The organism is Mucilaginibacter yixingensis (assembly GCF_041080815.1).
Taxonomy (GTDB): Bacteria; Bacteroidota; Bacteroidia; order Sphingobacteriales; family Sphingobacteriaceae; genus Mucilaginibacter; species Mucilaginibacter yixingensis.
The window spans coordinates 3,402,618-3,863,990 of the sequence record NZ_CP160205.1; the positions used below are offsets into that span (position 1 = coordinate 3,402,618).

Below are 461,373 nucleotides of genomic sequence, written 5' to 3' on the forward strand. Positions count from 1 at the left end.
TACCTTACCTGACACAGAGAAATTTAAGACTGCGCTTTGCTTTAGCGTAAACTAAGCCATATACATAAAACGCGACCTCTGTAAATGATATACGGAGGTCGCGTTTTGTATTGATTTGGGTGCGGTTACGGTTTCACCTGACCAGGATCAGCAACGTCACTAGCTGCAGGAGGCGAGTTTAGAATTACCGGAGCAACATAACGTGCAGGGATCCAGGCATCCAGATCAGCCATTGCAATTTTATTGGCCGGACTGAATTTAGGCGATGCCATATATGCCAAAACCGATTTGCGTAGAGACGCGGCGGTCGGCTGCTTTTCGGTAGCCGGGTCTGACAAATCAAAAGACGTTACCATCAATTTACCATTCCCCACCTGGCATTCAAATAACATGGACAGGCGCAGGTTGCGATTCCATTCATCAATAGGCTGCACTACCGAATTTAATGTTTGCGGCAGCGATTCCATATTCATGGCCACAGTTTTTGGCAGCAAATTAACCCACTGGAAATCGCAATGATCTTCAGTAGGGAAACCGGCCAATGCGCCATGCCCGGCATCATTCAACAACCCAACCATCCAGGTGCGGCTTGGATTCATTAGGCGGTTCCAGAAGACAGGAACGGTTGTTAAGGCCAGGTCTGCCGATGGCTTCTCTGGTGCGCCAGACAGGAACAGCACTTTACCGCCTTTGGCCAGTTGCGCCTTTGCCTCATCCCATGAAGTAGAGACCAGCACATCTTTAGGCACCTCATTTTTTACGGCCGATGGGTAAACCCAGAACGTCCAATGATTACTGAACCCGGCCAGATCTAAAACCAGCGAGTAGGCTGCCGGTGCGGGCAATTTAGCAAGCGAAGCAGAGATAGTGCCCAATGCATGACCGCTGCCCCGTGGTATATTGCCTGTTGGCAAGCTGCCGGTCAACACGGTTTTGCCTTCGTTGTTTAATATGCGCCAGGTAGGCGTGACACCAGTAAGTGCAGCCGGGCCAAAATGTGCTACTTCGGCACTGGCGGTTAATGTTTGGTTGTTGGTAAAAACACGATCCTTCAGCCTGATGAGCGGAACAGTGGTATTATTAAAGCGTTTAAACTCATTGGCTGTTACATAGCCTTTCTCTTCCCAAAAGGCATCAAGCAAACCAATTAATGCACCACCCTGCCCCAGGTAGTCATGCAAATCCAGCAACTGATAGCCCGAGTATGAAGTAGTACGTAATAATGCCTCAATCTCTTCCTTATAACAAGCCACCTGGAACTTACCCGACGCATGAGCAAGCGCCTTATTTTGACCGAGCAAACCGTGTGCTTTGGCGCTATCGCGCATAATGATGTAATTGCCAGGATGCATATAGGCCTCCTTGCCAGAATCAATGCCTAACGGAAAGGCGGCATATTTGCCTTTACCTGAAAATTTTTCGATAATGCTGAAATCTGGATAAGCGCAATACTGACCTATCTCATGACCAATACAAGGCACCGTAACACCGTGCCGTATTGTATTCAAGCTCTCTTCATAATCGCCTCCAAACCAGCCTCTCGGTCCGCGTGCCGGACTACCCGTAACCAGGTAGTCTGCCGCAAAGGCCGTGCCTGGCCCCGCAGGTGGCGGCGACCACCGGCCAGAGCCATCTGTATAAAGGCGACGAGGATCCGTCTCCCGCATTTCTTTATCCCAACCCGGGAGTTGTTTAGCATAGTTACCTGCAGGCTCATTAGTGGCAGCAAACATCACAAATGACGGGTGATTACCATAAGCCTTTAACAAGCGCGCAGTTTCATCTTTTAGCACGGCCAGCATCTTGCCATCCGAGTCAAAAGCATTCCACATGCCGCACTCCGGCTGCAAATAAAAACCCAGTTCGTCGGCTGCTGTAAATGCAGCTTCAGGCGGGCACCAGGAGTGGAAACGCATGCCGTTTAAACCCCAGTCCTTACAGATACCTATAATCTTTTTCCAGGTGGCCACATCTGTAGCCGGATAGCCGGTCAACGGGAAACCGCCACCATCATGCGTAGCGCGCAGCAATAACTGTTCACCATTTAATAAGATACGATTTCCGTCGGTCTTAATTTCCCGCATGCCAAAAGTAACCTGATGCTGATGATCGGCCTGCGCCCCTTTGAGTACCAAAGAAAGGTGTTGCAATTGTGGTGTAAACTCTGACCATAGCTGTGCATTAGGCATCGGCACATCAATAACAGCCTGGCCGCCCTTCTCGTCCCATTTCACAGGCACAGACTTAGTGCCAACAGAAAGCGTGCCCGTCCCCGCCTTACCGGTTACGTTGCCAATTGCAACACGAACCTGTGCCGATTTAGCAGCAAGATTTGGGAACACCTGCGCATCAGCAATCCAGACAGGCGAAGTGGCCGAAAGCTCAATCCTGCCAACAATACCGTTCCAGGTTGAGCCTTCGCCGTCAGACACGGCATGACCGTCCGGACGATAGGCCGGCGCCAGCATGCGGTTATCAATGCGAATGGAAAGCAAGTGCCGTCCCGGTTTCAGGATACCCAGATCAAAATCATGCGGGGCAACCAGCGAGCGGTTGCTACCAATCAGCTTGTCATCCAGATAAACATCGGTTTGCCAGCGGGTTCGCTCCAATAAAAGTTCAATGCGTTTGCCTGTCCATTCTGCCGGCACATCAATATCCCGCTGATACCAGGCCACACCCAAATAATGGCGCACCGGTTGCGAAAGATATGGCACCTGCACATTACCTGGCACGGTATAGGCTTTATATTGCGGTAGCAGATACCAGCGCATATCGCGCGGAAGCGCAGCTACAAATTTGGTATCGGCAGTAATTTCATCGCCAAAACCCTGGGTTTGCAGGATACCGGGTAAAGAGATACTGGCATCGGCGGTCAACGATTTGTTGAACCAGCCCGCAGTGACGCCTGCATCACTACGATCTAGTGCAAAACGCCATTTGCCTGCTAAAGAAATGGCCCCTTTTGCGGGTGGCATCGGTTCAAGAGCTTTGGCAAAAAGTCCGGTTTTGGGAAGAATGGCGGCAGCGGTGGTAATACCGGTCATGGTCAGGAAAGACCTCCGGCTGATGGAATGTTTTTTATCTGAATTCATTCAAAAAGGCTGTTATCTTCTCAAAACACATGGCGGGTGTTAGGTTTGAGGCATGTTGATCATTACCCAACGCATCTCTAACGCGAAGGTGATAACAGCCTGAACCCATAGGGATATCCCTGCTATGGACTGAGAAAATTGTTTTAATTTGGTTGTCATCCAAAGTAAAACAATTACCCACGCTTTAGCAATAAACTCCTTTATTGTAACGATAATGTTCTTTACGCCTTTTTACAGCTCATTAATCCAGGCTGATACCTTTTGTAACGCCACCGGGTTAACCGTTTCGCTGATCTGCGCATACTCGCCCAAGGCGCCGGTTTGGGCTTTCTGAAACAGGTGATTTAAGCCAGGCAAAGCAACTTCCTGATGATTTTTATTACCTCCTTTTTGCAATGCAGCTTTTATGCCCGCCAGGTTAGCTGAACATTGCACTTGCATATCCAGCGTTCCATTCAACGCCAATACCGGGCAAGTAACTTTACTAAGGTAAACATCAGGATGGATGCCCAACATATAACGAAACCATGGCGTAGTAACCTGGCTGTCGCCGCGCTTTACAGCGGCGTCTATACTTTCTCCTTGAAGCGCGCCGGCTGGATATGCACGCAATTCGCGGTAAAGCAGGGTATCTATCTTCTCCTTTAATTGCGCCGTACTGAGCGTACTATTGCCGGTTACCAGATCCATCACCTTCCGGTTGGTACGCATGGACAATTCAATAGCTTGTTGAGACGCGCCCGCTAAACGCAGTTGGTCGCGCTCCTGCTGCAACAATAATTCAGTCATTGGCTGGCCGGGGCCGGCCAGCAGGCAAACAAATTTTACAGCTTTATTTCTGGCAGCCACCATAGGTGCAATTAGTCCACCTTCGCTATGACCCATCAAGCCAATGCGCAGCTTACTCAAATCGGGCCGGGAAAGAATATAGTTTACCGCGGCTTCGGCATCATCGGCAAAATCTGCGGAGGTAGCGGTAGCAAAATTACCGGTAGACTTACCTACCCCCCTGTCGTCATAACGCAGTACCGCAATGCCCTGCCGGGTAAGCTGATCGCTCCAAACCAAAAACGGCCGGTGATTAAACGCTGTAACTTCCTCGTCCCGGTTTTGCGGGCCTGAGCCAGTAATCAGTATTACAATTTTGGTGCACTTGCCGTCGGCGGGCAAGGTTAAGGTACCAGCCAGTTGGTTGCCGCCTTTAAGGTTGGTAAATACTATTTCCTCGCGTTTATAAGGGAAGTCTTTAGGATCCTGCGGCCTGGGCAACATTGACACAGGCTGCGCAGAAGCACGGTTTCTTGATAGATTGAGCGGTATTTCGCCTCCCTGTATTAAAACTCCTTTAATTAGCCCGCTGTCTGGCACAAAAGTGCCGGTGTATTTAATACCGAATCTTGGCGCCACAATAGTGAGTTGATTTTTCTGCAGTGTAGTGGCATCTGTAGCAAGGCCATTGGCGCCCTGATCCGGGCTATCTAAAGTTGAGGTATAACCATCTCCAGATCTGGCAATATGGAAAACCACATGCAGATTGCGCCCAGGAGCGGCTAAAACGCCATACCAGGCGCCGGCAATATCTTGTGCATAAAGTTGGCCGGCTAGCAGCATAACCAACATCACCAATAAGGCTTTTTTATTCATTGTGATGGTTTTGATATTGACTTGAATATGGACAACGTTCCAGTTATACTAAAATGAAACACAGGGGGGCGACTACTAATCAATGGCAACACCCTGCAAATTGGTTGGGTTTTCAAAACGCTCGCCCAGGGCTATGCCCAGGGTAACCAGTTTAAAACCAGAGAAAATTCCTTCATTCAACTGGGCGATATTGATGCGGATAAACTGTTCGTCTTTACATGCCACAACAACGCCGTAATTGATATCGGCATACACAACAGTGCCCGGCAAGGCCGACTGTGGACTGGGCATTTGCACCCGGTTAACCTCCAGCACCCTGAATGGCTGCCCTCTAAAAAGGGTTACCGCACCGACATAATCGGGATTGGCGGCGTTAACTACACACTCTATCTCCGTTGCCGATTGCTGTTCCCAGTCAATTTTCAAATCGTCTATAACAGGCGGTTTAAAGTAAGTGGCCCTGCTTTCTGTTTGCGGCAGGGTTTCGGTATTACCGTTTTGCAAGCGGTCAATAGCTTTTTCAATCAGCGCAACGCTTTCCATACTTAGACGTGCCGACAGTAATCCGTGGTTTTCTGCCGGATCGATATTGGTTTGATGCTGTACCAGCATCGGGCCGGTATCAAAATCCTCCGCCATACGGTGGATGGTGATACCACCTTGCTGCTCGCCGTTTTTGATCTGCCAAAACATGGGGGCATTACCACGGTAAGCTGGTAATAAGCTAAAATGCACATTATAAAAGCCTAACGGTGGTATACACAACAGATCGGCAGGCATCTTGTAGCGACACCCAAACACCAGCACGGCGTCAACTCCTGCATCGCTTATCCAGTTTAGCAATTTCGTCTTGATCTCATCTTTCTGAAACCGCTTAAAAGGCACGTTTAAGTACTGCGCATTGAACTCAATCGGGACATTGTTTTTATTAACATCTCCAAGAGACACGATACTATGCAGCAACTGACGGCCTGCCAGGTGATGGATGGATGGTATGGAAAACAAACCGCCGGTGATCAAAATTATTTTCATGCAAGGAAAGGTGATTTGTGGGTCAAGTTAAACAAGTAATGCGATATCGCATCAACAGCACAAAATTTGTTAACAGAATTTAAGCTAAACGCCATCATCCCTGCGCAGCGGCCGGGCGGCTCCTCTCTGCATCTTTTAGTTTTTGTTCCAGTTTGATGATGAGCTGCCGGGCGGCCTCATTATCCTGCTGACGTAAATTCTCTATCATGGCCGGATAATGAGACAGGTCTTCTTCTTCCTCCTTGATCGCTATCTGCGGCGCTCCTTGCACCATGGCAGTCAGCCAGGGATTTACCTTACAGTCTATTACCAGGTGTATACGGTCAATACTACTATTATTGCTAACGCGATGCGGCAGGTTGGCATTAAGATACCAGCACTCACCTTCATTAAGAATGATGCGTTGATCTTCGCTGTAAAACTCAACATCCGCATGGGTAATGACAGGGAAATGCAGACGTGCTTCGCCTTTTTCAAAGGAGAGCTGATGATCTCGATGCTCTTTAATAACCGAGCCCGCCCGCAGGTTCAAAAAACGCACAGACATTACCGGGCACTGCAGCAATGAAACCAGTTTTTTTACCGTTGGGAAAAGCTGCATGTAATCGGTATCCAGAAATGAGGCATTATCCATCAGATCAGGCACCGGGTTAAGGTGATTCCCTCCAGGCGATCGTAGCGGCAGCACCTGCCAGCCGCCACTGTAATGGTAAGTATTTAAATGCGGTAGCCACTGTTGGTTGCCGCCGGTTAATTCATTTTGAATGGCGTGTGCATCATACCCTATTGGTAACCGGGCATAGCGAATGATTTGCATAGTTTAAGCTGATAGCAGTTGATCTTGCTCACCACGCAACTGCTGATATGAAGCGGCAAACGCCTGCACCCCATCAACACCGGGAATAAACTGCTTGGCAGCAATACTGTTTTTAAGGCCATTACCGTCAAATCCTATTATGGTTCTGCTAAACATCAGGCCGTAACGGGCTCCTTGTGTTAAAATTACCTCATGGCTAAGCTTATTAAATGCCACGTTGATGTTGGTAGAAAGCCTTGCGTTGTTACCCGCCACAATCATATCAATATGGCTTGATTGTTTGGCTAATTGATGGCTATCTGCTTTATCATCGCTATCAAGGTGTGCCAGGCAAATCACCCATTGGCACCGCTCCCGCTCTTTAAGATGACGGGCTGCACGGTTGGCGGCGCCCATAACTTCTGTATGCGCCACACCTGTTATGGGCGAACAAACGCCGGTAATACCGGTTTTTACTCCGTTTATATTAATTATTATATAAGGCTTAACTATTGCTGCAAGCGGACCGCTAAAATGATGATTGCAATTAACCAGATTAAACTTCATATCGGCCGCCAGATTTACTAAATAATCAGCCCCAGCCTGCAATTCATGACCGCTCAAGCCTGCTGCATGATAACCGATGCTGTTCATCATTCCAATCATTTTTTGCTGATGGGCCAGACTTTGCGCAGGATTTATAAAGCCGCCTGCATCCAATAGCAAACCTTCGGTCTGCTCATTTTGCATCTTTTTCTTTATGAGGCTCAAGCCACCCATTTCTTTATAGACACTTTCAATCTGCCCCTGCAAATCATTACTGCAATACACATTAAGCTGACTTGGGGTGCCAGAACCAGGTTGATTAATAATGGCCGCATTAGCTAAAGATTTATGCAACAATGCAGCGCCAGTAATAAGAGAAAACTGGCTTAAAAAGATGCGTCTAGTGTGATTCATGGGGCTGGTTTTGGGCTGGTTTAAATTGAATTGAATCTAAAGATATAATATATTTTTAGCAAACAAATTAATAAACACATAATTAAACACAACGGTTCATTTGCAAATGAATTAATATTCATTAACTTCAAACAGTTATAAACTAGTAATTTGCTAAAATATTTTTCGTGTATTATTCTTCCGTTTGTCGGAAACTTTTTAATATTGATATACGTAAACAACTGAACTTATCTCATAAACCTAAAACCATGGAACCTTCTTACATTGGTGCCGTCTGGATGTTTGGCGGCAATTTCGCTCCTGTCAATTTTCATTTTTGTGACGGAAGTCTTCAGTCCATTGCAGAAAACGAAGCGTTGTATGCCTTGTTGGGTACAACCTACGGTGGTGACGGCGTAAGCACATACGCCCTGCCCGATCTGCGTGGCCGTTGCGTTATTGGCCAGGGAACCGGTCCCGGCTTGCCCGCTTACACTATAGGGCAAATGGCTGGTACCGAATCTGTAACCATCACCACCAGTATGATGGCCAGCCACACGCACTTGCTTAATGTAGGCACCAATGCAAGTGCATCTGCCCCGTCAAGCACTTTATATCTAAACCAGATGACAGCTGGCGGTGCACCGCAAACGGTTTATACCAATGCAACACCTGCCGCTACTTTAAACACAGGCACTGTAGCAAGCAGCGGCGGCAGTATTCCTATTGATATAATACAGCCAACACTGTGCATTAGCTATCTGATATCCCTGTATGGTATTTTCCCAAGCCAGAATTAAGGTACCTCTCGGCTTGTATTAAATATCACAAAGACCAATTTGAACCAAATCTTAACTCAATAATATTATGAATCAATTTTTAGGTCAGATCTTAGCGGTAGCCTTTAATTTCGCACCCAAAAACTGGACTACATGTTCAGCACAAATACTGTCAATCCAACAAAACGCGGCACTTTTTTCGCTATTGGGCACAACCTACGGCGGCAATGGCGTTACCACCTTTGCCCTGCCAGATCTGCGTGGCCGTGCAGCTAATAACTGGGGCCAGGGCCCGGGTTTACAAAACTATGTACTGGGCGAGATGACTGGTACAGCAACAGTTACCATGCTGGCATCTAATGTGCCTTTACATATCCATTCGCTGCTGGCCAGCAACCAGGCGCCAGGCACAGCCTCACCTTCGGGGGCTGATATTTGTGCCGGGGGCTCTTTAGGTGGCAATACGGCCAACCTGTATGGTACGGCTGCCGGTTCAACCCTAAATTCGGGCACTATTGCCGCCGCGGGCCAGTCAACCCCAATCCCAATTATGCAGCCATACACCGTATTGCAATATTGTATCGCTCTTCAGGGGATATTCCCGTCAAGAAATTAATGGTTAAACAATACAGATGATATTTAATCACTATTAATTAACCGTATTAAACACGAACTAACCAATAACCTTATGGATCAGTATTTAGCAATAATCATTCAATGGGCCGGCAATTTTGCCCCAACGCAATTTGCGCTCTGCAGTGGACAAATACTACCTATCTCGCAGAACACCGCACTGTTCTCTTTACTAGGAACCAACTACGGCGGTAACGGTACGTCAAACTTTGGATTGCCAGATCTGCGCGGCAGAATTCCTGTTGGGCAGGGTCAGGGCACAGGACTAAGCCCATATGTTGTAGGCGAACAAACCGGCAGCGAATCAGTATCATTACTTTCATCAAATTTGCCGTTACACTCGCACAACGTTAACGTGTATGCGGGGGTGGGCAATCAATCAACACCTTCAAATTCATACCTGGCCGAAGGCCCCAAAAGCGGTACAGGCCCCTCAGCTAAATCGCCTAATATTTATTATAACGGCGCCGCACCAAATACCACCCTTAACCCGCTATCGATATCAACGAACGTTGGTGGCGGCGGCCTGCCAATGAGCATATTACAACCTACTATTACTGTAAGCTATATCATCGCGCTGGCAGGTATATTTCCGCCGAGGAACTAATCACCTATCATCGCACCGGCAGATGGATTTCTGCCGGATAACTTAAATCTGAGTCACAAAACACCTCTCCTGACCATGACGGGAACTATAAAAGTAGGATTGCTGACACCTTATTCAGGTGTTTATCCCTATTACGGACACCACCTGAGTGCCGGAATGCTATTGGGCCTGTATACAGGAGCGCCTAAACGGAATGAAATACAATTTATACCAGCGTACACAAAAATGGGCGATCCGGCCAGTGTACTCGAGGCAGCAAACCGCTTGATTTTTTTTGACCAGGTTGATGTTATTTCGGGCCTGGTGAGCTATAAATCAGTGCTGGATATTATCCCGATTATTGAGCGCCATAACAAAATCGGGTTCTTCTTTGATATGGGCGAATACATACCCTGGTTTAATTACCTGAGCCCCAGAGTATTCTATTCATCTCAACAAATATGGCAAACCCAATATGCATTAGGGTATTGGGCAGCAAAAGAGTATGGCGATGGCGGCCAGATGATTTTGCCTATATATGAGGCTGGCTATCATATCAACAGTTGTTTCCAGCATGGCGCCATGGACGCCGGAAGCGGACGACTGAATATACATGTGATACCACACGATAAGCGTGAGCCTAAAAAAATGGACCTGGATGTAGTTTTTGAAAAGCTAAAAAAAGATCCACCGCCATACGTACATGCCATATTTGCCGGAACGTTGGGCAACGAGTTTTTACTGGAATGGAAAAAATCGGGCCTGCACAACCAAATACCGCTAATTGTGGTAGAAAATATGGCATATGATGATATGCTAAGTGATGTAGGCCATCTTGACCTGAACCTGATTACAGCCAGCACCTGGAGCAGAACAGACGAGAACCACCGAAATCATGAATTTGTAAAACGATTTGAAACAGCGGGCGGGCAGCAAGCCAATATTTTTGGTTTGATGGGCTATGAAGCCGGCCTGGCCTTACGGGAAGTAAAACCGTTACTGCTCAAAAAAGACTATGAAAAAATTGCGTCGCTGCTTCAGAAAGAAGCCATTGTAGGCCCACGCGGCGAGCGCAATTTTTACCCTGCCTCTGGCTATGCTTTGCCAACCACAGACATTGTAAACGTAAAGACCACCGCAAACAACATACATAAAACAATACTAAGCCAGGGAACGGGCTTAAAGTTTGATGCCCAACAGTTTAAAGCTATACATGAGGGAAGTGTAAGCGGGTGGCTAAACCCGTATTTGTGTATCTAAAATTAAAAGCTATGGAAAAAACTTTTACTAAAAATTGGTTTTTGGTATTATTGGTACTTGCCTTAGGCGCTATTGTACCAGCCAGAGCACAAACCTATACTTCAAAAGTACTGGGTACCAACCTGGGCGTATCTGCCATGTGCAAAGATGCGGCCGGTAACGTTTATGTAATTCAAACGGTCTCGACGGCGCAAAGCTCCACCCAGCAAAACGCGCAGATTGTAAAATATGCTGCCGGCACTACAACGGGCACCGTACTTACAGGCACAACTTTTCAGTTCTCTGAATATGAGAGCGTGCTCAACTACGCGTTCGGCATTGGCATTGATAGTGGTGGCAATATATTCGTTACCACTTATAATGACTATTTTCCCAGCGATGGCAGGGACGTTACCACTTACGGAAAAATTCTGAAGTTTACACCCTCAGGCGTCAATACCTACACTCAATCAACATGGGTTACAGGGCAATACCCTAGCGGTAATAAAATTGGCGACTTTGGCGGACTGGTTATTGACTCACATGATAATATTTTTGTTGATGCGTATAACGATGTAGACGGCAAATACGAAGTAGTAAAATATCCCTCGGGAAGCACAACACCTTCAGTGATTTTTACGCATGTGGGCGATGCCAACCTCGTTTCCGGCGATCACTACGGCCCATTTCCGGCTTTAGCTATTGATGGGTCTGACAACCTGTATGTAGCAACCAATTTTGATACTGATAATAATTCAGACGGTGGCAAAATATTTAAACTTACCGCATCATCTAGCTATACATCAAGCACAACGTCTATAATAAACAACGCTTACTGTACAGCCCTTACATGTGATGCAACGGGTTCACTTTACGCTACCATAGCCACTTATACGGTTGGAAGCGGCCTTACCTCCAGCAGTGTTGTTAAATATTCAAGCGATTTTTCAACAACCACTACGCTTTACAGCAATGTTAGCCACAATGGTTCATGGGAGCCATGGGGCATCAGTGTCCCCAGCTCATCACTTACTTTTGCCGGTGCAGGCGGCGGCCCGACTGGAACCGGTCACCTGGGCGATCTGGCAGTAATCTTTAGCGCCCCATCCACACAAGCTACCAACGTTAGTTTCAGCAGCACTACCGAAAAAACAACCAGCATCAGCTGGACCAATGGTAACGGCGCTTCGCGGGCCGTATTTGTAAAAGCAGGCACCGGAGGGTCGCCAACACTTACTAATAGTACTACCTATACCGCCGCCACAGCCTTTGGGTCTGGCACACAGGCCGGCTCTGGTTGGTATTGCGTTTATAACGGTACAGGTACATCAGTAAGTGTAAGCAACCTTACGGCTGCAAGCACCTACACTGTGATGGCCGTTGAATACAATGGCGTTGCAGGTGCTGAAAACTACTTTACTACCGCAGGTACCGGCAACCCTAACACGGTCACCACGGCATCAAACCCTGCCTTAACCGCATCCGGCGCTGCCCCTACTTACAGCGTAGGTGGTTCGGCAGTAACGGTTGACAATGGCATTACCATAAGCGGCGGTACCGGTACGTTAAGCACCGCTACCGTTAGCGTTAGCACGGCATTTGCCTCGGGCGATGCGCTTAACTTTGTTAATCAGAATGGCATAACCGGCTCATATAACTCGGGCACCGGTGTCCTTACTTTATCTGGTAGCGCCAGTTTGGCCAACTACCAGACAGCGCTGCAATCTGTCACTTTCTCCAGCAGCTCTGCTTCAACCACCACAAGAGGGGTATCGTTTCTGGTTGGCGATGGCGTAGCAAATAGCAGTACTGTTAGCAAGAATATCAGTATATCAACCAGCACAACAATATCTTCCATCAACCTGGCATCGTCAAGCCCGACTAACGCTACAACCGTAAACTTTACGGCTACGTTTGCCTCGTCTGTAACCGGCGTTACGGCTTCCAACTTTTCGTTGACTACTACCGGGGTTACCGGCGCCAGCATAGGCACCGTAACCGGCTCAGGCACCACCTGGACCATCCCGGTTACTACCGGCACGGGCGATGGAACCATCAAACTAAACCTGGCCAATGCAACCGGTATTTCGCCCGGCATCTCTACTACGCTTCCGTTTGCCGGATCAACTTATACCATCGATAAAACCGCACCAACTGTAGCCATAACCCGCACAGACGGCAACCCGACAAATGCCAACGTGATTGATTTTCAGGCTGTATTTAGCGAAGCGGTAACCAATGTTGACCCGACTGATTTTGTAATGACCAACAGTGGCGTTACCACCGGTACCATCAGTGTAACGGCTATAAACTCCACCACCTATAATATCTCGGTAATCAACGTAACAGGCGACGGTACGGCACGCCTCGACCTAAAAAGCGGCACAAATATCATTGACGCGGCAGGCAACGGCCCGGCAGCCTATACTAGCGGCGAGGTTTACACAGTAGATCAAACTGTACCGGTTATTTTCGGCACTTCTTCTTTCTCTGCAAATAACACCCCATCTGACTACGCCAAAACAGGTAACATTATTACGCTGAATGCAATATATAATGAGCATGTAACGATTTCATCGTTCGTTATAGGCGGCCATGCCGTAACACCGGTTAACACAACCGGCAATACGTGGCGGGCTACTTATACAGTAACAAGTGCCGATCCAGAAGGGCACATGACCTTTGAAATAATAGCTGCCGACGATGCAGGCAATACATTGGATGCAACATCTGCCAACGTTACAATAAACGGTGTATATGTAACTATTGATAACACCCTGCCAACGGTAAGCATAGGTGCTCCATCTTTAACCCTGACCAAAGCAGACCCGGTTAGCTATACCGTAACTTATAACGATCTTAATTTTAGTGCATCAACCCTAAGCTCGGGCGATATTACTGTAAATAGCACCGGAACGGCTACAGCCGGCACCATTGCTGTTACGGGCACTGGCGACACCCGTACCGTAACCCTAAGCAACATTAGCGGTGATGGAACGCTCGGCATTTCGATAGCTGCCGGAACAGGGGCAGACAAGTCAGGCAACCTAACCGCGGCAGCGGGTCCGTCTACTACGTTTAAAGTATTCAACACCGTACCAACCAACATCGCACTTAGTCCGGCAGCTATAGATGAAAATCTGGCTTCGGGTACTACCGTTGGTGCATTCAGTACTACAGGCGTTAACACGGCTGCAGGCGATACCTATACCTACTCGCTGGTTACCGGAACCGGCGATACCGATAATGGCAGCTTTACCATTGATGGCAGCGGCAACCTCAAATCGGCCGCCAGCTTCAATTACGAAGTTAAAAACAGCTACAGCATCCTGGTACGCACTACAGATGCTGTTGGTTTAACCTTTGATAAACAGCTTACCGTTGCTATCAACAACATCAATGATGCACCGGTAGCCGTTAACGATAGCTATACCACTATTAAAAATGTGCCACTTACGGTAAGCAGTGCTGCAAACGGCGTACTGAATAACGATACCGATGAGGACGGCAATACGCTAACCGCTGTTTTGGTTAGCGGCCCGGCCCATGGCTCACTGACATTAAACGCTAACGGCACATTTACTTTTACACCAAGTGGTGGCTATAGCGGAACAGATTCATTCACGTATAAAGCTAATGACGGTACCGTTGACGGAAATACTGCCACGGTAAATATCACCATCAATAACTCAGTTATTAGTTTGGATGCAGGCTCGTTAACGGCCATGAGTACTACTTATGGTACAGCATCAGCCTCACAAAACTTCACTGTTTCTGGCACAAACCTAATCGCCGGCATATTGGTAACACCGCCAACAGGTTTTGAGGTGAGTACCGATAACAGCAGCTTCTCCCCTACCGTTACTCTGCCACTTAGCGGCAATAACGTTTCATCAACAACGGTATACATCAGGTTAAAGGCTACAGCGGCAGCTAACACTTACGCAGCCAGCAATGTGGTATTGAGCAGCAGTAATGCCTCAAACGTAAATGTGCCTACAGCATCAAGTACGGTAAGCCCATATGCTATTACCATTACAGCTAATGACGTTCCGAAAACATACGGACAAACTTTGAGCAACGTTACCGGCTCTACTGCATTTAGCAGCACAGCATTGGTTAACGGCGAAACCGTGGGTCAAGTAAACATCGGTTATGGCACAGGTGCTGCGGCAACAGATGCAGTAGGTACTTATACCGGCCAGGTAACACCATCGTCAGCAAGCGGAGGCACCTTCACCGCGGGCAACTATAGCATTACTTACGCTAAAGGCAAGATCACCATAGGCCAGCGCACGCTAAACGTATTTGCAACAGGCGTCAACAAACCGTATGACGGTGCGAATACCGCCACTGTTAACCTGACAGATGACCGTGTAACCGGCGATACCTTCACCGCCAATTACACATCAGCTTCTTTTGCCAGCCCAAATGTGGCTAACGGCATCACAGTAAGCGTAAGCGGCATAGGTATCAGTGGCGGGGCCTCTGCCAACTATTCGCTAGGAAACACAACGGCCACCACCAGCGCCAATATTACCCAAGCCGCTGTTACAGTTACGGCTACCGGTCCGGCTAAATCATACGGAACCGCGCTGACTGCTGGCACCAGCACTACTAACTTTACAGTAGGCACTGGCCTCGCCACCGGCGAAAGTATTACCGGCGTCACCTTAACTCCTGACGCAGCCGGTTTGTCGGCCACCACCACTGCTGGTTCGGCTTACGTGGTAACACCTTCTGCGGCTACTGGCACCGGGGGCTTTGCAACAGGCAATTACAATGTTAATTATGTGCCATTTAATGGCACGGTAGGCACATCAACGCAAACCATTACCTTTAACGCCCTTGCAGGCGCTACTTACGGCGATGCACCAATCACACTGACAGGTACCGCGTCATCTGGCCTTACCGTTACTTACAACAGCTCTAACACCGCAGTAGCTACTGTAAGTGGCAATACCGTTACCATAGTTGGTGCAGGTAGCACCACCATTACTGCCGCGCAAGCTGGTGATGGCAACTACACTGCAGCCACCAGCGTACCGCAAACATTAAACGTTGCTACAAAATCGCTTACTGTTACGGCTACCGGTGTAAACAAAACATATGACGGTACTGCCACAGCAACGGTTAACTTCAGCGATAACCGCGTAACAGGCGATACCTTTACCACATCATCAACCGCAAACTTTAATAATAAGAATGTGGGGCCGGGTAAAACTATCAATGTTACCGGCATCAGCATCAGCGGCGGCAAATCTGCTAACTATACCTTAAGCAACACCACCGCTTCTGCAAGTGCAGCAATCACGGCAAAAGCCATCAACGTTACAGCCCAAACTGATAGCAAAGGTTATGACGCCACTACCAGCTCATCTGTAGCTCCTGTGGTTGACGCCCTGGCCACCGGTGATGCCATTGCAACTGCACCGGTACAAAACTTTGACACACCGGCAAAAGGCACCGGCAAAACGTTAACGCCATCTGGTTTGATAATTAACGATGGCAACAATGGCGATAACTATGCTGTTAGCTATGTAACCAACACTACTGGCACTATTACCGCCCGTGCCATCACCGTAACTGCGGGTACTAAAACCAAAACTTACGGCTCGATAGATCCGGCGTTAACTTACAGCATCACAACCGGTTCATTGGCTGGCGCCGATGCATTTACCGGCGCCTTAGCCCGCACCACCGGAGAAGCGGTTGGCTCCTACCCTATCAACCAGGGAACATTAGCACTGAGCAGCAACTATACGCTTACTTATGTGGGTGCTAACCTTTCTATCACACAGTTTGCATTAACCATTACGGCTACGGGGCCGCTTAAATCATATGGCACCGCGTTAACTGCCGGTACCAGTGCCACCAACTTTACCGCTGGTGCAACTGTCGGTAGTGAAGCCGTTACCTCGGTAACCCTGACACCTGACGCCGCCGGTTTATCGGCCACTACAGCTGCTGGTTCACCTTATGTGGTAACGCCATCGGCAGCCACTGGCACCAACGGGTTTAGTGCAGCTAACTACAACATCAATTATGTTGCTTACAATGGTACAGTGAGCACTACATCACAAACCATTACCTTTAATGCACTGGCTAACGCGACCTATGGCGATACGCCTATTACGCTGACTGGCGCTGCGTCATCTGGCTTGGCAGTGTCATACGCCAGCTCTAACACAGCAGTGGCCACCGTAAGCGGCAGCACACTGACCGTGGTTGGTGCCGGTACAACAACCATCACCGCATCGCAGGCCGGTAACAGCAACTACACAGCCGCCACCAGCGTGCCGCAAACACTCACGGTTAACGCCCGTGCTATTACGGTAACGGCTGCTGCACAAAGCAAAACTTATGGTGCGGTTGACCCTGTCCTTACCTATAGCGTTACCACGGGATCATTAGTGGGTACGGATGCCTTTACAGGTACACTGACCCGTGACGCCGGCCAAAACGTTGGTGTTTATGCCATTAAACAAGGCAGCCTGGCACTGAGCAGCAATTATGCGCTTACTTATGCCGGCGCTAACCTGACCATTGGCAAAGCCAGCCTAACTATTAAACCTGATAATCAGAGCAGGGCTTATGGCGCTGCTAACCCTACATTGACCGTTGGTTATACCGGTTTGGTTAATGGCGATGTTGCTTCATCGTTAACTACGCAACCAACCGTTACTACCACTGCAATCAATACATCGCCTGTTGGTTCTTATGCAATTAATGCCAGCGGTGCGGCTTCAGGTAATTACAACATCAGCTATACGGCGGGCTCTCTGTCTGTAACTCAGGCAGCGCTTACCATTACGGCTACAGGTCCGCTTAAATCATACGGAACCGCTTTAACTGCCGGTACCAGCACCACCAACTTTACAGCAGGTACAACTGCTAATGGCGAAACTGTTACTTCGGTAACATTGACGCCTGACGCAGCCGGTTTATCCGCCACTACAGCTGCCGGTTCGCCTTATGTGGTAACGCCATCGGCCGCTACTGGTGCCAACGGGTTTAGTGCCGCTAACTACAACGTCAATTATGTAGCGTATAACGGTACCGTAAGCACTACTTCGCAAACTATTACCTTTAGTGCACTGGCTAACGCGACCTATGGCGATGCACCTATTACTTTAACAGGCACTGCGTCATCAGGTCTGACGGTTTCGTACGCCAGTTCTAACACAGCGGTTGCTACTGTTAGCGGTAATAAAGTAACCATACTGAGCGCAGGTACTACTACTATTACAGCCTCGCAAGCGGGCAATAGCAATTATACCGCAGCCGCCAACGTGCCACAAACACTCACCGTTAACCCGCGTGCTGTTACGGTAATTGCCGCTGCACAAACCAAAGTATATGGCACTACAGACCCTGCACTTACCTATAGCATCAGCTCTGGTACATTGGTAGGCAGTGATGCCTTTACCGGTGCGCTTACCCGCAACGCTGGCCAAAATGTGGGCACTTACGCCATTACCCAAGGTACACTGACACTGGGCGGCAATTACGCGCTGACTTATACCGGCGCAAACCTGACCATTACCAAAGCTGCATTGAACATTACAGCCAACAATCAGACTAAAGTTTACGGTGCAGCCAACCCGGCCTTAACCGTTGCTTACAGCGGATTTGTAAACGGTGATAATTCAGCGGCATTAACTACTCAGCCTACAGTTGTTACTACGGCAACCGCCAGCTCGGCAGTAGGCAGCTACCCTATTACGGCCAGCGGTGCAGCATCTGGTAATTATAACATCAGCTATACCGCGGGTGCGCTTACCGTTACTAATGCTACGCTTACCATTGCGGCCAACAACCAAACCAAGGTATACGGTGCGGCTAACCCAGCCTTAACTGTTAGCTACACTGGTTTTGTAAATGGCGATACCCAGGCCAGCCTGACTACTCAACCAACCGTGGTTACTACAGCCACCACGGCATCGGGCGTAAATACTTACCCTATTACGGCAAGCGGAGCGGCCATTGCCAACTATACCATTGCTTACACCGCAGGTACGCTTACCGTAACCAAGGCGCCACTTACTGTTACTGCCGACAACAAGAGCCGTTTGTTTGGTGTTGCTAACCCGGCGCTGACCATTACCTACAGCGGTTTTGTAAACAGCGAGAGCGCAAGCAACCTCACCACACAGGCAACAGCAACTACCGCGGCAACCACTACTACCCTGCCGGGCAGCTATCCTATTACGGTGGGCGGTGCGGCATCAGGCAACTACTCGTTTATTTATGTAAATGGCAGCCTCACCATCATTCCGCTTTCTAATGCTAATCTGAATAGTTTATCTGTTAGCTCGGGACCATTGTCGCCAGCGTTCAGTACGGCAGTTACCAGCTACAGCACCTCGGTAACCTATGATGTTGACCATGTATTCTTCACTCCAGTGTTTGACCCGACTGCTTCGATCCGCATCAATGGTTCGTCAGTTAACAACGGAGGATCCTTCAATATGCCGCTCAACGCAGGGAACAACACGGTTACGCTTGTGGTAACAGCACAAGATGGCGTCACCACTAAAACCTACATGGTTAGCGTTTACCGCGCTATACCACCGGATGCTGTGACGGCTACCAATATTCTGACCCCTAACGGTGATGGCAAGAACGATACATGGGTGATTAAGGACATTAATCTGTATCCAAATAATACCGTAACAGTTTATGACCGTGGCGGACGCGTAATCTACGCTAAGCATGGTTACAATAATGAATGGGATGGTACGCTGCGTGGTGCATCACTTTCTGAAGGCACCTATTACTATACGATAGATCTGGGTGTTCAGGCACGTACTATAAAAGGTTTCATCACTATTTTAAAAAGTAATTAAGTTTAATTAACCTTTAGCAAAATTATCATGAACAACTATATAGGATATCTGAAACGCATAACCCTGGCTACGGTATCGGTTTGCGGAATGCTGATAGGTGAAGCCCATGCACAGTTGAACCCCTTTCAGAGCATGTATTATCAAAACCATTACCTGCTTAACCCTGCACTGGCAGGTGTTGATAAGGGACTTAACCTGAACGTTAATTACCGGCAGCAATGGAGTAACTTTCCGGGGACGCCTAAAACGGCTGCCTTTACTGCAGATTTTAACGCCGGGGACCGCGTAGGTGTGGGCGCTAACGTGCAGGACGATCAGTCGGGCCTCATCCGCACTACCCGTGCGGTGGGCTCTTACGCTTATCACCTGCCGTTAAATGATGCTGGCGATCACCTTAGTTTTGGTTTATCATTGGGTATTAACAATAGCAGAGTAGACGCCAACAAAGTAAACGGCGACATGTCTGACCAGGAGCTTTTACAATACAACCAATTGAAGCCTTACGTTGATGGTGATTTCGGGGCTGCATATACATCAAGCCACTGGTTGGTTAGTGCTGCTGTTCCTAACTTAAAGAGCACCTTGTTTAAGGGGTCAGACAGCCGTTACGATGCCGACCTGCTAACCTTTTCTGGTATAGTTGCCTATAAATTTACCCAGATAGATGATGGTAATAGTTTTACCATGTCGCCATTGGCCGGCTACCGAATGGTAAAGGGCTTTAAAGACATCTTTGACGCTGGTTTTAACATCACCATGAACAACTACGGGCTTTACTTTCAAAGCATCTATCACACCAATCAGAACATTAGCATGGGTATTGGTTTAGACCAGAAAACGTATATGCTCAATTTTGCCTATAACCTGGAAACCGGCCAACTAAGCAACTATACCCGCGGTGCGTTTGAGTTTGGTTTGAAAATTAATGTCTTTAACTCGCCTGCAAAATAAGCAACTATAAGCAATCATAAAAAAACCTCACTGGTAATTGCCAGTGAGGTTTTTTTATGATTGTGTTCCCGAGATTATATTATTTGTTAATCAAACAGGTTTATAATCTTCATTAAAATGTTCGGGAGAACTGCAAGCCCAATGCTCCATCCTGATAGCTGGGCAATAGCAATGCATCTGATGCTTTATGTTTAGCGGCCCTCTCCTTTCCGTGGAACAAATTGTTCCGGATAATAGGGTACAGCAGATACGCTCCTTTTGTAGCCAGGATACCAAAACCGGCACCGGCAATTACATCGCTAAGCCAGTGGTCTTTATGATACATGCGCAATACACCGGTTGTAACCGCCAGCGAATAACCACCCACCCCATACCAGGCCGATTTACCACTATACTCCTGCGCCATAAACTCTGCACCGGCAAAAGCATTGGCTGTATGGCCCGATGGAAAAGAATAATAATTGCTACCATCCGGCCGCAGGCGATGCGTGGTACGCTTTAGGGTAAACAGCGCCAGGTTCATCATCCCTTGTGCCAGCACATAGGTCATGGTTCTGTCTATAAAAGTATTTTTACCATGATCGCCGGCCAGGTTTAACCCGTAAACCAAAATAACCGGCGCAAACTGCAATATATTTTCGGTGTGACTTGTTACCAGTAAGTTCCTTTCGGTAATCTCTCCATAAACATCATGATCCAGTTGACGGATGGGGTGAAAGATAAAAGACGCAGCCCCATAGGCCACCAGCGCTGCCGGTGGTATTAGCGCTGCTGTTTTACTATGCAGACGTACTACTGTATCCGGAGCAGTTAATAAATCTTTACGAACGGTATCGACTATATTCTTTTTTGTGATAGTATCACTCTGTGCCCTTGCGCTGTTATACAGCAGGCAACCGCTAATTACTAAAACATACTTAAATCTCAGCATAACTGGCAATATACAAATCAAATCTGTATAAAATCTAAACTTTTCAATAAACAACGGTTATCGTCATTGAGTTTTGTCAACTCAGTTTATTGATCCATATAACAAGTACTAAGCTAGTTAGAACACATCAAAAAGGGTAGTTTTTCTATCGCAAACTACCCTTTTTGATGGCACTAAATACCTGAATTCTGGTTATAAAATCGCTACGGAATGATATCTACCTGGATATGCTTAATCAATAATACCGGGAACAAAAAACTCATTAATGCCCGCAACATCAGAAAGATAGGTAGCCATGCTGGTAATCTTACCGTCGTTTACCTGGCATACAATAGCTACCTGCTCGTCCAGCAGTAAATCGCCCCTGCTGGCCGTATTATGCAATGAAAGGGTAAAACCATGCAAGCCATATAAAATATGCTGCAATTGAAAGTTAACGCCAAAGTTTTTTAGGCCCTGGGCACGTTTAACAATGGCTTCGGCACTGGCGGCCAGACCAGAGAGCACGCTGGTACCGGGCAATGTCCAGGTGGCATCTGTGGCTAGTATAGTTTGCAGGGTAGCCCAATCGTTGCTTTTTACGGCATTAAGAAATGTACCGGCTACCTGTAGTTTTTGCTCATCAGTTGGAAGGATATTATTTTGAATGGAGGTGTTCATGGCTGTGTCTGTATGATGGTTAGTTTAATGGTTCTGCGGCAGGGAAATCAACAGGGATTTTTGTAAGCGCATAAACATAGTTGGTAAAAATCCTGACGGTAACCAGGCCAATCACTTCCATCACCGCGGCATCGTCAAAACCTGCGGCGTAGAAATCTTCCAATGCCTGCTCATCGGCATGACCTTTATTAATAGTGATTGATTTTGCCAGGCCAATCAGTGCGTTCAGTTTGGCATCAGCAGTGTGGCCTCTGCGGATGTTCAGTGTATCTTCTTTACTGAAACCGTTTTTCATGGCGGCTAAAGTGTGCCCTGCCAAACAGTAAGCACAATTGTTAATTTCTGACACTATGAGTGCAATGGCCTCGCGCTGTTTACCGCTTAACACACCGTGACTTAAGGCGGTATCCAGATCTACAAAGCCTTTCAATGCAGCGGCTGAATAGCCCATTGTGGCGTACAGGTTAGGCACCTTGCCCAGACGTTTGGTAAACTGATCAAATATAACTTGTGATTCTGCGCTTACCTGTTCTCTTACAGGAACTTGAAATGTTTTCATAATGATTGAGATTGTTATGATTTAAGATTTTTATTGAAGATTAATTTTTTGCTTTTTGACTATCGAGGTACAGCCTTGCAGTTTCGCTCATGGTAACAATGGTACCACCCAAAATCACCAGGTCTTTAATAACTAACCGACCGCGACCAGACAGGTATGGAAATCCCCATTGAGCATCGCCCAGGTGCGGCACCCAGCTTTCGGGCGTGGTAACAAGGAAAGAAAGCGTGCCCAGCGTCATCACACCGATGAGGAAACTGGCTATTAAGCTGGGGAGCGGTGCAATTTTGTACAGGGCGACCAGTAGGGCTAATGTCACCAGGAAAACACCCAGTCCGAAGGAGAAGCCGTAGGTATTATTTTCAATATGCCATTGGTGGTTGGCAGTAACCAGCTCGCCTTCTTTATTCTGGTGAGTTTTATACTCATTAGGGTGATGATAGAAGAACGACATGAAAGGGCTGTTGGCCACAAAGGGCACGATGCCGTCGGCTTCATAAGTGAAGAATTTGAGTCCGCCTATCCAAAGGAAGACTACGACGATGCCAAAACGGACAACTTTTTTTCCGAATTGATCAAGGTTTGCGATGCTGTTGATAAGTGCTTGCATGATGTATGATTTGATGATTCAAAACTACATCAGCAGGCCTACCTGCAACATGGACGATAAGGGCTATTGCTTGGACAAATCTGCCACTATAGAATAGCCCGTTTTGTTGCGAAACGTTTGGGGCGATACATTGGTGACCTTCTTAAAAAAGCGACTGAAGTAAAACTCATCCTCAAACTTTAAAGCATAAGCAATTTCCTTGATGCTCTGCCGGGTCAGGTGCAGCTGTTTCTTAGCTTCCAGAACAAGGCGCTCCTGGATCATTTGCGAGGGCGTTTTTTTAAAATACCGGCTGCAACGTTTGGTAAAGTTATTGGGCGACATGGCCAGCAGCTGCGCATAATCATTGGGCTTATGCAGGGTTAAATAATGCTGATCTAAAAGCTGCCTGAATTGCTCCATCTGCTCATCTTTCTCAGAAGGCTCTGCACGACTGTCAATCAGCTTAATTTTAATGCTGCTGGCTTTGGCCAGGAAGAGCTGCAGGTAAGAGCGCAGCACAATTTCAGACGGGGTCTGTTGCTTAAACTCATCGTCAATATCGTCCAGCAGGTTGGCAAATGTGCGCACATCCCTTTCGGCTAATGACACACAGGGCTGGATGTAGATATTATTAAACAGCAAGCCGTTACAGGCCACCTCAGCGCGGTGATACTCTATGCAATAAAAATCGCCGTGAAACTGGAGCTTTGTTACCGGAGTTGGGGTGCTTTGCTCTATATAAATAGTCTGTAGCGGCGTAGAGAACAGTATGACGGGTGCGGTATAATTAAACGTACCAAAATCGGCATGATAAGTCCCTTGCCCCTCTGGAATAAACAGGATAGTATATTCTGAGAACTGCACCGGGGTATTCAGCGCACTGGTGTCTAATCTTTTTATGCCAAGCAGGTATTCGCCATCTCTTGTAAATACTTCCTTCATAGGTTGTTCGTAGTGATCAAAGTTTTACTGTCGCAAATCTGGCCCTTTTTCCCCGATTGCTTATAAGGCCAGCCTTGCCACACAAACTTAAATGAAACCAGCCACTATTTGCAAGTTGTTTAGGAAATGATGTTTTGTGGACGCGATAATACAATTGAGTCCCCGTTGTCACCTCATTTGTTTCTCGCTCCGCGGATTTTACAGAACGAAAACAGAAAAAGGCAGTATTTTTGTTAAACTTGCATTTTATGAACGACGATTTTTATCAGCGGTTGTTTGCCAAACAGCAGCAATTAGAGAGCGTACCCTCAAATGAGGAGATTGCAGGTTGGGCGCTCAACGTCATTCACCTGATGTACCCTGAACGTACCGGCCGGGTTTTCGCTTCTTTAGATGAGCTGAAACGGGAGTTTTTGCGCCTGGAGGATGAACTATGCGAGATTATACAAACCACCAAGGCTTGCTCAAAATGCGATCCGTTTAAACTGGCTGCAAAATTCTTTGCTGAGTTACCCGAGCTTTTCCGCGTACTGAATACCGATATTGAAGCCATTTTTGACGGCGACCCAGCAGCCCGCACCGAGTTTGAGGTGATCCGTACCTATCCGGGCTTTTATGCTATTGCACTTTACCGTGTGGCCCATCTGCTTTGTCAGCTTGATCTGCCGTTGATACCCCGTATACTCACAGAGTATGCACACTCCAAAACAGGTATTGATATACACCCGGCGGCACGCATTGGCGAGCATTTTTATATTGACCATGGCACCGGCATTGTAATTGGCGAAACCTGTATTATAGGCAATAACGTAAAGATCTACCAGGGTGTTACCCTCGGCGCGTTGAGCGTGGCTAAATACATGGCCAATACCAAGCGCCACCCAACGGTAGAAGACCATGTGGTTATCTACGCGGCGGCCACCATTTTGGGCGGCGAAACCGTTATTGGTCACCACAGTATTATTGGCGGTAACGTTTGGCTTACCAAAAGCATTGCCCCTTACTCTAAGGTTTATCACACCCCAAATTCACCGGTTGTAGAAACTATTTAAAACATCACTATGTCTGCCTTAATTGACCTGATCGGTAACACGCCGATGGTGGAAATAAAAAAACTGAATCCCAACCCTAACGTTAAAATTTTTGCCAAACTGGAGGGTAATAATCCCGGCGGTAGTGTAAAAGACCGTGCGGCGCTGAACATGATTCGAAGTGCGATGGAACGCGGAGATATCCGTCCGGGCATGAAACTGATTGAGGCCACCAGCGGCAACACCGGTATTGCCCTGGCTATGATTGCCTGCTTGTTTGACCTGGAAATGGAACTGGTAATGCCCTCAAACTCTACCCGCGAGCGTACGCTGACCATGGAGGCCTTTGGCGCCAAGGTAACCCTGCTGGAAGGCATTGAGCTATGCCGCGATTATGCCGAAGAAAAAGCGGCAACCGGTGAGTATTACCTGATGAACCAGTTTGCTAACCCTGACAACTACCTGGCGCACGTTAAAACCACAGGTCCGGAAATTTGGCGCGATACCGAAGGCCAGATTACTCACTTTGTGAGCAGCATGGGCACCACCGGCACTATTATGGGTTGTTCAAGATATTTTAAAGAGCAGAATAAAGACATACAGATAGTTGGCTGTCAGCCAAGCGAAGGTGCGTCAATCCCGGGCATCCGCCGTTGGCCTGAGGCTTATCTGCCAAAGATATTTGAACCAGAGCGCGTTGACCGCGTAATGGATATAACCGAAGACGAAGCCATCAACGCCGCCAGAGTACTGGCCAAAAAAGAAGGCGTATTTGCCGGCATGAGCAGCGGCGGTGCATTAGCCGCAGCACTGCGTTTAGCTGCCGAGTTGGACAAAGGTGTGATCGTTTTCATTTGCTGTGACCGCGGCGACCGATACCTGAGCAGCAACCTGTTCGGTTAAGAAAACTTTATAGAAATCTGAGGCGGTCAATCTGATCGTCTCAGATTATCATCGTGCCCGCCTTTCAGGGCATCTAACTCCTCTCTTAATTTTTTATTCTCTGCTTCCAACTCAGTCATACGTTGACGTTGGGGAGCAAAGGCCTGTTCAATTTCCCCGGTGGTATAACGCGGGGTGATGTGTTGCGGACAGTTCCAATCATAAGCCTGTACATCCAGTACCAGCATACGTTCAGGTCGATGCTTATATTCCGATGGATCTATCAGGTCAAACAGTGCGGGATCATCATCCAGTTGCACGATCCGGGCCTTGGCATAAAGTTTTAGCCGGGCGCGGTGCGGATATGAAATCATAATGAGCGCCACCTTGGGGTTGGTTTCTATATTACCTGCGGTGATGTATTGTTTATTGCCAGAGAAATCTACAAATGCCAACGTTTTGTTATCCAGTACTTTTACAAAGCCTTTCGGCCCGCCACGGTGCTGTATGTATGGGTAATCATTAGGGCCTGTTGTGGCCATGTAAAAATGATCCTGATTGGCAATAAAATAAACCTCGTTATCCGTCAGACCGTCGGTTACATTGTACTTCTCCATCTGCTCATAAGTCCGGCGACTACCAACCTCTTGCTGCAACGCCCTGGCCGCATCAGAAAAAGCTATTTGACCATAATTCATCATTGTTGTTAATGTTTTAATAATCAAATTTACCTGTGTTTAGTGCTGTTATAGTTGTAATAGTTAGATAATATGTGGTACTTTTTAAGGATGACTAATAATATGACACGTCTTTAACCCACGTGCACTATTGGCCGTCCGTATCTGGAAAGCGCCATTGTCCGCCTGGATCGCCTCTTTGTCCGCTTCACCCTGAAACAGCTCTGTTTGCGTGTGTTTTCCGGCCATTTTTGAGTCATCATTTAAAACAAAACAGTCATGAACTCAAAAACAGCAAAAACAATCTACTGGGCAGGTGCCTCATTTATGTCATTATGGTTTGGTGCCAGCGGTTTCTTTGAATTAACCCGTAACCCTATAGTATGGGGCATCACCCAGCAACTGGGCTACCCACCGCATTTTATTTACATACTGGGCGTAGCTAAACTATCCGGTGTTATTGTGTTACTCACTCCTAACAAATTACTCCGGTTAAAAGAGTGGGTGTTTGCCGGTATCTTCTTTGATATCCTCTTTGCTTTCTTCTCTAAAATTACCGTTTTAGGTTTTCCAGCAACTATTGATGCAATTGTGGCCTTCACCGTTATTAGTATCACTTATGTGATGTTTAGAAGGTTGTATCCCGCTAATTATACAACAAATAGCATTACTGTTAACGCTTAACTTTAAGCTTCAATTAAAACGAAACGGCCTGAGCGTTTGCTCAGGCCGTTCTTATTTTAGTATTATTTGCCTACTAATTGTACAAGCGGTCAAACATTTAACATTTCGTCGGTTTAAAAGCTATCATTTAGAGGTTTATTCATGGCGTTTTTTAAACTCGATGAGATTAACTCAGCATTTGCTTTTACAGATGCCTGTAAGCTCAAAAAATTCTTGTCGGCTAAATCATGTATTTTTTTTGCCATAAAAGGAACCTTTGGGTATTTCGTAATTACACCGTCTTTAATCAATCCGTAACCCGCAACATTATAGTCAGATATTTCATATTTATATTTCCCGTCTTTCACCTGAATTTTAATTGTGAATGTCACATATTCTATAGTTCCCGGATAATACTTAGTGCCTGATGTTGTTTGAAAGGGGAAGGTACCTTTGCCTATAACAAGTCCGTTTCTTTCATCTTGCATTTGCAATACTGATTTGCTGTCTTTAAATGTTAAAGCAAACCATTGAATAGACTTTGCGTACAAATTGGATTTTAATTGAGCACTATCAACTTTTACTATTTCAGAAAAGTAATAGGGATTACCAGAATATTCGTAAGTTAAATCAGGTTCTTGAGCCTTGACAACAAAGAATAAAATAGCCATCAAAAAGGTTAGGATTGCTTTATTCATTTTATGTGATAATTTAGGACAGCACTGCGATGGTAAAAATATCATAAAAGATACGATTCATCAACCTACTGATAAATATTAAAAAAAGTAGATCCCATCCCCATAAAAGCAAGCAAGCCCGGGCAATATTGCCCGGGCTTGCTTTATTAACTATCTAAACAAATGTTGTTACTCAATCACCGCACGTGCTGCACTTTTAATCACCCCTGTCCCCTCATCTTGCACAAAGCCAACCAGTTCCCAGTCTTTTGTATTGAAGGTTGCAGGGAGAGCGATCTGTGTAGTTCCTTTTTTATCAGTCGGCAAATCAAATTTGTAGAGGTTGCGCACTATCTGCGCATGTTTAAGCAAACGGCCTTCATTCTCGCCAGCTCCCACTTTGCTTACGGCGTGCTTTTGCACCAGGGCCAGCAATAACTCGCTGCCGGCAACATCGCCATCGGCCTGATAGTTTACGTTAAGCTTGCGGGCTGTTAACTGTGCCTTTAACGTAAGCGATGCTGATGCCTTACCACTTAACTCCTGACTGATAGCCGGGGTGATGGCCCGCTCATCCGATCCCACAAACTCTTCTTTACCATTCACCACCAGCTGCGGCGTATAAACCTCTGCATTTAAGCGGCGACTATACTGATACTGGCGTTTTGAAAACTCGGCCTGACTAAATGCATCCCTCCACCCCAGCCGATCCCAGTAGTCTACATGGTATGATAGCAGGTACACCGGTTTGTTGCCAGCCTCCTGCTGGATGCGTGCCAAAAGCTCATCGGCCGCAGGGCAACTGGAGCAGCCCTCAGAGGTGAACAGTTCCAGCACGGCAAAACCATCAGCTTTAAAGTTATTATTAGGTTTGATTTTGGGCGAGCTGCTGCGATTAATAAAAGCAACAAGGCCGAAGCTGAGCGCAACGGCTGCAACAACGGCTAAAAATTTTACAGGTTTCATCTCTTTTTGAATTTTTGTTATGGATCAAAATTAGATGCGCTGACATCCCAAAAACAGCAAAAACAGGCTCAACTAGACATATTCGAACCTCAAACAGGCCAACCGGACCGGCAGTTTACCTGTCTTCCATCCAGCTTAAAAAGGCCGATGATTTTTCTTTGTTGATGAGCAGCTTGTCGGGTGTTTCTATTATCAGCTTTACATACAATTTACGCAAAAAGTAATGCTCCACCTCTTTTATAGCCTTAAAATTTACCAGGTACTGGCGGTTTACTCTAAAGAATTGTTTAGACGATACAGCGGCCGTAATCTGATCTAAGGACTGGCTGATGGCGTATTCTTGCCCGTCAAAACCCATAATCGAAGTTCCTTCATTGCGGATATAGAAAAACGCAATGTTATCTGTGTGTACCGTAGTGTATTTCTGGTTTTTAAAAACCAGGAAGCTGGTTTTTCCAGCGGGTGATGCGCCACCAAGTTTTGATAACAGATCGCCCAGATCTGGTACTACTTTTTGCTGGAAGAAATTTTTAAGCTCATCTACTTTTCTAAAAGCTTCCTGGATATCTTCTTTAGAGAATGGTTTGAGCACATAGTCAACGCCGTTGCGCTTAAAGGCTTCCAGTGAATACTCGTCGAAAGCGGTGCAGAACACCACCGGACAGGTAATTTTAACCGACTTAAAGATCTCAAACGATAGGCCATCCGCCAGCTGGATATCCATAAAGATGAGATCAGGCTGCAACGAGCCCGACAAGGCCTCTACCGACCGCTCGACGCTCTGGTACTGACCGATAATTTTGGCTTCTGGGCGTAAACCTAAGATGATATTTTCGAGTGATTTTGCTGTTCTCAGCTCGTCTTCAATAATAATGATGTTCATGAAATTAGCGGTAGTTTTACCTGGAATAGTTGACCGTTGTTAACAATATCTATTTGCTGATGCAGCAGGTGCTCGTAACGCAGCTGGATGTTTTTCAGCCCCACCCCTAACGAGTTGCGCTCGCCGGTTTTCTGCTGAATGGGGTTTTCCAATATCAGCCTATCATCGGCCGCATATAGTCGGATGTGCAGTGGCTTATCTAAAGAGACTACGTTATGCTTAATGCAATTCTCTACCAGCAGTTGCAAGGTAAACGGTGGGATCTGTGTTTTCAGTACCTCATCGTCCAAATCGCTGGTGAAGGTAAATCCACCCTCAAACCGGGCATTTTGCAGAAACAGGTAGGCTTTTACAATCTCCATTTCTTCCGACAGATGGATCAGGTCGTGCTTACGGCTTTCTAAGGTGAAGCGATAAAAGTTAGAGAGCTTGAGGATGAAATCAACGGAGTCCTTATCGCTGGTCTCCACCATGGCCTTCAGCGTATTGAGGCTATTGAACAGAAAATGCGGGTTTACCTGCTGTTTCAACAGTTCGTATTGTGCGCCCAGGTTATCGTTTTTAATGCGTTCCAGCTCCATGTTCACATACTGGTTCTCATAGTTCTGTTGCAGCAGTTGTAAAAACATATAAAACACCAGGTTAATGAGGATACCCCGCACCTCTACCATCAGCATCACCGGACCAAAGTTGATGTGCGAGAGGATCAACTGCTGCACCCAGGCCAGGCCAAACATCACCAATAAGCCAATCAGCAAGGTATTGATGAGTTTTGAGTAAGAGATCTTTTGCCTGTTCGGCTGCTCCGGTCGACGGGCCAGCATATACAGGTTAACATACCACATAGCCAGCGCAAAAGCGGAAGTGATAGCAGCGTTAACCACCGCCTCGGCCAGATTGAAATGCTGCTGCGCAATTTGCGGTACCGATGATAGCAGACCTATAGTAACAGAGCTTACCCAGATAACCGCCGGAGATATTTTTAGCTTTTGCTTGTCCATGAATCAATCAAGTTTGAGATATCAGCATATCCCCTGTTCAAAGTTAGAATATTAAAGATTTAAAGGAAGAACTGCGGATTGGCATCGAAAATAAAACTCGTGTACTTACTCTTGCAACTACATTAGCAAAACTGTCATGCTGAGCGATAGCGAAGCATCTCTGATGCAAAACCGTCGGGATCGTCCACCGAGATGCTTCGCTATCGCTCAGCATGACATTATGGTCTCCGCAGGCATCAACCCAAAAGCAAATGGACCGGAAGCATTTTAAAGCAAACCCGGCCCATATTGCCATGAACTTATTTATGTTGAAGCGACGCCCTCATTTATACGGCTACGCTGATGGTTATATTGATATTGCCACGGGTAGCTTTTGAGTACGGACAGGTGTTATGAGCGGCCTCTACAATAGCTTTTGCCTCATCAGCAGACAGTCCGGGCAGGTTTACGTGCAAACGTGCTTGCAGTAAAAAGCCGTTCTCGTTTGTGCCCAGATCTACCTCTGCATCTACGGTGGTGTTTTCTGGCAGGGCTACTTTTTTGGCCGACGCATTGTGCCTCATGGCACCAATGAAACAGGCTGACCATCCGGCGGCAAAAAGTTGTTCGGGGTTGGTGCCGGCACCTTTGCTGCCTGGCGAACTGAGGGCAATATCTAACCTGCCATCGGTGCTTTTGGCCGAGCCATCTCTGCCACCGGCAATGTGCACTTTACCGGTATATAAAACTTGTTTTACTTCTATTACTGCGGATGTTATTACGTTGGTTTCCATTTTTTTATTGTTTTTATTTAGAATCTATGTTGTTAAATTTTGTCTTCATTATTTGGCAAAGCCGTCGGCTTCTACAATGGCATCGGCAAATGCTTTTGGCGCCTCCTGAGGCAGGTTATGGCCAATACCACCGGTGATGTTATGATGTGCGTATTTGCCGGTAAATTTTGCGGCATAAGCTGCAGGATCTGGGTGTGGCGCGGCGTTGGCATCGCCCTCAAGAGTTACAGTTGGCACGCTGATGGCAGGGGCTGTGGCCAGTTTTCTTTCGTAAGCATCAAACCTTGCTTCGCCTTTAACCAGGCCTAAACGCCAGCGGTAGTTACTGATTACTATGGCCACATGGTCTGGGTTATTAAAAGCTTCGGCTGATTGATTATAAGTAGCATCGTCAAAGTGCCATTGAGGTGATGCGGTTTGCCAGATCAGTTTATCGAAAGCATAGGTGTTAGCCTGATAACCGGCCTGACCGCGGTCTGTAGCAAAATAAAACTGATACCACCAGGCCAACTCTGCTTTTGGTGACAGCGGCGCAACGTTGGCTTGCTGACTGCCAATCAGGTAACCGCTTACCGATACCAGGGCTTTGCATCTTTCAGGAAACAGCGCCGCAATAATATCAGCAGTACGAGCGCCCCAGTCAAATCCCCCTATTACTGCTTTCTGAATTTTCAAGGCATCCATAAAGGCAATGATATCCAGTGCCAGGGCAGCTTGCTGGCCGTTCCGAACGGTTTGGGCTGAAAGGAAGCGGGTTGAACCATAGCCTCTTAAATAAGGCACAAAAACGTGGTAACCTTTGGCAGCCAGGATGGCAGAGGCATCGGCATAGCTGTTGATATCATAAGGCCAGCCGTGCAGTAGAATAACAGGTTGTCCGTTAGCCGGACCAACTTCTGCGTAGCCTACGTTTAAATCGCCGGCGTTGATTTGTTTGATTTGGGTGAATGATGCGTGGTGAACAGTATCAGCCTGAGCGGTAACCGGTGCTGTTTCTGCGGCGGCAACGGCTGGACCTGCTAATTGTACGGCCACAAATGTTGCGGTGGCGATGCTTAAAAGCTGAAGGCGGCGGGTGATGTGAAGGCTTTTCATAACGTGCAGTTTATTTTGTTTTCAAGTGATTTATTTGCTTTTCTTGATAACAAAAGTACTTGCACAGGCCTCCGGAGAGAATGGGTTTTACCCCGAACCGGACAACAACAGGGCTGAACCGGACAAGCGACCGGCTAAAAACAACACCTGTTATTTTTCAGAAAGAGAAATTGGCTATTCCCGGTTGGCTTTGAGCCGTTCGCGGTGATCTTTCCCCCACTTAATCATCTCCAGAATAATATCGCCGAAGGAATGACAGTACTCTGTAGGCGAATATTCTACCGTTACCGGTGTGGTGGGCAACACCGTTCTTTTAAGCAGTTGGTTGGCTTCCATATCTTTCAACTCGCGCGAGAGCATACGGGTGGTAATACCGGGAATACTGCGTTCAATCTCGCGAAAACGCCTATGACCGTTACAGATGGCATTAATAATGGGTAAGCGCCATTTGCCGCCTAAAACATAAATAGTGTCCTGAAGTGCCTGCACCTCATCCTTCTGATTGCGGGGATTAGACAGCACTTCCTTAATTAGTTCCTCTCGTCTTGGGTTACTCATAGTTGGTATACTCTGTTATACTGGTAACAAATTTATACCAATGTTGATTTAGTTTTGCATCAAATAAAAATTTATCGCATGGAAAATTTAAAAGGCAAAATTGCAGTAGTTACCGGCGGCAACAGCGGCATTGGCTATGCAACAGCCCAGGTGTTAAAACAACAAGGTGCAGAAGTAATTATAACCGGTCGCCGGAAAGAGGCGGTTGACCAGGCCGCAGCCGAACTAGGCGCCACAGGCTTACTGGCAGATCAGGCCAAACTGAGCGACATAGAACAATTAGCCGCTGATGTAAAAGCCCGTTACGGCAAGATTGATATCCTGTTCATTAACGCCGGCGTGGTACAAGTATCCAGCATTGAAGGCGCTACCGAACAGACTTTTGATTATATGATGGATATCAATCTAAAAGGAGCCTATTTCACTTTGAGTCGATTTATCCCCATTTTGAACGACGGTGCTTCGGTGGTGTTCCTGTCGTCCAATACGGCCAGCATGAATGGCGTTAACTCTTCTATCTATTCATCCAGCAAGGCAGCGCTTAACGCTGTCATGAAGATTGCCGCGCTCGAACTGGCCCCGCGCAAAATCAGAGTAAACGCAGTGAGCCCCGGCCCTACCAAAACCGAGATCATGAAAAAATCGGGAATGGATGCTGAACAGCTGGCCCAGATTGACGCCTGGCTAATAGACCAAATTCCATTAAAACATATAGGCGTTGCCGAAAACGTGGGCAAAGTGGTAGCTTATTTTTGCGGAGATGCGGCCAGCTTTATCACTGGTGCGGAGGTGGTGATGGATGGCGGCATGAGCCTGTAAGCAATCACCCTAAATATTTTAAATCGACCGACCAATGCAATAAATTCCGGCGCAATGGTTAGTCGATTTATTTTTCATTACGCAATCTCATCTATCAAAAACGAGCTTTTATTAATTATTTTGGCAGAGCGATAAATAGCATCATGCCCAAACCAATCAGTATCCGCACGCTCAAGACAAGTATACTAACCTCCCTGTTATTCCTCTGCATTTTATGGACGGGATGCAAGCGCCGCCCTGCCACACCAATCTCTTTCTATTATTGGAAAACCAGCTACGCGCTCAATAAAGATCAGCAGCAACTGCTTGCCCAAACTGCCGGGCAACGTTTATATCTGCGTTTATTTGATATCCGTTGGGATGCCGTGCAGCGGCGGATAAGGCCCAACGCAGTCATCCGCATCCACTCATCATTAAAATCAGTAAAAGTTACGCCCGTCATCTTTATTACCAATGCCACCTTTTTGCATACCGAACTAAAAGATGTGGACAGCCTGGCTTTTAAAACCAATCGGCTGGTTAGTCAACTTTCAGACAGCGCCCACATCAGCTATCAAAAAGTACAGTTTGATTGTGATTGGACCGATGATACCCGCGAGAAATATTTTGCCTACCTGCAAGCCTTCAGGCATTACAGCGGTCGCCAGTTGGAGGCTACCATTCGCCTGCATCAGGTAAAATACCGCGAGCGCACTGGTATCCCGCCGGTTAACCGCGGCGTGCTGATGTTTTATAACATGGGGCAACTTTCGGCCTTGAGCAACAGCAATTCTATTTATAACGAGCAGGATGCGGCACGATATTTAAATCGGTTGAATACCTTCCCGCTACCGCTAGACGTGGCGTTGCCCCTGTTTTCATGGGCCATCCACAGCCGCGCCGGGCACATCATGCAAATCTACCCGCAAATTACCCGGCAGGATCTGTCAGATCTCCAACGCTTCAAACCTGATGGAGAGCACTTTCGCGCCATTATTTCTTTTTTTATGAAGGGTGTTTATGTGCGCGAAAATGATATTTTTAAACTTGAAGAAACAGATGCACAGCTGTTGAAAAAAGCAGCCACGCAGCTATCACCAAAACTTAGAAATTTACCTGGCAGAACAATCATCTTCTATGAACTCGCTAATATCAACCTGTCTCAATTCGATGCGTCGACGCTGGGCGCTGTCGCTGATCGTTTTTAGTGTATCGGTCACCTGTGCGGCTGGTATTGTTTGGGCTTGTGCCGATTATGAGAATGATGATGCGTCATCCTTTGCGCCAGAGTATTTTGTAAACAAGCATTATAGCCCGTTTTTTTACGACAGTTTTAATCGCTATTACTACGGTGCCGATAGTTCCCAAATAATTGATAACAATAGCCGCTACAACCAACTGATTGCCGGGGAATGGCGCACTTTCCTCGGTCAGCAGCTAAGCCCAGCACAGGTTGATTTTCTGCTGTTTCATTCCAAAAAACAACAGGCAGACTCGCTTGAGAAAATTGTTCTTAACAAGTTGGACGGTCGCGGTAAAACCTTCTTCAACTACCTGCCGCTGATGAAGGATTGCGAGTATTACAGCATTAGCGAAGGCGATGGCTGGTATGAAAAAGTGCCGCGCAAAATACCGCCTGCCAATGTAGAAAAGCGCATCACTACCGCCTTATCCGGCTTTCGTGATCCGTTTATCCGCGAGCGATTATGGTTCCAGTTGGTTAGATATCATTATTTTCAGGATACCACCGGCCGGAAGGCAATTGTAAGCTTTAATAAGTACGAGAAAGAGTTTCAGCATAATTTCCTGTACTATCGCACGCTGGGTTACCTGGCCGGTGCCGAATATGCCGAAAAGGATTATGCCCACGCTAACTATCACTATAGTCTGTGCTATAATTATACCTGGCAAATGTATCTGCCCAGTCAATGGAGTTTCCATCCGCAGGAGGAAGCCGACTGGCGACAGACCCTCAAACTGGCTAAAACCAACGAGGAAAAGATTACCCTCTGGCACTTGCTGGGTTTAGAAAATGACCCGGTAAGAGCCATACGCATGATTGCCCGGATTGACCCGCACTCCGAGAAGTTGGACTTATTGCTTGCACGCCTCATCAACACCGAAGAAGCGGGCACGCCTCAAACCGATGGTACCATAACGCCTCATCCACCTTTGAGTAAAAATGCTACCGTAGGGCTCATTGATTCCATCGCTAACCTCAAAACCGTTAGTAAACCATATTACTGGCACCTGGCGGCAGGCTACATGCATTATATGTATGCCGATTACAAAGCTGCACAGCATTATTACGCACTGGCGGGCAAGGAGATCCCTGCAGGAAACAATGAATTGGCTGCACAATGTAAATTACTCAACATCCTGCTGTCTGTAAGTACTCTACCCCATTTAGACAAGCAAACCGAGACCAAACTGATTGAGCCACTCAACTGGCTGGCAGATTTGCGCGACAGCAAGAAACAGGTGGCTAACCTGCGGTTCACTACTGCACTGCAGTTTGTTACCGATACTATATCTAAAATTTACCTGCGTCAGGGCGAACGGGTAAAGGCAGAGACTTTCAAAACCGCACCACATATTTATGTAGATAGCATGGCGACAGACTCGTTAGAGAAACTATTGGAAAAACCAGCTAAAACGCCGTTTGAAAGAGCCATGCTGAGGTACTACCCTGTTAAAGCAAGACAATTGTATTATCAGCAGGCGCTATTGGCCACTTATGATGAAAACATCAACGCTGCCCTGCGCTTTATGAACAAGGCCGATTCACTTAAAAACAGCGATTTACCGGCCAATCCGTTCAACAGCTCCATTGGCGACTGCCACGAATGCGAGTTTGGCTTGACCAAACCAGCCGTTACCCCACTCAAGTTTTTGCAGGCCATACAAGCTTTAAAGCAGAATATCGCCACCGGGAAAGATGTTTACCGCAGCGCATTACAATTGGGTAATGCCTACTATAACATTACGCATTACGGTAATTCGCGCCTTTATTTTCAGACTGATCTTACCGGCTCCCCATCCCAACCCGGCGATTATGACAGCGATTACAAAGCTATCTTTACCTCGCCCAATATTGCCCAAAAGTATTACGAGGTGGCGTTAAAAAAAGCTCCAGATAACGAAGCACGTGCCAAATGCGCCTATCTGCTCAGTAAGTGTGAGCGTAACGATTTTTATAACAACCATGCAAACCCATCTGCCTATGAGTACTATGACTCCATCCCACCTGCTGGTCAATGGGTTAAAGAGCTAAAAAGCAAATATGCAACAACCGCCTATTACAAAGAGGTATTAAAAGAGTGCGGCTATTTCAGGACGTACGATGGCAAACGTTAAGCGCGTTAAATATTGTTAAATGGCCGTGTAAAATCCGGCTACTATTTTAACTTTGCTCTTAACCAATTAACGGCCTATGCCTTTTTTATCGCGCGTTTCTGTATCGCCTCCTCAGGATGGCAGTTATCTGCAACATATTCCAAGTCTGCAAAACGGCTTGCGACTGAATCTGAAAACCAACGTCACTTTTTTTGTGGGCGAGAACGGCTCGGGTAAATCAACCCTGCTGGAAGGTATTGCCGAGCAATGCGGGTTTGGCTTGCGGGGCGGTAACCGTAATCATAATTTTAATACCGGTTACCGGTTCGAGGGTTATGAAGGTGCACTTACCCGTAATGTACAGCTCTCCTGGACGCCCAGCCGCATTAGCGATGGCTTTTTTATGCGTGCAGAAAGCTTCTTTAATTTTGCTACATATATTGATGAACTGGGGGGTGATAAGAGTGCCTACGGCGGCAAATCGCTGCATGAACAATCGCATGGCGAATCTTTCCTGGCGCTGTTCAACAACAAGTTTGAAAACGGGGTTTATATCCTCGATGAGCCCGAAGCCGCGCTATCGCCGGCAAGGGTATTGGCATTTATGGCAATTATCAGCCAGTTAGAGCGTAACGGACGGGCACAGTTCCTCATTGCCACACATTCCCCCATACTTATTTGCTACCCGGGTGCCACCATTTATCAGTTTGACGATGCCGGCGTACACGAAACCAAGTATGAGGATACCGAGCATTTCTATCTCACCAAATCATTTCTCAACAACCCATCATTGTATCTGCGCCACTTAATTGATGCGAAAGATTGACATTTTATGCAGCAGCGTCTTTGTTGTACCGCCCGCGGTATTCCAACGGCGACATGCCGGTGATTTTTCTGAACACCTCACGAAAGGCCTTCATATCTGAGTAACCTACCTCATACATTACCTCGTTGATGGTTTTGCGAGTGGTCTCAAAAGCTTTTTTGGCCGATTCCATCTTAATTCGTTGCAGATATTCCAGCGGCGTATTGCCCGTGGCCCTGATAAACCGCCTGTCAAAATGCCGCCTGCCAACGGCAAACCTGGCCGAAAGGTCTTCTACCGAAATCTTATCGCGGTAATGATCTTCCATATAGGTCTGGGCGTCGCGTACCATATCATCCTCATGCTGTTTCTGTCCTTTAAAGATGATAAACCCCGCCTGGCTTTGTCTGTCCATCTCAATCTGGAAAACTTTGGAGCAGTAGATAGCCGTTTCGCGATCAAAATATTTCTCTACTAAATAGAGCAGCAGGTTCAGAAACGAGTACGCCCCACCGTTGGTATAAATGCCATTTTCGTCAGTAATCAACCTATCCGTCTGCAGATTAACAGCCGGAAACCGGTGTCTGAAAGGTTCTGAAACCGCCCAGTGGGTAGAGCAGCTCTTACCATTCAGCAGACCGGTGGCGGCCAACAGAAATGCGCCGGTGCAAACGCTGGCAATTTCTGCACCGTTTTTATATTGTGCGGCTATCCACCCAATCAACTCACCATTGCCTGCTACGGCCTGCTCATAGTTGTGGTTTAACGAGGGAATGATAACCAGGTTGGTTTTACTGATGTTAGCTATATGGGTATGCGGTTTTACCGAGAACAGGCCATCAAAGTAATCTACCTGTTTGGAGATGCCCGCCAGCTCAATTTTAAACAACAATTTGCCCTCGCGCTGGTTGTAGTATTCGTTAGCGCGCGTGAGTATTTTATAAGAGCCCACAATGCTGCTCAGGTTATTCGGTCCATCGGGCACCAGTATGGTGATGTGTTTCATGGCTATTGGCTTTATACAAATATAGTGTAAGCTATAGGTCTAAATCAACCCGTCACAAAGTCTATTTTACACCATACGGCGCAGCCAAATGCGCACTAACTTTGTTTCATCAACATCAGTATCAACTATTTATAAAAGCAATTATGAACAACCAGGATTTGCAATTCAGCAACACCTTCAACAAGCCTGCGCAGGAGGTTTTTAATGCCGTAAACAATGTGCGCGGCTGGTGGGGCGAAGGTATAGAAGGCGGCACCGACCAGTTAAACGACGAGTTTATTTATCGCCATGGCGATATTCATTATTCTAAACACAAGCTAGTAGAGGTTGTGCCCTACAAAAAAGTAGTATGGCTGATAACCGATAGCCAGCTCACTTTTACCAAAGATCAAAGCGAGTGGACCGGCACCACCATCAGCTTTGAGATAACCGAAAATGGCGACCAGACGCAGCTAACATTTACCCATCACGGACTTACGCCGCAGGTGGAGTGCTTTGAGGCCTGCTCCGGCGCGTGGGGCTACTACATGCAAAGCCTAGCTAGCCTGATCAACACCGGTCAAGGCAAGCCTGATAAAAAAGAATTACAGACAGCACATACCTAAAAACTGGAATAACCATGAATACTACCGATTTTACCGTGAGCTTTGCCGTTAGCCAACCGGCACAGGATGTATTTAACGCAGTTACCAACGTGCGCGGCTGGTGGAGCGAGAACATTGAAGGCAATACCGCCAATCAGGGCGATGAGTTTGTTTATCAAGCTCAAGACCTGCACTATTGCAAAATCAGATTGACTGAAGTGGTGCCTAACCAACGCGTAGTTTGGCTGGTAACCTACAACTATTTTAAATTCACCAAAGATAAAGCCGAATGGATGGGTGATCAAATAGTGTTTGACATTACCGAGAAAGATGGACAAACTGAATTGACGTTCACCCAGCATGGCCTTACCCCACAAGCAGAGTGTTATGATATCTGCTCCAAATGCTGGACTGAGTATGTAACCGAGAGCCTGCGCAACCTCATCACCGTTGGCAAAGGCCAGCCTAATGAGGCAGAGTGTAATGCGGTGTAACCTCACCCGGGCCCTCTCCGATGGAGAGGGAGTCTTTTCCTTTGATATAATACTATGAAAGCCCTCTCCTTCGGAGAGGGTTTGGGAGAGATCTTATCCCGATATCGCCAGCAAATAATCCATCTCCACTGCAACCGGCAGCGCTTTGGCTTTGTATGGTTTACCGGCCAGGCGTACATGTTGTAAACCGGTTATGCCCTGCAATGCCACCGCTTGCTGTTCAAAGCCATCGGTTATTTCCAGTTGGCGATATACATCTTCAGATACGATCAGATCGTTATTCAGTGGTTTGGTTTGCGCCTGCAGGCGCGATGCGATGTTAACAGGTAAGCCCATTACTGAGAGTTGCGGTGCACCATCCAGCCCGAACTCGCCCACAAATACTTCGCCGGCGTGCAGGCCAACGCCTATTTGCAGCGGGTAGCCATAGTAAGGCTCGGTATAAGCATCGTTAAATAGATCTACCGTTTGGAAGATAATGCGGGCGGCCTGGTAGGCATCGTTCACAGCATCCTTCAGGTTACTTTGCAGACCAAAAACAGCGTATAGACTATCGCCGGCTACTTCTACCACTTTGCCTTTAAAGCTTTTAACAATCTGGTTAAAGGCGGTAAACAGGCGGCGCACCACTTGTATTACCGTTTGGGTTGATTGCGATTCCATCAATCCGGTAAAATTCCGAACGTCAAGGAACAATATCGCCAGTTCCTGCCGCTCGTCTGGCTGGTGCAGCGCTACCGAGGCGCCGGCGTTTTTACATATCAGGTCAAAATTCGTTTCCATAAGTTGATGTAGGGTTGTTACTGAGGCAGACGCAAAACTCTTCAAAACATTTTAAGGAATTGGCCAATTTTTTAAGCCTTAGATTTGGATGACTGCTATTTGATTTATGCATGACAATTTCCTTAAAACGCAAAGCAAAACTATGCACCAGCACCACGCTATCAAACCATTAACTGGCCAACCGGGCCACAACCCCGGTAAAGCGGGCAAATTGATCGGTGAAAAAAAATATGATTTAAATTAGGTAACCTCAGAGTTACGTTTTATATTTGCGTAACTTACAAGTTACCCAATATGTCAAAAGCTATTAAACACACCTATTACTTCACTTACCCGCCAGAGGTGGTTTGGAAGTATCTTACCACATCAGAGTTGATTGAGCAATGGCTGATGAAAAACACCTTTAAACTGGAAGCTGATTACGAGTTTACCTTCAGTACCATGCCACTCCCGCAGTTTAATTTTGATGGCAATGTTTTCTGTAAAGTACTGGAGATTGTTCCGCTGGAGAAACTCTCCTACTCTTGGGCAGGCGGCCCCGCACCGGGACAAATTACCCTGGAGTCTGTAGTAACCTGGACGCTGGTGCCTACCGATAACGGCACTGAACTGCACCTGGAGCACCGCGGGTTTAAAGAAGAAAACACACCGATTTTCAACGCTATGAACCACGGCTGGCAAGAGATTCTTCCAAAAATTGATAAGCTGATTAAAGCAGAAAAAGATGGCAACGCCTGAACTGGACGTATTCCAGGTAATTGCTGACCCGAGCCGGCGACAGATGCTCAAAATGCTTTCGGAACAGAGCCTGCCTATTAATGCGCTGGCCGGACATTTTGAGATGAGCAGGCCCGCAGTATCCAAGCATGTCAAGATTCTGCAAAACGCGGGTTTCATTAGCATCACCGATTCGGGCCGCGAGCGGTATTGTATGCTGAAACAGGATGGCTTTAAAGCTTTGCAGCAATGGCTGGAATATTACGACAATTTCTGGCACAATAAACTACGCAACCTGGAGACTTTGATGGATCTGAAAGAGAAAAAGAAGTAACCTTTACAGCCGGCAGTTCAAAAAACTGCCGGCTTTTTGTTTTATTGACCTACCGGCAGCGTACGATAATCTTTACTTGGCGCATATTGCCAGGTGCTCATATCAGCAGGCTTTTTCAGGATGTATTTTTTGAGTGGATCATTCTTCAGCTTTTTCAATCCTTCAACCACAAAATATGCGCTCATCTTGGCACCTGCTTCAATGGTGTGCACAGGGTCTTTACTGGTAAAATAAGTCCCCAAAACTTTGTCTTGCCCCAACTGATCATAATGATCGGCAATCATGGTGTTCAAGTCTATAAAGGCAACGCCCTCCTGTTCAGCAGCCAGGCGGGCCCATTCGCCGTGGGCATGATCGTCGCGGTTTACTTTGCCGTTTGTCCAACGATTGCGGGGTACCAGCGAGCAGACAATCGGTGTTGCGCCTTTGGCTTTAGTTTCTTCCATATACTTACGCATGTTCCAACCGAAAGAGTGGATCACCTCCATCTCATTAGTCTTTGGGTTGATGGCATGAATAGTATCATCACCGTTGCCTTTCACGGTGTTCTTGCCGTTATCATTGTGGCCAAATTGCATAATCACAAAATCGCCGGGCTTAATGCGCGCCAGCGTTTTCTCCCACAAGCCGGTAGCTACATAACTGCGACTGCTGGTACCGCCCAGCGCACGGTTCTCTATCGTCACTTTTGTCGTATCAAACAAATTGTGCAGAAAACTGCCCCAGCCCCAGCGGCCGTCCTCATCGCCATTGCCATGCGAGCCATGCCTCACTGTAGAATCGCCTATTAAAAAAATGGTGGGTTTACGCTGTTCATGATAGATAACAAACGAAGAGCACAGCGCCACAAGGCACAGTAACAGGTAGCAATACTTTTTCATACTTATGGGTTTATAGCGATTGACGGCAAAACATCTTCGGCAATTGGTTTATGCAAAGCTAATCGCTTCGTCCGCCTAAGCAAGCGTAGGTGCTCTTAAAAATGCACTTGCAACGGTAACGTTTCTGTTAAAATTCACCGGTTGATGATCGCCAGAGATTGGGGTTATCCCTGATGTGGCTCAGAAACTCTATCAATTCTTCAGATTCTTCGGCTGTTAGATGACGCTCACCATAACCTGCATACATAAACAGTTTGCCCGGCTCTTCAAAAGCTATAAAGCCCATGTAATCAGGGTGAGTAATAAAATCATGCGGGATACCTGGCGCGTGGGGAGACGCTACGGATGGTAGCTTGCTTTTTCCATCCATAAAAACACTATAACTATAGCTGATGATGGGATGCCCGTCATGATATACAGACGTATCGGGAATAACTCTTACCGATAACCCGCTGCTCAATCTATAGTGAAGTGCCCGCATAATTGTTTAGATTTAAGCTATTTATTCTTCCGTAAGCAGATTCTCGGCAATCTGCTGCTGCTCATCCTGATTGAGCATATCACCTTCATACTGCCACTCTCCGGCCTGGTTTATGCTGATCGATCCCAGGTAATCCGGATTCTCATCATCGCTGATGTCATCGTTTACAGCTGGCATGCTATCGTCGGTAAATAACGTGGTGCCATCGTCCAGCGCATCTTTGTAAAGTTTAAACGTGCGGGTTTCCTGTTCGTTGCTTGCCTCTGTTAGCGGGGCGGCAATTACCTTACGCACACTACCATCGCCCTGTATGTAGGTAAACTGTTTAGGATTGATCATACGTTTTAACAATTAACTAACACTAAAGACAAATGGTCTGCGGCTTTGTTTGGCGCAGTTTACAGGCTCATTTAGTGTAATCGTCGGTCCGCAATTGTCAATCTTATTCCATGTTTTTAACCCGGCTGGTTGCATCAATCGGTTTATGCTATAGCTTAGATAAAAAATCTGCATCAATGGACTTACAACTGAAAAACAAAACTGCCCTGGTAACAGGCTCAACCGCAGGCATTGGCTATGCCATTGCCAAACAACTAGCTAACGAAGGAGCCATAGTAACCGTAAACGGCCGTACTGCCGAACGCGTAAATGCTGCCGTAGAACAAATAAAAAAAGACACCGGCAACACCCAGGTAAACGGCCTGATTGCCGATTTTGCCAAACCAGAAGAAATTGCCGAACTAATTCATAAGCTACCCGAAGTAGATATCTTAATTAACAATGTGGGCACCTTTGAGCCAAAAGCGTTTGCAGATATTACCGACGAAGATTGGCTGAGGTTTTATGAGATAAACGTAATGAGTGGTGTACGTCTGTCACGGGCCTATTTTAATGGGATGTTGCAGCGCAATTGGGGGCGCATCATTTTCATCTCCAGCGAATCTGCACTACAGATACCTACCGAAATGATTCATTACGGCATGACCAAAACAGCACAATTGGCCGTGGCCCGTGGCCTGGCCGAGCTGACCCGGTCTACCAATGTTACGGTAAATACGGTGTTGCCCGGCCCAACTCTGTCTGAAGGTGTTGGAGGTTTTGTAGAGAAACTGGGAGCCGACCAAAACAAAACCGTAGAGCAGGTGTCAGCAGAATTTTTCCAAACCATACGCCCCACCTCTCTAATTCAACGTTTTTTAAGTACCGATGAAATTGCCAATGTGGTAACATTCTTGTCCAGCCCGTTGGCATCTGCAACAAATGGTGCAGCTGTGCGTGCCGAGGGTGGTTTATTGAAGACGGCGGTGTAAGAGGGTTAAAATTTATTAGCCGTTATGTCATGCTGAGGAACGAAGCATCTCTGAGGATAGTCCTCTGGATTTGCATTAGAGATGCTTCGTTCCTCAGCATGACATGGCGGTCATTCACTCGCATCTTTTTGCGAGTAAACAAACCACAACTTTACAATCTCAATTTCCTTCATCTGCTTACCAACACATTTTTTTATCTTGCTGCATCAATTTAGAACCGCAGCCTAATGAAGGTTTTTAAAGCCATATTGTCTATTGCAGTTACCCTGTTGCTTATCTCCGCTTTGGAGTTCAAGTGGGGATCGCTGCCGCCTATTGCTCCGCTCATCAATCCTAATACCGGTTTCTGGCAAAATGCCGAAAGCAAGTATATTGATCACCAAAAAACATTGAAACTTGATGGCATTAAGGGCAAAGTGACCGTACAATATGACGAGAACATGGTGCCCCACATTTTTGCAGAGAACGAGCACGACCTATACTTTGCCCAGGGCTACATTACCGCTACCGACCGCCTGTGGCAGATGGATATCCAAACGCGCCAGGCCGCCGGCAGACTAAGCGAGGTGATTGGCCCGAAAACTTTGGAGATTGACCGCTACCACCGCCGCACCGGCATGGTTTACGCGGCAGAGCAAAGCCTTAAACTGGTAATGCAGGATCCGCGCAGTCGTGACATGGTTTTGGCTTATACCGAAGGGGTGAACGCCTACATCCATCAACTCTGGAAACGCGATTATCCGCTGGAGTTTAAACTGCTGGACTACCAACCTGAAGAATGGAAACCCATTAACTGTCTGCTGCTGCTTAAACTGATGACCGAAACGCTGGCCGGTCATACCGACGCCGCTGCCATGACCAACGTGCTCAAAAAATATGGCCTGGCAGTAGTTAAAGATCTTTATCCCGATTATCCTTTCCGCGAAAAGCCGATCATTCCCGAAGGTACGCCATGGAATTTCAAGCCGTTACAGCAGCCCAGACCGTCCACCAGTTACCTGGCGCAGACAGGGCAAGATGGCAAATATGTACCAAAACCCGAAGGTATTGGCAGTAACAACTGGGCCGTAGCGGGCAGCAAAACAGCCAGCGGCTACCCTATTCTGGCTAATGATCCGCATTTAGATATTACGCTGCCGTCAATTTGGTATCAGTTGCAATTATCAGCACCGGGGGTTAATGTGAACGGGGTGTCTATCCCGGGATCGCCCTGCGTTATCATCGGCTACAACAATAAGGTAAGCTGGGGCGTAACCAACGTAGGTGCAGATGTGCTTGATTTTTATAAGATTGATTTTAAAGATGCCACACGCAACCAGTACCGCTACGGTGATGGCTGGCGCACCACCACCAAACGCGTAGAAACAATTGGCGTGCGCGGTCAACATGCAATTATTGATACCGTTGTTTATACACACCAGGGGCCTATAGTTTATAACGATGCAACAGAGCGCCCTGCTATGTATGCCGATATACCCGTTAACTGTGCCATGCGATGGATTGCTTACGAGCCATCGGTAGATATTCTTTGCTTTTATCAGCTCAACCGTGCGCAGAATTATGACGATTACCGCAAGGCATTGACCAACTGGAGCGCGCCCGGACAGAATTTTATTTTTGCTGACGCGGATAAAGACATTGCCATCACCGTAAACGGCCGTTTCCCGCTTAAATACAAAGATCAGGGCAAGTTTATCCTTAACGGTGCCGACCCGGGCGATGACTGGCAGGGCTGGATTCCGTTTGAGCAAAACCCGACGGCCAAAAACCCAGTGCAGGGATACCTGACATCGGCCAATCAATCATCAACAGATCAAACCTATCCTTACTACCTTAACTGGAGCTTTGCGCCATACGAGCGTGGCAAACGCATTAATGACCGCCTCACTGCCATGACTCATGCTACTATAGACAGTATGCGCATCCTGCAAACCGATACTTACAGCATCTCTGCACAGAACACACTGCCGGCTATGATTGGTTACTTGAATACCAATAATCTTAATGCCACGGAGCAACATGCGCTGGATACATTGAAAAAATGGAACAAGCATTATGATGCCAGCTCTGTAGCAGCAACCATTATGGCCGCCTGGTGGCAGGATTTTTACACCAAGATTTGGGACGATAACTTCGACCTGAAAAAGAAAGTACTCTTCCCTCCTAACCGCGATCGTACGGTTGAGCTATTGCTGAAAGACCCTACCTCGCACTGGTTTGATGACATCCGCACGCGCCAAAAAGAAACCTGCGCCGATCTGGTGAACGCATCCTTCCGAGACGTGGTTAAAGGCCTGGTAAAACAACTTGGCCCGCAGAGCGATAAATGGCAATGGGGCCACGTTAACCCGGCACAGATTAACCACCTGACCCGTCAGGCTGGCCTGGGAACTGATATTTTTTATGCCGGAGGCATGGGCTCGGCCGTTAATGCATTGAACGACGGGCACGGGCCGTCATGGCGCATGGTAGTGCAAACCGGCCCGCAGATGCAGGGCTACGGTATTTACCCGGGCGGCGAGAGCGGCAATCCCGGCAGTTTTCATTATACAGATATGGTGCCTTACTGGCAAAAAGGCCAGCTGAAACCACTGTTATTCATGCAATCGGCTGATGAAAAATCAGATCGCATTAAAAAAACTTTAACCATTAGCAGCAAGTAAAATGTTATTTATCCTTATATTGATCCTCACACTCATCAGCGGCTTTATTACGCCTTGGTGGGCCATAGCCATTATTTGCTTTGTAATGGCTTTATATGCTGGCAAAAAACCTGCGCAGGCCTTTTGGTCGGGCTTTGGCGCGGTGTTTATTGTATGGACGGTGCTGGCGCTGGTAAAAAGTATCCCAAATGATCATTTGCTGGCAGCACGCATGGCTACGGTGTTCAATTTACCGCATTGGACCTTGTTATTATTTGTTGTATCTCTGGTTGGAGGATTGGTGGGCGGTATGTCGGCCTTATCGGGTTTCCTGGTGAGGCGTATAGTAATTAAATAACCCTCTATTAAATAATATTAACCAATGATGTTAAACCTGAATAACATTTATCCTGTAGTATCTCCCGCTCAATATTACTCGAAAGAGTGGGATTTGCCGCATTACAAATTACCCGATGCCGCCTTTATTTTAACATGGGTGGTGTTTGATGAAGAGGAAGCAGGGATGGAGTATTTGACGCGGGATGAATATCAATACCTGGCAAAAACCCATAAAGGCTGGCAGCAAAAAACCTTTGAAAACTTGCGCCAATCTTTGGCCGAAGATGAAAACTTTTTCACCCAATATCAGCTAAGTGATGACGGTCAGCGAATCATATTACTGGCGTTTATGCAGAACGACGGCATCGGCTCCAGCCGCATCCTGCTTTCTGAAGAATTAGAGGCCGCTTTTCCACACGGCTATTACCTGGCCTTTCCAGACAGATGCTGCGGACTGGTCATCTCAAAAGACGTTACCAACCCGGAGCTACAGGAGATTAGAAGCCTGGTAAGGCACATGTTTGAAACCGCCAACATCCCCATGTCTGACCAACTTTATGCATCCGAAGGGTTTACCGTACCCGGCAACTGGACACAACCGATAGATTACGTCCTTTCAAATTTGCTGGTTAGCGGAGTTTCCAAGTTGCGGGAGGCGTTGTAGAGGCGAATCTCGAACGACCGCCTTTATCTGTACTTGATTACATCTAAAGATATTTAAAAAATGACGAGTAGGTGTCACCCTGAGCACAGTCGAAGGGCGCGCTTGGGGCAACAGCACGGTGAAAGGCCACCGCACGTGTTTCGGCGGTGCTCTACATGATAAGTTAAAAAAGGATGTCATGCTGAGCCCCGTCGAAGCATGGTGGGGAGGCCTCTCCGCGCGAGTCTTCGACAAGCTCAGACTGACAGACTCTCGTTTGTTATTTCACTTTCATAGTCCCGCCGCAGGGATTCTATTACTCAACATGACACCCTTTTCTTGTCTTTTTTACTATAGTAGCTTATAGTGAATGCTGTTAATAGTATCCTAAAAATCCTTTAAATCTTATAAATCCTGGTTCAAGACTATAGCTTCGCCGTATCCCGCTCCACCTTGTGGATATTGGTGTTCAGGTAATCATCCTCTATCAAACCATCGCGCATGCGCACAATGCGGTGGGCGTGGCGGGCAATGTCTTCCTCGTGCGTTACCAGGATGATGGTATTACCTTTGGCGTGGATGTCTTCCAGCAGGCCCATAATTTCTATAGAGGTCTTGGTATCCAGGTTACCGGTAGGCTCGTCGGCCAGGATGATGGATGGATCATTAATCAGTGCGCGGGCCACAGCCACACGCTGGCGCTGACCGCCTGAAAGCTCGTTAGGTTTATGATCCATACGATGCTCCAACCCTACATTGGTAAGTGCAGCCTCGGCACGTTTTTTACGATTTTCTTTATTAATACCTGCATAAATAAGCGGCAGGGCCACATTATCGAGCGCGGTATTGCGCGGTAGCAGGTTAAAAGTTTGAAAAACAAAACCAATCTCGGCATTGCGCACCTCGGCCAGCTGACCATCGGTCATACGGCTCACGTCAATACCGTTCAAAACATATTGGCCCTTGGTGGGCGTATCCAAACAACCCAGAATATTCATCAAGGTTGATTTACCTGAGCCAGAGGGGCCCATCAGCGCCACAAATTCACCTTTATTGATAGTAAGCGTAACCGATTTAAGCGCGTGGATTACCTCCGCACCTATTACATATTTTCGCCCGATATCTTTAATGGTTATTAATGGCTCCATGCAGTTTTTATTGGTTGGACGACGGATACCCGGGTTTGTTACATTTTTTGTCCAAAAGTCTGTAAGTCCGTAAGTCCGCAAGAAATTCTTTTACTTTCCGTCTTACGGTCTTTCGGACTCGACTCCTCTTTACCCAATCACCTTCGCCACGTGGAAAAAGTCGGCATCCTTGTCGGGCGCGTTAAACAGGGCTTCTTCGTGGGTAATGGGGTGTTTCACTACGTCTTCGCGCAGCACGTTGATGCCGTTGCTCATGTACACCAGGGGCTCAACAGCACTGGTATCCACCTCGTTCAGCTTGTCCATAAAATCAAGGATCTTGTTCATATCCTTTATCATCTCCTGTTTTTCTTCGCCGGTTAGTTCCAGGCGAGACAGGTGCGCAATCTTTTCAACGGTATCCTGATCTATGTTCATATCTCGTTTTCCAGTTTGTGTTTCATCAGGCTGTAAACCTCATCTTTCAGTTTATCAGCATCATCTATAGTTAAATGTGCGGTTTCAATTGGTTTGTGTATGTATATGTTGCATACACCGGGGCGACTGCCCAGCTGATCACCACTATCCCACAACACCTTCCATATATCTGGCGAAGTTACGGGAATGATTGGTATTTTCAACGCTATTGCCAACCTGAACGGCCCATTTTTAAACGGAATCAGTTGCGGTGGGTAATGATCTGCTATGGCTCCTTCAGGAAAGATAACCATTGTGGTGCCATTTTTCAAGCGTTCTTCAGCTTTTTTAAAGGCGCGGAACGAGGAAATATTACTCTCCCGGTTTACCGGAATATCCACCGTTTTAAAGAAAATACGGGTAACCGGGTTATCCAGCAACTCATCTTTCCCTAAAAAAGCATAGTTGTTTTTGATGAGGATGTTCTGCGCGTTGATATCCAGGTTTGAGGTATGGTTTGGGCAGATGATATAGGTACGGCTCCAGTCAATCTTCGTTTCAAAATGAAATTTATAAAAGATACCCGCCAACGCCGATGACACAAATGAAACCCTGCCCCTCAGTTTATTAAGCACCGGATAACGCTCCGGCTTGCGCGAGTAATAATAGAATAGCGGCCACAGCAAAAAGAAAACCAGGATAACAAAGCCCTGATATACCAGCGAGTGGGCACGCTTCAATATACGTTTCATCACCTCCAAAAATATAAAAATTACTTACTTTCGCCTCCATTATGGAAACTGTTGTTAGTGGTATCCGGTCTACCGGTAAATTACATTTAGGGAATTATTACGGAGCAATTCAGAACTTCGTAAAGATGCAGCACGAGTATAATTGCTACTTTTTTATAGCCGATCTGCACTCGCTCACCACGCACCCTACCCCTGGCGATCTGCACGGCAACGTAAAACAGGTGCTGGTAGAGTACCTGGCTGCCGGGATTGATCCAGAGCAAGCTACCATTTACATCCAGAGCGATGTAACCGAAATTGCTGAGCTATACCTGTACCTTAACATGAACGCCTATCTGGGCGAGCTGGAACGTGCTACCTCTTTTAAAGACAAAGTGCGCGCCAATCCGGATAACGTTAACGCCGGCCTGCTTACCTACCCGGTACTGATGGCTGCAGATATCATTATCCATAAAGCTACCAAAGTGCCTGTGGGTAAAGATCAGGAACAACACCTGGAAATGGCCCGCACTTTTGGCAACCGTTTTAACCGTTTATACAATAACGAATACTTCCCTGAGCCTTATGCCTTTAGCTTTGGCGAGAGCCTGGTAAAAATCCCCGGATTGGATGGCAAGGGCAAAATGGGCAAATCTGAAGGCGAGGCCAATGCCGTATACCTGTCAGACCCACCTGAAGTGATTCGCAAAAAAGTAATGCGTGCCGTTACCGATGGCGGCCCGACCATAGAGAACCAGGAAAAACCGGTTGAAATTCAGAACCTGTTTGACCTGATGAAAGTAGTATCAACCCAGGATACGCACGACCATTTTAACGATCTGTACAACAAAATGCAGATCCGTTACGGTGATCTGAAAAAGCAACTGGCCGAAGATATGATCATCGCTACCACTCCTATCCGCGACCGTATTAACGATATAGCTGCCGATACTGAGTACCTGCGCCGTGTAGCCCGTCAGGGTGCTGATAAGGCCCGTGAGAGCGCCCGCAGAACAATTAATGATGTGCGGGAGATTATTGGGTTTAGGAAATTCTAATGAACCAGGATTAAACGAATTTTTAAGATTTACAGGATTTGATTAGACGATTGATTTTAAGGGTCGATTTTAGAAAAAATCCTGAAAATCTTAAAAATTCGTTTAATCTTAGTTCCGATTTTCTAATTTAGAAAATCAGACAAAACTCTAACGGATGCACATAGCTATTGTAGGAAATATAGGCGCCGGCAAAACTACTTTGACCGAGCTGCTGGCAAAAAATTATGGATGGGAACCGCTTTATGAGGCGGTAGATAACAACCCCTACCTGGAAGATTTTTACAGCGACATGAAACGCTGGAGTTTTAACCTGCAGATCTATTTCCTCAATAGCCGTTTCCAGCAGATTGTTGACATTCAGAAAGGCAACCGCAATATTTTGCAGGATCGTACCATTTATGAGGATGCCTTCATTTTTGCAGAAAACCTGCACGATATGGGCCTGATGACCAGTCGCGATTATGAAAATTATCGCGCCATTTTTGATAACATCACCTCGTTCATCAAACCGCCCGATCTGTTAATCTACCTTAAAGCATCGGTACCTACGCTGGTGAACAACATTCAGCGCCGTGGCCGCGAGTACGAAATTGGCATCCGCATTGACTATCTCTCAAAACTAAACGAGAAGTATGACAAATGGATAAAAGGCTACAACCTGGGTAAACTGCTGGTTCTGGATAAAGACAATCTTGATTTTGCCAATAACCCCGAAGATCTGGGTAACATTATCCAGATGGTGGAACGCGAGATTAACGGGCTGTTTTAGTACGACATCTAAATCATAATTAATAAATGATGAAAAAGTATTTCATCATATTTATTGCTTTAGCACTTTGTGCTTGCCAATCCGATACCCATCAGTTAGATATTGGCCGGTTTACGATTAACGTACCTAAAGAATGGGTATTTAAACCCTTACAAACGTTTGACTCATTCGCGGGTGAAATTAATGGGCCTAATGTTAGTTTGAATTTTGACTGTAGTTATCATGGATTTGCTAATCATCTTTTGCAAACAGAGCAAGAGTACTTAGCTGGAGAGCGCTGGTGGGATGATCGCTACTTCATGAAGGATGATGTTATTTATACCAATAACTCACCTGTTACTATAAAAGGCGTAAGGGCTGATGAAATGAAAAAGCGAGGAATAACAGATACCTCATTAGTAAAAGTTGAAGGCTACCCTCAATATCAGGCAAAAAAAGTAATTCATCGTCCCACATTTGTACAACACAAGCAGTTCCCTGACGCTGATTATATTGCAGATGCAACTTATCGCGATAGCACTATATTTATCCCCATAACTATTCCCAACGAAATAAAAGCGCACCACATTCAATTGGATAGCGACGCACTTTATGTGTACAAAACCATTTGGCCGAAGGTTACCGGCAAGGGCATGACAGGTATTTATATCCATGGTCGTTCATCTGATTTTAATTTCCAAATGGGGGGCATTAATCTCTCGGCTCAAAACCAAGCTTTGGCTTTACAAGCCTTTAAAACCATAAAATTTAAGAAATGAAAATACTCGGCATCATCCCCGCACGCTATGCATCAACACGTTTCCCCGGCAAACCACTGGTTGATATTGATGGTAAAACTATGATCCAACGTGTGTATGAGCAGGCAAAAAAGTGCAGCACTCTGGCTGATGTATTTGTAGCCACGGATGATCAGCGCATTTATGACCACGTGCTGAGCTTTGGCGGCAAGGTGGTGATGACCTCAGACCAGCACCCCAGCGGTACCGACCGTTGTGCCGAGGTAGCCGCACAGCACCCGGAGTATGAGGTGGTGATTAATATTCAGGGCGATGAACCCTATATCGACCCAGAACAGATCAGCAAGCTTACCGCCTGCTTTGCAGAACCAGGCACACAACTGGCCACGCTCATCAAACAAATTGACACTACAGAAGAATTGTACAACTTTGCCACCCCAAAGGTGATCATCAATAAAAACTGGGAGGCTATTTACTTTTCGCGTTCGCCAATTCCGCATGTGCGCGGGCAGGAGCCGCAGCATTGGCTTTACCACAATACTTATTACAAACACATTGGTATTTACGGCTATAAAAGCGATGTATTACAGCAAATTACTAAGTTACCGGTATCATCATTAGAAAAAGCCGAAAGCCTGGAACAGCTACGCTGGATAGAGAACGGCTATCGCATCAAAGTAGCCGAAACCGATCTGGAAACCTTTGCAGTAGACATTCCGGCTGATCTGGATAGATTGAAGAAACACCGATAAAACCTTTCACAATGAAACCCAAAGCCTTACCAATCACATTGTTACTACTTGCGGCATTTAACGTTCATGCCCAGAAAAAAGATTATATCATCAATACCAAAGGAGATACCATCTGGTGCAATATTAGCAATCCGTTGCTAAGCAAAATAAAATACACTACAGCCGACGGGCAGAGTGCTACTGTCACTACAGAAACAGTTAGTGAGTACTACTGCATCGGCAAAAAAATACGCCGCCGCGCAGTATACGTAGAAAATAAAACTGAACCTGAATTCTTAACCGTGTTGGAGAATGGTTCCATCAGTCTTTATGAGGCAGTGGCCACCAATTACAACGGCATCTCTGGAAGTTCTGTAACCGTTTGGTTCATAAGCAAAGACTCCGATCAGGCAGACCTGATCAAAACCAGCGGGGCAATCATCGGCAAATCAGAAAAAGACCTTAAAGACACGCTTGCAGATATGCTGAAAGACAAGAAAGAAATTTACGACGCCTACATTACCGAAGATAAATTCAGCTTTAAACAGATCCAAAAACTGGTGCATTGGTATAATACCGGTGAAAAAAACTGATAGATAAAGCCAAACAGCGGCACAAAAAAAACCACTATCATCTATGAAAACCTTAACCCTATCGCTAGCCTTGCTTTTTGCAACGGCTATAGCTGTGCACGCGCAGCAAAACGATTACATAGTTAACACCCACGGCGACACCGTAAAATGCAAGATCACCAAACCGTTTCTTGGCGGCCCCAGGTACACCATAGGCGACTTCTCTGACAAGATTACCACCAGTGATGTAGCAGCCTATTATCAGTCAAAAGAGCATACTATGGTGCGTGCCGTATACACCGGCAACAGCAAAAGACCAACATTTATGGTAGTAATTGAAGATGGCCCAATTACCTTATATGAGGATGTAAACACTTACTACAATGCAGGCACCGGTGTATCTACCAGCACCAGAAACTGGTTTTGGAGCCAAAAAAGCTCTAACCAGGCAGAACCACTCAAAACCAGCGCTTTGTCTATAGGTAGTAAATCAAGAGAAGAGCGCATGCATGATTTTGCCGAACTATTGCGGGAGAAGCATGAAATTTATGAGGCGTTCATTTCCCAAAAAAGTTTCAGCTTTAATCAGATTCAAAAACTGGTGCATTGGTATAATACCGGCGAGAAAATGGATTGATCCTTCCCAACAAAAAACATCATAGAATTCAGAAAAACGGCGGAATACAATTAGGTATACCGCCATTTTTGTTTTGCTAAACCCATGTTAATACCCCTTATCAAGCTAACAATCAGTCACTTTTCCACATTTAAAATTCACCCGGCCAAATCCGCCATTTTTTCCTACTTTTGTATCCCGTACACAAACGAAATTTATGACCAAATACATCTTTGTTACGGGCGGCGTAACCTCGTCGTTAGGAAAAGGTATTATATCGGCCTCACTGGCCAAACTTCTCCAGGCGCGTGGCTACCGCGTAACTATCCAAAAATTCGATCCTTACATTAATATTGACCCGGGAACGCTGAACCCTTACGAGCATGGCGAGTGCTATGTGACCGAGGACGGCGCCGAAACCGATTTGGACCTGGGCCACTATGAGCGCTTTTTGAATGTGCCTACATCACAGGCCAACAACATTACTACCGGTCGCATTTATCAAAATGTAATTAACCGCGAGCGCGAAGGAGCATTTTTGGGTAAAACCGTACAAGTAGTACCCCACATTACCGATGAGATTAAACGCAACGTACGCCTGCTGGGCGAAAACGGCGAGTATGACATCGTGATCACCGAGATTGGTGGTACCGTGGGCGATATCGAGTCGCTGCCGTTTGTGGAAGCCGTTCGCCAGTTCCGCTGGGAAGAAGGCAGCAGCAACTCGCTGGTAATTCACCTTACGCTTATTCCTTTCCTGGCCGCCGCGGGCGAGTTGAAAACGAAACCAACCCAGCACTCGGTAAAAATGCTGCTGGAGTATGGTATTCAACCTGATATTCTGGTTTGTCGTACCGAGCACCACGTTAACCAGGAGCTGCGTAAAAAAATCGCTCTGTTCTGTAACGTAAATATCAATGCGGTAATCGAGTCTATCGATGCGCCAACCATTTATGACGTTCCGCTGCTGATGCTGCGTGAGCAGTTGGACAAAACCGTATTGGCCAAATTAAAACTGCCAACCAAAAACGAGCCAAACCTGGAAAGCTGGAAAGACTTCCTTGGTCGCCTCAAAAACCCAACAGCCGAAGTTCGTATAGGCCTGGTAGGTAAATATGTAGAACTGCCTGACGCTTATAAATCAATCATCGAGGCATTTATACACGCCGGCGCTAAAAACGAGTGCAAGGTAAAAGTAATCACCATCCAATCTGGCCAGTTAACTACCGAGAACGCGGTTGAAAAACTACGTGGCCTGCATGGCGTACTGGTTGCTCCAGGCTTTGGCGAGCGTGGTTTTGAAGGCAAAATTGAAGCTATCCGCTATGTGCGCGAGAACAATATTCCGTTCTTCGGTATCTGTTTAGGTATGCAATGCGCAGTTGTTGAATACGGCCGCAACGTATTGAATTTGCCTGATGCCAACAGCACCGAGATGAACCCGGAAACTCCAAACCCGGTTATCTCGATCATGGAAGATCAGAAAAACGTGACCAACATGGGCGGAACCATGCGTTTGGGCGCTTATCCGTGCGATCTGAAGAAAGGCACCAAAGCTCATCACGCCTACGGAAAAACCCACATCAGCGAGCGTCACCGCCATCGTTACGAGTTTAATAATGAGTACTTTAAGGCTTACGAGGACGCCGGTCTGGTTATGTCGGGCATTAATCCGGAGAACAATCTGGTTGAGGTGATCGAACTGAAAAACCACCCTTATTTTATCGGTGCACAGTTCCATCCTGAATTAAAATCAACTGTTGCTAATCCTCACCCACTTTTTGTTAACTTTGTCGCCGCTTCGCTGGCCTATAGCCGCAAGAATTAATTGTACGATAAATAGATAATGGATAAAAATACTTATACCGGATTTTTCATGATTCTGGTTATCCTCGTTGGTTTTTCATTCTGGATGAACCATACCAACAAAGAGGAACTTGCAAAACAACACAAGCAACACACAATCGATTCGCTTAACCGTATCGATTCTTTAAAACAGGCTAAACTGGCAGTTAAAGTTGCTCCGGGCGAAAAACCTGTGATAGACTCGGCTGTATTAAAAAGTCCTTTTGGTGCTGCAACCATGGGTTCAGAGCAACTGGTTACTTTAGAAAATGCTGACCTGCGTGTTAAACTGAGCACCCGCGGCGGTAAAGTTTATTCGGTTGAACTGAAAAACTACAAAACCTTCGACAAAAAACCGCTGATCTTGTTTGATGGCAGCAGCAACCACTTCGGTCTTAACCTGAACGCTGCTGGCAAAAGCATCAATACAGACAAACTGTACTTTACCCCAAGCGCACCAAGCCTAACGGTTAACGGTAAAGACAGCAGCAGCCTGACCATGCGTTTAAGCTACAGCCCAACACAGTATATTGATTATATATACTCATTGAAAGGCGAAGGCAACAAACTGGAACTGAGCATTAAACCAACCGGCCTTGACGACGTTGTTGCCAGCACCAACTCGGTTAACCTGCAATGGACAGCTACCCTGCGCAAACAGGAGAAGGACATGAAGCTGGAGCGTCAATACTCTACCGTTTATTTTAAAAATAGCGATAACGATGTTGACTACCTGAGCGTTGGTAAAGATGATAACAAAACCATCAACGATAAAAAGCTGCAGTGGTTCTCGTTCAAACAGCACTTTTTCTCTAACGTGCTGATCTCTAAAGCGGGCATGAGCAATGCCAACTTATCGGTAGCTATCAACCCTAATGATACAGCCAACGTAAAATCCATGACTGCCAGCGTAACGCTGAACAAGGATAATTCTGGCGCCGTTCCGATGGAGTTTTACTTCGGCCCTAACCGTTTTAAAACCCTGCAGGCACAAGGTTATGACCTGGAAAAACAGGTTGACTTAGGTTGGGGTCCATTAAAATACATCAACCGCTTTGCTACGCTGCCGGTATTTAACGTACTATCCAGCTTTAACTGGAACTACGGTTTAATTATCCTGGCGCTAACAGTGATTCTGAAACTGGTACTGTCGCCGTTAACCTATAAATCATACCTGTCTATGGCTAAAATGCGTGTGCTGAAGCCGGAGATGGACGAGATTAAAGCTAAAGTTGGCGAAGACAACCCTACCCTGTTACAACAGGAGTACATGAAGTTGTACAAAAAAGCCGGTGTAAATCCGCTGGGCGGCTGTTTGCCAATGTTGCTGCAAATGCCTATTGTTATTGCGTTCTTCCGCTTCTTCCCAAGCTTATTTGAGCTGCGCGGACAAAGCTTCTTGTGGATGCACGATTTATCAACTTATGACTCGGTAATTAAATTTGGCACCAGCCTGCCATTCCTGGGCGATCACATCAGCTTGATGTGTTTGCTGATGACCATCTCAACCCTGATCTATACTTACTTTAACAACCAAATCTCGGGCGCTACCGGTCAGATGAAATATATTGGTTACGTTACGCCAATCATCTTCCTGGGTGCACTGAACGGCTATCCGGCAGGTTTGAACTATTACTACTTCCTGGCCAACATGTTCACCTTCCTGCAGCAGTTCCTGATTCGCCAGATGGTGGATGACAAAAAGATCCACGCGCAGATCCAGGAAAACAAAAAGAAACCAGAAGACGCCACAAAAAAGAAGAAATCAGGTTTCCAGGCCCGTATGGAAGAGATGATGCGCCAGCAACAACAAGCGCAACAAGCAAAGGGAAAAAAATAATTTAAAAATTAGTTTTTCTCACTTGATATTTAAAGGCTGCCCATTGGCGGCCTTTTTTGTTTCTTCTTATCTTAGTTCGATGACTTTTAACTATAAGGATTATTCTATTCTACTTACTCAAGAGTATAACGATGCGCCTTTATCAAAGGGCAATCTAAAGAATTATACGCGTAGTTATCAAAGTTCTCCTGAGTATGAAGCATCAACAATATATGGCATAAGTATTTTCAAAGACAAGAAAGAAATAGCAAATGCTGTTATTCTAGAATCAGGAGGCGCTACACAACTTAACCCCCACTCTTATTTGATCAAGGAAGATGTACTCTTTATAACTTGCTCTAATCAGATTTATGCTTTACAAATCCCTACGTTAAGTTTGATATGGCGACTCGAACCTGAATTTGCCACTTGCTTTGAAATACACGATTTTAAAGGCGATATATTAATCTGGGGTGAAACAAGTATCTCCAGAATTACATCTGACGGCACCATAAAATGGGGATTTAGCGCAAGAGATATTTTCGTAACTCTTGACGAAAGCCCGGCATTTGAAATTGACGGGGACCAAATTCTGCTTACAGACTGGCAGGGCTTTAAATACTGTCTAAATGCAGACGGTAAAGAAATCTCATTGTAACATTTCAACTTTCTGACTTCCCGACTTGCGGACTTTCTGACTATTTCACTAACTTTGTTAGCAATGTACGCCATTGTCGATATTGAAACTACGGGCAGCCACGCCAGCGCAAACGGTATTACCGAAATTGCCATTTGCATCCACAATGGAGTGGAAGTTGTAGAGCGTTTCGAATCGTTGATTAATCCCGGTCGGGAGATCCCTGTATTTATCCAGGCATTAACGGGGATTGATAATGAAATGGTGTCTACTGCCCCACCTTTTAGACAAGTAGCCGCGCGCGTACATGAACTGCTGAAAGACAAGATCTTTGTTGCTCACAACGTCAACTTTGATTACTCGTTTGTACGTCATCACCTGGCCGATGCGGGTTTTGAGCTGAACTGCAACAAGCTATGTACGGTACGTCTGGGCAGGAAGATTTTACCGGGCATGCCCTCTTACAGCCTGGGCAAACTCTGTCGGCATTTAGGCATTGATAACGAGGGCCGGCACCGCGCCATGGGCGATGCTGCGGCTACTGCTAAACTTTTCTCTTTACTGTTAGGAAGCGACACCGGAAATCATATTAAAAGTGCTTTAAAGCAACGCTCTAAAGAACAACAACTGCCGGCCAATCTCCCAAAGGCTGATGTAGACCAACTACCCTTGGTACCTGGCGTCTATTACTTTCACGATCAGAAAGGGAAGGTAATTTACGTAGGCAAGGCGGTAAATATCCGTAAGCGTGTACTCAGTCATTTCAGCGGGAATAACCCTAACCGGCAGCGTCAGGAGTTTCTGCGCAACATTTTTCATATCACCTATCAGGAGTGTGGTACCGAGCTGATGGCTTTTGCTTTGGAAGCCGTAGAAATTAAACGTTTGTGGCCAGCTTACAATCGCTCGCTTAAACGCTTTGAACAAACGTTTGGCATATATGCGTTTGAAGATCAGCGCGGCTACATTCGTTTGGCGGTTGATAAACAGCGCAAGCATAGCCAAACGGTTTATACCTGCCGGTCGCTAACCGAAGGCTATAACCTGCTTAATCAGTTGGTAGAAGAGTTTGAGCTTTGTCCTAAACTGTGCTTCATCCAAAAAAATAACGAAACCTGCAACGGCAAACACGGCGAGAACTGCGCCTGTGGTGGCCATGAAACAGCAGATCGCTACGCCCAGCGCGTTGGCGATGCGCTGCGTAATTTCAAAGCCCAGCTACCTACCATAGCTATCCGTGATCGTGGTCGCACGTATGAAGAACACAGCTGTCTGCTGATAGAAAATGGTCGTTTTTTTGGCATGGGCTATATTCCTCATGATGCAGAGATTGACAATCTGGATGATCTGAAATCGCACCTGAAACCCCACTTTGATAACGGATACATCCTCAACATGGTGTTGACGCATGCCGAAAGACATCCATTCAAGATTGTGAATTTTAGGACCGAGGTGTTAGTTTGATCTATAATCAGACTTACGAAGTTTAAGGCAGATACAAAGCATTAAAAAAAAACAAAAGAGCCAAGAAATCGATATTCCTGGCTCTTGACTCTATATTCTTGATTCTTACTAGATACTAAATAACTCCCGCTTTCTCCAGCTCTTCCGCCATCTGTTGTTGCAGCTTCAGGGCTTCGGCACGGGCAGCTTCGGCAAAGTCTTCACCGTTACTGGCATAGATAATTGAGCGAGAGGCATTAACCAGCAAACCGCAGTCTTTATTCATACCGTATTTGCATACTTCTTCCAGGCTGCCACCTTGTGCGCCCACTCCCGGCACTAACAGGAAGTTATCCGGAGCGTACTGACGGATGTTGGTGAACTCGGTGCTTTTAGTTGCACCAACCACAAACATCAAACGGTCGGCACCTGCCCAGGTGTTGGCTTTTTTAATAACCGCTTCGTACAAGTGACCATCATTGGTATCCAGGTATTGAAAATCTTTACTACCAACCGACGAGGTGAGCGCCAGGATAATTACCCACTTACCCTCGTAAGCCAGGTAAGGCGTAACGCTGTCATTACCCATATAAGGTGTAACGGTAATGGCATCGAAGTCCATACCTGATGATGCTTTATCGAAGAAAGTGCGGGCGTATTTGTCGGACGTATTGCCAATGTCGCCGCGTTTTGCGTCTATAATATTAAGCGTATCCTTTGGCAGGTAATTGCAGGTGTTTATTAAACTTTGCAGGCCTTTAATACCATAGGCCTCATAAAAGGCCGAGTTTGGTTTATAGGCCACGCACAAATCGGCAGTGGCATCTATAATACGTTTGTTAAACTCAAAGATCGGGTCTTCATGATCTCGCAGAAATGCAGGTATTTTATTAATATCGGTGTCCAGGCCAACACATAAAAATGATTTTTTTTGTTTGATCTGGCTAATGAGTTGCTGATGGGAAAGCATAGGGACAGAAATATTTTTCGGTTCAAAAAAACTAAAAATTATCTGCTTCTGTTATAGTAATTAGATATTTTGTTAAAAAATTTGAAAATAAAAATTAAATAACTACACTTGTGCCGTTATTTCCTTTGAAATTTTTCTTGCACTAAAGAAACAATTTTAAATTCCACGTTTTTATTAACAGAATAAACAAGGTTAGCCGTTGTTGTTTGTGCAAATTTTTCAGATAAAATTTCTCCATACCATTTAAAAGATTCTTTTGAATTATTAATTCACCACATGTCTGATACTAACGAATTGAACGATAAACTCGTTTCAGAACTGCGCGAAATAGCCAAAAGTTTAGGCGTTGCCGAAGCTGATGAATTGCGCAAACCCCAACTAATTATCCGTATTGTAGAACAGCAACAACTTATTGAAGCCGCTCGTGCACAGCAAGTTGTTCTTCAAAGCAATTACGCCGAAATAAATACCCCTGCCCCTGCCGAAGCTGATGACAAACCACGCAAACGTACCCGCATGGTAAAAGGCAAAGCAGCCGCCCCTAAAGCTGAAGTTCCCCTGGATGATGCCAACCTGTTTGATATATCGGAAGAAGATGACGATATGCCGCCAGCTATTGCAGATGAAGATGAAATTCCGGCAGTTGCAGCAGCCCCACAGGAAGAAGCCGTTGAAACCAGCGAGCCAGTGGCACGCCAGGTAGAAGCGCCGGCAGAGCCACGCCAGAAATTTGAGCGTCGCAACAATCAAAATCAGCCGCAGCAACAGTCAAAACAGCAGGAGCCTGCTATCAATCTTGACTTTGATAACGTTATTGTAAATGAGGGCGTTCTGGAAATTATGCCTGACGGTTACGGTTTCCTCCGTTCGTCTGACTATAATTACCTCACCTCTCCGGATGATATCTACGTATCACAATCGCAGATCAAACTATTTGGTTTGAAAACCGGCGACACTGTGCGCGGCAGTATCCGCCCGCCAAAAGAAGGCGAAAAATACTTCCCGCTGGTGCGTGTGGAAGCCATTAACGGCCGTATCCCGGCCGAAGTGCGTGACCGCGTGCCTTTTGACCACCTGACACCGCTGTTCCCTTCAGAACGCATTAACCTGTTTACTGATCCAAGCAACCATTCAACCCGTATTATGGACCTGTTTGCCCCTATCGGTAAAGGCCAGCGCGGCTTGATTGTGGCTCAGCCTAAAACCGGTAAAACCATGCTGCTGAAGGATGTGGCCAACGCTATTGCTAAAAACCACCCTGAAATATACCTGATCATCCTGCTGATTGATGAGCGCCCTGAAGAGGTGACCGATATGGCCCGCAGCGTACGCGCCGAGGTTATCGCATCAACCTTTGATGAGCCGGCAGACCGCCACGTAAAGATTGCCAACATTGTGCTTGAGAAAGCTAAACGTATGGTAGAGTGCGGTCATGATGTGGTGATTCTGCTTGACTCTATTACCCGTTTGGCCCGCGCTTATAACACCGTGGCTCCGGCATCAGGCAAAATCTTGTCGGGTGGTGTGGATGCCAACGCGTTGCACAAGCCAAAACGCTTCTTCGGTGCTGCCCGTAATATTGAAGACGGCGGCTCATTAACCATCATCGCAACTGCATTGACCGAAACCGGATCTAAGATGGATGAGGTGATCTTTGAAGAGTTTAAAGGTACTGGTAACATGGAGCTACAGCTGGACCGCAAGCTTTCAAACAAACGTATCTTCCCGGCTATCGATCTTACTGCATCGAGTACCCGCCGAGACGATTTGCTGCTTGACCGTGATACCCTGCAGCGTGTTTGGATTCTGCGTAATCACCTGGCCGATATGAACTCGCAAGAGTCTATGGAGTTCCTGCAAACGCAGATCCGTGGTACCAAAAGCAACGAGGAGTTCCTGGTTTCAATGAACTCTTAGTCGTAATAATATTTAATGCAAAAGGGAAAGGCTTAGCTGTCTTTCCCTTTTTTATACCCAATAGGCACAATGCTGCTCATAAAATAACGTTTGGTTTAAAAACAGCCTGATTTTTAATGAGCGGTTCATCCAACGTTGATAAATTCTTGGTAACTTCGCCGTCAATGAGGAAGCGTGTACAACGACATGTCCCCAATGCCATTACCTGCGCTAATCTATTCAGCGGCTGCGTGGGCATTGTACTTACCCTTAGTGATCAACCAAATAGCATGCACCTGGGTGCTTATTGCATCTTCCTTGCAGCTATTTTTGATTTTTTTGATGGTTTCGCATCGCGCGTGCTTAAGGCTACCACGGGCATAGGTAAAGACCTGGACTCGCTGGCTGATATGGTGAGTTTTGGCGTATTACCTGCCGTTATTCTGTTTGAGTTCTTTAAACAATCGCACCAGATCCCGCACATCAGCACCTATTTAAATTACGTGGCGTTCCTGATCCCGGTGTTCTCTGCCCTGCGTTTGGCTAAATTTAATATCGACACCCGCCAGGCCGAAAAATTTATTGGCCTGCCAACACCGGCAAATGCCATCCTGATCGCGTCGTTCCCGCTCATTCATGAGCATCATAATACTTTTTATTCAAACTACATCACCAACCCCATTATTTTGGCAGTTTTTACCATCGTGATGTGTACCTTATTGGTGGCAGAATTACCGCTGCTATCGCTTAAATTTAAGAATGCCGATTTTCAGGAAAATATTTACCGCTATTTATTGCTGCTATTTTCGGCTATTCTGATACTATTTTTTAAATTTGCGGCCGTACCGGTAATTATTTTCCTGTACATCGTATTATCAATTATCCAATTCAAGATAGACAATGACAAAGTTTCAGGCTGAAATTGACGTAATGCCCAAAAAAGAGATCTTAGACCCACAAGGTAAAGCCGTAACCGGCAGTATGAAAAACCTGGGGTTGCCTGAAATTGAAAACGTACGCATAGGCAAACACGTATCACTGCAAGTTGAAGCTGCTACCGAAGCAGAAGCCAGCGAAAAAGTGGACAAAGCCTGCAAAAGCTTACTGGCTAACCTGATTATGGAAAGCTACAGCTTTACCCTGCACGCTGTTTAAGATTTTAGCTTTTAACGTAAATGATGTCATCCCGAACGAATGTGAGGGATCTTTTCGATAATGCTTCCCGATGTGTCGCTCCGAAAAGATCCCTCCCTTTGGTCGAGATGACATACTTTTATAATTGCGTAAGCTGACCGATGTGTTAGACCTGACTATGCTCGGCATTCTAGCTACCGACATTTTGCTCCGCACGGAGCATTCTAAAAGATCTAATGATTACGATGGAGCGAGCAGATTTAATCGCTCCATTTCTATTTTCAGAGATTCGGCATCTCTCCTCTCCAGACCTCCTGTCCTCCCGACTTCCCGACTTTCGGACTCGTTCTACAGCAACGCTGCTTTCTCAGCTTTAATCCGCGCCAGCTCTACCAGGTTGTTGCTAACGGTTTCTTTTACCCAGGCAAATTTGGTTTTGATAGTTTCAGGATCTTGTCCGCCGGTTTTGCAGGCTAACTCTACCTCCTGTATAGTTGACTGGCTTTGCAGCATACCGAAGAAACCCAGGTTTGGTTTCAGTTTGTGAGCAAAACCACCGGCAGCGGCCCAATCGCCTGCGGCAATGGCATCGGTAATGCTGGTAAGTAGCTCAGGCGTTTGCTGAAGGAACATATCTATCGAGTCTACTAAAAACTCGTTGCTGCCATCGGCAATTTCATAAAGAAAAGTAAGGTCAAGGTCCTGTTCAGCCATAACGTTTGGGATATTTTAGATCAAATTTATAACTTTTTAACAACCAAGCAATCGTTCAGATTGTTTTTGAGTTGCACAATGGTTTGGTTTAAAACCGGATGGTGTAAGTTGGGGGCAATTTCAACCAACGGCTCCAATGTAAACCGCCGGTTATGCAATTGCGGATGTGGCACGGTTAAGCCAGGCTCATGCATAATGGCATCACCATAAAACAGAATATCAATGTCAATAGAACGGGCGCCCCATTTTACCTCACGCTTGCGGCCCATCTGCTGTTCTATACTCAGCACACGGTTCAGTACATCACGGGCCGGCATATCGGTTTGCAGCAATAAAACCTGGTTCAGATAATCGGGCTCATCGGTTTTACCCCAGGCCCCGGTTTCATAAACTGATGATGCTTTGAGTACGGGCGCAATGGTTTGAGCAATGTGACCGGCAGCTTCTTTCAGCAGATCGTGCCGCTCGCCCATGTTGCTGCCCAGCAGCAAAAAAACATCAACCATGTTGTAACAATTATTATAGACCGCGCTCTTAACGGTATTACGAGCGTGAATGATTAAGTTTGCATAGTTAAACAGTTTATATTTTTTAATGAAACAATTTTTCAAATTTGTGCTGGCCACCATGTTAGGCGTGTTCTTGGTAACGGTGGTGTTGGTGGTTATTTCTATCGCTATAATTGGTGGCCTGATCAACGCTGCCGGTAACGATAAAGATGTTACTGTTGAAAACAACTCGGTGCTACGCATCTCGTTCAAAAATGCCATCCCGGAGCGTACCCCAAACAATCCGCTGGCCGGGTTGAACTTTTTGGGATTGGACGGCGACAAATCTATCGGTCTGAACGACATCCTGGCCGACATTAAAAAAGCCAAAACTGACAATAAGATCAAAGGTATTTTCCTTGACGAAAGCTACATGCTCTCGGGCCAGGCCACTACCGAGGAGATCCGCAATGCACTGATAGACTTTAAGAAATCAGGCAAATTCATCATCGCCTACTCTGAAATTTATACCCAAGGCTTTTACTACCTGGCTTCGGTAGCCGATAAGGTTTACCTTAACCCCACCGGTATCTTCGAATTCCGGGGCTTTAGTCAGGAGATCACCTTCCTGAAAGGCACACTAGATAAACTGGGGATTGAGGCACAGGTAATTAAAGTGGGCACCTACAAAAGCGCTGTTGAGCCTTTTGTGCTCGACAAAATGAGCGATGCCAACCGCGAGCAGGTAAACTCTTACCTCGGCTCATTATATGATCATTTCTTAGGAGGCATTGCCGCACAACGTAAACTGAATAAAGACTCATTGTACAACGTGGCCAACAACATGCTGGTGCAACAGCCTGAAGACGCCCAGAAATACAAACTGATTGACGGCCTAAAATATAAAGACGAAATACTGGCCGACCTGAAACAGCGCGCCGGCGCCAAACAAGGCAAACTTCATTCGGTTGATATTGAGGACTATACCAGGAGCAAATCTGGCGACAAGGACGATAGTGACGACGATAAAAGTTCGTCAGACAATCGCATAGCCGTGGTTTACGCTTCGGGCGAGATCAACGGTGGCGAGGGCACCGACAACAGCATCGGCTCTGAACGGATTTCTAAAGCGCTGCGTCAGGTGCGCGAAGACAAACGCGTCAAAGCCGTGGTTTTCAGAGTAAATTCACCTGGCGGTAGCTCGTTGGCATCAGACGTGATCTGGCGCGAGGTTGATCTGACCCACAAAGTAAAACCCATCATGATTTCTATGGGCGATTATGCGGCATCAGGCGGTTACTACATCTCCTGCGCAGCCGACTCGATCTTTGCCGAGCCCAATACCATCACTGGCTCTATCGGCATCTTTGCCATATTGCCCAATATGAAAAAACTATTTAACGACAAGCTGGGTGTTACTTTTGACGGCGTAAAAACCGGCAAATATGCAGATCTGGGTGATGTAAGCCGCCCGCTTAGTCCGGAAGAGCGCGCTATTCTGCAAAATCAGGTGAATCGTGGTTATGATGATTTCACCAAACACGTAGCCGAAGGCCGCCATAAAACACAAGCTTATATTAACAGCATTGGTCAGGGCCGCGTGTGGACCGGCACCCAAGCGTTAAAATTGGGATTGGTTGACCGTCTTGGCAATATTAACGACGCTGTAGAGTCAGCTGCAAAAAAAGCCAAGTTGAAAGATTACAAGCTGGTTTATTATCCCGAACAAAAAAGCTTCTTTAATAAAGTAGGATCAAGCTTAAGCGCCGAGATGAAAACCCGCGCCGTAAAAAGTGAACTTGGTGAAAACTATCGCTATTACGAGCAAGTAAAAAGCATGACGCAGATGATACGTACACCACAGGCAAGGATGCCGTTTGAGATTGTGATTAAGTAGTGTAAGCGTGGACGCTTACAGCTATTATAGATTCAAGCGAGGACGCTTGAACCAGCCGCAAAGAAAAACAAGAAAGTCGCTCAAAGAGCGACTTTCTTGTTTTAAACACTAGCCCGGTCAAGCGTCCACGCTTGACCGAAACAAAAGCTTTTAGCGTCCACGCTAAAACCCTCGCACAAAAAATCATGTTATTTCTTTAATCTGAGTGCAGATGCGCTACTTTTACGGCTCAATTATACCTGATGGAAAATAAAACCATATCCCGTACGCTTCGCCTGTTTTCACAACTGATGGAACTGCATGAGGTTAATCAGTTCAAAATACGATCTGTTGCCAATGCGGCTTTCAAGGTTGATAAACTGCCTTTTAAACTTGCCGGTAAAACCACGGCCGAAATGGAAAAGATTGACGGCGTGGGCAAAAGCCTGGCCGGAAAAATAACCGAACTGCTGGAAACCGGCGCTATTGCCGAAATGCAGGATCTGCGGCATAATACCCCAGAAGGTGTAATTGAAATGCTACATATTAAAGGCATCGGCCCGAAAAAGATTGGCATTATTTGGCATGAACTAGGCATTGAAACCATTGGTGAGCTGTATTATGCCTGTAACGAAAACCGACTTATCGAAGCCAAAGGCTTCGGACTAAAAACGCAGGAGGAAATTGCTAAGGCCATTGATTTTCGCATGGCTGGTAATGGCAAGTTTCTATACGCACAGATAGAAGATCAGGCCGGGGTAGTCATCCAGCTCATTCGCGATACTTTGCCTGGGGCGTTGGTAGAATTTGCCGGCGACTATCGTCGCGGCTGTGAAGTGATTAGCGAGTTGAGCGTTGTTATCGGCAGTCGCGATCCGGATATCGCCATGCAAGCTTTGCAGCAACTGGATGTCATCAAAAACATTAATGTCGATCATCACCACATTAACGGCGAACTGGATAGCGGATTAATGATTGACCTGATCTGTGTTTCTAAAGCAGATTATTTTAAAACACTATTCCTGCAAACGGGTAATGACCAGCATGTTGATGCTATATTAGAGCGCATTGCAGGGCCACTGGATTCGCCTACCAGCGAGCAGATTATCTATCAGAAAGCCGGCCTGGAATACCTTGCACCTGAACTTCGCGAGGGCGATGCCTGGCTGGAAAAAGCGGAACAGAATACACTCCCCCATTTAATCACCCGCTTTGATTTAAAAGGTACGCTGCACAACCACAGCACCTGGAGCGATGGCGTCAACACGCTGGAAGAAATGGCCCTGTACTGCCGTGATGAGATGAAACTGGAGTATCTGGGTATCTCAGATCACAGTAAAACTGCGGTTTATGCCAAGGGGTTGAGCATCGAGCGTGTGCTGCAACAGCATGAGGAAATTGACCATCTTAATAAGAAACTCGAGAACTTCCATATTTTCAAGGGAATTGAGTCTGACATTTTGGGCGATGGCGCGTTAGATTATCCAGATGAGATTTTGGCCAGGTTTGATTTCATCGTGGCTTCTGTACACAGCAACCTTAAAATGAGCGAGGAAAAGGCTACAGCCCGGTTAATCAAAGCCATTGAAAACCCATACACCACCATGCTGGGGCACCCTACCGGCAGATTGCTATTGAGCCGCGCCGGCTACCCTATTGACTATAAGAAGGTGATTGATGCCTGTGCCGCCAACAATGTGGTCATTGAAGTGAACTCCAATCCGTTACGTTTGGATTTGGATTGGCGCTGGCACCAGTACGCCCTAGATAAAGGCGTGTGGCTATCCATCAACCCGGATGCCCACCGAAACGAAGGTTTCCACGATATGCAATTTGGCGTGCTGGTTGCCCGCAAAGGTGGTTTGAGTAAAGAGCGCTGCCTGAATGCCCAATCGCTGGCTGATATCAAAAACTTTTTTGAACAGCAAAAAGCCAAAAGATAAGTCGATATTTACGATATGGACAAAACCATCAAAAAACACATTCAAGAGAAAATCAACAGTTTGGAGATTACCCAACAGAACGTTGATTTCTGGAAGGCAGAAGGCCTGAAGGTAGTTTTTACCAATGGCGTTTTTGACCTGATACACCCCGGTCACATTACTTACCTGGCAGATGCCGCCGCACAGGGCGATAAATTGGTAATTGGCCTCAACTCAGACAGCTCGGTAAAACGCCTGGGTAAAGGAGACGACAGACCAATTAACGACCAAAATGCCAGAGCTTTACTTTTAGCGGCGTTCTTTTTTGTTGATGCCGTGGTCATCTTTGATGAGGATACGCCACACAACCTCATCACCACCCTAATGCCAGATGTTTTGGCCAAAGGCGGTGATTATACCATTGATACTATTGTAGGCGCTAAAGAGGTAATGGCCAGCGGCGGTGAGGTAAAGGTGATTAGCTTTGTTGATGGATTTTCGTCAACCGCTATTATTAAAAAAATAAGACAGCGTTAATGAAGATATTGGTTATTCGCTTTAGCTCTATGGGCGATATTATTTACACTACTCCCGTGGTGCGATGCCTGAAACAGCAACTGCCGGATGCCGAAATACACTTTTTAACCAAGCCCGCCTTTAAATACATTTACGATAATAATCCGCATCTGGATAAACTGCTGCTGCTGCAACCCAAACTGGCAGACACGATAAAAGAGATCCAGGCTGAACATTACGACTACCTGATTGACCTGCACAGCAACCTGCGCACACGAATCATCAAGTTGCGCACGGGCATAAAATCATCAACCTACAATAAAGAGCGTATTGGCAAATGGCTCACCCTCAAATTTAGGTTTAAGCTAATCAAGCCCACACATTTGGTAGATAGATACCTGCAAACCGTAAAGTTTTTAGGGGTAAAAAACGATAATCTACCTATTGATTATTATATCAAAAATCAATACCAGCTAACTGATCTGCTACCGGCATCGCATCAAAAATTTGTGGCATTTATTATTGGCGCCACCCATTTTACCAAGCGAATGCCTAATGAAAAAGTAATTAGCATCTGCCGTAAAATAAATAAACCAATTGTATTACTTGGCGGCAATGATGTAAAGGCCAATGCTGATGAAATAGCGGCAGCCCTTGGCCAACAGGCTTTTAATACCTGCGGTGTAACCACGCTCGATCAATCGGTATTCCTGGTTTCGCAAGCACAAAGTATCATTGGTTTTGACACCGGCCTCACCCACATTGCCGAAGCTTTTGACAAACCTATCGCATCAATCTGGGGCAGTACTGTACCAGAACTACTTGGCGTACAGCCTTATAAAGTAAAGCAATCTTTAACCGCTGGCGTAAATTTGCCTTGTCGCCCTTGCTCAAAATTTGGCCGGGAAAGCTGTCCGCAAGGCCATTTTAAATGCATGAATGACATTGATGAGCAAAAGGTTGTAAATTTTACCATAAACAGTTCTGTATAAGCATTTAAAATTTGCATTTTTATATGCAGATAAAAAGAATGAAAAAGTTAGCTTTTTGCATGGCCGCTCTGCTTATTTGCAGCATTGCCCATGCGCAGCGTAAGTTTGAATACGGTTTTAGGATAGGCGGAGGCATATCTACCCAGTCTACCACCAGCCCAACTTTACTTTCAACACAGGTTATTCGCACCTTTAATGCAAGCCTGGTTGCCGAGTATGCTATTCCGCGTAATTACTTTTTACAGGCCAGCGTGGGCATCAACAACAAAGGGGTTACCAATTTTGAAGACGCATTAACCACCACCAATCATATCACTTACCTGGAACTGACAGTGGATGCGCTGCACAAGTTTAAAGTTCCGTCTTTAGGCAAATTTCTGGTGGGCGCGGGGTTCTATACCGCCATGGCTAACGGTGGCACATTTGATTATGAAACGCCTAACAGTACCAACTCAGATAAGATCGCCTTTGGTAACGATAACGACTTTAGAAAAAATGATGCCGGCCTTAACCTCATTACCGGTCTGGAATTGAATAACCATCTCACATTTAATATTGGCTACGATTTTGGCTTAACAAACATTGCATCGCAACCCTTGAAAGACAGTGGGGTGAAGAGTGTTTACAACAGATCAATCATGGTTGGCCTGGGGCTAATGTTTTAAATCGGCCCTTCATTACTTATGAAAAAACTATTGCTCATCAGGCATGCAAAAGCTGCCCATCAGGACGGGAAAGACTTCAAGCGACCACTGACAGACCGCGGCGTGCGCGATTCACTCACCATGGCCGATCAGCTGCAAACCATGCATCTCATACCAGAGCATGTATTAGCCAGCCCTGCCTATCGCACCAAAGCTACTGCCGAACTGATATTTGAAAAATTGGGTATCAAGAGCAAAGCTTATAACGATTTTATTTACGAGGCCAATACCCATACCCTGCTCAACATTATTGCCGGATTGCCCGATGAATACAACTTTGTAGCCATTGTGGGGCATAACCCCGGCATGAGTCAGGTACTTTATGAGCTAACCGGCGAAATGATAGATATGCCTACCGCAACTGCCGCCCTGCTGGCCTTTGATTTTGACGAATGGGATATGGTGAGCAGCGATACCGCCAAGCTGGCCTGGTACGGCACCCCGAAGGGAAATGAGGCTTTTGAGTAAATCAGCCTTCAGTAAATCACACCGTCAAACTATACATCTTGCCCGGTAACGAGCGGATCACACCCTGCATTTCCATATTCAGTAAATCCATAGCTAAGGTGCTCATGGGCATCCGGGTGCGAATAGCCAGCTCATCAATAGCCAGCGGCGATTGATTGGCACGAATGGCATCAAACACTATACGCTCGGTATCAGTCAAGTCTGTAAATAAACTTAGCTGCTCTACCGGTTTTGCGGCGGCATTTTCTTCCCAACCCATACTGAAAGCAAAATCCTCAATACAACTTAGCAAACTGGCTTTATTATGCCTGATGAGGAAGTTGCATCCTTCAGAATAAGTATCGCCTATACGACCAGGAAATGCAAACACATCACGGTTATAGGAGTTGGCAATCTCGGCGGTAATCAATGCGCCGCCTTTTATGCCTGCTTCTACCACAATAGTCGCATCGGCCATACCGGCCACAATGCGGTTACGAGCCGGAAAATGCTCACGATTGGGAACGGTTCCTGATAAATATTCGGTTAAAATACCGCCGTTTTGTTGCATTTTCTCTGCCGTAGCCCGGTTAGGTGCCGGGTAAAACTTATCCAATCCGTGGCCCAGTACGCCTACTGTGGGGATATTCTGACGCAGGCATTCTTTGTGAGCTATTACATCAATGCCCAGGGCCAGTCCACTTACTACCAGCACGTTGTAGCGTTGCAGATCGGCCATCAATTGCTCGCAGATCTGTTTGCCATAATCGGTACTGTTGCGGGTGCCGACTATGCTTACTACACGTTGCATGTTCAGGTCAGCATTGCCTTTACTATAGAGTAAAATCGGGCTATCATCGCAATTTTTCAGTCGTTTGGGGTAGCGGGCGTCGGTATAAAACAACACGTCAACCCCATGCTTCTCAATAAAGGGCAGCTCTTTTTCGGCGCGAGCCAACGCCTTGGTAAACGCCTCGGCACTTAATCGTTTCTCTGAAACACCGGGTACTTTACCCAGTTTGGCAATAGGTGTTTTGAAGATTGTTTCGGCATCACCCACATAAGAGAGCAGCGTTTTGGCATAAACCGGACCAACATTGTGGACCTGCGATAAGGCGATCTGATAAAGTAGAGACATTTTGCTAAAAATACAAAAAGCTAATATTTTGAGCAAAATAATTGTGCAACTTCTAATCAATTTATCATTCTGCTTCTTATATTAGTTTATCTAATTTGTAATCTATTTTTATGCATAAATCTAACCTTACTACTTTTAAAGCGGTATGTTTTGTATTGCCGGCATTGGCTTTGTATTCATTTTCAAATAAGCACAAGCAGATTCAACCAACAACCGTGAAGCTCACCGACACAACACTAACAGAGCGCTTTAAGCCTCTTTATTCCTTTATGATGAGGACGGTGCGTTACCCTCTGACCGCCAGGGAAAACAATGTCATGGGTCGGGTTGTGGCAATTGTTACGGTTGACGATTCCAGCCATATTAGTGAAGCTAAAATACTAAGAGGAATTGGCAGCGGCTGTGACGAAGAAGTAGTAAAAGAGATCAGATTATTTAAAAACGATTTGCCCACTGTTAAGCCGGGCGTATATAAATTGCCAGTGCTATTTCTCTTCGATGGGGAAAAGACGCCACCCCTACCCGCCGAATTTAAGAACGATAAAAACTATCTTGACGAGATGGTATTTATTGCCCATGGCACAAAATAGCTAAAGCATAAAAATATAATGCTACTCTGTCGACGCTGACACTATAAATGTCAGTGCATAAAAAAAACCTGCCGGTATTCGATAGGGATTTTTTATCTAAAAAAAATGGCTAATTACCCCCAATGTATATACTATTTGGCCATTGGGACGAACGGCGATGATTGTGAGGTGGGGTGACGAAGCAATCTCGTCGCAGGACTAATTGCATGCGACGAGATTGCTTCGCGCTCAGTCCTCCCCAAGGCCCTGCTCGCAATGACAGGACTTTTTAATTATATAAACCCAAACCGCAATTTGAGTTAATTACTATCAACCTTTTACGTAGATGACCTGCTTGGTTTCAAAAAACTCTTCAGCAAAATAATCTTTCAGATGATATTGGTTTACCTTCAGCTTTGATTCTGCAATTTCTTGCGATAAGTCGCCGCCTTTGAGGTATAATATACCGTTAGCCAGTGTGTTACGGCCTTCTTTATTGAACTTGCCTTTTACCCATGGGTAAAAATCTTTTAGCTGCGTTACCGCACGCGATACCACAAAATCAAATTTACCGGGTACGTCTTCGGCGCGGGTATGGGCTGCGGTCAGGTTTTTCAGGCCGATGGCCGAGGCTACTTCCTGCACCACTTTTATCTTCTTTCCGATAGAATCAACCAAGTGAAACTGCGTTTCGGGGAACATTACAGCCAGTGGAATGCCGGGGAAACCACCGCCGGTACCCACATCCATCACACGCTCGCCGGGTAGAAACTGCATCACTTTGGCAATACCCAACGAGTGCAACACGTGGCGCTCTATCAGCTGGTCAATATCTTTACGGGAAATAACGTTAATCTGCTCGTTCCAATGAGCGTACAGAGCAGGCAGCTCATCAAATTGTTGCTTTTGCTGCTCGGTGATATCAGGAAAATATTTGAGAATCAGGTTAGAATTCATCCTTTTTCATGTGGCTAACAATGCTGCTAAGCAAGTAGCGGGCTTTAAATAACTGGCCTTTAACCGTGCCAATGGGCAGATCAAGCTGCTGGGCAATCTCATCATAAGACAGCTCATCAAAATAGCGCAGCGTAATCAGTTTATAATACCGCGGGGGCAGGCCTTCAATCAATGTTTTCAACTCTTGCGATTGCTGGTTTTTAATCCAGCTCTCTTCAGGGTTCAGTATATCAGCTTTAATCTGCAGCGGGCGCTCATCACCTTCATCGTCCATCAACCCGTTGAGCGATAGCGTGTGCAGCTTCTTTTTGCGAATAAAATCAATGCAATTATTGGTAGCCACTCTGAACAACCAGGTGCTAAAGGCGTGGCTGGGCTGGTACTTGTCCAACTTTTCAAAAGCCTTGCCAAAGGTTTCTACGGTTAGGTCCATAGCGTCCTCTTTATTGTTCACCATTTTAAGGGCCATAAAATAAATGGCGTCTTTGTAACGGTGCATCAAATCGGCGTAAGCCTTTTGGTCTCCATCCAATGCTTTTTGCACCAGTTGGAAATCGTTTTTTGCGTTCTCGGTGAAATTTGAGTTTACTTCCATTGGGTGGTTTTTATAAAGTGCCCAATCAAACCAAAAATATTCAGATAAAAATAATAGAACAGGTCTAAAAACGGCAAGAAAAACAACAGATCTTTCCCCCTCAACTTCCTGAATATTCTGATGTAAACCGCCAGTTGTATTCCTAATCGAAGTAGATACAAACTTAATGCCAGTAAAGGTTCGACCTTAAAACTGAACGAAATGATAAGCATGATGTAGAAAAGAAACCCACTCATTGCATCGGCAGTGAGTAAACGCCTGTGCCCGTTGCGGTACAATTTCCCCACTCCCATGTGTCTCTTTTTCTGACGGTACCAGGATTGATAAGTAGTTTTGGCCTGACTATAGGTAAACGCACGTTTGTCAATCTCAATCTGCACATTGGTTGATGTAGCGTTCTGATTTACAAACAGATCATCATCGCCAGAAAGAATATGCATGTGCGACGCAAAACCTTTCGATTTAAAGAAAAGCGTTTTAGTATAAGCCAGGTTACGCCCAATACCCATATAAGCATCATGATGCAATGCGGCAGCCAGATAACTCATGCCGGTCTTCACCGTTTCAAAGCGGATAAACAGATTCATCAAACCACGCTTGCGTACGTATGGCGAGTAGCCCAGCACAATCTCAGTACCCGGCTGCTCAAAATTGCGGGTCATCAGTCGAATCCATTGGTCGGTAGCCGGCTTACAATCTGCATCGGTAAACAGCATGTGCTCGTGTTTGGCCGCTTTAATACCCATGGTAAGGGCAAATTTCTTCCCGGTTTTAAAGCGATCGTGCTCGGTTACAGTCACCACTTTTAAACGCGGATATTTTTGCTCCATATCCATCAGCAGCATATCGCTACCATCGTATGAGCAATCATTTATCACCACTACCTCAAAATCGGGGTAATCTTGTTCTAGAATTGACGGGAGATATTCGCTCAGGTTGCGCGCCTCATTACGGGCCGCAATAATAACCGAAACGGGGATGGTTGGCGTTTCATTATCATCGGTCTTGATCTTGTAGGCCGATAACCGGTTATACCTGCCTACCAGGAAAAAAACCTGAATAATAAAGAACAGATTTACTAAAACAACAATACCGGCGTGCAGATAGGGTTCCAAAGTCAGGGTCGAAAAAATAAGTCGTAAATCTCTTAAAAATCAATGAGAATACGCCATACGTAATGTAAATAATCTAATGACGATAAAGCGCTTATAATTTTTTAATTTTGCGGTCTTTATAATGAATTTTAAGCTACAAGCACAAGACCCGCTCAGTAAGGCGCGCGCCGGCGAGATCACTACAGATCACGGCACCATACAAACCCCCATTTTTATGCCGGTAGGCACCGCGGGGACAGTAAAAGCCGTTCATCAGCATGAGTTGCTGAACGATGTTAACGCGCAGATTATTCTGGGCAACACTTATCATTTATACCTGCGCCCCGGCCTGAATACGCTGGAGCAAGCCGGTGGCCTGCACAAATTTAACGGATGGGATAAGCCCATACTTACAGACAGTGGCGGCTACCAGGTGTATTCGCTAACAGAAGTACGGAAGATTAAGGAAGAAGGCGTAACCTTCCGCTCGCATATTGACGGCTCTAAACACCTATTTACGCCAGAGAATGTGATGGACACCCAGCGCACCATAGGCGCCGATATTATTATGGCGTTTGATGAGTGTACCCCTTACCCGTGCGACTATAATTACGCTCGCCGATCGCTGGATATGACTCACCGCTGGCTGAAACGCTGCTGCGACCGATTTGACAGCACGGAGCCTAAATATGGCTACAGCCAAACGTTGTTCCCTATTGTTCAGGGCTCGGTTTATAAAGATCTGCGCATCAAATCGGCAGAAACCATTGCGTCTTTTGAGCGCGAGGGCAATGCCATTGGCGGCCTTTCTGTGGGCGAGCCTGCCGAGGAAATGTATGCCATGACAGAAGTTGTGTGCAACATACTACCGGAGCAGAAACCGCGTTACCTGATGGGAGTAGGTACTCCGGTTAATATATTGGAGAACATTGCTTTGGGTATTGATATGTTTGATTGTGTGATGCCTACGCGCAACGCACGCAACGGCATGTTGTTTACAAAAGATGGCATCATCAACATACGGAACGAGAAGTGGAAGAACGATTTTTCGGCTATTGAAGCCAATAGCGATCTGCATGTAGACCGTCATCACACTAAGGCTTATCTGCGCCACCTGATAACCAGCGGCGAGATTTTGGGCGCACAGATTGCCAGCCTGCACAACCTGCATTTTTACTTGTGGCTGGTAAATACTGCCCGCGAAAAGATCATAGCAGGCGAATTTTATGAATGGAAAAAAACAATGGTTAACCGCTTAGGGCAACGTTTATAATGAGCAAATTCATCAACCGCTACCTAAAAGTTATAGACAGGTATATTATGCGAAAATACCTGGGCACCTTTGTGTTTACGCTGGTCATCTTTTCGGTAATTACCGTGGTTTTTGACATCTCAGAACGCCTGGATAACTTCCTGAAAGGCGGGGCATCACTGCGCGATATTATATGTGAGTACTACGCAGGCTTTGTGCCATTCTACCTCAATATGCTCTCGCCACTGATCAATTTCCTGGCGGTGATCTTCTTTACGGCCAAGATGGCCAACCAAACAGAGATTGTGCCGATACTGAGCGGCAAGGCCAGTTTTAACCGCTTCCTGCGCCCTTATTTCCTCTCGGCTACGCTCATCTTTATCGTATCGTTATTTGTTAACGTATACCTCATCCCCTACACCAACAGGTTGATGAACAACTTTGCCAACGTTTATTTTAACGACGTTGACCCTACCCGCAGTGAGACCCATATTCAGCTAAACAAAGAGACCTTCGTGTATTTACAATCGTACGATGAGACGATCCACATGGGTTATAATTTCATCCTCGAAAAATTTAAAGGGGATGAAATGCGTGAAAAATTAACAGCGCCCACTATCCGGTTTGACTCGGTAAAGCACAGCTGGTCTATCCCGCAATACCAGGTAAGGTATGTAAATGGGCTCAGAGAAAGCATGAAAACAGGTTACAATAAAGACACCGTTCTTGACATGAAGCCTACAGATTTTGTGCTGCGCGATAACGTTTATCAGGCCATTTCTACCCGCGCCCTGGCCGCTGGCATTACCAAAGAAAAAGAACGCGGCACAGGCCTTCTAATACCCATGCAGTTTGAAATGTATAAGCGTTTTGTATACCCAATGTCAACGTTTGTACTGACGCTTATTGGTGTCTCCATTTCATCGCGCAAGGTGCGCGGCGGCATTGGCTTGCCTTTAGGAATTGGGATTTTTCTGTGTTTTACCTACATTGTGGTAGACCGCTTTGCCTTTGTATTTTCTATTAAAGGCGGCATGCCGCCTGGGTTCACGGTGTTTATTCCTAACGTTTTATTTGGTATATTGGGCTTATTCATGCTCAGAAAAGCACCCAAATAAATGGACCAGCAACCGGCGGAAAAAGGCATCAACAAGAACTTACTCATCCTCCACTTTACTGTTTTTATCTGGGGATTTACCAGCATCCTGGGGGCGCTTATCAGCATCTCTGCGGTGCAACTGGTATGGTATCGCGTGCTCATTGCGTCGGCAAGTTTGTTCCTTTATTTCCGTTTCGGCGGGCGGCAAATCAGGGTTTCTAAGGCCGCGTTTATCAAATTATTTTTCACCGGGGCATTGGTAGGCGGACACTGGATTTTGTTCTTCCAGGCCATCAAATCATCTACCGTTCCGGTAACGCTGGTATGCCTCTCCTCCATGACTTTGTTTACCGCCTTCCTGGAACCACTGTTCAAAAAGAAGAAGATCTCTAAGCTCGAAATATTGGCCGGCGCGCTCATCATCACTGGCATCCTCATTATCTTCAAATTTGAAACCCGGTACACTATGGGTATCATTTTTGGGCTACTGAGCGCCTGCGCAGCCAGCATTTTTTCTATCATCAACTCTAAACAAGTGCAGCAAATTGAAGCTCCTGTTATCTCTCTTTACGAGCTTTTGGGCGCCCTTTTCTGGATCACTATTTACTTGCTCTTCACCCACGGATTCAACGCCGCAATGCTGATCGGCTGGCATGACGCGGGCTATCTGGTACTGCTCGGCACGGTTTGCACATCGCTCGCTTACGTGTCCGGCGTGTCTGTCATGCGCGAAATTTCGGCCTTTAAGGTAGCGCTGATCACCAACCTGGAGCCGGTCTACGGCATCATCCTATCGTTCCTTTTCTTTGGCGAAACTAACCGCTTAACGCTCGGTTTTTGGGTGGGCGCCATCATCATTTTATCTACCATTTTTCTGTTCCCAGTAGCCCAAACACAGCTGGAAAAACGCCGTTCTAAGTAGCCTTTTTCTCAGGGTAGGGGAGAGTTTTGGCTCATCCAGCTTGCTTTCCGGAGCGATACTTCCGTATACATTTCCACCAATCTCATCCATTTTCAGTAGAAATTAAGGGCTATAATCCGTCATTACTTAGTGTTCATTTATTCTGATTATATCTCATTATTTAAAACCACACCAAAACCATCAATTTTGGATCATATAACAGCCAAAAACACATATCATATCAATTTATATTATTAAAATAATTAATTATAAATCAGATAAATAATAAACTTATATAAAATTTAATTTCAGATAAAAACATCACGTCGAAAACAAAAATACTAATAATTTTAGCACAGTGTCAAATATGATACATTTATTAAATTTTAACAACTAATAATCAAATATTTAAACCATATAAATTGAATAAAAAATTCACAATCAGTCTATCTGCACAAACAGAGAACTGCTTAGTGTAATAAATCATGAATACTTCCACCGCGACTTCTCAAGTGAAGTTTTTCTTCACCTGATTTTGCAAACAGAAAATCAAGGCTAAAAAAGAGACAAAAACCCGATGCCGTTCCTGACTGGGTTTTGTGAGCTTAGCAGACCGATGAGCGACCGCACCAGAGGCAGTCAGCAGGTGCCCCTCTCCCACTTTTATTAGTCGATAAAAAAACAGATATTAGGTAATACAGTTATCAACTAAACACTATCAGCTGATGAGATTAAAAACCATTTTTATTGTTGTGGTAGCCGTACTGCTCACCGTGGTGATTATGCAGAACTCCGGGCCGGTTTACTGGAAGATTCTTTTCTTTACCACCTACACCTCCAAGCTCACCGTTTTACTGGTGATGGCAGTGCTGGCCTTTATTGCCGGGTACCTGGCCGGTCGCCCGAGACGCACACGTTTCAGCAACGATGCGAACCATGGTTATGACGAGCCTAACCGCGAGCGCACCAATGACTATACCGATAAACCATCCAGTACACTAAGCGATGAAGACCGCGATTACATCAGCGGCGACTGATAACAAGAAAGGCATCCTTTGCGGGATGCCTTTCTTGCTTTTTGATCAGACGTTATAAAACACCTGGTTATCTTTTTCGAGCGCCGAGAGATCGGGCCGCTCTTTGAAAACCCCGAAGACAGATGCCCCGCTCCCACTCATGCAGGCATAGAGCGCGCCGGCCTCATACAATGCTGATTTCACCCCGCGGATGACCGGGTGATTTTTGAAGATGGACGTTTCAAAATCGTTCCGGATATATTGCTTCCAGTCGCCCACCGGCAGCGACACCAGTTCTTTCAGTGACCGCTCTGATGGCTGCGGCTTTACTCCCCGGTAAGCCTCGGCAGTGGAGACGTGCGCAGGCGGCATCACCAGCACCAGGTGATAGACAGAGAGGTCAAGATCTACCGGCTCAAACTGATCGCCTTTTTCAAATGCATACACCGGTTTACCCTCAATAAAAAAAGCACAATCTGCGCCCAGTACACGCACATAGTCGCGCATCTGTTCATTGCTTAGATTTAAAGAGAATTCTTTATTCATCAACTTGAAAAAAAACGCCGCGTCTGACGATCCTCCGCCCAAACCAGCACCAATAGGGATGTGCTTATGCAGATGAATTTTCACCGGCGGCAGATCAAAATCGGCCTTTAACAAGTGATAGCCTTTGATGCAAAGATTGTCTTCTACCTGGCCGGGGATACCCAATCCGCTGGCCTCAAAACTCAGTTCGTTGGCAGGTACAATTTCCAGGGCATCGGTAATGTTGATGGGATAAAAAATGGTTTCCAGATTATGGTAGCCGTCGGCCCGGCGCTCGGTTATATTAAGACCAATGTTGATCTTTGCGTTTGGGAAAGCGATCATAAATTTGATTAACAATTGATGTATTTTTGCACATCCGATAGGATGGCAAATGTAGATTATTTTTATTTGTAGGTTGCAAGCCATCGCTTGCAGTTCATAGATGATAGTTCATGGATCATAGTGTATTGAGACACTAAAAATGATTTACCGATTTTCTATGAACTACAATCCATGAACAATGAACTAAAGACCATGAAACAATACCACGACCTGATGCGCCACGTTTTGGAGAACGGCGCCCAGAAACACGATAGAACAGGCACCGGCACCATCAGCGTGTTTGGCTACCAGATGCGCTTTAATTTGAAAGACGGCTTCCCCCTGGTGACCACCAAGAAGCTGCACCTGCGCTCTATCATCCATGAGCTGATCTGGTTTCTGAGCGGCGATACCAATATCAGTTACCTGAAAGAAAACGGCGTGCGCATTTGGGATGAGTGGGCAGACGCCGATGGCAACCTCGGTCCGGTTTATGGTTACCAGTGGCGTTCGTGGCCTAAACCTGATGGTGGACATATCGATCAGATCAGCCAGGTGATAAAACAGCTTAAAACCAATCCGGATTCTCGTCGCATTATGGTATCGGCCTGGAACGTGGCCGATGTTGACCAGATGGCCCTCCCACCCTGCCACAGCTTGTTTCAATTTTACGTGGAGCCGGCGGATGCGTCAGTAGGCGAAACAAAAGGCAAACTGTCTTGCCAGCTCTACCAACGCAGCGCTGATATTTTCCTGGGCGTACCTTTCAACATTGCCTCCTATGCCTTGCTCACCATGATGCTGGCACAGGTATGCGATCTGGACCTGGGCGATTTTGTGCACACCTTTGGCGATGCGCACATCTACAACAATCACCTGGAGCAGGTAAACCTGCAACTCACCCGCGAGCCACGCCCGCTGCCCACCATGAAGATCAACCCAGAGGTGAAAGACATCTTCAGTTTCAAGTACGAAGATTTTACGCTGGAGAATTATGATCCATGGCCGCACATTAAGGGCGAAGTGGCGGTTTAGTTGTTGGAGATAGCTACGGGGCCAAAACAGAAAATAAAAAAAGAGAGGTGTCATGTTGAGCACCGTCGAAACACGAGCGTGGGGCTTGCCATCGTGGTAAGTCATTGCAATTAGACCTTCGCGCCCTTCGACAAAGCTCAGGATGACACCCTCACTCGTTTCCATGCACTAACGACGCCTACTTCAAACCTGATTGCCGCGGATACCGGCCCGCCTCTAAACGCTGTAGGCGTATGTGTGGAAAGCGGGAACTAACGCAACCTTAACACCGCCGGGTATTGCTTTTCAAAAAAATATCCCTTTCTTCGCGGCAGACAGTAAACCAATTTATAACTGCTTTTTAGAAAATCTCAACATCATCATATATGATTGTCTCTGCTATTGTCGCCATCGGCCAGAATAATGCCATTGGCAAAAACAACCAGTTGCTGTGGCATTTGCCCAACGACCTGAAACATTTTAAAGATATTACCAGCGGACACACCATCATTATGGGTCGCAAAACGTTCGACTCGCTGGGCAAGCCGTTGCCTAAGCGCCGCAACATTATCATCACCCGGCAAGATACCAGCATACCAGGAGCCGAGGTGGTACATACCGTGGAAGAAGCTTTGGCACTATGTGAGGGCGAAGAAGAGGTATTTATTGGCGGTGGCGCCGAGATCTACAAAATGGCTATGCCAAAGACCGACCGCATTTATCTCACCATCGTTCATCAAAGCTTTGACGCGGATGCTTACTTCCCGGAAATTGACCAAAATGAATGGAAAGAAACCGAGCGCGAAAACCACGCTGCGGATGAGAAAAACGCCATCCCGTACTCATTCATTACGCTTGATCGGGCCTAACATTTTGTGTCATCAAATTGTTTTAATTTAAAATTTCCGCATTAGGAAATTTTGTTAGATTTGCCGTCTTATTAAAAAAACTTACAGTTAAAGTATATATACAATTTTTATCATAAACAATGCAAGGTAAAGGGGTTATTAAGTTTTTCGCCATTATACTGGCGATAGCATGTTTGTACCAGCTTTCGTTTACGTGGGTTACCCATAACGTTGAAAGTAAAGCCAAGGCTTATGCCAATGGCAATGAGGACAAAGAAAAAGCATACCTGGATTCTATATCCAATCAACCGGTATATCCGATCTTTAAACACGATTACACTTACTGTAAGAATAACGAGCTTGCCCTGGGTCTGGACCTTAAGGGTGGTATGAACGTTACCATGCAGATTGCGCTGAGCGACCTGATCAAATCATTGTCAGACAACAGCACCGATCCTGCTTTTAACCAAGCACTGAGCAAAGCTAACGAAGATGCCCGCACCAGCCCGGACAACTACATTACGCTTTTCATCAACGAATACAAAAAAATTAACCCTGACGGTAAACTGGCTCCAATCTTTGCAACCAAAGACAACCAGAGCCACTTGAAGTTTGATGCCTCTAACAGCGAAGTTGAAAGCTACCTGAAAGAGCAGGCTAACGTTGCGGTTACTCAATCATTCAACATCCTGCGTACCCGTATTGACAAATTCGGTGTTACCCAGCCAAACATCCAGTTACAGGAAGGTACCAACCGTATCCTGATTGAGCTGCCAGGCGTGGTTGACAAAGAGCGTGTGCGTAAACTGTTAGAAGGTTCTGCCAAACTGGAGTTCTACAACACGTTTGATAATGCCGAGGTTATTGGCCTGTTGCAAAACATCAACACCATTTTGGCTGGCAAAGCTAAAACTGCCAAAAAAGATACTGTTAAAGCTGCCGCTAACACCGTTGCTAAAGCAGACACTGCAAAAGCCACCGGCGGTTCACTGTTAAACAAAGTGAACAAATCTGCCGCTAACGATACTGCTGCTAACAAATCAACTGCACAGAACGAGGCAGCCAACCCACTGTTTGCTAAAATGCGCCCGGCATTTGCACAAGGCCAGAACGGTCAGATGATGCCGATCCCAGGTCCGCTGGTTGGTGTGGTTGCACAAAAAGATACTGCCACTATCAACAAATACCTGAGCGAGCCTGAGGTAAAAGCAGTAATTCCACAGAACATGAAACTGGTTTGGGGTATCAAACCTGAAACCGGCACTAAAAATATTGGCCTGTATGCCCTGAAACTTTCAGGCGCTACTAACGGTCCTGTTCTTGATGGTTCTGCCATCACCGATGCTGCTTCTGACAACGACCTACAAAAAGGCGGCTACGAAGTGCGCATGGTTATGAACTCTCAGGGTGCTGAAGCCTGGGCCCGTATTACTACCGAGGCTGCAGGTAACCCTAACGATCAAAGCGACAACAGAGCAATTGCCATTGTTTTAGATAACAACGTGGTATCTGCTCCTAACGTACAAAACGCCATCACCGGCGGTATCTCTTCTATCACCGGTAACTTTACCAAAGAAGAAACCGATGACTTAGCCAACATCCTGAAAGCAGGCCGTCTGCCAGCTCCTGCCCGCATTGTGCAAGAAGAAGTTGTTGGTCCGTCACTGGGTCAGGAAGCTATTAACCACGGCTTAATGTCATGTGTGGCCGGTCTGGTAGTAGTATTGGTATTTATGATTGCTTATTACAACCGTGCAGGTACTGTAGCGGTAGTAGCAGTAATCATCAACGTATTCTTCCTGATGGGTGTACTCACCAGCTTACATGCGGTGTTAACACTGCCTGGTATTGCCGGTATCGTACTAACGCTCGGTATAGCGGTGGATGCCAACGTACTGATCTATGAACGTGTGCGTGAAGAAATGGCGCACGGCAAATCACTGCGCGTTTCTATCAACGATGGTTTCAAACACGCCCTGTGGTCAATCCTTGACTCTAACATCAGTACCTTCTTAACCGGTTTGATCTTGTTCCTGTTCGGTTCAGGTCCAATCTTAGGTTTCGCAACTACCCTGATGATCGGTATCGCAACTTCACTGTTCTGTTCGCTGTTAATCTCTCGTGTAATCTTTGAATGGATGCTGGAGAAAGAACTGGATATCAAATTTGCTAACCCTTGGAGCTCACATACCTTTAAAAACGCCAACTTTGCATTTGTTAAGAACCGCTTTAAGTTCTATGCTTTCTCTGGTATCTTCATCGCTATCGGTATCGGCTCAATGGTTACCCGCGGCTTTAACTACGGTGTTGACTTTCAGGGTGGCCACACTTACGTGGTAACTTTTGACAAAGCGGCATCGGTACAAGAAATTCGTGATGCAGCTGATAAAACATTAGGTGTTGGTAAAACTGAGGTTAAAACCTTTGGTAGCGACAACCGCGTGCGCATGACCACCAACTACCTGATTGACGATAATACTAAAGAAGGTGACGACAAAGTAGAAGCATCTGTTAGAAAAGTATTGGGCAGTATTAACCCGCACTTTACTATCGACAGCCAGCAAAAAGTTGGTCCAACCATCGCAAACGATTTAAAACGTTCTGCCGTGTGGACTGTATTGTTCGCTATCGTGATCATCTCGGTTTACATCCTGATCCGTTTCCGCAAATGGCAGTTCAGTTTGGGCGCGATGGTGGCTACGGCTCACGATGCCTTGCTGGTATTATCATTCTTCTCGTTATTTAAAGATGCGCTGCCATTCTCTCTGGATATTGACCAGGCGTTTATTGCAGCTATCCTGACCGTTATTGGTTACTCTATTAACGATACCGTGGTTGTATTTGACCGTATCCGCGAGTACCTTGGTCATACAAAAGACGGAAATACAACTACAGTTATTAACCAAGCTATTAATAGTACGCTAAGCCGTACCATTATTACCGCTTTAACTGTTATCTTTGTGCTGTTGGTATTGTTCATTTTTGGTGGCGATGTACTGCGCGGCTTCTCGTTCGCACTGCTCATCGGGGTATGTTTCGGTACCTATTCATCCATCTGCGTGGCTACACCTGTTATTATCGACTTCGGTAAAAAAGACCTCAAGTAACAGACACACTAATTTATATAAGAGGCCCCGAAGAACTTTTGGGGCCTTTTTTGTTTAATATCTAATAGACTAATACAAAGATCTTCAGATCAATGGAAACAGCAACCCAATCAAAATTTCCTTTAGTAGTAATTGTTGGTGCCGGCTTCGGCGGTTTAGAGGCGGCTAAGAGCCTGGCCGACAAACCTGTAGAGGTGCTCCTGCTTGACAAGCACAATTATCACACCTTCCAACCCCTGCTCTACCAGGTTGCCACCGGTAGTCTGGAAGCTGAGTCCATCGCTTTTTCTATCCGTAAAAACTTTGGTCAGCAAAAAAACCTGCGTTTCAGGATAGCAGAGGTAAACTCCATCAGCGCTGAAACTAATACGCTTGATACCACTATCGGCGATATTAAATATGATTACCTGGTAATAGCCACCGGCTCAACTACCAATTTCTTCGGCAATAAACAGATCGAGCATTTTGCCATGCCGATGAAGAGCATACCAGAAGCGCTTAACCTTCGTTACCTGATACTGCAAAACCTGGAAGAGGCCGTACTGCAAAAAACTAAAGAAGCACGCGAGCCTTACCTCAACTTTGTACTGGTAGGTGCCGGTCCGACCGGTGTTGAACTGGCAGGAGCGTTAATTGAGCTGCGTAACCACGTATTGACCAAAGATTACCCAGAACTGCAAACTACAGACATGCAGGTTTACCTGGTAGACTTTATGCCAAAAGTACTAGGCCCGATGTCTGAACAAGCATCAGGCAAGGCCAAGGAATTTTTGGAGAAGATGGGCGTACAGGTTCTGCTGAACAAGAAAGTAGAAAGCTACGATGGCGAGATCATCAAATTTGAAGATGGCCAAACCATCAAAACCAAGAGCGTGGTATGGAGCGCAGGCGTAATGGGCGTAGTACCAAAAGGTATTAAGCAAGAAAACATTCTGCGTGGCAACAAGATCCAGACAGACGGCATCAGCCGTGTAGTAGGCACCGAGAACATTTTTGCTATTGGCGACGTGGCCGCTATGATTACCGACGAAACGCCAAAAGGTCATCCGGGTGTAGCGCAGGTAGCTATACAGCAAGGCAAGCAAATAGCCAAAAATATTGTACACATGATTAAAGGCGAGCCTACCGAACCGTTCAAATACTTTGACAAAGGGTCATTAGCTACCGTGGGCCGTAACAAAGCCGTAGCTGATTTGGGTAAGATCAAGTTCCAGGGCTTTTTTGCATGGTTGGTTTGGATGTTTGTACACCTGGTATCGTTACTTGGCTTCCGCAATAAACTGACGGTGTTTATTAACTGGGTAGGTAACTACTCAAACTATAACGGCGGCACACGTCTCATCATCCGCAAGTATGAGCGCGAGGACCAAACCGAAGAGCAGCATTTGCCGAATACGGTGAATTAAGATTTGCGAAAGGCTTTAGCCCTCCAATAACGTCATTGCGAGGTACGAAGCAATCTCTGTACTTAGCATAACCGATATGCATATGCAGAGATTGCTTCGTACCTCGCAATGACGTTTTGTTTTATGAAACATTTACTGATGGATTAACCCATCGGTTTTATAGATTTGCTTATAAGGACCTTCGTCCTGACAAAACAAACCGAATAAACCATGGCCTCTCCTATCCACCTTACCGAATGCCCCCGCGATGCCATGCAGGGCCTGAAAACCTTTGTGCCGACCGAACTAAAGGCCGAATACATTAACCTGCTGTTAAAAGTTGGTTTTGACACGATAGATTTCGGCAGCTTTGTATCGCCGAAGGCTATACCGCAAATGGCAGATACAGCGCAGGTATTGGAGCAATTGGATATGGACAGCACACAGTCAAAATTGCTGGCCATTATAGCCAACTACCGCGGCGGCGGAGATGCCGCCAGTCATGAGCAGATTACTTACCTGGGCTATCCGTTTTCTATTTCAGAGACATTTCAGCAACGTAACACTAATTCGGGCATTGCACAATCATTTGAATTGGTAAAGCAATTACAAGATCTGTGCGCGAAGAAGAACAAGCAGTTGCTGGTTTATTTATCAATGGGCTTCGGCAATCCTTACGGAGACGACTGGACTGCGCAGATAGTATTAGACTGGGCCGGTAAACTGGCAGAAGAAGGTATCAGGTTTATTGCTTTATCTGACACCGTTGGCGCAGCCACCCCGCAACAGATCAGCGAATTATATCCACAACTGACTACAAATTTGCCCAACGTAAACATCGGCCTGCACCTACATGCTACTCCCGAAAGCTTACAAGAAAAAATAGCCGCCGCCTGGCAAAGCGGTTGCCGCAAATTAGACACCGCCATTAAAGGCTACGGTGGCTGTCCAATGGCCAAAGATGACCTCACAGGCAATATCGCTACAGAACAGGTATTGGCTTATCTCCAGCAACAAAACATCAACACGGGGCTTAATATGCAGGCATTTGCGAAGGCAATGGCATTCTCAAGCAGGATATTTGGATGAAAGGCCTCTCTTTTTTGTCATTTCGATGAGCACGAGCGAGGACATGGAGCACAGGAACGGAAGAGAAATCTTAGCCCCCATGTTTTGCAAATTGACTTATCGCTCCGAAAAGATTTCTCCTTTTGGTTCTAATGACATGAAGGTAAGAAGATAGAGATAATATGTGCTACCGTTTCAGCACCATCTTGTAATGCCTGATGCCTGCCTCTTCAAACTCATCCCCTACTTTCTCAAAACCAAATTTGTCATATAACGGCACAGCCTGAATTTGTCCGTGCAGGTAAACATAATCGGCATCGGTGGGCAAATCATCTAAAACAGCTTGCACCAGCGCCTGGCCTACGCCATAACCTCTAAATTTACTGAGCACGGCGAAGCGTTCCAGTTTGTATCCTTTATCGGTTTTACGCCAACGAGCGGCGCCGGCAGGCTCACCATTTATTGTGGCCAAAAAGTGGGTTGATTCATCTTCAAACTCCCATTCTAATTCAGGCGGGCAGTTTTGTTCGCCTACAAAAACTTCTCGACGAATGGCAAATACGTAATCAAGATCGGTCTGTTCGGTTGCTTTATTTACTTGAATCTTTCTTTTTTCGGGCGTTGGCATAGTGTGGCATTGATTTATAAGCATCCAATTTTAACCGGTGATTTTCTTCGGCAGCATCAATTGAGTGCGTACAGGTGATATCGTCTTCTTTCTGAGCCAGCTTAACCAGTGCCGCGTAAAAACGGTGCAGCTGATCAAGATCGGCTTCAGTCAGCTCCTCCAGGTTAACCATCCGGTTGCTGGCGCCCTGGTGCGAGGCAATCAGTTCGTTCAGCTTCAAATGTATGGCTTTTGAATCTTTATTCTGCGATTTCTGGATCAGGAAAACCATCAGAAAAGTAATAATGGTGGTACCGGTATTAATGATTAATTGCCAGGTATCAGAGTAATGAAAGATGGGCCCGGTAACAATCCAAACCAAAATTACACCGGCAGCTGAAAAAAATGCAGCAGAGCTCCCTGTGGCAATGGTGGCCCAGTTAGCAAAACGCTCAAAAAAGTTCTTCTTTGCGCTAAATGATAAGTCTTTATTGTCGGTTTTCATGATTGGGAATGCTTAAAACATCTAATCAACAATAAAACTGTCATTTTGTGCTTATTTAAAATATGACCGTGTGCATTAAAAACAAAAAAGCCTTTAACATTGCTGTTAAAGGCTTCCTTAAGACTATATATTGAGCTTACAGTTTGCTGTTTACATCAATACAGTTTAGATCTTCAAACGCTACTTTAAGACGTTTAACAAAGGTTTCTTCGCCTTTGCGCAGCCATACGCGTGGATCATAGTATTTTTTGTTCGGAGAATCATCACCCTCCGGGTTACCAATTTGTGCTTGCAGGTAACCTTCTTTTGATTGGTAGTAATCTTTAATACCTTCCCAAAATGCCCACTGCAAATCGGTATCGATATTCATTTTGATGGCACCGTAAGAAATAGCCTCGCGGATCTCTTCCTGGCTTGAGCCAGAACCACCGTGGAATACAAAGTTGATAGGTTTTGCTGCTTCCAAGGCAAATTTCTCTTTTACATACTCCTGAGAGTTATGCAGAATTACCGGCTGCAGTTTTACGTTACCCGGTTTATAAACACCGTGTACGTTACCAAAAGCGGCAGCTACGGTAAAGCGGTGACTTACTTTAGAAAGTTCTTCGTAAGAGTAAGCAACGTCTTCTGGCTGGGTATACAGACGTGAGCTGTCAACATCGCTGTTGTCAACGCCGTCTTCCTCGCCACCGGTTACGCCTAATTCAATCTCCAGGGTCATACCCATTTTGGCCATACGCTCCAGGTATTTAGCAGAGATTTCAATGTTCTCTTCAATCGGCTCTTCAGAAAGATCCAACATGTGCGATGAGAACAGTGGTTTACCGGTTTCAGCAAAAAATTTCTCGCCGTGATCCAGCAGGCCGTCTATCCATGGTAATAATTTTTTTGCCGCATGGTCTGTATGAAGAATTACTGCAACACCGTAGTGTTCTGCCAGCAAATGAACATGCTTAGCTGCAGAAACACCGCCCAAAATGCAAGCCTGCAGAGCTGAGTTATCTAAAGATTTACCCGCATAAAATTGCGCGCCGCCATTTGACAATTGGATAATTACCGGTGAGTTAACTGCTTTTGCAGCTTCCATAACTCCGTTGATAGAGTTAGTACCGATAACGTTAACAGCCGGTAAAGCAAAATGATGCTTTTTAGCGATCTCGAACAGCTCCTGCACCTGATCACCGTGCAGTACTCCTTTATAATTTTTCAGATCCATATGGTTAATAAATGTATTTGTTGCCAAGTTAGGTATTAGATACGATATTTAAATAAGTGATGCTATATTTAACATTTTGGCAATTTATAATTGACAATTGCACTCATTTATTAAAACAAAGATAGTTTTTTATGTTTTAATAAAACAAGATAGTGTATATTTTACACTTATAGAAAATAACACTGTCGCCCGTCTGGATGGAGATTTATAGTTTTTATGCATAATGAATGCAGAAGGCAGAGCAAAAGTCTTTTGGGGTACCATCTCCTGCCTCCCACAACAAAACGAGAAACTTATTGTTAACATAACAACGGCTTAATGAGGCCTTTGCGTCAAAAGTGATATCTTGGGCGTCTAAATGTGATAATAATCCCTACATTTGCAGACACTTTTAAAATTGAACGAAGAAGAATCAAATATGTCTTGGTTTAAAAGGGAACTTAAGGGGATTATTACGTCTACTGAGGAAAAGAAGGAAGCACCTGATGGTATCTGGAATAAATGTCCTCAATGTAAAAAACCACTCCACTATTCTGAACAGGTTGAGAATCAGTATGTTTGCCACTACTGCGGTTACCACATCCGCATAGGATCTAAAGAATACTTTTCTGTTTTATTTGACAACAACGAGTTTACTGAACTATACCCGAACTTAACCAGTGGAGACCCGCTGCAGTTTGTGGATACAAAGAAATACAGCGATCGCCTCAAAGAAACCATCCGTAAAACGGGGTTGAATGATGCGATACGTGCCGGTGTTGGCAAAATAGATGGCCAGGATCTGGTGATTGCCTGTATGGATTTTAACTTCATTGGCGGCTCAATGGGTTCTGTTGTGGGCGAGAAGATTGCCCGCTCCATTGATTACTCAATTGAGCACAAAATACCTTTCCTGATGATCTCCAAATCAGGCGGCGCACGGATGATGGAAGCGGCTTTCTCATTAATGCAGATGGCTAAAACATCGGCTAAGCTGGCGCTGCTGGCTCAGGCTAAGGTGCCCTACATTTCACTATTAACTGACCCTACCACCGGTGGTGTAACCGCATCATACGCTATGCTGGGCGATATCAATATTGCCGAGCCTGGTGCATTGATTGGCTTTGCCGGTCCGCGTGTTATTAAAGAAACCATTAAGAAAGATCTTCCAAAAGGTTTCCAAACGGCAGAATTTATACAGGAGCACGGTTTCCTTGACTTTATTGTAGACCGCCGCGAAATGAAAGACCGTTTGGCCGCGTTCCTGAGAATGATGGCTAATTAAGTTGACAGATCATAGTCTATGGTCTAAAAGTATATAAAATAAAAAAGCCGCGTTAAGCGGCTCTTTTATTTTGCGATCAGTTTATCGCCAAATCATATCCATGATCCATGAACTATGATCCAAGAACTTCTTTCATTACATACCCAGACCAACAGTGCCCTCTAACGCGCCGCGGCCTTCTGCACCCTGGTGCAGGTCGGCTAAGCTGCCGTCTTTGTGCAGCACTTTGTAATCCCGGTCTCTGTTAGGAGCAAGATGTGGTTTCTTCTCCTCTTCATTGTTCGCCTGCGGATTGGTGTTACCCTCCCGCTGCTCTTTGTTGCTCCCTTGGTCTTTATTTGGAGCATTATTTTTATTTTCCATGATGGTACTCCTTTCCGGCCTCACAAAATCGCCTTAGATAAGGACGATCTGCTATTATAACGTAAACAGCCGGTTAATTGTGTGAGGTCAGCTGAATTTAATTAGTTATATACCCTCTGTGCCAGGTTCATGCCCTACCATCCTACCTGTAGTACGGCCTTGCTTACGGCTCTCAAAATCAGTTTTAGCACGCCCTACCGATGGAAACTCCTCGGCCTTTGGAGGGGTTACATCATTACGCTCGCTGAAAGACGGATCATTTGATTTATCCTGCTCATTCAACTCCGGCTCATGCGGATACAGGTTCTCCTGATCTGACTTATGTTTCCTGTTAGGTTGAGGTTGCTGCTTGTCTTCGGGAAAGCGATTTGGCTTGTTGTTTCCCATATTTCTGTTTTCCATGGCTTGTTTGTTTTATTTATCTATTCATCGAGTACGTCGCCTTCATCATCTTCGTACTCGTCTTCATCTTCTGTATCAAAATCTTCCATATCATCGCCGGCATCCCAATCATCGTCATTACCAGAATGGCGATCAGTAATACCTGATGTTTGATCCAGATCATCGTCGTCTTCATCGCTGAAACGATCATCCTCATCGTCCCAGTCTGTGTCTTTAGGGTTTAGCATGATACTGTTGTTTTAAATTATTAATTAAATAACCATCGGTTTAAATCAATTGTTTTCCAAAAACTTCCTTTTAAACCATCTTGTCGTTTCGACCAACGGGAGAACTACTCTCTTGAACGAAGTGAAAAAATCTTAGCCCCTATGCTTACGCTACGACTGGCTTATCAGTCGCAGCGATTTTTCCTCACCCTAACGCTCAAAAACAAGAAAGGCGCTCTATCGAGCGCCTTTCTTGTTTTATATCTTTCGGTCTTCCGGTCTTCCCGACTTTCGGACTCACAAGGCATTCACTGTACAAATATCCTTCACCTTGGCTACCGCGTAGTCAATATCTTCTTTGGTATTGAATTTAGAGAACGAAAAACGTACCGATGGCCTTGACGGACTGGCGCCAATGGCCGTTAACACATGCGAGCCAATGTTTGTGCCCGAGCTGCAGGCGCTACCGCCGGATGCTGAGATACCGGCGATATCCAGATTAAAAAGCAACATATCGCCCAGATCCAACTCCGGGAACGCTACGTTAAGCACCGTGTAGAGGCTCTTATCAGCGTCTGTTTCACCGTTAAAGCCAATGCCGGGTACCTGAGCTTCCAATTGTTCTTTCATGTAGCTCTTGAGGCCCTGGATATACTCACGGTGTTGTTCCATTTCGGCGTAGCAAATCTCCAAAGCTTTTGCCAGACCGACAATGCCATAAATATTTTCGGTACCGCCACGCATATTACGTTCTTGGGCGCCACCATAAATCATTGGGTTGATTTTTACCTTGTGATTTACATAAATAAAGCCAACACCTTTCGGTCCGTGAAATTTATGGGCAGCACAGGTGATGAAATGCACTTTCAGCTTGCTCAGATCATGCACAAAATGGCCCATGGTCTGCACCGTATCACAGTGAAAAATGGCGTTGTATTGCTCGCAGATGTCGCCTACGCGTTCAATATCTGTCATGGTGCCAATCTCGTTATTGGCGTGCATCAGCGATACAAAGGTTCTATCATGGCTCTGCAGCAACTGCTCCAGATGCTCATAGCTGATGTTGCCTTTATGGTCTACATCAACAAAGCTAAGCGTAATGGCGCCGGTTTTCTCCATTGCCTCGAGGGTATGAATTACCGCATGATGCTCCAATTTGCTGGTGATGGCATGTTTAATGCCCAGATCAATAATACCGCAGCGAATGGCCATATTATCGGCCTCGGTGCCACCCGATGTAAAAAAGATCTCGGCCGGCGATGTGCGCAGCAACAAGGCCACCGTTTTACGGGCCTTCTCAATCAACGAGCGCGCCTCACGGCCATGACCATGTATGGACGACGGATTGCCGTAACAGCTCTCCATCACTTTATACATTTCTTTCAGCACCTCGGGGTCTACGGGTGTGGTGGCGGCATTATCTAAATAAACACGTGGCATCTCTAATGAGTGAATTTTGAAGGAGTGAAGGAATGAATATATCTCGACAAAATTAATATGATGCAAACAAATACCAGTCATCATATCATCAGGATCATAAAAGCTATGCTAATTGATCAAGACTAAATATTAAAAACCTGTCATTGCGAGCAGGGCCTGTGATGGCGGCTGAGCGCGAAGCAATCTCGTCGTATGTAATAACCCCACGCGACGAGATTGCTTCGTCTCCCCAATTCCCATTCCCTTGCCGTTCCTCGCAATGACAATTTGGGCTTTATATCTTCACATTCATGAACCCAACTACTTAACCTAGGCCAGCTGCAAAATCTCCTTGATATCGCTGATGATCTTATTGGCCAGATTATTGGCAACAGTTTCAGAGTTTCCTTCAGAGTAGATCCTGATGATAGGCTCAGTATTTGAGCGACGCAGGTGTACCCACTCTTTATCAAACTCTATTTTCAAACCATCAATGGTTGAGTAAGGCTGTTTTTTATACTTCTCTTCTACTTGTTTCAGCAAGCTGTCAATATCCATCTCTGGCGTAAGCGTGATCTTATTTTTAGAGATGAAATAGTTAGGATAGCTGTTTTTCAACATCGATACCGGCTTGCCGTATTTGGCCAGATGGGTTAAAAACAAGGCAATACCCACCAGCGCGTCACGACCGTAGTGCGATTCTGGGTAGATTACCCCACCGTTACCCTCGCCACCTATAATGGCGTTGGTTTCTTTCATTTTGTTTACTACGTTCACCTCGCCTACGGCCGCAGCATTGTACTGGGCACCGGCTCTCTCGGTCACATCGCGCAGGGCACGGGTTGACGATAAGTTGCTTACCGTATTACCCGGCGTGTGCTTCATTACATAATCGGCAACAGCTACCAGGGTATATTCTTCGCCAAACATGTTACCGTCTTCGCAAACAAAGCAAAGGCGATCCACGTCAGGGTCTACCGCTATGCCCAGGTTAGCGTTTTTACTTACTACCTCTTTGCTCAAAGCGGTCAGATTCTCTGGCAGTGGCTCCGGGTTATGCGGAAATTTACCATCTGGCTCACAATACAACTGGTGCACAGTTTTCACACCCAGGGCCGATAACAGCGCGGGCACAAAAATGCCGCCTGTAGAGTTTACGCAATCAATCACCACCTTGAAATCAGCTTTGGCAATGGCAGCTTTATCTACCAGTGGCAGGGCTAAAACGTGATCTATATGTTTTTGCAGATAAGTGTCGTCATACCTTACCTGGCCTAAATCGTTTACATCAGCATAGGTAAAATCGCTGCGCTCGGCAATATCCAGCACCTCTTTGCCATCGGCATCACTGATAAACTCGCCCGCGGCGTTCAGCAATTTCAGTGCGTTCCATTGTTTAGGGTTATGGCTGGCGGTAAGAATAATACCACCGGCAGCCTGCTCCAACGGAACCGCAATCTCTACCGTAGGGGTAGTAGATAAGCCCAGATCAACCACATCAATACCCAAACCCTGCAGCGTACCGGTTACCAGGCTGCTCACCATAGCGCCAGAGATGCGGGCATCTCTACCGATAACGATTTTTTTAAGACCTGTTTTATTGACCGCCCATGTGCCATAGGCCGATGTGAATTTTACAATATCTAAAGGTGTTAAACCTTCGCCGGCTGCGCCGCCTATTGTTCCCCGTATTCCGGATATAGATTTAATGAGTGTCAAAGCGTATCTGTATTTGTTGTTGTCAAAAGTAAAATATTATATCATGCCCTCCAATGGCATTTATTCAACGTTTTTTAGGGTGTTTTATTTGGTATATTTGCCGGCCTGCGCAAATTTTATGCCGCCATACCTGCTCCATATAGATCAACGTGTGTTCCGTTTCATTAACAGCGGACTCTCAAATTCGTTTTTTGACTGGATAATGCCCTACATGCGCTTGCCGCAGTTCTGGATTCCGGTTTACGTTTTCATTTTTGTTTTTTGCCTCTGGCGATACAAAAAGCAGGGACTGATCATCATTCTGCTGCTGCTAGCCACTTTTGCCGTTGCCGATTTTGGCAGCGCCAGCATAGTAAAACCCCTGGTGCACCGGGTAAGGCCTTGTAACGATCCGGCAATGGCGCCGTACTTAATCAGCCGGGTACCTTGTGGTACGGGGTATAGTTTCCCGTCGTCGCACGCATCTAATCATTTTGCTATTTCGGTTTTCCTGATCATAATATTCCATCGCCGCTGGCGCTGGATCTGGTTTTGGGCGCTGTTGTGGGCCGCAACCGTTTGCTTTGCGCAGATGTATGTGGGCGTGCACTACCCTATTGACATTTTGACAGGAGCCCTTTATGGCACGATGGTTGGGTACCTGTTCAGTCTGGTGCATAAAAAATATCAACCACCTGTATAATCTTAATGGCCGCCTGGAAAACCATCATACTCTTTTTAGCTGCATTTGGCGGCGGATTGGGTGTATTTCTGTTCAAAAGCAGTAATCACCGTAGCCTCAAACTCGTATTAGCATTTAGCGGCGCCTATCTTTTTGGCATTACGGTACTGCACCTGATACCTGACGCCTACCATGGCAATGACAACCTGGTTGGCGTGTTTATATTGGCAGGTTTTCTGTTCCAGATCATCTTAGAGCAATTTTCTGACGGAATTGAGCACGGGCACATCCATAAACACTCGCATACGCATGACCATGCGGTATTCCCTCTGGGTATTATGGTAAGCCTGTGTTTGCATGCCTTTTTAGAGGGTATGCCCCTGGCACAGGGCCGTCAGGACGAATTATTATATGGTATTGCCCTGCACCACATCCCGGCGGCATTTGCGCTGGGCAGCGTGCTGGTTGCCAATCATCACTCAAAAAAGGCGACGGTGTTCTACCTGTTCTTGTTTGCGGTGATGGCTCCTGCCGGTTATTTCTTCAGTTCCGGATTAAGCAGCGGTGGTATTGGTAACCTGCAACAATACTTTAGCCGCATTATGGGTGTGGTGATTGGTATCTTCCTGCATATCTCTACCGTAATCCTGTTTGAATCAAGCGAGGATCATAAGTTTAATACCCGTAAAACAATTGCAGTAGTGCTGGGAATGGGGATTGCGCTGGCGATGTTTTTTGGGAATGTGTAGTTGATTTCGGAATTCGGATGTTCGATTTCGGATTTATATTCAAATTGTCATTCTGAGCGATAGCGAAGAATCTCTAAGGATAAGTTACACATTATCTCATACCAACAGAGATGCTTCGTTCCTCAGCATGACAAATTGGGAGATTATGGGTGGTACTGCTGTAATTCCGAAATCGAACATCCGAATTTCGAAATCATCCTATCCTCTCAGCTTATCCAGCAAATCGCTCAACAAGCCGGCTTCTTCTTCGGTAAGGTTATCTTTGAAAAGATCTGAGGCTTTGAATTCCTGATCCATAATGGCGAGGATTTTCAAGCCTTCTTCGCTGATGCGGATATCTACGGCTCTGCGGTCTTTGTTATTGGTACAGCGCGATACCATGCCCTTCTGCACCAGGCGATCTACAATGCGCGAGGCATCAGACATCTTGTCGATCATGCGTTCTTTCAGCAGGTTTACAGTCGCCGGGTTAGGGTATTGCCCACGCAGGATGCGCAAAATATTGAACTGCTGACTGGTGAGGTTGTACCGCTCAAACACCTCACGGCTCACATTGCTTATCCAGCTGTAAGTGTAATTAATGTTTACGATAACTTTGTGGTAGTTATCCTCAAATTTGGTGTTTTGCTGAATTGCTTCCTCTATTTTCATTGCAGTATACCCCCTACGCAATCAATCGCCGTTGCGCTGATCGTCGTTAGCGTTTAGTTTAGTTCCCTTAGGTTTACCATAATCCCATGGACAATGCAGGCATTTGTTCTTGCAGCAATAGCCGCGATTTAGATGATACTCCCTGGTAAATACAAAGTTACCATCTTCATTGATATAATAATCAATATTTTCTTGTAGCATCAGCCCAGAGTTTTAACAAAAATACTATTCCTGAAATGTGTAGCCAAATATTTGCCCTCGCCATGCAGTGTCCATACCTGTTTGGGCTGCATCCTTTCTATCACCAGTAAAATATCGTTCCAGTCGGCATGATCTGAAATAACCAACGTGTCCTGGCTATTTACCTGTAGATGCTGCCACCCAGAAGCAAACAGGCGTTTAACGCCCACGGCATTAAAATAACTATCGAAGGTAAACGGCGGAACGATGTACACATACTCATCCTGCTGTTTCATAGCCTTGCGATTATACAACTCGTACCTGCCCAGCTTAAAATCGGCATCTTCATAAACCTTGCAAAGCGGCATAATGCGGTGATGCACCAGCACTTTTTTCTGCGGCGCATGCGCGTTGATAAGCTGAATGATCCGCTGACTTTTACCCAGGCCGTAAGCACCCAGCAGGATATTTATCTTAATATCATTTAGTTTTTTGATCTCCTCCACCGGATCGGGGTGCAGGTTTTCTGGACGAGCGAAAGTACTTTCTGTGATCAGTACGTCAGCCTGGGCAAACTCGTAAGGCTCGCAGGTGGCATCGGTTTGCAATTTAAAATCGCCGGTGTAAAGGTAGCTGATGCCCTCATATTCCATTAAAATCTGCGCCGAGCCAAGGATATGCCCTGCGGGGATAAATGTTATATCTACCTTCCCTACCTTAAACTTTTGCTGATAGCCTGCTATGTTAAATACCTTTCCGGCATTTTTACCATAACGGATGTGCATAAACTGGCGCGTGCTTTCGGTACAGAAGATTTCGTTATTGCCTGATACGGCATGATCGCCGTGGGCGTGGGAGATCACGGCCGTTTTTACCGGTTGCTGGGGGTCAAGGTAGAAATCGCCATAAGGGCAGTACAGTCCGTTGGCGTTGAAATGTACAAAATCGTCTAAAATCATCCGGCCATGGTTAAGTATTGCTGGTGCAGTTTTAACACCTGCGGGATAACCAATTGCTGGCCATCGTTCACAATCAGATCATCGGCCATGGCTATTTTTTTTTCTTCGGTAAACTGCTTGGCATTGCGGGCTTCGGCAGCTTCGCGCGGGATGCCATCGCGCTGTATCACGCGGTTTAGGCGCAGTTCAAGCGGCGCATCTATCATGATGGTGCGATCGCATTTTTTATAAGAGCCACTCTCAAAAAGCAGCGCTGCTTCTTTCATAATGTAAGGCGCATTTTGCACTGCCAGCCACTCATCAAAAGCGCGAAATACCGCCGGATGCACCAACGAGTTAAGCACAGCCAGCTGTGCATCATCATTAAAAACAATGCCTGCAATATGTTTGCGGTTCAGCGTGCCATCTTCAAAATAAGCATCGTTGCCAAAAGCTTTTTTGATACCGGCAATCAATTCTGCATCGCGCACCATTACATTTTTTGCTTGTTCATCGGCATAAAAAACCGGAACGCCCAACAATTCAAACACCTTGCTTACCGTGGTTTTCCCCGAACCGATATTGCCGGTTATTCCTATTTTCAGCATTATTTTCTAATAATAAAATCGATGTTACGTGGCTCTACGCTCACTATTTTGCAAAAGGCCGGAATCCGGGTCAGCTTTACAGGCAGCGTACTGTAGGCACCAGGCGACCACTGATCCAGATCGGCATTAGCCTCAAAAAACTCCTCGTCGGTATCGGCATACCGTCCTAACGCAATGGTAAACGTCACCCTCACCTTTTGGGGATATATTTTTACGTTGTAGTAGTTGTGGTTAATCACCTTGATGGGAATATCCAGCGTTTTCTCGGTCACCTCGTCTACAGGCAGGTTAATCTGCACCGTTTTGGGATAGATAACCAGACTACCATCATTCACACCGTGCAGGTTGAGTCTGCGATTTACGCTTTCATTTACGTCTTGTAGTTTAAGCGAATCTGCCAGCCATTCTGTAATACCGGCAATACGATTTTCCGGACCGCTAACCGTTACGTAATTAGGCTTAATACCGATATAGTTTGACAACGCAAACCGACGCTGGTAACTGATAGACATGGGCACTTTTACCGGTACACGCTTAACGGCACGGTTGGTAAAATCGAAATACAAGGTATCGGGGTTGATAGCAACAATGTTGCGGCCCAGCTCTTTCAAACTATTCACCTGATTTAGCTGATTGCTTAGCACTACATAATTATGGTTCTCCAGCGTATGCACATCAATGGTAATGCTGCGGTTTTCTATTTTAATACCAGAGAACAGCATTTCCCAACCTGTACCCTGTACCGTAACATCAACCGTGTCTGACTGCAACGAGCGGAAAGCCCGGCGTTGCGGCGCGTTTTTAAAACTCAGTACCTCTTTAACAGTGTAATTATAGGTGTTTGAGAGCGTCATCAACGCCCACACCGCAGCGGCCAGCACCAGGCAGGTAATGAAGGCTGAGAGCCTCCGGCTTTCTGTTGCCGATAGTTTGATGATGGCCATTGTACTTTAACTTTATAAGTCTAAGTTAAAATTTAAAACCTATTGGGTTGAACTTATAACACCCCTCACGTCATTGCGAGGAACGAAGCAATCTCTGCGTAGGATATTCGGACATGCATATCTGCTTTGCATTTGCAGAGATTGCTTCGTTCCTCGCAATGACGTGATGGGACATAACAAAAGTAAAAACAAAAATGCCGTTCAACGCGCTGTTGAACGGCATTTTTTATACTGAGAGCCTAAAACTTAAGCTTTTTTCTCTGCAGCAGGAGCGTTCAACGCTTTTGATTGCTCTAATGAAACGGCAGATTTATCAAATTTCACTTTCACGCCGTTGTCAATTTCAATCAGGAACCAGCTCTCGTTAATATCTACGATCTTGCCGTGAATGCCGGCAGTGGTGATTACTTTATCGCCACGTTTTAATTCCTCGATATATTTCTTTTGATCTTTTTGACGCTTCATCTGCGGACGCAGCATAAAGAAGTAGAACACCAGGATGATGAGACCCATCATTAAAAGGCCCTGCATGTTGCCGCCGCCAAGCTGTAATAAAACTGTTGCTATCATTTTAATTTTATTGTTTACTTAATTATTTAGCTGCTACTACCTCGCCAATCAGGTGAACCACATTGGCGCCGGGATTGGTGTTGGCCTCAACGGTAATTTGTTTATCCTGCAAACCAGGCTGCTTGCTTGAGCTATCAAAAGTCACGCTGATTACGCCGCTGTCGCCCGGTTTAATAGGGCTTTTTGGCCAGGTAGGCGTAGTACAACCACAGGTAGCTGTAGCATTGGTAACAATTAACGGAGTTTTACCAGTGTTGGTAAACTTAAACGCATGTGTTACTTTTTCGCCTTTTTTAATTTTTCCGAAGTCAAAAGCCTCTTCCTCAAACTTCATTACCGGGGCATCGGCTTTGTTAGCATTAGCGCTGCTTAACTGAGCTTTACCATCAGAAGAAGCGTTGGCGTCGCCCGAGTTTGATTGAGCTTGTTGTTGCTGAGACGAGCCGCAAGCTGCCAGCATTGCCGCCGTAACCACTACAAAAAAAATCTTTTTCATATTGATGACTTATTCTTCTATCAGGCCGCGACCAGTTTTTTTGATTTTGTTTTCGGCCTTCAGCTCATATAAAATCTTATCCAGAATACCGTTGATAAACGAGTTGCTCTTAGGTGTACTGAACTCCTTGGCAATTTCCAGGTATTCGTTAATGGTAACCTTTACCGGCACCGACGGGAAATTAACAAATTCGGTGATACCCATTTTCATCAGCAAGGTATCCATCATGGCAATACGATCTGGCTCCCAGTTCTGGGTTTTGGCGTTGATGAGCTCCTGATACTGGGCATCAAAACGGATGCACAGGTTAAACAGGTCTACAATAAAGTCACGGTCTTCAGTCCAGTTGCCGGTAACCTCTGCCAGGTGATTCTGTTTAGGATCATCATAGGCAAAGTTTTTAAATGTTTTGGCAATCAGGGCCTGCAACACGTCTTTATCAACCGGCCAGAAAATAAATTTATCTTCAAAAACCTGCTCAGCGATTGACGATTTCAGGATCACTTTTTTGAAGATGAACTTGATAATGTCTTTATCGGTACCGATGGTATCGTCGGTTTTATCGAGGTAGGCTTTGTATTCGTCTGAGTTTTTAAGGATGTTGAACAGTGCGCGGGCCAGTTCTGGATCAAAATCCCACTCTACTTTATACTTCTTAACAGCAACATTAAAATCTTTATTGGCATTTAAAGACGTAATGAACTTGTTTTCAAGAATTTTGAGGTTGGGTTTCAGATCATCTGCGGTAGGCATGTGCTTGTTGGCACGCTCTTCTGCATCTCTGGAAGCGTAGTCGATCACTTCGGCAATTAGCGACAGCATATTGATGTACATCTCGTACACTTTGTCAATACTCTGCAGCAGTTGCTTTTCGTGATTCTTTACATCCTTCTGGTCTGATTGATGGTAGGCGTAAAGTGCTTGTAGTACTTTTACCCTAAGGTGGCGTCTGTTTAACATGATAAGAACGTTAAGGGCTTAATCCCTAATATTAATGTTTAACTTAGTATGATGTTTTAATTTTTTTAATATCCGCAATACGCTGTTCGGCTATTTTATTGGCCGCCTCAATAGAAGGGATATTTTCTTGTTTTGACAGCTTCAGAATGTTGCGCGTTGCATCGTAGATATTCTCCGTCAGCTGCATTGAACGCTTCTTGCTGAAACCCATCAGCTCTGAATAACAGTTAATCAAACCACCGGCGTTGATTACATAATCTGGCGCCAGCAATATGCCTTTATCCATCAGCATGCGGCCGTGTACGGCTTCGTCTTCCAACTGGTTGTTGGCAGAGCCCGCTATAATGGCGCATTTTAGTTTTTTAATAGTACTCTCGTTAACGGTAGCGCCTAAAGCACATGGCGCATAAATGTCAGCATCAATATCAAAAATTGAGTTGTTTGATACTGGTTGTGCACTGTATTTCTTGGCAACCACACGTACGCGCTCTTCATTAATATCGCTTACGTAAACCATGGCGTTTTCATCGCGCAGTAGCTTTACCACTATCTCGCCAACGTGGCCAATGCCTTGCACTATTACCGTGCGGCCGGCCAGCGTATCTGTACCAAATTGTTCTTTAACACAGGCTTTTATGCCCATTACCACACCGCGGGCTGCTACTGGGGCAGGATCGCCGGCACCGCCAATAGTTTCCGGCAGGCCGGTAACATATTGGGTTTCCATGCGGATGTATTCCATATCGCGCGGATTGGTACCCATATCCTCGCCGGTAATAAATTCACCGTTAAGGTTTTTGATAAAACGCCCGAAACGACGCATCATTGCCTCGCTCTTATCTTTTCGTGGATCGCCGATGATTACCGCACTGCCGCCACCCAAATTTAAACCGGCAACGGCCGCTTTATAGGTCATGGCTTTTGACAGGCGCAGCACATCATTCAGCGCATCGCCTTCGGTTCTGTAGCTCCACATACGCACACCACCCAAAGCGGGGCCCAACGTGGTATCATGTATAGCGATGATGGCTTTTAACGGTGTATTTTGGTCGTTGCAGTAAACCAGTTTTTGATGACCGAAAACCGATAGTTGGTCAAATATAGAATGATCGGCTTTTATAGATTCGGACATTAGCTTGGGCTGTGTTATTGCGGCAAAAGTAGCGGTTTTTTTCAGTTGAACAAATATAATGGTTGATAGTTAATGGTTCATTGTTAATAGAAAGATACAATTAAACGCCTAAAGCGAAAAAGACACTGCCATGAACCATGATCTATGAACCATACGCCAATAAAAACTACCTTTGCTTCCAGACACCGTATGAAAGACCTCGCATATCTTAATAAGTTCTTTATTAAATACCGCTGGCGCTTGCTGCCGGGCATCTTATTTGTAGTTATCTCAAACATATTCAGCGTGTTACCAGCAAAGGTAATACAAGTGGCGTTTGATTTGGTGACCGATAACATTGGCACCTATCGCCTGTTTGCCGGGTTTGGCCGTCAGGATATGATTTACAGCATCTTCGGTTCCAGCTTGTTACTGTTTGGTACGCTGGTATTGGTACTGGCTTTAATAAGGGGGTTATTTTTATTTTTAATGCGACAGACGCTTATCCTCATGTCGCGACATATTGAGTATGATCTGAAGAACGAGATCTACAGCCATTATCAGCAATTATCGCTCGCCTTCTTCCGCAGAAATAATACAGGTGATTTGATGAACCGTGTTACCGAAGACGTATCGCGGGTACGCATGTACCTCGGTCCGGGGGTGATGTATAGCATCAATACTATGGTGCTGTTTATCATGGTAATTTATGCCATGCTGCTGGTTAACTTCAGGCTGGCACTGTTTTCCCTGCTCCCGCTACCCATTCTGGTGGTGAGCATCTATTATGTAAACAATATTATTAACCACCGCAGCGAGAAGATCCAGGAGCGGCTATCATCGCTCTCGGGTTTTGTTCAGGAGAATTTTTCGGGCATCAGGGTCATTAAATCATACGTGCGCGAGCAGTTTGCGCGTGATAGTTTTGCCAAAGAGAGCGAGGGTTATAAAACTCAATCAATGGCGCTGGTGCAGGTGCAGGCCCTCTTCTACCCTATGATGCTGCTGCTCATCGGTATCAGTAACGTTATTGTGATCTATGTGGGCGGCACTGAGGTAATGAAAGGCAATGTAACTCCTGGCAACGTGGCCGAGTTTATTGTGTATTTGAACCAGCTGATGTTCCCGGTAATGTCGTTAGGCTGGGTAACCTCATTAATTCAGCGTGCGGCGGCATCCCAAAAACGCATAAACCAGTTTCTGCATACCGAGCCGGAGATTAAATCTACCAATACTGAGCCGCGCGAGATTGGCGGGCAGATCACTTTCAAAAACGTATCTTTTACCTACCCTGATACCGGGATTGAGGCACTCAAAGATGTATCATTTGTGGCCGAGCCTGGCGAGATGGTGGCCATCATAGGGCGGACGGGCTCGGGTAAATCTACCATTGCCAACCTGATTATGCGGATGTATGATGCCAGCGGAGGCGAAATAAAGATTGACGGACATCAGCTTAAAAACGAGTACCTGGACAGTTACCGTGCGCAGATTGGCTTTGTACCACAGGAGGTTTTCCTGTTTTCTGATACCATTGCCCGTAACATTGCCTTTAGCAACATCGAACTCCAAACCGTAGCTATTGAACAGGCCGCCAAGGATGCTGCTGTTTACAAAAACATCATTGAGTTTGAAGATGGCTTTGAGACGATGATTGGCGAACGCGGCATCACCCTCTCAGGCGGACAAAAACAGCGGGTATCTATTGCCCGGGCCATTGTAAAACAGCCCCGCATCCTGATTTTTGATGATTGCCTTTCTGCCGTTGATACCCGTACCGAAGAGGAGATATTAAACAACCTGGGGCGTATTATGCGTGGTAAAACAAGTATTATAATAGCTCACCGTATATCAACCATAAAAAACGCCGACAAGATTCTGGTACTGGATGAAGGCCGCATTATTGAGCAAGGTACCCACCAAAGCCTGATGCAGCAAAAAGGAAGCTACTTTGAACTGTATGAAAAACAGTTACTTGAAGAGCAGGAAACCAATCAGAATTAATTTAACCCCGGGTTACAAATTCATTTAAAAAAAGTTTATAATATTTCAAATTTCATACTTGCAGTTTCAAAAAATCTCTATATTTATCCCAAACAACTAAAACAACACATTTCTATATGGGAGATTTTGACAATAGAGAGCGGGAAGAAGTTTTTTCAAAAAAGGTTAGAGCGGGTAAGCGTACATATTTTTTCGATGTGAAAGCAACCCGGTCAAACGATTACTATGTAACCATTACCGAAAGCAAAAAACGTCTGGAAGACGGAGTTTTTGTTAAACACAAAATTTTCCTATACAAAGAAGACTTTGAGAAATTTGCTGAAGGCCTGAAAGATACCGTTGAGTACATCAAAGCCCACCAGGAAGTTGTTGAAAAGCGTTACGAATTCAGTGAAACACCTGAGGCGGCCGCTACATCTGATGATGATTTTTCTTTTGATATTTAAGAACCTTTCTAACCAGCTATAAACCAAGGCCGTCTCACTCCCAAATGAGACGGCTTTTTATTTTTCTTTTTCTCTGCTTTGCTGCAGACTGTATATTTACCACCATCATGAATCATCTTTTACGCATTCAGTGCAGCGACAGGGTTGGCCTGGTTTACCAGATAACGGGCATCCTGTCAAACCATAGCCTGAATATTACCGAAATGCGCGAGTTTGTTGATAACGACGCCAATCAGTTTTTTACCCGCATTAGCTGCGAGGGCACACTGGTTGACGAGAGCGCCCTATACCACGAACTGAAACAACACCTGCCCGAAGGCGCCATTATAACCATCAACCCCAAGAAAGAAAAAAAGATTGTGGTGATGGTAACCAAAGAGTACCACTGTCTGGGCGATACCCTGGTGCGTCACTTTTTTAACAGCCTGGGCGCCAAAGTTTGCGGCGTAATTGGCAACTATGCCGATCTGGGCGAGTTTACAGAGAAATTTGACATTCCGTTCCACCATATCAGCCACCTGGAGAAAAGCAAAGAGCAGTTTGAGGCCGAGGTAATACAGGTAATTGAAGGTTACGAGCCCGATTACGTGATACTGGCCAAGTTTATGCGTATCCTTTCACCTGAGTTTAACAGTCGATTCCCGGAACGCATTATCAATATCCACCATTCGTTTTTACCGGCATTTATCGGTGCCAGCCCCTACCGCAGGGCGTTTGAGCGCGGCGTAAAACTGATTGGCGCTACGGCACACTTTGTAACCAATGATTTGGATGAAGGACCGATCATTGAGCAGCAAACCATCCCGGTTAACCATACTTTTGGTGTGACAGAGATGGTTACCTCGGGCAAAGAAATTGAAAAAGCCGTACTAAGCCGCGCCATGCAACTTGTTTTTGAAGACCGTGTGTTTATTACCGGGAATAAGACGGTGGTATTTGAATAGAAGAAGCATTAAGACTTACGCAGTTTTTAAAACGTCGTAAGTCTTAATGCTGCATATTTCCGTCAACCATTTACTACAGTGCACTCTTCTCTAGATCGTTGTCATGCTGAACGATAGTGAAGCATCTCTGAGGGCAATCCGCTAGAATGTCCGCAGAGATGCTTCGTGCCTCAGCATGACATGTTAAAAAAGGATGTCATGCTGAGCCCCGTCGAAGCATGGTGGGTGGGCCTCTCCGCGCGAGTCTTCGACAAGCTCAGACTGACAGCCCTCTCGTTTGTCAATTCACCTTCATAGTCCCGCCGCCGGGATTCTATTACTCCGCATGACATGATGGTAAATAAGTCTTCAATACAAAAGAAACTGATCTGATTAGCGAGTCACTATTAATGCGCGAGCATTTTACCGCCCGCCATAATCAGGGCCACAATAGCCAGGGCATAAACAATCATAAACACAATGGTAAGGATACCCCAATATTTAAAGAATGATTTGAGTTTACCCAGCGCTTCGGTTACGTAATCGTTATTAATAAAGGCAATACCTTTTTTAATACGCGCACCAAACTGATACAGATATAAGCTAAAGATGAAATAAACTATAGCAAACACAAAATAGAAAGCCCCAATAGCAGGCCCCATTATGCCAGACATGCCTGCCGGTATACCCGGCTGATTGGCCATCATAGATCCCATTGAACCTGCTCCAATAGCACCCAACAGCATAAACACACATACAATAAAGCCTACTACACCCAAAAACTCGGCCCATTTGCCGGCCTGTTGCAGGTAGTATTGAGCCGATTGAGAAAGTACCATCTCATGATCGTCATGATGCTCATCATGCGCAAGTGTATCGTTTGTTTCCATTATAAAGGTTGATAATTTTTATAAAGTTAAACTAATTGGGCAGGCAACGCAACACTGTAATACGGTAAATTACAGCATAGTCCCCTTCAGTATCAGCACAGCTATACTGAAATAAATGATCAGGCCGGTAACGTCAACCAGCGTAGCCACAAATGGGGCCGATGAGGTTGCCGGGTCAAGCCCCAGGCGCTTTAACAGTAAGGGCAACATAGATCCGGCTAACGATCCCCATAAAACAATACCAACTAAAGCGGTGCCTACAGTAAGGCCAACCAGCACCCAATGCGGGCCATATATGTTGCTGAACATTGTCCAGGCAAAAATCCGGAAAAAGCCGATTATCCCGAGCGTAAGCCCCAGCAACAAGCCCGAAACAAGTTCGCGACGCATTACCCGCCACCAATCGGCTACGGTAACCTCGCCTAAAGCCATCGCCTGGATAATTAATGTTGAAGCCTGAGACCCGCTATTCCCTCCGCTGGAGATAATGAGCGGCACAAACAGCGCCAATACTACAGCCTTAGCAATTTGATCTTCAAAATACCCCATTGCGGTGGCGGTAAGCATCTCTCCAAGAAACAGAATGATTAACCAGCCTACACGCTTTTTTACCAGCCTGATAAGTGATATATCGAGGTAAGGCTCGTCCAGCGCTTCGGTACCACCAATTTTCTGGATATCTTCGGTATATTCTTCGTTAGCAATCCACAGGATATCGTCAACCGTTACAATGCCCAGCAAAATGCCTTCATCATCGGTTACCGGTAAAGCCACACGATTGTTCATCCTAAAAATATTAATGGCTTCCTCTTGCGGATCTTTCACGTTCAGAGCAATAAGGCGGCTGTCCATCAGATCACTCACCTTCGTTTCGGGCTTTACCAATAATATCTCGCGGATACGGATATCATCCAGCAAAACGCCTTGCTCATCAATTACATAGATAACATCAATGGTCTCGGAATTTTTTCCATAACGCCTGATGTGCGAGAGTACCCGTTCCACATCCCAGGTACGTTTAACGGCCACGTAATCGGGCGTCATTAGCCTGCCTATACTATCCTCTTCGTAACCTAAAAGAGCCAGGGCCTCTTTACGGTCGTCGGGACTAAGATGTAAGATGAGGGTTTTTACCGCGTCGCCATGCAATTCACTGAAAAACGAAGTACGGTCATCGGGCGGCAGCTCATTAATCAATTCTGATATACGATGCCCTGAAAGTTTTTTAAGGATACGCTCTTGCGTAGGAAAGTCAAGAATGCGGAAAACGTTTACCGCACGGTTTATGGAAAGCAGCTCTACAAATCGGGGACCGTGTTCTGGAAATTCATCTATCAGTTCTTCAACGTCGGATATATTTTGGTCGTTCAGATACTGCGTTAGTTTTCTATCGTCATTTTCTTCCAATAGCAGTTCTAGCTCTTCAACCATTTCTTTCTCCATATTTAATCCCCCGAAATTTTACATTGGTGTATACTTTTTTATAGTGCTTTTAGCGGTTGCAAAAGTCGGTTTATTTTTTCAAATATTAAGGCTGTTTTTATGTTATCTTTGCGCGTTTTTAAACGAGTTCATTGTTCATGGATCATAGTTCATAGAAACTTCAGGGTCCTTTTACCATGAACCATGAACTATTAACCAATAAAGAATGGCATTACAATGTGGTATAGTGGGTTTGCCGAATGTGGGGAAATCAACACTTTTTAACTGTTTATCAAATGCAAAAGCGCAGGCGGCCAACTTTCCGTTCTGTACTATTGAGCCAAATGTGGGCGTAATTACCGTGCCCGATGAGCGCTTAACCAAACTGGCCGAACTGGTTGTTCCGCAGAAAGTAGTGCCTAACACCATTGAGATTGTTGATATTGCCGGTCTGGTAAAAGGTGCCAGCAAAGGCGAGGGTTTGGGTAATCAGTTTTTGGCCAACATTCGCGCCACTAACGCCATTTTGCACGTGCTGCGTTGTTTTGATAATGATAACGTAATTCACGTTGACGGCTCGGTTGACCCGATCCGCGATAAAGAGATCATTGATACTGAGTTGCAGCTGAAAGACCTTGATTCGATCGAGAAAAAGATCAGCAAGATTGAGAAAATGGCTAAAACCGGCGGCGATAAAGATGCCAAAAAAGCATTTGAAGTGCTTTCGGTTTACAAAGCCCACCTGCTGGAAGGTAAATCTGCCCGCACCGCTCCTGTTGCCGAAGAAGATAAAGAGCACATTGCCGACATTTGGCTGCTAACCGCCAAACCGGTATTGTATGTATGCAACGTTGAAGAAAGCGCCGTTAACACCGGCAACGCTTATGTTGATAAAGTAAGAGAAGTAGCCAAAGCCGAAGGTGCCGAAGTGCTGGTGATCTCTGCCCAGATTGAGTCTGAAATTGCACAACTGGAAAGCTATGAAGAGCGCCAGATGTTTTTGGACGATTTAGGTCTTGCTGAATCAGGTGTTAACAAGCTAATCAAAGCGGCGTACAAGCTACTTAACCTGGCTACCTACTTCACTGCTGGTGTGCAGGAAGTACGTGCGTGGACTATTACCCTGGGCTTTACCGCTCCGCAGGCTGCCGGCGTTATCCACTCTGATTTTGAAAAAGGCTTTATCCGCGCCGAGGTAATTAAATATGCAGACTTTGTGGCATTTGGTTCTGAAGCAGCATGTAAAGAGAATGGCAAGCTAGGCGTAGAGGGCAAAACCTATGTTGTGGAAGACGGCGATATCATGCACTTCCGTTTTAATGTGTAAGGTTAATTTCGGACTTCGGATGTTCAATTTCGGATTTTGAAATATTGGTAAAAGACAAAGGCGATGAAAAATTCATCGCCTTTGTCTTTTATATCTTTATCGCTTTTTATTCTTTATAAATCCGAAATCGAACATTCTAAATTCGAAATAAAAATAAAACCCCCTTTCACTCGCTGTCAGGGGGTTTTAACCTAAACCTTATCACAATAGCAAATGTTTCCACTTGCTAAGTTGCAAACATAGTAAAAAATGAATGAAGAACAGGTGAGTTTTTTTCAAATCCTCAAAATTTTATGTTTGTTACGCTATGGTGACATTAGGCACCAGCGCCTAATTCAAGTCCAATATTTGGAAATCATCTTTTTGCGGGTTTTACCCCCAATATTATGCAGTTAACCTAAACGAAACACGAAAGTTTCTTGCTAATTAGGCTTGATTGAACAAACCAGCCCGCTTAATCTACAATTTAGCGATCGTACACGCCTTTTTTTCTTCATCAACAAGGCTATTTTTGGGCACACAAGCTTATTAACTAAACTTATCACCCAGTGGAAAATATAAAACAGAACGAAAACTGATTTACAGATTAAAAATTGGAAATAAACAGGAAAGCCTGCCAAATGGCAGGCTTTCCTGTTCTTTATAACCGACTGAAAATTTTATCTATTGAAAACAAATTTTCTCTCATTAAAAGTAGCATCAGAAAAATGCATTGTCCACGTCACTGTAATATGATCCCAATTATCAGGATTAAATGAATAGACGTCCATCGCCAAATCTGCTATGCGGGTGCCTGGATAAGACACTGTGTCCTGGTGAAAAGTCAAAGACGACGTATCGCTAGAGGCCGAAATGGAAAGATCAACCTCGCTGATATAAACACTGGGGTCTGTTGGTTCATCATAGTTTTGCCCCTCGATCCGATAATGATAGTCTACGTCCTCGGCAAAAAATACATCCTCTACCAAAAGCTCGTCTGCCGTGTTGCTACATGAATAAAAATCCGACAGGTTAATCCAATAATTTGGACCGGAATTAAAGTAGGTGTAATTAGTTTGAGCAAAGCTCAGTTTGGTAACAAACATGGCTAAAAAGCACAACAGGAACACTTTTTTCATAGTACATAAGGTTTATAATAAAGGCCTACTCTTTTTAAGATTTTCGGCTTCCTCTGCTGAGATAGAGGGGCTAAATTGGTATGGAACAACCGCTTATACGAATATAACTAATGATGAGTTACCTTTAGATTAACCTACTGTTAAACAACAAAAATTGGCCAATTGACCAACTTTTGTTGTTTAAATAATCCAATACCTTAATGGGTGGAGCTGTGACGTATAATATGAGTTATCAATTCAGATCCTCATTCAACTCATTTTGTTTCTTTTGTGGCTTGGTTGGTGTTTTACCACCATCAACACGGGTAATACGCAGGGCCATATATGGCTTTCCTGTCAGTTTTACCGGTGCACTTTTATCGCTAAAGCTGTAATTATCGCTCTTTTTAATCTCAAACGTTTTGTTTACTGGTGTAATGGTCATATTCCAGGTATCAATTACATCAACCTTAAACTTCATACCGTCGGTAAGGGCTTCTTTAGGCAATTTAAAATCCCAGGTGGCTGGCGTGTCCTTACCAAAGTATAACAGGTAATATTCGCCGGCTTTACCTGCTAGGTTAGGGCTATAAAAATGATCAATTGGGGTTAATCCTTCCTGCGGACCAGCCTCTACAATCTTTTTCAAAAACGCAATGCGTGCCGGGCTCTGGCCGTTTAGTTTACCACCTTTACCAATCCATCCGGTTGATGTGGTTTCGCCGTGGGTAGCAAAACCGCCGCCAATGTAAACGTTCCAGAAACGGAAGGTCATTTCTTCGCCGGTCAGCTGGCCCCAGCGGCGCTCAATGTTACCCTCGTAGTTAATTTCGTCATTTACAATGGGCTTACGATAGATATCGCGCAGCAAAGAACTACCAAAAGGCGCTTTTGCCACATTATAATACTGCAAACTTACGTGGGTAACCCACGGCTTAGTGTAATCATAAATACGATCGGCATTGTGGATAGAGCGTAAGTGGCCGTACGGATCGGCCTTTTGCACTACCTGGAAGTAACGATCCCAGTCTTCATCAGTTAACTGACGGATAAAGCTGTTCTCATTACACAAACTCCACCAAATGTTATGGAAAGCTGCAAAACGGGCCACCATATATTTCAGGAAACGGATATTGGTTTCATCGTCCATCTTATCAAAGCCCCATTTACCGCCATCATACGGGCGGAATAGGATCAGGTCAGACTCTACGCCAATTTCTTCTAACTGCTTAATATTTTTCTCCAGACGACGGAAGAACTCAGGATTAAAACGCGAGAAATCAAAGTTCTCTTTCGATGTGCCCACAAACGGGAAAACGGTTAGCTTATCCGGCCCATCAACATAGCCGCCTTTAAACGGCGGGATAGCCAGCATACGCACTTTATTAAAGGGCGAGCTTTTCAGCGTTTGTATGGTTTCGTTCTGCGTCTCCTGGTTTTGAAAAGCCCACTCGTAAATGGTTGTGCCGAAGGGGGTGTAGGCAGTGCTATCGGCATAAGCAAAATGATATTTGTGGCTCACCACTACCGGGCCATGCACATTTTTATCAGCAGCGGTACAGGTAAAACTGCCGTGCTTTTTATCCAGCTCAGCATGATTACTGGTTACCGAATAGGTCCACTCACCTTGCTTGTCGGGCATAAACCTGATCTTGTAAATACCATCGCCATCATAAAAACCCTCGGGACGGAAAACTTCGTTACCATGACGAAACTCGCCTACCAGCACCGTATTGATAAACGGATCGCCGGCATCGCTGCCTTTAAGGGTAAGTTCAAAAACGCCCCACTGTGGCACTTTGTCCTGTGCATGCAGGCCAGTGCAAAAAACAAGAAATAAACAAATAGCAAAAAGCTGTTTTAGGTTGATCATATATTCTAAATGATGTTTAATGGATTGCAAATTAGTTTCAAGAATAGATTTGTTTGTAAAGCTGTGGTGTTTTGCCGGTGAGCTCTTTAAAACACCGGTGAAAGCACGAGAAATTATTAAAACCGCTCTCATAACACACCTGTTTAATATTCACCTTGTTATCTATTAACAATTTACAGGCATACCCTACCCTTATTTCTATCAGGAATTGCGAGTAAGTTTTGCCTATTTGTTGTTTGAAATAGCGGCAGAAAGAGCTCTCGGTAAGGCCGGCAATAGAAGCAACTTCCTGGAGCTTTATCTTCTTCCCGAAGTTGGTGAGCGAAAAATTATAAACGGCATTGATGCGGCTATCGTCCGCGTCAATAAAATCATACTTAAACCCTACCGACGATAGTTGCACCACCTGCTCTTCTTTTGTAATGGCGTGTAGGCATTCCAGCAGCGCTATAATCCGGTTTAACCCTTCTGTAGCATGTATATTTTCTATCAGACGGGCAACCTCTGGTGATTTACTGGCTTTAAGCAGTAGCCCTTGCCTGGCCCGCTCAAGCAAGTTTTTCAGCGCCCTGCTTTCCGGGAGACATAAAAAACGCTCGCCCATAAAGTTCTCAAAAAAATGGATTACAGTAGCGTAACTGTCAGGGCGGGTATCGGTCTCCACATCTTCATACACCCAATAATGTGGCAGGTTTGAACCGATGAGTAAAATATCGCCCGCGCTAAATTTGGATATATTATCGCCAATAAACTGCGTGCCATGGCCTGAATGTATAAAAATCAACTCCACCTCGCTGTGGTAATGCCAGCGATTATTGACGTTAGGCTCCTGCTCTTTACGCACGCTAAAAGAGTTGGCCGGCCCATAGGGCACCTTCAGCAAATGGGGCTTCATAATTGTTTTTCAACCAAATACATTAAACAAAACAACACATGCCGCACCCGTAAACCGGGCCGGCTGGTATCCTATTCAATAAAATTTCTCTGAAAATTGGTTTATAAACAGACCAATATTAATAAATATCACCTTCAATTACAATCTTGCGAACCAGATAAGATAAAATATCTTAATAGTTGGACAATTACTCCAGCCTAAAAATTAACGGGTAACCGATATTAGAGATACCAATTCTACCCCACTTGGGGTCCAAGACCGATTAAGAAATTTTTTATAGAATAATCATACAGGCGCAGTGCATATGCATTGCTGTCTGCTATGTAAGTATTTGCTGTTGAATTGTTTGCGGAACGAACAATACTTAACGGTTTTGGATATGCATTGGTAACGTTTGATAGGGGAAATAAAACCAATTAATAACTAAAAACAATCTGGAATGAATCGAAACTTACTCATCCGATGTACAGTGGCGTTTCTGCTGCTCTGTAGCGCGCACTTGTATGCACAGCAAAGAACCGTGAGGGGAAAAGTGGTTGACAAAAAAGACAACCTGCCCTTGCCCGGAGTTTCTGTAAAAGTGAAGGGCGATACCCGTGGTATTGCCACCAGCGTAGACGGCACCTTTGTGCTCAACCTCAACTCGGGGAGCACGGTGCTGCAATTTTCATTTATAGGCTATCAATCTCAGGAAATTGATGTAAAAGCCCGCGATTTTGTTAGCGTGGAGATGGAAAGCACCAACGCCAAGCTAAACGAAGTGGTAGTGGTTGGTTACGGCCAGCAAGCTAAGCGTTATGTAACCGGTTCTGTTGCCAAAGTTGATGTAAAACAGACTGAAGATATGCCGGTAACCAATTTTGCGCAAAATTTGCGCGGACGCGTACCCGGCGTTACGTTCTCTGACGGCGGACGACCAGGCCAGGGAGGTACGATACAGGTGAGGGGCGTACGCTCGCCCAGCGGCAACAAAGGACCGCTTATTATTTTAGATGGGGTATTCTTTTATGGCAGTTTGCAAGACATCAACAGCGATGACATTGCCTCGCTGCAGGTATTAAAAGACCAAAGTGCTTTGGCCATCTATGGTACCCGTGCGGCAAACGGTGCCATACTGATCACCACCAAAAAAGGGCTGAGCGATAAGCCAACTATTAGTGCCAACGCGTTCTATGGCGCCTCTTCATGGAGCAAACGGGTAAAGCTATACAGTCCTGAAGGCTACCTGCAACGTATACTTGATTACCGCGCGGCTAACGGTCAAACGTCAGACCCTACGCAAATCAGAAGCTACCTGCAAACTACCGAGCAAACGCAATATGATGCAGGGCAAACTGTTGATGGGTGGGACGCCATATCGGCCAAAAACCCGGCTACGGCCAAATACAACCTCAGCATGTCTGGCAAAACAGATCGCGTTAATTATTTTATATCGGGCCAATACGCCGACGACCAGGGACTAATTCTCAATGACCGTGAGAAACGGGTAGTAGGCCGCGCCAATATCAGTTCTAATGTTACCAACTGGCTTAACTTAGGCATCAACTCGTTGTTCAGCAAGCGTAATGACTCAGGAGTTCGCCCGCCTATAGACCAGGGATATTCGCTAAGTCCGTATGCTAAATTATATACAGACGCATCGCAAACCGCATTGCTGCCTTATCCATCGGTAGATCAATTGCAGTTTAACCCGTTATTTAACCCAACTTACTCAAAAAACGATGTGCAATCATATGCCTTCCAGGCCAGTATGTTCGCCGTTGTTGACTTTCCTTTTGTAAGGGGTTTAAGCTACCGTGTAAACTACAACCCAAACTACATCTGGTCTCATAACTATGCTTTTACACCTAACTATAATGCCAATGGTTATGTAAACACCGGCAGTGCGTCCAAGCAAAATCAACAATTATCAAACTGGCAGTTGGAAAACATTCTGACTTATAATAAAAAGATCAATGAAGATCATGAGTTTGATGTAACACTGCTTTATGGCCGGGATAACCAGTACACAGAGAGTACTACCGCGCGATCTTCAAACATCTTCAATAATTCAAACGGATGGGATAATCTTAATTTAGGTACCACCCAAACGGTAGCGTCAACATCGCAATTGGTAACATCGTTATCATCTATGGCGCGCATCAATTACCATTATAAAAACAGGTATTTCTTAACGCTGACCGCCCGTCATGATGGCAACTCGCAGTTTGGCGAAGGACAGAAATTCGGCACCTTCCCTTCTGCCGCATTTGCCTGGGTAGCCTCAGACGAACCTTTTATCAAAAACGCGCTACCTATGTTTGACCAGATCAAGGTGCGCACATCCTATGGTAGCGTTGGTAACATAGCCAGCGACCCATACCGGTCATTAATACAGTTAAATGTTACCCAATATGTATTTGGCGATGGCAGCCAGACCTATAATGGTATTGCGCCTAACCCGCAGTTTTTACCAAGCCCGCTGCTGGGCTGGGAAACCACTAAAGGTTATAATGCCGCCATTGATTTTGATTTACTAAAAGGACGCTTTAACGGTACGGTAGAATATTATAACAACCACACTACGGGGTTATTACAGTTGCAAAGCGTTCCGGTACTTACCGGCTTTACCAATCAATATGTCAACATTGGTGAAACCAATACCTGGGGATTTGAATTTAGCCTCAACAGCGTGAATATGAAATCGAAAGATTTTGAGTGGGATACTAATTTCATTTTCTCTTATACCGCCAATAAGTGGCTGCATATTAAATACCAGGACGGTAACCACGACGGCATTGAAGATAATGACATTGCCAACAATTGGGTAATTGGTCAGCCTATCCGTATTGCTTATGACTATACCCGCGACGGAATTTATCAAACCGGAGATGTGTTGCCATCGGGCTATAAACCAGGCTGGATCAGGGTGAAAGACATCAATAACAGTGGCAGCATCACATCTGATGACCGCTCGCCGGTTGGTTCGCTTGATCCTAAATACAACTATGGCCTTACCAACACTTTTCGTTATAAAAACTTCAATTTCTCATTCATGCTCAACGCCATGACCGGGTATATTGCAGCATTTAACGAACAGGATGTGAGCAACGCCACCGGGCAGAGCAGTTTCCCTGGCCGCCCGCTCAATATGCTGGATGCAGGCTACTGGACACCACAAAACCAGTCTACCACGCGTCCGGGACTTAACTTTACCAACCCCCTGCTCATTCAATATTATGTAAGCCGCAATTTCTTAAGGCTGCAAAATGCAACATTGGGCTACACGTTACCTAAAACACTTACTAACAAGCTAGGAGTAAACAGTTTACGCGTTTATGTGAGCGGACAAAACTTAATTACCTGGACCAAATGGCCCGGACCAGACCCTGAAAGCGGTAATGCTGCTGTTACCGGCTTGTATCCAACAGCTCGCATTATTAGTGGCGGTCTCAACTTGAATTTTTAATGACAAATATTTCAGCAATGAAAATCAATTATAAAAAATACGGCAACAAGGCCTTAACGGCATTGATGCTAACAGCCGGGCTGGCATTGACCACCGTAAGCTGTAACAAAAACGTACTGACAGAGAAACCGACAGGTTTCCTTAACCCAGATGTAACGCTGGTAAACAAGGCGGGGTTTGAAAGCGCTATAACCGGTTTGCACGCCGGCGCACGCGATCTGTATTTCGGGCAGGATGGATCAAAGCAATGGTGGGCATTTTTAGGTACCGATGAGTTTATGACCGGCGACCCTACTCTGGCTGATTTTAACAACTACCCTACCTGGCTAACACCTGTGCAAACCTCTGTAACAGCCACATGGAATTTGCTTTATTCTGAAGTAATTACACGTGCTAATGAGATTATTGACTATGCCAACCGCCCCACCGCTACCTGGGCCAGCGATGCAGAAAAGAACGCAGAGGTTGCCGAAGCCCGTTTCTTCCGCGGATGGGCGCATAATTACCTGGCAGAAATGTATGGCGGGGTGCCAATTGTAGACCAATTCTACACCTATAACAAAATAGATTTTGTACGTGCCTCACGAGATCAGGTGTATGATTTTGCCCGCCAGGATCTGGAGTTTGCAGCACAATGGTTACCGGCAACAACCACCATGCCCGGCCGTATTACCAAAGGTGCAGCCAACCATCTGCTGGCCGAGGTTTATATCAACCTGAAACAGTATGATAAAGCTATTGCCGCAGCAACAGCCGTAATAGGCTCGGGCCAATACCAGTTGATGACGGCTCGCTTTGGCAGCACCCTTAGTCAACCCGGCGATGTATTCTCTGACCTTTTTAGAGATAACAACCAAAACCTGGCTGCCAATAAAGAAACCATCTGGGCCATACAAATGGAGTATTTAACACCCGGTGGTATAGCGCTGGCCAACCAGGGTAACACCACCCTGCGTGCGTTTGGTAACCGCTACTGGAACATACAAGATCCTGACAAGAAAGCCGGCATGGTGGTTGCAGACAGCCTGGGCCGTGGTGTGGGCTGGTGCCGCCCTACTAATTACCTGATGTACAATATTTGGGCAAATGACGCAGGCGATATCCGTAACTCGCAATACAACATTCGCCGCGAGTTTTATTATAACAACCCTGCATCGCGCTTTTTAGGACAGAAGGTAGATAGAAAAAGTGCGCTGGTTGATACTACCTGGGATGCTTATCCAACTATCCGTAAAATTGAGGGCCTCTCGTTGGCGGGCGCTTCATACGGCCGTACATTTAAGGAGTTTTATATGATGCGCCTGGCCGAAACTTACCTGCTGCGCGCAGAGGCATATTTTAGAAAGGGCGACTTGCCTAACGCGATGGCAGATATCAACACAGTACGCAATCGTTCTAAGGCGCCTAACATCACCGCAGCACAAGTTACTGAAGACTTTATTTTGGATGAACGCGCCCGCGAGTTAATGCTGGAAGAACCACGCCGGCTGACATTATCACGCATGGGCCGACTGGTAGATCGCACCAAAGTTTACAACCCTAAAAGCGGGCCGAGTATAGTGTCAACAAATGAACTATACCCTATCCCTCAAACAACTATTGATGCCAACACCGCGGCCAAGATTGATCAAAACCCTGGTTATAATCAATAAAGCCTAATGTTTATCACATAAAAAAACCGGCAATTGCCGGTTTTTTTATGTGATCTATTTCTTTATTATTTTCTGCATCTCATCCTCCACCCGCTTCATTAGTGCGGCAAAGTTGTCCAGCAGTTCAGTCACCCTTTTACTGCCGGCACTCTCATCTGGCAAATTCTCAAGCTCTCTTACCGCTTCCAACGCTTTTTTTATCTCCAGGTTACTGATCATCGGCTTAATTTTATGCCCCAATTTGCGGATGGCATCAATATCATTTTGCGCAAACGCGTCCCGCATCTCTTGTATCACCTGAGGGGTTTGCTCCAGAAACAGACCAATCATCCGCTTAATGAACACCTTATCACCACGACTGATCTGTTCCAGTTTTTCCAGACTATACAACGGACCCGATTGCTCAACTTCTTCAGCAACAACAGGCTCGTCATCTTCTAACGGAGCTTCCAGATGCAGGCAACGGGCTATCTCGTTAATCAGATCGTTCTCTTCAAATGGTTTGGATACAAACCCGTTCATACCGGCAGCAATACAACGCTCGCTATCGCCTTTAATGGCATTGGCAGTCAGAGCGATGATGGGAATGTCCATCTTCAACTCTTTACGAATTACCTCTGTGGCTTCCAGACCGCCCATTACGGGCATCTGCATATCCATCAGCACCAAATCATAATCTTTACCGTACTTAAGCGTTTTAACCGCTTCGGCACCGTTTTTGGCCTCAATGGTTATTACGCCATAGTTATCCAATACAGTGATAGCTACAAGGCGGTTAACCTCATTATCTTCGGCCAATAAGATTTTTTTACCTTTCAGGAAGGTGCTATCAATCAAATCTTTCTTGGCATCCTGCCTATCATCTTCAGTACCAATTTCGAGCGGCAGACTAATAAGAATCTCTGTACCAATATCTTTTTTGCTATAGACATTGATTTGCCCCTGCATCAGCTCCACCAACTCCTTGGTAATAGCCATGCCCAAACCTGTGCCGCCGTATTTGCGGGCAGTGGTACGGTCTTCCTGCGTAAATTTTTCAAACAGATGGCCCAGGTATTCCTCAGAAATACCGATGCCCGTATCGCGTACGCTAAACTCGACAACCTGTTTGTGATCGATCTTTTTCCGTAAACGGCAAGACAGCGTTACGCCACCTTTTTCGGTAAACTTCACCGCGTTGCTTACCATATTGAGCAAGATCTGATTGATACGATGTGCATCGCCTATCAGTACAGGGGCAATGTTGTCATCATAGTTCAGAGACATTTCCAAGCCTTTTTCTTCAGCCCGGGGCTTCATTACACTCACTACGTGCTCCAGCACCTCACCGGCGTTAAAACCGGTTTGCTCCAGCTCCAGTTTGCCGGCTTCTATTTTAGAAATGTCTAATATATCGTTAATCACCACCAGCAGGTGATCTGCCGCGGTGTTGATAGTATTAAGGAAGAACCGTTGCTGATCATTCATGCCTGTTTTTTCCAGCTGACGACCCATACCGATAATGGCATTCATCGGTGTACGGATCTCATGGCTCATATTAGCCAGGAAAGATTCTTTAGCCTTTACAGATTGTTCGGCCTCTTCACGTGCCTCGCCCAGTTCCAGCTCAAGTGCTTTACGCAGGGTAATATCCAGGTGTATGCCGATTGACCCCATCAGCTCGCCCGAGTCATTATACCTCGGCGCGCCGCTGATAAGCCACCAACGCACTTCGCCTTTTTTGTTTTTAACAATCAGCTCATAAGCGTCAGAGACGCCCTCCCTGCGCAGTGCATTCTTGTTTTGCAACAGCGCGTTACTTTCAGTTGTCGGGAAAAGCTTTTCTGCCTGGCGCCCCAGTAACTCTTCCAGTTTATAGCCAGACATATCGCAAAAACTCTGGTTGGCGTATTGGATCACTTCGTTGTTATCCACTTCCAGCAAACCCAGGTTCATGTTGGCCAAAATGTTGCGGTATTTTTCCTCGCGTATGCTGATGGCCTGCTCGGCAATTTTGCGCTCTGTAATATCAGTATGCGTGCCAATAACGCGGGCGGGCAGCCCCTCCGGCGTACGGCTTACCACCATGCCCCTATCAAGTACCCAGATGTAGTGACCATCTTTATGGCGAATACGGTATTCTATCTGATGGTTAGAAAGTTTTTGAAAAAAGTATTGCTGATCTGTCATCATTACCCGGGCCATATCTTCCGGGTGAATGCGGTTCATCCATTCATCAGGCTGGTTTGGAAACTCTTCGTCCCGGTAACCCAGCATTTCTTTATATCGCTTGGAGAAGAAAATCTTACGGGTTTGGAAATCATAATCCCACACGCCGTCGCCAGAACCATCCAATGCAAACTGCCACAGCTCCTGGCTCGATTTCAGCTGACGTTCTACCTCGTCACGTTTGCTAATCTCATCTTTTAGCAGCTCAACAATCTCCAGCAGGTTTTCGCTCTCTGCGCTGAAACCTTCTACCCCTACTTGGGCAATGGCCTCTTTGAGTTTCTCTATCGAGATCTTACGCGATTCCACTTCTTTTTGCAGGCGCTCGTTCACCTCCACATATTCCTCTTCACTCATTTTGAAGGCGCGCTCTGCCAGTAAACTATCTTTTTCATAGGCGATATATGAGTTATTCACCGCCTCTAAAAAAGCAGAAAGGCCGGAGGTATCCCCCGGCAGGTGTTTTTTTATTTGTCGTTCCAGCAGTTTATTCAGCTTCATGGAAAGTGGTTATTGTCATTGTTTGGTTATGCAGCTGGCATCCCTCCCCTTTTATCAGTGGCGATATCTCGCCATAAGAGTAGAAGCCCGATAGCAGCGTGTTGTGTTTAAACACTTCGTCAACCGCATCTACCTCATCTTCTGTGCGCGAGCCGAGTACCATTTTACGGCCCACACAGCTAATAAGCAGTGAAAATGCCGCCGGCGTTTGCCCATTCAGGCTTGATGATTGCGTAGCAGCATCTGATGCAGCGCTGGTGAGCTTATCAAAATTAGCACGCATAAAACGCACTTTGGCACCTACCGGGATATCGCCCGCAAAGGTCATACTACCAGCCTGATCATCAACCGAAAGGATGGTACGTACAATTGGCTCGCTGTTACCCGGCAAAGTTACAGATAACGGGTACAACAACGCACTGCCAGGTAATGCATCGGCATCCGGACCAAGATAGCGTTTATATAGTTCAAGTGCATTTTTATCATCAATCTCAAACAGTACGTTATCTTTAGAACGGGTTACCACCCTTTCCAGGCCAAATGTTTCCCAACCGCCTTTCGAGCCGTGTTCTACCCGCAGGCTATTGCCGTAAAAGCCGATGCCCACAATCAGTCCCTCCTGTGGCTTGCTGTTCAAACCAACCAGGGTTGATTCAAACCGGCCACCATCACCAGCCAAGCCACCTGTTACCAGTATTTTTTGCTCGGTTACCGAGTTGATGCCGCGTACCAGCTCGCTGCCATTTACGTAGCGTCCGTCTGATAATACCAGTACGTACGCCAGACCTGCGTGATCAAATTTATTGATTAAAGCTTTACCTGCAGCAAAACTATCCGGATAATCTTTTATATCTACCTTTTGTGGCTGTAAACGAGTCTTATCAAACTGCAAAGCGGCCACGCTAAACCCCTCATCACTTACCGAAGTATGATAAATTTCGCCGGCTGTTGAGCAGATAGCAATAATAGCCTCTGGAAACTTCTCTTTCATCAGACCATAAACATCAGTATTCAGCAACTCATCTTTAGCCGAGAAGCAAAGTGCCAGCTGCGTTGACGGGCCATCTAAAGACATGCTTTGAGCATGTGTTTCCCATTGACCGTTTTGATATTGATATAGTGCAGTTTTCATACTTGTATTTTTAAAGTTGGGGTATTTATCCTTCTAATTCTTTTTCCTGGATCATTTTATAGATGGTTGATTTGCCGATGTCCAGTTTGTCGGCAGTTTTCAGCACGTTGCGGTTATATTTATCCAAAAAGTGCTGAATGATCAGTACGGTATATTCTTTCAGGGTTTTCTCTTTCGAAAAAATATCTTCTTCGGAACGTGGCGCGCTGAAACGGATATCTTCTACCTGGATCTCCTGTCCATCGCTCATTACCACAGCCAAATCAATCATTGATTTCAGTTCGCGGATGTTGCCGGGAAACTCGTATCTCATCAGTTTCTCTTTGGCCTCGGTACTAAACTGCTTTAAAGGCAATTTGTTCTCTTTACAAAACTCTTCCAGAAAGTGGCGGGCCAGCAACAGCACATCTCCACCACGCTCGCGCAGCGGCGGCAGTTCAATAGGCAGGCCCATAATGCGGTAATAAAAATCCTCACGGAAATAACCTTGCTTTACCTGATCCTGCAGGTTTTTGTGGGTAGCCACAATTAGGCGAATGTCCAGCTTTACTTTTTCGCTACCCCCCACGCGCACCAGCTCACGCTCTTGCAGTACGCGTAGTAGTTTGCTTTGCAGGTTTACATCCAGCTCGCCTATTTCATCCAAAAATATGGTGCCGCCGTTGGCCTCTTCAAACTTTCCAAGTTTGCGCGTAAGTGCACCGGTAAAAGCGCCTTTTTCGTGACCAAACAGCTCGCTCTCTAATAGCTCTGACGGTATGGCGGCCATGTTAAGGGCCACAAAGGGTTTCTTTTTACGGTCTGAATGATAATGAATAGCCTTAGCCACTAACTCCTTACCTGTGCCTGTTTCGCCAGAGATGGATACGTTGATATTGGTACGCGCCGCTTTTTCCATCAGCGTGAAAACTTTTTTGATGGCGGCAGATGCTCCTTTAATTACTTTCTCAAATTCATAACGATGACCAAGCTCTTCGCGCAGGGTTTCCACCTCTTTTCTGAGCGCCTGATTTTCGCGGATGCGGTTAACAGCATTCCAAAGCAAATCTTTGGTATGATCGTCCTTTACCAGGTAATCTGCAATGCCTTTTTTGTAAAGGTCTATCGCCGTAGTAATATCCTCCTGCGCACTGATAACAATTACAGGCACAGCAGGATTAACCTGCTGTACCTGTTTGAGCAATTCTGCTCCGTTCATGTCGGGCAGGCTGTAATCCATCGAGATCAGATCAGGTTTCTGATGCAGCTCGCGAAGGCAGTCTTTCCCCGTCATAAACCGGGTTATTTTATAATCAGGGTTAAGGGACAAATGATATTGCAGTATTTCACCGTACCACGGATCGTCTTCTACTATAAATATGTGATATGCACTCATTTTATTCAGGTAGATTAATGGTTAAACACAGCATTAAAACGTAACAGATTTATAGGTCTTTTTTTTTCAACCGGTGTAACTGAATGGGGCTTCTCAGTTACCCGGTTAAACAACACTTCATATTTAGTAGCTACCAACGCCCAGGTATAACGACGCTGAACCGTTTCTTTCATTACCTGACCGATGTACTGGAACTCGCCAACAGTAGTGTGGTTAAGCAACACAGAAAGCGCTATGGCCGAGTCAAAATACAGGGCATTACCCTCAGTAACTTCCATATTATTAGGAGTCTTCATTGCCAATACCGGCAAACCGCTAAACATAGCCTCCAACAAAACCGGATCTAAACCACCCGGTACATTGCCATGGATATAAGCAAAGCTATTACGGGCCAGCATATCCAACTCCTGCTGATTACGGATAGCATCCAGCATGTGGATATTTGAATAACTAGAAAAAACCTTACGCAATGAGCGGCCATACTCACTTTTTTGCCAGTTACCCACCAACACCAACTGATGATGCGGCGCCAGAACGAACGATTGCAGAATCATTTCTACATTGTTTTCCGGCGCTATACGGCAAAAGCCAAAGGCATAACGCTCGTTAATAAAGCTGTACTTGTTTCTAACTACATCCGGCACGTGGCCTTTACCTAACAGATAATGGCGCAGCGCAGCCACATCCTGCATTGATTCATTATTTTCAATATTTATGTGAGCGCACTTTTTTGCAACCCATTCTGCCGCACGGCGATATGCAACCGACAGTTTAGTATAATTGTTTCTTTTCCACTCAAAACCATCAACTGAGGTGATTACCTTTTTATTGGTAAACAACCTGATGAACGGAATAATAAAGGCCGAACTTACTCCCATAATAAACAGAACATCTGCATAGAACAGGGCATGAAAAATGCTCACCAGATCGTAAAAGAAACTTTGCACGCCATCGGCCTTAAATGGCAGATACACCAGGCGGGCACCGTTAAATTTGCGCGCTTTACGGCCATATTGTTTTGACGAGCAGTACACCGTAAAATCCCAGTTTTTGCCCAGGTTATCTACAATGTGCGCAGCCAGGGTTTCAAAACCGGTGTACTTTGCGGGTATGCCTGCTGTACCTATTATGGCTATCTTTTTACGTTTCATTATTATACCAATTAGAGATATTAAATATTATGCCAGTTTTATAACAATCAGAATATCAATATTTTAAAATTAATTCAAGTTTGCATATTTCCAAGTTGTGGACATTTTTTCCGTTTAATGGAATCAACTTATGCGCTTTGTCTCACAAATTTTTTTACCGTTCTCATACGACCGGTCACCATGGTGATATAGTCGAGCGCATAATCATACTTACTGGTAGTCGAAGTGATATGTCTGATCTTTTCAAGTACACTTCTATGTTCAGGGCCAGGCAACAATATCACATCAATTTCGCTATCAAATGATTTAATGCGTTTCAATAATTCAAGATTAAGATCGTACCCCAGGTTGCTGCTCAGTAAAACCAGATCAGGGTGAGCGTATAAATTGTTCATACAATCAAACCCTGTAGAAAAGGTGGTAACATTAGCAATACCTTGATTGGTGATGTGGTTGCGATAGAGATTCAGGCTGAACTGGTCTGCATCTACAAGAAATATAGATAAGTGTTCCATTTTATTTTTTTGTTGTTTGATTTCTCTATAGACATCATCTATGCCAAACAATTAATACACTGATTATCAATAACTTAAATTCGTGCCAAAAATCTAAATTTCCAAATAAAAAACACCATTTCCAAAATATGGACAATATTTCGCGTCTAAAATCATCTAAAACATGACGTGCATCTCTAACTGATTTAACACTAATTAACTATTTCATCCCAATGGTAATAGTTTACTTTGCAGCGCTGTTCTATTAAGCCATGTTATTAAAATCAACCTATTGCCTGTTTTCCATATTATTCATGCTCACCGTTGGTGCGCACGCACAATCATCAGAAAATTCAGTAATCTATGATGGCAAGGGAGTGGATAGTCTGAAAATGGGCACGCTCACCTCGCTGGATGTAAAACAGATGCTGGGAAATGATTTTATAGCCACCAACCATAGCGATTATTCTATCGAGCTATTTTATCCTAAGCTGGGGATGGCTTTTTACCGCAAATATGGGCCTGATACCGGCAAGATCTTTTGTATGTCTTTCCGTAAAGATTACCTGGGCAAAACATCGCGAGGGTTTAAAATGAGCAGCATGACCGTGCAGGATATACTGCGCCTGTATGGTAAGGCCAACTGGACTTACCTGGAACGCGACAGCGCCGTTTACGCCAGTTATGAGGAGGCAGGTATCTACTTTGCTATTAAGCCCCGCGGTATACCGCCAGCAAAATTCAATGCGGAAAAACCCGACGCCGCCCTTGTTAAGGCCCGGAACGACTATTTTATGAACTTATACTATAACGATCAAGTGGAAGAAATTACCATTGGGGTGCCAGGAACGGACTTTTAGCCTGACATTCCATTTTTTGGAATATCATTAATCAACTCAACTAACGGGAGCAAAAGATAATGTGATGAACCATTAGTGTGGCCATAAGCATCACAATCATGAATAACGTCTTTAGCGCCTCCCGTTGGTTGAGTTGGCATAGGAGCTATAAACAAGAAAGGGTTAGCCTGCAGGCTAACCCTTTCTTGTTTATTATAAAAGCAGAAGCTTATTCGTTAATAGCTTTTACACCCGGTAGCTCTTTGCCTTCCATGTATTCAAGCAAAGCACCACCGCCGGTTGATACGTAGCTTACTTCGTCGGTCATACCAAATTTGGCTACTGCCGCGGCAGAGTCGCCACCACCAATTAACGAGAACGCGCCTTTTTCTGTAGCTTCAGCTACTGCATCAGCAATGGCTTTGGTGCCTACCATAAACGTATCCATCTCGAAAACGCCCATCGGGCCATTCCACAAAATCGTTTTTGATTCAGCTACGGCTTCGCTAAACACTTTCACTGTTTCCGGACCGATATCCAAACCCATCCAGTTATCAGGAATTTCGCCGGTTTTGGCAACGCCGGTTTTAGCGTTATTGGCAAAAGCATCGGCAATAACGTTGTCTAAAGGCAATAACAAATTTACGCCTTTATCTTTTGCTTTCTGGCGGATGCTCAGCGCAAGATCAAGTTTATCCATCTCTACCAGCGAAGTACCAATGTTACCACCGTCAGCTTTGGCAAAGGTGTAAGCCATACCACCGCCTATAATCAGGTTATCAACCTTATCAAGCAGGGCATCAATCAACTGGATCTTATCTGATACCTTGCTACCACCCATAATAGCAGTTAAAGGTTTTGCAGAGCCGTTTAGTACTTTCTCGGCATTTTGCAGCTCGGCAGCCATCAGGTAGCCAAAGTATTTGGCATCAGGGAAAAACTGTGCAATAACAGCGGTAGAAGCATGTGCACGGTGAGCGGTACCAAAGGCATCGTTTACATATACATCACCCAGTTTTGAAAGTTTTTCGGCAAAGGCTTTGTCGCCTTTTTCTTCTTCTTTATAAAAGCGCAGGTTTTCCAGCAGCAATACTTCGCCGCCTTCCAATTCTTTTGCTTTATTTACGGCTTCTTCGCCAATGCAATCATTAGCAAACTCTACTTCCTGTTTCAGCAGGTCAGACAGGTGAGGCACCAGGTGCTTTAATGAATATTTATCGGTCGGGCCATCTTTCGGGCGACCTAAGTGCGACATCAGGATCACGGCACCGCCATCACGCAGAATTTTCTCGATGGTTGGCAGGGCAGCCGTCATACGGTTGTCGTCGGTTATCTTGAAGTTCTCGTCTAACGGAACGTTAAAATCTACACGGATAAGTGCTTTTTTTCCTGAAAAACTTATTTGATCTATTGTTTTCATACAGAGTTGGCTTAGTTGGTGCGTGGCGAATTTGGCAAAATAATCTTGAAAATGGATGTAAAAATTTAAAAGTGTTATTTGTACACCCAAATTTCACTGTATCTTAACGTACATTGCGTGGTGCGGCCCTATTCCAGGCACCTCAAACTCGTCTGAAATTACCTCAAAGCCCAGGCCCTTATAAAACTTAACCGCCTTTTTACGGGCGTTGCACCAGCAATAATTTACCTTTTGGCCGCGCATATATACCAACGCAAAATTAACCAGTTGGTTTCCTAATCCTTGTCCCCGGTATTTATCAATGGTAGCCATGCCGCGTAGCTGATACGCTTTCCCCACAAAATCTTTATACCCCATAGGATGAAACGAAGCGATGCACGCTAACTCCTCACCTACGTAGTAACCCAGATGAAAAGTCTCTGGCGCATCATCATTCGGGAAACGGCATTCGTCCAATGTTAAGCGTCCTTCGCGCAATACTTCATTGCGGATAGCCAATACATCGCCTGCAGTTATAAACTTGATCATGCCAGGTTTAAATTATTGATGCGTTCAACCAAATCAGCCAGCCTGCTGGAGTACCCCATTTCGTTATCATACCAACCCACCACTTTAACCAATCCGCCAACTACCGATGTGAGTTGCGCATCAAAAATGCAGCTATGCGGGTTATCTAAAATATCTGTAGATACAATGGGGTCTTCTGTATACTCCAAAATATTTTTCATCGGTCCATTAGCAGCGGCCTTAAACGCGGCATTAATTTCTGCTACTGTTGCGGGCTTTTCAAGGCTACAAGTAAAATCTGTGAGCGAGCCGTTCAGAACCGGCACCCGGATGCCGGCTCCACCCAACTTACCATTCAAACGTGGAAATATATTGGTGATGGCTTTAGCAGCTCCGGTTGTTGTTGGAATAATAGAGGCTGATGCAGCCCTGGCACGACGCAAGTCTTTATGCGGTGCATCATGCAGGTTTTGGTCGCCGGTCATGGAGTGCACTGTGGTAATATAGCCGTCTACAATCCCCCAATTATCTTCCAGCACCTTAATCATGGCGGCCACATTGTTGGTAGTACATGAGGCATTAGAGATGATGGGCGCTACCAGATGGGCTACGTCATCATTAACACCCAAAACGGTTGTTGGTAATTCTTTATCGCCAGATGGTGCTGAGATGATTACTTGCTTTGCTCCGGCCTTCAAGTGCTGTTCAGCCCCCTCACGCGAGGTAAACTTGCCGGTCGACTCAATCACCAGATCGACATTAAGTTCGGCCCAGGGCAAATTGGCTGGCTCTTTTTCTGTATAAACCTTTATCGTATTGCCATTAACAATCAAATGATCATCGCCAAAAGACACCTCGCCTTTAAAGCCACGGTGCACAGAATCATACTTAAACAAATGTGCCAGCGTACGGGTATCAGTCAGATCATTAATTGCCACCACCTCTACCCCGGGTTTTAACAGAATGTTCCGTAAAAATATGCGCCCGATACGCCCAAAACCATTAATTGCTATACGCATCACCTAAATAAATTTGAGTGATCAAAACTATAAAAAATGTAAGGGAGATGGCGGCAATAAAAGTCATTGTTATAACAAATTATGCCCAACGTATAACACAGCTAAACAAACAGATTTTTGAAGGAATAAGAATGACGCTCTTTACAACGGATAAGAAAAGTGATGGTCCACTTAAACAACATGCAAGCGGCGGCTATAACTAATATAACAGTGGTGTTGCCAAATTTGGTTAATAACAAAGCCAATGCAATAGATATAATGTTTACCGTAGCCAGTATAAGGGTAGCCTGAATGTGGTTAAAACCTAACAGCAGGATGCGATGGTGCACGTGGTTTCTGTCGGCCGCAAATGGCGATCCGCCGTACATGATGCGTAAGGTAAATACACGCAGGGTATCAAAAATGGGTACTATTAAAATAGCTACAGCTAGTGCCGGCACCGAGTAGATGTGCGATAAAGCAACATCAACCGTACGGTTAACTTCTATAAACTTAATGGCCATTACTACCGAAACCATACCCACCATCAGGGAGCCGGTATCGCCCATAAATATTTTTGCGGGCGTGATATTGTAGCGCAGAAAGCCAAGTAAAGCACCTACCATAGCCAAACAAATACCAGCCAGCTCATATTGGTGAATGCGGACAAATAAAATAGCAAAGGTTAAATTGGCAATAATACCGGCGGTAGCAGCCAGCCCGTCAATACCATCAATCAGGTTAAAGGCATTAATAAGAAGTATGATGGTAAGGATAGTAAAGACTACGCTATAAACATAATCAAGCTGAAAAACGCCCAATACGCCATAAAGGCTGGTTAATCTGATATTACCGGGGATAACCAGTATAGCGCTTACCACTACTTGCACCAGCAGCTTAGTGCTGGGATTAACGCCCGACAGATCATCTTTCAGCCCCATAGCAAAAAGTACGGTACAGGCCGCCAGCATACAGTTAAGCGGCAACTGCTGCCCGGTTATGCAAAAAAGCAACAAGGTGATAATAAAACTGGCAAAAATGGCCAAACCGCCAAGGCGAGGTATGCCCTGATCATGCTGCTTACGAAAATGTCCCAGATCATCATACAAATGGCGGGTGCGCGCAACATGCAGTATAGAAGGCATTGCCACCAATGAAATCAACATTGACGACAGCAGGATTAACGTATAATATAATAACTGATGATTATGTAAAAACTCAGGCATCCATCAACAAATATCGCTCGGCTTAAATTATTAATAAACCGCAAATATAACTAAAGATACATCAGCTTAAATATTGTTTCAACTTACGCAACGGTTTAATTATCAACACAAGAGCGGGCCAGAGAATACCATGCGTTTTCATGGCGCGATAATCGTTTTTCCAGGCCAAAATTCTTTTCTTCAAGTTGCCGTTACTCGCTCCGCCTATTTGCATACAAACCATTACCCGCGGCAGGTAATATACGCTGGATTGATGGGTGTGAATAAAGCGCAGCATTAACTCATAATCGGCAGCGGTACCGTAATTATTACTGTATGGGCCGAAATTGTCATACAATTTTTTTAACGCATAAAATGACGGATGCGGAGGCATCCACCCCCGATTAAACGCGCCGTGACGGTAGCCGCCAGATCGCCAGCGACGAGTAACCCGGCCATCGGCGTTAACAAAGTCAATATCGCCATAAACAACATCGCAATGCTGGGTTACAAAAGCATTGCCTACCTGTTTCAGGATATCGCCGGCCGCAAATTGATCATCGGCGTTAAGAATACCTATCACATCACCTGTAGCCAACTCCAAGCCTTTATTTATGGCCTGATAAATACCGCCATCGGGTTCTGAAATAAAGCGGGTAATATATTGGCGATACTTGTTGATAATTGGCAGAGTATGATCTGTAGAACCACCGTCAATTACAATGTATTCAAGGCCGGGGTGCTGCTGGTTAACAACCGACTGAATGCACCGTTCAATAGTAGCACCTGCATTATAGCAAACTGTTATTATTGATATTTTGATAGCCGTCACCCCGATAATTTTATATCTTAGAGGAAGCAAAAATATATTATTTTTGTAACCCTTTATTCATAAGCGCCGTTCAAAAAGATATTTATGTGTCTAAAAAAGCTGTTGTTGATTTGTGTTACAGTATTATTATGTTCATCGTGCGCCGTGCATCAGTCACACCTCCTTTTTGAGCAAAAAAGCGCTAATGTAGCAGATACAACCCATCTCCCCTCCTCTTTATCGGCTTACCGTATTATGCCTGATGATGTTTTGCAGATCAGAAACCTGCAAAGTACCGCTTATCTTACAGTTGGCACGGGCGCAACAAGCACCAATAGCGGCCCGGGAGGCGGCACAACCGGTGCTGGCGAAAGTTTTCAGGTAGAAGAAGACGGCACCGTAACACTTCCTGCATTGGGCCACGTACCCATAGCCGGCCTTACCCGTCATGACGCGGCCAGGAAGATAGAAAAACTGTACCGAGATTCATTGCTGCGCAACCCTATTATTGATCTAAAGATCATGAATCTGAAAGTGACTTTATTGGGCGAAATCAGTGCGCAGGGCAATATCCCTCTGCTTAAAGACCGTACCACCCTGATAGACGTTATTGGCCAGGCAGGCGGGCTAACTAAATTTGCCGACGAAAAGCACGTGAAGATTATTAGGGGCGGCAAGGACAATCAAACCGTTATTTATGCCGATCTAAGCGATATTAAAACCATAAACGATCCCAAAATTCTGTTGCAAAACAACGATATTATTTATATTGCACGAAACAAAAGGGGCATACGTGAAGATAATTACCAAAACATATCAACCATTATACAACCCTCAGTCTTAATTTTAAACACGGCGTTAATTATTTATTCACTTTTACGCTAAATGCAGGAGACAGAGAAGCTTCAGAAAAAGTTACCTAACCAGGAGGTTGATTACTTTAAAATAGGCAAAATATTATTAAGCCGCTGGTATTGGATTGCCGGTACTGTGCTTACTGCACTTGCCATATCTAATATTTATTTGTGGTATACCCCAAAGCTGTATCAAACATCCTCGTTAATAAAGTTTGAAGATAAAAAACCAGATATTACAGATCTGGCCAGTCCGGCATCAAGCAACTCATCAACCGCTATCAGAATACAAAGCGAACTATTTGTATTACAAAGCAGCCAATTGTTGTTAAGAGCCATAAAAGATCTGGATTACCAGGTTAGCTTTTATATTGCAGGACGGGTACGTACTACCGAAACTTATCCGCAAAAACCGCTCGACATACAATTTTTACGGTATGATAGTCTAAATCTTTTCCGTGATTTGATTGCGTTTAAGGCTCATGACAATAACCAATTTAATCTGACCTACAAAATTGCTGGGAAAAACGTAAGCCGGGTATATGCATACAATACCCCTATTACCATCGGTCCTACTACTTTCTCTATAAAAAACCCGGGCGGCATTAACCCCAATAGTGTTTTTCAATTTAAATTTAATCTCCCCGAAGATTTTCTGGGGCGTGCCCGCGGGGGCTTTCATGCCGGCGAAATATCTAAATATTCAAACATTATCAGCTTGTCTGAAACGGATTCAAACCCTCAGTTTGCGGCCGACATACTGAACGCGATAATGACCGAGTATTTAAAGTATGACTTGGAGCAAAAAACCAAATCGGCGTCGCAGATCATTGATTTTATTGATAAACAACTTGCTTTTTTATCAAGCGAGGTAAAAGGGTCTGAACGCTCCTTACAGGAGTATCAACAAAAAAACAGAATAGTAGATATATCTAATGCCTCAACATCTGTTCTTGAGAAAGCAAGAAAAATTGAGACCGATCAGGAATTGTTGAAAATGCAATTGTTTGCCATAGATCAGCTCAAAGATCAGCTACTTAAAGAAAAAGATAACGTTAATCTCAACTTTAACTTATCGGGGACGGTTGATCCGATGTTGTCTCAAATTATCTCCAACTTCAACAATTTACTAAATGAGAAAAACTCATTATTAAAAATTTACAATGCCAACGCGCAGCCTGTTGCCGACATCAATCGACAGATACTTGTTATTAAAAACGCTGCCATAAACAACGTAAATAGTTCGCGTAACATCGTTCAGAAAAACCTTGATTATCAGAACAAATTAGCCGCTCAGGTTGAGCAGCAAATGGCCTCATTGCCCGTATCTGAGCGTAGTATGGTGGGGCTGCAACGCAATTATGAAATTAATGAGAAGGTTTACTCTTTCTTATCTGAAAAAAAGCTTGATGCACAGATCAGTAACTCGGCTATTTTGCCCGGCGCAAGCATAGTAGAGCGCGCACAGCCCAATTATGGGCCGGTATCACCAAATGAGCACGATGTTAATCGTATGGCGTTAATTATTGGCCTGGTGTCTGGTTTGGGTATTATTATTCTTATCCGGCTACTTAACCCTTACATCTACGATAAAGAAACGGTTGAAAGTTTAACTACCATCCCGATTATTGGTGTTATACGGAAGTTCCCGGCAGATCTGGACGAGGATAACTCTCAATTACTGGCGCTTACCAAACCCCGGTCATTGTTTGCCGAATCTGTGCGCTCAGTTCGTACAAACCTTAGTTTTCTAGCGTCAGAAAAAGACCACAAAGTAATCTGTATCACATCAGAGATCGCTGGCGAGGGAAAGTCATTTGTTGCTGTAAACATCTCAAGCACATTAGCACTAATCAGCAAAAAAGTAATATTGATTGGGGCTGATTTACGCCGCTCAAAGTTACATCGTACATTCCATGCAAATAATGATAACGGATTGAGTAATTATCTGGCCAGCCAATGCCATCTGGAAGATATTTTGCATCAGTCAGAAATTGAAAACCTGGATTTTATCACCTCCGGGCCGGTGCCCCCCAATCCATCGGAATTGCTGCACAATGTGCGCATGCGCGAACTTATTGACGATTTGAAAAAAACCTATGATTTTATTGTTATAGATACTGCGCCTATTGGTTTGGTGTCAGACTCTATTCCACTTATCAGGATGAGCGATATCAACGTTTTTGTAATACGCTCGGGCAAATCCAAATATTACTCGGCTACGATACCACAACGCATGGCCCAGGAATATCATTTGGATAATACTGTAATTGTACTTAATGCTTTTGCCGAAGATTTGCTACATTCAAGATATTACACCACCAGGATTACCGGTGATGGTTATGGCAACCGATACTATTATTATTCTGACTACTCAGGATACTCCGGCTCCGGTTACTATATTGATGATGATGAGAAGCGAAAATGGTGGGATGTTAGAAAGTGGTTTAGAATTAAGTAACGGCAGAGAGATCTTGGGCGAGACTATACAAACAGAAAAATGGTATCCGGTTTATACCCATCCGCGTGCCGAAAAAAAAGCATATTTGGCACTAACTCAAAAGGGAATAAACACCTACCTGCCTCTGCACAAGCAACTTAAACAATGGAGTGACCGTAAAAAGATAGTTGAAGAACCCCTTATCAAATCATACCTGTTTGTAAAAATCTCTCCCCAGCAGCAAGCTGAGGTGCTGATGACAAAGGGGATAGCCAGATTCTTATACTTCTCAGGAAAAATAGCCACCATGCCAGATCGACAAATAGATGACCTGAAACTACTCATGGTCAGTGCGGTTGAGGTGGAGGTAACAGAAGAGAATCTGGTGCCGGGGGAAAAAGTTAAAATTAAAGCCGGACCATTAAAAGGAATGCTGGCAGAAGTAGTTGAATACCGATCGCAAAGGCAACTGGCCCTGCGCTTTGAAGATATGGGTTGCTGCATTATTATACATGTGGCAGCCTCTTATATTAGCCGCATTTAACAGTGCAGCTGGCAAAAACACTATCAACACAAAGCGCTGATAGTTAATTTGTTACAATATAAATTGTGACTCACGGGGCGAAGCTGTGCCCAATCACCAGGCACCATGTGCAGAATAGCGGGAATAATTTCTGATAAGTTATCTGAAGATGAACTAAATCAGCGGGTGGCTGCCATGTGCCACATACTGGCGCGTGGTGGGCCGGATGATGAGGGTTTTTATTATGATGCCAGTGTTGGACTGGCTTTCGGACACCGTCGGCTGTCAATCATCGATCTGACCAACAACGGCCACCAACCCATGAGCGATGCAAACGCGCAAACATGGATAACCTTTAATGGCGAAATCTATAATTATCTGGAATTAAAGGCCCAGCTGGTAGCTCTTGGCGCAACCTTCTACTCGAAAACTGATACGGAGGTAATCATTCAGGCTTACAGGCACTGGGGAACGGCTGCATTTGGAAAACTGAGGGGCATGTTTGCTTTTGCACTGTACGACAGCGAAAAAGAGCTCACCTGGCTGGTTAGGGATACTACCGGTATTAAACCACTGTACTATTACAGGGGCGACGGAGATCTTTATTTTGCTTCTGAAGTTAAAGCATTAAACAGCTGCGGTTTAACGTTAAAAACAGACAAGGATTGGAGTATTCGGTTTCTGGCTTATGGACATATACCAGAACCCTACACCACTTATGAAAACGTTTTTAGCCTGCCCAAAGGGCACTATTTGTGTTGGAACCACCGCTTAAAAAGTTTTACAATCAATAAATTCCCTGCTGAATTGCAGCAATCGGCATCCATTACCGGCAAAAAGGAGGCAGAGGAGCGGCTAAGCCAGGCCCTGGATATAGCAGTAAAACGCCAGCTTACGTCAGACGCACCCATTGGCATTTTTCTAAGTGGCGGCATAGATTCTAGTTTGGTTACACTCTTAGCGGCCAAGTATAGCCACCAGTTGCAAACGGTATCTATATATTTTGATGATGCACAATATAATGAGCGTAAATACCAGCAAATCATTCAGCAGCAGGTATCGGCACAACATTATCAACACCTGGTAAAACAGCAGGATTTTACAACCCATTTCGATGAAATATTGGCCGATATGGACCTGCCTACTACCGATGGTATCAACAGCTGGTTTATCAGCAAATATGCGCGCCAGAGTGGTTTGAAAGCTGTTCTTTCTGGTGTGGGAGCGGATGAGCAATTTGGCGGATATCCATCGTTCCAGCGCATAATGATAATGCCATATTTACGTGCGATACCTGATTTTTTTCGTAAAATTCTAGCAGCGAGTAATGACAAACTAAAACGCTTAGAATTGTTATCATACAAGCATCCGGTTGCTGAGTACTTGTTTTTAAGAGGGTTATTTACCCCTTCTGAAATTGCGGCAGTATTAAGCAAACCGTTAACGGTTGTGACCGGAGTTTTATTTAGCGACAAGATGGACTTGCATGGCGTCACTGGAAAAAACAAAGCAGCGTGGTATGAAACCCATATGTATATGCAAAACCAGTTATTACGCGATACAGACGTAATGAGCATGGCGCATGGGTTGGAGGTGAGGGTGCCGTTCTTAGACGAAGACGTGCAAAAATTAATTGGCAATATTGCACCAGGCATAAAATTCAGTAATAAGCCAACTAAAAAGTTATTAATTAAATCATTTAGTCAGCTGCTGCCAAAAGCTATCTGGAACCGGCCCAAGATGGGATTTTCTTTTCCATTACAAACATGGATGCAAGAGCACCCTGAAATTGGCAGTGCTGAGTTCTATAAAAACCCGGCATCTAAACGCCTTATTAATGGTTTCCATTCCAACAAAGTACATTGGTCCAAAGCCTTTGCGCTATACCAGATCAGGGTAAAACAGCCACAATCAGAAATATTGCATCAAAAAGTGTTATACCTCACGCTCAGTACCTTCAGCACTACCGGCGGCGTACAGAAAATGGGGCGGACAATGGGTTATGCACTACAGCAAATAGCCCGACGTAGTAATTGGGATTATAAATTCTGGTCTGGCTATGATAAAGACTGCCAATTAAACGCAGTTTATACTGATCAGCAAAACTTTAAGGGATTTGGCAAACACCGCGCGTTGTTTGCCGCTGAAGCCGTACGCGAGGGTATACAATCTGACACTGTTATACTAAGTCACATTAATCTGGCTATGATTGGCTGTCTGATCAAAAAGGTGAGTCCGAAAACGAAAGTTTTTCTAATCGCGCACGGTATCGAAATATGGCGGCCGCTATCAGGATACAAAAGAAAAATTTTAACGGCCTGCGACGGCATATTATGCGTAAGCAATTTTACCCGGGATAAGGTTATTAAATCACATCAAATACCGGCAGAAAAATGTATGGTGTTAAACAATGCGCTTGATCCACTTCTTAAACTGCCGCAGCAACTTGATCGCCCGGCTTATTTGTTAGAGCGATATGGCTTAAATGTGCACGATAAGATCGTTTTCACCCTTACTCGCTTAGCCTCAACCGAACAATATAAGGGGTATGAACAAGTAATTAAAGCAGTAGCCCGGCTTAAAAATGAATTCACAAACCTCAAATATGTATTAGCGGGCCAGTATGACGAGCGAGAAGAAGCACGCATACGCGATTTAATTGCTCAGTATGACGTCAACGATCAGATTATTATGACGGGATTTATCAATGACGCCGAGCTGGAGGATCATTTTCTATTGGCCGACCTATTTGTTTTGCCAAGCCGCAAAGAAGGTTTTGGAATTGTATTTATAGAAGCCATGGCATGCGGCCTCCCTGTAATTTGCGGAAATAGCGACGGAAGTGTAGACGCCATTAAAAATGGAGAGTTGGGTACCGCAATTAACGTGGACAATTTAGATGAGCTTACTAAAACAATAAGCCATGCACTTAGCAAGCCGACCGATATAGCCCAAAGACTTGCGTTGCAGCAAAAATGCAAAACATATTTTAATGTGGACAGCTACTCAGACCGATTAGAAGATTTATTAAGAAACAAGCAACAAGCCGCATAACAGTATAACCAATATGGCTACGGTAATTAAGGTAGACAATCTATCTAAGGCATATCAACTGGGATACTTCGGTACCGGTACCCTTTCTAACGATTTGAAACGGTATTGGGCAAAAACTCTTGGAAAGGAAGATCCGTTTTTAAAGATAGGTGAAATAAATGATCGCAGTACAAAAGGCGAAAGTGACATCGTCTGGAGCCTAAAAGATATCAACTTTGAGATTGAGCAGGGTGATGCAGTTGGCATAATAGGCCGTAATGGCGCAGGCAAAAGCACGTTATTGAAAATACTAAGCAGAATTACAGCACCCACTACCGGTTCCGTAAAAATAAAAGGCCGGGTGTCAAGTTTGCTAGAGGTTGGAACCGGCTTTCATGCCGAATTAAGCGGTAGGGAAAACATCTATCTGAATGGTGCCATATTAGGCATGCGAAAAAAAGAAATAGATCGACGCTTTGATGAAATTGTAGATTTCTCTGGCGTGGAACGTTACATTGACACCCCCGTAAAACGATACTCTTCTGGTATGTACGTGCGATTGGCGTTTGCTGTAGCCGCTCATCTGGAATCTGAAATACTAATAGTAGACGAAGTACTAGCCGTAGGCGACGCAGAATTCCAGAAAAAGTGCTTGGGAAAAATGAACGACGTAACTCGCGGACAAGGGCGAACAGTGTTGTTTGTTAGTCATAATATGGGCTCTATACAACAATTGTGCACAAAGGGCCTATTATTACAGCATGGGCTGGTTAAAAACTCCGGCGTTCTAAAACCAGTAATTACAGATTACCTTTCGGGGAATGTTAATAATAGTTATTTCGAATCGGATGAGGATAATACCTACTTTAAAAGGGTTGCATTTAAAGATGACGATGGAAATCGTGCTGCTGCATTCGTTTACAACAAGAATATCAATATTGCTTTCAAATTGCGGATGATAGAAACGGTTGCCGACCTTACCCTGAGTTTCATCCTGAAAAATCAATATGAGGATAATTTAACCAGCCATCATTTTTTATTGACTGGCAACAAAAATGATGAAATTAATATTGAGGCTGTTATTCCAGCTGGATTCATCTTACCTGGCAACTACAAACTGGAAGCCGTTTTACATATACCCAACGTGCTTTTCATAGAAAAACTACCCTTTTATCTTGATTTCAGGATAGATGATTCGGGAAGCATACATTCATCATATGTACAAAATAATTTAGGCCACATGGCATTACCTGTAAAGTGGGCAAAGGTTTAGCAAACTTAAAACGTCTGATAAAAAGTTTATTGGTGCCCGTTGAGTCTCCCCCTCCAACTCAGACAGCTACCGATACCGTACGAGTTGGGCTAAACAGTGTTTTAGATAAAGTGGCTTTCGGCAAATATAATTCGGTGGGTACCAGCTGTTATCTTTATAACACCCAGATTGGCAACTATACCTATTTATCAAATAATGTATCGGTAATGAATACATATATTGGCAAATTCTGCTCTATTGCCGAAGGGGTTAAAATAGCATTGGGTAAACATCCAGTAAACGGTTTTATTAGTACCCACCCAGCGTTTTTCTCTACCCATAAGCAATGCGGTACGACATTTGCCTCCCAAAATCACTTTAGAGAAATGGGAGAAACTCATATCGGAAACGATGTATGGATTGGCGCAAATGCCGTTATTATGGATGATGTTGTAGTAGGCGACGGCGCCATCATCGGAGCTGGCGCAATCGTTACCAAAAATGTGCCGCCTTATGCTATTGTTGTAGGCATCCCAGGTAGAGTGTTGCGTTATCGTTTTGACGAGCAACAAATAACAGATTTACTGGCATTTAAATGGTGGGATAAAGACGAAGAATGGCTAGCCGCCAATTACCAGACATTTCATAACTCAGATCATTTTTTTGATCTAATAAGAAATAACCTTGATAATAGTTAAGCTGCAAGGGGGGTTAGGGAACCAAATGTTTCAGTATGCATTTGCATTAAGTTTGAGTAAAAACAAAAAAGTTTATTTTGACCTTTCTTTCTTAAACAAATACAACTTAACCACCACCAACTTTACAGCTCGCAATTATGAGTTAAGTATCTTCAGCAATATCAAGCAAAGATTTGCCAATAGTATCATCATTAAACTGATCAAAGAAAACCATCTTATTTATAGAGCCTTAAAGAAGTATCTTCTTGATATACATATTATTTATGAGGAGGTAAATGCAAATGAATTGCCTTCTTATCATATTGTGTATATGGAGGGCTACTTTCAGGATGAACGATATTTTAAAAATATCCGAATAGAGCTTTTAAAAAAGTTTAAGTTTCCTGAACTATCGGGCGACGGCCGGTCATTTGCCGATCGTATAAAAACTACCGAAAACGCCGTAAGCATACATGTAAGACATGGCGATTACTTACACCCAATCACAAGCGCTTTTCACGGAGTGCTGTCTGTACAATACTATCAGGAAGCGATAAAGATTGTTTCTGACCAGATAGCGCAACCGCAATATTTTGTTTTTTCTGACGACCCGGACTGGTGTAAAACTAATCTTGCCTTTGTTAAAAACTCAATTCTGGTTTCAGAGAAAAATCTGCAGAACTGGGAAGAGATGTATCTAATGAGCCTTTGCAAGCATAATATTATTGCCAATAGCAGTTTTAGCTGGTGGGGAGCCTGGCTTAATACCAATAATGATAAGATCATCGTCGCCCCAAAAAACTGGTTTGCAGATCAACCAAGCAGTATTATACCACCTGAATGGATACAGGTCTAATTTCTGTTATCATGCCTGCCTATAACGCAGAGAAGTATATAGAGACAAGTATTAAAAGTGTTATTGGGCAAACTTATTCCAACTGGGAGCTGATAATAGTTGATGATGGTTCTACAGATAGAACAGCCTTGATAATAAAAGAAATACAGCTGATAGATAAACGGATTCAATACTATTACCAGGATAATGGCAAACAAGGAAAAGCGCGAAACCTGGGCTTAAAAAAAAGTAATGGAGATTACATCGCTTTTTTAGATGCCGATGATCTTTGGACCAAAGATAGATTGTCTGCCCAGATGTACGTTTTAAACCAAAACAGTCATATTGATTTGATATTTTCTCAAGGCTATCTGCTTAATGATACAGAGGTTTCAAATATGGACGTGATTGTAAAAAACTGTTGGAACCGTTCAGACTTAAATACCTTTATCTCTTGTAACCAAATTCCTGTCCTCTCAGTGCTCATAAAAAAAAAAGCACTGGATGAAGCTAATGGCTTCAGTGAATTACGGCAGATTCAAAATGCAGAAGATTATCATCTATGGATGTCGTTATTATGCTTGAATAAACAATTCATGTCACTATCCAATCGACTGTTTTATTACAGAATTCATCCGGAACAAACCACTTTCAATAACCAGAATTTAAAAGACCCTTTATTTAGTTCATACATTGATATCTTTTACCGCTACAATAAAATAGATATACAGAAACCTATTATCGATAAGATTAAGTGGCTTGTTTTTGATAATACTTATTACAGTCAAACCGTTGATGTTATAGTACAATATTCAAAAAACGTAAATCATTGGCTATTGACGCCTGTAATTAATATCACTTCACGTATAAAGTACCTGGTTTTTAGAAGACTGCTCATAAAACTCCTTTCGGCGCTTAATCGTAACTATGTTTAAAATTTCAATAGTGCTATGTGTATATAATGAAGGAACATTAATATTTAATGCGCTACGTTCTTTATACCAAAATCAACTATTTAACAATTGTGAAATTTTAATTGTCGACGATTGCTCGAACGATACGGTAACACTTCGCCTATTGCAGCTTTTACAAAGGTTTACACGTTTTAAAATCATATCAAGTCCCGCAAACCTTGGTCTGTCTAATTCAAGAAATCTTGGTTTTCTTAACGCCAAGAGTGAATATGTTGTACCTCTTGATGCAGATGACACTTTGCCGCCGAATACTTTAGATATTATCTATCAGACATTTACTGATCACCCAGAATGCGATTTCATTTTTGGCGACTATTATGTTAATGAAACAGATGAAGGCACTTCGACTCTTATCAGCTTAAATACACATTGGGAGAGCAGAAACATTAACATCAAAAGATTATTAGCTGATTGGAAATTATTGGGTACAAGCCCCTGCAAAAAAAGCACATGGAAACAAGCGGGCGGTTATTCTAAAAAATACTCGCATTCCATTCAGGATGTTGACTTCTGGCTTAAGGTACTAGCTAACAACTTAACCGGGCATTACTTAAACCAACCTATCTATAATTGGAATAAAGCCACATCGGGCATGAACGCCACGTTTGATAGAATAAACATGTTATACCTACTGGAGGATCATGCCGAATTTTATTCAAAATTTCAGACCAAACAATATATCTATAATAAAATATTTGAGGGTTACTATCCATATAAAAACAAGCACAAGCTTCTGAACCTCGGGCGGCGGCATTTTTTTTATCTGAGCTTATTGAATAAGCTTCGTTTGGTAAATTTTTCTTTAAAATCAATAATTGGAAAGTAGCCCCTTAATCTCTGTAATTATACCCGTCTTTAATGCAAAAGCCGTAATAAAGAATTGCTTGCAAAGCATAATTAGCCAAACATACAAATCATTTGATGTTTGGTTTATTGACGGAGCATCTAATGATGGCACCCTAGACATCATTCAGGCATATATAAAAGAATACGATTACATCCATTTAGTCAGCGAGCCAGATCATGGCATCTATGATGCTATGAACAAAGGAATAGCTTTATCTAAAGGAAATTGGCGTTATTTTTTGGGCAGCGACGATACTTTTTTTAACGACCACGCACTAGCAAACATTGCCCTAAACATTGAGTCTACCAACGCAGAGGTTGTATATGGAAACGTTATTATGCGCGGAAAAAACCAGTGGAACCTGGACAACGTTGTTTTTGATGGTTTATATACATTAGAGAAACTTATAGACCGTAATATTTGTCATCAAGCTATTTTCTATAAGGACACCGTTTTTCAAAAAAACGGCAACTTTGATCTAACCTATCCAACCAGTGCTGATTTTGATTTTAACATGAGGTGTTATGCCAACGCCACCTTTGAGTATGCCGATGTTATTGTAGCCAATTTCTTTGTTGGCGGCCAAAGCACCCAACATAATGATGAGCGCTTTCATCAGCACCGCGGAGCGTTGATGATGAAATATTTTGGACGGCGTATTTTTACACGTCCGTTCATTAACTCGCGCTTGTACCTGCAACGCGCTGCTTTATCAAAAAACTCCCCACTCAATTTATGGCAGCGCATGTATTGTTTGCTGGCATGTGTTAAACTTAAAATTCAGTCTCTAAGATAATGTTGCAAACACCCGTTCTATTCATCATTTTTAACAGGCCGAAGCAAACATCTGTAACATTTAACGCTATCAGAGCGCAAAAGCCCAAACAACTCTTTGTGGCGGCCGATGGACCGCGAGCAGACCACCAGGATGATGAAGCACAGATTGCTGCCTGCAAAGCCATCATTAAGGCCGTGGATTGGGATTGCGAAATTAAAACACATTACCGCGATAAAAACCTGGGGTGTGGTGCCGGGCCGGCTGATGCTATTACTTGGTTTTTTAGTCACGTTGAAGAAGGCATTATCCTTGAAGATGATTGCGTAGCCAACCCAAGCTTCTTTGACTTTTGCACAGTTTTACTGCAACGTTATCGTGATACAGAACAGGTAATGATGATCTGCGGCACCAGCTATCAACCTGCCCCCCTAGACACTACATCCTATTATTTTTCAAAATATCCTCATGTATGGGGTTGGGCCAGTTGGCGACGTGCCTGGAGCCGGTACAACTTTGTATTGGATTACGAAAATGAATCGGCTATTACCGAAATCATTGCACGCACCTTTATTAATAAGCGCGAGCGTATTAAGTGGATATATAACATGAACCTTATAAAAACAGGCCTCGACGCTTGGGATTATCAGTGGATGTATTGGATATGGAAAAATAACGGTTTGTGCATAACTCCGTGGCGTAATATGATTAGCAATATTGGGTTTGGTGTACACGCTACTCATACCTTTGATGCTGCTTCAAAACAAGCTGAAATGTTACAATATGAGTTAACCGGCATCGTTCATCCGGCAATAGTAAAACAGCATCAACAGGCCGACGCCTATGAGCGCTTTCACATTCTTATTGATCCGCTTCCTGTTATTTATCGCAGAAAGTTTCAATCGGTTATCAACCGCATAAAAAACGTATTCAGTTAGGGACATGTCCGCACAGTTCGTAGCAGTAGTTATACCGGTGTATAAAGATATACCCAGCCATAACGAAATAATCAGTCTACGCCAATGCTTGTCTGTGCTTGGCCATTACCCTATTGAATTTGTAGGACCAGCATCATTAAATACGGCCAGTTACTGCGAGTTTTGCTCCCCCAAGACTCCATTTAATTACAACAGTTTTGACGATGCCTATTTTAAAGACGTCAACGGATACAACCGCCTATTACTTTCTAAAAACTTCTATAAACGATTTAGTAATTACCGATATATCCTTATCCATCAATTGGATGCGTTTGTTTTTAAAGACGAACTGAGTTATTGGTGCCATCAGGGCTATCATTACATTGGCGCCCCGCAAGTTGCTCATTTAAATGGTCCGGGAGAGATTCAGTTTCTTAAAGGCTATTCTAAAGTACTCAACATTATCAATGCCTTGTTTAAAACAAATTATACTGTAAAAAACGTGGGTAATGGGGGCTTCTCATTGCGACATGTAACCAAATGTCTTGGGTTGATGAGTTTAATGCATTCAAAACTTAAAGCCTGGGGAAATTTAAATGAAGATGGCTTTTTTAAATATGCAGGTAATTTATTGTCCCCATACTTTAAACTGCCAACAGAAGACATTGCTCTTAAGTTTGCAGTAGAGATCAATCCCCAGGCTGCAATAGCCAGTCTTAACGGCAGTTTGCCTTTTGGTTGCCATGCTTTTGATAAATATGAACCGGAGTTCTGGGAGAAATATATTCCAGGTCTAAAAACAGAATTTGCCAATGCCAATCAATCTGCCAGATCTAACTGAATACCGTGCGGCATTTGAAGCAGAAGGCGTAACTCCACCTTTCTTGGAAGTACCTGTTACCACCAACGGTTTATTGGATCAACTGCCAACGCCCCTGGTCGATAAACAAGGTTGGCCCTGGACGGCACAAACCAATGCTGCCATATATGACAAATGTAACAACTGGCCCAAACTCACCATTGTTACCCCATCATATAATCAGGGGCAATTTCTGGAGCAAACTATACGATCGGTACTATTACAAAACTATCCCAATCTTGAATATATCATTATAGACGGGGGAAGTACAGACAATACGGTAGAGATACTTGAGAAATATTCGCCATGGATAAGTTACTGGCACAGCAAAAAAGATAACGGACAAAGCCATGCCATTAATATGGGGTTTAGCATAGCCTCGGGCGATTATTATGCATGGATAAATAGCGACGATTTTTACCTTGAGGATACTTTCCACACTGTGGCTAAAACATTTCTCAATAAAAAAGTAGATTTCATTTATGGTTACGGTTATAATTTTAAAGTCGCCACACAACAATACCACCTGATACAAACCCCTCCTCTGCTCGACTATTTTTTAAGAATACCTGCACTTATACAGCCATCTTGTTTTTGGCGCGCCACTATTCATCAACCACTTTGGGAAGAGCTCCATTGTTCGCTCGACTATGAACTTTGGCAGCGTTTAGTTAAAGGGCATTTGCGCAAACTGATTAAAAAGCCCTTGTCTGTAGCCAATATTCATGATGAGAATAAGACAACCAGCCCGGCTATGAGTGCGGCGTGGGAAAAAGACCATAAACTTATATGCGATAAAAATGCCCACGGGCCCGTCTATAACTGGGATAGGATTATGCATCTTTATAGGTTCTACAAAAAGTTCTGGGGAGTGAAATGAACCGGCTGTTCGTTAATTCTTCAAAAAACTTAAAAGTTTCTGCTGGTAATCACATCCTTGGGGCTGGTACTTATAAAGGCAATCTTATTAGGCCGATTAGCGAGTTAAACGTATTATCTAATGAAATTTAGCCTGCTTGTACCTTGCTATAATGCCGAATGTTTCATTGAAGGATTTTTACGCAACATCTCAGAGCTGATCTTGCCTTTTGATGAAATATTATTCTATGATGATGCCAGTACAGACAATACAACAGACATATTATCATCCAAAGGTTATAAGGTTATTAAAGGTAATAGTAACCGCGGACCGGGCTACGCGCGAAATGTGCTCGCGGAACATGCCTCAGGGGATTACCTCCACTTTCATGATATAGACGATCTGCTTCGACCAGACTTTCTTGAGAAAAGCTATGAAATACTTCAACAAACTGAGTATGATGTTATACTATGTAATGTCGACTGGTACGACAGCAATTTGGAAAAGATTATTTTAAGTTGGAAATATTCTAACCGGGAGTTGAACAACAACCCATTGCCATATATTATTTCGCACCCCGTTGGTGGCATCAATGGTTTATACCGGCGAAGTGTTTTTCTTAACACGGGCGGCTTTAACACCAATCTGCGCATCTGGGAAGATGCCGATATGCATGTAAAACTGGCTTCAAAAGCCGGCGTGACCTTCAAGGTAATAGAAGAAGTTTTATCTCTATCTGTCAGGTACTCAACTTCGTTAAGCAGCAACCAGTCGTTAGGATGGGTTACGCGCTTTGAGCTGCTACAACAATATTATAATAACTTTACGGATAAAACCGTAAGAGAAGCCATTGGGCAACAGGCACAAATTACTGCAAGCAGCCTAATTATGTGCGGGCTATTAGATGTGGCTAAGAAAGCCCTTCAACTAAGTGAACACTGCCGGGTAAAAGTACCGCAAAGCAAAAACTATCCATGGAAGGTACTTAAACGTATTTTGCCCGCGAGAGTGCGAATAGGGTTGCGCATGTTACAGTTACGGCATGCGTTCAGACATCATAGCGCATCAAATAATTAAAATATCTACGCCTTTGCCGGCTCAAAAAACATAGTGATTAGCATTTTAGAGTTAAATGGTTAGCTTAACCTAAATCTTTTATATAAAAACAATCCGGTGAAGGACCGACCCGTTATACCAACATTTACAACTATAAAATTCTTACTTAAAAGAATAATCATCGCCTTATTTACAAACAATCCTTACAGACTAGAAAATTTCAAAAATTTATATAAAGAGCCCAACGGCTTACCTGTTAACCGGCCCGAACAACTCAATTATACCTTACTAAAGCAAAAAGGCGCAACATTTTCTTATCAGAAATCACCATCGTCGCAACCTGATGTAGCATTACACAGATCGATCAATAATCAACCACGTTATTTGCCTACCGGGCTCTTTAAAGAGCCAGACCGGGTTGTTTACAGCATTAGTAACGCTGCTGTCTGGAGTCAATTAGGACTGGTGTATGACATTAAAGAACGCGCTTTTATCAACGAGTCGGCTAAAGACTGGGTAACGGATCTAAGAATATCTCCCTTAACTACTGCTTTTCACTTGCCTAAACCAACCCGGTTAACCGGATTAACATTATCCTGTTTAACCGTGGGTGCCGACGGCGGGTTTTATCATTTTTTTTATGAAGCAATAACGAAACTATACATATACCAGCCTTTCATTTCACAGGCGCAACAGATTATATTTAACGGTCCGGTAACCAATTGGAAGTTAAAATGGCTGCAACTCGCAAAAGTTGATAGCTCTAAAGTGATCTGGATGGAAAACCAGGGGCATTATGTTGCGGAGCAATTACTGTTCACCAATCGGCTTGTTGCAGATCAACAGATCAACCCCTGGAGCATTTATGCTTTAAGATCACTATTTAATGTTCCGGTTGCCTGCTCATTTACGCACCCATCCGGTATTTTATGGCTCACTCGCAAAAATGTACAAGCAAGAAATATAGTATGGGAAGATAAATTACTATCACTTTTTCCGGCTATAAATTCTGTTGTGTTAGAAGACATGTCTATTGAGCAAACTATTGCAATGTTCCGGTCAGCCCAAATAGTTATAGCACCGCATGGGGCCTCACTCAGCAATATATTATTCTGCAATACGGGCACTAAAGTTTTAGAATTATATGATAAAGGCACCTATTTTCAGCCCTGCTATTTCCGCCTCTCAGAACTATGCAAACTAAGGCACGAAATTGCCTATTTAAACTTCAACAATGCAGATGATGAGGTTTATGGTTTAACTCTGGCTAAAAAACTAATAACCAATCTATTACAAAATGCGTAGATTATCAGGCATATTCATTCGCATTTTCTTTCGCTCCCGCGGTATAGATCTTCGCAGCCATATTATTATCAAACCTAATGTTTTTCTGTCGCGTGGCTTTTATAATGGCAGGAAAGGACACGTTGTCATTCATAATAATTGCGAGTTGTGCCGGGGCGTCATCATCAAAGCATATGGCGGTCAGGTAACCATTTATCAAAACACTTTTCTGGGTGAGCACGTAACCATCTACGGTCATGGCGGTGTGGAAATTGGTCAAAATACGCTGATTGCGATGCATACCTGCATTGTTAGCTCTAACCATACCATCCCAAGTAAAGATACCTTGATCCGCTCCCAGCCTGATATTCTTTTACCGGTTAAAATAGGCAATGATGTATGGATTGGCGCAGGAGCTAAAATTTTAGGTGGCGTAACCATAGGAGATGGCTGTGTGGTTGGCGCCGGAGCAGTTGTGACCAAAGACTTACCACCTTATGCCGTTGCAATGGGGGTGCCGGCACGGATAACTGCTTACAGGCAATGAGTATTAAACTATCTGTTATCATACCTACCTATAATCCGGATGCAGATATTCTTGGTCAAACGTTGCAGGCTCTAAAAGTGCAAAGTTTACCGTCATCAGAATGGGAACTGATTATTATAGATAACAATTCAACCCCGGCTGTTAAGGTTGATTTACAATGGCATCCGCACGCCACAATAGTTAAAGAACCTAATCAAGGTCTTACCTATGCCCGCATAAAAGGTTTTGAGGAGGCTAAAGGAGATGTAGTGGTAATGGTAGACGACGATAACATTTTAGCGGCTGATTATTTGCAGCATGCACTGCAACTGTTGGAGAACCGGCCGGCACTGGGCGCTGCAGGTGGCAAATCATTGCCTGAATTTAAGGCAGAGCCTCCTGTGTGGATTAAAGATTTTTACGGCAATCTTGCATTAAGAGACTTAGGCAACGAAGCAGTAACCGGCAAATGGGAAGGCTGTTATCCGGGCTTTGCACCAATAGGTGCCGGTATGATTATCAGAAAGACGGCCCTAAAAAACTACATCCGTCATATCAATGAGGGAGCAAGACTAATCAGTGATCGACAAGGGCAATCGCTTGGCTCTGGTGGCGATAACGATATGGTGTTAAATATATTGAAAGACGGTTGGGAGATTGGCTATTTCCCACAATTGGTATTGCATCATATTATCCCGGCCAATCGCTTAGAGTACCGCTACCTGGCCAGGCTTAATAAAGACAGTTTTAAATCATGGATCAAGGTATTGCACATCCACGGCATCAATCCTTGGAAGAAAACATCGCGCTGGTCTGTACCTTTACGCAAGTTAAAACTGTGGTTTACCCAACGCGCTTACGTGGGTAAAGCCAACTTTATAAAATGGCAAGGCTATTGCGGCATGGCCGAAGCATTAGCTGATTTATAACGTGCTACAGCAAATTATCAATATCCTTTACCGGTACCCCAGGTCAACATTAAAAAGATATGCACGGTTTGGCGGCTATCTAAACTATCGCCGCATGCTGCATGGCCGCAACAAGATGCAGCAGATGGCCATAAACCTACCCCCTGTTCAATCATATCCAGATGGCCTGCCTATCTATTTTTTAACCGGCCGCAACTACTTGTATCAAACGTTATTTTGTATCCAATCGCTGGTACGGGTAACCACTGCCCAGTTTAAATTTATATTGGTTGATGACGGCACTTTTAATCACCAGATAACAGAACAGATAAAACGCCAATTGCCCGGGGCTGCTATTATTATGCAGGAAACCATCGAGCAAAATCTAAATACAATATTACCTGCCGTAAAATTCCAGGCACTGCGTAATAAGCGTAAGGTTTATCCTCACCTAAAAAAACTTACAGACATACATGCACTTCCCGGTAATGAGTGGAAACTGGTAATGGACTCTGATATGCTTTTCTGGCACGAGCCTAAGGCATTGATAAACTGGCTAAAACATCCGCAATTTCCTATATACATGGTAGATTGTGTTGAAAGTTATGGCTACACCACCCAGTTGATGAAAAGTTTATGTGGCACCAACTTACCAACCTTAATCAATGTGGGGATTATAGGTTTGAACAGCAATAGCATTAATTGGCAGGATCTGGAAAGCTGGACTAGTGAGTTGGAAGCAAAAGAGGGCCCATCCTATTACCTCGAACAAGCGCTTACAGCTATGCTGATTGGCCAGCAGCCTGCCCTGGTTTTAAGCGGCGACGATTATATCGTAAATCCGGATAAAAACATTATTTACGGACAGCAAAAAATCTTGCATCATTATGTCGACCTTTCTAAAGAATTTTATTTCAAGCATGCATGGCAACAGATAGCAATTCCATAGTACAATCGTTATGGATTGGCGGTCAGCTTTCAAAAGTTGAACAACTTTGTATCCAGTCTTTTTTAGATCATGGGCATGAGTTTCATTTATATGCTTATGAGGATATTAAGAATGCGCCCGCTCGAACGCAAGTTATCGATGCAAGCAACATCATGCCGGCAAGTTCTATATTTCGCTACAAAGCCGGGTGGGCAAAAGGCTCAGTATCTGGCTTTGCCGATGTTTTTAGAGTAATGATGGTTCTTAAAAATGGAGGATGGTGGGTAGATATGGATATGATTTGCCTAAAGAAACTCGATTTTAAGAACGATTTTGTAATCTGCTCGAGTTACGAAGGTGAATATGATCAATTAGTTAATAACTGCATTTTCAAATGTCCTCAACAGCATCCGTTCCTTCAGTATTGCTTAGATGAAATAAAAAAAATTGATTTAGAAAACATGGATTTCGGACTAGCCGGTCCATTTCTATTTCAGCGGGCTATAAAAAATTTAGGTTTGGAAGAGCAGGTCTCTCCATACCAGATTTTTAATCCTATAGCCTGGAAAAACGTAAGCGAATTGGTTTTAGGGCAGTTATCGCCCGCTAATAAAATTAAAGAACAACTAAGGCCGATTTTTAAACCGGCCACCATGCCCGGTAGAAAGATATCAGATTCATCATACACAGTGCACTTTTGGAATGAGGTTTGGAAGAATTGTAATCTTGATAAAAACGGCACCTACGGCAGTTCATCGCTTTTTGAAAAACTTAAACGCAAACACGGTATTTCCTGATTGAAAAACAACAGCACCTTAGTTTCCATTTGTATACCGGCTTATAATTGTGAGGGATTTATTCCACAAGCACTACAGTGCCTGCTTGCGCAAACATATAATAATATTGAACTGATTGTTGTAAACGATGGCTCTACTGATGGCACATTAAAACTGGTTGAAAGCATAAAAGACAGCAGGCTAAACGTCATCACTAATGCCAACCGGGGAGCCTCGGCTGCACGAAACATTGCTTTTCAAAGGTCAAAAGGACAAAACATTATTTTTTTTGATGCTGACGACTGGGTGGCCCCGGATTTTATTACCAAACAATTACTTGCATTAAATGGAGCAGATAATTCAGTAGTGCTCTCGGCCTGGGGGCGGTTTTATAATAATGATCTAAATACATTTAAGGCAGCCGAAATATCAAGTGGCCAAATCAGCTTCACAGAATGGATAAATCAATACTGGTACAATGCCAACCCTATGACAAATCCGGGACGTGCACTCATTCCCCGAAAACTTATTGAAACAGTTTCCTGGAACAAAGATTTGACTTTAAATGACGACCTCGAGTATTTTACACGTGTTTTTTTAAATACAGAGAAAATCATCCTTAATTCTGACGCCATGCTGTATTACCGATCAGGAGTCAGCGGATTATCAGGCACTAAAAACCAGCAAGCCTACCAGTCACTTTTTAATTCTGTAAAAATTTCTACCACCCTTGTACTAAACCATTACCCTAACAATACATTAATAAAGAAAAGTTGTGCCAACATGTGGCAAAGCATTGTTTATGAATTGTATCCACGTCAGGGTCACTTAGTTAAATTGGCCGAGCAAAACATAGAAAAACTCGGTGGCTCGGATTTAACTTTTCCCGCCGGTGGATATTCTCGTTTACTATCATATTTTATTGGCTGGCGGGCAGCGAAAAAGATTAAAACATTGTTATTAGCATGGTAACTTGTCGTATTTTTTTGCTTACATATAACCGTAACCAGCTTTTGCCAAGAGCTGTGAACAGTATACTCAATCAAACTTTTACCAATTGGGTGTGTGAACTCCACAATGATAACCCTGAAGACAATTTCCCTGCAGAATATATTCGGTCCTTAAATGATGACAGATTTGTAGTTATCAATCACCCTCAAAACCTTGGCGCTACATCTACCTTTAACCTGGCATTTGCCGCTTGTAATGAAGATTATGCCAGTATACTTGAAGATGATAACTGGTGGGAGCCTGCGTTTTTGCAAACAGGAATTGAGGCAATGCTGGCAGATAACTCTGTTGAAGTTATTGTATGCAACGAAAATATATGGGTTGAACAAATAGATGGTAGTTGGCATGATACCCGCCAAACAATATGGCCTGAAACTATGGGCCAGCAGTTCTATACCTATAACCTTGTCAATAAGTGTGGATCGGCAAAAATTTGCAATAGCTCAATGATCTGGAAAACGCAGCATGCAGCTCAATGGATAACGCCCAACAATATACCGGTTGACGTAACTGAACATTTTAGAGAGAGATTGATGCCACACCCCATATTACTGATCAATACACCATTGGCAAATTATGCAAGAACACTCGTTTCACATCGATCCAAAGATACCGCGGTTTGGGGGGCATACCAGGTATTATTAATTGCTTCAGTATTTCAATTGTTGAATTTTGCTGATAGCCAAAAGTTTGCCGCCCGCTTGTGGGAACAATCAGCAAATAATTCACCATACCAAACAACACTTATAAACACCGCTTTGGCAATAAAACAAGCATCGCCATTATTAAAATACGTGTCGACTGCTAATAAGTTCAGGTATTTGCTTACAATACTAAGAAACCCCATACGCTGGTTTAAAATAGTTAACGCTTCTTATAATTATCCGACGCAGTGGACCTTTCTTCTTGAACATACATACTTTACAGGCATTTGAGAAAAAGTATTTGTATTATCTCACAATCGCACCTCAGCCGCAATCCGCGTGTACTCAAAGAATGCCTGGCGCTACAACAAGAAGGTTACCAGGTAACTATACTTACTGCCATTTACAGCCACGATTTATTGAATGAGGATAAACAACTGCTAAAAAACAGTGGCGTGACCTGCCTTTTCTATAGCGACCTGCGCAAAAAAAATTTCCGGACTTTTAAAGACAGGTTGATTCGTAAAACGATGGTCTTTCTACAACAATATTTCGGTGTAGAAAGCACCCTGAGTTTAGGCTATGGCGCCAAAAGATTAAAAAAAATGAGCAGGCAAATACAGGCCGATCTTTTTATCTGTCATCAGGAACTACCTACCTGCATCGGCACATGGCTATTAAAAAAAGGCAAAAAAACAGCCTTCGATCTGGAAGATTGGTATGCCGAAGATCTACTGCCCGAAACACAAAAGAAGCGCCCAATACACTTGTTAAAGGCGGCAGAGCAGTACGTATTACACAATGGTACATACTGTACCACTACCTCAATTACTTTAGCTAAAAAGCTGTCAGTGGTATACCAAAGCCCACAGCCCGCTGTGCTTTACAATGTGTTTCCCAAACCCAATATACCGGGCGGCGAAAAAACTTTCAATACACCGCTTAAGCTATTCTGGTTTTCACAAACTATAGGGCCTGGCCGCGGACTGGAGCAATTTATTGCTTTGTTGCATTACATCAATGCACCGGTAGAGCTGCATTTACTTGGCGCTGCAGATACCAGGTATCAGTCCCTGCTAACGGGGGCTATACCTTTACAGCATAGCATCCATTTTCATGGGTTGGTACCAACACAGCAGCTTCCGGGAGTAATAGCTCAGTTTGACATCGGCTTGGCGCTTGAGATGGATGAACCGCCAAGCCGTAATTATACCATCACCAATAAGTTTTTCCAGTATATCCAATCGGGTTTGCCGGTTATTGCGTCGGCCACGGTAGGGCAACTGGAAGCTTTTGAAAGCTATACCCCGGGCTACATGCTGGAACATGGAATGTCAGAAGCCGATGCTCCGGGGTTGGCCTCCTGGCTAAATAATGCCGATGCGCTACAGGCAGCACGCCAAAGGGCACTACAGGCGGCGGAGTTCTTTAACTGGGAAAATGAATCAAAAAAACTGGTAGCACTGGTTGAAAATGCCATCGGCAAATAAAGTTACACTCCAAATTAACCTGGCTCCCGGCGATTATCCGCTGGCCCGGCACTCTTTGCCTCACCAGCTCAACGCATTGGCCAGCCAGGTAGACGAAATACTTTTAGTTGTTGATACCCGTCGCGGCAAGGGCCGCTTTGCAGAGGGCTGGCAACAATATGCAGATCACCTTAACCTGTTTCTAAGTGATCTAGCCCAAAACTACCCTGTAACCATTGTACCTGTCGATTACTCCCCGGCCGCTAAAAAGCAGGTGGCCAATTACTTTTTTGAGGGCAATAACATACCCGACAAGGATTTTCGCGGCGGACCGTTTTATGTTTATTTCTTTGGGCTTCATGCCGCCCGCAATAACGTTATCCTCCATCTGGATGCCGATATTTTATTAGGGGGACACAACAACACCTGGATTGCAGAAGCTACTGAAACCTTGCTCAACACCCCTAGTTGCTTTACCGTTTCGCCGCTACCTGGGCCTCCTCATCCTGATGATGTATTGGTTGGGCAAACTCAGCAAAGCAAACCGGCAGCATATACTTATGTTTTTAACACCATGAGTACGCGCATATTTATGATGGATAAAAGCAGGTTTAGCACCCATAAACTAACGTTTCAATCGCCTTCGTTGCGTAATCAACTAAAGGCAAAACTGGAAGGTAATCCACCGGCTGATCTGCCGGAGCACATCGTCTCTGCCTACATGCAGCGCCATCAACTTAAACGTATAGACTTTTTAGGGACGGGCAAAGGCTTGTGGTCGCTCCACCCCCCCTATCGCAGCGAAAAGTTTTATAACGATCTGCCAGAGATTATCCGCAAGGTTGAGCAGAACGATCTTCCACAAGCGCAATTAGGATTCTATGATATAGTAGATGAAGTTTGCGATTGGACCGAAGCGCGCGAAAAACTGCGCTATAATCGCTGGTATAAACGTTTGTTCAGAATTTGAAACGTGTGCTCATTATATCGCCCTATTTTCCTCCGGTAAATGCGGCAGATATGCAACGCATACGTATGAGCTTGCCCTATTTTAAAGATTTTGGATGGGAGGTCGAAGTAGTTACTGTTGATCCGAAATACAGCGATCTTTCTGAGGATGAACTACTTTTAAAAACCATCCCCCTTCAAACTAAAATTCACTACGTAAGGGCCTTGCCCAAAAAGCTAACCTCTAAAATTGGCTTGGGCAGCATAGCCCTGCGATCGTTATGGTTTTATAAACGCCCTGTAGATAAACTATTACGAACTCGGCACTTTGATCTGATCTACTTTTCTACCACACAATTCCCGGTTTGTATTTTGGGTGCATACTGGAAAAGAAAGTTTAAGATTCCCTACGTAATTGACATGCAAGACCCGTGGCACTCAGATTATTACCGGGATAAGCCTAAACATCAGCGCCCGACCAAATTTTGGTTTTCTTATCGTCTTAACAAATACCTTGAACCCAGAGCAATGCGATTGGCCGATGGCGTGATAAGCGTTTCTGAAGACTATATTGCAACACTTCAAAATCGCTATCCTTGTCTAAAAAATGTTCCGGCAGCAACTATTACATTTGGCGCATTTGGGCCCGATATGGATATCGCGCTGAAACATCAGGCTGATTTTCCATCACTGTTAAATGAAAATACGATTAACCTTGTTTACGTTGGTCGCGGCGGTGCAGACATGCGAGCTGCTATAACACCTGTATTTTCCGCATTTAAAAAAGCCTTACTCGCCAATCCGGATATTAGCCGTATTCATTTTTACTTTATAGGTACCAGTTACGCGGCTGCGGGCACGGGCGTGCCAACCATCGCTCCGCTGGCTGCAGCGTTAGGTGTAGCGACCTATGTTACCGAACGAACCGACCGCATTAGCTATTATCACACTCTTTGTACTTTACTGAAGGCTGATGCCCTTTTTATTCCAGGGTCTGACGATCCGCGGTATACAGCGTCAAAACTTTACCCTTACCTGCTTACCGGCAAACCACTGCTTACCATGTTCAATGCGGCCAGTCCTGCGCTTAATGTATTAAAAGAGTATGGTGTGTATAATAGCTACAACTATACAGATGTTGATAGCGGCCAATTAATTGATTTTTTCCAGCGCCTGGCATCCGGCAACCTGCCGCAACCTGTTTACAATGCTACGGCTATGCATCAATACTCAGCAAGGGAAATGACGCATCGTCAATGTCTGCTTTTTGACAACGTAATTAATTCCATTCAGCCTGCCGATGCGTAAACTGGCCATAGTTGTTACGCACCCCATTCAATACTACGCCCCGGTATTTGAATTACTTACGCAGCGCAGACAGATTGCAATCAAGGTATTTTACACATGGGGCGATCAATCTAACAATAAACATGACCCGGGCTTTGGCAAAAAAATCACCTGGGATTTGCCTTTACTAACCGGTTATGATTACGAGTGGGCACGCAATACATCAGCCCAACCAGGGTCGCATCATTTTAAAGGAATCATTACTCCAGACCTCATTGCACAGATAGAGAATTATCAGCCTGATGCTATTTTGGTTTTCGGGTGGGCTTATCAAAGCCACCTAAAGGTTCTGAGATATTTCAAGAGTAAATTGCCAGTCTATTTCAGAGGCGACTCTACACTGCTTGATGAGCGGGCAGGCTTAAAACAACTCATCAGATCAATATACCTTAAATGGGTTTACAGCCATGTTGACACTGCTTTTTATACCGGCATCAACAATAAGGCTTACTTTAGTAAATATGGCCTAAAAGACCATCAGCTGTCGTTTGCGCCACACGCTGTTGATAATCGGCGCTTTGCGACAGATCGGTTCGATGAAGTAATAAATCTACGCCTAGGTCTCAACATTAAAAACAATGATATCTTAGTGCTTTTTGCAGGTAAGCTGGAAGCCAAAAAATCACCGTTATTGTTACTTGATGCTTTTAATAAATTGAATGCGGACCAGGCACATCTGTTATTTATTGGAAACGGCGAGCTTGAAACGATGTTAAAGCATCGCGCTAAAGGTAACCCCAGAGTGCATTTTATTGATTTTCAAAATCAGACCAAAATGCCTGCGGTTTACCAGTCGGCCGATGTCTTTTGCCTTCCGTCAGGCGGACCGGGTGAAAGCTGGGGTTTGGCCGTTAACGAGGCAATGGCCTGTGGCAGGCCTGTCATCGTATCAGACAAATGTGGTTGTGCGCCGGATCTGGTAGACGACAGCAATGGCATTATCTTTAAAAGCGGCGACGTTGATAAACTTGTGGCCGCACTTAATTATTTAACTGCTGATAAGGCCAAACTACAGCAATGCGGACAGGCATCCGCACAAAAAATTGCAGCCTGGAATTTTGAACAAATAGCTATCGCCATTGAAAATAAACTCAACAGTGAAACTTAGAAAACTACCAGCCAGCCAATTCTTTATCAACAATTAAAATGCAAAAGCGCCAGTCGTTAGAACGTATTATATTTCTGTATATGCCATGGGGCTTGGCTTTATTATGTAGTTCCAGCCCAGCAACCTCCTATCTTATTGCCTGGCTCGGCTCTTTTTTTATATTCTTTATCACTTTTACAGGCATACTGGTGCCGCTGCCTGATGACCGGCCACTGGCCGAGCAACTAATGCGGCCAATATTACTAGTACATATCATTTTTGCCGGATATATGTGCTGCACTTCTATCTTCTATTTTCTGGATGCGCTGGGGTATGATAATTTTCATAAAATGCCTTTTGTAATTTTAGATCAGCATAAAATTGAGTTGATAGCCCAATGTCAACGCTATTATTGCCTGGCTCACGCAGCATTTGTTACCGGCATAGTGTCTACTATGCGCTACCCAATAAAGCAAAAAGTACGTGTAGAAGTAGAAAACATAACTCAGTTACTTTTTAAAGCAGCATTAATTACTTACCCTGCATCTATCCTGTTTTTAAAACTTCCGGGGCTTTCACAATTTGCCAACCAATTCAACTCATTAAGCTTTATTGCCTGTACACTAGCCCTGGCATTCGCCATACCAGAGAAAAAGGCAATTAATACAACCATATGTTCTCTTTTATACGCATTTAACTTTTACACATCATTAGTATCAGGCTTTAAAGAACCTATCATTATCAGCGTAATGGTGCTGGGTATTTTTTTGTATCCAACCTATAAAAAAGCAGTAATAATTACCTTTATACCAGCCCTGCTACTATTGTTTGTGTTATTGCCTACATACGCAGCAGTATTTAGGCAAAATGCATGGTCTGGCGATGTAGATAGCAATGATGCACGAGAACTGGCAATTGATGCCGCACTTAATCAAGACTCGGAGACTTTAAACAATACTAACTGGACTTTTCTGGTATACCGTTTAAGTGAAATAGATATGTTTACCAGTTACCTAGAGTCAACACCAGATAAAATTCCGTATTATAATCTTGATCTGGTAAAGCAATCGTTCATCGTGCTGGTGCCGCGTGTATTTTGGCCATCAAAACCAAGTACAGAAGCACTCGTAATGGAACGCGTGTACAATGCCGGCGTAATTAACAGGGGCTCAAACGTATCGGCCAAACCGGCTTATATTGTAGACGGCTATCTTTCTGGTGGCGTGTTAGGCATTTTTATCTCCTTGTTTCTTTATGGCGCTGCAGCACAATTTATATCTCAAAAGGCCGAACAACTATTTGGCGGCTATCTTTTAGGTACGGCGCTCATGTTTTCGGGCTTATTCCAGATATTTTGGCGGGGCTTGAGCTTTGAATTTATACTTAATAACGTTTTCTGGAGCTACGTAAGCATGTTGCTGATTGCACGCTATTTGCGTAAAAAAGATATACTGCAAGCCATTGAAGATACTACAGATTAATGCGTCCTACAAGCCCGCGTTCATTTACGGCGGCCCAACCATGTCTGTAGCGGCACTGAGCGAAGCTCTGTTAAAAGCCGGTATTGATACCGAAGTTTATACCACTACCGCTAACGGTAAAGGTAAAGGTGATTTTGCCCCGGGCGCACAATCTGTTGATGGTGTAAAGGTTCATTATTTTAAACGCATTACCGGCGATCATTCCCATTTTTCGCCGGCGCTTTTACGGCATCTATGGCAAACCGTTAAACAGTTTGATGTAGTACATATACACGCCTGGTGGAACCTTGTATCTATGTTCTCGGCTTTGGTAGCGTTACTGCGCAGGGTGCCGGTAGTGGTTTCTCCGCGAGGAACTTTAAGTTGTTACACCTTTCAGCACCGCAACAGCTTGGTTAAATCTCTTTTCCATCAACTGATTGCCCAACGTTTGCTTAAACGTACCATAATCCATACTACAGCAGCAATGGAGCAGCAAAATTTGCAAACTGTTGCAGCGCCGCGCGGTTATGTAATCATCCCTAATTTTGTTGCGCTGCCTGCAGAAATCCCCAACAAAAAAACATCTGAAGACAGACCGCTGCGCCTGCTTTATTTTTCGCGCATCGATCCTAAAAAGAATCCTGACTTAATCATAAAAGCGCTGCCACACGTCAGCTTACCTTGCATGCTTACATTTGCCGGTAACGGCGATGATAGCTATATCGAAAGTTTGAAAACGCTAAGTAACACCTTAGGTGTTGCAGATCGCATCAATTGGATAGGCTTTCGTAAGGATGATAAATTTGAGGTGATGGCAGATCACGATATCATGGTGCTTCCCTCGCAGGATGAAAACTTTGCCAATGTTGTGATAGAAAGCCTGAGTGTGGGGACAGCAGTAATAGTTAGTAAAACCGTAGGCCTGGCAGATTACGTAGCAAACAAACAGCTAGGTCTGATTTGTGACACCGATGAACTTTCATTAGCCCAACAGATTAACTTGCTGGCAAATAATCCTGAAAAATTAAATGACATTGCCACAAACGCGCCACAAACGATTCGTGCCGATTTTGACGATAAACGACTAACATCGCAATACATAGATCTTTATCATAAAACTATAGGATTGAGCAACAATGGCTGATTTTTCGTTCATCATACTTACTTATAACGAGGCAATACACCTGCCGAGGCTGCTTCAATCTATTAAGGATCTGAACGCCCCGCTGTATGTACTTGACTCGGGCAGTACCGATGAAACGGTGGCTATAGCAAAGGCCGCCGGCGCCGTGGTAGAACAGCATTCATTTGAGAATCATCCTAAGCAATGGCATTATGCGCTTAATACTTTTGCCATTAATACGCCCTGGCTGATTTGCCTTGATGCCGACCAGATTGTTACACCAGAACTAAGGTTAAAACTACAGCAGTTTAAAAACCAGAATTATGCGGATATCAATGGTATCTACTTCAGTCGTAAAAACTTTTTTAAGGGCAAATGGATCAAACATGGCGGCCTGTACCCGTTCTATCTACTCAAAATGTTCAGAAAGGGCATCGGCTATTCTGATCTGAACGAGAATATGGATCATCGTTTCATCGTTCCCGGCAAAACCGTGATCTGGAAGCACGCACATTTGCTGGAAGAAAATCTGAAAGAGAACAACATCCGTTTTTGGATTGAAAAGCATAACCGTTACAGCGATTTAGTGGCGCAGGAGGAAATAGAACGAATGCAACAACTACGCAATCAAACTATTAAACCCAGGCTCTGGGGCTCGCCCGACGAACGCACGGCCTGGCTAAAAAATCTGTGGTGGAAAATGCCGCGCTATTCGCGCCCTACTGTTTATTTCATTTATCGCTACTTTTTCCGCTTCGGGTTTCTGGATGGCCGCACCGGGTTTATCTTCCATTTTTTGCAGGCCTACTGGTTCAGATTGATTGTTGACGTCAAAATAGACGAGTTATTAAAAAAGACTGATGAAAGGGATTAAGCAACTGTGGCAAGATCCTGCTGTACGCTTCGCGGCAATCTTCATATCGCTCTTTGTACTTTTTGATCTTACTTGCCTTGCGCTATATGGGTTAAGCCTGCCCGGCAACAACTATAGCCAGCTGGTGGCCGATTATTTGAATATTGTTTATGGTTTGCGCTGGTTATTATTGCATGCATCCAGATTCTTTTTGGTGCTAATGGGGCACACTACGGTGATTAACGAGAGCCAACTACTTGTGGCCGGCCATGCCCGGTTGCTTCTTAACTATAAATGCCTGGGGTTGGGCGTAATGTCCTTTTTTACGGCTTTTGTAATTGCTTTTCCTAAACCACTGCGTCAAAAACTACTGTTCCTTATCTGCGGTTTAATTACCATTCAACTGCTCAACGTTATCCGGATAGTCTTGCTGGCGTTATACTGGCACAGAGCGGCCAACTACTTTACAGATCAGCATACTATTTTTGATATAGTAGTATATCTTGTAGTAATTGCGGGCCTTTATTTTTGGATGCGCAGCAATTCAACCAACGCCAATGCAGCAAACTAATCTCTCACTTTATAACAACTCACCGTTTCATCCCGGCGGCAATGCGCTTAAAAGGGCATTTTGGTATGTGGTTAATGTTGCTGTTTTCAAGAGTTCGCTATTGCCCTTCAGCGGTTTAAAGCGTTGGCTGCTTCGTCTTTTTGGTGCAAAGGTAGCGGGCGGTGTAGTCATCAAACCCTGCGTAAACATTAAATATCCGTGGAATTTGCAAATTGGCGCAAACACTTGGATAGGCGAAGGCGTTTGGATAGACAGCCTGGTAAAGGTAAGTATTGGCGCCAACGTGTGCCTGTCGCAAAACGCGTTGGTACTTACCGGTAGCCATAATTATAAAAAAACAACGTTTGATCTGATCACCGGACCCGTAACACTGGCCGATGGTGTGTGGATAGGCGCCGGTGCCATCATCAATCAAGGCATTACTGCGCAAACACATGCGGTGCTTACCGCCGGATCTATTGCCAACAAAAACCTGGATGCCTACAGCATTTACCAGGGCAACCCGGCCATTAAAATACGGCCCCGGGTAATGGAGAACAATTAATGCCAGACTTAAAGAGCCTTCACAAACCTATCCTCGCTATAACTGCGCTGCTTACGTTTTTGATAAGTGTGCTCACTTTTATACATCCGCCGGCGCTTTATCCTGATACGGCCTACGGCTTTCAGGTGCTGCGCAACATGCGTATGGGTGGCGAGTTTAATATTTTACCACGGCCAGATCAGGAAGATATTTCTAAAAGTCTGCACTACTTTTTGGCGTGGTGGTCGCCGGGACAATACCTGGTGCCGTATCTGTTTATCAAACTATTCGGGCTGAATATTGGCAGAGCGGTAGCCGTAACGGTAGCACTAGGATCATTCATTGGTCTGTGGGGATTTTATCGCTTGTTTAAAAAGCTTGGTTTTACCCCCTTGCAGGCAGCGTTCAGCATTTTCTTTATTGCCTGCCAGCAATTTTATGTTATCCCTTATGTATTTTACAATGGGGGCGAGATTCTCATCTTCGCTTTTACGGGCTGGTTCTTGCTGGGCTGTACGGCTATCAATAAAATCAACTGGCAATTCGGGGTATTCATTTTGTTCTCGGGACTTATCGGCTTCTTTTGTAAATCGGCATTTATCTGGCTTTATGGGGCGGGACTAATCTATTTGTGGATCAGGCTCTCCAACGGAAAAAATCTCACTAGATGGCTGCTCAATGGTATAGCCATGGCTGTGCCTTCTATCCTGTCGTTAGCTATCATCTATTTTGGTTACCTTTCTAAAGGCGAAACACCAACATCCGCCGCTGCGGGCTTAAAGGTCACACTTGAAGCTTTTGCCTTCCCTATTGCATCCCCGCTACTGGCCGGGTTTTCTATTGACGACCTGACCAACGGCCTCATCTTTCATGCTGATAAACCCATCTTCAACCCGCAGTTAACGGTCATCATTTTATTGCTGTTAGCTGTGGGGAGTCTGGCCCTGTTCATCGGCATCCTTAAAAAGGTCCGTCATAAAAACTACCAACTGCTTTTGGGGATTTTATATGCCGTAGCCTTCCTCTTCTTTTGCTGCCAGTTTCTGCTTCAGGCTGATATTTCATACGAGGCACGGCACTTCCGCATTTTGGGAATTATGATTATTCCCGGCATCTTTTCCCTGCTGGGGAAAGCACCCATTAATGGACAAGCGGCATTCGGCGTGGTCTGGCTGCTCATTGCGGGCACTACTGTTTACTTTTTTGGCAAAGGCTATCATCGCAACGCGTTTGAAACCGCACACGGCAGTACCGGTGTGGCGCATCTTTTTATAGATCAAACCACGCTGAACTACATCACCCGGCTGGACGAGCAGCACACCAACGCCCGCTTTGTTTTTGTAAGTCCCGATATTGGCCTCGAAATAAAACATAACCACATCATCTCCCTAAACCCCATTGGCAATGACCTGGTCATTGATCATGATTATTATGATCATTCCGGTCACCCAGGGCCCCTGTTTATGGTGTTGCCTGCCTCATACATGGGTACCAAAGCCAATGAGCTAATGGGCGCTTTTGTAGATTACCAGAATTTTACCATCATTATGCCCGGTAAAAGCTCTGTTATTTATCAGGCTGAATAGTTAAAATATTGCAGCAAAAGAGAAGCGCTTCTGCAAAACAGAAGCGCTTCTCTTTTAAAGTCCCGCTCTCCCTACCCTTTTCAAGAGAAATGGGGATGAGGTTACGACACGCCAAAAGGCGTTACCAGCGTCAGTACCTGCTGCATAGTAAGCGGCTCATCAAAAGCTTCAATAGCAGCGGTGAATGAGATGTTGCCACTAACGCCCGGCAGTTTAGTAATATCTATGCCGCCCTGTATGGTATTATTCTCGCCGGCGTAGTTACCATCAGCAGCGCTGATGCCTGTATCATTGCCTGATGAGGTTGTGCCGGTTATCCATGGCTTAGTGGTACTTGCACCATGATTCAGCCTGCGCAGGTACCGGATAGCGGCCGCATGACGAGCTTCTACGGAGTGAATATTGAGCGCCGCGGTTAAATAAACCTGCTGGCCAATTAACGCGCCGGCCTGTCCTTTATAGGCGCGCACTCCGGTATCTTCAATAGCCTGGGCTACGGCCAAAAAGGTTTCGTAATTGGTCATTACCGTCGGGAAGGTGCCTTTTGCGGTAAAATCATAACTGGTATCAGCAGGGGCAGGTGTGGTTACATTTAACGCGGTACGCAAAAAAGTAACGTGCTCACTTTCGTGCGCGCCGATAGCGGTAATCAGTGTTTTTTCTGATGCTGTTATCAAATTGGGAGCAGCCAGTGCGGTACGATAAAATGCTGCTTCAAAATACTCCAGCTTCAATGCATAAGTTAATGCTGCCGTTACGCCTGCCGGTACGCTTTGCGCATAAGCCTTTTTGAGCAATGAACTCAAAGCAAATGGCAATGCGGCCACGGCCACTTTGGTGCCGAAACCGGCCATATTTTTTATCGCGTCACGGCGCGGACTGATCCTGTCCTGAAACTCCGGATCAGCGTTTTCAATATCTTCAAGTAAGTTAAATAAGTTCATGGCGATGTTTTTTAAGGTATATAATTGTAGTTACCTGCACTCACTTTTGTTTTTAGATAGGTGTTGGCCACCGGTAGCACCTGTGCAATAGATTGCTGCTTGTCGCTGCCGTTGGCATCTATTACGCTGCCCTCGCCAAAAGTGCCAAAGTTCAACAGGTTTCTGATCAGCGAAGCGTGACGAGCTTCAACCGACACAATTTTACCGGCAATGGTAAGATAGTCGCTGTTTTGAATAAGGTAGCCGGCACCGTTGTAGGCCGCCACGCCAAGATCTTCAAAAGCCTGTGCGACACCCAGCACTTTAGCCCTGCTGCTAAAATCTATCATACTAAAATCTGGCGTCAATGCAGGTAGCGCACCATCTTTTAGTGCGGCCTTAAAAAACTCGCGGTGGGCCACCTCATGGTCACGGATGTCGGTTAGAAATGCTGTTTCAATAGCCGTCATGCCCCCATATGGTGATGCCATCACCTGGATGTAAAATGCGGCCTCCAATTGTTCAAGGGCGTAGGCATAGTTGAGAATAGCCGGATCACCCGAACCGATATCATAAGCACCATTGTTATCATTATGATGCTTGTGGCAGGCGGAGAGCGCCATAACGCCTGTTGCCGCAACGGCCCCCACACCGGCATAACGTAAAAACGAACGCCGGCTCAGGTCTGGCTTGCCAGTTTCCTGTAGTGTTGATGTTTTCATAAGTAATGGTATTTAATGGTTGTTTGCCTATATTTACTGCTTTTACGACTCGGCGGTTTTAACCTTAGGTAAAATATCTTACCTTAAAATAGAGTACCCCAATAAAGAATACCCCATTAAGTTTTAACGTACACATGGAGAATATAGAACAGCATGTAGAAGCGCTGATTTTTGCATCAGAACAAAGCATACGTACAGAAGAGATTTTATACTGCCTGCAGGCAGCCTTTCAGGAAGATTTTAACGAGGGAGATGTAAACACTGCCATCGAGAGCATTAAACAAAAATATGCCGCCCCTACGCTGGCCATTGAGCTGGTAAAAACCGGTAGCGGCTACCAGTTTCTGACCAAGAAAGAATATCATGGCATCATCAACCAGTTTCAGATTCAGCAATCAAAAAAGAAACTGAGCCAGGCGGCTATGGAAACTCTGGCCATAGTGGCTTATAAGCAGCCGGTAACCAAATTAGACATTGAGCAGATACGTGGCGTAAACAGCGATTACTCGCTGCAAAAGCTGCTGGAAAAGGAGCTGATCATCATTTCGGGCAAGTCAGACGCTGTTGGCCGGCCCTTGCTTTACTCCACCAGTCAGCTGTTTATGGACTACTTTGGCATCAACAGCATTGCCGAATTACCTCAGGTTAAGGAGCTTGCAAATGACGCCGTAAGCATAGGCGAACAGCAGGAATAAATTTTTAATTTTTTTCGCTGAAAAACGATTTTAGTTATTTTTGGGAGACAGTAACTGTTGATTGAACAAAAGAATTATAGTAAATTTAATCTTAAGTAAGTTTTAAACCGATTGCTTATGGAAACGCCCAAAAAACCGCTAAAGAACACCGAAAAAAGCAGCGAATACGACCAAGACGACGCCGCAGAAAGCACTTCAAAAAAGAAGTATGCAGACGATGATGATGATGATTTTGAAGACATGCCTTTAGACGACGTGGAATATAAAAACTTTGACGACGACGACGACGAGGATGATTTTGACGACGATTTTTAATTAAGATATATCAGAGATGATCTCAAAGCATCCCGGAGTATGCTCCCGGATGCTTTTTTTATGACCTGACAATTTGCTGCTACCTCTCTGCACGCAGCGCCACTACCTAAAAAGCCAATGACTGTAACCGAAGTAAAAAGCAAAGCCGACCGCCAGGCCTTTCTGGATGTGGCCCGCATGATCTACAAAAACGACCCGAACTGGGTATGCCCGCTGGATAATGAAGTAGAGGCCGTTTTTGATCCTAAACGCAACAACTTCCACAGCCATGGCCAGTGTACCCGCTGGATACTTAAAGACACAGACGGCAGGGTAATTGGCCGTGTAGCCGCTTTTATTAACGATTTAAAGGCCTACAACTACGAGCAGCCAACCGGCGGCATGGGCTTTTTTGAATGTATTGATAACGAGGCTGCCGCTTTTAAACTGTTTGATACCGCCAAGCAATGGTTAACCGAACGCGGCATGAAAGCCATGGACGGCCCCATTAACTTTGGTGAGAACGATAGCTTTTGGGGATTGCTGGTGGAGGGGTTTACCCCCCCCTCATACGGCATGGCTTATAACCAACCATACTACAAAGCTTTCTTTGAAAAGTATGGATTTAAAACCCAATACGAGCAGATTACCAATCACCTGAGTGTACACAAACCGTTCCCGGAGCGTTTCACCAAGATTGCCAACTGGGTAGCTCAAAAGCCGGGCTATACCTTTAAGCATTTAAAAATAAAGGAGATAGAACAGTTTGCCGCCGACTTTATGGAGATCTATAACGATGCCTGGCAAGACTTTGAAAACTTTGTACCCATTACCAAAGCCACCATTCTGGAGAGTTTCCAAAAGATGAAAGCCATTATGGACGAGAAGCTGATCTGGTTTGCTTATGTAAATGATGAGCCTGCATCGTTCATCATTATCTTGCCTGATGCCAACCAAATGCTTAAACCGCTTAATGGCAAGCTGGATTTGATTGGAAAGCTCAAGTTTTTGTATCGTAAATGGAAAGGCGTATCGCGCATGCGCGCCATTGTGATGGGCACCAAGCAAAAATTTCAGAAACACGGACTGGAGTCGGCCATATTCATTAAACTTAAAGAATATGTATTGCCGCTCAATCAGTATGATGAGCTGGAACTATCGTGGGTGGGCGATTTTAACGATAAGATGATAGCCATACATGAGGCTACAGGCGCCACTTTTGGCAAAAAGCACCTAACAATGCGCTGTATCTTCTAAAAAAAATGCCCGGTGCACTTTGCACCGGGCATTAATATTTTAGGCGGTAACTTTGCTCTGTCTAAGTTCTTCAAACAGTTCGATCACTTTTTTCTGCAGATCGATTACTTCAGTTTCCCGATCCATCAATTTCTTGTTAACGGTGTCCAGTTCATTCTGATACTTCTGATCCTGTTCAGTCTCGTTAAACGTAAGCAACTGAACTACAGACATTTCAAAAAGAGTTGAGATTTGTTCGAGGCGGGAGAGGTTGATATCAGTAATGCCGGTCTCAATTTTTGAGAAAGCCGGGATAGAGATGTCCAAACGCTTGGCAACGTCTTCCTGGCTCCACCCCTTTTGATGGCGCAGCAGCCTGATTTTTTTTCCTAAGGATTTCATAATTAATTAAGGATAAAGGTTTCTCAATAGTTAATAAAGTTACGATTAATTTTTTATTTTCAAAAAAATTAATTAATAATCGGTTTAGTTGATTATTTCAGCAGAAAGTACATTTAAGTCTAACCCGCCAAAATTGCCAGAGCTCATCATCAGTAAATTTTTGTCCCGCCAGCTCTGTTCCTTTAAATATACTAACAAATGTGCAGGATCATCAAAAAACTGCAACCCTTTATTTACAAAAGCTGCTTTTACAGCATCTGCATCATAAGGTTCCATCTTTTTTTGCTCAAAAGTTTTGTGATGGATGAATACAATAGGCTCATCGGCCTCATCCATGGTGCCCGCATACTGACTTAAAAAATCTTTATTCAAGCTGCTAAACGTGTGCAGCTCAATACAAGCCACCAGCTTCCGTTCCGGGAACTGTGCTTTTACGGCCTGTATAGTAGCGCTCAGTTTTGATGGCGAATGGGCAAAATCTTTATAAACGGCGGCATGATCGTTTTTGCCAAGCAATTCCAATCTGCGGGCCGCGCCTTTAAAGGTGGTTACTGCCTGATAAAAATCGGATGCAGTAATACCCAACTGCTCGCAAACATTGCGGGCGGCCTCTATATTCAATAAATTATGCTGACCAAATACCGCTAACGGATACTCATGGCCATTATAGTTAATCACCGTCACACCGTTTTCTATACGGTGATCTGGCAGGTCATAACCTATCTTTTCTACACCTGATTGATCCTGAGCCACTACATCGCGCAGCACTTCGTCCTGCTCGCACCACACCAGTTTACCTTGCGGGCGGATGGTCTGCACAAAGATTCTGAACTGCTCTACATAGCTGTCAAACGTAGGGAACACATTGATATGATCCCACGCAATACCGCTAATAACACCGATGTTGGCCTGGTACAAATGAAACTTCGGCCTCCTGTCAATCGGCGAAGCCAGGTACTCATCGCCCTCTATTACAATAACAGGCGCCTCGTTGGTCAGCTTCACCATCGTTTCAAAACCAGCCAGTTGTGCGCCAACCAGGTAGTCAAAGTCTTTGCCTACCACCTGCAATACATGCAGAATGATGGAGGTAATGGTGGTTTTACCATGGCTACCGCCAATTACCACACGCAGTTTATCTTTAGATTGCTCGTAGATGTATTCAGGATAAGAGTAGATCTTCAGGCCCAGCTCCTGTGCTTTCAGCAGTTCAGGATTATCAATACGGGCATGCATGCCTAAAATTACGGCGTCCAGATGGGCAGTAATCTTTTCGGGATACCAGCCATCCTGCTCAGGCAAAATGCCATACTTGGCCAAGCGCGAGCGCGAAGGCTCAAACAGCACATCATCAGACCCAGTAACCTCAAAACCTTTATTATGTAGTGCAATAGCCAGGTTATGCATAGCGCTGCCACCTACGGCTATAAAGTGTACCTTCATTTATAATTGACAGATAAATGGCGCAAATAAACAAAAAAAATTGACACCTATGCGTCCTAAAGCATGAAGGCTTAATGAAGGGATTTAAAACTGCATCATTGCCAGGAACGAAGCAATCTCTGCTGATGCCATTCGGACATGCTCGTACAGAGATTGCTTCGTTCCTCGCAATGACGTGACGATAGAATTGGTCTACACAAAAAGAGCCACAATTATGTGGCTCTACAAATATATTTCAAGTCCTCCCTTTCGGGAAGGATTGGCAGGGGTTTACTTCAACAACAACACCGGGATCGAAGCGCTCGACGCCAGCTGAGTGGAGATACTGCTATGCAGGATAGACTGTAAAAAGCTATAACGGTGCGGCAACGCAATAACCACCTGCGAATGGTTAAGGGCGGCAAAATCCAATATCCCTTTTATCACATTTTCTGAGTTGATGTAGTGGTATTTAGGATGATAAACTTTAAGCATGCCGTGCAAGGCACTTTCTTCGGCCAGCAGTTCGGGATCGGCATTTTTGTGGCGATCTGTAGGATCTACGTGTACTACGGCTAGTTTGATGGGTTGTTTCCCTAACAATTTATGCAGTAGTTCAGAAGGCATGCTATCGGTCACCTTTTTAAAATCACAGGCTATAACGGCACTTTCCATCTTTTCATAACGATAGCAGGGAGGCACCACCAGCACCGGTACCGGGCACGCTTTAGATATCTTGATGACGTGGCTACCAATACCCTCGTCTTCACCGCTGCTATTGCCTTTGGTGCCAATAATCACCAGGTCTATATTATCATGTAATACCCTGTCTACCACCGCCCGCAACAGGTGACTGCGGTTTAACTTTACATGCAACCGTACACCCTCTCGCACTCTGCTGCTCAATCGTTTTTTTAGGGTCTCAAGATTAGCTATACGCTCGGCGGCGTTGGCTTCAATCTCTTCTTCGCGCAGCATCATCATATTGGGGTCTGGAAACAGCGTTTCATAGGGCGAGATATAGTAGGCGTTCATCAAAATAATGTCTTCTACATTGGTTTGATGACTCAGGTCGGCAGCAAATTCGGCGGCGTTAAAGCCGGCTTCCGAAAAGTCGACAGGTACAAGATAGGTCTTCATAGCATTTGTTAGGTTAAATCAACATTTGACTAATACGATCAAATAGTCAATACAAAAGTAGCTATAACTGGTTGGGCTATTGTCAGGGCAATAACATCATTAAAGTTACTAATAATTTAACGTAAATTTTTGATTTTGTGTTTGGTTTTACCGTGTTGTAAACCTAATTGTGTCATCCAACTTCAACAAATCGCCCTCTCCTCTTGCATCCTTCAAAACATTTTGCACCTTTGTACTGTAATTATTTTTATTACAGATTATGAACGCCCGATTTCAAATAGCCGTACACATCCTTACCCTGCTGCATCATGCAGAGGGCGAGCTGATATCGTCAGACTATATTGCGGGCAGCCTGAACACCAACCCGGCGCTGGTACGTAAAGAGATTAGCAATCTGCGCAAGTTCGGCTTTATTGAAAGCAAAGAAGGCAAAGGCGGCGGTTATGCACTGGGCAAACCAGCAGGCCAGATTACCCTGGCCGATATTTACGCTACAGTAAAACCCACAGCCGTTTTGGGACAATCTAAAAACGAACCGAACCCAGACTGCCCTGTAGGCCGACAAATTAACGACCGCATTGCCGAGGTATACAATGATATTGACGGCGCTATTATAAAAAAACTAACCACCATTACGCTCGAAAAATTCAGCGGGAAGTTTGATTGAATTTTTTTTGAACAAAACTGTAACATATTTTATTACAATATAACAATCCATATCATCATTATGAAAATTGCAGTAATTGGTGCCGGCTATACCGGCACCCCAGTATTAAATGAAGCACTGAGCAGAGGCCATCAGGTAACTGCTATTTTGCGCAACCCAACTAAGGTAACCGTGCAAAACGCCAACTTGACCGTTAAGTCCGCAGATGTTAACAACGTTGATGAATTAGCCGAATTGCTAAAAGGTCAAGACGCCGTGATCAGCACGTTTAACGCCGGTTGGGGCAATCCAAACCTATATGCCGATTTTATTAAAGGCAGCGAAAGTATACAACAAGCCACCAAACAAGCTGGTGTAAAGCGTTTGCTGGTTATTGGCGGCGCGGGCAGTCTGGAAATTGCGCCAGGCGTACCGCTGGTAGATACTCCGGAATTTCCGGCCCAATGGAAAGAAGGCGCTACCGCCGCGCGTGATTATCTGAACACTCTACGTAAAGAAACCGGGCTGGACTGGACCTTCCTGAGTCCGGCCATTAACCTGCACCCGGGTACCCGCACCGGCAACTACCGCATAGGCACCGAAAACCCGGTTTTTAACGATAAAAAAGAAAGCGAAATTTCTGTAGAAGATTTGGCCGTAGCCCTGATTGATGAAACAGAAAAAGGTCAGTTTGTGAAGAAAAGATTTACGGTGGCTTATTAATTCTATTTTGGAGTTCGGATGTTCAATTTCGGATTTTTATTGACCACGAGGATAACAGAGTAAATTCACAGAGGTCACGGAGATTAAAACTCTACGACCACTGTGATAATCTTTGCGTACGCTGTGATTCCTTCAATCAAATCCGAAATTGAACATCCGAATTCCGAAATTATTTATTTGAGATCAAAGGTTAAACCTTGCCGCCACCCATTCTTTGTTCTTCAGATGGGTGATATATTTCAGGCCGTATTTACCCGCCTCATCTTTGATGATCTGCAGGTCTGGCTCTTCGTAGAAGCCACTGAAATAGATCTCGCCCCCTGGTTTTAATACCTCAGCGTAGCGGTCCATCTGGTCTATCAAAATATTGCGGTTGATGTTGGCCAGAATGATATCGTACTGCTCATTAGGGATCACATCTTTTGATCCGCAGAGGGCTTTAGTATGATTGGCGTTATTCAGGGCAGCATTCTCTATCGTGCTTTCGTAACAAACCGGGTCATAGTCAATCGCCATCAAATCCGTCGCACCCAGCTTTTCGGCCAATATGGCCAGGATGCCGGTACCGCAGCCCATATCCAGCACCTTTTTGCCTTTAAAATCGGCCGCCAGCATCAGCTCCATCATCATGGCCGTGGTTTGGTGGTGACCGGTACCAAAAGCCATCTTTGGGTCGATCACAATCTCATACGGAAAATCAGGACGGGCTTCATGGAAAGTGGCGCGCACCCAAACCTGATCGCTAATTTGTATCGGCTCAAAATTGCTTTCCCACTCCTGGTTCCAGTTTTTCTGCGGGATCAGGTTGCGCTCATAGCTAAAATCAAACATCTCCCGGTAGGCTGATAATGCTTCTTCCAGCGCAGCTTCATCAAAGCTGGCTTGTGGAATATAAGCTTTAAAACCCAGTTCGGTTTCTTCAAAAGTATCAAAGTCAATACCCCCCAGGGCATCTATCAGCAAATCGCGCTCATAGCCTACGGCGTTATTAATGGTGAATATAAGTTCGGTGTAGTTCATTGTTAAAGATTTGAGACGTGAGATATGAGATTGGCGTTTGGTAATTAAGATTGAGATGCCTCCGTATGCCCATGCTCTCCCGCTTCAGGGGGCCGGGGGGCAAACGATTTATAATCTATCAGCCTCAGTAAAGCAAAATCTATCAGCCAGTAGCCGGTTTGCACCGCAGCCATAAACCAGCAAATATGGATAAAGCGCCCCGTGCCGGTTGCCCGGTCCCAGATCACATAGCTTAAGCCAATAGCCAGTACTGCACAAAGCAGTATCAGTCCCAAGATACGCGCGAAAGCCGCCCCCGGGCGAGCCACTATCCTTTTCCACATAGACAGGGCAATGGTGGCCTGCGTAAGCAGCGCTATGATAAAGATAACAGGCTTGAAAGTCTGATAGTAAGTGATTAGCCCATTAGTGGTGCCATCGCCAATGGTGGAGATGCCAGCCTCGGGGTAACGGTAATGTACGGCGTATTTGATAATCGCATCGATCAGCAAAAACACCACCACCGGCGGCAATATCACCATGATCAGTTTTTTCATAGCTATTAGAAAGTCCGGAAGTCAGAAAAGTCGGAAAGTCCGGAAGTTAACTTTAGTAACTTTCGGACTTTCTAACTACTCACAACTCACCACTCACTATTCACTGACGGATTAATTAAACGTCTTAACAATATCTGTAAAGTCGCGTGATTTTAATGACGCACCGCCAATCAGGCCGCCATCAATATCAGGCTGAGCAAACAGTTCGGCTGCGTTTTTAGGGTTACAGCTGCCACCGTACAAAATGGTAGTAGCATCAGCAACCTGCTCGCCGTATTTAGCGGCAATCTCCTTACGGATAAAAGCGTGAATCTCCTGCGCCTGATCAGACGTTGCAGTAACGCCGGTACCAATGGCCCAAACAGGCTCATAAGCAATCACCGTCTGGCCGAAATGCTGCTCGTCCAAGTGGAACAAGCCTTCTGCCAGTTGAGTTTTAATTACATCGAAATAAGTACCGTTATTGCGCTCGTCCAGCGTTTCGCCAATACAGAAGATTGGTTTCAGGCCGTTAGCCAATGCGGTATCTGTTTTTTTAGCCAGCAGTTCGTTGCTCTCGCCAAAATACTGGCGACGCTCTGAGTGGCCCAGAATTACATATTCGGCACCGGTAGAACGGATCATCTTGGCAGAGATCTCGCCGGTGTAAGCGCCCTTTTCTTCCTGGTGGGCGTTCTGCGCACCTATTGATACTTTGGTATAACCTTTTGCCATTTGCACCAGGCTGTGCAGGTGTATAAACGGACTGCAAACTACTGCCTGCTGATTGCCGGTCGCCTCATCGTTAACCATGTTAACCACCTCAGAGAACAAGGATAAACCCTCGTTATAATCCATGTTCATCTTCCAGTTTCCGGCTACTATTTTCTTTCTCATTTTATTTATAAGTTGATTGAGTTTATTATGTTGATTAGTTGATTGAGTTTTTATTCAGCATGTGTTGATTGGGTTAACTACTCACTTAATCAACTCAATCAATCACTCACTAACGCGTTAATTCATACACTGCCTGTAGTATCCCCTGCTCGTTCTCGTCAAAATCTCTGCCGTCTCGACGTTCGAATACGCGGGCCGTGGTTTCCAGCATTTTATCCAGACGGTATTCTTCCAGCCCTTCTGCACCACCCCAGCTAAAATCCGGAACGAAGTTTGGCGGGAAACCGCCGCCGAAAACGTTACAGCCTACACCTACAACGGTGCCGGTATTGAACATGGTATTGATGCCACATTTTGAATGATCGGCCATAATCAATCCGCAGAACTGCAAACCGGTTTTGCGCAGGTGCTTATTGGTATAATCCCACAGCTTTACTTCGCCGTAATTATTTTTCAGGTTCGAATTATTGCTATCGGCACCCATGTTGCACCACTCGCCCAATACGGCGTTACCCAGATAACCATCGTGGCCCTTGTTAGAATAGCCCCAAACTACCGAGTTATTGATCTCGCCACCTACACGACTGTATGGACCGATAGTAGTAGCTCCGTAGATCTTGGCCCCCATTTTTACCGACGAGTGCTCGCATAAGGCAAACGCACCGCGAATGCTCACGCCTTCCCAAACCTCACTATTGGCGGCCAGATAGATCGGTCCGCGCGTTGTGTTAAAGTTTGAGCAATCGGCAATGGCACCCTCTTCGGCAAAAAAGTCTGTGCCGATGATGGTGTTAGTGCTGCTGATCTGCGCACTCTCCCGCCCTTTGGTAAGCAGGTTAAAATCTTTTCGCAGCTCGATATCGTTAAAACGGAAGATATATTCAGGATAACGAATGATGACCGGCAGTCGGCTCACCTCGGTAGCGGTATATGCAGCGGCATGGTCAAAGCTTTTGGCATCAGCCTCGCCCAGGCGAACGGCCACCAACTGACCCTGATAACGCAAGGCATGCCCCAGCGGCAACTTGCTGATATCGTCCAGCAAACTATCATCCGGACAAACAGCGCCGTTGATAAACAGGTTATCGGCAGTAATATGAATAGGGAACTTGCCCTGTAAGTAATTGCGTGTGTGGTACGAAAAATCTTGTGACAGGTGTTTGACCCATTTCTCGGCAATGGTGAGGATACCTACACGCAGGTTAGCCAGCGGGCGGGTAAATGTTAATGGGAGCAGTTGCTGATAAGTATTATCGTCAAAAAGGATGACAGCCATGCGGCAAAAATAAAAAAGTCCCCCGATTGTGGTGGGAGACTTTCAAATATTTTAAAAAGCAATAATTACTTTTTGTTGTAACGAGTACGGAATTTATCGATACGACCGGCAGTATCTACCAGTTTCATCTTACCAGTGTAGAAAGGGTGAGAAGTGTGAGAGATCTCCAGTTTCACCAACGGGTATTCATTACCGTCTTCCCATTTAACTGATTCGCGGGTTTCGATGCATGATTTAGTCAAGAAAGCATAGTCGTTAGACATATCTTTAAAAACAACTAATCTATAGCTTTTTGGATGCAGGTCTTTTTTCATTTTATTATATACTTCCTTATCAAAAGAGGGGCAAAGATAGTTTAATAAATCAAAATTAAAAAGTTAAAATTAAAAAAAATCTAAACCAGGATTCTAAAGATTTAATTCAGGATTTACAGGATTTCTTTTCTATCGCTCACTCCGCGCCCCCAATGTCATCCCACTTTTTATATTTGCATGCATTTAACCATATCTTACACATTGAGAACTCTACCCCTGTGCTGCCTGTTTATCTTGCTTATGGCAACTATTAAGGCTAATACATCTTTTGCACAACACTTATCCACCATAAATAAAGTTGATACTGCTGCTTTATTGCTCAAAGAATGCCCCTTTGAAAAAGAAGCAAAGGCTATGGTGCTTGTTGATGAAGGCATTGTTGGCCACGCGTCTGATTCTATCATCATGACCAGGTATAAAAAAATCAAACTATTTGCTCAGTATGATCCCCAGATACCTAATATCAGGATCCCCTATCACGAAGGTTTTGAGCAAATTACCAACCTGGTTGCCCAAACCGTTAAATGGGAGAACAACCACGCTGTTATTACACGGGTGGAGCCGGCACAGATCTTTAAAAACAGTGTTGATAAAGTAAACAAAGAACTCATTTTTGCGTTCCCTAACGTTAGCGCCGGTTGTATACTTGAATATCAATACCATTGGAGCTCGTCATACTTTTACGTCCCCACATGGTTCTTTCAAAACAATTTACCCCAGGCCGTCAGCAAGTTTAGCACGCTGCTGCCGGCCAGATCGGTCTTTTCTGTTGTAAAAAAAGGCGATTCTACCTATACCAAAGATACACGAACTATCATTCCTAAAATTAATGGCGATAGCCTGGTGGTGCATACATGGGTCAAAGCCAACGTACATTCGGTAAGCGTTGAACCATTTACAGACTGGCAAAACAGCGGGTTGCAATATATTAGTTTGAAGTACAACGATGCGGAAAAATCTGCAGGCGATAGCGCGCCATGGCATGATGTAGCGTCTGACCTTTTTACAGACGCTGATTTTTTCAACCAGAGGCATGCAAATGTACCCGGTACATCTCGCTTCATAGATTCTGTAAAAAAATTTGCATCGGCAGAACAAAAGATAGCCGCGATATTTGACACCGTCAAAACACAAATCAAGTGGAATGGCAACGATTACTGGCAAACAGATAAAGGCGTGCGGTCTGCCTGGAACAATCGGATAGGGAATGCTACCGAGATCAATCTGGCTTTGTACAATCTGCTCCGCAAAGTGGGCATAGTTGCCCACATCATGTTCGTGTGTACACCAGACAATGGCTATATTGACCCCACCAATCCGGAAAGACACCATATTGATAAAGTTGTTATTAGCGTGGGTGCTGATAGCACCCGTCAGTACGTTTTAGACGCCAGCAACAAATACAATACTTATACAGAAATCCCCCTATCGCTGCTTAACACCTATGGCATACTCTGTCCAGGCAATAAAAAAAGCAGTCAGGGAACAGACTATCAAGCTGTATTGCTTAAAACTGATGAGCCCGCTATAGAAACTATAGCAACAGAAGCAGTAATTGCGCCTGACGGCAGAATGACCGCAACAGGCACGTTAAACAGTTATACTTATAACAAAGCCTATTTTCATGAAGCGCATGACAAGTTAAACAGTGAAGACTATATCAATAAACTTAAAGGCGACGATAAAAGCCTGAAACTTACCGACCTTACCATAGAAAATATAGAGACTGATTCGCTTCCCCTTATTCAGAAATTCAAACTAAGTAAGCAACAAACAACAGACGGCGGATTTATCTATTTAAAAACCAATTATTTATCTATAATTAACGGCAATCCTTTTACCAATGCGACCAGGCTTGCAGATATTGATTTTAAGGCGTGTACGTCTGACAATATTAACAGCAGATACCAACTACCGGCAGGCTACAATGTAGATGCCATGCCCGAAAACATACAGATGAAGTTATTTGATAACAGCATTATTTTTAAAAGATTGGCTTCTGTTGACAACCATATTTTAACTATTCATTACACCATTATTCACGGTCGCTCTCGTTATAACGCATCAGAATATACCGCCCTGCATGATTTTTACAGAAAAATGTTCCAGGCATTGGACGAACCCATTGTGCTGAAGAAACTCTAGGTCTTCACCAGCACCTTCAATGTGTTTTAGCTAAATTTGCTTAACATACCTAACTTACATAATGCAAAACATTGCTTCTTATAGCATTACCTATTCAAAACCCCGAAAGGCTTTTAGGTCACTCGCTCTTTCTGTGTCTTTAATGATAGTACCAGGTATAAATGCTTTAAAAGAAGATCATCCTAATTACTTCTATATAAGCTTTATTATCATATGCTTATTAATTTGGATTTACATTTCCATCGAATTATTGGCAAGCAAAACAACCTTTACTATAAATAACGACCAGTTAACAGTGACAGACTCTTTATTTAATCGTCACAAAACGAAAATCTATGAGCTAAAACAAATAGAGGAACTGGAAATTGAGAATCTAAAAATCAAATACTGGTCTAACCACGTTGAAGTTAGTAAAAACAAGGTCCTTACCTTTTTTTACCGCGATAAAGAAATACTGCTTGGCAGTGGGTTAAAGAATTTTAATGCGGACGAATTATTTAATCAAATTAATGCAGCAATGATAGCCCCCGAATAAACTCCCACTAGCACAAACTTAGCATATGGGGTACCGAAGCAAGTTCGGCATGACTTAGGATTACTAGTATAATTAAACCAGGATAAGCATCCTGTAAATCCTAAAAATCCGCTCAATCCTGGTTCATACACAACTCCACCAACACCCCTCCCACGTCCTTCGGATGCACAAAACAAACCAGCTTATTATCCGCACCGCGCTTAGGCACATCATTTAATAACACAAAACCTTCGGCTTTAAGGCGGGCCATTTCGGCTTCAATATCATCTACCTCAAAGGCTATGTGGTGGATGCCTTCGCCCTTTTTTTCTAAGAATCTGGCTATCGGGCTATCAGGCGTAGTGGCCTCCAATAGCTCTATTTTATTGGGTCCGCTTTGCAGAAAGGCGGTTTTGACGCCCTCGGTCAACACCTCCTCTATCTTGTATATGTCAGTGTTAAGCAAGGTTTTCCAGATTGCTCCGGCGCTTTCAATGCTGCTTACGGCTATACCGATATGCTCTACCTTTTTCATAGACAAAAATTGCAAATTAATGACTGCCTAAGCTACAAAGCCTGATTTAAAACTAAAAGTTTGCTTATCTTTGTAATTCAAAATACTGCTATGGACTTTCCTATCTATTTAGATAATAACGCAACCACTCCGATGGACCCACGGGTATTGGAAGCGATGCTGCCTTACTTTACCAACAAGTTTGGTAACGCGGCCAGCCGCAACCATGCTTTTGGCTGGGTGGCCGAAGAAGCTGTTGATTACGCCCGCGAGCAAGTGGCTAAACTGATTGGTGCAACCGAGAAAGAGATCATCTTTACCTCTGGCGCTACCGAGAGCGATAACTTGGCTATTAAAGGTGTATTTGAGATGTATAAGGAAAAAGGCAACCACATCATTACCGCTGTTACTGAGCACAAAGCGGTATTGGATGCCTGCAAACACGTTGAAAAAATTGGCGGCCGCGTTACTTACTTAAATGTAAAAGAAGATGGCCTGATTGACCTGGCCGAACTGGAAGCCGCTATGACTCCTGAAACCATCCTGGTATCTATCATGTATGGTAACAACGAGATTGGCGTGATCCAGCCGGTAAAAGAAATTGCTGCTATTGCCCACAAACACGGTGCACTGTTTATGACAGATGCTACTCAGGCAGTAGGTAAAATTCCTGTTGATGTAAATGCAGACGGCATTGACCTGTTGGCTATGTCGGCTCATAAAATATATGGACCTAAAGGTGTAGGTGCACTGTACGTACGCCGTAAAGGACCACGTGTTAAAGTTACTGCCCAGATGGACGGTGGCGGTCACGAGCGCGGTATGCGCTCTGGTACGCTGAACGTTCCGGGTATTGTTGGTTTAGGTAAAGCATGCGAGCTTTGTCAGGAGGAAATGGAAAGCGAAGCAAAACGCCTTTCTACCCTGCGTGACAAACTGCAGAACGAACTGACCAAACTGGAAGAAAGCTATGTAAACGGTAACGTTGAACACCGCTTACCACACGTAGCCAACATTTCTTTCAAATACGTAGAGGGCGAAGGCTTGATGATGGCTATGAAAGATCTGGCCGTATCATCAGGTTCAGCTTGTACTTCAGCGTCACTGGAGCCATCATACGTACTGAAAAGCTTGGGCTTGTCTGACGATCTGGCACACTCTTCTATCCGTTTCGGTCTTGGCCGTTTCACAACCGAAGAGGAAGTTGATTACGCTATCGAGGTAACCCGCAAAGCGGTTAACCACCTGCGCGATCTGTCGCCGCTATGGGAGATGTTCAAAGATGGCATCGACCTGAGCACTATTGAGTGGGCAGAACACTAAGAATTAGTTTTTAGTTCATGGTTGATAGATCATGGATTGGAACACTTTTTGAGGCAATAATTTATAAAAAACATCATGACAAGTAGACCATGAACAATGATCTATAAACCATGAACTAAATACAAAAACAATGGCTTATTCAGATAAAGTAATTGACCACTACACCAATCCGCGTAACGTGGGTACTTTAGATAAAGGCAGCAGTGCTGTAGGTACCGGTTTAGTGGGCGCTCCTGAGTGCGGCGACGTAATGCGTCTGCAAATTCAGGTTGACGAGAACAACGTGATCACCGATGCAAAATTCAAAACCTTTGGTTGCGGTTCTGCCATCGCGTCATCATCGCTGGCAACAGAGTGGCTGAAAGGCAAAAGCATTGACGAGGCCATGACAATTGACAACATGGATATCGTTGAAGAGCTGGCCCTGCCACCAGTAAAAATTCACTGCTCGGTATTGGCAGAAGACGCCATCAAAGCCGCTATTAACGATTACCGCGTTAAAAACGGTTTGGAGCCGATTGCAGTAGAGAAATCACACCATTGAGTTAAGTGGTGAGTGGTTGACGAAGTGAGTAGTTAATTTACTATCAACCCCACCTGTTTAGCGAGTAGCTCGATTAATAACTTAATCAACTACTCACTTAATCAACTCAATCAACTAAAAACAAAATGGTAACAGTAACCGATAAAGCAAAAGATAAAATTGACCACCTGATGCAGGATGCCGGGTTGGATAGTTCATACTTCTTGCGCGTGTCTGTAAAGGGCGGCGGCTGTTCGGGCTTGTCATACAACCTCGATTTTGATAACGAGGAACGTAAAGGCGATCAGTTTTTTGAAGATCAGGGCGTGCGTTTGGCGCTGGATATGAAATCGTTTTTATACCTGGCCGGCACCGAGCTTGATTTTAGCGACGGACTGAACGGCAAGGGTTTCAATTTCCATAACCCCAATGCATCACGCACCTGCGGTTGCGGCGAGAGTTTCTCGGTATAATATACCGCCAAGCATAAAAAAAGCCTTCGTGAAAACGAGGGCTTTTTTATTTTTATTTCGATTTAATATTAAGCAATTATTAACGGCCTAGATCAGCGCCATCACCAAAAATGTGCATAGCAACGCAATCAGGTAAGCAATCATAAGCGAGGCATTCTGACGCTCGATCGCACGACGCATTTTTTGTTCAGGGGTCATTGTTTTTAGGTTTCAGATTGCAGAAATAAAATTAATGTTAAATCCTGAATTTCAGCAAGTTTTTAGCCATAAAAATACAAAAAGGGTAAAATCACCCTGCCTGGCCGCCAGAACCTACAGGAGTAAGCAGCATAAACCACGGTCGGCCGCTAATTAATGGCTTTTTAACTTTAAAATTTTAAATTTAACATTATGTTACGCGTCAGTCAGCTCTTCATTTATCCGGTAAAATCATTGGGAGGCATAGCGCTCAATAATGCACTGGTAACAGACCGCGGACTGCGGTATGACCGCCGCTGGATGCTGGTTGACGATAATAACCGTTTCCTTTCACAACGCGAGTTGCCGCAGATGGCGCTCTTTAAACCGGCACTGCATAAACAAGGCATCAGCGTAACTTACACCCCAGATCAATCATCGTTCCTCATTCCTTTTCAGCCTCAAACCACCACCCTTGATACCTTTACCGTTTGGGACGATAGCATTACCGGTCAATACGTAAGCCCAGCTGCAGACGAATGGTTTACCCAAAAGCTGGGCGTCAATTGCCGCCTGGCTTATATGCCTGACGACACACAACGGCAAACCGACCTTAAATATGCCCAACCCGGTATGATCACCTCTTTTGCAGACGCCTACCCTTTCCTGCTCATCGGACAGGCCTCGCTGGATGATCTGAGCAACCGTGTCGGTCATGCTATTCCGGCGAACCGTTTTCGCCCTAACATCGTCTTCACCGGCGGCGAGTCATTTGCAGAAGACGAATTGGCACATTTCAGCATCAATAACATTCACTTCTATGGCGTAAAGCTTTGCGTCCGCTGTCCGGTACCGGGCATAGATCAGGATACAGCCGAACGCCAGAAAGAACCACTGAAAACACTGGCAGGCTTCCGCCGCAGGCTGAATAAAGTTTACTTCGGGCAAAACCTTACGCACGTTGGCCAAGGTACTATTGCCGTGGGCGATGAAATGGAGATATTGAAAGTGAAGGAAGCAGCCGTGTTTGAGTAAGCCATCCCATTTTGTCATTGCGAGCAGGGTCGAGGTTGGGAACTGAGCGCGAAGCAATCTCGTCGCATGTTTATGCAAGCGACGAGATTGCTTCGTCACCCTTACCTCATCTCCCCAGCGTTCCTCGCAATGACAAATTAATTTATGATTGGCCCCTTTCAAAAAACCTAACCGCTAACCAACCAATCTCTAATCTCTGCCAAAGGCTTCTCTTAACAAAAAAATATTTTGATTTCCCGGAAAAATAAGTGTTAATTTAACAATTAATTATAATCAATGACGAACCTAAAAAATTACGTGATTGGAGTAGATTATGGCTCCGATTCGGTACGCTCTGTTATTGTTGATGCCGCTACCGGCAAAGAGTTAGCCACCTCAGTTTATTATTATCGCCGCTGGCAGCAGGGTTTATACTGCGATGCACCGGCCAATCAGTTCCGCCAACACCCGCAAGACTACATTGACGGCCTGGAAACCACCATTAAAGATTGTGTTGCCAAAGCCGGCCCAGAAGTGGCTGCCGCTGTGCGCGCCATCTCGGTTGATACCACCGGCTCTACCCCTGTTGCGGTAAACGCACAAGGTGTGCCTCTGGCCTTATTGCCTGAGTTTGCAGAAAACCCGAACGCCATGTTTGTGCTGTGGAAAGACCACACTTCAATTGGCGAGGCTGCAGAGATCAATGCTCATGCTGCTAAATACGATACCAACTACCTGCAATATGTAGGCGGTATCTACTCGTCTGAATGGTTTTGGGCCAAACTGCTGCATGTGCTACGTGTAGACGAGAAAGTGCGCGCTGCCTGCCACTCATGGGTTGAGCATTGCGATTGGATTCCGTTCCTGCTTACCGGCGGTACCGATGCTGCAGCTATTCTGCGCGGCCGTTGCTCTGCTGGTCACAAAGCACTGTGGGCTGCTGAGTTTGGCGGCTTGCCTCCAAATGATTTCTTCAAAGCGCTTGATCCGCTGCTAGACGGTATTACCGACCGTCTGTATAAAGACACTTATACTTCTGACGTTTCTGCCGGCACTTTAAGCGCCGAGTGGGCTGAACGCCTGGGCCTGAGCGCCGACGTTAAAGTTGGTGTAGGAGCGTTTGACGCACACATGGGCGCCGTAGGTGGCCAGATTGAGCCTTACTACCTGAGCAAGGTAATGGGTACCTCAACCTGCGATATCCTGGTAGCTCCAAATACAGATATGGATGGCAAACTGGTAGCAGGTATCTGCGGTCAGGTTGATGGTTCGGTTATCCCTGGTATGGCTGGTCTTGAAGCAGGTCAATCTGCCTTTGGCGATACTTATGCATGGTTCCGTAAACTGATTGAATGGCCGTTGCAAAACATCCTGGCTAATACCAAAATTGTAGAAGCACATACCGCACAACTGCTGGTTGAAGAAGTTTCAGGGAAAATCATTCCAGAACTGAGCAAACAAGCTGCTGCATTGCCATTAAATGATAACGCCGAGCTGGCTATCGACTGGTTTAACGGTCGCCGTACGCCAGATGCTAACCAGTTATTAAAAGGCAGCATTGCCGGTTTAACCCTGGGTAGCGATGCTCCACGTGTGTTCCGCGCGCTGGCAGAGGCTACTTGCTTTGGCGCCCGTGCCATTGTAGAGCGCTTCCGCAGCGAGGGCGTGCCTGTTAAAGGTTTGATTGGTATTGGTGGTGTGGCCAAAAAATCGCCATACATTATGCAAATGATGTCTGACGTATTGCAGATGCCAATCCGCATTCACCAGTTTGAACATACCTGTGCTTTGGGTGCTGCCATGTTTGCTGCTACCGTAGCCGGCATCTACCCTAACGTATCAGAAGCCATGAACGCCATGGGCGGCGGCTTTGACGTAGAGTACACGCCAAACAACGAGCTGGCCGGTTTCTATGATACACGTTATCAGAAATACCTGTCGCTGGGGCAATTTATCGAAGCAAATACAACCTCACATTAATTTAAAATGAGCAAATATCAACACATTAAAGAAGAAGCTTACCGCGCCAACATGCAGCTGCCTAAGCTGGGCCTGGTACTCTTCACCTTCGGCAACGTTAGCGCAGCCGATCGTAGCCTGGGTGTTTTCGCTATTAAGCCAAGCGGCGTGCCTTATGAGGATCTTTCGCCAGAAAAAATGGTGATTGTTGACTTTGATGGCAAAACCATTGAAGGCGATCTGCGCCCGTCAAGCGATACGCTTACTCACGCTGTGCTTTACAAACACTGGGATGGTATTAATGGCATTGTGCACACGCACTCTACCTACGGCACTGCCTGGGCACAAGCACAACGCGATATTCCAATCTTTGGTACTACCCATGCCGATCATAACACGGTAGATATCCCTTGCGCGCCGCCAATGAGCGACGAAATGATTCAGGGTAACTACGAGTATCAGACCGGCTTCCAGATCATGGATTGCTTTCAGGACAAAGGCCTGGATTATAAAGAGGTTGAAATGGTATTAGTGGGCAACCACGCCCCATTCACCTGGGGTAAAACTGCCGATAAAGCTGTTTATAACAGCGCCGTGCTGGAAACCTGCGCACAAATGGCTTACCTTACCGAGAAGATTAACCCTCAGGCCCCACGCTTAAAAGATGCTTTGATTAAAAAGCATTACGAGCGCAAGCACGGGCCAGATTCTTACTACGGTCAATAATTAATCATTGATTTTGAAGTAGTGAATCTAAAAACATGAAAACACAATATTCTAAAACCAAGATAATGGCCCGCCTCAGTTCCCCCTTCAGGGGGTTAGGGGGCTTGTTGGTAATACTGCTTTTTTCTCTTGGCTCTTTCGCACAAACCCGCGTTGCTGAAACACCGCCCATGGGTTGGAACAGCTACAACTGTTTTGGCTCTGCCGTGCATGAAGATGAAGTGCGCGCCAATGCCGACTATATGGCCAAAAACCTAAAGCAGCATGGCTGGCAGTACATCGTGATAGATTTTCTTTGGGACTATGATAATCCTCCTGGCAGCAACATTGGTAACCCTTACCAACGTAACCTGCAGGATGGTTCTTTTGTGCCCTGGTTAACTATGGATCAATACGGCAGACTGGAGCCACAACCTAACAAGTTCCCATCAGCATGGGGCGGCAAAGGGTTTAAACCGGTAAGTGATTATGTACACTCGCTCGGTCTAAAATTCGGCATCCATATTATGCGTGGCATTCCACGTCAGGCGGTATGGGCAAAATCGCCGGTGTTGGGTGCCAAAGGTATCACAGCCGATATGATTGCCGATACCTCATCAAAATGCACCTGGCTAAACCACATGTATGGCCTGAATATGAGCAAACCCGGCGCACAGGAATACCTGAACTCGCTGCTTAATCTGTATGCCTCTTGGGGTGTAGATTTTATTAAGGTTGACGACTTATCTCGCCCGTACAGCACTGCCGAGGTGGAAGGTTACCGTAAGGCGATTGACCAATGCGGCCGCCCTATTGTGTTCAGCTTATCACCTGGCGAAACACCGGTAGCACAAGCAGCCCACGTTACCAAAAACGGCAATATGTGGCGCATGGCAGACGATTTCTGGGACAACTGGAAAGAAGTGCTGCACATGTTTGAGTATGCTAAGAACTGGGAAGGCGTAGGCGGTCCGGGTCACTGGCCAGATTGCGATATGCTGCAAATTGGCAAGCTATCAAAACGCGGTCCGGTTGGCAAAGAGCGCTACAGCCGTTTTACCGATGACGAACTGTATACCCACATGACCTTCTGGTGCCTTTACCGCGCACCTTTAATGATTGGCGGTAACATGCCTGAAAATCGCGACATCGAGACCAAACTGTTTACCAATGATGAGGTGCTGGCCGCTAATCAGCAAGGCCTGAATCCAAAGCAGCTTTATAAGAAAGATGGCAGCATGGTATGGTACTCGCAAGCTAAAGGTAAGAAAGCCTACTACGTGGGCCTATTTAACATCGGCGACCAGGACCAGAATGTTAGCGTCAACTTTGCCGATCTCGGCCTGAAAGGCAAGATCAAAGTACGCAACCTGTGGAACAAGGCCGATGTGGGCTCTTTCAGCAGTAATTATCAGCAAAAAATCAACAAACATGGGGCAATACTTTTGTTGCTCACCGCTCAGTAAAATATCCTAATAACAATTCAAAAAATGATCGATCTTAAAAAATTAGAAGTTTGGTTTGTTACCGGCAGCCAGCACCTGTATGGCGAAGAAACCCTGAAACAGGTGGCCGAACACTCAAAGCAAATAGCAGCTGGTATTAACAACGCGCCACAGGTTCCTGTAAGCGTGGTTTTTAAACCAATTGTAAAAGGTACCGAAGAAATTACCGCCATCTGCAAAGCGGCTAATAATGACGATAACTGTATCGGTATCATTACCTGGATGCACACTTTCTCGCCTGCCAAAATGTGGATCAACGGCCTGAAAGTATTGAACAAGCCAGTGCTGCACCTGCACACCCAGTTCAATGCCGAAATTCCATGGTCTTCTATCGATATGGACTTTATGAACCTGAACCAGAGCGCCCACGGCGACCGCGAGTTTGGTTTCATCATGTCTCGTCTGCGTATTAAACGTAAAGTGGTTGTTGGTCACTGGCAAGAGCAGGAAGTGCTTGACCAGATCAACACCTGGAGCCGCGCTGCTGCTGGCTGGAACGATTGGCAAGGTGCTAAATTTGTTCGCTTTGGCGATAACATGCGCTTTGTCGCTGTTACCGATGGCGATAAAGTTGAGGCTGAACTGAAATTTGGTTTCGCTGTAAACACTCACGGTATTGGTGATCTGGTTGCTGTAATTGACAGCATCACCGATCAGCAAGTTGATGACCTGATTGCCGTTTACGAGAAAGAATACACCGTGGTACCAGAACTGCAAAAAGGCGGTGCTAAATATCAATCGCTGCGTGATGCTGCGAAGATTGAGTGCGGTATGCGCAAATTCTTACAGGATGGTGGCTACAAAGGTTACAGCGATACTTTTGAAGACCTGCATGGTATGGCTCAGCTGCCAGGCATCGCTTCACAGCGCCTGATGGCCGAAGGCTACGGCTTTGCTGGCGAGGGCGACTGGAAAACTGCTGCCCTGGTACGTGCAATGAAAGTTATGGGTGCTGGCCTTCCAGGCGGTAACGCATTTATGGAAGACTACACTTACCATTTTGATGGCGACAACTCACTGGTACTGGGCTCACACATGCTGGAGGTTGATCCATCAATAGCTGGTACTAAACCAACTGTAGAAATTCATGAGCTGGGTATTGGCGGCAAAGCTGATCCTGTGCGCCTGGTGTTTAACGCTGGTGCAGGTAAAGCACTGAATGCTTCTATTGTTGATATGGGCAACCGTTTCCGTATGATCATTAACGAGGTTGAAGCTGTTGAGCCAACTAAAGATCTGCCTAAACTGCCTGTGGCCCGCGTACTGTGGAAACCACTGCCAGATATGAAAACCGGTTGTGCAGCCTGGATCTATGCCGGCGGCGCTCACCACACTGCCTACAGCCAAAACCTGAGCAGCGATCTGCTGATCGATTTTGCTAAAATGGCAGGCATCGAGTACCTGGTAATTGACAAGGATACTACTCTGAACGGTATCCAGAAAGAGATTGCCTGGAACGAAGCTTATTACGGTTTGTTCAAATAAGAACACCCCTCCCGACCTCCCCTAAGGGGAGGAGATAGAAGAAACGCCTGCTCATGAGAGCAGGCGTTTTTGTTTTATATTAATTGTGCTCTTAAAAGCCCTCCCCTTCGGGGAGGGTTGGGAGGGGTCTGTTCAACAACCCCTGAAAAGCCTCAATAAACTGCCCGATATGTAAGCCATCTACCAGCGCATGGTGCACGTGGATAGACACCGGCATAGTGCGGCGACCGTCTTTCTCGGTCATCTTGCCAAATGAAATACTCGGACCACTCATTTTGGCCGAGAACATGCGGGCGTGGGATATCGACGTAAAATCAATCCATGGCAAGGCCGAGAAACGAATAATATTTTCAATGGATGCAGGTACCAGGTCTGTACGGCTCCTTACGTCCGCCATTTCTTTCAAAGCCTCGGGCATAAATGCCGCCAGCGTTGGATAGTATTGAAAATAGCCAAAACCGAAAGTACCATTATCGCGGGGTACGGTGGATGCGGCATCTACCCTATCGTAAATAAAAACCTCATCATCTTCAATACGATATTTAAATGGCTCAATAAACTGGGCTGCTCCCAGCGCGCGGTACATGCAGTAAAGAAAGAAGGAGATATGGTTGGCCTTGGCAAACTGATAGGCAACCGTTACATCTACATTAATGACGACACCATAAATAGGCTCCTCAAACTTACTGAACAGGTTGTAATGCTCCTTACGTGCCCAGGTATGAATATCTACTTTATGTTTCATAGCGATGTTACAAAAGTACGGGTTAAACGTAGCTTCTGTGCAATTTCTTAGCTATTATGAACGCTAATTGACGGGGAATTTTTATCTTACAAGCCTAATTTAGTTTTGTATAATGAAAGTGAGGGAGTTAGCCCTATTGAGTATAGTTTTACCGGCTTTGTTTATTAGCACAAATGTTAAGGCACGAAAAATAAGCGAGCCCGTGCGCAAGGCCATGGAGCAAGCCAGTGCCGATGATATGAAAGCCAGCATTACCTACCTGGCTGATGATAAACTAAAAGGCCGCATGCCCGGTACCGAAGGTTTCCAAACAGCTGCCGATTACGTGATTGACCAGATGAAAGCCTACGGTGTAGAACCCGCGGGCGATAATGGCACCTGGCAGCAAAACATAAAACTACGCAAAGCACTTACCGCAAAAGGCGCGCAGATAGAGCTGAACCTCAATGGCAAGCCATTTGATGCTGCAGCAAAACATATTGCCATTACCGGCACCCCGGTTCAACAGGATATTGATGTGAGCGGCAAACTGGTATTTGCTGGCTACGGTGTAAGCGAACCTAAACTGGGTTATGATGATTATGCCGGCATCAACGTAAAAGGAAAGATCATCGTTATTCTGCGTGGTGCACCATCGTTCTTTGAGTCGTCCGTTACAGCGCACGTTCAAAATACCACCACCATATTAAAAGTTGCTGCCGAACACGGCGCAGTTGGCGTGCTGATCGGTCCTGCAGATTCTACCCTTAAGTTTGTTTCAGGCAGTCGCCCGGCACAGTACAGTGCGCTGGATAAAGACGGCAGGGTAACCGTATCGCGCAGTTTTTACAGTGATAAGGTAAAGCTGTTTGCCACTATTGATCAACAATTATTTAACCAGTTAATTCAACAGGGCGGCAAAACCACGGCAACAGTTACGCAATCGATTAAATCAGGAAAAACCTCATCGTTCGATATTGGCGGCGCTTTGCATATCGGCTATCATTCAGTTTGGACAGATATCAACAGCTTTAATATCATCGGTAAAATCTCCGGATCAGACCCGAAGCTACGTAACGAGTATGTGGTGCACAGCGCACACCTTGATCACGTAGGTATCGGTCCGGCCGTACAGGGCGACTCTATTTATAACGGCGCGCATGATAATGCCTCCGGTGTGGCCAGCTTGTTGCAGATCGCTAAGATCTACCACAACATGCCGCAAAAGCCAAAACGCTCTATCCTGGTGGTAATGGTAACTGCCGAGGAAATGGGCGACCTGGGTTCTGGCTACTTTGCCAAATATCCCACCGTACCGGTTAAACAAATGGTGGCCGATGTAAATACCGATATGCCAACTATTATTGCCCCGCTCCTCTCGGTAACGGCTTTGGGTGCAGAACACTCATCGTTATCAAAAAAGGTTGATGAGGCTTGTGCCGAACTGGGACTGGGCGTGGAACCTGACCCTGAGCCAGACCAGAACCGTTTTGTACGCAGCGATCAGTATAGCTTTGTGTTGCAGGGTATTCCGGCGTTGCATGTTAAATATGGCAGCAAAACAGCCGACGGCAAAAACAACCTGAACGATATGGTAAAAGTATGGCGCGAGAAATACTACCACAAACCGCAAGACGATATTAACGGCGTGTTTGATTTTAACGCAGGCCGCAAATATGCCCAACTTAACTTTCTGATTGGCTACCTGGTGGCTATGGACCCAAAACGACCTGTTTGGAATAAGGGAGATTTTTTTGAAAAACATTAACTTGCAACACTGATCAACAAAAACCAATTCACTTCAATGAGTAAATATAAAGGCCAGGACAGGTTTCTTTTAGCGATTGACTGTATCATCTTCGGGTTTGATGGCTCAAACATTAAGCTACTGCTGGTACACCGCGATATTGAGCCCGAGAAAGATAAATGGAGCCTGATGGGCGGCTTTGTGCACGCCGACGAAACACCAGACGATGCCGCCAACCGTATCCTGGAAGAGTTGACCGGTCTTAAAAGCGTATATATGGAACAGATGCAAGCCTTTGGTGCACTAAACCGCGATCCGGTAGAGCGTACCGTTTCTATTGCCTATTACGCTTTAATTGATATTCACAAATACGAGCAGCAACTGAGCCACAAGCACCACGCCGAATGGTTTTTGGTTGGCGATATGCCCGATCTGATCTTTGACCACAGCGACATGGTGAAGATGGCCAAAAAGCGCCTGCAATATAAAGCTGCGCTGCACCCTATCTTGTTCCAACTGCTGCCGGAGAAATTTACCATCCCGCAATTACAGGCCTTGTACGAGGGTATCTATCAGTCTAAACTTGATGACCGTAATTTTAGCCGTAAGTTGCTGTCGACCGGGTTACTCATCAAGCTACCTGAAAAAGAGAAACTATCATCAAAAAAAGGAGCATTCTATTACACGCTGGATCAATCGCACTATATGGAAAACTTCCACTCGTTTTTGAACTTCATCCCTAACCCCGATCGCTTTTTTAAAGACTAAAACGCCGGGTTATGGCCTGCCGACATTCAAAAAACGGCTTAAACAGTATACTTTGCCACAGCGGCATGGGCTTTAGCGGATAACCGATATTGAGCGCCGGGCGATATAGATAAGCAGATAAGCGCTGCTCATCCACTGCATCCAGGTGCTGTAGGTGCCGCGGTTTTGTAATGATAGCTCCTGCCGGCAGTTCGCTGTTAAACGAACTGTTGGCGCGCGCCGGTTTGCCCGCTACGGTAGGTATCAGTAAGATAGGCGAAAAATTGATATTTAAAAAGCGGGCTATCTGGCCGGTAATGGATTCTACATCTTCACAAATATTTTCATAGCGGATAACCAGGTAACTGCCTGGCTCTTTCCGCCCTTCATGGCGGGCAATTTTGTAGGTGGCTGCCATCTCACGTAAACATCTGCCCAAATTCAAACCAGGCTCCATCTGCTTGCGCGATATAAATACATCAACAGGCGCACGCAATACGTGGATAAAGCGGGCATTGGCCATCTCATTTCTAATGGCAGATAAATACAGTTCCTGGGTAGGCGTTTTATCAACCCAGTACTTAGCTTCAGCAGCACCTGTTACCGCGGCATAAGCCAGCACAATAGCCAAATGCGGCCACTGTGAAATATGCCCCAATCTACGGCTGCATACCTGATGCCAGGCATCTGCATAACGTGCAAAATCTACATACAACGAAGCCGTGCGGGTAGTGCGCCCCAGCAGCCAGTATGGCGCCTGGTTAATAGGGTTAGCCAGCCTGCGCAACCACTCTCGCGTTAAATAGCCGCCCCATTCATCAGTAGGCAATCTTTCTAAATGATGTACCTGGTTGGTAAAAAATGTCCCCTCGGCTGGTAGCACGGTCAGATCGGGATGCCCATCCAACAGATCGCGTATCAGGGTGGTACCGCTCCTGTGCACACCACAAATAAACAATGGACTCATGGCCAGTTGCAGTCCCCTTTCAATCTGCGCTTTAGTAAGCTGAATTGGTCCAGCTTCGAGGGCAGCAGCCCACACCGCGTCAGACCATTGACCAGCCGCCTGTAGCAACGCAGGCGTTGGGCGCTGGTCTTGTTTACCCATAGGCAACAAAGCATCTAGCCTGCTCTCAAGTTCTATAATGGTTGGATACGATGGCATGTTAGTATGTAATTATCCCTTCAACTTGTAATAACGTCAACACCATCTCTGCGGCCTCTGTCTCCGTGCAATGTTCTGTATTAATAACCATGTTAGGTTTCTCTGGCACCTCATAGGGCGAATTAATGCCGGTAAAATTGGGGATGGATTGATTCAACGCCTTTTTGTACAACTGCTTTGGATCACGACGGGCGCATTCTTCCAGGCTGCACTTTACGTAAATTTCCAGAAAACGGCCTTCAGGAAACTGCTTTTTTACCTCCTCGCGATCAGTTGCAAACGGCGAGATAAATGAACACAGCACAACAGCGCCCGATTGATAAAATAATCCAGCCACCGCTGCTGCCCTGCGGATGTTCTCGTGTCGGTCGGCAGCGGTGAAACCAAGATCTTTGTTTAATCCGCTGCGCAGTTGATCGCCATCTAACGCAAATGAGTGCACACCCTGCTCAAACAAGCGCAGCTTCACTTCATCGGCAATGGTAGTTTTTCCCGCTCCGCTTAGGCCGGTAAGCCAAACCACAGCGGCTTTATGCCCGTTACGCTGCTCTATGGCCTCTAATGCGCGGCCATCATATTGTGCGGTGATAATATCGGGTGTCAAAGTAATGTGATTTATAATTCATTACGATGACCGCCCGGGATTGGTTGCTTTACGTTAAACCATTGTTAATGGTTTAAAATGCTTGCCCCTGCATAAAATCTATGAGCTGCACTTATGCACCACCACCAAGTGTTTTGGGTAATTTCACTTTAAACGTGGTGCCCTCACCGGGGGCAGATATTACCTCTATAGTGCCATGATGCTGTTCAATGATGCCAAACACAATGGCAAGGCCCAGACCTGTGCCCTCGCCAATATCCTTAGTAGTAAAGAAAGGGTCAAAAATGTGTTGCTTTACCGCTTCGGTCATGCCGAGGCCGGAATCAGTAATTTCTATCAGGATAGAGTCGGGAGTATCATGCGTAGTAATCTGCACATACTCTTTATGATGCTTAGGCTTAGCCTTAATGGCCTGTATGCTGTTGTTAATGAGGTTTACAAACACCTGGTTAATTTTACCCGGATAGCAATTGAGCAGCGGCAGCTTATCCAGTACCGGTTTTATTTCGATATAATACGGAATGGTGCTGCGCAGAATTACCAGCGTGGTAAGTATGGACCGGTTAATATCAGCAGGCTTGAGTACCGGCTCATCCGTGCGACTAAATGCACGCAGACTTTGCACAATTTCTACCGTGCGGCCCGCGCCTTCTTCAATACCATCCAGCAAGGTGCCTATTTCGGCTTTGATAAAATCAACGTCAATCTCTTTACGGTATTCGGTTATACGTTGTCTTAACTCAGTATCATCTATCGCGCCATCCAGTTGATGATAATAATCGAGCAATACAAAAAGCTCTGCCATATCCAGCTTGAGCGGCTTGATGTTAGAACTTACAAAGTTGATAGGATTATTAATCTCGTGTGCAATGCCGGCCGTTAGCTGCCCCAGCGAGGCCATCTTCTCTTTCTCAATCAACTTTATCTGGGCCGATTTCAGGTTCTCTATGGTTGAAGAAAGATGTTTATTGCTCTCGATCAGCTCCTGAGTACGTTCTTTCACCCGGTTTTCCAGGCTGATGTTTTGCTCGGTAATCAGCTTTTCGTTTTCACGGGCAATGGTAAGCGCAAAGTTTTGGACTTCCTGGTTTTGCTTACGATAAAAGTTAATACGGTCTGCCAATGCTACCGAGAAGATGATCAACTCAAAAGCCGAACTATAAAGCACAATGTTGGCCATAAAACTGTTATAAGCAATAAAGCCCTTGTTACGCAAAATGGTTATGAGTATGGTGAACAAAAACAGACTCCAACCCATCATAAAAAACTTGGCTGGTTTAAATCCTTTAAGATAAAGCCCCAAACCGATAACAATAAGCGAAATAGAGTTGATCACAGCAACCGATGTGATCAGGCTAAAAGCGATGGTTGTTTGTCCGGCCAATACGGCAACAACAGGTAGTATAGAAATTGCAAACAGGCCGATATAAAAACGCCTGTAACGGCGCCCCATGTTAATTTTAATCTGCAAAAACTCTTGTACAAAAAGCAGAATAGAAACCCAGAAACAAACCCTGACAACAGGCACCAGGTAATTATTGGCTACAACTTTGTTGATATTCAAAAAATCAAGGTTCAGTCCACGTATCTGCCATTGTGTAATGCCCAGAAAGAATACGTAGATAATGTAATAAAGGTAGTTGACATCCTTCACCAGCACAAAAAGAATCAGGTTATATAGGATCATTACTAAAATAATGCCCATAAAAACACCTAGTACAAGGTTGTTAGCAGCTACATCTCTTTCAAAACTATCATCACTTTGTACGCTGATAGGAATAGCCAGCGAATCATTGCTGCGGATGCAGAGGTAAACCTGGATTGCATGCCCCGGCGGCACGCTATAATCTATGCTTCTGACACCCGAATTAATAATACCATTACTCACCCCATTATGCTGAACACCAACGTGTATAATCCTTTGGTCTGTCGCTTGAGTAAACAAATCAAACGCATCAATTATGCCGCTGTTAATGGTAATATGTATAAAGGGCTCATCGCTTTTATTGCGTAGTGTAAACCGCACCCATATAGCAGAGTCTGCATAACGCAGAAAAGGTAATGATGATGCCGGGGGATGAAACTGCGTGCTGTTTATTACTTGCTGCGCAAGGAAGTTGCCTTTGTGATCTTCCAATACATCAACATAACGGCGGGTGAGGAAAACAGACTGGCCGTCATCAACAGTAACTGTATCGGCCGCACGGGCAGCAAACGTAAAGCAACATATCAGCAAAAGGAAAAACAGCTTCCTCATTAACAATTGTCAGGTTATAATTGCAATAATTTTACACAAAATTTTGCTATAGTTAAACCTTTACAAACTAATTTCGTTTAATCTATCAAAACCCTGACCTAATACGAAACTATGCAAGTAGGTGTGCTTTATATTGACGATGAGTTAAATAACTTAAATAGTTTCAAAGCTGCTTTTAGGCGAAACTTCAACATCTTCACTGCTCAATCTGTCAAAGAAGGCCGTAAAATATTAGATACCGAAGAAATTGGCGTAATTATTACAGATCAGCGTATGCCCGGCATCACTGGTATTGAATTTCTTGAATCTATACTTCCCATTTACCCTGATACCATCCGCATTTTACTAACCGGTTTTTCTGACATCAATGCCGTTATGGGCGCCATTAACCGTGGCCAGGTTTATAAGTACCTGGTAAAACCATGGCAGGATGATGAATTGAAAATGTATATCCAAAACGCATTGGAAATTTACAACCTGCGCAAAGAGAATAAAGAGTTGGCCCACAAGTTAAAAATGGCCAATTTGGAGCTGGCCCAGCTAACCAAAAGTTAAGGCGAAAAATAAAAACAGTCCTTATTACACTTTCTATCAACTCTATACGTATTTTTATCGTTACGTAACGGTTCCCCCATTGTTGAATTGACGTTACGCCGCACCAATTAATACTATTGATGAGTTGAAAACAATACCCCTATTGATAGCGGGAACGCTATTTGCTATGCTTAATTTTACCCGGCTGTACGCACAGTCTGGATCAACCAGTAAGGGCACCGAGTTCTGGACAGCCTATATGGACCATGTGAATACTGCCACTGGCAACTCGCCCAGTAAAATGATCCTCTATATTACCTCTGATGCCAGCACCAGCGGCAGTGTTAGCTTTGCCGATGGCACAACTGCAATTCCGTTTACGGTTACGCCCAACACAGTAACTTTTGTTGACATACCACCAGCAGAATTTCTGGGCAGTGCCGGTCAGTTTTTAAAAGGTATCCACGTTACATCGCTTAAACCTATTGCCGTTTATGCGCACATTTATGCCTCGAGTGTATCAGGCGCAACGCTGTTGCTACCGGTTAACACCCTGGGTAAAAACTATTACTCGCTCAACTACACTCAAAAATCAAACGCCAACCCCAGCTATTCAACCTTTGTAATAGTTGCTACCGAGGATGGCACCCAAGTGCAAATTACCCCTTCAGCAGCGCTTACTACCGGCCAGTCGGCCGGTGCTCCGTTTGTTATCAATCTTCAAAAGGGCGAGGTTTATCAGGGCCTCTCCCTTACAGATTTAACCGGAACACGTATCCAATCGGTAAGTACCACCACGGGTACCTGTAAGCGTATAGCCGTATTTTCTGGCAGTACTAAACTGGGCATTGGCTGCAGTGCCGCGTCATCATTATCGTCTGACAACCTCTTTCAGCAGGTGTACCCCACTTCATCCTGGGGCAAAAACTATGTTACCGTTGCATTGATGAATCGCCCGTATGACATATTCCGCATTGTATTGAGCGATCCGGCCACAAACGTAACACTCAACGGGCAGCCTATACCCGCTGGTAGCTTCACCAACGGCTTTTATTACGAGTTTAATACCAATACCACCGGCACCGTAACCAACACCATCTCTGCCGATAAGCCCATACAGGTAGTACAGTACACCCCTACCCAGAACCAGACCCTGGCTGCCAACTGCGCCGTTAGCAAAAATGATGTAGGCGATCCTGAAATGATTTACCTGAGCCCTATAGAACAAGGACTAGACCATGTTACCCTCTATTCAACGGGCTATTACAACATTACCCAGAGTTATATTAACGTGGTAATTCCAACCAGCGCCGCATCATCATTTACACTGGATGGCACGCCATATACCTTATTCACACCAGTATCTGGCAATACCGCCTATTCATACGCTCAAATACCGGTTACATCAGGGCCAAGGGCTGCAGGTGGAGCAGGCACGGTTACATCGGGCACACACAACATTGCCGCCAGTCAGCCTTTCAACGCTATTGCTTACGGCTTTGGCGGTACAGAATCTTACGGCTACTCGGCCGGTACCAACCTTCAGGATCTCAATGAATTTATTAAACTCCAGGACGTACAAACCAGTGCCATTAGTTCTTCGGGTTGTGCAGGTGTTTCTTATAAACCGCGCATTAGTATCCCTTACCAAACTACCAGCATCAGTTGGGATTTAAAGGATGGCAATCCACCTGTTGTAGATAACGCTCCGGTAATTGTAGACCAAACACAAAAAGGTAATGTTACCATATATAGCTACGAGTACCCGGGCACACCAATACAATATAATACGGCGGGCAGTTATACCATTGTAGCCACCGTGCTTAACCCCAATAGTTCAGACTGCGGATCGACCGAAGACATTGAGTTTGACTTTTCTGTTTCTGATGTCCCGGCGGCTAATTTTACAGCTCAGGCCAGTGCTTGTTTAAACGACAATGTAACCTTTACAGATAACACCAATAACAAAGGTATTGCCACCCAAACCTGGGCCTGGGACTTTGCCGATGCCGCCAACAGCACAACAGCCAACCCAAACACTGCAACCACAAAAAACGCCACACATACCTTTACCAAAGCCGGCGATTACATGGTATCGCTCACCGTTACTAATCAAAATGGGTGTTCTAATACTTTTCAGCAAAAAATTCATATTAACGCTTCGCCGCAGGCTGGCTTCCATTATTCGGCAACTGATTGCGAAACCCGCGGTATAACCTTTACAGATACCTCAGTACCCGGCGAAGGCACTTTAAGCAAATGGGATTGGGATTTTGGCGACGGCACCACCGAGCCTACGCATACCAATGCCACACCTTTTACGCATCAGTTTGCGGCGGCCGGCACTTATAACGTAAAACTTACAGTTACCAGCAGTACAGGCTGCCCCAATAACATTACCCAACCGATAACCATTCACCCGCTGCCACAGGTTGACTTTTCTTTGCCGGATGCCTGTGTAAACGACAATACCCAGTTTAATGACCTAAGCACCATTGCCGACCATACCGAAGCCCAGTTTACCTACCTATGGGATTTTGGCGATCCGGCCTCAGGCACAAACAACACGTCGACCTTAAAAAATCCATTGCATCATTTTACCCACACCAATGGATTTTCCATTACGCTTACTGTTACCAGCAAATATGGTTGTAGCAGCACTAAAAATCAACAGTTTACAGTAAACGGCGGCACACCAGTTGCCGATTTTACCCCACAAAACAGCGGAAGCCTTTGTAGTGTGGATGATGTGCTGTTCTTTGATAATTCAAATGTCAACCCTGGCAATATCACCAAACTGGTCTGGTATTTTGATGCCGTCAATCAACCCAATCAGTCAGTAACTTACACCCGGGATCAGTTTCCGGCTGATAAAATCTATCACCACAATTACGGAACCATAACCACAGCCACTCCATATACCGTTATGCTGGTAGCTTATTCTGGTGATGCGTGCCAATCCGTGATAACACATCAGGTAACCGTTAAGCCTAGCCCAACGGTTACATTAACACCTATCGGTCCGCTATGTCAGGAAGATTCGCCGGTGCAAATACAGGCCACACCGGCCAACGGGGTAACAGGTACCTCTACCTTTAATGGTGCAGGTGTGTCTACATCGGGTTTGTTTAATCCAACCACTGCAGGGCCGGGAACATTTACCATTAACTACAATTTTGTGGCCAATAATCTGTGTACGTATAATACGACGATGCACGTGGTAGTTCACGCCAATCCAACCATCAATGTCCCGTCAGAGATTCATCTGCTGGATGGGGGGCAGGTTACGCTGAATGCTACAGCCTCCGGCGATCAGCCGTTAACGTACCATTGGACTTTAAAAGACGGCAGCAAGGCTACCGGGCTGGATCATGATGATGTAGCGCAGCCCATTGCATCGCCTTCAAACGATATTACCTACATGCTTACGGTTACAAGTGCCAATAATTGCCCAAAATCTGCATTTGTAGATGTAATTGTGCTTAAGGCGCCGGTAGTGCCCAATGCCTTTACGCCTAATAGCGATGGCGTAAACGACACCTGGAATATTAAGTACATGGATAGCTATCCAAATTGTACGATTGACGTATACAACCGATACGGAGAAAAGCTATATTCGTCAATTGGTTATCCTCAACCGTGGGATGGTACTTATAGAGGCGCGCAATTGCCTGCGGGGACCTATTATTACATCATAAATCCTAAAAACGGCCGGAAAGTAATTTCCGGAAGCGTAACCATTATCAGGTAAATAAGTTAATGAAAAAAATAATACTCATCTGTTTAGTACTAACAGTTCTTGCAACACTTGTCCGCGCACAGCAAAAACCGCAGTATACACAGTATGTTTTTAATAACTATTTACTTAACCCCGCCGTTACAGGTATAGAAAACTATGTTGATCTTAAAGCCGGCTACCGCAGTCAGTGGACGGGATTGGAAGGCGCACCCGTAACCAGCTATTTAACCATTAACGCCCCTATCGGCGATCGTTTTGTTCAGGGCGATGCCAGCGCTATGCCCGGCGGTAGCGATAACAACCCTATGGGCCGCTTGTATACCCAAGAGTATATGGCATCAGAACCGCACCATGGCATCGGCTTTATGGTGGTGTCTGACAAAACCGGCCCTATCACTCAAACCAATTTAGATGCTACTTACGCGTATCACATTGGCTTGAGTGAGAAGCTTAATCTGGCACTGGGCGTATCGGCCGGGGTGAACCATATCAGCTTAAACACCGCAGAAATTACCCTGCCCGACTCGCAGATTGACCCGGCCATTGCCAATGGCAACAACAGCCAGTGGAAACCAGATCTGGGCGCCGGTATCTGGGCCTACTCATCAAACTATTATCTGGGTGCTTCTGTACAGCAGTTGTTACCCCAAAATCTGTACTTTAATGAGGGCGGGGCCAGTGCCAATACATCGCTGGTAAAGAGCCAAACCGTACCGCATTACTTTTTTACAGCAGGCTTAAAATTGTTCTTAAGTGATGATGTAACCTTGATGCCGTCTGTACTGGTAAAAGTGATACAACCTGTACCTACCACATTTGATGCAAACCTAAAGATGGGCTTCCGCGATATTTTCTGGGTGGGAGGTTCGTACCGTAAAGATGATTCTTTTGGGGCATTGGCCGGCATTAATATCAACTCGTCTATCAACGTGGGTTACTCTTATGATATGACAACTTCGGCACTAAAAACAGTAAGCAATGGCACGCACGAGTTGGTGATAGGCATTCTGCTTAACAACCGTTATAAAGTACGTTGCCCTACGCACAGCTTTTAGGCCCTGTTGAGAGATTTCGGATTTCGAATGTTCAATTTGGGATTTATTTCTGCAACGAAAAATCAAGAAATCGGAAATTGAACATTCGAAATTCGAAATAATAGCTTACAGCTCTTTCCTCAACCTGGCTACCGGGATGTTCATTTGCTCGCGGTATTTGGCTACAGTGCGGCGGGCAATGTTGTAGCCGGCTTCTTTAAGTATTTCGGTCAGCTTCTCATCGGCCAGTGGATGATGTTTATCTTCTTTGCCAATGTGCTCTTCCAATATCTTTTTCACCTCTTTGTTTGATACTTCCTCGCCGCTCTCAGTCTGAATAGCCTCGCTAAAGAATGATTTGAGCAGGAACGTACCAAACTCGGTTTGTACGTATTTGGAGTTAGCTACACGTGATACGGTAGAGATATCCATCCCAATCTTGTCGGCAATATCCTTCAAGATCATTGGCTTGAGGTTCTTTTCGTTACCGGTTAAAAAGAACTCGTATTGATATTGCATAATGGCGTTCATAGTTTTAAGCAAAGTTTGCTGACGCTGCTTAATGGCATCAATAAACCATTTTGCCGAGTCGAGCTTTTGCTTTACAAACTGTACCGCCTCTTTAAATTTTTTGTCTTTATGCGATGCCTTATCATAATCCTCAAACATCTCCTGGTAAGTGCGGCTTACGCGTAGTTCAGGAGCATTTTTGGCGTTAAGAGTAAGCACCAGCGTACCATCGTTATTAGTGATATGAAAATCTGGGATTACCTGCAATTGCTTGGTGTTTACCTCATTGCTATCGCCCGGCTTGGGGTTCAGTTTTAGAATCTCGGCCACAACAGCGCGCAGTTCTTCGGCCGACATGTTGAGGGCTTTCTCCAGTTTATCGTAATGCTTGCGGGTAAACTCATCCAGAAAATCTTCTACCACAATCATGGCTTTTCTGATGATGGGGTCATTCACATCTTTTTTACGCAGCTGGATGAGCAGACACTCTTGCAGCGTACGAGCTCCCACACCCGGCGGGTCAAATGCCTGGATCACCTTCAACATCTCCTCTACTTCCTCGTCCTCGGCCATTACGTTTTGAGAGAACGCCAGGTCATCGGTAATAGACATAATCGGGCGGCGCAGATAACCGTCATCATCCAAACTGCCAATGATCTGCTGACCGATACGGAAATCTTTATCACTCAGCGGAATCAGATCCAGCTGAGCCTGCAGGTTTTCAAAAAATGAGGTTTGTACCGCAATAGGAATCTCTTTGCGATCTTCCTCATCATCGCCGTTCTGATCATAGCGCGAGCCATAATCGTTAGCGTTATCGTCTTGAAGGTAATCGTCTATATTAAACTCATCAGCATAACTTTCTTCATCGTTACTGCTGTAATCGTCATCGTCCGGGTCACGATCCGGATACTGTTCTTCCGGCTCGTTCATGTTGGTCAGACTCATGTCTTCAAGCGCGGGGTTTTCTTCCAGTTCTTCTTTAATGCGGGTATCTAAAGATACGGTAGGCACCTGCAACAGTTTAATAAACTGAATTTGCTGTGGCGAGAGTTTCTGTAAGAGTTTTTGTTGAAGATTTTGTCTTAGCATAAGTGTAGATCGGTAGCAAAATTACATCAAATCCACTTAACATGAAAATGCGCAATAATTGTTGAAATGTAAAAACCTTTTAATTGTTTGCCGCTTTAATGATTAAAAAAAACTTTATCTTCAAAATATAATTATTACCTCACTCTAAACTTTTAAATTATGGGTTTCGCAAAAGAATTTAAAGAGTTTGCCGTCAAGGGAAACGTGGTTGATCTGGCCGTCGGCGTGATCATCGGTGCAGCCTTCGGCAAAATCGTTACATCGTTGGTAAATGATGTAATTATGCCGCCAATTGGCTTGCTTACCGGCGGTCTTGACTTTAGCAAACAAAAATGGGTATTAAAAGCAGCCGAAGGTGGTAAGCCAGAAACAGCCATTAGCTACGGTGCATTTGTTAACAATGTGATCGATTTTGTAATTGTAGCCTTTGTGATCTTCCTGATGATTAAAGGTATCAATTCATTAAAACGCAAAGAGGAAGCAGCACCTGCCGCCCCACCAGAACCAACAAAAGAAGAAGTACTACTGACAGAGATCAGAGATCTGCTGGCGAAGAAATAAATCGGTTACCCCCTCTAAATCTCCCCCAAAGGGGGAGACTTTCAAAAAAGGCTATCATCCCACTACAAATATGTGAGAAGATAGCTTTTTTTATTATTAATGGTTTTCTGCCCCTCCCCTTCGGGGAGGCCGGGAGGGGTATTACAACACCACCAACGATTTCTTTTGCACCGTGTTTGCGCTAAAATAGCCCAGCGCGCCTCCTGTAATATTGGAAGTTGGGTTTGATGGCGTGGCCGAATCATTCGGCGAGTTACCGCCCTGGTGGCTCAGGTTAAAGAAATAATCGTACACGGCTTTATCCACACAGTCCATCTCTACATCAACCTTATCGCCGGGGTTAAGGGTGATATCAGTTTGATACAGCGTGGTGTTTACGTAGCGGCCGTTGGTCAGGTAATCATCGGCAGCAAATACAGCTTTTACCTGCACATTATTGACAAACATTAAAAAGCGGTAACGATTGACGGCATTTGGCGGATCGCGATAAAAGGCTGATACGTTGCGCACCAGTTTAGTACCCACGGTGATGCCGGTTAAACCAATCGAATCCAACTGTACCATATCAGGCATGGTAGAGGTTGACGTATAAACATTATCGCCTATTTTAACAGAAAGCGCATAACTCTGCCCCGACTTACCTTTAATAGCGCTGTTGGTATATTGCCCGGGCTTGGTCTCGGTAAAAGCATAGACCTTGCCGGCATTGGTTACGGTAACGGTAGCGCCGGATATTGGCGGATATACGTTAGCCGCATCATAATCAATACTTTTAGAGATGGAGATGGTTTGGATGCCTGTTACATTGGTAATTCTACCTTCAATTACCGGCAACGATGCATCATTTTTCACCTTAATATCTATTACCCGCTGGCACGAGGTCAACACGGCAGCCATCACTACCAATAAAAACAATATGTTGGACCTCATTATGCTCACACTCAAAATTTAAAATTCCAGGTTACCGATGGGATAATGCCGAACAGGCTGGTTTCTACAGCCTCGGTATGTGGCGGGCTATCTTTGGTATCGCGGAAGATGATACTATAAGGGTTTCTATGGTTATATACATTATATATGCCAAACGTCCAGCCTGAGCGATAATTTTTATGCGGCTTGCCATCCCAGGTAACACCCAGATCCAGCCGATGATCTGCCGGCATACGGTAACCATTGCGCTGCTGATAGTAATAGGTGGTTACGCCGCCTATACTATACTTCCCATCGGGGAAGGTAATGGCGTTGCCCGTGCCATAAACAAAACTGGCAGATAAAGTTACACGTTTGCTCCATTTAAATATGCCAACGGCACTCAGGTCATGCAGTCTGTCCTGTCGGGCGGGGAAATAATTACCGTTATTTACCCCGTCAAACCTGTCCTCCACGCGCGAGAGGGTATAGCCCAGCCAGCCGGTTATGCGGCCATAGTTCTTCTTTAAGTACAATTCCAATCCGTATGATCGTCCTACACCATACAATAGCTGCGACTCTACATTCTGATTGGCTACCAGTTGGGCGTTGTTTTTATAATCAATCTGGTTTTGCAGCCATTTATAATAGGCCTCGGCCGAAAACTCGAACATGTTATTCCCGGCGTTGCGATACCAGCCCAGCGAAAACTGATCTGCCACACCTGGCTTGATGTTGTTACTGCTCAGCACATACAAATCTGTAGGCAGCGCGGCAGTTGAGTTTGACAGCAGATGGATGTTCTGCGTGTTATGATTATAAGAGAACTTGATAGCCGTTTTACTGTTCAGCGTAAAGTTGGCGCTCAAACGTGGCTCGGCGTTAACATAAGTGGCTACAGCATCGCCCTTGGCATAATAAACAGTATTAATGGTGTTGCCATTGGTGCCATAAGTGCTAAAATTACCTGGCCCCACCATTTCAAACCGGTCAAGCCTGATGCCGTAAACCACGTTTAACCGACTGCCCAGCTTCATATCGTCCATCAGGTAGGCGGCAGCCTCGTTAGCGTACCGAGGTTCTATATTGGTAGAATTGTAAACCGCATTTGGCGAAGCAATGATATTACCCGGCAAGATGGAATGACGGGTAAGCACCGCGCCAAAGCCCAGTTTATTGTTGCTCCCCAGAAACCAGTTAAAATCTTCTTTCACGCTAAAATCGCGAATCTTGGACGCCACATCAAACAGGTTATTATCAGTTAGGTTATGAATAGCGTACTGATAGTTGCTGTAGTTAAGCGAAGTATTGCCAAACAACTTGCTGCTATAAATATGGTTCCACCGCAGGGAGGCGATGGCGTTGCCCCAGTTGGACGCAAAATTATCTTTCAGGCCGATGTTATCTTTACCGTAATAGGCCGATAAATAGAGCGTATTGTTCTGACTGAGCTGATAGTTCAACTTCACATTCAGATCATAAAAATAAAGGCTGCTCCCCTTCAGACTGGAATCGCCCGAGAGTTTTAAAAAGGCATCGGCATAGGTGCGGCGGGCGCTGACCATAAATGAGCTTTTGCCTTTTACAAGCGGCCCTTCTGCCTTAATACGCGAGGCAATCAGACCGATGCCACCCTCAAAACCATAATCGTTCTTATTACCATCATCCATCCGGATGTCCAGCACTGAGGATAACCTGCCGCCATAAGATGCCGGCATCCCGCCTTTATACAAATCAACCTCCTTAATGGCATCTGCATTAAAAATAGAGAAGAAGCCAAACAGGTGCGTGGCGTTATAAACCGGAGCGCCATCCAGCAAAATCAGGTTTTGATCGGTCCCTCCCCCACGCACGTAGAAACCGGTATACGCGTCGCCGGTGGTTTTTACGCCGGGGAGTAATTGAATGGTTTTTAAAACATCTTTCTCACCCAATAGCACAGGGATGTTGTTGATCTGGCTCACGTCCAGCTTATTCACCCCCATCTGTGCACCCGTAATGTTGGCGCTACGCGATTGTACTTTGCCGGTTACCACCACCTCGTTCAGTTCGTTACTGGGGTTAAGCTGGTGATTAAGCTTGACATCATGTTGTAAATCCAGCTTTAACTCAATGGTTTTGTAGCCAACGTAACTGATCTGCAAAGTATATTGCCCCGCAGGGAGGGTGAGTGAGTAGAAACCGTAATCGTTACTAACGATGCCTGCGGGTGCCCCGCCCCCGGTTTTAACGGTAGCGCCTATCAGGCTTTCACCGGTTTGCGCGTCGGTAATGGTGCCGCTTACGGTGTATTTGGTTTGGGCCGACGCTTTGCAAACGCCAAGGCATAACAGCGCAGGCAGCAAAAACTGCAATAAAAACAATGCAAAACGACAGTTACCTTTTTTAGGTTCAAAACACATGGAACGCGCTTAATCTCTTTCGGCAATCGGTATATAGGCTAAGATGCGGTTATTTTTTGTCTTGAACCAAGATTTATTGGATTTAAAAGATTCTCCTGATATCATACAATACAATCACGTAAATCCCTAAAATCCAATAAATCCTGGTTCAAGACTTTTCAACCTAAACCCGGGTGCAGCGGATACCGGCCCTGTGGCTAGTGCCTGTGCAGTATGAGCGGAACACGGGAGCAAACGTGGTTTGGTGCAGCGGCAGTGCTTTACGGGGTAAAGTCAGATCGTTAATGTAATAATCACGGTCAGCAACACGAGCGCTAACAAACAACTATAATAGCGGTGGTCTCGTTTCCGGATCATCATTACCCCGAAGGTTGTAAGGGCTAAAGCGATACTAATGATCATGAATAGAATCTGTGCAAACACTAGCCCTTGTACGCAAATTCCTCCGCCCTTCCCCTGCAGTTCCGATCTCATTTTCTCAAAATCTAAACTCACTATTATTACCCGCCCGGATAAAAGCAGGTAGACTGCGTACGCAGAAAACGACAACCAATGTTTTTTGAGAAACTGCAATAGGGCTTTCATTAGTTTTTTTTCTTAATACCACCGCCGGGCATTTGGTAACCCTTAACCGCCTAAAACCCAAGGCCCATCCTTAATCTCCATTTAACAAAAAACTTTCACTCAACGTATTGAAAATCAAAAATAATGTTCGTACTTTTGCAGTCCCGAAAAGCGGGATAAAAAAAAGTAATATTAAAAGGAAGAAATGCCTACTATTCAGCAATTAGTTAGAAAAGGTAGAGTAGCTCTGGTTGACAAGAGTAAGTCACCAGCGTTGGACAGCTGTCCACAGCGAAGAGGCGTGTGCACCCGTGTGTACACCACTACCCCTAAAAAACCAAACTCAGCAATGCGTAAAGTTGCCCGTGTGCGCTTAACCAACGGTAAAGAGGTGAATGCCTATATCCCAGGTGAAGGTCACAACTTACAGGAGCACTCAATCGTGTTGATCCGTGGCGGTCGTGTTAAAGACTTACCGGGTGTTCGTTACCACATCATCCGTGGTGCACTGGATACTTCAGGTGTAAACGGTCGTAACCAACGTCGTTCTAAATATGGTACCAAACGTCCTAAACCAGGTCAGGCAGCTGCTGCACCTGCAAAAGGTAAAAAGAAATAATTAAAGGAGGATCATTATAATGAGAAAGTCGAAACCAAAAAAGAGAATCCTTCTTCCTGACCCAAGGTTCAATGATACCCTGGTAACCAGGTTTGTAAACAACTTGATGTATGATGGTAAAAAATCTACCGCTTACACCATTTTTTACAATGCTGTTGACATCGTAGAGAAAAAAACCAGCGAAAGCGGTTTGGATACCTGGAAAAAAGCGTTGAACAACGTTATGCCAGCTGTAGAAGTTAAAAGCCGCCGTGTAGGTGGTGCTAACTTCCAGGTGCCTACAGAGGTACGTCCGGAGCGTAAAGTAGCTTTAGGTATGAAATGGCTGATTAGCTATGCCCGTCGTCGTGGTGAGAAAACCATGATGGAGAAACTGGCTGGCGAGATCATTGCTGCTGCCAAAGGTGAAGGTGCTGCTGTGAAGAAAAAAGAAGATACGCACAAAATGGCTGAAGCCAACAAAGCGTTCTCACACTTCCGTTTCTAATAAAATAATGACTGAAATATAGTAAGTAAGCGAATGAGTGATTTATTGAAAAGGTAACATTATCCTAATCATTAAATCGCTTATTCGCTACTTCACTTAATCACTCATTTAATCATTGATAAAAAAGATATGTCAAGAGATCTAAAATATACAAGAAACATCGGTATTGCCGCTCACATTGATGCTGGTAAAACTACCACTACAGAGCGTATTCTTTACTACTCTGGTGTGAGCCACAAAATTGGCGAGGTGCACGAAGGTGCAGCTACCATGGACTGGATGGCACAAGAGCAAGAGCGTGGTATCACTATCACTTCTGCTGCTACTACCGTATTCTGGAATTACCGCGGTAACAAATACCAGGTAAACGTAATTGACACCCCGGGCCACGTGGATTTTACCGTAGAGGTAAACCGTTCATTGCGTGTACTGGATGGTCTGGTGTTCCTGTTCTCGGCTGTAGATGGCGTTGAGCCTCAGTCTGAGACCAACTGGCGTCTGGCTAATAACTACAACGTACCACGTATTGGTTTCGTTAACAAAATGGACCGTTCTGGTGCAGACTTTTTGAAAGTTGTTAAACAGGTTAAAGATATGCTGGGCAGCAACGCTGTACCACTGCAGATCCCAATTGGTGCAGAAGACCAGTTTAAAGGTGTGGTTGACTTGATCAACTTCCGCGGTGTGGTATGGAACGAGCATGATAAAGGTATGACCTTTACTGAAGTGCCTATCCCTGCAGAACTGCTTGACGAAGCTAACGAGTGGAGAGAAAAATTACTGGAAGCTGTTGCCGAATTTGACGACACGCTGATGGAGAAATTCTTCGAAGATCCAACTCAGATTACTGAGCGTGAAGTACTGGACGCACTGCGTCAGGCTACTTTGGCTGGTAAAATCGTTCCGATGACTTGTGGTTCATCATTCAAGAACAAAGGTGTACAAACCATGCTTGACTATGTGATGGAACTGTTGCCTTCTCCACTTGATTCAAAAGGTGTAGTTGGTCACAACCCAGAAACTGGTGCTGAAGTATTGGTTAAACCAGACGTAAAAGAGCCGTTTGCTGCATTAGCATTTAAAATTGCTACCGACCCATTCGTAGGTCGTCTGTGTTTCATCCGCGTTTACGCAGGTAACCTTGATGCTGGTTCATACGTGTACAACATGCGTTCTGAATCAAAAGAGCGTATCTCTCGTATCTTCCAAATGCACGCTAACAAGCAAAACCCAATCCCTAACGTAGGTGCTGGTGATATTGCTGCGGTAGTAGGCTTTAAAGATATCAAAACTGGTGACACCCTTTGCGAAGAGAAAAACCCTATCGTACTGGAGTCAATGGTATTCCCTGAGCCGGTTATTGGTTTAGCTATTGAGCCTAAAACTCAGGCTGATGTTGATAAACTGGGTATTGCTCTTGGTAAACTGTCTGAAGAGGATCCAACCTTCCGCGTACAAACCGATCAGGACACTGGTCAGACTGTAATCAGCGGTATGGGCGAGCTTCACTTAGATATCATCATGGACCGTCTTAAACGCGAGTTCAAGGTTGAAGTTAACCAGGGTGCTCCACAGGTAGCTTACAAAGAGGCTATCACCGGTACTACCCAACACCGCGAAACTTACAAGAAACAAACCGGTGGTCGTGGTAAATTTGCTGATATCCAGGTAGTAATTTCTCCGGGAGAAGAAGGCAAAGAAGGTCTGGAGTTTGTGAACGAGATTGTTGGTGGTTCTATTCCACGCGAGTTCATCCCATCTGTAGAAAAAGGCTTCAAGTCTGCTATGGATAACGGTGTACTGGCCGGCTTCCCATTAACCAGCCTGAAAGTTCGTTTGATCGATGGTTCATTCCACGCGGTTGACTCTGACGCCCTTTCATTCGAGATCGCAGGTCGTTCTGCTTACCGTGAAGCATTGCCAAAATGTAAACCGGTATTGCTGGAGCCGATCATGAAGATCGAGATCTTAACCCCAGAAGAAAACATGGGTGACGTAATTGGTGATATGAACCGTCGTCGTGGCCAGCTGCAAGGTATGGACACCCGTAACGGCGCTCAGGTTATCAAAGCGATGGTACCACTGTCAGAAATGTTTGGTTATGTAACTCAGTTACGTACCATCACTTCAGGTCGTGCTACTTCAACCATGGAGTTTGACCACTACGAAGAAGCACCACGTAACGTACAAGAAGAAGTGGTAGCTAAATCTAAAGGTCGCGCTAAAGCTTCTGTAGAATAATCTATTGAGTTAAAAGTTGATTAGGTTGATTAAGCGAGTAGTTTCTCTCAAAGTCAACTTAATCAACTCAATAAACATAATCAACTCAATCAACCTAATAAATAGCTCTTAGGTTGATTGCAAAAACAAAACAAAATGAGCCAAAGAATCAGGATCAAATTAAAATCGTACGATTACAATCTGGTTGACAAATCAGCTGAGAAAATCGTAAAAACAGTTAAGCCTACAGGCGCTGTAGTAAGCGGACCACTGCCGCTGCCAACCGAGAAAAAAGTGTTTACCGTACTGCGTTCACCGCACGTAAACAAAAAAGCTCGCGAGCAGTTCCAACTGTGCTCTTACAAACGTTTGTTAGACATCTACAGCTCTAACTCTAAAACTGTAGACGCACTGATGAAACTTGAATTACCTAGCGGCGTTGAAGTTGAGATCAAAGTGTGATAGTACCGGAAGATCGGCTTACTTAGAATTTGGTTGTTAAAACCATGATTCAAAATAAAATTCAAAGGCTACTCTGTAAAGAGTGGCCTTTGTTGTTAGGAACCAACACAAGCAGCGTTCTCCCCCACCCTCACTTTACATTTTCTTAACACAGCTTTCTATCTACCATCATGTATATTTATCGTATGAAACCCTATCTGCTTTTTGCTCTTTTCATATTCCTCGCACCATCAGCTTTCGCCCGTTTTGTCAACCAGGATTATCATAACGGTGCCTACTATACCCTTGATGGGAAAAAACACACGGGCCTATTAGCTGTATATTTCAACCCGCCGGCACTCTTCAGGGGGAAAGACAATCATTTTTATTTCAAACCTGACCTGACAGTAATGCTAAAAGAGAAGAGATAAAAGCAAGTAGTGTTACCAGCTTTATTATAGAAAATGAGAAGAAAACAGGCATGGATAGCTTTGTGGTTATCCACAAACCTGAGCTATCGCACATCAAGTTCGATTACGACTTTCTACAGGTGGTGTTGGATAAAAGCCCTGTAAAACTATATCAGTATCTCCTCAATAAACAAACGTCGTCAGTAGGTACCTATGGCACCATGCAAGTATCTATACCAGGGAGTTCTTATATGGTCAACTGGTATTTCTATGGTACAGACGTTGATACAGTAACGGAGATGAAGGACAAAACCTTTAAAAAGGTAATGAGCGAAATGCTGGCAGATGAGCCGGGCACCGTTGCCTGGATACAAGACGACACCTACATATTAGACAACATGGACGCTGTACTTAATGATTATAAAGTAAGGCAAGCAAAACGCAAGAAACAGCAGTGATCTCTAAGAAAATATAACAGACTACCAGTACGTCATTGCTTCGTTCCCCGCAATGACGTACTGGTAAAATATCACTCTAAGCCCTACAACGGTATATTCCCATGCTTCTTCCTCGGCAGGTTTACCACCTTGTTCTCCAACATCTTAAAGGCAAAGATCAATTTCTGACGCGTTTCGGCAGGTTCAATCACCTCGTCAATAAAACCACGCTCGGCAGCGCGATATGGGTTAGCAAACTTGTCTGAATAGATCTTCTCCATTTCCAGCCACTTGGCTTCTTTATCTTCGGCTGCGTTAATCTCTCGTTTAAAGATGATCTCGGCGGCGCCTTTGGCGCCCATTACGGCAATCTCGGCAGTTGGCCAGGCAAAATTCATATCGGCGCCGATGTGCTTGGAGTTCATTACGTCATAAGCGCCGCCATAAGCTTTGCGGGTGATGACGGTGATACGTGGCACGGTAGCCTCGCAGAAAGCATATAATAATTTAGCTCCATTGGTGATGATCGCGTTCCACTCCTGATCCGTCCCAGGCAAAAAGCCGGGTACATCTTCAAACACCAGCAGCGGAATGTTAAAACAATCGCAGAAACGCACAAAGCGTGCCCCCTTGGTACTGGAATGGATATCCAGCACGCCCGCCAGAAACGCTGGCTGATTAGCCACTACACCAATGCTACGGCCGGCCAATCGGGCAAAGCCAACTACAATGTTCTCGGCAAAATCTTTGTGCACCTCCAGGAAACTATCGGCATCAATCACCTGGTTGATGATCTCGCGGATATCATACGGTTGCGAAGCATTCTCCGGCATAAAGGTATCCAGCTTAGGGCGCAACTCATTACCTGCCTCATAGGGCACGGATGGTGCCCGCTCCTCGCAATTCTGTGGGATATAGCTCAGCAGTTTTTTAAGGTGTTGTATAGCATCAATCTCGTTAGCGCAGGCAAAGTGCGTAACGCCCGATTTGGTGGCGTGGGTATTGGCCCCGCCCAGTTCTTCGGATGTCACCACCTCATGCGTTACCGTCTTCACCACGTTCGGACCGGTTACAAACATATAGGAGGTATGCTCTACCATCAAAATAAAATCGGTAATGGCCGGCGAGTATACCGCACCGCCCGCACATGGCCCCATAATGGCCGAGAGCTGCGGAATAACACCCGAAGCCATGGTGTTTCTAAAGAAGATATCGGCATAGCCACCCAAGGATACCACACCCTCCTGAATGCGTGCACCGCCCGAGTCATTCAGGCCGATGACGGGTGCGCCATTCTTCATGGCCATATCCATCAGCTTGCAAATCTTCTCTGCGTGGGTTTCTGACAGCGAACCACCGAACACGGTAAAATCCTGAGAGAAAACGTACACTGTGCGGCCGCCGATGGTGCCGTAGCCGGTTATCACGCCATCGCCGGGATAATGTTCTTTTTCCATCCCGAAGTCGGTACTGCGATGAGCCACCAGCATGCCTATCTCCTGGAACGAGCCCTCATCCAGCAGGAAATGTAAACGCTCGCGCGCTGTGAGCTTGCCCTTTTTGTGCTGGGCTTCTATACGCGCCTTGCCGCCACCCAAAAGCGCTTGTTCACGCCTTTGCTTCAGTGTTTCTATTTTCTTCTTCAAACCAGGTTCTGTTGATGTGTTGGACTAATATAGTTAATTAGTTAATCAGTGATTAGTAATAATCACTGTAGTTTTCCATCTGTCATGCTAAGGAACGAAGCATCTCCGTGGACCGTCCTGTTTACTTGTCCTCCGAGATGCTTCGCTATCGCTCAGCATGACAAATTAATAAGATTGCATGTACAGAGATTGCTTCGTTCTTCGCAATGACGCGACGCAGGGCTTTGTATTATAGATTAATCAGCTAATCTACATTCTTACTACCCCAATTATTGTGAACAAAATTTACACAACGAACGTCTTTGGTTACATCAAAATATTATATTTGCGATAATGAAAACCGGGAAGACCAGAATTCTGATCACCACACTGTTTATGTTCATCTTTGTAATAAAGATGGGCATTTCTGTTGCGCCCCTGTTTTTAAAGCTGTTTAACAGCAAAGCTGTGAACGCTGCAATTATGCAGCTGGAGCAAGAGGGTAAAGACGAAAAGGATAACCCCGAGAAAGACTTTTTGAAAGACAAAAAGTTTTTTGACGAAGATCTGGTGATCCACTGCTACACCCTCACGCCCATCATCATCGAGACTAACATTCTTCATAACCAGGAGCACTCTCTGTTTGTACAGGTTTATCACCCTGTAGTGCCAACCCCGCCTCCAAACGCTTAATAAGTTACCGTGAGGGCCCGTATTCCGTTCGGTCCACATTTCTGGGATTTATTTATTAGCTAATACACTTATTTCTATTGCATTTTATGGAGCAACATGGGATTGCTGCAGGCGGCCTCAACCTGCGTAAATATTTTTTGGGCAAAAATTTAAAGAAAGATCTTCCGGCAGCCGTAGTGGTATTTCTGGTGGCGTTGCCACTGTGTTTGGGTATTGCACTGGCATCTGGCGCACCGCTGTTTGCGGGTATATTAACAGGTATTCTTGGCGGTATTGTGGTAGGCTCGCTGAGCGGATCGCAATTGAGCGTTGCGGGTCCGGCGGCGGGCCTAACCGTCATTGTACTTAACGCTATCACTACCCTGGGTAACTACGAAGCCTTTTTGTTGGCCCTGGTGCTTGCCGGCGTATTTCAGATTGCGCTGGGCTTAATTAAGGCCGGTACCATTGGCAACTACTTCCCTTCGGCAGTTATAGAGGGGATGCTGGCGGCTATCGGTATCATCCTGATCTTAAAACAGTTCCCCCACGCAGTTGGCTATGATGCCGATTTTGTGGGCGACGAAGGTTTTAAGCAAGCCGACCAGCACAACACTTTCTCGGGCATCTTCGGCGCACTTGCTAAGATTAACTATGGCGCCGTGGTGATCAGTGCCGTATCTATCGGCTTGATGATCTGGTGGCCTAAGTTTAAAAAGAACGGTGGCGTACCAGCCCCGCTGCTGGTGGTAGTGAGCGGCATTGTGCTAAGTCTTGCCTTTGGCGGAAGCGGTTTTGCCCTGCGCGACAAACAGTTGGTACACATCCCTATTGTGAGCAGTGCAGGCGAGTTCTTCGGCCTGTTCAGGCACCCCGACTTTAGTCATATTGCCGATAAACAGATCTGGATAACGGCCTTTACCATAGCTATTGTGGCCAGTTTGGAAACCCTGCTGAGTTTGGAAGCGGTGGATAAGATTGACCCTATCAAACGCGTATCGCCCACCAACCGCGAATTGCTGGCACAGGGTACGGCCAACATTGTGAGCGGTATGCTGGGCGGCTTGCCTATGACGGCGGTTATCGTCCGTTCATCGGCTAACGTAAATGCCGGCGCACGCACCAAAACCAGCGCCGTTACGCATGGCATTCTGTTGTTGATCTCGCTGTTGTTTATCCCGAAGCTGATCAATTTGATCCCGCTTTCGTGCCTGGCATCAATCCTGCTCATGACGGGTTATAAATTGGCTCGTATATCACTGTTCAAACACATGTGGCACAAGGGGCTTGATCAGTTTATCCCTTTTGTAATCACTATTCTGGCGGTGGTATTTACAGACCTGCTCATTGGCGTGGGCATAGGCATGCTGGTTGGCGTGTTCTACATCCTGCGCACTAATATGCGTAATCCCTACTTCTACCAAATTACTAATAAAGGCGACCGTAAGGTGATCAACGTGCGTCTGGCCGAGGAGGTTTCGTTCCTGAACAAAGCCGCCATCCAGGTAATGTTGACCAGCCTGCCGGCAGAATCAACCGTAATTATTGACGGCAGCAACTCGCGCTTTATTGACCAGGATGTGCTGGAGACCATCCACAACTATAAGCATAATGCTTATACCAAGGCTATCATCGTTCAGCTGGTGGAAATACATGACCACTACGATGTGCCAAAACTGAAAGAACTGAAGTTTAACGTTTCTAATGCTTAATTATCATGACAACTAACAATCAAAATAATGGCCATGCAGCGGCCCTGGCTGCAACATCTTCAAAAAGCTACCAACTGCTGATTAAAGGCAACCGTGATTGGGTGGAAAAACAAATTACCGCCGACGCCGATTTCTTCACCAACCTGGCCAAAGGTCAAAGCCCCGAGGTGCTGTGGATTGGCTGTTCAGATAGCCGCGTACCGGCCAACGAGGTAACCGGCACCCGCCCCGGCGAAGTGTTTGTGCATCGCAACATTGCCAACGTGGTAGTACACTCTGACATGAACCTACTGAGCGTACTTGACTACGCCGTAAACGTGCTGAAAGTAAAACACGTAATTGTTGCCGGTCACTACGGTTGCGGCGGCGTGGCAGCAGCCATGAGCAACAAACAGTTTGGACTGATTGATAACTGGCTGCGCAACATTAAAGACGTATACCGTCTGCATGCTGAAGAACTGGACGCTATTGATGATCAAAACGAGCGCGTTAACCGCCTGGTTGAACTGAATGCCATGGAGCAGGTATACAACCTTTGCAAAACCACCATTGTACAAAACGCCTGGAAAAACGGCCAAGACCTGAGCGTACACGGCTGGGTGATTGATCTAAAAACAGGCCTGATTAAAGACCTGCAAGTAAGCAGCGTTGGTGCAGACCATCTGGGTTTTGTTTACCAGGTAAATAACGAGCCGGTAGCGGCCCTTTAAAAATACTTTAGACGGCACGGCTTCCTCTTGTTCTTTTACGTGCCGGATGAAGTGATATGTGTGTGTAACCCTTTTCCGTGTCGCCCTTAAGCAAGGCGCATGCCCCTCTTTCAATTTTTGTTAAGTTTTCAGGCGAAAGAGGGGCGCGGAACAAGGCTCTGGCAATCTCACTAAACTCCCTAAAATCATATATTTTAAGTTAAGGAGCCTCATCATCGGGGCTCCTTTTTTGTAAGGTCTGGAGTTATCATCCTAACTTAAAAATTAAAGCCAACGCTTAACAGGGAGCCTTTTTCTATATATTTAGTGCATGAAAACCATTATCACAACCACACCTCTTTTACTCTTGTGCCTGATGGGCAAAGCACAAGCCATTAAACCTGCGGCCAAAGTCAATCCCAAAAACTCGTTTACAAGCGTTGTTGTAATGCATACCCGGGCTCAGTTTCCCGGCGGCTCCTTCGCAATGCGTCAGTTTCTGAGTGATGCAGGTAGAAACTCTGTGGTTGCGCATTCGCAACATTATAGTGGTTCTGTAAACGTCTATTTTGACGTAGACCCGCAAGGTCAGCCTACCAACTTCAAAGTATTACAACCTGGTCTTACAGCCGCTATGAGTAATGAGGCCATCCGGATTCTGAAAACCATGCCAAAGTTTACTCCTGCCAGCTATGCAGGCAAAAACAAAGTATCCCACTGGAACACCTTTATAAAATTTTAAGAAGATAGTTTTCAGGCTGATGGTTGGCAAAAATCATCAGCCTGTTTTTTTTTGAAACCACCAACCCCAGAATATCGTTTATTGAATACCGCTGCACGCTAACCATGCTGAGACAAGCCAAAGAAGATCGCACCCTTAAAGAAAACCTGATGCTGGCCTCATCCACCGCGTTTGTTTCGGGGGTGATCAATGTGGCTGGTGTGGTAGCCTTTCTGGCTTTTACTTCAAACATTACCGGACACGTGGCTAACTTAGCCCGTCACATGGTGGAGCAGAATTTGCGCGAGATAATGGTATTTGTACTCTGGCTGCTGCTTTTCTTTAGCGGGGCATTTACATCAAACTTTATTATTCGCTCGCTGGAATATAAAAGCCGTTACCGGGCACATGCTACGCCTATCGTTATCGAAATTATCATTCTATTGCTGGTAGCCGTTTACGGTCAGCATTTTTATGACGAAACCCGCACCGAACGTGAGGTAGTAATTGGCGCCATGCTGTTTGCCATGGGCCTGCAGAATAGCCTGGTATCTAACATATCTGGCGGACTGATCAAAACTTCGCACCTGACGGGCCTTTTTACAGACCTGGGATCTGAGGTGGCCGAGTGGTTGCATCCGGCTACACAAAAAACTGAGGTGGTGAGGAATAAAATCTTCATCCGCCTAACTATTCTGACATTCTACATCATTGGCGGGATAGCCGGCGGCTACCTGTTTGACCGCTTTGACTTTCTGATATTTTATTTTGTTCCGGTAATTTTACTTACCATACTGTATTATGATCTTTCTCCATTAGCTTTGCACAAACTGTCAAAGCTGTTTGGTAAAGGCAGCAATTAACATCAACAACACTATGTGCGCACAAATTCACGACACGAGTCACATCACCTACGAGGGCCTGCTTGCAGGTAACGAGCAATTTGTTCAGGACGCCCTGAAACTCGATCCGCAATATTTTGAAAAACTGGCCAACGGCCAAAAACCACCTATACTGTGGATTGGCTGCGCCGATAGCCGCGTACCTGCCAACCAGATTACCAACACCGCCCCGGGCGAGATCTTTGTTCACCGCAACATTGCCAACATGGTGATCCACACGGATATGAACATGCTGAGCGTGCTTGACTATGCCGTAAACGTACTGGAAGTAAAACACGTAATAGTAACCGGTCATTACGGTTGCGGTGGCGTTATTGCCGCTATGGGCAACCAACAGTTCGGACTGATTGATAACTGGCTGCGCCACATTAAAGACGTTTACCGTTTGCACACCGATGAACTGGACGCCATTAGCAACGAAGCCGAGCGCGCCAGTCGCCTGGTTGAGCTAAACGTAATTGAAAACGTGAATAATCTTTGCAAAACCACCATTGTACAAAATGCATGGAACAATGGCCGTAACCTGAGTGTACACGGTTGGGTATACAGCCTTTCAAGCGGTAAAATAACCGACCTGAAGGTAAGCCACACCAACAACGGCGATTTGAGCGATGTGTTTAAGCTGCAAAAGTAGTTTGAGCATTTAAATAAAAAGAGCAAAGCCGCGGGAAACCCGCGGCTTTGCTCTTTTTATAGCATTACGTCATTGCGAGGCACGAAGCAATCTCTGTACAGGACAAACTGAGGTGCAAATCCGCCAAGCATATGCAGAGATTGCTTCGTGCCTCGCAATGACGTGATTTTATTACTTGTGTTACTTAATAATACTTACTCCTCCCCCAAAAACGGATACTTATAGTCCTTCGGCGGGTCAAATGTTTCCTTAATGGTTCTTGGTGATACCCAGCGCAACAGGTTAATCATAGAGCCGGCCTTGTCGTTAGTACCCGAGCCCCTGGCACCGCCAAACGGCTGCTGACCTACCACTGCGCCGGTAGGCTTATCATTTATGTAAAAGTTACCGGCAGCATTTCTAAGCCTTTGGGTAGCCTCGGCAACTGCATAACGATCTTGCGAAATGATAGAGCCTGTGAGCGCATAAATCGATGTCTTATCAACAATGTCGATGATCTGGCTAAACTGATCGTCCTCGTAAACATAAACCGTCAGAACCGGGCCGAAAAGTTCTTCGCACATAGTTACATAATACGGGTCATTTACTTTGAGTACCGTCGGCTCAATGAACCAGCCTTTGCTTTTATCATAATTGCCACCGGCAACCAGTTCTACGCTGCTGTCGGCCTTGGCAGCGTCTATATATTTGACCAGCTTATCAAACGACACCTCGCTGATCACGGCATTAATAAAATTGCCGAAATCTTCTACCGGGCCCATCTTGATCTCGGCCAGATCACGTTGCATGTTTGCTTTTACCTGCGGCCAAAGTGACGCTGGTATATAAGCCCTTGAAGCAGCCGAACATTTCTGTCCCTGGTACTCAAACGCACCGCGTACCAATGCGGTACTTACCACAGCAGCCTGTGCGCTCGGATGTACCAGCACGAAATCTTTACCACCGGTTTCGCCCACAATGCGCGGGTAAGTTTTGTACTTATGAATATTGGCGCCAATGGTTTGCCAGATATGCTGAAACACTTTGGTTGAACCTGTGAAATGAATCCCGGCAAAATCAGGATGATTAAAAACCACATCGCCAACGGCAGGGCCATCGGCATAAATCAGGTTGATAACACCCGGAGGGACACCAGCCTCCATAAATACTTCCATCAGCACGTTGGCAGCATAAATCTGTGTATCGGCAGGCTTCCACACTACTACGTTGCCCATCATGGCCACACAAGTGGGCAGGTTACCGGCAATAGCGGTAAAGTTGAAAGGCGTCAATGCAAATACAAAACCTTCCAGTGGGCGCTGCTCCACGCGGTTCCAGGCGCCGCGTGGTGAGATGGGCGGCTGTTGTGCATAGATCTCGGTCATGTAATGCACATTAAAGCGCAAGAAGTCTATCAGCTCACAAGCAGAATCAATTTCGGCCTGGTAAGCGTTTTTTGATTGCCCCAGCATGGTTGCAGCGTTCACCTTAGCACGGTAGGGACCGGCCAGCAGGTCGGCAGCTTTTAAAAATATGGCTGCTCGCTGCTCCCATGGCAGGTTTTCCCAGTCGGACTTGGCAGCAAGGGCAGCGTTAATGGCAGCGTTTATCTCTTTGGTATGACCAATATGGTAGGTAGCCAGCAAGTGCTGATGATCATGCGGCGGGCGCACCTCGCCGGTTTTTCCTGTACGAACGGCCTGGCCACCAATATACATGGGAATATCTAACTGTTTGGAACGGGCATCGGCCAGGGCAGCTTTCAGCGCGGCGCGCTCAGCACTACCGGGGGCGTAGCCTAAAACGGGCTCGTTCTGCGGCTGCGGCGCATTAAAAAATCCTTTGAGCATAAATCTAAGTTTGTTGAGTGAACCTAAAGATAACTCCTTTTAAGATATTAAGACACTGTTTTTAGATTTGAGACGTGAGATACAAATAAAAAAGACGCGGACTCCTTTATGAAAAGAATCTCACGTCTTAAATCTAATATCTCATACCTAGTTCTTGGCAAGGGCCGTTTTTGCGCCGGCTCCCATAAACATTACCGGGCATACAAAGCTTTCGCGCACGGTGCTGCCATTCTGCTGGGCGGGCGTCCATTTAGGTGCCTTTTCAAATACAGCAATAATTTGTTTACGCATTGCATCACTCAGCATTTTGCTCCGAATTTTGGCTTTGCTGATGTTACCTTCCTTATCTACCCAAAAATATACGTACACCACTTTGCCGGGCACGCAGCTGGCATCGGGCGTAACGTTAGTGAGGATATATTTATAAAATTGATCTACCCCGCCCGGATATTGGGCGCTATTGGCATCGGCCATCATCAACTCTTTAGGCACAATGGGGGCTTTATTGTCCGTGACGTTTTGTTGGGCTCCTGCGGTTTTAAACAAACCGGTCAAGGCTAAAGTGACAATGAAAAGGCTCAGGCTTTTGTGAGCAGGCCAGGTTTTGCAGAACATCCGGCCCCGTTCTAAAACTTCAATCATGTTACCTCCTTTGGCGTTTACACGCCCGATAAATGAACTACCTATTAAAGTTAAGGAAAAATATTTTACTGTAACAAATAAATTACAGATGAAAATACAGATTGTTTTAGGGGGAGAAGATTACCGTTTAAATTTTTTGGAAGGACCACGACTGGTGTGAAAAACAGCATACACAACCACCTCATTTTCCATCACCTCGAACACCAATACATAAGGGAAAGTATGAAAAACGATGTGACGAAAATTATCTTTAATGCGAGCATACCGTTCTGGATGTGCCTCAATTTTATCAAAACAGCGATCCAGTTCATTCAAAAACAAACCACCCAAGCCTTCGCGCTGCTCTTCATACCATTGATAGGCTTGTTGAGCCATTTTTAATAGCTCGTGGCTTAACAACTAAACGGTACATTAAAAATTACGATGACCTTTTATGATCTCGCGAGCTTCTTGGCGGGTATAGGATTTGCTTTGGCCACTTATATGAGATTGGCGCTCTTCGGCAAGTAGTTGAACTTGTTCTTCGGTCAGTATCAAAGACTGCTCCTCAGCAATGTCTTTTTCTAAGAGTATATATAACGCTTCCACCTTACTCTCATCAGCATCTGCCAAATAAGAAATCAATTTTTGTCGTGTGGATAACGTCGCCATACACAAATTTAATGTTTTAGGCAAGCAATAACAAGAGTAAATGATTGTTTCAAACAACGAATTCGTATACTTTTATATACACACAACAGTATCAAAACTTTTAAAAATCGCCACAATACATACTTTTAAGTAAGTATTTATAGCATAACTACCCCTATCCATTAAACCATTGGCGTTGTTTTTGTCTATTCTATATACAGAATACAAACATATTAGCCATGAAAAAGTACCTAATAAAAATGATAACACTGATGGCATTTACTTCGGTGTTATTGTCAAGCTGTTCGGTAGAGTATCGCGAAAGGCATCGTCGTCATGATGATGGCCACGATCATAACCGCGATCATCATTATTACCAAAACTACCATCAATAACTATCAACTTAAAACATACCCACTATGAAAATTCTAAAAGTAGTATTAATAGCAATTGTTACCGCCATTACCTTCAGCACGGCCGAAGCGCAGGTGAGTATACACGCACGCATAGGTGCACGCCCGGTACATCGTCGTACAGTGGTAGTCCACAGAGTTTACCATCGCCCGGTTTACAGGCATCATTACTATCATCATCCATACCGCCGTATGGCTTACCATCGTTACCATCATTAATCAACGATTAAGTGATGAGCAAAAGCTCTTCCATAGCGGAGGGCTTTTGTTTTTCCGGCCTTTCCACTTTTACCTTTCGGCTTTCGGCTTCAAAAATTTACTTTTGTTAATCAGACTATTACACCCCTTGTTAAATGAAGCCACCTGTAGCATCGCATACCGTACCGCAGTTTATTCGTAATACCGTTACACACATCCATCCTGAAAGTCATCCGTTTCTGCGCCACAAAGTTGGCGACAACTGGGAGGAGATCACTTACGGACAAGCCCTTGCCAAAATTGACGCCATTTCTGCCTGGATGCTGGAAACCGGCATAAAAAAAGGCGACCGCCTGGGATTGATGATCGAAAACGGCCCCGAGTATGTTTACTACGATCAGGCCCTGCAACAAGTTGGCGCCATTAATACCTCCATCTACCCTACTCTTTCTGAAGCTGAGGTAGAATATATTCTGAATGACTCAGGCCTGAAAACCATTCTGGTAGGCAACCCTTTCCTGCTGCGTAAAGTGGTAAAGGTTGCCAATAACTGCCCGGCCCTGATCCGTATTATCCCCGTATTTGAGGACTACGAAAAATATACCGCCAAAGCTCACCTGAATGCCGGCGTACTGAGCCTGGCCGAGGTTATTGCCGAGGGCGAAGCCATATTACCGCAATTTAAAGGTGCCATTGCTGCTGCCCGTGAAGCTATCTTGCCGTCAGATTTATCATGTTTGATCTATACCTCAGGCACCACAGGCACGCCAAAAGGGGTAATGCTATCGCACTATAACTTAACAGAAAATGTTAACCGCAGCCTGGACCAGATTCCGGTTGTTGAGCATACCGATGTTTTCCTGTCATTTCTGCCCCTCTCGCACGTGTTTGAGCGCACGGCTACCTATCACATCTGCCTTTCTATGGGCTGCCAGATAGCGTTTGCCCAAAGCCTTGACCTACTGGCCCGCAATATGGGCGAAGTACGCCCTACCGTAATGAACTGCGTGCCACGCTTGCTGGAGCGTATTCATGACCGGGCCATGAAGAATGGCACCAGCGCCGGTGGCGTGAAAAGCAAGATTTTCCTTTGGGCATTAGCCACAGGAAAAAAACACCGCGAAACGCTGGAAGCGGGTAAGAAACCAGGCGTATTGCTAGAGCAGAAATTTAAGCTGGCCGACAAACTGGTGTTCAGTAAGATTAAAGAGCGTACGGGTGGCCGACTGAAATTCATGATCTCGGGCGGTGGCGCGTTGCCTAAAAACATCGGTGAGTTTTTTGGCGATCTGGGTATCAAGATTCTGGAAGGCTTTGGCTTGACCGAGACTTCGCCGGTAATGGCTTGCACCGAGTATCACCGCCAGGTTTATGGCACTGTGGGCCGTATTATTCCGGGTGTTGAAGTGGCGATACAAAATGTAGATACCAAACAGATCTATACCGTGCAAACGCATGAGAGTTTCAAGGAGGATTTCCAATCTGAAGAGGGCGAGATCATCACCCGTGGCCACTGCGTAATGAAAGGTTACTGGAACAAACCCGAAGAAACTGCCAACGTGATTGACGAGCATGGCTGGTTACACACTGGCGATATCGGTCGCTTTTTTAAGGGCAACCTGCAAATTACAGACCGTCTGAAAAACATGCTGGTGAACGCCTATGGCAAAAATATTTATCCAACTCCGGTAGAGAACACTTACCTGAAAAGCCATAAAATTGAAGGGGTATTTTTAATTGGCGATAAGCGCGAATACATTACCGCCATCATCATTCCGGCTAAAGAACTGCTGCAGGAAACTTTTAACCTGAATGCAGCCTGGTTTGAAAAGCCTGATGTTTTTGTTGATGAGAAAGAGATCATCGACTGGTTGGGACAAGACATTCGTAAGCTGAGCAACGAGCTGGCTAAGTTTGAGCGGATCAAAAACTTCAAGGTAAAACGCAATCCTTTCAGCATGGACGAAGGCGAGATTACCCCTACCATGAAACCAAAACGCAAAGTGATTGAAAAGAAATATGCCGCCGCTATTGATGAGTTGTATTTGCAGGCAGTGGATGCGGATTAGTGAATGGAGAGTAGAGAAAGAGATATCCTGTCTTTTGATATACGTAGAGCCACATATTTGTGGCTCTTTTTGTTTTAAGCCTGCTCCCAATTTGTCATTGCGAGGAACGAAGCAATCTCGTCGCACGTGTAACTAACCTGCAAGTCCGACTATCCTCCGAGGAGATTGCTTCGTTCCTTACAGCAATGACATAAAGAAAAAAAAGAGCCGCAATATATGCGGCTCTGCAATAACTAACCTTCAATCTCTATTCTTTAACACTCAATCATCATCATCCTTTTTCTTTTTCTCCAGCAACACAAAGGCGCTGCGTTTAGGTGATGGCATTACCGAGTTTTCGCCTTTTACAGATTTCCAGATCACTTCGTTCAGATCCAGATCTGGTGCTGAGTCTTCTTTTTTGAAGTTCCAGGCTTCAGAGCGTTTGGCGCTTTTGGTATTGCCGGCGTTACGCTGGTTCAGGTCAACCCTGGCAGGGATAACTTTATAAGGCGCCAGGTTTGGCGTAGCCGTAAAGCACTCATACATTGGCATGGCAGCAGCATCATACTGGCTCATTGGCGGCAGGCCCAGGATCAGCTCGATGGTACGCAGCACGCCGGATGTTGAATACATGCTGTGCACTACGGTATTACGTTTCACATACGGCCCAACCACATAGACCGGTGAGCGGTGCGCATCAATATGATCAGGACCATTTTGTGCGTCGTCTTCCAGAATAAACACAACAGATTCTTTCCAGATCGGGCTTTGCGATAAATGCTCAATAATACGACCTACAGCCAGATCATTATCGGCAACAGCAGCAATCGGACTGATTTTGCCTTTGCGCTGCCCGCTGGTATGGTCATTACTCACACGCATGGTGCTCAGCTGGGGCACGGCGTTAACGGCCAACAGCGAGTCAAAATCATGTGCCCAGGCTTCGTAGCGTACCTGATCGGTAACATCCAGGTCAAAGCCTGGTGATGCTGGCGCCATGTGGCCTTTCAATGTTTTATAGCTGGTTTTGCCATACTCACCAAACTCGCCATAGCTGCGGAAACTTACACCGGCACGCTGACAATAATCCCAGATGTAGCCATCGCGCGGGAAGTTTTGTTTCAGCACGCCCTCAAAACCGGTTGAGCCGCCGCGGTTGCCGTAGGTAGTTGGCCAGGTTTTCTCTACAACGTCAGTAGCGTAAGCAGCCATGCTCCAGTTGTGGCCATCGGCGCTAACTTCGGCATCTACATAAAAGTTATCCATCAGCACAAAATTTTCGGCCAGGCTATGCTGATTCGGGGTGATCTTATCGCCAAAAATGCACAGTGAATTATCGCCGTTACCTTTCTTCATGTCACCTAAAACCTGGTCGTACGTGCGGTTTTCTTTAATGATATAGAACACGTGTTTGATAGGCGATTTATCACCCGGCTTACGTGGAATCGGGTTACCAGCTTCGCCCGGTGCTGCGGCTACCTTATCGTTATTGAAAGGTGTGTTGGCATAAACTTGTTTAGTATAAACTTTCAGCTGATCGGCGTTCGGCGCATCAATCATTGATAATGAGCCTTTGAACAAACCGGCAATATATTGCAGGCGGCTGTTTGGGGTGCTCCCCATGTGCACACCGCTGTTGTCTTCCTTAACATAAGGCTGCGGCCCCTGTGGGTTAGCCATTGAGGTTAAGCCTTTACCGTTGGTTACAAAAATTTTATTATCCAGCACCTTAACGTTGGTTGGGTACCAGCCCACCGGGATAAAGCCCATACTTTTGCTGTTGCCGGTTGCAGATACATCAAACACCGCCAGGCAGTTATTATCGGCATTGGCAATGTAAAGCGTTTTCTCGTTATCAGATAAGGCCAAACCATTGGTGGTAGAACCGGTCAGGTTGGTTGGATAAAGTGCTGTCGACAAAGTTTCCAGCACTTTGCCTGTGGCAGTATTCACTACCGATACGGTGTTATCATTAGCGTTGGCTACATACAACAGCGAGCCTTTCTTATTCAACAACAGCTCATTTGGGTGACTGCCAACTTCAATGTTACCGGTAATTTCTTGCGATTCGGTATTGAAGATAGCCACCTGTGTGCCACCCCACAGTGAGATGTAGAGCGATTTCTCATCTGGTGAGAGAATACAGCTGTAAGCGATATCTGGCAAATGGGTAGCGTTAATCACCTGTTTGCTTTTCAGATCTATAGTGTAAACGCTGTTATCCTCTTTGGTTACAGCGTATAGTTTAGAGCCATCTTTGGTTACGGTGATACCGGTTGGACAGATCTTGGTTTTTGGCCAGGCGTCACCCAGTCTGATGGTGTCAGGATCCTGCAGTTTGCCTTTATTAATAGCAAAGTCAAGGATCACGTTGGAGTTACCGCCAGATACATACAGGTCTTTCTCGTCTGGGCTGAAAGCCAGGCCATACCAGGCCACGCCCAACGTTTTCTCAGACAGTACTTTCTCCTGCTTCGGATCTATCAGTTGGAGCGATTGCGTGCTTTGGCCGTTATTGGTTATCGCCAGATATTTTTCTGACGGGCTGATCTTCATGTTCAGCGGTAAATCGCCCAGGGGTAATGAGCGGCCCGCCGGACTAATTTTCCACCCGTTGGGCAATATCACTTGTCCGGTGGTTTTATCCTTACCCGGTGTTTGTGCAAAAGTGCCTTGCGCCGCAGCCAGCAAGCAGCAGGCCAGGCTAATTTTCTGCATCAATTGTTTCATATTCAAATTTCTTGTTCCTTTTGTTAACTATTTATGAAGATTAAAAGTGATGGCACCGCGCACGGTAAAACCATTACTAATATCAGAGATGCCCAAATCGCGGATAGCACCTGATTCTACCACGGTGCTGCGGGTGGCATGAAACACCGGTCCGCCGCAAAGCGAGAAACCAAAGCGCGAACTGGCCGGTGCATAATTAACCGATGGGCCAACCAGTAGCTTGGCGCCGCCTTCGGCTTCGTCACTCTCCCAGAAGCCTTCCAGGTCTTGCCCAACGGCTTCAGCACCGGCATAAAAAGCGCCGGCAATACGGTGATGAAAACCAACACTGGTAATCAAATCAATATCATCTCTACCGGCCGCAAAAGCCTTCTCAAAACGCAGGTTTGCACCGATGCGCCATTTGGCAACATCATAAGAGGCGGTGATACGGCTAAAGATGGCCGAGGTATTGGCAAAATCATGACTGAAACCCACGCCCACACCAATGCGCGGGCCAAAAAGTTTCTTGCCACCAATTACATCGCGCAGCACCTCTGCCTGTTGTGCTCCTGTTACGCCGCCGCTACGGGCAAAACCAAGGGCAGCGTTGGCATATAGTGTAAACCTATCACCAAGATAACCTTTTAACGCCAGTTGCTGATCAACACCATCATAACCAAAGGGCGATGAGGTACGCTCGCCATAACTACCTGAGTAATTAAGGCTCCATGATGCGGTTGCATCTGTAAGCGTGTTTACCTGAAAAAGGAATGGTTGTGGCTGAGCAGCGCCAAAACCACTCATGGTTGGCTTAACCGGGTTTTGCGCCGATGCAGATAATCCTGCCAAAACCAATAAACTCAAAAAGCAATTCTTCATCATATATGGTAGTAGTTTTTGCTTAAAATAGCATAAAGCCGACGATACACTCGCCGACTTTATGCTGTAGATCTATCTGTTTTAGTTTTTCAGCGTAGTTGGCAATGTGCCCGTCGGGAACTCCGCCTCTATCTGATCTATGGTAGATGCCTTGGTGAGCTGCACAATCTGTTGCGTACGCGCTTTAACCCATTTACCTAACCGGGCATTGTAAATACCGCCCAGTTTGTAGTAGAAGCCTTGATCTGCAGGCGTGGTATAACTCAAACTCAGCGTATTAGAACCCTGACGGTAGAACGGCTGCGAGTCAAGTGTAATTGGGTTTACGATATCGTAAAAGTCGTTATTGGCAATTCTGTAACCTACTGCCGGAGGACCAGCCGAGAACAACGAACCGCCGGTAGAGATAAACATAGCATCAATAGGCGTGCTATCTTTAGTTACCAGTGTATCGGCAAATATGGCCATACCAAAGGCATTACCACTATTGGCGAAGAAGCCACCATTTTTCTCACCGAAACCGTCGCCACTCTGGGTGGTATAGTTAAACGCTCTGATCCAGTTTGACGAAGCCATGCTGGTTGAGCTTGAACCATTGATGGTTTTGCCTGAACCGCCCACATAGAAGTAAGTACCGGCTTTAGCTGTACCGCTGGTAAGGTTAAACTTAAAAGTTCTGAACACTGTAGCCGCAACCGAGCCTACCGCCGGCGAACCGCCGCCTGTAGCCCAACCATTGGTAGGGAAACCAGCAGGAGTAGACGCGCCCGCGTTATTAGTAACAACAACAGAGAAAGGTGTTTCGCTGAAGTCGATGTCCTCGGTTGCCAGGAACTGGATGTACTCATAGTTGCCATCGCCGCCAGAAACGTCATTAATAAAGCCGCTGATCACGGCCCGGGTTTTGGTAACCGTTGAGCTAAGCACCTGCACATCATCCGGTTTGCGCATACGGATCTGCGGGGTTAGTTTACCATCTGCACCCGCGGTGTTGAACACGATGCCGTAGAAATTGGCCAAAACTGGCAGCGCGGTGCCGGCAAACGTAGCCCCTGCCTCTGTATGCATGTTGATGTTTTCAAAACCATCGTTCACTACTTTATCGCCACCAAATTTATCAGTAGGCGTGGGTATCGGGTCAAAACCACCTTTTACAATAGCCACCAGCGTACTTTCGTAATCTGAAGGACTAGCCAAAATAGAGCTACTTGGAACACGGTTAGCCGGGATGGCATTACCGCTTGAAATTTTGGTTACGTTGCCTGCAGAAATGTTTTTGATCTGCAGGATGCCATCAGCACGGGTAAGCAAGCCACCCAACACGTTAACAGTAACCGAGTCGCCTGATGAATATTTGGCTGCATCAGCACCCAGCGGAATAGAGATACCGCGCAAAAGCGTTAAACGGCGGTGATCCTGAATAACCAGGTAACCGGCTGCAGGCATATTTTTACCTGAGTAATCTGACACCACAATACCGGTGATACGGTCTGAACCAAACATGTTATCGCGGTTAAGCGTTACGTCGGTTCCTTTATATAAGTTACGCAGATCATACATCGGGATGTACGGACTAACCACCCCACCCTGGTAATTACCTAGCTTTTTGCAACCGGCCCATGTGAAGGCAACGGCTAACAAAAGGGCGTAAAATGCTATCTTTTTCATGTTACTATTTATTGTGAGCATTTAAAATCTTATTCAATTATGGTTTTTGCCACCAAACCTGGGTTGATATTTCATCGGCACCCTGAGCGGCAACTGCAGCTTTATAGTTTGACGGGTTGGCAGATTGTACGTAAACCGGGTATACCATACGGGCCGGCATTACACCACCGTTTCTAAGGCCGGTTCCCTTAGGCAATATTGGGTGACCGGTACGGCGGTACTCAAACCATTGCTGTAAATCTTCCAAAAACAACACATAATATTTCTGTAGCTGAATACGCTCCATCTTAGCGTCTGTTGATTCTGTTTCATCCCATGAAATGTCGGCAGCTGTCAGATAAGTGCGGAATGCAGCAGTGCTGGTAGTGGTAGCTGGTGAAGGCATACCCGCGGCCGGCGCATTTGGCCAGGTAGGCAGCCAGTACAGGATACCGTTAAGCACACCAGTTTCCCAATAGGTTTGCGCACTACCAGTGATGTAACCTTTAACAGCACACTCTGACAGGATAAACTGCAGCTCCGGGTAGTTCATAATCAAACCGGTAAGCGGGCTGGTTTGCAAGCTTACTGCCGAAGTATTTGAGTAGAAGTATGATTGCTTTGCGTCGCCGTTGCCTGGTGCGTATCCGCTGGCTACACCGGCAAAACCGTTATGGCCCTGTGCTATAGACCATACGTTAAAGCCATTGGTGGCGTAGTTTGAGATGTTGATACGCGGATCTGCCCAGTTAACCATATGATCCATAAAGAAGCTACAGATAGCCGGTGAGCGCCAATCCTGCTCACGCACACCCTGATAAGGCGATACATAAGCACCACCTACCCAACGCAACACGGCAGAATCATCATTGCTGGCCATAATTGGATACGTTGATGGGCTGGTGTTCACTATCTGCTGAATTTTAGCTATTGCCGCGGCAGATGTCTCGCTTTTGCCTGCCACTTTAAGCAGCATACGCAGATAAAGCGAGTTACCCAGCTTGCGCCATTTGCTAATGTTACCGCTAAAAACAGGATCGCTGGCTGCGGCTATGGCAGTATTGGCGGTTAACAGGGTGTTGGCGTTCTCCAGCATCTGGAAAATACCGGCATAAATATCTTTCTGACTATCAAACTTTGGCTCATAAATACTGCTGTCGCGAGCCAGGTTTGATTGAGAGAAAGGTGCATCGCCATAAGTATCGGTAATAAGCGAGTAAATCCAGGCCTGGCATACCAGCGAGATACCCTGGTATGATTTATTGAAGTTTACCGGATCATTAGCCAGCTTGTAAACATCTTTAAAGTTGGTTAACTGCAAATACCAGTTGTTCCACAGGTTGTCTGAGGTTGATTTCGGAAAATCATATCTAAACACGGCGCCCTCAGCATCGGTCTCACTCACGGTAACCTGCATCAACTCGTTGTTAAAGTTGCGGTTACGCAGCATATTGGCGCTCAATGTATTTACCAGCGCCGGTGCCAGCAATTGTTGTGGCTGGGCATTTGGTGTATTAACCGGGTCGGTATTTATTTTATCAAAATTTTTGGTGCACGAAGGGAGCACGGCAACCAGCCCCAGCATCGCAACAGGTATCCACTTAAAAATATTGGTTTTCATGTCTCTTAATGTTAAAATGAAACGGTTAGGTTAGCGCCCAAAGTTCTGGTTGATGGGAACTGACCGATCTCGAAACCGGTAGTAATGTCGGTACCGCTCAGTGTACCAAACTCCGGATCAAACATAGGCCATGGCGACCAGATGAACAGATCGCGACCGTATACGCCTATGGTAACGCGTTGCAAACCCGCTTTTTTAACCAGGTTAACCGGCAGAGTATAGCTCAGGCTGGCTTCTCTGAACTTGATAAAGTCTGTACTAAAGGTGCTTCCCTCGGCATTGTCTTGGCCCATTTGTGAACGGTAGTAGTTATCTACGTCGAAGGTAAGTGTGGTATTAGGGCTGTATGAACCATCAGCATTCTGTACTACACCGTTACCAATGATACCGTTGTAACGACCCGGCAGCGTGCTTTGCAGTTTACCCTGCTCCACCATTTTATAGTTCATCAGCGAGTGGGCCACGGCACCATGCTGCGCATCAAATAATACGTGCAGCGCTATGTTTTTATAGGTCCAGGTACTGCCCCAGCTCACTTTGTATTTAGGCATGGTGTTACCCAGGTAAACTACACCCGGAGCCAGTTTGGCAAAGCCGGTTGTTTTATCATACACAATCTGTCCGTCTGGTGCGCGGAGGAAACCGTTACCATACAAATCGCCCATGCTGCCGCCTACTTTAGCTACCACCTGGCCGCCGCCTACAGAACCTGTACGCAGGATAAGCGTGCTGTCTGGCAACGAGATGATTTTATTACGGTTTGCGGTGAAGGTACCCATCAGTGTCCAGTTAAAGCCACCTGCGCGGTCGCTCTTGATAGGGCTGCCGTGAATAGAAAATTCGACACCCTGGTTATTTACCTGGCCAACGTTGGTGATAAAGCTAGGGTAACCAGAAGAACGGTCTAGCTGACGCACCAGCTGTTGGTTTTTAGTATTACCGGCATATAAAGCAAGGTCAAATCCAATACGGTTTTTCAACATATTTACTTCTGTACCAACCTCATAGGTAGTGGTACGCAACGGCTGGATGTTAGGGTTGGTTAACAGTGAAGGGTTAGATAAACCGCCACCAAACAAAGAACCTGCCGATACATAGTTAAACGCGGTACGGTAAGCATCTAAACCACCGTTACCCACTTGCGCTGCTGAGGCACGGAACTTAAGGTAATCTATATACGATGGCATCTTCGCCACGTCAGACAGGATAAAGCTGGCGCTGGCCGACGGGAAATTAAGGCCCACACTATTGGTACGCAGTGGCGTAGCCAGGTTACTGTTATAATCCTGACGGTCGGTTAACTCTAAGTACAGGTAGCTTTTATATGCTACGTCCATGATGCCGTAAAAGCTATTGATATTATAGCGCTGATACGGGTTGTCTGGCGATGTAACATAAATCAGTGGACCTTTTGCATTTGAGTATGAGTAAACTCCCGGATAGGTAAGTGAGTCGGCACGAACCTCATCTTTACGATAACGGTTGGCCAGCATGCTGCCACCGGCGGTAACACTCAGGTCAAAATCTTTACCTATTTTTTTTGCATAGCGTAACAAGAAATCGCCGCTAACCTCCTGGTTAAAAATATCTTGCGTACGGTATGAACCATAAACGTATTTAGAACCTGCATCATACGGGCGATCCTGCTCGCGCTGCTCATAGCTCATGTCTAAAGAGGTGCGCAGTTGCAGGCTTAACTCTTTGGTAAACTGATAGGTAGCAGAAGCATTGCCGGTAATTGCGTTACGGTTTGATTTATTCAAAAACTCATAAGCTACCGCATAAGGGTTTTCTGGGAACGAGCTGAACGGATATTCAATAGCGCGATCTGTCTGGCCCAATTTCCAATAGTTTTTAAGCCAGTTAATATCAGCACTTGGCTGCCAGAAAATAAACCAGTACATAATTGATTGATTACCGTATCCGGCGCCTGGCAGGTTATCGCTGAAGCGGTTATCATAAGTAACCTTTGAATTGATGGTCAGCTTATCAGTCAGTTTTGAGTTGATAGACATGGCTGCCGAGTTACGACCGTAACCTGTGTTAGGAACAATCCAGGTGTTTTTTACATTGGTAACAGAGAAACGACCACTGGTACGGTCATTACCGCCATCAACAGTTACGGTATTGGTGTAGGTTTGTCCCTGGTTAAAGTATTGTTTTACACCACTATTAGGATAGGCCACCCACGGGGTACGCGTTTTACCTACTGTCTGCGTGGTGGGGTCAAACTGATAGAACATCTGTCCATCAAACCGCGGACCGTAAGCAGAGCTGGTACCACTGGTACTTGCCCCGTCTGCACTGGCACCATAAGAGTAGTAGTTAGCACCTGCCAAACCCTGGCCATACTCATACTGCAAAGCCGGCCAACGGTTTACATTTGCAATTGATGCATTTGAGTTAAGTGTAACGCCCAGGCCTTTCTTTTTTGAGTTGCCTGATTTGGTGGTGATGATAACTGCACCATTGTTACCACGCTCGCCATAAAGAGCAGCGGCGGCGGCACCTTTCAGTACGGTTACACTTTCAATGTCTTCTGGGTTCAGGTCGTCCACATTGCTGCCATAATCTGCCGGCATATTGTCGCTGCTGGTACCGTAAACACTCTCACCCGCAATTGCAGAACGGCGACCGCTACTGCTGCTGATTACCACACCGTCCAATACAATCAGGGCGGCATTGTCGCCGGTCAGGTTGTTCTCACCGCGCAAAATGATCTTTGTAGAACCCATAGGGCCACTGTTTGAGCGGATCAGGTTTAAACCGGCAACCTTGCCAGAAAGTGCGTCGGTCCAGTTGTTAGAAAGCGCATCGGTCAGGTCCTGCCCCTTTACTACTGTGGCTGCATAGCCTAATGCTTTCTCTTCGCGCTTAATACCCAAAGCGGTTACTACCACCTCGTTAAGCGTAGCTGCGGTTGCATTAAGCGTGATGCTTACGCCAAGCGCATTGCTGTTGTATACTTGTTTCTGCGCCTCATAACCTACCATAGAAAAGTTAACAGCAGTACTGCGCGGCACGCGCACAGAGAACTTACCATCAATGTTGGTTGAGCCTACAAATTTTTTGTTAACATCGGTAATGGTAACACCAACTAGTGGTTGCTTATCATCAGCAGAAAGTACGATACCGCTAACCGATACCAATTCCAGCCTTTTGATAACCACATTACCGTCAATGTTTTTTATGCCGATGCTGGCCTGCTGTTGTAAAACAGACGCCAGGGTTTCGAAAGAAACATCCTCTGACGAAAGGGTAACCATTGTTGCCATGTTTACATCGGTGTTGAACGATACTTTAAAACCATACTTGGTTTTGAGGCTGTTAACAATGTCTTGCACGCTAATGCGCTTCTGCTCAAAATGGAGCTGCCCGGGCATCTTTACCTGTGCTCTGAGCGATAGCGTACAGACGATGAGGCATAAGATGAAGTAAAACTTTTTTCGATGGGGCGAAAATTTAAAGATTTTCATTTTGTTGATTAGAATAATAGGATAGTGTTTGAGTTTGAGTATTTATAGTGTAATCCTGTTGCGTAGGTTAAGCCGCCCAGCACATCGGCAATGCCGGTGTCTTTCATCTCACCACTAAATAATGGGCGTTTATAGGCAGATGGTTGCGCCACTACATTGACGTTGTACCAGCGATGCAGTTTCTCGGCAATCTCTCCGGCATCGCTCTTATCAAATACCAGTGTTTGGTTTTGTAATGAGGCAGCCTCTTTGGCCAGCACGGTTTTAACTGATGCCAGGTGATTGGTCTCGCTGAAAATCAACTCCTGACCGGCTTTCAGGTAGTTTACCTTGTTGCCTGTGGTTACGCCAACCAAACCAGTGGCCACTTTAACCTCGGTATTGATATGCGGACGGGCATACACGCTAAATGATGTACCCAACACCGTTACCGAAAGCTTGTTATCTGTGTGGATAATGAAAGGCTTGTTGGTAAGGTGCTTTACATCAAAAAAGGCCTCGCCGGTTAAGTGTACCTCGCGTTTGCTGCCGTTAAAGGCATTAGTGAAAGTGATTTTTGAGTTGGGCGCCATGTAAACCACAGAACCATCTGGCAGGGTAACCTGATCGCGTGTGTTGGCAGATGTTTGGGCCACCTGCTGCTGCATATTGTTGATGGCGATTGATTTTTTAAAATACAACCAGCCCAGCACACTAAATAATAGCAAACTGGCTGCAACGCCGGTTATCCAGTAAGAGCGCAAGAAGCCCGAGTTATTGCTATTGCGCGGCGCTTCAAAAATTCGATCAAGCAGGCGCAGCCATTGCTCGTCAATATCATTTTGCTTTAAAGGTTGGTTTAGGTTGGCCGCGCGGCGTTCAAGGTAGGTTAACAGGTAACGGTGCTCTGTCTGCTCATTGGCCCAGGCGTTCACCTGTTCCTCTTCTGCAGCAGTACATTCTCCGTTAACATAGTTTAGTAGTAGATCCCAGTTCACTTTCTGTGTTTTTTATGAAGAAGAGCAACCGGGGGACTATTTCCACCAAAAGAAATCCTTAAGAATGTGTTAAAGTTCTGTTAAGCGATAAAAGATTTGCGAGACGGTACCAAAAACTAAGGCCGGAGCATGCCCCGGCCTTACACAAATTAAAAACAATGAGCTTACGCACCTCTCTTTAAAGAGACACGAGTCATTATTTTCCCCTGAAAGAAATTATTAAATAATGGTGAAGATTATGTTAATCAACATCAGCCCACCTGCAATGGTGGCTTTATCCAGACTGCTGTGGTTAATGGCATGGGTAAGTTGCTCAATAGCCTCGCGCATGTTGTACTCCACCTTTTTTTCGGTGATCTCCAGCGCTTCGGCTATCTCGGCATGTTTTAAGCCCAGCAGGCGCAGCTCAATCATCTCTTTGCGTAGTGGTGGCAATTTGGCAATCAAATCTTCAACAATACGGATAGATTGCTTGGCAACAAACTTTTCAAACGGGTTGTAGGCATCGGCCGGGATGTTGTGCACATCATCAGGCAACTCAATAGACTGGTAACGGGGTGACACCATTTTTAGGGCCCCATGGCGTGCAGCACGGAACAAATAAGGCTTCAGATCATTAATCTGCAGCTTATCTTTTTGCTGCCAAAGGTTGAGGAAAAGATCAGATAGCACATCTTTAGCCTGATCATCATCCTTTACAATACCCTTAACGTAACGAAACAGTGGCGAGTAGTTTTCTTTAAATATGTCTTCAAACCCCTCCAGCGTTCCCCATAACGACATATTTGATTGTTCCATAGCGCCTGCAAAATAAAGGCAGCAATATTTACGCAACAAAAACAACAGGTTAAGTTTACATTAATCAACCTAACAAAACGATAACATTTGTGTACAAACAGAACACAACTGGTTAAAAATCAACGCCCCGAAAAGACAGATATATATTATCAGAACAAACGAGTATTTACATAAATCAAACAAAAAAGGCCGCAAATGCGGCCCTTGTGTTATTTTTCTTCAATATAACTTTCTAATATCTTAAAGCCTCCACTGGTTACCAGTTCAACTTCGCCAATTACTTTTGGTATCAGCAGGCACTCACCCATGGTTACGCCAACTTCGCCGCCGTCATATTTCAGCGTGTAAGAACCTTCAACGCAAACGTGGATCACAAATGAGTCGAGCTTGCTATAGTCTTTGCTCACCGTCTCGGTATAATCCATCAGGTTGGTGGTAAAATATGGACAAGTTACCAGGTGCACATTGGCATTTTGCTCGGCCTGATATTTGGTTTTGTACTCATCATACACCTTATAGTCAATAGCAGCCAGTGCCAGGTCTGTATGCAGTTCGCGTTTCTGTCCATTATCATCAACGCGGTCAAAATCATAAATACGGTAAGTGATATCTGATGTTTGCTGAATTTCGGCAATCAACAAACCTTTACCAATGGTGTGCACACGGCCGGCCGGTAAAAAGAACACGTCGCCTGCGCTTACCTCTTCGCGGTTCAGAATATCCATGATGTGGCCGCTGTTCAGCTTCTCTACATAGGTTTTCTCGTCTACCTGCTGGCTGAAGCCTGAAATCAACGTTGAACCCGGATCGGCCTCTATTACGTACCACATTTCGGTTTTACCAAATGAGTTATGGCGCTCTTTGGCCAATTTATCATCAGGGTGCACCTGGATTGACAAATCATCATTAGCGTCAATAAACTTAACCAGCAGCGGGAAGGTATTACCGAAATGCTTGTATACGTGCTGACCAACCAGATCGCCCTGGTGTTGTTCCAGCAGATCTGCCAGCGATTGGCCTACCAACTCCCCGTTATCAACCACAGATACGTCAGACTTTACACCCGATATTTCCCAGGTTTCGCCGCAATTAGGCAAACTGCCAAAATCTTTATGCAAATAGGTTTTGATCTTTTGACCGCCCCATATTTTGTCTTTATAAATGGTTTTGAATTTTAACGGATAGAGTGATGACATGGTAAGTGTATTTTTGACGCGAAGTTATTAAGTTAATTGATAAACCTGAAACATAAGCTGAGGTTTTGATTAACTATAATTGACGCCTGACTTAAGAGCTCTTGCTATTAAGCATCTATTGCATACCCCCTCCGGATGCTACAATCGGTATTAAAATAAAAACGCCCGGCATTAATGCCAGGCGTTTCCTATATCGGGTTAAATAATTACTTATTTAGCCAGTTTAGCTTTCAGGTTCTCGTTGATAGCTTCCAGGAACTCTTCAGTGTAAAGGAAATCTTTACCGTGTTGTACATTGTTACCGTGGATACAAACGGCTAAGTCTTTAGTCATTTTGCCGCTTTCAACAGTTTCAATACATACTTGCTCCAGGGCTTTGCAGAAGTCGATCAGCTCCTGGTTGTTGTCTAACAAACCACGGAACTCCAGACCGCGGGTCCAGGCAAAGATAGATGCAATTGGGTTGGTAGAGGTTGGTTTACCAGCCTGGTGATCACGATAGTGACGGGTTACGGTACCGTGAGCAGCCTCAGCCTCCATGGTTTTGCCATCTGGAGTAACCAGGGTTGAAGTCATCAGACCCAGTGAACCGAAACCTTGAGCTACGGTGTCAGACTGTACGTCGCCATCATAGTTTTTACAAGCCCAAACAAAGTTACCGTTCCATTTCAGCGCAGAAGCAACCATGTCGTCAATCAGACGGTGCTCGTAAGTAATACCGGCAGCGTCAAATTTAGCTTTGTAATCTGCCTGATAGATCTCTTCAAAGATATCTTTAAAGCGACCGTCATATTTTTTAAGGATGGTATTTTTGGTTGACAGGTATAAAGGCCAGCCTTTCATCAGCGCCTGGTTAAAACAAGCATGTGCAAAACCGCGGATAGACTCGTCAGTATTGTACATAGCCAGGGCAACGCCATCGCCTTTAAAGTTAAATACATCGAAAGATTGTACTTCGCCGCCATCTTCTGGAGTGAAGGTGATGGTCAGTTTGCCTTTACCTTTAGTTACAAAGTCAGTAGCACGGTACTGATCGCCGAAAGCGTGACGGCCGATGCAGATAGGCGCAGTCCAGTTTGGCACCAGGCGTGGTACGTTTGACATTACAATTGGCTCGCGGAATACGGTACCGTCCAGAATGTTACGGATAGTGCCGTTTGGCGATTTCCACATTTGTTTCAGGTTAAACTCTTTTACACGAGCCTCATCAGGAGTGATGGTGGCACATTTAATACCTACACCGTATTGTTTAATGGCGTTAGCAGCGTCAATAGTTACCTGGTCGTTGGTTTCATCGCGATACTCAACACCTAGATCATAATATTTGATATCCAGCTCAAGGTATGGAAGGATCAGCTTATCTTTTATAAATTGCCAGATGATGCGGGTCATTTCGTCACCATCAAGCTCAACTACCGGGTTTGCTACTTTAATTTTTGACATATTATTAGTGTTAGAATTCCGTTTTTGAAACAATCGCCCAAATATAGAATTGCTTTTACTGTTTTTTTAATTAAATGCTATAAAAAATTCAAGGCATTTACTAAAATTACATACATTTGAAGAGTAGCAAGGTCATTAAACCCCCGCTTTGCAACAAAGTATAAAATTTAAAGCTTATCATTTGAAAAAGATCATTTTTACCCTGCTGGTATCTATTGCGGCTTTTAGCGCCAGGGCACAAGTTGGTTATAATTATTCTCAGTATGATTTTGGCGTAGGTGCCACCTTTAATAAAGGCAAAACAGATTTTGCCACATCAACCACCAGACCGTCTTTCGCGGCCAATTTCACTTACAATCAAACCCCTTTTGTAAACTTTATTGCCGATTTACAGATAGGTTCAATAAACGGGTTTGATCTGAGCAAATCAGGCTATGCCCCGCTCCTGCTTATGTTGGACCCTACCGAGCTACCTTACGCAAGCTTTACCAGCGATTATACTACCATTAGTGGCCGTGTACAGCTGCAAATGGGCGAGATAATGGATTACTCGCACAGCCAGTTTAAAAACTTTTTTAAAAATCTTTATATCAGCGGTGGCGTGGGCGTAATTTACAGCGATTACAAATTCACCACAGTAAGCCTTGGAACCAACGAAAACAAAGGCAGCAACGTTTTTATTCCGCTTAAAGTAGGCTACGAACTTAAATTCTTTAACGCCTACAGCGAGCCAACCGTAAAACTCGATCTGGGTTACCAATACAACTACATCCTGAGCGATAACTTTGACGGCATACCAGCCGGTGGAAACGATGCTTTTAAGCAATTTACCGTTGGATTGAAATTTGCCATTGGCGGCAGCACTTCTTACCGTAAACAGATAGATTATTAATTTTAGGTGAACGGATAAAGGCGAAAGGTAAAAGGACCAGTCGCTGCTCATCGATCATCCCTGTAACGATATATAGGGCGCAAGTTATCTACTTGCGCCTTATCTTTTTTATGCCGCTTGCACAACCTTTCACCTTTCACCTTTCACCTTTCACCTTTCAAAAACATTGCCCCTCATCTCCTGTTAAGCCTATATAGATAAAACTTGAATAGGCCATGAACAGAGATAAGAATTACCCTGAGCTAAGGCATACCAACGAAGACAGGGACCGCACCTTAAAAGACGACCTGGGCGAAACTATTGACAAAGAGAACTTGAAATATAATCCGGATAGCCAAAGCTATGAGATTGACGTGAACAGCACCGACCCGGATTATGATCACCCAGACCCGTACGATACCGCCGCCCCTAACGGCGAAGACGATAACTCTACCTGGGACGAGGCCAACCCCTATGATGCCCGCGATGAGTATGACCCTAAACGATCTTTAGAAACCGATGCCGACAAACTGGGCATGCATATAGACGATGGCCGCATTTTAGAGGTTGACCCGATTGATGAATCGCTGGCCCGCACCCCGGAAGACGATCGTGACGACCTGGACGAAGAAGGTTATCCTAAAAATGACGGAGAGTTTTTAAGATAAATCCAGACCACCAACTATTAAAAAAAGACACATCTTAACAAAAAGCAAAAAGGTCAACTTTCTGGCAGAAAGTTGACCTTTTTATTACTAGAGGCTGTTGCCTTTAAAACGACTCTCTAATTATTGCTGAGTGGCCTTACCTGTTTTAGCGTCAATAATATAAGTTAACAGCGGGAAGCCGTCACGAGGGTTAAAGGTTACCCACATGTTACCTCCGGTGCCAACCATAAATTGGATGGTACCAGACAGATTGGTAATCTGATCGTCTGATACTGATTTTTTGTTTTCAATAACGCAGGTATAATCAACTTTACCACCGTCAAAATAAGGAGCAGTTTTGAAAGTATAATCCTGAATGGCCAGCACGTTGGTCCAGTGGTAGTCAAAGCTGGTGCTGTAAGATGAAGTAGTAGCACCATCTTTTAATACAGCAGTAGAAGCGATAGATTTTGAATCGCCGTTAACTAACAAGCGCTCCTGGCTACCCTGAGCACTTACATGCCAGTTCAGCGCAATAGTTCTTGAATTTCTGAAAGCCGAGCCAGAGTAGGTATCCACAGACGTATCACGTTGTGTATACGCGTTAGGATCAGTGCTACCGTTCTCGCACAAGTAAGTAAAGATGGTGTGGCGCTTTACGTTCTCTGTGGTATCGCCGCCCAATTTAATGCTCTGGTTGGTGTTTGCTTTTTCTTCTGATGTACCGCAAGCACTGGTAATATCAAAAATTTTAAGGGTGCTGGCGGCGTTTGTTTTAACGTTAGCTGTTGCAGAAGTGCTGCTTAAGCCTTTGGCCAGTTGCTGCGCCAATGCAGCATAATCGATGTTGTCTTTTGGGGTTGTGGCATTTTTTTTACATGACACAACAACCAGCGATGCACCTGCTAAGGCCAGGGCAGCCATTTTGTAAAAAGGTTTCATGGTGAATTTGTAAAGTACTTTTTTTCAAAGATAATTAGGGAGTCTGCACACGCATATGCAAATCGCATTCCATTTAGTTTTACACCTTCCAGACAAGGCACACCGCCCATCAAAATCCCCAACACGTGTAATTAATTACCCACATTGTGGACAAGCATCCTCGCACTGCAATATCAAACGAAGCATGGCAGAAACAGATATACAAGAGGCTTTTTGGGGATGCTTTATAACAAAGAAGGCGATGTCACCATCGCCTTCTTTATTAATATTCTAAAATCAAAATTGAACACTTGCTACCCGAAAATCGGGTTACTCCAGATCGAGGTTAAACCGCTTCCGCAGCTCGGCCAGTTGTGGGTTTTTTGTAGCCATAAACTGAAATTTCTCTACCGCGGTGTAAGGGCGTCTGTTTACCGCCTGCTCGTCCATACGGCTGTTTACGTTCAGATCAAAGTTTTTGAGGGCTACGCGAAGAAAGTTCATCAGATCAGCCTTTTCCTCGCGGAAATAATTTTCTTGCGTACCGTTGTTCACAACCACCTCAAACTCTGTCGGGCTCAATTGCTTTGGCGCATTGGTGGTCAGGATGTTAACAAACGTCATGGGCTTACCGGCCTTTTTAACCTGCCCGGCATACTCGTTCCAAAGTTGCAGGAAAGCATCGTAGGTAAAAGCTTCCTTATCGGTACCTTTTATATAGGGATCTTCCTCGTCAGCAATCTCTTCTGCGGTATACTTACCCACGTCTTTCAGCGATGGAATTTTAAGCATGCCACCACCACTCATAGACGGAATGGCAATCTTGGGCTTATCTGCCGCGGGTGTTTGCGGCGCGGCTACAGTAGCCGCCGGTGCGGGTTGCGGTGTTGGCGTTGCTGCCGGTGTTACTCTTGGCTCTGGCACGGCTACCGGCTGCGGCGCTTGTTGTACCGGTGCAGGTGCACTAACCGGAGCCGCCGGAGGCGTTATTGCTGAGGTATCAGGTTTTTTTTTTAATTGCCCTTCGGACATTTCAGCAGGCATGGCCGCCATACTCAGTGCCGATGGCAGGTGACAGATCTTTAACAGCGCCAACTCAACCTGCAAGCGTTGATTTTTGCTCAGCTTATAATTCAGGTCGCACTGGTTGGTAATATTCATAGCCGACAGCAGGAACGATACCGAGGTAGCTTGCGATTGCTGCAGGTATTTGGTCCTGATACCATCGCTCACCTCCAATAGTTTCAGCGTATTGGCATCCTTACCCACCAACAGGTTACGGAAGTGTCCCGATAAACCGCTAATAAAATGTGCGCCGTCAAAACCTTTGCTCAAAATCTCGTCAAACAGCAGCAATGTACGGGCGGTGTCTTCTTTCAGCAGGCCGTCGGTTACGTTAAAATAGTAATCATAATCCAGTATGTTCAGGTTATCAATTACAGAGCTGTAAGTTACCTTACCGCCGCTAAAGCTGACAATCTGATCAAACATAGACAGCGCATCGCGCAAGCCGCCATCAGCCTTTTGGGCAATAATATGCAGGCCGTCATCCTCATAACCAATGCCCTCTTTTTGGGCAATATTGGCCAGGTGATTAGACATATCCTCTACCCTGATGCGGTTAAAATCAAAGATCTGACAGCGCGAAAGGATAGTTGGTAAAATTTTATGTTTCTCTGTAGTAGCCAGGATAAAAATGGCGTAATGCGGCGGTTCTTCCAGCGTTTTCAGAAACGCGTTGAAAGCCGCTTGCGAGAGCATGTGCACCTCATCGATGATGTACACCTTATAGCGCGCCCCCTGCGGTGGGATGCGTACCTGGTCAATCAGGTTACGAATGTCGTCTACCGAGTTATTAGACGCCGCATCCAGCTCATGTATGTTAAACGAGTTACCGTTTTGAAATGCCCTGCACGATGCGCACTCGCCGCAGGCCTCGCCATTAGGCTGCAAATTCTCGCAGTTAATGGTTTTTGCCAAAATACGAGCACACGTTGTTTTACCTACCCCACGTGGCCCGCAGAATAAAAATGCCTGCGCCAGCTGGTTATTTTTGATCGCGTTTTTTAAGGTGCCAGTAATATGCTGCTGACCCACAACGGTTTCAAAAGTAGCCGGACGGTATTTACGAGCCGATACAATAAAATTATCCACGGTTACTAAGGTATAAAAAAGTCCGGAAGTCGGAAAGTCAGAAAAGACCGGAAGCTATTGCAAAAGTTTTAAACACCATGTCATGCTGAGGAACGAAGCATCTCTGCTGCAAATCCATTAGACAGTCCTCAGAGATGCTTCGTTCCTCAGCATGACATGGCTAATACTATATAGAAAACGAACGGTCATCAACTCTTCGCTCCCTTCAGCCCCGCTTTCCGCTCCAAGTCCTCGCTTCTCTTTCACCTGCCTAACCGCACGCTGCGGGCTTTCCACTGCAATCGGGTTTATGCTGAACGGTCACTACAATCAACTACCTGCCACTATCTGCTGTTACTTAATTAGCCAGCGCCAGCAAGGCCCTCATATCCAAATGACGGGTATACATGGTCAGGTTACCATGCTCATCAGTAGGCCATTCCTCTTTCGGGCGATCCCAATATAATTCTACGCCATTACCATCGGGATCATCCAGATAAATCGCTTCAGACACCCCATGATCACTGGCGCCGGTCAACGGATAGCCGGCATCCATCAAGCGTTTTACCGCCACAGCAAGATCTCTCCTTTCAGGGTACAATATTGCGGTGTGAAACAAGCCCGGCGCATGCTGCGGCGCTGGTGCAACCCCCTCGCTGTACCAGGTATTCAACCCAATGTGGTGATGATAACCACCGGCAGATATAAAGGCGGCCTGTTCGCCATAAGTGGTCATCAGCTCAAAGCCCAGCAATCCGCAGTAAAAATCCATTGCGCGTTGCAGGTTACTCACTTTTAAATGCACGTGACCGATACGTGTTTTAGCCGGAATTTGATAATCGCTCATAATAAATGTTTAAACATGTAAATTTAATAAGAGTTGTTTAAATGTACGTAGATGGCGTGTCATTTTTGTGGGTTATGTTTCTTAATTAGGATATGTCATCTCGACCAACGGAAGAACTGTTCTCTTGAGCGGGAATTAGCTTGGACAGTGTGAGCGAAAAAATCTTTTCGGAGCGATTTGCTGGAATGTGTAATCGAAAAGATCCCTTACTATCGTTCGGAATGACATCTAAGAAGAACACGAGAAAAAAGACTTACGAAGTTTTAAAAACATCGTAAGTCTGATCAGCGTTAATACAAACTAATCTCTAATCCGTAACTTTGCCCCATGATTATCAAAACGGCCGATTTTATTTGCAGCAACACACAGATCTCTAAACTGCCACCGGCTGAAAAGCCGGAGTATGCTTTTATCGGTCGGTCTAACGTGGGCAAATCATCGTTGATTAATATGCTGACGGCCAAAAAAGGTCTGGCCAAAACATCGCAAACGCCGGGCAAAACACAGTTGATCAACCACTTTCTGGTGAATGATAACTGGTACCTGGTGGATTTGCCCGGTTACGGTTACGCCCGTATTTCTAAAAGCAAAAAAGAGGATTGGGATAAATTTATCCGCAACTACCTCACCAAGCGCGAGAGCCTGCAGTGCGTAATGGTGTTGATTGATAGCCGTCTGGAACCGCAGAAAATTGACGTGGAGTTCTGCAATAAACTGGGCGAATGGGGGCTGCCCTTTGTGCTGGTATTTACCAAGGCCGATAAGCAATCAAACACCAAAACAGACCAGAATATTGCTAAATTCAAAAAAGCCCTGCTGGCTACATTTGAAGAAGTGCCTGATTGCTTTATCACCTCGTCTGAAAACGGCATAGGGCGCGATGAAGTACTGAATTTTATTGACGGTGTTAATGCTACTTTTGTTAAGCCTGTTCTATAGGCTGGCAGCTATTATTTAACACGCTCAATCCTAAAACCGGCCCGCAATATTCATTTTTTTACTTTATGTTTGAGCATTAAAGCGCCATGCGGCGCACTGTTGAAATGAACAAAATCTGGACTTATTTAAAGACAAAAGACTTCCGTAAAAACTTTTTGGGCGCTATAGGCACCGTGGTTGGTGTAGTGCTCATTGTGTTCTTTAGTCTCCGTTATTATACCCATCACGGTGCAGGCATCCCCGTACCCGCACTGGTTGGCATGCCGGTTGAAAAAGCCATCAGCACACTTGAAGATCAGGGATTTGAATACAAGATAGATTCGGTTTATATTATGGATAAACCGCCAGGCACCGTTACCGTTCAAGACCCTGATGCCGGCACCAATGTAAAAGAAGGCCGCGTAATTTACCTCACTGTAGTAACCAAACTGGCGCCTAACGTGGCACTGCCAGATCTTACCGATAAAACTTACCTTGAAGCCGCTGCCCTGCTGGGGAACGACGGCCTTAAAGTTGGCGACACTGTTTATCGTGCCGATATAGCCCGTGACCACGTGTTGCAGGCAACCTTCGGCGGACAGGTGTTGAAGCCCGGCGATAAACTGCCTAAAGGCTCGCGCGTGGATATGGTACTGGGCGATGGTCAGGGCGCCAGCGAAGTGGATATCCCACAACTGGTAAACCAGGACCTGGATGCAGCCAGGTTTGCCATCCGCGGCGCACAGTTAACCATTGGCGAGATTACCTACCAGGGCCCAATCACCGATTCGGCTAATCTGGTGGTGGTATCACAATCGCCGGCACGTACAGACTCTGTTTCTAAAACCAGCATAGGCACTCGCGTAAACCTGGTGGTAACTCAAGGCAAGGTACAAAATGAGCCACAACCCTAATGATATTGCCGCTCAGGAGATGGCCCAGCGCTTGCAACATCCGGAAACATTAAACCTGCTGGATGTACGCGAGGTAATGGAGTACCATACCTACAACATTGGCGGCCTTAACATACCGTTGGGTAAACTACCCGCCGCACTGGAAGATCTGGAATGGGAGAAGCACGAGGAGATCATTGTAATTTGCAAAGCCGGACTGCGCAGCAAAACGGCGCAATCAATTTTGCAACAAAATGGTTATCTTCATGTTCGTAACCTTACGGGCGGCATTTTGGCGCTGCAAAAATTAAAATAACATCAATACCCTTTTGAATAAACAGTATGGCTGAACAGCAAAAATCATCCGTAGTAAAAAAATTTATTATAGCGCTGGTAGTAATAATTATACTGGCGCTGGGCGGCACAGGTTTGTTTTATTACCTGCGTTATTTTGGCCCCAATGTAACCGGTAATGAAGATTACCTGTACATCCGCACCGGCTCAACCTATGCCGAGGTTTATCAAACCATCAGAGATAAAAAGATGGTTAAAGATACCACCACCTTTAACTGGGCGGCCATTAACATGAAATATACCACCCGCGTAAAACCGGGTAAATACCGCCTGCACTCGGGCATGAGCAACCGTCGTTTAATTAACATGCTGGCTTCGGGCACGCAGGAACCGGTGGAAGTATCATTCCACGGTTTCAGGCTGAAAGAGCAGTTTGCAGGTTTCATCTCTAAAAAGATCGAGCCAGATTCTGTTAAGCTGCTTAGCTATCTGGACTCGGCTAAGTTTGTAGCCCAATATGGTTTCACCACAGAGAATGTGTATGTGATGATGATGCCAGACACCTATCAGATGTACTGGAACTCATCGCCAGAGAAATTCTACAAACGCATGTATACCCATTACGAGACGTTCTGGACCGCAGCCCGCAAACAACAGGCAGCAGCAGCAGGCCTAACTCCTATTGAAGTATCCATCTTAGCTTCTATTGTTGATGCAGAGGCATTGCATGATGCCGAGATGCCGAAGATTGCCGGTTTGTATCTTAATCGCCTGCACAAAGGCATGCACTTACAGGCCGACCCGACCATCATTTTTGCAATGCATGATTTTACCATCCATCGGGTATTGAACAAGTACCTCACCGTAAACTCCCCATACAACACTTACGCCAAAGCCGGTTTGCCGCCCGGACCAATCATGATGCCATCGGTAAATGCTGTGAAGGCTGTGTTGAATTATGATCATAACAATTACCTGTACATGTGCGCCAAAGAGGATTTTTCAGGCAATCATAATTTTGCGGTTACCGAGGCTGAGCATAAGCTCAACGCCAAACGCTACCAGCAGGCATTGAACGAAAGAAACATCAAGAAATAATGTTTGAGAACACTACCCGTGTGCGGGTGCGCTACGGCGAAACCGACCAGATGGGCTACATGTACTATGGCAACTATGCCGAGTTTTATGAGGTGGGCCGTGTAGAAATGCTGCGCAGCCAGGGCATGACCTACCGCTGGATGGAAGAACAAGGCGTGATGATGCCCGTAATGGAGATGAAGGTAAAATACCTTAAACCGGCCCGTTATGATGAGGACATCCGCATCCGCGTGATGATGGATAAAATGCCGGGCGTGAAAATTCATTTCCGTTATGAGCTGTATAACGAGCAGGACGAGCTAATCAACACTGCCGAAACCCTGCTGGCCTTTGTTAACATGAATACTAACCGCCCCTGCCTGCCCCCGCAGGAGTTTTTGGATAAAATGAAGCCTTATTTTACTTAAGCTAAGGTATGGAATGGCTGCACCGGTTTCTGTCGCGCTTTAGGTTCTACCAGTACTTTCTGGACTGGACAAAATCGGTCATCCTGCCGGGCTTTCGTCCGCTGCCATTGTACACGGTAGCGAGTTTCTTTTTTAAAGAGATCAAGCAAGACTCTTTGATCAACCGGGCATCGTCGTTGGCATACAGCTTTATGCTGGCCATCTTCCCTGTCATCATCTTTTTATTTACGCTGATCCCCTATATCCCCATCAGAGGCTTCCAGGATACCTTGCTGAATGTTATTGCCACCATACTGCCTACAAACGCGTATGAGGCCTTCTATTCAACCATAGAGGAGATTGTGAAGATCCACAACTTCAGTTTGCTGTCGTTCGGTTTCCTGTCGGCCACCATATTTGCCACCAACGGGGTTATTAAGCTGATGCGTGCCTTCAACAAATCGTCGCTGGTGGCAGAAAGCCGCACCTGGCTAAAAAAACGCTGGATAGCACTGGTGTTGACTATCTTCATCGCCTTTACGCTTATTGTGGCCATCAGCATCCTCATTATCGGTCAGGCGGTCATTAGCTACATTCAGCACGGCCTGCACAGCAAGAGCTCAGTTTGGGTGTACATCATTATGTTCTCCCGCTGGATAATTGTTGTGCTGCTGTTTTTTGCTACCGTATCTATTTTGTACCGATACGCCCCGGCGCATAAGCGCAAATGGAAATTTCTTAGCCCGGGCTCTATCCTGGCTACCTTCCTGGCGGTGTTCACTTCGCTGGGATTTTCTTTTTACATCAACAACTTCTCATCCTACAATAAGATCTACGGATCCATCGGTACCCTCATCGTAGTGATGCTTTGGCTCTACCTAAACTCGCTAATTATCCTCATCGGATTCGAATTAAACGCCAGTATTGAGCTTTCAAAACGCAATGTGAAGATTGTAAAACCCCGTTTTAACACTTTTAAGGGTGCAAAAAGCTCTGAACAGTAAAATTTTCATTCTGACTACCAATAAGTTACAATTATTTTAATTTTTTTTAACATCAAATTTGGCAATTCAGTTCGGTTTTGTACTTTTGCCCCCGGAGAGATGGCAGAGTGGTCGATTGCGGCGGTCTTGAAAACCGTTGACTGTTAAAGGTCCGGGGGTTCGAATCCCTCTCTCTCCGCCAAGAAGTTATTAAAACAAACTAAAAGCCTGCAAGTCAAATACTTGCAGGCTTTTTTATTTATACCAAATCCGCATTTTATGCACCAATTCGCATCATAAAGGTGAGTGATCAGGTGAGTAAATTTAAAGAGCGGACGACTCACCGAATTACTCATAAACTTCTGACCTACAACCCATTCATGAGTTGAACATCTTGATTTCTGGTACCTGCAAGGCTAAATTTGTTTCACTTTTTAATGTTAAAAACATGAAAACTAATTTCAGCTTGCTCTTTTATCTAAAGCAGCAGAAAAACTAATCAACCAATATAGATGGAGAGTGCATACTTATAGACCATTCGGCCAACTCGCTTAATTATTGCGTGTTTCGGGCAACATTCCGTAAAATAGCTGAGGGCCTCCCAAATTGATTATTATCCTATCTAAAATCACACCCGGATCAATCATATATATTCGCAAAGTATGCTTGCCTGAATTTAACGATGATAGCTTTAGCGAACGGATAATTGAATTGCTTAAAACTGCCTGTTTCCATTCTTCGCTGCGGCCAAAAGTTTTGAAGTCAAGTACGGTGGGCGTTCCGTTATCAACACTAACTGCATAGCGCACACCAAAATCCCGGTTTAACGCAAAAGTGGGTAAGGTAAAGAACTTAAATTCTGCTGGTGCGGCCTGGAATGTATAGAAATCATAAGACACAGAGGGCTTTTGTCTGATACCTTCTTCTGAAAGATCCTTTTTTACAGAAGCTTTGATCGTTATGGGGAGCGCTTCCATTAAAGTATCGGTTTCTCCGAGACCGCTCACCCTCCCCCAATGGTCCGTTCCATTGTCCTTTCTATCTTGAAAATGCTTGGCATATATGGATACATATCCGTTGTGCTCTATAAATCCATTAAAGTTTTTTAATGGAGCAAGATTATTACCGGCGCTCACAGCAATGCTGGTTTGCTTTCCTGCCGCTTGGATGATGATTTCTCCATTAGCTTGCTTGCCTTTTGGCACGGCCTGCCAATTGATAGTTACCCATAAGCGATTCTGGCTACCACCGCCGGCAGGGGTTAGTTTCCCTCCAGTTTTAGAAACTTTGATCCAGGGGGCTGATACATGCACAGAATAATCCACTATTTTACTGTCCGTTAAAAACACATCAATAAAATGTTGTTCACCGGGTCTGTCGTATTTAGGCAACGATAAAGGGGCTAAAGTTGCCACGGTATCAACTATGCCTTCGGGGATAGCCACCCAGCTTTCGGCCCGTTTATTTATTTTAAAGTCAAGTTCCGGAGCTATGAGGGCTGAAAGTTTGCGGGGATCAAAACTCATCATGTGTGCCCATTTGCCCGATGATAGTTTTGTGTTATAATAGTTTGTTTCGTCAACAATGCCCTGATAGGCTTGTTTAGATAGTGAAGCAAAGTAGTTGCTGATGATTCGACCTTCACTTCCATACAGGAAGGCTTTGTCACGGTAAAGAAACTTCTTCGTCATTAACGATGCCCCGACGATCGGATAGTATGCAAGTTGATAAAATGCATCCTGCCGGCTCGGGCTGATCTTAGCTTTTATCTTTTTAGTATCCCCCTCCAGTTTGTTATATAGATCGATCCTGTGTTGTGCCTGATCGCCATAAGCATAGTGGTTATAATCTGTTAAATGAACGGGGGTGTTTGGCTCTGTTTGGCTCCACCCCATAAACTCGGGCTTTCGTTCAAAACTCAGTTCATAAAATCGCCATAACACATCTGTAATATCCGAGGCATACCGATCACTGATATTGAAATTCACCCAGTTTCTGAGGTGCTGTTTGGTATAAGAGTTATCATAAAATGGTTTAATGTTATAAGCCATATCCAAAAACAACTCTGTTTGATATTCGTCTGGTTTTATGTCGCCTACGTTCAATACCCATATTTTCCGGGCGTTCATGTCATAAGCCTTCGTCATCTCTTCGCGCATTAGTCCAGGGCTACTGGAACAAAGCCATTGGTAATCATGCGGTCTGCCATAATAGGAAATATGATAGTAAACCCCCGAACCACCTGATCTGGTATTTTCTCTCTCGTCGCTCAGGCGTTGTATATAGCCGTAGTTATCATCTGGCCAAACCAGTGTAACATCATCCGGCACCTTGAGCCCGGCATCATATAAATCAAGCACCTCTTTGTAGGGCGTAAAAGCCTGCGGAACCTGCGTTATGTCTGGATTAACGAGATTTTTTAACATGTTGCGCTGGTTGCTAAAAATTCGTTCAAGTAGAGGAACGGTTTCTTCTTTAGTTTTTACGCCCTGGATCGGGCCATCGCTTACCCCGCGCATTCCAACCGTATAAATTCGATTATTAGGCCCCGCCTCTTTAACACGCGACTCCCAGTATGCGTCAATTTTTTGCTGGTTCGTAAGATAATTGAACGCACCCATCGTTTTTTGGTTCCATTCATCTACATTGTTGCGGAGCATTGGTTCGGCATGGCTCGATCCGATGACTATCTGGTAGTCATCGGCAACCTTAACATTCCCAGGATAGTGAAAAAATGCGCGGGTGCTGTAATGCATGGCAGGCCAAATTAAGTTCGCCTTCAAACGAAGTAATAATTCGAATACCTTCGCATAGGTTTTGGGGCCGATATCTCCGGTTTCCTTCTCAAAAGTTTTTGCAGCCCACGGCTGTAATCCCCAATCTTCGTCGTTAATAAAAATACCACGGTATTTAACAGATGGCGCGGGTGAATTGAAAGTACTGATATCAATTGAAAGCGTTTTTTGGACATTGGGTGTTGCGTCTGCCCACCAACTCCAGGGTGTTACGCCGATACGTTTCGAGATATCGAAAACACCGTATGCCGTACCTCTGGGGTCGCTTCCGGTAATAACCAATGCTTGATCAATATTTTTAAACGGCTGATTGATCGTAGTGATCTGATATTGTTCCCATTTATCTTTTAGATCTGTCAAATTGAGTTTACTGCCAAATGCTCGTATCAATTGAGATTTTGCTGTACCAATAAAAATTACATTTCCTTTTACCCTAGCAAGATCATTGGTAACGAACGGACGATAACCGGTTACAGACTCTATATCCGTGGATAACAGATGAGCAATTATCGAATCAAGTTTAAGATCATCAGAAGCATAAAGTATGGATACTTTGCTGGAGGTAGTTACAAAATCAAACTTTGTCGCCCCCTTTGTTTGCATGGCACTCACTAATAAGGCGAGTACCCAAAACGAGCGCTTTAGTGATTTTAAAAGGATGGTTTGTTGCATGTATTTCATCTATGCAGACTACTTTTTCTTTAGTTGTAAATGTTAAAACTGGGTTAATCTCTTACTGATCATAGCTGTTATAAAAAGGTTTAAAGGGAGTCACTACCTGTGTTGGTGAACCAAAAAGTTTTCGAAGCGTTTCCGGCCAGTTGCCATTGAGAGGTACAATCGAAAAATTTCCTGCTATCTTTTTTAAGTTTTCGAAGTTCACTCTCTTTTCAGGTTCGTTACCCTTGTTATAACGACCGGAAACATAGGCGTTGTGACTAATTACAATACCTTGTGCTGTGTTTTCTACAGCGATATTGGCTTTATCGGCTATGATCGCAATCCCTTTCCCATCGGAGTTTGACAGCACTGCAACATCTACATCTTCGCGATTGCCCTGGTAATTGATGTCACGACTATTTAGGTGATAGAGGCCAAACTCATCAAGCCTGTCCTTTCCTGGAAAAGCAGGATACAGGCCTTTTCCCGCCCAATGAAACTCGGTAAATGACGCAGGTATCAGGAACGATAGCCCAGCTTCAAGAGCGATACCTTTGGCATCTTTAGGGATAAAATTGTAATGCACATCGATACGTCCGCTGTCACTTATATCATACGTTATTGTACCATCAATAAACTGGCCCTTATGATCCTGCCGTTCGTAGGTATAATGAACCACAATCTGGTCATTGGCCATACTTTCGATCTTTGCCACCGGATTGGTAAGCAGGTGAGGATTTCCCGTAGGATAGTTGTCGGGTAAAGATTTTTTATCAGTAGCCAGTTCAGACATGGTTACCTTTCGGCCCACCCGGCTATACGGCCCTTCAGCAATCAGTGTTGAACCCTGCGTGTCAGTTAGCTGAATCAGACCCGTTTGACTATTCAATCCCAAACGAAAGCTTCCAAAGCTAATTGTATTGTTAGCTAGTACAGGTTTAGACGATGCAGATGCAAGTTTTTGAGCGATGACGTTTACTTGATTGCGAATAAATACCGGGTAAACCTTTTCATAAAATGTATAATTGTGCTTATCGGCAAATTGTACTTTCAGATAGAAATATGAGGCATTCAGATTCTGCGGAATATTGAGCGCTATGCTCGCAGTCAGCGTATCGTGTGGCGCACAGGCCATGGTTAAACCGCCTGTTTGTAGTGCGGTAGTATCCGCATACAATGTCCACTTACCTGCTATTTTCGAAAGATTGGTAAAGTCATAGCGATTAATGATATGTAATTGCACTGTTTGCTTGCCTGGTAAAACACGTAAGGTATCATCAATGGGTTTAACCGGGGTATATACTTTTCGCACCTGCCAGTAGTCTACCTGCGGGATACGGTTAGCGTATACAAGCCCGTCAGCACCTTGATTGCCATGATTATCATATACCGTAACAGCGTCTTTCCAAACAGATGTTGTAAACGTTCCGGGAATTGTTTTCTGCGTCGACTTTCGGAGTAGTCCTTGATCGAAAAAGCACCAAACAGCACCTCCCGCCAACTTTGGATTGGCATACATGATCTCCCAAAGTGATTCGACCTTATCAAAATCAAGTCCTAAAGCATGTGCATATTCGGTCACGATCATCGGCCGGTCAAACTTGTTGGAATACTCGCGCAAATCAGATGGTGTGGTATAATGGGGTGTCAAAATATCGACCGATTCAGGAATGGGCTTCTTGCTAATGTCTTTAAATGTTGATCCCCTTTGAGGAAAGCAATGAGGCCGGGTCGGGTCGAGTTCTTTTACATATTCACCTGTTTCCAGACACATTTTGGTAAGCGGATTTTCATTACCTACACTCCACACGATGATCGAGGGATGATTCTTATCCCGCCATACGGTAGCCCTTGCCCGGTGTTTCAGAATAGGTAGATACGCTACATCATTCAAATGTTCATCACCATATCCAAAGGGAACTTCTTCCATTACATATATGCCAAGCGAATCACACAATTCGATCAGTCTTGGTTGTGGGGGATAATGAGATGTTCTGATGAAGTTAATATTGGCTTCCTGGATCAGCTTTAGATCCAGCTTCATTTCCGCCTCTGTTATCGCCCGTCCATTTACCGGAGAAAGATCATGGTGGTCTACACCACGCAACTTAATAGGGTGGCCGTTCAGCTTGAGGACACCATCATTCCACGTTACTTCACGGATACCAACCTTTTGATCATATTGCTGAAGCACTGCGTTGCTGCTTTTTAACTCAATATGTAATGTATACAGATCTGGGGTTTCAGCCGTCCAAAGTTTTGGGGCCTGCAGTTTTATGTGCTGAGCGAAAACACTCGTATCATTTCCTGAGATACCTTTGGTAAGGGCAAACGTTTTTACCAGTTTACCATCCGGATCGATCAGCTTAGCCGAAACATTGATGTTGGCAGGATAAGCGTTACCCGTTACCTTTTCTATTAGGGCCGATACCGAAAGGGTGGCGTCGGTCTTTCCAACATTGGTTTGAACGGTCAGGTCTTTAATGTGAGTTTTAGGCAAGCTAAATAAATTGACATCTCGTATGATGCCCGAAAGCGACCAGCAATCATTGGTATCAAATTCCCAGCCTTTAGAACGTGTGGTAACCCTTACAGCAAGCGTAGCAGATTTTCCGGCTTCTACAAAACGGGAAATATCAAAAGTTTGCCTGTTAAATGAACTGGCGAAGCTTCCTGCGTACTTGCCGTTCACCCACAGCGTATATCCGTACTGGACCCCATCAAAAGCAATGTATATCGGGCGGCCATTCCAGGCGGAAGGCACCGCAAAAGCTGTGCGATACAGTCCTGTTCCTTCTTTTAATTCATTTCCGTAAAAAGGTTCGGCGAAGCCTTGCAATTCCCAATGCCCGGGTGTTTTTATGCCCGCCCAATGGCTAACATCAGTTTTGGGGTCAAAAAACAAGGAGTCATTTCCAATATTAGAAGAAGCTATATATTTAAATTTCCATATACCATTAAGTGAGATGATCTTTTCAGTTCCCTTTGAGGGTATTAATACTTGTGCATTGGTTATATTACTACTCATTAAAAGGGAGAGCAGAATTGAAAAAATACCAACCGTTTTTAGCATTGTGGTTTTCTTTTTAATTATTGTTGTCATTGATGTATTTTAGGTTTTGTTGGTTGTTAGTTACTGAGTTTAGTAGTTAAACTATCGTTTAAATTTAGCTGCCTTGTCCCCGTTCTATTTACTTGATCGAATCATATAAAATAGCCATTGCGATCAAGGGATTATGGCCCAGGTAATCTTTTGACGGGCTATTGTATTTAGTCTGCGGCTTTCTTTTCAGATCTTCCGGATTACCCCCCAAAGAATCATAAAACTCCCAAATCGTTCCCGTTCTTTTAAATTGTTTGGCTGTTTCGTCAAGTGCTTTCTCCAGGATCAATTTTGCTCCGTCTTTGCGTCCGTAATTCAAACAGGCTATGGCCGCCCAGTATGACATGCTGTTCCAGGCGGGCCCCCTCCACATTCGTTTTTCAAACTTTGGATCTGTTTTTCCTATAGTTGCGATGGGGTGAGCTGTCAGAAAAACGTTGGGATTCATTAGATATTTATCAATATATCTGTTAGCCTGGGCCTTAGTAGCGGCACCAACTACCAATGGCCACATACTTTCAAAGGCAAGGTGACGGAAAGAAGGGTCCTTAACGGCCCAGATATCATAGAACATTCCATCCTCATTTACATATAGATCATTTTGTATAAACGTTTTTAGTTCATCTCTGCGCTTTTTGTACCAGTTATCATCCAATCCAAGTTGCGCAGACCATAGCGCAGCTATTTTATACAAATTATACACATGCGATGTAGCATCAACACACGCCAGAGGGCCTTTCTTAACATCGTCAAAACGTACACCTTCATCAACTCCGCTTTCCCATTTTTTTAGCAGGATGTCATTATAAAAAAAACCTTCTTTCCCGGCTTTTCTGTTTTTTTCAAACCAGGCTATTTGTTTTATTAATGCCGGATAAAAACTTTTGATGATACTCCGGTTCCCGGTATGATCAATGTAATCCTGAACTGCTATGGGCCACAAGGGCGGATGTCCCGCTGTTGTCTTATCCCAATGTACACTATCTCTTTTCGATATACCTCCGGGCATGTAGATCGACCCGGGTATTAATCCTGACGGTTCCTGATTTTTTATGTCATTGAAAAGCTGGTGTAATGCATGTTGTGGAAAGGATGGTATCTCGTCTAAAACGATATGAACAATATCCCAATGGCCAAAAGCTTCTCCATAAACATAGCCAGGACCTATTCCCTCCCATTCATAATCAAATGGCCAGATTGCAGCATGGGTACTTAATTTATGCAGTTTAGCTACATAGGTCAGCATCGGTCTCCATTCGGACTTTCCTGAAAGCGAAGCAACGTTATCGAGTTGCTGCCAGCTTCCGATACTATCTGAAGTGATTCTAGATTGGGCGATTAGTTTAAAGCCCGGAATAACGATTAAAAAAAATGCAAAGCAATAGGTTTTGAAAATACCGAATCTCATACTTTAAAGGTTAGCATACCAATATGCTTTTTAGTTGGGCCAACATCTTTCCGTTAAGGATAAAATGATCGTGACTCAACAAAAAATAATGATTAGTTCACTAAGCTATATAAAAGACAGTAATTCAATTTAAAACCGGCTATTCAAAAGCCGTCCAAAAACCGTTCATAATTATGAACCTTATAAACAACTGAGGATTAACAAGATGCAAATTTAGGTTTTAAAAACGATAGAGAGGTTTTCCGTCGATGGTTGTCAGGGTACAACTTTTTACAAACCCGGTACCTTCAAATTCAACGGAAAGGCCCTTAAGTTCGCCCAGTGATTTTTGATAAGAACCCGCGTAAATTTGCTTACCGTTAACCGATAGAACTACATGCTTTTTACGATTAACAAGTCGCAAGGTATTCCATCTTTCCAGATCAATAACAAATTGTGAAAGATTATTTTCTGCGCCTTGATAAGTTTGCTCGCTAATGATATTCCAGACATGAGAACTACAGCCTGGGTTGACCAATTGAAAGCGTATGGATCCGTTTTGGCCGTGTATATTGAACTGAACGCTATGGCAATATATGCCTTTTTCTAATAAATTATTTTTAACTGAGGTTTCAAATATAAAATCATCAGCACCTGCCCCTACTGAAGTAAAATTGCATAGGCGGGTAAAATTTGATGTGGTAGTATCCAACCCAACTTTTTGCAATTGAACATTGCTGATATGAAACAAACTATCCTTACCAACTTTTACAGCTGGAAACTCATAGTAGTGATTCTGCAGATCACGCTGACGATGAAAACCCATGCCAATCCATCTGTCTGAATGAACATAAGTTTTGACGGTATTGAGCATCTCTTTTCGCGTTTGAAGAACTACGTCAAATATGCCCGGAAACAAATAAATATGTGTGCAGCGCTTCTGCCCCGGTTTAATGTATATAATAGGAGATCTGTCGCCAAAATCTACAAAAAGACTGTCACTTGTATCGCTTGATCTAATATCAAAAAAAGCGGTGGCAGGCAAAATGCCTTCCATACGTTCAAGTTTAATACTGGCCATCTTGTTATTTGCTGGTTTAAATACCTGCCAGATGAGTAATCCAATAATTAAAACAAAAATACATAAGCCTATTACCAACAGCCCTCGGGAATATCGAGATTGTGTTATTTTATTTCCACTGATAATTGGAGGTTGTTTTACTGCAGCAACATATTTACCATAACTTTTTAATGCTTCTATAGTGGCTTGCTGAGGCACATAATCATCATCCATCGCAGTTTTACCGAATATCCGTTTAAGCGTACTTAAACTGATGCTTACTTTGGTTTCCCGCTGTATCTCCTTACTTAATTCATTGAAATCGCTTTGACGCCAATACTGTGCACTTCCACGGTCAAACCTCGTTTCACAGCATTGAACAATTTCATTAAGCAAAGCCTTTTTATTCATTACGCCAAAGATAATGTAGCGTTGGCATAATTCTTAATAGGTATTTAATTGCTTATATGCGGATACTGCGAATTTCTCTTTGTCACCATTTTAATTAAAATTGAAATTAGAGTGAGCCGGGATACATGTTCTATGCTTTTTACTAATCAAACCAACGCTCTTTCCAGTATCGTTTTTACTTGGGGCCTGCAGCTGCCACAGCCCGTACCTGCTCCGGTGTTTTTACAAAGATCTGCAAAGGCGGTGCAACCGCTCTTAATTTTGTCAATCAGGTTCCCTTCGCCCACACTGTTACAGGAACACACCAACGCTCCCTTAACGGGTTCAGATACTTTACCTTCTCCGCGAAATATCTTATCCCTTTTTTCGCCCAATGGCAGGTCATTGGCCATCCAGTCTTTGAAATCCATGATCTCGCTCTTGTCGCCTATCAATATGGCGCCCACTAAACGATCTTTATGAATGATGCATTTCTTATAGAAATGATATTTTTTATCTACAAAAACAATTTCCTGGTATTCGGCATCATCCGGAGGTGCCTGGGTTAGCCCGATAGAGCATACGTTAGTACCGGGCACTTTAAGAATATTGGCACTCAAGGTGCCATTGTATACCTGGGTGGCATCCCCATTTAAAAAGGCGGCCGCAACATTGGCATGCTGTTCTGCAGCTGCAACAATACCAAACATTTGCGATTGCCACTCCACAATTTCTCCAACAGCAAAAACAGATGGGTCTGACGTTTGCATCACATCATTTACCAAAACGCCGCGTTTACAATCCAGACCGCAGCTTTTTGCCAATTCTATATTTGGCACTGTGCCAACACCGTAAATAAGCGCATCACATGGTATTGTGCGATGGCTTTTCAGAAACACCGCACTGATTTTTTCTGCGCCAATAAATTCCTTTATTTCATCCTCAAAATAAATATCGATGTTCCTGTCCCGAAGTTGTTCTGTAAGCAGTTCGCTCGCCAGCACATCCAATTGTCTGTCCATCAACTTAGAACCGCGAACAACTATGGTAACGTGCGCACCTATCTCTTCTAACGCACCGGCTACCTCCAAACTCACCAAGCCTGCGCCAACCACCACTACCTTATCGCTTGGCTTAATCTGGAACATTAAACGATCCACATCATTTTTAGAGCGGATAGTATAAATACCCGCACAATTGTTGGGAACATTGGGTGGAACAAATGCACGGCTCCCCATGCCCAGCACTAAAAGATCATACGTATGCTCCTGGTGATTAGAGTCAATAACGTATTTGCGCTCTCGGTTTATGTATTCAACGCTTACCCCCTTATGCATGGTAAACCCAAATTCTTCTTCTTCCGTTTCCGGCAGTGTAACCAGTTTACCCCAGGCCTCGCCGGCAATATATTCAGGCAGTAAAACCCGGTTATAAAAGGGCAATGGCTCCTTGCTGAAAACGGTGATCTCATCATCCACGTTATACTCGCGGTACTTCTTTATAAAAGCCAGCGCGCCTGACCCTGCTCCAATAATCAGTACCTTTTGCTTAGGCTTTTGATGTTTTCTTACCTGAACAGCGCATGTTGGAAAAGCAATAGCGGGAGCATTACAAACCAAGAGCGATTGCCGGCGCTCTGCTTCGGGGAAAACAAAATCTTTAGCCAAATGCAAAGGAAGACTGATCACCCCATTCTTAACCTGTTCATTAATGCTAACCTTGGCCAGCAGCGTATGTTTAGAATTAAAGACTTCTATAATATCATCCTGCCTTATCTGGTACCGCTTAGCATCGGCAGCGGTTATATAAGCAAAAGAATATTCTTCTAGTTTTTGCTTTGGGGCAGTCGTATTAAAATAACAATCGTAATTGATGGATACCTGTATTTGCTGCTTTTGCCCTGACAGCCATTCGGCCCCCAAAGCGTTGATGTTGCTATAAATTTTTTTCGTCTTTGTGGCCGAATTGAGCTTTTCTACCTTTTTTGCCCGTTTAACGCTCTTATTATATTCATTAAAAATTTCGGCAGTGCTATTGTAGCGGAAGTTTTTAAGCCCGAGTTTATCAGCTAACATGGTAATCAATTCAATATCTGTTTTGCTTCCGCCCGCCGAACCGGTTAGCTTTGCAACAGCCGACAAAACATTTGACGGAGACATATACGTTCCTTCTTTTTCATACCATGAAGCTGCCGGGAGTATAACATCGGCATATTTAATAAAAGGAGAATTGTCGGCTACGTTTTGAAGAACAACAAACCTGGCATTTTGCATTGCTGTTATGATGATCTCTTCGTCCGCTGCGCTGTACACTGCATCAGGTTGTACCATCCAGATAACCTTCGGTGCGTTTTCCTTTAACTCCCTAATAAACCGGGACGAACTGAAAGCAGGCGGATAGGTGTAATTAAGATGATCCAGGCCGGTATCATAAATAAATGTATCCAGGTGATTCTTATAGGCAAGCAACAGCTTTTTGTATTCCGCAGCCCCCGTCTTTTCAAGACCTAAACCGATATCATCAATAATCAATAACCCCGACCCTTTTTTTTTGGCGTGGCCCGTAAGTAAATGAAGATTGATAAAACTCAGGTTACGCTCCATATTATAGCCGCCAAAACCTAACCCCTTACCTAAAATACTGATTATGTTTTTGGCTGTGATGAAGCAGGCAGCCACATGATGAATATCGGCCTCAGTCACCCCGCATAATTTCGCCCCTTCTGCAATTGTTCTGTACATCGCATATTCCTTTAATGCAGCCAGCTCTTCCGGAGCGTCATGAATTTCGTCGGGAAGCTCCAATTCAAAAAGCGCACGCGCTATTGCAGCATTCAGCATCATCTCTGTACCCGGAAATATTTGCAGATGAATATCTGCCAGGGCACTAATTTCATTTTGCTGTGTGCCTATGTAAATGAGTTTAGTTATGGGTTTAAGCGATTTAATGGCTTTAATACGCTCCCATAGCGGAGCGTGATAAATAGAAAGGTCTGATGACGCAATCACAAAGCAATCTGCCGTTTCAAGATCATCTTCTTTAAATGGCGGGGTGCTTTCGCCCAAAGCTACTTGATAACTAAGTGCGGCAGCATCAAAATAAGCAGGTGCAGGCGCTTGCCCAATACCGAGTTGAGATCTCAATTTATTGACCAGATGCCTTTCTTCCACCAAACTTCTGTCAGACAGGGAAACAGAAAATGTATCAGCTCCATATCGGTTTATCAATGATTTGATCACCGAGGCAAACCTGAACATCGCTTCGTCACTGGTTACCGTTGTTAGCGGGTAGTTCCTGTTGTAACGCATTTGCGGTGTGACATTAGCCGGTGATGGAGTTAACAGGCCGGCAATATCTTTTCCAAGCGGACAGAGATAACCCTTACTGACCGGGCTATCCGGATTTCCGGTAATCGTTATTTTACCATCATGCCTTTTGTCTACCTTAATGCCACAGCCTATTTTGCAAAGCAGGCAAGTGGATAAGAATGTGTGGTTTGCTGCTGTCTTTTTCAAACTATTCTGGCTTAATGTTTTAATGGGTTAGCACCTATAAATAAGTGCTAACCTTGCAATTCCTGCTTATCGTACGGTTGTACTCTTATAACTTAACCCCAAAACCGACATTGAATGTTCTGCCATCTGACGGTAAGATGCCCGGCCCTGGCAGAATGGTGATGCGTCTGGTGAAATATTTGGCGTTCAGCACGTTATTGATACTGCCAAAAATGTGATAGTTCTTGAGGAAGTTATAGTTAAACGACCAGTCGAATACGTGATAGGCCGGCACAATACCGCTCAGTCCCGTTGGATTAGATACCGTGTTATTTGCATCGGTATAGTACTCACTTACATAGCTGAGCTGTAAGGTGGTGCTTACATGACCATTTAAATAGGTTAAACCTGTCCGGTTAATATACGCTGGCGTACCTTCCAAATAATTGCCCTTCAAACTGATGTTGGTTGTGCCGCTGCTCAAAGTACCGCTGGTATAGCGAGCATGATTATAGCTGAACGAATTAAATACGCGGATATCTTGAACTGAAGCCGGATCGAAGGCTCGCCACAAAGATACCTGGGTGTATAGCTCTGCGCCCTTTGCCACCCCGTTACCTATATTGGTGGTGTAAATGTATGTCTGGTTAGCAGAGTTGGTTTCGGTCAGGTTACCAACCCTGTCGCCATAGTATACGTAGTAAAGATCAAAGTCATAATTAAAAATATTACCAACATTTCCCCGATAGCCCAGATCAATATTATAGCCCCGGCTATCCTTCAGGTTCGGGTCAACTACCGCCAGGTCATTTCCGGGTATGATGTTGGCGTAGGTAAAAGGCTTATAAGCCTGCGAAATATTACCATAAAACTGACTGCTATTTGTTAGCTGATATTGCAGGCCTGCCCCGAATAGCGGAAAATGACGTTTATTTTCATAAGAAACATGCGTTTTTGCACTGTTGATTACCCCATCAAGATTGGTATTAATGATCTCGTAACGAAACCCGGGCGTAAATGAAAACTTCGGGGTGATCTGGAAAAGATTCTCGGCAAATGCGGCATAATTGAGCGACCGTAATTGGAGGTCGATCCCGTAAGGAATTAAAACCGTTAAGTCATAATCAGAACCGGTGGTGCCTGTGGCTTTTTGCTTGCGATTTGTCCGCTCAGTAAAATAGCGAAGTCCTGAAGTAAAGGTGCTGGTTAGGTCACCTATCTGGTAGCTGGTCAGCAAGCGGGCCTCGGTGGTAAAGCCATAATAATAATCACGATCTACCTGTCGCGGATTAAAGGTGTTAAGCTTTTTATTAACCGTATCGGCAACGTTTGGATTATTCAAATACTGCACACTGTTGCGCTGACCAATGATACCGTGCGATGCTACCTCCAGTTTTGTATGGCTAGCCAACTGATAATTAAAGAGCAGCGCGGGTATATTAATCTCCGGATCGAAATAGTTGCGGGTACGTGTGGCCTGCTGCGGGTCGGCATTAAACTGTGCGTCGGTTAAACCACCGGCATCGTGTTCAAAAAAGTTTACCCTTGAGAATTGCAGGGCAATACTGCCCTTGCTGTTGAACTGGTATTTCAGATTAGCATAATACCATTGGCCGCTAAAGTCGGCATCCTTGCGCCATCCATTACCGGTGCGACTGGCAAAATAGGCATAGTAGCTCCACTTTCCGCTCTTACCGCCAACGGCATTAAACGAATTGAAATAGTTATTAGAGCCTGCAGATTGTTCGCTTTGTATACTGAGTACCTTACTGGTATCGCCTTCTTTAATCTTATAGTTTACCATCCCGCCAAACTGGCTGCCAAACTGCAGGGCCGCTGCACCTCTCACAATCTGGATCTGCTCAACGGCATCATATTGAGGGGTGTAATGATCTTCGGGATACCCGAAAATATCTGAATTGGTGATATAGCCGTTCTGGCGAACATTGGTTTCGTTAGAGCGATGCGTATCGGTGCCCCTGCTGCCGATATTCATTTGAAACCCGTTGCCGCTCAATTCCCATACGTTTACACCTGGTATAGTTGCAAAGATTTGCCGGATGTTACTGCTGGAGAGATTAGCCTTGCCGGCATCCGGCGTTAGCGAATAGGTCTTTTTGCCAGCAAAAAGATAAGTACCCTGAACATCGGGCAGATGTCTGGATTTATTTTCCTTTACGGTCACACTATCCAACCGGATCGTGGTATCACGAATCCCCTTTTTAGACCTTACAGGCCTGGATTGGGCACCTGCACGAAGACCAATAAAACATGACGCATTTAATAAAAAAACAGATAGCGATAGTAGATTTCGATTCATTTCTATGATTTTCGTTATACTTTTCTATATATAACGCTAAACTATAGAAAAACACAGATGTTTTATTAATGAAATTGGAATGATTTAAACATTTACTTAATTTTTTAAGAAAACATAAATAAACACAACCAAAAATAACTTTACTTAAAAATTCAAATCAAATATTTTATAAAAAATATCAAAATTTAAATACAAAAACCCTAAATACTTAACAATATATTCCAAATAGATACATTTACCACATAGAAAACCACCAAAACAGACCAAAAATTAAACATTCTTGCTGTTTTCAATCAAAAAATCATGAAATTTTTGTTGAAGACAATGAAATTCTTGAATTAGTTGAATCCCCTGATCAGTTACTACTGCCGTACCTCCTCCCTTTCCGCCTCTGTGAGAAATTACTACCGGGGCATCAAGCTGCGAGTTCAAGTGGTTAATGATATCCCAGGCTTGTTTATAAGACATTTTCATCTGAATAGCCGCTTGGCGAAGAGAACCAGAGGCCTGTATCCTTTCCAACAGTTCAACCCTGCCCGGCCCAAGCATTTGCTCGCCATCAATCTCCATCCATATTCGTCCGTTTAATTTGAATGTTATTTCCTTCATCGAATAATAAAGTTACAATACTCCGTTAATTCTTGATCGAATTAAATTTCAATTGAAACTGACTATAAGTAAGGGCGACACAATTAGCATTCTATAACAACACACCTTAATTTTAAAATATTAATTTACGTACAAACAAATTCTACTACTTACCTTTCATTACGTCCTTAACTATTACTAAAATAGCAGAAAGCCATTCAGCCCTTCGCTCGTGATCCCCGCTTCGCAAGAGATCGCAAGTTGCGAAAGAATTTAGGCCCATTGTGTATTCGACAATGGGCCTTTTTATTTTCATTAGTTAACTTTGAGTGCTTTTACATTTTGGCACATAAAATTAGACTATGGGACACAAAAAAGTATGTTTATCGTGTAGGTTCTGTCTGAACAGAGAAACTTGCTTTGATCCTGAAAAAGTGTTCTTATGTCCACAATGCAGGAAGCCAATGAAGCTATTACCTCATCGTTTCAGGCCACCCAAAAAGAATGATTTAAAAGGATGGCAATTGGTTAATTTCCTTATTGATAATGGATTTACATACCAACATATTTATCAAGTGGGGAAGAGTGAATTAGTTAAAGGCAAATACAACAATTACACGCCATATCCAAAAAACCTAAGCGATGCGAAAGAATTCATAGAGCAACATAAAAAGTATGCGAGGCCTAATAAACATTAGCTGAGATTTTTGACAGTCTGCCTTTTTGGGTTTAGTATCAATAAGTTATTCTCAAATGCCAGATTGATGTAAGATGTTCTAAATACCTTATTTCTGAGTGTGATACAATCTTTTGAACAATTATTTGTGTAGCACAGCTTTTGCACAGTTAAAATCTTTAAATAATTGATCTAAATAACAAAAGCCTCTAAATTGAAGTATCTAGAGGCTTTTGTTATTTGGTAACTATAAACAATTATTCTCTTTCCAACACAAAACGCCAAACCACCGCGCTTAAAATACTGCCCAGCACAGGTGCAACAATAAATAACCAAAGCTGTGAAACAGCCGTACCACCCACTAAAAGCGCCGGACCAATGCTCCGTGCCGGATTTACAGATACTCCGGTTACCGGGATGCCCACAATATGGATGAGCACCAAACTCAAACCGATAGAGAGCCCGGCAAAACCGCCATGTATATTTTTAGTAGAGGTAGAACCAAAGATGACGAGCAGGAAAATAAATGTAAATATGGTTTCGGCAACAAAACCGGCCATCATGCTGTAGCCTTGCGGCGATGCTGCTTCAAAACCATTTTGCCCTAAGCCGTGAGTAGCCACACTGTAACCCGCTTTACCGCTGGCAATAACCAGCAAAATGGCTGCACCTGCCAATGCGCCTAATACCTGCGCTATGATATAAATTATTGCTTCGCCGGCTTTCATGCGGCCGGCTACCACCATGCCTATAGAAATGGCGGGATTAATATGGCACCCCGATATATGGCCAATAGCATAAGCCATTGCCACAACCGAAAGCCCGAACGCAAACGAAATACCTAAAAGCCCCACACCACTGGTGCCATTTGCACCCGCAATTACAGCGCTGCCACAACCCATCAAAACAAGTACAAGCGTACCGAGCAACTCGGCCGAGAATTTGGTAATAGTCTTGGTTTCCATAAACTGAGATAATTAAGGTTAAAAGGAAATGCGGTTATAATTAATTAAATATAAATCAATTATGTTTAAAAACCATTGCTATATCATTACCAATATCTGCTGACATCCCAGTTACTCGCCCTGCAGCCAAAATTAAAAAGCCTCCAGGCATTATACCTGGAGGCTTTTTAGCACGCAATCAAAGATGCGTTTATTCCTGATGTCGGTTTACTTGATAGCTAATGTAATTACCGGCCAATACTTAGCGTAGATCTGCTTGGCTTTATCTACACTGTTGCCTTGCGGCGTCAACGGATAATCTTTACGGGCATTTACCCATTGCCACTCCCAATTTTTAATTTGTTTGTCAAAGGCATCTGCATCAAACGTTTTTTTACCCTGCATATCTGCAGATAACTGCGCAAAATACTGCTGCCAGCGTGGCTTATAAAAATCGCTGATCAGGCCGCTCCATTGGCGGCAGGCGTACTCATGCAGCGGGCAATCTTTATCGCCCCAGAGGGTAATCAAGTCTTTGGCGTTTTGCTCGTATAAATGTTTCTCTTGCGGGGGTATGCCGCAGTTGCGGGCGGTGGCAATCCATGGGCCCAACATAAAGTCTTTACGGGTAGCCAGCAGTACGTCCAGATCGTCCATCAAGGTGATGAACTGGGTGGTGTATTTCTTAAAATCAGCCTGATTTTTCTGACGATAGGCGTCAACCCATTTGCGTTGCACGGTGAGTGCATAATTAGCCAGCACCTGCCGGGTAACATCTACCACGTCAAACTGGTAGCCATCGCTGTTTTTCAGATCCTGGGCCGCTTTGATGAGCCCTTGCCAAGCCGGTAATAGATCTTGTGCCCGGTAGTTTGATTTAGTGGCCGTCCAACGGGTAAAAGTATCCAGCGTAGGCCGGGCCTGCAGGATGGATTCCGCTCCGTCGCGCACGTACTTATCAGCCGGAACAGTGTACACGGTTTTGCGCAGTATTTCCCAGGCCTTCAGCGCATCTGTATTAGACTTTCCGTAGCGGTTACGGATGTATTGGGGTAACCATTCATTCAGGTTAATGGGTTCATGGCGCCAGGTATTGTCGGTCAGCAACTCGTATAATACCGGGTTCTGCTCAATGGCTTCCATGGTTAGACCGATGCCGGTCATTTTGCCCCGGTTTGGATCTTTCATGGCCAATGCAGGCCCTTGAGCCGCTTCCTGCATCCGGCCAAACAAATTGGAGTTGCCGCCAAAGTTGTTCAGCATATTCCATATCCAGGGTTTTCCATAAAAGGCCCTGGTACGTTTCCATACAGGTTCAACTTCTGTCACCAGGTCAAGAATAAGCATCTTATTATCGGGTACTGCCTTTAGCAGCGCTTCGGTTTGCGGCTCGCGCCAAAACTGGCGGTCGCTAAAAAACAGCCAGCCCTGCATCACCCAAACGGCAGCCGTATCAACCTGATGCATGCCATCATACACGCGGGCACTCAGTTTACTCAAATATTCCGGCTCGTCAGACGGCGGTTCGTTTTCGTTAAACGTATCGGCAGAGTAATAATGATCGGTGCCCATCAGCTGCGTTTGCTTTTGCAGAAAGAGTTTGCCCAAACGCGCAAACATCGGGTCTTCCGAGTTGAGGATATACGTATCGGCAAACCCATTTTTCCAGTTGGTGGCCTTTAGTTTGGCTTGTGGAAACTTCTCTTTAAAGGCGGCAGGTACGTGCCCGGTAAAGGCCGGCAGCACGGGCTTCATGCCCAGGGCACGCTCGCGGGCCAGAATCTTTTTTTGCAGTTCAAAATGACTTTCCATCCAGTGCTGCGGCAGCGGGCCACCCCAACCATCCAGATTGCCCATCCAGAACCATGAGAAATAGGCCGGGCCGCTAAAAAAGCCTTTCAGCTCATTATCGGTAAAACCCAAATCTTTGTACACTTGGTACCAGGTATATTCTTCGCCGGTGATGGCCAGGGGCATATTAATGCCGTGCAGGGCCATCCAATCAATCTCCTTTTCCCAGCGCGACCAATCCCACCAGCTCATGCTGTAGTTAAACGTACAATAGTTAAGGTAGTAACGGAGCTTATAAGGCGTGTCTTTCACTACCTTGCGCGGCACCATGGGCAGCTTTGCCGGCAGATGCAGGTTGGTGCCGTTCCAGGTAACCTGGCAATGGGCATAGTTGGTTAAATAATAATATAGGGCCGATGCCACGGAAACGCCATTGTTACCGCGCAGAATAATCTTGCTGTTACGGCTTTCTACCTCAAAACGATCGCTCCCGCCGGGCGCCGCAATAGTTTCTACAGTAAAAGAGTGCGTGTAACCCGGCAGCAGCCGCTTAATCAACGCGGCCGACTCCTCTTTAACCGATTGAGCCTGGGCCATCAGCGTAGCTAAGGCCAGGCCAAATGTCAATAATCCTCTTTTCATCCTACCAGAATACTGTATAAAGCGCCGCCAATACGCCCATAATAATCACCGAGCAGATGGCGAAACTGTTGCTCACGCGGAACATGCCGGTATCAACCTCAATCTTATGCGGATCATTCTCCTTTTTAGGCGCGGCCAGGCTGATGATGACCATCAGGATCACAATCACCACAAAATCAATGGACATACGGTGCAGGAACGGGATATCTGGAAATGATCCGTGGGTCCAGGTCGGTAAAAACTTAAGCACAGTAGAGAACGGAATAGTAATTACTGCGCCGGTTAATGCAGCTGCAGAAGTAGTACGTTTCCAGTAAAAGCCCAACAAGAAAATAGCCAGTACCCCCGGCGATATAAAGCCAACGTACTCCTGTATAAACTGATAAGCCTGATCAAGCGAGCGCAATGATGGCGTTACTACAGCCGCGATAACCATAGCCACCACCACAGCAAAGCGACCAACAATCACCAGCTTCTTTTCGCTTACGTTTTTATTGATGAATTTCTGATAAATATCCAGCGAGAAAATAGTACTGATACTATTAGCCTTGCCCGCCAGCGATGCCACAATGGCCGCCGTCAGCGCAGCAAAGGCAACGCCTTTCAAGCCGGTTGGCAGCAGGTTGATCAAGGTTGGATAGGCATGATCTGGCTTTACTACACCGTTCACACTCATCTCATTTACATACATGCCTTTACTGTGCAGCACATACATAATAATACCTGGCAACACCGCAATTAACGGCACCATTAATTTTAAGAAGGCCGCAAACAAAATCCCCTTACGGGCAGTAGGCAGATCGGCACCCAGGGCACGTTGTACAATGTATTGATTACAACCCCAGTAAGCCAGGTTATTAACCAGCATACCACCTACAATTACTGCTCCGCCAGGCAAATCCTGGTAGTATTTGTCTTTCGGACCAAAGATCATGTGGAAATGCTCTGGTGCTTCTTTGCGCAGCATTGGCAGGGCTTTCAAAATATGATCACCAAAACCGTAATAGTGCGACAGCAGCTTAAGTGCCAGATAGGTAGTTACCAAGCCACCAATAATCAGTACCAGCACCTGGATCACATCGGTATAGCCAATTACCTTCATGCCGCCCAATGTTACAATCATAGAGAACACACACAGGCCAACAATGCTCCATTCAAAACTGATAGGCGATATGGACGAAATAGCCAGCGCGCCCAGGTAAATAATAGAAGTTAGATTTACAAACACGTACACCAACAGCCAAAAAACGGCCATAATGGTGCTCACCTTATCGTTATACCGCTTGGAAAGAAACTGCGGCATGGTAAAGATCTTGTTTTTGAGATACACCGGGATGATGAACACCGCCACCAAAATAAGCGTAGCGGCAGACATCCACTCGTATGATGATATGGCCAATCCCAGCGCAAAACCGGAGCCAGACATGCCGATAAAGTGCTCGGCAGAGATATTAGAGGCAATAAGCGAGGCACCGATAGCCCACCAGGTTAAAGAGCCTTCGGCCAGGAAATACTCTTTGGCATCCAGGCTCTGGGTTTTCTTTTTATGATAGATATAATAGCCGTAACTGGCTACAATGATAAAGTAAACGAAGAATACAATATAATCTGCGGTATGTAACTGACTGCTCATCAATAGGGTTTATAAATATTTGGTTTGAGTATAATTGGTTACAGTTTAAGAAATATTTTTCGCTGATACAAAAAACGCAGCAGCAACAGTTGGATAAGCAGTACGCCTGTCCATAAAATACTGCGGTGCCAGATAGGATCGATCCCCTTAATGGCTCCGTCTAATACAAATTGCGACGTGGAGAGGAAGTTAACCAATCCATGCGCGGCCATATAAATCAGGATGGAGTTTACCCCTATCCATACAAACGGGCGGCACCAGGCCTTAAAGCCAGCCACGTCAATAATACCATAAAATGCGGCAAACAGCAACATGCTCCAGCCACCGGCATAAAGCGTGAACGAGCTTGTCCACATGTTTTTATTAATAGGGAACGAAATGTTCCACAACAGGCCCAACAGCACCAGTACCAAACCGGCGCCAAACAAAGCCAGCATTTTCTGTACCGGCCGCAGGCCCACCCTGCCGGGTAACAAAAAACTACCGGTAAAAACGCCCAGTAAAGCCGAACAAATTGCCGGTATGGTTGATAATAGTCCTTCCGGGTCATACACCTTACGGTGTAGCTTGCCCGGTAATAAATGCTGATCTATAAATGCTGCCAGGTTACCATCGGGTGTTAAAACACCTGCGCCGTGCCCTGGCACGGGTACCAACGCCATCAGCGCCCAGTATCCCAGCAATATCGAAACAAACCAAATGATCTGTCCGCGTAGATTAAAGTTAAGATAAATAACCGCCGCAAAAAAACACGACAGCGCTATGCGCCCCAGCACACTGGCAAAGCGTGTATGCTCATACCCGGCAAAACTAAGCGCACCGTTAACCACCATGCCAAGCAATAGCAGCAACACGGTTCTTCGGATCAACTGAAAGTAACGGCTTCGGCTTTTGTTAAGCTGCCCGGTCATTTCGGTATCCAAACCGCGGTTGTAGGAGAAAGGCATAGAGATGCCTGCAATAAAGATAAAGAGCGGAAAAATAAGATCGTAGAAAGTAAAACCGTTCCAAACGGTATGATGCAGCTGATTGCTCATGCCCACAGCCATGCGTTCCAGAAACGATAGTCGGCCATCGGTAGCTAGCTGCCAGTTGGTCGGGTTACGGTACAAATGATACTTTTGCTGCACCACATCGGCAAAGCCATGAAATATCTCTTCGCCGCTTACAATCCAAAACATGTCAAAACCACGCAAGGCATCCAGCGATACTAATCTGCCCGGTTTTGAAGGGGTATTGGGGGGAGTTGTTTTCACAATATTCAATGTTTCAGGGCGATGTAATATACTGCATAACTAACCCTAAAATGAGAGGCGTGCAGGCGTTTGCAGAAATGTAAGTTCCTAAAAAAACCTCCGGCAATTAAGGCCGGAGGTTTTAGCTGTTTAGTTTATTGTGTTAATAGCCGGTGTTTTGCACCAGTTTAGCATTGGTCTGGAAAGCTACAGTTGGGATTGGGAACAAACGACGATAAGTATCTGTGTTTGTTTTACCTAAGCCCCAGGTGTTTTCATATTTACCGAAGCGAATCATATCATTACGGTGCCAGCACTCCCAGGCAAACTCTCTGCTGCGTTCTGCATAGATAGCATCAAGTGTAAGTGAGGTAAGCGCCGCAGATGTGGTACGGTTAGCTCTCAACTGGTTAACCAATGATAATGCTGTTGCACCCAGTGTAGGCGTACCGCCACGGAAAATTGCTTCAGCTTTCATCAGGATGATATCAGAGTAGCGGAAAATCGGCATATCATTGCTCTGGTTTCTGCTGATGGTGTTGGTATAATCAGCTAAGAACTTAATGTTACGATAGCCGATGTTCCAGGCAATTTCATCGTTACCCAAATCAAAAGAAGTAGCGCCATTACGTGAGGTGTGACCCAGCGGGGTAAGATTCAAAGCGTAAACATAAGAAGCATCTGTACCGGTATAGAACTGGTCATAACCTTTTTTGGTGGTAGCTACCATAATTGGGCTACCATCATCCCAGGTTTGTGCACCGGTTAGCCATTGTTTGTTACGCACGTCATTCGGATCGTTAAAGTTGGCATAAAACTCATCGGTCGTCATACGCGGACCGCTTGGCTGTATGTTAGACAAACCGTTGCCAGTGCTTTGGTTCATTACCGGATCTGTATAACCACCAGCGGTAGAACCAGAGTAACGATATTTGATACCCAGGTTACGGTTCAAATCATAACGGGCAAAAAACATGTTACCGCTGCTTGTTGTAGCATCAAAAGGTATAGCGAAGATGAACTCCTTGGCGCTCGGACCGTTAGTTGGATAAAACTGCTGCAGATAGGTTGACATTGGCTCAAGACTGTAGGCATTAGAGCTGATGATTTTATCGCAATAAGTTATACAATCGTCATTACGCTGCGTGCCGGTATAAACCTGGGCATTCAGGTACATTTTAGCCAAAATAGCATACGCCAGGTTTACAGTAACTTGGCCGTAGGTGGTTCCGTCCACATTAGTTTTCAGGCTAGGGATGGCGGTTTTCAACTCGCTTTCCACATAGCTAAAAACCTGGGCACGCGGGGTATTGGTTTTTAGATCGGTTGCACCATACAGCGTATCCAGCGGTACATTACCATAGTTATCCATCATCCAGAAGTAAGCCAATGCACGTACAGTTCTCAACTCTGCTATACTGGTTGTTTTACTGGCACTTGCAGGTGCACCTTTAAAAATGGATATAGTTTGGTTTACTGTACCAATAATGTTGGCAAAGTAAGTCCAGGTAGAGTTTACCCAGGCGTTGTCTTTAGTCCAGGTGTGGCGGTGTAATTCAACGTACTTGTTACCGTCTACCCAGTTTGGACCAAAGCTTGGCAAAACAGCCTCGTCGGTAGAGCAGCTTTGGGTAAAAAAGTAAGACGTTGCATAGTCATTCCTTAAAGCAATATACATTGCTCCCGACGCAGCGTTATACTGCGCTGCAGTAGTTGGGAAGGACTGCGACGTCAATTCGGATGTGATGGGCACATCCAGTTTGTGGCATGATGAGAATATTAAGGCTGCAAAAAACAAACCTGCTATTCCTGAAAATATCGTTTTCATGTACTTCTTAATTTAAAATGTTAAAAGGTTACGTTAGCTCCAAGCATCAGTGTGCGGGTTTTAGGATAGAAGTTGTTGTAATCAATCCCCGGCGCTACGCCTCCCTGATTAATTTCAGGATCAATACCTTTATAACCGGTAATGGTAGCAATGTTATTGCCCGATACATAGATCCTGATGTTGGCTACATTTTTAAACGGCGTTTTGATGTTGTAGCCTAATGTTGCGTTGTCTAACCTTACGTAAGAACCACTTTCAATATATCTGTCTGAATAGTAAGAGTTTTTAAGATCTGAGATCTTGTCGTTTCCGGCACTAACCAAGATGTTGTTGATATTGGCAGCAGCAGTATAAGAAAGATCTGCACGGGTAGCGTCAAATATTTTGCCGCCCAGGCTGCTTCTAAAGAACACGTTCAGATCAAAATTTTTGTACCTGAAAGTGTTGCTCCAGCTTAACAATACTTTAGGCTGCGCATCGCCCAGGTAAAAATAATCTGTACCAATACCCGGGGTAGTGGTGGTGGTTCCGTCTTTTTTGTAGAATAATGAGTTACCACTGGCATCCTTACCTGCATATTTGTAAGCAAAGAACTGGCCGATAGGATAGCCTACTTTCAAGATTTGCAGGGTAGCATTGGTTTGACCCGGACCTTCAGGATCTGAGTAACGGGTAGAATCGCTGCTGCCGTATGGGCTTACCAGGCTGGTAACTTTGTTTTTGTTGTATGCCACGGTAACGCTTGTTTTCCAGCCAAAATCTTTTTGTTTAACCGGTTCGGCACCCAACCCTAGCTCTATACCTTTGTTATTTACGCTACCACCGTTGGCCCAAATGGCACCACCCGGTACCAATGTTGGTGATACATTGTATCTAAACAACATACCCGAGGTGTTTTTATTATATACATCAATAGATCCGGAAACAACATTGTGAAACAAACCAAAATCTAAACCGATGTTGGTTGTAGCGGTACGCTCCCATTTCAAGTTTTCGTTTGCGCCCTGGATTGGTGAGTAAGCTGCTGCCTGCACGCCACTGTTATAATAAGTACCGGCAGAGCCATAAACCAGCTTAGCTGTATAAGCACCAATACCTCCAGAGTTACCGGTTACACCGTAGCTGACACGCAGTTTCAGATCGCTAAATAAAGATTGGTTCTTCATGAAGCTCTCTTCGCTTATACGCCAGGCCACACCTACTGAAGGGAAATAACCCCAATAGTTGTTAGCACCAAATGCTGAACTACCATCGCGACGGATAGAGCCTTGCAACAGGTATTTCTCTTTGTAGTTATAGTTCAACCTGAAGAAATCTGAAATAGACAGGATACGGCCATAGGTAAGATCGGCACCCTGGTTTATTCTGTATGATGGGATGCTGTAAGGGTTACCCAGCGCCAGGTTATTGAAACCTACGTTATCTGTAGGGAAGTTAGTGCTTGATGTTTGGAAGCCTTCGCCATACACATAATCCTGGTAAGTATAACCTAACACCGCGTTAATGCTATGGTCTCCAATTTGTTTATCCCAGGTTAAGAATGTTTCCAGCGTTTTGGTGGTGTTAGAATAATCGCTGCGGTAAGCTGTACCGTTGGTACCAAAGGTAACCAGGCTATGTGCTACACCAATAGCAGGATCTGGGTTGTTATAAAAACCGCTTGAGTATTTGCTGTAGTAGGCACCATAATACTCGCCATGCAATGATGATGTTTTTTGGTAAGACAGGTTAACATTGTATTTTAAACCCAATGGTAATTTAAGCTCGGTATTGAAACCGCCTGTTAACACGTTGTACTTGGTGTTATCCTGTGCGTTGTTGGCAATACCCAGCGGGTTAAAATAACCGGTGGTACCAAAATCTTCAAAATAGCTGCCATCTGCATTTAACACCGGCGATACCGGTAAGTGTTTTGCTGCTTGCAGCAGCACCACGTTCTGCAATGGCTCGTTATTGGAGTTGCTGGTTGAGTTAGCAATATTCAAAGAGAATTTCAGGTTATCGTTCAATGCATATTGCTCCACGCTTAAACGTCCTATCACGCGCTCAAGTGAGCTGGCCGACAGGATACCGTCTTTTTTAAAGTAGTTTAAGCTGGCAGCATAAGTACCGTGCTCGCCACCGCCGGTAAGCGAAATGTTGTGGTTTTGCGAGTAAGCGGTAGAACGTTCAATAGCCTTCATCCAGTCTGTATTGGCACCCAGATCATCAGCTGGTTTAAATGATGCGTTGTTGGCTGCCAAATAGGTGCGCAGTTGGTCTGAGTTCATCAGCTTCAGTGTGCTGCTTACTTTTTCCATGCCGGCATAACCGCTGTAGCTTACTTGTGATGTACCTTTTTTACCACGACGGGTAGTGATCATAACTACACCACTTGATGCTTTGTTACCATAAATAGCTGTTGCGGCAGCATCTTTTAATACTTCCATAGAAGCAATATCATTAGGAGCAACCGAAGCAATATCGGCACCGGGGATACCATCAATTACATAGTATGGAGAACCCGGACTGTTTACTGTTGACGCACCGCGCAAAACAACAGCCGATGATTTATTAGGATCGCCGCTTGCAGTAATGTTTAAGCCGGCTACCTTGCCTTGCAGCAATTGGCCAACGTCAGAAATTGAGCCTTTATTTAAATCTTCAGGCTTAATTGATGTAATAGAGCTGGACAGGGTTTTACGTGAACTGGTACCATAACCCACCACCACAATCTCTTTCAGAGCCTGGTTGGCGTCGGCCAGTTCAACTTTGTAAGATTTTGCCTCTGTTACGGCAACTTCTTTAGTATTATAACCTACCGATGTGAATACTAACACATCGCCGGGTTTAGCAGTGATGGCAAAGCTACCGTTAACCTGTGTAGAGGTTGCTTTGCTGGTTCCTTTAATAGCTACGGTAACACCTGGAATGGATATTCCCTTGCTGTCAGAAACAGTACCAGTAATGCGTCCCTCCTGGGCATACGTAAACTGCATACTAAAAATTAGTGCGCAGAAGAGCATTAAGGCCATGCACCTGCTTTTCGCGTAGGTAAGGTTCAATCTCATAATTTGTAGGGTTTTAAGTTCATAATATTGGGTTGGTTGTTAGTTTGCTGGTTTATTAAAACTTGAGCGTGGGCGGCAGATATTTAGCTACCAGTGCCTCGTAATAAGGCTTTAATTCTTCCCAGCTCTTTTGGTTCGGATTTTTAGAGTACAGATCATACGGATTAAAGAGTTTTACCCATTCAAACATTTTATGATCATGCTCGCTCATCAGGTGATTATAAGCCTGCTCGCGGTGTTGCGAATAGAAAGAGTGATAACGCAACATGTATAAACCTTCTTCAGGAATATAATCTTTCATCATGTGGTAAACATATTCGTCGTGTCCCCATGACATGTGCACGTTGGCTAATCCACAATTGCGGGTATAAACGCCCAGTTCTGTATTATAGCGCGGATCGTTATAATCCGGATTATCTTTAAAAAACTCTGGGTAAACAATCTTGTCAGAGAAAGCACAGCCTACCGGGAAGGTATCACCTACCACGGCCCACTGCGGCTCGCCAAACAGGCACAGCACTTTACCCATATCATGGATAAGGCCTACCAGTACCATCCAATCGGGGTGCCCGTCATTACGAATGGCTTCCGAAGTTTGCAGCAGGTGTTGCATCTGATCCAGATCAGTATCCGGATCAGAGTCATCCACCAGTTGATTCAAAAAAGCAAAAGCATCCCATATAGGCATCTCCTTTTTATCGAAGCTTAAGTATTTCGCTTTATGCTCCAGCACAAAGTCATATGTTTGATAATGGTGATTGAGGCGATAGAACTCACGCACGCCATCCTTCTCGGTGGCCTGGTAGTTACGGAATTCTTCTTCTTTCTTATCCTCGTTGATCTTTGCCGGATCTGGATAGCGGCGCAACACATCAGTTTCCCATTCATCTAGATTTGCAAGTGGAGAAAGCTCATCGCCCTGGATGCCAGTATTAGATTCCATAAGTATAAAAATTAAGTTAAACAGTTTTACGGTTACAGCAGTAAATTGGTTTAAAAGCTGGTTGTAGTTGGTTTGTAACACTAATTTGAGTAAATTACTTGTTACATTTTTTTTTTAGCCAGAGAATATTCACGTAAACGTTTAAGTAAAAAATGATATTTTGCGGGATATTAGCATCAGAACGCCACTTTTTTTCAAGGTAGCAGCCAATTATAAGCCATGGGAACCATTACAATTAAATTACTTGCCGAACGGTTAAATTTATCTACAGCTACTATATCCAAGGCCTTGTGTGATAGCCATGAAATTAGTGAGGTGACAAAAAGAAAAGTGCTTGATTTGGCTCGCGAGCTTAATTACGTTCCAAATGCTTATGCCGGCAGCTTACGCAGGCACAAAAGCAAAACCATAGCCGTACTGATCCCAGAGGTGGCCGACAGCTTTTTTTCGCTGGCGCTGAATGGCATTGAGGAGGTGGCCCTGGCCAAAGGCTATCACACCCTGATCTATATGACTCATGAAAAAGTTGAGCGTGAAAAAGCCATTCTGAAAGAGTTGGTCGGCGGTCGTGTAGACGGCGCCATTATCTCGGTTACCGCAGAGACTGCATCTTTTGAGCATATCCATGATTTTAATCGCCGCCTGCCGGTTGTGTTTTTTGACCGCGTTTGCCCCGAGATTGATACCGCCCAAATAACCACCAACGATTTTGAATGCGGTTATCAGGCTACTCAGCACCTTATTGAGGCGGGGTGCCGCAAAATTGTGATGCTATCTATATCCAACAGCCTATCAATCATCTCTGCGCGTAGTGAAGGCTTTAAAAAGGCTATTGCCGACAATAATTTAAGCGAGGCTGATTGCCACATTATAGCTTGTACAGAGGATGCTGCCAGCAACTATACTCTGGTTAAAGAAATAATGAGCGGCCCTAACCGTCCGGATGGCATTATCGCTACGGTAGAGAAACTGACTACAGAAATATACCTGGCTTGCCAGGATTTGGGGATCACCATTCCAACCGATGTAAAGGTGATCTGCTTCTCTAATCAATCGTCGGCGGTTATTCTTAACCCCAGCCTTACTACCATTACCCAGCCAGCCTTTGACATGGGAAAAGCTGCAGCAACCGCACTACTCAAAGCACTAAAAAACAACGAGTTGCCTTTAGCTGATGAAAGCGAGGTGATTCCGTCCACATTAGTTGTACGCAACTCTACAACGGGGGGAATAAAAAATTAAAAGTCTTAGCTGATTGATTGCAGGCCGTAAAGATTTCCCAATCCTTCCCTGGTCCGAAGGACTCCTTTGGAGGGAGGGGCGTGGTTGGAATGTGTAGTGGCAGGGAGGAGTTTATGCAGTATACAATCGCATTAACCCCGCCCTACACCATCCCAGGGAGAATCGCACTTTCCCAACGCTTTTCTAATTAAACGCCGGTTTAGATGGCGGTGCCGTACCAGCACCCCAGCCATTGGCTTTTGGCCCCATCTGCAATACCAACTCACCGCCGTTTACAATAGCTTCATGCTCAATCCACGATTGTTTTAGCGGTTTGCCGTTCAGATAAGCGGCCTGAATAAACTGGTTTACATCCGACAGGTTTTTGGCCACTATCTTAAAATCTTTTCCATTTTGCTGATGCAAAACGGTTTGTTTCAGCATTGGCGAATTAATGACGTAGTAAGATTGCCCGGCGTTGGGATAAAGCCCCATCATATGAAAATCAAGCCAGGATGACATCGCTCCAGAATCATCATTACCCGGCAAACCTGCTTCACTGCTGTTATAATTGGCACTTATGATCTGCTTAATACGTGCGCTGCTCAGGTCGGGCCGCCCTACCCAATGGTACAGATCGGGCGTCAGGAACGATGGCTCGTTGCCCACGTTGTAGTAACCATTCTTGAAGAAGGTATCCAGGCGTGTTTTAAATGTCTCCGGGCCACCGCAGGCGGTAATCAGCGCAGCCACGTCATGCGGCACGTAGAAAGAGTACTCCCATGAGCTGGCCTCATAGAAAAAGCCGCACCACCAGCATACGCAAACCGGCCAATCCTGCGCCAGCGGTGTGTAAGGGATCGAGGTAACGCGGCCGTTGCTTTCGCCGCATACAATGCTGTCTATCCATTTGCCGGCTGCGTCTTTAGGCATAATAAAGCCGGTAGCGCCGTGGTCGGTTATGGGTCGCCAGAGGTTTTTCCAGTTATCAGATTGCTTCATAAAACGCCGGGCTTCTTGCTGTCGGCCTAGTCCTTCGGCCACTACGGCCAAACAATAATCGTTATAGGCATATTCTACCGTGCGGTTACCGGCACGCACAAAGCGGTTGGAGATATAGCCCAGACTATTATAATCAGTCAAACCACCCCTACCCTCTTTTTCCTCGTTTCCGCCGGGCGGAATGGTGGCGTCTTTCAGCATGGCATCAAAACCAAGACTGTAGTTTACGCCTTTCAGTTTTTTAACGTATGCATCGGCAATAAGTACTTCGGCGTTTGAGCCCCCCTGCGTGCGCCCGTTGCTGTTACCGCTACGCGCATCTGGCATATAACCATCATGCTGATAAATATTGAGCAGCGAGTTAACAATATTCACTTCGCGCTGCGGATCAATCAGCGTGATCAATGGGTTTGACGAACGAAAAGTATCCCAGATGGCATAAAAGTCGTCATAATAAGGCATAGCCGATTGCCATAGCGGGTTCTCGCCGGTGCGATCAACGGGCATCAGCATAGTATGGTACAGGCCGGTATAAAACATTTTTTTCTGCTCGCGCGATGTTGCGGCATCCACCTCTATCCGCTTAAGCAAGTCTTCCCAGCTATTGCGGCACTGGCTCAGCACTTTGTCAAAATCCCAATTGGGGGCTTCCTGGCCAATGTTCTGACGGGCTCTTTCTGCGCTGATGAACGAGATACCTACCTTCATTTGGATGTTGCGTTGCGCAGCATCATCAAAATAAACCAGCACACCTGTTTTGTTGCCATCATCAACCTGCACCTTAACACCTGGCGACAGCTTATAATTTTTATAGCTACTGAAACGTGCAAAAGGCTTATCAGTAACGGCCGAAAAATAGACCGTGTAAGCTGTGCCATTGTTCCAGCCACCACGAATACGGGTATAGCCGCGCACTTCCGTATCCGACACTACTTCCACCTCCGAGCCTACAAACTGCTGGGCCTCGCGATAGTCGGGAATGGGTTTCTCGCCCAGAAACTCGCCGGCATCAATCTTAATGGCTTTGGCACCAGCTTTAAAACCAAACCGGTAAAAGGCCACCTTGTTGGTGCAGGTTATCTCGGTTTTGATATCATACTGTTTCAGCGTAACGCCATAGTAACCCAGGCTGGCCTGCTCATCGGCACGTAATGACTCCTGCTTTACCTCGTCCAGATTACCGGCAAAGGGCATCACCAATACGTTGCCATATTTTGGCCCACCACCGGTACCGCTCACATGCGTTTGACTAAAGCCAAACAACGGCACCTCCAGATCAGGCGAGTAGCCGCTGTTTGATGCCTTGTTTACATCGGGCCCCGGCTTTACCATACCAAAAGGCCGCGAGGGACCAACAAACACGTTGCCTAACCCCTCCGAACCAATTTTCGGGTCGACAAAAGTTCCGTAGGCTGCATTTTGCGCCTGCACGGTCAGGGCTGTAAAACTAATGCCAGCCATCAGGCTGCGGCAAATGAGTTTGGTTTTGTTCATATCAGTTTTTCAATATGGCTGCGGTGCCCGGTGTGGCGGCTTCGCCTTCCAGGTTTATGGTTTTCAAATCGGCTACGTTATGGCTTTCCAGCACGTACTTATAATACGCCGGGCGATTACTACCCCAGTGCACCGAACTATTGCGGATGGTTACCCCGTTGGCATTCTCCAAATAAAAGCCCGAGGTGCTGCCGGTTAGCAGTCCCTCTACCTTGGCCGGTCGCCGGTCATACACTCCGCCGGTTACCGGGGTAGTTTTGTTGATGAACAGATCAACCTGGTCAAAAACAATTTGCGATAGCTTGTCTGCCGATTCGGCCCCCACATAAATACCATTCTCGCTCACTCCTTTAACGTTGCTGAAATAAATGCGGCTCACCTCGCCTACGCTACCTTCGGTTTTCCCCTTGGGGAAACGCCAGTTGGCATCCTTGTTATTGCCATTGGCCCGGCGATAGGCCGTTACATAAATAGGCTCGGCTTTACCCCACCAAACATCGCTGAACAGATGCGAATCGACAATGATATTGGAAAAAATCACATCGGTAACCGTGCCCTCGTCGCGGTTCTGAATACCGATACCGCGGTTGCTGGCGCGGATGATACAGTTATTGATGGTAACATGACTGATGCGATCCATATTCTCTGACCCGATCTTGATAGCGCAAGAGCGCGATGTCATGGTGCAATTGTTCACTACAATGTTTTCGCAGGCGCCAAATTCCTCAAACTCACGACGGTTTTTCAGGCAGATACAATCATCGCCCGATTCGATATAGCAGTTGCTGATACGCACGTTTTTAGAGTGATCCAGGTCGATACCATCGCTGTTGCGCACCTTTACGCTGTTGAGTAGCGTCAGGTTATCTATCGCCACGTCGTTACAACCCACCAGATGCACCGTCCAATAGGCCGAGTTGCGAATCTGCAGATCGCGGATACGGATATTTTTACCCCCAATAATGGTAAGCAAATGCGGCCGCGGATCTATCACATTAAATGGTTTCAGCACGTATGAGTCTTCCAGTTCAGGGCCCATAAAGGCAATGCCGTTGCCATCCAACGTACCTGCGCCGCTGATGGTGACATTTTCCAGGTTATGGCCGCCAATCCAGATGGTGCCCTCGCCCTTGTTGCTTCTGAAGGCGCTCTGGGTATAAACCCGTTCATCGGGATTAGCCAATATGCGGGCATTAGCCTCCACCACCAGCTCTATATTTGATTTGAGGTTAAATGGCCCGCTCATGAACTGTTTACCGGCGGGTACAATCACCCGCCCGCCGCCTGATTGATTACAGGCATCAATGGCTTTTTGTATGGCTACAGCGTTGTCTGTTTTCAAGTTAGGGATTGCGCCATAGGCAGTAATATAGAAATCGCGGCCTGATTTTGTTTGTGCCTGTATTGTGTTAAACGTGGTGGCTATTAACAGGCAGCAGGTAAAGTATTTTAGGTATTTGAGTAGCATGCTCTTTTCTTTCGGTGTGAGTTAAAGTTAATGACTGACTTTCTCATTACTTTTTCCTTGATGAAAAAGTAACAAAAACGGAACGAATGTGACCTCATGAAGGCCTGTTAAAAACAAATCAAATTACTGAATAAATCAAGAAAGCGGGAAGGCTTCTTCTTCACGAGGCCTTTGCCCTATCGGAAGGAGACATATCCACTTTTCCAATCCCTCCCTGGGGAGGGGTGCGGTAGGAATGAGTAGTGGCAGGGAGGGGTTTAACCACTCTACTTAACCCACCATAAGTCTAAAATAAGTAGTGGCGGGGAGGGGGTTTTACGCTCATCCCCCTTCCCTACTCTCCAGAGGAGAGTATCACATATCACAATGCCTGTCTCTAATCAGAACATTGTGATATTACCACCAGCTACTCTGTGCATAAAAAAACACTGATCTTTAAATCTCTTTTTCTCCATTGCCGTCCCCTAATTCGTTAATGATTGGGGTTGATCTGTCGCCTTCGTGGCCCAGGTCTTATTCGGTTTGTCTCCTAAATAAAATTCCAGCACACCGCCCTTCATCAGCGCAGCGTGGGTTAAATAACTTTTACTGTAAGCCACACCATTCAGCTTAACCGACTGGATATACACATCTCCCACCGATTTACGGTGCGCCATAACTTTCAACTGCTTGCCGCCTGGCAAAGTGATGCGGTAGGCATCAAACAATGGCGAGGTCAATAAATACTGATCTGAAGCAGGGTTCAGCGGATAAAAACCCAGTGAGCCCAGCACGTACCAGGCCGAGATCTGTCCGGCATCATCATTGCCGCTCAAACCGCCCGGTCCGTCGCTGTATTCATCCTCCAAAACCTGTTTTACGTGCGACTGCGTTTTCCAGGGCGACGGCGTGTAGTTGTACATGAACGGGATCTGCTGACCGGGCTCATTGCCATGCCAGTATTCGCCGGCATCAAATAGTTTATCAAGTTGCGTCTCCAATTGCTGCGGGCCGCCCATCAAACGGGCCAGACCTTTTACATCCTGCGGCGTATAAAAGGTGTATTGCTGCGGCGTGCCCTCGGTAATATAAAATTCTTTTGACGAACCACGGAACGGATCAACCCAATGCTTATCAATGTACCTGCCCCGCACCATTTTAACCGATGGATCAAACACGTTGCGATAGTTCAAGCTGCGGGCGGTAAGCACCTGGTAATCGGCAGTTTTGCCCAAGCCTTTGGCTATCTGCGCCAGTGCATAATCATCAAAGGCATATTCCAGCGTACGGCTCACCTGCTCTTTTTTGTGGAAAGCCTCGGGCACCGAATCTTCTACCGGGATGTAGCCATATTTCAGGTAGCTATCTAACGCCCGCCTGCCCTTACCGTCTTTATAATCAGCATCGCCCGCCATTTTAAAGGCGTTCTGACGCATTAAGCGATAAGCCTCGTTGACATCATAATTCCTAATCCCCCGCACATAAGCTGACGAGATAAAGGCCGTGACATGATCGCCCACCATAGCCGCTGTATAGCTGTTCCAGCAAGGGAAAATGGGTAGCCAACCGCCCTGTTGTCCTTTCAGGATCATAGAGCGTACGCAATCATTGACCAGATTGGGCTTCAAAATTTCAAACAGTGGCATCTGTCCCCGGTAGATATCCCACATCGAGAAATCATCATAATAATTGCCACCGCTCAGCTGCTTCACCTGATAATTGCCAGAGAACTGGGGATACTTGCCATCCACATCATTAAACAACCGGGGCTGCTGCATGGCGTGGTACATGGACGTGTAGAAGATGCGTTTATATTGCTGGTTAGCAGTTTCTATGCTGATCTGCCCCAGGGCTTTTTCCCAAACCTGTTTGTTTTGGGCCACGAGGGCTTTAAAGTTCCAGTCTTTGATCTCGGCATTTAAATTCTTAAATGCGCCTTCCAGACTAGTAAAGGATGTGCCTACCCGCACGCGCAGCTGATTGCCCGCCTGGAGTTTAAAACCAATGTAGGCGCCCATATTGCTGGCATTGTGCAAGCTGTCGGCATGCTTGGTTTTGCCATCGCTATAAACGCCCCAGGCACTAAACGGAGCCTCTACCTGCACCACAAAGTAGCCGCTAAAGCCAGCTGGTTTGCCCCAGCCCTGGTAAAGACGATGTGCGGGATTGTAGCCCCAGATCAGTCCGCGTTTGGCGTCAATCTTTATAAAACCCTCGTTCCTGTCGCTGTTGGGCGTAATGAGCAGGTAAATGCTGTCGGCCTTTTGGGTGGTAAACTGCAGCATGGCGGCACGCGTGGTAGCCGTCAGCTCGGTTATGAGGTGGTATTTGGGCAGATCAACCCGGTAGTAATGCGGCAACGTGGTTTCACTTTGATGCGAGAACGGCGTAGTGTAGTCTGCCGGTAAGGTTTTCAGCGTACCGGTGATGGGCATTAGGGTAAAGCTGCCATAATCCTGCGTGCAGGAGCCGCTCAGCCAGTGCGAGGCACGGAAACCCGTCAGCATTGAATCTTTGAAAAGATAGGGCGGCTGGCATTTGGTTTCAGACTGCCGGGTCTCGGCCGTCCACTGCGTCATCCCAAAGGGCAGCGTCACCGCAGGCATGGTGTTGGCGTTCAACTCGGTACTGGCCCCATGTTTAGCGGCCGACCGCGTAGTAGATGATGCCGTGCCCGATAGCGGTTGCACATAGCTCGTCAGGTCCTGAGCCTGTAGCCCGGCGACGCACATCAGCGCCAGCGTGGTGACTAAAATTAATCTGCGCTTCACTGCTGTATCATTATGCCGGCACTATCGCCCTCCGGCAGGTTAATATGGGTTAATTGCTGTCCTGACGTTTTATTTAGCACCACCACCGTTTTTGATTGTGATGTGGGAACGTCCAGTTGATCTATCCGTAATCTGCTCACATCATCAGCCACCAGTGCCGGACGGAAATCGCCGTCTTTGCTGATCAACTTGATTTGTTGCAGATCAATATCCGCAGCATGCCTGATGTACAAGCCCCAGGCTGGCAACTCTCCAAACATGGTAAACTCTGGGTAACCTGTCGCATTCTCCGGAACGGTATTCAGCGAGTCCAGACTGATATGCGCCTTGCTTTTGCTCGCCCCCCCCTCATAGCTCACCTCAATATTTTTCAACAGCACGCCGGTAACCGGGTGGCCGGGAAGGCCCACAATAGAAGCCGGCAGCAAATTATGCGGCGGTACTTTGGGCTGCGGCCCCTCCAGCGGATAGCCAATATCAGGCTTACCCGCAGGCACCTCCACCTTTACATCGCTGATCGATACATTTTTGAAGGAGCCATAGCGCTCATCTGTATTGCGGTGACCGAGCCTGATGAAAATAGCATTGCCGGTATTGGCAGCCCTTACATTGCTGACGCGGATATCCTCAATCGCAGCGCCATCCACTGTTTCCAGTGCAACAGCCGAGCGGTAAGTATCATACACCGTCAGGTTTTTTACTTCGATATTTTTAAAGGCACCCAGGCTTCCTGTACCAATCTTAAAGCCGTTGGCGCTAGTGCGCGCAGTGCAATTGATAATGCTCACGTTTTCGCATACGCCATCGGCCCGTTCAGATTTGAGGCAGATGCCATCGTCTGAAGCATTAAAATAGCTATTGCTGATGGTGACGTTGCGCGAGTCGACGATATCAATCCCATCATTATTCCAGTAGCAGGTACTCTGCACTTTAATATTGCTGATCTGCACGCCATCACAATCCTTATAATTCTGCACCCAGTTGGCAGAGTTTTTTATGGTGACGCCACTCACCCGTACGTTGGTACAGTTCAAAAACAACAGGATATTGGGGCGACTATGTTCGGTCGGGCGTTTGATCTTCCATTCCGGGTCTGTCAATACACCTTTACGCAACAGCATAATAGCATCTTGCACCACCTCGGCACCACGGCCATCAATAATGCCGTTGCCCGTAACCGCTATGTTTTTTTGTCCGACTGCCGAGATGATCGATGTGCTTACCTGGTAATCCATCCGGCTGGTGCTGCCCAGCAAGGCCGCGTCATCAGCAAGATGTAACTCAACGTTGCTTTTAAGAATAATGGGGCCGGTCACAAAATTCCCTGCCGGAATCAGTACCGTTCCGCCTGTTTTTGCAGCGGCATCAACCGCCTGTTGTATAGCTTTGGCATTGTTGCCGCTGAGGCCGGAATGCGCGCCATATTGTAATACATTATAGATCTTTTTTACCGGCGCAGCTTGCACCCAGCCGCAAAACAGCCATGTAGCAGCAAGTATTAAAAACGTTTTTCGGTTGCAGATCATAAATATTCTAAGGAGCCTGATCGGGGCAATTATTAAAGCCCAATTGTTTATAACGGTAGGCTAAATTATCAACTAGAAACGCCTTTTACCTACCAATAGCCGGAATTTAATTACGAAATCGATTAAGCAGAAATAATTTGACGCCCCCTCCTGAAACCTTAATTTTATAAACTGGCAAGCCCCGTAAACCAGCTTGCTGCCTACACTTCCCTGCAATGAGATCTATTTTTACTATTTGTTCCCTGCTGCTTGCGCTGCATAGTTATGCCCTTAAACCGGCTGATACCATCCCCGATAAAACGCTGCCGCCCGAGATTGAGAATCCCGAGTGCATTGGCATCGACAAGCAACCGGCGCACGCGGTGCTGATGCCTTATGCCAACCTCAAAGAGGCATTGGCAGGCAATCGACTGGCATCAAGTTATTGCATGAGCCTCAATGGCAAATGGAAATTCCACTGGGCATCGTGGCCCAAGTATCGCCCTATAGATTTCTATAAACCCAGCTATGATGTTTCTGGCTGGGCCGAGATCCCGGTGCCTTCTAACTGGCAAATTCAGGGTTACGGCATTCCGTTTTACCGTAATATAGGCTATACTTTTCAACGCGATTATCCGCACGTGATGAGCACGCCACCCACCAACTACACAGCCTATAAAGACCGTGATCCGGTAGGTAGCTACCGTCGCGATTTTTATGTACCACAAACCTGGAACGGCGGACGAATTTTCGTTCGCTTTGATGGTGTAGACGCCGGCTTTTTCCTATGGATAAACGGCCAAAAGGTTGGCTACAGCGTCAACAGTCGCAACGCTGCGGAGTTTGATATTACCAAATACCTGCAAAAAGGCAAAAACACCATTGCCGCAGAGGTTTACCAATATACGTCTGGCAGCTACCTGGAAGACCAGGATCAGTGGCGCCTGAGCGGCATTTTTCGTAATGTAACGCTGTGGCGTGCACCCCAGCAGCATATTCGCGATTTCTTCATCAGGACCGATCTGGACGCGCATTATAAAGACGCCACGGCCAACATCAGCGCCAAAGTAATTAACTATGATAGCGAGACTGCTGGAGCGGCCATTGCGGTAGCATGTATTTATAAAGATGGGCAACTGATAGCCAGCCAACAAACCAATGTACCTGCATTGAAAGCAGGCGAAGAAACCAATGTTTCCCTACAGATCCCGGTTAAAAATCCGCTGAAGTGGACGGCCGAAACACCTAACCTTTACACCACGGTGATTACGCTGCAACGGGGACAAAAGACAATAGAAACCATATCGGCTAAAACCGGATTCAGAAAAATTGAGATCAAAGGCCGTCTGTTCCTGGTGAACGGTGTGCCCATTAAACTAAAAGGTGTGAACCGCCACGAAAACTGGCCGGAGGTTGGCCATGCCATTACCGAGCAGCAGATGATCCGTGATATTGAAGTGATTAAACAAGGTAACTGCAACCATGTGCGTACCTGCCACTACTCGGATGATCCGCGTTGGTATGAGTTATGTGATGAATACGGCCTTTACGTGCTGGCCGAGGCCAACCTGGAATGCCACGGCCTGATGAATCGTTTTAACGATGAACCTACCATTAAAGCCGCCATTATTGACCGCAATGTGGCCAATGTGGAAAGCTTCAAGAACCATCCGTCGGTAATTATCTGGTCGCTGGGGAACGAGTGCGGCACCGGTGGTTCTAACTTCCGTGCAGCGTTACAAGCGGTTAAAAACATTGATAGCAGCAGGCCAACGCATTATGAGGGTTTCGGTATTGGGGCTGTTAACCCTGCCGATCTGGACAGTCGCATGTACTCGCCGCTGATCCCTAATGATTACCCCGGCGCCGATGCCAAGCGTCGTGCCCTGCGCCCTGTTGCAGAAAGCGCGACCGATACCAGTTTGAAGAAACCTTTTTACCTGTGCGAGTTTGCCCACGCCATGTTCAACTCCATGGGCTCGCTCAAAGAGTATAATGATCTGTTTGATAAATACCCGTCTATCCTGGGCGGCGCTATCTGGGAGTTTCAGGATCAGGGCATCTGGAACCGCCGCGACCCCAAGCACCCCATTCTGGCCTTTGGCGGTGGCTTTGGCGAGTTTCCTAATGATCATTATTTTATCCATAAAGGTGTGGTAGCGTCAGACCGATCGCCCAAACCGCATTATGCGGAGATGAAGCGTGTTTTCCAGTGGATCAGCACCACACCGGTGGATCTAACCAAAGGCCGGTTCAGCGTAAAAAACAAATACCAGTTTATTGACTTGAGCCGTTTTAGCGGTATGTGGACCATCAGCAAGAACGGGGTAAATATTGATTCAGGCCGATTTGAGCCGGGTAACGTTGCGCCGCACAGCACCCAAACCATCAGCATTGCTTACCGCAAAACGTTGTTAAAACCGGGGGCCGAATATCTGCTCCATATTTCCTATCGTTTAAAACAAAATACACTCTGGGCTAAAGCCGGGTACGAAATTGCGGCCGAACAATTTGAACTACCCGTTCAACACGCACTGCCGGTAGCACACAACGGCGGACAGCTGAATTATACCGATAACGACGGAACCATCACCGTTAATGGTGGCGGCTTCTCGGTAGTGTTTGATAAACAAGCGGGCACATTATCCAGTCTGAAAACAAACGGCCACGAACTGCTCCAAACCGACGGCGGCCCACGCTTGCATTTGTGGCGCGCCCCGCATCAGCAGGATGATCTATATGCCTACAAAGTTTGGGATAGCCTGGGCGTTACGCACCTGACCTGGACTGCCCAAATGGTACAGGTTAAGCAACCCGACAACCACACCGTTAGCATTACCACTGCGTTAAAAGGTACAGGCCAGGCAGGCTTTGTGGTTAACCATACGGCCACTTACACCATTTATGGCGATGGCAGCATCCGCGTGCAGAACCATGTATCGTCTAAAGATTCTGACATGGTGATTGCGCGCCTTGGGGTGCGTATGCTGCTTGATCAGGGGCTGGAAAACTTCCGGTACTTGGGGCGCGGACCGATGGAAAACTACCCCGACAGAAAAACAGGATCGGACGTGGCGCTGTACACCAGCACCGTTACCAACCAGCTAACACCTTATGAAAAACCAATGGAATGCGGCAACCACGAGGATGTGCGCTGGGCCGCATTAAGTAATAAAGCCCTGGGTACCCTGAAAGTTGCAGGCGATCAGTTACTGCAAGTATCAGCCCTGCCCTATACTGATGAGCAAATGAACGCGACTGAATACCGCATTGACCTACCCAAGCGCAATGCCACGGTACTGTGTGTATCGGCTAAAACACTGGGCGTAGGTTCCCATTCCTGCGGACCGATGCCACTGCCCAAGTATGAGCCGTTGCTGCATGAAGCAGACTTTGCATATACGATCAGTTTATCGAAGTAGTGACCACAAGCGTTGACGCTTGCAGTTATAATGCAGTCAAGCGTGGACGCTTGACCGGGCGGGGGAAAAGAGAAGCCCGATCACAAAACTGTGATCGGGCTTCTCTTTTATCATTTAAATATTTTTGTCATTGCGAGGAACAGCGGGGACCGTGTAAGATGGGGTGACGAAGCAATCTCGTCGGAGGACTATAGCATGCGACGAGATTATTAATGAATCTAAATTTTTTAAAGGCATTAATGAGCTCCCTTCGGTCGGTTGTCTTCGTGCTCAGTCCCGTTCCCACAATCCGGTTCGCAATGACATAGTTTTTAAAACTTACTGCTATTATTTCAGCACAACAATCGCCTTATCATCCCCCACCGGTAATTTCAGGTTAGATTTACTAAAATCTTTTACATCCTTCAACGCCACAGCAGGTAAAGTTTTAGCCTGCGGGATCACTACATTATCCAGCCTCAATCCTTTCACATCATCAAACACCATTGCCGTGCGCAGATCAGGCTTTTGATAGCTGAAGTTTACGTTTTTAAAGGTGATGTTTTCTGCATGCCTTACATACATAGCCCATGCTGGCAACTCGCCAAACATAGAAAACTCCGGGTACTCGGGCGTTTTCTCGGGGATGGTGTGCAGCGAATCCAGGCTTACGGTTTTGATACGGGTATCATAACCGCCTGCATACACCACGTTAATATTTTCCAGGGTTACATCGCGCACCGGATGATCTGCCAGCCCGGCAATTACGCAGGGAAATATGTGGTGATCGCCGGGAACAAGGGGACCTTCCATTGGGTAACCTTTATCGGGTTTGTCTTTGGGGATCTGCACGTTTACATTACCAATGTAAATGTTCTTCATGCTGCTGCTCACGGTGTCGCGGTTACGGTGCCCTACTCTGATAAAGATGGCGTTGCCGGTGTTGCGTGCGTTGATATTGCGAATATCGATGTTCTCCATAAAACCGCCGTCAACCGTTTCAATGGCAATGGCCGAGCGATAGGTGTCATAAATCTCCACGTTCTTGATCGTCACGTTTTTAAATCCGCCGCGAGATGCCGTACCAAACTTAATGGCGCTGGCGCTGGAGCGCACCTTACAATCGGCAATATAGATCTGGTCGCAATAGTGATTGCGGTCTTCAGATTTGATGCAGATACCATCGTCATCAGCATTAAAAAAACTATTGGTAACGCGTACGTTCTTACAGTCTACAATATCAATACCATCGTTGTTCCAATAGATGTTGCTTTCTACGTTGATGCTGTCTACCACCAGGTCTTCGCAAAATTTGTAATCCTGCACCCAATCTATCCCGTTCTTGATAGAGATGCCTTTGATTTTCACCCCGTGGCAATCGGTAAAAGCAATCAACTTAGGGCGATTACGCTCCTCCGGCTGCTTCTGGTGCCAGGGGTTATAGATTTGCCAGGTAGCATCCTGCATCTCGCCATTTTTAAGCATGCGGAACAGATCGGCCAGCAGGCGCTTGCCCTGACCGTCAATAGTGCCCTGACCGGTTATGGCGATATCTTTTTGTCCGTTAGCGCTGATGAGCGGAATGGCGTTCCCCATGCTATAGTCTTTACGTATAGGACTGCCCAGCAACACAGCGCCTTTGCTCAGGTAAAGATTTACGCCCGATTTTACTACTATGGGCGCCGTCATAAAACTGCCGGCTGGTACAACCACAGTGCCGCCACCGTGCGTGCTGGCATCGTCTATGGCTTTTTGGATGGCCTGGGTATTATTGATTTTTCCGCCTGATTGGGCGCCGTAAGCGGTAATATCATAAGTTTTAGACTGCGCCACAGCCAAAACCGGCAAGCACAGCATGAGGCAGGTACTTAAAAATTTCATAGCCTGAAAAGGGTTTATAATAGGTTTTGTAAAATTGATTGCGATGACCGCAGCGAGATACCGCGCCATTAACAATCTAAATTGAGTGTTTTTAGCTGATTCATAGCAATATTTTACCTTAAATATTTACGTAACCGATTACGTTGTTTAGCATCTCCTTCTACATCAAAACCCAAAACAAACAAGCATTGAAAACCACTATTAATCTCGTTAAGTTATTTAGAGACAGCAGTTTTTGCTTATTACACCAGTCTAATTGGGGCAATCCTTAAAAGAGCTGCATCAATCCTTAAAGTAGCCCTCAAAGGTGTTAAACTCTGCCTGTTGCAAGGTACTTTCGAAATAAAAAAGTATCGTATGGGCATCCGTATCTGTATCGCTTTATTGTGTTTCGTTTTTATATGTCCTTTCTATGGGTTCTCTCAAAAAAAGGCGCTTCCCCCTCTTCACCTGACCAATTTGGAAGGAAAACCTTTTACTGAGAACAACCTCCAAAAAAACAAAAAACTGCTTGTCATTTATTTTGGCCCCGACTGCATGGCGTGTAATTATTATACAATTGACCTGATGCGGTATATAAAAGAGTTAGCTAATGTGCAGATTTTGATGGTCAGCTTTGCCAGGCTTCCTGCTTTGAAGGCCTTTTATAATGATCTCCAGCTGGTAAAATATAAAAACATCACTATTACCAACGAGGCCAAACCTTATCCTCTATCCAAATTCTATGAAGTTAAAACAACCCCATTTACAGCCGTCTACAACAAAAGGCATCAATTGGTAACAGTTTTTAATAAACGCACCAAGTTAGATGTCTTGCTGAAGGCCCTCAACAAACCGCTATAAACCTCTCTTATTGTGCTTGCACGAGTATTTATAAACCACATATCTATTTTTTGAATTATGAAAATCAATGCTATTTCACCACCCAGAGATGTTGGCCTGAACGCATAAATAAGTTCAAAGGCAATATCAAAACACATTAAAAATTTAAAACCTTACTAACCTAATCATGAAAAGTAAAAATTTCATCTATTTAATTCTCTTCTCTGCAGTTTCATTTGGAGCGTGTAAGAAGGCTATCACCCCAATTAACGGCGCCGTATCGGCAAAAGACTCTGTTCAACTAGTTGATCAACTAAAAGCTTCGGCAACGTTTAACAGATTCATGTCATACAACGAACGCTTTAAAAGCGAATCGATTGCTGACAAATTTAACATGTCGGCGCAGACCCGAAAAAACCTGGTGGTTTTGATTAATAAAAATGAAAAAGAAACGAGCATTAAACAACTCGCTGACGAATTTAAAAAAGCAGGGGTAGATAATGCGCAAGATTTTATCACGCTGAATATTAACAGAAAACGCTTCTATGATCAACTTGTTAATGAGTTTCCAGAGCTGCGCAAAATCAATTCAATAAACAAAGTGAGGCTTTTCAAAGCGGCTTACTACACCAATCCCAAACATAGAAAACTTGATTATAGGAGGCTTTCTATTCAGAGAGCATTAGTTCAATTACAACGTTCTCAGAAACAAGCAATAAACTAAATTGAGATGAAAAAAACTGGAGCCTTATTGTTGCTGATGTTTATTGCAACCTTACGTTCTTTTTCACAAACACCACCACCACCTCCTCCATCACAAGAATTATTAGACTGGCAAAAATGCACAAGCGATTGTTTTTGGAAAATGCTGGTGGATGAGGCAGGAGCCTATGATGCTGCAGATGCAGCGAGTATAGAATGCTTAAATGCTGAGATGGATGGATTAATGTCACTGCCTGGCCCTTATGATGAATACGGCGAAAGTGTACCATTGTCAAACGAGGACCTGAAAAAATACAATGATATTATTAAAGCTTATATGGATTGTCAAGCGGCTGTTGCCGCAACTTTACAGGCTGCACTTGTTCCGTTTCAGGAAGCTGAAGAGTTATGCATACAAAATTGTGGCTCAAAACCTGCCAGTTAAAGCATTTAATAAAACAAATGCTAACATTTTAGATCAGTGGAGCTTAATTGTTTTTATCAAATAAATTGAAACGATAGAAAAATGCAGTTCACTTATTATACGAATGATGATAAGCACTTGCTTCTATTATAACGCTCCCAAACAAAAGTTAAACTAAACCGAAATGAAAAAAGTTGGAATTTTATTGTCGCTGATTTTTATCGCAACCTTACGTTCTTTTTCACAAACACAACCCTCACAAGCACTATTAGACTGGCAAAAATGCACAGGCGACTGCTTTTGGAAAATGCTCGAAGATGAATCTAGTGCCTATGATACTGCAGACGCAGCGAGTATGGAATGCTTAAATACTGAAATGGAGGGATTAATGTCGTTGCCGGGTCCTTATGATGAGAACGGCGAAAGCGTACCATTGTCAAATGATGACTTGAAAAAATACAGTGATATTATTAAAGCTTACATGGATTGTCAAACGGCTGTTTCCGCAGCTTTACAAGCAGCTTTGATTCCGTTTCAGCAAGCTGAACAGCTGTGTGAACAAAATTGTGGTACAAAACCAGCCAGTTAACCCAAACAAGTTGAAGCATTAGAAAAATGTAGCTCGACTATTGTTATACCAATGATGATGAACTGTCGCATTTCATTGTTCATCATCATTATTTCAATTACAACGCCCCCCAAACAAACCTTAAACTAAACCGAAATGAAAAAAAGTGGAACCTTATTGCTGTTGATTTTTGTCACAACCTTACCTTCCTTTTCACAAACACAACCTCCGCCACCATCGGCAGCACTATTAGCCTGGCAAGACTGTGTAAATGATTGCACTTTTAAAATGATGCAAGATGAAGAATCTGCCTTTGATATTGCGGATGCAGCAAGTATGGAATGCTGGGCTACAGAGATAGGTGCATTATTGGATCTTGCTGGCACTGAAAGTGCACAACCGGCAATAGAATACGCGAAAATTGTCGACGTTTATGACGCTTGTGAAGCGTCTGTCACTGCAACTTTACAAGCAGCTCTGGCTCCGTTTCAGGAAGCCGAAGCGCAGTGTATCCTCAATTGCGGTACAAAACCCACTAGTTAAACTATAGCCTATATAAACTCTATTTTTAAAATCAACGGGGATTTAGATGTTTTTAACAAACAAATTGGAGCGATGGAGAGGCATAACTAAATTATTGTTCATACTATTCATGATAAACAATTTCATTTTACTGTTCATCATGAATGGGTTTGAATCTGTTCATCACTATTATGATGGCCAACTTATTGCCAGCCTAGTCAATGGTCTAATTGCCGTAGCTTTTATCTTAACCATCAAACTCTCTAAAATTAAGCTTGATATTTCGTTGTCCTATAAAGTTCTCTTTGTTTTTCTTTCTGTAATACTTCTAGTCTTCAATTGTCTAATAACATCCTCATTAAATCAAAACTGGCTTTTCTTTCTAAACATTGTTTTACAATTGATAAATCTGACATTTTTTTTGTCGGCAAATGCTCTTTCCTGTTTTAGCAACAGGTTTTTCATACATACAGCAATAGGTTACTGGCTGTTACTTGTCATCCTGATAATAACCTATCAAAAATCAGATTGGGTTAAATATTCGTTTGATAACGTTGTTATTCTATCCAATTATTTAACTTTTATTGCCGCATGCGTTTTCAGTTTAAATTACTCCGACAAATATTTACCAAAGTGGGTAGTTTTATTGTTATGGGGGATAAATGTGCTTTTATGTATATCTGTAGGGGCCAGGGCATCGATAGTTGCTTTGATCTTCATGCCGGCTGCGATGTTTTTAGCCACCGAAAAAAGGAAAACAGTTAAGCTAAGCGTCGCCTTTATTTCACTTTGCGGGCTAATCTGCATAGTATCATTGTTTAAAACAAACTCATCATTAGGCCGGCTGTTTATCTTAAAAAACACCGGCAATATTATACGGCAACATGCTTTAAAAGGCGTGGGACTAAATCGCTTCCCTGGATTTTACAACCTTGAACAAGCAGCTTATTTTAGGAGCGGACAAGGCACTTACACTCAAAAATATCTTGCAGATACCGTTTACACCAGCAATAATGAATTTCTTCAGCTCACGGCCGAAACCGGTGTTATAGCTATGATAATTAGCGTTTTCTTTTTTACTATCGCTTATCAGGAAATCAGGACAAACAATAACGGAATATCCACAAGCCGGCTTATTTGGTATATAGCAGTGCTCGTATTATCATTGAGCTCTTATCCCCTGCGGAATTTCATGTTCGGCAATGCTTTATTAACGTTTTGGGTATTAGAACATAACCCCAGGAAAATCACACTTAAAGCCGTCACTTCCGGGGTATATGTATATGCAACAGCCGTATTATTAGTTGCATTATTATCTGTTCAACTTGCTCAGTTAGCTGTTAGAAGTGAGTGGAAACGCGTAGATGACAATGAAGAAATAGGAGATGACATTTTTAGAAAGTATAACGCTATCTACTCAAAAATATATTATGATGAGACATTCCTTTTACAATACTTTCATCTGGCAAAACTGGATTCTGACGAGGGAAAACCCGGTGAACTTATTAATAAGCTGATCTCGAACAAGTATTCTATCACCTATCTGATTTACCGCGCAGAAGTTGAGGCATCACATAAACTGAATCGAGAGGCAATAAATACACTGCATGATGCTATTAATATATCTCCTTATAAATTTATTCCCCGTTATGCGCTTGTCAAACTATTAATTAGTAACCATGATCTTCCAGCGGCCCAAAAAGAGGCTCAAATAGTTTTAAACTTACCCGTAAAAGTTCCCAGCGCAAGAGTAGATACTATAAAAGATCACTGTAGAAGGATTTTAAATAGTCGGCTTTCGCCTTAATACAGTGCGGCATTCTGGTTTGCAAATAATCCTTAAATTAACAGCACCAATTACTTAATCCTTATCTTATGAAAACAATACTTCTCGGCCTTAATCTATTGTTCTTCCTGGGCCTGCAGGCGCAACCTAAACCCAGTATATCATTATCAGGAAATATTGCCGGAATGGCCGGAAAATCCATTATAGTTAGCGGCCCTGCTCATTTTAAAAAACAAGTACAGATTAACAAGTCTGGTGATTTTAACATCTCCTTTGAGGCCGTCACCGGATACTACAACTTCAACGGCAATTCTATTTTTCTGGAACCTGGCGACAATCTCAATATTAGCAAGCCAGACAGTGTATATATCTATAAGGGAAAAGGGAGCGCAGAAAACAATTTATTAAAAAGCCTTGATCGTTTAATTTTTGATTATTTACCTCTTAGTGATAACACACCTGCAAAAGTTTATCTTTTAGAACCTGATAGTCTGTATAGTAAACTAAATAATTATCAGGCCGCGGCGGATCGTTTAATGGAAAACCCGGAGCTCAGTAAATATTTCAGGGAAACTCAGCATCAGCGAATTACTTACGTTAATAAATTTTTTGAATATAATTACTTATTAAACTATGGCTATGATCAGGAGAAAAGAAAAGAAGAACTAGCTTTAGTTAACGATAAAAAACTTAGAGAGAACGTGGCCGAATGGACCTCAAGAATACGATTGGCACACGAGGCGACAATCATCAAGAGACTTTCACCAGATCAGCGTAAGGAGCTGAATACAAGGATATGGGAGGGCTTTGATGTAAACAACGAAGAACTTTACAAGTTCTGCACAGAATACAATCGCTTACTTGATGCAACCATCAGCCGTTTTGTTCAAGCAGAATCTATTAAAAATCCAGTATTTGGCACCAAAAACCTGTTTGAGAAGAAACGCGATATCGTTAATAAAGAAATCACCAATAGCTATATCAAAGAAAGCCTGTTATATGAATACACGGTAGGTTTATTGAAACAGGGAAATGATATTGACCGGTATTACAACGAGTATCTGGCGCTGGCAAAAGATCCTGTATACATCAAGGGGATAACAGCCATTCGTGATAACATGAAGCTACTTGCGCCAGGCTTAGCCTCCCCTTCATTTAAACTTCCGGATACTCAGGGCCGCCTGGTTGGATTGGAAGATTTTAAAGGAAAGTATGTGTACATTGATCTGTGGGCCACCTGGTGCGGCCCCTGCATGGCCGAAGTACCCTTTCTGAAAGATGTTACCAAGAAATATGCCGGTTTAAATATAGCGTTCATCAGTATTTCGATTGATAAATTGAGCGACGCCGCAAAATGGAAAACGACAGTAAAAACCCACGAGTTGTCTGGCACACAACTGTTAGCCGAAAACGAGTGGAAATCAGACTTTGTTAAAAAGTATAACGTTAATTCTATCCCACGGTTTATACTACTAGACCCAGATGGCAAAATTATTTCGGCCGATGCTGATCGCCCGTCAGCAGCATCCCTTCAGGTACTTCTGGATAAATTATTGGTTAAAAAATAATTACTCGACCTACATTTAAAATAGCCGTAGTGCGGCCCGCCAGCGACCTAACTGAACCTCAATATCATCTCACTAAAAACAATTTAGCCCTCCAGAATGCCTGGAGGGCTAAGTTGTTTAATGCCCAATATTGTGCGGGGAAGACGATTTTCTATAAATAACGCGATATTAAAATAGTTGTACCAAAAGATCCTTTAAGCTTATGGTAAAAGGCACTTTGTTATTATTGGCCAACTCTATAAGTTTTTTTTTACGATCAATGGTCTTGACAAAAGCCTTATTGATCAGGTTAGATTGGTTAACTCTTAAAAAAACCTCTTGCGGCAACTCTTTATGAAATTTTGTTAGCGATTTAACCAACAAAATTTTATTGTTATCTACTAAATGAATATTAGTATAGCAATCATCTGATTGGCAGTAAACTATATCTTCTGTGTTTACAAAATAAATATGACTCTGTTGTGCAATAACAATTTTTGTGTGCTGCATATTTCTCGTTTTATAGGTAAAAGGTTTAAATCATTTTATTTATCAATACCTGGCTAAATGTCCTTATATACCACTATCCCATAAAACGGTGTTGAAGGTGGTTGGTCATCCCAGTTATTCCAGCTGTGTGATTCATCTGTTAGATATTTTAAGTGATAATGCCCCGGCTTTAATGAGATAACTGTATCAATTTGCCGGTTCTTGTTGGCCCCTCCGGCATGACGAGTGTATAAAATATTCATCGTCCAAACAGTTTTCCCTTTGTCGTCCTCAATCCAACCCAAATCGTGCATATTGGGGTTTCTCAGTATATTAGAGAGAGATGCTTGGTTTTTTTGAGCATCTTTTATTCTGAATAAAAAATTAATGTTCTGCGCGTCCCAATAAGTTTGCACGCTGCTTGATAGGTCATTAGTATCCTTGACATGCCCATATACTAATTTTGTGATATAATAATTGGGAATATGCGCCCACGATGCCGCATTCAACGGATTTAGATCTGCATGAAAATAAGAGATCATTCGATGGGCCGAGTCTGCTAGTTTTTTGTTTGTTGCAAACACCAGTTGCCCCCTGGTATTTGAGCTTAACATTGGATCTACAGCAGAGTTCCAGGCTAGTTTTGCTTTTTTGCTCAAGCCATTGTCATTATCTCCAATACCAATATCAAAGTTCAATGATTGCTTGTCTAATGACGGCGTTGAAACCAATTCTTTATAGGGCACCCTGACAAGCGAATAATAGACTCCTCCCCGCTCAATATACCTGGCGTCAAAAAATGCGTTCTTAAGTTTATAACTAATAGAATCTACGTGGTGGGGTGTATCTTTCCAGTTAAAGACATAGGCAAACGATTGCTGCGAACCCGAGGTTGCATGGTTAAAAAACAACTCTATATCATCGCTTTTATAGAGATATGACGTAGGCTGCTGAGACAACTCTATATCCATCTCTCCAACTCCATAAATATGAAGCCGGGTTGCTTCCTGCAAATTGAATGTTGTATCCAATGAGGTAAGAGCAGGCATGTTTATAAGTTGTGCAACAGGCTCGGCAGCAAAGAATTTTTTATCAATCACTGCATTTTTGTAAGCGTTATTTTTAAGGCAAGAGCGTATGCCTTCCTTCTCTTTGCATCCACTTAGCAAGAAGATTGCAAAACCAGCTATCACCGATAGCTTCAGATTGTTTTTCACCACCATTCAAGGTTATTTTTGAAGTTTGTAAAAATTCTCTCTTTCGAGGCCTTATCATCACTGTGCAACCAGAATAGAGCATCTTCTGGCACGTTTTTAAAAACCATTTTATTTTCAGACGCTTTGACCACCTGCAGCAGCTTCCACCCGTTCTTCCAACAATACAATTCATATTCAGTCCCTTTCTTGGTGTTGGGTCCTTGCGGGCCCTTCTTATCAATCTTGAGCGTGGTGTTTTTGGTATCAGCATATTTAATTTCTACCGTGGAACCATCATGTTTTAAGATAATCGGGTTCCCTGCAGGTATAAATAGACCGTTATTATAATATTGAGGCAGATAAATCAGATCGCGGCCCATTTTTTTGAATGATGCTTCATCTCCATCAACGGTTCCCCAGTAAGCTGGCACCCAATGCTGTCTGTTAAAAACACATAAATAGGCATGTGCCTGCTGTGGCTGATAGTCGTTAATTTTTAATGTTACGTCAGATACCGGTATATACTGGTCGGTTACATCCTTATAGCGGCCATTTGACAACGTTGATGGAATTTTCTCGCCGGCTCTTACATCCGTTACCAAAGTACTATCCTGAAGAGCATACATTTTCCTGAAAACTTTAGCGCGCTTGCGTTGAAACGCTAAATCTATTTTGGTATGTCCCGGATCTGACTCAGAGCCCACAAACGGTATCGGTTTGCCGTTATATATCAGCGCATCCCAATCATGCCCACCATTCATATTCCCCCAAAAGGGCGTAAAATCCATTACCACTGGGATACCCATTGCCCGCATTACATAGGCGGTATACTGCGAAGCCTGAAAACATTTTCCGTATTTGATAGCATCGAGATCATCAAAACTTGAATCCCAAATGGTGGGGAAAGCACTTATGGTAAATTTTGATTTTAAATCATTATTAACCAACAGGCACGCCCGATACACATCTTTGCTGGCTTTCATGCTATCGCCTAACCAGTGGTATCTGTTTTGGATAGTTGCCATCCAGTTTTTAGAAAAACTTTCATTTATCAGTTTATATGGCAAGATGTACTCGCAAAACTCATTAAAAGACAAATGCTTGCACCATGGCTTTTGCCACGCTATAAATGAGGCATCAATATGGGTTATTAACTCTTGTGCTTTTAGGGTTTGTGTATCATTGACTCTTTTAACCGGGCCCGGAAAATCAGGGCCAAAGGCCCTTGTCAAACTATCCCATATCTCTTCATAATGCTTTTTTTGAGATGAATCTGTACGCAATAACTCAGAAAAAAGCATCTGATAATTATCAACGCCCTTCCCGGCTACGTGCCATTGTGCCGCCATGTGCTTAACCAAATAGCCCGCGGCTTTTATTTTTAAGGGGTTAGGATCTTTTTTAAAATGTTGCAATACCAGTTGCATCTCAGGTGGTATATCATCTTTCTTCTCACTGACTGCCTGCTTCGGGCGCTGGCAACAAGAAAAACACCATATGAGCTGTATAAAAAACAGGTATTTAACAACACCTTTTTGAAAAAAACAAGATAACTTTTTCATAGAGCAATAACAGGTCAGAACAACCAACGCACATAACAAGTCAATACCATTAGCTAAAACAGCTAATAATAAATAACCCCAGTACAATTGATTATTACACTAGTAAATACTTATTTCAAATATTATTTTTTAAGCCGGCAAGCTATCGGTGGTTCTACTAACCGTCAGCAATAGTTGCTAAACATTCCGGCCATCAGAGCGGCATTCAATGGAAAAAGCGGCGTTTTCACACCGTAAAATTGGCACAGGTTAGATCTCATTGGTTTGGTGATTAAACTTAGGTAAAGCAAACTTAACCAATGGGCAACTAATAAAGTATACTATATTTTCAACTTATTATACTTTATTATCTTGGGGATTATATTTTACATATCTAACAGTAGCATATCTTTTACTGCTTCACCGCTTGTTAGCACGTGGCTATGGGGGTATGCCTCTGCCAACTAAATTGATGGCCTTAAGCTGGGGTTATATACTATATTGACTAGCCGATTCTTGCTTACGGATCTGGTAAATATGGCTAATTCGTGAAACTCTTTAACGCAATTCTAATAACCGAAAGAGGAATTCTGAAAACCCACACTGGCTAGCCAAATCGAAACCATAAATAGCCAAAGCTAAATTATATTTGAACAGCCGCGAATGTCTGTTTAGGATGCTATCTGTCCCGATGTTTTGACTATTAACGGCGTTTTTCGCCTAAAAAACAAACCCTTAAAACCTTTATTCATGAAACTAAAACAGCTTACGCTTACCCCTCTGTTAATTGTGTTGTTTGCTATGATGTTGCAGTTTGTGGTTATTAGCTCATCATCAGCACAATCAAAAATTATTGAAGACCCTACCGAGGATTTTAATTTTGAAACAATAAAGTTCTCAGACATTTTAAAGATCAAGACACTCCACGATGAGTCTGATCTGCAGGGTTTTGATCAATATCTAACCACTAAAGGCATTCAACAACAGTCAGCGGGCAATAGTTATCAAACCTCTTTTGGGTTAAAGTTCACATTTATAGATTCCGGTAAGTTGCCGGCAGATCTTTTAGGCTTTACCGAAAGCGAGGCTACTGTACTATTAATTAGCTGCGATAGTAAAGGTTTTGACGAGCAGCTAACCCAATTTATCCGCTCACAGAAATGCAATGACAATTTATTTTATGACCAGGTTGATGATGAACTGATCAAATTTTCAACACTCGATAAAGAGTTAAAACTGTGTGTATTTCAGGCTGGAGACAAAAAATCATTGGTTATATTTTAGTCCGAAGCCCCTCCATATAAAAACACCAAAATGAAGACATTCAAAACCCCTTTTATTCTTCTAATCTTAACCTTATTAGGCTTCTATTCGTCAATTACTTATGCCCAGGTACCGGCATTTCCCGGGGCAGAAGGATTTGGCAGTAAAGCATCTGGCGGCAGAGGTGGGAAGGTTGTGCAGGTAACAAATCTTAATGACGACGGAGATGGCAGTCTTAGATGGGCGCTAAACCAGTTTCCTGGCAAGCCCTTAATAGTTACATTTCAAATTTCAGGCATTATAGAACTAAAATCTGTACTAAAAATAAACCGTTCAGATTTGACTATTGCGGGGCAAACCGCCCCTGGCGATGGCATTTGCATAAAAGGGAACGCCGTTGAGCTAAATATGGCCAAAAAAGGTGGCAACAATGGCAACGTCATCGTACGATGTATCCGCTTTCGCCCCGGCGCGCCTATTTACCTGGGCTGCACAGGTTTAAATATTGAAAACACGCACGATGTTATTATAGATCATTGCGATTTTTCATGGGCCAACGAAGAGAATATTGTTTGTTATAACTCTAAAAATGTAACCATCCAGTGGTGCATATCTTCCGAATCATTGTTTAATGCCTGGCACCACAAAGGATCAAGAGCTTATAGTGGAGCCATCGGGGGGCAATTCTTGTCTTTCCACCATAATTTGCTGGCACATCACAACTCCAGAGCACCGCGTTTTAGCGGCGCCCGCTCCAATGACACTTGTGCGCTGGTTGATTTTCGTAATAACGTAGTCTACAACTCGCATTCAAAAACGGCAGCCTATGGCGGCGAAATGATGATTAACGGCGGCTACTCCAGGGTGAACATGATTGGCAATTACTTTAAGCCAGGCCCTGCTACTCCAGGCAACTGGGTTTTTATTCATCCCTCATGGAACAGCGCCTGTAAAGAAGCCGGCAACTGGCATCTTGCGGGCAATAAGATGGTTGGAAAAGCAGACCTGACTGCCGATAATTATAAAGGATTGGATCTTAGCGAAATCCCGGATGAGTTTAAAATAAAGGCAAAATCAGACTCCATATTTACCATCCCTGGTTGGGCCACACTAAAAACTCAATCTGCAGACGATGCTTACCAACTGGTATTGGCCAATGCAGGCACCATATTACCTAAACGAGACCAGGTAGATGACCGAATTGTAAATGAAACCCGTTTAGGCGTAGCTTCAGGAACCGGAAGCTACCCAGCAGGCATCAAAGCCAAGGGTAAGTTTGTTAAAGATTTTGTTCCGTCTGTTGGACACGGTATTATAGACACAGCGGGAGTTGTGGGCGGCTGGCCTAATTACGTATCTAAAACGCCGTTAACAGATAGTGATGGCGACGGCATACCCGATACCTGGGAAACTCGCAATGGTTTAAATGCTAAAGACCCCAATGATGGCAATGCCTTATCTAAAACAGGCTATACCAATATAGAGAACTACATTAATAGCCTGGTTAGCAGTCCTTACGCCCAACAAAAAAAATAAAAGCTTATGCGGAGCGGCAAATCAATATTTGTCGTAAATCCCCCCGCTGTTTGTCGGTTTTGCTCAATGCAATTACCGATATTTCCCAGAGATTTGTATAACAGGTATTAAGTTCAATAAAGAAACCAATATGGGAAATATAGTATTATTTATGCACGCATCGCTGGATGGCTTTGCGGCGGGCAAGAACGGCGAGATGCGCTGGATACGCGTAGATGAAGAAATTTTTGACTACGTGGGCGAGAGGATTGCGAAAACCAACACCGCATTATACGGGCGGATAACCTTTGAGATGATGGAAGGCTACTGGCCAACAGCCGGTGACCAGCCTAATGCCAGCAAGCACGACAAGGAGCACGCTGCCTGGTACAAAAGTGCGCACAAAGTAGTATTATCAAATACGCTGGACCAAACAGCCTTTACCAATACAACGGTAATTGGTAAGGACTATGCCACTGCCATTCCCCAATTAAAGAAAGAAACAACAGGCGATATCCTGGTATTTGGCAGCCCGACCGCAACACATGCCCTGCTGACCGAGAACCTGATTGATGAATGCTGGCTTTTTGTGAACCCGGTATTACTGGGCGAGGGTATACCGGTATTTAAAGGCATTAAAGAACAGCAAAGTTTAAAACTCATGAACACGCACGTTTTCAGCTCAGGCGTAGTTTGTTTACAACACGAAGTACAACGCTAAAGTCAACAAAAACAGAAGGCTGCCTCGGATCTGGGGCAGCCTTTTGTTTTGTTGACACGTCGTTTGTTATCATAGAGCGACAACGAGATAATTTAACTATTAATAGTAACTATAATTGTAACTATTATAAAAGCTGATAGGATTGTTATGAATTGATAGAGAAAAATTCTTTTCAGCCCTGAACTTGTAAATCCAAGCGAACGTCTGATGATCCATCCCAACAAAAAAGAAAACAAAGCAAATACTAAGCTTACGAGTATTACAAAAAGTACTCGCCCACTCCAAACCTTTAAACTGCTTGAGTAAAAGCTTGGACCACTTAAAAAACTGATACCTATCAACATTACAGCCGGAACGTTAATAAGAATTATTAAAAAGTAAAAAACTATCTTTTTCATTTATTTTACTAAGTCCTCATGCCATCTTTTACATTAGTAAACCTTTCGCTTATGGCAGCGGACACCATATTTTTTTAAGACCTATTTTATATCTTTTTCCATCATCCATAGACACAACGGTAGCTACATTCCGGGAGAAGCTAACGCTTTTTCTATCTATAGTATCACCTGCAGCATGGACATCATATTTATCGGTAACATAAAACGCATTAGACGTTTTACTATAAAATATATTCCATACTAAACCTGTTGGCAAATCACTTACTTGATAATTCACATAATTTAAAGGAGCATACATGTAATTTTTCGCAAATTCAACACTATGGTCCTGGTTCCTAACCCGATATATTTCGCTGGTCTTACCTGCTGAGTGAAAGATAAGAAGATATTCGATGGTATTTGCTTTCACCTCGGCACTATCTATCGTAACAAAACTTGGATCTGCTTTCAACGATTTAGAAACTACTGAAGAATTACGCTTCTGTTTTGGTGTACAATCAAATAAAAACAGCGTAAATGCTAACATTAAATATTTTTTCATTTACCAGTAGTAATCTTCATAATCAAATTGAAAAACCCCTTCTTCCTCTCACTATTGATTTGCCAGTCTACCGGTACACTTTGGAAACCGTCCTCATATTTTTCGCCCTGCAGCCGGTAATCAAAGTATCCCCAGGAGGCGTGCATTTTTAACGCGCTGAGTAAATTATTGTCGGGCTTGTCAAAATCATAATGGTCATCTTCGTTAAATAATACCGGGATCTGTCGCTGGGTTTGGGCCCGCGTCTCGGTTACCATTTGGGCAATTCGTTCGGGCTTGTCTACTTTATTGCCATGGACCAATAAAAAATCTGCCACATCGGCCACTTTAGCTGTAGGGATGGCGTTACCGCGAAAGCTGGTGCTCGCCAGCAAATGAAAATTGCCTTTATGCATAGCCTTCACTCTGGCAATCAGTTCATGTATCCTTGGAGCAGCCAGTATGGGGTGGTCATATTTCACATCGCATTCGTTATCCACCTCTACCATTACATTGTGGTAGCCTTGTTGCAGCAGCCAGTTGGTGGCATTATCAACAGCGTTTAAAACTGCTTTCTCATCGTGCAGGTGCTCATCCTGTCCCTGGTAAAAGTAGCCGAGAATGACTACCATGCCCAGATCATCCGCACGGTCAAGAATTTTTTTCAGTCGCTGCAGGTACGGCTTTTTCAGGTTGCCGTCTTCATCAAATGCGGTGTTGACCCAGCCATGATTGCCGTAGCCAATGGGACTGCCGCCTTGCAAGTTCAGCGTAAAAGCTAATAACCCATGCTGCCGCCAGCTTTGCATGGCTGCCAGAAACTCATTGGTATTTCTATCCGGGTCCCATTTGCCGGTATCGGGATATTTAAACAGCTCCCTGGTGGCGGGGTTCTCGTCATCAAAAATCCCCTGCACCATCCGTGAGTTGAACAATAAACCTTCTATCCGGTGGCCGTTCCAGGTTACGCCCTGATAGGTGATCTTACCGTTGATATAGAAATCATCCCCCTTAATGGTTACAAATGTTTTAGGCACCCTAGCCAATGCCAGGTTACAGCAGAGCAGAAGAAAGCAAAAAATCAGCGGCTTGTTCATCTTCGGTCAGGTTATACGCTTAAAGTTGAATCTCGATTGAATATAGCAACTTATTATCAAAGCTCGCGCTTATCGATGTCGCATTCCACCCTTTCAATTGCCGCATCCTCCCCGCGAGCGTCACGATATGATTGCCGAACTTTACTTCATAACAAAATCAGTTCTAAATCAGTTACTAAAAACAGGAGATAAATACCATGAGAAAAATAATCGTTCTATCATTCCTCACCTTAGATGGTGTAATGCAGGCACCGGGCGGCCCGGAAGAAGATCCGTCAAACGGCTTTCAATATGGCGGCTGGACAGCGCCCTACGGCGACGACATCTCCGGCCAGGTGATGCAAAAACAAATGGAACCGGCAGACCTGCTGCTGGGCAGAAAAACCTTCGACATTTTTGCCGGCTACTGGCCACAGCACGCCGATTACTGGCCCGGCGTTAATGAGGTAACTAAATACGTACTATCCAACACCATAAATCAGTCCGACTGGCAAAACTGTGTTTTTCTGAACACGGTGGAGGACATCCGGCAACTAAAAAATACCGAAGGGCGCAACCTCAAGATCTGGGGTAGCAGCCAACTGGTACAACTGTTGTTAAAACATAATCTGGTAGACGAGTTCTGGCTCAATATACATCCCGTATTATTAGGCAAAGGCAAAAAACTATTTGCCGATGGTGCCGCCCCTTCGGCATTTAAGTTAATAGAAAGCCATGTTACACCAGGCGGTTTGATTATGGCTAATTATCAGCGGGCAGGAGAAGTGAAGACGGGGACGGTGGGCCCATAAAAGAGGTTTTGAATCCCTCCCTGGGGAGGGGCGCGCATGGCAGTGAAGTGGCAGGAAGGGGTCTAAGCAGCTCGGTTAAACCCCTTCCTTCACCTTCCCCAAGGAAGGAATCGCACAAGCCTTCCCACCTTCTTACCTTTCCCCGCGCTCCTTGCAATGACAATTTTATTTTTCCTCTCTCCTCCCCAAAACAAAAAAGCCGCCCCGGTTTTACCCTGGAACGGCTTTGATTAAAAACAATAAAACGCATTTTCTTAATTATCCTTTGATCATTACGTGACCGCTGTTTACTTTCTTTTTGTAGCTCCAGTAGAACACTATCGGGAACACAAAGAGATTGAAAATGGTATTGGTGATTAAACCGCCAATTACCACAATGGCCAGTGGTTTTGATGCTTCTGAACCGATACCGTGTGACAGTGCTGCCGGCAACAAACCAATGGCAGCCATCATGGCGGTCATAATTACCGGGCGCATCCTGTCGGCCACACCTGCACGCAGCGCGTCAGGGAATGACTGATAGATATCGTGCTTCAGATCGCGGATGTTTGATTTGAACTTGGAGATCAGTATCACACCGTTCTGCACGCAGATACCAAACAGGGCGATGAAGCCGATACCTGCCGAGATGTTAAAGTTAACGCCCGTTATCAGCAGCGCTAAAATACCACCCATAATGGCAAACGGTACGTTGTTCAACACCAGCAACGAGTCGCGGAAGTTACCGAACAGGATGAACAGGATGAAGAAGATGATCAGCAAACTTACCGGCACCGCTTGCGACAGACGCTGGGTTGCACGTTGCTGGTTCTCAAAATCGCCCGCCCACTCCAGGTGGTAATCTTTTGGCAGTTTGATCTTGGCATTTACCTTGGCCTGTGCTTCGGCAATGGTGCTACCCATATCACGGCCGCGGATAGAGAACTTGATAGCGCCGTAACGACTGTTTTTATCGCGATAGATCATGCTCACACCCGTTGTTTTGCGGATGCTCGAGATTTCGCGCAGCGGCACACTGCCACCGGCCAGGGTTGGTACACGCAAGTCACCAATAGATTCCTGGTTGTTACGGAAATCTTCCGGATAACGGATCCGCAGATCAAACTTCTTCTCGCCTTCGTAAATCTGCGTTGCTGCTCTGCCACCAATAGCTGTTTCAATCACCGCGTTGGCATCGGCAGCGGTTACACCGTATTGAGCCATCTTGTCCTGATTCAGGTCAATCTGTAACTCGGGCTGACCCATATCACGCAGGATACCCAAATCTTCAATACCGCGCACACCTTTTAATATGGCGTAGATCTGATCCTCGCGGCTCTCAATGTATTTATAATCGTCGCCAAACATCTTTACAACGATAGAGCCTTTTACGCCGGATACGGCTTCCTCCACGTTATCAGAAATTGGCTGCGAAAAGTTAAGGTCGATACCAGGATAAAACTTCAGTTTCTCCTGCATCCGCTGGATCAGTTCTTCTTTGGTTTCTTTACGTTTCCACTCATCCTGCGGATAAATATCTACGTGAAACTCAATATTGTAGAAACCGGTAGCATCGGTGCCATCATTTGGGCGGCCGGTCTGCGAGATCACTTGCTTCACCTCGTCAAAACTCAGGAAGATCTTGCGCATCTCATTAGCCAGTTTCACCGATTCATCAAGCGATGTACTCAGCGGACCGGTAGCACGCACGTAGATAGAACCCTCGTTCAGCTCAGGCAAAAACTCCGATCCCAGCAAGCTAAAGCAGCCCAGGCTGACGATCAATGAAATAAGTGCCACGGTAAATGCAATTTTACGTCCCTTAAAACAAACGTTGTAGAAACGCATGGCGTGCTTGCTTACAAACTCCACAAACACGTTATGACGCTCGCGCACGTTCTTTTTCAGCAACACGCTCGACAGAGCAGGCACCAGCGTAAAGGTGAGCAGCAAGGCACCCAGCAGGGCAAAGCTCAGTGTCCAGGCCAGTGGCGAGAACATTTTACCTTCTACCTTCTGGAAACTGAAGATGGGCAGCAAACCGGTAATAATAATGGCTTTGGCAAAAAAGATACCCTTACCATTTACCTGGCAAGCCTGACGGATAAGGCCCAGCTTGCTTAGCTTGTTGAAGCGCTCCATACCCATCTCTTTGGCCTTATGATCAAGCAGTACGAAGATGCCCTCAACCATCACCACCGCGCCGTCTATAATAATACCAAAGTCAATGGCACCCATAGAAAGCAGGTTGGCCGACATACCCTTCAGCTTCAAACACATAAAGGCAAACAGCAGCGCCAGCGGAATGATGACCGCCACAATAACGGTAGTGCGCCAGTCGGCCATAAAGAGCAGTACGATGACCGTTACAAAGATGATACCCTCGGTCATGTTATGCAGTACCGTGTGGGTGGCAAAGTTTACCAGGTCTTCACGGTCATAAAAAGTTTTGATCTTTACGTCCTCTGGTAAAATGCTGTTGTTCAGCGCGGCAATCTTTTCTTTCAGGGCAGCAATAACTACGCTTGGGTTCTCTCCTTTGCGCATTACCACAATGCCTTCAACCACATCAGGATCCATATCACGACCCACCTGACCCAAACGAGGCAGGGCAGACTCGGTTACCTCAGCAATGGTTTTCACGTAAACAGGCGTGCCTTTTACGTTATTTACCACAATGTTTTTGATCTCGTTGATATTATTCAACAAACCGATGCCACGCACCACATAGGCCTGTCCGCTTTGCTGAATCACATCGCCGCCTACGTTTACGTTGCTTTTTGAAACCGCATCATAAAGCTGCAGCGGGGTAATGTTATACTGTACAGCTTTCTCTGGGTTGATGGTGATCTGATAGGTTTTTACCTCACCACCAAAGCTGTTTACGTCGGCAATACCAGGTACGGCTTTAATTTCGCGGTCAACCACCCAATCTTCAATGGTTTTCAGCTCACGTACAGAGCGGCGGTTGCTGGTCAGCGTAAAACGATAGATCTCACCGGTTGGGCCGTAAGGCGGCTCAATCTCTGGCGTTACACCGTCAGGCAGGTTAGCCTCGTCAATGTGGTTGTTTATCTGTAAGCGCGCAAAGGCATAATCAACATCATCATCAAAAGTGATCTTTACTACCGACAAACCGAACAGCGATGATGAACGTACGCTCACCTTTTTCTCTGCCGGGTTCATGGCCAGCTCAATTGGGCGGGTCACAAATTTCTCCACCTCCTCGGCAGAGCGGCCCGGCCATTGGGTAATGATGGTAACCGAAGTATTGGTTACATCCGGAAATGCATCAATCGGAATATTTTTGAAGCTGATATAACCGGCAACGGCCATCAGCAGGGTGATAAAAAAGATAAACACCCGGTTTTTGAGCGCAAAAGAGAGCACTCCTTTTATAAACTTGTTCATGGCGTTTAGTCTTTTAATGATTCATACAGGTATACCTGGCGCGAAGCCACCACACGCTGTCCCGGCTGCAAACCTTTGCTGATGTAGGCCACATCCTCCACCTTCTTTGCAATTTCAATAGGCTGAATATGTACCTTGGCCGGCCCGTCAATAACTACCACGTAGTTTTTATCATTATCAAACACAATAGAATTTACGTTGATGGCAGGCAGATTAGGGCCAGATTTTGCCTGAACCTTAATGTTGGCAAACATACCCGGCGTGAGCAGATTGCCCGGATTATCAATCTTCACACGAGCACGCATCACCTTGCTGTCCGGGTCTAACATATCAATCAGCTTATCAATTTTACCGGTAAATACTTTGTCAGGATAAGCCAGGGTAGTAATGGTAACCGGGTCGCCAACTTTTACACCGGCAATGTCAGACTCATACATGTTCACCATCACATAAACCGATGACAGATCGGCAATGGAAAACAGGTTCTGCGTGTTATCTGCACGTACCTGCATATCGTCGGTCACGTTTTTCTCAATGATATAACCGTTAAGCGGCGAGGTGATTTCATACCCCTTGCCATTGGTTTTGTTGATGGACAATACCGAACCGGCACGACTGCTCTCGGCCACTGCTTTCTGATAATCAGCTTTAGCTTGCTCCAGATCTTTCTCTGATGCCAGTCCGCTCTTATACAAATCCTGGGTTGATTCCAGCACACGTTTGGCGCTGCGAGCATCAGCTTGCGAGGCCACCAGATCGCGGGTATAACCGGCAATCTCGGCACTCTTTAGCGTAGCCAGTATCTGACCTTTACTAACGCGATCGCCGGTTTGCACCTTGATAGACTGCGCTACGCCGCTCACCATCGGGTAAATCTTTACCATCTTGGTTTCATCTGGCGCCACGCTACCGGTAAGCGTAATAACCGACTGTGCATCGGCAGCTTTAACGGTATCAACCAGTAAGCTGTGCAGCAGGCTGTCGGTCACCTGGAAATGCTCATCGCGGCTTTCGGCCTGGTCATGATGGGTGCAAGCCGCCAACCCGGCTGCAAAAGTGGCGGCCAGGCTGTATATCATTATTTTATTGCGAAACATATCTTTTGATTAGGAGAGTTTTATTGTTTAAAAATTGGTGTACCGGTTACGTAGTTCAACTGCTCCAACGAGTTGATGCGGTTAAGTTGCAGGGTATTAAATTGCAGTGTGTTGGTTTTGTACGAGTCATAAAAATCAAGGAACTCCAACAGGCTGATGTTGTGCTTCTGGTAATTCTTCATCACCTCGGTAATCAGGTGGTTAAAATCATCCTTAAACTTAGGGTCGAAACCATTGTACAGGTTTTCCAGTCGCAGGGCGCTTTTGTAGCTGCCGGCTACATCGCTCTCTACCTGATCTTGCTGACTTTGCAGCTGGGCCTTGCTCTCATCAATAGCTATTTTAGCTTGCTTAATGGCGCCCTGGTTGCGGTTAAAAAATGGCAATGAGAAAGCCAGTCCGGCGCTGTTATAGTTGCGGATGTAGCTGCCCTGTTTATCATAAGCCAGCTGTACCGAAACATCCGGCACGGCCATAGCCTTTTGCAGTTGCAGGTTAATATTGCTGTAATCAACCGCCGAGTGGGCTACTTTCAAGTCCGCACGGTTGTTATAAGCCGAGTCTAGCAGGCGCTGATAAGGCATATCGGCTACCGGGTTTTTACCATCAAGGTTAAAATCGGTTTGTGGCTCCACATAGCTGTTAGCAGGAGCACGTAGCAGTAGTTTAAACTCTGCCTGTGTATCCTCAATCTCGTCGCGCAGATCGTTTTGTTCTGATTGTAAAGAGTACAGCTGCGATTGGATGCGCAGTACTTCTTTGAGCGCGATATTACCTTTCTGGTATTGCTCTTTAAAAGCATTAAGCGTGGTGCTGAGTGAGCTGATTTCCTGCTGATATACTTTGGCCGATTGTTCTAAGAAATAGATCTTATAAAAATCAGTATGCAGCGTAAAACGCAGTGTGCGCATCAGATCATAAAACTGATACTGTGCTTGCTGCGCGCTGATCTGTGCCAGCTTGATGTTTTTATTGCGCTTACCGGCGGTTAAAAACAGTTGTGATAATTGCGCAGAATACTCGCCGCCATCATGACTCATATCAAAAACCTTTTTGGTTTCAGGGTTATAGAGCACGTTGGCAATGCTGAACTCTGGGTTGTCAAACAGCCTGGCGGTTATCACGCCGGCCTGCGCCTGATCTACTTGATAGCGCTGAATGATTAAGCTTAGGTTGTTCTTCAGAAAGCGATCTTCTGTTTGAGGTAATGTCAATTTCAGGGTATCGGTATTGGGGGCCTGTGCATACGCAAATCCCCCAACACCCATACACCACAGTTGAATTGATAAAACTCTAAGAACGATAACAAATTTTCGGTGCATAGTATATTTGTTTGAAAACAAAGCTATACCAGCCCTATTAGAGCGAGATTACAACGAAATTAGAAAGAGATTAGAATTGCGGCGTGAACGTAATAAAGAAGATAGTACCCTTGTTGACGGTTGATTCCACATCAACCCGGCCATTAAATAACTGGAAAATTTTGAACGTGACATACAAGCCAACCCCGTTACCCGGCAGGCTGCGCCCATTGGTGCCGCGATAGAAAGGCGTTGATATTTTAACCAATTCATCTTCAGGTATACCAATCCCCTGATCTTTTATGGCGATAACCATCTGTTTATCGTCAGCCCGCAAAGTACAACTCACTGGTTTACCTTCAGAGAATTTAAAGGCATTGCCAATGATATTGTTAAAAGCAATTTTTAACAAGCTGGCATTAGCATTAATTACCAAGGCTTGCTCATCATCAGGCAACAAGGCCATATCAACCTTTAATGGCTTGTGCGACCAGTGCCCCTGCAGCTCCCACAACAAATCATCTACCCTTATCGGCTCGGTACGGGCCTGGGTGTATTCCATATCGGTCTGTGCCAACTCCATCAGTCCGGTAACGGTTTCGGTGAGGCGACCGGCATCTGCAAGGATAGAACTCAGCAAGGCTTCATAGTCTTCGGTACTACGTTTTTTGTGCAGGGCTACTTCAATCTCGCCGGTAATGCTGGTAAGGGGTGTACGTAACTCATGCGAGGCATTGGCTACAAAGGTTTGCTGCAGCTCGAAAGAGTTTTGCAGATGCTCCAGCAGGCGGTTAAAACTTTGTGCCAAACTGCTGATCTCGTCTTTACCATTTCCTTCATCGGCCCTGAAATTCAGTTGGCTGGCCGAGATTCGTTTCATTTCATCAGCCAAGCGCACAATGGGCAGCAAAGCCTCCTGCGCAAACCATCGGCCTATAAAAAACAATACACTGTTTATCAGCACAAAAACCACCGCCATTACCTGAATAATATCAACCAGGCGTGCATGCCCCTGCGTGTCTACAGCAGATGTCAGGATCACAAAGTTGCCCTGGTTATCGGGGTAAAAAAGGCCCACCGTTTGCCGGTTACCCTCGTTAAAACTCAGATCGTGATTACGGCGCACGTGGTTAATAACCTTGCTATCCCAGTATTGCGATTCGTCTTTGATGAAAGATGCACGGTTGTCATCACTATAAATGCGGATCACCTCGTTGGGCAGTTTTTCCAGCATCCGCTCACGCACATGATTTAATGAGTCTGAAGAAATCTCATCTGCTTCCAGGTAAAGCTGGGCGGCTACCTTGGCCCTGTCGTGCAGGTGCTCGTAAAAGTCGGTACGGAAAAAGTAGGAGAAGGCAAAATACATCAGCACCATTACCACCAGCAGCAGCGCTGAGCTAAGCAGGGTGAAATAAATGGCCAGCCGGTTTTTTATCTTCATGCGCGTTTTTCTTCTTTTAGGATGTAGCCCATACCGATAACCGTGTGGATGAGCTTACTATCAAAACCCTTTTCTATTTTTTTGCGCAGATAATTTACGTAAACATCAATAAAGTTGGTGCCGGTATCAAACTGAATGCCCCAAACTTTCTCGGCAATATCATCGCGCGAGAGGGTGCGGTTTGGGTTATGCATAAACATTTCCAGCAGTTGATATTCTTTACTGGTCAGGCCAATTTCTACCCCTGCCCTTTCGGCGGTTTTGGTCCAGGTGTTCAGCTTTAAATCAGCAAAGGTTAGGGTGCCTTGCTGGTCATCAGCATTGGTATTTTGCGACGCATTATCCCGACGGTTGCGCCGTAGCATGGCATTCAACCGCGCCACCAGTTCACTAAAATGGAACGGCTTAGGCAGATAATCATCAGCACCGGCCTCTAAGCCCGATACCTTGTCTTCTACCCGCCCGAGTGCCGTTAGCATCAGAATAGGTACGTCCGCATCTCGCTGCCTGATCTGCCGGCACAAGTCAATGCCGTTCATATCGGGCAGCATCACGTCCAGAATAATCAGATCAAACGCCTGCACGGCCAGCAAACCTACGGCCGATTGCCCGTCGCCCACGTGGGTAACGTTAAAGCCGTAGTCTTTCAGTCCCTTTACAATAAAAGCGGCCACCTTTTCTTCGTCTTCAACCAGGCAAACGTGCGTCATGGGTGCAAATTAACATATAGGGGGCGAAACATCAAAGGGGAAATGCCTCATCTAAATCCTCTTGCAATTTATGCTTGAACATGCCGCTCCTATGGAGCTCTATTTTGTTTAAGATGTAGGCTATTAACATTTCGCTCCTAACGGAGCTATAGTGCAGACCTAGTCCCAGAGGGACGATATGTTAATAGCAAGCCGTTACCAATGGTAACTGAGCTCAGTAGGAGCGGCATGTGAAAACATCTACTGTCTGATCATGGGCTATTACTTTTCGGAAAGGAGTTGGGTGAAAACCACATAGCTATCATCCAAAAAATCAACACCTTACAAACCAAATCAACAAAGCAATTAGCTAAACGCCAATTATTTCAATAAATTCGCTGTTGCACTGCTTTAGTGTTGTTACTGATAGCGTCTGTTAAGACATGAAGAATATTGACCAGCTCCTTGGGGCCATTTTGCCCGCCGATAGTATCAAAACCCGACTGATAGACCGCTTAGCCGCCGCAGCCGATGCCAGCTTTTACCAACTCATTCCCCAGGCGGTAGTATTGCCGGCTACTGAGGATGAGGTGCGCCAGCTGTTCCATTTTTCGGCGCAACACCGCATGCCTTTGGTGTTCAGGGCGGGTGGCACCAGTTTGTCGGGGCAGGCTATTACCGATGGCCTGCTGGTTGATGTGAGCCGGTACTGGCGCAGCGTGCGGATTGAAGACGGCGGCAAGCGTGTGCGCGTACAACCTGGCGTAACAGGGGGCCTGGTAAACAAGGTGCTAAAACCCCACGGGCGCAAGATTGGACCAGACCCTGCAAGTATAGACGCGGCCATGATGGGCGGCATTCTCTCCAACAACGCCAGCGGCATGTGTTGTGGTGTGCGCGATAACGCCTACCATACCATGGCTTCTATCAAGTTTATGCTGCCTACCGGGCAATCATTTAACACGGCGCTGCCTGAGGACCACGAACGCTTTCGCCGTGAGTGCGGGGCGCTTTACCACCAGCTGCTATTATGGCGCGATCAGATTGCTGCCGATACGGAGCTGCAAAACCGCATTCGCCGTAAATACCGTTTAAAAAACACGGTGGGCTATGCCCTCAACGCATTTATAGATCACCAGGAACCACTGGATATCCTGGCGCATTTAATGATTGGTGCCGAAGGTACACTGGGCTTTATTGCCGAAGCCGTGCTCAACACCATTCCAGATCAGCCGCATAAAGCCACGGGCGTTTGTTTCTTCCGCGATATTGAACACGCTTGTAGTGCTATTGTTCCGCTGACTAACGCCGGGGCTGCCGCCATTGAACTGATGGACCGCCCTGCCCTGCGTTCGGTAGAACATCAGGCCGGTGTGCCACCGCAAATAGCTACCCTGCCTGATGGCGCGGCTGCCCTGCTGGTAGAGTTTCAGCAGGATACACCTGAAAGTCTTAAAGCACTGGTTGAAAAGTTTGAAGAACTGTTGCCACAACTCGACCTGCTTCATCCAGCCAACCTTACTACCGATGCCTACGAAATTGCCGCGCTGTGGAAAATCCGCAAAGGCATGTTCCCTTCGGTTGGTGCGGTGCGCAAAAGCGGCACGAGTGTGATACTGGAAGATATTGCTTTCCCGCCCGAGCGCTTAGGTCCGGCTATTACAGACCTGCAGCGCCTACTGGCTAATCACGGTTATACCAATGCCATTATCTTCGGTCATGCCCGCGAGGGGAATATTCACTTTGTGGTTACACAAACACTGGATACCCCATCTGAAGTTGCCCGCTACAAAGCGATGATGGATGAAGTGGTTGCCCTGGTACTGGAGCGCTATGATGGTTCTTTAAAGGCCGAGCATGGCACCGGCCGCAACATGGCGCCATTTGTGGAGGCCGAGTGGGGCACCGAGGCTTACCGCATTATGGCATCGCTCAAAGAGCTGGCCGACCCGGACGGCTTGCTGAACCCGGGCGTAATCATCAACCCAGATCCAGAAGCTCACCTGCACAACCTGAAACGCCTTGACCCGATAGAGCCCGAAGCCGACCGCTGTATTGAATGTGGCTTTTGCGAACACCGTTGCCCTAGTCGCGATTTAACGCTTACCCCGCGCCAGCGCATTGTGATCCGCCGGGCGCTGAGCCGTTATGAACGGGAGGGCGATCGCAAAGCTTATGATGAGCTGACGCAACAATATCAGTATGACGGCCTGGATACCTGTGCGGTAGACGGCATGTGCGCCACCACCTGCCCGGTTGATATCAATACCGGCGATTTGGTAAAACGTCTGCGTGCCCGCAAGAACAGTCGTTTCTCGCAATGGGTGGCTTTGCGTGCGGCCAAACAATTTAAAGTAACAACAGCGCTGGTGCGTACGGGGGTAACCTCAGGGCATCTGGCTGGTAAAATATTGGGCGGTAAAAATCTGGAGAGCATGACCAGCAGCCTGCATAAACTATGGTCGGCCATACCGGTGTGGAACCGTCGGTTAACGCCGGCATCCGGCAATATCAAATTGGTGGCGCAACCTGTAAACATGCGTGGTGAGGTGATCTTCTTTCCATCATGTATCGGTCGGGTAATGGGTACACCGGGCGAAGACCTGTCGGCAACTTTTGTCCGGCTATCAGAAAAAGCCGGTTATCAAGTATTAATCCCCAATCAGCATGATTCACTTTGCTGCGGGCAGGCATTCGGCTCTAAAGGTTACCCGGAAGCCTCGGCCTATAAAGCAAATCAAGCCATCAGTAAATTATATGAGATCAGCAAAAACGGCGAAGTACCCGTTGTGCTTGATGTAAGCTCATGCACCTACACCCTGCGCCACTGCCGCGCTACACTTAATGACGAGAACCGCGAGCGCTATGACAAACTGGTTTTTCTGGATAGCACCGAGTACCTGCAACGCTATATTTTACCACATGGCGGCCCCATTAAAAAAGCCGAGCGCGTGGTACTGCACCCGGTTTGTGCATCAGTAAAAATGGGACAGGATGGTTTACTGGCCAAAGTGGCCGCCCAACTGGCCGATGAAGTCATCGTACCGCCAAACTCTGGTTGCTGCGGCATGGCTGGCGATCGTGGCTTTTTGTTCCCTGAACTGACGCACAGCGCCACTACTAAAGAGGCTGCCGATGTACCTCAGGGCTGTAGCGGTTATTACTCCACTTCCAGACCATGCGAGTTGGCGTTATCAGACGCTACCGGGCAGGATTATCAGTCTATTTTGTTTTTGGCAGAGAAGTGTTTGGGTACGAAGGGATAGGCAAAACTGCCCGACTATTTTGGCCTTCACGCCCTTCGACGGGGCTCAGGATGACACCCATCTTTTTATCAATCGTGTCATGCTGAGGAACGAAGCATCTCTGAGGACAAACAGTTAGGACTGTCCTCAGAGATACTTCGCTATCGCTCAGTATGACATGTTTTCTAGTTCAGCTCCTTGATCTTAATATTTCGATAAGACACCGTATTACCGTGATCCTGTAGCAGGATATGCCCTTGCGGCGCTATGCCGAAGTTCTCCCATTTTTGAAATTTGCTGATAGCCACCAGGTCTTCAAACTTTTTTGAACCTCTTTCATACTCCAGTACTTTAACACCGTTAAGCCAGTGTTCTACATGGTTATTTGGATAAACGCGGATCTCGCCGGTGTTCCACTCGCCAATCGGTTTGATGACTGAGGCTGGTTTGTTGGATGGGATGAGATCATAGAGCGAGGCCAGTTTGCGGTCGCCGTCACGGCCCAGTTTGGCGTCGGGGTGGCGCTCATCGTCCAATACCTGATATTCCAGACCGATGCCGGAGAGCTCGGTCTTTTCTTTCTCGGTTACAAAATATTTAACGCCGCTGTTGGCCCCTTCAGTGAGCTTAAAATCAAACTTGAGGATAAAAGCTTTGTACTCTTTCCGGGTAACAATATCGCCGCCCAGGCCTTCCTCGTGCCCGTTAGACGCCTGGATGGTGAGGATGCCGTTCTTTATAGTCCAGCCTTTAGCCGGGAACTGATCTTTAAAGATGCCACGCCAGCCGTTGCCGGTTTTGCCGTCCCACAACATTTTAAAGCCCTCGGTTTTTTCCTGTTTGGTTAAGATATTGGGTTGTTGCGCATTGGCAGCACCTATGCCCGATGCAGCCAGCAGCAAAGCCAGCGTTAACGACCTGGTAATTTTCATGATAGCAGTTAAAGTTTTTGGTTTATAAATGGTTGCGCGGCTGTCCGGCATCGACCCTAATTTCTAATTAAATTATGAGAATGACGAAAGCGATTTAATAAAATCTAAGATACTGATTTCTGCATCCCAGTGGTTCTGCTCATGGCCCTGCGCTTTGTAAAGAATCTGAGATAAAGCAGATAATCAGGCATTCAGCTCAATCCCCCTACCCTTATTTTGCTACTTTTGGCCAACCATGACCAATAATAGATTACCTAAATTAATGAGCAGCCTGTTCTGCAAAACAGCTGTTTTTTGCGCCGCATCGCTGTTGGCCCTTGCTACAATGGCCTTAAAGCCCGATGATTCATCTACCGGCAAAATACCAACTGCCGACCAGGTAGGCGCCGACAAATTACCGGATGCTATTGCCCCGGTAAAGGCCCCCTTCCCGATGCCTGTTTTTAAGAAACCGGTATTCCCAAAGTTTTCTTTAAACATTGCCGACAGAGGCGCTAAGAAAGATGCCATTACCACCAAAGAGATTCAGGCGACGATTGACGAGGTGAGCAAACGCGGTGGCGGTACAGTTATCATCCCCGCAGGGGCCTGGAAAACCGGACGCATTGCGCTGAAAAGCAACGTTAACCTGCACCTGGATGAGGGCGCTGAATTACAGTTTAGTGCCGATGTGGAAGATTACCGGCCAGCAGTTTTTTCGCTGAGCGAGGGCGTGGAAGTAATGTCGTTAGGCGCCATGATCTACGCGAACGAACAACAGAACATTGCCGTAACCGGCAAAGGCAAAATTATTGGCCCCGGCGATGGTACGGTTAAAAGACAAGTAATGAAAGGCGGTGTGGTAGAGAACGTAGTGTCTGCCAATAAGCCTGTGGCCGAGCGTGTTTATGAAGGCTACAACGGCAGCCCTATCTTTTTGCCGATGTGTATCTCACCTATTAACTGCAAAAATGTTTATATAGAGGGTGTTACCATTAACAATACCCTGTTCTGGAATATTGTACCGATTTATTGTGATGGCGTGATTATTCGCGGTATAACGGTAAACTCTACCGGCAATGGCCGCACGGATGGTATAGACGTGCAATCATCGCGCAACGTACTGGTAGAATATTGTACCCTAAGCAACGGCGACGATTGCTTTACCATTAAAGGTGGCCGTAATGAAGACGGGATGCGCGTAAACAGGCCTTGCGAGAACATTGTGGTGCGCTATTGCCTGTCAAAAAAAGGCGTGGGCGCCGTTACCTGTGGCAGCGAAACAGCCGGTATGATCAGAAACCTGTATGTGCACGATTGTGTGTTTAATGGCACCAGCGTAGGCATGTCATTCAAAACCCGCAGACCACGTGGTGGCGGCGGCGATAACCTGATCTACGAGCGCATTCGTTTAAATGTACCCGGCGACGCCTTCCGCTTTGATATGCTGGGTGGCCGTGCTTATGTAGGTGAGCTGGCAGATCGCCTGCCGGTGCGCCCGATCAATAAGCTGACACCGGTTTACCGCAACATCACCGCTAAAGATATTGTGGTAGATAATGCCAACTATTTCCTGAACATTAAAGGTATCCCAGAATCGCCGGTAACAAACTTGAAGGTGGAGAACGTGGAGATCAACTGTAAATCGCTCATCAAGGCCAGTGACTTGACCAACGTATTGATTAAAAACACCACCGTGCACACTAAAGACACGCTCATTACCGTGCTTGATGGCCGCAACATTACTTTTGATCATGTAAAAATTGATAACCCCAACAAGCAGGTAACCACCCTGGTTGACGGTCCGCAGGCAGATAACATTCGCTTTATTGATTGTACGCCGGCTAAACCGAAAAACTGGGCACAAGCCAGCTGGCTTAAGAAATAATTCTGAACCAGGATTTTAAGATTTTTAGAATTTACGGAATAGCGTGTTCCGGATCAGATCTATAGAGCCACAAATTTGTGGCTCTTTTTTTTATACTTCGCTACCGCTGTATGACAAATAGCTATAAAAATCATCAGCGTTAATAGTTATCTATTTTATCACCCTAAAACTCATCAAATTGACTTTTAAGTGAGCAAAACGGTAAAACCATTCGCTGTATCTCGTGTTTAGGGAGCATGAATGATCAAAATACAGCGCAAAATACCTTCCGTTATTCAGACAAGGCCCTGGAAAACTTTAAGCAACTGATCTTATCAAAAATTGCGGCCGCCAGGCAGGATATGGAATCGCTGCTGGCATCGGTAAGCAATAGCGAAAACGGTGGTAGCGATGATGGCGGTGCCTACCAATCGCTGGAAGATGGCTCGGCTACGCTGGAAAAAGAAACCATGTACCAAATGGCTGCCCGTCAAAAACAATTCATTAACCAACTGGAGGCTGCACTTGGGCGCATTGAAAATAAAACCTATGGCATTTGCCGTGTAACTGGCAACCTTATACCTAAAGAACGCCTGATGGCCGTGCCGCACACCACGCTAAGCATGGAAGCCAAGCAAAAGCAATAAATTGATTGCCGTTAGCTTTAGTCGACGGATTATGACACAACATCATATAAATGGCTTTAGTCTAACCATCAAGCGTTGGGGGCTAAAGCCTTTATATTGTCACCACATGGCCGCCCCATAAATGAGGCGGCCATGAATTTTGACGAAAACCAATCTGCAAAACCGCTATCTTAGACAACAGCAGCAACAAACACATGTTTACCTTAGAGCAACTAAAAGCGGCACACGCCAAAGTAAAAAGCGGAGCAGACTTTCCGCGCTACATTCAAGAAATTAAGGCATTAGGACTGATCACCTACGTTTATAACCTTGCCGATGGTTCTACCACCTATTACGGTGCAAATGGCCACCAGGTGAGTGCCCCAGCCATCTACCCGCCCAAAACTATCAATTCAGAAGCCCTGGCAGATCAGCTTCGCTATACCATCGCCATTCATCAGCAGGGACAAACTGATTTCCTTACCTTCTGCACCCAGGCCGCAGCGTCTGGGGTGAAACAATGGGTAATTGATACGGTACAGATGGCCTGTATTTATCAAGATGTTAACGGTAATAACATGGTGATTGAGCCAATACCGGAAGAGGATTATATTTAACAGAAAAACCATTGCTCGTAAGCAATGGCTTTTCTGTTAATAAAAAGACTGTCATCTCGACCAACGGGAGAGATCTTTTCAGAGCGATAAGACGGGATGCAAAAATCGAAAAGATCCCTCCCGCTCCTCGCAATGACAAGTTTGGTTTAGTAATCCTATCCCCTAAAACACCAGTTGCGCCGGGAAATAATACCCGGTATAACTCAGATCTTTTTTCAAAGCGCCGGTAGCGGCATCATAAAAGTTCAGATCATCAACAGCGTAATTGGTGCCAAAGCCCGATTTTACCGTGGTTACCAATACCTGATTCTTAACAGGGTCAAAACCAACGCCTGAACCATACAACTCTTTGCCTGCATCAATAGTGATAAACGGATTGGTGAACGACGAGGCATTGCCATCGGTATATTTATAAATAGTAGTAGCACCGCTAAAAGAACCATTTTTGGCAAGATAGATAGCATTCTCTTTGGTAGACGCTGCGATAGAACCCGGGTGCCATGCTGCCCATGAACCATAAACGGTAAACGGAACCGTGATGGTAGTAACGTTAGCTGTAGCCGGATCGATCTTTAATAATGACGTACCTCCTGCTGCCCAGACCGAGCCATCTGGCGTGCGGGCAAAACCTACCAGGATACCTGCTACAGTTTTTACTACCGAGTAATCGGCGGCATTTAATACAACCAGCCCTTGCGTAGCCGAAATAACGAAAAGGTAGTTACCGGCTTTAACAATATCGCCAATCTGGCCTGATATAGTGCTGATCTTGGTGCCCACGGTCATGCTGCTCAAATCCAACGGATAGATACCTGAACCTGATGTAACGAGTGCGTGCGTGTTATCCAACCCCACAAAAGCGCGCCAGTCTGATGTTGATGCAGCCGCTACACGACCGGTTTCTTTCAAACTATAACGATCCATAGCTACCAGCGGACCATGCGCTTTGGTCAACAGGTAAATCTTATCGTTAAACACGGTTGCAAACTCCACAGTTGAGGTAGCCGGGTTCAGATCTTTATCAGGGTTCTCTTTGGTAAACACGCTATCTTCTTTCGTGCCGGTATCATAACGATAAAAACTCAGCGAGCCGGTACCGTGCCCAAACCAGCCCTCGTTGGCTATGAAGAAACCGTTTTCATATTTTCCGTAAACGTGGATGGTGTATTTACTGGTGGTGGTGCCGCCGGCATTGGTAGCTGCAAAATTAATCTGCACATCGCCGCGGGTATCAGGAGTATAGGTAAAAGTAGAGTCGGTGCCTTTTTGGGTGCCGTTGACGGTCCAGCTATAGGTTACGCCGGTTTTGGCAGCCAGCTTTGGGTGCAGGGTGATGGCTTTGCCTACGGTTGCGGTGTCCAGTCCGTTCTTGGTTAGCGTAACAGCGGGTTTGTCAGGCAACAGGTCCTGATTTTTCTTACAGGCTGCTGCGGTCATCAATATCAGGGCTGATAAAAAGATGGCGGCCTTGTTGTTGTTCAATTGTTTCATGTTTAATAATATATGTGTTTGATTATTTCTTCAATAAGCTCAGATCGGCAGCGCCCGTAAACTCGGTTGATTGCTCGCCCAACCAGCCCATGTTGGCCAGTATGCCGGTTTGCACTTTTATAAAGTCGATACCTTTCAGATTGGCCTTGTTGCCCTTTGCGTCAATAGCAGTGGCGATGTCTATCTGGTCGCCCCCTGCGCTGTTATCGCCATAGCCATAATCAAAAGAGGCACTGGTAATAAAGCTGGGGTTACTCATATTGATATTAGTTGACGGCAGCAGCGTGCCGGTGTAAGTAACCGTATTGCTTTTGATGCCTTTGGGATAATAGGCCTGTGTATGGAACACGTTGGTTTGCACCACGCCGGTTTTACCCTGATTGTCTTTCCACGGCACGCTGCAGGTATCGCAAGCCGGGCGGGTGTAGGTAACGCTGTAGTTGCGGATGTAGCCGGGTTTAAAATAGGCGCTGCCCTGTATCTCGTACCAGGTATCATCAGCCTTGCCGTTGCCGTTGGTGTCTTGCATCACCCAGATCACAGCGGGCTCGGCAAATGAGGCAAAGGCATTACCGTAAACAATAAAGTCGGCCTGGCCGTCGCGGTCCATTACGGTGTGGTCAAAGCCAACAGTAATATAACCGCCCCAGGCGCCCAGGCTTACCAGTCCCTGGATAGTTTTTAGGGTACCGGTGGCGGCGGTGGTATCAGAAATTGTGGTGTTGACGAATTGTCCTGGTGCCGGGTTAAACTCAATCAGTTGCGTTACATAGGCGTTGCTTTGGGCCGTGGTTGGGCGAATGGTAGATAAAGCGGCGTCATCAGCCTTATCTTTTTTACAGGCTGCAAAAAGGCTGGCTGCTAATACGATAGCGAGTAAGGCATTAAGTTGATGTGTTTTCATGATTGTATGTGGGGTTAATGGATAAATGCGCTGGGGTGGAAATAGCTTGGGCGGGAAATAAAGACGGGAAGGCCGGTACCGCGCGGAGTTTGCGCAGCAGCAAGTGACCGCCGTTGGGTAACGACGGCAAACAAGAAAGATGCAGACAGTAAACGCCACAGCGTTTAGCCAGTACCAATGATTTCATGCGTGTTGTGAGTTTGTGCCCACAGCAAACAGAAAGACATCACTAAAAAATGATAATACACTACGGTATGCTCATTCCAGCTTCAATCCCCGAAAGCTATGAATTATAGTGCTGTGGCAGGTCTTCTGACTTGCTTCCCCTCGGCCCGGTCTTCCCGCCGCCTTTCGGCAACAGTGACCATTATTGAATGGGCCTTGGTTTTTTAGAAGCTTACAGCTGCGGGACAGTTCCGGATTCTCACCGGATTCCCTTTTAATCCCGATCGTGAGTTCGGGAACCAAAAGCGCTGCAAAGGTAGGGTATTTGGGGATGAAATGGAAGTAGATATGTATAACCCATAATTGCCAGCTTTGTCATGCTGAGGAACGAAGCATCTCTGAGGACCATCCTATTTGCTCATCCACAGAGATACTTCGCTATCGCTCAGTATGACAAGTTAAAAAAGGATGTCATGCTGAGCCCCGTCGAAGCACGGTGGGAGGGCCTCTCCGCGCAAGTCTTCGACAAGCTCAGACTGACAGCCCTCTCGTTTGTCATTTCACTTTTATAGTCCACTGCTGGGATTCTAATATTCAGTATGACATATTCACTTGAGCTTCAATCAATCTCCTTTCTTATTAACTAACCTTAAACCCGCTGTAAACAGCGCCTTTATTTATTGTTGTGATGTTAAATATTTATTCAACCAACCTTAACATAGCACATGTTTTTACAAGCTAATGACGGAGACACACGCACTACATCAACAAGCTAATAATCAATTATTTAATCAAATAATTTACACTTATTAAACACTAACTGAACGCTTATTTTTCAATTGTTTAATATTAGCCTATACTGATTAATGATTAATTAATTCAGGCTTCGCATTATCTAAAAACGGCTACTCTACTTTTAAAACTATCAAACATTCTGTTCTTACACCGGGGCAAAAAGCAATAAAAAGCCAGACCCGGTTCGGTTAGAAAATTGATTTGTTTTAATCCATTTCATGCAGAAAATTCTGTTTATCACAGGCTCCCTCAACCAGACCTCTCAGATGCACCAGATTGCCGATGAGTTGCCTGAGTACGACTGCTGGTTTAGCCAGCTTTTCACCGATTCGCCGGTAGTAAATAAGCTTATCCGCCGCACATCGCTGTTAAACAGCACCATATTGGCGGGCAATTTCAAGCTTAATTCAGAGCGTTACCTGCGCAAGCATGGCCTGCAAATTGACTATGCCGCCCGTCGTAATGATTATGATCTGATAGTCTACTGCAGCGATATGATCATCCCGCCCCGCATGCGCGACACCAAGACCATCTGGGTGCAGGAAGGCATGACCGACCGCTACACGCCCGTAAGCCATATTGTAAAAGCTACCGGGTTACCATCATTCTTAACCGGTAATACCTCGCTCAACGGCTCATCCAACATTTGCGATGTGTACTGCGCGGCCTCTAATGGTTATAAAGACTATTTCGCCAAAAACGGTACAGACCGCCGCAAGATTGCCGTGACCGGCATGCCTAACTATGATAACGTTGCCCAGTTTCTGAATAACGATTTCCCTCACCGCGACTATGTAATGGTAGCCACTACCGATATGCGCGAGACCTACCGCTATGAAAACCGCCCCGCCTTTATTAAAGAAGCGGTGAAAATTGCTGGCGGCAGGCAACTGCTGTTCAAGCTGCACCCAAACGAAGTGGTAGATCGTGCGGTAGCCGAGATCAAAAAACACGCTCCGGCTGGTACACTTATTTATAGCAGCGGCAACACCAACCACATGATTGCCAATTGCAGCGAGCTGATTACGCAATACTCAACCGTTGTTTATACCGGCATCATTCTGGGCAAAAAAGTGCACTCGTGGTTTGATGTCAATCAGCTTAACCGGCTGGCGCCACTGCAAAACGGCGGACAATCGGCCCGAAACATTGCCAGCGTGTGCCGCGCATTTATGATGCACAAGGGCAACAAGCAAAGCTTTAATCCAAGTGCCGCACTACAACAATACAACAACCTACCGCTGCCAGAAGAAGAAATGCTGATGGTAAGCTGAAAAACATAAAGTTATGCCTAAAAAAATTGTAATAGTGGTTCAGGCGCGCATGTCGTCAAGCCGTTTGCCGGGGAAGGTGATGATGCCTGTTCTGGGTAAAAGCCTGCTGGCGCAAATGGTAAGACGTTTGCTGATGATCCGCCATACGGCAACCGTGGTTATTGCCACCTCGCAGGAAGCCGAAGACGATATTATTGAACAGGAGGCCCACAAGCTGAAGGTTGCCTGCTACCGTGGCAGCCTGGATAATTTGCTGGACCGCCACTACGAGGTAGGTGAACTTTACAATGCCGAACTGGTGGTAAAGATCCCGTCAGACTGCCCGCTGATTGATCCGCGCATTATTGATCAGACGCTGAGCTACTACTTTGATCACAAGAACCAGTTCGATTATGTGAGCAACCTGCATCCGGCTACCTGGCCCGACGGTAATGATGTGGAAGTAATGACCATGGACTGCCTCAATAACGCCTGGGAAAACGCTACCCGCCAGCTGGAGCTAGAGCATACCACGCCATACATCTGGGAAAACCCTGACAAGTTCCGCATTGGTAACCTGACCTGGGAAACTGGCCTGGACTACTCCATGTCGCACCGTTTCACCATTGATTACGAGGCCGACTATCAATTCGTCAAACGTGTTTTTGAAGAACTGTATCCAAAGGCAGAGGATTTCTCTTGTCAGGATATCCTCGATCTGTTAGAACGCAAACCCGAGATCTACGAACTGAACAGCCAATACGCCGGCGTGAACTGGTACCGCCATCACCTTGACGAACTCAGAACCGTTGGTACAGACCAAACCAAAGATGCCCCTGAAACCGCTATTGAACTTATTTAAACTGAATGGACTCAACTCAAAACTATAATCCGGAACAACTAACGGCTACCGCATTTAAGGTGCGCGAGCATATCATCCGCATGTCTACAGATGGCGGTTGTTTTATTGGCGCTTCGCTCTCTGCGGTAGACCTGATTGTTTACCTGTACAACAACTTTTTAAACATCACGGCAGATAACCTGGACGACGAGAACCGCGATTACCTGTTCCTCTCTAAAGGACATGACGTGCCTGCGCTGTACGGCACACTGGCAGAGCTGGGCATTCTGGAAACGGAGCGCTTGCAAAACCACCTGTCTATCAACGATCATATCTACTGGCATCCCAACACCAAAATTCCGGGCATCGAGTTTCATTCGGGCTCATTGGGTCACCTGCCGTCGGTAGCTATTGGCGTGGCTATGGATATCAAACTGCGTGGCGGCAACAACAAAGTGATCTGCATTTTAGGAGACGGCGAGTTGAACGAGGGCACCTGCTGGGAAGCCATGCTGGTAGCCAACGCTTATAAACTTGACAACCTGATTTTTGTGGTTGACCGTAACCAGTTCCAGGCCAACATCCGTACCGAAGAACTCATTCCGCTGGAACCACTGGCCGATAAATTTGCTGCCTTCGGCGCCGCCGTTAAACGTATAGACGGGCACAACTTTGATGCCCTGCACGAGGCTTTCAGCGCCTACCCTTTCCACCCGGGCAAACCCAACGTGGTCATTGCCGATACCATGCGTGGCAAAGGTCTACCCAGTATACAAGAACGTGCCGACCGCTGGTTCTGCAATTTTTCTGGTGATGAGATCGATCAATTACTGCTCGAACTGCATGGCAACCATACTACCCAACTGACATCTGAAACTTTAATCGTTCGTTAATGATGAATTACGAAGCACTACTTACCGAAACCGCCTGGGCCGATGACCGCTTTGTGGTGATGACCGCAGAGAACCGCGCCCTGGTGCGTAACATGCCTGCCACACTGGGCAACCGCTTTATTGATACCGGTATAACCGAGCAAACCATGATTGGCGCTGCCGCTGGTCTGGCACTGCGCGGCCGCACGCCGGTTATTCATGCCCTGGCTGCCTTTTTAACCATGCGTGCGTATGAGTTTGTACGTACCGATCTGGGTATTGCCAACCTGCCAGGCAAACTGAGCGGTTTTATCCCCGGCTTTCTTTCAGATGCTAACGGCCCCACGCACCAGGCTATTGAAGATGTAGCCATTATGCGCGGCATCCCTAATATGACGGTGTTTGCCCCTGCTGATGAAGACGACCTGCTGAAAATGATGCCTGCCATCTGGGCATCACCTAATCCGGCTTATACCCGTATCAACACCCGCAAAACCAATTACGTGCACGCCCCATTTGAGCTGGGCAAAGCCGAAGTGGTTTCAAACGGTAAAGACGTAACCATCCTTACCTACGGACTAATGTTTGAGCAGGCCATGATTGCCGCTGAAATACTGGAAGCCGAAGGCCTGTTGGTTGGCGTAGTGAACATGCGCAGCCTGAAACCGGTAGACGAAAATGCCATCCTGAATGCTGCCGCCAGCGACCTGGTAGTAACCCTGGAAGATCATTTTGTAACCGGCGGCCTGTACAGCATCGTTGCCGAAACTTTATTAAAACACCGCACTACCGCCAACGTGCTACCGATAGCGCTGAACGAAAAATGGTTCCGCCCGGCACTGCTGCCTGATGTGTTGCAGTATGAAGGCTTTACCGGCAAACAGATTGCCGAGCGCATACTGGGCTACCAAACCGCAGGCGATCAGCCACTCATTTTAGCTAATGAATTTGCAGAATAATTGATTAAGACCACCATGTCAAACACCATCAACCTGAACAATGATTACCCGGTAATTACCGAGTCAGACAAATTATATGAGCGCGCCCTGAAGGTGCAAAAACCGGTTACCCAAACCCTGGCTAAAGGCCCGGGCCAGTTTACCAAAGGCGTTGCTCCAAAGTATATTACCAAAGGCCAGGGCAGCCACGTGTGGGATGCCGACGGCAACGAGTATATTGACTACAACGCGGCTATCGGCCCGGTTTCTCTGGGTTATTGCTACCCTGCGGTAGACGAGGCCATCACCGAACAGCTGAAAAGCGGTATCACCTTCTCTCTAATGCACCCGCTGGAAGTTGAAGTTGCTGAACTGATTAGCCAGGTGATCCCAAATGCCGAGGCCGTAAAAATCTCTAAAACCGGTGCCGATGTTTGTTCGGCTGCCATCCGCGTAGCGCGTGCCTTTACCGGCAGAGATAAAGTGTTTTGCTGCGGCTATCACGGCTGGCACGATTGGTATATCGGTATCACCAGTCGCAACGCGGGTATTCCTGAAGCTATTCAGGAGATGACCTATACTTTCCAGTATAACGATATCGAATCTATCAAAGCTGCGCTGGACGAAACCGTTGCCGCGCTGATATTGGAGCCATTCATCTTTGAGGCGCCCAAACCTGGCTTCCTGCATGAACTGGCTGAGGCTTGTCGCGAAAATGGCACCCTGCTGATTTTTGACGAAATGTGGACCGGCTTCCGCATTGCCCTGGGTGGCGCGCAAGAGTACTTCGGCGTACAGGCCGACTTAGCCGTATTCTCTAAAGCCTGCGCCAATGGCATGCCTATCGCGCTGTTGACTGGTCGTGCTGATGTAATGGAACTGTTCAATTCAGAAGTATTCAGCTACACCACTTTTGGCGGCGAGGCCCTTTCGCTGGCGGCTTGTATGGCTACCATCAAAGAGCTGCGCGATAAAGACGTACCAACTTACCTTGATCTGAAAGGCGATCTGTTAAAACACGGTTACAACACCCTGGCTATTGAACTGGGCATGGATAAATATACCCGCTGCGTAGGCTACAACTGCCGCAGCATGGTAACCTTTACCCCTGATGCCGGCAACGGACTGGAAGTAAAAGCGCTGATGCAGCAGGAGATGATTAAGCGCGGCATTCTGTGGGCCGGTTTCCACAACATGTGCTTCAGCCATACTGACGAGGATATCGACTATACGCTGGAGGCCTATCGCGCCGTGCTGCCAATTGTAAAAGAGGCCATTGAAAGCGGCGATGTAAAAAGCTACCTGAAAGGCGAAGTATTGGAGGCCGTCTTCCGCAAGGTGGATAACTATAACATTAAACCTAAAGCTGCTGCGCTGTAATGGAGCTCTTCTCTTTAAAAGGCAAAACAGCGGTAGTAACGGGCGCAACCGGACTGATCGGTCGCAAGCATTGCGAGGCCCTGGCCATGGCCGGCGCCAACGTAGTAGCCACCGACGTTAACGAACAAGGCGTTACCGCGCTGGCTGCCCAACTGGGTGAGCAACACCTGGGCCTGGCAATGGATGTAACCAAAAAAGACTCTGTAAGCGCCGCTCTGGAACAGGTTTTAAGTCGTTACAGATCGGTAGACATACTGGTAAACAACGCTGCCATTAATGACATGTTCGAGAAACCGGCAATGGCCAAAGAGCTGTCGGCATTTGAGAACTATCCGCTGGAAGCCTTGCAGCTTTCTATGGATGTAAACATTACCGGCGTGTTTTTGTGCTCGCAGGTGTTCGGCACCAAAATGGCCGAAAAAGGCAGCGGCAGCATCATCAACGTGGCATCCACCTACGGCATGGTGGGGCCAGATCAATCTATTTACATCGATGAGAACGGCGAGCAGGGTTTCTATAAATCTGCCGCCTACCCTATCACCAAGGGCGCTGTCATCAACTTTACCCGTTTCCTGGCGGCCTACTGGGGCAACAAGGGGGTGCGGGTAAACACGCTCTCGCCGGGCGGTGTAGAGAATGGACAAACCGCTCATTTCAACAAACAATATTCAGCTAAAACTTTACTGGGCCGCATGGCCAACGCTACTGATTACCAGGGTGCCTTAATCTTCCTTGCCAGCGATGCATCGGCCTATATGACCGGCGCTAACCTGGTGGTAGATGGCGGCTGGACAGCAATTTGATAACCCGAAAAAAAACTATATGAAAGACATCCTACAACAAAAAGCAACACGCATCCAGTTACTGATTACTGATTGTGATGGCGTACTAACCGATGGCGGCGTTTACTACGGCGCTAACGGCGAAGAAAATAAGAAGTTTAACATGCGCGATGGTATGGGCGTTGAGCGCCTGCGCAAACTGGCCGGCATAGAAACTGCTATCATCACCGGTGAGAAATCGCCGTCGGTAGTGGCCCGTGCCGAGAAACTGAACATTACCGAGCTGCACCTGTTTGCCAAAAACAAACCGGAAGTGCTGCGCGACATCATGACCCGCCTGGAACTGAAAGCCGAAGAAGTGGCTTACATTGGCGATGATTATAACGATGCTGAAGTATTGAAAATGGTAGGCCTCTCTGCCGCTCCGGCTGATGCGCTGCCAGGCATCCGCAATATGGTTGATTATGTTTGTCACGCTAACGGTGGCGATGCCTGCTTCCGCGAGTTTGCCGAGCTGATTATTGAAGCGCAAACCGGCGCTAACCAGGGCGTGCCTGTTAAAAATGGCGCGGTTACCCTGAGCAACGGCCGCAAGATTGGTGCAGGCGAGCCTTGCTATATCATTGCCGAGATCGGCATCAATCACAATGGCTCGTTAGAGATTGCCAAACAACTGATTGACGAGGCCGTTGCTGCCAAGGCCGACGCGGTTAAATTCCAGAAACGTACGCCTGAAATTTGCGTACCTAAAGACCAATGGGAAATTATGCGCGATACCCCTTGGGGCCGTATGAGTTATATTGACTACAAACGCAAAACCGAGTTTGGCATTGCCGAGTATGCAGCTATCGACCAATACTGTAAAAAACTGGGGATCGACTGGTTTGTATCGCCCTGGGATGTAAACTCTGTTGATTTTATGGAGCAGCTGGATACCGTGATCTACAAACTGGCTTCAGCATCGCTGACTGATACTGCATTGATCGAGAAAATCCTGCAAACCGGTCGCCCGCTAATGTTATCTACCGGTATGTCTACCATGAATGAGATTGATACCGCTATGGCTTTTATTCATCAGTATGATCCTAACTACCCGGTAATGGTAGCGCACTCCACCTCGGCTTACCCTTGTAAACCGGAGGAACTGAACCTGCGTATGATCCAGACGCTGGAGCAGAAATTCCCGGGCATTCCGGTGGGCTACTCTGGTCACGAGACCGGTTTGGCTACCACTGTTGGCGCCGTAGCTATGGGTGCAACCTTTGTGGAAAGACACTTTACGTTGGATCGTGCCATGTGGGGCTCTGACCATGCTGCTTCTGTGGAGCCGCAAGGCCTGCAACGCCTGGTGCGCGACATCCGCGACGTGGAAACCGCCGCAGGCGACGGGATCAAAAAAGTTTATGAGAGCGAGCTGGCGCCAATGAAACGCCTGCGCGTAAACATCAGCGCAGAGTATAACGAAAAATTTAATGCATAAGCTGGATACAGAAAGCATTTGCTCTATTATCCTTTTCAGTTGGATGGCGATCATCATCGCGTGGGAACGCATCGCACCATACCGTAAAGGGCTACCGTTCTTCAGGGAGGGGTTTTGGATTGATTTTGTGTGGTACACACTCATCCAAAGCTTTTTCCTGAAGATCATCATCTTTGATTACATCATCCAGCCACTGAGCCGCCACCTGGACCTGTCCCAAATTCAGTTTGTAAAAGACTGGCCCGTGTGGACCCAGGTGCTGTTCTTCCTGGTGACGCATGATCTGTATATCTACTCGTTTCATCGCCTGCAACACGCCAGCAAATTCCTATGGCGCACGCATGAGGCACACCACTCGGGCAAAGAGGTTGATTTTTTGGCAGGCTCGCGCTCGCATGTAATGGAGATCATCATCAACCAAACCATTGAGTTTGCGCCCATCATTCTGTTGGGTGCTGCACCAGAGGTGGTACCGATCAAAGCAATGCTGGATGCTGTTTTCGGCATGTTCATCCACGCTAACATCAATGTAAAACTGGGTAAGTGGAAATACTTCTTCAATTCGCCCGAGCTGCATTTATGGCACCATGCTAATTACCAGGAAGTATTTCACGCCAACTTTTCTACCAAGTTTTCAGTTTGGGACCATCTGTTTGGTACTGTGTATGATCCCGGTCACCCGCCGGGTAATTTACCGGAGAACTGGGGGTTGCCGTATGATTATCCGCGTGATTATTTTCTGCAGCACGCCTTCTCGGTAAAACGGTTTGACGAGCGTCGGTTCCTTAAAAACCCGCTGTTCAGGTGGTATTATAACCTGCGCCCAAATCTGATGAAGTTATTGGGTATCAGTAAAAATAAAGCCACACAGCCGGCCCCTTTGGTAACACAACCTGTTGCAGCCCCTGTACCCGTATTAGAAGAACAACAAGCATAACACCGTGGCCTGGATTTTTCTCATCATTGCCGCCGCCTTTGAGGCCGCCTGGACATTCTCTTTAAAGCTGATGAAATTCAGCCAACTCAAAACCCTGCAATGGCACACCTTTTACCTGCCAGCAGGTTTATACATCTGGCTACCTTTTGCGGGCTACATCATCTTCGGGGTGGGCAATATCTACTTTTTCTCGCTCGCCATTAAAAACGTACCCACCGCCGTAGCCTACGCCGTATGGACGGCCGTAACGCTGGTACTCATCAAAGTATCAGAGATCACCTTTATGCAGCAACGCATCTCCTATCATGAGATTTTTTTCATGCTGCTGATTATGGGCGGGATTATTGGCTTGAAGTATTACGCGCCAGCGGCGCAGTAGCTGTTTGCCGGGCAGTTGAAAATTGCTGCTATGTGTACTCTACGAACTTTTAGCCATAAGCGTTTGAAGCCTTAATATTAACGCCATTTTACCATGTCATGCTGAGCCTGTCGAAGCATTATCCTGCTATTTGGGCCACCGCGCACCCTTCGACAAGCTCAGGATGACATCCTTTTTAGGTCTGGAATACTTATGGCTAAAGACTTGCTAAAGAGGGGTCAGAGTTGCTCCATCTCCACCCCATCAAAACAAAAACCATCTTCTGGCATTACTAAAGTATATACCTACATATACTTTACTATGAAAAAAATTACCAGAACACTGTTGCTTTCGGCGGGGATAGTGGCAATTGCAGCATCGGCCAACGCACAAAGCGACCCAGACAAGGTTGTTGCCGGAACCATGCAGGTGCAGGGCATGTTCAGACCCAGTAACCTTGGACAACTCAACGGCATCTTGAATGCAAACGGCATCCCATCACTGCCCGACAACAATTATTGGCTCAATCTTTCTATGAACCACATCCGCGGGAAGATTATAATTGAGGATGGTATTGGCGCCAGCTTTACTTCTACCTCGGCCCCAAACCCAACCAACGGTATTAAAGCTAAGTACAATCAATTCCAGATCTATGGCCGTGTGGGTTATAACGTTGCCACCCGTGCAAAAATGCGGGTGTTCCCTTTTGTAGGTCTGAACGTGTCTGATGCGATGTTACGCATCCGCGATGATAACCGTACCCAGAATACACAAGACTTTTCGACAGAACTATTGAACTCAACCTCCAGCAAAACCCTCTGGAACCCGCGCGTAGGTTTTGAGTTTGGCGGTGGCTTTGACTACCTGATTGGCGTGAAAGACAAAAAGATTGACAACTACGTAGTTCACCGTAACATCCCTATTGGCGTGAGGATAGGTTATTACCTACAAGCATCAAACAGCAATTGGAGGATAGACGATAACTACAAGCTGAACAACGGCCCTAACAACAAGCAAAGCAACGTTTTTGTGAATGTTAATATTGGCCTTGGGTACAAAGTACAAAGACCATAGGTATCACGCTAATAACTGTTTGTAAATTCCAAAAGCCCAATTATTCGTAGAAGAATAGTTGGGCTTTTGAATTTATGTATCTTTAGAAAAAGATAAATGAGACTTCTGATAAGTATACTTTTCACTTTCCTTTCAATTCATCATCATCAGAAATCTAAGTTTGATTTATTTCAATCGGAGGCAAAATCGCCCTCCTCTCCTGCTCGGGTAATCAAAACAAAAAGGGGGAATTTCAGCATTACCAAACCTGTAGTCGAAGGAGAATTAAAACTTCATGTTATTGACAATCTTATCTCAAAAGAGATAAGAAAAGAGTACTGCGATAATAAAAACTGCAAGGTAAATCTAGAACTAGGGATAACCCATAATTCAGGAAAACTTCTTTGCTTAAAAGAAACTGTAAATACCATGTTTCGATTCCCGAGAGATGTTAAAGTTTATATCTTTTTTAATTATTTGATTTCAGGAAATGAGATATTTCAATTGAAACTAAAAAACACAAAACACTTTAGAGACCGATTGAAATATCAAATCGAACACATTAAAAATTCAGAATGCGGCAATTGGTTAAATAATGATACACAAATAAGTCTGCTTGTAGACAAGGGTGTTACTTACATTAATTTGTATAATGACGAGGTTTGCAGCACCAATATTAAGTTTAACCTTAAAAATACAGATTTAGAATTCCAGAGGGTTAAGAACTTATAAAGCAGGGAAGCGACAATTAAAGAACGCGTGACAAAAGAATAAAGACACCCCCCTTAACTTGTTTTTACGCTCTGTTGATATATTTTTTTGAATAACAGCCCATTATACCGTTATTTATGCTTACCTTGCAGCCTTCAATAATTTTATAATGCAAGGAACAGTTAAATTTTTCAATCAAACAAAGGGTTTTGGCTTTATTGTGCCAAATGATGGCGGTGCCGAAATCTTTGTTCATTCTTCAGGTCTGATCGATAACATTCGTGAAAACGATGTTGTAAATTATGATGTGGAGCAGGGCCGTAAAGGACCAAACGCGGTAAATGTAAAAGTAGCTTAATTACTATATCATGATTACTAACAAAGCATCTTCTGAAAAAGGGGATGCTTTTTTATTTCTTTAAACAAAACAACATTAATGGGTAGATCCAACGAAACATTTAGTAAAAAAGAAAAAGAGAAAAAACGGCTGAAAAAACAGCAGAACAAAAAGGACAAAACCGAAGAGCGAAAAGCCAGTTCATCAAAAGGTAAAAGCCTGGAAGATATGATGGCTTACGTTGACGCAGATGGTAACATCACCAGCACGCCGCCTGATTTACACAACAAAAGAAAAGAGATTGCGCTGGAAGATATTCAGCTTGGTGCTGCTAAACAGATTGCCATGCCTGAAGATGCTGTACGCAAAGGAGTCGTTACGTTGTTCAACGAGCAAAAGGGGTTTGGCTTTATCCGCGATGAGATCAGCAGGGAAAGTATATTCGTCCATGTAAGCGATGTAACCGGCATCATCCGTGAAAATGACCGCGTGACCTATGAGCCCAGCAGAGGCCAGAAAGGGCCTGCTGCCATTAAAGTAGCCAAGATTTAATCGGTATACTGCTCTGTTGCAGTTTACAACCATATATATAAAATTAAAAGCCTGATAGAAAACTCTACCAGGCTTTAGTCCTTGCATGCTCAACAGCGAACCCGCCGCTGAGTTTTAGATAGCTATCTGTTAAAGTTCATTAAAACTTCGGATCGAAGTTGAAATAAATTGGATTTGACAGGGCTACCATGTTACCGGTTACTTTTGCAGATTTAGGAACCTCCGGGTAATCGGTTGACGGGCCTTCTACCGTTAAGCGGTAATAGCTGCGCTGGATGGCTCTCGGCGAGTCGCTAAACTCTACTACCGGGTTTTTACCCTGCATTTTATAGTCGCCAAAGTCGCTGCCGTTTTTAATTACGTGAATAGTGTAAGTGCTATCGGCCTTTACATTACCTTTCAGCTCCACACGGAATTTCACCGGTTTACCTTCTGCTTTGGCATTGTCGCCCATCATCATATCCATTTTACCATCCTGGTTAATGTCGGCAAAAAACTCAACGCGTGGTGCGTAAGGGTTTGCGCTTACAGAAACACGACCGTTCAGCAATGCATCTACCACGCCTTGCGAGGTGTGTTTGGCGGCAAACACCCAGGTGGTTGGCGTACCAATGTAATTTACATCACTTGGACGGTGCACATCGCTACCGCCACGGCCGGTAATTCTGCGGCCTGATGACAGCATATCTTCCCAAATCAGGTTTGAGTTGGCATTTTTGGTCCACAGGCATGAGTTCCAAACTTCCATAGCGTCAACCAGGTCATAAGAAAAACCGAAGTGATCTTTAGGGCCGGCCGGGTGATTGGCTGACAGGTGGATACCCAGCTCTTTTTTCACCTTGGCAATGTCCGCATCGCGCTGATCGCGCACGTCATAAAACTTCTGGTGATCGTAAGGTGTGGCAGAAAAAGTATTACCATGACCGCGGGTGGTGGTCCACTCAGCGCCGTAAAGCATCAGCAAAGAGTTGTCAGACTTAAAGGCGGTGTCGGCCCAGGTATTGTTCGCCGTATTACCCAGAACGTGATTATCATGATCGGTAATACCGATAAAACCGAAACCTACAGATTTTGCAAAAGCTTTAATTTTTGAGATAGGGTGACGCTGCGGATCATAGCCGCCCTCAGAGCTGTAGCTGGAGTGAACGTGCAGGTCGCCTTTCATCCATTCGCCTTCAGTAAGGCTGGCAATTGGAGGCAGCGGGGGCAGCGGCTTAATCCATGGGTTAACATGATCTTTTGCTATTTTTTGTTGTGCAGATACCATGTTGCCAGCGCCAATCATGGCCAGCAGTGCAAATACGGTGCGAATATTTTTGTACATTTTGATAATGATTAAGTGATTCTACAATTGTTTATTTACTAGGATAGCCAGGGTTTTGTGTTAGTGTTGGGCTACGCACAATCTCCGTTACCGGGATAGGGCGTAATAAGTACTTGGCATCAATGGCGCCGCCGGTATGATTGTGAGCGGTGAACGCGTTGTATTGCGCAGCGCGGGTAAGCAGCGTGCCGGTACGCTTAAGATCCATCCAGCGGTTTGACTCACCGAACAGTTCACGGGCAGATTCATCGAGCACGTCTGATATCGTGGCGTTGCCTGTCAGCAGGTCAGCACCGGTAAGCTTGGCTCTTTGGCGCAATTCATTGATCAAGCCGGTTGCTAATGCCCCCTGTCCTTGTTTAATATAAGCTTCGGCCAGCAGCAGCATGGTTTCGGCACGACGGAAGATATAGGTATCGCGGTGACCTTGCGGGTCTACACCAGAGTTGGTATAAACTACTACCGTAGGGTCATAGAATTTCCAGATGATTGGATAGATCACATTCGAACCAAAAAAAGTATGATACTGATCTGGATTTACCACATAATACGTTGGCTTGTTGGCAGCCTCATAAGCGGTGATCTCGGCAGGGCTCATTGCCACGCGCGGCAGATAGATTACGTTATCGCCTGTTTTGATTGCGCCATTGGGGCCTGTTGCATTGGCAGCAGCCACAATGTGTCTTTGCAAAAATCGCTCAGACGCCCGGTAATCATTGGCCGCGTAGAGGTTGAAAACGTAAGATGTAGGCTGATAAGAGGCATCCTGGCGCCAGTACGGCGCTGCCAGCGCTCCACCCGGAAATCTGTCGGTCCAAAACTTGAACTGTTGGTAAAGGTTGTTGCCATTTTTGTTATTCGCATCAACGCTGGAATAACGTACCGCAAAGATGACTTCTTTATTGCCGGCAGTTGAATATTGATCGCCGAAGAGTGCATCCCATGTAGAAAGTGTTGATTTGCTCATGGCAACTTGCAGCGCGCTAACGGCGTTTGCCAGATCAGTTGATTGCGCGTACGATTTATAGCTGCGTGTAAGCAACACTTTGCCAAGCAGGTGCTGAGCCATGGCCTGCGCTACGCGTCCATAGTCGCTTGGGTCGGCCGGTAACAGGGTGAGGGCCTGATTAAGGTCACTCACAATTTGCTTATACACGTCCTCTTCGGATGAACGGGTGAAATTGTAGGTAGCCTCGGTCACTTCGCTCGTAATAATCGGCACACCGCCAAATGATTCTACCAAGTTAAAATAGGCATAAGCGCGCAGGGCAAGTAATTCGCCGGTGCGGGTAGCGTATAGCTTAGGGTCTATGTTACCTTTTATAGCCGCTCCGCGAGACAGGGCCGTGTTGGCTTTGGTGATCACGTTGTAGTTATCAGTCCACCAGCCCTGGCTCTCGTTACCAGTAAATGTGGTGTAATCGTTAAGAGGCAATTGGGTGTCATCTACCACTCCTGTACGATCATACATGTCTGTACCATACCACATGTGCGAGGTGTTTTGCAATAATGGGCGCAGGTATCTGTACGTTTCGCTTACCAGCTCCTCATACGAGTCTTGAGTGACGAAATACTTGTCGCTCGTTACCGACGAAGGGTTAACCTCCTGCAGGCTGCACGACTGAGCGAATACCAGCAACGAAACAGCCAGTACACAGTTAATTATCTTTTTCATGATATATAATATAATGTGCGTGATTCTTAATGAATTAAAACGCTAAATTGAGTCCGAACATAAACTTACGCGTCATCGTATAGCCGTAAGTCTGCGTGTCTTTGCCTGCGTTTTCCGGATCCCAGCCTACATAATCGGTAAAGATGAAGGGGTTTTGACACGAAGCAAATACGCGCAGCTTGCTAAGCCCTAATCTGCCAATCAGGTTCTTAGGCAGGTTGTAGCCAGCATTGATGTAGCCCACCCTTACGTATGAAGTCTTCTGGTAATACAACACTTCCATCGGGCCGGAAGGCACACCGGGGCGCACCCAGGTACCACCGGGGTTTTGCGGTGTCCAGTAGTTGAGCTTCAGCACGTTGAAATTCTCGTTGTCCTCCAGCGAGTACGATCCATGGAACTGCGAATAGGAATATTGCCCCTGGCGTGTGGTCACCGTAAATGCCAGATCTACATTTTTGTAAGTAAAGTTATTGGTGATACCTCCTGTCCATTTAGGGAAAAGTGAGCCTTTGAATACCTTATCGGCATTGTTGATGGTGCCGCTGTTATCAATATCGCGTATTTTGATACTACCAGGCGCCAGACCGTATTTCTTAGCTTCTGCAGCCTCGTTTTCGCCCCAATAACCAACCTGATCGTATGTCCATACAACACCTACAGGTTGCCCCACAAACCAGCCGTTGGCCTCATCGCGGGTAGAACCGTCAGAAAGACTTACAATTTTATTGCTGTTAGAGGCAAAGTTGAGCGATGTATTCCATGAGAAGTTATCGGTTTTAATGTTCACGGTGTTCAAGGCAATTTCAATACCCTTGTTGTTAACCGAACCCACATTATCTGTCAAACTGGTAAACCCGTTAAGTACAGACATTACCCTGTTCATAATAATACCGTTGGTGCGGCGGTTGTACAGATCAATCGTTCCACCGATTCTTCCTTTGAAAAGTTCAAAGTCTACACCAAGGTTAAACTCGTTAGTTCGTTCCCAGGTGAGGTTTTTATTTGCAAAGCGCGTTATAGACGATGTGTTTACCACGCTTGAGGTGCCAAAAAGGTACCTGGCATTGGCTACCGTTGGATAACTGCTATAAGGCGACACACCATTATTGCCCGATACACCATAGCTAAAGCGCAATTTCAGGTTAGACAGCACGGTATTATCTTTCAAAAAGTCTTCTTCAGAAATTCTCCAGGCAGCGGCTGCTGATGGGAAGAATGCCCATTTGTGCCCTTCGGCCAGTTTAGAGCTACCGTCTGTACGCCCTGTAGCGGTTAAGAGGTAACGGCCTTTATAGTCATAGTTCAAACGTCCGAAATATGAATCCAATTGTTCTTGGGTATAGGCGGTAGACATGGAAGACATGGTACCTGCACCCAGGTTATACCAATCATAAGCGTCGGTAGGGAATGCTCTTGCCGCCTCGGCCGAATTCATGATGGCTGATTTATAATAAGACGAACCCAAAAGGAAGTTTACCGTATGATCGCCAAAGGTTTTATCGGCCTGCAACAAGTTATCCCAGGTATATTTTACCGTGCGTCCGGCCTGGTATTGGGCACTGCTGTTGGCCAGCGCACCTGCGCCGGTTTTGGTCATCGACCCGATGTATGAGGCGCCTTCTGCATGGCTGATATCGGGTGCAAAGGTGGTGGTGAACTTCAACCACGTCAGTGGTTTTGCCTCCAGGTACACGTTTCCAAAAGTATGCGTGTTGTTGGCTTGGGTGTGCCTGTTCTTTTCTTCTAAGAAAGGGTTGGTAATGGTTGTTATTCCGTCAGGATAGAACTTAAGCGAGCCGTCTGCATTAAACTTATCAGATAGCGGATTAAGGCGATAAATGGTACGGAAGGTTTCGGGACTGGCCTGCTTGGTAATTTCGTATGCCGTATAGATGGTGGCTCCTATCTTCAATGTGTTGTTGATCTGTTTGCCAAGCGATGCATTCAGGTTGTAGCGGTTATAGCCATCGCCATCAATTTCACCATTTTCAGAATTGTATGCCGCACCCAGGCTGTAAGTAAGCTTTTCGGCACTGCCATTCACGCTCACTGCATGCGATTGCGAGTACGACGTCTTCAGGATCTGATCCGGCCAGCTAATAGATTTGCCTGCTACATAATTGTTATATGCCGCCGTGCCCAGCAACTGCTGCAAGTCTGGCTGGTAGTTGGGGTTGGTATAATTTTGTCCTTTACTGCGGTCTATACGATACTGTACCCACTCATCGGCATTGGTAAAGTGCGGCAGGTTCATGGCCGTACTAATGCTACCCGAGCCTGTATATTCTACAGAACTTCTGCCTTGCTTCCCTTTTTTGGTGGTAACAATAATTACACCATTTGCCCCGCGCGAACCATAGATGGCTGTTGAAGAAGCATCCTTCAATACGTCAATCCGCTCAATGTCTGTAGGCGAGATATCATTGATAGAGCTAACATAGATACCATCTAATACATACAGGGGCGGATTGATGGCACTTAAATCTGTACCCGATTTAATGGTATTCTGTCCGCGGATAGAGATATCGAAACCACCACCCGGCTTGGTGCTATTGGTTACAATGTCTACACCCGGCAACTGACCGGCCAGCGCCTGCACGGCGTTGTTAAAGTGTGTAGCTACAATCTTATCGTTAGATACAGAGCTTAGTGAACCGGTAAGGTCGGTACGTTTCTGTGTACCGTAACCCACAACTACAACCTCGTTCAATGCAGAAGCATCCGGCTGCATGGTGATGGCCAGGTTAGCCTGATCTGCCAGTAGTTCACGCGTTTTGTAACCTACGTACGAAAAAACCAGCGTTGCATTATCATTAGGTACCGTAATGCCAAAGTTTCCGTCTTTATCGGTTATCACGGTGGCATTGTTGGCTTTGCATTTTACTACTACGCCAATTAGCGTAATACCTTGTTCGTCAACCACCTTGCCGGTAACTTTATGTGGTGGCGTTGGGCCTTTTCTTTCTTTTACCACCACCGCCTTTTCGTCTTTAGCAATGGTGTAGGTTAAAGGTTGATTACTGAAAATTTGCGTCAGAACGTCTTCCAGCTCTGCGTCTTTTACGTTTATGGTAACCGGTTTAGCGGTTTTGATTAACCGCAGGTTATAAAAAAAGTCATATCCGCTTTGGTTCCTGATGTCGTCAAACACCAGTTCAAGCGATGCATTGGTTTTGTTTAAGGTGATTTTTTGTGCCAGACTGCGCGCACTAACCTGCAGCGCAATCATTGTTAGCACGATGATGAGTTTCATCGTTATCAGGCTTTTTTTCGGGACTTGAGAAAAAATACTGCGCCTGACTTGTAAAAAAGTTTTATACATTTGTTATTAGGGTTTATTCAAAAAATATTATTAGCGTATTATTTTTCGTTGATCTGACGGTAAGCCCAAAAACATCTGCCAGTGGTGGTTCCAAGCACCCCTGGCTTTTTTGTGGATTACCGTTTTGCCTGGTTAGTATTACTGCATAACGGTAACCCTCCTTCCTTCAACTTTAAAGTGAATATTTCCGGTTAACTCCATTATTTTCAGCGCGGATGCTAGGTTTTTGTAGCGCGATATCTTGCCACCAAAACGTACCGACGGATCTGTATTGTTGGCGTAAACAACATCCACGTCATACCAGCGTGCCACCTTGCGCATTATGCTTTCCAGGCTTTCATTAAACTTGAAATAGCCATTTTTCCAGGATACCACATCTTCTATGTCTACATCACTGGTTACCTGCAGGGCTCCATCGCTAACCTGGGCCTGCTCTCCCGGAACCAGTATGCGTGTGCGGCCATGATCTGAAATCCTTACTGAGCCTTGTAGCAGCGTGGTTTTCATCAACTGCTCATTATCATAAGCCATAATATTGAAATGTGTGCCTAGCACTTCCACCGTTTGTGTTTTGCTGGTTACCCTGAAGGGCATTGTTTCGTTATGGGTAATTTCAAAATAAGCTTCGCCCTTTAGTGCTACCCGGCGTTCATTGCCGGCAAAATATGTTGGATAGGTAAGGCTTGACCGGGCATTGAGCCAAACTTTAGAACGATCTGGCAAAACCACCTCCCACTGTCCGCCGGTAGGCGCTTCCACCGTGTTAAATACGGGGGCCGAGGCGTTATCCCCCACTCCACTATCAGATAATTCATAAATTATTTGACCCTGAGCGGTCTTACTGATCTTAATACCGGCCTGCACCGCAATCTGTCCGTTAACAGAATCTGTTAAAACGATCTTCTTGCCGTTGGCCAGTGTGAGGATGGCCTTATTACTGCCCGGCTTGATCTCCTTTTTTTGAGCGATGACATTATTTTGCACCCGATTTTCACCGCGCAGGTAAAAAAGCGCAACGCCAGCTGCCATGATGAGCACAGCTGCTGCAGCGGCATATGATATTTTCCAGAATGATTTTTTCTTTGCCGGCAGCATCGGTACGCCGGCCATTTTTTGCTGTAGCTCTTCAAAATGCCGATCGCGCAGCATTTCCTGCGATGTTTTGGCCATCATCATCACCGTCCGTCTCAGTTCTTCAATCTGCAACGCATCTTCGGGATGTTCTTCCACCCATTGCTTCCAATGCCTCACATCATGATCGTCCCGTCCGAAACAATAGTTCAGAAAGCTCTCCTGATGGAGTAATTGCACGAGGTCTTTTTCAAGCATTTGCTAAAGCTTTGCCCAATAGAGCAAGATGCTCGCAATTTTTCCTATGCTTTTTTGAAAAAAAATTAAAAAAAGAAGACAATCAATGAAAGAGCAGTAGAAACAAGCCCCACATACTCCTGCCCGATGAGCTTTCTAAGCTTACCGACAGAATTATAAACGGTGTTATAGGCTGTTTTGACGGAGATATCATTAACATCGGCTATCTGCTCATAACTGAGGCCGAGATAGAATTTCTGATAAACAATTTTAGTTTGACTTTCAGACAGCTCGCCTATGTAGGCTTGCAGCGCCTCGGCCACCTCTTTTTCGGTTGTTTGCTGAATATATTCGGCCTCTACCGATGGGTAAACAGGCATGCCGGGCAAGTCCAGCAGCTCCAGGCTTTCTTCTGCGCAGAAATGTGGTTTGCGGAAAAGGTTACGGATAAAAGCAGTAACCAGGTAGTTATGGTGATTACGGATGTGCAGCAACCTGCTTCGGTTCTCAAACACGTACAAGAAAAGATCGTTAATACAATCTTTAGACTTATCCAGCGTGGCGCCTCTCAAATTACCCAGATAGATGAGGTAATCATGATAGTGAGCGTAAAGCGTATAAAAAACATCCTGATCACCTTCCAAAAGGAAAGCATCCCAATGCGCTTTTAACGCTAAACCAGACTTACCAAAACGAGACATCAACTCAGAGCTTATGGGGTATCAATTCGGGGTACAAATTTGGTTACCGCCCGTGCATTTCCGGTTTAGCCAATATTATCAATTTGTTAAAAGTTGATAGCAACAGCGGCACGGCCCGCGTGATTCAGGAAGATGAGTACTACAGTTTTGAACTGCGTAAGCCAACCGGTGGTTATGATTACTCCAATAATAACCGTTACCTTTATCATGGAAAGGAGATTCAAACTGATCTAACCAACCAATATGATTACGGCGCAAGGTTCTATGATCCGGTGATTGGGAGGTGGACGAGTGTGGATAAGTTGGCGGAACATCCTTTACAAATAGATAATTCGCCTTATGCCTATACTGTTAATAATCCAATTAGATATAATGACCCTGATGGGAATTGTGGCTTTTGTTTAATCCCAATTATAGAAGGATTAGAAGCTTTAGCTACAGTCTTTGAAGGGGTAACCGCAACGCAAGCCGTTGGTGGAGCAGTTTTTGTTGAAGGGGCAACTGCAATAACTCTAACTACAATCCATCGATCCGGGCCTAATATAGTGGCTCCCAGAGACGCAACTATAGTAAACAACCCGCCAACGATCAGCAAACCTAACATAGTTAAAGCTAATGGAACCTTTGGTGATAAGAAAGATACAAAAAGTAAGACAGAGCGAGAGGCCTTGAGAAAAGCAAAAGACAGAAATGGGGTTCCTCGTAGTCAGCAGCCAGGTCGTACAATAAAACCAAACACCCCGGAGGGTGATGCGGCGGGCCTTGATAGTAGAAATGTAGTACAGCATGAATATACAAATAGCGATGGTCAAAAGGTTGTTATAAGACGCGACAAGCCGCATGAGTATGGAGATGGTGGTAAAGGTGATCAAGGCGATCATTATAACGCTGGTCAAAACCCGCAGCAACCAAAGGATTTAAACCAACATCATGACATTAAACCCGCGCAATAAATTTTTGATATTATGATAGATTCAATTAAAAGCCTCGGATGGTGTGATAAGTTTGTGGAGTATTTTATTTTAAAAAAAGAGGGTCTGCGGAAAGCAGCACAAAAATCGATGAATGATTTTATTAATATATATAAAAAGCAAGATACATCCTCAAGAAGACAGTTTATTGATATAGTCAACAAGTTGGTATTCAATTCTGCAGATTATGAGCTATTACCTTATAATCTTTATCATAGCACGTTATTGCCGGATCTTGAACACTGGATTAAGGAAGAGCCAACTAACCCAATACCCTATAAATGGAGCTCGAATATAAATTTGATTAGAAGAGCATTAGATCTTTCTCCCAATGATCAGGAAGCTCTTATTATATACGGCAATCGACTTATTGGGCATGTTTCTATGAACCAGCATGAACTTAATCATGGGCTTCCATATCTTGGAGATGCAAGTGATGATTATATTAAATTGGACAACTATCAAAGACTATTGCCTAACATCGGTGATGAGGAAAAACGTAACGTATTTATGAATCAGCTAGTTGGATTGAAGCAAGTCGCTTTTGATTGCATGTCAAAGGCTTCATTGGACTAATTCTTACTTTTCTCGCGAGCTTATAGCTCTTAAAGTACACATAACAGCAGTTTGCAACTACTACCTAAGCCCAGCCACAAGCTGGGCTTTTCTATTTACTTTATGTAAGCTTTCTTGGCTTTATAGGCAGTGCATCTATTAGAGCGTAGAGTTGCTGTTTATCTTCAATAGATAATACATTAATATCCAACACATGAGTAAGAGGCTCGCTGTCAATCATTAATTCAGACAGACCAATTAGATAACCGAGTGATGCTTTAAGCTCGCTTGCAATGTATGTTTAGCATCTATTTCAAATAGCAACACAATCTTGCGTCTTTCATGCTTGATCTTGGCCCCGAGAAAGCCTGAATGGATAAATTAGTATGCTTGTTCTTAAACAGAGAGTTGTAAAATTGCCACCTAATTTGCCACCATTGATGTATGGTAAACAAAAAAGCCCGTAAATAATATTATTTACGGGCTTTTTAAATTTAAGTTGCGGAGAGGGAGGGATTCAAACCCCCGGTACCTGTTACAGTACACCTGATTTCGAGTCAGGCACATTCGATCACTCTGACACCTCTCCATATGCCCCTAAAAAACGGGGACGGCAAAGGTATCATTTTCTATGATTTCTTTGGCGGGTAAATATCAAGTTCACTTTATGCCCTATCGCGCCTGCAGCAACGCTGCTACATCAACTTTAGTCATCTGCATAAAGGCCCCCATTACACGGTCAATCTGCTCGCGCGTGCCGTTTTTGATGGTATCGGGTACCACTGTGGTAGCTACCTGCCATGATACGCCAAACTTGTCTTTCAACCAGCCGCACTGGCCGGGTTGCCCGCCGTCGGCTGTCAGGGCTGCCCAATATTGGTCAATCTCCTGTTGGCTTTCGCAGGGAATCAGCAATGAAACGGCATCATTAAAAGTAAAATCGTGCGGGTGGGCACTGTCCATCGCCGCCATCCAGGTAGCATCGGCATAAAAATCGGCATACATCAGGGTGCCTTCTTTGTCGGGCGCCATGCCAGCCGGGTAACGGGCAGTAATACCGCGTTTACCATCTTTAAATACCGAGCAGTAAAAATCAATCGCTTCTTCAGCACGGCCGGCAACATCGCCGGTGTACATGAGCGACGGTACAATTACCGGACGCTCCTCTCCCTCTGGGTTGGTAAGGATGAGCTGCCACGAGATACCGTATTTATCGGCCACCCAGCCATAACGCTCGCTGAAAGGGTAACGGTCAATCGGCATCATTACCTGTCCGCCGGCTGAGAGTTTACTCCATACTTCATCAATGCGCCTGGCGGCGTCAGGATCACGTGAGGGATCAAAATTGATCATAAACGAAATTGCCGGACTAACCTTTTGCGATTTTGCTGCGCCAATCCCCATAAAAGGCTGGCTCGCCAACGTAAACTCCACCAACTCGCAAGTACCAAACGGCGTATCAAAATGATTGACAGCTGAAATGGCTGAATCTGGCAGCAGCGAAGTATAAAACTCAGCAGCTTCTTTAGCTTTCTGGTCGTCAAACCAAAGGTGCGGTGTTATTGGTAACATAGGTAAACGGATTTTGGTTAATGGTAAAGTTAGGGATTTTACAGACCTGCAACTAATTCATGTGTAGATTGTTGGGTTAAACATAAAAGGGCGATCTGTTAAATCGCCCCTTATGCTTTATTCTTTAACGCCCCACTTTTTAGCCCAGGCGGGGTAACCTTTATCAATCAAACCGTTAGCCCAGCTGCCATACCAGGCGTAGCCGTTACGGCGCTCATAGCCAATATCATTGACGTCGTATTTCTTAATGCCGTCTCTATCGCAAAAGAATGGCTTGTTGGTACCTATTTCATAATATCTGGCCCAAATGGTTGGCGCATTACTATCGGCCACTAACTGGCGGTTGGTGCCAAAGGGCGTGCCCGGCGCAGGTACCGCCACAAATTTATAGCCTTTTATTTCAACTTCTTTCAACCAGTTTACCGCAGCGGTAACGGCAGTTTTAATTTCGTTTGACGGATCTTGCTGACTCATCAGAAAATCAATAATACCTACGGTTTCAGAACCGCTGATAGATGGTAACTCATAAGCACGTGCCTTGGCCGGTTGCAAAGTTTTCTCGTCATATTGCTGGCACCAGGCTGTGAGTTTGCCGTTTGCCTTGATCTGCGTGTTCAATATGCACTGCACGCCCTTTTTAACGGCTTTGGCACATGGCGCTGTCAGCGATGGGTCTATAAAGTCCAGATCGTTCTGCTTACGCACCACATCCTGCAGCACATTGAGCGCATTGATCATGGCGTTATCATTGTAAGTAATCTCGGCACGATACAGCAGTTTCTCAGGATAGTATTGCGGGAAACCACCGTTATCATATTGAGATTTCAGCAGGAATTTTATACCGCGCTCTATCGCTTCCTTGTATTTAGGATTATGGTAGGTTTTATACGCATGAGCCAGGTAACGGATCTCTTTCTTAGTCGATTCGTTATCAATATTAGCATCATCGTGCGAAGCTTCAATAGCGATGTCCTTTTTCAGCGAGTCTGAAAACTGCACATTGTAGCTAAAAGCCTTACCATGGTACTGTTTGGACCAGCCGCCTGATGCACGCTGAAACAGTAACATGTTATCGGCCTGCAAATCCTGCGCGCAAGCCTGGGCCACACAAAAACAAGCGCTTATACCTAAAGCGGCTCTCACAATATTTTTAAGGGGGTTCATATCGGGATTAAAATTGGTTGCCGAATTTACAATTTAACCCAAAATGCAACGGCATATAGCTCCGTAACATATTAAATACGTTGCCTACCCTACTACCTGTCGCTCACACACCTGAAACCCAAATTATTTGATCCGCTGTTCACCTCGCCTTTGCCCCTGCTGCCTGCTTTGTAGCGGATGCAATACTCATCACTGCAAATAAAAGACCCACCGCGCTGCACACGTTTCACGGCGTTAGGCTCCTCAGGGTCATAGCTATCTGCCGGGCCCTGAGGGTTATCAGCCGGACTATGGGCATAGTAGTCAGACCGATAAAAGTCATTACACCATTCCCATACGTTACCCTCCATATCATACAAACCCCAGCCATTGGCCGGGAACGATTTTACGGGCGCAATACCTTTAAAGCCATCGGCACCGGTATCCTTATCCGGAAAATGGCCTTGAAAGTTATTGGCCATCATTTTGCCATTCGGGTGCATTTCGCTACCCCAATAGTAGGTCTTATTGGCTTTGCCGGCACGGGCGGCGTACTCCCACTCAGCTTCGGTAGGCAAGCGTTTGCCGGCCCAGGTGGCATAGGCCAGGGCGTCGGTATAACAAACGTGCACCACCGGATAGTTACCCTTGCCATCGATGTTGCTTTTCGGTCCGAAAGGATGGCGCCAGCTGGCCCCGGCAACATAGCTCCACCACTGCATTGGGTCATTCAGCGATACCGGATGCGAGGGCGGTGTGAACACACCAGAGCCGGGTACCAGGCTTTCCGGAGGCACGCCGGGATAATCTTTCGGGTCGGGTTTTTGCTCGGCAACGGTAACATAATGCGTAGCTGATACAAATCGGGCAAACTGATCATTGGTCACTTCGTGCTCATCAATCCAAAAGCTTTTCATATTTACGCGGTGCACGGGTTGCGCATCGTTAAAATCTTTATCATCGGTACCCATCATAAAACTGCCGGCAGGCAGGTGCACCATATCTGTGTGGCCTTGTTTGGGCGTATCTACAACTGCCTGCTGTTGCACAGACGCAGCCTTTTTAGGTTGATTGCTACAGGCAGCCAGCACGCCGCAGGCCATCAATAATGCTATTCTCTTCAACTTATTCATATGGTTTGTACAAAGCTTCTTAATATTTGGGCATAAAGCAAGCCTTGCTGGAATAAAACACTAAGTCTGATGAAAGGACCAACATTGAAAACATATCCATCAACCCATCAGTTACTAAAATAAACGCCTTATGAAAAAGCACAGCATACCGAATGAGCCGGATGAGATGCCGGTGAATCCGGAAAACCCGGGTATACAACGCCCGTCTGATCCGGGCGAGCCACAAATACCAGAAGAAGCGCCCGAAAATATTCCGCGCGAAGTGCCACCAGAACCAGCCAATCCTCCAGAGGTTGCCCCCGGCGAGGTACAGAAATAGCGCTATGCAACCAATAACCATTTCAGCTTCAAATAGCCCTTGCTCTACTATTTTAAATTACAAAACTTAATATTAAGTTAACAACCAACTAAACGCACTTTCCGTACTATGGAACGTGCGTTTATTGAATATCCCTCTGCTAAAGTTTTTCAAGGCCAGGCTCCTTTTAAGCTTCTTTGCGTTTATACTGGTCATACTTTTTTGGTTGGGCTCTTATCTGTATATAGATAACCGCCAGGCCGGCCTGCGCAATTTTTCGGGTGAATTAACGCGCGTACAGATCCAATACCTGGAAAGCACCGGCTACCTCCAAAAATTCATGCTTTCGGGCTTTCATGAACCCGAGTTTTACATCAGTGGCAAACAACAGGATATCGATCGTTTTCTCTCACTGCAAAAAAGTATCAGCACAGATCTTGCCACCTTGCGCAAACATGCTGAGCGCAACAATATACACGCAGATAAGCAACTGGAAAATCTGCAACGGCTAAGTGCGCAAACCATCACGATGGGCGCTTATTGAAAGTGCACTATCAAAAAAAAGGTTTCGAAGACTGGGGGATTGAAGGTAAAATGCGCCGCTACGCGCACTGGCTGGAAGACTCTGGCCGGGTGGCAAAAATCGGTCTGCTTCAGTTACGCCGTCATGAAAAAGACTATATGCTGCGCGGACGCATGGAATATGCGCTACTGTTCTATAAGCAGTTAGACTCGCTATTGGTTAACCAACCTAAAAATACGCAGAGCTACCAGGCGATGCAGCTATACCGCCAGTATTTTGTTGAACTGGTAAACGAGGCCGAAATATTGGGCATTAACAAAGAAACCGGCATTGTACCGCAAACTCGCCAGGCTATAGAAAACTTTGACCATCAATATGCCCAAACTAATGACGTGGCTATCAGCGAAACGGCCCGCATCCACAACAAGTTTACCGGGCTGCTGGTGTTGATATCGGCCCTGTCGCTGGCTGTTGTGGTAGCTTTGAGCTGGCTGTTCTCTAAATATTTCACGCGCGATTTAACGCAGTTGAATCAGCAGATGTCGGCCTTTATCCGGTCTGATTTTTCGGATGTATCTACACCGGCAGAGGCCTCCCGTGTGCCCAACAGTATGGAGATTGATAACCTGTATCGCGATTTTGGGTTACTTAAAAAAGCCATCCAAAGTTACATCAGCAAACTCAACCTGCGCAGTAACGAGCTGCAGGAGTTGAACGAGGAGTTACAGGCTCAATCTGAAGAACTACAGGCGCTGAACGAAGAACTGCTGCTGCAACAGGAGCAAGAGCACCAGGCCCGCCGCGAGGCTGAGAAAGCCAATCAAGCCAAAAGCATCTTCCTGGCTACCATGAGTCACGAGATCCGCACGCCGATGAACGGGGTATTGGGGATGACCTCACTTTTACAAGAAACGCAACTGAATGAGGAACAGGCCGAGTATGCCAGCACCATTAAAAATAGCGGTGAACAGTTGATGAATGTGATTAATGACATTCTGGATTTCTCCAAAATAGAATCGGGTAAGCTGGAACTTGATCCGCATGATTTTAACCTGCGCGAGTGCGTGGAAGAAGTGATGGACCTGTTTGCCGGTAAAGCTGCCATGGCTGGTCTGGACCTGATTTACCAGATAGACCATGACCTGCCCATGCAACTGGTGGCCGATAGCCTGCGCCTGAAACAGGTATTAACCAACCTGCTTAGCAATGGCATCAAATTCACTTCATATGGCGAGGTGTTTATGCATATCAGTTTACTTAACCGTGCCAACAACCAGTTGATCCTGCAATTTGAGATAAAAGATACCGGCATAGGTATACCTGAAGATAAATTGCCGCGCCTGTTCAAAGCTTTCTCGCAGGTTGATTCATCAACCACGCGCAGCTATGGCGGTACCGGTTTAGGTCTGGCCATTTGTGAGCGATTGGTAAACCTGATGGGCGGCGAAATTTATGCTAACAGCAAACCGATGGTGGGCACGTCATTTGTTTTCACCCTACATGCGGAGGTAAGCACCCAGCCGTTACGCGCAACCGTGCCGTGCAGTATGGCCGGACAAGAAGGCAAAAAAATTTTGGTGGTTGATGATAACGATACCAATCGCCGCATCCTGCAGCTGCAGTTAGAGCAATGGAAATTAGTGCCAACATTGGTATCATCAGGTCAGGCAGCATTGGTAGCTATGGATCAAAACAAGTTCGACCTGGTGTTAAGCGATATGCAGATGCCCGGCATGGATGGCGTACAATTAACCGAACAGATTAAGCAGCGACAGCCGCAGATGCCTATAGTGCTGCTCAGCTCTGTTGGCGATGAAACCAAACAGCGCTACGCCAATCTATTCTCGGCCATTTTGACCAAGCCGGTGAAGTTGCAGCCACTTTGCAAAGCCATGCTGACGGCCATGGTTGAGCAGCCTGAACAACAACCGCAACGCAAAGAACAACTGGCAGCAGGATTGCTGAGTGAAACCTTCGCTCACGAACACCCGATGCGCATTTTACTGGCTGAGGATAATCTGATCAATCAAAAACTCATTCTGCGCATATTGAGCAAACTGGGCTATCTGGCAAAATCTGCACTAAACGGCCTGGATGTATTGGCCCTGATGGAACATGAAACCTTTGATGTAATACTGATGGACATCCAGATGCCGGGCATGGACGGACTGGAAGCTACGCAGATGATTCGCAGCAGCACCATCGCTCAACCCATCATCATTGCCCTGACAGCCAACGCCCTTGCCGAAGATAAAGAGCGATGCCTAAGCGCGGGCATGGATGATTACCTGTCTAAACCCGTCAATATTGACCTGTTCCTGGAGGCGCTAAGACGAGCATCGGTACATATCAATAATAAAGACAAGGAATTACCGGCTACGGAACTTTTTGCGGGGTAAAAATTAAACCAATTTGTCATTGCGAGCAGGGTTCGCGGGCGGAATTGCGCGCGAAGCAATCTCGTCGCAAGCAATTAGTCCTTTGACGAGATTGCTTCGTCACTCCCACGCTTTACCCTTTGCGTTCCTCGCAATGACAATCAAAAAGAACACGAAATATCGTCTACGCAGTGTTAATGACGCGCTTTTTTATATCTCTTTAGCTAATTGTTACGTTTATTTACCAAAGCAGGTAAGCTAAGGATACTCTTTACAAAACGAGTTATTAATTTGGCCGAAATTTATTTCAATAAATCACCCCCGGCTGACAATCATCAGCTGCCTGTGACTTATTTTTACCGATCGCCAATAAATAGATACTGATTTAAAAATGCGTGTAGGACTGTTTATACCTTGCTATGTAGATCAATTTTACCCCAACGCGGCTATTGCCACGCTGCAGCTGCTGGAAAAGCTTGGCTGCGAGGTGGTATATCCGCAAAATCAAACCTGCTGCGGCCAGCCTATGGCCAACTCGGGCTTTGAACATTTGACACATGGCTGTAACGAATTATTTATTAAAAACTTTGATGGCTTCGATTACATCGTAGCTCCGTCAGGCAGTTGTGTACTCCACGTGCGCGAGCATTTACATGATGAGCATGACGAAGCTAAGGCTGTAGACATTCGCCATAAAGTCTATGAGCTCACCACTTTCTTAACCGATATTTTAAAGGTAGAAAGCTTACCGGCACGTTTCCCTCATAAAGTGGGTATGCACCAGAGCTGCCACGGTCAGCGTGGCTTGAAACTGTCAAGCATGAGTGAACTCGTAGCGCCGGCCTTCTCAAAACCAGGCAGCCTGCTGGCCATGGTAAAAGATATTGAGCTGATTGAGCTGAACCGAGTAGACGAATGCTGCGGTTTTGGCGGCACCTTCTGCGTGGCCGAAGAAGCCGTATCATCAAAAATGGGTAAAGACCGCGTGGCCGACCACCTGCAGCACGGTGCTGAGTATATTACCGGTGTTGACATGAGCTGCCTGATGCACATGGAAGGCATCCTGAAACGCCAGGGCAGCAACGTAAAAGTGATGCACATTGCTGAGATTCTCAACGGAGTTGAGAATTAGTTAATTAGTTGATTAGTTAATCAGAGATTAGTTATTGCAAGTCGTCGATGCAAAGCACCAATGACCAATGACTACTGACCAATGACAAAATGAATACTGGAGAGAAAGAACACGCAGAATTAGCCGACGTATTTAATAAAGACGAGGCCCGTGTAGATTGGCACGATGAAACCCTGTGGTGGATCCGCGCTAAGCGCGACCGCTCGGTGCACCAGCTGCCGGAGTGGGAAGATCTGCGCGAAACGGCATCTAAAATAAAGTTTAACGTGCTCTCTAACCTGAGCGGGTACCTAGAGCAGTTTGAAGCACAGGCCAAAGCTAACGGTGTTACCGTACACTGGGCTGCCGACGCGAAGGAACATAACGAGATTGTTCACCGACTGATCAGCGAGCAGGGTGTTACGCAGATGGTAAAAAGTAAGTCAATGCTGACCGAAGAGTGCCACCTGAACGAGTACCTGGCAGAGCACGGCATCGAAGTAATTGACTCTGACCTTGGCGAACGCATTGTGCAGCTGGCTAAAGAACCGCCAAGCCACATTGTACTGCCTTGTATCCACAAAAAGAAAGAAGAAATTGGCGATCTGTTCCACAAATACCTGGGCACGCCGTCAAATATGTCTGATCCGCAGTTTCTAACCGAAACCGCCCGTCAGCACCTGCGCGAAACTTTCCTAACCCGCAAAGTGGCCTTAACCGGCGTAAACTTTGCCGTGGCAGAAACAGGCGAGTTTGTAGTTTGTACCAACGAGGGTAACGCCGATATGGGCGCCCACCTGGCCAACATACACATTGCCTGTATGGGTATTGAAAAATTGATCCCTCAGCGCAAGCACCTGGGCGTATTTCTACGTCTGCTAACCCGCAGCGCCACCGGTCAGCCAATTACCACTTACTCCAGCCACTTCAAAAAGCCGCGCGAAGGCCAGCAAATGCACATCGTGCTGGTTGATAACGGCCGAAGCGTACAACTGGGTCGTGAAGATTTCCGCAACTCGCTGAAATGTATCCGTTGCGGTGCCTGTATGAATACTTGTCCGGTTTACCGCAGAAGCGGTGGCCATAGCTACCATAACGCCGTAGCTGGCCCGATTGGTTCTATCCTGGCACCAAACCTGGATATGCGACAATATGCCGATTTACCATTTGCATCAACCCTGTGCGGCTCATGCAGTAACGTGTGCCCGGTGAAGATCGATATTCATGATCAGCTGTATAAATGGCGTCAGGTGCTGGTAAAAGAAGGTTACGCACCAACCGTTAAAAAAATAGGTATGCAGGTGATGACTACTACGCTTAACTCGCCGGGTATTTACCGCACCGCCGGTAAACTGGGCCGTATAGTGATGCGTTTGGCACCGTTTGCTGTAAACAATGGACTAAATCCATGGTACAAACATCGTGATATGCCAACTCCACCGAAAGAATCATTTGGCGAGTGGTATAAGAAGAATAGAAAATAATTTTGAAGGATGGAATGAGTGAATGATAGAATAAAATCATTCACTCATTCGCAAATCACTCATTCAATCATTATAAATGACAAGTAGAGAAAAAATACTGGCAGCCGTAAAACAAAATCAGCCCGAGCCGATGGAGCTGCCTGATATCGCATTTCTGAAAGGTGACCCGGAAGGCGTCATTGAAAAATATAGTACCACCCTTACCAATGTTGGCGGCAAGGTTTACCGCGTAGCTGGTTATGAGGAGATTGCCAAGATTGTTAAAGAAATTTACAAGCCTGAGGATCGCATCCTGACGCTGGTTCCTGAACTGGCCGGCATCACTAACGAAGCCTTCCAGCCAAGCCTGACTGCCCATCACTGGGAGAATGTTGAGCTGGCAGTAATCCGCGGACATTTCGGTGTGGCCGAGAATGGCGCAGTTTGGGTAACCGAAGAATTGATGGGTCACCGTGCCTTGCCGTTCATCACCCAATACCTGGCCATCGTCATCAAGGCTGAAGATATTGTGCCAACCATGCACGAAGCCTACATCCGCACTGCCGATAAAACCAGCTACGGTTACGGCGTATTTATAGCCGGCCCATCTAAAACTGCTGATATTGAGCAGTCATTGGTCATTGGCGCACACGGTCCGCGCGGCATGACGGTGTTTATTTTGGATTGATAAGATACTCGACATACAACAAGAAATGCAGCCAATGGCTGCCTTTCTTGTTGGACGCTTAAAATCCCTCCTCGGGGAGGGGCGCGTAAGGAAAGAGCGTCGGCAGGGAGGGGGCTAATCGCTTTACTAACCCCTCCCTACACCCTCCCCAGGGAGGGAATCGCACGTTCCCACGCTTTCAGCCTACCAGATACAGCCGTCTACTTCCTGTTCATTTTCCATAAATTTCGTTTGCCTTCAATTATTATCGACAATATTTACAATATTCGTACTATGCTACCCAACCAACGACGCGATAAAATTCTGGAACTACTGAAAGAAGACGGTTCTGCCAAGGTGATTGATCTGGCACGTATCTTCAAAGTAACCGAAGTTACCGTGCGTCAGGATCTGGAGAAAATGGAAAAAGACGGGCTGATTAGTCGCGAGCATGGCGGGGCATACATTAAAGATATTCACGATCAGGTGCGGGCTTTCTCGCTCACCCATCAGGAAAACCTGGACAAGAAAGAACTCATCGCCAATAAATGTCTCGAGTTTATTGAAAGCGGCGACAGTATCATCCTTGACTCGGGCTCTACCACTACCGAGATTGCCAAGAAACTGAAAGGCTTTAAAAACCTCACCGTTATCACCAACGCCCTCAATATTGCCACCATGCTGGGTACCGAGCCGGGCATCGAGCTGATTGTAACCGGCGGCGAGTTCAAGCCACCTACCCTATCACTCACCGGCCAAAAAGCTGCTGACTTTTTTAAGGGTATTAACGTGCAGAAACTGTTTCTGGCTACAGCTGGTTTGTCACTCAAAGCAGGTTTAACCTACCCCAGCATCAGCGATATCGTAGTAAAAAAAGCGATGATTGATGCCGCAGAGACGGTTTACCTGGTGGCTGATTCTACCAAGATCGGCAAAAGTTCATTTGCCAGCCTGGGTGCACTATCGCTCATTAATTATATTATTACCGATGCAGGCATTGAGGCGCACCACAAAGCCGTGCTGGAGGATAATGATATTGAGCTGATTATTGCGGAGTAGCTCATTATTTTTCTACTCCCGATTGTCATTTCGACCAACGGGAGAAATCTTATCCCCCAAGCTATTCTAAGGCCTGTCGCTCGTACAAGATTTCTCATCGCCATACTCTATCTCTACCCATAATGGGCAATGCATAACTAAATATCATCCGTCTAAGATTCCTCCTCACTCCACTTCACACTCCTGTCCCAGTTCGTTCGGAATGACAAACGGCTTTAGCGTTACTCCCCCCCTCCCATATTACGTAACCGTTAAATCACCATCTTTCAGGATAGCTTATGAAAGTATTGGTAAAATTCTATTGCAACTTTAGTTCCCTGAAGCGTTATAACTTCTTTTGATTTCTTTCTTTTGTTTTCTTTTATTTATCTTTACTTTCAGAAGACAACATTAGCATAGTCTTTTTGCTTACAATAAAAAACCGAAAAACTAAAAATGAGTGTAAAAGCAAGCTTGGGTGTAATTATCGGCAATCGCGATTTTTTCCCCGACAGATTAGTGGCCGAGGCACGTGTGGATATTCTGGCACTGTTTGAGAAGCTGAACCTGAAACCAATTATGCTGGAAGACACCGACTCTAAACTGGGTGGTGTTGAAACCTTTGGTGAGGCCCGTAAATGTGCAGAATTGTTTGCCCGTCACCGCGACGAGATTAGTGGTGTGCTGGTAGTATTACCAAACTTTGGCGATGAAAAAGGCGTTGCTGAAACCCTGCACCTGGCCGGCTTGAACGTGCCTGTGCTGATCCAGGCTTACCCAGACGATCTGAATAAGCTGGACGTTGCCCGTCGCCGCGACTCATGGTGCGGTAAAATTTCGGTTTGCAACAACCTGTATCAGTTCGGCTTTAAATATACGCTGACCACTAAACATGTGGTACACCCTTCTGATCCAACTTTTGAGGCTGATTTATTAAACTTCGTAGCTGTTTGCCGCGTGGTTAAAGGTCTGAAAAAAGTACGTATCGGTGCAGTAGGTGCCCGTCCAGGTGCGTTCAATACTGTTCGTTACAGCGAGAAGATCCTGCAACGCAATGGCATTTCTGTAACCACGGTGGATCTTTCTGAGATTCTGGGCCGCGCTAACCGACTGACTAAAGATGACGCTGTTGTTAAAGCGCATTTAGAAAAAATACACGCTTACACCCCAATAGGTAAAACACCTGATGAGGCGATGATCCAGATTGCCAAGCTGGACGTAGTGCTGAACCAGTTTATGGCCGAGAACGAGCTGGATGCCACCGCTATCCAATGCTGGACCTCATTACAGCAAAACTATGGCTGTAACGTATGTACCAGCATGAGTATCATGAGCGAGAACATGTTACCAAGCGCCTGCGAAGTTGACGTAACCGGTACCCTGAGCATGTATGCCATGCAGCTGGCCTCTGGTTCGCCAAGCGCGCTGGTAGACTGGAACAACAACTATGCTGATGATGATGAGAAATGCGTACTGTTCCATTGCGGTAACTGGGCAAAATCATTCCTGCCAGATATCGAGATCAGCACGGCACCAATTCTGGGTACATCAGTAGGTGTAGAAAATACATACGGCGCACTGGCCGGCCGCACGCCTGCATCGCCATTAACTTACGGCCGCATCAGCACTGATGACCCGAATGGCAAAATCAAAGCCTACATTGGCGAAGGCTATTTAACTAACGACGAACTGAACACCTTTGGTAACCGTGCCGTAGCACAAATACCAAACCTGCAAGGCCTGATGCAATATGTTTGCCGCAACGGTTTTGAGCACCATGTGGTAATGAATGCTTCAAAAACTGCCGGCATCCTGCAAGAAGCTTTAGGCAACTACATGGGTTGGGAAGTTTACAACCACATTTAATTGTACAGCTATGACTGACAAAGAACTAGCCTTAAAATCTATTGAGTATCGTAAAAAGATCCTCAAATACATTGTGGGCGCAAATGCCGGGCACACCGGCGGCAGTCTATCTTGTGTAGACGTGCTGAATGTACTTTATAATAACGTGATGAACGTTGGTCCGGAGAATTTCACCTCTCCGGATCGCGATCGTTATATCCAGAGCAAGGGACACTGCGTTGAGGCGCTGTTTGTGGTGTTGGCAGATCAGGGCTTTTTCCCTGAGAGCGACCTGGAGACTTTGTGCAAATACAAATCGCACTACATCGGTCACCCTACCCGCAAGATCAAAGGCGTAGAGCAAAATACCGGTGCGTTGGGTCACGGCCTGCCAATTGCAGTGGGTAATGCCATTGCTGCTAAAATGGATAAAAAGGATTACCGCGTGTTCACCCTGCTGGGCGACGGTGAGTTACCCGAAGGCTCAAACTGGGAAGCTGCTTTAACAGCCGCCCACTACAAGCTGGATAACCTGGTAGCCATTCTGGATAAAAACGAACTGCAAATTACCGGCCCTACCAAAGACGTGTGTAACACCGACCCGGTAGACCACAAATTTGAAAGCTTCGGCTGGGCTGTGCGCCATGTGGATGGTCACGACTTTAAAGCCCTGACTGAAACTTTTGCCCAGATCCCTTTCGAGCCGGGTAAACCAAGTTTCATCATCGCCCACACCGTAAAAGGCAAAGGCATCAGCTATATGGAAAACAACGGCAAATGGCACCACGGCGTTCCAAACAAGGAGCAATACGAGCAAGCCATTGAGGAGTTGGACGGCGCTGTAGAGTTGGTATAAGGCATAGGAGAAGACTTGTATCGTGTACAGACTTACGAAGTTTTAAAACTTCGTAAGTCTGTACACGTCATCCCCACCATGTCATTTCGAGCGAGCGAAGGGCTGGAATTGTGCGAAGGAGCGACGAGAAATCTTGTACGAGCGAACAATCCTCCGGAATAGCATGAGGGATAAGATTTCTCCCGTTGGTCGAAATGACATAATGATATAGAACAATAAATCGAACTAAAACAAAAAAACAAATACCGTGGGTGCAGTAGTAGAAAGTGCCGTAGGCACAAAACCCAATCAGGACGTGTTTTCTGAAACCTTGCAGCAACTGGCTGCAATGGATAAAAATATTGTAGCTGTAACCAGCGATTCGCGCGGCTCGGGTAAACTGGTGCCTTTCGGGCAGAAGTTTCCAGAGCAGATTGTCGAGATCGGTATTGCTGAGCAGAACCTGGTAGGTGTAGCCGCCGGTTTGGCAGCAGCTGGTAAAAAAGCGTTCGCGGTATCGCCGGCCTGCTTTTTGACCGCCCGTGCTTTAGAGCAGATCAAAAACGACGTGTGCTACTCAGACAACCGGGTTACGCTGGTAGGCATTAGCGCAGGTGTAAGTTATGGCGCACTGGGTACCACGCACCACAGCCTGCATGATTTTGCGGTGCTGCGTGCCATCAACAACATTACCATTGTAGCGCCTGCCGACAACTTTGAGACCGAACAAGCCGTAAAACTGGCTGCCGAGAGCAACAAGCCGGTTTACCTGCGCTTCGGCAAAAAACCAATGCCGCTGCTGAGCCCCGATGAACCGGGCGATTTTCAGTTTGGCAAAGGCCGTGTAGTAAAAGAGGGTGCAGATATTGCCATCATTGCCAGCGGCGAAACGGTATATCCTGCCCTGCAAGCCGCTAAAAAATTAGAGGCCGAAGGCATTGCAGCCACCGTAGTGAGCATGCACACCATCAAACCGCTGGATGTGCAACTGATCAGCCAACTGGCAGCGCAAACCAAAGCCATCCTTACCGTAGAAGAACACATGGTGAATGGTGGTTTGGGCGAGGCCTGCGCATCATACCTTATTCAGCATGGCTACCGTAAACCATTTAAAATTATGGGTATCCCTGATGAGTATACCGTAACCGGCTCGCAGGTAGAAATACTGGGCCACTACGGCATATCAGAAAGCGGCATTGCCGCAGAGGCCGCCAAATTGCTGGCATCAGCCTAAAACCGCCTCAAACCTTATCACCCCCACAGAAGAAGAACCGACCAAAGAGAAAGAGAACCAACCAATGAAACCACAACTAAAGCATGAGAAGAACAACCATTATATTACTGCTGCTTTCGCTTGTTGCGTGTAAACCAAAAACGGGCGCCAATAGCGGTGGCCCTAAAAAGGTAGCGGTCATAGTATCAACCTTAAACAACCCGTGGTTTGTGTTTCTGGCACAAACTGCTGCTGCGCAGGCCAAAAGCCTGGGCTATGAGGCCAAGATATTCGACTCGCAAAACAACACGGCTACCGAGACCGACAACTTTGAGAACGCCATTGCCTCGGGCTACAAGGCAATCCTGTTTAACCCTACCGACGCCAACGGCTCTGTAGTGAACGTTAACAAGGCCAAAGCTGCCGGCGTACCTGTATTTTGTATGGACCGTGAGGTAAACTCTACCACCGGCCCAACCTCACAAATCCTGTCAGACAGTTATTCGGGTTGTGTGGATCTGGGTAAATACTTTGTGCAGCAGATGCATAAAAAAGGCAAATACGTAGAGATACTGGGCATTGTGGCCGATAACAACACCTGGAACCGTTCAAAAGGGTTCCACAGCGTGGTAGATTATTATCCTGGCCTGGAAATGGTAGCTCAGCAAAGTGCCGATTTTGACCGTAACAAAGGCATGGAGGTAATGGAGTCTATCCTGCAGGCCCACCCTGATATTACGGGCGTTTTCTGCGGTAACGATGCCATGGCCATGGGTGCTTACCAGGCGCTGGCCGCTGCGGGCAAAGCCAACAAAGTAAAAGTGATTGGCTTTGACGGCTCTGAAGATGCTATTCAAGGCATTAAAGACGGCAAAGTAGCTGCCACCTGTATGCAGTTCCCTAAAGTAATGGCGCAAACCGCTGCCAACTATGCCGACGATTATTTTAAGGGCAAACGCGATTTTCCTAAAAAAATCCAGGTGGGCGTAGAGATGGTGACCGGCAAAAACATTAACGATTACATTGCTTACGGTAAAAAATAAGACTCATGAAAAAAGGGATAAAATATACCGTTTGGGCCGTTATTGTGCTGGCACTGGCCTTCAATTCCATCTACTTTAAAAAACTGAGCGAGGTAAAAGCATCCGACAAAAAGTTTGATGCCGTGGCTTATGCCAAAGGTTTATACGCCAAATTACCATCAGTTACCGATAAAGCCATTACCCTTGATCAGTTAGTGAACGAGGTGAATGCCGATAAAGCCAAAGCGTTTTCAGACTACGGTCATGCGCTGGCTATTGGCAGTACGCGCTTTTTTATGGTGAAAGGCAGTGGTGTGGTAAAAGAGATTAACGAGAGTGACGTATTGCTGACCACCGCCGGTGGTAATGACGTGAGCATAGCTACCGAATTCGTTTTCGGCAACGCGGTGCGTGATGCCTCAGGCCAGGTGAATCTGAATGATTTTAGTAACACCGTAGATCTGAGTAATATTTCATCAGAAGTTGACAAGATCATCCGCGCGCAGGTATTGCCTGCTTTTAAAGCAGCAGTAAAAAAAGGCGATAAAGTTGATTTTACCGGCGCCATAGAACTGAACCAGGAACACCTTAACCTGGGCGAAGTTGAGTTGATGCCAGTAAGCCTGAATATTACACCGCAAGTAGCAAGTAAATAAGGTTAAAGCTGAAAGGTATAACCATCCCGTCGTTGCGAGGAACGAAGCAATATCTGCATAGGACGGGCAGATATATCAATTGACTTTGCAGTGTAGAGATTGCTTCGTTCCTCGCAATGACGAGACGGAGAACAGTCAGACCAATAAAACCAGTTAAAACACAACATGCTTGTAGCCGAAAATATCACCAAAAGATTCCCGGGCGTTATTGCCTTGCAGGATGTGAGCATGGAGCTGCATCCCGGCAAGGTAAATGCACTGTTAGGCGAAAACGGTGCAGGGAAATCTACCTTAATGAAAATCCTCTCGGGCGTTTATCCCGAGTATGAGGGCCGCATTCTGCTCAATGGCTCGCAGGTTAACTTTAATAACCCGCGCGAGGCCCAGGAGGCCGGCATAGCCATCATTCACCAGGAGCTGAACCTCATCCCCTACCTCAGCATCACCGAAAACATTTTTCTGGGCCGTGAGCTTACCAATAACCTGTGCATGCTTGACCGCAAGGCCATGAAAGCCCGTACGCAGGAGTTGCTCAATAAACTGAAGCTGAACGTTAGTCCGGACACCCTGATCCTGAACTTGAAAGTGGGCCAGCAGCAAGTGGTAGAAATTGCCAAAGCCTTGCTGACCGACTGTGAAGTGATCATTATGGACGAGCCAACCTCGGCCATTACCGGCAGCGAAGTGGAGGTACTGTTCGGCATTATCAATGAGCTGCGCTCTGAAAATAAAACCATCGTTTACATCTCCCACAAACTGGACGAGCTTTTTAAAATAGCCGACCGCTACGTGGTGCTGCGTGATGGCAAAACCATCGAAGCCGGCGAGATGAAGGGCATGACCAACGACGAGCTGATCCGCAAGATGGTGGGCCGCGAGATCAATATCATCCGCAACGGCGGCTGCCAGGCATCAGACAATGTGCTGAGTGTGAAAAACGTCAGCATTAAACATCCGGAGAACAAACAGCGTGATCTGCTGAAGAACATCTCTTTCGATCTATGCAAAGGCGAAGTACTGGGCATCTTCGGGCTGATGGGCGCCGGACGTACCGAGCTGATGGAAACCATTTTTGGTTTGCACAAAGCCGAGGGCGAGATACACGTTAACGGCCAGAAGGTATCCTTTAAATCTCCTGCGGAGGCCATGCAGGCCGGTGTGGCACTGGTACCTGAGGACCGCAAGAAAGACGGACTGGTGCTGGGCCTGGATGTAAAGACCAACATCAGCATCACTACTTTAGAACAAATGCAAAACGGCGGGCTGCTCAACAATAGTAAAGAGCAGGCGCTGGCTAAGAAATATATTGAATCGTTAAAGATCAAAACACCATCTGCCGGTCAGCTGGCTAAAAACCTGAGTGGTGGTAACCAGCAGAAAATTGTGCTGGCCAAATGCCTGGCCATCGGCCCAAAAGTGCTGATGCTGGACGAGCCTACCCGTGGTATTGATATTAACGCTAAAAACGAAATTTATAAACTGATACTGGAACTGGCTGCTGCCGGCATGGGTGTTATCGTGGTTTCATCAGAACTGCCCGAGATCCTTGCCATTTCAGACCGCGTACTGGTAATGGCCGAAGGCAGTATGACTGCCGAATTTAAAGCCGCCGACGCATCTGAAGACAACATCCTTAAAGCCGCCATCCCTAAAACCAATTAACCTGATGACTTTGAACCGACAATCTCTTGCTAAATTCCAGTCGCTTATTGCACTGGTGGTACTCTGCATTGTGCTCAGCCTGCTGTCAGATAAATTTATGACGGTAGATAACGGCTGGAACGTAATGCGCCAGATTTCTGTAAACATCTGCATCTCTGTAGGTATGACCCTGGTGGTACTTACCTCTGGTATCGATCTTTCTGTTGGCTCTGTACTGGCCCTTTGTGGTGCCATTACTGCCGGCTTACTTAAGAACGGAATCGAGATCCCATCTAACAACCTTTATATCGGCTTCACCCTGTTGGGTGCCATATTGGGTGGTATCATTATCGGCGCGTTGCTGGGTTGGTTTAATGGCTTTACCATTACCCGCTTTAAGGTACCGCCGTTCGTGGCTACGCTGGCTATGCTAACCATTGCCCGCGGCTTAACCATGCTGTGGACCAAAGGTTTCCCTATCTCTGTGCTGGGCGATAGCTTCGGCTACATCGGTACCGGCTGGCTACTGGGTATCCCCGTTCCGGTTTGGATCTCTGCGCTGGTAGTTGTAGGCGCTGCGGTGCTGACCGGTAAAACGCCGCTTGGCCGTTACATTTACGCTATTGGCGGTAATGAAAACGCCGCGCGCCTTTCGGGTATCAACATTAATCGTGTAAAAATTATTGTGTACAGCTTAGCTGGTGCGCTGGCTGGTATCGGTGGTTTGATTGTTACCTCTCGCCTGGATTCGGCGCAGCCAAATGCGGGTATCAGCTATGAGCTGGATGCTATTGCGGCGGTGGTAATTGGCGGCACATCGCTATCAGGCGGTAAAGGCTCTATCTGGGGCACGGTGCTGGGTGCAGTGATTATTGGTGTGCTGAACAATGGTTTGGTGCTCTTAAACGTATCGCCATTCTGGCAGCAGGTAGTAAAAGGTGCAGTAATTTTGCTGGCCGTAATTATTGACAAAGCGAACTCAAAATCTGAATAAGTGAGTAACTATATTTTAGCGATAGATCAGGGTACCAGCAGTACCAAAACCATTGTTTTTAACGCACAGGGCCAGGTAATGGCCAAAGGCAGCGTTCCGCTGAAAACTTTATACCTGCCCGGCGGCTTTGTGGAGCAGGAGCCCGAAGCCATTTGGCAAAACGTACTGGATTCTGTAAAAGAATGTCTGGCCGAGTTTACCAACGCCGGCTATAACATTAATGATATTAAAACCTGCGGCATCTCTAACCAACGCGAAACGTTTGTGGTTTGGGACGAAGCCGGTCAACCCCTGCACAACGCTGTAGTTTGGCAGTGCAAACGCTCGGTAGAGGTTTGCCAACGACTGAAAACCGTTGACGGACTGGAAGCCGAGATTAACCAGCGTACAGGTTTGATCATCGATCCCTATTTCTCGGGCACCAAACTCATCTGGCTGAACGAGAACAACGATAAAGTAAAACAAGCCATTGCAGCAGGCAAAACCTACTTTGGTAACGTAGATACCTGGCTGCTTTACAAAATGACCGGCGGTGCACAGTACCTCACCGATCATACCAATGCCTCGCGTACACTATTCTTCAACCTGCAAACACTGCAATGGGATGGTGTGCTACTGGAGAAATTTGGTTTGAGCAAACTGAACCTGCCTGAACTGAAATCATCAGCCGCCGCTTATGGCGAGTCTGATTTTAACGGCTTGTTCAACTCACCTATCACCATCACTGCCATGATTGGCGATTCGCACGCTGCGGCTTTTGGCGAGGGTTGTTTTACCCCCGGCACCGCCAAAGCCACATTAGGCACCGGTTGTTCTATGCTGATGAATATTGGCGACACCGCCAAAGCATCTGGCAACGGCATGGTAACCACCATTTGCTGGAGTACGGAAGATCGTGTAGACTACGCATTGGAAGGTGTGATCGTATCCTGCGGCGCCACAATAGAATGGCTGCGCACCGAGATGGGCCTGTTTGAGGACAGCAAGCAAACCGAAGCCATCGCTACATCGGTTCCAGATAACAACGGCGTTTACCTTGTCCCTGCCTTTAGCGGATTGGGTGCCCCGCATTGGGACATGAGTCGCAAGGCTGAGATTGTTGGCCTGACCTTCGATTGTAATAAGAAACATATCATCCGCGCCGCGCTGGAGACCATCCCCTACCAGATCAAAGATGTAGTAACGGCCATGGAGTCTGACACCGGCATTGCCCTGCAAGAGCTGATGGTAAACGGCGGCATCACCTCCAACCGTTTCGTCCTGCAGTTTATTGCCGACCTGACCGGCAGCAAATTGGTAAACCGCGGCATTGCCGATGTATCTGCCTTAGGCGCTGCACTTTTAGCGGGTCTAAAAGCAGGCATTTTTGAAAACGTTGAAGCCCTGCAAAGCTTAATGACCAATCAATTGGAACTAAGCCCAGGCGAACAACAGCCGCAAACCGAGCAATGGTATGCGGGCTGGCAAAAGGCTATCGCAAAGCAACTCTGATATTTTAACACAAAAATTTGCAGAGGCCACAGAGATTTATCGCTCTGTGGCCTCTGTGTTTTTATACTTGTCCGCTCTTGAAAAAAGGGGGGGGGTGTCATGTTGAGCTTGTCGAAACACGCGGGAGGGCCTATCAAACGTTTAGGGTTAGTGGATATAGGCCATCGCGCGCCCTTCGACAAACTCCGGATGACACCCATCGATATTTATCTTCTTTGCTTGTCTACGCTCACGATAGAAGTCGAGTTGCAAAAAATCTGATATTTATGGAGATTTAAGTAATAAACAAATTCGATGTTAAAAGCTGCCTTGGGAATTACCGCTATGCTCCTTCTAATTTTTCAAACCGTCCATAGCCAAAGTCATCAACTTTCAGACGATGAACTTAACAATAGCACCTTTGTAAAAATGGCATTTGCCGACACTGCAAGAAACTGTGAAAGTATGGATGAATGGTTTAAGAAAGACGTTAAAAAAGGCACCATCTTCTTATTTCTACAGGGAGGAATTGTTCCCGCAATCTACCTTAGTGATAAAAAGTTCGAGGATAAATACAACGTACATTTTGAAGATTTTGGATGTTCTGCGCCCGATTACCAATGCATTACACGATACAACATTCATGCCTTTCAATATCTAACAAATTTGTATGGTAAGAAATGGATGAAAGAAATAAGAAAAGATGTAATAGGCTTTTCAACCTGGCAAAAACACAATGAGTAATATGCCTTTGCTTAACCATTAGGCCTTCGCGCGCCCTTCGACAGAGCTCAGGGTGACATCAGCTCTCCTTTTTAATCCCATCTCACCATGCTAATATTGTACAGTCCCTTGCATAAATACTATAGTGTTCCATCAACTTGTGGGGATAAATTTGTAACAGGTATACTGACCAATTTTCTCAGCATTATCGTTAATTGCATACTTTACCGGTCTGCTATCAGGCCGGATACAATAATATCACATGTCGCAAAACATCTTACTTAAAGGCATCACCTGGAACCACAGCCGCGGCTTTGTACCGATGACCGCCACCGCGCAGCGTTTTTCTGAGCTGCACCCGAACGTAAACATCACCTGGGAGAAACGCTCGCTGCAGCAGTTTGCAGATCTTTCTATACAGCAACTGGCTGAGATCTACGACCTTTTGGTGATTGATCACCCTTGGGCAGGCTTTGCCTCAAAAACAAAATCGATTCTTCCGTTTGATGAATATTTGTCGACCGAATTCCTGGCCGATCAGGCTGAAAATACCGTTGGCCAATCGCATGAGAGCTATTCTTTTGATGGGCACCAATGGGCTTTGGCTATTGATGCCGCTACCCCTGTAGCCGCCAGTCGCCCGGATTTACTGGCGCAACATGGCGTGGCATTGCCAAAAACTTTTGATGATTTATTAGCATTGGCAAAAAAAGGTCTGGTTGCCCTGCCGGGTATTCCAATTGACTCGCTGATGCAATATTATACCTTCTGCTGCTCGCTGGGTGAGGACCCATGTCAGGGCGATGTGGTGGTAAGCGAAGAGATAGGCGTTAAAGCCCTCAAAATGTACCACGAGCTTTGCCAGTACATTGATCCGGCTTGCTTTGGCCGCAACCCGATCCAAACTTATGAGGCGATGACCTTGACCGACGAGATTGCTTACTGTCCGTTCGGTTATGGTTACACCAATTACTCGCGCGATGGCTATGCACGCAAGCTGCTCCATTTCCACGATATGATTACTTTGGATGGAAAAACCAACCTGCGCAGCACACTGGGTGGCACAGGCTTGGCCGTATCATCAAAATGTGAGCACGTGGATGTGGCCATGAAATATGCTGAATTTGTGGCATCACCTGCCTGCCAGATTGGTTTATATACCGACAACGGCGGTCAGCCAGGTCACCTGAAAGCCTGGACCGATGCGGCTAACAATGCTAAAACCTATAACTACTTTGCCAATACATTGCCTGCATTGCAGCGCGCTTACCTGCGCCCGCGTTATCATGGATCGATGTTCTTCCAGGATCATGCCGGTGACGTAGTGCGCGATTACCTGATGAAAGGTGGCGACGAGCTGCAAGTACTGGCCGAGCTGAACGCCTTATTTGCAGAATCAAAACAAAAAGTACACACCGTATGAAACCATTAGAAGGTTTAACGGTACTGGAGTTTAGCCAGTTTATGGCGGCCCCTACCGCAGGCCTGCGACTGGCCGATCTGGGTGCCCGCGTCATCAAAATTGAGCGCCCGGTAAAAGGCGAGGCTGGCCGGCAAATTGCTATCCGCAACATTTTTGTAGATGGCAGCAGCCTGGTGTTTCATACCATCAACAGAAACAAAGAATCATACTCGGCAGATCTGAAGAATCCTGAGGATCTGGCGATGGTAAAAAAGCTGATCGAGCAAGCCGATATCATCACCCATAACTTCCGCCCCGGTGTAATGGAAAAGATCGGGCTTGATTATGATGCCGTGCGTGCCATCAATCCGCGCATTGTTTATGGCGTGGTGACGGGTTATGGTAATAAAGGCCCATGGGCATTGCGCCCCGGTCAGGATTTGCTCATCCAATCGCTTTCAGGTCTGGCATATTTGTCAGACACTGCCGATGCTGGCCCGGTGCCCTTCGGACTGGCAACTGCCGATATGATTTGCGGTGCCCACTTTGTACAGGGCCTGCTGGCCGGTTTGCTGAAACGCAATAAAACCAACAGCAGCGTACTGGTAGAAGTAAGCCTGCTGGAATCGACCTTAGATCTTCAGTTCGAGGTGATCACCACTTATTTGAATGATGGCGGTCAGCTACCTAAACGCAGTAATGTGCGTGGCAGCGGTCATGCTTATTTGAGTGCACCTTACGGCATCTATAAAACACTAAACGGCTACCTGTCGCTGGCCATGGGCAACCTGCACCAGATTGGCGAGGCGGTTGGTGTAGACCTGACCTCTTACGAGGATAAAAACTCGTGGTTTGAGCGTCGTGATGAGATTATGCAATTGCTGGGCGAGAAGATTGCCCACAAAACTTCATCAGAATGGGTGAGCAGCCTGGAAGCGCAAGGCATCTGGTGCGCAGAAGTGTTGACCTATGAGCAAACCCTGCAACATGAAGGCTATTTAGCACAAGGCCTGAAACAGGAAGTTACCCTGCCTGATGGCGGCAAGCTAAGCACCACCCGCTGCCCTATCCGCATCAATGGCGAGCGTTTATATTCAGACAAGGCGGCTCCGCGTCCCGGGGCTGATACCGATATCATCAACCGTCAATTTAATTTAAGCTAACGCGATGAAACCATTAGAAGATTATTTGATTGTTGATTTCAGCCAGTTCCTTTCGGGCCCCTCGGCAAGTTTGAAGCTGGCCGATATGGGTGCGCGTGTCATTAAAATTGAGAAGCCCGGCACAGGCGATATCTGTCGCCAGTTGTACACGTCAAACGTGATTATGAATGGCGAATCATCGGTGTTTCATGCCATCAACCGCAATAAAGAAAGCTTTGCTGCCGACCTGAAAAGCGAGGAAGATAAAGCCCAATTGTGGGAACTGGTGAAAAAGGCTGATGTGGTTATGCACAACTTTCGCCCCGGTGTTATGGAACGCCTGGGCTTTGATTATAACGCGGTAAAAGCGGTTAACCCAAATGTAGTTTACGGCGAAATCTCAGGCTACGGCAGCGAGGGCCCTTGGCGCAATAAGCCCGGGCAAGACCTGCTGCTGCAATCGCTCACCGGTCTGGTTTGGCTGAGCGGCAACGCCGGCGGACCGGTACCTATGGGCCTGTCTATTGTAGATATGCTGGCCGGCAACCAACTGGCACAAGGCATACTGGCTTGCCTGGTGCGCCGCAGCATAAGCGGCGAGGGCGCACTGGTACAGGTAAGCATGCTGGAATCGGCTATTGACTTCCAGTTTGAGGCCATTACCACCTACTATTATGATGGAAAATTGCCTGAACGCTCTGAAAAGAACAATGCACACGCCTATTTGGGTGCGCCTTACGGTATCTACAAAACTGCTGATGGTTACATGGCTTTGGCCATGGGTTCTATCCCGCAGTTAGGTACGTTACTGGGTTGCGATGAATTGTTAAAATATACCGAAGTTGCCCAGGCTTTTGCGCTGCGCGATGAGATCAAAACCATCCTGGCTGCTCACCTGCAAACCAACACTACCCAGCATTGGCTGGATATTTTATTGGCTGCCGATATCTGGTGCGCCCAGGTGTTAAGCTGGGACAAGCTGATGCAGGAAGAAGGTTTTAAAACGCTGGACATGATTCAGCAGGTGCAGATGAGCGATGGCTACAGCTACCGCACTACCCGCAGCCCGATAACCATGGACGGCGAGCTATTTACATCAACCAAAGGATCGCCGAAATTGGGCGAGGATAACGAGACCATTATCAACCAACTGATAAAATAAAATATATGAGTACAGAGAAGATCAGAATTGCGGTTCGCAAATTCGGTCCTTTCGAGAGTGCACTGCAAAAGCTGTGGGACGGCTATTGTGCACAAACCGGATGCCAGCTGCAGGCCGAAATGATCCCTATGGATCTGGACGATCTGCACAAAGCCATTATTGAAGACGATGGCCTGAAAAACGGCGACTGGGACATTGCCCACGTGGTGACCGACTGGCTGCTGGAAGCCTGGACCGACGGCGCCCTGGAAAACCTGCAGCCCCGCATCGCCCAAAATCCACCCGAAGGTTTTCCCGATGGATGGAGCAACTCATTATTGAGTATGCAGCAATTTGGCGAGGCCGTGGCAGGGTTACCCTTCCATGATGGCCCCGAATGCCTGATCTATCGTAAAGACTTGTTCAACAACCCGTTTGAGAAGCAGAAGTTTGAGGAGCAATACGGCAAGCCGCTGGTTGTACCCCAAACCTGGGATGACTTTAAAGATATTGCCCGTTTCTTTACCCGACCGGAAGATAACTTGTATGGCACTGTCTTCGCCGGTTTTCCGGATGGGCACAACACCGTTTTTGATTTCTGTTTACAGGTATGGACCCGTGGTGGCGATTTGTTAGATCAGCAAGGCAATATCAATATCCACACCCCTGCGGCCGCTGCCGGACTGGATTTTTACCGTCAGATACTGCGCGATAAGAGTTTGATCCATCCCGGCACCATGCAATATGAATCGGTACAAACCGGTATGGCCTTCGCCCGCGGCGAAGCTGCCATGATGGTCAACTGGTTTGGCTTTGCATCCATGTGCGAAGTAATTGATGAAACGAAAGTAAAAGGTAAAGTGGATATCGCCCCTATCCCATCGGCGCTGGGCGAGCACTCCGCATCATTGAATGTGTACTGGTTATATACCATAGGCTCTGGTAGCCAGCATAAAGATGTGGCCTATGATTTTCTGCGTTATGCCACCAATCAGCGCAATGATAAATTGCTGACGCTGGAAGGCGGGATCGGTTGCCGTAAATCAACCTGGGTTGATCCGGGCATCAATGCCATCATCCCTTACTATTATAAACTGGAAGAACTGCATCAATCGGCCAAAATGCTGCCGCAACTGGCCACCTGGGCACAGATTGCGCACCTGATTGACGAGGTGGTGCTGAACGCCATTAATACCGATGTACCGGCAGATCAGTTGCTGGCCGTCGGTCAGCAGAAAATTGCTAACCTAAAATAACACTACCTATTATGGAAATAAAATATAAACCAACATTACCGCAAACCCCGCTGCCTATTGTCATCATCGGCGCAGGCGGTATTGTTGGCGATGCGCATTTACCGGCCTATCGTAAGGCTGGCTTCGAGGTGTTTGGTATTACCAACCGTACCCGTGCCCGTGCCGAAAAACTGGCTGCCGAGTGGAACATCCCCCACGTTTTTGATACCGTTGATGATGCTGTTGCTGCTGCACCGGCCAACGCGGTTTACGATATTACCATTATGCCCGAGCAGTTTGTGGCCACGCTGGAGAAACTGCCCGAGGGCGCCGGTGTACTGATCCAAAAACCAATGGGCGACTACTTTTGGCAAACCAAGGAGATATTGGAAGTTTGCCGACGCAAAAAACTGATGGCCGCCATCAATTGCCAGCTACGTTTTGCGCCATACGTGGCCGCTGCCCGCTATATGATTGATCAAGGCCTGATTGGTGAGCTTTACGATATGGAAGTGCGCGTAACCCTGCAAACCCCATGGGAGCTGTTCCCGCACGTAATGATCCACCCGAGGTTAGAAATTCAGTACCACAGTATCCATTATATTGATCTGCTGCGCTCGTTCCTCGGCGATCCGCATAGCGTAATGGCTAAAACGCTGAAACATCCGGCTAAAAGCTTATCGTCATCGCGCTCAACTATTTTGTTTGATTACGGCAACACCATGCACGCGGTGATCAACACTAATCACGACCATGCTTTTGGTCCGCACAACCAGGAGAGCTTTATTAAGTGGGAAGGCACCAAAGGCGCCATTAAAGCCCGCATGGGCCTGCTGATGGACTACCCGCACGGTGTGCCAGACAAGTTTGAGTATTGCATTGTAGAGGAAGGCAAAGCACCGGAGTGGAAAGAGGTACAACTGGAAGGCTCGTGGTTCCCCGATGCTTTCATCGGTACCATGAGCAGCGTAATGCGCTACAAAAACGGCGAGACCAATGTATTGCCAACCAGTGTAGAAGACGTGGTTAAAACGATGGCCGTGGTAGAAGCGGCATATAAATCAAGCGATACGGGAGGCGTGATCGCTGATTACGTTGAATGATTAAATGATTCTCCTGATTTTTCTTCAGATTCGAAGATGTAATATTGGGATAATCAACCAATTAAAAACAAGTATTATTGTGTAAAAGAGGGTGTCATGTTGAGCTCCGTCGAAACACGCGCGGCGGGCTTGCCAATATGCTTTGCAAAGAGAAGGCCTTCGCGCGCCCTTCGACATGCTCAGGATGACACCCAACGCTTTACAATGACACGATAAGTAACTATAATTCTGTTAATTTTAAAATTCTGAAAGTTCAAATTTCAGACAAACTATTATGCATTTTAAATCAACTTTCTTCGAAGATTATACCCTGGGCGAAAAACGTGTAACCTTTGGCCGCACCATTACCGAGACAGATTTTGTGGTTCATGCCGGTCACACTGGTGATTTTTTCCCTCACCACATGGATGCCGAGTGGTGTGCTACCCAGCCGTTTAAGCAGCGTATTGCCCACGGAACGATGATTTTCAGTATCGGGATTGGCTTAACGGCTTCTGAAATAAATCCTGAGGCTTTTTCAAAAGGATATGATAAATTGCGCTTTGTAAAACCGGTGTTCATCGGCGATACCATCCACTCAGAAATTACCATCTCTGAGAAAACAGATGCCAAGAAACCTGAATACGGAACCGTAACAGAACACGTTGAAATTATTAACCAGCATGGCGAAGTGGTGCAGGTATGCGATCACTTATTGCTGGTAAAGAAGAAGAACCTTTAAACCAATTTTAAATATGCAAGTAAACACTGGCACCGCGGAGCAACCCGTTGCCGAAAGCTCATTGAAAGGCAAAACACTGCTGCTGCCCTTCATCCTCATTTGTTCGCTGTTCTTTTTATGGGGCATGGTGCACAACCTGGATGGTATTTTGATACCGCACCTAAAAAAAGCGTGCCAGTTAAATAACCGCCAGTCTACACTGGTAGATACCGCCGTATACCTGGCCTATTTCCTGATGGCTATTCCGGCGGGTATATTGCTTAAAAAATTTGGCTATAAAAACAGCATCATTATGGGTTTAACGCTGGCTACCATTGGTGCGGCGTTATTCATCCCGGCGGCCAATGCACTCACTTACCTGGGCTTTTTAGGCTCGTTATTTATTATTGGCTGTGGCATTGCCATTCTGGAAACCGCCGCCAACCCTTATTCAGCTTTGCTGGGCGATCCGGCTGGTGCCAATACCCGTATCAACCTGGCGGCCGGTTTTAACGGTGTGGCTGCATTTGTTGGTCCGCTGGTGGGTACCATTTTTATCCTGTCAGGAAAAGACATGACGCCTGAGCAAATGAGCAAAATGGCGCCAACAGAACGCTCGGCCTATTTACTGCATGAAGCATCATCGGTAAAAATGCCCTACGGTGTGTTGGCTGGTGTGCTGGCACTAGTTGCCATTCTATTCTTCGTTACCAAATTGCCCGAAATTAAAAACGTCAGCAAGGAAGAAACAACCGGCGGCAGCTTCTTCGGCACGCTTAGGCATATGCACCTGCGCTGGGCTGTTGTTGCACAGTTCTTTTATGTAGGCGCGCAGACCTGCGTAACCAGCTTTTTTATCAAGATGTCTATCCAGGGCGGTCACTTTGACGAGAAAACAGCCGGTTACTACCTGAGTATATACGGCGTATTCTTTGTAGGCGGACGCTTTGTAGGCACAGCCATTATGCAATTTGTAAAAGCGCCTAAACTGTTGGCTATTTACGGTATACTGGCAGCCATTCTTTGTGCTATAGCTATTGTGGGCAAAGGCGCTTATGTGGTTTATTGTTTGTGGGGCATCGGCTTCTTTATGTCTATCATGTTCCCTACCATTTTTGGATTGGGTATTGATGGCCTGGGCGATGACACCAAACCGGCATCATCATGGCTCATCATGTCTATCGTTGGCGGTGCTATTCTGCCTTACATCATGGGTACGGTGATCGACATTAATCATGATCGCATCCAGAGCGGTTACATCATTCCGCTGCTTTGTTTCCTGGTGGTGATCTACTACGGCATAAGTGGTTATAAGATCAAGAAACATTTAGCTTAATCAATCAAAGCTTAGAAAATACAAAGGCGACTCAGTGGGTCGCCTTTTTTATTGGGTTACCAGTGGAACCGTTCTATTTCATGAGCCAGCAGGTGTAAAACATCTTCAGATAAATGGCCTTTATTGTTACAGATATGCAGGATGTGCTGTGCATCCGGATCGAATCCGGCAACTAACTTTCCATCCTGAAAAATTTCAAATTTGCAGTGGTTATGCTGGTGATGCGGGTAATCGGCTACCTCAAAGCTGTACACTACCTTGTCGGCAGCTATGGTGATATTGATCTTCTCCATAAAGTTTTAGTCTGAAGTAAAAACCATCCGAAGCAGCGTTTTGTTGAAGAAAATAACAAACATTCAACGCTATGTCGCTCAGCAAGTATAAGGAGAAGCGGGATTTTAAGAAAACCAGCGAGCCCAAAGCCGGCAAGAGTAATGATGATAAAGCCTTGCATTTTGTGGTACAAAAGCATGATGCTACCCGCCTGCATTATGATTTCAGGCTGGAAATGGAGGGCGTGCTGAAAAGCTGGGCCGTGCCTAAAGGGCCGTCTGTAAACCCGAAAGATAAGCGCCTGGCCATGATGGTGGAAGACCATCCTTATGATTATAAAGACTTTGAAGGCATCATCCCAAAAGGCGAATACGGTGGCGGCACAGTGATTGTTTGGGACGAGGGCACCTACGAGCCCATTGAAACAGTAAAAGGCAAAAAAGCGCAGGATAAGCTGCTGCTAAAGCAGCTGAAAGAGGGGTCGCTCAAAATAAAGCTCCACGGGCAAAAGCTGAACGGCGAGTTTGCCCTCGTAAAAACCCAAGGCATGGGCGAGAACGGTTGGCTACTCATCAAGCATAAAGATGATTATGCATCTGCCAGAGACATTACCAAAGAAGATAAATCTGTCGTCTCAAAAAAAACGATTGCCCAAATGGAAAAGGGCGCCAAACACGTATGGAAAGACGGCAAGGACCAGCAACTGAAAGATGCGCCCGAGGTGAAAAAAAAAGCGCTCACTAAAACCGCAGCCGAAGAATACGCCACCCATCACAGCGTTGAAGCCTTATTAAAAGAGGGCGAGAAATCACCCTTACCCAAAAACCTGAAGCCGATGCTGGCCACCCTGGTAGACAAGCCTTTTGACGACCCCGATTGGCTTTACGAGGTAAAATGGGATGGTTACCGGGCGGTGAGCTATGTAAACAAAGGCGGGGTAGAGATACAATCGCGCAACAATAAATCTTTTAATGATAAGTATTACCCTTTGCGCAAGTTGATGGAGAAGTGGGCTGTCAACCTGGTCATTGACGGCGAGATTGTGGTGCTGAAAGACAACGGCCAGTCTGACTTTGGCAGCCTGCAAAACTGGCGCAGTGAGGCCGATGGCCATCTCTCCTATTATGTGTTTGATCTGCTATGGTATGAGGGTAAGAACCTTACCCACCTCACCCTGGCCAAGCGCCGCAAGATATTAGAAAATGTAATCCCTGCCGATGATGACCGCATCAGGCTTAGCCAGGTTTTTAACGCCAAAGGCACCGAGTTTTTTGATGCCGCCAAACGCATGGGCCTGGAAGGTATCATTGCAAAAAAAGCCGACAGCACCTACACACCCGGTCTGCATTCTAAAGAGTGGCTCAAGATAAAAGTAAACAAGCGTCAGGAGGTAGTGATAGGCGGCTTTACCCGCAATGAGGGCACGGCCAAAAAGTTCAGTTCGCTGTTGCTGGGCGTGTACGAGAATGGCAAACTGCAATACACCGGCAAAGTAGGCACGGGTTTTAACGACAAGATGCAGACGGAAATGATGGAACAGTTTAAACCACTGATGACCGACAAAGTGCCTTTTATGAATGAACCTGATTACAACAAACCTTCCCGCTTCCGGCCCAATCCACCTAATGCCAAGGCCTATTGGTTGAAGCCGGAGCTGGTCTGCGAGATCAGTTTTGCCGAGGTTACCAGCGATGGTGTTTTTCGTCACCCCTCTTTTGAGGGCATGCGCGCCGATAAAAAGGCCAGAGACGTGGTACGTGAAGCCGAAACATCCACAGAACAGCTGATAGAGGAAACTCACGATGAACCGGAAACAAATCAGAAACAAACCCGCAAAAAAATGCTGAGCGCCCCGAAAGATAAAGATCGCCGCACGCTGCTTAACCCTAACGAGGAAACGCAGGTGCGCAAGCTTAATGGCCATGAGCTGAAGTTTACCCACCTGAGTAAAGTTTATTGGCCCGAGGATAATGTGACCAAGCGCGATATGTTCAATTATTATTACCAGGTGGCGGAATATATTTTGCCTTACCTGAAAGATCGCCCGCAATCGCTCAACCGCTTCCCCGATGGTATCCATGGCTCGAGCTTTTACCAGAAGGACGTGAAAGATAAATCGCCCGAATGGCTGGATACCTTCCCCTACACCAGCGATGGCGAGCATAAGGAGTTTGCGGTGGCCTGCCACGAGGATAGTTTGCTGTGGATGGCATCGTTGGGGTGCATTGAAATGAACCCCTGGTTTAGTCGCGTCCAATCGCCTGATCATCCTGATTACTGCGTGATTGATCTTGATCCCGATAAACACCATTTTGACCAGGTGATTGAGGCTGCCCTGGAAGTAAAGAAAGTGCTGGATGCGATAGATGTGCCCTGTTACCCCAAAACATCGGGCAGCACGGGTATGCATATTTATATCCCCATGGGGGCAAAATATACTTACGAGCAATCGCAGCTATTTGCACGGATAGTGGTAGGGCATGTGCACGACCAGATCCCAGACTTTACCACCCTTGAACGCAGCATCAAAAAGCGCGAGGGCCGTATGTATCTTGATTTTCTGCAGAATCGACCGGGGGCAACCATTGCCGGCCCGTACTCTTTACGCCCCAAACCGGGTGCCACTGTATCCATGCCCTTGCACTGGGAGGAGGTAAAGCCCGGATTAAAAATGACCGACTTTCATATTTTTAACGCGATAGACCGATTGAAAGAAACCGGCGATCTGTTTAAAGGTGTACTAGGTAAAGGTATTGATCTGGAAAAAGTGTTGAAGAAAGCTAGGAGCGTTTTTGGGGCAAGTAATGAGACCTAGATTATTCGCTTGGCTTATCGCAACATTATTCCCCGCGCGCGCCCTTCGACAGAGCTCAGGATGACACCCTCCTTTTAAATCCCTAAGGAGCGCGCAGGATGTCATGTTGAGCTCCGTCGAAACACGTGTGTGGGGCTTTCCGCCTAGCTCAATAAAGCGACCTCCCCCCTCAATTTCACCTGACCGCCCCCCCCCCAACGAGGAGGAATAAAATATCACCAAACAAAAAAAGCCGGGGTAGCCCGGCTTCTAATCTTGGTTTAATTATAGTTTCATACCGCTACCGGTAGCTCTTCGTCGCCTTCCTGGGCTAACATTGGGTTAACGGTTTCGTCGTCTTTCTCAACGCGCAGGTTTTGGATAATGTGCAGCTGGCGGGTTGGGGTGTTTTTACCCATAAAGTACTCCAGCATGCTTTTAATGTTGGCATCTTTTAAGATCACAGGATCAAGGCGAATATCTTTGCCTATGAACAAGCCAAACTCGTCGGGCGAAATCTCTCCCAGACCTTTAAATCGGGTAATCTCCGGCTTTACACCTAAACGGGCAATAGCGTTTCGGCGTTCTTCATCGCTATAGCAATAAACTGTTTCCTTTTTATTACGCACGCGGAACAGCGGCGTTTGCAATATGAAAACATGACCAGCTTTCACCAGATCTGGGAAGAACTGCAAAAAGAAAGTCATCAGCAGCAGGCGGATGTGCATACCGTCCACATCGGCATCGGTAGCTATTACAATGTTATTGTAGCGCAGGCCGTCAATGCCATCCTCAATATTCAGTGCGTGTTGCAGCAGGTTAAACTCTTCGTTCTCGTAAACCACTTTCTTGGTGAGGCCGAAACAGTTAAGCGGCTTACCTTTCAAGCTGAATACAGCCTGGGTCATCACATCACGGCTTTGGGTAATGGAACCACTGGCCGAGTCACCTTCGGTGATGAATAAAGTGGTGTCTTGTTTACGCTCATGCTGATCGTCAAAATGGATCTTGCAATCGCGCAGCTTACGATTATGCAGCGATGCTTTTTTGGCGCGTTCGTTAGCCAGTTTTTTAATACCGGCAATATCTTTACGCTCCCGCTCAGACTGCATGATACGTTTCAACAGCGCATCGGCCGTTGCCGGATTTTTGTGCAGGTAGTTATCCAGCTCTTTCTTAACAAAATCGTTAATAAAGCCACGCACCGTAGGCCCGTCCGGACCAACATTCAATGAGCCCAGCTTGGTTTTGGTTTGCGACTCGAACACCGGCTCCTGCACCTTTACAGCAATGGCACCAACAACAGAGGCGCGGATATCCGACGCGTCAAACTCTTTTTTATAGAACTCGCGCACGGTTTTCACAATGGCCTCACGGAAAGCTGCCTGGTGGGTACCACCCTGCGTAGTGTGCTGACCGTTTACAAACGAGTAATATTCCTCGCCATACTGCTGGCCGTGGGTCATGGCTATCTCAATATCCTCACCTTTCAGGTGAATGATGGGATAGCGTATATTTTCGGTGTCGGTATTACGCAACAGCAGGTCGTGCAGGCCTTTTTCAGAGTAATATTTCTGACCGTTAAAATTGATGGTCAGGCCCGCGTTAAGGAACACGTAGTTCCAGATCATGTTCTCCACAAACTCGGTGATGAACCGGTAGTGGCGGAAGATGCTGTCGTCGGGCGTAAAGTTGATGGCGGTACCGTTGCGCTGGGTGGTGTCTTTCTCGACTTCCTCGCGCGTTAGTTCGCCTTTGGCAAACTCGGCAATTTTGGTACGGCCGTCACGGTATGATTGTACGGTGAAAGCCGCAGACAATGCGTTCACCGCCTTGGTACCCACACCATTCAAACCAACCGATTTCTGGAAGGCTTTGCTATCGTACTTACCACCGGTGTTGATCTTGCTCACACAGTCAATCACCTTACCCAGCGGAATACCACGACCGTAATCGCGAACAGAGACTTTCAGATCGCTCATATTTACGTCGATGGTTTTACCGGCACCCATCACAAACTCGTCAATCGAGTTATCTACAATCTCCTTCAGCAAAACGTAAATACCATCGTCATAAGCCGAGCCATCGCCCAGTTTACCAATGTACATACCGGGGCGCAGACGTATGTGCTCCTTCCAGTCTAACGACCGGATACTGTCTTCACTATAATTGATGGGTTCTGCCATTTTCAGTACAAACTATTTCTAAGGTATCTTACAAAAATAACAATAGCGGTGAATTGCCACGGCCTAAGTATTCCACATTTCAACAGGGCTTCGCAGTGAATTGTCAGTGGTGAGTAGTGAGTAGTTGACCTTTTGGCTTAATCAGCTTTAGAATAGCAAAGAACCACTCACAATTCACTACTCACCACTCACTAAACTATATCGGCCTAAATTTCATGCACGATCGGGCTTTGTTGATGTTCTGGAAAAAATCGGGGCCCTTATCATTGGTAAAGCAAACGGCCATTACCGTACCGCTTTTCTTTTTTTGAAGGGTGATGAGCAGCGCGTATTTATAATGCTTTGTAGTGGGCGAATCGGGCAGGTTAATCAGGAATGTTCTGCCGGTATCGGCGTTATAGTCAGAAATAACTTCGGGCGGCATGCCACGCATAAAGTAGTTGGCATCGCCTGCCAGCGATTTGGCTTCTATCTTGCCTACGTCGATGTAAAGCGAGTCGGTCATCGAGTCATTCTGTTCAGGAATCACCCTGAACCAGATCTCAAACTCCTGGCCCGGAAGGGCTATGCCGTAGTCAAAAGAAAGTCGGTTTTGTTTATTAGAGACCTCTTTGAAACCGTCGGGAACATTAAATGCCAGATTAGCCTGATTGGTGATGCGGGTAAACTCCCTGAAACCAGCGCTTTGCCTTTGCCTTTTACGTTGCGCAAAAACCGGCGCTGTTATCAGCAGCAGCAACACTAACCAACATATTTTTTTAAATTGCATTTCAGGTTTTCGGCAAATAGTCCAGCATCCCTACCAAACGAATGTATTAAAAATTCAAACTCTAATCACTGGCTATTTCAAAATATAATATAAAGAAAAATATTTAACTACAGATAAATCAACACAATGCCGTTAACCAATGTGATTGGCCTAACAACGCAAAAAACAAACCGGCGCGTATAATGAGCGTTAAATATTATGCAGCCTTTATTTGATGACACCCTACCCAGCCCACATTTGTTAATCAATAATGCACTGGCTATCTTTGAGTAAACCACCAGACCAGATGTCTGAATTGAAACAATTATTAACCGCTTATGATGTTGAACGCCAGGCCCGCAGATCCTGTGCGCTGGCAACCGTTGTGGAGGTGCGTGGATCGGCCTACCGCCAGCCGGGTGCACGCATGCTGGTTACAGCCGAAGGCCAGCTTACCGGTACCATCAGTGGGGGCTGCCTGGAAGGCGATGCCCGCAGGCGCGCGCAACAAGTAATGCACCGGGGTAAACCTGAAATAATTGTTTATGACAGCACCGACCTGGAAGACGACCTGGAGCACGGCGCTCAATTAGGCTGCCAGGGCGAAGTATTCATCCTGCTGGAGCCAATTGACTTTGACAATCCGCACAACCCGCTGGAACTACTGCGCAGCACCTACCTGCTGCCCGACCGCTCGGTGCTGGCAACGGTGCTCAAATCATCTCATCACCGCATCTTGGCTGCAGAACGTTTGTTATTATTAACCAACGGAACTCTAAAAGGCCGCTTAACAGATACGGCATTTGCACAACTGCACTTGCTGCCCGATATGAATGAGGCCATGCAGGAAGGCTTCTCCATTAACGCTGAATACACACTGGATGATACCTCTTTAGCCGTTTTTATCGAGCTAATTAAACCCGCCCCTATCCTTAATATTTACGGCGCCGGGAACGATGCCCGCCCGCTTGTTGAACTGGCTGCACGTTTAGGCTGGCGGGTGATAGTGACAGACGGCCGACCAAGCCTGGCCATATCGCACCGCTTTCCAGACACAGAAGCGGTACAAATAGCACGTTTGGACGACTTGCATCAACACGTAAGTCCCCGTGGCTACGCGGTATTGATGAGCCATAATTATTACTACGATTTGGCTGTTTTACGGCAATTGTCAAATCATGAGGAAGTCAATTACATCGGCCTATTAGGTCCCCGTAAAAAAACAGACCGCATGCTACAGCAACTTGCGCTGGAAGGCATAGATACCCAAACATTGAATAAACGCCTCCACAGCCCCATTGGGCTGGATATTGGCGGCGAGAATGCAGACGAAATTGCGCTATCTATCATGGCCGAACTACAGGCCGTGCGTAACGGATTTACCGGCGGCTTTTTGCGCAATGTAGATGCGCCGATACATAGCCGCAGGCATCACCTTAAAGTAAGCGCAGATGACTAATATAGGCACCATTATACTGGCTGCAGGCGGCTCAAGCCGAATGGGGCAGCCCAAGCAATTGCTCAGGTTTAAAAACAAAACTATGCTGCGCCACACCGTAGATACGGTATTGGAATCAACCTGTGGAGACGGTGTAGTGGTTGTTACCGGCGCCGTGCATCAGCAATTAGCTGATGAGTGCGATGGACTGCCGGTATCTGTAATTGAAAACTCAAACTGGCAAATGGGGATGTCGACCTCGATCCGTGCCGGATTAAAAGCATTGGAAAAGATGCGGCCCGATAATTTGCGCGGCGTGTTAATTATCCTCTGCGATCAGCCGTTTATCACCGCCGGTCACCTGGATAACCTGGCCGATATGTTTACCACGCGCGGTTATCGCGGCATTGCGGCAACCGGGTATGATAGTACGGTAGGTGCACCTGCCATTTTCAGTCGGGATCTGTTTGAGCAGCTTTATCAGCTTAATGGTGATAAAGGCGCAAAAGAACTCATCAATAATCCTGAAAACAAACTACTGTGCGTGCCTTTCCACCCTGCATCTATTGATTTGGATACGATGGATGATTATCTGGCGCTGACACCGTAAGCCCCCTGGCCCCCTAAAAGGGAAACTGTTACAATAGTAGAATAGACTAGCTAATTTTTCTTCGCGTTAGCAGAATCTTGTTTGGCTTTTCGTTGTGCGGCCCTTTCTTGCGCCTGCTTTAACATTCGCTGAAAATAGCCTTCCTGATAAGCCTGCTGCTCGCGGTTTAGCGGCACATATTGCTGCAGGTAGGCTTCCACCTTTTTAGTGGGATGAAAATAAAGCCAGTGCCCTACGGGTATATAATCGTTTTTTACAATTTCAACTGATTTGCAGCCGAAGTGCTTAAGCAAACTATCAAGCAACCTGGTTTTAGCAATGGAATTAGCAATACTGATGCACCAGGCGGTATCGCACTTTGCACCAAAACGAGCATAGGCACCGGCAATAAACGCCAGTCGCTCATCGTCGGTCCTAAAGATACCGCCCTTCAATTTCACATGATAATGAGGTTGGGTATAATCATAATAAGCGTTTATGCGCCGGGCAACAGTATCACAAGTGAGCTTAAAGCCGCTGGTATCTCCGTTAGTGCGGGTCAATACGTCAAGCTTAACATCAGCATAGGGGTAAATTTTGGGCAGCATTGCGTTAAGTGCAAACACAATAGGTTTTTCAACCCGGTAGTAAATATCCAGTTCATCGTCGTTCTGCCGCACCAGGCGGCCCATATAATCTTGCATGGTGCCCAGCACAAAAAATTCTTTTACCGGGCGTTGAACGGGTTGGGCTGATAACGCGCCAGACAGCGCCATCAATAAAAACGAGATAAACAGGATGCGCATAAAAGGTCTAGAATGGTTGATGTAACTAAGATACTGCTTTAAACAAAAAGAGACGCAAAGTATTGCGTCTCTCCGGTTTTGATATTCCTTTAAACCTTATTTGCGTGCATGTGCCAGCAACCAGGCAGTTACATCATTAATAGCTTTATCGTTATCATAGTGACCATCGGCAGGCAGGTGGCCGTTGGTATACTCGTTATACAACCATGGGTCGCCTACGGCAAATACGGTGCCTTTGCCATATTTAGCAGTGGCAATAATCACCACACCTTCGTTTTTAAGCAGCGGCTTGGCATCCCCTGTCAGGGCTATGCTGCACACATCTTTCATGTAGATTTTCTTAGCCGTTTTGAACAGTGGGTTACCGTCAACCATCATGGTACCGTGCTCAATATCTTTACTTACTACGTGGTTGTGCAACTCGTCTGTAAAGTGCATGCCAAATTTGGCAGCCAGCGTGTTAAAGTGCGGCAGTTCAACGTTAGCACTATCGTTAGCCATCATAACCAGTACACCACCGTTTTTAACGTATTCGGCAATAGCATCGGCATCTTTAGGGGTGATATAGTTAGGGTTCGGGCTTTCTTTTTTGGTATCCGGATCTACAATGATGTAAACATCGGTACCTTTCAAATTTGTAGCAGTAGGTGCGGCATCCAGCGAATTGATTTTAGCGCCGGCCTTGGTAAAGGCATCGCCCCAGTTAGAGTAACCATTCAGGTCTTTCTCCTCCCACATGTAGTGGAAACGCTCTTCTTTACCATCGGCGCCTTTGTGCACTTCGTGGTTAAAAAAGTAGTCGAGCGTTACAGTCTGCGCCTGTGCACGCATCAGCGGAGCGCATGCAATGGCCGATACCGTGAGTACTTTAAACAGTTTTTTCATTTTTCTTTGGTCTATAGTTCAATTTGATGCTCCTAATATAGTTATTAACCAATGAGATCAATAGGTTTTATATAGAGATGTTACGATGGTATAAAAACAAAAAGAGACGCAAAGTATTGCGTCTCTTTTTGTTGTATTATGAAAATCCGAAATCGAAATTCCGAACTCCGAAATCAAGATTAAACTCCGCCGAAGATAGAGAAGCCACCGTCAACGCAAACCATTGAACCGGTTACAAAGGCAGAGGCATCGCTCAGCAGCCATACCAACGCACCAATCAACTCTTCTGGTTTACCAAAGCGTTTGAACGGTGTTTGACGGATTACCGACTGTGCCCTTGGCGAGTAGCTGCCATCGGCCTGCAGGTGCATGTTGCGGTTCTGCTCAGTAAGGAAGAAACCCGGAGCCAGCGCATTCATGCGGATAGCATCACCATAACGGTTGGCCAGCTCAACAGCAAACCATTGGTTATAGCAATCAACACCGGCTTTACCCATGTTGTAGCCCAACACTTTGGTAATAGCACGCTTAGAGTTCATTGATGAGATGTTAACGATGCTGCCTTTGCCGGTACGGGCAATCAGCTCGCCAAAAACCTGGGTTGGGATGATGGTACCCCAAAGGTTTACTTCAGACACACGTTTCATACCATCCAGATTCATGCTAAAGATATCCTCATCAGGTTGGATAGCACCTTCAGGCATATTGCCGCCGGCACCATTCACCAAACCATCCAGGCGGCCAAACTCGGCCCAAAGTTTTTCTTTGGCAGCCAGCAGTTCTTCTTTGTTCAGCACGTCGGCCACCAGTGCAATGGCCCGACCGCCATTTTTGTTGATCTCGGCAGCACGTTCTTCGGCAATCTCTTTGTTACGACCCAGGATACCTACGGCACCACCGGCAGCAACAATACCATCAATAAATGATTTGCCCAGGATACCGGTACCACCGGTAACCACGATTACCTTGCCTTCTAACGAAAAATTATTTTCCACTTCTTACTATCGTTTTAGGGTTGATGAATTAACGCAGGTCTGGAATAGCAATCGGATCCATATCGGTATAATCCTGGTTCTCGCCAGCCATACCCCAGATAAATTTATAAGCAGAAGTAGCGCTGCCTGAGTGGATGCTCCATGGTGGCGATACAACGGCCTCGTGGTTGTTCATCATAATGTGACGGGTTTCTTGTCCTTCGCCCATGTAATGTACCAGTTTATTGTTCTCTGGCAGGTCGAAGTAGAAGTAAGCCTCCATACGACGGTCATGCACGTGAGCCGGCATGGTGTTCCATACGCTGCCTGGTTCCAAAATGGTTAAGCCCATTACCAGCTGGCAGCTGCGGATACCATCTAGAAAGATGTATTTGTTAATGGTACGTTTGTTAGCGGTTTCTGCTGCACCGGCGTTTACTTTGGTAGCTTCTTCGTTGGTCATCAGCACGGTTGGGTAAGTCATGTGTGCTGGCGCCGACAGGATGAAGAACACCGCAGGCGATGCCGCGCTAACGCTGGCAAATTTTACCTCTTTGGTGCCTTTACCAATGTACAGACAGTCCATTTTGTTAACGTTAAAAGTTTCGCCATCGGCAGTAACAGTACCATTGCCACCAACGTTGATGATACCAATTTCACGACGCTCTAAAAAGTAATCGGCACGCAGGTTTGGATAGTTACCCAGATCAAGCGGGGTATCCAGCGGGGTGGCGCCGCCAACAATCATACGGTCATAATGAGTATAAACCAGGTTAATTTTACCGGGCTCAACAATGCCATCCAGCAAAAAGCGCTCGCGTATTTGCGCTGTCTGGTAGGCTTTAAAATCTTCTGGATGTACGCTGTGTATTACTTTCAAAATGTAAAATATTAGGTGAACAGAATAGACGTATCTTAATAAAGTGCAAGTCTACAACCTTATGCATTAAAATCAAAGCAAACAACTTAGTGTATTTTTACAATTGTTAAAAACTCACCCTAAGACCTCTTTAATAAATCCATCCCCGGGAAGGGGTACGTGTGCCTGTGAAGTGGTCAAGGGGGGTAAGCGAATATATACTGCCAAAACCCCGCCCCGCCCCCTCTCAAGAGTAATAGCCCATAAAGAGGCAGCGAGCATCTAAAGACGCGAAGGCCAGTGCGATTCCCTCCCTTGGGAGGGTGTAGGGAGGGGTTTATGCGATTGCATACGATATAAACCCCTCCCCGCCACTTCACAAAGCCACCGCGCCCCTCCCCAAGGAGGGATTTATTATACTCCGGCCAATTGATGGGCTATTACTCTCCCAAGGCAGAGAATCACACAATCCATACGCTTAAAGGAGAATTTTTTAACAAAAAATCATAAAAAAAGAGACGCCGTGCATGGCGTCTCTACAAATCCTATAAATCTTAAAAATCCTTAAATCCTGGTTCACTCCATATAATGATCTGCGCTGTCTGATATTTTTTCCAGAAAGCCATTGATGTTTACGGCATAATGAGCATCGCTGGTATCATGGTCATTGATATAAAGCACATGCTTCTTTTTTCTTCTTGATGCCAGCGGCATCAGGATAAGGCAAAGTATCAAAGTGGTATGCAGCAGGATAATCATGGCAATGGTTGTTTGTTTTAGTAATACGCACAACACCCCCTTGCTATGCGCACCATTTAACAGACACCAAAATGATGCCATAAGTTTTCATTTATTTAAAAAAGTTTTCCAGGCAGCCTATTTCGCAATTAATTGAGGATGAGCGCATCTGACAAGGATAGCGATTACCCCAATTTTGGGGTATAAATATTATCGTTATGAAAACCGCCGGGGTAATTATTGCACTTCTGCTTTAAGCTAGAGGTGCAATTTTATCAAAATAAAAAAGCCCCCAGGACGGAGGCTTTTTTCACTAAACAAACAAAGTATAAATTAACATGATGAAGCGATTGAGGAGCGCTCATCCCCTATTTATTGGGCTGTGGAGTAAGGCGCAAATAAGGCTTCACCTGAGTAAAACCTTTTGGAAATTTGGCCGGGATGTCTTCTGTTTTAATAGAAGGCAGCACTACTACGTCTTCGCCGTCTTTCCAATCGGCTGGCGTAGCAACGCTATGATAAGAGGTTAATTGCAGTGAATCAATCACGCGCAAAATCTCCTGGAAATTGCGTCCTGTAGACGCAGGGTATGTAATAATTAAACGAATCTTTTTATCAGGATCGATAACGAACAGTGAACGTACGGTAGCGGTCAAAGATGCGTTCGGGTGAATCATGTCATAAGACTCAGCAATCTCGCGGTTTTCGTCGGCAATGATCGGGAACGTTACTTCTACGTTCTGGGTCTCGTTGATATCATTGATCCAGCCGGCATGAGATTCTACCGAGTCAACGCTCAGGGCAATTACCTTTACGTTACGTTTAGCAAACTCATCTTTTAACGATGCTGTTCTGCCCAGCTCGGTAGTACACACAGGCGTGTAATCTGCCGGGTGAGAGAAAAGCACACCCCAGCTATCACCAAGGTACTCGTAAAAGTCTATCTCGCCTTCTGATGTTTTGGCTTTAAAGTTTGGTGCGGCATCGCCTAATCTTAAGCTCATGTGTTTGGGTTTAAATTTTAAATTTATTGCCGAAAGATACCGTTTCAAAATATTCTTTTCAGCTCTAAATAAAAAAAATTGCACAGCAAATATAAAGGGTTGTTTTGACTTTTCAAATAATATCTATAGAAATAGTAGGTTTTGGAGCCTAAATAATTGGTATTATATGATGTAAAACATACTGCCATCCCAACCACCGGAAGGAATCTTTCTGACGCTAAATAGTGGGACGCAAAAATGGAAACACCCTCCCTATTGCCCTGCATGCCAGCATAATTGGAGTTTAATAAAAACAAAAAAGCGCCATTGCAATAAACAATGGCGCTTTTTCTAAAGTAAGATGACTGTTTGCAGATTAGCGACCGGCAGTTACGTTAGCAGGAGCACCGCCGCCCAGCAAGGCAACAATTTCATCCTCGTGCAACTCACGGGCATAATCAATGGCCAGCTTGTGGTTGGCATCCTGATGCTTTTTGTCGGCGCCGTAGGCCAGCAGCATTTTTACAGCTTCGGCATCATTAGCGTTAACAGCGGTGGTTAATGCGGTGTACCCTTGTTTGTTGATTTTGTTCAACTCCGGGTAATGGTTAAGCAGCATGGCCACCTGGTCATCATGTTTACCGGCACAGGCAGTAATCAGCGCGGTGTTGCCGTCGCCATCCTGTGCGTTAATGTTAATTTGATTGCTTTGCAAAATCAGTTTTACAGCACGGTCATTACCATGACTAACAGCAAAGATTAACGGTGAGGCGCCGTTGTTGTCTTTTGATGCCGGATCTACACCTTTGGTAAGCAGGTACTTTACCGCAGGGATGTCATTATCCTGCACAGCTGTAAAAATGTTCTGAGCAAAAAGTTTGTGTGATAAGAGAAGGATGGGGCTGATTAGTAATAAGCTCTTTTTCATCTAAAAAATTAAAAGTTTTAGTTATACAAATTATTAACGGCCAACGCCTTGTCTGCCACAAAGAACGCAAAAACCAGCCCCAAAAGATTTGCGCAATTGCCAAGCAGATATGATCAGGCAAATTTTCTGTGGCACAACATTTTCTTAATACTAAAATATCCGCCCATTTCTCTCCCGTTCAAAAAACGCAGATTTCAGCCATTTTCCCTATAAAACTTTTAATGATTTTTTAAATAAAGGTTACGGTTAAATTTTCCTGTAACGAAAATAAAGCCACCAGTCATGACATTTACATGACACAAATGAATAAAAACTCGTTATCGATTTAGAGCCACAAGGAATATTTTACCTGATTATGAAGCACTTATGAGAAAAAATCACGGGGTTATTTATCCCCGTTTGTCTACAAACGGGCATGAACTCCATTAACTCAGAAACACCCCTATTGATCAAATGACGCAACAAATACCGTTAAAACACGGTTGTTCACCGCTCTATATTGCCGTTACTTTGAACTGTTTACTTAATAGTTTTCCATCAATAGTTTAGTGTGCATATGCAGGATACCCGCGAGGGGCTTCCTGCATTGCTTTTTTAGGGGCCTCTCTAAACGTTAATGATATTACTCTCCCCAGGCCGTCACTACCAAATGCCGGTTGCCCCCATAATTACGGTGCTCGCACAGGTAAATGCCCTGCCAGGTGCCCAGCGCCAATCGGCCATTACGGATGGGGATACTTACCGAACTACCCAGCATGGCTGCTTTAAGGTGAGCGGGCATATCATCAGAACCTTCATCATCATGACGATAGTCGGGATCATTCTCCGGCGCTATCTTGTTGAAATACATTTCAAAATCCATCCGCACGGTAGGGTCGGCGTTCTCGTTAATACTCAACGAGGCCGATGTATGCTGAATAAATACCTGGCACATGCCTACCTTCAGCTCGTTAATTTGCGGCAGCGCGTGCTCTACCTCCTGCGTAATAATATGAAAACCCCGGCGGCGCTCGCGCAGGGTGACGGATTGCTGATATATCTTCATCGTGTTTTTGTTTTACTTAATCACCCTGAAGGTAAGGTTTATCCTTGCGCCCATAGGTGTGGTTGATTTGGGAATGCGGTGCTCCCACTCGTGCTGCAGGCTGCCTTTCATCAATAGCAGCGAGCCGTTTTCTAGTTTGATGGCATATTTCTGCTGATGATCTGCCTTGTTCCTAATATCAAACCGCCGCACCTGGCCAAAGCTTACTGACGCAATATGTGGCTGCGGGCCCAGTTCCTGCTCGTCATCAGCATGCCAGGCTACCGAGTCGTTACCATCCCGGTAATAGTTGAGCAGCACACTATTATATACTACGCCGGCCAGCGGCTCAAGCCGTTTTTTGATGGCGATCAAATCGTCAGTCCAGGGATAGGGATTGAATCGATTACCGGTATAAGCATAACTTTTACCGGTATCGCCAAACCAGGCGGTTAAACGCGGCGTAAGCATGGGTTTACCATACATCATAATAGGCGTTTGTTCCCAGGGGATGGTATCTATAAATCTTTGCAGATACAAAGCACTCTCCTGCCCGCTAAAAACCGCCGGGATGTATTCCAGTAGTTCTTTGGGTAAACCAGCACTCTGCCCGGCATCTGTAAAAAAGCTCAGTTGGTTTGCCATATTTTATATACAAAGTAAATCTTTAGCAGATTGTATTTGCATCAGAATAAAATAATTTCTACAATTGCGTAATCAATTACGTAATTTATTTAACATGGATTTCTTTGATAGAACAGGTAAGATGGCTATAGGCAGCAGACTGCGTTTGTTAACTGAAAACGTGACCAATAACGCAGCTGAGATCAACAAACTTTATAGCAATGGATTACAACCAAAATGGTTCCCGGTGTTTTACGAACTATCTGATGGCAAAGGCAAAACCATTACGGCTATTGCACGAGAAATTGGCCACTCACATCCGTCGGTAAGCACTATTGTGAGTGAAATGACCAAAAACGGCATTATTACAGAAAAGAAAGATGAAGCCGATGGTCGCCGCAATCTGGTGTCATTATCTCCACAAGGAATGGCGATTGCGCAGAACATACAGGTGCAGTATACTGATGTAAACAATGCCATTGAAGAGCTACTGGCCCAAACCCGACATAACTTATGGAAGGCCATTGAAGAATGGGAGTTTCTGCTGGAACAAAAAAGCTTACTTAAACGCGTACAGGATCAGAAAAAGAGACGTGAGGAACAGAAGGTAGAGATCATTGACTATCGCCCGGAGTATAAGGCTGATTTTGCGAGTCTTAATGAAGAATGGATCTCTCGGTATTTTAAAATTGAAGAGGCCGACCGAAAAGCGCTCCATCATCCGCAGGAAAACATTATAGATAAAGGCGGCTATATTTTTATGGCGATGTATGACAATAAAATAGCCGGCACCTGCGCCCTCGTTAAAATTGACGATACCGAATACGATTATGAACTGGCTAAAATGGCCGTCGCGCCATGGGCCCAAGGTAAAAGCATTGGTTATCTATTGGGCAAAGCAGCGTTAGACAAGGCAAAAGCATCAGGTGCTAAAGGTGTTTATCTCGAAAGCAATACCATCCTCAAGCCGGCTATAAGTCTGTATCATAAACTAGGGTTTGAAAAAATTGTGGGTCACCAAACACCTTATGAGCGATGTAATATACAAATGGGCTTAAGCTTTAAAGCTTAAGCCACTGCCTCAACCGTGTTCCGTTTTTTCTTTACCTCTTTAACCAGCAGGGCTACCAGCAAGATCAATCCCAGCGCAAAGAAACCGTCGAGTGTCAAGGCCGCTACCCGCATCTGGTGCGTGCGCGATTCTACATAACCAAAACAGAACAGCCCTACTACGATAGACAGTTTCTCGGTCACATCATAAAAACTGAAGAACGATGCCGTATCTGGAATATTAGGCGGCAAATATTTTGAATAGGTTGACCTCGAAAGCGATTGCACACCGCCCATTACCACGCCTACCACGGCGGCGGCCACAAAGAACTGCGCCTCGGTAGTGATAAATGATACACAGGCGCACAGCACTGTCCACACGGTAACCAGCCACACCAGCGTGGTGGTATTGCCAAATTTCTCAGACGATTTTGAAGCCACTACGGCCCCACCCACGGCCACTACCTGGATAATCAGGATAATCACAATCAGATGCTCATCCGGCATGTGCAGTTCTTTAGCAGCAAAGTTGGCGGCCACCAGCATAATGGTTTGCACACCCACCGAGTAAAAAAAGAAGGCCGACAGGAACCGTTTCAACAAAGGCATCTGTCTGATCTTACCAAACACTTTGGCTAACTCTTTAAAGCCGCCCGTCAATACATTATAATTATGCGCACCGGCATTTGGCCAGCCTTTTGGTAATCTCCTAAACGCAATAAAGCTAAAGCCAATCCACCACACAAACACCACCAGGAACGAGATCTGGCAGGCCCTATCCTGCGTGATGCCTATCTTATCATAAAACAACACAAATACAAAGCAGATCAACTGCACCACAATACTGCCCACATAGCCATAAATAAATCCTTTGGCGCTTACAGCATCCTGCTGGTCTACCGTGGCTATTTGCGGCAGGTAAGAGTTATAAAACACAAAGCCTCCGCAATAACCAATGGAGGCAAGTCCGAAACAGATCATCGGAAACTCCAGTGGCTTGCCTTGTTGCAACATAAATAAACCGGCGCAAGAAAGGCTGCCCAGCCAGGTAAACAATTGCAGGTAAAGGCGTTTATTTCCCCGGTAATCTGCAATAGAGGTAAGAATGGGCAGCAAGGCCACCACCACCAGGTAAGAGAGTGCCAGAATATAGTTTGACAACACCGTATTAACAAAGCGATGCCCAAAAAAAGACACCGTATCGCCATTGGCTTTATTGCGTGTTATGCCAACATAATAGGATGGAAAGATGGTAGACGTAATTACCATGTTATATGATTGGTTGGCCCAATCAAACATACACCAGGCCCAGATGGTGCGCTTATTGTTTTTCTCTTGCATACAGGTTTTAAAAATATATAATTTAACGTACTGTAGAAAATCCATGCAATCGATTGACGATAATTCACTTTATCTTCATTATTGTTGACTTAAATTGGCTACCTTTAACCAATCCCCTGAATACTACCTTATTAACCAATGACCAAAACACCTAAATTTTTACGCCTGCTATTTATGCTGGCCCTCATCACTGTGTGTAATTTTTCGCTTGCCCAAACGCCGGTATCTGCGCTAAAGCAAATGATGAACGTAATTGAAAACTACAACCAAAATCAAGCCCTTGAAAAACTTTACGTACAAACAGACAAACCTGCCTATAACCGGGGCGATACCCTGTGGTTTAAATCATATTTATTTGATGCAGCCACATTAAAAGCGTCGCACCGCAGCGGTTTGATGTATATTGAAATTGCAGATCAGAATGATACCGTTATCTGCCGTAACATGGTCAGCCTCATTGCCGGCATGGGCTGGGGCAGCCTCCCGCTGGATAATAAAATGTTTCCGGATGGCAATTATACCCTGCGTGCCTACAGTAACTGGATGCGCAACTCGGGGCAGGATGCTATTTTTAGTCTGCCGTTTACCGTTACCGGTGTTAAGCCGGAGAGCTGGCTTATCAGCTCAAAATTTAACGTCGGACAGCAAAACAATCAGCCTAACGTAAATGCCAGTTTGAGATTTATGCGGGTTGATAACCACCCACTGATTGCAGAGCAACTGAAGGCAAAAATAACAGCCGGAAAAAGCACCCTTGGCCGCGCCAACATACAAACCGGTACCGATGGCAATGCCGACATTACCTTTGCCCTACCCCCTAAGGCTGATGCTAAAAACATCAATATATCCATTACCAAAGCTGGTAAGAATGATGACGATGACGCCTTTGTGGTACCCGTTATCCTGAATCGTGATGAAAAGACAGATCTGCAGTTTATGCCCGAAGGTGGCAACTTGTACGCGGGGCTAAAAAACCACGTAGCCTTTAAAGCCGTGAGCGAAGCAGGTAAAGGCGCCGACGTATCTGGCGCCGTTTTTAATAACAACCAGCGGCAGGTAGCCGCAATCAAATCAGAACACCTGGGCATGGGTTCGTTCTCATTTACCCCACAAACTGGCGAAACTTATACCGCCCGCATCAAAGTAAACGGACATGAACTAAGTTATCCGCTCCCCGCTGCCAAAACATCGGGCTTAATGCTTAATGTGGTTAATCCGTTTCAGAGCGATTCTGTGCAGGTGGCCATCAGTCCTACTGCCGACCTGCAATCGCAAGACACCAATTACTACCTGGTGGCGCAGGCCCGCGGTGTGGTTTGCTACGGTGCCGTAATTAACCCTTCAAAAGGCATCAAAACACTGGCAATTAACAAAGACGCTTTTCCAACGGGTATCACCAGGTTTACCATACTAAACACCATGCATCAACCGGTGGCCGAGCGTATTATATATATAGATCATGGTGACAATATTAAGCTAACTGCCACGCCGCAAAAATCAACCTATGGCAAACGCGATAGCGTATCTATGAGTGTAAAGGCTACAGACAAGGCAGGAAATCCGCTGATAGGCAGCTTCTCGCTGGCGGTAACTGACGATGCTCAGGTCAAAACCGACCCTACTGCCGGTACTATTTTAACCAACATTTTGCTGGATAACGATCTGAAAGGCTACGTTGAAAACGCAGCTTATTATTTCATTAACCCGTCTGCCGATAAAAACCGGCAACTGGACAACCTGCTGCTGGCACAAGGCTGGGTAAATTACAACTGGGCCGATGCCTTTGCTCCCAATCCGCCTGCCCCAAAGTTTGATTCAGAGGCCCGCTTTACTATAAAAGGCAAGGTGACTAACTTCTTTAATAAACCTGTATTCCAGAGCCATGTGTTGCTGCTGTCAAAAAAACCTACGTCTTTTGCCGACACCGCGACCAATGAAAAAGGTGAATTTATTTTTAATAAACTTAATCCTGCAGACTCTACGGTTTATGTGTTGCAGGCCAAAAATAAAAAAGACAGGAAAGCCGGTCTGGGTATTGATGTAAACGAGTTTAAGCCGGTAATTTTCCACTTAGAAAACGCACGCAGCATGCCATGGTACGTTAACATGGATACTTCAAAAATTAATGCCATACAAACCAGCCAGGCTTACACCCTTGAACAGGATAAAATGCTGGGCGTGCATCAATTAAAACAGGTAAACATTCAGGACACCAAAATAGTAAAGGGTTCAAAAAACCTGAACGCTAACGGTGGGGCCGACTTTATTATGAGCGAAGAAGACTTGCGCAAATCTGGCCGCATGACGTTAAAAGATTTACTGTTGAAGAATGTGAAAGGTTTTAATGAAAACCTGCGATTTAACCAGTATATGATCAACATGGATCAGAAAGTGCACCTGGTAATAGATGGCGTTGAACTGGATTTCTTTTATGATGGTGAAGCCGGACTTAATAAACGCGAGTTTTATGACCAGTGGTTAAATTATCTTGATGCACAGGAAATAAAAGGCATTGAGGTGATGAGAAGCATGCGCTACTCGGCCACCTATTTTAACAGGTTTAGCAAAAACCCGATGGATACACCTTTTAACCATGCCTATATTGAGATAACTACCTATTCTGGCAACGGTGCATTTATGAGGAAAACTCCCGGGTTTTACTTATACAGGCCGATGGCGTTCGCATCGCAACGGGAGTTTTACTCGCCACAGTATGACTATAAAAAGCCCAGCTCATTTATGGATACCCGCACTACACTTTATTGGACACCTAACGTAATTACCGATAAGGCGGGCAATGCCACCGTGCGTTTCTATACCGGCGATAAAAATGGCACCTACACCTTCATTATGCAAGGCAGCGATATGGACGGAAATTTAGGAGCACAACAAGGAAAAATAACAGTAGGACAGTAATTGACAAGTGAGTAGTGAGTAAAAACAGATATTAAGTATCAATTGTTCAACACTTATTACTCACATCTCACTACTCACCATTCACCAATATGGAAACCATCATTATAGAAAAAGACATTCCGGTAATGTGCGTTACAGCCACATCATTTCCAGATGGGGTGATGGCAGCACATCAGCAGCTGCACCAAAAAGTACCGTTTGCACCGGAACGCCGATATTTTGCACTCTCTCGTCCTGAAAATGGCGGTGGCATTGTATATCACGCAGCCGTTGAAGAGCTGAATGAAAGCGAAGCCGGACAGTATCAGCTTGAAAAAATGACCATCAAAAACGGCAGCTACATTAGTTCAGAATTGCACAATTACATGGACAACACGCCGGCCATTGGCCAAACTTTTCAGCAATTGATTGCTCAGCCCGGCATCGATCCGGAAGGCTATTGCGTAGAACAATACCTCAGTGATAAAGACATGCTGTTGATGGTACGGCTTGAAGATTAACTACAGAAATCATACCCCATTGCTATTAAAAGCCCTCCCCTTCGGGGAGTAATAGCCCATCAAAAGGCAGGAGTATAATAAATCCCTCCTTGGGGAGGGGCGCGGTGGCTTTGTGAAGTTGCGGGGAGGGGTTTATACCGTATGCAATCGCATAAACCCCTCCCTACACCCTCCCAAGGGAGGGAATCGCACTGGCCTTCGCGTCTTTAGATGCTTGCTGCCTCTTTATGGGCTATTACTCTTCGGGGAGGGTTGGGTGGGGTTTAATGCGCTCTCCCCTGCTCACTATCTGCGCTCCCTGTATCGCGCTTGCGTGGATTTTTGATCACTTTGCCAAAACTGTAGCTAAAGCTTAGCGTGGTTATGCGGTTATCCCAAAAATTGCTGTAAGAAACCGCTGTATTGGGGATGCCTTCAATTACGCCGCTACGCCTGAGCGAGTTCAGCACATCGCGCAAACTCAACTTTACCGAACCTTTGTTTTGCAGAATCTTTTTCTGCAGGCCGGCGTTCAGCACGCCAGTAGGGATAGTTCTAAACTGTGCATACACCTGTCTTGAATTATAAAAACCGCTCAACTCTGCACTCCAGCCTTTACCCAGCGTAAACTGGTTGTTGCCGTTAAACCCAAAAGAGTTGCCAGACTGGTTGAGATAAGTATTAATCAGCTGGCCTGAAAAGCTCATGCGATACACCTCTGCATAAAAATTCAAATTCCACCACTTGGCGGGCTGCATATTCAGATTTACCGACAAATCGAGCGTAGTGCGTTTGCCAATATTATCCTGTGTACTTATAAATATGGGGCCGTCATAGTGGATGGTCTCGCTTTGCATATCGCGGTCGTGCACGTAGGCAAAGGTTACATTTAACAGGCTTTTATAACCATAAGCCAGCTTATAAACAGCAGAAAACTGTGGCCTGAGAAAAGGATTGCCGGTAGCGTAACTAAACTTATCTATTAAAGCCGTAAACGGATTAAGACTGCTGTAATTGGGTCGGCCAATACGCCTGCCGTATGATGCTGTAAGCACATGGTGCCCCGTGGTATCCAGTTTATAAAGAAAATAAGTGGTAGGAAACAGGTTAACATAGTGTCTGCTAAAAGCCGAGTCGGGTTTCTGGGCGTTACCCAATTGGTGACCATGACCGTTGGTATTTTCCATCCGTAACCCTGCCTGTATGCTAAATCGCTTAAACTCCTGGTTGTAGTTGATATAGGCGGCATTAATATTCTCGCGATACAGGAAACGGTTGGTCTTGTTATAATCCGGCGTTGTCACTGTATTTATTACGTTGAAATAATTAGCTGCATTATCAGTATTCACATAGCTGCTTTTGGCCCCCGCCTCCACTTTACCCTTGTGACTGATCGGATGAGTATAATCTACCTTACCGGCATAAATATTGACAGATCCCGGTAAATCAGCCGTGAGAACTTGATGGGCAATCAAACTGTTATCGGGCAAATAAGTATCATTAATATAAATCTGATTACTAGGGTTTACATTACGGATGTAATCGGCATCAAAACTAATGCTATGTGTGCCGGCACTATCAAATTGATGGGTATAATTGAGATTGACACCGCCGTTATCAAATTTATAATCGGTGTTGTTGTTGGCGAGTACAGTAGAGTCAAGCCCGCCGGTGCTATCAAAAAATGAGATATATGCCGGGATGTTATTGGTCCTGTGCTCCAAAGAACTGGTGAATACTATGCCCCAGGTGGTTCTGGGCGACAGGTAATAATCAACCCCTGCCCTGATATTGTAATTAGTTGCTACCGGCCTGAAGTTGGAGACATCATTAACCACTGAGGTTGGGCTACCCGCTGCATCAAAATAACGATGATCTACCTCTAACTGGCGGAAAGTAGGGGCATAATTACGGTTAACGTTAGCAAAAATGTTAATCTGATTGTCCCGGTAATTGACGTTCAAACCTTCGCCGTTCCGGCTGTAAAAACCCTGTGCACCATTCATGGTCAACACGCCGTTAAATCCTTTTATAGTATTCTTTTTTATTTTGATATTGATAATACCTGCACCTCCCGCAGCATCATATTTGGCTGGCGGATTATCCATCAATTCAATCTGATCTATGGTATTTGCCGGTAGCGAGCGCAGGTAAGAAGCCAAACCGGCGGCCGAAAGATAAGTAGGCTTACCGTCTATCATCACCAGCACCCCATCTTTACCTTTATAACTCACTTTACCATCGGCATCTACAGACACACCCGGCGATTTCTCCAACACCTCCAGCGCATTCAACCCGGCGTTAGAGATCTGCGCACCTACGTTCACCACCATACGGTCAATCTTCTGCTCAACCAGTGGTTTCTGAGCAGTTACCGCCACCTCCTTTAAGGCCGTATTGGTTGACTGCAACGTAATGACAGGCAACGAAACGTTGGCCTGTTGAGCAACAACAATGTTAGCGCTCCTATATTTTTTGAAACCCACAGAGCTAACGGCCAGTCGATAACTATCATCTTTCAGATTATGGAAAGCAAAAGTACCATTGGTGTTAACCAGCATAGATTTCACTTCGGTCGAGTCGGCTGTGCGAAGCAGGGTTACCGTAGCGCCGTCTACCGGTTTTTTGTCGCCGCCCTGCACGCGGCCGCTAATCTGCGCGGTTACAGTTTGCGGGTAAGCGTTATTAATGATCAGCACAAAAACAATTAACGGGAGGCTGCAGCGCCATAAGCTATTCATATCAGGTTTCATTTACTGATAAGATGCAAGCCCGATTGATTTCGTTGCACAGGCAACAATTGTATAGCGTAATATCTTTTTTACATCACTTGTGCCGGGGAGTTAAGATTTATCCTGAAATTTATTTTAAACCTGATAAACCCAAGTATGTACAAAAAAACCATGCTGCACTATGCAGCGGGGGTGGCCTGCTTTATTGCCGGTGCATCGCTCAACGCGCGTGCTCAAACCCCTGCCGAGTGGAAGCAAGAATTTATGTCGCCCCCGGCGTCGGCAAAACCGCGCACCTGGTGGCACTGGACCCAAAGCAACATTACTAAAGAAGGCATTACCAAAGATCTGGAGTGGATGAAACGCTCTGGCATTGCCGGCTTTATGCTGGCCGACGTTGCCGCCGGCGGCGGACAAACCGTAGACAAGAAACTGGTATTCGGCACACCGGAGTGGAAAGATGCCGTACACTTTGCCGCGTCTGAAGCCGAACGCCTGGGCCTGGAAATGTCCATCTTCAGCTCGCCCGGCTGGAGCCTCACCGGCGGCTCATGGGTAAAACCAGAGCAAGCCATGAAAAAACTGGTGTGGAGCGAAACCCGCATCGCCGGAGGCAAAGCGTTTAAGGGCACGCTGCCCCAACCACCCGCGCAGGAAGGTGCCGGCCCTAACCTGGCCAATGCCCCTACCCGCCCCGGTGCTAAAAACTTTTATGCTGATTGCGCCGTCATCGCGTACCGCACGCCTGCAGATGCGGCCGTTGTAGAAAGTCAACAACCTACCATCACCAGCGCAAGCGGCACAGCCGATGCCAAAGTGCTGACCGATGAAAACATCATGACCGGCATTACCGTAAAAACCGGGGCCGATAAAATTGCATGGCTGCAACTGGCTTACCCGCAACAGGTACTGGCACGCAGCATTAGCATCGCGGCCTCGCGCGGGATTCCGTATGGCCGGGTGATGGCAAGTGCCGATGGTAAGACGTTTCATATTCTAACCACTATCCCGGGTAAATCCGGCTATCGTGGCGGCAACATCCGCACCTATGCGTTTCCGGATACCAGGGCACAATATTTCCGCATTGAGCTAACCAATACACCTGTTAAACCGGGTGAAGTGATATCGCAAGCCACAACAGCGGTTGATAGTGCTTATACCTTATCAGAAATTCAATTGCATTCAGATGGCCGCGTTAACCGTTGGGAGGATAAAGCAGGCTTTAACTTCTTGTTTGAATATACCAACACGGCCACACCCGAAGTGCCGCAGAGCGCAGAAATTAAAGCTGAGGACGAGATTGACCTGACCTCAAAAATGCAGCCCGACGGCACGCTGAACTGGACACCTCCGGCTGGCAACTGGACCGTCCTGCGTTTTGGTTATGCCCTTACCGGCTCAAAAAATCGCCCGGCTATAGCGGCGGCTTTGGGTTATGAGGTGGATAAAATGAGCAAAAAGCATGTAACCGCCTACATGGATTACTACAGCAAACTGGTAAAAGATGCCACCGGCGATCTATACGGCAAAAGCCTGCAATATTATATGATGGACAGTTGGGAGGCGGGCATCCAAAACTGGACCGACGACATGATCAGCGAGTTTAAAAACCGCCGTGGTTATGACCCTACCAAATACCTGCCCGTGATGGCCGGTCATATAGTAGGCAGCGCCGAAGAAAGTGACCGTTTCTTGTGGGATTTCCGCCGTACACTGGTGGATCTGATTGCCGAGAACCACTACGGCACCGTGACCGATTACCTGAACAAACAAGGCATCAAAACCTATGGCGAGGCGGGTGGCGTGTCGCTGGAATCAATAGAAGATGCATTGCTCAACAAAAAATACGTCAACATCCCAATGGGCGAGTTCTGGGTAAAAGATCTGCATCCATCGTCTATGTATTATGAGGATATGCGTGGCGCCGCTTCGGCATCGCATGTGTACGGCCAGAATATTGTGGCAGCCGAGTCATTTACCGGAGGCAATTATGAATCGCCCGCTACGCTAAAACGCCTGGCTGATTATTGGTTTAGTCAGGGCCTAAACCGTTTGGTGTTCCATACCTCTGCACACCAACCGCTGGATACCAAACCTGGTAACACCATGGTAGGCACGCACATAAACCGTAACATTACCTGGGCGGAAGATGCCCTGCCTTTTACCACACACCTGGCCCGCTGCTCATACTTGCTGCAAAAAGGCAAATACGTGGCTGATGTTGCCTACCTGCTTAAAGAGGGCGCACCATCAACCATGCCATTCTGGGGCGCAGGCCTGCAACCCGCCATGCCCGATGGCTACCAGTTTGACTACCTGAACACTGACGCCTTCTTAAACCTGCTCACAGTAGATGCCAACGGCCGCCTTAACCTGCCCAGCGGCATGAGCTACGCTGTGCTGGTACTGCCGCCTACACAGAAAATGAGCCTGCCCGTGCTACGCAAGATTAAACAACTGGTAGAAGCCGGCGCAACCATAGTTGGCCCGAAACCAATCAGTGCACCAGGGCTTTCTGCCGGGGCCGATGGCGATACGGAACTGAATGATCTGAGCTACCAGCTATGGGCCGATCTGGATGGCAACAGCCGCACCAAACGCACATTTGGCAAGGGCCGTGTTTACTGGAATCAGCCTTTAAAAGATGTGATGGCCGATCTGGCTATCCCACGGGATGCCGCCATTGAGCGCCTGCCTGATGAAATAGCCTGGACCCACCGTCGCGATGGTGATAATGATATTTATTACGTAGTTAACCGTACCGATACGCTGCAGAATTTTGACATCACCTTCCGCACCGGTAGCAAAGACGTTAATCTCTGGAATCCTGATAACGGCACCGTTACCCCATCGGCTTATACCCTTACCGGCAATTTAACCCGCGTGCCTATGCATCTGGAACCAGGGCAAAACATGTTCGTCATCTTTAGTGGTAAAGCGCCAATGGCATCGCGTAGCGTACCTGTAAAAACGATGAGCGTACTGGCTACCCTCAGCGGCCCGTGGCAATTAAGCTTCCCGCCAAAATGGGGCGCACCTGAGAGCGTTCAACTGGCTAACCTAAGTGATTGGACAACTAACACCGACGAAGGCATTAAATATTTCGGTGGCACAGCTACTTATACCAAAACCATCGCCATTAAACCTAACTGGCTTAACCCGGGAGCAGCCATCTGGCTGGATCTGGGCAAGGTTGGCGATCTCGCCGAGGTATGGCTAAACGGCAAACGGGTAGACCTGGCCTGGTATGCGCCTTATCGTGTAGACATCAGCAAAGCGCTTAAACCAGGCAACAATCAGCTGCAAATAAAAGTAACCAACGAATGGACCAACCGCCTGATTGGCGACAAGGCCAACCCCGATAAAAAGGTGCTGGCCAACTATGTAATGCCATTTGGCGGGATGTATAAAATGCAGCCATCGGGGTTGATGGGGCCGGTGAGGCTGATTAGCCCCCTAGCCCCTTAAAGGGGGAACTATTGTGCATCCTTTCCACATCCCTCCTTGGGGAGGGGCGCGAAGGGGTTGCGCGAGAGCAGGGAGGGGTTAAGCCCGCCTTAACAAAAACGTCATTGCGAGGCACGAAGAAACCTTGCTTTCTACATGTCATGCTGAGAAACGAAGCATCTCTAAGGACAGCCCTTATTGCTTGTCCGCAGAGATTCTTCGCTATCGCTGAGAATGACAAATTACAGAGACGGCTTCCTCGCAATGACGCGTACTAAATATTTAAACATAAAACATTTCAAAACCCTCTCCTTTGGAGAGGGCAGGGAGAGGTAAACAACAACCAATAAACATATGAACCGATCTTTATTAAAAACAATATTCGTTATGGCAGCCATTGCAGCCCCCGGATTTGTTTATGCACAACAGCAAGCGGCAGCACAGCAAAAGCCTGCCGATAAAACGCCCCCAAGCGAGGTAGCGGGCATCCCCGTAAACTATGATGAAAGCAAAGTAGGCACTTATACCCTGCCCGATCCGCTGACGAAGCTAAACGGCCAGAAAGTCAAGAACGCCGAAGACTGGACCAAGAACCGTCGCCCGGAGATCTTGAACATGTATTACACCCTGCAATACGGCAAGGTACCGGGCAAGCCAAAAGATATGAGCTTTAACGTGTTTGATAAAGGCACACCGGCATTTGGCGGCAAAGCCATCCGCAAGCAGGTGACCATTTATCTTACCAAAGACACTTCTGATAATCACAAAGTTGATGTACTGATTTACCTGCCTGCGCATGCTACCAAACCATCGGCATTGTTGTTAAATGCATCGTTTAGCGCCAACAGCAATGTAACTGATGACCCGGGCGTAAAACACAGCCTGATGTGGACGCCAGATGGTAAGCGCGCGCCCGTACAAGGCGGCGGCCGTTTTGGTAAAATGAATATTGAGCAGTTTATTGATGCGGGCTTCGGCTTTGCCACGCTGTGTTATACCGATTTTGAGCCTGATACCAAAGACGGCTATAAATACGGCATCCGCAGTGTATATAATCCAAGCGGAAAGTTTGCTGATGATGAGTGGGGAGCAATCTCGGCCTGGTCATGGGGTTTGAGCCGCGTGATGGATTATTTTGAGACCGATAAAGATATTGATGCAAAACGCGTAGCCCTAACCGGAGCTTCTCGCCTGGGTAAAACCACCCTGTGGACCGGCGCGCGCGATACCCGCTTTGCCCTCATCATCGGCAGTGTATCTGGCGAGGGTGGTGCAGCATTGAGTCGCCGCAATTATGGGGAGACTGTGGCGCACATGACGGCTCCGTCACGCTATTTTTATCAGTTTGCTACCAATTGGTCTAAATACAGTGCAGACCCAAGTAAGATGCCGATGGACGGCCATATGTTAATTAGCCTGATGGCTCCACGCCCTGTATTGCTGCAAACCGGCAGCACCGACGGCTGGTCTGACCCGAAAGGCGAATGGCTGGCAGCCCTGGCCGCCAAACCTGTGTTTGAATTATTTAAAGAAACCGGCCCTACTACTACCGAATGGCCTGCCGCAGAAGATGAAAGTCAGCTGCTGCATAACGAAGGCTATTTTATGCATAACGGCCCTCACGGGGTATTGCCTACCGACTGGCCACGCTTTATTCAGTTTATGAAGAAATATTTGTAGGTATGACGGCGGCCGGAGGCCGCGGGATAGTCGTCACTCGGCTGGAGCCGAGCGACTGCAGCCAGTAGTATAAAAAGGGTGCTCACAGATTGAGCACCCTTTTTATACTTAACACGTCATTGCGAGGAACGAAGCAATCTCTGCATATGCTAAGCGGGACTTGCATGTCCGACTGTCTTGTACAGAGATTGCTTCGTTCCTCGCAATGACGTGTTGTGTTATGCTTAGCGTTAAATTATTACTTATACAGCTTCGGCGCAATATTCAGCATCGGGAAGTTGCGCTGATGCCAGTATGGGTAAACGGGATACTCATCGCTGGCGGCATCCAGTTTCTTTACCTGCTCTACGGTCAGGTTCCAGCCCGCGGCATCCAGGTTTTGCTTCAGCTGCTCCTCATTGCGGGCACCAATTACCAGGCTGCAAACCGTTGGGCGCTGTAATAGCCAGTTCAAAGATACCTGGGCTACGGTTTTGCCGGTTTCTTCGGCTACCTCGTCCAGCGCATCTACTATTTTATATAGATGCTCGTAGTCAGTTGCCGGACCTTCGGCACCACCCTGACCCAGGCGGCTATCGGCAGGCATGCCTGTACCACGACGGAATTTACCACTCAATCTACCTGCAGACATCGGGCTCCAAACAATAGTGCCCACATTCTGATCAATCCCCAACGACATCAGTTCCCACTCAAACTCCCTATCAAGCAATGAGTAATGCGCCTGGTGCGCCACATAGCGCGACCAACCATAACGCTCTGATACCGACAGTGATTTCATCAGATGCCAGCCCGAAAAGTTAGAGCAAGCAATATAACGGATCTTGCCGCTGGTCACCAGATCATTCAGGGCGCTCAGTGTTTCTTCTACAGGGGTGTTGGCGTCAAAGCCGTGCATGTGGTAAATATCAATATGATCTACCTTCAAACGGCGCAAGCTTTCCTCGCAAGCCTGGATCAGGTGACGGCGGGATGAACCATAATCGTTCGGGTCATCACTCATGGCAAAGGTGGCCTTGGTAGAGATGAGCACACGATTTTGCAGGCCTTCTATAGCTTTGCCCAGTATTTCTTCAGACAATCCTCTGGAATACATATTGGCCGTATCAAACAGGTTTACGCCAGCATCCAGACACAGGTTTACCATGCGGCGGGCATCCTCTACATCGCTGTTGCCCCAGGCTTTAAAAAACTCATTGCCACCGCCAAACGTAGCCGTACCAAAGCTAAGCACCGGCACAGAAAGACCCGAGCCGCCTAATTTTCTATATTCCATAAATGATGTATTGTATATGTGTGATTGGCGTAAAGTTAACAATCGCAATTGAATGTAATTTAAACGTCTATTTAAAGTTACAATCGTTCCCCGGCGTCCCTGCGCCTCAAAAAATTTGTACTTTTGATTGATGACTTTAGACCCGATAAGCGTATCGCTGTTTGAAATGAAGCTGGAAGAAATACACAGTCAGGACGCCTGGTTGAGATACGAGATCAGCAGACGCGATTTTGTTGCCTTGTTCCCCGTACGCTTCAAAAACGGCAAGCCCCTGCGCCCCGATCACCCCGGCAATGCTGGTGTTGACCGCGAGGTTTATCTAAAAGTGCTGGTGGCTTTCAAGCAGACGTTTAACTGAGTGCGGGCTTCTGTCAATTTCTTATTTGGCACGTAATTGGTTATTGAGCTGGATAAACTTTTCAGGTAGTCTTTCTCTACACTTCATGCCACAAAAAAAGCCAGGGCTATAAAACCCCGGCTCCTGATTCTTGACTCTTATTTCTTGGCTCTTTGCTTACAGCGCACCAGCTTTAATCTCTTCTACTACAGCCGGATCAAGCAAGGTCGATGTATCGCCTAAGTTTGAAGTATCGCCTTCGGCTATCTTTCTTAAAATCCTGCGCATAATTTTGCCCGAACGGGTTTTGGGCAGGCCGCTTACAAACTGAATTTTATCAGGCTTAGCAATCGGACCAATCAGGCGTGACACCGTGGCAATGATATCTCTGCGGGTAACATCCTCATCATCTTTACGGCCGGGATTTACCACAAAGGCATATACGCCCTGGCCTTTAATATCATGCGGATAACCCACCACTGCTGATTCTACCACCGTGCTGTGCATGTTAATAGCGTTCTCTACCTCGGCAGTACCAATACGGTGACCGGATACGTTCAGTACGTCGTCAACGCGACCAGTAATGCGGTAGTAACCTTCTTCATCGCGCAAGCAACCATCGCCGGTAAAATACATATTCGGGTAAGTGGCAAAATAGGTCTGGCGGCAACGCTCGTGATCGCCATAAGTGGTGCGCAGCATACCCGGCCAAGGGAACTTGATACACAGGTTACCGCTCACGCCGTTGCCTTGTACTTCGTCGCCTTTCTCATCCACCAATACCGGCTGGATGCCCGGCAGCGGGAATGAGGCATAGCCCGGCTTCATAGGCGTAACGCCTATTATCGGGGTAATCATGTGGCCGCCGTTTTCGGTTTGCCACCAGGTATCGGCAATATCGCATTTGCCTTTGCCCACGTTATCGTGGAACCAGTGCCAGGCTTCCTCGTTGATCGGCTCGCCTACTGACCCCAGTTTGGTCAGCGAGCTTAGGTCATACTTATTTACAAAGTCTGTACCGAAGCTCATTAAGGAGCGGATAGCCGTTGGCGCGGTATAGAATATGTTGATCTTAAATTTCTCTACAATCTGCCAGAAACGGCCAGCATCCGGATAAGTTGGCACGCCCTCAAACATCACCGAGGTAGCACCTTGCGCCAGCGGTCCGTAAACAATGTAAGAGTGACCGGTAATCCAGCCGATATCTGCCGTACAGAAGTAAACCTCGCCCGGTTGGTATTGGAATGTGGTATCAAAAGTATAGCCGGCATACACCATGTAACCGCCACAAGTATGTACCACACCCTTTGGTTTACCGGTAGAGCCAGAAGTATACAGGATGAACAGCATATCCTCGGCGTCCATCTCTTCGGCCGGGCAATCCGGGTTACCCTGGGTTTCTACTTTCCTGATCTCGTCTTCCCACCACAAATCACGGCCTTTAATCATGGCTACTGGTGTACGGCTGCGGGTTAGCACAATTACTTTTTGTACCGACGGACACTGTACCAGCGCATCGTCAATCACATTTTTAAGTTCAACCAGTTTAGCACCGCGGTAGGTACCATCGGCTGTAATTACTATATTACATTCTGCATCCTGAATACGATCTGCAATTGATTGGGCCGAGAAACCACCGAACACTACCGAGTGAATAGCACCAATCCTGGCGCAAGCCATCACAGCAATGGCCAACTCTGGCACCATTGGCATATAGATACAGATACGGTCGCCTTTTTTAGCGCCGTTGTTCTTTAATACATTGGCAAACTGACAAACTTTATCGTGCAGTTGTTTATAGGTAAGAACGCGATGATCTTCCGTCGGATCATTCGGCTCCCAGATAATGGCGGGTTTGTTACCCAGTTTTTCCAGGTGGCGGTCCAAACAGTTTTCAGTAATGTTAAGCTTGGCGCCGTCAAACCAGCGAATGCGTGGTTCGGTAAAGTTCCAGTCGAGCACTTTATCCCATTTCTTTCTCCATTGGAAAGTTTCGGCTATTTCAGACCAGAAAGCTTCGGGCTCATTCACACTGCGCTCATAAACGCGCTGGTAATCTTCAAAAGAATTGATTTTCATAATTTGGTGTAACGGTGGGCGAAAATTAGTGATTTTCTGTAGCATACCTGCTTTTTACTATAAAAATTAACGCATACGATTGCGTAAGCGCATTGTGGAAAACCCATCACCCGAATTGTGCAAAACTCTTTTTTAAAATATTTAAAATCAGTGTTGAATAATTCATATTAAATCCTGATATTTGCAAACTCTTTTTGAGAATAAGCATACATATAAAAAAGATTTGTCATGTCAAGAATATGTGATTTAACAGGAAAAGGTGCGATGAACGGTCACAACGTTTCAAACTCAAACGTTAAAACCAAACGCAAATTTTATCCTAATTTAAAACTGAAAAAGTTTTATATCCCTGAAGAAAACAAGTGGATTACTTTGAAAGTATCTACTTCAGCTGTGAAAACAATCAGCAAAAAAGGCATCACCGCCTGCATTAACAAATTTGTAAAAGAAGGTTCTATATAAGTAATCAGAAATCGGTTAATCAGAGATGAAGTTCGCTGATTGCTGGTATGATGCTTCAATAGTCAAAATACAACAATACAATGGCAAAAAAAGGTAACAGGGTTCAGGTAATTTTAGAGTGCACCGAGCATAAAGAGAGCGGTATGCCAGGTATGTCACGTTACATTACCACCAAGAACAAAAAGAACACTACCGAGCGTTTAGAATTGAAAAAATTCAACCCGGTATTACGTAAAGTAACCGTTCATAAAGAGATTAAGTAATTAATGCAAATACACGTTGCGAAACGTTACGGCATAAATCACACTCATTCAATAATTTATTAATTATACAAAGAGATGGCAAAGAAAGTAGTTGCAACCCTGAAAACAGGTAAAGGCAAAGAGTTTTCAAAAGTAATCAACTCGGTTAGATCACCTAAAACCGGTGCTTACTCATTCAAAGAGCAAATCGTTCCTAACGATAACCTTAAAGACGTTATCAAGTAATTGATAACCGCAAAAATATTAGAGCCGTCTTGTATATACGAGAGGGCTTTTTTTGTTTAAACCTCTCCCCGGCCCTCTCCTTTGGAGAGGGAGGTAACCATGCCGGGAATACAATTTAAAACATTCACTTAATTCCCTCCCCTTCGGGGAGGTTAGGAGGGGTTTATGGGATTATTCGATTTTTTTAAGAAGAAAGAAAGCACCCCGCAGCAACAGCAGGCGCTTGACAGTGGTTTGGAAAAAACCAAAGACAGCCTGCTCTCTAAACTCACCAAGGCCGTTGCCGGTAAATCTACCGTTGACGATGACGTGCTGGACGAGTTGGAAGAAATCCTGGTAACGTCTGACGTTGGTGTGAAAACCACCCTCAAGATTATTGAGCGGATCCAGGCACGTGTTGCGCGCGATAAATATGTTGGCACCACCGAGCTGAACGGCCTGCTGCGCGATGAGATACAACAACTGCTGGCAGAAAACAACAGTAATGATTTTGCCAGCTTTGAATATGGCAACCACAAACCCTATGTAATTATGGTAGTGGGCGTCAACGGTGTGGGCAAAACCACTACTATTGGCAAGCTGGCACATCAGCTGAAACAAACCGGCAACAAAGTGGTGCTGGGCGCTGCCGATACCTTCCGCGCTGCGGCGGTAGACCAGTTGCAATTGTGGGGCAAGCGTGTTGATGTGCGCGTTGTGGCACAGCCAATGGGTTCAGACCCAGCTTCGGTAGCTTTTGATACCCTGAAATCGGCTGTTGCTAACGGCGAGGACGTGGCCATAATTGATACCGCCGGTCGCCTCCACAATAAAGTGGGCCTGATGAACGAGCTGACCAAGATCAAAAACGTAATGCAGAAGGTTGTACCTAACGCACCGCACGAGATCTTGTTGGTGCTGGACGCATCAACCGGCCAGAACGCCATTGAGCAATGCAAACAATTTACCGAAGCTACAGCCGTTAACGCACTGGCATTAACCAAGCTTGACGGCACAGCCAAAGGTGGCGTGGTAATTGGCATCTCAGATCAGTTTAAGATCCCGGTGAAATATATTGGTGTGGGTGAGGGAATGGATGATCTGCAATTGTTTGACAGGAAAACGTTTGTGGAAAGCCTGTTCAAATAAAAATACAACAACACGTCATTGCGAGGAACGAAGCAATCTCTGCGTAGGAATTTACAGAGATTGCTCCGTTCCTCGCAATGACGAATAGATAAAATTAAAAGTGAGGAAACGGCAATTAGTCCGTTTCATTCCCTCTCCCTCCGGAGAGGGTTAGGGAGAGGTGAAAATGAAGACAAAAGAAATTAACAAGCCAAAACAGGAAGCCAAACCACGTGTAAACGTAGTGACCCTGGGCTGCTCTAAAAACATCTATGACTCTGAAGTACTGATGGGCCAGTTAAAAGGCAATCAGTTTGATGTGGTGCATGAGGCCAGCAAGGTAAAAAAAGACGATATTATCGTTATCAATACCTGTGGTTTTATTGACAACGCCAAGCAGGAGTCTATCGATACCATTTTGCAATACAGCGATCTGAAAGAGCAGGGCAAAGTAGGCAAGGTGATTGTTACCGGCTGTTTATCTGAGCGTTACAAACCTGAGCTGGAAGCCGAGATTGGCAACGTAGATTCATGGTTTGGTACTAATGATCTGCAAAACCTGTTGGGATCATTAGGCGCTAACTATCGCCATGAGTTGATTGGCGAGCGTTTGTTAACCACCCCATCTCACTTCGCATACTTTAAAATTGCCGAGGGTTGTAACCGCCCATGCTCGTTCTGCGCCATCCCGCTGATGCGTGGCAAACATGCCAGCACGCCGATAGAGCAATTGGTAGATAACGCCAAAAACCTGGCAAAAAACGGCACCAAAGAACTGATTCTTATTGCGCAAGACCTGACCTACTACGGTCTGGATCTGTATGGCAAACGTAACCTTGATGAACTGCTGCGTCGCCTGAGCGATGTAAACGGCATCGAGTGGATCCGCCTGCAATATGCTTATCCTTCGGGCTTCCCAATGGAGATTCTGGATGTGATGAACGAGCGCGAGAACATCTGCAAATACCTGGATATGCCGCTGCAGCACATTACAGACAACATGCTGAAATCAATGCGTCGTGGTATCACCAAGCAAAAAACCATCGATCTGGTAAATGAAATTCGCGACAAGGTGCCAAACATCGCCCTGCGCACTACCCTCATTACCGGCTATCCTGGCGAAACCGAGCAGGATTTTGAAGAGATGGCGCAATGGGTTGAAGATACCCGTTTTGATCGCCTGGGTTGCTTCACCTACTCGCACGAGGAAAAAACGCATGCCCATACTTTAGTGGACGATGTACCTGATGAAGTAAAACAAGAGCGTGCTGATGCCATTATGGAAATTCAGCAAGGTATCTCGTTCGAGATCAACCAAACAAAAGTTGGCGAGACGTTCAAAGTATTAGTTGATAAAAAAGACGGCGACTTCTTTGTGGGCCGCACCCAATTTGATTCGCCTGAGGTAGATAACGAGGTGCTGATTGACGCCACAAACAATTACGCCACTGTTGGCAGCTTTGTAAACGTTAAAGTTGACAGCGCCGAGGACTTTGACCTTTATGGACAGATTGTAAAATAAGTCCGGGCAAAAGGCGATAGTCTTTTTTTTAGCAGATTAAAATCTAAATTCGAGCCCTGAACTAGGATTTAACGAATTTTTAGGATTTTTAGGATTATGGTTATCGCTATATAAGATGAGTTATATAGCTCAAGAATCAGAGACCTGCATTAAGAATCCTGTAAATCCTAAAAATCCGTTAAATCCTGGTTCAGATATTTTTTTCGAAACATGGACGCTAACTGTATCAGCTATAAAGACACCGGGTATTTCTCGCAAACGGTAATTGATTACCTTGATGATGCTCCTACCCTACGCCCCTTTTACAGTTATCGCCCCACCTTTGATGGTTTTTCCCAGATCATCCCAAACAAAAAAAACACTGCCGATACCGATTTATTGATCAACGTATTGCGTAAGCAATATGAGCAAAGCGGCATTAAACTGCCTCTACAAGCCGGGGGCCTTGGTTTCACCGTTACCACCGGTCACCAGTTAAATATCTTTGCCGGTCCGCTGTATTTTATTTATAAAATTGTTACCGCCATTAAGCTGGCGCGCCAGTTAAAAGAGCGTTTCCCTGAGCACAACTTCACTCCGGTGTATTGGATGGCTACCGAGGACCATGACTTTGCCGAGATCAATTACACCAAAATTGGTGGTCTCAAAGTGCAATGGCAACTGGATGCAGCCGGTGCAACAGGCCGACTGCTCACCAAAACCATCCGACAGGCGCTTAACCAATATAAAGGCGTACTGGGCATGGAACAACACGGCCCTGAACTGGCCGCGTTGGTAGAAACCGCCTACACCAAATTTGATAAACTGGCCGATGCCACCCGCTACCTCGTGCATGCCCTATTTGGTCAATACGGCCTGGTAATTGTTGATGCTGATGACATCGAACTGAAACGTGAGTTTGCACCTATCATTGAGCAGGATATTATTCAGCAGAACAGCTTTAAAAATATTACCGCGACCGATAAAAAGCTGCATGACATTGGCGTACACACCCAGATCCACTCGCGCGAAATCAACTTTTTTTACCTTACGGATAACCTGCGCGAACGATTGAGTTTTGAGGACGGTCGTTACGTGGTGTTGAATACCGAGATCAGTTTCAGTGAGGAAGAGCTAAAACAGGAGATCAAGGAACACCCTGAGCGTTTCAGTCCCAACGTGGCCATGCGCCCGCTATACCAGGAAGTAATTCTACCTAACATCGCCTACATAGGCGGCGGCGCCGAGGTAGTTTACTGGCTGCAGTTGAAAGCTAATTTTGACCATTACGGCGTTGATTTCCCCATCCTCCTGTTGCGTAATTCTGGCTTACTGATCCACAAAGAACAGCGGGCAAAAATTACCAATCTGCAGTTTACCCCAAAAGATCTGTTTACCGGTACCGAAAGCCTGAAACAGCGCTGGGTAACCGATCATTCAGAACACAACCTCACCCTGGCCAGTGAATGGCAGGAAATGGAAGCCCTGTTTGAAAAAATAAAGCAGCGCGCCGGTAAAATAGATAGCACCCTGGTACCCTCAACAAGCGCAGTAGAAGCCCGACTGAAGAAAGCCGTTGACAACCTGGAAAAGAAACTGATGCGCGCCGAAAAACGCACCTACGGCACCCGACTGGAACAGATCGAACAGATCAAAACCGCACTGTTCCCCGGTAACAGTCTGCAGGAGCGTACCGAAAACTTTGGCCTTTACTACGTAAAATGGGGCCAGCAACTGATTGAAGAACTGATCCGCCATTTTGAGCCGCTGGATTTTGAGTTCTGCATCCTGTCGGAATAAATCGAGTAGTATTTTTACAATAGCACATAATTATAGCCTTTTCAAAAAGGCTATTTTTGTTTTAATCTATTATAGAGAAGAACATGCGCAAAACCCTTATGCTCCTGCCCGGCTTACTGGCAGGCGCATTATACCTACACGCTCAAGCACCTAAAAGTAAAAGCATTATTGCCGATACCCTCAAAACCGTCGAGGTTAAATCATACCTGTTCAATCAGTCTTTATTAAATGTTCCGGCAGCCATCAGCACACTCGGCCCGGCACAATTAAAGCTTCAGCCTGATAACTCGCTGGTGCCTGCTATGAACACCATTCCCGGTGTACGCATGGAAGAGCGCTCGCCCGGTAGCTACCGGCTATCGTTACGCGGCAGCCTGCTGCGCTCGCCATTTGGGGTACGCGATGTTAAGGTTTATTACGACGAGATCCCGTTGACCGATGCCGGTGGCAACACCTATCTTAACGCTATAGACCCTACCGGCATTCGCAGTATAGAAGTGTTAAAAGGCCCTGACGGCAGCTTATTTGGCGCTAACTCAGGCGGCGTGGTCATCATCCGCCCAACGGGCAATATTGATACCGTCGGACAATCAGCCTCTATCGGCATAAATGGCGGCTCTTATGGACTTTTTCATGAGAACGCTGCACTGCACAGCAAATTGGATAAAGACCAACTGGACATTAGTCAAGCGCACGAGACTTATGATGGTTACCGCCAGCACAGCAACATGCGCCGCAACTATTTCCAGGTTGCAAACAGGTGGAGCTATTCGGCAGGCAACGAGTTGAAAGCGATGGCTTTTTATTCAGACCTGTTTTATAACACACCCGGCGGCCTGACCTTTACCCAACAATTAGCCGATCCGCGCTCGGCGCGTTTAGGCACAGCGGCTGTTCCGGGAGCTATAGATCAAAACATCAGCATTACTACGCAGATGCTAACAGGCGGACTGGTCAACAGCCTCAACCTAAGTCGCCGCTTAAAAAACGTTACCGCCGTTTATGGCTCGCACGTATATTTTGCAAACCCGTTCATCACCAATTATGAGCAGCGTGATGAGAACACCTTCGGCCTGCGCTCTTACTTTGAATGGCGCAGCCGTGGCGGCATGGATCTGCAATGGAAGATCAACGCCGGCTTGGAATGGCAGCAAACAAACTCGGCTATTAACAACTATGGCAACAAAAAAGGAGTAAAAGATACCGCCCAAACGCTTGACCGTATCAACACTAACCAGCACTTCTTTTTTGTGCGTTACCTGGGCGATCTATCTCGATTTCATTTCGAGGCTGCCCTTAGTCTTAACAATTACAGCTATCAGTTTAAAAACCTGTATCCACTGGCGCAAACTGGCTTCACGCCCCGCAATTTCTCGGCTCAGTTAATGCCGCGGTTAGCGCTCTCCTACCAGTTAACCAATAATTTCATCGCGAGGGCATCGGTTAGCCGCGGCTACTCTACGCCTACTACGGCCGAGGTACGCCCGACCGACAACGTCATTAACACCGCCTTGCAGGCCCAAACCGGCTGGAATTATGAGACCGGCCTGCGCCTGCGCAACCTTGACGAAACACTCATCCTGGATGCCTCGGTGTTTTACTATCGCACCGACAACGCCATCGTCCGACGACTGCATCCTGACGAAACAGAGTATTACATCAATGCTGGCGGCACCAACCAAACAGGGGTAGAACTGGCCTTCAGTGATTGGCTGATCCGGCTTAAAAGAACTGGCTTTATCCGTGGACTGCAGTTTAATACCTCATACACGCTGAGTCGCTATTTCTTCCGCGATTATGTAGTAGCGGGCGCTAACTATTCTGGCAACCCACTTACCGGCGTGCCGCGTAATGTAGTGGTAAGCAGCCTTCAAACACGTTTAGCACAAGGCTTTAGCCTGTTTGTACAGCATAGTTATACTGCGGAGATCCCATTGAATGATGCCTCTACCGTTTACGCACCGCATTACAATCTAATACAAGCCAAATTGGCCTGGTCGCACAGAATGTCTAAAAAAACACGTTTGGAAATATATGCCGGGGCCGATAACATTCTGAACCAGCATTACAGCCTGGGTAACGACCTGAACGCAGTGGGCAATCGATACTTCAACCCATCGGCTTTAAGAAACTACTTTGCGGGAATAAATCTGAATTTGTAGTATAAGATGTCGTCCTGAGTTTGCCGAAGGACGCGCCGGCAAATTACGGCTCAATCCCCAATTCTTTCTGACGGATCTCTACACTATTGACAGACCCATCGCGCATCATCAGCACGGTAACGTGGTAAAAATTGCTGTCAAAAATATAGATAGAGCGTACCTGGTCGGCACCTTTCAGCGTATTGTGATAGCCCAGGCCCTGGATCTGCTTAATCAGGTTATAAATATACTCTGGATAAATACTTTTGTAAGTAATGGTGTGCAGATGTTCGCCGCTGTTAGTGGTATTATAAGCACCGGTAACCAGCGTTTCGCCCTTAATAGGGGTTTTGTTACGATCTATAGTCTGGTAGCTGGTTAAAAGCTGGCCCTTTACAATTTGCTTGTCGTTCACCTTAAACTTACCAGTGTTTACCAGGATGTTGTCAACCTCACCGGCGCTTAGGCGCACCATGTCGGCCATACTATAAAAGGTCATCGATTGTGCATGCGCAACAACGGCACCGCAAACCAATAGGCAAAGAATCAATAATTTTTTCATTAACAGCGTTCTATCAAAAATAACCAAATTTTTAATATCGCAGCAATCACCCCAGGTTATTAAAACCGGGTACTAAATATTTCTGAAAACGTAAGGTTGTAGCGTTTAGGTACCTGTAGCCCCGTGTTCCGTTCATACTGCACAGGCCTTAACCGCAGGGCCGGTATCCACTACACCCGGGTTTAGAGATGAGCGGGCAGGCCATTTATGGTCTTTCAATCCCTTCTTGGGGAGGGATTAGATAGCTCCGCGAACTACCACGATAGATAAATCAACTCACCATAAAAACTTAACAATTAGATTAATATAGCTGCCTATCTTTAGGTGCTTACTAAACCTCCTCTATGAAAATTCTGAAAGAAGAAAAGCAGATCCTGACTAATGAGATAAACCCAACGGCGTTTGAGGGTGTTAACGGGATGGTATCGCCAACCATATCTGCCAGAAATAAGTGGCTCAGAGAAAATGAAGAGCAGTTTTCATTTTACTTTCTGCAAAGCATTACCGCGGCCGGTCCAACTGGACAAAGCCTGCTGAGCTATAGTGTAAAGTGGACTTTCCGCTTAACGCTTGGTATCCCAGAGCATGATGTTGCCGCTCTTGAGCAACTATTGGAGAAATGCAACGATCAGTTTTATAACGAGCTGGCGCTACTGACGGGCGAATACACCATCAAACTCAAGATGGCGCCCGAACGCCATGCACCTTTCAGCCTGGAGAAATTATTAAAAGGTATGCAGCAGGCGATGGAAAGCGAGCCACTGCCACTAAATATCCGCAAAATATCAGATCAGCTATTTGACAACCAGCGGGTAGTTGTAGAAACCAAGGTGATCAAAAAGTAACCTGCATTTCAAAAAAAAGCATCTGGCCCCCTGTTTAGCCACATATTTATGGCTTCTTCAATGCCGGGCAAATAGGCAAACAGGCCCAAAACAGCTCTAACCAACAATCAAGAACACAAAATAAGACCCTCACAATTAAAACATTAGCCACTATTTTCATCTTTTTAATAATAATTTAACAGCGCGTCGCCTTTTTTTCTATATTTGCGGTGGGTAAGTCTTTTACGACCAGCTCCTCTTGAACTCCCCCAGGGTGGGAACGCAGCAAGGGTAGAGGGTTGTAGCGGTGCGATAAAAGGTGCTTACCCTTTTTTTATTTCTCAATTTTTCGTTTGCCCTCGCCACGAGATATGAATACTGCCGCACTCCGCATCACATCAAGCTCATTCACTTTTTAAAATTCTAATACACAATGAAATTTTTTATCGATACCGCCAACCTCGCGCACATCAAAGAAGCATATGAGTTAGGCGTGTTAGACGGTGTTACCACCAACCCATCATTAATGGCTAAAGAAGGTATTTCTGGCCACGAAAACGTAATTAACCACTACAAAGCCATCTGCGAAATTGTTGACGGCGACGTTAGTGCCGAAGTTATTGCTACTACTTTTGAAGAGATGGTGATAGAAGGCGAAGCCCTGGCTGCCCTGCACCCACAAATTGTAGTAAAAGTACCTATGATTAAAGACGGCGTACGCGCTATTAAATACTTCACATCAAAAGGTATCCGCACTAACTGTACACTGGTATTCTCTGCCGGTCAGGCTTTGTTAGCTGCTAAAGCTGGTGCTACTTATGTATCTCCTTTCATCGGTCGTTTAGATGACGTTTCTACAGACGGCTTAACCCTGATTGAAGATATCCGTACTATTTATGATAACTACGGTTACGAAACTCAGATCCTGGCTGCATCTGCCCGTCACCCAATGCACATCATCAACTGTGCTAAAATTGGTTCAGACGTGGTAACTGCTCCGCTTTCTGCTATCGTTGCCCTGCTGAAACACCCGTTAACTGATAACGGCCTGGCTCAGTTCCTGGCTGATTACGCTAAAGCTGCTGAATTAGAAGCCGTAAAGTAATTAAACCTGCGCTTGTCATCCCGAACGAAAGTGAGGGATCTTTTCGGAGCGATGAGATGGGATGCATCTCCTGCTGATCGAAATGACAAGATGTATATATAAAAGAAGAGGCGCTCAATGAGCGCCTCTTCTTTTTTGAGATTATTTTGACCATGCAGAAAACCGGCATCACGTCATTCTTGTTACTTTTGCCGTATGCTGGATATTCTAATTATAGGCGCCGGACCAATTGGCCTGGCCTGCGGACTGGAAGCTCAACGCGCCGGACTGGACTTTTTGATTGTTGATAAGGGCTGCCTGGTCAACTCGCTCTATAACTATCCGGCCACCATGACGTTTTTTTCCACCTCAGAGAAACTGGAAATTGGCGGCGTGCCCTTTGTTACCATCAGCAATAAACCTAACCGCGCCGAAGCGCTGGAGTATTATCGCCGGGTGGCAACATCGCATCATCTGCCTATAAAGCTTTTTGAGGAAGTAACCTGTGTGGCTAAGAAAGACAATCACTACCACGTAACCACCAGCAAAGGCAGCTATGAGGCGCGCAACATCATCATTGCCACCGGCTTTTATGACATTGCCGTTCAGCTGAATATCCCAGGCGAGCATCTGCCAAAAGTGAAACACTATTACCAGGACCCGCACTATTATGCCATGCAAAAGGTAGTAGTGGTAGGTTCCAGCAACTCGGCCATTGATGTGGCTCTAGAAACTTTTAGGAAAGGTGCGGAAGTGACGTTAGTGATCAGAAATGAAGAAGTTAGTCACCGTGTGAAGTATTGGGTTCGACCTGACATCCTGAACCGCATTAAAGAAGGCAGCATTAAAGCTTACTTTAACTCCAGCCTTACCGAAGTACGCGAAAACGAGGTAGATATTGAAACCTCTGAAGGTAAAGTAACTATTGCTAACGATTTTGTAATGGCGATGACCGGCTACCGCCCCAACTTTGAGTTTCTGAGCAAGATGGGCATCAATCTATCCACAGACCAGAAAAACATTCCGCAGTACAACCCGGAAACTATGGAAACCAATCTGAAAAATATTTACCTGGCAGGCGTGGTTTGCGGCGGCATGGATACACACCTATGGTTTATAGAAAACTCGCGCATACACGCCAAAATGATTTTGGAAGATATTGTAAGCAAGTAAGAATAGCGCCTATGGCTTATGGAAAACGAACTAATACAGTAAGCTGCGCCTCCGGGAAAACACGATAAACTAGGCCTGATTCACCAGCTTATTCACCTTGTCCAGCAAGTCTGACAGATTGAACGGCTTGGTGATCATGTCATTATAACCAAACTTTTCATAATCCACATGCTCACGGTTGATGTAGGCCGAGAAAAGAATCATCGGCATATCTTTAAATTCTGGCTGAGCCCGCAGTTCCCGGCAAATCTCCACACCATCGCTATAGGTCAGTTTGTAGTCTAAAATAGCCAGATCCGGCATGAAGCTTTTGGCAATTTCTACAATGTTGTTACCGTTGGTGGTGGCATGCACACTATAGTTTTCATAGGTCAACACTTCATTAACCATGTCTAAAATATCCTGGTTATCATCCAGCACTAAAATGCGTTTCAACATTGTTGATTTGTGTTGTGCCCAATTATAGGAGGTAAAGAAGGCGTTGTTTGTTCTAAGCAGTATCGGACGTTGAGCGCCAAGGGTTATAAAAAAATAATACTTAATGCGCCAGCTCAAATATACTACAAAAAAGCAGACATCAAAGCAAATACTGAAAAAATAATTGAATTTTTTAATTCACACTAAATTTTCAATTAATTATTATTTAATAATAGTTAAAGAGAATTTTGTTTAAGGTAATAATATCAGGCAGCCAATTGGTGCTCTATGCGCTCAATAAGGGTATTTACATCGAATGGTTTTTGCACAAAATCATCAGGAGCGCCGGCACGATCCAGGCAAGTGGCACCATTTTCTGTGGCTGAGATAAGAATAACGGGCATGTCTTCCATCTTAGATTTAATAGCGCTGCAAATAACCCTACCATCCATACCGGCCAACATAATGTCCATCAATATCAAATCCGGATGATATTGGTTTATTTGCTCAAAAACCTTATCCCCGCGCGATAATTTAGCCACATCGTACCCATAATAGGTCAGCACCATCTCCAGTGTGTCTAAAATAGACACATCATCATCCACAACTAAGATCTTCTTTGCTTCTTCCATGCTAAATAATATTAGACAATACACATGCCAATTATTACTGCAACTTGTTGCGGCCATATTATTTGCTGTTTTAAAGACTGCAGTTGGGCGTTGCCGCAGCCTCTAAATTTTCCCTTACCAACTTATAAGTATGTTTTATGTAACTATTTCATTTCATATATAACTAATTACTTTAATTAAACGTTGCTTTACCATAATATCTACAGGCCCAGCCTATATTTGCAGCACTTAACCTACGATCTTAAATAATAGTAAATATGTTTTTCCAGTTGCCCGAAAAGGATGTAGTGAAAGTTTTTGGTAAAAACTTAAAGAAGATTAGACTACAAAGAAAGTTATCGATGGAAAAACTGGCCAAGATGGCCGACATGGAGCTCTCACAAATTTACCGCATTGAAAGCGGCCGAGTAAACGCAAAACTTACCACCATTGCCGCACTTGGCAAAGCGCTGGATATTGAACCCAACGAATTACTAAAAGTGCCTAACCTGCCGAACGGGGATCTTTAATTTGACTTTGAGGTGGAAACAAGCATATAGAAACAGGACTCAAGATGCTTTAACCAATAATCATGACTCTTGACTCTATCCTTTTGATTCTTAATTATACTTGCCTCTTGATGCTATTTTGATTAACATTGGCTGTTTTGATCAATCATCATTTTTATGAGCACTGAAATAAACGGCCATGTTAGCGCAAATACCGATCATCGCGGTATTGCTATTATCAGCTTTTTTCATCCGGCACAAAACTCATTGCCTTCTGCCCTGCTGGCTCAACTGGCCCAGGCCATAACAGATGCAGGTAATGACGATGCTGTGCGCGTCATCATCCTTAAAAGTGAGGGCGACCGCACCTTTTGTGCCGGCGCCAGCTTTGATGAGTTGTTGCAGATTAAAGACAAGGAAAGCGGGGCGAAATTTTTCTCGGGTTTTGCCGAAGTAATCAATGCCTGCCGTACTTGTAATAAAATCATCATTGGCAGAGTACAAGGCAAATCTGTTGGTGGTGGCGTAGGCTTGGCCGCAGCTGCTGATTACTGCCTGGCTACCGAGGCGGCATCTATTAAGTTGAGCGAACTGGCTATTGGTATTGGTCCGTTTGTGATATCGCCTGCTGTTTCACGAAAAATTGGGCTGTCGGCATTTTCACAACTCACCATCCGCGCTACTGATTTTCAAAGCGCACAGTGGGCTCACGAGAAAGGCTTGTTTAATGAGGTTTATGCTGATATCGTCGCTCTGGACGAAGCCATAGATACCCTGGCCAATAAACTGGCCTCCTATAACCCCGATGCCTTGCTCAGCCTGAAACAAATACTGTGGGAAGGCACCGAAAACTGGGACCAACTGCTGAACGAACGAGCCGCTGTTAGCGGTGAATTGGTGCTGTCTGACTTTACTCAGCAGGCTTTACAGCAGTTTTTAAAAGGGAACCGTTAAGCCGATCATCTTTTTAATGACCATCTCGCGCGCCCTTCGACGATGCGCAGGCTGACAGCCTGCGCTCTCTTTTGTTAACTGTGCCTTTATTCCTCTTCGTAGCGTCTTAGCTGATTACGCAATGCTTTCATCTCCTCTTGCATATCTTCTATCTGCTCCAACAGATGAACGATAGAGGCAATGCCTGGCACATTGATGTCCAGCTCACGATGCATGCGGGTTAGCTTTTCCAGCTGCGATAGTTCATCATGCGGAATAAACCGCTGCTGATTTACCATGGTGATGTGCAGCAAACCAGCATCCTGCAAATCGGTGATAAACGTTTGCTCTATCTGGTGATAGATGCAAAAATCGTCGGTAGCTATTAATTCGGTGGTGGTCATTGTTGCTCGGTGTTTAGTTTGGCCAGATGTTCAAAAAGTTCCTTCTGCTTGTCGGTCAGCTTAGTGGGGAGCTGTACATCGTAAGTGAGGTATAGATCACCATGTTGTCCCTCATGCTTGTAAACGGGCAGGCCTTTTCCTTTCAACTTTACTTTAGTTCCGTTTTGTGTTTCGGGCTGCACCTTTAATTTCACTTTACCGGTGAGGGTTTCGGCGGTGATATCGCCGCCAAGAACGGCGGTGTACAGATCTATCTTTATGATCTCAAACAAGTCGGCCCCCTGCCGCTTAAACTGCAGATGGTTAGCGATATTAAAGGTGATAAACAGATCTCCAGCGGGACCGCCATTTACCCCCGGTGCGCCGTGATCCTTAATCTTAATAGTCTGCCCGTTCTCTACCCCTGCCGGGATGGTAATGCGGATCTGCTTGCCGTTAACCGTTAGCGTTTGTTTATGGGTTTCGGCAATATCGTTCAGGGTTAGCTTTAGCTCGGCGTTGTAGTCCTGCCCACGATAGCGTGTCTGCCTGCCAGCGCCGCCCATACCTCCTGATCCGCCGAACATCGAGTTGAAGAATTCCGAGAAATCAGTATCGGCACCAAAGCCCTCAAAGCCGCCTGCACTGCCTGTACCACCACCCGAGTAGCTGTACTGACGTTGCTGTTGTTTGGCTTGCTCATAAGCATCGGCATGTTGCCAATTCTCGCCGTATTCGTCATATTTTTTGCGTTTCTCGGGGTCGCTCAATACCTCGTTGGCTTCGTTCAACTCCTGGAAGCGCTTGTTTGCCTCCGTATCGTTTGGGTTCAGGTCAGGGTGATACTTGCGCGCCAGTTTGCGGTAAGCGTTGCGAATAGCTTTTTCATCCGCATTTTTGTCGACGCCTAAAACTTTATAATAATCGATAAAGGCCATAATGGTTGCACGTTATAAGTTTTAAAACGATATGGCAGCCGATAGGTTTTAATACCGAATGAAATTATAAACCAACAGGGTATTCATAATAAAAAAAGGCCGGAAACTAATCTCCGGCCCCTTAATTCCTTGTAGAGACACATAATTGTGTCTCGCGGAATGCAAATCATTTAATTCTTAGCAATTGCCTGTCCTATATGGGAGACGCAATTATGCGTCTCTACATCATATTTCAGCCCTTACAAACTCTCCAGCATCGTTTTCAAAACCGCTTGTGCAGCCCATACACGATTGCCAGCCTCATGCACTACTACCGAGCTTGGTCCATCCAGAATCTCAGAGCTCAACTCCAGATCGCGGCGAACGGGCAGGCAATGCATTACCTTGGCATCGTTAGTGATTTTCAGGCGATCATTCGTCAGCAGCCAGTCTTCGCTTACTTCTACTACCTGGCCGTAAGGCTCATAGGCCGACCAATTTTTTACGTAAACAAAATCGGCATCCTGCAATGCTTCGTCCTGGTTATGGGTAATGGTTGCGCCTTGCGTAAACGCTGTGTTTAACTCCAACCCTTTAGGATGGGTAATCACAAAATCAACATCGGCTTTGCACATCCACTCGGCAAACGAGTTTGGCACTGCTTGCGGCAGCGCTTTTACGTGCGGGGCCCAGGTTAATACCACTTTAGGGCGCGGGCGGGTTTTTAATTCTTCAATAGTCACCAGATCGGCCAGACTTTGCAGCGGGTGGCGGGTGGCCGATTCCAAGCTCACAACAGGCACACCGCAGAATTTAACGAACTTGTTAAACACCATTTCGCTGTAATCCTCATCACGGTCTTTCAAACCCGGGAACGAGCGGATACCGATAATATCGCAATACTGGCCCAACACAGCGGCAGCCTCGCGGATATGCTCTACGGTTGTACCATTCATTACCACGCCGTCCTGCAGTTCCAGCGCCCAGCCTTCTTTATCCATATTGAGCACCATAACGTTCATGCCCAAGTTAAGGGCCGCCTTTTGGGTACTCATGCGGGTACGCAGGCTTGGGTTCAAGAAAACCAGTCCGATGGTTTTGTTTTTACCTAGTTCCTGGTGCGCGTACGGCGATTTTTTTTGCTCAAGCGCTAACTGAACCATCTGGTTCAGGTCTGTGACATCGTTTACGGAAGAAAAAAGTTTCATACACCCCTCCCAACCTCCCCAAAGGGGAGGAGAGTTTTTATTGTTAATATTATACGGTTTCTTTTACGCTATTCAATACCTGTGCAAATGCTTCCAGGAAACGGTCGGCATAGGCTTTGGTCAGGTTCAAGGCCGGCAGCAGGCGCACTACGTTTGGTTTAGCCTCACCGGTAAAGATGTGGTGTTTAAACAGCAGTTCTTTACGCACGTGGCTCAGTTCCTCCGGCAGTTCGATACCAATCATCAAGCCGCGACCGCGTACTTCTTTTACCTGTTCAAACTTTTTCAGTTCATCAATCAGGTAACCGCCAACCTGGGCTGCGTTTTGCATCAGGTTATCCTGCTCCATTACTTCAAGCACGGCCAAACCTGCGGCACAAGCCAGGTGATTACCACCGAAAGTGGTACCCAGCATACCATAAGCCGGTTTAATTTTGGGCGAAATGATGATACCACCAATTGGGAAACCATTACCCATGCCTTTGGCCATGCTGTAGATATCGGCATCAACACCCGCAAAATCGTGCGAGAAGAATTTGCCGGTACGGCCGTAACCGCACTGTACAGAATCAGCAATAAATACCGCGTTATTAGCATCACATAGCGAACGGATCTTTTGCAGGAAGCTAACAGGTGCTACCTGGATACCACCCACACCCTGAATACCTTCAATAATTACTGATGATACCTCGTGCTCTTTAAAAGCCTGCTCTAACGCTGCCTCATCAGCCCATGGCAAAAAGATCACGTTATCGGTCTCGTTAACAGGGGCAACAATCTTCGGGTTATCTGTAGCGGCAACAGCCAGCGAGGTACGACCGTGGAAAGCTTTCTTAAACGCAATGATCTTTTTGCGACCGTTATAGAACGACGCCAGTTTCAGCGCATTCTCATTGGCCTCGGCACCTGAGTTACACAAAAACAATTGATAATCTTCTTTACCACTCACATGGCCCAACTTCTCGGCCAGCTGCTTTTGCAGCGGTATCTCGATAGAGTTTGAGTAAAAACCAATCTGATGCAATTGGTCTTCCAAACGCTTTACGTAATGCGGATTGGTGTGACCGATAGAGATCACCGCGTGACCGCCATACAGGTCCAGATACTCAGTGCCTTTATCATCAAAAACCAGGCTACCCTGGCCTTTGGTTATGTTGATATTGTTAATTGGATAAACGTCAAATAACTTCATTGTTGTTTTAGTTTATGGGTCGTAAATATGAGCCCTGTAATCAACCTCGTCATTGCGAGGAACGAAGCAATCTCTACACTACACAGTGGACTTGTATTTCCGACTGTCCTTTACAGAGATTGCTTCGTTCCTCGCAATGACGTTTATTTTTATTCGCCCCAGCTTAAAAAGCTGTCGCTTTCAATCTCAATCCTTCAGTTTCATTTAAACCAAACAGCAGGTTCATGTTCTGCACAGCCTGGCCGGATGCACCTTTTAACAGGTTATCCATAATACTGATGATGAGTAATTTGTTTCCGTGTTTCTTCACCTGGATGAAGCACTTGTTGGTGTTTACGATCTGTTTCAGATCTATGTCCCTGTCGGTTACGTGGGTAAACGGGTGACCGGCATAATAGTCTTGATACAGCGCCAAGGCTTCTTTATCGCTCAGGTTACTGTCTATATATATCGAGGCAATAATGCCTCGGGTGTAATCGCCGCGGTAAGGAATAAAGTTGATGGCACCGGTAGCTTTGCCATCCGGAATAAAACCCGGCTGCAATTGATTCAACGACTCGCTGATCTCGTTCAAATGCTGGTGATCAAAAGCTTTGTAAACCGAAAGGTTGTCATTACGCCAGGTAAAGTGCGTGGTAGAAGTAGCCTTTTGGCCGGCACCGGTTGAGCCGGTGGTAGCCGTTACGTGCACCTCGTCAGTCAGCAATTGCTTTGAAGCCAGCGGCAACAGGCCCAGTTGTAAGCAAGTGGCAAAACAACCCGGGTTAGCAATGTTAGCAGCCTTTTTGATGGCTTCGCGATTCAGTTCAGGCAGGCCGTACACAAATGCCTTGCTTTGGTGCGATGATTTGGCATTCAGACGAAAATCCTGACTCAGATCGATGATCTTCACGCTATCAGGCACCGTGTTGGCATCCATAAATTTGCGTGCATCACCATGCCCAACGCACAAAAACAGTACGTGTATATCGTAATGCAGCTCGCCGGTAAACTTCAGGTCGGTATCCCCAAACAAGTCGGTATGCACATCATAAATGTAATTGCCGGCATTGCTGCTGCTGTTTACAAATACAATTTCAACCGATGGGTGATTTACCAATATGCGCAGCAACTCGCCGCCGGTATAACCCGCGCCGCCAATAATGCCTGCTTTTACTTTATTCAACATTTATTCTATCGTTTTTTGTCGACGGGTGCGAGTACAGCGTAAACTCCAGATCGGCCTGACTATGATTGCTGATCCGGTGTTTCTGGCCGGGCAAAACTTCAATGCCCTGGTGCTCAGTCAATACTTTTACCGCTCCGTCTATATTAAAAATGGCTGTGCCCTTCAGTATAAAAAAGAACTGGGTAGCTTTCTCGTGATAATGCATCACCTCGGCAGTACCCGGCGGCATCAACTCTTGCTTAACCGACATGGCATCGGTATCTACAAACGTCCAGCCGTCGCAGTTCTCGCCCCATTTGTAGGTGTTCAGGCAATTATCTTTAGAAAAACCTCCTGCGCTCATTTTCTTAACCGTTTACTTTATGATAAATCATTACCTGGTTACCGAAGATCTTAGAGAAACCTTTAACATCCTCGCCGGTCCAGGCGTTATTCATTTCGCCATAGCTACCAAATTTACTCGACATCAGGTCGTGTTCAGACTCAATGCCTACCACATTGAAACGGTATGGGTGCAACTGCACATATACTTTACCGCTCACGTTCTCCTGCGTATCATTCAGGAAAGCCTCGATGTTACGCATAATCGGGTCGTGGAACTGACCTTCGTGCAGCCAGTTACCGTAGAAAGATGACAGTTGATCTTTCCATGACAGCTGCCATTTAGTTAATACGTGTTTCTCCAGCGTATGGTGTGCTTTGATGATGATGATTGGCGCAGCAGCCTCAAAACCAACGCGACCTTTAATACCGATGATGGTATCGCCCACGTGAATATCGCGGCCAATGCCATACGGCTGTGCAATTGCCTGCAGCGCCTGGATGGCTTTGGTTGGATGATCATACTTCTCACCGTCGATAGCTACCAGCTCACCTTTTTCAAAAGTCAGCTCCAGGTCTTTCACTTCTGATGAAGTTACCTGAGTTGGCCATGCCTCTTCAGGCAGGGTATAGCGGCTGGTTAGTGTTTCTTTACCACCTACAGATGTACCCCAGATGCCTTTGTTGATAGAGTATTTGGCTTTCTCGAAGTTCATGTCTACGCCATGTTTCTTCAGGTACTCAATCTCTTCTTCGCGGCTCAGTTTCAGATCGCGAATCGGGGTCATGATCTGTACGTTAGGGATCAGGATATTGAAGATCATATCAAAACGTACCTGATCATTACCGGCACCGGTTGAACCATGGGCCACATACTCAGCACCAATCTCTTTAGCGTAGTTGGCAATGGCGGTAGCCTGGCTTACACGCTCGGCACTAACTGACAGCGGGTAAGTATTATTTTTAAGCACGTTACCGTAGATCAGGTAGCGCACGCAAGTATTGTAGAAATTCTCGGTCTCATCAACCACGTGGTGACTGGTTACGCCCATTTGGAAAGCGCGCTCTTCTACCTTTTTCAACTCTTCCTCGCTAAAACCACCGGTATTAACAATTACCGAGTGAACTTCCAGACCTAAATCGCGGGTCAAATAAATACAGCAAAATGAAGTGTCTAAACCGCCGCTATAGGCTAATACTACTTTCTTTTTCATTCTTTTGAGGTTAAAGGTGAAGGCTCAAAGCAAAATGCGTTAATTCTTCAGGGTCCTTATCAAGCCACTTGCCATGGCTTTTATTTATTGATTGATGGGTTGATTGCTTATTAATTGTGTTTCAGCTCGGCTGTAAACATTTTGGTTGAACGCTTTAATGCGTTTTCAATACGCTCTAACAATGTTGCTTTGTGCGTGATCTTTTTCATTTTCTCCTCGTATTCCTTTGCTTTTTCAGCTGGGTCAAACAGCATAGCGGTGCACATGCAGTTTTTGCGGCCCTTGCTCATCAGGATATCATAGTTCACGCAGCTTTTGCAGCCGTTCCAAAAAGCTTCATCCTGTGTCAGTTCAGAATAAGTAACCGGCTCATAACCCAGGTCTGAGTTGATCTTCATTACCGCCAGACCGGTGGTTAAGCCAAATATTTTGGCATTAGGATATTTTTTACGCGAAAGTGCAAAAACCGCATGCTTGATAGCCTTGGCCAGGCCAACTTTCCTAAACTCCGGATTAACGATGAGGCCCGAGTTAGCCACAAAATCGCCGTGGCTCCAGGTTTCAATATAGCAAAAGCCAGCCCAGGTGCCGGTTTTATGCAAGGCAATTACCGCCTTGCCTTCCAGCATCTTATTGGCTACATATTCTGGCGAACGCTGGGCAATACCTGTACCCCGCGCCTTGGCCGATTCGGCCATCTCTATACAAATCTGCTCTGCGTAATCCACATGCTGAGCGCTTGCAACCTGTATATCAAAATCTTGTATGGTCATTTCAGAAATAATCGAAAAACTACCGTTAAACTATTGGCCTTACGGCCCTTAATAATAAAATGGGTTTTATTGAGAAAGGTTTAATAAACCTTAATTGGGTTTGGGTCAGTCCGTCTGGCTGTATCAAACCCGGGGAATAAAAAGCCTTCGTCGGGGTGAAGGTGAAAACACAAAAACAGTAGAAAGCAAAGCAGCGGCAACCCTGGCAAATACTGCCTTGGCTGATGGCTTATTTAAGCTTTGATTTTTCATCTTTTTTATCAGTGTTTTTGGGTGCTGAATTTTGGTGCAAAAAACCGCAATAATTTTTATTTATGCAAGAAAAAAATAGCTTAAAAAACAAGTACAACTATTGATATGTCAATAGGTTGACACTGTAGGCGGTCCAGCCACTTTATGAAAGCTCATTGCACGCCCAATGAACTTAAAATGCCAGTACCCTGTTACCTTCATTTGCTCATCATTTAGCAGGGTAACGGCGGCGTCCCATGTCTTTCCGCTACGCGATTCATAGATACGGCCTCCCTCCCAAGTATGGCTCCGGGCATCATACACCAAATTAGTGAGTACCACCATGCCTAATAGCTTGCGGTTGCGCAGTTTCTGGTCGGGGTTATGTTTATCTGTCCACTCTTCCATCGTCTTGCTGTTATCTTCAGCTTTAAACCAGGTCATCCTGCCTTTATAGGTCGATCCGTCACGGTAAACGGTAACCAGCAGGTTTTTTTCAGACGACATCCACTGGCCACAAATACGGTCGGCCGGCGAGTTGCTATTTTGCGCCCAGGCCATACCTGCCAGCAACACAGAAACGACCAGCAAGCTGTAAAAGGAGTATCTTTTCATCGGTATAAAGTCCGCCAGTCAGGCCAGAACGGGTTACCTGACAAGCGGCAATAAAGGTAGCGCATAAAAATCGACAAAACACAAAAACGTTGTTGCTGTGGAAAGAAGACGTCTTTTCTATCAATTATGTCATGCTGAGGAACGAAGCATCTCTGAGGATAGTCCAGCAAGCCTGTCCGCAGAGATGCTTCGCTATCGCTCAGCATGACATAATTGAGATGAAATACATTTACTTACCCAGCGCCTTAAGCGATGCTTTAAGCGATACTACTGCAGTTGAACTATTCTTTGATTGCTCAAACAACTCTTTTGAAGTGGTGCCTGCACCATAAAAATTGGCAATGGCCGATTTATCAACCGAAATATTTGAGCCGTTAACAGTCAGCCCCGCAAATAGACCTTTACTGCGCGAGTAGGAGTAAACTTCGGCCTCTAGCTTATAGTCTGTACTGGCAGTAGAGCTGCGCCCCACCGGACCAGCAGCTACCGAGATATCGCCGCCGATGGTAAAATCACCGTTCTGCATTTTGGTCAATACGTATTTGTGTTTAAAAACCAACACCAGATCAACCGCCTGTACGCCAATCTGCAAGCCAAAGCTACCACCAGTAAAGGTTACAAATACCGGATCGCTCCAACCGCCATTTGGCAGTTTAACCATGGCCACACCTTTGCCGCGTTTGCCACCAACAGCCAGGCCGGCATTAATCATTTTAGGTATAATGATGATACCCTGCGCCTGATCAAACAACTGCGATGGGATACTCTCTTTCATCTTACCAAAATCATGAATTACCCCTGCAGATTTCTCCACACGCTCGGTTTCCTTGCCGTCATCTGCCACCTTTGCCGAGGTGGTTACCACCAGGGCCAGCACCAGCAGCGGAGCCATCAATACTTTTAAAGTTTTCATAGTTATAGATTTTTGCTTTATATTTTTAACTGCCCTGGGGTAAAAAGGTTTGGGGGGAGGATTGGAGAATGAAGATTAGGACTGGTTTAACACAGAAGCAACTAAACCCAATGTCATGCTGAGGAACGAAGCATCTCTGAGGACCATCCTCCAGATCTGCGTCAGAGATGCTTCGCTATCGCTCAGCATGACATGAAGGTACATTTTTACTTACCTTTGCCGCCATGATTAGCCGCCAGGAAGTATTTGGGATTGATAACGAACAGCAATTTGCCAAAATTGCCTTACAGGCTTTTCGGCATCAGGCGCAGCATAATGATATCTATCGTCAATTTATTGACGGGCTGGGCGTTGATCCAGCCAATATCAGCACGGTTGAGCAAATCCCCTTCCTACCTATTTCTTTCTTTAAAAACCACACGGTTTTGAGCAGTAAAGATCCGGCTCAGGTTACGTTTACCAGTTCGGGCACTACAGGCATGGTAACCAGCAGCCATGAGGTAACAGACGTTTTGTGGTATGAAGAAAGCTTCCGCCGGGCGTTTGAGTTATTTTATGGCGATATCAAAGACTATTGCGTACTGGCGCTGCTGCCCTCTTACCTGGAACGCGATGGCTCATCACTCATCTACATGGTGCGCGATCTGATTGCGCAATCAGGCAATGCCGATAGCGGTTTTTACCTCTACAACCACGATGATTTGTACGTACAGCTACAACGCCAGCAAGCCAAAGGGCAGCCAACTATTTTGTTCGGCGTCACCTTTGCGTTGCTGGATTTTGCGGAGCAATACCACATCAATTTTCCTGAACTGATTATTATGGAAACCGGTGGCATGAAAGGTCGCCGTAAAGAAATGATCCGCGAGGAACTGCATACCATACTTTGCCACGGCTTTGGCGTACCGGCTATTCACTCAGAATATGGAATGACCGAGCTGCTGTCTCAAGCTTACTCCAAAGGCAACGGCATTTTTGAGTGCCCACCCTGGATGCGCGTCCTCACCCGCGATACCAATGATCCGCTCAGCCTCACCCGTGCTGGTCAGACGGGCGGCATCAATGTCATCGATCTGGCTAATATCAATTCCTGTTGCTTTATAGCCACGCAGGATCTGGGTAAAATTCAGCCTGATGGTAGTTTTGAGGTCTTGGGGCGTTTTGATAACTCAGATATCAGGGGCTGTAATCTGCTGGTGCAGTAGACCTCTCTCAGAGCACGAATGAAACGAGATAATAGCTATTCTTTAAAATCATTATAGCAATAGTTAAAGCGCTATATTTGCACAGCCTTAAAAAGCGGCAGATATGAAATCCTACACCTTCCTGTTACTATTTATTATCAGCACATTAGCTGTAAGCTGCAAAAAAAGCGAAACGCCACAACCGCCTGCTACCATCAGCATCGACCCAGATCATCTGGAGATTTCCTCCGTTAATCCCGCTTACTCTTATCGCGTAAAAGTTAGTATAGCCAACTCTACAGAAACTACGGTAACATGGACTTCTGAGGATCCCAGAATTGCATCAGTCGGCACAGACGGACTTATTAAGGCGCTGGTTGCCGGCCAAACCAACATAGTAGCTACATTGGGAAACGGCATAGCATCAGCCAAATGCAAAATAACCATAACAGACGAGTATGATTATAAGTATCGGATTACGCTGAAAGACAAAGGGCAATCTGATTTTTCTATTGCCCGGCCAGAAGCCTTCTTATCGGCCAAAGCTATTGAGCGCCGCCGGAAAAGAAACATCGCCATAGATGAAACAGACCTGCCTATTTCGTCCGATTACATTAAAGCCATAAAAAATGTAGGCGGTACTATAGTGGCCCAAAGCAAATGGCTGGGTACGGTAAGCGTTTTAACCTCTGATCAGTTATTGGTAGAAAAATACAAAGCGCTGCCTTTTGTAAAAGATGTAACCATGGTTTGGCAGGGTAAAAGATTAAGCAGCGCCCCCGCAGCTTATACAGATGCGCCGCAGGCAGGCACCCACAATACCATTGTCACGCCAATTACCTATGGTGCTGCCGCCACTAATATTACTGTTAACAACGGGCAAGCCTTGCACAACAACGGCTTTACCGGTAAGGGAATAGATATTGCCGTTATTGATGCCGGGTTTATTAACCTTAAATCAAACCCTTATTTCAATAATATCACTATCAAAGGCGCAAAATCTTTTGTTTATGAGAATCATGATCCCTATGCCATAGATGACCATGGCGTGTGGGTTACATCGTGTATGGCGGTTAATAAACCCGGGAGCTACGTGGGTACCGCACCTGATGCCAATTACTGGCTGCTGCGTACTGAAGATGAAGCGGACGAATATCCAATTGAAGAAGATTACTGGGTTAACGCCATTGAATATGCCGATAGCGTAGGCGTGGATATTGTCAACTCATCATTAACCTATAACAATGACTACTATATACCGGCTGCCCAATATAAATTTGAAGACATGGACGGCAAAACCGCCACTGCCACCCGCGCGGCTAATCTGGCTTTTGCCAAGGGTATATTTATTGTTTGTTGCTCTGGTAATGAACGCTCATGGGTTGGCACACCTGCCGATTCGCCAAACGTGCTCACTATAGGCGGCGTTACCCCAACCGGTTTACTGGCCAGTTTTACTGCCTGGGATGTTACGGTGGATGGGCGCGTAAAGCCCGACATCATGTCATTAAGTTCTGGTGCTGCGGTTATCAATACATCAGGCAGCTCTGAAATGAGGAGTGGGACATCTTACGCCAGCCCTATTATTTGCGGACTAGCGGCTTGCCTGTGGCAGGCCTATCCACAACTAACCAATAAAGATTTGCTGGATATCTTCCGGAAATCAGGCGATAAAGCAGATAGTCCGGCAATTCCTTTTGGCTACGGCATCCCCGATATGCAAAAAGCACTTACACTAGCAAAAACTGCGGCTGCGGGCAAGTAAAACCCGCCGTCATCTCAACGTAATCATTACCAGGGCGCTTTTGTGTATTTTTAGGGCTTGTAGTATATTGCCAAATGCACGGAAGCGGAATTATCAGGTTTTTTGTCATCATTGCGGCGCTGAGCCTGCTGCTGGATTGGTATGTTTTCTATGGGCTGCGCACCCTGGTAGCCGACTGGCCTTCGCGCCGATGGCAGTTGATTGTACTGGGCAGCTTCCTGGTAATTTCGCTTGGCGTAACCATCCTGTTTTTTGCAGGACTGGGCAGCCTGCGCCACGCACAGGGTATGCGACCGTATCATGAGTGGCTGTTAAGTTTGTTCCTCTCCTTCCTCATCAGCAAAATATTTTTTGCTATCGTACTTTCTCTGGGAGATCTGGGCCGGTTTACCGTAGGGCTTTCGCAGCACCTGGGCAAACCATTAAAAGCAGGCGAAACCTACTTCCCGGCGCGACGAAAATTTATCAGCGAGTTGGCCGTCCTGCTGGCGGCCATCCCTTTCAGTTCTTTCTTTTACGCTATCTTTAAAGGAAAATATAACTACAAACTGCATCGTCAAACACTTTACTTTGACGATCTGCCTGAGGCTTTTGACGGTTTTACGATTACCCAACTATCTGACATCCATTCGGGTAGTTTTGATAACACTGCCGCGGTGCAGCGGGGCATTGATCTGGCCAACGCGCAAAAAAGCGATCTCTTTGTTTTTACCGGCGATCTGGTAAACAACGCCGCCTGGGAAATTGAGCCCTACATCAATCACTTTAAGCAATTGAAGGCACCGTTTGGGCAATTCTCCATCCTGGGCAATCATGATTATGGCGACTATATTCAATGGGACAGCGAAGCTGAGAAAGACGCGAACCTTGACCGGTTAAAAGAAAATCACGCTAAAATGGATTTCCGCCTGCTGCTGGATGAGAACCTGACACTGCAGAAAAACGGGCAGCAGATCACGCTCATCGGCGTGCAAAACTGGGGACAAGGCTTTAAACAAAAAGGCGACCTGGAGAAAGCGCTGCGCGGAGTTGACGGGCGCGCATTCAAAATCCTGCTCTCGCATGATCCTACCCATTGGGAAAAGATTGTAAAACAGCATCCAACCAAAATCCACCTTACCCTATCAGGCCACACTCATGGCGCCCAATTTGGCATTGAAGCCGCCTGGCTGCGCTGGAGCCCTGTGCAATACCGTTACCCACACTGGGCCGGGCATGCGCAATATCATGGCAGACATTTGTATATTAACCGGGGCTTTGGCTTCCTGGCATTTTCGGGCAGACTGGGCATCTGGCCCGAAGTAACAGTTATTACCTTAAAAAAGGGCAAAGCGGCTCAAGCTTAGTGTATGCTGAAGCAGATCCCCCTTTTTGCGATTGCTAATAACCTTATTGATATATGAAACTTAAACCATTTTTAATAGCGTTACTTGCCAATACGGCACTGATGATACTGGCCGGAATACTCATTTCCAGGGCCAATGTTAGTGGCTATAGCTTTCTCATCGTCCCTTTGTTTTCTGTTACGTTCTCTATCATCGCCATCAGCAATCAAAACCCCAAAGGCAAATATTATTTATGGGGAACGTTGTGTGCCTTGCCGTTAACGTTCTTAATTTGCTTTATAGCAATGTTGTTTTCTGGCATACAATGCTGATAAGCACACTCAACCTTTGCACATTCGGGTAACCGCTTTTATCTTTACGGTGAAAGTATAACTCATGAAGAAATCGCGACTCGAAGCATTTAGCGATGGCGTTATTGCCATCATTATCACCATTATGGTATTGGAACTCAAGGTTCCGCACGGCGATGATGTGCATTCGTTACTCCCCTTGCTACCCGAGTTTGTGAGCTATATCCTCAGCTTTGTATATGTGGGTATCTATTGGAACAACCATCACCACATGATTTATACTGTAGATAGCATTAACGGTAAAGTGCTTTGGGCCAACCTGGGGTTGCTGTTCTGGCTCTCGCTCATACCGTTTGTTACTGCCTGGATGGGCGAAAATCATTTTAGCCGCTGGCCTATTATGCTCTATGGGTTTGTACTGATGATGAACTCTATTGCCTACATCATCCTGGCGCGTTTACTGGTGCTGGAAGCCGGGCCCGATTCTGAGCTGGCAAAAGCGTTTGGTAACGACAAGAAAAGCAAAGTATCAGCCGCAATTTATCTTAGCGCCATGGCCATCTCTTACTTCTACCCATGGGTTGGTTTTGCCCTGTATTGGGTAGTTGCCCTCATCTGGATCATCCCTGATACCCGCATTGAGAAGCATGTGCCGGGTAAAGATTGCCCACCGGCTGAATAATCTCTGAGAAAGAACGTAAAAGTCAGAACGATTTCATTCACATATACTTATATTTGGGTTACTGCATGCCAGTACCAAGATAATTGTGTGTGAAATTTAACCTGTTACTTTGTTTTTTATTACTGCTTAGTGGTATTGTTTTTGGTCAGGATTGCCCCCCTAACATTGGTTTTGAGAACGGTACCCTTTCTGGTTGGAAATGCTATGCCGGTACGATAAAGAACGGTGTTGTTAATATGCCCGAAACAGGCCCCATTAATGGCCGGCACACACTCATGCCCAATACATCCCCACAACAGCTTGACCCTTATGGTGGGTTCCCGGTCAACTCTCCCAATGGTAGTAATTATACGCTGCGGCTGGGTAACGATCAAGCCGGTGCAGAAATGGAAAGCGTAAGCTATGATTTTAAAATCCCAAGCAACCGTTACAGCATCACCTATTACTATGCAGTGGTGATGAACAACCCCAATCACCCGCCTGATGAGCAGCCTCGTTTTTCGGCCAAGGTAGAGGATGTTACGGGCGGCCCGGCTACGCAGGTTTACCGAAGCTCGCTGGATTGTGTAAACCACGATTTTGTGGCTTCATCAGGCTTGACGGGCTTCCAGACCACCGGCAGCGGCAACAACCAAATACAGTATAAAGATTGGTCGCCCGTAAGCTTAACCCTTATTGGTTATGCCGGCCGCACCCTTCGCTTTACTTTTACCACTAACGATTGTACCCACCAGGCCCACTTTGGCTATGCCTACCTTGATTTTGAAGAAAACTGCGGCACATCACTCATTAAAGGCAACAACTATTGCGAGGGCACCAACGAGGTGGTATTAACAGCGCCATCGGGCTTTGATAGCTATGCCTGGTATACTGATAATTTTACAACGCAGGTGGGCACCAACTCAACCTTACGCCTAAACCCTATACCGGCAGATGGCACGCAATATCAATTAATTGTTACGCCACCTAAAGGCTTAGGCTGTACAGATACCATGTATGCCAGCATATCTGGCCTGGCGCAACCGTTTAAACTCAACATTGCACAACCTGAAATTTTGGCCTGCAAGGCTGATGGAGCTGATATTACCGCCCCGGCTATAACCGCTGGCAGCAGTGCCGATATGGCGTACCAATATTATGCAGACCCCGACGGGCAAATTTATGTGAGCGACCCAAAACGTATATCCACATCGGGCACTTATTACATCCGCGGCACCAATACCGTTTATGGATGTACGGATATTAAGCCCATAAAAGTTACCCTTGCTGACGGGCCCACCATAGAATGGACACCACCACTGGCAGTTTGTCAACCCGCTACAATAGATCTTACAAAGGCGGTTACAGATGCAAAAGGCGCTACCATATCATATTATACAGATCAAATAGCCACCAGGCCGTTGCTCAATCCTACTGCTATTGATAAAACCGGCATTTACTATATCAAAGCCACCAGCGCACTAAATTGCGCCACCATTATACCGGTAAGTGTAATAGTTAATCAACTGCCCATAGTATCGCCTAAAACCGTAGCAAGTTGCCCGCCCATCAGCCTTACCCGGGCCGTATCTGATGGCGATTACACAGGCAATACTTTCCAGTTTTTTTATGATGCGGCTTGCACGTTACCTGTAAAAGATCCGGATAACCTTACTGATCCGGCTCAAAGCGGCACTTACTACTACCGTGGGGTGAACAGTAGTTGCCCGGGCTCGCCCTCTACTGTAACCGTTACGGTTTATAAAGTCCCCAGCTTTACGGTAACAGACCCTAGCCCGGTAACTTATCCGGCAACCATTAACCTGGCCGATACCCGCCCCGACCTGTCAGACGCTGCTTATACTTATTGGTATGATGCCACTGCCAGCCAAAAACAGATAACAGACTATCGCGCCGTGGGACAAAGCGGTACCTATTACATCAAGGCAACGGGTATTTCAGGTAGTTGCACGCTGATACAACCCGTACATGTAACCGTAAATGCTCCGCCAGAGGCCGACCTGGTAGCCGCCAATACTTTTACACCCAATGGCGATGGTGTTAACGATTTTTTTAACCCCACAACCACCGGTGTACTAAGCATCAACTACCTCAAAATATTTAATCGCTACGGCAAACAGGTGTATGAAACCAAGCAAGCGCTAACACCGTGGGACGGTAAATTGAATGGCCAGCTACAGCCCGTAGGTACTTATTACTGGATTTTTAACTGTTTTGATATCTACCGTAAGAAAACGATAACACGTTCGGGACCGATAACAATTATCAGGTAGCACCTCTCCCCGGCCCTCTCCAAAGGAGAGGGAGGCAAATGTCTAAAAGGAATATCAATGCAATATCCGGAACATCAACTCCTTCATCAATTCTCCGTGCGAGGCGTTTGAATCGAGGCCCTTGCTTTTCAGATCATACTCGCGCAGGGCGCTGATGATGTCCATAGTTTTGGTGTAGTTGAAACTGCGGGCAGCCTGCTCGTAATCTTTTACAAAGTAAGGATTGATGCCCAGCTCTTTTGCCGCGGTCGATTTATCTTTCAGGTAATGAAAGGTCAGCACTTTGGTAAAATAATTATTCAGGTTACCCAACACCAGCACAATAGGGTTTGATTTGGGGTTGGATTCAAAATAATTGATGATTTGGTTAACCTTATAGGCGTCCTTTTTGGCCAGGGCCGTCTGCAGTTCAAAAACGTTATACTCTTTACTGATGCCAATGTTATCCTGAATATGTTTCAGCGTGATCTCTTGACCGCGCTCCACGTTCAGCATCAGCTTGTCAAGTTCGTTGGCAATTTTAGACAGATCGTTACCCAGGTACTCGGCCAGCATATTTGAGGCCTGTGTGTTGATGCGGTATTGCTTCTCCTTCACATAGTCTTCAATCCAACCGGGCAATTTACTGTCATACAAAGACGCCGACTCAAACACTATACCCTGTTTCTCAATGGCTTTGTATGATTTCTTGCGTTTATCAAACTTGCCGTACTTATGGCAAAACACCAGAATGGTGCTGGGTAATGGATTTTCCAGATAACTCAATACCGGATTGAGGCTTTTTTTATCGTCCTCCTCGCGGCCCCATTTTAAATCCTGCGCCTCTTTTACCAGCACTACCTGGTAATCTGCCATCATGGGGTAACGCTTAGCGGCGTTGAGCACGGTCATAATATCGGTATCCTTACCGTAAAGTACGGTTTGGTTAAAGCCTTTCTCAGCTTCAGAGAGCAACTCGCGTTCAATATAATCGCTTACCAGATCAATAAAATAAGGCTCATCACCATGCAACAGGTACAGTGGCTTAAACTTCCGGCTTTTCAGATCTTTTAATAATTCGGGTGCGGTCATATATCAGAAGCGTAAAAGTACAAAGAATGTGCCCCCGGATGAAACGGATTTTTCATGAACTGATAGTTTTTGACACTCAAGAGAACTACACTGTTTGAGAGATTTACAGGATACCTCTCAAACCGGCTACTTGCTTTTGACGAAAAATTGCCAACTTAGCAAAACAATGGATCTGCTGCAGCCGCTTAATTTACCACCCTACCCTTTCAAAATTACCGACGATAACGGGAAGCTTTCGCTGTTTGATGAATTGCGCCGAAAACAGATCATCATTACGCCCGAAGAATGGGTGCGCCAGCATTTTGTGCAATACCTCATCGGGCATAAGCAATACCCCAAAACTCTCATCCGGTTAGAGGGCGGCCTGAAGATGAACGGCATGGCCCGTCGCAGCGACATTTTGATCTATGATCGTCAAGGCGGTAAGATCCTGCTGGTAGAGTGCAAGGCCCCATCAGTAGCTATCACCCAGCAGGTGTTTGACCAAATTGCTCGCTATAACATGGTACATAAAGTGCCGTTGCTGGCCGTAACCAATGGTCTGCAACATTATTTCTGCAAGATAGATTTTGAGCAGAACAGCTATAGTTTTATTGAGCAGCTGCCCGATTACGTGAAGTGACAGTGGCTAGAATAAAAATAGCCAACAGGCCACACCTAAGGCACTAAAGATCTTTTTCCTTTTTACTACCAACATGGCACTTCTACGGGAGTTCAATTGCAATTAAGCCCTGTAAGGGCGACCTGTTTGTAGCAGAGCAATCACAATTATCTTAGCGCCGTAGGTGCGGCCTATTAGCCGACTTGTAGATTAGCCATCAAATGCAAAACGGCTACCCTCATCAGGTAGCCGTTTTATATTTTAGGATAGTTTTACAGATCGCTCAGTAATTCGAGCTTTTTCTGGTTGTATTCTTCCTGAGAGATAAGACCATTGTCAAACAACGTTTTTAGCTTTTTCAGTTTTTCAGTCAGCACATCTGGCTTGGCTTCTTCATGTATTACCGGAGCTGGTGCGGGTGTCGGTACCGCAACCGCAACAGGCGCTGCCGCTACCGGCGCCTGAAAACCTATTTTACCGGCAGGATCTACCTGTATAGCGCCAGATTCTGCACGTTTTTCTTCCAGATCGCGCTGGCGACGGGCCTCACGCTCGGCTTCTTTACGATCCTGAGCATATTGGTAAAGTTTGCGGGCTTGCACTTTAGGCAGATAATCAACGCCCATCTCGGCACCGTTGGTTGTTTTAGCGCTAAAGATGGCTCCAATAATCTCTTCTTTGGTGTACACATCAACGATGTCTTTCCAAACAAAATCAACAAACTTGATAGAGAGGCCCAGGTTAGCCGGAGTAAAAAAGAAAATACGTCTGTTGGTAAGCGCCACGCAATCTGGCAGTATGTTTACCAGCGGTTTCTTTTGGGTGGCTATATATAAAATATCTTCGCCAGCTGTTAACAGGTCTGTTAAACGCAGATAAACCTTCTCAACCGCCTTAGGGTCCTGCTGGTCATTTAAAAATTGATCGATCATTGCTGTAAGGGTATGATACTTTTGCAGCAAAAGTAACAATATTATATCAGTTACAAGTTAATATTTAGGCTGCGGCAGGTTAACAGCCATGCCAGCAACAAAACAAAGCCCGGTACAATTTTCATTGTACCGGGCCTCAAATCAATTAACCACCAACCACACTCATCAAAAAAAAGGATAGCGTCTATCCCTATCACACTCATCAACAGTTTAAATTTCGATACCACGGGAAAGGGCTATCTTTTAAACTTTTATTACAATTAAAAAGGTATTAAAAGTAAGGCAAAGCTAATGCCATGCATGCCGAACGCCCAAAACAGCTTCAAAACCGGGCTTTACTTAAACAATGGAGGAATATTTGGGGAAGAATTTACCACACAAATGAGGAATATCGGGAAATCAACACTCCTTGTAAGCATTTAACAATCAGAAATTTACTCAGGATATTTTGGAGTGCGACAAGGAAACGCTGCTTTTAGACGCCCAGGGATTAGACGAAACGTTACCCTTGTTCTTTATATTATTAAAAACATTATAACCTATGTAGAAAAGAACAAAAAGGGGAGAAAGAACAATGGCAATAGCAAATACAATAGCAGTAGCCGTAAAAGCTAAAGCAGCTATAGTATATCTCTTAAATAAACTTAGTTCAGGTTTCTTATCTCTCATTTTATTATATCCCAGCCCTCGCAAGGGCTCAAAATGTAAAACATGGCATACCACTACCTTTAGCAGTATGCCATGTTTATCCGCACTTTATCAACCTCACCTTGCAAGGCCTTTCTGTTCACCTCATCAATAGTTTAACGTACATTTTCCTACAGGAGAAAGGCTTGTCAAAATATCTTCTTACAGATGTTAACAGTAAGGCAAAACAGATGCCAATTAATAAATATAGTACCCGCAACGGATAAACACGCTTTTACACCATAGTTACGCAGCAAATAAGGAAAAGTTTTTCCCAAAATGGGAAATTTCACCTAACTATCGCAAACACAGTGGTTTTAATTTTAAATACGAATAAAAGAACAATTTAGTATCTGCGTAAAACAGCTACCGGTATCAATGCGCTTTATTGCACAATACTGATACTCCCGGTAAAAGCCATCAGGCAGAAACTATTACTTTTGCCGCCGTTAAACATATACATATACGGCACTATGGCAACAAACGTTTCTTTTGACAGCATAATTTTTGATCTTGATGGCACCCTGTGGGATTCGACCGCTAACGTGGCCCTGGCCTGGCAAACCGCTAAAGAACAAGTTGATTATGTAACAGACGATATTACCCAACAAACCGTACGCTCTATTACCGGCATGGCTTATGATGCCATCTTTGAGAAGCTTTACCCTTATCTTGATACGCCAACCCGCGATAACTTTAAAGCGCTTTGCGCCAAACATGAGTTGGACACCCTGCACGAACTGGGAGGAGCACACTACCCCAAACTGGAAGAAACACTGACTTACTTAAAAAGCAAGTATCGCTTGTTTATTGTAAGCAACTGCCAATCAGGCTATATTGAAATATTTTTGAAGCACGATGGTATGGCTCAGTTTTTTGAAGCCCATCAGTGTTATGGCACCAAGGGCCAACCCAAGTTTCAGAACATTAAAGACATTGTTGCCGATTATAACCTGCAGGCCCCTGTTTACGTAGGTGATACAACGGGCGATCGTGACTCGGCCGCCAAAGCCGGGGTACCATTTATCTTTGCCGATTATGGTTTCGGTCAGGTAGAAGATGGTTTTGTGGCACGCATCAGTCAGTTTGAAGAGTTAAAGGATATCCTGTAAGTCTTTCTTTAAGTATTGATCAACTCTGGGGCTCCCCCCCCCTCGACTTAAGAATTAAGGATATGGCTTAAAGTTACCTAACTACTGGCTGCTTTGTGCTTTATCCTTTTACGTTTAACAGCCAATACGTATCTTTACATCCTTTAATTGTGAAAATGAACAGATTTTACGGAACAGGGGTAGCAATTGTAACCCCATTTCAGGCAGACGGCCAGGTTGATTATACAGGCCTTAAAAACCTGATCAATTACTTGATCGACGGCGGTGTGCAATACATCGTTTCTTTGGGTACAACCGGCGAGAGCGCCACATTGACCAAAGACGAGAAGAAGAAGGTGTGGGAATTTACTGCTGAAACCGTAAATAAGCGCGTTAACCTGGTAGCCGGCATTGGCGGCAACAACACTTATGAGGTAGTTGAGCAGGTGGGCGCATTCAATGTAACTGGTTATGATGCTATCCTTTCGGCCAGTCCGCATTATAACAAGCCAACACAAGAAGGTATTTATCAGCACTATCGCGCCATTTCTGAGAGCGCGCAGTTGCCTATTATTTTATATAACGTACCAAGCCGTACCGGCAGCACCGTAAGTGCGGAGACCACCTGTCGCCTGGCCCATGATTTTAAGAACATTATTGCTACCAAAGAAGCTTCGGGTAGCTTTGATATCTTTAACCAGATTATGCGCGATAAGCCCGAGGATTTCCTGCTGATCTCTGGCGATGATCCGGTTACGTTACCAATGATCTCTTTAGGTGCCGCGGGATTGATTTCAGTAGCAGGTAACGCCCTGCCTAAACAGGTATCAGACTACGTAAAGCTGGCACTTGAGGGCAACTTTAAAGCTGCACAAAAAGGCCACCTGGAGTTGATAGAATTTACCCGTCTGCTATTTACCGAAGGTAGCCCGGCTGGTGTAAAAACTGCGCTGAAACAATTAGGTGTTTGCGGTGATGCCGTTCGTTTGCCACTGGTGCAGGTAGGCAGTAAAACTGCTGCCGCGATTGAAGCAGAGTTACATAAGATTAATGTAGTATTGTCTTGAACCAGGATTTAACGGATTTTTCGTGAGTCGATATGTTTTAGTACTCAAGAAGGCTTCGCCGTTTTTAGGATTGACAGGATCTTGAGGATCATATAGCATAAAAAAAAGCTCTGCACTTGCAGAGCTTTTTTTTATGCTATGTTAGGTCATGCCGAACTTGTTTCGGCAACCCATATGCTAAGTAAACGATGCGACCTGTCTAGTGGGGTCCCGAAACAAGTTCGGGATGACCTGTAACGTAACCTAAACATCCTGTCAATCCTAAAAATCCGTTAAATCCTGGTTCAAAACAAAAAAAGGCCGCTACATTACTATAGCGGCCCTTTTTATATTTTAGTCTCTAATTAGCTGACGCTGTTTTTTGAATCCTGAACTTCCAGACGGATAGCCTGAGCCAGGTTTTTCAGTTCCTGCATGCCTTTGCGCAAACGGGTACCTGCAGCGTTGTTTCCTTTGTTATAAAATTTGTCAGCATCAGCTTCCAGTGACGCGATGAGTTCCTTTACATCGGTAAATTTTTTCATGTGAATTACTCCTTTAAAAATACTTTGAGGTTTATTGTTTTAACATAGCTAATCTAACGCGTTTTTTCTTTAAAAAAAAATTTGCCTTTTAATTTTTAAGCCCTCTAAAAGCTTTTTTTCAGCAAGTTAGAGGTGGTTTGTTAAAAAAATCAATTCTCAGTTAGCAAGTTTTTAATTAAACAAACATCCCAATAGCATTCTTTAATTTTAATTGCGATAATTTTTACATTATCACAATTATGACATTCACATGAAAATTATTTGAACCACCTGTTATTTTCAATTAGTTAACATTAAATAAACACTGATTTTATTGATTATCAGGCAATAAGTTAACCCTTTTAGTATTTATTTAAGTAACAGTAAATGTTCTATACCCAGTATTTTTTTGGAGGTAAAACCCTCGCCGTATTTGGCGTTGATACTCTTTCCAAATTCACGACCACGCCCCTCTACCACCTGCACAAACTCTGGCGATGAAATGTAGGTTTGCGGCTCATGCTCCCAATCAGGATTATGAAACTGCGAGCCATAGGCAAAGATGCTGGCCATCTTTTTATCCCAATACTCGGTAACATCTACAATAATGTCGGGGTGGATGTAATTATCCTGTATAAAGTGCAGCACCTGGGTTGGGCGCCACTCCTGCTGCGCATTACCGGCATCGTCAAAAGTCTCTATCTTACGCAGGCCCGATAAGAAACAGGCTGTCTCAACCAGTTGATTTGCCCGGCCATGATCAGGGTGACGATCATGATAGGCATTGGTAATTACTACCTGCGGCCTAAACTTGCGAATGGCACCAATCACCTTTAGTTGATACTCGCGGGTATTTTCAAAAAAAGCGTCTGGGATGGCAAGATTCTCGCGCACGGCCAGGCCGAGAATTTCGGCAGCGGCGGCGGCTTCACTATCGCGAATCTCGGCAGAGCCGCGGGTACCCATTTCGCCACGGGTTAAATCAACAATACCTACTTTATGGCCCATGGCCACGTGTTTGGCAATGGTACCCCCGCAGCCCAGTTCGGCATCATCGGGGTGCACGGCTAAAACCAGTATATCTAACTTAAGCATGGCGCAAACTTAAGCATGTTGCAGCACTTGTGGCTGCAAGCTCAACAGTCTGTCAATCTTTTTACGGATCTTTGATGAAGTGGGCTTGGTAAACGGGTAGAAAAAGTCTACCACATGCCCCTCCTGGTCGATCAGATATTTATGAAAATTCCAGCGCGGCGCGTTGTGTACATGCCCGTTCTGCTTTTTATCCGCCAGAAATTTATACAGCGGATGTGCATACTCGCCCCGGACGCGTGTTTTCTCAAACAACGAAAAATGCGCATCAAAATTCATCACACAAAATTTGCTGATGCCGCTACCCTCCAAGGGTTCTTGTGCGCCAAAATCGTTTGATGGAAAAGCAAGCACTTCAAAATCTCTGCCGGCATAAAGGCGGCGCAGTTCTTCAAGCTCTTTAAGTTGTGGGGTGAAACCGCATTGAGAGGCGGTATTAACAATCAACAGCACCTTATCTTTATACTCGCTAAGGCTAATCTCTTCACCGTTCAGTTTTTTAACCCTGAACTGGTAAATACTTTTATCGTCCATTAATCAATTATTATAGGAAACATAGCCGGCCGATTTCAGGATCGATTCAATATCGCGCTCCTGCTCGGGGTCATACGTTTCTTTCAGGTTGTGCCCAAACAGGCGCGCTACGCTTTGCAGCATAAACGCATTAAGGCCACCTTTCAATTCTTTCAACATCTCAAAACTGGTGGCGCCGGTTTCGCGGTTAACCAGTTTAATTAATATCTCTCCCTGTGTAATCGTCAGGTTTTTTACCTCCCGATTAAATAAGCTTTTTATTTCGTCTTCACATTGGTTAATCATCTCCTTCTGCTTGTGCTTGTCACCGGTAGTGGCTAAATCCCGCTGTAGTTTCTGGTAGCGCTCATTAGCAAAGCGAACATAGGGTAATACTTTATAAACGTTATACCGCAGGCGCATGTAATCGTCGCGGTCTTTCTGGCTCTTAAAAATTCGGGTATCAACAATCTGTACATCTTTGGTTACCACCCATGGAATGAGCTCACCTTGATATTCTGTCAGATATGTTTTAATGGTATCATTTTTGCCCAGTTTAGGGCGTGGCAATGCGCTTTGTGACCATGATGTGATGGTCAGGAGACAGAACAAGCACAAAAAGCCAATAAATTTCATAATTTTACGTATTGCAAAAATAATGCTATTTTTTGTTCAGTTTTACCAATAACACTAAATATTTTTTTTGCCCATACTGAAACTCAAACCGTTACCGCCCAATGAAGGAAATAGTGATAGACCTGGAAGCCGAAAAGAACGAGATACTTAAACGGTACCGGGCTTTGCTGCGAGCGTCTAAGTCTACCCTGCAAAAGGGCGATAAGCGCATGATCCGCAAAGCCTTTGATATGGCTTTAGAGAGCCACAAAGACATGCGCCGCAAAAGTGGCGAGCCCTATATTTACCACCCCATTGCCGTTGCGCAGATTGCTGCCGAAGAAATTGGCCTGGGCACCACCTCTATTGTGTGCGCCCTGCTGCATGACGTGGTAGAGGATACCGATCTTACCCTGGAGGATATTGAACGCGAATTTGGTAAAAAAGTAGCCCGTATTATTGACGGACTTACCAAAATATCGGGTGTATTTGATACCAATAGCTCGCTGCAGGCCGAGAACTTCCGTAAAATGCTGCTTACCCTGGCCGATGACGTGAGGGTAATATTGATCAAGCTGGCAGACAGGCTGCATAACATGCGCACCATGGAGTTTATGCCGCGCGATAAGCAGCTTAAGCTCTCCAGCGAAACCGTATACTTATATGCCCCGCTGGCACACCGCCTGGGTTTATATGCCATAAAGTCAGAACTGGAAGACCTTTCTATGAAATACATGGAAAGCGAAACTTATCAGTTTATTAAAGTCAAACTAAACGAAAAGAAGGCCGAGCGGGAAAGATTTATTCGTGATTTTATTGAGCCTATTAAAAAAACTTTAGAGGCACAAGAATTACATGCCGATGTGTTCGGGCGGCCGAAATCAATCCACTCCATCTGGAATAAGATGAAAAAGAAATCAATACCCTTTGAGGAGGTGTATGATTTGTTTGCCATTCGTATTATTCTGGATAGTGCGCCCGACCAGGAGAAATCTGAGTGCTGGAAGGCTTACTCTATTGTAACCGATCAGTATCGCCCTAACCCCGACCGCCTGCGCGATTGGATTTCATCGCCGAAGGCAAATGGTTATGAGTCGTTGCATACCACAGTAATGGGTCCGCGTGGACAATGGGTGGAAGTGCAGATTCGTACCAAACGCATGAATGAGATTGCCGAGAAGGGTTTTGCGGCGCACTGGAAATATAAAGAAGCCAGTACCGATAGCGGTCTGGACCAATGGATCCAAAAAGTGCGCGAAATGCTGCGTAACCCGGACTCAAACGCGCTCGACTTCCTGGACGATTTTAAGATGAACCTTTTTAGCGATGAGATTTTCATCTTTACGCCTAAAGGTGCATTGATTCAGCTGCCATCAAACGCTACGGCGCTTGATTTTGCCTTCGAAATTCACTCTGATGTAGGTGCCAGCTGTATTGGTGCTAAAGTGAACCACAAGCTGGTACCACTGAGCTATAAACTGCAAAATGGCGACCAGGTAGAGATTATTACCTCCAGCAAGCAAACACCTAAAGAGGATTGGCTGAACTTTGTGGTAACCGCAAAGGCCAAGGCCAAAATCAAATCTTCACTTAAAGAAGAAAAACGCAAGGTTGCCGAGGATGGCAAAGAGATACTGGAGCGCAAGCTGAAATCGTTGAAGATTACCTATAACTCAGACAATCTTCAAAAACTGAGTTATTACTTTAAGCTGCAAACCACGCAAGATCTGTTCTATAACGTAGCCCGCGGCCTGATCGATCTAAAGGACCTGCGTGAATACCAGGCTTCTGAGAAACTGATTGAAGCCAAGCCTCAGGATAAAATTGAAGCCGAACAGGTGCAAAGCCTGCTCAAAAGCATTAAGGCTAAAGACAGCGACATCTTGCTGATTGGTGAAGATCTGCAAAAGATTGACTACACCCTGGCGGCCTGCTGTAACCCCATCCCGGGGGATGACGTTTTTGGCTTCATCACCGTGAACGAGGGCATTAAGATACACCGTACTAACTGCCCTAACGCCACCAAGCTGATGAGCAACTACGGCTACCGCATTGTAAAAGCCCGCTGGACCAACCAACAAGAACTGGCCTTCCTGACTGGCTTACGTATCACCGGCATTGATGATGTGGGCTTGATTAACAAGCTAACCACGGTTATCTCTACCGATTTTGGCGTCAACATCCGCTCTATCACGGTAGATAGCGATAACGGCATCTTCGAGGGATCGATTATGGTATATGTAAATGATACACAGCACCTGGACAACCTGATTAAACGCTTGAAAATGGTACGGGGCGTTACCGCGGTAACCCGGTTCGATTCGCCGCAGTCAATTGGCCGGGCGAGCTAATTGGAGATTAGTGATCAGTTAATCAGAGATTAGTAAATTATGCTGTTAAAAAACTTTCGGACTTTCGGACTTTTCGGACTTCCGGACTAAAACGCTACTTTTGAATTTGTAAACAACAACTATGCTTCAACAAGAGTCTATTGATATGGTAAGAAAAATTTTCGAGGCCTACCTTGAAAATAAAAGCCTGCGGAAAACGCCCGAGCGCTTTGCCATATTAGAGGAAATATATTCGCGCAATGACCATTTTGATGTGGAATCGTTATACATCCACATGAAGAATAAAAAATACCGTGTTAGTCGCGCCACGGTTTATAATACGCTGGAGCTGCTCGTGTCATGCGATCTGGTGACCAAACACCAGTTTGGCAAAAACATGGCGCAGTTTGAAAAATCATACGGTTACAAACAGCATGACCATATTATTTGCATTGACTGCGGCAAAGTGGTTGAGTTTTGCGATCCGCGCATTCAGCAGATCCAGAGCATGATGGGCGATATCCTGAAATTTGATATCAAACACCACTCGCTTAACCTATATGGCAACTGCACTAAACTAAAAGACGGTAATTGCGACCGCAGAGCCGTTTAAACCAGGATTGTCTGAACCAGGATTTAACGGATTTTTAAGATTAACAGGATACAAATCCTCTATTTTTACAGAAAGCCTTCGGCATGCCGAAGGCTTTCTGTTTTTCTCCTTTGTCATTGCGGAGACCGAAGCAATGACAAGTTGCTTTGAACGCCTATATACATGGTCTATTTTTTTAAAATCCTGTAAATCTTAAAAATCCGTACAATCCTGGTTCAATTGCAAACTAAAGTTTTAACTTTGCCCCCTTTCAAATAATTGACTTACACTAAAATGGCAGTTGACGTTTTATTAGGCCTGCAATGGGGCGACGAAGGAAAAGGGAAAATTGTTGACGTTTTAAGCGCAGGCTACGATCTGATTGCTCGCTTTCAGGGCGGTCCGAACGCCGGGCACACCCTTGAGTTTGACGGAAAGAAATTTGTGCTGAATACCATCCCTTCAGGTATCTTTTTTGAGAACACGCTAAACCTGATTGGTAACGGCGTAGTGATTGATCCAATCACCCTGAAAAAAGAGCTGGACAAACTGAAAGATGCCGGCCATGACCTGTTGGCTAAAGGCAACCTGGTTATTGCTAAAAAAGCGCACCTGATATTACCAACCCACCAGTTGCTGGATGCCGCTTCTGAAAAGAAAATGGGCGAAGGCAAAATTGGTTCTACACTAAAAGGTATCGGTCCAACTTATATGGATAAAACCGGCCGTAACGGTTTACGTGTAGGCGATATTACCCTGCCAGATTTTAAAGAGCGTTATGAGAAACTGGTAGCTAAACACACCTCGATGCTGCAATCGCTATATGGCGAGGTGGTTGACTTTGCAGAGCGCGAAGCGGCCTTCTTTGAAGCTATCGATCTGATCAAGAAATTCCCGCTGGTTGATTCTGAGCATTTTGTTAATGGTTACCTGAAAGACGGCAAAAAAGTGCTGGCCGAAGGTGCACAAGGCGCAATGCTTGATATTGACTTTGGTTCATACCCATTTGTTACTTCATCAAACACTACTGCTGCCGGTGCTTGCACTGGTTTAGGTATTGCTCCGCGTCAGATTGGCGATGTGATTGGTATTTTTAAAGCATACTGTACCCGCGTTGGCGGTGGCCCGTTCCCTACCGAGTTAGAGAACGAGACCGGCGAAGAACTGCGTCGCGTTGGTCATGAGTTTGGTGCTACTACCGGCAGACCGCGCCGTACCGGCTGGATTGACCTTCCTGCCCTGAAATATGCCATTATGCTGAACGGCGTTACCCAACTGGTAATGACTAAAGCTGACGTATTGAGCGGTTTTGAAAAAATCTATGCTTGTACACACTACAACTATAATGGCGAGGTGATTGATTACATGCCATACGATATCTGCACCATTAAACCAGAGCCTATATACCAGGAAATTGACGGCTGGAACGAAGATCTGACCGGCATCACCAAACTGGATGAGATTCCAGCACGTCTGAAATCATACATCGACTATTTGGAAGCACAACTGGGCGTTCCGGTTAAGTACCTGTCTGTTGGTCCAGACCGTGTGCAGACGCTGACTTTGCATTAATAAAAACCCGTTGTTCCCACCATGTCATGCTGAGGAACGAAGCATCTCAGAGGACAGTCCTGATTACCTGTCCGCAAAGATTCTTCGCTATGCTCAGAATGACAAACGAGGCAATGACGCAATGATATAAAATTCCATGCCTGCCCTACCCGGCAGGCATTTTTGTTTATTACTTTTGCCCCGTGAAGGTGATTATTAAGGATACAGACAAGTTTAAGCAGCAAGCCTTGCAATGGGCGTCGGGCTTTGATGTATGCTGTTGTCTGGATAGCAACGGTTACGCCGATAAATATTCCCGCTTTGATCTGCTCATAGCCGCCGGTCGCAAGGCCGAGCTGCAAGTGATCAGTCAGGATGCATTTGAAAAACTATCGGCATTTAAAAATCAGCATCCGGGCTGGCTACTGGGTTTCCTTACTTATGATCTGAAGAACGAAACCGAGCAATTGGGTTCCGGCAATTTCGATGGACTGCATTTTCCTCAGCTCCATTTCTTTGAGCCCGAGCATTTGCTGATTGTTAAAGGCAATCAATTAGAAATCCAATCGCCCGAGGCTGAAGTTGTTTTAGCTGCAATAGAAGCACAAGTTGTACGCGAAGAACACATCGCACCAAATATCAACCTCCAATCCCGTTTCGACCGGGATGAATATATTGATGTCGTCAACCGCATCAAAGAGCACATCATTCGAGGCGACGTATATGTTACCAACTTTTGCCAGGAATTTTATGCCGATGCTGCGCAGATTGACCCATTGGCGGCCTTCATCAAGCTCAATCAAATATCGCCCAACCCTTTTGCAGCGTTTTATAAGCAGAACAATCAATACATCATCTGCGCCTCGCCAGAGCGTTTTATGGCCAAGCGCGATAAAACACTGATCTCGCAACCTATTAAAGGCACCGCCAAAATTGCGGGCAACGCACAAGATGATGCACTGATTATGCAACAATTGCAAAGCAGCCCCAAAGAGCAGCAGGAAAATGTAATGGTGGTAGATCTGGTGCGCAATGACCTCACCCGCTCGGCCAAACCCGGCACGGTTGTTACAGAAGAATTGTTTGGCATTTATAGTTTCCGCCAGGTACACCAAATGATCTCGACCGTTACCTGCCAGATAGCTAACAACCTCGGCCCGGTGGAAGCCATCCGTAACACCTTCCCCATGGGCAGCATGACGGGTGCCCCAAAAGTAAACTCTATGCGCCTGATGGAACATTACGAGCGCAGCAAACGCGGCGTATACTCGGGCGCGGTAGGCTATTTTAGTCCCGATGGTGATTTTGATTTTAACGTGGTGATCCGCAGCATGCTTTATAATGCGGGCAGGCAGTATCTATCCTTCCAGGTAGGCAGCGCCATTACTTATAATGCCGATGCAGGGGCCGAGTATGAGGAGTGCCTGCTAAAGGCATCGGCTATTATGGAGGTGTTAGAGCCTCACCCCCTCTAAATCTCCCCCGAGGGGGGAGACTTTAAACAACGGGTCATGCTGAACTCGTTTCAGCACCCCACATGCTAAGCAACGGATTGTCCTGTGGGGTCCCGAAACAAGTTCGAGATGACGTGATGCGGCATCCGCAAGCCCCCGTGTTAATTATACACACAGCTTGTGCAAAATTTCGAACACATTAATGCATTTTAATGACATTGTTAATTTAAAGTTTCAACATTAAAACTTTAAATTTGCCCACTCATTACCAATCATGAGTGACTCGATTAAACATGAATGTGGGGTGGCTTTCATTCGCCTCTTAAAGCCACTATCTTATTACCAGCAAAAATACGGTACCTCCCTCTACGGCCTTAACAAGCTTTACCTTTTAATGGAGAAACAACATAACCGCGGCCAGGATGGTGCGGGTGTTGCCACCATTAAATTGGATATTGCTCCAGGCAAGCGCTACATTAGCCGCCACCGTAGTATGGCCCCAAGCGCGGTATCAGATATTTTTGAATACATCCAGAAAAAGTTTGCCGAAATCCAGAAAGAACAGCCTGAGAAAATGCAGGATGCCGAGTGGCTCAAAGAAAATGTGAGCTTTACCGGCGAGGTTCTTTTAGGACACCTGCGTTATGGTACGCACGGCAAAAACAGCATTGAAAGCTGTCACCCTTTTCTGCGTCAAAACAACTGGCAAACCCGCAACCTTGTTATTGCCGGTAACTTTAACATGACCAACGTTGACGAGCTGCTACAGCAACTCTATGACCTTGGCCAGCACCCGAAAGAAAAAGCCGATACCGTAACCGTATTGGAAAAGATCGGCCACTTCCTGGACACCGAAAACCAGGGACTGTTTGATCAGTACAAACGCGAGGGTATTGATGACAATACTGAGATCAGCAGGATGATTGCCGAAGATCTGGACATTGCAAAAATTCTGCGTAAATCTGCCAGTAAATGGGATGGTGGTTATACCATCGCCGGCATTTGCGGCCATGGCGATGCCTTTGTAATGCGCGATCCGGCAGGTATCCGCCCGGCGTTCTATTATCAGAACGACGAGATTGTGGTAGCTGCGTCTGAGCGCCCTGCGCTGATGACTGCCTTCAACATTCCGTTGGAAGCTGTTAAAGAGATCAAACCTGGTCATGCGCTGATCGTTAAAAAGAACGGTCGCATAACCGAAGAAATGTTTAGCGAGCCAAAAGAGAAAAAATCATGTTCATTTGAGCGTATTTACTTCTCGCGCGGTAGCGATGCAGACATTTACCAGGAGCGTAAACAACTGGGCCGCCTGCTTTGCCCGCAAATTCTAAAAGCAGCTAACTACGATATTAAAAACACCGTTTTCAGCTTTATCCCTAACACTGCTGAGGTAGCGTTTTATGGTATGGTTGAAGGTGTGCACGATTATATCAAAACCTATCAGCGCGAAAAGCTGCTGAAACGTGCCGACAAGATTAGCGATGAGGAGCTGGATGAAGTGCTGAGCATTTCGCCACGTGTAGAAAAAATTGCTATTAAAGACGTTAAGCTGCGCACCTTCATCACCCAGGATGCCGATCGCGGCGAAATGGTTGCCCACGTTTATGATACCACCTACGGTCTCATTAACAGAGGTACCGATACGCTGGTAGCGCTGGATGACTCGATTGTTCGCGGTACTACGCTGAAGCAAAGTATCCTGAAAATTATGGATCGCCTCGGCCCTAAAAAAATCGTGGTAGTATCATCAGCCCCACAGATCCGTTATCCGGATTGTTATGGTATTGATATGTCTCGCATGGGCGAGTTTGTGGCCTTTGAGGCTGCCATCAGCCTGTTGCGCGAGAGCGGTCGCGAAGATATTATTGTAGATGCCTACCAGAAATGTAAAGAAAGCGCCAAACTACCAAAGGAGCAGGTAGAGAACTACGTAAAAGCGATCTATGCACCGTTTACAGATCAGGAGATTTCAGATCGTATTGCCAAGATCATCACCCCTAAAGATACCAATGCCGAAGTACAGGTAATTTATCAAACACTGGATAACCTGCACAAAGCTTGCCCTGGTCACCTGGGCGACTGGTATTTCAGCGGCGATTTCCCTACCCCGGGCGGCAACAAAATTGCCAACCGTGCCTTTGTCAACTGGATGGAAGGAAACAACCAAAGAGCATATATGTAATTTTTCCGGGAGGCGAAAGCTGAAAGGATAAAGGCGAAAGGTTATTAATCTTTCGCCTTTTTTGTTTCGTATCTCATGCTAGCTTATCGCATTGCAAACTATCTTGGCTCTGGCGCGCACTCAGACGAGGCTCCCCATGACATGTTGTACTTTGTGGGTAAAGTAAGTGCTGATGTTGAGCGTTAGCCCGGCTCAGTCGCCGCCGGAGGGCTGTTACTTTGAGGCGCCAAAGTAACCAAAGCGCCTAACAGCGTAATGGCTTCTTTGCCGCACAAGGCCTTTGCCCTGCAAATCAGTCAGCACCACAGGGCCGCAATTACCGCCCCTGCTATCGCCCCGCGCAAGCCCTGCGCTTCAGGCGGCAATTGAATGCCCTCTGCCATCACTCAAGCCCTTCTTATGCCGTCTGCTTTCACCCGAAGCCCGACGCTGTTGGTTAACGGCTAATAATGTTATTTCGCCTTCGTAGTCCCGCCACCGGGATTCTACTACTCAGTATGACACCCATCGCTTCAACAGATTTGAAGATTTGCAGTCGCTCGGCTCCTGCCGAGTGACGACTATCCCGCGGCCTCTGGCCGCCGTAAGATAAGGCAGCTCCCCCACATGCCTGGCCAAACGTCATCGCATGACCACCCATATCTTAATTAAGGAATTTCTTCAGCCCTTTCATTGTCGCAGATCCTCTTTATAGCGTCAACACCACTATTGGCTATTTTGCATAAAAAGTCATCAAATCCACCATATACTTCACCTGTTTCACTCATCATCAATGTCATGTGATCTGTATAAGCCTGACCGATGACACACAATTGTTTATCGCCCAGTCGCCTATAATAATCCTGCTGTGCCCACAAGGGATCTACCTCCTCAACTGCCTTCTTAACATTAAAGTGAAAGTTAGCTTTCTGGCCAATTCTGTTCGAAAAAACAATATCCAAATCTCCAAATTCAGCCAAAAAAGAAGCTGCTATCGGAAATAA

General features: G+C 45.7%; 403 protein-coding genes, 2 tRNA genes, 1 other RNA gene, 1 pseudogene and 1 riboswitch (2 of these 408 running past the window's edge). Of the genes and pseudogenes, 228 read left to right on the plus strand and 179 right to left on the minus strand.

All coding sequences use genetic code 11. The annotated features are described in order from the left end of the window. A protein-coding gene (locus tag ABZR88_RS13605; protein ID WP_107826809.1) for an alpha-L-fucosidase crosses the window boundary here: on the plus strand, positions 1 to 55 show its 3' portion. It extends 1,733 nt beyond the left edge of the window; 55 of the gene's 1,788 nt are visible here — the last part of the coding sequence; its start codon lies off the left edge, out of view; it ends in the stop codon at positions 53 to 55. 70 nt (positions 56 to 125) lie between these two features. Here ABZR88_RS13605 and ABZR88_RS13610 read toward each other — a convergent pair whose 3' ends face one another. The 5 genes from ABZR88_RS13610 to ABZR88_RS13630 all read right to left on the minus strand — a co-directional run bounded on the left by ABZR88_RS13610 (position 126) and on the right by ABZR88_RS13630 (position 7,527). Further along, the gene (locus tag ABZR88_RS13610) at positions 126 to 3,095 is read right to left on the minus strand and encodes a sugar-binding domain-containing protein (protein WP_107826808.1); all 2,970 of its coding nucleotides are present in this window, start codon (positions 3,093 to 3,095) and stop codon (positions 126 to 128) included. A 231-nt stretch (positions 3,096 to 3,326) separates the two neighbouring features. Continuing rightward, positions 3,327 to 4,739 (minus strand): S9 family peptidase, encoded by a 1,413-nt coding sequence (locus ABZR88_RS13615; protein WP_107826807.1) that lies wholly within the window; start codon positions 4,737 to 4,739, stop codon positions 3,327 to 3,329. A 75-nt stretch (positions 4,740 to 4,814) separates the two neighbouring features. Further along, entirely contained in the window at positions 4,815 to 5,771 is a 957-nt protein-coding gene (locus ABZR88_RS13620) for a methionyl-tRNA formyltransferase (RefSeq protein WP_107826806.1), read from the minus strand. A 94-nt stretch (positions 5,772 to 5,865) separates the two neighbouring features. Further along, entirely contained in the window at positions 5,866 to 6,588 is a 723-nt protein-coding gene (locus tag ABZR88_RS13625; RefSeq protein WP_107826805.1) for an aspartyl/asparaginyl beta-hydroxylase domain-containing protein, read from the minus strand. 3 nt (positions 6,589 to 6,591) lie between these two features. Continuing rightward, on the minus strand, positions 6,592 to 7,527 hold the full coding sequence (locus ABZR88_RS13630) for a hypothetical protein (protein WP_107826804.1): 936 nt from the start codon (positions 7,525 to 7,527) through the stop codon (positions 6,592 to 6,594). A 248-nt stretch (positions 7,528 to 7,775) separates the two neighbouring features. On the opposite strand from ABZR88_RS13630, the gene ABZR88_RS13635 reads away from it, so the two are divergent. From ABZR88_RS13635 to ABZR88_RS13660, 6 genes are all read left to right on the plus strand, one after another. Further along, complete coding sequence (locus ABZR88_RS13635; RefSeq protein WP_107827116.1) at positions 7,776 to 8,306, plus strand: phage tail protein; 531 nt, start codon at positions 7,776 to 7,778, stop codon at positions 8,304 to 8,306. 67 nt (positions 8,307 to 8,373) lie between these two features. Then, positions 8,374 to 8,901: a phage tail protein gene (locus ABZR88_RS13640; RefSeq protein ID WP_107826803.1), complete on the plus strand. Its 528-nt coding sequence runs from the start codon at positions 8,374 to 8,376 to the stop codon at positions 8,899 to 8,901. Positions 8,902 to 8,973: 72 nt separating this feature from the next. Continuing rightward, the gene (locus ABZR88_RS13645) at positions 8,974 to 9,525 is read left to right on the plus strand and encodes a phage tail protein (protein ID WP_107826802.1); all 552 of its coding nucleotides are present in this window, start codon (positions 8,974 to 8,976) and stop codon (positions 9,523 to 9,525) included. Positions 9,526 to 9,600: 75 nt separating this feature from the next. Then, positions 9,601 to 10,764, plus strand: coding sequence for an ABC transporter substrate-binding protein (locus ABZR88_RS13650; RefSeq protein WP_107826801.1), 1,164 nt, complete (start codon positions 9,601 to 9,603; stop codon positions 10,762 to 10,764). Positions 10,765 to 10,775: 11 nt separating this feature from the next. Beyond that, positions 10,776 to 19,592, plus strand: coding sequence for an MBG domain-containing protein (locus ABZR88_RS13655; protein ID WP_107826800.1), 8,817 nt, complete (start codon positions 10,776 to 10,778; stop codon positions 19,590 to 19,592). A gap of 27 nt (positions 19,593 to 19,619) precedes the next feature. Next, positions 19,620 to 20,543 carry a PorP/SprF family type IX secretion system membrane protein gene (locus tag ABZR88_RS13660; RefSeq protein WP_107826799.1) on the plus strand — a complete coding sequence of 308 codons (924 nt, stop codon included), beginning with the start codon at positions 19,620 to 19,622 and terminating at the stop codon, positions 20,541 to 20,543. A gap of 112 nt (positions 20,544 to 20,655) precedes the next feature. Here ABZR88_RS13660 and ABZR88_RS13665 read toward each other — a convergent pair whose 3' ends face one another. The 5 genes from ABZR88_RS13665 to ABZR88_RS13685 all read right to left on the minus strand — a co-directional run bounded on the left by ABZR88_RS13665 (position 20,656) and on the right by ABZR88_RS13685 (position 24,227). After that, complete coding sequence (locus ABZR88_RS13665; RefSeq protein WP_107826798.1) at positions 20,656 to 21,474, minus strand: phosphatase PAP2 family protein; 819 nt, start codon at positions 21,472 to 21,474, stop codon at positions 20,656 to 20,658. Positions 21,475 to 21,705: 231 nt separating this feature from the next. Next, positions 21,706 to 22,134 carry a nuclear transport factor 2 family protein gene (locus ABZR88_RS13670; RefSeq protein WP_211309738.1) on the minus strand — a complete coding sequence of 143 codons (429 nt, stop codon included), beginning with the start codon at positions 22,132 to 22,134 and terminating at the stop codon, positions 21,706 to 21,708. Between the two features lie 19 nt (positions 22,135 to 22,153). Then, positions 22,154 to 22,693: a carboxymuconolactone decarboxylase family protein gene (locus tag ABZR88_RS13675; RefSeq protein ID WP_107826797.1), complete on the minus strand. Its 540-nt coding sequence runs from the start codon at positions 22,691 to 22,693 to the stop codon at positions 22,154 to 22,156. A gap of 40 nt (positions 22,694 to 22,733) precedes the next feature. Continuing rightward, complete coding sequence (locus ABZR88_RS13680; RefSeq protein WP_107826796.1) at positions 22,734 to 23,303, minus strand: DUF417 family protein; 570 nt, start codon at positions 23,301 to 23,303, stop codon at positions 22,734 to 22,736. 63 nt (positions 23,304 to 23,366) lie between these two features. Then, positions 23,367 to 24,227, minus strand: a complete 861-nt coding sequence (locus ABZR88_RS13685) for an AraC family transcriptional regulator (RefSeq protein ID WP_107826795.1) — start codon at positions 24,225 to 24,227, stop codon at positions 23,367 to 23,369. A 248-nt stretch (positions 24,228 to 24,475) separates the two neighbouring features. On the opposite strand from ABZR88_RS13685, the gene epsC reads away from it, so the two are divergent. Together epsC and cysM are read left to right on the plus strand one after the other, a co-directional pair. Continuing rightward, positions 24,476 to 25,279, plus strand: coding sequence for a serine O-acetyltransferase EpsC (gene epsC, locus ABZR88_RS13690; RefSeq protein WP_107826794.1), 804 nt, complete (start codon positions 24,476 to 24,478; stop codon positions 25,277 to 25,279). 9 nt (positions 25,280 to 25,288) lie between these two features. Next, on the plus strand, positions 25,289 to 26,161 hold the full coding sequence (gene cysM, locus ABZR88_RS13695) for a cysteine synthase CysM (protein ID WP_107826793.1): 873 nt from the start codon (positions 25,289 to 25,291) through the stop codon (positions 26,159 to 26,161). Positions 26,162 to 26,187: 26 nt separating this feature from the next. On the opposite strand, the gene ABZR88_RS13700 is transcribed toward cysM, so the two are convergent. Further along, complete coding sequence (locus tag ABZR88_RS13700) at positions 26,188 to 26,841, minus strand: pyridoxamine 5'-phosphate oxidase family protein (protein ID WP_245916979.1); 654 nt, start codon at positions 26,839 to 26,841, stop codon at positions 26,188 to 26,190. A 255-nt stretch (positions 26,842 to 27,096) separates the two neighbouring features. Between ABZR88_RS13700 and ABZR88_RS13705 the strand changes: the two genes are divergently transcribed. Further along, a complete protein-coding gene (locus ABZR88_RS13705) occupies positions 27,097 to 27,501 on the plus strand; it encodes a DoxX family protein (protein WP_107826792.1) in 405 nt (134 codons plus the stop codon). Between the two features lie 113 nt (positions 27,502 to 27,614). Here the strand turns inward: ABZR88_RS13705 and ABZR88_RS13710 are convergent, their stop codons facing one another. The 7 genes from ABZR88_RS13710 to ABZR88_RS13740 all read right to left on the minus strand — a co-directional run bounded on the left by ABZR88_RS13710 (position 27,615) and on the right by ABZR88_RS13740 (position 33,433). After that, the gene (locus tag ABZR88_RS13710) at positions 27,615 to 28,178 is read right to left on the minus strand and encodes a DUF4468 domain-containing protein (RefSeq protein WP_170113523.1); all 564 of its coding nucleotides are present in this window, start codon (positions 28,176 to 28,178) and stop codon (positions 27,615 to 27,617) included. Between the two features lie 168 nt (positions 28,179 to 28,346). Next, positions 28,347 to 29,123 carry a thioredoxin family protein gene (locus ABZR88_RS13715; RefSeq protein WP_107826790.1) on the minus strand — a complete coding sequence of 259 codons (777 nt, stop codon included), beginning with the start codon at positions 29,121 to 29,123 and terminating at the stop codon, positions 28,347 to 28,349. Positions 29,124 to 29,238: 115 nt separating this feature from the next. Then, positions 29,239 to 30,006, minus strand: coding sequence for a LytTR family DNA-binding domain-containing protein (locus tag ABZR88_RS13720; protein WP_107826789.1), 768 nt, complete (start codon positions 30,004 to 30,006; stop codon positions 29,239 to 29,241). Beyond that, positions 30,003 to 31,007, minus strand: coding sequence for a sensor histidine kinase (locus ABZR88_RS13725; RefSeq protein ID WP_107826788.1), 1,005 nt, complete (start codon positions 31,005 to 31,007; stop codon positions 30,003 to 30,005). The genes ABZR88_RS13720 and ABZR88_RS13725 overlap by 4 nt, the downstream gene beginning before the upstream one ends. Positions 31,008 to 31,333: 326 nt before the next feature. Then, positions 31,334 to 31,780 (minus strand): organic hydroperoxide resistance protein, encoded by a 447-nt coding sequence (locus ABZR88_RS13730; RefSeq protein WP_107826787.1) that lies wholly within the window; start codon positions 31,778 to 31,780, stop codon positions 31,334 to 31,336. 48 nt (positions 31,781 to 31,828) lie between these two features. Next, positions 31,829 to 32,875, minus strand: coding sequence for an alpha/beta fold hydrolase (locus ABZR88_RS13735; RefSeq protein WP_107826786.1), 1,047 nt, complete (start codon positions 32,873 to 32,875; stop codon positions 31,829 to 31,831). 174 nt (positions 32,876 to 33,049) lie between these two features. Beyond that, positions 33,050 to 33,433 (minus strand): helix-turn-helix domain-containing protein, encoded by a 384-nt coding sequence (locus ABZR88_RS13740; RefSeq protein ID WP_107826785.1) that lies wholly within the window; start codon positions 33,431 to 33,433, stop codon positions 33,050 to 33,052. A 78-nt stretch (positions 33,434 to 33,511) separates the two neighbouring features. On the opposite strand from ABZR88_RS13740, the gene ABZR88_RS13745 reads away from it, so the two are divergent. The 4 genes from ABZR88_RS13745 (at position 33,512) to ABZR88_RS13760 (ending at position 38,393) form a co-directional block, all read left to right on the plus strand. Next, on the plus strand, positions 33,512 to 34,252 hold the full coding sequence (locus ABZR88_RS13745) for an SDR family oxidoreductase (protein WP_107826784.1): 741 nt from the start codon (positions 33,512 to 33,514) through the stop codon (positions 34,250 to 34,252). A gap of 143 nt (positions 34,253 to 34,395) precedes the next feature. Then, positions 34,396 to 35,439, plus strand: a complete 1,044-nt coding sequence (locus ABZR88_RS13750) for a hypothetical protein (protein WP_107826783.1) — start codon at positions 34,396 to 34,398, stop codon at positions 35,437 to 35,439. Next, positions 35,369 to 37,588: a hypothetical protein gene (locus ABZR88_RS13755; RefSeq protein WP_146166457.1), complete on the plus strand. Its 2,220-nt coding sequence runs from the start codon at positions 35,369 to 35,371 to the stop codon at positions 37,586 to 37,588. Before ABZR88_RS13750 ends, ABZR88_RS13755 begins: the two co-directional genes overlap by 71 nt. Before the next feature lie 76 nt (positions 37,589 to 37,664). Next, entirely contained in the window at positions 37,665 to 38,393 is a 729-nt protein-coding gene (locus ABZR88_RS13760; protein WP_107826781.1) for an AAA family ATPase, read from the plus strand. A gap of 4 nt (positions 38,394 to 38,397) precedes the next feature. Here ABZR88_RS13760 and ABZR88_RS13765 read toward each other — a convergent pair whose 3' ends face one another. Further along, the gene (locus ABZR88_RS13765) at positions 38,398 to 39,378 is read right to left on the minus strand and encodes a GlxA family transcriptional regulator (protein WP_107826780.1); all 981 of its coding nucleotides are present in this window, start codon (positions 39,376 to 39,378) and stop codon (positions 38,398 to 38,400) included. Positions 39,379 to 39,521: 143 nt separating this feature from the next. Here ABZR88_RS13765 and ABZR88_RS13770 point away from each other — a divergent pair, with 143 nt between their 5' ends. Together ABZR88_RS13770 and ABZR88_RS13775 are read left to right on the plus strand one after the other, a co-directional pair. After that, positions 39,522 to 39,983, plus strand: coding sequence for an SRPBCC domain-containing protein (locus ABZR88_RS13770; RefSeq protein WP_107826779.1), 462 nt, complete (start codon positions 39,522 to 39,524; stop codon positions 39,981 to 39,983). Positions 39,984 to 39,997: 14 nt separating this feature from the next. After that, positions 39,998 to 40,456, plus strand: a complete 459-nt coding sequence (locus tag ABZR88_RS13775; protein WP_107826778.1) for an SRPBCC domain-containing protein — start codon at positions 39,998 to 40,000, stop codon at positions 40,454 to 40,456. A 93-nt stretch (positions 40,457 to 40,549) separates the two neighbouring features. Here ABZR88_RS13775 and ABZR88_RS13780 read toward each other — a convergent pair whose 3' ends face one another. After that, positions 40,550 to 41,239 (minus strand): adenylate/guanylate cyclase domain-containing protein, encoded by a 690-nt coding sequence (locus tag ABZR88_RS13780; RefSeq protein WP_107826777.1) that lies wholly within the window; start codon positions 41,237 to 41,239, stop codon positions 40,550 to 40,552. A 294-nt stretch (positions 41,240 to 41,533) separates the two neighbouring features. On the opposite strand from ABZR88_RS13780, the gene ABZR88_RS13785 reads away from it, so the two are divergent. Together ABZR88_RS13785 and ABZR88_RS13790 are read left to right on the plus strand one after the other, a co-directional pair. Beyond that, complete coding sequence (locus ABZR88_RS13785; protein WP_107826776.1) at positions 41,534 to 41,977, plus strand: SRPBCC domain-containing protein; 444 nt, start codon at positions 41,534 to 41,536, stop codon at positions 41,975 to 41,977. Further along, the gene (locus ABZR88_RS13790; protein ID WP_107826775.1) at positions 41,964 to 42,290 is read left to right on the plus strand and encodes a helix-turn-helix transcriptional regulator; all 327 of its coding nucleotides are present in this window, start codon (positions 41,964 to 41,966) and stop codon (positions 42,288 to 42,290) included. The genes ABZR88_RS13785 and ABZR88_RS13790 overlap by 14 nt, the downstream gene beginning before the upstream one ends. Before the next feature lie 41 nt (positions 42,291 to 42,331). Here the strand turns inward: ABZR88_RS13790 and ABZR88_RS13795 are convergent, their stop codons facing one another. From ABZR88_RS13795 to ABZR88_RS13805, 3 genes are all read right to left on the minus strand, one after another. Next, positions 42,332 to 43,171: a rhamnogalacturonan acetylesterase gene (locus ABZR88_RS13795; protein ID WP_107826774.1), complete on the minus strand. Its 840-nt coding sequence runs from the start codon at positions 43,169 to 43,171 to the stop codon at positions 42,332 to 42,334. A 127-nt stretch (positions 43,172 to 43,298) separates the two neighbouring features. Further along, positions 43,299 to 43,652 carry a hypothetical protein gene (locus tag ABZR88_RS13800; protein ID WP_146166456.1) on the minus strand — a complete coding sequence of 118 codons (354 nt, stop codon included), beginning with the start codon at positions 43,650 to 43,652 and terminating at the stop codon, positions 43,299 to 43,301. 21 nt (positions 43,653 to 43,673) lie between these two features. Further along, on the minus strand, positions 43,674 to 43,991 hold the full coding sequence (locus ABZR88_RS13805; protein ID WP_107826773.1) for a hypothetical protein: 318 nt from the start codon (positions 43,989 to 43,991) through the stop codon (positions 43,674 to 43,676). 176 nt (positions 43,992 to 44,167) lie between these two features. On the opposite strand from ABZR88_RS13805, the gene ABZR88_RS13810 reads away from it, so the two are divergent. The 4 genes from ABZR88_RS13810 to ABZR88_RS13825 all read left to right on the plus strand — a co-directional run bounded on the left by ABZR88_RS13810 (position 44,168) and on the right by ABZR88_RS13825 (position 48,607). Continuing rightward, positions 44,168 to 44,962 carry an SDR family NAD(P)-dependent oxidoreductase gene (locus ABZR88_RS13810; protein WP_107827113.1) on the plus strand — a complete coding sequence of 265 codons (795 nt, stop codon included), beginning with the start codon at positions 44,168 to 44,170 and terminating at the stop codon, positions 44,960 to 44,962. A gap of 227 nt (positions 44,963 to 45,189) precedes the next feature. Next, complete coding sequence (locus ABZR88_RS13815) at positions 45,190 to 47,625, plus strand: penicillin acylase family protein (RefSeq protein ID WP_107826772.1); 2,436 nt, start codon at positions 45,190 to 45,192, stop codon at positions 47,623 to 47,625. Between the two features lies 1 nt (position 47,626). After that, complete coding sequence (locus ABZR88_RS13820; protein WP_107826771.1) at positions 47,627 to 47,962, plus strand: hypothetical protein; 336 nt, start codon at positions 47,627 to 47,629, stop codon at positions 47,960 to 47,962. Positions 47,963 to 47,986: 24 nt separating this feature from the next. Next, positions 47,987 to 48,607 carry a hypothetical protein gene (locus tag ABZR88_RS13825; protein WP_107826770.1) on the plus strand — a complete coding sequence of 207 codons (621 nt, stop codon included), beginning with the start codon at positions 47,987 to 47,989 and terminating at the stop codon, positions 48,605 to 48,607. 404 nt (positions 48,608 to 49,011) lie between these two features. Here ABZR88_RS13825 and ABZR88_RS13830 read toward each other — a convergent pair whose 3' ends face one another. The 3 genes from ABZR88_RS13830 to ABZR88_RS13840 form a co-directional block, all read right to left on the minus strand. Further along, positions 49,012 to 49,734 carry an ABC transporter ATP-binding protein gene (locus tag ABZR88_RS13830; RefSeq protein ID WP_107826769.1) on the minus strand — a complete coding sequence of 241 codons (723 nt, stop codon included), beginning with the start codon at positions 49,732 to 49,734 and terminating at the stop codon, positions 49,012 to 49,014. Between the two features lie 129 nt (positions 49,735 to 49,863). Further along, the gene (gatC, locus tag ABZR88_RS13835) at positions 49,864 to 50,151 is read right to left on the minus strand and encodes an Asp-tRNA(Asn)/Glu-tRNA(Gln) amidotransferase subunit GatC (protein WP_107826768.1); all 288 of its coding nucleotides are present in this window, start codon (positions 50,149 to 50,151) and stop codon (positions 49,864 to 49,866) included. Beyond that, a complete protein-coding gene (locus ABZR88_RS13840; protein ID WP_107826767.1) occupies positions 50,148 to 50,882 on the minus strand; it encodes a 1-acyl-sn-glycerol-3-phosphate acyltransferase in 735 nt (244 codons plus the stop codon). The genes gatC and ABZR88_RS13840 overlap by 4 nt, the downstream gene beginning before the upstream one ends. Positions 50,883 to 50,923: 41 nt before the next feature. Here ABZR88_RS13840 and trpS point away from each other — a divergent pair, with 41 nt between their 5' ends. The 10 genes from trpS to ABZR88_RS13890 all read left to right on the plus strand — a co-directional run bounded on the left by trpS (position 50,924) and on the right by ABZR88_RS13890 (position 61,109). Continuing rightward, complete coding sequence (trpS, locus tag ABZR88_RS13845; RefSeq protein WP_107826766.1) at positions 50,924 to 51,919, plus strand: tryptophan--tRNA ligase; 996 nt, start codon at positions 50,924 to 50,926, stop codon at positions 51,917 to 51,919. A gap of 154 nt (positions 51,920 to 52,073) precedes the next feature. After that, positions 52,074 to 52,688, plus strand: a complete 615-nt coding sequence (locus ABZR88_RS13850; protein ID WP_107826765.1) for a deoxynucleoside kinase — start codon at positions 52,074 to 52,076, stop codon at positions 52,686 to 52,688. Between the two features lie 26 nt (positions 52,689 to 52,714). Continuing rightward, entirely contained in the window at positions 52,715 to 53,446 is a 732-nt protein-coding gene (locus ABZR88_RS13855) for a hypothetical protein (RefSeq protein WP_107826764.1), read from the plus strand. Next, the gene (kdsB, locus tag ABZR88_RS13860) at positions 53,443 to 54,177 is read left to right on the plus strand and encodes a 3-deoxy-manno-octulosonate cytidylyltransferase (protein WP_107826763.1); all 735 of its coding nucleotides are present in this window, start codon (positions 53,443 to 53,445) and stop codon (positions 54,175 to 54,177) included. Before ABZR88_RS13855 ends, kdsB begins: the two co-directional genes overlap by 4 nt. Before the next feature lie 11 nt (positions 54,178 to 54,188). Further along, a complete protein-coding gene (locus ABZR88_RS13865) occupies positions 54,189 to 54,749 on the plus strand; it encodes a hypothetical protein (RefSeq protein ID WP_107826762.1) in 561 nt (186 codons plus the stop codon). A 43-nt stretch (positions 54,750 to 54,792) separates the two neighbouring features. Then, on the plus strand, positions 54,793 to 55,365 hold the full coding sequence (locus ABZR88_RS13870; RefSeq protein ID WP_107826761.1) for a hypothetical protein: 573 nt from the start codon (positions 54,793 to 54,795) through the stop codon (positions 55,363 to 55,365). Positions 55,366 to 55,561: 196 nt separating this feature from the next. Next, positions 55,562 to 57,172, plus strand: coding sequence for a CTP synthase (locus ABZR88_RS13875; RefSeq protein ID WP_107826760.1), 1,611 nt, complete (start codon positions 55,562 to 55,564; stop codon positions 57,170 to 57,172). 18 nt (positions 57,173 to 57,190) lie between these two features. Beyond that, a complete protein-coding gene (gene yidC, locus ABZR88_RS13880; RefSeq protein ID WP_107826759.1) occupies positions 57,191 to 59,029 on the plus strand; it encodes a membrane protein insertase YidC in 1,839 nt (612 codons plus the stop codon). A 79-nt stretch (positions 59,030 to 59,108) separates the two neighbouring features. Beyond that, positions 59,109 to 59,666 (plus strand): hypothetical protein, encoded by a 558-nt coding sequence (locus ABZR88_RS13885; protein WP_107826758.1) that lies wholly within the window; start codon positions 59,109 to 59,111, stop codon positions 59,664 to 59,666. A 63-nt stretch (positions 59,667 to 59,729) separates the two neighbouring features. Next, the gene (locus ABZR88_RS13890; protein WP_107826757.1) at positions 59,730 to 61,109 is read left to right on the plus strand and encodes an exonuclease domain-containing protein; all 1,380 of its coding nucleotides are present in this window, start codon (positions 59,730 to 59,732) and stop codon (positions 61,107 to 61,109) included. Positions 61,110 to 61,224: 115 nt separating this feature from the next. Here ABZR88_RS13890 and pyrF read toward each other — a convergent pair whose 3' ends face one another. Next, entirely contained in the window at positions 61,225 to 62,058 is an 834-nt protein-coding gene (gene pyrF, locus ABZR88_RS13895) for an orotidine-5'-phosphate decarboxylase (RefSeq protein ID WP_107826756.1), read from the minus strand. A 276-nt stretch (positions 62,059 to 62,334) separates the two neighbouring features. Between pyrF and rho the strand changes: the two genes are divergently transcribed. The 3 genes from rho to purS all read left to right on the plus strand — a co-directional run bounded on the left by rho (position 62,335) and on the right by purS (position 65,109). Next, positions 62,335 to 63,975: a transcription termination factor Rho gene (gene rho / locus ABZR88_RS13900; RefSeq protein ID WP_107826755.1), complete on the plus strand. Its 1,641-nt coding sequence runs from the start codon at positions 62,335 to 62,337 to the stop codon at positions 63,973 to 63,975. Positions 63,976 to 64,091: 116 nt separating this feature from the next. Further along, a complete protein-coding gene (pssA, locus tag ABZR88_RS13905) occupies positions 64,092 to 64,874 on the plus strand; it encodes a CDP-diacylglycerol--serine O-phosphatidyltransferase (protein WP_245916978.1) in 783 nt (260 codons plus the stop codon). After that, positions 64,855 to 65,109, plus strand: coding sequence for a phosphoribosylformylglycinamidine synthase subunit PurS (gene purS, locus ABZR88_RS13910; RefSeq protein WP_107826754.1), 255 nt, complete (start codon positions 64,855 to 64,857; stop codon positions 65,107 to 65,109). The genes pssA and purS overlap by 20 nt, the downstream gene beginning before the upstream one ends. 327 nt (positions 65,110 to 65,436) lie before the next feature. Here the strand turns inward: purS and ABZR88_RS13915 are convergent, their stop codons facing one another. Next, positions 65,437 to 65,802 carry an Hpt domain-containing protein gene (locus ABZR88_RS13915; protein ID WP_107826753.1) on the minus strand — a complete coding sequence of 122 codons (366 nt, stop codon included), beginning with the start codon at positions 65,800 to 65,802 and terminating at the stop codon, positions 65,437 to 65,439. Positions 65,803 to 65,828: 26 nt separating this feature from the next. Further along, positions 65,829 to 66,308: a 2-amino-4-hydroxy-6-hydroxymethyldihydropteridine diphosphokinase gene (folK, locus tag ABZR88_RS13920; RefSeq protein WP_107827111.1), complete on the minus strand. Its 480-nt coding sequence runs from the start codon at positions 66,306 to 66,308 to the stop codon at positions 65,829 to 65,831. A gap of 88 nt (positions 66,309 to 66,396) precedes the next feature. Between folK and sppA the strand changes: the two genes are divergently transcribed. From sppA to ABZR88_RS13950, 6 genes are all read left to right on the plus strand, one after another. Further along, the gene (gene sppA, locus ABZR88_RS13925) at positions 66,397 to 68,187 is read left to right on the plus strand and encodes a signal peptide peptidase SppA (RefSeq protein WP_107826752.1); all 1,791 of its coding nucleotides are present in this window, start codon (positions 66,397 to 66,399) and stop codon (positions 68,185 to 68,187) included. 242 nt (positions 68,188 to 68,429) lie between these two features. Continuing rightward, positions 68,430 to 70,109 (plus strand): DNA polymerase/3'-5' exonuclease PolX, encoded by a 1,680-nt coding sequence (locus ABZR88_RS13930; RefSeq protein WP_107826751.1) that lies wholly within the window; start codon positions 68,430 to 68,432, stop codon positions 70,107 to 70,109. A 15-nt stretch (positions 70,110 to 70,124) separates the two neighbouring features. After that, complete coding sequence (gene rfaE2 / locus ABZR88_RS13935; RefSeq protein WP_107826750.1) at positions 70,125 to 70,625, plus strand: D-glycero-beta-D-manno-heptose 1-phosphate adenylyltransferase; 501 nt, start codon at positions 70,125 to 70,127, stop codon at positions 70,623 to 70,625. Then, positions 70,625 to 71,596, plus strand: a complete 972-nt coding sequence (locus ABZR88_RS13940; RefSeq protein WP_107826749.1) for a glycosyltransferase family 9 protein — start codon at positions 70,625 to 70,627, stop codon at positions 71,594 to 71,596. Before rfaE2 ends, ABZR88_RS13940 begins: the two co-directional genes overlap by 1 nt. 38 nt (positions 71,597 to 71,634) lie before the next feature. Continuing rightward, complete coding sequence (locus tag ABZR88_RS13945; protein ID WP_170113522.1) at positions 71,635 to 72,261, plus strand: porin family protein; 627 nt, start codon at positions 71,635 to 71,637, stop codon at positions 72,259 to 72,261. 18 nt (positions 72,262 to 72,279) lie between these two features. Further along, positions 72,280 to 72,768 (plus strand): histidine phosphatase family protein, encoded by a 489-nt coding sequence (locus tag ABZR88_RS13950; RefSeq protein WP_107826747.1) that lies wholly within the window; start codon positions 72,280 to 72,282, stop codon positions 72,766 to 72,768. A 16-nt stretch (positions 72,769 to 72,784) separates the two neighbouring features. Here the strand turns inward: ABZR88_RS13950 and dprA are convergent, their stop codons facing one another. Further along, positions 72,785 to 73,885, minus strand: coding sequence for a DNA-processing protein DprA (dprA, locus tag ABZR88_RS13955; RefSeq protein ID WP_107826746.1), 1,101 nt, complete (start codon positions 73,883 to 73,885; stop codon positions 72,785 to 72,787). A gap of 110 nt (positions 73,886 to 73,995) precedes the next feature. Here dprA and ABZR88_RS13960 point away from each other — a divergent pair, with 110 nt between their 5' ends. Continuing rightward, entirely contained in the window at positions 73,996 to 74,475 is a 480-nt protein-coding gene (locus tag ABZR88_RS13960) for an energy transducer TonB (protein ID WP_107826745.1), read from the plus strand. A gap of 309 nt (positions 74,476 to 74,784) precedes the next feature. Here the strand turns inward: ABZR88_RS13960 and rsmG are convergent, their stop codons facing one another. From rsmG to ABZR88_RS13975, 3 genes are read right to left on the minus strand one after another with little or no spacing between them, the layout of a single operon-like run. Then, complete coding sequence (rsmG, locus tag ABZR88_RS13965; protein WP_107826744.1) at positions 74,785 to 75,411, minus strand: 16S rRNA (guanine(527)-N(7))-methyltransferase RsmG; 627 nt, start codon at positions 75,409 to 75,411, stop codon at positions 74,785 to 74,787. Further along, the gene (locus tag ABZR88_RS13970) at positions 75,401 to 76,006 is read right to left on the minus strand and encodes an RNA polymerase sigma factor (RefSeq protein ID WP_107826743.1); all 606 of its coding nucleotides are present in this window, start codon (positions 76,004 to 76,006) and stop codon (positions 75,401 to 75,403) included. Before ABZR88_RS13970 ends, rsmG begins: the two co-directional genes overlap by 11 nt. Beyond that, positions 75,997 to 77,121 carry a glycosyltransferase gene (locus ABZR88_RS13975; protein WP_107826742.1) on the minus strand — a complete coding sequence of 375 codons (1,125 nt, stop codon included), beginning with the start codon at positions 77,119 to 77,121 and terminating at the stop codon, positions 75,997 to 75,999. Before ABZR88_RS13975 ends, ABZR88_RS13970 begins: the two co-directional genes overlap by 10 nt. Positions 77,122 to 77,242: 121 nt before the next feature. Here ABZR88_RS13975 and tgt point away from each other — a divergent pair, with 121 nt between their 5' ends. The 4 genes from tgt to ABZR88_RS13995 all read left to right on the plus strand — a co-directional run bounded on the left by tgt (position 77,243) and on the right by ABZR88_RS13995 (position 81,389). Beyond that, positions 77,243 to 78,373 (plus strand): tRNA guanosine(34) transglycosylase Tgt, encoded by a 1,131-nt coding sequence (tgt, locus tag ABZR88_RS13980; RefSeq protein ID WP_107826741.1) that lies wholly within the window; start codon positions 77,243 to 77,245, stop codon positions 78,371 to 78,373. Beyond that, positions 78,373 to 79,470, plus strand: a complete 1,098-nt coding sequence (locus tag ABZR88_RS13985; protein WP_107826740.1) for an LptF/LptG family permease — start codon at positions 78,373 to 78,375, stop codon at positions 79,468 to 79,470. The genes tgt and ABZR88_RS13985 overlap by 1 nt, the downstream gene beginning before the upstream one ends. Beyond that, entirely contained in the window at positions 79,471 to 80,373 is a 903-nt protein-coding gene (locus ABZR88_RS13990; protein WP_107826739.1) for a DMT family transporter, read from the plus strand. It begins immediately after the preceding gene. A 704-nt stretch (positions 80,374 to 81,077) separates the two neighbouring features. Then, positions 81,078 to 81,389 carry a hypothetical protein gene (locus tag ABZR88_RS13995; RefSeq protein ID WP_107826738.1) on the plus strand — a complete coding sequence of 104 codons (312 nt, stop codon included), beginning with the start codon at positions 81,078 to 81,080 and terminating at the stop codon, positions 81,387 to 81,389. 45 nt (positions 81,390 to 81,434) lie between these two features. On the opposite strand, the gene ispE is transcribed toward ABZR88_RS13995, so the two are convergent. Next, positions 81,435 to 82,238 (minus strand): 4-(cytidine 5'-diphospho)-2-C-methyl-D-erythritol kinase, encoded by an 804-nt coding sequence (ispE, locus tag ABZR88_RS14000; protein ID WP_107827110.1) that lies wholly within the window; start codon positions 82,236 to 82,238, stop codon positions 81,435 to 81,437. 192 nt (positions 82,239 to 82,430) lie between these two features. Here ispE and ABZR88_RS14005 point away from each other — a divergent pair, with 192 nt between their 5' ends. The 5 genes from ABZR88_RS14005 to ABZR88_RS14025 all read left to right on the plus strand — a co-directional run bounded on the left by ABZR88_RS14005 (position 82,431) and on the right by ABZR88_RS14025 (position 89,660). Next, the gene (locus ABZR88_RS14005) at positions 82,431 to 83,252 is read left to right on the plus strand and encodes a thymidylate synthase (protein ID WP_107827109.1); all 822 of its coding nucleotides are present in this window, start codon (positions 82,431 to 82,433) and stop codon (positions 83,250 to 83,252) included. Between the two features lie 365 nt (positions 83,253 to 83,617). Further along, entirely contained in the window at positions 83,618 to 84,100 is a 483-nt protein-coding gene (locus ABZR88_RS14010) for a dihydrofolate reductase (RefSeq protein ID WP_107826737.1), read from the plus strand. A 119-nt stretch (positions 84,101 to 84,219) separates the two neighbouring features. Then, a complete protein-coding gene (gene secDF / locus ABZR88_RS14015; protein WP_107826736.1) occupies positions 84,220 to 87,186 on the plus strand; it encodes a protein translocase subunit SecDF in 2,967 nt (988 codons plus the stop codon). 92 nt (positions 87,187 to 87,278) lie between these two features. Further along, entirely contained in the window at positions 87,279 to 88,592 is a 1,314-nt protein-coding gene (locus ABZR88_RS14020; protein ID WP_107826735.1) for an NAD(P)/FAD-dependent oxidoreductase, read from the plus strand. A 210-nt stretch (positions 88,593 to 88,802) separates the two neighbouring features. Then, on the plus strand, positions 88,803 to 89,660 hold the full coding sequence (locus tag ABZR88_RS14025; RefSeq protein WP_107826734.1) for a hydroxymethylglutaryl-CoA lyase: 858 nt from the start codon (positions 88,803 to 88,805) through the stop codon (positions 89,658 to 89,660). A gap of 166 nt (positions 89,661 to 89,826) precedes the next feature. Here ABZR88_RS14025 and ABZR88_RS14030 read toward each other — a convergent pair whose 3' ends face one another. The 3 genes from ABZR88_RS14030 to fbaA all read right to left on the minus strand — a co-directional run bounded on the left by ABZR88_RS14030 (position 89,827) and on the right by fbaA (position 91,967). After that, positions 89,827 to 90,267 (minus strand): GNAT family N-acetyltransferase, encoded by a 441-nt coding sequence (locus tag ABZR88_RS14030; RefSeq protein WP_107826733.1) that lies wholly within the window; start codon positions 90,265 to 90,267, stop codon positions 89,827 to 89,829. Next, the gene (locus tag ABZR88_RS14035; RefSeq protein ID WP_107826732.1) at positions 90,230 to 90,751 is read right to left on the minus strand and encodes a low affinity iron permease family protein; all 522 of its coding nucleotides are present in this window, start codon (positions 90,749 to 90,751) and stop codon (positions 90,230 to 90,232) included. The genes ABZR88_RS14030 and ABZR88_RS14035 overlap by 38 nt, the downstream gene beginning before the upstream one ends. 136 nt (positions 90,752 to 90,887) lie before the next feature. Then, positions 90,888 to 91,967, minus strand: coding sequence for a class II fructose-bisphosphate aldolase (gene fbaA / locus ABZR88_RS14040; protein ID WP_107826731.1), 1,080 nt, complete (start codon positions 91,965 to 91,967; stop codon positions 90,888 to 90,890). 418 nt (positions 91,968 to 92,385) lie between these two features. On the opposite strand from fbaA, the gene accD reads away from it, so the two are divergent. Then, on the plus strand, positions 92,386 to 93,231 hold the full coding sequence (gene accD / locus ABZR88_RS14045; protein ID WP_107827108.1) for an acetyl-CoA carboxylase, carboxyltransferase subunit beta: 846 nt from the start codon (positions 92,386 to 92,388) through the stop codon (positions 93,229 to 93,231). Between the two features lie 135 nt (positions 93,232 to 93,366). On the opposite strand, the gene ABZR88_RS14050 is transcribed toward accD, so the two are convergent. From ABZR88_RS14050 to glmM, 5 genes are all read right to left on the minus strand, one after another. Then, positions 93,367 to 93,594: a hypothetical protein gene (locus tag ABZR88_RS14050; protein WP_107826730.1), complete on the minus strand. Its 228-nt coding sequence runs from the start codon at positions 93,592 to 93,594 to the stop codon at positions 93,367 to 93,369. A gap of 105 nt (positions 93,595 to 93,699) precedes the next feature. Further along, the gene (locus tag ABZR88_RS14055) at positions 93,700 to 93,996 is read right to left on the minus strand and encodes a hypothetical protein (protein ID WP_107826729.1); all 297 of its coding nucleotides are present in this window, start codon (positions 93,994 to 93,996) and stop codon (positions 93,700 to 93,702) included. Between the two features lie 20 nt (positions 93,997 to 94,016). Next, the gene (locus ABZR88_RS14060; RefSeq protein ID WP_107826728.1) at positions 94,017 to 94,223 is read right to left on the minus strand and encodes a hypothetical protein; all 207 of its coding nucleotides are present in this window, start codon (positions 94,221 to 94,223) and stop codon (positions 94,017 to 94,019) included. Positions 94,224 to 94,499: 276 nt separating this feature from the next. Further along, the gene (locus tag ABZR88_RS14065) at positions 94,500 to 95,642 is read right to left on the minus strand and encodes a cysteine desulfurase family protein (protein WP_107826727.1); all 1,143 of its coding nucleotides are present in this window, start codon (positions 95,640 to 95,642) and stop codon (positions 94,500 to 94,502) included. Between the two features lie 309 nt (positions 95,643 to 95,951). Continuing rightward, positions 95,952 to 97,340 carry a phosphoglucosamine mutase gene (glmM, locus tag ABZR88_RS14070; RefSeq protein ID WP_107826726.1) on the minus strand — a complete coding sequence of 463 codons (1,389 nt, stop codon included), beginning with the start codon at positions 97,338 to 97,340 and terminating at the stop codon, positions 95,952 to 95,954. 118 nt (positions 97,341 to 97,458) lie between these two features. On the opposite strand from glmM, the gene ABZR88_RS14075 reads away from it, so the two are divergent. Together ABZR88_RS14075 and ABZR88_RS14080 are read left to right on the plus strand one after the other, a co-directional pair. Continuing rightward, positions 97,459 to 98,022, plus strand: a complete 564-nt coding sequence (locus ABZR88_RS14075) for a phosphatase PAP2 family protein (RefSeq protein ID WP_107827107.1) — start codon at positions 97,459 to 97,461, stop codon at positions 98,020 to 98,022. A gap of 5 nt (positions 98,023 to 98,027) precedes the next feature. Continuing rightward, on the plus strand, positions 98,028 to 98,750 hold the full coding sequence (locus ABZR88_RS14080; protein WP_107826725.1) for a ZIP family metal transporter: 723 nt from the start codon (positions 98,028 to 98,030) through the stop codon (positions 98,748 to 98,750). A gap of 198 nt (positions 98,751 to 98,948) precedes the next feature. On the opposite strand, the gene ABZR88_RS14085 is transcribed toward ABZR88_RS14080, so the two are convergent. The 9 genes from ABZR88_RS14085 to ABZR88_RS14125 form a co-directional block, all read right to left on the minus strand. Next, positions 98,949 to 99,401 carry a MarR family winged helix-turn-helix transcriptional regulator gene (locus ABZR88_RS14085; protein ID WP_107826724.1) on the minus strand — a complete coding sequence of 151 codons (453 nt, stop codon included), beginning with the start codon at positions 99,399 to 99,401 and terminating at the stop codon, positions 98,949 to 98,951. A gap of 21 nt (positions 99,402 to 99,422) precedes the next feature. Continuing rightward, positions 99,423 to 99,602, minus strand: coding sequence for a DUF5522 domain-containing protein (locus ABZR88_RS14090; RefSeq protein WP_107826723.1), 180 nt, complete (start codon positions 99,600 to 99,602; stop codon positions 99,423 to 99,425). Further along, the gene (locus tag ABZR88_RS14095; RefSeq protein ID WP_107826722.1) at positions 99,602 to 100,540 is read right to left on the minus strand and encodes an MBL fold metallo-hydrolase; all 939 of its coding nucleotides are present in this window, start codon (positions 100,538 to 100,540) and stop codon (positions 99,602 to 99,604) included. The genes ABZR88_RS14090 and ABZR88_RS14095 overlap by 1 nt, the downstream gene beginning before the upstream one ends. Beyond that, a complete protein-coding gene (coaE, locus tag ABZR88_RS14100) occupies positions 100,537 to 101,127 on the minus strand; it encodes a dephospho-CoA kinase (protein WP_107826721.1) in 591 nt (196 codons plus the stop codon). Before coaE ends, ABZR88_RS14095 begins: the two co-directional genes overlap by 4 nt. Further along, positions 101,127 to 102,071: a YbbR-like domain-containing protein gene (locus tag ABZR88_RS14105; protein ID WP_107826720.1), complete on the minus strand. Its 945-nt coding sequence runs from the start codon at positions 102,069 to 102,071 to the stop codon at positions 101,127 to 101,129. The genes coaE and ABZR88_RS14105 overlap by 1 nt, the downstream gene beginning before the upstream one ends. A 246-nt stretch (positions 102,072 to 102,317) precedes the next feature. Then, on the minus strand, positions 102,318 to 102,641 hold the full coding sequence (gene yajC, locus ABZR88_RS14110; protein WP_107826719.1) for a preprotein translocase subunit YajC: 324 nt from the start codon (positions 102,639 to 102,641) through the stop codon (positions 102,318 to 102,320). Positions 102,642 to 102,663: 22 nt separating this feature from the next. Next, entirely contained in the window at positions 102,664 to 103,137 is a 474-nt protein-coding gene (locus ABZR88_RS14115) for a DUF1573 domain-containing protein (RefSeq protein ID WP_107826718.1), read from the minus strand. A 9-nt stretch (positions 103,138 to 103,146) separates the two neighbouring features. Then, on the minus strand, positions 103,147 to 104,097 hold the full coding sequence (gene nusB, locus ABZR88_RS14120) for a transcription antitermination factor NusB (protein ID WP_107826717.1): 951 nt from the start codon (positions 104,095 to 104,097) through the stop codon (positions 103,147 to 103,149). Between the two features lie 43 nt (positions 104,098 to 104,140). After that, complete coding sequence (locus ABZR88_RS14125; protein ID WP_107826716.1) at positions 104,141 to 105,229, minus strand: Glu/Leu/Phe/Val dehydrogenase; 1,089 nt, start codon at positions 105,227 to 105,229, stop codon at positions 104,141 to 104,143. A gap of 189 nt (positions 105,230 to 105,418) precedes the next feature. On the opposite strand from ABZR88_RS14125, the gene ABZR88_RS14130 reads away from it, so the two are divergent. From ABZR88_RS14130 to purU, 3 genes are all read left to right on the plus strand, one after another. Next, positions 105,419 to 107,212, plus strand: coding sequence for an ABC transporter ATP-binding protein (locus ABZR88_RS14130; RefSeq protein ID WP_107826715.1), 1,794 nt, complete (start codon positions 105,419 to 105,421; stop codon positions 107,210 to 107,212). A gap of 116 nt (positions 107,213 to 107,328) precedes the next feature. Continuing rightward, positions 107,329 to 107,658, plus strand: coding sequence for a DUF3276 family protein (locus tag ABZR88_RS14135; protein ID WP_107826714.1), 330 nt, complete (start codon positions 107,329 to 107,331; stop codon positions 107,656 to 107,658). 107 nt (positions 107,659 to 107,765) lie between these two features. After that, positions 107,766 to 108,602, plus strand: coding sequence for a formyltetrahydrofolate deformylase (purU, locus tag ABZR88_RS14140; protein ID WP_107826713.1), 837 nt, complete (start codon positions 107,766 to 107,768; stop codon positions 108,600 to 108,602). A 386-nt stretch (positions 108,603 to 108,988) separates the two neighbouring features. Here the strand turns inward: purU and ABZR88_RS14145 are convergent, their stop codons facing one another. Both ABZR88_RS14145 and mgtE read right to left on the minus strand, forming a co-directional pair. After that, positions 108,989 to 109,471 (minus strand): DUF5362 family protein, encoded by a 483-nt coding sequence (locus ABZR88_RS14145; protein ID WP_107826712.1) that lies wholly within the window; start codon positions 109,469 to 109,471, stop codon positions 108,989 to 108,991. 69 nt (positions 109,472 to 109,540) lie between these two features. After that, on the minus strand, positions 109,541 to 110,914 hold the full coding sequence (mgtE, locus tag ABZR88_RS14150; RefSeq protein WP_107826711.1) for a magnesium transporter: 1,374 nt from the start codon (positions 110,912 to 110,914) through the stop codon (positions 109,541 to 109,543). Positions 110,915 to 111,119: 205 nt separating this feature from the next. Here mgtE and ychF point away from each other — a divergent pair, with 205 nt between their 5' ends. After that, on the plus strand, positions 111,120 to 112,220 hold the full coding sequence (ychF, locus tag ABZR88_RS14155) for a redox-regulated ATPase YchF (RefSeq protein ID WP_107826710.1): 1,101 nt from the start codon (positions 111,120 to 111,122) through the stop codon (positions 112,218 to 112,220). Between the two features lie 659 nt (positions 112,221 to 112,879). On the opposite strand, the gene ABZR88_RS14160 is transcribed toward ychF, so the two are convergent. From ABZR88_RS14160 to ABZR88_RS14170, 3 genes are all read right to left on the minus strand, one after another. After that, positions 112,880 to 113,338, minus strand: a complete 459-nt coding sequence (locus ABZR88_RS14160; RefSeq protein ID WP_107826709.1) for a hypothetical protein — start codon at positions 113,336 to 113,338, stop codon at positions 112,880 to 112,882. Between the two features lie 232 nt (positions 113,339 to 113,570). Next, positions 113,571 to 115,190: a DUF5605 domain-containing protein gene (locus tag ABZR88_RS14165; protein ID WP_107826708.1), complete on the minus strand. Its 1,620-nt coding sequence runs from the start codon at positions 115,188 to 115,190 to the stop codon at positions 113,571 to 113,573. A 37-nt stretch (positions 115,191 to 115,227) separates the two neighbouring features. Then, the gene (locus ABZR88_RS14170; RefSeq protein ID WP_107826707.1) at positions 115,228 to 116,085 is read right to left on the minus strand and encodes an AraC family transcriptional regulator; all 858 of its coding nucleotides are present in this window, start codon (positions 116,083 to 116,085) and stop codon (positions 115,228 to 115,230) included. Between the two features lie 439 nt (positions 116,086 to 116,524). Here ABZR88_RS14170 and ABZR88_RS14175 point away from each other — a divergent pair, with 439 nt between their 5' ends. Then, positions 116,525 to 119,533 (plus strand): TonB-dependent receptor, encoded by a 3,009-nt coding sequence (locus ABZR88_RS14175; RefSeq protein WP_107826706.1) that lies wholly within the window; start codon positions 116,525 to 116,527, stop codon positions 119,531 to 119,533. Positions 119,534 to 119,550: 17 nt separating this feature from the next. Then, complete coding sequence (locus ABZR88_RS14180) at positions 119,551 to 121,185, plus strand: RagB/SusD family nutrient uptake outer membrane protein (RefSeq protein ID WP_107826705.1); 1,635 nt, start codon at positions 119,551 to 119,553, stop codon at positions 121,183 to 121,185. A gap of 54 nt (positions 121,186 to 121,239) precedes the next feature. Here ABZR88_RS14180 and ABZR88_RS14185 read toward each other — a convergent pair whose 3' ends face one another. From ABZR88_RS14185 to ABZR88_RS14205, 5 genes are all read right to left on the minus strand, one after another. Continuing rightward, positions 121,240 to 123,894 (minus strand): PAS domain S-box protein, encoded by a 2,655-nt coding sequence (locus tag ABZR88_RS14185; RefSeq protein ID WP_107826704.1) that lies wholly within the window; start codon positions 123,892 to 123,894, stop codon positions 121,240 to 121,242. Then, entirely contained in the window at positions 123,881 to 125,026 is a 1,146-nt protein-coding gene (locus ABZR88_RS14190) for an FIST signal transduction protein (RefSeq protein WP_107826703.1), read from the minus strand. The genes ABZR88_RS14185 and ABZR88_RS14190 overlap by 14 nt, the downstream gene beginning before the upstream one ends. 25 nt (positions 125,027 to 125,051) lie before the next feature. After that, the gene (locus tag ABZR88_RS14195) at positions 125,052 to 126,401 is read right to left on the minus strand and encodes a sigma-54 dependent transcriptional regulator (protein WP_107826702.1); all 1,350 of its coding nucleotides are present in this window, start codon (positions 126,399 to 126,401) and stop codon (positions 125,052 to 125,054) included. A 14-nt stretch (positions 126,402 to 126,415) separates the two neighbouring features. Next, positions 126,416 to 127,552, minus strand: coding sequence for a DUF1972 domain-containing protein (locus tag ABZR88_RS14200; protein WP_107826701.1), 1,137 nt, complete (start codon positions 127,550 to 127,552; stop codon positions 126,416 to 126,418). Between the two features lie 128 nt (positions 127,553 to 127,680). Then, positions 127,681 to 128,067, minus strand: a complete 387-nt coding sequence (locus ABZR88_RS14205) for a response regulator (RefSeq protein WP_146166454.1) — start codon at positions 128,065 to 128,067, stop codon at positions 127,681 to 127,683. A 251-nt stretch (positions 128,068 to 128,318) separates the two neighbouring features. On the opposite strand from ABZR88_RS14205, the gene ABZR88_RS14210 reads away from it, so the two are divergent. Beyond that, entirely contained in the window at positions 128,319 to 128,906 is a 588-nt protein-coding gene (locus tag ABZR88_RS14210) for a hypothetical protein (RefSeq protein ID WP_107826699.1), read from the plus strand. A gap of 208 nt (positions 128,907 to 129,114) precedes the next feature. On the opposite strand, the gene pgk is transcribed toward ABZR88_RS14210, so the two are convergent. The 5 genes from pgk to ABZR88_RS14235 form a co-directional block, all read right to left on the minus strand. Beyond that, positions 129,115 to 130,305 (minus strand): phosphoglycerate kinase, encoded by a 1,191-nt coding sequence (gene pgk, locus ABZR88_RS14215; protein WP_107826698.1) that lies wholly within the window; start codon positions 130,303 to 130,305, stop codon positions 129,115 to 129,117. Positions 130,306 to 130,398: 93 nt separating this feature from the next. Further along, complete coding sequence (locus ABZR88_RS14220) at positions 130,399 to 130,833, minus strand: GNAT family N-acetyltransferase (RefSeq protein ID WP_107826697.1); 435 nt, start codon at positions 130,831 to 130,833, stop codon at positions 130,399 to 130,401. Next, a complete protein-coding gene (gap, locus tag ABZR88_RS14225) occupies positions 130,830 to 131,831 on the minus strand; it encodes a type I glyceraldehyde-3-phosphate dehydrogenase (protein ID WP_211309737.1) in 1,002 nt (333 codons plus the stop codon). The genes ABZR88_RS14220 and gap overlap by 4 nt, the downstream gene beginning before the upstream one ends. A gap of 101 nt (positions 131,832 to 131,932) precedes the next feature. Further along, complete coding sequence (locus tag ABZR88_RS14230) at positions 131,933 to 132,976, minus strand: MraY family glycosyltransferase (RefSeq protein WP_245916977.1); 1,044 nt, start codon at positions 132,974 to 132,976, stop codon at positions 131,933 to 131,935. Between the two features lie 121 nt (positions 132,977 to 133,097). Further along, a complete protein-coding gene (locus ABZR88_RS14235) occupies positions 133,098 to 133,877 on the minus strand; it encodes a glycosyltransferase family 2 protein (RefSeq protein ID WP_369434694.1) in 780 nt (259 codons plus the stop codon). Positions 133,878 to 133,931: 54 nt separating this feature from the next. Between ABZR88_RS14235 and ABZR88_RS14240 the strand changes: the two genes are divergently transcribed. The 31 genes and pseudogenes from ABZR88_RS14240 (at position 133,932) to ABZR88_RS14390 (ending at position 166,774) form a co-directional block, all read left to right on the plus strand. Next, positions 133,932 to 134,711 carry a polysaccharide biosynthesis/export family protein gene (locus ABZR88_RS14240; RefSeq protein ID WP_107826693.1) on the plus strand — a complete coding sequence of 260 codons (780 nt, stop codon included), beginning with the start codon at positions 133,932 to 133,934 and terminating at the stop codon, positions 134,709 to 134,711. Further along, positions 134,712 to 137,141, plus strand: a complete 2,430-nt coding sequence (locus ABZR88_RS14245; protein WP_107826692.1) for a tyrosine-protein kinase family protein — start codon at positions 134,712 to 134,714, stop codon at positions 137,139 to 137,141. After that, positions 137,086 to 137,664, plus strand: coding sequence for a UpxY family transcription antiterminator (locus tag ABZR88_RS14250; protein WP_369434695.1), 579 nt, complete (start codon positions 137,086 to 137,088; stop codon positions 137,662 to 137,664). The genes ABZR88_RS14245 and ABZR88_RS14250 overlap by 56 nt, the downstream gene beginning before the upstream one ends. Before the next feature lie 105 nt (positions 137,665 to 137,769). Next, entirely contained in the window at positions 137,770 to 140,697 is a 2,928-nt protein-coding gene (gene asnB / locus ABZR88_RS14255) for an asparagine synthase (glutamine-hydrolyzing) (RefSeq protein WP_107826690.1), read from the plus strand. A gap of 13 nt (positions 140,698 to 140,710) precedes the next feature. Then, on the plus strand, positions 140,711 to 141,949 hold the full coding sequence (locus tag ABZR88_RS14260) for a polysaccharide ABC transporter ATP-binding protein (RefSeq protein WP_107826689.1): 1,239 nt from the start codon (positions 140,711 to 140,713) through the stop codon (positions 141,947 to 141,949). 368 nt (positions 141,950 to 142,317) lie between these two features. Then, positions 142,318 to 142,533 (plus strand): annotated as a pseudogene (locus ABZR88_RS14265) (CatB-related O-acetyltransferase); the annotation flags it as partial. 145 nt (positions 142,534 to 142,678) lie between these two features. Next, positions 142,679 to 143,461, plus strand: a complete 783-nt coding sequence (locus ABZR88_RS14270; protein WP_245916974.1) for an alpha-1,2-fucosyltransferase — start codon at positions 142,679 to 142,681, stop codon at positions 143,459 to 143,461. Further along, complete coding sequence (locus ABZR88_RS14275; RefSeq protein ID WP_107826687.1) at positions 143,446 to 144,375, plus strand: glycosyltransferase family 2 protein; 930 nt, start codon at positions 143,446 to 143,448, stop codon at positions 144,373 to 144,375. The genes ABZR88_RS14270 and ABZR88_RS14275 overlap by 16 nt, the downstream gene beginning before the upstream one ends. Continuing rightward, positions 144,368 to 145,240: a glycosyltransferase family 2 protein gene (locus ABZR88_RS14280; protein WP_107826686.1), complete on the plus strand. Its 873-nt coding sequence runs from the start codon at positions 144,368 to 144,370 to the stop codon at positions 145,238 to 145,240. The genes ABZR88_RS14275 and ABZR88_RS14280 overlap by 8 nt, the downstream gene beginning before the upstream one ends. Next, positions 145,230 to 146,057: a glycosyltransferase family 2 protein gene (locus ABZR88_RS14285; RefSeq protein WP_107826685.1), complete on the plus strand. Its 828-nt coding sequence runs from the start codon at positions 145,230 to 145,232 to the stop codon at positions 146,055 to 146,057. Before ABZR88_RS14280 ends, ABZR88_RS14285 begins: the two co-directional genes overlap by 11 nt. After that, positions 146,057 to 146,974, plus strand: coding sequence for a nucleotide-diphospho-sugar transferase (locus ABZR88_RS14290; RefSeq protein ID WP_107826684.1), 918 nt, complete (start codon positions 146,057 to 146,059; stop codon positions 146,972 to 146,974). The genes ABZR88_RS14285 and ABZR88_RS14290 overlap by 1 nt, the downstream gene beginning before the upstream one ends. A gap of 37 nt (positions 146,975 to 147,011) precedes the next feature. After that, positions 147,012 to 147,794, plus strand: a complete 783-nt coding sequence (locus ABZR88_RS14295) for a DUF5672 family protein (RefSeq protein ID WP_146166452.1) — start codon at positions 147,012 to 147,014, stop codon at positions 147,792 to 147,794. Next, positions 147,766 to 148,692: a glycosyltransferase family 2 protein gene (locus tag ABZR88_RS14300; protein WP_107826682.1), complete on the plus strand. Its 927-nt coding sequence runs from the start codon at positions 147,766 to 147,768 to the stop codon at positions 148,690 to 148,692. Before ABZR88_RS14295 ends, ABZR88_RS14300 begins: the two co-directional genes overlap by 29 nt. 120 nt (positions 148,693 to 148,812) lie before the next feature. After that, the gene (locus ABZR88_RS14305) at positions 148,813 to 149,748 is read left to right on the plus strand and encodes a glycosyltransferase family 2 protein (RefSeq protein WP_107826681.1); all 936 of its coding nucleotides are present in this window, start codon (positions 148,813 to 148,815) and stop codon (positions 149,746 to 149,748) included. Between the two features lie 537 nt (positions 149,749 to 150,285). Beyond that, complete coding sequence (locus ABZR88_RS14310; RefSeq protein ID WP_369434696.1) at positions 150,286 to 151,032, plus strand: DUF563 domain-containing protein; 747 nt, start codon at positions 150,286 to 150,288, stop codon at positions 151,030 to 151,032. Beyond that, on the plus strand, positions 151,025 to 151,558 hold the full coding sequence (locus ABZR88_RS14315) for a DapH/DapD/GlmU-related protein (RefSeq protein WP_107826679.1): 534 nt from the start codon (positions 151,025 to 151,027) through the stop codon (positions 151,556 to 151,558). The genes ABZR88_RS14310 and ABZR88_RS14315 overlap by 8 nt, the downstream gene beginning before the upstream one ends. Next, the gene (locus ABZR88_RS14320) at positions 151,555 to 152,466 is read left to right on the plus strand and encodes a glycosyltransferase (RefSeq protein WP_107826678.1); all 912 of its coding nucleotides are present in this window, start codon (positions 151,555 to 151,557) and stop codon (positions 152,464 to 152,466) included. Before ABZR88_RS14315 ends, ABZR88_RS14320 begins: the two co-directional genes overlap by 4 nt. A gap of 1 nt (position 152,467) precedes the next feature. Beyond that, positions 152,468 to 153,394: a glycosyl transferase gene (locus ABZR88_RS14325; RefSeq protein WP_107826677.1), complete on the plus strand. Its 927-nt coding sequence runs from the start codon at positions 152,468 to 152,470 to the stop codon at positions 153,392 to 153,394. After that, positions 153,370 to 154,170, plus strand: coding sequence for a glycosyltransferase (locus ABZR88_RS14330; protein ID WP_107826676.1), 801 nt, complete (start codon positions 153,370 to 153,372; stop codon positions 154,168 to 154,170). Before ABZR88_RS14325 ends, ABZR88_RS14330 begins: the two co-directional genes overlap by 25 nt. After that, the gene (locus ABZR88_RS14335; RefSeq protein WP_107826675.1) at positions 154,171 to 155,121 is read left to right on the plus strand and encodes a glycosyltransferase family 2 protein; all 951 of its coding nucleotides are present in this window, start codon (positions 154,171 to 154,173) and stop codon (positions 155,119 to 155,121) included. It abuts the gene before it with no gap. Next, positions 155,115 to 156,095: a glycosyltransferase family 2 protein gene (locus ABZR88_RS14340; protein WP_107826674.1), complete on the plus strand. Its 981-nt coding sequence runs from the start codon at positions 155,115 to 155,117 to the stop codon at positions 156,093 to 156,095. Before ABZR88_RS14335 ends, ABZR88_RS14340 begins: the two co-directional genes overlap by 7 nt. Further along, the gene (locus ABZR88_RS14345; protein WP_107826673.1) at positions 156,092 to 157,294 is read left to right on the plus strand and encodes a glycosyltransferase; all 1,203 of its coding nucleotides are present in this window, start codon (positions 156,092 to 156,094) and stop codon (positions 157,292 to 157,294) included. Before ABZR88_RS14340 ends, ABZR88_RS14345 begins: the two co-directional genes overlap by 4 nt. Further along, on the plus strand, positions 157,278 to 158,243 hold the full coding sequence (locus ABZR88_RS14350) for a hypothetical protein (RefSeq protein ID WP_146166451.1): 966 nt from the start codon (positions 157,278 to 157,280) through the stop codon (positions 158,241 to 158,243). Before ABZR88_RS14345 ends, ABZR88_RS14350 begins: the two co-directional genes overlap by 17 nt. A gap of 5 nt (positions 158,244 to 158,248) precedes the next feature. After that, positions 158,249 to 159,529, plus strand: coding sequence for a glycosyltransferase (locus ABZR88_RS14355; RefSeq protein ID WP_245916990.1), 1,281 nt, complete (start codon positions 158,249 to 158,251; stop codon positions 159,527 to 159,529). Next, positions 159,522 to 160,676, plus strand: a complete 1,155-nt coding sequence (locus tag ABZR88_RS14360; RefSeq protein ID WP_107826671.1) for a glycosyltransferase family 4 protein — start codon at positions 159,522 to 159,524, stop codon at positions 160,674 to 160,676. The genes ABZR88_RS14355 and ABZR88_RS14360 overlap by 8 nt, the downstream gene beginning before the upstream one ends. A gap of 38 nt (positions 160,677 to 160,714) precedes the next feature. Next, entirely contained in the window at positions 160,715 to 162,136 is a 1,422-nt protein-coding gene (locus ABZR88_RS14365) for an exosortase Y-associated Wzy-like protein (protein WP_107826670.1), read from the plus strand. After that, positions 162,117 to 163,262 carry an XrtY-associated glycosyltransferase XYAG1 gene (locus tag ABZR88_RS14370; protein ID WP_107826669.1) on the plus strand — a complete coding sequence of 382 codons (1,146 nt, stop codon included), beginning with the start codon at positions 162,117 to 162,119 and terminating at the stop codon, positions 163,260 to 163,262. The genes ABZR88_RS14365 and ABZR88_RS14370 overlap by 20 nt, the downstream gene beginning before the upstream one ends. Then, positions 163,255 to 164,115: a glycosyltransferase family 2 protein gene (locus tag ABZR88_RS14375; RefSeq protein ID WP_107826668.1), complete on the plus strand. Its 861-nt coding sequence runs from the start codon at positions 163,255 to 163,257 to the stop codon at positions 164,113 to 164,115. The genes ABZR88_RS14370 and ABZR88_RS14375 overlap by 8 nt, the downstream gene beginning before the upstream one ends. Continuing rightward, positions 164,102 to 164,665, plus strand: a complete 564-nt coding sequence (gene xrtY, locus ABZR88_RS14380; protein ID WP_107826667.1) for an exosortase Y — start codon at positions 164,102 to 164,104, stop codon at positions 164,663 to 164,665. The genes ABZR88_RS14375 and xrtY overlap by 14 nt, the downstream gene beginning before the upstream one ends. After that, complete coding sequence (locus ABZR88_RS14385) at positions 164,652 to 165,209, plus strand: WcaF family extracellular polysaccharide biosynthesis acetyltransferase (RefSeq protein ID WP_107826666.1); 558 nt, start codon at positions 164,652 to 164,654, stop codon at positions 165,207 to 165,209. The genes xrtY and ABZR88_RS14385 overlap by 14 nt, the downstream gene beginning before the upstream one ends. Then, entirely contained in the window at positions 165,209 to 166,774 is a 1,566-nt protein-coding gene (locus ABZR88_RS14390; RefSeq protein WP_107826665.1) for a hypothetical protein, read from the plus strand. The genes ABZR88_RS14385 and ABZR88_RS14390 overlap by 1 nt, the downstream gene beginning before the upstream one ends. A gap of 101 nt (positions 166,775 to 166,875) precedes the next feature. On the opposite strand, the gene ABZR88_RS14395 is transcribed toward ABZR88_RS14390, so the two are convergent. Further along, positions 166,876 to 167,718, minus strand: a complete 843-nt coding sequence (locus tag ABZR88_RS14395; RefSeq protein ID WP_107826664.1) for a ferritin-like domain-containing protein — start codon at positions 167,716 to 167,718, stop codon at positions 166,876 to 166,878. 11 nt (positions 167,719 to 167,729) lie between these two features. Beyond that, a complete protein-coding gene (locus ABZR88_RS14400) occupies positions 167,730 to 168,419 on the minus strand; it encodes a ferritin-like domain-containing protein (RefSeq protein WP_107826663.1) in 690 nt (229 codons plus the stop codon). 134 nt (positions 168,420 to 168,553) lie between these two features. Here ABZR88_RS14400 and scpB point away from each other — a divergent pair, with 134 nt between their 5' ends. From scpB to ABZR88_RS14415, 3 genes are all read left to right on the plus strand, one after another. Next, a complete protein-coding gene (gene scpB, locus ABZR88_RS14405) occupies positions 168,554 to 169,114 on the plus strand; it encodes an SMC-Scp complex subunit ScpB (RefSeq protein WP_107826662.1) in 561 nt (186 codons plus the stop codon). 117 nt (positions 169,115 to 169,231) lie between these two features. Then, positions 169,232 to 169,429: a hypothetical protein gene (locus ABZR88_RS14410; RefSeq protein ID WP_107826661.1), complete on the plus strand. Its 198-nt coding sequence runs from the start codon at positions 169,232 to 169,234 to the stop codon at positions 169,427 to 169,429. A gap of 117 nt (positions 169,430 to 169,546) precedes the next feature. After that, positions 169,547 to 170,665: an N-acetyltransferase gene (locus tag ABZR88_RS14415; protein ID WP_107826660.1), complete on the plus strand. Its 1,119-nt coding sequence runs from the start codon at positions 169,547 to 169,549 to the stop codon at positions 170,663 to 170,665. 39 nt (positions 170,666 to 170,704) lie between these two features. On the opposite strand, the gene ABZR88_RS14420 is transcribed toward ABZR88_RS14415, so the two are convergent. From ABZR88_RS14420 to ABZR88_RS14430, 3 genes are all read right to left on the minus strand, one after another. Beyond that, positions 170,705 to 171,046: a helix-turn-helix domain-containing protein gene (locus tag ABZR88_RS14420; RefSeq protein WP_107826659.1), complete on the minus strand. Its 342-nt coding sequence runs from the start codon at positions 171,044 to 171,046 to the stop codon at positions 170,705 to 170,707. Between the two features lie 84 nt (positions 171,047 to 171,130). Continuing rightward, complete coding sequence (murC, locus tag ABZR88_RS14425) at positions 171,131 to 172,489, minus strand: UDP-N-acetylmuramate--L-alanine ligase (RefSeq protein WP_107826658.1); 1,359 nt, start codon at positions 172,487 to 172,489, stop codon at positions 171,131 to 171,133. 270 nt (positions 172,490 to 172,759) lie between these two features. Next, positions 172,760 to 173,608, minus strand: coding sequence for a universal stress protein (locus ABZR88_RS14430; RefSeq protein ID WP_107826657.1), 849 nt, complete (start codon positions 173,606 to 173,608; stop codon positions 172,760 to 172,762). A 259-nt stretch (positions 173,609 to 173,867) separates the two neighbouring features. Between ABZR88_RS14430 and ABZR88_RS14435 the strand changes: the two genes are divergently transcribed. Next, the gene (locus ABZR88_RS14435) at positions 173,868 to 174,275 is read left to right on the plus strand and encodes an Rrf2 family transcriptional regulator (RefSeq protein ID WP_170113520.1); all 408 of its coding nucleotides are present in this window, start codon (positions 173,868 to 173,870) and stop codon (positions 174,273 to 174,275) included. Positions 174,276 to 174,335: 60 nt separating this feature from the next. Then, positions 174,336 to 174,977 carry an NAD(P)-dependent oxidoreductase gene (locus ABZR88_RS14440; protein ID WP_211309736.1) on the plus strand — a complete coding sequence of 214 codons (642 nt, stop codon included), beginning with the start codon at positions 174,336 to 174,338 and terminating at the stop codon, positions 174,975 to 174,977. A gap of 183 nt (positions 174,978 to 175,160) precedes the next feature. Here ABZR88_RS14440 and prmA read toward each other — a convergent pair whose 3' ends face one another. From prmA to ABZR88_RS14465, 5 genes are all read right to left on the minus strand, one after another. Further along, positions 175,161 to 175,997: a 50S ribosomal protein L11 methyltransferase gene (gene prmA, locus ABZR88_RS14445; RefSeq protein WP_107826654.1), complete on the minus strand. Its 837-nt coding sequence runs from the start codon at positions 175,995 to 175,997 to the stop codon at positions 175,161 to 175,163. A gap of 44 nt (positions 175,998 to 176,041) precedes the next feature. Continuing rightward, complete coding sequence (locus ABZR88_RS14450) at positions 176,042 to 176,533, minus strand: hypothetical protein (protein WP_107826653.1); 492 nt, start codon at positions 176,531 to 176,533, stop codon at positions 176,042 to 176,044. Between the two features lie 111 nt (positions 176,534 to 176,644). Next, positions 176,645 to 177,409 carry a triose-phosphate isomerase gene (tpiA, locus tag ABZR88_RS14455; protein WP_107826652.1) on the minus strand — a complete coding sequence of 255 codons (765 nt, stop codon included), beginning with the start codon at positions 177,407 to 177,409 and terminating at the stop codon, positions 176,645 to 176,647. A 109-nt stretch (positions 177,410 to 177,518) separates the two neighbouring features. Next, positions 177,519 to 178,685 (minus strand): putative sugar nucleotidyl transferase, encoded by a 1,167-nt coding sequence (locus ABZR88_RS14460; RefSeq protein WP_107826651.1) that lies wholly within the window; start codon positions 178,683 to 178,685, stop codon positions 177,519 to 177,521. Positions 178,686 to 178,750: 65 nt separating this feature from the next. After that, a complete protein-coding gene (locus ABZR88_RS14465; RefSeq protein WP_107826650.1) occupies positions 178,751 to 178,999 on the minus strand; it encodes a type B 50S ribosomal protein L31 in 249 nt (82 codons plus the stop codon). Between the two features lie 240 nt (positions 179,000 to 179,239). Here ABZR88_RS14465 and ABZR88_RS14470 point away from each other — a divergent pair, with 240 nt between their 5' ends. Both ABZR88_RS14470 and ABZR88_RS14475 read left to right on the plus strand, forming a co-directional pair. Continuing rightward, the gene (locus tag ABZR88_RS14470) at positions 179,240 to 181,144 is read left to right on the plus strand and encodes a hypothetical protein (RefSeq protein ID WP_107826649.1); all 1,905 of its coding nucleotides are present in this window, start codon (positions 179,240 to 179,242) and stop codon (positions 181,142 to 181,144) included. Between the two features lie 61 nt (positions 181,145 to 181,205). After that, on the plus strand, positions 181,206 to 181,679 hold the full coding sequence (locus tag ABZR88_RS14475; RefSeq protein WP_107826648.1) for a hypothetical protein: 474 nt from the start codon (positions 181,206 to 181,208) through the stop codon (positions 181,677 to 181,679). Between the two features lie 112 nt (positions 181,680 to 181,791). Here the strand turns inward: ABZR88_RS14475 and mce are convergent, their stop codons facing one another. After that, positions 181,792 to 182,193 (minus strand): methylmalonyl-CoA epimerase, encoded by a 402-nt coding sequence (gene mce / locus ABZR88_RS14480; protein ID WP_107826647.1) that lies wholly within the window; start codon positions 182,191 to 182,193, stop codon positions 181,792 to 181,794. A gap of 90 nt (positions 182,194 to 182,283) precedes the next feature. On the opposite strand from mce, the gene ABZR88_RS14485 reads away from it, so the two are divergent. From ABZR88_RS14485 to araA, 8 genes are all read left to right on the plus strand, one after another. Next, positions 182,284 to 183,495, plus strand: coding sequence for an IscS subfamily cysteine desulfurase (locus ABZR88_RS14485; protein WP_107826646.1), 1,212 nt, complete (start codon positions 182,284 to 182,286; stop codon positions 183,493 to 183,495). A 130-nt stretch (positions 183,496 to 183,625) separates the two neighbouring features. After that, complete coding sequence (gene iscU / locus ABZR88_RS14490; protein ID WP_107826645.1) at positions 183,626 to 184,039, plus strand: Fe-S cluster assembly scaffold IscU; 414 nt, start codon at positions 183,626 to 183,628, stop codon at positions 184,037 to 184,039. Positions 184,040 to 184,164: 125 nt separating this feature from the next. Then, entirely contained in the window at positions 184,165 to 184,491 is a 327-nt protein-coding gene (locus ABZR88_RS14495; RefSeq protein WP_107826644.1) for an iron-sulfur cluster assembly accessory protein, read from the plus strand. A 390-nt stretch (positions 184,492 to 184,881) separates the two neighbouring features. Next, on the plus strand, positions 184,882 to 185,703 hold the full coding sequence (locus ABZR88_RS14500) for an MOSC domain-containing protein (protein WP_107826643.1): 822 nt from the start codon (positions 184,882 to 184,884) through the stop codon (positions 185,701 to 185,703). Positions 185,704 to 185,979: 276 nt separating this feature from the next. Beyond that, a complete protein-coding gene (locus tag ABZR88_RS14505; protein WP_107826642.1) occupies positions 185,980 to 187,662 on the plus strand; it encodes a ribulokinase in 1,683 nt (560 codons plus the stop codon). Positions 187,663 to 187,668: 6 nt separating this feature from the next. Then, positions 187,669 to 188,367 carry an L-ribulose-5-phosphate 4-epimerase gene (locus ABZR88_RS14510; protein ID WP_107826641.1) on the plus strand — a complete coding sequence of 233 codons (699 nt, stop codon included), beginning with the start codon at positions 187,669 to 187,671 and terminating at the stop codon, positions 188,365 to 188,367. Positions 188,368 to 188,402: 35 nt separating this feature from the next. Next, positions 188,403 to 189,812, plus strand: coding sequence for a glycoside hydrolase family 27 protein (locus ABZR88_RS14515; protein ID WP_107826640.1), 1,410 nt, complete (start codon positions 188,403 to 188,405; stop codon positions 189,810 to 189,812). Between the two features lie 24 nt (positions 189,813 to 189,836). After that, positions 189,837 to 191,336, plus strand: coding sequence for an L-arabinose isomerase (gene araA / locus ABZR88_RS14520; RefSeq protein ID WP_107826639.1), 1,500 nt, complete (start codon positions 189,837 to 189,839; stop codon positions 191,334 to 191,336). A 91-nt stretch (positions 191,337 to 191,427) separates the two neighbouring features. Here the strand turns inward: araA and ABZR88_RS14525 are convergent, their stop codons facing one another. Then, positions 191,428 to 192,081, minus strand: coding sequence for a CatA-like O-acetyltransferase (locus ABZR88_RS14525; protein ID WP_107826638.1), 654 nt, complete (start codon positions 192,079 to 192,081; stop codon positions 191,428 to 191,430). Between the two features lie 112 nt (positions 192,082 to 192,193). On the opposite strand from ABZR88_RS14525, the gene ABZR88_RS14530 reads away from it, so the two are divergent. After that, positions 192,194 to 193,828 carry a M28 family peptidase gene (locus tag ABZR88_RS14530; RefSeq protein ID WP_107826637.1) on the plus strand — a complete coding sequence of 545 codons (1,635 nt, stop codon included), beginning with the start codon at positions 192,194 to 192,196 and terminating at the stop codon, positions 193,826 to 193,828. 36 nt (positions 193,829 to 193,864) lie between these two features. Next, entirely contained in the window at positions 193,865 to 194,575 is a 711-nt protein-coding gene (locus ABZR88_RS14535; RefSeq protein ID WP_107826636.1) for an NUDIX hydrolase, read from the plus strand. Here the strand turns inward: ABZR88_RS14535 and ABZR88_RS14540 are convergent. The 3 genes from ABZR88_RS14540 to ABZR88_RS14550 all read right to left on the minus strand — a co-directional run bounded on the left by ABZR88_RS14540 (position 194,565) and on the right by ABZR88_RS14550 (position 198,580). Further along, on the minus strand, positions 194,565 to 195,719 hold the full coding sequence (locus ABZR88_RS14540) for a sulfotransferase (protein ID WP_107826635.1): 1,155 nt from the start codon (positions 195,717 to 195,719) through the stop codon (positions 194,565 to 194,567). The two genes, ABZR88_RS14535 and ABZR88_RS14540, sit on opposite strands and share 11 nt — an antisense overlap. Before the next feature lies 1 nt (position 195,720). After that, complete coding sequence (gene cysC / locus ABZR88_RS14545; RefSeq protein WP_211309735.1) at positions 195,721 to 196,323, minus strand: adenylyl-sulfate kinase; 603 nt, start codon at positions 196,321 to 196,323, stop codon at positions 195,721 to 195,723. 112 nt (positions 196,324 to 196,435) lie between these two features. After that, positions 196,436 to 198,580 (minus strand): 7TM diverse intracellular signaling domain-containing protein, encoded by a 2,145-nt coding sequence (locus ABZR88_RS14550; RefSeq protein ID WP_107826634.1) that lies wholly within the window; start codon positions 198,578 to 198,580, stop codon positions 196,436 to 196,438. Between the two features lie 111 nt (positions 198,581 to 198,691). Here ABZR88_RS14550 and ABZR88_RS14555 point away from each other — a divergent pair, with 111 nt between their 5' ends. The 3 genes from ABZR88_RS14555 (at position 198,692) to ABZR88_RS14565 (ending at position 203,908) form a co-directional block, all read left to right on the plus strand. After that, positions 198,692 to 199,135 carry a response regulator gene (locus ABZR88_RS14555; protein ID WP_107826633.1) on the plus strand — a complete coding sequence of 148 codons (444 nt, stop codon included), beginning with the start codon at positions 198,692 to 198,694 and terminating at the stop codon, positions 199,133 to 199,135. A 124-nt stretch (positions 199,136 to 199,259) separates the two neighbouring features. Then, the gene (locus tag ABZR88_RS14560; protein WP_146166449.1) at positions 199,260 to 202,865 is read left to right on the plus strand and encodes a PKD domain-containing protein; all 3,606 of its coding nucleotides are present in this window, start codon (positions 199,260 to 199,262) and stop codon (positions 202,863 to 202,865) included. A gap of 8 nt (positions 202,866 to 202,873) precedes the next feature. Beyond that, positions 202,874 to 203,908: a type IX secretion system membrane protein PorP/SprF gene (locus ABZR88_RS14565; RefSeq protein WP_107826631.1), complete on the plus strand. Its 1,035-nt coding sequence runs from the start codon at positions 202,874 to 202,876 to the stop codon at positions 203,906 to 203,908. A gap of 105 nt (positions 203,909 to 204,013) precedes the next feature. Here ABZR88_RS14565 and rpoN read toward each other — a convergent pair whose 3' ends face one another. Continuing rightward, entirely contained in the window at positions 204,014 to 205,489 is a 1,476-nt protein-coding gene (rpoN, locus tag ABZR88_RS14570; RefSeq protein WP_107826630.1) for an RNA polymerase factor sigma-54, read from the minus strand. A 159-nt stretch (positions 205,490 to 205,648) separates the two neighbouring features. Here rpoN and mscL point away from each other — a divergent pair, with 159 nt between their 5' ends. Further along, positions 205,649 to 206,050: a large-conductance mechanosensitive channel protein MscL gene (mscL, locus tag ABZR88_RS14575; RefSeq protein ID WP_107826629.1), complete on the plus strand. Its 402-nt coding sequence runs from the start codon at positions 205,649 to 205,651 to the stop codon at positions 206,048 to 206,050. Positions 206,051 to 206,191: 141 nt separating this feature from the next. Here mscL and ABZR88_RS14580 read toward each other — a convergent pair whose 3' ends face one another. Together ABZR88_RS14580 and ABZR88_RS14585 are read right to left on the minus strand one after the other, a co-directional pair. Then, positions 206,192 to 206,980, minus strand: coding sequence for a DUF4249 domain-containing protein (locus ABZR88_RS14580; protein WP_107826628.1), 789 nt, complete (start codon positions 206,978 to 206,980; stop codon positions 206,192 to 206,194). A gap of 11 nt (positions 206,981 to 206,991) precedes the next feature. Then, positions 206,992 to 209,361 (minus strand): TonB-dependent receptor, encoded by a 2,370-nt coding sequence (locus ABZR88_RS14585; protein WP_107826627.1) that lies wholly within the window; start codon positions 209,359 to 209,361, stop codon positions 206,992 to 206,994. Positions 209,362 to 210,130: 769 nt separating this feature from the next. Between ABZR88_RS14585 and rpsL the strand changes: the two genes are divergently transcribed. The 6 genes from rpsL (at position 210,131) to ABZR88_RS14615 (ending at position 214,560) form a co-directional block, all read left to right on the plus strand. Then, positions 210,131 to 210,544 carry a 30S ribosomal protein S12 gene (rpsL, locus tag ABZR88_RS14590; RefSeq protein ID WP_107826625.1) on the plus strand — a complete coding sequence of 138 codons (414 nt, stop codon included), beginning with the start codon at positions 210,131 to 210,133 and terminating at the stop codon, positions 210,542 to 210,544. Positions 210,545 to 210,563: 19 nt separating this feature from the next. Next, positions 210,564 to 211,031, plus strand: a complete 468-nt coding sequence (gene rpsG, locus ABZR88_RS14595; protein ID WP_107826624.1) for a 30S ribosomal protein S7 — start codon at positions 210,564 to 210,566, stop codon at positions 211,029 to 211,031. A gap of 129 nt (positions 211,032 to 211,160) precedes the next feature. Beyond that, positions 211,161 to 213,272 carry an elongation factor G gene (gene fusA, locus ABZR88_RS14600; protein ID WP_107826623.1) on the plus strand — a complete coding sequence of 704 codons (2,112 nt, stop codon included), beginning with the start codon at positions 211,161 to 211,163 and terminating at the stop codon, positions 213,270 to 213,272. Between the two features lie 135 nt (positions 213,273 to 213,407). Further along, on the plus strand, positions 213,408 to 213,713 hold the full coding sequence (gene rpsJ / locus ABZR88_RS14605; protein WP_078347761.1) for a 30S ribosomal protein S10: 306 nt from the start codon (positions 213,408 to 213,410) through the stop codon (positions 213,711 to 213,713). Between the two features lie 185 nt (positions 213,714 to 213,898). Beyond that, entirely contained in the window at positions 213,899 to 214,123 is a 225-nt protein-coding gene (locus ABZR88_RS14610) for a hypothetical protein (protein WP_146166448.1), read from the plus strand. A gap of 50 nt (positions 214,124 to 214,173) precedes the next feature. After that, entirely contained in the window at positions 214,174 to 214,560 is a 387-nt protein-coding gene (locus tag ABZR88_RS14615; RefSeq protein ID WP_107826621.1) for a hypothetical protein, read from the plus strand. Between the two features lie 83 nt (positions 214,561 to 214,643). Here the strand turns inward: ABZR88_RS14615 and ABZR88_RS14620 are convergent, their stop codons facing one another. After that, complete coding sequence (locus ABZR88_RS14620) at positions 214,644 to 216,185, minus strand: acyl-CoA carboxylase subunit beta (RefSeq protein ID WP_107826620.1); 1,542 nt, start codon at positions 216,183 to 216,185, stop codon at positions 214,644 to 214,646. Between the two features lie 333 nt (positions 216,186 to 216,518). Here ABZR88_RS14620 and ABZR88_RS14625 point away from each other — a divergent pair, with 333 nt between their 5' ends. The 6 genes from ABZR88_RS14625 to can (ABZR88_RS14650) all read left to right on the plus strand — a co-directional run bounded on the left by ABZR88_RS14625 (position 216,519) and on the right by can (ABZR88_RS14650) (position 221,494). Next, a complete protein-coding gene (locus ABZR88_RS14625) occupies positions 216,519 to 216,857 on the plus strand; it encodes a hypothetical protein (RefSeq protein WP_107826619.1) in 339 nt (112 codons plus the stop codon). A gap of 86 nt (positions 216,858 to 216,943) precedes the next feature. Beyond that, entirely contained in the window at positions 216,944 to 218,548 is a 1,605-nt protein-coding gene (locus tag ABZR88_RS14630; RefSeq protein WP_107826618.1) for a SulP family inorganic anion transporter, read from the plus strand. A gap of 5 nt (positions 218,549 to 218,553) precedes the next feature. Continuing rightward, the gene (gene can / locus ABZR88_RS14635; protein WP_107826617.1) at positions 218,554 to 219,258 is read left to right on the plus strand and encodes a carbonate dehydratase; all 705 of its coding nucleotides are present in this window, start codon (positions 218,554 to 218,556) and stop codon (positions 219,256 to 219,258) included. A gap of 310 nt (positions 219,259 to 219,568) precedes the next feature. Continuing rightward, positions 219,569 to 219,979, plus strand: coding sequence for an energy transducer TonB (locus ABZR88_RS14640; RefSeq protein WP_107826616.1), 411 nt, complete (start codon positions 219,569 to 219,571; stop codon positions 219,977 to 219,979). A 104-nt stretch (positions 219,980 to 220,083) separates the two neighbouring features. After that, positions 220,084 to 220,821, plus strand: coding sequence for a YoaK family protein (locus ABZR88_RS14645; RefSeq protein WP_107827103.1), 738 nt, complete (start codon positions 220,084 to 220,086; stop codon positions 220,819 to 220,821). A 13-nt stretch (positions 220,822 to 220,834) separates the two neighbouring features. Continuing rightward, the gene (gene can, locus ABZR88_RS14650; RefSeq protein WP_107827102.1) at positions 220,835 to 221,494 is read left to right on the plus strand and encodes a carbonate dehydratase; all 660 of its coding nucleotides are present in this window, start codon (positions 220,835 to 220,837) and stop codon (positions 221,492 to 221,494) included. A gap of 194 nt (positions 221,495 to 221,688) precedes the next feature. On the opposite strand, the gene pruA is transcribed toward can (ABZR88_RS14650), so the two are convergent. From pruA to ABZR88_RS14670, 4 genes are all read right to left on the minus strand, one after another. Then, positions 221,689 to 223,323, minus strand: a complete 1,635-nt coding sequence (gene pruA / locus ABZR88_RS14655; RefSeq protein WP_107826615.1) for an L-glutamate gamma-semialdehyde dehydrogenase — start codon at positions 223,321 to 223,323, stop codon at positions 221,689 to 221,691. Between the two features lie 147 nt (positions 223,324 to 223,470). After that, positions 223,471 to 223,965, minus strand: coding sequence for an energy transducer TonB (locus ABZR88_RS14660; protein WP_107826614.1), 495 nt, complete (start codon positions 223,963 to 223,965; stop codon positions 223,471 to 223,473). A gap of 120 nt (positions 223,966 to 224,085) precedes the next feature. Then, positions 224,086 to 224,340 carry a type II toxin-antitoxin system RelE/ParE family toxin gene (locus ABZR88_RS14665; RefSeq protein ID WP_107826613.1) on the minus strand — a complete coding sequence of 85 codons (255 nt, stop codon included), beginning with the start codon at positions 224,338 to 224,340 and terminating at the stop codon, positions 224,086 to 224,088. Between the two features lie 36 nt (positions 224,341 to 224,376). Beyond that, positions 224,377 to 224,616 (minus strand): hypothetical protein, encoded by a 240-nt coding sequence (locus ABZR88_RS14670; protein ID WP_107826612.1) that lies wholly within the window; start codon positions 224,614 to 224,616, stop codon positions 224,377 to 224,379. Between the two features lie 218 nt (positions 224,617 to 224,834). Here ABZR88_RS14670 and ABZR88_RS14675 point away from each other — a divergent pair, with 218 nt between their 5' ends. From ABZR88_RS14675 to ABZR88_RS14685, 3 genes are all read left to right on the plus strand, one after another. Next, positions 224,835 to 224,990 (plus strand): hypothetical protein, encoded by a 156-nt coding sequence (locus ABZR88_RS14675; protein ID WP_170113519.1) that lies wholly within the window; start codon positions 224,835 to 224,837, stop codon positions 224,988 to 224,990. A gap of 24 nt (positions 224,991 to 225,014) precedes the next feature. Next, positions 225,015 to 225,227 carry a hypothetical protein gene (locus tag ABZR88_RS14680; protein WP_146166447.1) on the plus strand — a complete coding sequence of 71 codons (213 nt, stop codon included), beginning with the start codon at positions 225,015 to 225,017 and terminating at the stop codon, positions 225,225 to 225,227. Between the two features lie 134 nt (positions 225,228 to 225,361). Further along, entirely contained in the window at positions 225,362 to 227,275 is a 1,914-nt protein-coding gene (locus tag ABZR88_RS14685) for a long-chain fatty acid--CoA ligase (protein WP_107826611.1), read from the plus strand. Between the two features lie 261 nt (positions 227,276 to 227,536). Here the strand turns inward: ABZR88_RS14685 and ABZR88_RS14690 are convergent, their stop codons facing one another. The 9 genes from ABZR88_RS14690 to ABZR88_RS14730 form a co-directional block, all read right to left on the minus strand. Further along, on the minus strand, positions 227,537 to 229,987 hold the full coding sequence (locus ABZR88_RS14690; protein ID WP_211309734.1) for a bifunctional YncE family protein/alkaline phosphatase family protein: 2,451 nt from the start codon (positions 229,985 to 229,987) through the stop codon (positions 227,537 to 227,539). 27 nt (positions 229,988 to 230,014) lie between these two features. Continuing rightward, complete coding sequence (locus tag ABZR88_RS14695) at positions 230,015 to 230,851, minus strand: hypothetical protein (protein WP_245916970.1); 837 nt, start codon at positions 230,849 to 230,851, stop codon at positions 230,015 to 230,017. Positions 230,852 to 230,929: 78 nt separating this feature from the next. Beyond that, the gene (locus tag ABZR88_RS14700; RefSeq protein ID WP_107826609.1) at positions 230,930 to 232,516 is read right to left on the minus strand and encodes a DUF5689 domain-containing protein; all 1,587 of its coding nucleotides are present in this window, start codon (positions 232,514 to 232,516) and stop codon (positions 230,930 to 230,932) included. Between the two features lie 37 nt (positions 232,517 to 232,553). Then, positions 232,554 to 234,116 (minus strand): SusD/RagB family nutrient-binding outer membrane lipoprotein, encoded by a 1,563-nt coding sequence (locus ABZR88_RS14705; protein WP_107826608.1) that lies wholly within the window; start codon positions 234,114 to 234,116, stop codon positions 232,554 to 232,556. A gap of 11 nt (positions 234,117 to 234,127) precedes the next feature. Next, complete coding sequence (locus ABZR88_RS14710) at positions 234,128 to 237,592, minus strand: SusC/RagA family TonB-linked outer membrane protein (protein WP_245916969.1); 3,465 nt, start codon at positions 237,590 to 237,592, stop codon at positions 234,128 to 234,130. Between the two features lie 8 nt (positions 237,593 to 237,600). Beyond that, positions 237,601 to 238,569: a FecR family protein gene (locus ABZR88_RS14715; RefSeq protein ID WP_107826607.1), complete on the minus strand. Its 969-nt coding sequence runs from the start codon at positions 238,567 to 238,569 to the stop codon at positions 237,601 to 237,603. A gap of 219 nt (positions 238,570 to 238,788) precedes the next feature. Beyond that, positions 238,789 to 239,367, minus strand: a complete 579-nt coding sequence (locus ABZR88_RS14720) for an RNA polymerase sigma factor (RefSeq protein ID WP_107826606.1) — start codon at positions 239,365 to 239,367, stop codon at positions 238,789 to 238,791. A gap of 209 nt (positions 239,368 to 239,576) precedes the next feature. Beyond that, entirely contained in the window at positions 239,577 to 240,563 is a 987-nt protein-coding gene (locus ABZR88_RS14725) for a type I phosphomannose isomerase catalytic subunit (protein WP_107826605.1), read from the minus strand. 210 nt (positions 240,564 to 240,773) lie between these two features. Beyond that, on the minus strand, positions 240,774 to 242,006 hold the full coding sequence (locus tag ABZR88_RS14730; RefSeq protein ID WP_107826604.1) for an isocitrate dehydrogenase (NADP(+)): 1,233 nt from the start codon (positions 242,004 to 242,006) through the stop codon (positions 240,774 to 240,776). 181 nt (positions 242,007 to 242,187) lie between these two features. Between ABZR88_RS14730 and ABZR88_RS14735 the strand changes: the two genes are divergently transcribed. After that, positions 242,188 to 242,898: a hypothetical protein gene (locus ABZR88_RS14735; protein ID WP_146166446.1), complete on the plus strand. Its 711-nt coding sequence runs from the start codon at positions 242,188 to 242,190 to the stop codon at positions 242,896 to 242,898. Positions 242,899 to 243,113: 215 nt separating this feature from the next. Then, positions 243,114 to 243,545, plus strand: a complete 432-nt coding sequence (locus tag ABZR88_RS14740) for a hypothetical protein (RefSeq protein WP_107826602.1) — start codon at positions 243,114 to 243,116, stop codon at positions 243,543 to 243,545. Between the two features lie 120 nt (positions 243,546 to 243,665). On the opposite strand, the gene ABZR88_RS14745 is transcribed toward ABZR88_RS14740, so the two are convergent. The 3 genes from ABZR88_RS14745 to ABZR88_RS14755 all read right to left on the minus strand — a co-directional run bounded on the left by ABZR88_RS14745 (position 243,666) and on the right by ABZR88_RS14755 (position 247,425). Continuing rightward, on the minus strand, positions 243,666 to 244,466 hold the full coding sequence (locus ABZR88_RS14745; RefSeq protein WP_107826601.1) for a hypothetical protein: 801 nt from the start codon (positions 244,464 to 244,466) through the stop codon (positions 243,666 to 243,668). A gap of 309 nt (positions 244,467 to 244,775) precedes the next feature. Next, entirely contained in the window at positions 244,776 to 246,599 is a 1,824-nt protein-coding gene (locus tag ABZR88_RS14750; protein ID WP_107826600.1) for a DNA polymerase III subunit gamma/tau, read from the minus strand. A 337-nt stretch (positions 246,600 to 246,936) separates the two neighbouring features. Beyond that, the gene (locus ABZR88_RS14755; RefSeq protein WP_107826599.1) at positions 246,937 to 247,425 is read right to left on the minus strand and encodes a VOC family protein; all 489 of its coding nucleotides are present in this window, start codon (positions 247,423 to 247,425) and stop codon (positions 246,937 to 246,939) included. Positions 247,426 to 247,752: 327 nt separating this feature from the next. On the opposite strand from ABZR88_RS14755, the gene yihA reads away from it, so the two are divergent. The 7 genes from yihA to ABZR88_RS14790 all read left to right on the plus strand — a co-directional run bounded on the left by yihA (position 247,753) and on the right by ABZR88_RS14790 (position 252,199). Then, positions 247,753 to 248,364, plus strand: coding sequence for a ribosome biogenesis GTP-binding protein YihA/YsxC (gene yihA, locus ABZR88_RS14760; protein WP_107826598.1), 612 nt, complete (start codon positions 247,753 to 247,755; stop codon positions 248,362 to 248,364). Between the two features lie 86 nt (positions 248,365 to 248,450). Further along, complete coding sequence (locus ABZR88_RS14765; RefSeq protein WP_245916968.1) at positions 248,451 to 249,257, plus strand: PASTA domain-containing protein; 807 nt, start codon at positions 248,451 to 248,453, stop codon at positions 249,255 to 249,257. Continuing rightward, a complete protein-coding gene (locus ABZR88_RS14770) occupies positions 249,241 to 249,552 on the plus strand; it encodes a rhodanese-like domain-containing protein (RefSeq protein ID WP_107826597.1) in 312 nt (103 codons plus the stop codon). The genes ABZR88_RS14765 and ABZR88_RS14770 overlap by 17 nt, the downstream gene beginning before the upstream one ends. A 26-nt stretch (positions 249,553 to 249,578) precedes the next feature. Continuing rightward, positions 249,579 to 250,628 carry an endolytic transglycosylase MltG gene (mltG, locus tag ABZR88_RS14775; protein WP_107826596.1) on the plus strand — a complete coding sequence of 350 codons (1,050 nt, stop codon included), beginning with the start codon at positions 249,579 to 249,581 and terminating at the stop codon, positions 250,626 to 250,628. After that, complete coding sequence (locus tag ABZR88_RS14780) at positions 250,628 to 251,035, plus strand: thioesterase family protein (RefSeq protein WP_107826595.1); 408 nt, start codon at positions 250,628 to 250,630, stop codon at positions 251,033 to 251,035. Before mltG ends, ABZR88_RS14780 begins: the two co-directional genes overlap by 1 nt. 8 nt (positions 251,036 to 251,043) lie before the next feature. After that, positions 251,044 to 252,018 carry a YihY/virulence factor BrkB family protein gene (locus ABZR88_RS14785; protein WP_107826594.1) on the plus strand — a complete coding sequence of 325 codons (975 nt, stop codon included), beginning with the start codon at positions 251,044 to 251,046 and terminating at the stop codon, positions 252,016 to 252,018. 93 nt (positions 252,019 to 252,111) lie between these two features. After that, positions 252,112 to 252,199 (plus strand) — tRNA-Ser (locus ABZR88_RS14790). 349 nt (positions 252,200 to 252,548) lie between these two features. Here the strand turns inward: ABZR88_RS14790 and ABZR88_RS14795 are convergent. The 14 genes from ABZR88_RS14795 to ABZR88_RS14860 form a co-directional block, all read right to left on the minus strand. Further along, positions 252,549 to 255,464, minus strand: a complete 2,916-nt coding sequence (locus ABZR88_RS14795) for a glycosyl hydrolase 115 family protein (protein WP_107827098.1) — start codon at positions 255,462 to 255,464, stop codon at positions 252,549 to 252,551. A 61-nt stretch (positions 255,465 to 255,525) separates the two neighbouring features. After that, complete coding sequence (locus tag ABZR88_RS14800) at positions 255,526 to 258,555, minus strand: glycoside hydrolase family 2 TIM barrel-domain containing protein (protein ID WP_107826593.1); 3,030 nt, start codon at positions 258,553 to 258,555, stop codon at positions 255,526 to 255,528. Positions 258,556 to 258,643: 88 nt separating this feature from the next. Then, positions 258,644 to 259,963, minus strand: coding sequence for a trehalase family glycosidase (locus ABZR88_RS14805; RefSeq protein ID WP_107826592.1), 1,320 nt, complete (start codon positions 259,961 to 259,963; stop codon positions 258,644 to 258,646). 220 nt (positions 259,964 to 260,183) lie between these two features. Next, positions 260,184 to 261,413, minus strand: coding sequence for a hypothetical protein (locus ABZR88_RS14810; RefSeq protein WP_107826591.1), 1,230 nt, complete (start codon positions 261,411 to 261,413; stop codon positions 260,184 to 260,186). Positions 261,414 to 261,559: 146 nt separating this feature from the next. After that, positions 261,560 to 264,907 (minus strand): FAD-dependent oxidoreductase, encoded by a 3,348-nt coding sequence (locus ABZR88_RS14815; protein ID WP_107826590.1) that lies wholly within the window; start codon positions 264,905 to 264,907, stop codon positions 261,560 to 261,562. A gap of 85 nt (positions 264,908 to 264,992) precedes the next feature. Further along, on the minus strand, positions 264,993 to 267,206 hold the full coding sequence (locus ABZR88_RS14820) for a TonB-dependent receptor (RefSeq protein WP_107826589.1): 2,214 nt from the start codon (positions 267,204 to 267,206) through the stop codon (positions 264,993 to 264,995). A gap of 270 nt (positions 267,207 to 267,476) precedes the next feature. Continuing rightward, positions 267,477 to 267,815, minus strand: a complete 339-nt coding sequence (locus tag ABZR88_RS14825; protein WP_107826588.1) for a winged helix-turn-helix domain-containing protein — start codon at positions 267,813 to 267,815, stop codon at positions 267,477 to 267,479. Between the two features lie 912 nt (positions 267,816 to 268,727). Next, a complete protein-coding gene (gene aqpZ, locus ABZR88_RS14830) occupies positions 268,728 to 269,435 on the minus strand; it encodes an aquaporin Z (protein ID WP_107826586.1) in 708 nt (235 codons plus the stop codon). Positions 269,436 to 269,642: 207 nt separating this feature from the next. Then, positions 269,643 to 271,847 (minus strand): alpha-N-acetylglucosaminidase, encoded by a 2,205-nt coding sequence (locus tag ABZR88_RS14835; RefSeq protein WP_107826585.1) that lies wholly within the window; start codon positions 271,845 to 271,847, stop codon positions 269,643 to 269,645. Position 271,848: 1 nt separating this feature from the next. Beyond that, positions 271,849 to 273,480 (minus strand): sodium/sugar symporter, encoded by a 1,632-nt coding sequence (locus ABZR88_RS14840; protein ID WP_107826584.1) that lies wholly within the window; start codon positions 273,478 to 273,480, stop codon positions 271,849 to 271,851. A gap of 38 nt (positions 273,481 to 273,518) precedes the next feature. Beyond that, positions 273,519 to 274,736: an acyltransferase family protein gene (locus ABZR88_RS14845; RefSeq protein WP_245916966.1), complete on the minus strand. Its 1,218-nt coding sequence runs from the start codon at positions 274,734 to 274,736 to the stop codon at positions 273,519 to 273,521. A 142-nt stretch (positions 274,737 to 274,878) separates the two neighbouring features. After that, entirely contained in the window at positions 274,879 to 276,543 is a 1,665-nt protein-coding gene (locus ABZR88_RS14850) for a RagB/SusD family nutrient uptake outer membrane protein (RefSeq protein ID WP_107826583.1), read from the minus strand. A gap of 20 nt (positions 276,544 to 276,563) precedes the next feature. Continuing rightward, complete coding sequence (locus tag ABZR88_RS14855) at positions 276,564 to 279,593, minus strand: TonB-dependent receptor (protein ID WP_245916965.1); 3,030 nt, start codon at positions 279,591 to 279,593, stop codon at positions 276,564 to 276,566. Positions 279,594 to 279,648: 55 nt separating this feature from the next. Further along, positions 279,649 to 280,536 (minus strand): inositol oxygenase family protein, encoded by an 888-nt coding sequence (locus tag ABZR88_RS14860; RefSeq protein WP_107827096.1) that lies wholly within the window; start codon positions 280,534 to 280,536, stop codon positions 279,649 to 279,651. A 219-nt stretch (positions 280,537 to 280,755) separates the two neighbouring features. Between ABZR88_RS14860 and ABZR88_RS14865 the strand changes: the two genes are divergently transcribed. Next, positions 280,756 to 281,778 carry a LacI family DNA-binding transcriptional regulator gene (locus ABZR88_RS14865; RefSeq protein ID WP_107826581.1) on the plus strand — a complete coding sequence of 341 codons (1,023 nt, stop codon included), beginning with the start codon at positions 280,756 to 280,758 and terminating at the stop codon, positions 281,776 to 281,778. Between the two features lie 183 nt (positions 281,779 to 281,961). Here the strand turns inward: ABZR88_RS14865 and ABZR88_RS14870 are convergent, their stop codons facing one another. The 4 genes from ABZR88_RS14870 to ABZR88_RS14885 all read right to left on the minus strand — a co-directional run bounded on the left by ABZR88_RS14870 (position 281,962) and on the right by ABZR88_RS14885 (position 289,997). Next, positions 281,962 to 284,253 carry a GH92 family glycosyl hydrolase gene (locus ABZR88_RS14870; RefSeq protein WP_107826580.1) on the minus strand — a complete coding sequence of 764 codons (2,292 nt, stop codon included), beginning with the start codon at positions 284,251 to 284,253 and terminating at the stop codon, positions 281,962 to 281,964. 1 nt (position 284,254) lies between these two features. After that, positions 284,255 to 285,721 (minus strand): glycoside hydrolase family 28 protein, encoded by a 1,467-nt coding sequence (locus ABZR88_RS14875; RefSeq protein ID WP_107826579.1) that lies wholly within the window; start codon positions 285,719 to 285,721, stop codon positions 284,255 to 284,257. Between the two features lie 464 nt (positions 285,722 to 286,185). Then, positions 286,186 to 288,471: a GH92 family glycosyl hydrolase gene (locus ABZR88_RS14880; RefSeq protein WP_245916964.1), complete on the minus strand. Its 2,286-nt coding sequence runs from the start codon at positions 288,469 to 288,471 to the stop codon at positions 286,186 to 286,188. Then, a complete protein-coding gene (locus ABZR88_RS14885; RefSeq protein ID WP_107826577.1) occupies positions 288,468 to 289,997 on the minus strand; it encodes a glycoside hydrolase family 28 protein in 1,530 nt (509 codons plus the stop codon). The genes ABZR88_RS14880 and ABZR88_RS14885 overlap by 4 nt, the downstream gene beginning before the upstream one ends. 215 nt (positions 289,998 to 290,212) lie before the next feature. Here ABZR88_RS14885 and ABZR88_RS14890 point away from each other — a divergent pair, with 215 nt between their 5' ends. Next, the gene (locus ABZR88_RS14890; RefSeq protein WP_107826576.1) at positions 290,213 to 293,398 is read left to right on the plus strand and encodes a glycoside hydrolase family 2 TIM barrel-domain containing protein; all 3,186 of its coding nucleotides are present in this window, start codon (positions 290,213 to 290,215) and stop codon (positions 293,396 to 293,398) included. A gap of 327 nt (positions 293,399 to 293,725) precedes the next feature. On the opposite strand, the gene ABZR88_RS14895 is transcribed toward ABZR88_RS14890, so the two are convergent. Continuing rightward, complete coding sequence (locus ABZR88_RS14895) at positions 293,726 to 295,258, minus strand: glycoside hydrolase family 28 protein (protein WP_107826575.1); 1,533 nt, start codon at positions 295,256 to 295,258, stop codon at positions 293,726 to 293,728. A gap of 357 nt (positions 295,259 to 295,615) precedes the next feature. On the opposite strand from ABZR88_RS14895, the gene ABZR88_RS14900 reads away from it, so the two are divergent. The 7 genes from ABZR88_RS14900 to ABZR88_RS14930 all read left to right on the plus strand — a co-directional run bounded on the left by ABZR88_RS14900 (position 295,616) and on the right by ABZR88_RS14930 (position 301,650). Further along, positions 295,616 to 296,101, plus strand: a complete 486-nt coding sequence (locus ABZR88_RS14900; protein ID WP_107826574.1) for a peroxiredoxin — start codon at positions 295,616 to 295,618, stop codon at positions 296,099 to 296,101. Positions 296,102 to 296,267: 166 nt separating this feature from the next. Further along, positions 296,268 to 296,804, plus strand: coding sequence for a hypothetical protein (locus ABZR88_RS14905; RefSeq protein ID WP_107826573.1), 537 nt, complete (start codon positions 296,268 to 296,270; stop codon positions 296,802 to 296,804). Between the two features lie 6 nt (positions 296,805 to 296,810). Further along, the gene (locus tag ABZR88_RS14910) at positions 296,811 to 297,227 is read left to right on the plus strand and encodes a hypothetical protein (RefSeq protein WP_146166445.1); all 417 of its coding nucleotides are present in this window, start codon (positions 296,811 to 296,813) and stop codon (positions 297,225 to 297,227) included. A gap of 163 nt (positions 297,228 to 297,390) precedes the next feature. Further along, entirely contained in the window at positions 297,391 to 297,795 is a 405-nt protein-coding gene (locus ABZR88_RS14915) for a hypothetical protein (protein ID WP_107826571.1), read from the plus strand. Between the two features lie 135 nt (positions 297,796 to 297,930). Continuing rightward, a complete protein-coding gene (locus tag ABZR88_RS14920; RefSeq protein WP_146166444.1) occupies positions 297,931 to 298,317 on the plus strand; it encodes a hypothetical protein in 387 nt (128 codons plus the stop codon). Positions 298,318 to 298,456: 139 nt separating this feature from the next. Continuing rightward, positions 298,457 to 300,103 carry an O-antigen ligase gene (locus ABZR88_RS14925; RefSeq protein ID WP_146166443.1) on the plus strand — a complete coding sequence of 549 codons (1,647 nt, stop codon included), beginning with the start codon at positions 298,457 to 298,459 and terminating at the stop codon, positions 300,101 to 300,103. Positions 300,104 to 300,171: 68 nt separating this feature from the next. Next, positions 300,172 to 301,650: a TlpA disulfide reductase family protein gene (locus ABZR88_RS14930; protein ID WP_211309733.1), complete on the plus strand. Its 1,479-nt coding sequence runs from the start codon at positions 300,172 to 300,174 to the stop codon at positions 301,648 to 301,650. A gap of 168 nt (positions 301,651 to 301,818) precedes the next feature. On the opposite strand, the gene ABZR88_RS14935 is transcribed toward ABZR88_RS14930, so the two are convergent. The 3 genes from ABZR88_RS14935 to ABZR88_RS14945 are packed head-to-tail and all read right to left on the minus strand — an operon-like array spanning position 301,819 to position 304,963. After that, positions 301,819 to 302,139 (minus strand): LytTR family DNA-binding domain-containing protein, encoded by a 321-nt coding sequence (locus ABZR88_RS14935; protein ID WP_107826568.1) that lies wholly within the window; start codon positions 302,137 to 302,139, stop codon positions 301,819 to 301,821. 53 nt (positions 302,140 to 302,192) lie between these two features. Further along, entirely contained in the window at positions 302,193 to 303,341 is a 1,149-nt protein-coding gene (locus ABZR88_RS14940; protein WP_107826567.1) for a sugar-binding protein, read from the minus strand. Then, positions 303,332 to 304,963: a hypothetical protein gene (locus tag ABZR88_RS14945; RefSeq protein WP_146166442.1), complete on the minus strand. Its 1,632-nt coding sequence runs from the start codon at positions 304,961 to 304,963 to the stop codon at positions 303,332 to 303,334. The genes ABZR88_RS14940 and ABZR88_RS14945 overlap by 10 nt, the downstream gene beginning before the upstream one ends. 642 nt (positions 304,964 to 305,605) lie before the next feature. Here ABZR88_RS14945 and ABZR88_RS14950 point away from each other — a divergent pair. The 3 genes from ABZR88_RS14950 to ABZR88_RS14960 all read left to right on the plus strand — a co-directional run bounded on the left by ABZR88_RS14950 (position 305,606) and on the right by ABZR88_RS14960 (position 308,354). After that, on the plus strand, positions 305,606 to 306,139 hold the full coding sequence (locus ABZR88_RS14950) for a hypothetical protein (RefSeq protein ID WP_107826565.1): 534 nt from the start codon (positions 305,606 to 305,608) through the stop codon (positions 306,137 to 306,139). Between the two features lie 30 nt (positions 306,140 to 306,169). Continuing rightward, positions 306,170 to 307,654, plus strand: a complete 1,485-nt coding sequence (locus ABZR88_RS14955) for a polysaccharide lyase family 1 protein (protein WP_107826564.1) — start codon at positions 306,170 to 306,172, stop codon at positions 307,652 to 307,654. A 130-nt stretch (positions 307,655 to 307,784) separates the two neighbouring features. Beyond that, entirely contained in the window at positions 307,785 to 308,354 is a 570-nt protein-coding gene (locus ABZR88_RS14960) for a dihydrofolate reductase family protein (protein ID WP_107826563.1), read from the plus strand. A gap of 447 nt (positions 308,355 to 308,801) precedes the next feature. Here ABZR88_RS14960 and ABZR88_RS14965 read toward each other — a convergent pair whose 3' ends face one another. Together ABZR88_RS14965 and ABZR88_RS14970 are read right to left on the minus strand one after the other, a co-directional pair. Continuing rightward, positions 308,802 to 309,293 (minus strand): hypothetical protein, encoded by a 492-nt coding sequence (locus ABZR88_RS14965; RefSeq protein WP_107826562.1) that lies wholly within the window; start codon positions 309,291 to 309,293, stop codon positions 308,802 to 308,804. After that, complete coding sequence (locus ABZR88_RS14970) at positions 309,290 to 310,369, minus strand: hypothetical protein (protein WP_107826561.1); 1,080 nt, start codon at positions 310,367 to 310,369, stop codon at positions 309,290 to 309,292. Before ABZR88_RS14970 ends, ABZR88_RS14965 begins: the two co-directional genes overlap by 4 nt. 197 nt (positions 310,370 to 310,566) lie before the next feature. Between ABZR88_RS14970 and ABZR88_RS14975 the strand changes: the two genes are divergently transcribed. Continuing rightward, entirely contained in the window at positions 310,567 to 311,160 is a 594-nt protein-coding gene (locus ABZR88_RS14975) for a dihydrofolate reductase family protein (protein ID WP_107826560.1), read from the plus strand. A gap of 258 nt (positions 311,161 to 311,418) precedes the next feature. Here ABZR88_RS14975 and ABZR88_RS14980 read toward each other — a convergent pair whose 3' ends face one another. The 5 genes from ABZR88_RS14980 to ABZR88_RS15000 all read right to left on the minus strand — a co-directional run bounded on the left by ABZR88_RS14980 (position 311,419) and on the right by ABZR88_RS15000 (position 319,102). Beyond that, positions 311,419 to 314,550, minus strand: a complete 3,132-nt coding sequence (locus ABZR88_RS14980) for an efflux RND transporter permease subunit (protein WP_107826559.1) — start codon at positions 314,548 to 314,550, stop codon at positions 311,419 to 311,421. Between the two features lie 5 nt (positions 314,551 to 314,555). Beyond that, on the minus strand, positions 314,556 to 315,629 hold the full coding sequence (locus ABZR88_RS14985) for an efflux RND transporter periplasmic adaptor subunit (protein WP_245916963.1): 1,074 nt from the start codon (positions 315,627 to 315,629) through the stop codon (positions 314,556 to 314,558). Positions 315,630 to 315,667: 38 nt separating this feature from the next. Continuing rightward, positions 315,668 to 316,915 carry a TolC family protein gene (locus ABZR88_RS14990; protein WP_107826557.1) on the minus strand — a complete coding sequence of 416 codons (1,248 nt, stop codon included), beginning with the start codon at positions 316,913 to 316,915 and terminating at the stop codon, positions 315,668 to 315,670. Between the two features lie 124 nt (positions 316,916 to 317,039). Beyond that, positions 317,040 to 318,392, minus strand: coding sequence for a cell wall metabolism sensor histidine kinase WalK (locus tag ABZR88_RS14995; protein ID WP_107826556.1), 1,353 nt, complete (start codon positions 318,390 to 318,392; stop codon positions 317,040 to 317,042). Continuing rightward, a complete protein-coding gene (locus ABZR88_RS15000) occupies positions 318,389 to 319,102 on the minus strand; it encodes a response regulator transcription factor (protein ID WP_107826555.1) in 714 nt (237 codons plus the stop codon). Before ABZR88_RS15000 ends, ABZR88_RS14995 begins: the two co-directional genes overlap by 4 nt. A gap of 422 nt (positions 319,103 to 319,524) precedes the next feature. On the opposite strand from ABZR88_RS15000, the gene ABZR88_RS15005 reads away from it, so the two are divergent. Beyond that, a complete protein-coding gene (locus tag ABZR88_RS15005) occupies positions 319,525 to 322,347 on the plus strand; it encodes an FAD-binding and (Fe-S)-binding domain-containing protein (RefSeq protein WP_107826554.1) in 2,823 nt (940 codons plus the stop codon). Positions 322,348 to 322,511: 164 nt separating this feature from the next. Here the strand turns inward: ABZR88_RS15005 and ABZR88_RS15010 are convergent, their stop codons facing one another. Next, positions 322,512 to 323,258: a DUF1080 domain-containing protein gene (locus tag ABZR88_RS15010; protein ID WP_107827094.1), complete on the minus strand. Its 747-nt coding sequence runs from the start codon at positions 323,256 to 323,258 to the stop codon at positions 322,512 to 322,514. Between the two features lie 235 nt (positions 323,259 to 323,493). Here ABZR88_RS15010 and ABZR88_RS15015 point away from each other — a divergent pair, with 235 nt between their 5' ends. The 3 genes from ABZR88_RS15015 to ABZR88_RS15025 all read left to right on the plus strand — a co-directional run bounded on the left by ABZR88_RS15015 (position 323,494) and on the right by ABZR88_RS15025 (position 326,347). After that, on the plus strand, positions 323,494 to 325,125 hold the full coding sequence (locus ABZR88_RS15015) for a glycoside hydrolase family 28 protein (RefSeq protein ID WP_245916962.1): 1,632 nt from the start codon (positions 323,494 to 323,496) through the stop codon (positions 325,123 to 325,125). Positions 325,126 to 325,361: 236 nt separating this feature from the next. Next, positions 325,362 to 325,751, plus strand: coding sequence for a TraR/DksA C4-type zinc finger protein (locus ABZR88_RS15020; protein ID WP_107826552.1), 390 nt, complete (start codon positions 325,362 to 325,364; stop codon positions 325,749 to 325,751). Between the two features lie 194 nt (positions 325,752 to 325,945). Continuing rightward, the gene (locus ABZR88_RS15025; RefSeq protein WP_107826551.1) at positions 325,946 to 326,347 is read left to right on the plus strand and encodes a DUF1398 domain-containing protein; all 402 of its coding nucleotides are present in this window, start codon (positions 325,946 to 325,948) and stop codon (positions 326,345 to 326,347) included. Between the two features lie 162 nt (positions 326,348 to 326,509). On the opposite strand, the gene ABZR88_RS15030 is transcribed toward ABZR88_RS15025, so the two are convergent. From ABZR88_RS15030 to ABZR88_RS15040, 3 genes are read right to left on the minus strand one after another with little or no spacing between them, the layout of a single operon-like run. After that, entirely contained in the window at positions 326,510 to 327,838 is a 1,329-nt protein-coding gene (locus ABZR88_RS15030) for a DUF5074 domain-containing protein (RefSeq protein ID WP_107826550.1), read from the minus strand. Between the two features lie 22 nt (positions 327,839 to 327,860). Continuing rightward, the gene (locus tag ABZR88_RS15035; RefSeq protein ID WP_107826549.1) at positions 327,861 to 328,742 is read right to left on the minus strand and encodes a cell surface protein; all 882 of its coding nucleotides are present in this window, start codon (positions 328,740 to 328,742) and stop codon (positions 327,861 to 327,863) included. Next, positions 328,723 to 328,929, minus strand: coding sequence for a hypothetical protein (locus tag ABZR88_RS15040; RefSeq protein WP_107826548.1), 207 nt, complete (start codon positions 328,927 to 328,929; stop codon positions 328,723 to 328,725). The genes ABZR88_RS15035 and ABZR88_RS15040 overlap by 20 nt, the downstream gene beginning before the upstream one ends. Positions 328,930 to 329,026: 97 nt before the next feature. Then, a riboswitch (cobalamin riboswitch) is annotated at positions 329,027 to 329,226 on the minus strand. Between the two features lie 694 nt (positions 329,227 to 329,920). On the opposite strand from ABZR88_RS15040, the gene ABZR88_RS15045 reads away from it, so the two are divergent. The 13 genes from ABZR88_RS15045 to ABZR88_RS15105 all read left to right on the plus strand — a co-directional run bounded on the left by ABZR88_RS15045 (position 329,921) and on the right by ABZR88_RS15105 (position 341,196). After that, positions 329,921 to 330,976 (plus strand): hypothetical protein, encoded by a 1,056-nt coding sequence (locus ABZR88_RS15045; protein WP_211309731.1) that lies wholly within the window; start codon positions 329,921 to 329,923, stop codon positions 330,974 to 330,976. A 13-nt stretch (positions 330,977 to 330,989) separates the two neighbouring features. After that, positions 330,990 to 331,817, plus strand: coding sequence for a glycosyltransferase family protein (locus tag ABZR88_RS15050; protein WP_107826546.1), 828 nt, complete (start codon positions 330,990 to 330,992; stop codon positions 331,815 to 331,817). A gap of 5 nt (positions 331,818 to 331,822) precedes the next feature. Continuing rightward, positions 331,823 to 332,689: a transketolase gene (locus ABZR88_RS15055; RefSeq protein ID WP_107826545.1), complete on the plus strand. Its 867-nt coding sequence runs from the start codon at positions 331,823 to 331,825 to the stop codon at positions 332,687 to 332,689. Continuing rightward, the gene (locus tag ABZR88_RS15060; RefSeq protein WP_245916961.1) at positions 332,689 to 333,627 is read left to right on the plus strand and encodes a transketolase family protein; all 939 of its coding nucleotides are present in this window, start codon (positions 332,689 to 332,691) and stop codon (positions 333,625 to 333,627) included. The genes ABZR88_RS15055 and ABZR88_RS15060 overlap by 1 nt, the downstream gene beginning before the upstream one ends. Positions 333,628 to 333,642: 15 nt before the next feature. Beyond that, on the plus strand, positions 333,643 to 334,986 hold the full coding sequence (locus ABZR88_RS15065; protein ID WP_107827093.1) for an aminotransferase class III-fold pyridoxal phosphate-dependent enzyme: 1,344 nt from the start codon (positions 333,643 to 333,645) through the stop codon (positions 334,984 to 334,986). Further along, positions 334,986 to 335,789: an SDR family oxidoreductase gene (locus ABZR88_RS15070; protein WP_107826543.1), complete on the plus strand. Its 804-nt coding sequence runs from the start codon at positions 334,986 to 334,988 to the stop codon at positions 335,787 to 335,789. The genes ABZR88_RS15065 and ABZR88_RS15070 overlap by 1 nt, the downstream gene beginning before the upstream one ends. Positions 335,790 to 335,808: 19 nt before the next feature. Next, positions 335,809 to 337,248, plus strand: coding sequence for an N-acetylneuraminate synthase family protein (locus tag ABZR88_RS15075; protein ID WP_245916960.1), 1,440 nt, complete (start codon positions 335,809 to 335,811; stop codon positions 337,246 to 337,248). Then, on the plus strand, positions 337,241 to 338,185 hold the full coding sequence (locus ABZR88_RS15080; protein WP_107826542.1) for a sterol desaturase family protein: 945 nt from the start codon (positions 337,241 to 337,243) through the stop codon (positions 338,183 to 338,185). The genes ABZR88_RS15075 and ABZR88_RS15080 overlap by 8 nt, the downstream gene beginning before the upstream one ends. Before the next feature lie 4 nt (positions 338,186 to 338,189). Beyond that, on the plus strand, positions 338,190 to 338,564 hold the full coding sequence (locus ABZR88_RS15085; RefSeq protein ID WP_107826541.1) for a multidrug efflux SMR transporter: 375 nt from the start codon (positions 338,190 to 338,192) through the stop codon (positions 338,562 to 338,564). A 300-nt stretch (positions 338,565 to 338,864) separates the two neighbouring features. Further along, entirely contained in the window at positions 338,865 to 339,617 is a 753-nt protein-coding gene (locus ABZR88_RS15090; RefSeq protein ID WP_107826540.1) for a hypothetical protein, read from the plus strand. Positions 339,618 to 339,713: 96 nt separating this feature from the next. After that, positions 339,714 to 340,328, plus strand: a complete 615-nt coding sequence (locus ABZR88_RS15095) for a hypothetical protein (RefSeq protein WP_107826539.1) — start codon at positions 339,714 to 339,716, stop codon at positions 340,326 to 340,328. A gap of 145 nt (positions 340,329 to 340,473) precedes the next feature. Further along, positions 340,474 to 340,665, plus strand: a complete 192-nt coding sequence (locus ABZR88_RS15100) for a cold-shock protein (RefSeq protein WP_107826538.1) — start codon at positions 340,474 to 340,476, stop codon at positions 340,663 to 340,665. A 78-nt stretch (positions 340,666 to 340,743) separates the two neighbouring features. Further along, positions 340,744 to 341,196 (plus strand): cold-shock protein, encoded by a 453-nt coding sequence (locus ABZR88_RS15105; RefSeq protein WP_107826537.1) that lies wholly within the window; start codon positions 340,744 to 340,746, stop codon positions 341,194 to 341,196. 139 nt (positions 341,197 to 341,335) lie between these two features. Here ABZR88_RS15105 and ABZR88_RS15110 read toward each other — a convergent pair whose 3' ends face one another. From ABZR88_RS15110 to ABZR88_RS15130, 5 genes are all read right to left on the minus strand, one after another. After that, the gene (locus tag ABZR88_RS15110) at positions 341,336 to 342,520 is read right to left on the minus strand and encodes a CehA/McbA family metallohydrolase (protein WP_107826536.1); all 1,185 of its coding nucleotides are present in this window, start codon (positions 342,518 to 342,520) and stop codon (positions 341,336 to 341,338) included. Between the two features lie 31 nt (positions 342,521 to 342,551). Next, complete coding sequence (locus ABZR88_RS15115) at positions 342,552 to 344,195, minus strand: RagB/SusD family nutrient uptake outer membrane protein (protein WP_107826535.1); 1,644 nt, start codon at positions 344,193 to 344,195, stop codon at positions 342,552 to 342,554. A 34-nt stretch (positions 344,196 to 344,229) separates the two neighbouring features. Continuing rightward, a complete protein-coding gene (locus ABZR88_RS15120) occupies positions 344,230 to 347,451 on the minus strand; it encodes a TonB-dependent receptor (protein ID WP_170113518.1) in 3,222 nt (1,073 codons plus the stop codon). 207 nt (positions 347,452 to 347,658) lie between these two features. Continuing rightward, positions 347,659 to 348,849 (minus strand): FecR family protein, encoded by a 1,191-nt coding sequence (locus tag ABZR88_RS15125; protein WP_107826533.1) that lies wholly within the window; start codon positions 348,847 to 348,849, stop codon positions 347,659 to 347,661. A 65-nt stretch (positions 348,850 to 348,914) separates the two neighbouring features. Next, on the minus strand, positions 348,915 to 349,529 hold the full coding sequence (locus ABZR88_RS15130; RefSeq protein WP_107826532.1) for an RNA polymerase sigma factor: 615 nt from the start codon (positions 349,527 to 349,529) through the stop codon (positions 348,915 to 348,917). A gap of 83 nt (positions 349,530 to 349,612) precedes the next feature. Between ABZR88_RS15130 and ABZR88_RS15135 the strand changes: the two genes are divergently transcribed. Both ABZR88_RS15135 and ABZR88_RS15140 read left to right on the plus strand, forming a co-directional pair. After that, on the plus strand, positions 349,613 to 350,482 hold the full coding sequence (locus ABZR88_RS15135; protein ID WP_245916959.1) for an RHS repeat-associated core domain-containing protein: 870 nt from the start codon (positions 349,613 to 349,615) through the stop codon (positions 350,480 to 350,482). Positions 350,483 to 350,494: 12 nt separating this feature from the next. Next, positions 350,495 to 351,076 carry a hypothetical protein gene (locus ABZR88_RS15140; RefSeq protein WP_107826530.1) on the plus strand — a complete coding sequence of 194 codons (582 nt, stop codon included), beginning with the start codon at positions 350,495 to 350,497 and terminating at the stop codon, positions 351,074 to 351,076. Positions 351,077 to 351,557: 481 nt separating this feature from the next. On the opposite strand, the gene ABZR88_RS15145 is transcribed toward ABZR88_RS15140, so the two are convergent. The 4 genes from ABZR88_RS15145 to ABZR88_RS15160 form a co-directional block, all read right to left on the minus strand. Then, positions 351,558 to 351,644, minus strand: a tRNA-Ser gene (locus ABZR88_RS15145). A gap of 83 nt (positions 351,645 to 351,727) precedes the next feature. Then, on the minus strand, positions 351,728 to 352,627 hold the full coding sequence (locus tag ABZR88_RS15150) for a VOC family protein (RefSeq protein ID WP_107826529.1): 900 nt from the start codon (positions 352,625 to 352,627) through the stop codon (positions 351,728 to 351,730). A gap of 117 nt (positions 352,628 to 352,744) precedes the next feature. Beyond that, on the minus strand, positions 352,745 to 353,791 hold the full coding sequence (gene pelA, locus ABZR88_RS15155; protein WP_107826528.1) for a pectate lyase: 1,047 nt from the start codon (positions 353,789 to 353,791) through the stop codon (positions 352,745 to 352,747). A 92-nt stretch (positions 353,792 to 353,883) separates the two neighbouring features. After that, on the minus strand, positions 353,884 to 354,894 hold the full coding sequence (locus tag ABZR88_RS15160) for a formylglycine-generating enzyme family protein (RefSeq protein ID WP_245916958.1): 1,011 nt from the start codon (positions 354,892 to 354,894) through the stop codon (positions 353,884 to 353,886). Positions 354,895 to 355,033: 139 nt separating this feature from the next. Here ABZR88_RS15160 and ABZR88_RS15165 point away from each other — a divergent pair, with 139 nt between their 5' ends. From ABZR88_RS15165 to fucP, 23 genes are all read left to right on the plus strand, one after another. Beyond that, entirely contained in the window at positions 355,034 to 355,222 is a 189-nt protein-coding gene (locus tag ABZR88_RS15165; RefSeq protein ID WP_107826526.1) for a hypothetical protein, read from the plus strand. Positions 355,223 to 355,427: 205 nt separating this feature from the next. Next, the gene (locus tag ABZR88_RS15170; protein WP_107826525.1) at positions 355,428 to 355,745 is read left to right on the plus strand and encodes a hypothetical protein; all 318 of its coding nucleotides are present in this window, start codon (positions 355,428 to 355,430) and stop codon (positions 355,743 to 355,745) included. 2 nt (positions 355,746 to 355,747) lie between these two features. Further along, positions 355,748 to 358,123 carry a response regulator gene (locus ABZR88_RS15175; protein ID WP_107826524.1) on the plus strand — a complete coding sequence of 792 codons (2,376 nt, stop codon included), beginning with the start codon at positions 355,748 to 355,750 and terminating at the stop codon, positions 358,121 to 358,123. 370 nt (positions 358,124 to 358,493) lie between these two features. After that, positions 358,494 to 359,234 (plus strand): (Fe-S)-binding protein, encoded by a 741-nt coding sequence (locus ABZR88_RS15180; protein ID WP_107826523.1) that lies wholly within the window; start codon positions 358,494 to 358,496, stop codon positions 359,232 to 359,234. 89 nt (positions 359,235 to 359,323) lie between these two features. After that, a complete protein-coding gene (locus tag ABZR88_RS15185; RefSeq protein ID WP_107826522.1) occupies positions 359,324 to 360,697 on the plus strand; it encodes a lactate utilization protein B in 1,374 nt (457 codons plus the stop codon). A 76-nt stretch (positions 360,698 to 360,773) separates the two neighbouring features. After that, a complete protein-coding gene (locus ABZR88_RS15190) occupies positions 360,774 to 361,364 on the plus strand; it encodes an LUD domain-containing protein (RefSeq protein WP_107826521.1) in 591 nt (196 codons plus the stop codon). Between the two features lie 273 nt (positions 361,365 to 361,637). Then, positions 361,638 to 362,402 carry a DeoR/GlpR family DNA-binding transcription regulator gene (locus ABZR88_RS15195; RefSeq protein ID WP_107826520.1) on the plus strand — a complete coding sequence of 255 codons (765 nt, stop codon included), beginning with the start codon at positions 361,638 to 361,640 and terminating at the stop codon, positions 362,400 to 362,402. A gap of 435 nt (positions 362,403 to 362,837) precedes the next feature. Beyond that, positions 362,838 to 364,247: an L-fucose/L-arabinose isomerase family protein gene (locus ABZR88_RS15200; RefSeq protein WP_107826519.1), complete on the plus strand. Its 1,410-nt coding sequence runs from the start codon at positions 362,838 to 362,840 to the stop codon at positions 364,245 to 364,247. Positions 364,248 to 364,257: 10 nt separating this feature from the next. After that, complete coding sequence (locus tag ABZR88_RS15205) at positions 364,258 to 365,082, plus strand: transketolase (RefSeq protein WP_107826518.1); 825 nt, start codon at positions 364,258 to 364,260, stop codon at positions 365,080 to 365,082. Positions 365,083 to 365,329: 247 nt separating this feature from the next. Continuing rightward, a complete protein-coding gene (locus tag ABZR88_RS15210) occupies positions 365,330 to 366,295 on the plus strand; it encodes a transketolase family protein (RefSeq protein ID WP_107826517.1) in 966 nt (321 codons plus the stop codon). Between the two features lie 83 nt (positions 366,296 to 366,378). Beyond that, the gene (locus ABZR88_RS15215) at positions 366,379 to 367,317 is read left to right on the plus strand and encodes a D-ribose ABC transporter substrate-binding protein (RefSeq protein WP_107826516.1); all 939 of its coding nucleotides are present in this window, start codon (positions 366,379 to 366,381) and stop codon (positions 367,315 to 367,317) included. Between the two features lie 5 nt (positions 367,318 to 367,322). Next, a complete protein-coding gene (locus tag ABZR88_RS15220) occupies positions 367,323 to 367,952 on the plus strand; it encodes a DUF2291 domain-containing protein (RefSeq protein ID WP_107826515.1) in 630 nt (209 codons plus the stop codon). Positions 367,953 to 368,117: 165 nt separating this feature from the next. Next, positions 368,118 to 369,614 carry a sugar ABC transporter ATP-binding protein gene (locus tag ABZR88_RS15225; RefSeq protein WP_107826514.1) on the plus strand — a complete coding sequence of 499 codons (1,497 nt, stop codon included), beginning with the start codon at positions 368,118 to 368,120 and terminating at the stop codon, positions 369,612 to 369,614. 4 nt (positions 369,615 to 369,618) lie between these two features. Continuing rightward, positions 369,619 to 370,587, plus strand: coding sequence for an ABC transporter permease (locus ABZR88_RS15230; protein ID WP_107826513.1), 969 nt, complete (start codon positions 369,619 to 369,621; stop codon positions 370,585 to 370,587). Further along, positions 370,588 to 372,078, plus strand: a complete 1,491-nt coding sequence (locus ABZR88_RS15235) for a glycerol kinase GlpK (RefSeq protein ID WP_107826512.1) — start codon at positions 370,588 to 370,590, stop codon at positions 372,076 to 372,078. Between the two features lie 294 nt (positions 372,079 to 372,372). Further along, positions 372,373 to 372,801, plus strand: coding sequence for a hypothetical protein (locus ABZR88_RS15240; protein WP_107826511.1), 429 nt, complete (start codon positions 372,373 to 372,375; stop codon positions 372,799 to 372,801). 241 nt (positions 372,802 to 373,042) lie between these two features. Then, positions 373,043 to 374,203 carry an ABC transporter substrate-binding protein gene (locus ABZR88_RS15245; protein ID WP_107826510.1) on the plus strand — a complete coding sequence of 387 codons (1,161 nt, stop codon included), beginning with the start codon at positions 373,043 to 373,045 and terminating at the stop codon, positions 374,201 to 374,203. Then, a complete protein-coding gene (locus ABZR88_RS15250) occupies positions 374,200 to 375,345 on the plus strand; it encodes a CaiB/BaiF CoA-transferase family protein (RefSeq protein WP_107826509.1) in 1,146 nt (381 codons plus the stop codon). The genes ABZR88_RS15245 and ABZR88_RS15250 overlap by 4 nt, the downstream gene beginning before the upstream one ends. A 4-nt stretch (positions 375,346 to 375,349) precedes the next feature. Next, on the plus strand, positions 375,350 to 376,486 hold the full coding sequence (locus ABZR88_RS15255; protein ID WP_107826508.1) for a CaiB/BaiF CoA-transferase family protein: 1,137 nt from the start codon (positions 375,350 to 375,352) through the stop codon (positions 376,484 to 376,486). A gap of 5 nt (positions 376,487 to 376,491) precedes the next feature. Then, positions 376,492 to 377,721 carry an extracellular solute-binding protein gene (locus tag ABZR88_RS15260; protein WP_107826507.1) on the plus strand — a complete coding sequence of 410 codons (1,230 nt, stop codon included), beginning with the start codon at positions 376,492 to 376,494 and terminating at the stop codon, positions 377,719 to 377,721. 11 nt (positions 377,722 to 377,732) lie between these two features. After that, positions 377,733 to 378,803 carry a Gfo/Idh/MocA family protein gene (locus ABZR88_RS15265; protein WP_107826506.1) on the plus strand — a complete coding sequence of 357 codons (1,071 nt, stop codon included), beginning with the start codon at positions 377,733 to 377,735 and terminating at the stop codon, positions 378,801 to 378,803. A gap of 274 nt (positions 378,804 to 379,077) precedes the next feature. Next, on the plus strand, positions 379,078 to 379,524 hold the full coding sequence (locus ABZR88_RS15270) for a MaoC/PaaZ C-terminal domain-containing protein (RefSeq protein ID WP_107826505.1): 447 nt from the start codon (positions 379,078 to 379,080) through the stop codon (positions 379,522 to 379,524). Between the two features lie 13 nt (positions 379,525 to 379,537). Further along, positions 379,538 to 380,839, plus strand: coding sequence for an L-fucose:H+ symporter permease (fucP, locus tag ABZR88_RS15275; RefSeq protein WP_107826504.1), 1,302 nt, complete (start codon positions 379,538 to 379,540; stop codon positions 380,837 to 380,839). 56 nt (positions 380,840 to 380,895) lie between these two features. Here the strand turns inward: fucP and ABZR88_RS15280 are convergent, their stop codons facing one another. After that, positions 380,896 to 381,132 (minus strand): hypothetical protein, encoded by a 237-nt coding sequence (locus tag ABZR88_RS15280; protein WP_107826503.1) that lies wholly within the window; start codon positions 381,130 to 381,132, stop codon positions 380,896 to 380,898. Between the two features lie 71 nt (positions 381,133 to 381,203). On the opposite strand from ABZR88_RS15280, the gene ligD reads away from it, so the two are divergent. After that, a complete protein-coding gene (gene ligD, locus ABZR88_RS15285; RefSeq protein WP_107826502.1) occupies positions 381,204 to 383,927 on the plus strand; it encodes a DNA ligase D in 2,724 nt (907 codons plus the stop codon). 272 nt (positions 383,928 to 384,199) lie between these two features. On the opposite strand, the gene ABZR88_RS15290 is transcribed toward ligD, so the two are convergent. Beyond that, on the minus strand, positions 384,200 to 386,092 hold the full coding sequence (locus ABZR88_RS15290; RefSeq protein WP_107826501.1) for a DNA topoisomerase IV subunit B: 1,893 nt from the start codon (positions 386,090 to 386,092) through the stop codon (positions 384,200 to 384,202). Positions 386,093 to 386,288: 196 nt separating this feature from the next. Further along, on the minus strand, positions 386,289 to 386,861 hold the full coding sequence (locus ABZR88_RS15295) for a hypothetical protein (RefSeq protein ID WP_107826500.1): 573 nt from the start codon (positions 386,859 to 386,861) through the stop codon (positions 386,289 to 386,291). A gap of 250 nt (positions 386,862 to 387,111) precedes the next feature. Between ABZR88_RS15295 and ABZR88_RS15300 the strand changes: the two genes are divergently transcribed. Both ABZR88_RS15300 and ABZR88_RS15305 read left to right on the plus strand, forming a co-directional pair. Then, on the plus strand, positions 387,112 to 388,299 hold the full coding sequence (locus ABZR88_RS15300) for an XdhC family protein (protein ID WP_107826499.1): 1,188 nt from the start codon (positions 387,112 to 387,114) through the stop codon (positions 388,297 to 388,299). Beyond that, positions 388,292 to 388,888 carry an NTP transferase domain-containing protein gene (locus tag ABZR88_RS15305; protein WP_107826498.1) on the plus strand — a complete coding sequence of 199 codons (597 nt, stop codon included), beginning with the start codon at positions 388,292 to 388,294 and terminating at the stop codon, positions 388,886 to 388,888. Before ABZR88_RS15300 ends, ABZR88_RS15305 begins: the two co-directional genes overlap by 8 nt. 50 nt (positions 388,889 to 388,938) lie before the next feature. On the opposite strand, the gene ABZR88_RS15310 is transcribed toward ABZR88_RS15305, so the two are convergent. The 9 genes from ABZR88_RS15310 to ABZR88_RS15350 all read right to left on the minus strand — a co-directional run bounded on the left by ABZR88_RS15310 (position 388,939) and on the right by ABZR88_RS15350 (position 396,709). Further along, positions 388,939 to 389,673 (minus strand): hypothetical protein, encoded by a 735-nt coding sequence (locus tag ABZR88_RS15310; RefSeq protein WP_107826497.1) that lies wholly within the window; start codon positions 389,671 to 389,673, stop codon positions 388,939 to 388,941. Positions 389,674 to 389,769: 96 nt separating this feature from the next. Beyond that, positions 389,770 to 390,558: a DUF4350 domain-containing protein gene (locus ABZR88_RS15315; RefSeq protein ID WP_245916957.1), complete on the minus strand. Its 789-nt coding sequence runs from the start codon at positions 390,556 to 390,558 to the stop codon at positions 389,770 to 389,772. Positions 390,559 to 390,737: 179 nt separating this feature from the next. Further along, a complete protein-coding gene (locus ABZR88_RS15320; RefSeq protein ID WP_107826496.1) occupies positions 390,738 to 391,553 on the minus strand; it encodes an SDR family oxidoreductase in 816 nt (271 codons plus the stop codon). Between the two features lie 28 nt (positions 391,554 to 391,581). Further along, positions 391,582 to 392,412 carry a 5-dehydro-4-deoxy-D-glucuronate isomerase gene (gene kduI, locus ABZR88_RS15325; RefSeq protein WP_107826495.1) on the minus strand — a complete coding sequence of 277 codons (831 nt, stop codon included), beginning with the start codon at positions 392,410 to 392,412 and terminating at the stop codon, positions 391,582 to 391,584. 555 nt (positions 392,413 to 392,967) lie between these two features. Further along, complete coding sequence (locus tag ABZR88_RS15330; protein WP_107826494.1) at positions 392,968 to 393,231, minus strand: hypothetical protein; 264 nt, start codon at positions 393,229 to 393,231, stop codon at positions 392,968 to 392,970. Between the two features lie 266 nt (positions 393,232 to 393,497). Further along, on the minus strand, positions 393,498 to 394,133 hold the full coding sequence (locus ABZR88_RS15335; protein ID WP_107826493.1) for a peroxiredoxin: 636 nt from the start codon (positions 394,131 to 394,133) through the stop codon (positions 393,498 to 393,500). A 355-nt stretch (positions 394,134 to 394,488) separates the two neighbouring features. Then, a complete protein-coding gene (locus ABZR88_RS15340; protein WP_107826492.1) occupies positions 394,489 to 395,040 on the minus strand; it encodes an ankyrin repeat domain-containing protein in 552 nt (183 codons plus the stop codon). Positions 395,041 to 395,662: 622 nt separating this feature from the next. Further along, positions 395,663 to 396,085 carry a secondary thiamine-phosphate synthase enzyme YjbQ gene (locus ABZR88_RS15345; RefSeq protein ID WP_107826491.1) on the minus strand — a complete coding sequence of 141 codons (423 nt, stop codon included), beginning with the start codon at positions 396,083 to 396,085 and terminating at the stop codon, positions 395,663 to 395,665. Positions 396,086 to 396,097: 12 nt separating this feature from the next. Beyond that, on the minus strand, positions 396,098 to 396,709 hold the full coding sequence (locus tag ABZR88_RS15350; RefSeq protein ID WP_107826490.1) for an alpha-ketoglutarate-dependent dioxygenase AlkB: 612 nt from the start codon (positions 396,707 to 396,709) through the stop codon (positions 396,098 to 396,100). 94 nt (positions 396,710 to 396,803) lie between these two features. Here ABZR88_RS15350 and ABZR88_RS15355 point away from each other — a divergent pair, with 94 nt between their 5' ends. Continuing rightward, a complete protein-coding gene (locus ABZR88_RS15355) occupies positions 396,804 to 397,760 on the plus strand; it encodes a bifunctional helix-turn-helix transcriptional regulator/GNAT family N-acetyltransferase (protein WP_107826489.1) in 957 nt (318 codons plus the stop codon). Here the strand turns inward: ABZR88_RS15355 and ABZR88_RS15360 are convergent. Further along, positions 397,757 to 399,079: an MFS transporter gene (locus tag ABZR88_RS15360; RefSeq protein ID WP_107827090.1), complete on the minus strand. Its 1,323-nt coding sequence runs from the start codon at positions 399,077 to 399,079 to the stop codon at positions 397,757 to 397,759. The two genes, ABZR88_RS15355 and ABZR88_RS15360, sit on opposite strands and share 4 nt — an antisense overlap. A 138-nt stretch (positions 399,080 to 399,217) precedes the next feature. Here ABZR88_RS15360 and ABZR88_RS15365 point away from each other — a divergent pair, with 138 nt between their 5' ends. Next, positions 399,218 to 401,995 (plus strand): hypothetical protein, encoded by a 2,778-nt coding sequence (locus ABZR88_RS15365; protein WP_107826488.1) that lies wholly within the window; start codon positions 399,218 to 399,220, stop codon positions 401,993 to 401,995. Between the two features lie 89 nt (positions 401,996 to 402,084). Beyond that, positions 402,085 to 402,495: a transcriptional regulator gene (locus tag ABZR88_RS15370; RefSeq protein WP_107826487.1), complete on the plus strand. Its 411-nt coding sequence runs from the start codon at positions 402,085 to 402,087 to the stop codon at positions 402,493 to 402,495. Between the two features lie 263 nt (positions 402,496 to 402,758). On the opposite strand, the gene ABZR88_RS15375 is transcribed toward ABZR88_RS15370, so the two are convergent. Beyond that, positions 402,759 to 405,215, minus strand: a complete 2,457-nt coding sequence (locus ABZR88_RS15375) for a TonB-dependent receptor (RefSeq protein ID WP_170113516.1) — start codon at positions 405,213 to 405,215, stop codon at positions 402,759 to 402,761. A gap of 147 nt (positions 405,216 to 405,362) precedes the next feature. Here ABZR88_RS15375 and ABZR88_RS15380 point away from each other — a divergent pair, with 147 nt between their 5' ends. Together ABZR88_RS15380 and ABZR88_RS15385 are read left to right on the plus strand one after the other, a co-directional pair. After that, positions 405,363 to 408,674, plus strand: a complete 3,312-nt coding sequence (locus ABZR88_RS15380; RefSeq protein WP_211309729.1) for a glycosyl hydrolase — start codon at positions 405,363 to 405,365, stop codon at positions 408,672 to 408,674. A gap of 366 nt (positions 408,675 to 409,040) precedes the next feature. Next, positions 409,041 to 410,333 (plus strand): hypothetical protein, encoded by a 1,293-nt coding sequence (locus ABZR88_RS15385; RefSeq protein ID WP_211309728.1) that lies wholly within the window; start codon positions 409,041 to 409,043, stop codon positions 410,331 to 410,333. A gap of 238 nt (positions 410,334 to 410,571) precedes the next feature. Here ABZR88_RS15385 and ABZR88_RS15390 read toward each other — a convergent pair whose 3' ends face one another. After that, positions 410,572 to 411,606 (minus strand): aldo/keto reductase, encoded by a 1,035-nt coding sequence (locus ABZR88_RS15390; protein WP_107826484.1) that lies wholly within the window; start codon positions 411,604 to 411,606, stop codon positions 410,572 to 410,574. Positions 411,607 to 411,736: 130 nt separating this feature from the next. On the opposite strand from ABZR88_RS15390, the gene ABZR88_RS15395 reads away from it, so the two are divergent. Beyond that, the gene (locus tag ABZR88_RS15395) at positions 411,737 to 411,964 is read left to right on the plus strand and encodes a hypothetical protein (RefSeq protein ID WP_107826483.1); all 228 of its coding nucleotides are present in this window, start codon (positions 411,737 to 411,739) and stop codon (positions 411,962 to 411,964) included. Positions 411,965 to 412,120: 156 nt separating this feature from the next. Here ABZR88_RS15395 and acs read toward each other — a convergent pair whose 3' ends face one another. Further along, positions 412,121 to 414,022 (minus strand): acetate--CoA ligase, encoded by a 1,902-nt coding sequence (gene acs / locus ABZR88_RS15400; protein ID WP_107826482.1) that lies wholly within the window; start codon positions 414,020 to 414,022, stop codon positions 412,121 to 412,123. 228 nt (positions 414,023 to 414,250) lie between these two features. Here acs and rpmB point away from each other — a divergent pair, with 228 nt between their 5' ends. The 7 genes from rpmB to ABZR88_RS15435 all read left to right on the plus strand — a co-directional run bounded on the left by rpmB (position 414,251) and on the right by ABZR88_RS15435 (position 421,542). Next, the gene (rpmB, locus tag ABZR88_RS15405) at positions 414,251 to 414,484 is read left to right on the plus strand and encodes a 50S ribosomal protein L28 (RefSeq protein ID WP_107826481.1); all 234 of its coding nucleotides are present in this window, start codon (positions 414,251 to 414,253) and stop codon (positions 414,482 to 414,484) included. A gap of 80 nt (positions 414,485 to 414,564) precedes the next feature. Further along, a complete protein-coding gene (gene rpmG, locus ABZR88_RS15410) occupies positions 414,565 to 414,747 on the plus strand; it encodes a 50S ribosomal protein L33 (RefSeq protein WP_074490316.1) in 183 nt (60 codons plus the stop codon). Between the two features lie 75 nt (positions 414,748 to 414,822). Then, positions 414,823 to 414,972 (plus strand): DUF4295 domain-containing protein, encoded by a 150-nt coding sequence (locus tag ABZR88_RS15415; RefSeq protein ID WP_107826480.1) that lies wholly within the window; start codon positions 414,823 to 414,825, stop codon positions 414,970 to 414,972. 165 nt (positions 414,973 to 415,137) lie between these two features. After that, positions 415,138 to 416,100 carry a signal recognition particle-docking protein FtsY gene (gene ftsY, locus ABZR88_RS15420; RefSeq protein WP_107826479.1) on the plus strand — a complete coding sequence of 321 codons (963 nt, stop codon included), beginning with the start codon at positions 415,138 to 415,140 and terminating at the stop codon, positions 416,098 to 416,100. A 166-nt stretch (positions 416,101 to 416,266) separates the two neighbouring features. Then, positions 416,267 to 417,601 (plus strand): 30S ribosomal protein S12 methylthiotransferase RimO, encoded by a 1,335-nt coding sequence (gene rimO, locus ABZR88_RS15425; protein WP_107826478.1) that lies wholly within the window; start codon positions 416,267 to 416,269, stop codon positions 417,599 to 417,601. A gap of 210 nt (positions 417,602 to 417,811) precedes the next feature. Further along, the gene (bshC, locus tag ABZR88_RS15430; RefSeq protein ID WP_107826477.1) at positions 417,812 to 419,380 is read left to right on the plus strand and encodes a bacillithiol biosynthesis cysteine-adding enzyme BshC; all 1,569 of its coding nucleotides are present in this window, start codon (positions 417,812 to 417,814) and stop codon (positions 419,378 to 419,380) included. Between the two features lie 83 nt (positions 419,381 to 419,463). Then, positions 419,464 to 421,542 carry a TonB-dependent receptor gene (locus ABZR88_RS15435; protein WP_107826476.1) on the plus strand — a complete coding sequence of 693 codons (2,079 nt, stop codon included), beginning with the start codon at positions 419,464 to 419,466 and terminating at the stop codon, positions 421,540 to 421,542. Positions 421,543 to 421,585: 43 nt separating this feature from the next. On the opposite strand, the gene ABZR88_RS15440 is transcribed toward ABZR88_RS15435, so the two are convergent. Continuing rightward, positions 421,586 to 422,083, minus strand: a complete 498-nt coding sequence (locus tag ABZR88_RS15440; RefSeq protein ID WP_146166441.1) for a hypothetical protein — start codon at positions 422,081 to 422,083, stop codon at positions 421,586 to 421,588. 344 nt (positions 422,084 to 422,427) lie between these two features. On the opposite strand from ABZR88_RS15440, the gene ABZR88_RS15445 reads away from it, so the two are divergent. The 4 genes from ABZR88_RS15445 (at position 422,428) to ABZR88_RS15460 (ending at position 425,164) form a co-directional block, all read left to right on the plus strand. After that, positions 422,428 to 422,928 carry a hypothetical protein gene (locus ABZR88_RS15445; RefSeq protein WP_107826474.1) on the plus strand — a complete coding sequence of 167 codons (501 nt, stop codon included), beginning with the start codon at positions 422,428 to 422,430 and terminating at the stop codon, positions 422,926 to 422,928. 211 nt (positions 422,929 to 423,139) lie between these two features. Continuing rightward, positions 423,140 to 423,239: signal recognition particle sRNA small type (gene ffs, locus ABZR88_RS15450), an RNA gene on the plus strand. Positions 423,240 to 423,340: 101 nt separating this feature from the next. Beyond that, a complete protein-coding gene (fsa, locus tag ABZR88_RS15455) occupies positions 423,341 to 424,012 on the plus strand; it encodes a fructose-6-phosphate aldolase (protein WP_107826473.1) in 672 nt (223 codons plus the stop codon). 195 nt (positions 424,013 to 424,207) lie between these two features. Then, entirely contained in the window at positions 424,208 to 425,164 is a 957-nt protein-coding gene (locus ABZR88_RS15460; RefSeq protein ID WP_107826472.1) for a YpdA family putative bacillithiol disulfide reductase, read from the plus strand. A gap of 69 nt (positions 425,165 to 425,233) precedes the next feature. On the opposite strand, the gene ABZR88_RS15465 is transcribed toward ABZR88_RS15460, so the two are convergent. Together ABZR88_RS15465 and ABZR88_RS15470 are read right to left on the minus strand one after the other, a co-directional pair. Then, positions 425,234 to 425,602 (minus strand): response regulator, encoded by a 369-nt coding sequence (locus ABZR88_RS15465; RefSeq protein WP_107826471.1) that lies wholly within the window; start codon positions 425,600 to 425,602, stop codon positions 425,234 to 425,236. A gap of 245 nt (positions 425,603 to 425,847) precedes the next feature. Next, positions 425,848 to 426,213, minus strand: a complete 366-nt coding sequence (locus ABZR88_RS15470) for a response regulator transcription factor (protein WP_107826470.1) — start codon at positions 426,211 to 426,213, stop codon at positions 425,848 to 425,850. Between the two features lie 257 nt (positions 426,214 to 426,470). Between ABZR88_RS15470 and ABZR88_RS15475 the strand changes: the two genes are divergently transcribed. Next, entirely contained in the window at positions 426,471 to 426,722 is a 252-nt protein-coding gene (locus ABZR88_RS15475) for a helix-turn-helix domain-containing protein (protein WP_107826469.1), read from the plus strand. A 156-nt stretch (positions 426,723 to 426,878) separates the two neighbouring features. Then, positions 426,879 to 427,655: an enoyl-CoA hydratase/isomerase family protein gene (locus tag ABZR88_RS15480; RefSeq protein WP_107826468.1), complete on the plus strand. Its 777-nt coding sequence runs from the start codon at positions 426,879 to 426,881 to the stop codon at positions 427,653 to 427,655. Positions 427,656 to 427,741: 86 nt separating this feature from the next. Here ABZR88_RS15480 and ABZR88_RS15485 read toward each other — a convergent pair whose 3' ends face one another. The 10 genes from ABZR88_RS15485 to ABZR88_RS15530 all read right to left on the minus strand — a co-directional run bounded on the left by ABZR88_RS15485 (position 427,742) and on the right by ABZR88_RS15530 (position 436,569). Further along, positions 427,742 to 428,038, minus strand: coding sequence for a chaperone modulator CbpM (locus ABZR88_RS15485; protein ID WP_107826467.1), 297 nt, complete (start codon positions 428,036 to 428,038; stop codon positions 427,742 to 427,744). Continuing rightward, positions 428,035 to 428,955: a DnaJ C-terminal domain-containing protein gene (locus ABZR88_RS15490; RefSeq protein ID WP_107826466.1), complete on the minus strand. Its 921-nt coding sequence runs from the start codon at positions 428,953 to 428,955 to the stop codon at positions 428,035 to 428,037. Before ABZR88_RS15490 ends, ABZR88_RS15485 begins: the two co-directional genes overlap by 4 nt. Before the next feature lie 239 nt (positions 428,956 to 429,194). Beyond that, a complete protein-coding gene (locus ABZR88_RS15495; RefSeq protein ID WP_107826465.1) occupies positions 429,195 to 430,142 on the minus strand; it encodes an acetylornithine carbamoyltransferase in 948 nt (315 codons plus the stop codon). Positions 430,143 to 430,191: 49 nt separating this feature from the next. Next, positions 430,192 to 431,334, minus strand: coding sequence for an aspartate aminotransferase family protein (locus ABZR88_RS15500; RefSeq protein WP_107826464.1), 1,143 nt, complete (start codon positions 431,332 to 431,334; stop codon positions 430,192 to 430,194). A gap of 163 nt (positions 431,335 to 431,497) precedes the next feature. Next, positions 431,498 to 432,502: an N-acetyl-gamma-glutamyl-phosphate reductase gene (gene argC, locus ABZR88_RS15505; RefSeq protein WP_211309727.1), complete on the minus strand. Its 1,005-nt coding sequence runs from the start codon at positions 432,500 to 432,502 to the stop codon at positions 431,498 to 431,500. Beyond that, positions 432,492 to 432,845, minus strand: coding sequence for a cupin domain-containing protein (locus ABZR88_RS15510; protein WP_107826463.1), 354 nt, complete (start codon positions 432,843 to 432,845; stop codon positions 432,492 to 432,494). Before ABZR88_RS15510 ends, argC begins: the two co-directional genes overlap by 11 nt. Before the next feature lie 4 nt (positions 432,846 to 432,849). Continuing rightward, positions 432,850 to 434,037 (minus strand): argininosuccinate synthase, encoded by a 1,188-nt coding sequence (gene argG, locus ABZR88_RS15515; RefSeq protein ID WP_107826462.1) that lies wholly within the window; start codon positions 434,035 to 434,037, stop codon positions 432,850 to 432,852. Between the two features lie 110 nt (positions 434,038 to 434,147). Further along, complete coding sequence (locus tag ABZR88_RS15520) at positions 434,148 to 434,810, minus strand: N-acetyltransferase (RefSeq protein WP_107826461.1); 663 nt, start codon at positions 434,808 to 434,810, stop codon at positions 434,148 to 434,150. Between the two features lie 360 nt (positions 434,811 to 435,170). Next, the gene (locus ABZR88_RS15525; RefSeq protein ID WP_107826460.1) at positions 435,171 to 435,656 is read right to left on the minus strand and encodes a DUF2147 domain-containing protein; all 486 of its coding nucleotides are present in this window, start codon (positions 435,654 to 435,656) and stop codon (positions 435,171 to 435,173) included. 229 nt (positions 435,657 to 435,885) lie between these two features. Further along, positions 435,886 to 436,569 (minus strand): lipid-binding SYLF domain-containing protein, encoded by a 684-nt coding sequence (locus tag ABZR88_RS15530; RefSeq protein ID WP_211309726.1) that lies wholly within the window; start codon positions 436,567 to 436,569, stop codon positions 435,886 to 435,888. Between the two features lie 224 nt (positions 436,570 to 436,793). On the opposite strand from ABZR88_RS15530, the gene ABZR88_RS15535 reads away from it, so the two are divergent. The 6 genes from ABZR88_RS15535 (at position 436,794) to ABZR88_RS15560 (ending at position 444,109) form a co-directional block, all read left to right on the plus strand. Beyond that, on the plus strand, positions 436,794 to 437,774 hold the full coding sequence (locus ABZR88_RS15535; RefSeq protein ID WP_107826458.1) for an acyl transferase: 981 nt from the start codon (positions 436,794 to 436,796) through the stop codon (positions 437,772 to 437,774). Positions 437,775 to 437,877: 103 nt separating this feature from the next. After that, positions 437,878 to 439,518 (plus strand): S8 family serine peptidase, encoded by a 1,641-nt coding sequence (locus tag ABZR88_RS15540; RefSeq protein WP_107826457.1) that lies wholly within the window; start codon positions 437,878 to 437,880, stop codon positions 439,516 to 439,518. Positions 439,519 to 439,592: 74 nt separating this feature from the next. Next, a complete protein-coding gene (locus tag ABZR88_RS15545; protein ID WP_107826456.1) occupies positions 439,593 to 440,864 on the plus strand; it encodes a metallophosphoesterase in 1,272 nt (423 codons plus the stop codon). Positions 440,865 to 440,917: 53 nt separating this feature from the next. After that, positions 440,918 to 441,175 (plus strand): hypothetical protein, encoded by a 258-nt coding sequence (locus ABZR88_RS15550; protein WP_107826455.1) that lies wholly within the window; start codon positions 440,918 to 440,920, stop codon positions 441,173 to 441,175. A 64-nt stretch (positions 441,176 to 441,239) separates the two neighbouring features. Further along, entirely contained in the window at positions 441,240 to 441,836 is a 597-nt protein-coding gene (locus ABZR88_RS15555; RefSeq protein WP_107826454.1) for a TMEM175 family protein, read from the plus strand. A gap of 89 nt (positions 441,837 to 441,925) precedes the next feature. Further along, a complete protein-coding gene (locus tag ABZR88_RS15560; RefSeq protein ID WP_107826453.1) occupies positions 441,926 to 444,109 on the plus strand; it encodes a gliding motility-associated C-terminal domain-containing protein in 2,184 nt (727 codons plus the stop codon). A gap of 54 nt (positions 444,110 to 444,163) precedes the next feature. Here ABZR88_RS15560 and holA read toward each other — a convergent pair whose 3' ends face one another. Then, positions 444,164 to 445,180, minus strand: coding sequence for a DNA polymerase III subunit delta (gene holA / locus ABZR88_RS15565; RefSeq protein ID WP_107826452.1), 1,017 nt, complete (start codon positions 445,178 to 445,180; stop codon positions 444,164 to 444,166). 166 nt (positions 445,181 to 445,346) lie between these two features. Between holA and ABZR88_RS15570 the strand changes: the two genes are divergently transcribed. Beyond that, entirely contained in the window at positions 445,347 to 445,802 is a 456-nt protein-coding gene (locus ABZR88_RS15570) for a type I restriction enzyme HsdR N-terminal domain-containing protein (protein WP_107826451.1), read from the plus strand. 251 nt (positions 445,803 to 446,053) lie between these two features. On the opposite strand, the gene ABZR88_RS15575 is transcribed toward ABZR88_RS15570, so the two are convergent. Continuing rightward, complete coding sequence (locus ABZR88_RS15575) at positions 446,054 to 446,713, minus strand: PH domain-containing protein (RefSeq protein WP_107826450.1); 660 nt, start codon at positions 446,711 to 446,713, stop codon at positions 446,054 to 446,056. A gap of 1,160 nt (positions 446,714 to 447,873) precedes the next feature. Here ABZR88_RS15575 and ABZR88_RS15580 point away from each other — a divergent pair. Beyond that, positions 447,874 to 448,512, plus strand: a complete 639-nt coding sequence (locus ABZR88_RS15580; RefSeq protein ID WP_107826448.1) for an HAD family hydrolase — start codon at positions 447,874 to 447,876, stop codon at positions 448,510 to 448,512. A gap of 155 nt (positions 448,513 to 448,667) precedes the next feature. Next, complete coding sequence (gene dapA, locus ABZR88_RS15585; RefSeq protein WP_107826447.1) at positions 448,668 to 449,558, plus strand: 4-hydroxy-tetrahydrodipicolinate synthase; 891 nt, start codon at positions 448,668 to 448,670, stop codon at positions 449,556 to 449,558. A gap of 344 nt (positions 449,559 to 449,902) precedes the next feature. Here dapA and ABZR88_RS15590 read toward each other — a convergent pair whose 3' ends face one another. The 4 genes from ABZR88_RS15590 to ABZR88_RS15605 all read right to left on the minus strand — a co-directional run bounded on the left by ABZR88_RS15590 (position 449,903) and on the right by ABZR88_RS15605 (position 452,302). Further along, a complete protein-coding gene (locus ABZR88_RS15590) occupies positions 449,903 to 450,082 on the minus strand; it encodes a histone H1 (protein ID WP_107826446.1) in 180 nt (59 codons plus the stop codon). A 348-nt stretch (positions 450,083 to 450,430) separates the two neighbouring features. Beyond that, positions 450,431 to 451,156 carry a bacillithiol biosynthesis deacetylase BshB1 gene (gene bshB1, locus ABZR88_RS15595; protein ID WP_107826445.1) on the minus strand — a complete coding sequence of 242 codons (726 nt, stop codon included), beginning with the start codon at positions 451,154 to 451,156 and terminating at the stop codon, positions 450,431 to 450,433. A gap of 9 nt (positions 451,157 to 451,165) precedes the next feature. Next, positions 451,166 to 451,687, minus strand: coding sequence for a glutathione peroxidase (locus tag ABZR88_RS15600; RefSeq protein WP_107826444.1), 522 nt, complete (start codon positions 451,685 to 451,687; stop codon positions 451,166 to 451,168). A 3-nt stretch (positions 451,688 to 451,690) separates the two neighbouring features. Next, the gene (locus tag ABZR88_RS15605) at positions 451,691 to 452,302 is read right to left on the minus strand and encodes a DUF4294 domain-containing protein (RefSeq protein ID WP_107826443.1); all 612 of its coding nucleotides are present in this window, start codon (positions 452,300 to 452,302) and stop codon (positions 451,691 to 451,693) included. A 101-nt stretch (positions 452,303 to 452,403) separates the two neighbouring features. On the opposite strand from ABZR88_RS15605, the gene ABZR88_RS15610 reads away from it, so the two are divergent. The 5 genes from ABZR88_RS15610 to ABZR88_RS15630 all read left to right on the plus strand — a co-directional run bounded on the left by ABZR88_RS15610 (position 452,404) and on the right by ABZR88_RS15630 (position 460,390). Next, on the plus strand, positions 452,404 to 454,632 hold the full coding sequence (locus ABZR88_RS15610) for a bifunctional (p)ppGpp synthetase/guanosine-3',5'-bis(diphosphate) 3'-pyrophosphohydrolase (RefSeq protein ID WP_107826442.1): 2,229 nt from the start codon (positions 452,404 to 452,406) through the stop codon (positions 454,630 to 454,632). A gap of 121 nt (positions 454,633 to 454,753) precedes the next feature. Beyond that, on the plus strand, positions 454,754 to 455,224 hold the full coding sequence (locus ABZR88_RS15615; protein WP_107826441.1) for a Fur family transcriptional regulator: 471 nt from the start codon (positions 454,754 to 454,756) through the stop codon (positions 455,222 to 455,224). Between the two features lie 273 nt (positions 455,225 to 455,497). Next, the gene (locus ABZR88_RS15620) at positions 455,498 to 456,775 is read left to right on the plus strand and encodes an adenylosuccinate synthase (protein ID WP_107826440.1); all 1,278 of its coding nucleotides are present in this window, start codon (positions 455,498 to 455,500) and stop codon (positions 456,773 to 456,775) included. Between the two features lie 182 nt (positions 456,776 to 456,957). Further along, a complete protein-coding gene (locus ABZR88_RS15625; protein ID WP_245916956.1) occupies positions 456,958 to 458,229 on the plus strand; it encodes an anthranilate synthase component I family protein in 1,272 nt (423 codons plus the stop codon). 253 nt (positions 458,230 to 458,482) lie between these two features. Continuing rightward, positions 458,483 to 460,390: a class II glutamine amidotransferase gene (locus ABZR88_RS15630; protein ID WP_107826439.1), complete on the plus strand. Its 1,908-nt coding sequence runs from the start codon at positions 458,483 to 458,485 to the stop codon at positions 460,388 to 460,390. 647 nt (positions 460,391 to 461,037) lie between these two features. Here the strand turns inward: ABZR88_RS15630 and ABZR88_RS15635 are convergent. Beyond that, a protein-coding gene (locus ABZR88_RS15635) for an SUKH-3 domain-containing protein (RefSeq protein ID WP_107826438.1) crosses the window boundary here: on the minus strand, positions 461,038 to 461,373 show its 3' portion. Its footprint extends 114 nt past the window's final position; only the last 336 of its 450 coding nucleotides appear in the window; its start codon lies beyond the right edge, outside the window; the stop codon is at positions 461,038 to 461,040.

Bases quoted from the DNA above. Each gene is read 5' to 3' on its own strand.
- ABZR88_RS15435 (WP_107826476.1), top strand. From the start codon at position 419,464: ATGCGCAAAACCCTTATGCTCCTGCCCGGCTTACTGGCAGGCGCATTA.
- ABZR88_RS15490 (WP_107826466.1), bottom strand. From the start codon at position 428,955: ATGGCCTTTATCGATTATTATAAAGTTTTAGGCGTCGACAAAAATGCG.
- ABZR88_RS14220 (WP_107826697.1), bottom strand. From the start codon at position 130,833: ATGATCAAGTTTATAACTGCAGGCGATGTATTGGCTATCCGCAATGAA.
- ABZR88_RS14420 (WP_107826659.1), bottom strand. From the start codon at position 171,046: ATGAAATCCTTAGGAAAAAAAATCAGGCTGCTGCGCCATCAAAAGGGG.
- ABZR88_RS13785 (WP_107826776.1), top strand. From the start codon at position 41,534: ATGTCAAAAGCTATTAAACACACCTATTACTTCACTTACCCGCCAGAG.
- ABZR88_RS15090 (WP_107826540.1), top strand. From the start codon at position 338,865: ATGAAAAAAATTACCAGAACACTGTTGCTTTCGGCGGGGATAGTGGCA.
- ABZR88_RS14125 (WP_107826716.1), bottom strand. From the start codon at position 105,229: ATGTCCGAATCTATAAAAGCCGATCATTCTATATTTGACCAACTATCG.
- gap (WP_211309737.1), bottom strand. From the start codon at position 131,831: ATGCGTATAGCAATTAATGGTTTTGGGCGTATCGGGCGCATATTTTTA.
- ABZR88_RS13730 (WP_107826787.1), bottom strand. From the start codon at position 31,780: ATGGAAACCAACGTAATAACATCCGCAGTAATAGAAGTAAAACAAGTT.
- ABZR88_RS13840 (WP_107826767.1), bottom strand. From the start codon at position 50,882: ATGAAACGTATATTGAAGCGTGCCCACTCGCTGGTATATCAGGGCTTT.
- ABZR88_RS13750 (WP_107826783.1), top strand. From the start codon at position 34,396: ATGCCCAAACCAATCAGTATCCGCACGCTCAAGACAAGTATACTAACC.
- ABZR88_RS15225 (WP_107826514.1), top strand. From the start codon at position 368,118: ATGCTTGTAGCCGAAAATATCACCAAAAGATTCCCGGGCGTTATTGCC.
- ABZR88_RS14330 (WP_107826676.1), top strand. From the start codon at position 153,370: ATGGCAACAGATAGCAATTCCATAGTACAATCGTTATGGATTGGCGGT.
- pgk (WP_107826698.1), bottom strand. From the start codon at position 130,305: ATGAAAACAATAGATCAAATAAGTTTTTCAGGAAAAAAAGCACTTATC.
- ABZR88_RS13960 (WP_107826745.1), top strand. From the start codon at position 73,996: ATGCATAAATCTAACCTTACTACTTTTAAAGCGGTATGTTTTGTATTG.
- mce (WP_107826647.1), bottom strand. From the start codon at position 182,193: ATGAAAAAGGTAGAGCATATCGGTATAGCCGTAAGCAGCATTGAAAGC.
- ABZR88_RS13830 (WP_107826769.1), bottom strand. From the start codon at position 49,734: ATGGAGCCATTAATAACCATTAAAGATATCGGGCGAAAATATGTAATA.
- ABZR88_RS15310 (WP_107826497.1), bottom strand. From the start codon at position 389,673: ATGCGCATCCTGTTTATCTCGTTTTTATTGATGGCGCTGTCTGGCGCG.
- ABZR88_RS14755 (WP_107826599.1), bottom strand. From the start codon at position 247,425: ATGAGCGATTATCAAATTCCGGCTAAAACACGTATCGGTCACGTGCAT.
- ABZR88_RS15280 (WP_107826503.1), bottom strand. From the start codon at position 381,132: ATGGAGAAGATCAATATCACCATAGCTGCCGACAAGGTAGTGTACAGC.
- ABZR88_RS13665 (WP_107826798.1), bottom strand. From the start codon at position 21,474: ATGCTGAGATTTAAGTATGTTTTAGTAATTAGCGGTTGCCTGCTGTAT.
- ABZR88_RS13875 (WP_107826760.1), top strand. From the start codon at position 55,562: ATGACCAAATACATCTTTGTTACGGGCGGCGTAACCTCGTCGTTAGGA.
- ABZR88_RS15230 (WP_107826513.1), top strand. From the start codon at position 369,619: ATGACTTTGAACCGACAATCTCTTGCTAAATTCCAGTCGCTTATTGCA.
- bshC (WP_107826477.1), top strand. From the start codon at position 417,812: ATGGACGCTAACTGTATCAGCTATAAAGACACCGGGTATTTCTCGCAA.
- ABZR88_RS13995 (WP_107826738.1), top strand. From the start codon at position 81,078: ATGAGATTAAAAACCATTTTTATTGTTGTGGTAGCCGTACTGCTCACC.
- ABZR88_RS15050 (WP_107826546.1), top strand. From the start codon at position 330,990: ATGCCTAAAAAAATTGTAATAGTGGTTCAGGCGCGCATGTCGTCAAGC.
- xrtY (WP_107826667.1), top strand. From the start codon at position 164,102: ATGAAAGGGATTAAGCAACTGTGGCAAGATCCTGCTGTACGCTTCGCG.
- murC (WP_107826658.1), bottom strand. From the start codon at position 172,489: ATGAAGGTACACTTTATAGCCGTAGGTGGCAGCGCTATGCATAACCTG.
- ABZR88_RS15045 (WP_211309731.1), top strand. From the start codon at position 329,921: ATGCAGAAAATTCTGTTTATCACAGGCTCCCTCAACCAGACCTCTCAG.
- ABZR88_RS15620 (WP_107826440.1), top strand. From the start codon at position 455,498: ATGGCAGTTGACGTTTTATTAGGCCTGCAATGGGGCGACGAAGGAAAA.
- ABZR88_RS14855 (WP_245916965.1), bottom strand. From the start codon at position 279,593: ATGAGATTGAACCTTACCTACGCGAAAAGCAGGTGCATGGCCTTAATG.
- ABZR88_RS14625 (WP_107826619.1), top strand. From the start codon at position 216,519: ATGAAAACCGGGAAGACCAGAATTCTGATCACCACACTGTTTATGTTC.
- gatC (WP_107826768.1), bottom strand. From the start codon at position 50,151: ATGAACATAGATCAGGATACCGTTGAAAAGATTGCGCACCTGTCTCGC.
- fusA (WP_107826623.1), top strand. From the start codon at position 211,161: ATGTCAAGAGATCTAAAATATACAAGAAACATCGGTATTGCCGCTCAC.
- ABZR88_RS13735 (WP_107826786.1), bottom strand. From the start codon at position 32,875: ATGAAAAGCCTTCACATCACCCGCCGCCTTCAGCTTTTAAGCATCGCC.
- ABZR88_RS15075 (WP_245916960.1), top strand. From the start codon at position 335,809: ATGAAAGACATCCTACAACAAAAAGCAACACGCATCCAGTTACTGATT.
- ABZR88_RS14160 (WP_107826709.1), bottom strand. From the start codon at position 113,338: ATGAAAAAAGTGTTCCTGTTGTGCTTTTTAGCCATGTTTGTTACCAAA.
- ABZR88_RS13720 (WP_107826789.1), bottom strand. From the start codon at position 30,006: ATGAACATCATTATTATTGAAGACGAGCTGAGAACAGCAAAATCACTC.
- ABZR88_RS15390 (WP_107826484.1), bottom strand. From the start codon at position 411,606: ATGGAATATAGAAAATTAGGCGGCTCGGGTCTTTCTGTGCCGGTGCTT.
- ABZR88_RS14640 (WP_107826616.1), top strand. From the start codon at position 219,569: ATGAAAACCATTATCACAACCACACCTCTTTTACTCTTGTGCCTGATG.
- prmA (WP_107826654.1), bottom strand. From the start codon at position 175,997: ATGAACTACACCGAACTTATATTCACCATTAATAACGCCGTAGGCTAT.
- ABZR88_RS14920 (WP_146166444.1), top strand. From the start codon at position 297,931: ATGAAAAAAAGTGGAACCTTATTGCTGTTGATTTTTGTCACAACCTTA.
- ABZR88_RS15525 (WP_107826460.1), bottom strand. From the start codon at position 435,656: ATGAAAAGATACTCCTTTTACAGCTTGCTGGTCGTTTCTGTGTTGCTG.
- ABZR88_RS15395 (WP_107826483.1), top strand. From the start codon at position 411,737: ATGACTTTAGACCCGATAAGCGTATCGCTGTTTGAAATGAAGCTGGAA.
- ABZR88_RS14085 (WP_107826724.1), bottom strand. From the start codon at position 99,401: ATGAAAATAGAGGAAGCAATTCAGCAAAACACCAAATTTGAGGATAAC.
- ABZR88_RS14540 (WP_107826635.1), bottom strand. From the start codon at position 195,719: ATGCCATCGTATCCAACCATTATAGAACTTGAGAGCAGGCTAGATGCT.
- ABZR88_RS14385 (WP_107826666.1), top strand. From the start codon at position 164,652: ATGCAGCAAACTAATCTCTCACTTTATAACAACTCACCGTTTCATCCC.
- ABZR88_RS14745 (WP_107826601.1), bottom strand. From the start codon at position 244,466: ATGAAACCTTTTTACAAAATGGCTGCCCTGGCCTTAGCAGGTGCATCG.
- purU (WP_107826713.1), top strand. From the start codon at position 107,766: ATGAATCATCTTTTACGCATTCAGTGCAGCGACAGGGTTGGCCTGGTT.
- ABZR88_RS13655 (WP_107826800.1), top strand. From the start codon at position 10,776: ATGGAAAAAACTTTTACTAAAAATTGGTTTTTGGTATTATTGGTACTT.
- ABZR88_RS14980 (WP_107826559.1), bottom strand. From the start codon at position 314,550: ATGAACAAGTTTATAAAAGGAGTGCTCTCTTTTGCGCTCAAAAACCGG.
- ABZR88_RS15545 (WP_107826456.1), top strand. From the start codon at position 439,593: ATGCACGGAAGCGGAATTATCAGGTTTTTTGTCATCATTGCGGCGCTG.
- ABZR88_RS14885 (WP_107826577.1), bottom strand. From the start codon at position 289,997: ATGATCTGCAACCGAAAAACGTTTTTAATACTTGCTGCTACATGGCTG.
- pelA (WP_107826528.1), bottom strand. From the start codon at position 353,791: ATGAACCCCCTTAAAAATATTGTGAGAGCCGCTTTAGGTATAAGCGCT.
- bshB1 (WP_107826445.1), bottom strand. From the start codon at position 451,156: ATGCTTAAGTTAGATATACTGGTTTTAGCCGTGCACCCCGATGATGCC.
- ABZR88_RS13615 (WP_107826807.1), bottom strand. From the start codon at position 4,739: ATGAATAAAAAAGCCTTATTGGTGATGTTGGTTATGCTGCTAGCCGGC.
- ABZR88_RS15180 (WP_107826523.1), top strand. From the start codon at position 358,494: ATGCGTGTAGGACTGTTTATACCTTGCTATGTAGATCAATTTTACCCC.
- ABZR88_RS14165 (WP_107826708.1), bottom strand. From the start codon at position 115,190: ATGATCAACCTAAAACAGCTTTTTGCTATTTGTTTATTTCTTGTTTTT.
- ABZR88_RS15530 (WP_211309726.1), bottom strand. From the start codon at position 436,569: ATGAAAACTTTAAAAGTATTGATGGCTCCGCTGCTGGTGCTGGCCCTG.
- ABZR88_RS14245 (WP_107826692.1), top strand. From the start codon at position 134,712: ATGCAGGAGACAGAGAAGCTTCAGAAAAAGTTACCTAACCAGGAGGTT.
- ABZR88_RS15020 (WP_107826552.1), top strand. From the start codon at position 325,362: ATGAATGATCAAAATACAGCGCAAAATACCTTCCGTTATTCAGACAAG.
- ABZR88_RS13660 (WP_107826799.1), top strand. From the start codon at position 19,620: ATGAACAACTATATAGGATATCTGAAACGCATAACCCTGGCTACGGTA.
- ABZR88_RS13870 (WP_107826761.1), top strand. From the start codon at position 54,793: ATGAAAACCTTAACCCTATCGCTAGCCTTGCTTTTTGCAACGGCTATA.
- ABZR88_RS14940 (WP_107826567.1), bottom strand. From the start codon at position 303,341: ATGGTGGTGAAAAACAATCTGAAGCTATCGGTGATAGCTGGTTTTGCA.
- ABZR88_RS15375 (WP_170113516.1), bottom strand. From the start codon at position 405,215: ATGAATAGCTTATGGCGCTGCAGCCTCCCGTTAATTGTTTTTGTGCTG.
- ABZR88_RS14825 (WP_107826588.1), bottom strand. From the start codon at position 267,815: ATGAAGGAAATAACATTCAAATTAAACGGACGAATATGGATGGAGATT.
- ABZR88_RS14485 (WP_107826646.1), top strand. From the start codon at position 182,284: ATGGACTTTCCTATCTATTTAGATAATAACGCAACCACTCCGATGGAC.
- ABZR88_RS14645 (WP_107827103.1), top strand. From the start codon at position 220,084: ATGCTGAGACAAGCCAAAGAAGATCGCACCCTTAAAGAAAACCTGATG.
- ABZR88_RS13915 (WP_107826753.1), bottom strand. From the start codon at position 65,802: ATGGCTGAACAGGACCTTGACCTTACTTTTCTTTATGAAATTGCCGAT.
- ABZR88_RS13770 (WP_107826779.1), top strand. From the start codon at position 39,522: ATGAACAACCAGGATTTGCAATTCAGCAACACCTTCAACAAGCCTGCG.
- ABZR88_RS14630 (WP_107826618.1), top strand. From the start codon at position 216,944: ATGGAGCAACATGGGATTGCTGCAGGCGGCCTCAACCTGCGTAAATAT.
- ABZR88_RS15125 (WP_107826533.1), bottom strand. From the start codon at position 348,849: ATGCTTGAAAAAGACCTCGTGCAATTACTCCATCAGGAGAGCTTTCTG.
- ABZR88_RS15110 (WP_107826536.1), bottom strand. From the start codon at position 342,520: ATGTACAAAAATATTCGCACCGTATTTGCACTGCTGGCCATGATTGGC.
- ABZR88_RS14740 (WP_107826602.1), top strand. From the start codon at position 243,114: ATGAACAGAGATAAGAATTACCCTGAGCTAAGGCATACCAACGAAGAC.
- ABZR88_RS14440 (WP_211309736.1), top strand. From the start codon at position 174,336: ATGAAAATTGCAGTAATTGGTGCCGGCTATACCGGCACCCCAGTATTA.
- ABZR88_RS14680 (WP_146166447.1), top strand. From the start codon at position 225,015: ATGAAAATTCTAAAAGTAGTATTAATAGCAATTGTTACCGCCATTACC.
- ABZR88_RS14205 (WP_146166454.1), bottom strand. From the start codon at position 128,067: ATGGAACACTTATCTATATTTCTTGTAGATGCAGACCAGTTCAGCCTG.
- ABZR88_RS14065 (WP_107826727.1), bottom strand. From the start codon at position 95,642: ATGCCACGTGTTTATTTAGATAATGCCGCCACCACACCCGTAGACCCC.
- pssA (WP_245916978.1), top strand. From the start codon at position 64,092: ATGAGCGGTTCATCCAACGTTGATAAATTCTTGGTAACTTCGCCGTCA.
- ABZR88_RS15580 (WP_107826448.1), top strand. From the start codon at position 447,874: ATGGCAACAAACGTTTCTTTTGACAGCATAATTTTTGATCTTGATGGC.
- ABZR88_RS13890 (WP_107826757.1), top strand. From the start codon at position 59,730: ATGTACGCCATTGTCGATATTGAAACTACGGGCAGCCACGCCAGCGCA.
- can (WP_107827102.1), top strand. From the start codon at position 220,835: ATGTGCGCACAAATTCACGACACGAGTCACATCACCTACGAGGGCCTG.
- ABZR88_RS13825 (WP_107826770.1), top strand. From the start codon at position 47,987: ATGATGTTAAACCTGAATAACATTTATCCTGTAGTATCTCCCGCTCAA.
- ABZR88_RS14410 (WP_107826661.1), top strand. From the start codon at position 169,232: ATGGAAACGCCCAAAAAACCGCTAAAGAACACCGAAAAAAGCAGCGAA.
- ABZR88_RS14895 (WP_107826575.1), bottom strand. From the start codon at position 295,258: ATGAAATTTTTAAGTACCTGCCTCATGCTGTGCTTGCCGGTTTTGGCT.
- ABZR88_RS14510 (WP_107826641.1), top strand. From the start codon at position 187,669: ATGAGCAAATATCAACACATTAAAGAAGAAGCTTACCGCGCCAACATG.
- ABZR88_RS15205 (WP_107826518.1), top strand. From the start codon at position 364,258: ATGACTGACAAAGAACTAGCCTTAAAATCTATTGAGTATCGTAAAAAG.
- ABZR88_RS14365 (WP_107826670.1), top strand. From the start codon at position 160,715: ATGCAAAAGCGCCAGTCGTTAGAACGTATTATATTTCTGTATATGCCA.
- sppA (WP_107826752.1), top strand. From the start codon at position 66,397: ATGAAACAATTTTTCAAATTTGTGCTGGCCACCATGTTAGGCGTGTTC.
- ABZR88_RS14010 (WP_107826737.1), top strand. From the start codon at position 83,618: ATGATTGTCTCTGCTATTGTCGCCATCGGCCAGAATAATGCCATTGGC.
- ABZR88_RS15120 (WP_170113518.1), bottom strand. From the start codon at position 347,451: ATGAAACTCATCATCGTGCTAACAATGATTGCGCTGCAGGTTAGTGCG.
- ABZR88_RS15610 (WP_107826442.1), top strand. From the start codon at position 452,404: ATGAAGGAAATAGTGATAGACCTGGAAGCCGAAAAGAACGAGATACTT.
- cysM (WP_107826793.1), top strand. From the start codon at position 25,289: ATGTCTGCCTTAATTGACCTGATCGGTAACACGCCGATGGTGGAAATA.
- rfaE2 (WP_107826750.1), top strand. From the start codon at position 70,125: ATGGACAAAACCATCAAAAAACACATTCAAGAGAAAATCAACAGTTTG.
- ispE (WP_107827110.1), bottom strand. From the start codon at position 82,238: ATGATCGCTTTCCCAAACGCAAAGATCAACATTGGTCTTAATATAACC.
- ABZR88_RS15140 (WP_107826530.1), top strand. From the start codon at position 350,495: ATGATAGATTCAATTAAAAGCCTCGGATGGTGTGATAAGTTTGTGGAG.
- ABZR88_RS14970 (WP_107826561.1), bottom strand. From the start codon at position 310,369: ATGAACAAGCCGCTGATTTTTTGCTTTCTTCTGCTCTGCTGTAACCTG.
- ABZR88_RS14105 (WP_107826720.1), bottom strand. From the start codon at position 102,071: ATGGCCATCATCAAACTATCGGCAACAGAAAGCCGGAGGCTCTCAGCC.
- ABZR88_RS15555 (WP_107826454.1), top strand. From the start codon at position 441,240: ATGAAGAAATCGCGACTCGAAGCATTTAGCGATGGCGTTATTGCCATC.
- ABZR88_RS14290 (WP_107826684.1), top strand. From the start codon at position 146,057: ATGTTGCAAACACCCGTTCTATTCATCATTTTTAACAGGCCGAAGCAA.
- ABZR88_RS15040 (WP_107826548.1), bottom strand. From the start codon at position 328,929: ATGAAATCATTGGTACTGGCTAAACGCTGTGGCGTTTACTGTCTGCAT.
- ABZR88_RS14200 (WP_107826701.1), bottom strand. From the start codon at position 127,552: ATGAAACGTAAAAAGATAGCCATAATAGGTACAGCAGGCATACCCGCA.
- ABZR88_RS15570 (WP_107826451.1), top strand. From the start codon at position 445,347: ATGGATCTGCTGCAGCCGCTTAATTTACCACCCTACCCTTTCAAAATT.
- ABZR88_RS14535 (WP_107826636.1), top strand. From the start codon at position 193,865: ATGAGTAAATATAAAGGCCAGGACAGGTTTCTTTTAGCGATTGACTGT.
- holA (WP_107826452.1), bottom strand. From the start codon at position 445,180: ATGACCGCACCCGAATTATTAAAAGATCTGAAAAGCCGGAAGTTTAAG.
- ABZR88_RS14020 (WP_107826735.1), top strand. From the start codon at position 87,279: ATGGAAACAGCAACCCAATCAAAATTTCCTTTAGTAGTAATTGTTGGT.
- ABZR88_RS15115 (WP_107826535.1), bottom strand. From the start codon at position 344,195: ATGAAAAAGATAATTAACTGTGTACTGGCTGTTTCGTTGCTGGTATTC.
- ABZR88_RS14955 (WP_107826564.1), top strand. From the start codon at position 306,170: ATGAAGACATTCAAAACCCCTTTTATTCTTCTAATCTTAACCTTATTA.
- nusB (WP_107826717.1), bottom strand. From the start codon at position 104,097: ATGTTAAACAGACGCCACCTTAGGGTAAAAGTACTACAAGCACTTTAC.
- asnB (WP_107826690.1), top strand. From the start codon at position 137,770: ATGTGCAGAATAGCGGGAATAATTTCTGATAAGTTATCTGAAGATGAA.
- ABZR88_RS14495 (WP_107826644.1), top strand. From the start codon at position 184,165: ATGGTAACAGTAACCGATAAAGCAAAAGATAAAATTGACCACCTGATG.
- ABZR88_RS14515 (WP_107826640.1), top strand. From the start codon at position 188,403: ATGAAAACACAATATTCTAAAACCAAGATAATGGCCCGCCTCAGTTCC.
- ABZR88_RS15200 (WP_107826519.1), top strand. From the start codon at position 362,838: ATGAGTGTAAAAGCAAGCTTGGGTGTAATTATCGGCAATCGCGATTTT.
- ABZR88_RS14175 (WP_107826706.1), top strand. From the start codon at position 116,525: ATGAATCGAAACTTACTCATCCGATGTACAGTGGCGTTTCTGCTGCTC.
- ABZR88_RS14870 (WP_107826580.1), bottom strand. From the start codon at position 284,253: ATGAACAAAACCAAACTCATTTGCCGCAGCCTGATGGCTGGCATTAGT.
- ABZR88_RS14400 (WP_107826663.1), bottom strand. From the start codon at position 168,419: ATGAAAACATCAACACTACAGGAAACTGGCAAGCCAGACCTGAGCCGG.
- ABZR88_RS15185 (WP_107826522.1), top strand. From the start codon at position 359,324: ATGAATACTGGAGAGAAAGAACACGCAGAATTAGCCGACGTATTTAAT.
- ABZR88_RS13755 (WP_146166457.1), top strand. From the start codon at position 35,369: ATGAACTCGCTAATATCAACCTGTCTCAATTCGATGCGTCGACGCTGG.
- rsmG (WP_107826744.1), bottom strand. From the start codon at position 75,411: ATGAATTCTAACCTGATTCTCAAATATTTTCCTGATATCACCGAGCAG.
- ABZR88_RS15365 (WP_107826488.1), top strand. From the start codon at position 399,218: ATGACCAAAACACCTAAATTTTTACGCCTGCTATTTATGCTGGCCCTC.
- ABZR88_RS14935 (WP_107826568.1), bottom strand. From the start codon at position 302,139: ATGCAGCACACAAAAATTGTTATTGCACAACAGAGTCATATTTATTTT.
- ABZR88_RS15035 (WP_107826549.1), bottom strand. From the start codon at position 328,742: ATGAAAACACATCAACTTAATGCCTTACTCGCTATCGTATTAGCAGCC.
- ABZR88_RS14260 (WP_107826689.1), top strand. From the start codon at position 140,711: ATGGCTACGGTAATTAAGGTAGACAATCTATCTAAGGCATATCAACTG.
- ABZR88_RS14305 (WP_107826681.1), top strand. From the start codon at position 148,813: ATGAAATTTAGCCTGCTTGTACCTTGCTATAATGCCGAATGTTTCATT.
- yihA (WP_107826598.1), top strand. From the start codon at position 247,753: ATGATTATCAAAACGGCCGATTTTATTTGCAGCAACACACAGATCTCT.
- ABZR88_RS14525 (WP_107826638.1), bottom strand. From the start codon at position 192,081: ATGAAACATAAAGTAGATATTCATACCTGGGCACGTAAGGAGCATTAC.
- ABZR88_RS14025 (WP_107826734.1), top strand. From the start codon at position 88,803: ATGGCCTCTCCTATCCACCTTACCGAATGCCCCCGCGATGCCATGCAG.
- ABZR88_RS14080 (WP_107826725.1), top strand. From the start codon at position 98,028: ATGGCCGCCTGGAAAACCATCATACTCTTTTTAGCTGCATTTGGCGGC.
- ABZR88_RS15535 (WP_107826458.1), top strand. From the start codon at position 436,794: ATGATTAGCCGCCAGGAAGTATTTGGGATTGATAACGAACAGCAATTT.
- ABZR88_RS13760 (WP_107826781.1), top strand. From the start codon at position 37,665: ATGCCTTTTTTATCGCGCGTTTCTGTATCGCCTCCTCAGGATGGCAGT.
- ABZR88_RS15010 (WP_107827094.1), bottom strand. From the start codon at position 323,258: ATGAAAATTACCAGGTCGTTAACGCTGGCTTTGCTGCTGGCTGCATCG.
- ABZR88_RS14555 (WP_107826633.1), top strand. From the start codon at position 198,692: ATGCAAGTAGGTGTGCTTTATATTGACGATGAGTTAAATAACTTAAAT.
- ABZR88_RS14135 (WP_107826714.1), top strand. From the start codon at position 107,329: ATGGGAGATTTTGACAATAGAGAGCGGGAAGAAGTTTTTTCAAAAAAG.
- ychF (WP_107826710.1), top strand. From the start codon at position 111,120: ATGGCATTACAATGTGGTATAGTGGGTTTGCCGAATGTGGGGAAATCA.
- ABZR88_RS14090 (WP_107826723.1), bottom strand. From the start codon at position 99,602: ATGCTACAAGAAAATATTGATTATTATATCAATGAAGATGGTAACTTT.
- ABZR88_RS14280 (WP_107826686.1), top strand. From the start codon at position 144,368: ATGTTTAAAATTTCAATAGTGCTATGTGTATATAATGAAGGAACATTA.
- secDF (WP_107826736.1), top strand. From the start codon at position 84,220: ATGCAAGGTAAAGGGGTTATTAAGTTTTTCGCCATTATACTGGCGATA.
- ABZR88_RS13740 (WP_107826785.1), bottom strand. From the start codon at position 33,433: ATGAGTAACCCAAGACGAGAGGAACTAATTAAGGAAGTGCTGTCTAAT.
- ABZR88_RS14300 (WP_107826682.1), top strand. From the start codon at position 147,766: ATGCCAATCAATCTGCCAGATCTAACTGAATACCGTGCGGCATTTGAA.
- ABZR88_RS14930 (WP_211309733.1), top strand. From the start codon at position 300,172: ATGAAAACAATACTTCTCGGCCTTAATCTATTGTTCTTCCTGGGCCTG.
- ABZR88_RS15510 (WP_107826463.1), bottom strand. From the start codon at position 432,845: ATGAGCGCAGGAGGTTTTTCTAAAGATAATTGCCTGAACACCTACAAA.
- ABZR88_RS15605 (WP_107826443.1), bottom strand. From the start codon at position 452,302: ATGAAATTTATTGGCTTTTTGTGCTTGTTCTGTCTCCTGACCATCACA.
- ABZR88_RS13685 (WP_107826795.1), bottom strand. From the start codon at position 24,227: ATGAAGGAAGTATTTACAAGAGATGGCGAATACCTGCTTGGCATAAAA.
- ABZR88_RS13810 (WP_107827113.1), top strand. From the start codon at position 44,168: ATGGACTTACAACTGAAAAACAAAACTGCCCTGGTAACAGGCTCAACC.
- ABZR88_RS13645 (WP_107826802.1), top strand. From the start codon at position 8,974: ATGGATCAGTATTTAGCAATAATCATTCAATGGGCCGGCAATTTTGCC.
- ABZR88_RS13855 (WP_107826764.1), top strand. From the start codon at position 52,715: ATGATGAAAAAGTATTTCATCATATTTATTGCTTTAGCACTTTGTGCT.
- ABZR88_RS14565 (WP_107826631.1), top strand. From the start codon at position 202,874: ATGAAAAAAATAATACTCATCTGTTTAGTACTAACAGTTCTTGCAACA.
- ABZR88_RS14145 (WP_107826712.1), bottom strand. From the start codon at position 109,471: ATGGAAACAAACGATACACTTGCGCATGATGAGCATCATGACGATCAT.
- ABZR88_RS13620 (WP_107826806.1), bottom strand. From the start codon at position 5,771: ATGAAAATAATTTTGATCACCGGCGGTTTGTTTTCCATACCATCCATC.
- ABZR88_RS14985 (WP_245916963.1), bottom strand. From the start codon at position 315,629: ATGATATACAGCCTGGCCGCCACTTTTGCAGCCGGGTTGGCGGCTTGC.
- acs (WP_107826482.1), bottom strand. From the start codon at position 414,022: ATGAAAATCAATTCTTTTGAAGATTACCAGCGCGTTTATGAGCGCAGT.
- ABZR88_RS14795 (WP_107827098.1), bottom strand. From the start codon at position 255,464: ATGCAACAAACCATCCTTTTAAAATCACTAAAGCGCTCGTTTTGGGTA.
- ABZR88_RS14340 (WP_107826674.1), top strand. From the start codon at position 155,115: ATGGTAACTTGTCGTATTTTTTTGCTTACATATAACCGTAACCAGCTT.
- ABZR88_RS14805 (WP_107826592.1), bottom strand. From the start codon at position 259,963: ATGAGATTCGGTATTTTCAAAACCTATTGCTTTGCATTTTTTTTAATC.
- ABZR88_RS14195 (WP_107826702.1), bottom strand. From the start codon at position 126,401: ATGAGTGCATATCACATATTTATAGTAGAAGACGATCCGTGGTACGGT.
- ABZR88_RS15030 (WP_107826550.1), bottom strand. From the start codon at position 327,838: ATGAAACAATTGAACAACAACAAGGCCGCCATCTTTTTATCAGCCCTG.
- trpS (WP_107826766.1), top strand. From the start codon at position 50,924: ATGGAAACTGTTGTTAGTGGTATCCGGTCTACCGGTAAATTACATTTA.
- tgt (WP_107826741.1), top strand. From the start codon at position 77,243: ATGAATTTTAAGCTACAAGCACAAGACCCGCTCAGTAAGGCGCGCGCC.
- ABZR88_RS14465 (WP_107826650.1), bottom strand. From the start codon at position 178,999: ATGAAAAAAGACCTGCATCCAAAAAGCTATAGATTAGTTGTTTTTAAA.
- ABZR88_RS15015 (WP_245916962.1), top strand. From the start codon at position 323,494: ATGACCAATAATAGATTACCTAAATTAATGAGCAGCCTGTTCTGCAAA.
- ABZR88_RS14170 (WP_107826707.1), bottom strand. From the start codon at position 116,085: ATGAAGCCCCATTTGCTGAAGGTGCCCTATGGGCCGGCCAACTCTTTT.
- fbaA (WP_107826731.1), bottom strand. From the start codon at position 91,967: ATGGATCTGAAAAATTATAAAGGAGTACTGCACGGTGATCAGGTGCAG.
- ABZR88_RS13705 (WP_107826792.1), top strand. From the start codon at position 27,097: ATGAACTCAAAAACAGCAAAAACAATCTACTGGGCAGGTGCCTCATTT.
- ABZR88_RS14860 (WP_107827096.1), bottom strand. From the start codon at position 280,536: ATGGAATCTAATACTGGCATCCAGGGCGATGAGCTTTCTCCACTTGCA.
- ABZR88_RS15255 (WP_107826508.1), top strand. From the start codon at position 375,350: ATGAAACCATTAGAAGATTATTTGATTGTTGATTTCAGCCAGTTCCTT.
- ABZR88_RS13725 (WP_107826788.1), bottom strand. From the start codon at position 31,007: ATGGACAAGCAAAAGCTAAAAATATCTCCGGCGGTTATCTGGGTAAGC.
- ABZR88_RS15305 (WP_107826498.1), top strand. From the start codon at position 388,292: ATGACTAATATAGGCACCATTATACTGGCTGCAGGCGGCTCAAGCCGA.
- ABZR88_RS14585 (WP_107826627.1), bottom strand. From the start codon at position 209,361: ATGTGTTTTGAACCTAAAAAAGGTAACTGTCGTTTTGCATTGTTTTTA.
- aqpZ (WP_107826586.1), bottom strand. From the start codon at position 269,435: ATGGAAACCAAGACTATTACCAAATTCTCGGCCGAGTTGCTCGGTACG.
- ABZR88_RS14660 (WP_107826614.1), bottom strand. From the start codon at position 223,965: ATGATTGAAGTTTTAGAACGGGGCCGGATGTTCTGCAAAACCTGGCCT.
- ABZR88_RS14905 (WP_107826573.1), top strand. From the start codon at position 296,268: ATGAAAAGTAAAAATTTCATCTATTTAATTCTCTTCTCTGCAGTTTCA.
- ABZR88_RS15150 (WP_107826529.1), bottom strand. From the start codon at position 352,627: ATGTTACCAATAACACCGCACCTTTGGTTTGACGACCAGAAAGCTAAA.
- ABZR88_RS14180 (WP_107826705.1), top strand. From the start codon at position 119,551: ATGAAAATCAATTATAAAAAATACGGCAACAAGGCCTTAACGGCATTG.
- ABZR88_RS13885 (WP_107826758.1), top strand. From the start codon at position 59,109: ATGACTTTTAACTATAAGGATTATTCTATTCTACTTACTCAAGAGTAT.
- ABZR88_RS14665 (WP_107826613.1), bottom strand. From the start codon at position 224,340: ATGGCTCAACAAGCCTATCAATGGTATGAAGAGCAGCGCGAAGGCTTG.
- ABZR88_RS14240 (WP_107826693.1), top strand. From the start codon at position 133,932: ATGTGTCTAAAAAAGCTGTTGTTGATTTGTGTTACAGTATTATTATGT.
- argG (WP_107826462.1), bottom strand. From the start codon at position 434,037: ATGAAAAAGAAAGTAGTATTAGCCTATAGCGGCGGTTTAGACACTTCA.
- ABZR88_RS13970 (WP_107826743.1), bottom strand. From the start codon at position 76,006: ATGGAAGTAAACTCAAATTTCACCGAGAACGCAAAAAACGATTTCCAA.
- fsa (WP_107826473.1), top strand. From the start codon at position 423,341: ATGAAATTTTTTATCGATACCGCCAACCTCGCGCACATCAAAGAAGCA.
- iscU (WP_107826645.1), top strand. From the start codon at position 183,626: ATGGCTTATTCAGATAAAGTAATTGACCACTACACCAATCCGCGTAAC.
- ABZR88_RS15055 (WP_107826545.1), top strand. From the start codon at position 331,823: ATGGACTCAACTCAAAACTATAATCCGGAACAACTAACGGCTACCGCA.
- ABZR88_RS14890 (WP_107826576.1), top strand. From the start codon at position 290,213: ATGAGATCTATTTTTACTATTTGTTCCCTGCTGCTTGCGCTGCATAGT.
- ABZR88_RS14785 (WP_107826594.1), top strand. From the start codon at position 251,044: ATGGAATGGCTGCACCGGTTTCTGTCGCGCTTTAGGTTCTACCAGTAC.
- ABZR88_RS13820 (WP_107826771.1), top strand. From the start codon at position 47,627: ATGTTATTTATCCTTATATTGATCCTCACACTCATCAGCGGCTTTATT.
- yajC (WP_107826719.1), bottom strand. From the start codon at position 102,641: ATGATAGCAACAGTTTTATTACAGCTTGGCGGCGGCAACATGCAGGGC.
- ABZR88_RS14055 (WP_107826729.1), bottom strand. From the start codon at position 93,996: ATGGAAAACAGAAATATGGGAAACAACAAGCCAAATCGCTTTCCCGAA.
- ABZR88_RS14710 (WP_245916969.1), bottom strand. From the start codon at position 237,592: ATGAAAATCTTTAAATTTTCGCCCCATCGAAAAAAGTTTTACTTCATC.
- ABZR88_RS14050 (WP_107826730.1), bottom strand. From the start codon at position 93,594: ATGGAAAATAAAAATAATGCTCCAAATAAAGACCAAGGGAGCAACAAA.
- ABZR88_RS15300 (WP_107826499.1), top strand. From the start codon at position 387,112: ATGCACTGGCTATCTTTGAGTAAACCACCAGACCAGATGTCTGAATTG.
- ABZR88_RS14915 (WP_107826571.1), top strand. From the start codon at position 297,391: ATGAAAAAAGTTGGAATTTTATTGTCGCTGATTTTTATCGCAACCTTA.
- ABZR88_RS14435 (WP_170113520.1), top strand. From the start codon at position 173,868: ATGAACGCCCGATTTCAAATAGCCGTACACATCCTTACCCTGCTGCAT.
- ABZR88_RS15350 (WP_107826490.1), bottom strand. From the start codon at position 396,709: ATGGCAAACCAACTGAGCTTTTTTACAGATGCCGGGCAGAGTGCTGGT.
- ABZR88_RS15480 (WP_107826468.1), top strand. From the start codon at position 426,879: ATGAGCACTGAAATAAACGGCCATGTTAGCGCAAATACCGATCATCGC.
- ABZR88_RS13805 (WP_107826773.1), bottom strand. From the start codon at position 43,991: ATGATCAATCCTAAACAGTTTACCTACATACAGGGCGATGGTAGTGTG.
- ABZR88_RS13650 (WP_107826801.1), top strand. From the start codon at position 9,601: ATGACGGGAACTATAAAAGTAGGATTGCTGACACCTTATTCAGGTGTT.
- ABZR88_RS13940 (WP_107826749.1), top strand. From the start codon at position 70,625: ATGAAGATATTGGTTATTCGCTTTAGCTCTATGGGCGATATTATTTAC.
- ABZR88_RS14720 (WP_107826606.1), bottom strand. From the start codon at position 239,367: ATGGAACAATCAAATATGTCGTTATGGGGAACGCTGGAGGGGTTTGAA.
- ABZR88_RS14700 (WP_107826609.1), bottom strand. From the start codon at position 232,516: ATGAAAAAGATAGCATTTTACGCCCTTTTGTTAGCCGTTGCCTTCACA.
- ABZR88_RS14030 (WP_107826733.1), bottom strand. From the start codon at position 90,267: ATGCCAACGCCCGAAAAAAGAAAGATTCAAGTAAATAAAGCAACCGAA.
- ABZR88_RS15070 (WP_107826543.1), top strand. From the start codon at position 334,986: ATGGAGCTCTTCTCTTTAAAAGGCAAAACAGCGGTAGTAACGGGCGCA.
- ABZR88_RS13945 (WP_170113522.1), top strand. From the start codon at position 71,635: ATGAAAAAGTTAGCTTTTTGCATGGCCGCTCTGCTTATTTGCAGCATT.
- ABZR88_RS14005 (WP_107827109.1), top strand. From the start codon at position 82,431: ATGAAACAATACCACGACCTGATGCGCCACGTTTTGGAGAACGGCGCC.
- ABZR88_RS13625 (WP_107826805.1), bottom strand. From the start codon at position 6,588: ATGCAAATCATTCGCTATGCCCGGTTACCAATAGGGTATGATGCACAC.
- ABZR88_RS15355 (WP_107826489.1), top strand. From the start codon at position 396,804: ATGGATTTCTTTGATAGAACAGGTAAGATGGCTATAGGCAGCAGACTG.
- dapA (WP_107826447.1), top strand. From the start codon at position 448,668: ATGAACAGATTTTACGGAACAGGGGTAGCAATTGTAACCCCATTTCAG.
- yidC (WP_107826759.1), top strand. From the start codon at position 57,191: ATGGATAAAAATACTTATACCGGATTTTTCATGATTCTGGTTATCCTC.
- rpsJ (WP_078347761.1), top strand. From the start codon at position 213,408: ATGAGCCAAAGAATCAGGATCAAATTAAAATCGTACGATTACAATCTG.
- ABZR88_RS15335 (WP_107826493.1), bottom strand. From the start codon at position 394,133: ATGAGCTTAAGATTAGGCGATGCCGCACCAAACTTTAAAGCCAAAACA.
- ABZR88_RS15575 (WP_107826450.1), bottom strand. From the start codon at position 446,713: ATGATCGATCAATTTTTAAATGACCAGCAGGACCCTAAGGCGGTTGAG.
- ABZR88_RS14395 (WP_107826664.1), bottom strand. From the start codon at position 167,718: ATGAACTTATTTAACTTACTTGAAGATATTGAAAACGCTGATCCGGAG.
- ABZR88_RS13765 (WP_107826780.1), bottom strand. From the start codon at position 39,378: ATGAAACACATCACCATACTGGTGCCCGATGGACCGAATAACCTGAGC.
- ABZR88_RS14075 (WP_107827107.1), top strand. From the start codon at position 97,459: ATGCCGCCATACCTGCTCCATATAGATCAACGTGTGTTCCGTTTCATT.
- ABZR88_RS14675 (WP_170113519.1), top strand. From the start codon at position 224,835: ATGAAAAAGTACCTAATAAAAATGATAACACTGATGGCATTTACTTCG.
- ABZR88_RS14965 (WP_107826562.1), bottom strand. From the start codon at position 309,293: ATGAAAAAATATTTAATGTTAGCATTTACGCTGTTTTTATTTGATTGT.
- ABZR88_RS14315 (WP_107826679.1), top strand. From the start codon at position 151,025: ATGCGTAGATTATCAGGCATATTCATTCGCATTTTCTTTCGCTCCCGC.
- ABZR88_RS15475 (WP_107826469.1), top strand. From the start codon at position 426,471: ATGTTTTTCCAGTTGCCCGAAAAGGATGTAGTGAAAGTTTTTGGTAAA.
- ABZR88_RS14925 (WP_146166443.1), top strand. From the start codon at position 298,457: ATGAATGGGTTTGAATCTGTTCATCACTATTATGATGGCCAACTTATT.
- rpmB (WP_107826481.1), top strand. From the start codon at position 414,251: ATGTCAAGAATATGTGATTTAACAGGAAAAGGTGCGATGAACGGTCAC.
- pruA (WP_107826615.1), bottom strand. From the start codon at position 223,323: ATGCTCAAAGGATTTTTTAATGCGCCGCAGCCGCAGAACGAGCCCGTT.
- ABZR88_RS15615 (WP_107826441.1), top strand. From the start codon at position 454,754: ATGCTTCAACAAGAGTCTATTGATATGGTAAGAAAAATTTTCGAGGCC.
- epsC (WP_107826794.1), top strand. From the start codon at position 24,476: ATGAACGACGATTTTTATCAGCGGTTGTTTGCCAAACAGCAGCAATTA.
- ABZR88_RS14835 (WP_107826585.1), bottom strand. From the start codon at position 271,847: ATGAAAAGAGGATTATTGACATTTGGCCTGGCCTTAGCTACGCTGATG.
- ABZR88_RS14250 (WP_369434695.1), top strand. From the start codon at position 137,086: ATGATGATGAGAAGCGAAAATGGTGGGATGTTAGAAAGTGGTTTAGAA.
- ABZR88_RS13610 (WP_107826808.1), bottom strand. From the start codon at position 3,095: ATGAATTCAGATAAAAAACATTCCATCAGCCGGAGGTCTTTCCTGACC.
- ABZR88_RS14130 (WP_107826715.1), top strand. From the start codon at position 105,419: ATGAAAGACCTCGCATATCTTAATAAGTTCTTTATTAAATACCGCTGG.
- ABZR88_RS13630 (WP_107826804.1), bottom strand. From the start codon at position 7,527: ATGAATCACACTAGACGCATCTTTTTAAGCCAGTTTTCTCTTATTACT.
- dprA (WP_107826746.1), bottom strand. From the start codon at position 73,885: ATGTCTCTACTTTATCAGATCGCCTTATCGCAGGTCCACAATGTTGGT.
- ABZR88_RS15130 (WP_107826532.1), bottom strand. From the start codon at position 349,529: ATGTCTCGTTTTGGTAAGTCTGGTTTAGCGTTAAAAGCGCATTGGGAT.
- ABZR88_RS15265 (WP_107826506.1), top strand. From the start codon at position 377,733: ATGGAAATAAAATATAAACCAACATTACCGCAAACCCCGCTGCCTATT.
- ABZR88_RS14865 (WP_107826581.1), top strand. From the start codon at position 280,756: ATGGGAACCATTACAATTAAATTACTTGCCGAACGGTTAAATTTATCT.
- ABZR88_RS14730 (WP_107826604.1), bottom strand. From the start codon at position 242,006: ATGTCAAAAATTAAAGTAGCAAACCCGGTAGTTGAGCTTGATGGTGAC.
- ABZR88_RS14505 (WP_107826642.1), top strand. From the start codon at position 185,980: ATGACGAACCTAAAAAATTACGTGATTGGAGTAGATTATGGCTCCGAT.
- ABZR88_RS14850 (WP_107826583.1), bottom strand. From the start codon at position 276,543: ATGAAAACGATATTTTCAGGAATAGCAGGTTTGTTTTTTGCAGCCTTA.
- ABZR88_RS14685 (WP_107826611.1), top strand. From the start codon at position 225,362: ATGAAGCCACCTGTAGCATCGCATACCGTACCGCAGTTTATTCGTAAT.
- ABZR88_RS15215 (WP_107826516.1), top strand. From the start codon at position 366,379: ATGAGAAGAACAACCATTATATTACTGCTGCTTTCGCTTGTTGCGTGT.
- ABZR88_RS14035 (WP_107826732.1), bottom strand. From the start codon at position 90,751: ATGAAAACCGACAATAAAGACTTATCATTTAGCGCAAAGAAGAACTTT.
- ABZR88_RS14275 (WP_107826687.1), top strand. From the start codon at position 143,446: ATGGATACAGGTCTAATTTCTGTTATCATGCCTGCCTATAACGCAGAG.
- ABZR88_RS14350 (WP_146166451.1), top strand. From the start codon at position 157,278: ATGCCATCGGCAAATAAAGTTACACTCCAAATTAACCTGGCTCCCGGC.
- ABZR88_RS13780 (WP_107826777.1), bottom strand. From the start codon at position 41,239: ATGGAAACGAATTTTGACCTGATATGTAAAAACGCCGGCGCCTCGGTA.
- ABZR88_RS15065 (WP_107827093.1), top strand. From the start codon at position 333,643: ATGTCAAACACCATCAACCTGAACAATGATTACCCGGTAATTACCGAG.
- ABZR88_RS14995 (WP_107826556.1), bottom strand. From the start codon at position 318,392: ATGAAGATAAAAAACCGGCTGGCCATTTATTTCACCCTGCTTAGCTCA.
- ABZR88_RS14725 (WP_107826605.1), bottom strand. From the start codon at position 240,563: ATGTCATCACTCTATCCGTTAAAATTCAAAACCATTTATAAAGACAAA.
- ABZR88_RS13710 (WP_170113523.1), bottom strand. From the start codon at position 28,178: ATGAATAAAGCAATCCTAACCTTTTTGATGGCTATTTTATTCTTTGTT.
- mscL (WP_107826629.1), top strand. From the start codon at position 205,649: ATGGGTTTCGCAAAAGAATTTAAAGAGTTTGCCGTCAAGGGAAACGTG.
- ABZR88_RS15440 (WP_146166441.1), bottom strand. From the start codon at position 422,083: ATGAAAAAATTATTGATTCTTTGCCTATTGGTTTGCGGTGCCGTTGTT.
- rpmG (WP_074490316.1), top strand. From the start codon at position 414,565: ATGGCAAAAAAAGGTAACAGGGTTCAGGTAATTTTAGAGTGCACCGAG.
- ABZR88_RS13635 (WP_107827116.1), top strand. From the start codon at position 7,776: ATGGAACCTTCTTACATTGGTGCCGTCTGGATGTTTGGCGGCAATTTC.
- ABZR88_RS14840 (WP_107826584.1), bottom strand. From the start codon at position 273,480: ATGAGCAGTCAGTTACATACCGCAGATTATATTGTATTCTTCGTTTAC.
- ABZR88_RS15485 (WP_107826467.1), bottom strand. From the start codon at position 428,038: ATGACCACCACCGAATTAATAGCTACCGACGATTTTTGCATCTATCAC.
- ABZR88_RS14910 (WP_146166445.1), top strand. From the start codon at position 296,811: ATGAAAAAAACTGGAGCCTTATTGTTGCTGATGTTTATTGCAACCTTA.
- ABZR88_RS14820 (WP_107826589.1), bottom strand. From the start codon at position 267,206: ATGAATCGAAATCTACTATCGCTATCTGTTTTTTTATTAAATGCGTCA.
- ABZR88_RS14780 (WP_107826595.1), top strand. From the start codon at position 250,628: ATGTTTGAGAACACTACCCGTGTGCGGGTGCGCTACGGCGAAACCGAC.
- coaE (WP_107826721.1), bottom strand. From the start codon at position 101,127: ATGCTGAAAATAGGAATAACCGGCAATATCGGTTCGGGGAAAACCACG.
- ABZR88_RS15600 (WP_107826444.1), bottom strand. From the start codon at position 451,687: ATGGACGATAAAAGTATTTACCAGTTCAGGGTTAAAAAACTGAACGGT.
- ABZR88_RS14950 (WP_107826565.1), top strand. From the start codon at position 305,606: ATGAAACTAAAACAGCTTACGCTTACCCCTCTGTTAATTGTGTTGTTT.
- ABZR88_RS14230 (WP_245916977.1), bottom strand. From the start codon at position 132,976: ATGTTGATTTCATTGGTGGCAATGCCTTCTATACTGCATGTTGCGCGC.
- folK (WP_107827111.1), bottom strand. From the start codon at position 66,308: ATGGTTGATGTTTTTTTGCTGCTGGGCAGCAACATGGGCGAGCGGCAC.
- ABZR88_RS14960 (WP_107826563.1), top strand. From the start codon at position 307,785: ATGGGAAATATAGTATTATTTATGCACGCATCGCTGGATGGCTTTGCG.
- ABZR88_RS13715 (WP_107826790.1), bottom strand. From the start codon at position 29,123: ATGAAACCTGTAAAATTTTTAGCCGTTGTTGCAGCCGTTGCGCTCAGC.
- ABZR88_RS15000 (WP_107826555.1), bottom strand. From the start codon at position 319,102: ATGACGCACGTTTGCCTGGTTGAAGACGAAGAAAAGGTGGCCGCTTTT.
- ABZR88_RS14500 (WP_107826643.1), top strand. From the start codon at position 184,882: ATGTTACGCGTCAGTCAGCTCTTCATTTATCCGGTAAAATCATTGGGA.
- ABZR88_RS13640 (WP_107826803.1), top strand. From the start codon at position 8,374: ATGAATCAATTTTTAGGTCAGATCTTAGCGGTAGCCTTTAATTTCGCA.
- ABZR88_RS14430 (WP_107826657.1), bottom strand. From the start codon at position 173,608: ATGAAGACCTATCTTGTACCTGTCGACTTTTCGGAAGCCGGCTTTAAC.
- ABZR88_RS15340 (WP_107826492.1), bottom strand. From the start codon at position 395,040: ATGAAAAAGAGCTTATTACTAATCAGCCCCATCCTTCTCTTATCACAC.
- ABZR88_RS15360 (WP_107827090.1), bottom strand. From the start codon at position 399,079: ATGCAAGAGAAAAACAATAAGCGCACCATCTGGGCCTGGTGTATGTTT.
- rpsL (WP_107826625.1), top strand. From the start codon at position 210,131: ATGCCTACTATTCAGCAATTAGTTAGAAAAGGTAGAGTAGCTCTGGTT.
- ABZR88_RS15445 (WP_107826474.1), top strand. From the start codon at position 422,428: ATGAAAATTCTGAAAGAAGAAAAGCAGATCCTGACTAATGAGATAAAC.
- ABZR88_RS15295 (WP_107826500.1), bottom strand. From the start codon at position 386,861: ATGCAATTTAAAAAAATATGTTGGTTAGTGTTGCTGCTGCTGATAACA.
- mgtE (WP_107826711.1), bottom strand. From the start codon at position 110,914: ATGGAGAAAGAAATGGTTGAAGAGCTAGAACTGCTATTGGAAGAAAAT.
- ABZR88_RS15025 (WP_107826551.1), top strand. From the start codon at position 325,946: ATGTTTACCTTAGAGCAACTAAAAGCGGCACACGCCAAAGTAAAAAGC.
- ABZR88_RS14360 (WP_107826671.1), top strand. From the start codon at position 159,522: ATGCGTAAACTGGCCATAGTTGTTACGCACCCCATTCAATACTACGCC.
- ABZR88_RS14990 (WP_107826557.1), bottom strand. From the start codon at position 316,915: ATGGGTGTTGGGGGATTTGCGTATGCACAGGCCCCCAATACCGATACC.
- ABZR88_RS15370 (WP_107826487.1), top strand. From the start codon at position 402,085: ATGGAAACCATCATTATAGAAAAAGACATTCCGGTAATGTGCGTTACA.
- ABZR88_RS15165 (WP_107826526.1), top strand. From the start codon at position 355,034: ATGAAAAAGCACAGCATACCGAATGAGCCGGATGAGATGCCGGTGAAT.
- rpsG (WP_107826624.1), top strand. From the start codon at position 210,564: ATGAGAAAGTCGAAACCAAAAAAGAGAATCCTTCTTCCTGACCCAAGG.
- ABZR88_RS13795 (WP_107826774.1), bottom strand. From the start codon at position 43,171: ATGAAAAAGTATTGCTACCTGTTACTGTGCCTTGTGGCGCTGTGCTCT.
- ABZR88_RS15005 (WP_107826554.1), top strand. From the start codon at position 319,525: ATGAAGAATATTGACCAGCTCCTTGGGGCCATTTTGCCCGCCGATAGT.
- kdsB (WP_107826763.1), top strand. From the start codon at position 53,443: ATGAAAATACTCGGCATCATCCCCGCACGCTATGCATCAACACGTTTC.
- ABZR88_RS15080 (WP_107826542.1), top strand. From the start codon at position 337,241: ATGCATAAGCTGGATACAGAAAGCATTTGCTCTATTATCCTTTTCAGT.
- ABZR88_RS13990 (WP_107826739.1), top strand. From the start codon at position 79,471: ATGGACCAGCAACCGGCGGAAAAAGGCATCAACAAGAACTTACTCATC.
- ABZR88_RS13670 (WP_211309738.1), bottom strand. From the start codon at position 22,134: ATGAACACCTCCATTCAAAATAATATCCTTCCAACTGATGAGCAAAAA.
- ABZR88_RS15500 (WP_107826464.1), bottom strand. From the start codon at position 431,334: ATGAAGTTATTTGACGTTTATCCAATTAACAATATCAACATAACCAAA.
- ABZR88_RS13950 (WP_107826747.1), top strand. From the start codon at position 72,280: ATGAAAAAACTATTGCTCATCAGGCATGCAAAAGCTGCCCATCAGGAC.
- ABZR88_RS13700 (WP_245916979.1), bottom strand. From the start codon at position 26,841: ATGATGAATTATGGTCAAATAGCTTTTTCTGATGCGGCCAGGGCGTTG.
- ABZR88_RS15550 (WP_107826455.1), top strand. From the start codon at position 440,918: ATGAAACTTAAACCATTTTTAATAGCGTTACTTGCCAATACGGCACTG.
- ABZR88_RS13680 (WP_107826796.1), bottom strand. From the start codon at position 23,303: ATGCAAGCACTTATCAACAGCATCGCAAACCTTGATCAATTCGGAAAA.
- ftsY (WP_107826479.1), top strand. From the start codon at position 415,138: ATGGGATTATTCGATTTTTTTAAGAAGAAAGAAAGCACCCCGCAGCAA.
- ABZR88_RS14375 (WP_107826668.1), top strand. From the start codon at position 163,255: ATGGCTGATTTTTCGTTCATCATACTTACTTATAACGAGGCAATACAC.
- ABZR88_RS13745 (WP_107826784.1), top strand. From the start codon at position 33,512: ATGGAAAATTTAAAAGGCAAAATTGCAGTAGTTACCGGCGGCAACAGC.
- rho (WP_107826755.1), top strand. From the start codon at position 62,335: ATGTCTGATACTAACGAATTGAACGATAAACTCGTTTCAGAACTGCGC.
- ABZR88_RS15260 (WP_107826507.1), top strand. From the start codon at position 376,492: ATGAGTACAGAGAAGATCAGAATTGCGGTTCGCAAATTCGGTCCTTTC.
- ABZR88_RS14580 (WP_107826628.1), bottom strand. From the start codon at position 206,980: ATGAGGTCCAACATATTGTTTTTATTGGTAGTGATGGCTGCCGTGTTG.
- ABZR88_RS14460 (WP_107826651.1), bottom strand. From the start codon at position 178,685: ATGGCTGTCATCCTTTTTGACGATAATACTTATCAGCAACTGCTCCCA.
- ABZR88_RS15495 (WP_107826465.1), bottom strand. From the start codon at position 430,142: ATGAAACTTTTTTCTTCCGTAAACGATGTCACAGACCTGAACCAGATG.
- ABZR88_RS15415 (WP_107826480.1), top strand. From the start codon at position 414,823: ATGGCAAAGAAAGTAGTTGCAACCCTGAAAACAGGTAAAGGCAAAGAG.
- ABZR88_RS13865 (WP_107826762.1), top strand. From the start codon at position 54,189: ATGAAACCCAAAGCCTTACCAATCACATTGTTACTACTTGCGGCATTT.
- ABZR88_RS15245 (WP_107826510.1), top strand. From the start codon at position 373,043: ATGTCGCAAAACATCTTACTTAAAGGCATCACCTGGAACCACAGCCGC.
- ABZR88_RS15220 (WP_107826515.1), top strand. From the start codon at position 367,323: ATGAAAAAAGGGATAAAATATACCGTTTGGGCCGTTATTGTGCTGGCA.
- ABZR88_RS15460 (WP_107826472.1), top strand. From the start codon at position 424,208: ATGCTGGATATTCTAATTATAGGCGCCGGACCAATTGGCCTGGCCTGC.
- ABZR88_RS14450 (WP_107826653.1), bottom strand. From the start codon at position 176,533: ATGAAAAAACTGATCATGGTGATATTGCCGCCGGTGGTGGTGTTTTTG.
- ABZR88_RS15345 (WP_107826491.1), bottom strand. From the start codon at position 396,085: ATGAAGATATATCAGCAATCCGTCACCCTGCGCGAGCGCCGCCGGGGT.
- ABZR88_RS15270 (WP_107826505.1), top strand. From the start codon at position 379,078: ATGCATTTTAAATCAACTTTCTTCGAAGATTATACCCTGGGCGAAAAA.
- ABZR88_RS14810 (WP_107826591.1), bottom strand. From the start codon at position 261,413: ATGAATAAAAAGGCTTTGCTTAATGAAATTGTTCAATGCTGTGAAACG.
- ABZR88_RS14185 (WP_107826704.1), bottom strand. From the start codon at position 123,894: ATGAAGCTGAATAAACTGCTGGAACGACAAATAAAAAAACACCTGCCG.
- tpiA (WP_107826652.1), bottom strand. From the start codon at position 177,409: ATGAGAAAGAAAATAGTAGCCGGAAACTGGAAGATGAACATGGATTAT.
- ABZR88_RS15385 (WP_211309728.1), top strand. From the start codon at position 409,041: ATGGCAGCCATTGCAGCCCCCGGATTTGTTTATGCACAACAGCAAGCG.
- pyrF (WP_107826756.1), bottom strand. From the start codon at position 62,058: ATGCTTTCCCATCAGCAACTCATTAGCCAGATCAAACAAAAAAAATCA.
- ABZR88_RS14610 (WP_146166448.1), top strand. From the start codon at position 213,899: ATGAAACCCTATCTGCTTTTTGCTCTTTTCATATTCCTCGCACCATCA.
- ABZR88_RS13815 (WP_107826772.1), top strand. From the start codon at position 45,190: ATGAAGGTTTTTAAAGCCATATTGTCTATTGCAGTTACCCTGTTGCTT.
- ABZR88_RS14690 (WP_211309734.1), bottom strand. From the start codon at position 229,987: ATGAAACAATTGATGCAGAAAATTAGCCTGGCCTGCTGCTTGCTGGCT.
- ABZR88_RS15290 (WP_107826501.1), bottom strand. From the start codon at position 386,092: ATGGCAGAACCCATCAATTATAGTGAAGACAGTATCCGGTCGTTAGAC.
- ABZR88_RS15105 (WP_107826537.1), top strand. From the start codon at position 340,744: ATGGGTAGATCCAACGAAACATTTAGTAAAAAAGAAAAAGAGAAAAAA.
- ABZR88_RS13850 (WP_107826765.1), top strand. From the start codon at position 52,074: ATGCACATAGCTATTGTAGGAAATATAGGCGCCGGCAAAACTACTTTG.
- can (WP_107826617.1), top strand. From the start codon at position 218,554: ATGACAACTAACAATCAAAATAATGGCCATGCAGCGGCCCTGGCTGCA.
- ABZR88_RS13675 (WP_107826797.1), bottom strand. From the start codon at position 22,693: ATGAAAACATTTCAAGTTCCTGTAAGAGAACAGGTAAGCGCAGAATCA.
- ABZR88_RS14705 (WP_107826608.1), bottom strand. From the start codon at position 234,116: ATGAAAACCAATATTTTTAAGTGGATACCTGTTGCGATGCTGGGGCTG.
- ABZR88_RS15060 (WP_245916961.1), top strand. From the start codon at position 332,689: ATGATGAATTACGAAGCACTACTTACCGAAACCGCCTGGGCCGATGAC.
- ABZR88_RS14875 (WP_107826579.1), bottom strand. From the start codon at position 285,721: ATGCTACTCAAATACCTAAAATACTTTACCTGCTGCCTGTTAATAGCC.
- ABZR88_RS15240 (WP_107826511.1), top strand. From the start codon at position 372,373: ATGTTAAAAGCTGCCTTGGGAATTACCGCTATGCTCCTTCTAATTTTT.
- ABZR88_RS13985 (WP_107826740.1), top strand. From the start codon at position 78,373: ATGAGCAAATTCATCAACCGCTACCTAAAAGTTATAGACAGGTATATT.
- ABZR88_RS14615 (WP_107826621.1), top strand. From the start codon at position 214,174: ATGGATAGCTTTGTGGTTATCCACAAACCTGAGCTATCGCACATCAAG.
- araA (WP_107826639.1), top strand. From the start codon at position 189,837: ATGATCGATCTTAAAAAATTAGAAGTTTGGTTTGTTACCGGCAGCCAG.
- mltG (WP_107826596.1), top strand. From the start codon at position 249,579: ATGGCTGAACAGCAAAAATCATCCGTAGTAAAAAAATTTATTATAGCG.
- ABZR88_RS14470 (WP_107826649.1), top strand. From the start codon at position 179,240: ATGGCAACTATTAAGGCTAATACATCTTTTGCACAACACTTATCCACC.
- ABZR88_RS15470 (WP_107826470.1), bottom strand. From the start codon at position 426,213: ATGGAAGAAGCAAAGAAGATCTTAGTTGTGGATGATGATGTGTCTATT.
- ABZR88_RS14210 (WP_107826699.1), top strand. From the start codon at position 128,319: ATGTTATTAAAATCAACCTATTGCCTGTTTTCCATATTATTCATGCTC.
- fucP (WP_107826504.1), top strand. From the start codon at position 379,538: ATGCAAGTAAACACTGGCACCGCGGAGCAACCCGTTGCCGAAAGCTCA.
- ABZR88_RS15590 (WP_107826446.1), bottom strand. From the start codon at position 450,082: ATGAAAAAATTTACCGATGTAAAGGAACTCATCGCGTCACTGGAAGCT.
- ABZR88_RS15520 (WP_107826461.1), bottom strand. From the start codon at position 434,810: ATGACCATACAAGATTTTGATATACAGGTTGCAAGCGCTCAGCATGTG.
- ABZR88_RS13775 (WP_107826778.1), top strand. From the start codon at position 39,998: ATGAATACTACCGATTTTACCGTGAGCTTTGCCGTTAGCCAACCGGCA.
- ABZR88_RS15190 (WP_107826521.1), top strand. From the start codon at position 360,774: ATGACAAGTAGAGAAAAAATACTGGCAGCCGTAAAACAAAATCAGCCC.
- ABZR88_RS14190 (WP_107826703.1), bottom strand. From the start codon at position 125,026: ATGAAAACTGCACTATATCAATATCAAAACGGTCAATGGGAAACACAT.
- ABZR88_RS14095 (WP_107826722.1), bottom strand. From the start codon at position 100,540: ATGATTTTAGACGATTTTGTACATTTCAACGCCAACGGACTGTACTGC.
- ABZR88_RS14060 (WP_107826728.1), bottom strand. From the start codon at position 94,223: ATGCTAAACCCTAAAGACACAGACTGGGACGATGAGGATGATCGTTTC.
- ABZR88_RS14550 (WP_107826634.1), bottom strand. From the start codon at position 198,580: ATGAGGAAGCTGTTTTTCCTTTTGCTGATATGTTGCTTTACGTTTGCT.
- ABZR88_RS15330 (WP_107826494.1), bottom strand. From the start codon at position 393,231: ATGGCATCATTTTGGTGTCTGTTAAATGGTGCGCATAGCAAGGGGGTG.
- ABZR88_RS15380 (WP_211309729.1), top strand. From the start codon at position 405,363: ATGTACAAAAAAACCATGCTGCACTATGCAGCGGGGGTGGCCTGCTTT.
- ABZR88_RS15465 (WP_107826471.1), bottom strand. From the start codon at position 425,602: ATGTTGAAACGCATTTTAGTGCTGGATGATAACCAGGATATTTTAGAC.
- ABZR88_RS13930 (WP_107826751.1), top strand. From the start codon at position 68,430: ATGGAAAATAAAACCATATCCCGTACGCTTCGCCTGTTTTCACAACTG.
- ABZR88_RS14670 (WP_107826612.1), bottom strand. From the start codon at position 224,616: ATGGCGACGTTATCCACACGACAAAAATTGATTTCTTATTTGGCAGAT.
- ABZR88_RS14695 (WP_245916970.1), bottom strand. From the start codon at position 230,851: ATGATGAAGAATTGCTTTTTGAGTTTATTGGTTTTGGCAGGATTATCT.
- ABZR88_RS14390 (WP_107826665.1), top strand. From the start codon at position 165,209: ATGCCAGACTTAAAGAGCCTTCACAAACCTATCCTCGCTATAACTGCG.
- ABZR88_RS14765 (WP_245916968.1), top strand. From the start codon at position 248,451: ATGCGGCGCACTGTTGAAATGAACAAAATCTGGACTTATTTAAAGACA.
- ABZR88_RS14415 (WP_107826660.1), top strand. From the start codon at position 169,547: ATGACTGTAACCGAAGTAAAAAGCAAAGCCGACCGCCAGGCCTTTCTG.
- ABZR88_RS13790 (WP_107826775.1), top strand. From the start codon at position 41,964: ATGGCAACGCCTGAACTGGACGTATTCCAGGTAATTGCTGACCCGAGC.
- ABZR88_RS15195 (WP_107826520.1), top strand. From the start codon at position 361,638: ATGCTACCCAACCAACGACGCGATAAAATTCTGGAACTACTGAAAGAA.
- ABZR88_RS15315 (WP_245916957.1), bottom strand. From the start codon at position 390,558: ATGAAAAAACTGTTTAAAGTACTCACGGTATCGGCCATTGCATGCGCT.
- ABZR88_RS14320 (WP_107826678.1), top strand. From the start codon at position 151,555: ATGAGTATTAAACTATCTGTTATCATACCTACCTATAATCCGGATGCA.
- accD (WP_107827108.1), top strand. From the start codon at position 92,386: ATGTCTTGGTTTAAAAGGGAACTTAAGGGGATTATTACGTCTACTGAG.
- ABZR88_RS14900 (WP_107826574.1), top strand. From the start codon at position 295,616: ATGGGCATCCGTATCTGTATCGCTTTATTGTGTTTCGTTTTTATATGT.
- ABZR88_RS14530 (WP_107826637.1), top strand. From the start codon at position 192,194: ATGAAAGTGAGGGAGTTAGCCCTATTGAGTATAGTTTTACCGGCTTTG.
- argC (WP_211309727.1), bottom strand. From the start codon at position 432,502: ATGTTGAATAAAGTAAAAGCAGGCATTATTGGCGGCGCGGGTTATACC.
- ABZR88_RS14975 (WP_107826560.1), top strand. From the start codon at position 310,567: ATGAGAAAAATAATCGTTCTATCATTCCTCACCTTAGATGGTGTAATG.
- rimO (WP_107826478.1), top strand. From the start codon at position 416,267: ATGAAGACAAAAGAAATTAACAAGCCAAAACAGGAAGCCAAACCACGT.
- ABZR88_RS13800 (WP_146166456.1), bottom strand. From the start codon at position 43,652: ATGCGGGCACTTCACTATAGATTGAGCAGCGGGTTATCGGTAAGAGTT.
- ABZR88_RS15095 (WP_107826539.1), top strand. From the start codon at position 339,714: ATGAGACTTCTGATAAGTATACTTTTCACTTTCCTTTCAATTCATCAT.
- rpoN (WP_107826630.1), bottom strand. From the start codon at position 205,489: ATGCTAAGACAAAATCTTCAACAAAAACTCTTACAGAAACTCTCGCCA.
- ABZR88_RS15540 (WP_107826457.1), top strand. From the start codon at position 437,878: ATGAAATCCTACACCTTCCTGTTACTATTTATTATCAGCACATTAGCT.
- ABZR88_RS15630 (WP_107826439.1), top strand. From the start codon at position 458,483: ATGAGTGACTCGATTAAACATGAATGTGGGGTGGCTTTCATTCGCCTC.
- ABZR88_RS14770 (WP_107826597.1), top strand. From the start codon at position 249,241: ATGAGCCACAACCCTAATGATATTGCCGCTCAGGAGATGGCCCAGCGC.
- ABZR88_RS14115 (WP_107826718.1), bottom strand. From the start codon at position 103,137: ATGAAAAAGATTTTTTTTGTAGTGGTTACGGCGGCAATGCTGGCAGCT.
- ligD (WP_107826502.1), top strand. From the start codon at position 381,204: ATGTCGCTCAGCAAGTATAAGGAGAAGCGGGATTTTAAGAAAACCAGC.
- ABZR88_RS14800 (WP_107826593.1), bottom strand. From the start codon at position 258,555: ATGACAACAATAATTAAAAAGAAAACCACAATGCTAAAAACGGTTGGT.
- ABZR88_RS14475 (WP_107826648.1), top strand. From the start codon at position 181,206: ATGCAAAACATTGCTTCTTATAGCATTACCTATTCAAAACCCCGAAAG.
- scpB (WP_107826662.1), top strand. From the start codon at position 168,554: ATGGAGAATATAGAACAGCATGTAGAAGCGCTGATTTTTGCATCAGAA.
- ABZR88_RS15250 (WP_107826509.1), top strand. From the start codon at position 374,200: ATGAAACCATTAGAAGGTTTAACGGTACTGGAGTTTAGCCAGTTTATG.
- purS (WP_107826754.1), top strand. From the start codon at position 64,855: ATGACAAAGTTTCAGGCTGAAATTGACGTAATGCCCAAAAAAGAGATC.